Source organism: Streptomyces sp. 2-1 (assembly GCF_048564895.1).
GTDB lineage: Bacteria > Actinomycetota > Actinomycetes > Streptomycetales > Streptomycetaceae > Streptomyces > Streptomyces phaeochromogenes.
In genome coordinates, this window is the sequence record NZ_CP183383.1 from 11046698 (window position 1) to 11499191 (window position 452494).

General features: G+C 69.1%; 323 protein-coding genes and 36 pseudogenes (1 of these 359 only partly in view). 182 read left to right on the plus strand and 177 right to left on the minus strand.

Annotated features, from left to right (window positions below; translation table 11 throughout):
* From ACN20J_RS48305 to ACN20J_RS48335, 7 genes and pseudogenes are all read right to left on the minus strand, one after another.
* On the minus strand, nt 1–551 hold the 5' portion of the coding sequence (locus ACN20J_RS48305) for a hypothetical protein (RefSeq protein ID WP_419668619.1). The gene continues 319 nt to the left of window position 1, outside the view; 551 of the gene's 870 nt are visible here — the first part of the coding sequence; the start codon lies at nt 549–551; its stop codon lies off the left edge, out of view.
* Nucleotides 552–593: 42 nt separating this feature from the next.
* Entirely contained in the window at nt 594–1958 is a 1365-nt protein-coding gene (locus ACN20J_RS48310) for an MFS transporter (protein ID WP_419668620.1), read from the minus strand.
* 49 nt (nt 1959–2007) lie between these two features.
* Entirely contained in the window at nt 2008–3474 is a 1467-nt protein-coding gene (locus ACN20J_RS48315; protein WP_419668621.1) for an aldehyde dehydrogenase, read from the minus strand.
* Between the two features lie 15 nt (nt 3475–3489).
* On the minus strand, nt 3490–4083 hold the full coding sequence (locus ACN20J_RS48320) for a thiamine pyrophosphate-dependent enzyme (RefSeq protein ID WP_419668622.1): 594 nt from the start codon (nt 4081–4083) through the stop codon (nt 3490–3492).
* Entirely contained in the window at nt 4083–4619 is a 537-nt protein-coding gene (locus ACN20J_RS48325) for a phosphonopyruvate decarboxylase (RefSeq protein WP_364181230.1), read from the minus strand. The genes ACN20J_RS48320 and ACN20J_RS48325 overlap by 1 nt, the downstream gene beginning before the upstream one ends.
* A gap of 142 nt (nt 4620–4761) precedes the next feature.
* Nucleotides 4762–5568: pseudogene (locus ACN20J_RS48330) on the minus strand (alpha/beta fold hydrolase).
* Between the two features lie 36 nt (nt 5569–5604).
* Entirely contained in the window at nt 5605–6558 is a 954-nt protein-coding gene (locus ACN20J_RS48335; protein WP_190231549.1) for a LysR family transcriptional regulator, read from the minus strand.
* A 131-nt stretch (nt 6559–6689) separates the two neighbouring features.
* Between ACN20J_RS48335 and ACN20J_RS48340 the strand changes: the two genes are divergently transcribed.
* Both ACN20J_RS48340 and ACN20J_RS48345 read left to right on the plus strand, forming a co-directional pair.
* The gene (locus ACN20J_RS48340; protein ID WP_419668623.1) at nt 6690–7889 is read left to right on the plus strand and encodes a CaiB/BaiF CoA transferase family protein; all 1200 of its coding nucleotides are present in this window, start codon (nt 6690–6692) and stop codon (nt 7887–7889) included.
* Nucleotides 7890–7952: 63 nt separating this feature from the next.
* Nucleotides 7953–9122, plus strand: a complete 1170-nt coding sequence (locus ACN20J_RS48345; RefSeq protein ID WP_419668624.1) for an acyl-CoA dehydrogenase family protein — start codon at nt 7953–7955, stop codon at nt 9120–9122.
* A 391-nt stretch (nt 9123–9513) separates the two neighbouring features.
* Here the strand turns inward: ACN20J_RS48345 and ACN20J_RS48350 are convergent, their stop codons facing one another.
* Complete coding sequence (locus ACN20J_RS48350; protein ID WP_419668625.1) at nt 9514–10308, minus strand: inositol monophosphatase family protein; 795 nt, start codon at nt 10306–10308, stop codon at nt 9514–9516.
* Between the two features lie 194 nt (nt 10309–10502).
* Here ACN20J_RS48350 and ACN20J_RS48355 point away from each other — a divergent pair, with 194 nt between their 5' ends.
* Nucleotides 10503–11117 (plus strand): glyoxalase, encoded by a 615-nt coding sequence (locus ACN20J_RS48355; protein ID WP_419668626.1) that lies wholly within the window; start codon nt 10503–10505, stop codon nt 11115–11117.
* A 37-nt stretch (nt 11118–11154) separates the two neighbouring features.
* Here ACN20J_RS48355 and nhaA read toward each other — a convergent pair whose 3' ends face one another.
* Together nhaA and ACN20J_RS48365 are read right to left on the minus strand one after the other, a co-directional pair.
* The gene (gene nhaA / locus ACN20J_RS48360; protein ID WP_419669090.1) at nt 11155–13062 is read right to left on the minus strand and encodes a Na+/H+ antiporter NhaA; all 1908 of its coding nucleotides are present in this window, start codon (nt 13060–13062) and stop codon (nt 11155–11157) included.
* A gap of 178 nt (nt 13063–13240) precedes the next feature.
* Nucleotides 13241–14029 carry an SAM-dependent methyltransferase gene (locus ACN20J_RS48365; protein WP_190231554.1) on the minus strand — a complete coding sequence of 263 codons (789 nt, stop codon included), beginning with the start codon at nt 14027–14029 and terminating at the stop codon, nt 13241–13243.
* Nucleotides 14030–14382: 353 nt separating this feature from the next.
* Between ACN20J_RS48365 and ACN20J_RS48370 the strand changes: the two genes are divergently transcribed.
* The 11 genes from ACN20J_RS48370 to ACN20J_RS48420 all read left to right on the plus strand — a co-directional run bounded on the left by ACN20J_RS48370 (nt 14383) and on the right by ACN20J_RS48420 (nt 27299).
* Nucleotides 14383–15582, plus strand: a complete 1200-nt coding sequence (locus ACN20J_RS48370; protein WP_419669091.1) for an NAD(P)/FAD-dependent oxidoreductase — start codon at nt 14383–14385, stop codon at nt 15580–15582.
* A gap of 148 nt (nt 15583–15730) precedes the next feature.
* On the plus strand, nt 15731–16627 hold the full coding sequence (locus ACN20J_RS48375; protein WP_419668627.1) for an RNA polymerase sigma-70 factor: 897 nt from the start codon (nt 15731–15733) through the stop codon (nt 16625–16627).
* A 599-nt stretch (nt 16628–17226) separates the two neighbouring features.
* A complete protein-coding gene (locus tag ACN20J_RS48380) occupies nt 17227–18525 on the plus strand; it encodes an extracellular solute-binding protein (RefSeq protein WP_419668628.1) in 1299 nt (432 codons plus the stop codon).
* Nucleotides 18526–18532: 7 nt separating this feature from the next.
* A complete protein-coding gene (locus ACN20J_RS48385) occupies nt 18533–19453 on the plus strand; it encodes a carbohydrate ABC transporter permease (protein ID WP_055613288.1) in 921 nt (306 codons plus the stop codon).
* On the plus strand, nt 19450–20331 hold the full coding sequence (locus ACN20J_RS48390; RefSeq protein ID WP_190231557.1) for a carbohydrate ABC transporter permease: 882 nt from the start codon (nt 19450–19452) through the stop codon (nt 20329–20331). The genes ACN20J_RS48385 and ACN20J_RS48390 overlap by 4 nt, the downstream gene beginning before the upstream one ends.
* Nucleotides 20332–20336: 5 nt before the next feature.
* Nucleotides 20337–21755 (plus strand): carboxylesterase family protein, encoded by a 1419-nt coding sequence (locus tag ACN20J_RS48395; RefSeq protein ID WP_419668629.1) that lies wholly within the window; start codon nt 20337–20339, stop codon nt 21753–21755.
* Between the two features lie 8 nt (nt 21756–21763).
* Complete coding sequence (locus ACN20J_RS48400) at nt 21764–22894, plus strand: ROK family transcriptional regulator (protein ID WP_190231604.1); 1131 nt, start codon at nt 21764–21766, stop codon at nt 22892–22894.
* A gap of 76 nt (nt 22895–22970) precedes the next feature.
* On the plus strand, nt 22971–24515 hold the full coding sequence (locus ACN20J_RS48405; RefSeq protein WP_419668630.1) for a GMC oxidoreductase: 1545 nt from the start codon (nt 22971–22973) through the stop codon (nt 24513–24515).
* Nucleotides 24512–25120 (plus strand): nucleoside deaminase, encoded by a 609-nt coding sequence (locus ACN20J_RS48410; RefSeq protein ID WP_190231560.1) that lies wholly within the window; start codon nt 24512–24514, stop codon nt 25118–25120. The genes ACN20J_RS48405 and ACN20J_RS48410 overlap by 4 nt, the downstream gene beginning before the upstream one ends.
* A 28-nt stretch (nt 25121–25148) precedes the next feature.
* A complete protein-coding gene (locus tag ACN20J_RS48415; RefSeq protein WP_189842330.1) occupies nt 25149–26093 on the plus strand; it encodes a sugar phosphate isomerase/epimerase family protein in 945 nt (314 codons plus the stop codon).
* Nucleotides 26094–26234: 141 nt separating this feature from the next.
* Nucleotides 26235–27299, plus strand: a complete 1065-nt coding sequence (locus ACN20J_RS48420; RefSeq protein ID WP_419668631.1) for an isopenicillin N synthase family dioxygenase — start codon at nt 26235–26237, stop codon at nt 27297–27299.
* A 34-nt stretch (nt 27300–27333) separates the two neighbouring features.
* Here the strand turns inward: ACN20J_RS48420 and ACN20J_RS48425 are convergent, their stop codons facing one another.
* Nucleotides 27334–28674, minus strand: coding sequence for a mucin-1 (locus ACN20J_RS48425; RefSeq protein WP_190231561.1), 1341 nt, complete (start codon nt 28672–28674; stop codon nt 27334–27336).
* 181 nt (nt 28675–28855) lie between these two features.
* On the opposite strand from ACN20J_RS48425, the gene ACN20J_RS48430 reads away from it, so the two are divergent.
* From ACN20J_RS48430 to ACN20J_RS48445, 4 genes are all read left to right on the plus strand, one after another.
* The gene (locus tag ACN20J_RS48430; protein ID WP_190231562.1) at nt 28856–29875 is read left to right on the plus strand and encodes a LacI family DNA-binding transcriptional regulator; all 1020 of its coding nucleotides are present in this window, start codon (nt 28856–28858) and stop codon (nt 29873–29875) included.
* A gap of 91 nt (nt 29876–29966) precedes the next feature.
* A complete protein-coding gene (locus ACN20J_RS48435; RefSeq protein WP_419668632.1) occupies nt 29967–31307 on the plus strand; it encodes an ABC transporter substrate-binding protein in 1341 nt (446 codons plus the stop codon).
* A 64-nt stretch (nt 31308–31371) separates the two neighbouring features.
* Nucleotides 31372–32379, plus strand: coding sequence for a carbohydrate ABC transporter permease (locus ACN20J_RS48440; protein WP_189842326.1), 1008 nt, complete (start codon nt 31372–31374; stop codon nt 32377–32379).
* Between the two features lie 2 nt (nt 32380–32381).
* The gene (locus ACN20J_RS48445) at nt 32382–33236 is read left to right on the plus strand and encodes a carbohydrate ABC transporter permease (protein WP_189842325.1); all 855 of its coding nucleotides are present in this window, start codon (nt 32382–32384) and stop codon (nt 33234–33236) included.
* Between the two features lie 149 nt (nt 33237–33385).
* On the opposite strand, the gene ACN20J_RS48450 is transcribed toward ACN20J_RS48445, so the two are convergent.
* The 3 genes from ACN20J_RS48450 to ACN20J_RS48460 all read right to left on the minus strand — a co-directional run bounded on the left by ACN20J_RS48450 (nt 33386) and on the right by ACN20J_RS48460 (nt 35718).
* Complete coding sequence (locus tag ACN20J_RS48450) at nt 33386–33763, minus strand: hypothetical protein (protein ID WP_419668633.1); 378 nt, start codon at nt 33761–33763, stop codon at nt 33386–33388.
* A 44-nt stretch (nt 33764–33807) separates the two neighbouring features.
* Complete coding sequence (locus tag ACN20J_RS48455) at nt 33808–34530, minus strand: DUF4389 domain-containing protein (protein ID WP_189842323.1); 723 nt, start codon at nt 34528–34530, stop codon at nt 33808–33810.
* A 105-nt stretch (nt 34531–34635) separates the two neighbouring features.
* A complete protein-coding gene (locus ACN20J_RS48460; protein WP_189842568.1) occupies nt 34636–35718 on the minus strand; it encodes an AI-2E family transporter in 1083 nt (360 codons plus the stop codon).
* Nucleotides 35719–35905: 187 nt separating this feature from the next.
* Here ACN20J_RS48460 and ACN20J_RS48465 point away from each other — a divergent pair, with 187 nt between their 5' ends.
* From ACN20J_RS48465 to ACN20J_RS48490, 6 genes are all read left to right on the plus strand, one after another.
* On the plus strand, nt 35906–36736 hold the full coding sequence (locus ACN20J_RS48465) for a hypothetical protein (RefSeq protein ID WP_419669092.1): 831 nt from the start codon (nt 35906–35908) through the stop codon (nt 36734–36736).
* 126 nt (nt 36737–36862) lie between these two features.
* Nucleotides 36863–37270, plus strand: coding sequence for an NUDIX hydrolase (locus tag ACN20J_RS48470; RefSeq protein ID WP_419668634.1), 408 nt, complete (start codon nt 36863–36865; stop codon nt 37268–37270).
* Nucleotides 37271–37417: 147 nt separating this feature from the next.
* Nucleotides 37418–37552: a lasso RiPP family leader peptide-containing protein gene (locus ACN20J_RS48475; protein ID WP_361911567.1), complete on the plus strand. Its 135-nt coding sequence runs from the start codon at nt 37418–37420 to the stop codon at nt 37550–37552.
* Nucleotides 37553–37587: 35 nt separating this feature from the next.
* On the plus strand, nt 37588–39471 hold the full coding sequence (locus ACN20J_RS48480; RefSeq protein WP_419668635.1) for an asparagine synthase-related protein: 1884 nt from the start codon (nt 37588–37590) through the stop codon (nt 39469–39471).
* Nucleotides 39468–39731, plus strand: a complete 264-nt coding sequence (locus tag ACN20J_RS48485) for a lasso peptide biosynthesis PqqD family chaperone (protein ID WP_190231570.1) — start codon at nt 39468–39470, stop codon at nt 39729–39731. Before ACN20J_RS48480 ends, ACN20J_RS48485 begins: the two co-directional genes overlap by 4 nt.
* A complete protein-coding gene (locus tag ACN20J_RS48490) occupies nt 39728–40174 on the plus strand; it encodes a lasso peptide biosynthesis B2 protein (RefSeq protein WP_419668636.1) in 447 nt (148 codons plus the stop codon). Before ACN20J_RS48485 ends, ACN20J_RS48490 begins: the two co-directional genes overlap by 4 nt.
* A gap of 293 nt (nt 40175–40467) precedes the next feature.
* Here ACN20J_RS48490 and ACN20J_RS48495 read toward each other — a convergent pair whose 3' ends face one another.
* Genes ACN20J_RS48495 through ACN20J_RS48515 form a run of 5 tightly spaced genes read right to left on the minus strand, consistent with a single transcriptional unit; the run spans nt 40468 to nt 45317 of the window.
* Entirely contained in the window at nt 40468–41589 is a 1122-nt protein-coding gene (locus tag ACN20J_RS48495; protein WP_189842318.1) for a DegT/DnrJ/EryC1/StrS family aminotransferase, read from the minus strand.
* A gap of 7 nt (nt 41590–41596) precedes the next feature.
* Nucleotides 41597–42637, minus strand: a complete 1041-nt coding sequence (locus ACN20J_RS48500; RefSeq protein WP_419668637.1) for an NAD-dependent epimerase/dehydratase family protein — start codon at nt 42635–42637, stop codon at nt 41597–41599.
* A complete protein-coding gene (locus ACN20J_RS48505; protein WP_419668638.1) occupies nt 42631–43860 on the minus strand; it encodes a cytochrome P450 in 1230 nt (409 codons plus the stop codon). The genes ACN20J_RS48500 and ACN20J_RS48505 overlap by 7 nt, the downstream gene beginning before the upstream one ends.
* A gap of 55 nt (nt 43861–43915) precedes the next feature.
* On the minus strand, nt 43916–44533 hold the full coding sequence (locus ACN20J_RS48510) for a dTDP-4-dehydrorhamnose 3,5-epimerase family protein (RefSeq protein ID WP_189842315.1): 618 nt from the start codon (nt 44531–44533) through the stop codon (nt 43916–43918).
* Nucleotides 44534–44546: 13 nt separating this feature from the next.
* The gene (locus ACN20J_RS48515) at nt 44547–45317 is read right to left on the minus strand and encodes a TylF/MycF family methyltransferase (RefSeq protein WP_259333801.1); all 771 of its coding nucleotides are present in this window, start codon (nt 45315–45317) and stop codon (nt 44547–44549) included.
* 333 nt (nt 45318–45650) lie between these two features.
* On the opposite strand from ACN20J_RS48515, the gene ACN20J_RS48520 reads away from it, so the two are divergent.
* The 5 genes from ACN20J_RS48520 (at nt 45651) to ACN20J_RS48540 (ending at nt 50686) form a co-directional block, all read left to right on the plus strand.
* Complete coding sequence (locus ACN20J_RS48520; RefSeq protein WP_419668639.1) at nt 45651–46862, plus strand: cytochrome P450; 1212 nt, start codon at nt 45651–45653, stop codon at nt 46860–46862.
* A gap of 39 nt (nt 46863–46901) precedes the next feature.
* Entirely contained in the window at nt 46902–47129 is a 228-nt protein-coding gene (locus ACN20J_RS48525) for a ferredoxin (RefSeq protein ID WP_361911591.1), read from the plus strand.
* Nucleotides 47126–48121, plus strand: a complete 996-nt coding sequence (locus ACN20J_RS48530) for an NAD-dependent epimerase/dehydratase family protein (RefSeq protein WP_189842312.1) — start codon at nt 47126–47128, stop codon at nt 48119–48121. Before ACN20J_RS48525 ends, ACN20J_RS48530 begins: the two co-directional genes overlap by 4 nt.
* Nucleotides 48122–48150: 29 nt before the next feature.
* Nucleotides 48151–49338 (plus strand): class I SAM-dependent methyltransferase, encoded by a 1188-nt coding sequence (locus ACN20J_RS48535; RefSeq protein ID WP_189842311.1) that lies wholly within the window; start codon nt 48151–48153, stop codon nt 49336–49338.
* 79 nt (nt 49339–49417) lie between these two features.
* Nucleotides 49418–50686, plus strand: a complete 1269-nt coding sequence (locus ACN20J_RS48540; RefSeq protein ID WP_419668640.1) for a glycosyltransferase — start codon at nt 49418–49420, stop codon at nt 50684–50686.
* 57 nt (nt 50687–50743) lie between these two features.
* Here the strand turns inward: ACN20J_RS48540 and ACN20J_RS48545 are convergent, their stop codons facing one another.
* The 5 genes from ACN20J_RS48545 to ACN20J_RS48565 form a co-directional block, all read right to left on the minus strand.
* Entirely contained in the window at nt 50744–51595 is an 852-nt protein-coding gene (locus tag ACN20J_RS48545; protein WP_328688482.1) for a putative RNA methyltransferase, read from the minus strand.
* A 116-nt stretch (nt 51596–51711) separates the two neighbouring features.
* On the minus strand, nt 51712–53991 hold the full coding sequence (locus ACN20J_RS48550) for an alpha/beta fold hydrolase (RefSeq protein WP_419668641.1): 2280 nt from the start codon (nt 53989–53991) through the stop codon (nt 51712–51714).
* Between the two features lie 126 nt (nt 53992–54117).
* Nucleotides 54118–55116: a dTDP-glucose 4,6-dehydratase gene (rfbB, locus tag ACN20J_RS48555; RefSeq protein ID WP_189842308.1), complete on the minus strand. Its 999-nt coding sequence runs from the start codon at nt 55114–55116 to the stop codon at nt 54118–54120.
* 51 nt (nt 55117–55167) lie between these two features.
* A complete protein-coding gene (gene rfbA / locus ACN20J_RS48560) occupies nt 55168–56055 on the minus strand; it encodes a glucose-1-phosphate thymidylyltransferase RfbA (protein WP_189842307.1) in 888 nt (295 codons plus the stop codon).
* A gap of 46 nt (nt 56056–56101) precedes the next feature.
* Nucleotides 56102–57346 (minus strand): cytochrome P450, encoded by a 1245-nt coding sequence (locus ACN20J_RS48565; protein ID WP_419668642.1) that lies wholly within the window; start codon nt 57344–57346, stop codon nt 56102–56104.
* Between the two features lie 503 nt (nt 57347–57849).
* Here ACN20J_RS48565 and ACN20J_RS48570 point away from each other — a divergent pair.
* From ACN20J_RS48570 to ACN20J_RS48620, 11 genes and pseudogenes are all read left to right on the plus strand, one after another.
* The gene (locus tag ACN20J_RS48570) at nt 57850–71100 is read left to right on the plus strand and encodes an SDR family NAD(P)-dependent oxidoreductase (RefSeq protein ID WP_419668643.1); all 13251 of its coding nucleotides are present in this window, start codon (nt 57850–57852) and stop codon (nt 71098–71100) included.
* Nucleotides 71097–77033, plus strand: a complete 5937-nt coding sequence (locus ACN20J_RS48575; RefSeq protein ID WP_419668644.1) for an SDR family NAD(P)-dependent oxidoreductase — start codon at nt 71097–71099, stop codon at nt 77031–77033. The genes ACN20J_RS48570 and ACN20J_RS48575 overlap by 4 nt, the downstream gene beginning before the upstream one ends.
* A 65-nt stretch (nt 77034–77098) precedes the next feature.
* Nucleotides 77099–88438: an SDR family NAD(P)-dependent oxidoreductase gene (locus ACN20J_RS48580; RefSeq protein ID WP_419668645.1), complete on the plus strand. Its 11340-nt coding sequence runs from the start codon at nt 77099–77101 to the stop codon at nt 88436–88438.
* A gap of 49 nt (nt 88439–88487) precedes the next feature.
* Complete coding sequence (locus ACN20J_RS48585; protein WP_419668646.1) at nt 88488–93260, plus strand: type I polyketide synthase; 4773 nt, start codon at nt 88488–88490, stop codon at nt 93258–93260.
* A 126-nt stretch (nt 93261–93386) separates the two neighbouring features.
* Nucleotides 93387–99122, plus strand: a pseudogene (locus tag ACN20J_RS48590) (SDR family NAD(P)-dependent oxidoreductase); the annotation flags it as partial.
* Entirely contained in the window at nt 99119–100366 is a 1248-nt protein-coding gene (locus tag ACN20J_RS48595) for a P450-derived glycosyltransferase activator (protein WP_419668647.1), read from the plus strand. The pseudogene ACN20J_RS48590 and the gene ACN20J_RS48595, both read left to right, overlap by 4 nt.
* Nucleotides 100367–100389: 23 nt before the next feature.
* Nucleotides 100390–101664, plus strand: coding sequence for an activator-dependent family glycosyltransferase (locus ACN20J_RS48600; protein ID WP_419668648.1), 1275 nt, complete (start codon nt 100390–100392; stop codon nt 101662–101664).
* Between the two features lie 21 nt (nt 101665–101685).
* Nucleotides 101686–102408 carry a class I SAM-dependent methyltransferase gene (locus ACN20J_RS48605; protein ID WP_361923524.1) on the plus strand — a complete coding sequence of 241 codons (723 nt, stop codon included), beginning with the start codon at nt 101686–101688 and terminating at the stop codon, nt 102406–102408.
* A gap of 12 nt (nt 102409–102420) precedes the next feature.
* Nucleotides 102421–103794: a crotonyl-CoA carboxylase/reductase gene (gene ccrA / locus ACN20J_RS48610; protein WP_419668649.1), complete on the plus strand. Its 1374-nt coding sequence runs from the start codon at nt 102421–102423 to the stop codon at nt 103792–103794.
* Nucleotides 103791–104096 (plus strand): hypothetical protein, encoded by a 306-nt coding sequence (locus ACN20J_RS48615; RefSeq protein ID WP_419668650.1) that lies wholly within the window; start codon nt 103791–103793, stop codon nt 104094–104096. Before ccrA ends, ACN20J_RS48615 begins: the two co-directional genes overlap by 4 nt.
* Nucleotides 104097–104683: 587 nt before the next feature.
* Nucleotides 104684–106309: a helix-turn-helix domain-containing protein gene (locus tag ACN20J_RS48620; RefSeq protein ID WP_419669093.1), complete on the plus strand. Its 1626-nt coding sequence runs from the start codon at nt 104684–104686 to the stop codon at nt 106307–106309.
* 4 nt (nt 106310–106313) lie between these two features.
* Here the strand turns inward: ACN20J_RS48620 and ACN20J_RS48625 are convergent, their stop codons facing one another.
* Entirely contained in the window at nt 106314–107558 is a 1245-nt protein-coding gene (locus ACN20J_RS48625; protein ID WP_419668651.1) for an IS701 family transposase, read from the minus strand.
* Between the two features lie 423 nt (nt 107559–107981).
* Here ACN20J_RS48625 and ACN20J_RS48630 point away from each other — a divergent pair, with 423 nt between their 5' ends.
* Complete coding sequence (locus ACN20J_RS48630; protein ID WP_419668652.1) at nt 107982–108986, plus strand: NAD-dependent epimerase/dehydratase family protein; 1005 nt, start codon at nt 107982–107984, stop codon at nt 108984–108986.
* Nucleotides 108987–109040: 54 nt separating this feature from the next.
* The gene (locus tag ACN20J_RS48635; RefSeq protein WP_246575598.1) at nt 109041–110039 is read left to right on the plus strand and encodes an aldo/keto reductase; all 999 of its coding nucleotides are present in this window, start codon (nt 109041–109043) and stop codon (nt 110037–110039) included.
* Nucleotides 110040–110126: 87 nt separating this feature from the next.
* Here the strand turns inward: ACN20J_RS48635 and ACN20J_RS48640 are convergent, their stop codons facing one another.
* Nucleotides 110127–111359, minus strand: a complete 1233-nt coding sequence (locus tag ACN20J_RS48640; protein ID WP_419668653.1) for a class I SAM-dependent methyltransferase — start codon at nt 111357–111359, stop codon at nt 110127–110129.
* Nucleotides 111360–111651: 292 nt separating this feature from the next.
* On the opposite strand from ACN20J_RS48640, the gene ACN20J_RS48645 reads away from it, so the two are divergent.
* The 3 genes from ACN20J_RS48645 to ACN20J_RS48655 are packed head-to-tail and all read left to right on the plus strand — an operon-like array spanning nt 111652 to nt 114629.
* On the plus strand, nt 111652–112866 hold the full coding sequence (locus tag ACN20J_RS48645; RefSeq protein WP_189844954.1) for a macrolide family glycosyltransferase: 1215 nt from the start codon (nt 111652–111654) through the stop codon (nt 112864–112866).
* Nucleotides 112867–112905: 39 nt separating this feature from the next.
* Complete coding sequence (locus ACN20J_RS48650; protein WP_246575599.1) at nt 112906–113529, plus strand: dTDP-4-dehydrorhamnose 3,5-epimerase family protein; 624 nt, start codon at nt 112906–112908, stop codon at nt 113527–113529.
* 17 nt (nt 113530–113546) lie between these two features.
* Entirely contained in the window at nt 113547–114629 is a 1083-nt protein-coding gene (locus ACN20J_RS48655; protein WP_190231787.1) for a transaldolase family protein, read from the plus strand.
* 6 nt (nt 114630–114635) lie between these two features.
* Here ACN20J_RS48655 and ACN20J_RS48660 read toward each other — a convergent pair whose 3' ends face one another.
* From ACN20J_RS48660 to ACN20J_RS48670, 3 genes are all read right to left on the minus strand, one after another.
* Entirely contained in the window at nt 114636–116330 is a 1695-nt protein-coding gene (locus ACN20J_RS48660) for a TlrC/CarA/OleB/SrmB family ABC-F type ribosomal protection protein (RefSeq protein WP_419668654.1), read from the minus strand.
* 452 nt (nt 116331–116782) lie between these two features.
* Nucleotides 116783–117469 (minus strand): polysaccharide deacetylase family protein, encoded by a 687-nt coding sequence (locus ACN20J_RS48665; RefSeq protein WP_419668655.1) that lies wholly within the window; start codon nt 117467–117469, stop codon nt 116783–116785.
* On the minus strand, nt 117466–118137 hold the full coding sequence (locus tag ACN20J_RS48670) for a glycoside hydrolase family 11 protein (protein ID WP_359939639.1): 672 nt from the start codon (nt 118135–118137) through the stop codon (nt 117466–117468). The genes ACN20J_RS48665 and ACN20J_RS48670 overlap by 4 nt, the downstream gene beginning before the upstream one ends.
* 833 nt (nt 118138–118970) lie before the next feature.
* On the opposite strand from ACN20J_RS48670, the gene ACN20J_RS48675 reads away from it, so the two are divergent.
* The 14 genes and pseudogenes from ACN20J_RS48675 to ACN20J_RS48740 all read left to right on the plus strand — a co-directional run bounded on the left by ACN20J_RS48675 (nt 118971) and on the right by ACN20J_RS48740 (nt 135111).
* Nucleotides 118971–119813: a polyphosphate polymerase domain-containing protein gene (locus ACN20J_RS48675; protein ID WP_189845008.1), complete on the plus strand. Its 843-nt coding sequence runs from the start codon at nt 118971–118973 to the stop codon at nt 119811–119813.
* Nucleotides 119810–120487, plus strand: a complete 678-nt coding sequence (locus tag ACN20J_RS48680) for a DUF4956 domain-containing protein (protein WP_055611857.1) — start codon at nt 119810–119812, stop codon at nt 120485–120487. Before ACN20J_RS48675 ends, ACN20J_RS48680 begins: the two co-directional genes overlap by 4 nt.
* Nucleotides 120487–122214 (plus strand): CotH kinase family protein, encoded by a 1728-nt coding sequence (locus ACN20J_RS48685; RefSeq protein WP_419668656.1) that lies wholly within the window; start codon nt 120487–120489, stop codon nt 122212–122214. Before ACN20J_RS48680 ends, ACN20J_RS48685 begins: the two co-directional genes overlap by 1 nt.
* 88 nt (nt 122215–122302) lie before the next feature.
* A complete protein-coding gene (locus tag ACN20J_RS48690) occupies nt 122303–123049 on the plus strand; it encodes a response regulator transcription factor (RefSeq protein WP_189844960.1) in 747 nt (248 codons plus the stop codon).
* Nucleotides 123046–124647, plus strand: coding sequence for a sensor histidine kinase (locus ACN20J_RS48695; protein ID WP_419668657.1), 1602 nt, complete (start codon nt 123046–123048; stop codon nt 124645–124647). Before ACN20J_RS48690 ends, ACN20J_RS48695 begins: the two co-directional genes overlap by 4 nt.
* A 45-nt stretch (nt 124648–124692) precedes the next feature.
* Nucleotides 124693–125520, plus strand: coding sequence for a fumarylacetoacetate hydrolase family protein (locus ACN20J_RS48700; RefSeq protein ID WP_419668658.1), 828 nt, complete (start codon nt 124693–124695; stop codon nt 125518–125520).
* 153 nt (nt 125521–125673) lie between these two features.
* Nucleotides 125674–126963, plus strand: coding sequence for a glycosyltransferase (locus ACN20J_RS48705; RefSeq protein ID WP_419668659.1), 1290 nt, complete (start codon nt 125674–125676; stop codon nt 126961–126963).
* A 17-nt stretch (nt 126964–126980) separates the two neighbouring features.
* A complete protein-coding gene (locus ACN20J_RS48710; protein ID WP_419668660.1) occupies nt 126981–129200 on the plus strand; it encodes an ArnT family glycosyltransferase in 2220 nt (739 codons plus the stop codon).
* Nucleotides 129201–129250: 50 nt separating this feature from the next.
* Nucleotides 129251–129994, plus strand: coding sequence for a response regulator transcription factor (locus ACN20J_RS48715; protein ID WP_189844965.1), 744 nt, complete (start codon nt 129251–129253; stop codon nt 129992–129994).
* Entirely contained in the window at nt 129991–131529 is a 1539-nt protein-coding gene (locus tag ACN20J_RS48720; protein ID WP_419668662.1) for a sensor histidine kinase, read from the plus strand. The genes ACN20J_RS48715 and ACN20J_RS48720 overlap by 4 nt, the downstream gene beginning before the upstream one ends.
* A 173-nt stretch (nt 131530–131702) precedes the next feature.
* Nucleotides 131703–131865: pseudogene (locus tag ACN20J_RS48725) on the plus strand (site-specific integrase); the annotation flags it as partial.
* Between the two features lie 617 nt (nt 131866–132482).
* The gene (ltrA, locus tag ACN20J_RS48730) at nt 132483–134288 is read left to right on the plus strand and encodes a group II intron reverse transcriptase/maturase (protein WP_266761157.1); all 1806 of its coding nucleotides are present in this window, start codon (nt 132483–132485) and stop codon (nt 134286–134288) included.
* Nucleotides 134289–134389: 101 nt separating this feature from the next.
* Entirely contained in the window at nt 134390–134776 is a 387-nt protein-coding gene (locus ACN20J_RS48735; protein ID WP_419668663.1) for a tyrosine-type recombinase/integrase, read from the plus strand.
* Nucleotides 134773–135111, plus strand: coding sequence for a helix-turn-helix domain-containing protein (locus ACN20J_RS48740; RefSeq protein ID WP_419668664.1), 339 nt, complete (start codon nt 134773–134775; stop codon nt 135109–135111). Before ACN20J_RS48735 ends, ACN20J_RS48740 begins: the two co-directional genes overlap by 4 nt.
* A 115-nt stretch (nt 135112–135226) precedes the next feature.
* Here the strand turns inward: ACN20J_RS48740 and ACN20J_RS48745 are convergent, their stop codons facing one another.
* The 8 genes from ACN20J_RS48745 to ACN20J_RS48780 are packed head-to-tail and all read right to left on the minus strand — an operon-like array spanning nt 135227 to nt 145773.
* Nucleotides 135227–136969 carry an ABC transporter ATP-binding protein gene (locus tag ACN20J_RS48745; RefSeq protein ID WP_419668665.1) on the minus strand — a complete coding sequence of 581 codons (1743 nt, stop codon included), beginning with the start codon at nt 136967–136969 and terminating at the stop codon, nt 135227–135229.
* Nucleotides 136966–138726: an ABC transporter transmembrane domain-containing protein gene (locus ACN20J_RS48750; RefSeq protein WP_419668666.1), complete on the minus strand. Its 1761-nt coding sequence runs from the start codon at nt 138724–138726 to the stop codon at nt 136966–136968. Before ACN20J_RS48750 ends, ACN20J_RS48745 begins: the two co-directional genes overlap by 4 nt.
* Nucleotides 138723–139919 carry an alpha/beta hydrolase gene (locus tag ACN20J_RS48755; RefSeq protein ID WP_419668667.1) on the minus strand — a complete coding sequence of 399 codons (1197 nt, stop codon included), beginning with the start codon at nt 139917–139919 and terminating at the stop codon, nt 138723–138725. The genes ACN20J_RS48750 and ACN20J_RS48755 overlap by 4 nt, the downstream gene beginning before the upstream one ends.
* Nucleotides 139912–140766: an ABC transporter ATP-binding protein gene (locus ACN20J_RS48760; protein WP_419668668.1), complete on the minus strand. Its 855-nt coding sequence runs from the start codon at nt 140764–140766 to the stop codon at nt 139912–139914. The genes ACN20J_RS48755 and ACN20J_RS48760 overlap by 8 nt, the downstream gene beginning before the upstream one ends.
* Nucleotides 140763–141800: a FecCD family ABC transporter permease gene (locus tag ACN20J_RS48765; RefSeq protein WP_419669094.1), complete on the minus strand. Its 1038-nt coding sequence runs from the start codon at nt 141798–141800 to the stop codon at nt 140763–140765. Before ACN20J_RS48765 ends, ACN20J_RS48760 begins: the two co-directional genes overlap by 4 nt.
* A 17-nt stretch (nt 141801–141817) precedes the next feature.
* A complete protein-coding gene (locus ACN20J_RS48770; RefSeq protein WP_419668669.1) occupies nt 141818–142861 on the minus strand; it encodes a FecCD family ABC transporter permease in 1044 nt (347 codons plus the stop codon).
* Nucleotides 142858–143868 (minus strand): ABC transporter substrate-binding protein, encoded by a 1011-nt coding sequence (locus ACN20J_RS48775; RefSeq protein WP_419668670.1) that lies wholly within the window; start codon nt 143866–143868, stop codon nt 142858–142860. Before ACN20J_RS48775 ends, ACN20J_RS48770 begins: the two co-directional genes overlap by 4 nt.
* 39 nt (nt 143869–143907) lie before the next feature.
* A complete protein-coding gene (locus ACN20J_RS48780) occupies nt 143908–145773 on the minus strand; it encodes an SIP domain-containing protein (protein WP_419668671.1) in 1866 nt (621 codons plus the stop codon).
* A 128-nt stretch (nt 145774–145901) separates the two neighbouring features.
* Between ACN20J_RS48780 and ACN20J_RS48785 the strand changes: the two genes are divergently transcribed.
* Entirely contained in the window at nt 145902–147509 is a 1608-nt protein-coding gene (locus tag ACN20J_RS48785; protein ID WP_419668672.1) for a helix-turn-helix domain-containing protein, read from the plus strand.
* Nucleotides 147510–147721: 212 nt separating this feature from the next.
* Here the strand turns inward: ACN20J_RS48785 and ACN20J_RS48790 are convergent, their stop codons facing one another.
* The gene (locus tag ACN20J_RS48790) at nt 147722–148738 is read right to left on the minus strand and encodes a LacI family DNA-binding transcriptional regulator (RefSeq protein WP_189844967.1); all 1017 of its coding nucleotides are present in this window, start codon (nt 148736–148738) and stop codon (nt 147722–147724) included.
* Between the two features lie 285 nt (nt 148739–149023).
* Here ACN20J_RS48790 and ACN20J_RS48795 point away from each other — a divergent pair, with 285 nt between their 5' ends.
* The 4 genes from ACN20J_RS48795 to ACN20J_RS48810 all read left to right on the plus strand — a co-directional run bounded on the left by ACN20J_RS48795 (nt 149024) and on the right by ACN20J_RS48810 (nt 153950).
* Complete coding sequence (locus tag ACN20J_RS48795; protein ID WP_419668673.1) at nt 149024–150337, plus strand: extracellular solute-binding protein; 1314 nt, start codon at nt 149024–149026, stop codon at nt 150335–150337.
* A 110-nt stretch (nt 150338–150447) separates the two neighbouring features.
* Nucleotides 150448–151443: a carbohydrate ABC transporter permease gene (locus ACN20J_RS48800; RefSeq protein WP_189844969.1), complete on the plus strand. Its 996-nt coding sequence runs from the start codon at nt 150448–150450 to the stop codon at nt 151441–151443.
* 13 nt (nt 151444–151456) lie between these two features.
* A complete protein-coding gene (locus ACN20J_RS48805; RefSeq protein ID WP_190231796.1) occupies nt 151457–152398 on the plus strand; it encodes a carbohydrate ABC transporter permease in 942 nt (313 codons plus the stop codon).
* A 91-nt stretch (nt 152399–152489) separates the two neighbouring features.
* Nucleotides 152490–153950, plus strand: coding sequence for a GH1 family beta-glucosidase (locus ACN20J_RS48810; protein ID WP_190231797.1), 1461 nt, complete (start codon nt 152490–152492; stop codon nt 153948–153950).
* A 163-nt stretch (nt 153951–154113) separates the two neighbouring features.
* Here the strand turns inward: ACN20J_RS48810 and ACN20J_RS48815 are convergent, their stop codons facing one another.
* Nucleotides 154114–155391, minus strand: a complete 1278-nt coding sequence (locus ACN20J_RS48815) for a prolyl oligopeptidase family serine peptidase (protein WP_419668674.1) — start codon at nt 155389–155391, stop codon at nt 154114–154116.
* 372 nt (nt 155392–155763) lie between these two features.
* Nucleotides 155764–156609, minus strand: a complete 846-nt coding sequence (locus ACN20J_RS48820) for an oxidoreductase (protein ID WP_189844973.1) — start codon at nt 156607–156609, stop codon at nt 155764–155766.
* Nucleotides 156610–156715: 106 nt separating this feature from the next.
* On the opposite strand from ACN20J_RS48820, the gene ACN20J_RS48825 reads away from it, so the two are divergent.
* Nucleotides 156716–157630 (plus strand): LysR substrate-binding domain-containing protein, encoded by a 915-nt coding sequence (locus ACN20J_RS48825; protein ID WP_419668675.1) that lies wholly within the window; start codon nt 156716–156718, stop codon nt 157628–157630.
* A 106-nt stretch (nt 157631–157736) separates the two neighbouring features.
* Here ACN20J_RS48825 and ACN20J_RS48830 read toward each other — a convergent pair whose 3' ends face one another.
* From ACN20J_RS48830 to ACN20J_RS48860, 7 genes are all read right to left on the minus strand, one after another.
* Nucleotides 157737–158486: an SDR family oxidoreductase gene (locus tag ACN20J_RS48830; protein WP_190231801.1), complete on the minus strand. Its 750-nt coding sequence runs from the start codon at nt 158484–158486 to the stop codon at nt 157737–157739.
* Nucleotides 158483–159454, minus strand: coding sequence for a fumarylacetoacetate hydrolase family protein (locus tag ACN20J_RS48835; protein ID WP_189844976.1), 972 nt, complete (start codon nt 159452–159454; stop codon nt 158483–158485). The genes ACN20J_RS48830 and ACN20J_RS48835 overlap by 4 nt, the downstream gene beginning before the upstream one ends.
* Before the next feature lie 142 nt (nt 159455–159596).
* A complete protein-coding gene (locus tag ACN20J_RS48840; RefSeq protein ID WP_189844977.1) occupies nt 159597–160535 on the minus strand; it encodes a VOC family protein in 939 nt (312 codons plus the stop codon).
* A gap of 9 nt (nt 160536–160544) precedes the next feature.
* Nucleotides 160545–161570, minus strand: a complete 1026-nt coding sequence (locus tag ACN20J_RS48845; RefSeq protein ID WP_419668676.1) for an amidohydrolase family protein — start codon at nt 161568–161570, stop codon at nt 160545–160547.
* A complete protein-coding gene (locus tag ACN20J_RS48850; protein WP_190231803.1) occupies nt 161567–162730 on the minus strand; it encodes an FAD-dependent oxidoreductase in 1164 nt (387 codons plus the stop codon). The genes ACN20J_RS48845 and ACN20J_RS48850 overlap by 4 nt, the downstream gene beginning before the upstream one ends.
* 206 nt (nt 162731–162936) lie before the next feature.
* On the minus strand, nt 162937–163908 hold the full coding sequence (locus tag ACN20J_RS48855) for a cyclase family protein (protein WP_361901465.1): 972 nt from the start codon (nt 163906–163908) through the stop codon (nt 162937–162939).
* The gene (locus tag ACN20J_RS48860) at nt 163905–164882 is read right to left on the minus strand and encodes a fumarylacetoacetate hydrolase family protein (protein WP_419668677.1); all 978 of its coding nucleotides are present in this window, start codon (nt 164880–164882) and stop codon (nt 163905–163907) included. Before ACN20J_RS48860 ends, ACN20J_RS48855 begins: the two co-directional genes overlap by 4 nt.
* Nucleotides 164883–165003: 121 nt before the next feature.
* On the opposite strand from ACN20J_RS48860, the gene ACN20J_RS48865 reads away from it, so the two are divergent.
* Complete coding sequence (locus ACN20J_RS48865; protein WP_419668678.1) at nt 165004–165969, plus strand: LysR family transcriptional regulator; 966 nt, start codon at nt 165004–165006, stop codon at nt 165967–165969.
* A 190-nt stretch (nt 165970–166159) separates the two neighbouring features.
* Here the strand turns inward: ACN20J_RS48865 and ACN20J_RS48870 are convergent, their stop codons facing one another.
* Together ACN20J_RS48870 and ACN20J_RS48875 are read right to left on the minus strand one after the other, a co-directional pair.
* A complete protein-coding gene (locus tag ACN20J_RS48870; RefSeq protein WP_419668679.1) occupies nt 166160–167443 on the minus strand; it encodes an MFS transporter in 1284 nt (427 codons plus the stop codon).
* 315 nt (nt 167444–167758) lie between these two features.
* The gene (locus tag ACN20J_RS48875; RefSeq protein WP_259334148.1) at nt 167759–168898 is read right to left on the minus strand and encodes an ABC transporter substrate-binding protein; all 1140 of its coding nucleotides are present in this window, start codon (nt 168896–168898) and stop codon (nt 167759–167761) included.
* 102 nt (nt 168899–169000) lie between these two features.
* Between ACN20J_RS48875 and ACN20J_RS48880 the strand changes: the two genes are divergently transcribed.
* Nucleotides 169001–169507 (plus strand): MarR family winged helix-turn-helix transcriptional regulator, encoded by a 507-nt coding sequence (locus tag ACN20J_RS48880; RefSeq protein WP_189844983.1) that lies wholly within the window; start codon nt 169001–169003, stop codon nt 169505–169507.
* Between the two features lie 438 nt (nt 169508–169945).
* Here ACN20J_RS48880 and ACN20J_RS48885 read toward each other — a convergent pair whose 3' ends face one another.
* The gene (locus ACN20J_RS48885) at nt 169946–170455 is read right to left on the minus strand and encodes a MarR family winged helix-turn-helix transcriptional regulator (RefSeq protein WP_189845011.1); all 510 of its coding nucleotides are present in this window, start codon (nt 170453–170455) and stop codon (nt 169946–169948) included.
* A gap of 101 nt (nt 170456–170556) precedes the next feature.
* Here ACN20J_RS48885 and ACN20J_RS48890 point away from each other — a divergent pair, with 101 nt between their 5' ends.
* Genes ACN20J_RS48890 through ACN20J_RS48900 form a run of 3 tightly spaced genes read left to right on the plus strand, consistent with a single transcriptional unit; the run spans nt 170557 to nt 174263 of the window.
* A complete protein-coding gene (locus ACN20J_RS48890) occupies nt 170557–172035 on the plus strand; it encodes an MFS transporter (RefSeq protein WP_190231806.1) in 1479 nt (492 codons plus the stop codon).
* Between the two features lie 48 nt (nt 172036–172083).
* Nucleotides 172084–172668, plus strand: a complete 585-nt coding sequence (locus ACN20J_RS48895) for a cytochrome ubiquinol oxidase subunit I (protein ID WP_419668680.1) — start codon at nt 172084–172086, stop codon at nt 172666–172668.
* Nucleotides 172665–174263, plus strand: coding sequence for a hypothetical protein (locus ACN20J_RS48900; protein ID WP_419668681.1), 1599 nt, complete (start codon nt 172665–172667; stop codon nt 174261–174263). Before ACN20J_RS48895 ends, ACN20J_RS48900 begins: the two co-directional genes overlap by 4 nt.
* 413 nt (nt 174264–174676) lie before the next feature.
* Here the strand turns inward: ACN20J_RS48900 and ACN20J_RS48905 are convergent, their stop codons facing one another.
* The 3 genes from ACN20J_RS48905 to ACN20J_RS48915 form a co-directional block, all read right to left on the minus strand.
* Nucleotides 174677–175891 (minus strand): MFS transporter, encoded by a 1215-nt coding sequence (locus ACN20J_RS48905; protein WP_419668682.1) that lies wholly within the window; start codon nt 175889–175891, stop codon nt 174677–174679.
* Between the two features lie 37 nt (nt 175892–175928).
* Nucleotides 175929–176924, minus strand: a complete 996-nt coding sequence (locus ACN20J_RS48910; RefSeq protein WP_419668683.1) for an LLM class flavin-dependent oxidoreductase — start codon at nt 176922–176924, stop codon at nt 175929–175931.
* A gap of 99 nt (nt 176925–177023) precedes the next feature.
* Nucleotides 177024–177455, minus strand: coding sequence for an aldehyde dehydrogenase family protein (locus ACN20J_RS48915; protein ID WP_419668684.1), 432 nt, complete (start codon nt 177453–177455; stop codon nt 177024–177026).
* A gap of 115 nt (nt 177456–177570) precedes the next feature.
* On the opposite strand from ACN20J_RS48915, the gene ACN20J_RS48920 reads away from it, so the two are divergent.
* From ACN20J_RS48920 to ACN20J_RS48945, 6 genes are all read left to right on the plus strand, one after another.
* The gene (locus ACN20J_RS48920; protein ID WP_419668685.1) at nt 177571–178290 is read left to right on the plus strand and encodes a GntR family transcriptional regulator; all 720 of its coding nucleotides are present in this window, start codon (nt 177571–177573) and stop codon (nt 178288–178290) included.
* Nucleotides 178287–179300: an ADP-ribosylglycohydrolase family protein gene (locus ACN20J_RS48925; RefSeq protein WP_257678038.1), complete on the plus strand. Its 1014-nt coding sequence runs from the start codon at nt 178287–178289 to the stop codon at nt 179298–179300. The genes ACN20J_RS48920 and ACN20J_RS48925 overlap by 4 nt, the downstream gene beginning before the upstream one ends.
* A gap of 54 nt (nt 179301–179354) precedes the next feature.
* The gene (locus tag ACN20J_RS48930) at nt 179355–180827 is read left to right on the plus strand and encodes a purine-cytosine permease family protein (protein ID WP_419668686.1); all 1473 of its coding nucleotides are present in this window, start codon (nt 179355–179357) and stop codon (nt 180825–180827) included.
* Nucleotides 180824–181789 carry a PfkB family carbohydrate kinase gene (locus tag ACN20J_RS48935; protein WP_419668687.1) on the plus strand — a complete coding sequence of 322 codons (966 nt, stop codon included), beginning with the start codon at nt 180824–180826 and terminating at the stop codon, nt 181787–181789. The genes ACN20J_RS48930 and ACN20J_RS48935 overlap by 4 nt, the downstream gene beginning before the upstream one ends.
* Nucleotides 181790–182237: 448 nt before the next feature.
* A complete protein-coding gene (locus ACN20J_RS48940) occupies nt 182238–182594 on the plus strand; it encodes a hypothetical protein (RefSeq protein WP_419668688.1) in 357 nt (118 codons plus the stop codon).
* Nucleotides 182595–182813: 219 nt separating this feature from the next.
* Entirely contained in the window at nt 182814–183461 is a 648-nt protein-coding gene (locus ACN20J_RS48945; RefSeq protein ID WP_259334151.1) for a CHRD domain-containing protein, read from the plus strand.
* A gap of 155 nt (nt 183462–183616) precedes the next feature.
* Here ACN20J_RS48945 and ACN20J_RS48950 read toward each other — a convergent pair whose 3' ends face one another.
* On the minus strand, nt 183617–184708 hold the full coding sequence (locus ACN20J_RS48950; protein ID WP_419668689.1) for a glycoside hydrolase family 5 protein: 1092 nt from the start codon (nt 184706–184708) through the stop codon (nt 183617–183619).
* A gap of 528 nt (nt 184709–185236) precedes the next feature.
* Between ACN20J_RS48950 and ACN20J_RS48955 the strand changes: the two genes are divergently transcribed.
* Entirely contained in the window at nt 185237–186313 is a 1077-nt protein-coding gene (locus ACN20J_RS48955; RefSeq protein ID WP_419668690.1) for an LLM class flavin-dependent oxidoreductase, read from the plus strand.
* Between the two features lie 39 nt (nt 186314–186352).
* On the opposite strand, the gene ACN20J_RS48960 is transcribed toward ACN20J_RS48955, so the two are convergent.
* Entirely contained in the window at nt 186353–186928 is a 576-nt protein-coding gene (locus ACN20J_RS48960) for a CGNR zinc finger domain-containing protein (protein ID WP_419668691.1), read from the minus strand.
* A gap of 193 nt (nt 186929–187121) precedes the next feature.
* On the opposite strand from ACN20J_RS48960, the gene ACN20J_RS48965 reads away from it, so the two are divergent.
* The gene (locus ACN20J_RS48965) at nt 187122–188306 is read left to right on the plus strand and encodes an epoxide hydrolase family protein (protein WP_419668692.1); all 1185 of its coding nucleotides are present in this window, start codon (nt 187122–187124) and stop codon (nt 188304–188306) included.
* Nucleotides 188307–188391: 85 nt separating this feature from the next.
* On the opposite strand, the gene ACN20J_RS48970 is transcribed toward ACN20J_RS48965, so the two are convergent.
* Both ACN20J_RS48970 and ACN20J_RS48975 read right to left on the minus strand, forming a co-directional pair.
* Nucleotides 188392–189153, minus strand: a complete 762-nt coding sequence (locus ACN20J_RS48970) for a zf-HC2 domain-containing protein (RefSeq protein WP_419668693.1) — start codon at nt 189151–189153, stop codon at nt 188392–188394.
* Nucleotides 189150–189716, minus strand: coding sequence for a sigma-70 family RNA polymerase sigma factor (locus tag ACN20J_RS48975; RefSeq protein ID WP_419668694.1), 567 nt, complete (start codon nt 189714–189716; stop codon nt 189150–189152). Before ACN20J_RS48975 ends, ACN20J_RS48970 begins: the two co-directional genes overlap by 4 nt.
* A 481-nt stretch (nt 189717–190197) precedes the next feature.
* Here ACN20J_RS48975 and ACN20J_RS48980 point away from each other — a divergent pair.
* A pseudogene (locus ACN20J_RS48980) lies at nt 190198–190661 on the plus strand (SigE family RNA polymerase sigma factor).
* A gap of 778 nt (nt 190662–191439) precedes the next feature.
* Here the strand turns inward: ACN20J_RS48980 and ACN20J_RS48985 are convergent.
* Together ACN20J_RS48985 and ACN20J_RS48990 are read right to left on the minus strand one after the other, a co-directional pair.
* On the minus strand, nt 191440–193386 hold the full coding sequence (locus tag ACN20J_RS48985; protein WP_419668695.1) for an FHA domain-containing protein: 1947 nt from the start codon (nt 193384–193386) through the stop codon (nt 191440–191442).
* Nucleotides 193387–193591: 205 nt separating this feature from the next.
* Nucleotides 193592–195352, minus strand: a complete 1761-nt coding sequence (locus tag ACN20J_RS48990; RefSeq protein ID WP_419668696.1) for a protein kinase domain-containing protein — start codon at nt 195350–195352, stop codon at nt 193592–193594.
* Nucleotides 195353–196138: 786 nt separating this feature from the next.
* Here ACN20J_RS48990 and ACN20J_RS48995 point away from each other — a divergent pair.
* Both ACN20J_RS48995 and ACN20J_RS49000 read left to right on the plus strand, forming a co-directional pair.
* Nucleotides 196139–199138: an AfsR/SARP family transcriptional regulator gene (locus ACN20J_RS48995; RefSeq protein WP_419668697.1), complete on the plus strand. Its 3000-nt coding sequence runs from the start codon at nt 196139–196141 to the stop codon at nt 199136–199138.
* A 325-nt stretch (nt 199139–199463) separates the two neighbouring features.
* Nucleotides 199464–200006 carry a sigma-70 family RNA polymerase sigma factor gene (locus ACN20J_RS49000; RefSeq protein WP_419668698.1) on the plus strand — a complete coding sequence of 181 codons (543 nt, stop codon included), beginning with the start codon at nt 199464–199466 and terminating at the stop codon, nt 200004–200006.
* A gap of 834 nt (nt 200007–200840) precedes the next feature.
* On the opposite strand, the gene ACN20J_RS49005 is transcribed toward ACN20J_RS49000, so the two are convergent.
* The 4 genes and pseudogenes from ACN20J_RS49005 to ACN20J_RS49020 all read right to left on the minus strand — a co-directional run bounded on the left by ACN20J_RS49005 (nt 200841) and on the right by ACN20J_RS49020 (nt 203705).
* Nucleotides 200841–201338, minus strand: a complete 498-nt coding sequence (locus ACN20J_RS49005; RefSeq protein WP_190231823.1) for a peptidylprolyl isomerase — start codon at nt 201336–201338, stop codon at nt 200841–200843.
* A gap of 556 nt (nt 201339–201894) precedes the next feature.
* Entirely contained in the window at nt 201895–202341 is a 447-nt protein-coding gene (locus tag ACN20J_RS49010; protein ID WP_419668699.1) for a hypothetical protein, read from the minus strand.
* A 296-nt stretch (nt 202342–202637) separates the two neighbouring features.
* A pseudogene (locus ACN20J_RS49015) lies at nt 202638–202983 on the minus strand (hypothetical protein); the annotation flags it as partial.
* A 77-nt stretch (nt 202984–203060) separates the two neighbouring features.
* Nucleotides 203061–203705 carry a winged helix-turn-helix transcriptional regulator gene (locus tag ACN20J_RS49020; protein ID WP_419668700.1) on the minus strand — a complete coding sequence of 215 codons (645 nt, stop codon included), beginning with the start codon at nt 203703–203705 and terminating at the stop codon, nt 203061–203063.
* Between the two features lie 93 nt (nt 203706–203798).
* Between ACN20J_RS49020 and ACN20J_RS49025 the strand changes: the two genes are divergently transcribed.
* Together ACN20J_RS49025 and ACN20J_RS49030 are read left to right on the plus strand one after the other, a co-directional pair.
* Complete coding sequence (locus tag ACN20J_RS49025) at nt 203799–205229, plus strand: MFS transporter (RefSeq protein ID WP_419668701.1); 1431 nt, start codon at nt 203799–203801, stop codon at nt 205227–205229.
* Nucleotides 205230–205534: 305 nt separating this feature from the next.
* The gene (locus tag ACN20J_RS49030; RefSeq protein WP_419668702.1) at nt 205535–206236 is read left to right on the plus strand and encodes an SDR family oxidoreductase; all 702 of its coding nucleotides are present in this window, start codon (nt 205535–205537) and stop codon (nt 206234–206236) included.
* On the opposite strand, the pseudogene ACN20J_RS49035 reads toward ACN20J_RS49030, so the two are convergent.
* The 3 genes and pseudogenes from ACN20J_RS49035 to ACN20J_RS49045 form a co-directional block, all read right to left on the minus strand.
* Nucleotides 206205–207191: pseudogene (locus tag ACN20J_RS49035) on the minus strand (transposase). The gene ACN20J_RS49030 and the pseudogene ACN20J_RS49035 sit on opposite strands and share 32 nt — an antisense overlap.
* Nucleotides 207192–207269: 78 nt before the next feature.
* A complete protein-coding gene (locus ACN20J_RS49040) occupies nt 207270–207854 on the minus strand; it encodes a DinB family protein (RefSeq protein ID WP_419668703.1) in 585 nt (194 codons plus the stop codon).
* Nucleotides 207855–207913: 59 nt separating this feature from the next.
* On the minus strand, nt 207914–208903 hold the full coding sequence (locus tag ACN20J_RS49045; RefSeq protein ID WP_419668704.1) for a hypothetical protein: 990 nt from the start codon (nt 208901–208903) through the stop codon (nt 207914–207916).
* A gap of 695 nt (nt 208904–209598) precedes the next feature.
* Between ACN20J_RS49045 and ACN20J_RS49050 the strand changes: the two genes are divergently transcribed.
* Nucleotides 209599–210279: a response regulator transcription factor gene (locus tag ACN20J_RS49050; protein WP_189845692.1), complete on the plus strand. Its 681-nt coding sequence runs from the start codon at nt 209599–209601 to the stop codon at nt 210277–210279.
* Nucleotides 210272–211774 (plus strand): sensor histidine kinase, encoded by a 1503-nt coding sequence (locus tag ACN20J_RS49055; protein ID WP_419668705.1) that lies wholly within the window; start codon nt 210272–210274, stop codon nt 211772–211774. The genes ACN20J_RS49050 and ACN20J_RS49055 overlap by 8 nt, the downstream gene beginning before the upstream one ends.
* Nucleotides 211775–212147: 373 nt before the next feature.
* Here the strand turns inward: ACN20J_RS49055 and ACN20J_RS49060 are convergent, their stop codons facing one another.
* Together ACN20J_RS49060 and ACN20J_RS49065 are read right to left on the minus strand one after the other, a co-directional pair.
* Nucleotides 212148–213116 (minus strand): alpha/beta hydrolase, encoded by a 969-nt coding sequence (locus ACN20J_RS49060; protein ID WP_419668706.1) that lies wholly within the window; start codon nt 213114–213116, stop codon nt 212148–212150.
* Between the two features lie 99 nt (nt 213117–213215).
* Entirely contained in the window at nt 213216–213533 is a 318-nt protein-coding gene (locus ACN20J_RS49065; RefSeq protein ID WP_189845695.1) for a putative quinol monooxygenase, read from the minus strand.
* A gap of 143 nt (nt 213534–213676) precedes the next feature.
* Here ACN20J_RS49065 and ACN20J_RS49070 point away from each other — a divergent pair.
* Both ACN20J_RS49070 and ACN20J_RS49075 read left to right on the plus strand, forming a co-directional pair.
* Nucleotides 213677–214065 (plus strand): annotated as a pseudogene (locus ACN20J_RS49070) (hypothetical protein).
* Between the two features lie 156 nt (nt 214066–214221).
* Complete coding sequence (locus tag ACN20J_RS49075) at nt 214222–214971, plus strand: SDR family oxidoreductase (RefSeq protein ID WP_364195575.1); 750 nt, start codon at nt 214222–214224, stop codon at nt 214969–214971.
* A 303-nt stretch (nt 214972–215274) separates the two neighbouring features.
* Here ACN20J_RS49075 and ACN20J_RS49080 read toward each other — a convergent pair whose 3' ends face one another.
* The 3 genes and pseudogenes from ACN20J_RS49080 to ACN20J_RS49090 form a co-directional block, all read right to left on the minus strand.
* Nucleotides 215275–215622, minus strand: a complete 348-nt coding sequence (locus ACN20J_RS49080; protein WP_419668707.1) for a hypothetical protein — start codon at nt 215620–215622, stop codon at nt 215275–215277.
* 233 nt (nt 215623–215855) lie between these two features.
* A complete protein-coding gene (locus ACN20J_RS49085; RefSeq protein WP_419668708.1) occupies nt 215856–216389 on the minus strand; it encodes a YrhB domain-containing protein in 534 nt (177 codons plus the stop codon).
* 183 nt (nt 216390–216572) lie between these two features.
* Nucleotides 216573–216665: pseudogene (locus ACN20J_RS49090) on the minus strand (IS200/IS605 family transposase); the annotation flags it as partial.
* 572 nt (nt 216666–217237) lie between these two features.
* Between ACN20J_RS49090 and ACN20J_RS49095 the strand changes: the two are divergent.
* The 7 genes and pseudogenes from ACN20J_RS49095 to ACN20J_RS49125 form a co-directional block, all read left to right on the plus strand.
* A pseudogene (locus ACN20J_RS49095) lies at nt 217238–217675 on the plus strand (carbohydrate binding domain-containing protein); the annotation flags it as partial.
* A 24-nt stretch (nt 217676–217699) separates the two neighbouring features.
* Nucleotides 217700–218086: pseudogene (locus ACN20J_RS49100) on the plus strand (transposase family protein); the annotation flags it as partial.
* 313 nt (nt 218087–218399) lie between these two features.
* The gene (locus ACN20J_RS49105; RefSeq protein ID WP_419668709.1) at nt 218400–219089 is read left to right on the plus strand and encodes a TetR/AcrR family transcriptional regulator; all 690 of its coding nucleotides are present in this window, start codon (nt 218400–218402) and stop codon (nt 219087–219089) included.
* Between the two features lie 51 nt (nt 219090–219140).
* A complete protein-coding gene (locus tag ACN20J_RS49110) occupies nt 219141–219272 on the plus strand; it encodes a hypothetical protein (protein ID WP_419668710.1) in 132 nt (43 codons plus the stop codon).
* A 66-nt stretch (nt 219273–219338) separates the two neighbouring features.
* On the plus strand, nt 219339–219956 hold the full coding sequence (locus ACN20J_RS49115; RefSeq protein ID WP_419668711.1) for a hypothetical protein: 618 nt from the start codon (nt 219339–219341) through the stop codon (nt 219954–219956).
* Between the two features lie 259 nt (nt 219957–220215).
* A complete protein-coding gene (locus ACN20J_RS49120; RefSeq protein ID WP_419668712.1) occupies nt 220216–221760 on the plus strand; it encodes an MDR family MFS transporter in 1545 nt (514 codons plus the stop codon).
* Nucleotides 221761–221860: 100 nt separating this feature from the next.
* Complete coding sequence (locus ACN20J_RS49125; protein ID WP_419668713.1) at nt 221861–223096, plus strand: FAD-dependent oxidoreductase; 1236 nt, start codon at nt 221861–221863, stop codon at nt 223094–223096.
* Between the two features lie 361 nt (nt 223097–223457).
* Here the strand turns inward: ACN20J_RS49125 and ACN20J_RS49130 are convergent, their stop codons facing one another.
* Together ACN20J_RS49130 and ACN20J_RS49135 are read right to left on the minus strand one after the other, a co-directional pair.
* Nucleotides 223458–223838 (minus strand): transposase, encoded by a 381-nt coding sequence (locus tag ACN20J_RS49130; protein ID WP_189845706.1) that lies wholly within the window; start codon nt 223836–223838, stop codon nt 223458–223460.
* A gap of 62 nt (nt 223839–223900) precedes the next feature.
* A pseudogene (locus tag ACN20J_RS49135) lies at nt 223901–224143 on the minus strand (transposase); the annotation flags it as partial.
* A gap of 257 nt (nt 224144–224400) precedes the next feature.
* On the opposite strand from ACN20J_RS49135, the gene ACN20J_RS49140 reads away from it, so the two are divergent.
* Both ACN20J_RS49140 and ACN20J_RS49145 read left to right on the plus strand, forming a co-directional pair.
* A complete protein-coding gene (locus ACN20J_RS49140) occupies nt 224401–225093 on the plus strand; it encodes a response regulator transcription factor (RefSeq protein WP_281402273.1) in 693 nt (230 codons plus the stop codon).
* Nucleotides 225090–226541: an ATP-binding protein gene (locus tag ACN20J_RS49145; RefSeq protein WP_419668714.1), complete on the plus strand. Its 1452-nt coding sequence runs from the start codon at nt 225090–225092 to the stop codon at nt 226539–226541. The genes ACN20J_RS49140 and ACN20J_RS49145 overlap by 4 nt, the downstream gene beginning before the upstream one ends.
* A 74-nt stretch (nt 226542–226615) precedes the next feature.
* Here the strand turns inward: ACN20J_RS49145 and ACN20J_RS49150 are convergent.
* Nucleotides 226616–226810 (minus strand): annotated as a pseudogene (locus tag ACN20J_RS49150) (transposase); the annotation flags it as partial.
* Nucleotides 226811–226958: 148 nt separating this feature from the next.
* Here ACN20J_RS49150 and ACN20J_RS49155 point away from each other — a divergent pair.
* Nucleotides 226959–227408: a hypothetical protein gene (locus ACN20J_RS49155; protein ID WP_190231845.1), complete on the plus strand. Its 450-nt coding sequence runs from the start codon at nt 226959–226961 to the stop codon at nt 227406–227408.
* A gap of 180 nt (nt 227409–227588) precedes the next feature.
* On the opposite strand, the gene ACN20J_RS49160 is transcribed toward ACN20J_RS49155, so the two are convergent.
* Nucleotides 227589–229739, minus strand: a complete 2151-nt coding sequence (locus tag ACN20J_RS49160) for an MMPL family transporter (protein ID WP_419668715.1) — start codon at nt 229737–229739, stop codon at nt 227589–227591.
* A 291-nt stretch (nt 229740–230030) separates the two neighbouring features.
* Between ACN20J_RS49160 and ACN20J_RS49165 the strand changes: the two are divergent.
* Nucleotides 230031–230498 (plus strand): annotated as a pseudogene (locus ACN20J_RS49165) (transposase); the annotation flags it as partial.
* 257 nt (nt 230499–230755) lie between these two features.
* Complete coding sequence (locus ACN20J_RS49170; protein ID WP_419668716.1) at nt 230756–232675, plus strand: hypothetical protein; 1920 nt, start codon at nt 230756–230758, stop codon at nt 232673–232675.
* A gap of 122 nt (nt 232676–232797) precedes the next feature.
* Here ACN20J_RS49170 and ACN20J_RS49175 read toward each other — a convergent pair whose 3' ends face one another.
* The 6 genes from ACN20J_RS49175 to ACN20J_RS49200 form a co-directional block, all read right to left on the minus strand.
* Nucleotides 232798–233373, minus strand: coding sequence for a hypothetical protein (locus tag ACN20J_RS49175; RefSeq protein WP_189845476.1), 576 nt, complete (start codon nt 233371–233373; stop codon nt 232798–232800).
* On the minus strand, nt 233370–234764 hold the full coding sequence (locus ACN20J_RS49180; RefSeq protein ID WP_419668717.1) for a hypothetical protein: 1395 nt from the start codon (nt 234762–234764) through the stop codon (nt 233370–233372). Before ACN20J_RS49180 ends, ACN20J_RS49175 begins: the two co-directional genes overlap by 4 nt.
* Nucleotides 234761–235570: an ABC transporter ATP-binding protein gene (locus tag ACN20J_RS49185; RefSeq protein WP_189845478.1), complete on the minus strand. Its 810-nt coding sequence runs from the start codon at nt 235568–235570 to the stop codon at nt 234761–234763. Before ACN20J_RS49185 ends, ACN20J_RS49180 begins: the two co-directional genes overlap by 4 nt.
* 32 nt (nt 235571–235602) lie before the next feature.
* Nucleotides 235603–236421, minus strand: coding sequence for a zf-HC2 domain-containing protein (locus ACN20J_RS49190; RefSeq protein ID WP_361900963.1), 819 nt, complete (start codon nt 236419–236421; stop codon nt 235603–235605).
* On the minus strand, nt 236418–236921 hold the full coding sequence (locus ACN20J_RS49195; RefSeq protein WP_214666015.1) for an RNA polymerase sigma factor: 504 nt from the start codon (nt 236919–236921) through the stop codon (nt 236418–236420). Before ACN20J_RS49195 ends, ACN20J_RS49190 begins: the two co-directional genes overlap by 4 nt.
* A gap of 542 nt (nt 236922–237463) precedes the next feature.
* Entirely contained in the window at nt 237464–238444 is a 981-nt protein-coding gene (locus tag ACN20J_RS49200) for a GNAT family N-acetyltransferase (RefSeq protein ID WP_190231852.1), read from the minus strand.
* Nucleotides 238445–238831: 387 nt separating this feature from the next.
* Between ACN20J_RS49200 and ACN20J_RS49205 the strand changes: the two are divergent.
* Nucleotides 238832–238996: pseudogene (locus ACN20J_RS49205) on the plus strand (DUF6009 family protein); the annotation flags it as partial.
* Between the two features lie 165 nt (nt 238997–239161).
* Here the strand turns inward: ACN20J_RS49205 and ACN20J_RS49210 are convergent.
* Complete coding sequence (locus tag ACN20J_RS49210; protein ID WP_419668718.1) at nt 239162–241648, minus strand: Helicase associated domain protein; 2487 nt, start codon at nt 241646–241648, stop codon at nt 239162–239164.
* A gap of 214 nt (nt 241649–241862) precedes the next feature.
* Here ACN20J_RS49210 and ACN20J_RS49215 point away from each other — a divergent pair, with 214 nt between their 5' ends.
* The 4 genes from ACN20J_RS49215 to ACN20J_RS49230 all read left to right on the plus strand — a co-directional run bounded on the left by ACN20J_RS49215 (nt 241863) and on the right by ACN20J_RS49230 (nt 245326).
* Nucleotides 241863–242171, plus strand: a complete 309-nt coding sequence (locus ACN20J_RS49215; protein WP_190231950.1) for a helix-turn-helix domain-containing protein — start codon at nt 241863–241865, stop codon at nt 242169–242171.
* Nucleotides 242171–243745, plus strand: coding sequence for a helix-turn-helix domain-containing protein (locus tag ACN20J_RS49220; RefSeq protein ID WP_419668719.1), 1575 nt, complete (start codon nt 242171–242173; stop codon nt 243743–243745). Before ACN20J_RS49215 ends, ACN20J_RS49220 begins: the two co-directional genes overlap by 1 nt.
* A 102-nt stretch (nt 243746–243847) precedes the next feature.
* Nucleotides 243848–244420 (plus strand): transcriptional regulator, encoded by a 573-nt coding sequence (locus ACN20J_RS49225; RefSeq protein ID WP_190231855.1) that lies wholly within the window; start codon nt 243848–243850, stop codon nt 244418–244420.
* A gap of 249 nt (nt 244421–244669) precedes the next feature.
* Entirely contained in the window at nt 244670–245326 is a 657-nt protein-coding gene (locus tag ACN20J_RS49230; protein ID WP_361998720.1) for a M15 family metallopeptidase, read from the plus strand.
* A 432-nt stretch (nt 245327–245758) separates the two neighbouring features.
* On the opposite strand, the pseudogene ACN20J_RS49235 reads toward ACN20J_RS49230, so the two are convergent.
* Nucleotides 245759–246292: pseudogene (locus tag ACN20J_RS49235) on the minus strand (SDR family NAD(P)-dependent oxidoreductase); the annotation flags it as partial.
* Nucleotides 246293–246481: 189 nt separating this feature from the next.
* Nucleotides 246482–247639 (minus strand): annotated as a pseudogene (locus tag ACN20J_RS49240) (sterol carrier protein domain-containing protein); the annotation flags it as partial.
* 1 nt (nt 247640) lies between these two features.
* On the opposite strand from ACN20J_RS49240, the gene ACN20J_RS49245 reads away from it, so the two are divergent.
* Both ACN20J_RS49245 and ACN20J_RS49250 read left to right on the plus strand, forming a co-directional pair.
* Nucleotides 247641–248015, plus strand: a complete 375-nt coding sequence (locus ACN20J_RS49245) for a hypothetical protein (protein ID WP_190231856.1) — start codon at nt 247641–247643, stop codon at nt 248013–248015.
* Between the two features lie 198 nt (nt 248016–248213).
* Nucleotides 248214–248585, plus strand: coding sequence for an ArsR/SmtB family transcription factor (locus ACN20J_RS49250; RefSeq protein WP_190231857.1), 372 nt, complete (start codon nt 248214–248216; stop codon nt 248583–248585).
* Nucleotides 248586–249117: 532 nt separating this feature from the next.
* Here ACN20J_RS49250 and ACN20J_RS49255 read toward each other — a convergent pair.
* Nucleotides 249118–249951, minus strand: coding sequence for an alpha/beta hydrolase (locus tag ACN20J_RS49255; protein WP_246575627.1), 834 nt, complete (start codon nt 249949–249951; stop codon nt 249118–249120).
* Nucleotides 249952–250570: 619 nt separating this feature from the next.
* Here ACN20J_RS49255 and ACN20J_RS49260 point away from each other — a divergent pair.
* The 11 genes and pseudogenes from ACN20J_RS49260 to tnpB all read left to right on the plus strand — a co-directional run bounded on the left by ACN20J_RS49260 (nt 250571) and on the right by tnpB (nt 257340).
* Nucleotides 250571–251652, plus strand: a pseudogene (locus tag ACN20J_RS49260) (IS630 family transposase).
* A gap of 7 nt (nt 251653–251659) precedes the next feature.
* Nucleotides 251660–251968 (plus strand): annotated as a pseudogene (locus ACN20J_RS49265) (zinc ribbon domain-containing protein YjdM).
* Between the two features lie 238 nt (nt 251969–252206).
* Nucleotides 252207–252548, plus strand: a complete 342-nt coding sequence (locus ACN20J_RS49270; protein WP_189844471.1) for an ArsR/SmtB family transcription factor — start codon at nt 252207–252209, stop codon at nt 252546–252548.
* Nucleotides 252545–254278, plus strand: a complete 1734-nt coding sequence (locus tag ACN20J_RS49275; RefSeq protein WP_361998728.1) for a SulP family inorganic anion transporter — start codon at nt 252545–252547, stop codon at nt 254276–254278. The genes ACN20J_RS49270 and ACN20J_RS49275 overlap by 4 nt, the downstream gene beginning before the upstream one ends.
* Complete coding sequence (locus tag ACN20J_RS49280; RefSeq protein WP_361998730.1) at nt 254275–254682, plus strand: pyridoxamine 5'-phosphate oxidase family protein; 408 nt, start codon at nt 254275–254277, stop codon at nt 254680–254682. Before ACN20J_RS49275 ends, ACN20J_RS49280 begins: the two co-directional genes overlap by 4 nt.
* Complete coding sequence (locus ACN20J_RS49285; protein ID WP_189844474.1) at nt 254682–255107, plus strand: ATP-binding protein; 426 nt, start codon at nt 254682–254684, stop codon at nt 255105–255107. Before ACN20J_RS49280 ends, ACN20J_RS49285 begins: the two co-directional genes overlap by 1 nt.
* 35 nt (nt 255108–255142) lie before the next feature.
* Nucleotides 255143–255535, plus strand: coding sequence for an STAS domain-containing protein (locus tag ACN20J_RS49290; RefSeq protein ID WP_189844475.1), 393 nt, complete (start codon nt 255143–255145; stop codon nt 255533–255535).
* 95 nt (nt 255536–255630) lie between these two features.
* Nucleotides 255631–255894: pseudogene (locus tag ACN20J_RS49295) on the plus strand (IS607 family transposase); the annotation flags it as partial.
* A 29-nt stretch (nt 255895–255923) separates the two neighbouring features.
* Nucleotides 255924–255968 (plus strand): annotated as a pseudogene (locus ACN20J_RS49300) (hypothetical protein); the annotation flags it as partial.
* 1 nt (nt 255969) lies between these two features.
* Nucleotides 255970–256170, plus strand: coding sequence for a hypothetical protein (locus ACN20J_RS49305; protein ID WP_259334087.1), 201 nt, complete (start codon nt 255970–255972; stop codon nt 256168–256170).
* Between the two features lie 36 nt (nt 256171–256206).
* Nucleotides 256207–257340 carry an IS607 family element RNA-guided endonuclease TnpB gene (gene tnpB / locus ACN20J_RS49310; protein WP_419669095.1) on the plus strand — a complete coding sequence of 378 codons (1134 nt, stop codon included), beginning with the start codon at nt 256207–256209 and terminating at the stop codon, nt 257338–257340.
* A gap of 127 nt (nt 257341–257467) precedes the next feature.
* Here tnpB and ACN20J_RS49315 read toward each other — a convergent pair whose 3' ends face one another.
* Both ACN20J_RS49315 and ACN20J_RS49320 read right to left on the minus strand, forming a co-directional pair.
* Complete coding sequence (locus tag ACN20J_RS49315) at nt 257468–258262, minus strand: 2-phosphosulfolactate phosphatase (RefSeq protein ID WP_361915649.1); 795 nt, start codon at nt 258260–258262, stop codon at nt 257468–257470.
* A 39-nt stretch (nt 258263–258301) separates the two neighbouring features.
* Nucleotides 258302–258487 (minus strand): hypothetical protein, encoded by a 186-nt coding sequence (locus ACN20J_RS49320; protein WP_189844478.1) that lies wholly within the window; start codon nt 258485–258487, stop codon nt 258302–258304.
* A gap of 215 nt (nt 258488–258702) precedes the next feature.
* Between ACN20J_RS49320 and ACN20J_RS49325 the strand changes: the two genes are divergently transcribed.
* Entirely contained in the window at nt 258703–259053 is a 351-nt protein-coding gene (locus tag ACN20J_RS49325) for an ArsR/SmtB family transcription factor (protein WP_189844479.1), read from the plus strand.
* Nucleotides 259054–259133: 80 nt separating this feature from the next.
* On the opposite strand, the gene ACN20J_RS49330 is transcribed toward ACN20J_RS49325, so the two are convergent.
* A protein-coding gene (locus ACN20J_RS49330) for an IS5 family transposase (RefSeq protein ID WP_419668720.1) occupies nt 259134–260065 on the minus strand; the annotation gives its coding sequence in 2 pieces (ribosomal slippage) (nt 259134–259679 and nt 259682–260065; 930 coding nt in all).
* A gap of 392 nt (nt 260066–260457) precedes the next feature.
* Here ACN20J_RS49330 and ACN20J_RS49335 point away from each other — a divergent pair.
* Nucleotides 260458–260673 (plus strand): hypothetical protein, encoded by a 216-nt coding sequence (locus ACN20J_RS49335; RefSeq protein WP_259334088.1) that lies wholly within the window; start codon nt 260458–260460, stop codon nt 260671–260673.
* Between the two features lie 236 nt (nt 260674–260909).
* Here ACN20J_RS49335 and ACN20J_RS49340 read toward each other — a convergent pair whose 3' ends face one another.
* Entirely contained in the window at nt 260910–261341 is a 432-nt protein-coding gene (locus ACN20J_RS49340) for a DUF6207 family protein (RefSeq protein ID WP_361998740.1), read from the minus strand.
* An 11-nt stretch (nt 261342–261352) separates the two neighbouring features.
* On the opposite strand from ACN20J_RS49340, the pseudogene ACN20J_RS49345 reads away from it, so the two are divergent.
* Nucleotides 261353–261472, plus strand: a pseudogene (locus tag ACN20J_RS49345) (IS630 family transposase); the annotation flags it as partial.
* A 495-nt stretch (nt 261473–261967) separates the two neighbouring features.
* Here the strand turns inward: ACN20J_RS49345 and ACN20J_RS49350 are convergent.
* The gene (locus tag ACN20J_RS49350) at nt 261968–262651 is read right to left on the minus strand and encodes an MOSC domain-containing protein (protein ID WP_419668721.1); all 684 of its coding nucleotides are present in this window, start codon (nt 262649–262651) and stop codon (nt 261968–261970) included.
* 1339 nt (nt 262652–263990) lie between these two features.
* On the opposite strand from ACN20J_RS49350, the pseudogene ACN20J_RS49355 reads away from it, so the two are divergent.
* Nucleotides 263991–264239: pseudogene (locus ACN20J_RS49355) on the plus strand (cytoplasmic protein); the annotation flags it as partial.
* On the opposite strand, the gene ACN20J_RS49360 reads toward ACN20J_RS49355, so the two are convergent.
* The gene (locus ACN20J_RS49360) at nt 264223–265446 is read right to left on the minus strand and encodes a mannose-binding protein (protein WP_419668722.1); all 1224 of its coding nucleotides are present in this window, start codon (nt 265444–265446) and stop codon (nt 264223–264225) included. The pseudogene ACN20J_RS49355 and the gene ACN20J_RS49360 sit on opposite strands and share 17 nt — an antisense overlap.
* Before the next feature lie 544 nt (nt 265447–265990).
* Here ACN20J_RS49360 and ACN20J_RS49365 point away from each other — a divergent pair.
* From ACN20J_RS49365 to ACN20J_RS49380, 4 genes are all read left to right on the plus strand, one after another.
* Nucleotides 265991–266860 (plus strand): type VII secretion system-associated protein, encoded by an 870-nt coding sequence (locus tag ACN20J_RS49365; protein ID WP_419669096.1) that lies wholly within the window; start codon nt 265991–265993, stop codon nt 266858–266860.
* Nucleotides 266857–268143, plus strand: coding sequence for a ricin-type beta-trefoil lectin domain protein (locus tag ACN20J_RS49370; RefSeq protein ID WP_419668723.1), 1287 nt, complete (start codon nt 266857–266859; stop codon nt 268141–268143). The genes ACN20J_RS49365 and ACN20J_RS49370 overlap by 4 nt, the downstream gene beginning before the upstream one ends.
* A 145-nt stretch (nt 268144–268288) precedes the next feature.
* Nucleotides 268289–271606 carry a right-handed parallel beta-helix repeat-containing protein gene (locus ACN20J_RS49375; RefSeq protein ID WP_419668724.1) on the plus strand — a complete coding sequence of 1106 codons (3318 nt, stop codon included), beginning with the start codon at nt 268289–268291 and terminating at the stop codon, nt 271604–271606.
* Complete coding sequence (locus ACN20J_RS49380; protein ID WP_361998756.1) at nt 271603–272853, plus strand: S8 family serine peptidase; 1251 nt, start codon at nt 271603–271605, stop codon at nt 272851–272853. The genes ACN20J_RS49375 and ACN20J_RS49380 overlap by 4 nt, the downstream gene beginning before the upstream one ends.
* A 203-nt stretch (nt 272854–273056) precedes the next feature.
* Here ACN20J_RS49380 and eccCa read toward each other — a convergent pair whose 3' ends face one another.
* The gene (eccCa, locus tag ACN20J_RS49385) at nt 273057–277085 is read right to left on the minus strand and encodes a type VII secretion protein EccCa (RefSeq protein WP_419668725.1); all 4029 of its coding nucleotides are present in this window, start codon (nt 277083–277085) and stop codon (nt 273057–273059) included.
* Nucleotides 277086–277545: 460 nt separating this feature from the next.
* Here eccCa and eccD point away from each other — a divergent pair, with 460 nt between their 5' ends.
* From eccD to ACN20J_RS49430, 9 genes are all read left to right on the plus strand, one after another.
* The gene (eccD, locus tag ACN20J_RS49390; protein WP_189844485.1) at nt 277546–278952 is read left to right on the plus strand and encodes a type VII secretion integral membrane protein EccD; all 1407 of its coding nucleotides are present in this window, start codon (nt 277546–277548) and stop codon (nt 278950–278952) included.
* Between the two features lie 46 nt (nt 278953–278998).
* A complete protein-coding gene (eccB, locus tag ACN20J_RS49395; protein ID WP_419668726.1) occupies nt 278999–280642 on the plus strand; it encodes a type VII secretion protein EccB in 1644 nt (547 codons plus the stop codon).
* 556 nt (nt 280643–281198) lie between these two features.
* Entirely contained in the window at nt 281199–281534 is a 336-nt protein-coding gene (locus tag ACN20J_RS49400) for a hypothetical protein (protein WP_189844487.1), read from the plus strand.
* An 85-nt stretch (nt 281535–281619) separates the two neighbouring features.
* Nucleotides 281620–281928, plus strand: a complete 309-nt coding sequence (locus ACN20J_RS49405) for a WXG100 family type VII secretion target (RefSeq protein ID WP_189844488.1) — start codon at nt 281620–281622, stop codon at nt 281926–281928.
* Nucleotides 281929–282128: 200 nt separating this feature from the next.
* Nucleotides 282129–282590, plus strand: a complete 462-nt coding sequence (locus tag ACN20J_RS49410) for a type VII secretion system-associated protein (protein ID WP_189844489.1) — start codon at nt 282129–282131, stop codon at nt 282588–282590.
* Between the two features lie 121 nt (nt 282591–282711).
* Nucleotides 282712–286341: an AAWKG family protein gene (locus ACN20J_RS49415; protein ID WP_419668727.1), complete on the plus strand. Its 3630-nt coding sequence runs from the start codon at nt 282712–282714 to the stop codon at nt 286339–286341.
* 193 nt (nt 286342–286534) lie between these two features.
* On the plus strand, nt 286535–286990 hold the full coding sequence (locus ACN20J_RS49420; RefSeq protein ID WP_189844491.1) for a YbaB/EbfC family nucleoid-associated protein: 456 nt from the start codon (nt 286535–286537) through the stop codon (nt 286988–286990).
* A gap of 2 nt (nt 286991–286992) precedes the next feature.
* Nucleotides 286993–287370 (plus strand): hypothetical protein, encoded by a 378-nt coding sequence (locus ACN20J_RS49425; protein WP_189844492.1) that lies wholly within the window; start codon nt 286993–286995, stop codon nt 287368–287370.
* A 168-nt stretch (nt 287371–287538) separates the two neighbouring features.
* Nucleotides 287539–310494, plus strand: a complete 22956-nt coding sequence (locus ACN20J_RS49430; RefSeq protein WP_419668728.1) for a hypothetical protein — start codon at nt 287539–287541, stop codon at nt 310492–310494.
* A gap of 220 nt (nt 310495–310714) precedes the next feature.
* Here the strand turns inward: ACN20J_RS49430 and ACN20J_RS49435 are convergent, their stop codons facing one another.
* Nucleotides 310715–310957, minus strand: coding sequence for an alpha/beta fold hydrolase (locus ACN20J_RS49435; protein WP_419668729.1), 243 nt, complete (start codon nt 310955–310957; stop codon nt 310715–310717).
* 782 nt (nt 310958–311739) lie between these two features.
* On the opposite strand from ACN20J_RS49435, the gene ACN20J_RS49440 reads away from it, so the two are divergent.
* Nucleotides 311740–312345: a dihydrofolate reductase family protein gene (locus ACN20J_RS49440; protein ID WP_419664830.1), complete on the plus strand. Its 606-nt coding sequence runs from the start codon at nt 311740–311742 to the stop codon at nt 312343–312345.
* Between the two features lie 102 nt (nt 312346–312447).
* On the opposite strand, the gene ACN20J_RS49445 is transcribed toward ACN20J_RS49440, so the two are convergent.
* From ACN20J_RS49445 to ACN20J_RS49465, 5 genes are all read right to left on the minus strand, one after another.
* Nucleotides 312448–312858: a nuclear transport factor 2 family protein gene (locus tag ACN20J_RS49445; RefSeq protein WP_419668730.1), complete on the minus strand. Its 411-nt coding sequence runs from the start codon at nt 312856–312858 to the stop codon at nt 312448–312450.
* Between the two features lie 2 nt (nt 312859–312860).
* The gene (locus ACN20J_RS49450; protein WP_419668731.1) at nt 312861–313667 is read right to left on the minus strand and encodes an MBL fold metallo-hydrolase; all 807 of its coding nucleotides are present in this window, start codon (nt 313665–313667) and stop codon (nt 312861–312863) included.
* A gap of 35 nt (nt 313668–313702) precedes the next feature.
* A complete protein-coding gene (locus ACN20J_RS49455; RefSeq protein WP_419669097.1) occupies nt 313703–314314 on the minus strand; it encodes a DsbA family protein in 612 nt (203 codons plus the stop codon).
* Between the two features lie 364 nt (nt 314315–314678).
* Nucleotides 314679–315116 carry a MarR family winged helix-turn-helix transcriptional regulator gene (locus ACN20J_RS49460; RefSeq protein WP_362001396.1) on the minus strand — a complete coding sequence of 146 codons (438 nt, stop codon included), beginning with the start codon at nt 315114–315116 and terminating at the stop codon, nt 314679–314681.
* 138 nt (nt 315117–315254) lie between these two features.
* Nucleotides 315255–316187, minus strand: coding sequence for an AraC family transcriptional regulator (locus ACN20J_RS49465; protein WP_419668732.1), 933 nt, complete (start codon nt 316185–316187; stop codon nt 315255–315257).
* Between the two features lie 97 nt (nt 316188–316284).
* Between ACN20J_RS49465 and ACN20J_RS49470 the strand changes: the two genes are divergently transcribed.
* From ACN20J_RS49470 to ACN20J_RS49490, 5 genes are all read left to right on the plus strand, one after another.
* Complete coding sequence (locus ACN20J_RS49470) at nt 316285–317064, plus strand: MBL fold metallo-hydrolase (RefSeq protein ID WP_361920196.1); 780 nt, start codon at nt 316285–316287, stop codon at nt 317062–317064.
* 135 nt (nt 317065–317199) lie between these two features.
* Nucleotides 317200–318207, plus strand: coding sequence for an SMP-30/gluconolactonase/LRE family protein (locus tag ACN20J_RS49475; protein WP_419668733.1), 1008 nt, complete (start codon nt 317200–317202; stop codon nt 318205–318207).
* A 38-nt stretch (nt 318208–318245) separates the two neighbouring features.
* Nucleotides 318246–318896 (plus strand): NADPH-dependent F420 reductase, encoded by a 651-nt coding sequence (locus ACN20J_RS49480; RefSeq protein ID WP_189845672.1) that lies wholly within the window; start codon nt 318246–318248, stop codon nt 318894–318896.
* Between the two features lie 95 nt (nt 318897–318991).
* Nucleotides 318992–319933 carry an SMP-30/gluconolactonase/LRE family protein gene (locus ACN20J_RS49485; protein WP_419668734.1) on the plus strand — a complete coding sequence of 314 codons (942 nt, stop codon included), beginning with the start codon at nt 318992–318994 and terminating at the stop codon, nt 319931–319933.
* Nucleotides 319934–320056: 123 nt separating this feature from the next.
* The gene (locus tag ACN20J_RS49490; protein ID WP_419668735.1) at nt 320057–320635 is read left to right on the plus strand and encodes an MFS transporter; all 579 of its coding nucleotides are present in this window, start codon (nt 320057–320059) and stop codon (nt 320633–320635) included.
* Between the two features lie 414 nt (nt 320636–321049).
* On the opposite strand, the gene ACN20J_RS49495 is transcribed toward ACN20J_RS49490, so the two are convergent.
* Entirely contained in the window at nt 321050–321970 is a 921-nt protein-coding gene (locus ACN20J_RS49495) for a LysR family transcriptional regulator (RefSeq protein WP_419668736.1), read from the minus strand.
* Between the two features lie 102 nt (nt 321971–322072).
* On the opposite strand from ACN20J_RS49495, the gene ACN20J_RS49500 reads away from it, so the two are divergent.
* The 3 genes and pseudogenes from ACN20J_RS49500 (at nt 322073) to ACN20J_RS49510 (ending at nt 324512) form a co-directional block, all read left to right on the plus strand.
* Nucleotides 322073–322564 carry a GNAT family N-acetyltransferase gene (locus tag ACN20J_RS49500; protein ID WP_419668737.1) on the plus strand — a complete coding sequence of 164 codons (492 nt, stop codon included), beginning with the start codon at nt 322073–322075 and terminating at the stop codon, nt 322562–322564.
* 452 nt (nt 322565–323016) lie between these two features.
* Nucleotides 323017–323858: pseudogene (locus tag ACN20J_RS49505) on the plus strand (IS5 family transposase).
* Nucleotides 323859–324074: 216 nt separating this feature from the next.
* A complete protein-coding gene (locus ACN20J_RS49510; RefSeq protein WP_037744795.1) occupies nt 324075–324512 on the plus strand; it encodes a VOC family protein in 438 nt (145 codons plus the stop codon).
* A 9-nt stretch (nt 324513–324521) separates the two neighbouring features.
* Here ACN20J_RS49510 and ACN20J_RS49515 read toward each other — a convergent pair.
* Together ACN20J_RS49515 and ACN20J_RS49520 are read right to left on the minus strand one after the other, a co-directional pair.
* A pseudogene (locus tag ACN20J_RS49515) lies at nt 324522–325755 on the minus strand (IS110 family transposase).
* A 268-nt stretch (nt 325756–326023) separates the two neighbouring features.
* The gene (locus ACN20J_RS49520) at nt 326024–327727 is read right to left on the minus strand and encodes a SpoIIE family protein phosphatase (RefSeq protein ID WP_419668738.1); all 1704 of its coding nucleotides are present in this window, start codon (nt 327725–327727) and stop codon (nt 326024–326026) included.
* A 356-nt stretch (nt 327728–328083) separates the two neighbouring features.
* On the opposite strand from ACN20J_RS49520, the gene ACN20J_RS49525 reads away from it, so the two are divergent.
* Both ACN20J_RS49525 and ACN20J_RS49530 read left to right on the plus strand, forming a co-directional pair.
* Nucleotides 328084–328380, plus strand: coding sequence for a hypothetical protein (locus tag ACN20J_RS49525; protein WP_419668739.1), 297 nt, complete (start codon nt 328084–328086; stop codon nt 328378–328380).
* A 544-nt stretch (nt 328381–328924) separates the two neighbouring features.
* Entirely contained in the window at nt 328925–329209 is a 285-nt protein-coding gene (locus tag ACN20J_RS49530; protein WP_419669098.1) for a leucine-rich repeat domain-containing protein, read from the plus strand.
* A 107-nt stretch (nt 329210–329316) separates the two neighbouring features.
* Here the strand turns inward: ACN20J_RS49530 and ACN20J_RS49535 are convergent, their stop codons facing one another.
* The 12 genes and pseudogenes from ACN20J_RS49535 to ACN20J_RS49590 form a co-directional block, all read right to left on the minus strand.
* Nucleotides 329317–331563, minus strand: coding sequence for a bifunctional serine/threonine-protein kinase/ABC transporter substrate-binding protein (locus tag ACN20J_RS49535; RefSeq protein WP_419668740.1), 2247 nt, complete (start codon nt 331561–331563; stop codon nt 329317–329319).
* A 60-nt stretch (nt 331564–331623) separates the two neighbouring features.
* The gene (locus ACN20J_RS49540; RefSeq protein WP_419668741.1) at nt 331624–333771 is read right to left on the minus strand and encodes a bifunctional serine/threonine-protein kinase/ABC transporter substrate-binding protein; all 2148 of its coding nucleotides are present in this window, start codon (nt 333769–333771) and stop codon (nt 331624–331626) included.
* The gene (locus tag ACN20J_RS49545; protein ID WP_419668742.1) at nt 333771–334709 is read right to left on the minus strand and encodes a hypothetical protein; all 939 of its coding nucleotides are present in this window, start codon (nt 334707–334709) and stop codon (nt 333771–333773) included. The genes ACN20J_RS49540 and ACN20J_RS49545 overlap by 1 nt, the downstream gene beginning before the upstream one ends.
* Nucleotides 334710–335246: 537 nt before the next feature.
* Nucleotides 335247–335654, minus strand: a pseudogene (locus ACN20J_RS49550) (transposase family protein); the annotation flags it as partial.
* An 11-nt stretch (nt 335655–335665) separates the two neighbouring features.
* Nucleotides 335666–336514 (minus strand): transposase, encoded by an 849-nt coding sequence (locus ACN20J_RS49555; protein ID WP_419668743.1) that lies wholly within the window; start codon nt 336512–336514, stop codon nt 335666–335668.
* Nucleotides 336515–336933: 419 nt separating this feature from the next.
* Entirely contained in the window at nt 336934–337602 is a 669-nt protein-coding gene (locus ACN20J_RS49560; protein WP_419668744.1) for an N-acyl homoserine lactonase family protein, read from the minus strand.
* The gene (locus ACN20J_RS49565; RefSeq protein ID WP_419668745.1) at nt 337599–338042 is read right to left on the minus strand and encodes a DUF6069 family protein; all 444 of its coding nucleotides are present in this window, start codon (nt 338040–338042) and stop codon (nt 337599–337601) included. The genes ACN20J_RS49560 and ACN20J_RS49565 overlap by 4 nt, the downstream gene beginning before the upstream one ends.
* Nucleotides 338039–338593: an SRPBCC family protein gene (locus tag ACN20J_RS49570; protein WP_419668746.1), complete on the minus strand. Its 555-nt coding sequence runs from the start codon at nt 338591–338593 to the stop codon at nt 338039–338041. Before ACN20J_RS49570 ends, ACN20J_RS49565 begins: the two co-directional genes overlap by 4 nt.
* Nucleotides 338590–339165, minus strand: a complete 576-nt coding sequence (locus ACN20J_RS49575; RefSeq protein WP_419668747.1) for an ArsR/SmtB family transcription factor — start codon at nt 339163–339165, stop codon at nt 338590–338592. The genes ACN20J_RS49570 and ACN20J_RS49575 overlap by 4 nt, the downstream gene beginning before the upstream one ends.
* A 217-nt stretch (nt 339166–339382) precedes the next feature.
* Nucleotides 339383–339568 carry a hypothetical protein gene (locus tag ACN20J_RS49580; RefSeq protein ID WP_419668748.1) on the minus strand — a complete coding sequence of 62 codons (186 nt, stop codon included), beginning with the start codon at nt 339566–339568 and terminating at the stop codon, nt 339383–339385.
* 573 nt (nt 339569–340141) lie between these two features.
* Nucleotides 340142–340258, minus strand: a pseudogene (locus tag ACN20J_RS49585) (Ku protein); the annotation flags it as partial.
* 139 nt (nt 340259–340397) lie between these two features.
* Complete coding sequence (locus ACN20J_RS49590) at nt 340398–341111, minus strand: TetR/AcrR family transcriptional regulator (RefSeq protein ID WP_364196268.1); 714 nt, start codon at nt 341109–341111, stop codon at nt 340398–340400.
* Nucleotides 341112–341239: 128 nt separating this feature from the next.
* Here ACN20J_RS49590 and ACN20J_RS49595 point away from each other — a divergent pair, with 128 nt between their 5' ends.
* The 3 genes from ACN20J_RS49595 to ACN20J_RS49605 all read left to right on the plus strand — a co-directional run bounded on the left by ACN20J_RS49595 (nt 341240) and on the right by ACN20J_RS49605 (nt 342863).
* The gene (locus ACN20J_RS49595; RefSeq protein ID WP_419668750.1) at nt 341240–341914 is read left to right on the plus strand and encodes an SDR family NAD(P)-dependent oxidoreductase; all 675 of its coding nucleotides are present in this window, start codon (nt 341240–341242) and stop codon (nt 341912–341914) included.
* Nucleotides 341915–342072: 158 nt separating this feature from the next.
* On the plus strand, nt 342073–342351 hold the full coding sequence (locus ACN20J_RS49600; protein ID WP_419668751.1) for a hypothetical protein: 279 nt from the start codon (nt 342073–342075) through the stop codon (nt 342349–342351).
* Between the two features lie 5 nt (nt 342352–342356).
* Nucleotides 342357–342863: a DUF6262 family protein gene (locus ACN20J_RS49605; RefSeq protein ID WP_419668752.1), complete on the plus strand. Its 507-nt coding sequence runs from the start codon at nt 342357–342359 to the stop codon at nt 342861–342863.
* Nucleotides 342864–343182: 319 nt separating this feature from the next.
* On the opposite strand, the pseudogene ACN20J_RS49610 reads toward ACN20J_RS49605, so the two are convergent.
* Both ACN20J_RS49610 and ACN20J_RS49615 read right to left on the minus strand, forming a co-directional pair.
* A pseudogene (locus ACN20J_RS49610) lies at nt 343183–343644 on the minus strand (zinc ribbon domain-containing protein); the annotation flags it as partial.
* A gap of 49 nt (nt 343645–343693) precedes the next feature.
* Nucleotides 343694–344155: pseudogene (locus tag ACN20J_RS49615) on the minus strand (RNA-guided endonuclease InsQ/TnpB family protein); the annotation flags it as partial.
* A 3-nt stretch (nt 344156–344158) separates the two neighbouring features.
* Here ACN20J_RS49615 and ACN20J_RS49620 point away from each other — a divergent pair.
* Nucleotides 344159–345040 (plus strand): annotated as a pseudogene (locus tag ACN20J_RS49620) (RNA-guided endonuclease InsQ/TnpB family protein); the annotation flags it as partial.
* Nucleotides 345041–345563: 523 nt separating this feature from the next.
* Nucleotides 345564–346859 carry a lipase family protein gene (locus ACN20J_RS49625; RefSeq protein ID WP_419668753.1) on the plus strand — a complete coding sequence of 432 codons (1296 nt, stop codon included), beginning with the start codon at nt 345564–345566 and terminating at the stop codon, nt 346857–346859.
* Nucleotides 346860–347333: 474 nt separating this feature from the next.
* Here ACN20J_RS49625 and ACN20J_RS49630 read toward each other — a convergent pair.
* The 9 genes and pseudogenes from ACN20J_RS49630 to ACN20J_RS49670 all read right to left on the minus strand — a co-directional run.
* Nucleotides 347334–347712: pseudogene (locus tag ACN20J_RS49630) on the minus strand (transposase); the annotation flags it as partial.
* A 70-nt stretch (nt 347713–347782) separates the two neighbouring features.
* Complete coding sequence (locus tag ACN20J_RS49635) at nt 347783–348454, minus strand: DedA family protein (protein ID WP_362000708.1); 672 nt, start codon at nt 348452–348454, stop codon at nt 347783–347785.
* Nucleotides 348455–348513: 59 nt separating this feature from the next.
* On the minus strand, nt 348514–349422 hold the full coding sequence (locus ACN20J_RS49640; protein ID WP_419669099.1) for a PDR/VanB family oxidoreductase: 909 nt from the start codon (nt 349420–349422) through the stop codon (nt 348514–348516).
* A 13-nt stretch (nt 349423–349435) separates the two neighbouring features.
* Nucleotides 349436–350098: an MSMEG_1061 family FMN-dependent PPOX-type flavoprotein gene (locus ACN20J_RS49645; RefSeq protein WP_419668754.1), complete on the minus strand. Its 663-nt coding sequence runs from the start codon at nt 350096–350098 to the stop codon at nt 349436–349438.
* Between the two features lie 93 nt (nt 350099–350191).
* Nucleotides 350192–351109 carry an acetamidase/formamidase family protein gene (locus tag ACN20J_RS49650; RefSeq protein ID WP_055614497.1) on the minus strand — a complete coding sequence of 306 codons (918 nt, stop codon included), beginning with the start codon at nt 351107–351109 and terminating at the stop codon, nt 350192–350194.
* Nucleotides 351110–351226: 117 nt separating this feature from the next.
* Nucleotides 351227–351541 (minus strand): NIPSNAP family protein, encoded by a 315-nt coding sequence (locus ACN20J_RS49655; protein ID WP_055614498.1) that lies wholly within the window; start codon nt 351539–351541, stop codon nt 351227–351229.
* Between the two features lie 53 nt (nt 351542–351594).
* Nucleotides 351595–352080, minus strand: a complete 486-nt coding sequence (locus ACN20J_RS49660; RefSeq protein ID WP_055614499.1) for a nuclear transport factor 2 family protein — start codon at nt 352078–352080, stop codon at nt 351595–351597.
* Nucleotides 352077–353861 (minus strand): CocE/NonD family hydrolase, encoded by a 1785-nt coding sequence (locus tag ACN20J_RS49665; protein WP_419668755.1) that lies wholly within the window; start codon nt 353859–353861, stop codon nt 352077–352079. The genes ACN20J_RS49660 and ACN20J_RS49665 overlap by 4 nt, the downstream gene beginning before the upstream one ends.
* Nucleotides 353858–354982: an FAD-dependent oxidoreductase gene (locus ACN20J_RS49670; RefSeq protein WP_419668756.1), complete on the minus strand. Its 1125-nt coding sequence runs from the start codon at nt 354980–354982 to the stop codon at nt 353858–353860. Before ACN20J_RS49670 ends, ACN20J_RS49665 begins: the two co-directional genes overlap by 4 nt.
* Nucleotides 354983–355179: 197 nt before the next feature.
* Between ACN20J_RS49670 and ACN20J_RS49675 the strand changes: the two genes are divergently transcribed.
* Together ACN20J_RS49675 and ACN20J_RS49680 are read left to right on the plus strand one after the other, a co-directional pair.
* On the plus strand, nt 355180–356139 hold the full coding sequence (locus ACN20J_RS49675) for a LysR family transcriptional regulator (RefSeq protein WP_419668757.1): 960 nt from the start codon (nt 355180–355182) through the stop codon (nt 356137–356139).
* Nucleotides 356140–356167: 28 nt separating this feature from the next.
* A pseudogene (locus ACN20J_RS49680) lies at nt 356168–356633 on the plus strand (transcriptional regulator); the annotation flags it as partial.
* Here the strand turns inward: ACN20J_RS49680 and ACN20J_RS49685 are convergent.
* Nucleotides 356627–357259 carry a type III effector protein gene (locus ACN20J_RS49685; protein WP_189845661.1) on the minus strand — a complete coding sequence of 211 codons (633 nt, stop codon included), beginning with the start codon at nt 357257–357259 and terminating at the stop codon, nt 356627–356629. The pseudogene ACN20J_RS49680 and the gene ACN20J_RS49685 sit on opposite strands and share 7 nt — an antisense overlap.
* 128 nt (nt 357260–357387) lie before the next feature.
* Here ACN20J_RS49685 and ACN20J_RS49690 point away from each other — a divergent pair, with 128 nt between their 5' ends.
* The 5 genes from ACN20J_RS49690 to ACN20J_RS49710 all read left to right on the plus strand — a co-directional run bounded on the left by ACN20J_RS49690 (nt 357388) and on the right by ACN20J_RS49710 (nt 360878).
* Nucleotides 357388–357819, plus strand: coding sequence for an Hsp20/alpha crystallin family protein (locus tag ACN20J_RS49690; protein ID WP_055617435.1), 432 nt, complete (start codon nt 357388–357390; stop codon nt 357817–357819).
* Nucleotides 357820–357920: 101 nt separating this feature from the next.
* Nucleotides 357921–358316 carry a DUF2267 domain-containing protein gene (locus tag ACN20J_RS49695; RefSeq protein ID WP_055617438.1) on the plus strand — a complete coding sequence of 132 codons (396 nt, stop codon included), beginning with the start codon at nt 357921–357923 and terminating at the stop codon, nt 358314–358316.
* 58 nt (nt 358317–358374) lie between these two features.
* Nucleotides 358375–358818: a DUF2267 domain-containing protein gene (locus tag ACN20J_RS49700; RefSeq protein ID WP_189845659.1), complete on the plus strand. Its 444-nt coding sequence runs from the start codon at nt 358375–358377 to the stop codon at nt 358816–358818.
* Nucleotides 358819–359960: 1142 nt separating this feature from the next.
* The gene (locus ACN20J_RS49705; RefSeq protein ID WP_419668758.1) at nt 359961–360299 is read left to right on the plus strand and encodes a MerR family transcriptional regulator; all 339 of its coding nucleotides are present in this window, start codon (nt 359961–359963) and stop codon (nt 360297–360299) included.
* Between the two features lie 90 nt (nt 360300–360389).
* A complete protein-coding gene (locus tag ACN20J_RS49710) occupies nt 360390–360878 on the plus strand; it encodes a DUF6292 family protein (RefSeq protein ID WP_189845657.1) in 489 nt (162 codons plus the stop codon).
* A 42-nt stretch (nt 360879–360920) separates the two neighbouring features.
* On the opposite strand, the gene ACN20J_RS49715 is transcribed toward ACN20J_RS49710, so the two are convergent.
* Nucleotides 360921–361106: an ANTAR domain-containing protein gene (locus ACN20J_RS49715; protein WP_189845684.1), complete on the minus strand. Its 186-nt coding sequence runs from the start codon at nt 361104–361106 to the stop codon at nt 360921–360923.
* Here ACN20J_RS49715 and ACN20J_RS49720 point away from each other — a divergent pair.
* Nucleotides 361083–361490 carry a hypothetical protein gene (locus tag ACN20J_RS49720; protein WP_190232413.1) on the plus strand — a complete coding sequence of 136 codons (408 nt, stop codon included), beginning with the start codon at nt 361083–361085 and terminating at the stop codon, nt 361488–361490. The genes ACN20J_RS49715 and ACN20J_RS49720 overlap by 24 nt on opposite strands.
* Before the next feature lie 154 nt (nt 361491–361644).
* On the opposite strand, the gene ACN20J_RS49725 is transcribed toward ACN20J_RS49720, so the two are convergent.
* From ACN20J_RS49725 to ACN20J_RS49735, 3 genes are all read right to left on the minus strand, one after another.
* The gene (locus ACN20J_RS49725; protein ID WP_225890818.1) at nt 361645–362046 is read right to left on the minus strand and encodes a hypothetical protein; all 402 of its coding nucleotides are present in this window, start codon (nt 362044–362046) and stop codon (nt 361645–361647) included.
* 100 nt (nt 362047–362146) lie between these two features.
* The gene (locus tag ACN20J_RS49730; RefSeq protein WP_419668759.1) at nt 362147–363253 is read right to left on the minus strand and encodes a hypothetical protein; all 1107 of its coding nucleotides are present in this window, start codon (nt 363251–363253) and stop codon (nt 362147–362149) included.
* A 54-nt stretch (nt 363254–363307) separates the two neighbouring features.
* On the minus strand, nt 363308–363490 hold the full coding sequence (locus ACN20J_RS49735) for a hypothetical protein (RefSeq protein ID WP_419668760.1): 183 nt from the start codon (nt 363488–363490) through the stop codon (nt 363308–363310).
* Nucleotides 363491–364012: 522 nt separating this feature from the next.
* Here ACN20J_RS49735 and ACN20J_RS49740 point away from each other — a divergent pair.
* Nucleotides 364013–364393, plus strand: a complete 381-nt coding sequence (locus tag ACN20J_RS49740) for a helix-turn-helix domain-containing protein (RefSeq protein WP_190232349.1) — start codon at nt 364013–364015, stop codon at nt 364391–364393.
* A gap of 437 nt (nt 364394–364830) precedes the next feature.
* Nucleotides 364831–366483 carry an IS1182 family transposase gene (locus ACN20J_RS49745; protein WP_419665378.1) on the plus strand — a complete coding sequence of 551 codons (1653 nt, stop codon included), beginning with the start codon at nt 364831–364833 and terminating at the stop codon, nt 366481–366483.
* A 465-nt stretch (nt 366484–366948) separates the two neighbouring features.
* Here the strand turns inward: ACN20J_RS49745 and ACN20J_RS49750 are convergent, their stop codons facing one another.
* From ACN20J_RS49750 to ACN20J_RS49820, 15 genes are all read right to left on the minus strand, one after another.
* Nucleotides 366949–367506 (minus strand): hypothetical protein, encoded by a 558-nt coding sequence (locus ACN20J_RS49750; RefSeq protein ID WP_190232350.1) that lies wholly within the window; start codon nt 367504–367506, stop codon nt 366949–366951.
* 24 nt (nt 367507–367530) lie between these two features.
* Nucleotides 367531–369003 carry a Wadjet anti-phage system protein JetD domain-containing protein gene (locus ACN20J_RS49755; RefSeq protein ID WP_419668761.1) on the minus strand — a complete coding sequence of 491 codons (1473 nt, stop codon included), beginning with the start codon at nt 369001–369003 and terminating at the stop codon, nt 367531–367533.
* Nucleotides 368996–372094 (minus strand): hypothetical protein, encoded by a 3099-nt coding sequence (locus ACN20J_RS49760; protein WP_419668762.1) that lies wholly within the window; start codon nt 372092–372094, stop codon nt 368996–368998. Before ACN20J_RS49760 ends, ACN20J_RS49755 begins: the two co-directional genes overlap by 8 nt.
* Nucleotides 372088–372723, minus strand: coding sequence for a hypothetical protein (locus tag ACN20J_RS49765; protein WP_190232353.1), 636 nt, complete (start codon nt 372721–372723; stop codon nt 372088–372090). Before ACN20J_RS49765 ends, ACN20J_RS49760 begins: the two co-directional genes overlap by 7 nt.
* A gap of 3 nt (nt 372724–372726) precedes the next feature.
* A complete protein-coding gene (locus ACN20J_RS49770; protein WP_190232354.1) occupies nt 372727–373293 on the minus strand; it encodes a hypothetical protein in 567 nt (188 codons plus the stop codon).
* On the minus strand, nt 373290–374591 hold the full coding sequence (locus tag ACN20J_RS49775) for a hypothetical protein (RefSeq protein WP_419668764.1): 1302 nt from the start codon (nt 374589–374591) through the stop codon (nt 373290–373292). The genes ACN20J_RS49770 and ACN20J_RS49775 overlap by 4 nt, the downstream gene beginning before the upstream one ends.
* 207 nt (nt 374592–374798) lie before the next feature.
* Nucleotides 374799–377177, minus strand: a complete 2379-nt coding sequence (locus tag ACN20J_RS49780; protein ID WP_419668765.1) for a hypothetical protein — start codon at nt 377175–377177, stop codon at nt 374799–374801.
* Nucleotides 377178–377284: 107 nt separating this feature from the next.
* Nucleotides 377285–377701: a hypothetical protein gene (locus ACN20J_RS49785; RefSeq protein WP_419668766.1), complete on the minus strand. Its 417-nt coding sequence runs from the start codon at nt 377699–377701 to the stop codon at nt 377285–377287.
* A 73-nt stretch (nt 377702–377774) separates the two neighbouring features.
* Nucleotides 377775–378014 (minus strand): hypothetical protein, encoded by a 240-nt coding sequence (locus ACN20J_RS49790; protein WP_419668767.1) that lies wholly within the window; start codon nt 378012–378014, stop codon nt 377775–377777.
* Between the two features lie 148 nt (nt 378015–378162).
* The gene (locus ACN20J_RS49795; protein WP_419668768.1) at nt 378163–381045 is read right to left on the minus strand and encodes a D-alanyl-D-alanine carboxypeptidase family protein; all 2883 of its coding nucleotides are present in this window, start codon (nt 381043–381045) and stop codon (nt 378163–378165) included.
* A gap of 38 nt (nt 381046–381083) precedes the next feature.
* Nucleotides 381084–382190: a hypothetical protein gene (locus tag ACN20J_RS49800; protein WP_419668769.1), complete on the minus strand. Its 1107-nt coding sequence runs from the start codon at nt 382188–382190 to the stop codon at nt 381084–381086.
* Nucleotides 382191–382203: 13 nt separating this feature from the next.
* The gene (locus ACN20J_RS49805; RefSeq protein ID WP_419668770.1) at nt 382204–382548 is read right to left on the minus strand and encodes a hypothetical protein; all 345 of its coding nucleotides are present in this window, start codon (nt 382546–382548) and stop codon (nt 382204–382206) included.
* Nucleotides 382549–382586: 38 nt separating this feature from the next.
* Nucleotides 382587–383855, minus strand: a complete 1269-nt coding sequence (locus tag ACN20J_RS49810; protein WP_419668771.1) for a hypothetical protein — start codon at nt 383853–383855, stop codon at nt 382587–382589.
* Nucleotides 383842–386223, minus strand: a complete 2382-nt coding sequence (locus tag ACN20J_RS49815) for a hypothetical protein (protein WP_419668772.1) — start codon at nt 386221–386223, stop codon at nt 383842–383844. The genes ACN20J_RS49810 and ACN20J_RS49815 overlap by 14 nt, the downstream gene beginning before the upstream one ends.
* Before the next feature lie 731 nt (nt 386224–386954).
* Nucleotides 386955–390683, minus strand: a complete 3729-nt coding sequence (locus ACN20J_RS49820; RefSeq protein WP_419668773.1) for a hypothetical protein — start codon at nt 390681–390683, stop codon at nt 386955–386957.
* Between the two features lie 190 nt (nt 390684–390873).
* Here ACN20J_RS49820 and ACN20J_RS49825 point away from each other — a divergent pair, with 190 nt between their 5' ends.
* From ACN20J_RS49825 to ACN20J_RS49845, 5 genes are all read left to right on the plus strand, one after another.
* Complete coding sequence (locus ACN20J_RS49825; RefSeq protein ID WP_419668774.1) at nt 390874–391002, plus strand: hypothetical protein; 129 nt, start codon at nt 390874–390876, stop codon at nt 391000–391002.
* Nucleotides 391003–392154: 1152 nt separating this feature from the next.
* Nucleotides 392155–392748, plus strand: a complete 594-nt coding sequence (locus ACN20J_RS49830; RefSeq protein ID WP_419668775.1) for a hypothetical protein — start codon at nt 392155–392157, stop codon at nt 392746–392748.
* A gap of 837 nt (nt 392749–393585) precedes the next feature.
* A complete protein-coding gene (locus tag ACN20J_RS49835) occupies nt 393586–396309 on the plus strand; it encodes an ATP-binding protein (protein WP_419668776.1) in 2724 nt (907 codons plus the stop codon).
* A gap of 751 nt (nt 396310–397060) precedes the next feature.
* Nucleotides 397061–397582 (plus strand): RNA polymerase sigma factor, encoded by a 522-nt coding sequence (locus ACN20J_RS49840; RefSeq protein WP_419668777.1) that lies wholly within the window; start codon nt 397061–397063, stop codon nt 397580–397582.
* A complete protein-coding gene (locus ACN20J_RS49845) occupies nt 397579–398460 on the plus strand; it encodes an ECF subfamily RNA polymerase sigma factor, BldN family (RefSeq protein WP_419668778.1) in 882 nt (293 codons plus the stop codon). Before ACN20J_RS49840 ends, ACN20J_RS49845 begins: the two co-directional genes overlap by 4 nt.
* Nucleotides 398461–399017: 557 nt before the next feature.
* On the opposite strand, the gene ACN20J_RS49850 is transcribed toward ACN20J_RS49845, so the two are convergent.
* Together ACN20J_RS49850 and ACN20J_RS49855 are read right to left on the minus strand one after the other, a co-directional pair.
* Nucleotides 399018–399638 (minus strand): hypothetical protein, encoded by a 621-nt coding sequence (locus tag ACN20J_RS49850; protein WP_419668779.1) that lies wholly within the window; start codon nt 399636–399638, stop codon nt 399018–399020.
* Nucleotides 399639–399892: 254 nt separating this feature from the next.
* Nucleotides 399893–400921 (minus strand): hypothetical protein, encoded by a 1029-nt coding sequence (locus ACN20J_RS49855; protein WP_419668780.1) that lies wholly within the window; start codon nt 400919–400921, stop codon nt 399893–399895.
* Nucleotides 400922–401576: 655 nt separating this feature from the next.
* Here ACN20J_RS49855 and ACN20J_RS49860 point away from each other — a divergent pair.
* The 4 genes and pseudogenes from ACN20J_RS49860 to ACN20J_RS49875 all read left to right on the plus strand — a co-directional run bounded on the left by ACN20J_RS49860 (nt 401577) and on the right by ACN20J_RS49875 (nt 413284).
* Nucleotides 401577–404708, plus strand: coding sequence for an NACHT domain-containing protein (locus ACN20J_RS49860; RefSeq protein ID WP_372505632.1), 3132 nt, complete (start codon nt 401577–401579; stop codon nt 404706–404708).
* Nucleotides 404709–405188: 480 nt separating this feature from the next.
* A pseudogene (locus tag ACN20J_RS49865) lies at nt 405189–405530 on the plus strand (transposase); the annotation flags it as partial.
* Nucleotides 405531–405860: 330 nt separating this feature from the next.
* Nucleotides 405861–413009, plus strand: coding sequence for a polymorphic toxin-type HINT domain-containing protein (locus ACN20J_RS49870; protein WP_372505633.1), 7149 nt, complete (start codon nt 405861–405863; stop codon nt 413007–413009).
* Nucleotides 413009–413284, plus strand: a complete 276-nt coding sequence (locus ACN20J_RS49875) for a hypothetical protein (RefSeq protein WP_190232406.1) — start codon at nt 413009–413011, stop codon at nt 413282–413284. The genes ACN20J_RS49870 and ACN20J_RS49875 overlap by 1 nt, the downstream gene beginning before the upstream one ends.
* A 99-nt stretch (nt 413285–413383) precedes the next feature.
* On the opposite strand, the gene ACN20J_RS49880 is transcribed toward ACN20J_RS49875, so the two are convergent.
* Nucleotides 413384–414346 (minus strand): site-specific integrase, encoded by a 963-nt coding sequence (locus tag ACN20J_RS49880; RefSeq protein WP_190232407.1) that lies wholly within the window; start codon nt 414344–414346, stop codon nt 413384–413386.
* Nucleotides 414347–415219: 873 nt separating this feature from the next.
* Here ACN20J_RS49880 and ACN20J_RS49885 point away from each other — a divergent pair.
* From ACN20J_RS49885 to ACN20J_RS49900, 4 genes are all read left to right on the plus strand, one after another.
* On the plus strand, nt 415220–415876 hold the full coding sequence (locus ACN20J_RS49885; RefSeq protein ID WP_190232669.1) for an HNH endonuclease family protein: 657 nt from the start codon (nt 415220–415222) through the stop codon (nt 415874–415876).
* 333 nt (nt 415877–416209) lie between these two features.
* Nucleotides 416210–416875, plus strand: coding sequence for a DUF6207 family protein (locus ACN20J_RS49890; RefSeq protein ID WP_246575752.1), 666 nt, complete (start codon nt 416210–416212; stop codon nt 416873–416875).
* Nucleotides 416845–417129, plus strand: coding sequence for a hypothetical protein (locus ACN20J_RS49895; RefSeq protein WP_190232670.1), 285 nt, complete (start codon nt 416845–416847; stop codon nt 417127–417129). The genes ACN20J_RS49890 and ACN20J_RS49895 overlap by 31 nt, the downstream gene beginning before the upstream one ends.
* Before the next feature lie 213 nt (nt 417130–417342).
* Nucleotides 417343–418167, plus strand: coding sequence for a DUF899 family protein (locus tag ACN20J_RS49900; protein WP_190232671.1), 825 nt, complete (start codon nt 417343–417345; stop codon nt 418165–418167).
* Between the two features lie 107 nt (nt 418168–418274).
* Here the strand turns inward: ACN20J_RS49900 and ACN20J_RS49905 are convergent, their stop codons facing one another.
* From ACN20J_RS49905 to ACN20J_RS49915, 3 genes are all read right to left on the minus strand, one after another.
* On the minus strand, nt 418275–418493 hold the full coding sequence (locus ACN20J_RS49905; protein WP_373315006.1) for a DUF6207 family protein: 219 nt from the start codon (nt 418491–418493) through the stop codon (nt 418275–418277).
* A gap of 82 nt (nt 418494–418575) precedes the next feature.
* On the minus strand, nt 418576–418788 hold the full coding sequence (locus tag ACN20J_RS49910; RefSeq protein ID WP_190232673.1) for a hypothetical protein: 213 nt from the start codon (nt 418786–418788) through the stop codon (nt 418576–418578).
* A 63-nt stretch (nt 418789–418851) separates the two neighbouring features.
* Nucleotides 418852–419226 (minus strand): DUF6233 domain-containing protein, encoded by a 375-nt coding sequence (locus ACN20J_RS49915; protein WP_190232674.1) that lies wholly within the window; start codon nt 419224–419226, stop codon nt 418852–418854.
* Between the two features lie 92 nt (nt 419227–419318).
* On the opposite strand from ACN20J_RS49915, the gene ACN20J_RS49920 reads away from it, so the two are divergent.
* The 4 genes from ACN20J_RS49920 to ACN20J_RS49935 all read left to right on the plus strand — a co-directional run bounded on the left by ACN20J_RS49920 (nt 419319) and on the right by ACN20J_RS49935 (nt 422682).
* Nucleotides 419319–420332, plus strand: a complete 1014-nt coding sequence (locus ACN20J_RS49920) for a DNA polymerase Y family protein (RefSeq protein WP_419669100.1) — start codon at nt 419319–419321, stop codon at nt 420330–420332.
* A gap of 35 nt (nt 420333–420367) precedes the next feature.
* Nucleotides 420368–420814 carry a hypothetical protein gene (locus tag ACN20J_RS49925; protein ID WP_419668781.1) on the plus strand — a complete coding sequence of 149 codons (447 nt, stop codon included), beginning with the start codon at nt 420368–420370 and terminating at the stop codon, nt 420812–420814.
* Between the two features lie 680 nt (nt 420815–421494).
* Nucleotides 421495–421854 carry a hypothetical protein gene (locus ACN20J_RS49930; protein ID WP_362001080.1) on the plus strand — a complete coding sequence of 120 codons (360 nt, stop codon included), beginning with the start codon at nt 421495–421497 and terminating at the stop codon, nt 421852–421854.
* 144 nt (nt 421855–421998) lie between these two features.
* The gene (locus ACN20J_RS49935) at nt 421999–422682 is read left to right on the plus strand and encodes an HNH endonuclease family protein (protein ID WP_362309058.1); all 684 of its coding nucleotides are present in this window, start codon (nt 421999–422001) and stop codon (nt 422680–422682) included.
* A 405-nt stretch (nt 422683–423087) separates the two neighbouring features.
* Here the strand turns inward: ACN20J_RS49935 and ACN20J_RS49940 are convergent, their stop codons facing one another.
* A complete protein-coding gene (locus tag ACN20J_RS49940; protein ID WP_362001074.1) occupies nt 423088–423405 on the minus strand; it encodes a hypothetical protein in 318 nt (105 codons plus the stop codon).
* Between the two features lie 439 nt (nt 423406–423844).
* Here ACN20J_RS49940 and ACN20J_RS49945 point away from each other — a divergent pair, with 439 nt between their 5' ends.
* On the plus strand, nt 423845–424702 hold the full coding sequence (locus ACN20J_RS49945) for a hypothetical protein (RefSeq protein WP_419668782.1): 858 nt from the start codon (nt 423845–423847) through the stop codon (nt 424700–424702).
* Between the two features lie 181 nt (nt 424703–424883).
* Here ACN20J_RS49945 and ACN20J_RS49950 read toward each other — a convergent pair.
* Together ACN20J_RS49950 and ACN20J_RS49955 are read right to left on the minus strand one after the other, a co-directional pair.
* Nucleotides 424884–425522: pseudogene (locus tag ACN20J_RS49950) on the minus strand (transposase family protein); the annotation flags it as partial.
* Nucleotides 425523–425666 carry a hypothetical protein gene (locus tag ACN20J_RS49955; RefSeq protein ID WP_362001119.1) on the minus strand — a complete coding sequence of 48 codons (144 nt, stop codon included), beginning with the start codon at nt 425664–425666 and terminating at the stop codon, nt 425523–425525.
* A gap of 562 nt (nt 425667–426228) precedes the next feature.
* On the opposite strand from ACN20J_RS49955, the gene ACN20J_RS49960 reads away from it, so the two are divergent.
* Nucleotides 426229–426765, plus strand: a complete 537-nt coding sequence (locus ACN20J_RS49960; RefSeq protein ID WP_419668783.1) for a hypothetical protein — start codon at nt 426229–426231, stop codon at nt 426763–426765.
* Nucleotides 426766–426908: 143 nt separating this feature from the next.
* A pseudogene (locus ACN20J_RS49965) lies at nt 426909–427058 on the plus strand (IS5/IS1182 family transposase); the annotation flags it as partial.
* 31 nt (nt 427059–427089) lie between these two features.
* Here ACN20J_RS49965 and ACN20J_RS49970 read toward each other — a convergent pair.
* The 4 genes from ACN20J_RS49970 to ACN20J_RS49985 are packed head-to-tail and all read right to left on the minus strand — an operon-like array spanning nt 427090 to nt 429727.
* Nucleotides 427090–428373, minus strand: a complete 1284-nt coding sequence (locus ACN20J_RS49970; RefSeq protein WP_419668784.1) for a hypothetical protein — start codon at nt 428371–428373, stop codon at nt 427090–427092.
* On the minus strand, nt 428313–428879 hold the full coding sequence (locus ACN20J_RS49975; protein ID WP_419668785.1) for a hypothetical protein: 567 nt from the start codon (nt 428877–428879) through the stop codon (nt 428313–428315). The genes ACN20J_RS49970 and ACN20J_RS49975 overlap by 61 nt, the downstream gene beginning before the upstream one ends.
* Before the next feature lie 20 nt (nt 428880–428899).
* Nucleotides 428900–429532 carry a hypothetical protein gene (locus ACN20J_RS49980; RefSeq protein WP_419668786.1) on the minus strand — a complete coding sequence of 211 codons (633 nt, stop codon included), beginning with the start codon at nt 429530–429532 and terminating at the stop codon, nt 428900–428902.
* Nucleotides 429533–429559: 27 nt separating this feature from the next.
* The gene (locus tag ACN20J_RS49985) at nt 429560–429727 is read right to left on the minus strand and encodes a hypothetical protein (protein ID WP_419668787.1); all 168 of its coding nucleotides are present in this window, start codon (nt 429725–429727) and stop codon (nt 429560–429562) included.
* Between ACN20J_RS49985 and ACN20J_RS49990 the strand changes: the two genes are divergently transcribed.
* Nucleotides 429719–430471 (plus strand): hypothetical protein, encoded by a 753-nt coding sequence (locus ACN20J_RS49990; RefSeq protein ID WP_419668788.1) that lies wholly within the window; start codon nt 429719–429721, stop codon nt 430469–430471. The two genes, ACN20J_RS49985 and ACN20J_RS49990, sit on opposite strands and share 9 nt — an antisense overlap.
* A gap of 374 nt (nt 430472–430845) precedes the next feature.
* Here ACN20J_RS49990 and ACN20J_RS49995 read toward each other — a convergent pair whose 3' ends face one another.
* From ACN20J_RS49995 to istA, 4 genes and pseudogenes are all read right to left on the minus strand, one after another.
* The gene (locus tag ACN20J_RS49995; protein ID WP_362001054.1) at nt 430846–431196 is read right to left on the minus strand and encodes a hypothetical protein; all 351 of its coding nucleotides are present in this window, start codon (nt 431194–431196) and stop codon (nt 430846–430848) included.
* A 206-nt stretch (nt 431197–431402) separates the two neighbouring features.
* Nucleotides 431403–432563: pseudogene (locus ACN20J_RS50000) on the minus strand (IS256 family transposase); the annotation flags it as partial.
* A 122-nt stretch (nt 432564–432685) separates the two neighbouring features.
* On the minus strand, nt 432686–433477 hold the full coding sequence (gene istB / locus ACN20J_RS50005) for an IS21-like element helper ATPase IstB (RefSeq protein ID WP_419668789.1): 792 nt from the start codon (nt 433475–433477) through the stop codon (nt 432686–432688).
* Nucleotides 433477–435012 carry an IS21 family transposase gene (gene istA / locus ACN20J_RS50010; protein WP_419668790.1) on the minus strand — a complete coding sequence of 512 codons (1536 nt, stop codon included), beginning with the start codon at nt 435010–435012 and terminating at the stop codon, nt 433477–433479. Before istA ends, istB begins: the two co-directional genes overlap by 1 nt.
* Before the next feature lie 438 nt (nt 435013–435450).
* On the opposite strand from istA, the gene ACN20J_RS50015 reads away from it, so the two are divergent.
* Nucleotides 435451–436413, plus strand: a complete 963-nt coding sequence (locus tag ACN20J_RS50015) for a hypothetical protein (RefSeq protein WP_419668791.1) — start codon at nt 435451–435453, stop codon at nt 436411–436413.
* Nucleotides 436414–436455: 42 nt separating this feature from the next.
* On the opposite strand, the pseudogene ACN20J_RS50020 reads toward ACN20J_RS50015, so the two are convergent.
* The 16 genes and pseudogenes from ACN20J_RS50020 to ACN20J_RS50095 all read right to left on the minus strand — a co-directional run.
* Nucleotides 436456–436683, minus strand: a pseudogene (locus tag ACN20J_RS50020) (IS110 family transposase); the annotation flags it as partial.
* A gap of 159 nt (nt 436684–436842) precedes the next feature.
* Nucleotides 436843–437226: a hypothetical protein gene (locus tag ACN20J_RS50025; RefSeq protein ID WP_419668792.1), complete on the minus strand. Its 384-nt coding sequence runs from the start codon at nt 437224–437226 to the stop codon at nt 436843–436845.
* Nucleotides 437129–437458, minus strand: coding sequence for a hypothetical protein (locus tag ACN20J_RS50030; RefSeq protein WP_419668793.1), 330 nt, complete (start codon nt 437456–437458; stop codon nt 437129–437131). Before ACN20J_RS50030 ends, ACN20J_RS50025 begins: the two co-directional genes overlap by 98 nt.
* A gap of 250 nt (nt 437459–437708) precedes the next feature.
* Nucleotides 437709–437903 (minus strand): hypothetical protein, encoded by a 195-nt coding sequence (locus ACN20J_RS50035; protein ID WP_362001042.1) that lies wholly within the window; start codon nt 437901–437903, stop codon nt 437709–437711.
* A gap of 111 nt (nt 437904–438014) precedes the next feature.
* On the minus strand, nt 438015–438938 hold the full coding sequence (locus tag ACN20J_RS50040) for an aldo/keto reductase (protein ID WP_419668794.1): 924 nt from the start codon (nt 438936–438938) through the stop codon (nt 438015–438017).
* Nucleotides 438935–439537, minus strand: a complete 603-nt coding sequence (locus ACN20J_RS50045) for an exonuclease domain-containing protein (RefSeq protein ID WP_419668795.1) — start codon at nt 439535–439537, stop codon at nt 438935–438937. Before ACN20J_RS50045 ends, ACN20J_RS50040 begins: the two co-directional genes overlap by 4 nt.
* Before the next feature lie 166 nt (nt 439538–439703).
* A complete protein-coding gene (locus ACN20J_RS50050; protein WP_419668796.1) occupies nt 439704–440825 on the minus strand; it encodes a hypothetical protein in 1122 nt (373 codons plus the stop codon).
* A 90-nt stretch (nt 440826–440915) separates the two neighbouring features.
* Nucleotides 440916–442994 (minus strand): methyltransferase, FxLD system, encoded by a 2079-nt coding sequence (gene fxlM, locus ACN20J_RS50055; protein WP_419668797.1) that lies wholly within the window; start codon nt 442992–442994, stop codon nt 440916–440918.
* A gap of 24 nt (nt 442995–443018) precedes the next feature.
* On the minus strand, nt 443019–444287 hold the full coding sequence (locus ACN20J_RS50060; RefSeq protein WP_362001030.1) for a lanthionine synthetase C family protein: 1269 nt from the start codon (nt 444285–444287) through the stop codon (nt 443019–443021).
* Complete coding sequence (locus tag ACN20J_RS50065; RefSeq protein WP_419668798.1) at nt 444284–447247, minus strand: lantibiotic dehydratase; 2964 nt, start codon at nt 447245–447247, stop codon at nt 444284–444286. The genes ACN20J_RS50060 and ACN20J_RS50065 overlap by 4 nt, the downstream gene beginning before the upstream one ends.
* 220 nt (nt 447248–447467) lie before the next feature.
* Complete coding sequence (locus ACN20J_RS50070; protein ID WP_419668799.1) at nt 447468–447641, minus strand: FxLD family lanthipeptide; 174 nt, start codon at nt 447639–447641, stop codon at nt 447468–447470.
* Nucleotides 447642–447844: 203 nt separating this feature from the next.
* Nucleotides 447845–448768 (minus strand): endonuclease/exonuclease/phosphatase family protein, encoded by a 924-nt coding sequence (locus tag ACN20J_RS50075; RefSeq protein ID WP_419668800.1) that lies wholly within the window; start codon nt 448766–448768, stop codon nt 447845–447847.
* Nucleotides 448765–449706, minus strand: a complete 942-nt coding sequence (locus tag ACN20J_RS50080; protein WP_419668801.1) for an endonuclease/exonuclease/phosphatase family protein — start codon at nt 449704–449706, stop codon at nt 448765–448767. Before ACN20J_RS50080 ends, ACN20J_RS50075 begins: the two co-directional genes overlap by 4 nt.
* Nucleotides 449707–449830: 124 nt before the next feature.
* The gene (locus ACN20J_RS50085) at nt 449831–450520 is read right to left on the minus strand and encodes a GntR family transcriptional regulator (RefSeq protein WP_419668802.1); all 690 of its coding nucleotides are present in this window, start codon (nt 450518–450520) and stop codon (nt 449831–449833) included.
* Between the two features lie 22 nt (nt 450521–450542).
* The gene (locus ACN20J_RS50090) at nt 450543–451937 is read right to left on the minus strand and encodes a glutamine synthetase family protein (protein WP_419668803.1); all 1395 of its coding nucleotides are present in this window, start codon (nt 451935–451937) and stop codon (nt 450543–450545) included.
* On the minus strand, nt 451937–452494 hold a 558-nt coding region (locus ACN20J_RS50095), incomplete at its 5' end, for an amino acid permease (protein WP_419668804.1). The genes ACN20J_RS50095 and ACN20J_RS50090, both read right to left, overlap by 1 nt.

The window sequence follows — 452494 nt, forward strand, 5'->3', positions numbered from 1 at the left end:
TCGGGGCGCAGGGGAAGCTGCCACGGCTCGTCCTCGTGGGGGTGGGCCAACTCGTCGACGGTGGAAGGATGTTGTCCGACACCGCGTCCGGACCGGTAGACGATGTCCTGCTCCTCCACGAGGCACGTCCGGCCGTGCTGACGGAATTCGCGGCGTTCGGTGACGAACAGCATCTCCCCGGTGCGCCCCCGCTTGGCAGTCACGGAACCGAGGGAGCTGACGCGTTCGGCGGGTTCGCCGAGACGGAGTGGCTCGGTGGTCTCGCAGCGGCCGCCGGCCCACATGCGCTGCCGGTGGGGGAGCGGCGGCAGGAAACGGCCGTTCGACGGGTGGCCGTCGGCGCCGAGCTCCCGCCCGGCGGGCCACTTCAGGAAGTAGAGCCACTGCCACAGCGGGGGGAGCGGCTCGCCGGCCTTCGGGCTCGGGCCGGGTAGGTTCAGGACTGCCGACAGGGCCGCCGCCGGGCCGACGCCCAGCGGGTCCTCCTCCTCGAGCGGCCCAGGAGTCCACGACTCCACGTAGGTGCTGAGCGGGGGTGGGGTGGGCTGCATCGTCCTTCTGTCCTCGCGGTCTTGCGTGCGGCTGGGCTGTGGTCAGGCGAGCGGTGCTGTCTTTGGCAGTGGTCGGGAGGTGGGGGCCTCGGCGGCCTCCAGAAGCGACGTGCGGGACGGCTCGCGTACGAGAAGTGTGGCCACGAAGGTCAGCGCGATGCACCCGGTGACGTACCAGAAGAAGACCGTTTCGTGGCCGCTGTTCTTGAGGCCCAGCGCGATGGGTTCCGTCATCCCGCCGAAGGTGGCGGTGACCAGGGCGTGCGGGAGGCCGACGCCCAGGGCCCGGACCTTGGTGGGGAACACCTCGGCCTTGATGATGGCGGCCAGGGCCGAGTAGCAGCTCACGAAGGTGAGGGCGACCGTCATCAGCAGGAAGGCGATCCACGGATTACCGGTGTGGCCGAGGACGGTCATGATCGGGACGGTGAGCAGCATGCCGCCGACGGAGAAGACGAACATCACCGGGCGTCGTCCGACACGGTCGGACAGGTGGCCGGCCACCGGCTGGAGCACCATGTACAGGAACAGGGCGGCGAAGCCGATGACGGAGACCGTCGACTTGGGGATGCCCGCGGTGTTCACCAGGTACTTCTGCAGGTATGTGGTGTAGGTGTAGAAGGCGACGGTGCCGCCGATGGCCAGCCCGAAGACGGCGATCAGTTGGCGCGGGTACTCGGCGAACAGGGCCCGCAGCCCCTTGCGCTCCTTGACGGCCGGATCCTGTACGGCGGCTCTCGCCTGTTCCTGCTGGAAGTGCCGCGACTCCTCCATGGTGCGGCGCAGGTACATCACGACCAGACCGGCGAAAGCGCCGATCGCGAAGGGGATGCGCCAGCCCCAGCTCTGCAGCTGTTCCTCGGTCAGCAGGTTCTGCAGCACGATCATCACGAGCAGCGCGGCGAGCTGGCCGAGCACGATGGACACGTACTGGAAGCTGGAGTAGAAGCCCCGTCGGCCGGGCGGGGCGATCTCGGCGAGGTAGGAGGCGCTGGAGCCGAACTCGCCGCCGACGGAGAGCCCTTGGACGAGCCTCGCCAGCACCAGGAGGGCCGGGGCCCAGAGGCCGATGGCGTCGTGGGAGGGGGTGAACGCGATGGTCAGCGAGCCGATGCTCATGAGCGTGACCGACAGGGTCAGTGCTCGGCGGCGGCCGAAGCGGTCGGCGTACGCGCCGAGCAGCCAGCCGCCGAGCGGACGCATCAGAAACCCGACGGCGAAGACAACCGCTGTGGACAGGAGTTGGGCCGTCTGGTCGCCCCTGGGGAAGAAAACGGATGCGAAGTAGACGCTGAAGGTGGCGTAGACGAACCAGTCGTACCACTCGACGAGGTTGCCCAGACAGCCGCGTATGACGTTGGCGGTGACCCGGGTCGGTGCGGGGACGGGGGTGCTGGACTGCGACATGGGAAGCTCCGTTGCTCTTGTCGCCGGGGAGATGTCCTTGTGGGGTCTTTCAGCGCAGGACGAACGGATTGCCGGTGGCCGCGCCGGTGTTGATCCAGACGCTCTTGTCCTCCAGGTACGCCGTGACGGCGCCGATGCCGTTCTCGCGGCCGATGCCGGAGTCCTTGAAGCCGCCGAAGGGCGTCAAGTAGCTGACCGCGCGGTAGGTGTTGACCCAGACGGTGCCTGAGCGGATGCGGTCGGCCATACGGAAGGCGCGGCCGATGTCGCTGGTCCAGACGCCGGCGCCGAGGCCGTAGCGGCTGTCGTTGGCGAGGGTGACGGCCTCGTCCTCGTCCTGGAAGGGGATGACCACGAGCACGGGACCGAAGACCTCCTCCTGGGCGATGCGCATGCTGTTGCGTACGTCGGTGAAGACGGTCGGCTCGACGAACCGGCCTCCGACGCCCGAGGCCTTGCCGCCGAGGGCGAGCCGGGCGCCTTCGTGCTGCGCCATGTCGATGTATTCGAGGATCTTGGCGTACTGGGCCGGGGTGGTGATGGGGCCCACCTGGATGGTCTCGTCCATGGGGTCGCCCATCCGGGCAGTGCGCGCGAGGTCGACCAGGCGGCCCACGACCTCGTCGTGCACGCTCTGCTGCACGAGCAGCCGCGAGCCGGCGATGCAGGTCTGTCCGGTGGCGGCGAAGATGCCGGAGACGGCGCCGTTGACGGCGGCGCCAAGGTCGGCGTCGGCGAAGACGATGTTGGGCGACTTGCCGCCGAGTTCGAGGCTGACGTGCTTGAAGTCGCGTGCGGCGGCCTGGTTGATGAGGCGGCCGGTGGCGTCCGAGCCTGTGAAGCTGACCTTGCGGACCAGCGGGTGCTCGACGAGTGCGGCACCGACATCCTGGCCGAACCCGGTGACGACGTTGAACACACCGGGCGGCAGCCCCGCCTCGTGGAAGAGCCGGGCGAGCTCCAGGGCGGAGGCGGAGGTGAACTCCGACGGTTTCACCACTACCGTGCAGCCCGCGGCGAGGGCCGGAGCGACCTTCCAGGCCAACAGCAACAGAGGGGAGTTCCACGGTGTGATGACCGCGACGACCCCGACGGGCTCCTTCTTCGTGTATGCGAAGTAGCCCTTCTTGTCCAACGGGGGGACGGCGCCCTCGATCTTGTCGGCGAGCCCGCCGTAGTAATGGAACCACTGGGGTACGTAGTTCAGTTGGCCGTGCATTTCCGTGAACAGCTTGCCGTTGTCGCGGACTTCGGTCTCCGCGAGACGGCGTGCGTTGGCGGCGATGGTGTCGCCGAGTCGCCGGAGCAGCGAGCCGCGGGCGCTGGCGGTGAGCTCGGCCCATGATCCGGTGTGCAGGGCGCGGTGGGCGGCTCGGACGGCGTCGTCGACGTCTTCCGCGGTGCCCTTGGCGATCTCGGCCCATGGCGTGCCCAGGTAGGGGTTGTCGGTGGGGAACCATTCGCCCGCGCCGGGCTTCCGGCTCTCCCCGTCGATGAACATCTCGTAGCGCTGCATGGCGAGTCCCGTCGGCTAGAAGGTGCTCAGGCCGAGTACGGCGCGGAAGGAGTTCTTGTTGGCGACACCGTCGCGGGGCGGCAGAGCGCGCGGCGGCTCGTCGGTGGTGATCAGCACCTGTGCGTACGTCGTCGCCGCGCGCGCCTTGATGCGCAGGGCGAGGTCGTCCGTCCGGTCGACGTCGGTGATCCGCACGGCGTCGCGGATGCCGAAGCCCTGGGCGACGGCGACGAGGTCGGTGCCCAGCCCGGTGTGACTGGGCTGCATACCGGTCTCGCCGAAGTGGGCGTTGTCCAGCACCACAACCGTCAGATTGGGCGGGAGTTCGGCTCCGATGGTGGCCAGAGCACCGATGCCCATGAGGTGTTCGCCGTCGCCGGTGATGGCGACGACCGGGCGGTCCGGCTGCGCGAGGGCGAGGCCGAGGGCGAGCGGGGCGGCGGCGCCCATCGCACCCCAGAGGTAGAAGGTTCCGGGGCGGTCGCCGGCGGAGAACACGTCGTAGCTGGGCGAGCCGAGGCCGGTGACGATCAGGGTGTCCTCGGGGAGGCGGCCGATCAGGTCGGCGACGAAGCGGCGCCGGTCGAGGCGGGGGAGAGTGGCGGTCATCAGTTGCGCTCCCACTTCTTGCGGCCGATCAGCTTCTGTCCGAGGAGCACGGCGACGCGCTCACCGGCCTCGAACACCGAGTCGAGGGCGGCCTCGACGGTCTCCGCGACGTCCTCGGGGTCGTCGGCCCGCAGGACGGTGATGCCCATGAGTTCCAGGGCCTGCTGGGTGGTGCGGCCCATGGGGCCCTGCCACGGGTTGAACTCGGCGTACTCGCCGCGCATCGTCACCAGCGTGAGGAAGGGGAACCGGGCCATCTGCAGCAGGGAGAACATGTTGACGCAGTTGCCGACGCCACTGCTCTGCATCAGCAGCACCGCCCGCTGACCGCCCAGCCACGCCCCGCTGACCACGGCGACGCCCTCCTCCTCGGTGGTCAGCACCACGTCATGGATGGCGGGGTCGCGTCCGGCCTCACGGATGGTGTGGGAGTGACCGGAGTCGGGGACGTAGGCGATCTGCTGGACTCCGCGCTTCTTCAGCGCGGCGAACACATCCTCCTGCCAGGAGGGTGCCGGGGCATGTGTCTGACTCATCCGTAGCGACTCCGCTGATCGGTCGGCTCAAGGTGCCACACATCATGAGTGCTGATGGATGAGATTGGACAATAGAAAAGCGTGATACCCGCATGCCTTGCCTGCATAGGGGAGCCGCGGGCCTCCGTGACCTGCTGCTCCGCTACCACCGTCCGTTGATGAACGCCTCGACGAGCGGACCGGCTTCCGCACGGCACTCTTCGAAGTAGGCGTGCCGACCGCCGAGGAACAGATGCGTCCTGGCCTTGGGGATGCGGGCGGCGAGCACGGGGAGATTGGCCGGTGGAGTGAGGCGGTCCTGGCCGCCGTGCAGGATCAAGGTGGGAGCGGCGATGAGGGGGAGGGCGTCCCAGGCATCGTGCCCGTTGCTGGCGACCAGATGGCCGTGACGGGCGTGCGGGGGCATGCCGGGATCGCCGAGGGTCGTGTAGGGGCCGGGGTGAGTGGCGCGCCAGGCGGGGGAGTACATCAGGTCGATGAGCGCCTGTCGGGCGGCCTCCGGGTCCGGCTGGGCCAGGGCCCGTCGTACGGACCTGTCACGCTCGACGGCGTGTGGGCCACCGGGGGAGGTGCAACCCAGGACCAGCCGCCGAACGCGGTCCGGGTGGCGGGCGGCGATCCACTGGGTGACACGGCCGCCCATGGAAGTGCCGTATACGTCGGCCCGCTCGACACCCGCGTGATCGAGGACGCCGATGACGTCATCGGCGAACTACCGCGTGGAGTAGGGCCCTTGCGGCTTGTCGCTGTCGCCGGTGCCGCGCTGATCGAGGGTGATGGTGGAGTGCGTGGTGTGGAAGTCCTCGCGTACGCCGTCCCACCAGTTGTGGTTGTTCGCCTGCCCGGCCAGGAGGACGAGCGGATATCCGTCGCCCCGGCGCTGATACGCCAGCGCGATGCCGTCCTGGGCGCGGGCGATGGCGGTCAACTGGGGGCCGCTGTCGTTCATGGCGTTCCTTCGATGGTGATTTCGGGGTGCTGCGCGTCACTCGTCCTCGGCGGGAGCGTCGGTGCCTTGGATCTGGGCGGAGGGCCATCTGCCCTGAGCCACCGCCCAGTTGATCCTGCCGACCAGCTCACGCGCGACCACCTCCACGGCGGGCGGAGTGCGCCCGGACCGCGGAGTACCGAGGACGACCGATCGCCACACGTCGGGCTCGCTCAGCGGCGCGGCGCTCAGGACACCTTGTGCGACATCCTCGGCGATGCCCACGCCGGGCAGGACCGTCCAGCCGTGCCCGGCCCGGACGAGCTGCTTCTGCACCCGCATGGAGTTGGTCTGCACGACGACGTCCAGGGCGGAGCTGGCGCGCACCGCCGCCGCGTCGATCAGCCGTCGCAGCGCATGCCCTGAAGCGGGCATGATGAGCGGCTGCCCCGCCACCTCCGCGAACGGCACCGGATGGTCGGCATGCAGGCCGGCCGACGGCGGAGCGACCGCCCACAGACGCTCGCGCACCAGCGGGTGGGCATTGAGGGACGGCGTGCTGTTGAGGTTGTAGAGCAGCGTCAGGTCCAGGTCTCCGTCGTCGAGCCACTGCTGGAGGTGCCCCGAGTAGGCGGTCATCAGACGAAGTTCGACGCCGGGATGGCTGTGGGCGACGGCGGTCACCAGCGGCTCGGAAAGGAGGTCGCTGGTGCTCTCCAGCAGGCCGACGGTGACGATGCCGGACACCTCGCCCGGAGCAGGTTGCACCTCGGCGCGGGCCCGCTCCAGCTCGTTCAGGGCCCGCCGGGCACGGTCGACCATGATCGCACCCGCCTCGGTGGGCCGCATGCCCGTTCCGGTCCGCTCGAAGAGGTCCACGCCGAGTTCCTGTTCCAGGGTGCGGATCTGCCGGGTCACCGCGGGCTGCACCAGATGCAGCAGCTCCGCTGCGCGCGTGACGCTGCCCACCTCGGCGACCGTGACGATCGCCTTGAGCTGCTTGATGTCCAAGAGGGGCCTTCTTTCCGCAGCCATCCGGTGTGCGCATGGGGGTATCACGCAATGTTATTTCACTGGCATCACCATGAGGATCCATGATGGTAGCCCCTGGTTCGGGACCCGCATCCCCCTGGAGGTCACCCATGAACGAGCCCCCTGAAGCACTGCCACTGGCCGGCCTCACCGTCGTCAGCCTCGAACAGGCGGTGGCCGCCCCCTTCGCCACCCGCCAGCTGGCTGACCTCGGCGCCCGGGTCATCAAGGTGGAGCGGCCGGGCGGAGGTGACTTCGCCCGCCGCTACGACACCACGGTGCACGGCGAGTCCAGTTACTTCGTGTGGCTCAACCGGTCCAAGGAGTCAGTCACGCTCGACCTGAAGTCGGACGCGGGACGGGCCGTCCTGGAGCACCTGCTCGCAGACGCGGACGTGTTCGTGCAGAACCTCGCCCCCGGCGCAGCCGCACGCATGGGCCTTAGCGCCGATCCGCTCGCCGAACGCTTTCCCTCTCTCATCCCGTGTTCCATCTCGGGCTACGGCTCCAGCGGTCCGTGGGCCGACCGCAAGGCATACGACCTGCTGGTCCAGTGCCAGACCGGCCTCGTCTCGCTCACCGGCAACGAGCACGGCCCCGCCCGCGTCGGAGTATCTATCGCCGACATCGCCGCAGGCATGTACGCCTACTCCGGCATCCTCACCGCACTGCTGACCCGCGCCACCACCGGCATCTCCCGTGCCGTGGAGGTCTCGCTGTTCGAGGCACTGGCCGAGTGGATGAACCAGCCCGCCTACTACACGCGCTTCGGCGGCACCCAGCCCCCGCGCCTCGGCACCCAGCACGCCACCATCGCCCCCTACGGCGCCTACACCACTGCCGACGGCAAGGACGTGCTGTTCTCCATCCAGAACGAGCGCGAATGGGCTGCTCTGTGCGGCAGGTTCCTCGGTCTGCCGGGGCTCGTCGCGGATCCACGTTTCGCCAATGGCTCCGCCCGAGTTGCCCACCGTGAGGAGCTGAACGCCATCGTGGCCGAGCGGTTCGGTGAGCTGGACGGCGAGGAAGTGATGAACCTGCTGGACGAGGCGGGTATCGCCAACGCCGGGGTGAACGACGTGACGGAGTTCCTTGAACACCCGGTGCTCAGCGGCCGGGACCGCTGGCGGGACGTACGGATCCCCGGTGGAGCCACGGTGCGGGCGCTGCTGCCGCCGACGGACCTGGCGGGCCTCGCGCCGCGCATGGATCCCGTCCCAGCGGCCGGCGAACACACGGAGACGGTCCTGGCCGAGCTGGGGTACAGCACGGCCGACCTCGACAGCCTGAGGGCCAACCACGTCATCTGAAACGCCGGTCGTCGACATCGGCGGCATCAACACCGTCAACGCTTTCAACGAGGAGCGCCACGCATGAGCACTCTTGACACCCTGTCCGAGGACGAGCAGTTCATCGTCCGTACGGTGCGCGACTTCGTCGACAAGGACGTGAAACCGGTCGTCCGGGAACTGGAGCACGCGAACACCTACCCCGAGGCTCTGATCGAGCGGATGAAGCGGCTCGGCGTCTTCGGCCTCGCCGTCCCCGAGGAGTACGGCGGCACCCCCGTCTCCACCCCGTGCTATGTCCTGATCACCGAGGAACTGGCGCGCGGGTGGATGAGTCTGGCCGGCGCGATGGGCGGCCACACCGTGGTCGCCAAGCTGCTGCTGCACTTCGGCACGGGGGAGCAGAAGCGCCGGTACCTGCCGAAGCTGGCCACCGGCGAGATCCGCGCGACCATGGCCCTGACCGAACCGGGCGGCGGCTCCGACCTGCAGGCCATGTGCACGGTTGCCCGCAGGGACGGCGATCGCGGATACGTGGTGAACGGCGCGAAGACCTGGATCACCAACTCCCGCCGGTCCGGCCTGATCGCCCTGCTGTGCAAGACCGACCCGGACGCCACACCGGCTCACCACGGCATCTCGATCCTGCTCGTGGAGCACGGTCCGGGGCTGGCCGTCTCCCGTGACCTGCCCAAGCTCGGGTACAAGGGTGTGGAGAGCTGCGAGCTGTCCTTCGAGGACTACCGTGCCCCGGCCGACGCCGTCCTCGGCGGCGCGGAAGGCAAGGGTTTCGCGCAGATGATGAAGGGCCTGGAGACCGGCCGTCTCCAGGTCGCCGCGCGGGCACTCGGCGTGGGCCGCGCGGCCCTGGAGGACTCGCTGACCTACGCTCAGGAGCGCGAGTCGTTCGGCAAGCCGATCTGGAAGCACCAGTCGATCGGCAACTACCTGGCGGACATGGCGACTTCGCTCACGGCGGCCCGGCAGCTCACCCTGTACGCGGCCCGAGAGGCCGACGCCGGCCGCCGGGTGGACATGGAGGCCGGCATGGCGAAGCTGTTCGCCTCCGAGACCGCCATGCAGATTGCCCTCAACGCCGTGCGCATCCACGGCGGTTACGGCTACTCCACGGAGTTCGACGTCGAACGCTACTTCCGTGACGCCCCGCTGATGATCGTCGGCGAAGGCACCAACGAGATCCAGCGGAACGTCATCGCGAGCCAGCTCGTCAAGCGCGGTGGTCTGGACGCGTGATGATCATTGCCCTGTGAAGCACCTGCCCGACGCTGCGAGTGCCCGGTGTCTGTCCGGAACCTGATGACTTTCGACCGGGAGGACGTTCGATGTGTGAGAGTCGAGCAAGTCGGCCGCTTGACGGCCACTGCCGTCCGGTGGCGTCGGCGTTGCCTCGTGGACACGGCTGCCCCAGGGCAGCCGTGTGCATTGAGGCGTCGAGGCGGACCTGACTCGCGCCGCCCCCGGCAATGGCCCCGCGGTGGACGGGCTCTCCAACGCAGCTGCGACGCTGGGGGAGGGGCTGCACCACCTTGGCGTACGCACGGTCTCCGTGCTGTCCGCCTGCGTGCAATGCCGTCCCTGCCCGCCATCGCGGCCGCTCCACAACTGCTCTGTCCGTTGCGCGGCTTCAGCTGCGGATCATCGACATGAGCAGCTGGTGGGTTTCGCCGTCGGCGGCCACTACAAGTCCGCGGCCAGCCTGTCCGATCGGGGCGCCGTCGATCCCGGTGACTACGCAGCCGGCTGCCTGGCACAGAGCGATGCCGGCAGCGAAATGCACGCTCTCGGACAGGTTGCCGCCATCCGTGACGTATGCGGCGCGCTTGCCGGCGGCGACCCAGGCCAACGCCAGAGTCGTGGACACGACCCGGGGCCGGAACCGTTCCACGAAACGTTGCTGGGCCAGCAGGTTCACAGCCCGGAAGCCGGGTGCGCTGGGGAACGGCGGATCCAGATTGACATCCACGAGTCGAGTGGCAGATGTGGGCGCCAGCTGGGCATCGCCACCTTTGTGGCGCACCCAGGCGGCGGTCTCACCATCGGTGAAGAAGACCTCGCCGCTGAACGGGTCTGCCACTGCGGCCGCACCGCTGCGCAGCGCCACGTTGACGGCCACGAGCATGTTGCCGACGGCGTAGTTCAGCGTGCCGCAGAGGGGATCCACCAGCCACTGACGCGCGGCCCCCGCGGCGCCCCGCTGTCCGCCTTCTTCGCCAAGCACACCGTCATCGGGCCGAGCAGCGTGGATGACGCTGAGGATCATCGCCTCGGCATCGACATCGGCGGCGGTGGCGAAGTCCCCGGCGCCCTTGTCGGTGCGGGCGAGGCGCTGACCGTACAGGTTGCGTACGACGTCCGCACCGGCACAAGCCGCAGCTATCGCGACCTCAGCATCGTCAAGGCCCGCGTACGAGTCGATCATGTTACGCAGGATATCGGCGGCCGAGGCCCAGATCTTCGTCTGCCAGACCCATCCCGGTGGCTGCCGCACAGCTTCACGGCCAGCTGTACATCGCCTGCATCCCACCGAGCGTCCACCCGACGCCGCTGCCATCGTGCTGAACCGGTCAGGATTCAAGAAGCGCCGGTCAGGGATCCGCAGCTAGCGTGAGTGACATGACCTCAATCGATTTCCTCACCCTCGAGGTGGCCGACCCCACGGCCGCCGAGCGCTTCTACACGGATGCCTTCGGGCTGGGCAAGCAAGTACGTCTGCGGGCCTCGGAGGAGCCGACGTCCGGATTCCGTGGGTTCACGGTGTCGCTCGTGGTCTCCCAGCCGTCGATCGTCAACGGCTTCTTCGGCGCCGCCCTGGCCGCAGGTGCCACCGAGCTGAAGCCCGCCAAGAAGTCGTTGTGGGGCTACGGCGGCGTCGTACAGGCCCCGGACGGGACGGTCTGGCAGCTCGCAAGCTCGTCGAAGAAGGACACCGGCCCGGACAGCCGGAACATCGACGAGATCGTTGTCCTGCTGGGCGTCTCGGACATGGCCGCGACCAAGCAGTTCTACGTCGACCGCGGCCTCACGGTCGCGAAGAGCTTCGGCAGCAAGTACGTCGAGTTCGACGGTTCGGCGAGTGCCGTCAAGCTGTCGCTGTACGGACGTCGCGGCCTGGCCAAGGTCGCCGGAGTCACGCCGGAGGGCAGCGGGTCCCACCGGCTGACCATCGGCGGCGGCACCGAGACCTTCACCGACCCGGACGGGTTCGCTTGGGAGCCCGCGGCGGTATGAGGTTGCGCCGGCGGACGGCCGCCGCGGAAGCGGACGCTCAGCTCTCCTGGCCCGCTCCCGTGAGAGCCGCTCGGGCCCGTGCGGCGCGTACGGCCGCGGACAGGGTGGCGATGTCGTAGGCGCCGTGGTGCCGGCGGCCGTTGACGAAGAACGTGGGGGTGCCGGACACCCCGCTGAGGTCGGCGGACTCCACGTCCGCGGCAACACGGGCGGCGCCCGTACCGGCTCTCAGGTCAGCGCTGAAGCGGTCGATGTCGAGACCGATCTCCTCGGCGTAGCGGAGAAGATCCTCCGGCCGCAGCTCGCCCTGATGACGCATCATCCGCTCGTGCATCTCCCAGTAGCTGTTCTGGCGGGCGGCGGCTTCGGCGGCCTCCGCGGCGAGCTGGGCGCCCGGGTGCACGTCGGTGAGCGGCAGATGACGCCAGACGTAACGCACGTCCCCGAAGTCGGCGAGCAGCTCGCGCACGACGGGCTCGGCCAGCCCGCAGTAGGGGCACTCGAAGTCCCCGTACTCCAGCAGGGTGACGGGTGCGTCCAGGGGGCCGCGCACGTGGTCGCGGTCCATGTCGACGGGATCGCTGAGGTCGACGATCGTGCGGCCGGTGCCGAGGAGGGCGCGGGCACGGGAGGGGCGAGGCAGGGCGCCGATCACCGCGGTGACCAGCCAGGTGAGGAGGAAGGCGCAGAGGACGGCGGCCAGGATGCCGACCTTCGCCTGTTCCAGCTCGTCCCCGTCGAAGGCCAGGGTGGCGATCAGCAAGGACACGGTGAAGCCCACCCCGGCCAGGGTGCCGCCGGCCGTGATGGCGCCCCAGCCGACCGGTGGGCGCAGACGCCCTCCGCTGAGGCGTGTCGTGAGCCAGGTCGCGCCGATGATGCCGAGTGGCTTGCCGAGGACGTAGCCGAACAGAATGCCGAGGGTGACCGGCGAAGTGAAGGCATCGGCCAACTGGCCGGCGCTGAGAGTGATGCCCGCGTTGGCGAGGGCGAACAGCGGCACGATCACATAGCTCGTCCAGGGGTGCAGCATCCGCTGGAGGCGGTCGTTGGGGGAGAGCGTCGAGGCGATCTGACGTCGTACCGAGCGCCCGAGTTCGGGGGTCGGCTGTTCGCGGAAGCGTCTGAACAGCCTGCTGGCATGTTCCAGGTCCTGGCGCTCCGCCGGGCGGGCAAAGGTCAGCAGACCCATCACGAGGCCGGTCACCACCGGGTCCACCCCGGACTTCAGGAGGGCCACCCAGATCGCCACGCCCAGCAGCGCGTACAGGGCAGGGATTCGCATGCCGAGGGTGCGGCGCACCAGCAGGACGACGGCGAAGAGCGCGAGCGCGGTGAGCAGCGCCGGCAGGGAGACGGCTCCGCTGTAGGCGAAAGCGATGACGGCCAGGGCCAGGAAGTCGTCGACGACGGCGACCGTGAGGATGAAGACCCGAAGGCTGCCGGGCAGCCGGCTCCCGAAGACGGCGAGCATGCCCAGCGCGAAGGCCGTGTCCGTCGACATGGCGGCACCCCAGCCGTGCACGGTGTCCTCGCCCGCGTTGACGGACAGGTAGATGGCGACGGGTACGAGCATGCCGCTGAGCCCGGCGAGCAGCGGAAGGGTGATCCGTCGGCGTTCCCGCAGCTCGCCCATGTCGAACTCGCGGCGTGCCTCCAGGCCGACGACGAAGAAGAACAACGTCATCAGCCCGCTGTTCAGCCACTCGCGCAGGTCCAGCGACACAGAGCTCGATCCGATACGGACCGACAACTCGGTTCCCCACAGGGACTCGTACGAACCGGCGGCGATGTTGGCCCAGACGAGGGCGGCGAGGGCGCCGACGAGCAGCACCGAGGCACTGCCGGTCTCCGTCCGCAGGAAGGCACTCAGGGGGCCGCGTGTGTCCTGGCCGCAGAGGGTCTGTCCCGAGGGGCCCGACGGGGGTGAGGTCTCAGCTGGCACGGTCACCCCACAAGTCTGACCCCACTCAGGACCCGGCACCCGGCGAAGCACGGACGGCCGCCGGCGACTGCGCCGGCAGTGGTGTGCGGTCGACGAGAGGAGCCTCGGCGGGAGCTCGCCGTGCCCTTCCTGCGGTACCGCGGATCGCGGGGCCGGCCCACGACGGAGGCCTCGCCGTTCACGAAGTGCGGGCCACTCCCACGTAGATGCCGCTGCCTTCGGCTTCCTGCTCCTTGCCCGAGGGAGCCCACTCCGTCGCGGTGACCAGACCCGGCGGAACGAGGTCGAGGCCGTCGAAGAAGCGCTCGACCTCGGCACGGGTGCGGAAGCCGAGCCGGATGCCGCCCTTGGCGTACTCGGCGGTGACCTGTGCGGCAAGTTCGGGATAGAGGTCGGAGGCGGCGTGCGAGAGCACCAGATAGCTGCCCGGCGGCAGCGTGGCGACCAGATCGCGGACGATGGCGTGCGCGTCCTGCTCGTCGGGGACGAAGTGCATCAGCGCGATCAGCGACAGCGCGATCGGGCGGCTGAAGTCCAGAATGCGCTGGGCGTGCTCGACGATCCCCTGCGGCTGCCGGACATCGGCCTCGATGTAGTCGGTGACTCCTCCGGGCCGGCTGACCAGCAACGCCTCGGCATGACGCAGGACGATCGGGTCGTTGTCGGCATAGACGACCTTCGCCGTCGGCACGATGCCCTGAACGATCTGATGGAGGTTGGGCTCGGTGGGGATCCCCGTCCCGATGTCGAGGAACTGGTCGATGCCCTGCGCGGCGAGCCAGGCTGCCGCCCGGTGCATGAACTGGCGGTTCTGCCGCGCCGCGTCCCTGGCCTCGGGCGGCAGTTGTTCACCCACTGCCTCGTCGACCGGATAGTTGTCCTTGCCGCCCAGCAGCCAGTCGTAGACCCGCGCGGGATGCGCCCTGTCGGTGACGATCTTTGAGAACTGTTGTGGGCCGGTCGGCATGACAACTCCGTCGTGTCCGTCGCTCCATGTGGATGGGTCAGGTCGAGTACTCGAAGTGGCCCTGATGGAGTAGATCATGAGCTCCGCGCGAGAGGGAAGAGCGTCCCGGCGCCCACGTGACCCGTTTGTCGAGGACCTCCGCGGTTGGGACATGTCCGGGCGAAATCCGTTCCTTCCGAGGCGGCGGATCGGTTGCAGCGGCGACGAAGTCGCAGGTGAGGCGTCACGGAGTGGGGAGCCGCGAATGCGCCGCATCCGATGTGCGCTACGTCTCATCCGCCGGTTGTGACACGGGACGCGCCGCCGGTGTCTCCATGCCGAGTCATCACTCGAGGGAGACATAGGGAGACATGATGAACGGGAATGTTCAGGTGGTCGTCGTCGGCGGTGGGTACGGGGGCGTGACGGCGGCCAATCGCCTGGCTCGACGCGACGGCGTATCGGTGACCCTGGTCAACCCACGTCCGGAATTCGTCGAGCGGATCCGTCTGCATCAGCTCGTGACCGGCTCCGACGACGCGGTCGAGAGCTTCGGAGACGTTCTGGGCGGGAAGGTCCGGCTGGTGGTCGACACCGCGACCCGGATCGACGCCGCCGAGCGCTGGGTGTCCCTGGCGGGCGGCGGTGCGGTCTCGTACGACTACCTCGTCTACGCCGTGGGCAGCGGCGTCTCGGATCCCGGCGTGCCCGGAGCGGCCGAGTTCGCTCATTCGGTGTCGGACATCGAGGGGGCGGAACGGCTGCGGTCCGCGCTGGCCGCAGCGCCCGCGACGGCTCCGCTGACCGTGGTCGGGGCGGGCCCGACCGGTCTGGAGACCGCCGCCGAGCTGGCGGAACAGGGTCGCAGAGTCACCCTGATCTGCGGCGACGTGCTCGGACCCTCCCTGCACGCCCGGGGCCGCCGCCCGGTCGCCCGCCGGCTCGCCAGGCTGGGCGTGACCGTCCTCGAAGGCCCCCGTACGCGGGTTACGGAGGTGACGCAGGACGCCGTACGGCTCGACGACGGCCGTGAGCTGCCGAGCGCGGTGACGATCTGGACCGCGGGATTCCGTGTCCCGGACCTGGCGGCCCGCAGCGGGCTGCGTACGGACGCCGAGGGCCGCCTGCTCACCGACGCGACCCTGACCAGCGTGAACGACGTACGCATCGTCGCCGCCGGGGACGCGGCGGCGATGGCGGACCGGCCGTTCCGGATGAGCTGCCAGGCCGCCGTGCAGCTGGGCCCGGCAGCAGCGGCCACGATTCTGCGCCGGATCGCGGGGAAGACACCCGCTCCCGTCCGGATGTGGTTCGCCGGGCAGTGTCTCAGCCTCGGCCGGGACGAGGGCGTCACCCAGTTCTCCTACCCGAACGACACGGTGAACGGGCTCCACATCGGCGGGCGGCCGGGTGCCGGCGTCAAGGAGATCGCCTGCAGGTTCACCCTGAACAAGTTGGTGTCCGGGGCACGCAAGGCCGGTCCCCGTACAGCCCACGGCGACGACACCGACCGCCCGGAGACGCCTGGGCCGGAGCACCGCACGACACCGTCCGGCACCGGACGCGCCGCCTAGCCCCCAAGCTCCCCTCCTTCGGCCGGACCGACCGGTCCGGCCGGACCGGCGGGGGAGCTGACGGCGATAACCCGGCTTCGGACCGGGTACACATCCACGGCCTGCCTCCGGCAGGTGGGGCCGACCGCGAGAGAGCGAAGCGCACGACATGAACGACCACGTCACCGATCCCGCGACCGAGGCCTTCGTCGCCCACCGCAACCTGCTGTTCACCGTCGCCTACGAGATGCTCGGTTCCGCGGCGGACGCCGAGGACGTCCTCCAGGAGACCTGGCTGCGGTGGGTCAAGGCCGACCTGGCGCAGGTACGGGACCAGCGCGCGTACCTGGTGCGGATCACGACCCGGCAGGCACTCAACCGGTTGCGCACCCTCAAACGGCGCAAGGAGGCCTACGTGGGCCCCTGGCTGCCCGAGCCGCTGCTCACCACGCCGGACGTGGCCGAGGACGTCGAACTGTCGGAGAACCTGTCGTTGGCCCTCATGTACATCTTCGAGACCCTCTCACCGACCGAACGTGCCGTCTTCGTACTGCGCGAGGTCTTCGAGTTCGGCTACGACGACATCGCGGGCGCGATCGGCAAGAGCCCCGCCGCCGCCCGCCAGATCGCCTACCGCGCCCGCCAGCACGTCGATGCCCGCCGACCGGCCGCACCGGCTTCCTCGGAGGAAGCCCGGGCTGCGTCGAACTCGTTCCAGCTCGCGCTCGAAACGGGGGACCTGCAGGGGCTGCTCGACGTACTTGCCCCGGACGTCGTTTTCGTCAGCGACGGCGGCGGCCTCAGGCTGGCGGCCCTGCGGCCGGTCGTCGGCGCCGACAAGGTGCTCCGCTACATGGCCGGCAGCGTCGAGAAGGCAGGCGGCACCTTCAGCAGCGAGCCCACGACGGTCAACGGCAACCCCGGCCTCATCCTGCGCCTGGGTGACGTGATCGACGGCGTGCTTGCCTTCACGGTGGAGAACGCCCGTGTCACCGCCCTCTACTACGTCCGCAACCCCGAAAAGCTCACCCGCGTCGAGTCGGAGACCCCGCTCACTTCCCGCTGACGCCCCTCGGGGGCGGTACTTGGGACCCGCGCGCCCGACAGCGGCACGTCCTGCGTTGGACCGGCGGGCAAGCATGAAGCTGCTCATGCGCCGCAGTTGCCGCACACGCCTATTCCGGAGAACGCTTCTCAGTCTCTTCGGCGAGGCCAGCTCGGATGCTTCCGTGGTGGCTTGAACACCAAGCTTCCGTCAGCGAAGCATCCGTGCCGTCGTGCCGCGGCCTGCCGGCCGGGTAGGCGACAGCCTGCGGCGAGTTCGCTCCGGAGGCCATCCGCCCGGTTCCGGCGGCGGAGCAGCTATGCGGCGCAGCACCGTCGAGGGATGCGTCAACGCTGTTGCGCCGACCTCGTCGGCCTCGCCGAGGTCGGTCGAGCGAGTGGACGACGGTAGCGACAGAGCGTGACAAATCGATTTCGCTACAAGTTCCGAAATTATTCGGGGCGGCTTCCGGCATGCCGTCGAAACACACCATTCATACGGTCACTCACTATCGGCCGCATAGGACCCATCGGTCGCATTGGGTCCATCAGGCCGAAAAGGCTGCTTTCACCAGAAAGCACATCACTGTCCTCAGCGCCTTCATGTGACAGGAGCCCCGAGTGTCCAACCTCTCCAGACGCGATGCCCTACGGCTGACCGGCGGCATCGCTCTCCTCGGCAGCTTCGCCCTGGCGGGCTGTGGCCGCAGTGACGACACCACCGCGAAAGCCGGCGCCGAGCCCATCGCCAGCTCCCCGGCCACAGGCACCGTCACTGTCTGGGCCGCCCAGGGCGATGCGGACGTGCTCGACAAGGTCATCAAGCCCTTCAAGGCGGCGAACCCCGACCTCGACGTGAAGTTCACGCTGATCCCGAACGCCGACTACTACACCAAACTCCAGTCGGCGATCGCGGCGGGCAAGGGGCCCGATGTCGCCCAGTTCTTTCCCGAGTCGCAGGCGCAGTTCCTCGATCCGTCGATCCTCCGGCCAGTTCCGGACGGCCTCGTCGACCCGGACAGCTTCTTCACGAGCCTGTGGGACGCCGGTGTGGTCAAGGACGTCGCCTACACGGTGCCCTGGTACGCGTACACCTACGCGCTCGTCTACCGCTCCGACCTGGCCAAGAAGGCGGGCGTCGAGGCGCCGAAGACATGGGACGAGATGGTGCCGTTCTTCAAGGCGCTTCAGGGCGCCGGAGCCGCGCACGGCCTCGGAGCCGACATCGGCTGGGACATCTTCAACGGCCAGGACGCCGCGATGTACGCCTGGCAGGCGGGCGCTTCGCTGCTGTCCTCGGGCGGCGAGTGGACGCTCGACACTCCGGCGATGGTCGACGCGATCACGTACAACGCGTCGTTCTACACCTCGGGGACCGCCGACACCGCCGGGCCCGGCTTCCTCGACTCACAGCCGTACTTCGTGTCCGGCAGGACGGCCACGATGATCACCGGCCCATGGGTCATCGGCCAGCTCGACGCCGCCGCGAAGAAGGACGGCTGGACGGCGTCCCACGTAGCCACGGCGCCGCTGCCGGCGGGGGCGTCGGGCAGCGTCTCCTTCTCCGCGGGCGGCAGTTGGGGGGTGCTTGCCGACACCGACAACGCGGACGCGTCGTGGAAGCTCATCCGGTACATATCGAGCCCGAGCACGCAGGTGTCGCAGTACAAGGCGTACAGCTCGCTGCCTGCGGTCGTCTCCGCCTGGAAGGACTCCGCCATCGCGGGCCAGCCGCTGCTGGACGCCTTCTTGACGCAGCTGAAGAACACCCGGGCGTTCCCGCAGGTCAGTAACTGGCCGCAGGTCGCGACCCGGCTGGGCAAGGAGATGGAAGCGGTGGCCAAGGGCGAGGAGACCGCCGCGAAGGCCGCCGCGAACCTCCAGTCGTACGCCGACAGCCTCGGCACGGGCACGGAGTGATCCGCGGATGACCGTCACCGTCCTCCAGAAGGTGCCTCGCAGAACTCGTCGTCCTCGGGGCGCCCGTCGAACGGCTGTGGGCTGGCTGTTCCTGGCACCGTTCACCGTCGTGTTCCTGGTCTACACGGCGGTCCCCACCGTCGCCGCGCTCGGGTTCAGCCTCACCGACCTGCGGGGCGCGGATCTGCGTCATCCGTTCGCGGTGGACTTCACCGGACTGGACAACTATCTCCGCCTGTTCCAGGACCAGAGCTTCCTGCGGGACATCCTCAACACCGCCGTTTTCGTGGCCGTCGGCGTGCCACTGACCATGGGGATCGGACTCGCGCTGGCTCTCGCGCTGAACTCCGGCATCCGTCGGCTGCGCGGCGTGTTCCGCACGGTCTTCTTCGCGCCGGTTGTCACGAACGTCGTAGCGGTCGCCCTGATCTGGCAGTACGCCTTCAACGCGGGCGGCACCGTCAACAAAACGCTCGGTGCTGTCGGCTTCGCCGGGCCGAACTGGCTGGACGACCCGAACCTGACCATGCCCGTGGTCATCCTGCTCGGCGTCTGGCGGAACTTCGGCATCGCGATGGTGTTGTTCCTCGCCGGCCTGCAGGCGATTCCGCAGAACGTGTACGAGGCCGCCTCCCTCGACGGGGCCGACCGGTGGCGGCAGTTGAGGCACATCACCCTGCCGCTGCTGCGGCCCACCACTCTCATGGTGTCGGTGCTGCTGACGGTCTTCTATCTCCAGGTGTTCGACGAGCCGTACCTGCTCACCAACGGCGGCCCGCTGGGCTCCACCGAATCGGTGGCGCTGTACACCTACCACCAGTTCGGGGCCGGCGAGTTCGGGATGTCCTCGGCGGCGTCGTTCGTGACGCTCGTGCTCGTGATGCTGGTGAGCGCCGTCCAGTTCCGGCTGCTGAGGCCCCGCACATGACCGCCCTCGCCGCGTTGGAGAACGCCGACATGACCACCGACCGGATCGCGGTGCGCCGCCGGTCCGTCTCCCGGCCCCTGCTGTACGGCGCGCTTGTGCTGTGCGCGCTGCTCACGATGCTTCCGTTCGTCTGGGTGATCAGCGGCTCGTTGCGCAGTCTCGACGAGATCCGCTCCGACCCCGGTGCCTGGGTCCCTCAGCACCTCACCTTCGACAACTTCGAGCGGCTGTTCACCACAGAGGGCTTCGGCCGGTTCCTGGTCAACAGCGTCGTGGTCGCGGTCATGGTGGTGGCCGGCAACATCGTGGCGGCGTCGGCCGCCGGCTACGCACTCGCCAAGCTCGACTTCGCCGGCAGGCGGATCGCGTTCGCCGCAGTGATGGGCGCGATGATGATGCCGCTCACCTCGGTGTTCGTCACGCAGTTCGTGATCACGGTCGACCTGGGCCTGGCGGACACCCTCACCGGTGTCGCGCTGCCGAGCGTGGCGCTGCCGTTGTCGGTCTTCATCATGCGGCAGTACGCGATGTCGATCCCCGACGAACTGCTCGAAGCGGCCCGGATCGACGGCGCGGGGGAGTTCCGGATCTTCTTCGGGATCTTTCTCCCGCTGGCCGGACCCGCTGTCGCGACGATCACGATCATGTCGTTCCTCAGTTCGTGGAACAACTTCCTCTGGCCGCTCATCGTCGCCCAGAGCATGTCCAGTTACACACTGCCGGTGGGCCTGGCCGCCACCAGTCAGGCCGCGGCGCACGTCACCGACTACGGTCTGCTGCTCGCCGGGGCGATCGTCGTGATGCTGCCGGTGCTGGTGCTCTTCCTGTTCCTGCAGCGCTACTTCGTGCAGGGCGTCGCCGGAACGGGAATGCGGTGACCCCCATGGACTCGTTCGACACGCCCGGCGAGCGAAACGAGACGAGGGTCCGCCCGGCCGAAGTTTGGGAGACCGTCACCGTCCGCGCGCCGGCGGGCACGGTCATCGGCTGTCGCACCGGCTCGGTTCGGCGCTTCCTCGGTATTCCGTACGCCGCAGCTCCCACCGGCGCAAGGCGGTTCGCAGCGCCGGCCCGCCGCGGCCGGTTCACGGAGCCGTTCGACGCGTCCCGGCACGGTGCCACAGCGCAGCGCGTGCCGCTGTTCGCCACGACCACGGTGCCGGAGCCGTCGGTGCCGGGCGACGACGTGCTGAACCTGGGGATCGTCGCGCCCGACGCCGACGACGACCGCGAGCCCTTCCCGGTTCTGGTGTGGATCCACGGCGGCGGGTTCCTGGCGGGGAGCCCGGCCAGCCCGTGGTACGACGGCCGTGCCTTCGCCCGCGACGGCGTCGTCTGCGTCACCGTCGGCTACCGGCTGGGCGTCGACGGATTCGCCGTACTGGACGGCGTCCCGGCGAACCTCGGGTTGCGCGACCTGCTGCTCGCGCTCGACTGGGTGCAGGACAACATCGCCGCTTTCGGCGGCGATCCGGACCGGGTCACCGTCGCCGGTCAGTCGGCCGGGGGAGCGGCGGTCCTCGCGCTGCTCTCGTCGCCCGCGGGCAGCGGCCGTTTCCACCGTGCCGCCGGCCTGTCCGGTGGCACCTTCGCGGCAGACGGGGACGCGGCACGCGACTTCCTCGGACGGCTCGGGCACCGGCTCGGCGTGCCGCCGACGCGAGCCGGATTCGCCGACCGCGCCGTGGAGCACATCCAGCAGTGCGTCATCGACCTGCGGGACGAGCAGGGCGACGCCATGCCGGCGCTCGGCCTGTTCGTCGGCGACGACATTCTGCCCGCGCCCATCGCCGACGGACTCACCCGGCACGGACACGCCGTACCGCTGCTGCTCGGCGCTACGGGCGACGAATTCGACGGAGACACCACCACCCGCACAGCAGGCAGCCGCGAGGCAGGCACCCGGGTGACGGACACGCTCTTCCGCGCCGCCTGCCCGCGCGTCGCGGCCTCCCGCCGCGACGCCGCCGCCGGCACCTGGCTGTACTCCTTCGAATGGCCCTCCCCGGTGCTCGGTGGCGCCACGCACTGCGTCGACATCCCGTTCTTCTTCGACGTGCTCGACGCACCCGGAGTCGGTGAAGCGCTCGGGCCGAACCCGCCAGGGGAACTGGCCGCACTGACCCACGCTGATCTGGTCGGGTTCGTACGCGGCCAGGAGCCCGCCTGGGCCAGGGCGACCGGGACACTCGGCGACGCGGCTCGTGAATACGGCCGTCCCGGCGCTGCGCTCACCGCCGACACCACGGGCGTGTTCGATCCGGTGGTACCGGCGGTGTCCGGGGTGGCGGAGGCGTGCTGATGTCCGGAATGAACCAGAGCGCCGTCCGACGCATCAACACCTCGGTCATCCTGCGCGCACTGGCGGTGTCGGCCGGGCCCATCACGCTGACCGAGCTCGCCGAGCAGGTCGGCCTCTCCCGCCGCACCATCGAGGTCGTTCTGGACTCGCTCGTCGAGGCGGGCTGGGTGACCGAACTGGACCGCGTGCCGACCAGTGGCTGTGCAGGGCGCCCGGCCCGCCGGTACGAACTGCGGGCCGAACACGCGCTGCTGGCGGCCGTGCGCATCACCACCCTGGACGCGTCCGCGGTCATCGCCGACGTACGCGGCCGTGTCGTCGGCCGGGCGCACCGGCCGCTGCGCGCCTACCAGGATCCGCAGTCCACGCTCGACGACGCGGCGGCACTGGTGCTGGAGGCGCTCGACGACGCGGGCGGGTCGGCGAACCGTCTTCGGGCCGGTGCTGTCGCGAGCGGTGGCGCGATCGATGACGACGGGGTCGTACGACGCCTGGTGCACACGACGCGCTGGGAAGGCGTGAACCTCCCCGAGGAACTCGCGCAGCGGGTCCCGATGCCCTGGTTCGCCGACAACGACACCAATCTCGGTGCCCTCGCGGAGCGTTGGCGGGGCGTGGCCGGCGATCACGACAACGTCGTATGGGCGATGCTCGGGAACCGGACCGGCCTGGGCATCCTCATCCGAGGCGCCGTGCACAGGGGGCTCGACGGTGCCGCCGGCGAGATCGTCGAAGCGGTATCGATGCCGACCGGCTCGGTGGAGAACCGCCCGGTGGCAGGGCTCACCTCCCCGGAACCGGATCGACGCAGGGTCGCGCTCGACCGCTTCGACGCGGCTCGTGCCGGTGATGCGACAGCGCTCGCCGAGGTGGACGAATTCGTGGAGAACATCGCGTCGATCCTCACGACCCTGTCGTGGACGGTCGCGCCGTCGCTCATCGTGCTCGGCGGCGGTCTGGAGGACGCGGCCGATGTGCTGCTGCCCCGGGTGCGCAAGGCGATGCACGACGCCCGCACCCCCGCGGTCGAGCTGCGTGCCACGTGTCTGGGGCGCGATGCCGACCTCATCGGCGCCGTCAAGCTGGCACTCGATTCGATGGACACGCAGCTGTTCGGCCCGCTCGCCCCGAGCGCGTGAACGCTCACCACCAGCGGAAGCAGGACAGCGTGGCAGACGTCAGTACCAGGCAGCAGTACAGGACAGGAGTCTCCCTTTGACCGGCACCACTCGCACCAGCGTCCTCGTCGTGGGCAGCGGCATCATGGGATCAGTCGTGGCCAGACTGCTGCGCGACACCGATCCGGCGCTGGACATCACGATGGTCGAGGGTGGCAGTGCGATCGGCGAGGTCCCAGGCCTGCACCTGCACGACGTCGACGATCCGGTTCTCTGGTCGCGCTACAACGAACGGGTCGGCACCGGCATCCAAGGCATGTACACCGGCGCCGAGGTGGTGCGCGATGCCGCGGGCAGCCTCGACGATCTGACACCCGGCATGTTCCACGCGCTTGCCTTCGGAGAGGGCGCCGAGGCGATGCCCGCGACAGCGCTCGCGTGGAACGCCGGTGGCATGGGCGTGCACTGGACCGCCGCGACGCCCTGGCCCGCCGGGGACGAGGTGTTCGACTTCGGCGACCCGGCCCGCTGGGCGACGGACCTGGACACCGCGCGCCGGGTGCTCGCGGTCACCCCGTCCGCGATCGGTCCGACCGACGTCGGCCGGATCGTGCTCGACGTACTGCGTCGGCGCTTCGACGGCATCGGACCGGACGACCGGCGGCCACAGCCGATGCCCATGGCCGTCACCACGCCGGCATCGGGCCCCATGCCGCGCACGGCTCCGGGGACGATCTTCCCCGCGATGGCGACCGGCGAGGACCCGGCCTTCACACTGCTGACCGGTACCCTCGCGACCGCTCTCATCGTCTCGGACGGCCGGGTCGGCGGCGCCCGCCTGCGTCGCATCGCCGACGGCGCCGAGTCGCAACTCCTCGCGGACGCCGTGGTGGTGTGCGCCGACGCGCTGCGCACCCCGCAATTGCTCTTCGCCTCGGGCATCCGGCCCGAAGCACTGGGCCGCTACCTCAACGAGCACGCGTTCATCACCGCCCGGGTACTGCTCGACCCCGACCGGTTCGGCATCGGGCTCGAGGCCCTGCCCCTGCCGCGCGCGGGCGAGTTCAGCACCGATTCGCTCTGGCTGCCCCAGAACGGAGCGGCGCAGCCGTTCCACGGCCAGATCATGAACCGAACGTACGTGGACGAAGACGGCCGCCCCCTCGCCCACTCCGTGGGCCTCTCGCTGTACGTGCCTGTCGAGTCGCGCCCCGAGAACCGGCTGGTGTTCTCGCCGACCGAGACCGACCTGGCAGGCATGCCCCGAATCGGTGTCGAGTTCGGCTACTCCGAGGCGGACCGCACGTTGCTCGGCCGGGCACTCGACGACATCCAGTCGATTGCCGAGGAATTCGGCCCCTTCGATCCCGCGACGGAGCGTGCGCTGCTCCCGCCCGGCTCGTCGTTGCACCTGACCGGCACCGTCCGCTCCGGCCCGGTCGACGACGGCACCAGCGTGTGCGGCCCGGACGGCCGGGTGTGGGGCTACGACAACCTGTACCTCGCGGGCAACGGCGTGATCCCCACAGCGATGGCCGCCAACGTCACCCTGACCGGCGCGGTGACGGCCGTACGGGCCGCCCGGGCCGTCGCCGCCCGGACCGCCGCGCTCGCCGCGCATCGAGAGGAAGTCCGATCATGATCGACATCGCAAAGGAATACCGGGTGGTGCTCCCGACGTGGATCGACGACGAACTGGCCGCCGTCCCCGCTGTCATTCCCGACCGTGACGACCGGATGCGCCTCGTGCACCGGCTGGCCGACCGCAACTGGCGTGAGGGCAACGGCGGCCCGTTCGCGGCACTCGTCGCCGAGCGGGACACCGGTCGGATGGTCTCGGTCGGCGTGAACGTCGTACTCGCCTCCGGCGTCTCCAGCGCGCACGCCGAAGTCGTCGCCCTCGGACTGGCCCAGACGGCGACGGGCGGCTGGGACCTCGGTGGTGACGGAATGCCGGCGCACGAACTGGTGGTGAACTGGCGTCCGTGCATCCAGTGCTACGGCGCGGCGATGTGGTCCGGGGTGCGCGGCCTCGTGGTCGCCGGCGAGGGCCCGGAACTGGAGGAGATCACCACGTTCGACGAGGGCCCGCTCGGCGCGGACTGGGCCGAGCAGTTCCAGGCGCGCGGCATCGAGGTCGTGCGGGACGTGCTCCGGGACGAGGCGCTCGCGGTGTTCCGCGGCTACCGGGAGGCCGTCGACGCCGACGGCATCGTCGTCTACAACGCGCGCTCAGGCGCCGAATGATTCCGCCGATCCGAATGGAGAGACTCCCGTGGCACCACGCTTCGCCACCGACATCGTGACCTTCTACCATCCCGGATTCTGGGGCCTCGAATCCGCCGACGCCTTTCGTGACTGGGCCGTCAAGAACCCCGAGCGTTTCTGGGACCGGACGATGGACGCGTTGGCCGAGGCCGGTGTCACGGGCATCGAGCTGACCTTCGCGCCGGGCGACATCGACTCGGTCCTGCGCGCGTTCGGCGACGCGTCGTCGTTCCGGCATGAGTTGCAGGCCCGAGGCCTGTCCGTCGTGAGCGCCTTCATCGCCGAGAGCGAATGCCCCGACTGGCGGGACAGCGACAGCCTGCCCGCGATAGTCGCCGATGCCGAGCGACGTGCGTCCTTCCTCGCCGACGTGGGCGCCGGACTTCTCGTCGCCGGGCTGCCCATGCGTGCGACGTCGGGGACGCGCCCGCCCTTCTTCGTCGACGCCGCGTACATGACCCGGATGGCAGACATCGCCCACATCGTCGGTGAGGCCGTCGCACAGCACGGGGTGAAGCTCGCCTTCCACACCGAGTCGAACAGCACCCTCTGGTACGAGAGGGACATCGACCTGTTCATGGCGCTGACCGATCCGCGCTACGTGTGGCTGTGCCCCGACTCCTGCCACATCGCCCTCGGGGGAGGCGACCCCGTCGCCGTCGCGCGTCGCCACTCCCAACGCATCGCCCTGGCGCACTGGAAGGACGCGGTCAAGCCGATCGACGTCGAACTCACCATCGACGAAACGGTCTTCGCCCAACAGCAGCCCTACATGACCGAACTGGGTACGGGCATCGTGGACTGGAGAGGATGGGCCGCCGCGATGTCACTCACCCCCGGCGCCGACATCGTGCTCATCGAGCTGGACGAGGCGGCCGATCCCGTCGCCGCGCTCCGGACAGGGACGGCCGTGGCGAAGGGGATACGGGCAGACGCCGGGCTTCTCTCCTGAGCCGGTTGGCCGTCGCCCTCAGCGGTGGCTCCCGGAGGAAGCGGATGCCGCGTGACCTGCTCCGCCCCGAAACTGGGCAGGGAACACGGGCCGGCCGGCGGCCCTTCGCCAAATGATCACAGTCTGGAAGGACGCACGACAGTGAAGTCTCACATTGCCACCTCGACGCCCATGTTCACCGTGCCGGCCGTCGACATCTCCCCCTACGTCGGAGACGGTACGGACGAGGAGCGCGGGCATGTGGCACGGCTGATCGACGCCGCGTGTGCCGAGGTGGGGTTCATCCAGATCCTCGGGCACGGCATTCCGCAGCAGGCGCTCGACGGTCTGAAGGGGGCGATGGACGCCTTCTTCGCGCTGCCGCTGGAGGCGAAGAACGCGTACCGCGTCGGCGGCGCCAACCGCGGATACAGCCCCCCGAAGAGCGAGTCGCTGAGCCTGAGCCTGGGACTTGAGTCGGCCTCGCGGATGAACGACTTCTTCGAGGCCTTCAACGTCGGTGTCGAGGCGCGTTCCTTCCCGCCCGAACTCGGTCTGTCCGAGGACGACTTCGGGATCAACGTGTGGCCGGACATCGAGGGGTTCACACCGCGGGTGGAGGCATACTTCGGTCACGCCTCGCGGGTGGCACGCACGCTGACACGGATCTTCGCGGACGCCCTCGGCCTGACACCGGACTTCTTCGAGGCGCTCACCGGACACTCCATCGACGTGCTCCGTATGAACAACTACGCCCTGCCCGAAGGCACCGTGGACCTGGACGGCGAGCTGATGGGCATGGGCGAACACACCGACTACGGGATCGTCACCGTGCTGTGGGCCGACCGGATCCCCGGGCTCCAGGTGCTCGACCGGCACGGCACCTGGCACGACGTGACGCCCGCGGACGGCGCTCTGCTCGTCAACCTCGGCGATCTCACGGCCCGGCTGACCAACGACCGGTGGATGTCGACACTGCACCGCGTCAAGCCCCCCGTCGTCGACGGGACGATCCTGCGGCGCCGTTCGGCCGCCTTCTTCCACGACGGGAACCCGGACGCGGTCATCGAGACGATCCCCGCCCTGCTCGACGCGGACCACGGTCTCGCCTACGAACCGGTCACCGTCCGGGAGCACATCAGGGCCAAACTGAACGGCTCGCGGCAGGGCAAGAAGAACGTGGCCGCGGTCCGCGAGGCCGCACGCGCCCGGGCCGCCACCGACTGAGCGGCCCACGCCCAAGGCAGTCGACCCGGGTCACTCAAGGCCCGGGCCAGACGGCCGAGGCGTCGTCACGGTGGGGGTCGGGCAGCCGGATCGGGCGTATGGGGATCGTACGGCTGTGTTCCTCCGTCACGACTGCCCATGGGGCGGAGCGGCCGGAGTAGCACAGGGCCGTCAGGGCGAAGACGTTGTCGGCGTACACCTCGACGTATTCGCCGATGGTGAGGATGCGGAGGGTGGCGGCGGGTTCGGTCAGGACGGTCTCGCCGAGCCTGGTGCCGCCGGGGCCGGTGATCCAGAGGTTCTTGCCGTCGCAGCCGACGGAGAGGGCGGGCCGATCGTCGTCCGCGCTGTCGGTGCGGAGGGTGATTTCGACCGGCCCGGTGATGCCGATGTCGCCGACCGCGTGGAGCGCGGGACGGTCGGTCTCCTCGCCGAGCCAGGCGTTCAGGCCGGTCCACCATTCCAGGCGGGGCGCCGAATCCTCCCGTACGACAAGGGACTTGGGCTGGGCCAGCATGCCGCGGCAGCGCTCCCCGGTGTCGGTGAGGCCCACCTGACGGGGTGTGGTGTGCACGACGACGCGGGAGCCGTCGGGCGCGGCGACGACACGGGGGGCGTACGCGCCGGTCGGGCCGAGGGGGCCGCGGCGGGTCCAGGGGCCGCGCAGGCGGGGGGCGGTCCACGACTCGAAACCGCGGGTGGCGCCGATCGAGCCGAGCAGCAGCCAGCTGCCGTCGTCGAGGCGTTCCAGGACCGGACACTCCAACTCGTCGACGTCACCGGGTGAGACGAGCGGCGGGTGGACCGTCCAGTGCTCCAGGTCGGTCGACGTGGCCAGCGCCACGCAGCCGCTGACCTCCACCGGCAGCGAGGCGTCGCTCGCGCAGACGGCCATCACCCAGCCCTCGCCCTCGTCGTCGCGTACGACGAACGGGTCGCGCCAGCCCATGCGTTCACCGGTGCGGTACCAGCGCGGGTCCGCCTCGACGACCGGCCCGGTGCCGTGGCGCCGCCAGCCAGTGCCGTCGGTGCGGTCGGAGTACGCGAGGCCGACGGACTGCAGGGGCCAGCCGTCCGCCGTCAGCCCGCTCACTCCTGTGTAGAACATGGCCATCCCGTCGCCGTGCCGCAGGGGGTGCATGGTCCACACGGCCTGCTGGTCGAAGCGGCCGGGCAGCCCGTTGCCGAAGGCGGTGCCCTGGGGCTGCCAGCGGACCAGGTCGGCGGAGGTCGCCCGGCCGTAGGAGGTCTCCATCCGCAGGTGGTCGAACTCCGCCGTCCAGGGCCCCTGCAGGTGCAGCACCGTGTACGTGCCGTCCTCGTCGCGCAGCAGGGCGAAGTCGTTCACGCAGAGGCCGGGCGGGGCGTATCGCATGCACAGTTCCTGTCGGCTCACAGCGCCCAAACGCATGCGCTGACCATTGACCAAAGCGGCATCTCTTGAGAATCGGCCCAAGTAAATATGAACGCAAACGCTTGCGCAACAGCGAGGCCAGGTTTACGGTCACGTCACTCGCAGATCACACCGCCGTGAAATCAACGGGAGGAACTGAGCCGTGACGGCCAGCATCAACGACGTCGCCCGCGCCGCCGGCGTCTCCGCGTCCACCGTGTCCCGCGCCCTGCGCGGCCGCACGGGCGTCTCCGACGAGGTGCGGGACCGGATCGCGGCCGTCGCCGCAGAGCTCGGCTACACCGCGTCCCGCTCCGCCTCCAGCCTGGCCAGCGGCCGCACCTTCACCATCGGGGTCGTCGTCCCGTACGTGGGCCGCTGGTTCTTCGGCACCGTGCTCGACGCGGCGGAGCAGGTGTTCAGCGCCGCCGGATACGACGTCCTGCTGTACAACCTGGGCGCGCCCGAGTCGCGCAAGCGCTTCTTCACGAAGCTGCCGGTCCGCAAGCGGGTGGACGCGGTGCTGTCGCTGCTCATCCCCGACGAGGCGGAGTCCGCGGCGCTGCGTTCCCTGGGAGTGCCGCTGGCCAGCACGGTCGGTGTTGCCCGGCCCGGCTTCACGGTGGTCGGCATCGACGACCGGGTCGGCGCGGAGAGCGCCGTACGGCATCTGGTGAACCTCGGCCACCGCCGGATCGGCATGATCAGCGGATCCAGCGGGCCGCTGCACTGGACCACGCCCATCGAGCGCCGCCGGGCGTATCTCGACGTCCTGGCCGAGGCCGGGATAGAGCACGATCCGGCCCTGGAGGCGGACGGCGACTACACCGTCGAGGGCGGCGAGCGGGCGATGACCGAGTTGCTGGCCGCCTCCCGGCCGCCGACCGCCGTGTTCGCGCAGTCCGACGAGATGGCGATGGGCGCACTGCGCGCCCTGCGCCGCCACCGGCTGAGGGTCCCGGACGACGTGTCCGTCGTCGGCTTCGACGACCACGAACTCGCCGACGTGGTCGGTCTGACCACGGTCGCCCAGCCGGTCGCGGGCCAGGGCGCGGAGGCCGCCCGGCTGCTGCTGCGCCAGCTCGACGAACCCGATGCCGAACACCCCGGCCATGTCCAGATGCCCATCCGCATGGTCCTGCGCGAGACCACCGCTCCGCCCCGTCCGCGCGGACCTCAGTAGCGCCCCCAGCGCCCCCTCTGAGCCCCACATCCCCACGCCTCGACATCGCTCCCACACCTCGAACCCACGCCACAGCACGGAGGCACAGACCATGAGCTCGACCAACAGAAGGCACCGCCGCACGGCCTGTACGGGCCTGGCCCTGCTCCCTCTCGTGGCACTGGCCGCCTGTGGCGGGGGCAGCGGCACCGACGCCTCGGCGGACGCCGGCAGCGGCAAGGGCACCATCAGCGTCTGGGCCCACCAGGGCCAGAAGAGCGAGGACGCCGCAGTGCAGGCCGCGGTGAAGTCCTTCAACTCCTCGCAGAGCGACATCAAGGTCGAGCTGAAGCTGATACCCGGCAACGACTACACCAAGACCATCACCGCCACCAGCGCCTCCGAGCTGCCGGACGTGCTGGAGTTCGACGGCCCGACCATGGCGAACTTCGTCTACAACAAGAAGCTCGCCCCCGTCGACGACTACGTCTCCTCCAAGACGATGTCCAACGCCACCGACGCGAACAAGTCCCAGGGCGCGATCGGCGGCAAGCACTACGGCCTGGGCATGTACGACTCGGGCCTGGGGATCTACGGCAACAAGAAGCTGCTGGACGCGGCCGGCGTGAAGTACCCGACCAGCCTGGCCGACGACTGGACGGCCGAGGAGTTCACCGCCGCGCTCAAGGCGTTGAAGGCCAAGGACTCCGACGGCAAGACCCTCGACATCCAGGAGGGCAACGGCCTGGCCACCGAGTGGGGGACCTACGGCTTCGCCCCCGTCGTCTGGTCGGCCGGCGGCTCGCTCATCAAGGGCGACAAGGCGGAAGGCGCCCTCGACACACCGGCCGTGGTCTCGGCGCTGAAGACCGTCCAGTCCTGGAAGACCTACGTCGACCCCAACACCGACGGCAACGCCTTCGCCAAGGACCGCGTCGCCCTGAGCTGGGTCGGCCACTGGATGTACCCCACCTACAGCAAGGCGCTCGGCGACGACCTCGTCGTCCTGCCGCTGCCCGACTTCGGCAACGGTCCCAAGACCGGCCAGGGCTCCTGGGCGTGGGGCATCGGCGCCGACACCAAGAACGCCAAGGCCGCCGGTGCCTTCATGGACTACCTGCTCAACGACGCCAACGTCACCGCGATGACGACGGCCAACGGCGCCCCGCCCGCCACGAAGACCGCGCTCGCCGCGAGCGATCTGTACAAGGAGGGCGGCCCGCTCCAGCTCTTCGCCGACCAGCTCGCCAAGCCCTGCGGCGACAGCGACATCAGCAAGTCCTGCGTCGCCGTCACCCGCCCGGTGACCGCCGGATACCCCACCATCACCGCCAAGTTCAGCGAGGCCCTCAACTCGATCTACGGCGGAGCCGACCCGAAGAGCGCCCTGGAGAAGGCCGCCCGCGCCATCGACCAGGACTTCTCCGACAACGCCGGCTACAAGATCCCGTAGGACCATCGGCCAGGGGCGGGACGGTTCGGACCGCGCCCGCCCCCGCCGGGAACAGGACCCATCCGTGACATCCGTCGAACCGGCGCACGCCGCGCCCCACGATCGGGAGAAGGCCCCACCCGTGACCGCCGCCAAGCCCGCGCGTCCTGTGCGTCCGGCGCGTTCCGTGCGCAAGAACCGCGACTGGTTGCACGGGCTGCTCATGTCCACGCCCGCTGTCGCCGGACTCATCGCCTTCGTGGGCATCCCGTTCGGCTACGCCGTCGTCCTCTCCTTCTACAACGTCCGCCTCGGCTCCCCGCTCGCGCCCAGCTTCTTCGGCCTGGAGCAGTACCGGCGGCTGTTCACCGACCCGGACCTGTCCGGCCCCTTCCTGCGGGCCCTGCTGAACAACCTGACCTTCGCCGTGGTCGTCGTCCCCGTCCAAACGGCCCTGGCGCTCGGACTCGCCATCCTGCTGAACCGCAAACTCAAGGCGATCGGCCTGTTCCGGTCCCTCTTCTTCATGCCGGTCGTCTTCCCGATGGCACTGGTCGCCGTGATCTGGCGGCTCATCCTCGCCCGCAGCGACCAGGGCATGCTCAACTCCGCGCTGCACGCGGTCAGTTTCGGCAACTGGGGTGCCTTCGACTGGCTCGGCGACTCCGCCACCGCGATGGCCTCGATCATCGTGCTGTCCATCTGGCAGGGCGTCGGCTTCCAGATGGTCATCCTCCTCGCAGGCCTCCAGCAGATACCGGGTGAGCTCTACGAGGCCGCCGATCTCGACCGCGCCGGACGCTGGCAGCAGTTCCGGCACATCACACTGCCCGGGATCCGCGGCACCCTCGTCTTCGTCGCCATGCTCACCTCGGTGCTCTCCTTCCGGGTCTTCGACCAGGTCTACGTCCTCGTCAAGGGCGGCGGCCTCAACGAGGACGCCGGCCGCACCGTGATGTACCAGGCCGTCACCACCGCCTTCGACCAGAACAACGTCGGCCAGGCAGCCGCGATCACCGTCGTCTTCTTCCTGATCGTGGTCGCCCTGACCCTCATCCAGCGCCGCGTCGTCCGGCCCGACAACGAGGACTGACCATGAGCACCCACACGGGCCTCACCCGCACACCCCTGCGCCGCTTCCTCGACTACGCCGTCCTCAGTGTGCTGGCGTTCATCTTCGTGCTGCCCGTCCTCTACCTGCTGATAGGCAGCCTCAAGCCGTCCGACGAAGTGCTGAACGGCCTCTCCGGCTTCCTGCCCACCCACCTGTCCTTCGACAACTACTCCAACGTCCTGAGCAGCCTCAACTCCGACAGCACCGGCTACTTCTGGCGCTTCATGGGCATCTCGCTGCTGCTCGCGTTCGTGGTCGTGACCGGTGGCCTGTTCGTCAACTCGATGGCGGCGTACGGGCTGTCACGGCTGAAGTGGCGAGGCCGCAACGCCGTCTTCACCCTCATCCTGCTGCTGATGCTGGTCCCGTTCGAGTCGGTGGCCGTCCCGCTCTTCTACATGTTCAACGACCAGCGCAACACGCTCTTCATCCAGGCGATCCCGTTCATCGCCAACGCCTTCTCCGTCTACCAGTTCCACACCTTCTTCCGCTCGATCCCGCCGAGCATCGAGGAGGCTGCCCGCATCGACGGCGCGGGCCCCTGGCGCACCTTCTTCGCGATCATCGTGCCGATGTCGAAGCCGGCCTTCGCGTCCGTGGCCATCCTGACGTTCCTCACCCAGTGGGGATCCTTCCTCTGGCCCGTCCTGATGGTCTCCGACCCCTCGGTACGGCCGCTGCCCCTGGAGATGAGCGTCTTCCAGGCCCAACTGCCCCCGGACTGGGGCCAGATCCTCGCCTTCGGCGTCCTCCTGGTCCTGCCCGTACTGATCGTCTTCGCGTTCTTCCAGCGCTGGTTCGTGCAGGGAGTCGCCAGCTCGGCCGTCAAGGGCTGAGGGCTGTTGCGGACGGGAGGTACGAGCACGAGGAGAACTCCCTGGCCTCGTGGCTCGTGGCCTCGCGGAGGTCGATCACGTGTATGTGTGGGCCGACGGCATTCACCTCACGTCCGCCTGGAGCAGGCCAAAGTCTGCGTTTGCTGTCGTCACTCGATCCAACGGGCAGCAGCCTCGTAGGTAGTGGCTGGGGTGCTGTTGAACGCGATGGTCGCGTCGGGTGCGTGCCGCCGAATCAGGTTGACCACTTGCTCGAGGAGTTCAGTTTGATCGTCCGAGTGCCGCAGGCCACCGCCTACGGTGACGCATTCCCACGGATGGGCTCGTAGCGCATGCCCGACGACGGCTTCTACGTCGTCACTTCCGTCAAGACCGATGAGGCAGGTCTCGACGCCCACGTCATGTTCGGCGAACTTGGCCAGTCCCACCTCGATCGCCTTGGCTACCGGCTCGGGATCCCACGGCCCGGGCACTCGATACGGATCGAGCCCGATGACGAGGACGCGGGGTGAAGCAGTGGTGTCCATGTCCGGACGATACGTGCCGAACGGAATCGGTTCCCCCGGTGGCTTCAGCTCTTCGTCATCGGGGAGGCCGGGGGCGCGGTCGGCGGTGAGCCGGGCTGGGGGCCCGGCGTGGACTCCTGTCCGCCCATGTCGAGGCGGAACGGCGGGTACTGGTCGGTCATCAGCGCGGCATAGGCGGTCACCCGCGCGACCCATCGGGCGAGGCCCATCAGGAAGTCGAAGAGGTGCCGCGGGTACCGGGCGGTGAACAGCAGGATGACCACGGCGACGAAGGAGAGGAAGGGCATCAGCCCGCCGCCCCGCCAGCCGCCCCCGTCGTCCCAGCCCCCGCCCCATCCCCAGCCACCCGCGAACATCGCGACGACGATGTACTGCGGGATCGCCAGCAGCCACCACTTCACCAGGACCAGACCACGCGAGAGGCGATCGGGGTAGGCGACGTCGAAACGCGCCGGGTAGTCCGGCACATCCGCGAGGGTGAACGGCGGGTACCGGTCGGTGCCGAGCGCGGTGTGGGCGTAGTAGCTGACCCGCCAGTTCCATCGCAGTACGCCGACACTGAAGTCGAAGAGGGACCGGGGATACCGGGCGGTGAACAGGATGGCGAAGAACGCGATCACCGTGACGAGCACGAACCCGATCCACAGGAAGAACAGCACGATGTAGTGCGGGATGGCGAGGAGCCACTTCACCAGCCACAGCCATCTGGAGAGCCGGGCATCGACGGATGCCTCGATACGCACGGGCGACGCGGTGACAGGAACCATGGGAGGGAACTCCTTTCGCTTGCAGATTCGCAAGCGAGGTGGAGCACCGCGACCTGGGAGGGGCCGTTCGCGCGCCCGGCCACGACCGTCACCCCGACCGGCAGGTCACCCTTCGGGCACCGGCTCCGGCTCCGGCGACGACTCGCTCAGCTGCTCGCGCACGTAGTTCCACACCACCGCGATCAGCGCGGCGATCGGTACGGCGAGCAGGCTGCCCACGATGCCGGCCAGGCTGCCGCCCAGTGTGACCGCCAGCAGGATCACAGCCGCGTGGAGGCCTAGCCCACGACTCTGGATCATCGGCTGGAACACGTTCCCTTCGAGCTGCTGCACCACGATGATGATGGCCAGCACGATCAGCGCGTCCGTCAGACCGTTGAAGACCAACGCGATGAGGACCGCAACGAAACCGGCGAACAGCGCGCCGATGATCGGCACGAACGCGGAGACGAACGTCAGCACCGCCAACGGGAGCACCAACGGCACCCCCACGACCCACAGGCCCAGGCCGATCAGAACGGCGTCGAGCAGGCCGACGGCCGCCTGGGATCGCACGAAGGAGCCCAGGGTCGCCCAGCCGCGAGCGGCCACGGTGGGGATGTCGGTGGCGAGGCGGCCGGGCAGTTGACGGGAGAGCCACGGCAGGAAGCGCGGACCGTCCTTGAGGAAGAAGAACATCAGGAAGAGCGCCAGCACGGCGGTGACCAGACCGTTGACGATGGTGCTCACTCCCGTGATCACCGTGCTGACCATGCTGCCGAGGCCGTCCTGAGCACGGGCGACCGCGCTGTCCATGGCCTTGGTGATGTCGTCGTCGCCGATGTTCAACGGCGGCCCGGAGGCCCAGTCGCGCAGCTTCTGGATGCCTTCGACCACGCCGTCGGTCAGCTCACCGGACTGGGACGCCACCGGTATCGCGATCAGCGCCACGACGCCGCCTGCGACGAGGAGGGACAGTACGGTCACGGCCGACGCGGCGAGGGCGGGCTTCCACCCGTGCCGACGCAGAAATCGAGCCAGCGGCCAGGTCAGTGTGGTCAGCAGCAGGCCGACGACCAGCGGCCACACCACCGACCACATCCGTCCCAGAAGCCACAGAGTGACTGCGAGCATCGCGAATATCAGCAGCAACTCCGCGGAAAAACGCGCCGATGTACGGAGCGCGGCGCGGGCTTTCGTGGAACTCATGGTGGCAGTCACGCTGGAACCCTATTGGCACGGCTGCCGGCCGGAGGATCTGGGCTGTGGGTTGGACGGCGGGCGCCGACGAGTAGGTGTGGCTGAGCGCTCTACTCGGCCCGTCCGGCCTGATGCGCGCTCAGTAGTCTGTGGAGGCGGTCCACGGCTCCACGGCGTCCCGTACGGTCGGTCCGTGATGATCAGAGTGGGTGAACCGCGCAGCCTCGGCGTCCCCGCCCCCGAGGCGCGGTTGCACTTCGACACGGAATTGCAGGAGATCGGCGGCGGGCCGCGGCGTCGCTTGCTCATGGTCGACGACGAGCCTGCATTCGAGCTCAGCTTCTACTGCGGAACGTGCCCGTTGCTGTTCCGCCGGTTGGAGACCGCGACCCGGAAGTTGTCCCTGGAGAGCGTGCAGGACCGGCTCGCGGGTGCACTGGAGGATCCGGACGACGGCGGGGTGATCGAGGCGTTCGGTACGTTGCTGCCGGAGGGCGAGTACCTTCCGCTTCTCCTGGACGTGGAACCCAGGCTGGTCGTCCCGGGCCAGCAAGGCGACTACTTCAGCGGCGAGCAGGTCGCGACGTGGGGGATCGATCAGTTCTGGGGCCTGCCGGAGTACCCGCATACCCCGTACTACCGAACCTTCGAGACCGCCGTCGACGCGGACGCCCACCTTTACGAGTTCGTTGTGCCCATGGTTCCCCCGACGTGGAACGAGAGGGAACGTGTCGAGGAGTACGTCGCGCTCATGGGACGGGGAACGGTCCCCACCGCGGTGGCGATCTCCACGCTCGACGTGTGTCAGCCCTCCCTCGGCTTGGCAGATGACCCCTCCACGCACTGGGGCCTGACCCACTTCCTCCTCGACGGCCACCACAAACTGGAGGCCGCTGCCACGGCAGGCCGGCCGGTGCGGATCCTCTCACTCCTGGCCCTGGGCGAAGGCCTGGCCGGAGCGGAGGACAGCGCCCGGCTGCCTGCCGTCCGCACCCAACCCCGCTCGGCCCGAGCGACCAGTACCTGAAACAGCGCCGAAGACCACACCAGCGGGACGACAACAGCGCACACCCGGGCCAACTCCACCGCCAACAGGCCAACTGAAGTGCTCAGTTCACAGTAGGGCCGGTCGGGAGGGGGGAGGATCCCGCGCATGGAGACGACCGGCAGTGTTCCGGAGAAGGTGGCCTGGGTCCTGGTGCGGGACGGCCGAGTGCTGGTGACGCGTGACGAGGACAGGGACCTGTTCTATGTGCCCGGCGGTATGAGGGAGCCGGGAGAGAGCGACAGCGAGACCCTGGTGCGCGAGATCGAGGAGGAACTCCAGGCGGTCATCGTCGCAGGCACGCTGGTGCACTTCGGCACGTTCGAGACCCGTAGCGATCACGGCGGGCGGGTCGAGTTCCGGATGATCTGCTACGCCGCGGTCCACCGCGGCGCCTTGAACCCGGCCGGAGAAATCGCGGAGTTGGCTTGGTTCGGCTATGGCCAACGGGACCGGGTCTCGCCGGTCGACCGGATGGTCTTCGACGCGCTGCACATGGATGGGCAGCTGCCCTGACCTGATCCGGCGGGGAGGGCGCGGACGGGGAGGGATTCACTCCATCGTGTGGGAGATACCGCAGGTCGGCGTAGTGCCGATATGTCGTGGGCACTTTCCGCAGCGGTGTGGGTTGCACGCCGTCAGCGGAAGCAAGGGAGGACCTTCATGCAGGACGAAGTGTACGAACCGCCGGCCATGGTGGAAGTCGGTGACTTCGCCGAGCTGACCCGCGGCGAGGCCCTGGGTGCTTTCTACGAGGGCGGATTCCCGCCCTACGAGTGGTACCTCGGCCCCAACTGATCCCCAGATCGACAGCACATGATGGGTGACGTGCCATGAGCGGTGACGTGTGGTTCACGATCCTTCCGGACGGTGAATCCGGCGTGGCCGCGGCGCGGCTCCTGCGCCCCTGGGCCACCGAGACCATCGCCCACCATTCCGGTCGGCCGTGGCTGCTGGGCAGTTGGCCGGACGGACTGGTGACGGTGGGCGCGGCAGGGGCGCGGCGAGTCGCGGTGATCGGGCGCTGCCCGGTGACCGCCGAGGCGCTGTCCGCGCGGGCGAGACGGCTGCGGGACATCGGGGATGTGGAGGGGATCGCCCAAGGCCTGGCCGGGAGCTTTCATCTCCTCGCCTCCGTCGACGGTTCGGTCCGGGCCCGGGGGAGCGCGTCCGGGGTGCGGCGGCTCTTTCACGCACGGGTGGGCGGAGTGACCGTGGCCGCCGACCGGTCGGACCGGCTCGCCGCCGTGACCGGTGCGGCCCCTGACGAACGGCTCCTGGCCGCTCACCTGCTCGCCTCGCCGCTTCCCTATCCGCTGGACGACCGCTGTGTGTGGCAGGGCGTGGAAGCGGTGCCGTCCTTCGACTGTCTGCTGATCGACGCGGACGGGCGGGCCCGGACCCAGCGATGGTGGACTCCGCCGGAGCCGCAGCGCCCGTGGCTGGAGGGAGTGCCCGCGGTGCGCGCGGCGCTGACCGCCGCGGTCGGCGCCTGCACGGCCGACGGGGGCGTGGTGAGCGCGGATCTGTCGGGCGGACTGGACTCCACCAGCCTGTGTTTCCTGACCGCCCACGAGCAGGAGCGGACCCGGCCGGCCGGAGCCAGGCTGGTCACGCTGGGCTGGCGAAGCCTCGACCCGGAGAACGACGACGCGGTGTGGGCCGCCCGTGCCGCCGCCCGTCTTCCCGACAGCGAGCACGTCACCCCCGCCCGCGATCAATGGCCCCTCTGGTACAGCGACTTGACGGCCCTCACCGGCGACGCCGTCCCCACCGACGAACCAGGACCATGGGTGCGCGACAGCGCCAGGATGGCGGCGCTCTGCCGCTTGATGACCGACCGCGGGTCACGCCTGCACCTGATGGGCGGCGGCGGGGACGAGCTGTTCAGCACGTTTCCCCCACACCTGCACGACTACGTCCGACGGCACCCGCTGGCCGCGTATGCCCGTATCCGTACGCAACGCGCCTCCCAGCACTGGCCGTTCGGACAGCTGCTGCGGCAACTCGTGGACCGCCGGACGTTCGGCGAGTGGCTGGCCGCATGGGCACAGGGCCTCACCGCCACCGAGCCCTCCTCGGCGGCCCTGGTCCGTGGGGCCCCTTCGACAGCGTGGGGGGTGGAGCTGCGCATGCCTCCGTGGGCGACCCGCGACGCGGCCGCAGCCGTGCAGAGCCTGCTCCGGGAAGCCGCCGAGACCGCCGAGCCGCTCGCGCCCCAGCGCGGACAGCACACGGCCCTCATGTGCCTACGGACCGGTGGGCGTGGCCTGCGCCAACTGGATCAGGTGACCTCTCGCAGCGGCCTGGGGCAGGCCGCGCCCTACCTCGACGACCAGGTGATCGAGGCCGCCCTGGCCATCCGCGTGGCCGAGCGGAGCACGCCCGGTCGGTACAAGCCGGTGCTCAGCGAGGCGATGCGCGGCATCGTGCCCGACGACGTCCTGGGCCGGCACACCAAGGGCGAGTACAGCACGGACTTCCACGTCAGCCTGCGCCACAACCGCGCCGCCCTGGTCGAGTTCTTCGACAGCTCCCGGCTCGCCCGGGCCGGACTGATCGACGACGCCGCCCTCCGGGCGTCCCTGCTCGGGGTCCACCCCACCCCGGAGGGACTGCGCTCCCTCAGCTCCAGTCTGGGCAGCGAGATCTGGCTCCGCGCCCGCCCCGCCCACACCCGCCCGCCGAGTACCGCGATCACTGAAGGAGCGCCGTGAGCCTGACCCTGCGACCCGACGTCTGCGCGACGGACACGGCGGACGGCATGGTGCTGCTCGACGAGGTCACCGGCCGGTACTGGCAGCTCAACCACACCGCGGCGCTCGTCCTGCGCGGGCTCGTCGACGGCGCCGAACCCCCGGACGTGGCCCGCGCGTTGTGCGAGGCCTACCCCCGGATCACGGCCGAGCGCGCCGACGCCGACACGGCCTCGATCACACGCGAGCTGATCGAGGCCCGGCTGGTGGTGTCCGCATGAGCCAGCCGATGGTGCCCGCCACCCGCAGCCGCCTGCCCCTGCGCCGCCGGCCCGCTGCCCTCCTTGCCACGGCCACCGCCAGGCTGATCGTCACGCTCAGGCCGCACCGCATCCGCCGCATCCTGAGCGTGGTCCGGCGCGGGGCCGCCCCCGCCACCACCGAGCAGGCGCTCGCCTCCCGCGAGGCTGTCGTCGCGGTCAGCGCACGTTGCGCCGGGGAGGGCTGCCTCCAGCGTTCCGTGGCCACCGCGCTGCTGTGCCGGATGCGCGGGGTCTGGCCGGACTGGTGCACAGGCGTGCGCACGGCACCGTTCCGCGCGCATGCCTGGGTGGAGGTCGATGGCCTCCCGGTGGGCGAACCGCACCGGCCGGGGGAGTACCAGCGCATGATGGTGGTGCCGGCCGCTCGGCCGGAGGAGCGTCGGCCGGAAAGGCGGCCCTGAGGCCCGGCGTACCTCCCCGGTGGGAAAGGGATCTCGGGCGGCAAGGGGTGGGACGGTCACCGGTCCTGGGTGACGAAGACGGCGGTCCTGCCTGCGGCGAGCTCCTTGAAACGGCGGATCACCAGGTACTCGGCGCGGGGTCCATGGCGGACGTGGCGGAGACGGGACGGATCGTTCCCCGCGACGGCGGACCGCCGACCGCCGGGGCGACGTGGCCGACTGACCGGTGCGTCCCTGTCCCGCCGGGCGACGAGACGGCGTCCTTTCGTCCGTGACCACCCTTCCGAAACACCTCAGAGCGCGCGCAGCACCTCATGCAGGGCCGCGATCACCTTGTCCTGCACATCGACGGGAAGCGTCGGATACATCGGCAGTGAGAAGATCTCGTCCGCCAGCTGCTCCGTCACGGGCAGCGATCCCTTGGAGTAGCCCAGGTGGGCAAAGCCGGTCATGGTGTGCACCGGCCACGGGTAGCTGATGTTGAGTGAGATGCCGTACCCCTTCAGGGCCTCGATGATTTCATCGCGGCGGGGATGGCGGACGACATACACGTAGTACACATGGTCGTTGCCTTGCGTGGCGGACGGGAGCACGAGCCCGCTCGAAGCCGTCAGGTCGGCCAGCCCCTCGGCGTAGCGCCGGGCGACCGCGCGGCGACCCTCGATGTAGCGGTCGAGCCGGGTGAGTTTGCGGCGCAGGATCTCGGCCTGCACCTCGTCGAGCCGACTGTTGTGGCCGGGTGTCTGGACGACGTAGTAGACGTCCTCCATGCCGTAGTAGCGCAGCCTGCGCAGCTCACCGACGACACTCTCGTCGTCGGTGAGCACGGCTCCGCCGTCGCCGTACGCGCCCAGCACCTTCGTGGGATAGAAGGAGAAGGCGGCGGCGTCGCCGAGAGTGCCGGCCAACTCGCCGTGGTGGCGCGCGCCATGGGCCTGGGCACAGTCCTCCAGCACCACCAGGCCGTGTTCCTCGGCCACCTTCCGCAGCGGCGCCATGTCAACGCACTGCCCGTACAGATGCACGGGCAACAGCGCCTTGGTGCGGGGCGTGACGGCGTCCGCGACCTGGGTGGCGTCCATGAGGTAGTCGTCGGCGCGGACGTCCACGAAGACGGGGGTCGCACCGGTGCCGTCGATGGCCACCACTGTCGGCGCGGCCGTGTTGGAGACGGTGATGACCTCGTCACCGGGGCCGACGCCCAGCGCCTGCAGCCCCAGCTTGACGGCGTTGGTGCCGTTGTCGACACCGGCACAGTGGCGAACACCGTGGTAGTCCGCGAAGTCCTTCTCGAAGCCTTCCACGCTGGGGCCGAGCACCAACTGCCCGGAGCCGAAGACGGTCTCGACGGCGTCGAGGAGGTCCGCGCGTTCGTTCTGGTATTCCGCCAGGTAGTCCCAGACGTAGGTGGTCACGGAGAGCTCAACCTCCAGAGCGATTCGATGGGGTGGTACGGAACCGGTGCGCGCGGGCCATTTCCTGCCAGCAGTCAGAGACCGACTCCTTGAGTGAACGGCGCGGCTCCCAGCCCAGCAGGGTGCGCGCCGGGGCGATGTCGACCCGCAGCCAGTCCTCCCGGCCACCGAACTCCCGGCCTGGCGCCGGGCGTTCCACCACCCGCGCCGGAATTCCGCTCGCCTCGATGAACAGGTCGACCAACTCGCGGACGGGGACTGCCTCGCCCCGTCCGATGCCGACGGGTTCCGCGGAGGCCGGTGCGCAGGCGGCGGCGACGACGGCGGCGGCCACATCCCGCACGTCGACGTAGTCCCTGTGCGCCCGCAGCCGGGAGAGTTCCACGACCGCCTCCGTACCGGTTCCGGCCGTCATCAGCAGGCGCTCGGCCACCTGGCCCAGCAGGCTGATCCGGGGTGTTCCGGGCCCCGACACGTTCGAGACCCTGAGCACCACACCCTCCACCAGGCCGTCGCGGGTGCCCCGCAGCACCGCCTCGCTGGCGGCGAGCTTGCTCCTGCCGTAGGCCGTGTCCGGGCGCGGGGTCGCGCCGCCGCCGATCGATGTGCCAGGTGGCACCGGACCGTATTCGAGGACCGAGCCGAGGTGTACGAGCCTCGGTGTCGTGGACATCAGCGTCAGGGCGTCCAGCAGGCGCAGGGTGGGCACCGCGGTGGCGGACCACATCTGGGCGTCCGTCCGGCCCCAGATGCTGCCGATGGCGTTGACGACCGTGTCCGGTCGTTCGGAGTCCAGCAAGCCGGCCAGCGTTCTTGTGTCGGTACCGGCCACGTCGAGGGTGACGCAGCGGTACGGCATCGGTTCCTCGGGCGGACGGCGGCCCACCACCACCACTTCGTGGCCCCGTGCGGCGAAGGCGGCGCACACATGGCGCCCGACGTAACCGGCGCCGCCGAGCACGAGGACACGGCCGTGCGGGTCAGGACCGGCACCGGGCTTCGGCTCGCCGGGCCGTGGCCCATGAATGGGCTCCGGGCCGTTCACCATGTGACGGGCAGTCGTTCGGGTACCCGCAGCAACAGGCCCGGTTGCCAGCGGACGTCCGTCGCCGGGACGGCCAGGCGCAGTCCGGGCAGCCGCCGTGTGAGGACGTCCAGCACCACCTGGATCTCCAGCCGGGCAAGGGGGGCGCCCATGCAGTAGTGGATGCCGTGGCCGAAGCCGAGGTGCGGGTTGCGTTCCCTGGTGAAGTCGAGACGGTCGGGGCCGGGGAAGACCTCCGGATCCAGGTTGGCGGCGGCCACGGAGGTGAACACGGCGTCCCCGGCGCGGATGAGCGTGTCCCCGACCATGACGTCCTGGAGCGCGATCCGCGCGTAGCCGTCCACCGTCGTCAGCGGGGTGAAGCGGAGCAGTTCCTCCACGGCGTTGTGGATCAGACCCGGGTCGGCGACCAGCGACTCGTACAGCCGGCGGTCGCGCAGCAGCAGATACGTGAAGTTCCCGATCTGGGCCGCCGTCGTCTCGTACCCGCCGACCAGCAGCCCGGCCCCGAGCATGTACAGCTCGTTCTCGGACAGGCTGTCCTCGTCGTCGTCACGGGCGTGGACCATCGCCCCCAGCAGGTCGTCGGTCGGGGACTGGCGGCGTTCCTCGACCAACTGGGCCAGGTAGGCGACGAATTCCTCGCCCGACCGTCGGATCTCGTCGGGGGCCATCGAGGTGGAGAGCAGTGCGTCGGAGAACCGCTGGAAGATATGGCGGTCCTCGTAGTCCACCCCGAGCAGCTCACAGATGACGCCTATCGACACCGGCAGCGCGATCGCTTCGAGCAGGTCGGCGGACGGGGCCCGGGCGGTCATCTCGTCCACGAGCCGGTTCGAGAGCGCGGCGACCGAGGGGCGCATGCCCTCCACGCGGCGATGGGTGAACGCTCGGCCCGCCAGCCGGCGCAGCCGGCTGTGCTCGGGCGGGTCCATCGCGACCAGTCCGCCGGGCTCCAGCAGCTGCTCGGTGGGGCGGGGGACGTCCTTGCCCGCGCCCGCCGCCATGCTGAACCGCGGATCGCTGAGCACCAGCTTGGCGTCGGCGTGCCGGGTCACCATCCATGCCTCGCCGCCGTAGGGCATGCGGACCCGCGAGACCGGCTCGCGTTCGCGCAGGTACGCGTACAGCGGATCCATGCCCAGTCCGGTGGCGGTGCTGAACGGGTACGGCCGCGTCGCGCCGGCCTCAGGAGGTACCTCGGAGATGGAGCTGTTGGACGTCATGAGCCTTTCCTGCCATCGGCGGTACGGATCGTGCGCGAGTGCCCCGGACCGGTTCTCATCCCGGTCCAGGTGCGGCGCCCGCGCCGCACAGCCGCGCGTGGTGGTCCCGGTAGGCGCGGTAGGAGGGGAGCAGCCCGAGCCGCTCCGCCTCCGTGAGGGTGGGCGCGTCGGCGTCCTGCGCGGAGAGCACCGGTTCGATCCCCTCGGGCCAGTCGATCGCCAGGTCACGGTCCAGCGGACTGATCGCGTGGTCGAGCTGCGGGGCGTACCCCGACGAGCAGAAGTAGATGAGCGTGGTGCGGTCCGTCAACGCGAAGAACGCCCGTCCCAGGCCCGCCGACACGTAGACGGCGACGCGGTTGTGCTCGTCGACCGGCACCGCCTCCCACCGGCCGAACGTCGGTGAGCCGGTACGGATGTCCACGATCACCTCGATCCCCGTCCCCTGCACGCACGCGCTGTACTTCGCCTGGCCGGGCGGCAGTTGGGTGTAGTGGATACCGCGAAGCGCCCCGCGCCGGTTGACCGCGACGTTCGCCTGTACGAGGGGCAGCGTGTACCCGGTGGCACGCCGGAACCGTTCGCCCTGGTACCACTCGTGGAACTCGCCGCGGTGGTCGGGATGCACCTCGGGTTCCAGTACCCAGGCTCCTTCGATGCCGAGCGGGCGCATGACGCCCCTCTCCTCAGCCACCGTTGCGCCAGTAGGCACCCTGCCGGTCCACCTGATGGATCTCGTCCTGGATGCCCAGGCGGTCTCGGAAATCGTGCACGGCCTGTCGGCAGGCCGGGATGCAGTAGTCGTCGACGATGACGTAGCCACCGGGCGACAGCTTCCCGTACAGGTGCGTGAGCACGTCCATGGTGGCCCCGTACGAATCGCCGTCGAGCCGCATGACAGCGATGCGCTCGACCGGCGCGGTCGGCATGGTGTCCTCGAACCAGCCCGGCAGGAAGCGGACTTGGTCGTCCAGCAGCCCGTAGCGGGCGAAGTTCTCCCGCACCGTCTCCAGGCCGGTGGGCAGGCTCACCGCCTCGTTGTACTGATGGAGGTCCATCTCCACGTCCATCGGATGGTCATTGGCCCGCGTCTTGGGGAACCCCTCGAAGGAGTCGGCGACCCACACCGTACGGTCCGTCGCGCCATGGGCCTTGAGCAGGGCGCGCGCGAAGATGCACGCACCGCCGCGCCACACGCCGGTTTCGATGAAGTCGCCCGGCACGTCGTCCCGCAGTACGTTCTCGAGACACTCGTGGATGTTGTCCAGGCGCTTCATCCCGATCATCGTGTGGGCGACCACCGGGTAGTCCTCACCGCTCGCGCGAGCCTCCCGGTCGAAACGGGGGTCCGTGATGAGGCCCGCCGCATGCGTGGGGTCCTCGTAGATCATGTTGGTGACGACCTTCTTGAGAAGGTCGAGGTAGAGATCTCGTCCGGCGGCGGTGGCAACTGTCAAGGGGATCCTCCTCCAGCGAGGTCGGAGCACCGGTGCTCGACGGGTGCCCATGAGGGCTTCGACGCTAGGGACAGCGGCCGGGGGAACGCCACTCACCGGCCGATCCGTATGTCAGGTTGGCCATCACCCCTGACCAGGCGCTCCGGTGAACCGGCGGCCCAGGACGGGCTCCGCCGGGCCCGGCGGAGCGACGAGACCGCCTTCGGGTGACTCCGAGCCGACCTGACGAAGATCGCCGGGCGTTTCTTGCCGACCGTCTCGGCGCCGTGCTTCGTTGGGCGGGACGCGGCGGGTTGCGCGCCGTGCCGGTTCCGACGACGTAAGGGGAATCCGTTGCCCACAGCACGTGCCGCCGGCGCCGAGGCGCAGCAGGGGGTCTCTTGGCCGATGGCCCGCACCTGCCCCTTCCAGCCACCTGGCCGGTACGCAGAACTGCGCGCCACCACCCCCATCGCGCCGGCTCGCGTCTGGGACGGATCGCGGACCTGGCTCATCACCAAACGGGAACACATGCGTGCACTGCTCGCGGACAGCCGGGTCCGGATCGACCCCGCCAGGGTGCCGAGGCTGTCGCCGGCCGACGGCGAGGCCGAGGCGACCCGTTCGCTGCTGACCCTCGACGCCCCCGACCACGGGACGCTGCGCCGAGTCTTCATCCCCGAGTTCACCGTACGGAGCGTCCGCGCGATGCGGCCCGGCATCGAACGGATCGTGGACGGGCTGCTGGACCGGTTCGACGGCCTCGACCGCCCGGCGGACCTGGTGGCCGAACTCGCCCTGCCCATGTCCACCCTGGTCATCTGTGAACTGCTCGGGGTGCCCTACGAGGACCACGAGTTCTTCCAGAGCCGCAGTGAACGCGCGACCAGGCTCATGGGCGACGAGGATTCGGTGACCGCCCTGCTGGAACTGCGGGACTACCTCGACGGTCTGATCGCCACCAAGGCCCGGGCCACGACATCCGACGGCGGAGTGCTCGGCACCCTCGCCCAGGGGCTACGCGCTGGTGAACTGACCCACGCGGACGTCCTGGACAACGCCGTGCTGCTGCTGGCCGCCGGACACGAGACAAGCGCCGCCATGACCTCGCTCAGCGTGCTGACCCTTCTCCAGCACCCGCAGGCGTGGCAGGAACTGAGTGCGGATCCGGACCTGCTGCCCAACGCCGTCGAGGAACTGCTGCGGTACCTCACGGTCGCCGACGGGCTGCGCCGCTCGGCCGCCGCCGACATCGTGCTCGACGACCACACCATCCGGGCCGGCGACGGCCTGATCTTCCTGCTGGCCTCCGGAAACCGGGATGAGGACGTCTTCCCCTCCCCGGACGTCTTCGACATCCACCGCCCGGCCCGCCAGCACGTCGCCTTCGGCTACGGGCCCCACCAGTGCCTCGGTCAGAACCTGGCTCGGCTCGAACTTGAGGTCACCCTCGGCGCGGTGCTCCGTCGGCTGCCGGAACTGCGGCTCGCCACGGACGTCGAGGCGCTTCACGTGAAGGAGGACTCCGCCATCTTCGGGCTGCACGGGCTGCCCGTCACATGGTGACCGGGCCACTCGAGCGACAGCGAACGAAGGACGCGTGACATGCGTGTACGTATCGCCAGGGACCTGTGCGTCGGCGCGGGCCAGTGCGAACGGTCGGCCCCGGCCGTCTTCGCCCAGGACGACAGCGGGTTGAGTCTGGCCCTGACCGAGGAACCGGCGGCCGAGCAGTGGCCCTCGGTCCACGAGGCCGCCGACCTCTGCCCGGTCGGTGCGGTCCTGGTGGCCGTCGGCCGGGTCGCTCCGTACGACGGGCGGGAGACGGCATGACGGACGCCAACTGGGCGGGGCGGACGGTGATGGTCACCGGCGCGCTGGGCTTCATCGGCTCCCACTTCGTCGAGCGGCTCGCCGCCGAGGGCGCGACGGTGATCGGCCTCCACCGCACCGACCGGCCGCTGGTCCGGGCGGAGCTCACCGCGCTCGCCGGAGACCGGCTCCGGCTCGTGCGGGTCGACCTCGGTGACGGACACGAGACCCGGGCCGCCTTCCGCTACCTGGCCCCACACATCGACGCCGTCTTCCACTGCGCTGCCCTGGACGGCAACGCACAGTACAAGCGGCAGCACTCGGCCGAGATCCTGGACCTCAACGTGCGCACCACGGCTCATCTGCTCAACTGCGCCCATGAGTTCGACGTGGACAACGTCCTCCTGCTCAGCTCCTCCGAGGTGTACTGCGTACCCGGGTCCGCCCCGGCGTCCGAGGAGGAGGACGTCCGCCGGAGCCCGCAGCACACCGAGAACGGCTACGTGCTGTCCAAGATCTTCGGCGAGATCCTCGCCGACCACCACCAGCGGCAGTTCGCCACCCGCGTCTTCCGGGTACGGCCCGGCAATGTGTACGGCCCCCGGGACAGCGCCGTCGGCGCCCACACCCGGGTCATCCCGAGCATGATCGCCCGCGCCGCGGCCGGCGAGGAGATCGAGATCTGGGGCGACGGCAGCCAGACCCGGTCCTTCATCCACGCGGCCGACCTGGTGCGATGCGCGCTCAAGGTGGTCGAGACCGGCAAGTACGAGGTGGTGAACATCGGTTCCGCGGAGGAGGTGCCGATCCTGGAGCTGGCCCGTCTGGTGGCCACCGCCCTGGACGTGCCGTCCCGCGTCAGGACCGATCCCGGCCGCCCCGCCGGCGCCTCGGTGCGCCGGCTGGACCTGTCCCGGATGCGCGAGGTGATCGATTTCCGGCCCCGGTCGCTGCGCGCGGGTCTGGAGGACACCGTGCGCTGGTACCGCGACAACGAACACCCACAACCGTAGTCACCGACCCACGATCTGGAAGGCTCTCCGTGGCCGAGAACACCGACCTCTCCCTCGTGCAGGACATCATCCGGGCAGCGGGCGGACACGCCGCGTCCCTCCACGAACTGTCGGAACGCCATCAGGCCGCCGACGTCGCCAGGGTGCTCGTCGACGAGATCTGCTCGCGCTGCCCGCCCCCCGTCAACGAGGAGCCGGTGCTCATCGAGGTCGTCCTGCGCACGGCCGACGAGCGCCGGTCCCACTGGCTCAGCGCGGTCAAGGACGCCCCCGTCCGCGACGTCCCCCGCGGAGAAGGCTTCGTGGCCATGCGGATCGAGTACGAACTGGCCGACCTGGTAAGGGAGTTGTTCGGACCTTCCCGCGAGCACCACACCGGCGTCCGAGAGACGAAGCTGTTCCCCTACGCCGGCTCCGACGCCGCCGAGCAGATCGCCCCCTACTTCCTGGCCGCACAGCAGGCCACCGCGACCGTACTGGCCGGCTGCACCTCCGCCAAGCCCGACCTGAACGAGCTGACCTCCCGCTACCTGACCCCCAAGTGGGGCTCCCTGCACTGGTTCACCCCGCACTACGACCGCCACTTCCGCCCCTACCGCGACGAGGAGGTGCGAGTACTGGAGATCGGCATCGGCGGATACAAGCACCCCGAGTGGGGCGGCGGTTCCCTGAGGATGTGGAAGCACTTCTTCCACCGCGGTCTGATACACGGCCTCGACATCGTCGACAAGTCACACGCCGATGAGCAGCGCATCACCACACTGATCGGCGACCAGAACGACCCGGACTGTCTCGCGGAGATCGCCGAGAAGTACGGCCCCTTCGACATCGTCATCGACGACGGCAGCCACATCAACGAGCATGTGCGCACCTCGTTCCAGGCCCTGTTCCCGCACGTGCGCAACGGCGGCCTGTACGTCATCGAGGACCTGTGGACCGCCTACTGGCCCGGCTTCGGCGGGAGCGAGGACCCCGAGCGGAGCGGTGCCACCAGCGTCGGACTGGTCAAGTCCCTGATCGACAGCCTCCAGCACGAGGAACTGCCGCCCGACCAGGGCCGTACCCCCAGCTATGCGGACCGCCACGTGACGGGCCTGCACGTCTACCACAACCTTGCCTTCATCGAGAAGGGCGCCAACGCCGAGGGCGGTATCCCGCCGTGGATCCCCCGCGACTTCGACTCCCTCGTGGCCGCCTCCTCGGGAGGCGCCGCGTGACCCCGCCGCCCGGCCGGCACCCGGACCGCCGACACACCGGTGACCGTAACCGCGTCGGCGCCGAGCTCTGGAGGGCCGCATGCGCATAGCCCTGCTCACCATGGGCTCGCGAGGTGACGTGCAGCCCTTCGTCGCACTCGGCAGCGGGCTGCGCGCCCGAGGACACCAGGTCGTGCTCGGCGCACCCGAGGCCCTGCGCCCCCTGGTCGAGGGCGCGGGCCTGGAACACCGCACCACCCCGGGCGACCCGGACGGCTTCTTCACCATGACGGAAGTGGTGGAGGCCCTGCGCCAGGAACCCTCGATGCGGAACCTGATCAAGGCCCTCCCCAAGGCGCCCGAAGGCTACGACCAGCAGGTGCTCGACGAAATCGAGACGGCAGGCGAGGGCGTGGACCTCGTCCTGCACTCACCGTTGACGGTGGCCGCCGCGTACGGCACCTCCCGGACACCGTGGCTCTCCGCCTGCTGGTGGCCCAACACCGAGACCACCGCCTTCCCGGCGATCGAGTCGGGCCAGCGCCGGCTGGGACCGCTCACCGGTCTCTACAACCACTTCACCCACGTACGGGCGGCCACCGAGGACTGGGCGTGGCGCGGCCCCGAGATCGACGAGTACCGCGCACGGCGGGGCCTGCCGCCCTTCGGTTCCGACTCACCTCTTCGCCGCCTGGGCCACGACCAGCCCCACCTGTACCCCTTCAGCCCGAGCGTCCTTCCCAAACCCGCCGACTGGCCCGCGCGCTGCCATGTCACCGGGTACTGGTTCTGGGACGAGCCCGGGTGGGAGCCGCCCGCCGGGCTGGAGGACTTCCTCGCGGCCGGCGCGCCGCCGGTCGCGCTCACCCTCGGCAGCACCTGGCCGGTGCACCGCCAGGAGGAGACCTTGGAGTACGCCGTCGCCGCCGCGCGCGCCGCCCACCGACGGCTCGTGGTGGTCGGCGGTCCGGACGGAGTGCTGCCCGAGGACGTCTTCCGGCTCGCCGGTGCGGACTACTCCTGGCTGTTTCCCCGTACCGCCGCCGTGATCCACCACGGCGGATTCGGCACCACCGCCGAGGTCCTGCGGGCGGGCGTGCCCCATGTCATCGTGCCGGTGTTCGCGGACCACCCCTTCTGGGCGGCCCGGCTGCACCGGGCGGGGCTGGCCGGCCCGCCGGTGCCGATGCGCCGGATGAACCGGCAGGAGCTCGCAGCGAGCGTGCTGCGGGCGGCGACCGATCCGGCCCTGGCCGAGCGGGCCCGGCGGCTCGGACGTGCCGTGGCAGCCGAGGACGGAGTCGACGTGGCCTGCACCGTCATCGAGAAATGGGCCGCGGCCAAGGGAATCGCGGCCACCGCAGGCTGAGGAACGGAACCCGCGCCCGGGAAGCCCCGATCGGGGCTCCCCGGGCGCGAGCGCGGTTCACGCCAGCGGGCGGTACGCGGTCAGCGTGACGGAGAGCGTCACGTCGCAGGGCTCGGGCAGCAGCGAGATGCGCTCCTCCAGCCCACCGCCCTGCTGGTGCCAGGCGTTGGGACCCATCCCCACCAGCTGCGGCAGAGCCTTGTGGTCCAGACTCATGGTGCTCCGCGACCGCACCCGGGCGACCTCGGTGAAGTGCGTGGCGAACCGGCCGGCCAGGCGCTCGTCCTTCTGTTCGTCGACCCGGAGCAGCCCGAGGGCGTCCACCAGCTCACGCAGGTGGTCGGGCTGGGGCGTCACCACCAGGAGAACGCCCTCCGGACGGAGGATCCGTCGCAGCTCGGCCGGGTTGCGGGGGGCGAAGACGTTGAGGACCACGGACGCGGCCCCGTCCACGAACGGCAGCGTGTCCCAGGCGTCGGCCACGACCGCGCTGATACGGGGATGCGCCCGGGCGGCCCGACGCGCGGCGAACTTGGAGATGTCGAGCAGGATGCCCTCGGACAGCGGCAACTCCGACATCACACGCGCCTGGTAGTAGCCCGTACCGCCGCCGATGTCGACAACACAGCCGGGGTCCCCGGACGACGGCACCGGTGCCGTGTCGCGCACCAGAGCCGACAGCGCCTCGGCGACCGGCGCGTAGTGACCGGCGGCGAGGAAGTCCGCGCGGGCCGCGACCATGTCGGCGGTGTCCGCGCTGAACTTGGCGGCCCCCCGCAGCAGATTCACGTAACCCTGCTTCGCCATGTCGAAGGTGTGTCCCAGGTTGCACCGCAGCGCGCCGTCGGTCATCACCATCGTGTCCAGGCAGTGGGGACAGCGAAGGTACCGCACCGCGTCTTTCCGCATCGTGTTCCCCGGGCCTCGTTGTCGGCATGAACGAGAGCCCAGCTTAAGCAATGTTCACGAGCGATTCCGCAGGGAGGTCCGGCGGGCTGCGCCGGGGGAACGGGAGCTGCCGCGGATCACTGGAGCGTGAGCGCGCAGGCCACCAGTGTGCGCAGCTCTATGTTGAGGTAGTTGCCGTGTGCCAGCAGCGTGGTGAGTTGAGCGAGTGTCAGCCACGCGAAGTCGTCGGGCACATCCTCGGGGAAGCCGGGTGACACCTCCACGATCGCGTAGCGGTTCTGCGCGTGGTAGAAACGCCCGCCTTCCTCGGACTGGACGGCGTCGTAGCGGAAGCCGTCCGCGGGCGCGGACAGCACCTGGCCCAGATACGGCGGGTACGGCGCCCCGTCGGGACGGGTGTGTTCCGCCGGCCGGCACTGGACCGTTGGGGCCAACTCGGCGACGTTCAGGTGACCGACGTCGACCCGGGCCTGCACGAGGGCGTGCAGGACGCCGTCGATGGGTTTCACCAGCAGCGCCATCAGACCAGGCACCTGCGGCTCGATGAGCGGCTGCGTCCAGGAGGCAACCTCCCTGCTGCTCGCCATGACCTCCGCGGCGATGACCCGGAAGTGCCGACCGCTCTCGTGCGCGATCTCGTGGCGTGTGCGGTACCAGCCGTCCGCCGTCACCGAGTCGAGCGGCACCCGGTTCTGCACCAGTTCCCGCAGGGCGCGGACACCGGTGAACCAGGTGAGGACCTCCGCCATGGTGTGCCGTGCGCGGGCCGGCGAGCCGAAGAAGGACCGGTGCACGGGACTCGCGTCACCACTGTCGTCGGTGCTGTCGGCGTCCGCGGTGGGCAGGCAGGCCAGAATGGACCGGGCGTCCATGTTGACCACATTGTCCTGCAGCAGCAGTCGGTGTATCTGGCCCAGCGTCAGCCAGCGGAAGTCCTCACCGGTCGCGAGGTCGTCGTCCGGCGCCAGCTCGACGATCATGTTCCGGTTGCGCTTGGCCAGGAACCAGTCGGCCTGCTCCGACTGGATGGAATCCACCAGGACACGGACTCGCCCCGGTTCCAGGAACAGATCCAGGAAGCGGATGTCCCGCCCCTGGTGCACGCCGGTGAAATTGCTGCGCGTGGCCTGGACGGTGGGCGAGACCTGAAGGATGTTGACGTTGCCCGGCTCCATCTTGGCCTGCATCAGAAAGTGCAGTACGCCGTCGATCTCCCGGGCCACGATCCCGAGCAGCCCCACCTCCGGCTGCACGATGATCGGCTGCGTCCAGTCCTGTTCGGGCATCCGGTCCGTACGGACATGCAGCCCCTCGACCGAGAAGAAGCGGCCTGAGGCGTGGTGGAGATTGCCCGTACCGGGGTGGAAACTCCAGCCGCGCAGCTCCTCGAAGGGGATACGGGTCACCTCGAAGCGGCCCGCACGCAGGCGTTCGGCCAGCCAGTCGGCGATCCCCTCGAACGGCGTGACCCGAGTGTCGGGGCTCCGCGCCGAGACGAGGACCCGGCGCGCTGTGTCCACCGGGTCGACGGCGGCCACCACCGACGCACGGCGGGCCGGAATCCGTGCGGCCGGAGTCCACCCGGCCCCGGGCCGTCCGGACGCTCCGTCGGTGAGGGCCCGGGCGATCGTCCCGCACACCTCGTCGATCTGGTCGTTGAGATAGAAGTGGCCGCCCGGGAAGGTGTGCAGGGCGAAGGGGCCGACGGTCAGCTCCTGCCAGGCCCTGGCCTCCTCCAGTGGCACGTTCGGGTCCCGGTCGCCGGTGAGTACGGTCACCGGACAGTCCAGAGCGCGGCCGGAGACGTACTGGTAGGTGCCCGCTGCCCGGTAGTCGTTGCGGATGGCGGGCAGTGCCAGCCGCAGCAGCTCCTCGTCCTGGAGGACGGCGGCGTCGGTGCCCTCGAGGCCGGCGATCTCCGCGGTCAGCGCTTCGTCGTCGAGGAGATGGGCGACGTCCCGCCGGGGCACCGTCGGCGCACGGCGGCCGGACACCAACAGATGGACCGGGGCGCCGGGGCCGGTGGCGCGCAGCCGACGCGCGACCTCGTAGGCGACGGTGGCGCCCATGCTGTGCCCGAACAGCGCGAGCGGTCGGTCGTTCCAGCGCCGAAGCTCCGGCAGCACCTGCTCCACCAGACCGGAGACGGAGGGGATGAACGGCTCCTGCCTGCGGTCCTGACGGCCCGGGTACTGGACGGCCAGCACCTCGATCGTCTCCTTCAGGCCGCGGGCAAGAGACAGAAAGGAGGTGGCGGCACCACCGGCGTGCGGGAAGCACACCAGACGCAGCTCTGGGTCCCGCACCGGGCGGTATCGGCGGACCCACAGACCCTCGTCCGGGTGGCCGGCCGCGGACGGGGCTCCGGTGACGGGTGGTGCGGAACGGGTACTCACGGCTGATACAGCTCCTCGCGGTCGGTGAACCGCTGTCCGGGACTGGCACGACGGGTGGCAAGGCGTCGGACGGGTGCGGCGGGTGGCGTCGGCGCATCGGGCGGACGGGCGGCGGTGCGATGGGGGTCAGTCCGTGTCCGGGGCCTGCGGTGCGGCCTTCTTGAGCGGCTCCCACCACGAACGGTTCTCCGCGTACCAGCGCACCGTGTCGGCCAGGCCCTTCCTGAAGTCCGTGCGTGGGGCGTACCCCAGCTCGCCCGCGAGTTTGCCGACGTCCAGCGCGTAGCGCAGATCGTGCCCCGGCCGGTCGGTGACATGGCGTACGGACGAACCGTCCGCGCCGCACAGCTCCAGCAGCCGCTCCGTCAGCTCCCGGTTGGTCAGCTCCGTACCACCACCGATGTGGTAGACCTCGCCGGGGCGCCCCCCGGTCGCCGCGAGCCGGATTCCGTGGCAGTGGTCGTCCACGTGCAACCAGTCCCGGCTGTTGCCGCCGTCGTTGTACAGCGGCACCGTCAGGCCATCCATCAGATTGGTGGCGAAGAGCGGTACGACCTTCTCGGGGTGCTGGTACGGACCGTAGTTGTTCGAGCAGCGGGTGACGATCACCGGCAGCCCGAACGTCCGGTGGTAGGCCAACGCCAGGAGGTCCGACGCCGCCTTGGAGGCGGCGTAGGGGGAGTTCGGAGCCAGCGGCTGGCTCTCGTGCCATGCCCCCTCGGCGATGGATCCGTACACCTCGTCCGTGGAGACATGGACGAACCGGCCCACCTGCGCGTCCACGGCAGCCTGCAGAAGGGTCTGGGTGCCGTGCACATTGGTCTCGACGAACGCCGACGCGTCGGCGATGGAGCGGTCCACATGCGATTCCGCGGCGAAGTGGACGACGAGGTCCGTACCGCGCATCACCTGGCTCATCAGATCCTCGTCGCGGATGTCCGCGTGGAGGAACTCGAAGGACGGATGGTCCGCGACCGGGTCCAGGTTGGCCAGGTTCCCGGCATAGGTCAGTTTGTCCACCACCACCGTCCGCGCCCCGGCCAGGTCCGGATACGCCCCGGTCAGCAGTTGTCTGACGAAGTGCGAGCCGATGAAGCCCGCACCTCCGGTGACCAGCAGACGCATGGGAGGACGGCCTTTCTTCCATGAACGAGGAGGGGTGACAGGGGAGCGGGGCTACGCGGCCGGGCCGGCCACGTACCCTTCGGCGACGTCCATCAGGTACGTCCCGTAACTGGAGCTCTTCAGCTCGCGGCCGAGTTCATGGCACTGCTCGGGGCCGATGAACCCCATCCGCAGCGCGATCTCCTCGATACAGGAGATACGCACGCCCTGCCGCTGCTCCAGGAGCTGCACGTACTGCCCGGCCTGGAGGAGCGAGCTGTGCGTGCCCATGTCCAGCCACGCGAAGCCCCGTCCGAGTTCGGTCACCCGGGCCCTGCCCTGCTCCAGATACACCTTGTTGACGTCGGTGATCTCCAGCTCGCCCCGGGCGGACGGGGTCAGTCGCCGGGCGATGTCCACGACGCCGTTGTCGTAGAAGTACAGGCCCGTCACCGCGAGATGGGAGCGGGGCTTCTCCGGCTTCTCCTCCAGGGACACCAACAGGCCTTCGGCGTCGATCTCGGCCACGCCGTAGCGCCGGGGGTCCTTCACGGGGTAGCCGAACAGCTCGCAGCCGTCCAGCCGTGCCCCGCTGGTGGCCAGCACGGAGGAGAACCCCGGACCGTGGAAGACGTTGTCACCCAGGATGAGTGCCACCGGGCTGTCACCGATGTGCTCCTCACCGATGAGGAACGCCTCGGCGATGCCCCGGGGCTCCTCCTGCTCGGCGTAGTCGACGCTGATCCCGATACGGCTGCCGTCGCCCAGCAGCGAACGGAACATCTCCAGATGTGCCTTCGAGGTGATGATCTGAATGTCCCTGATCCCCGCCAGCATGAGCACGGAGAGCGGGTAGTAGATCATGGGCTTGTCATAGACGGGCAGCAGCTGTTTCGACAATGCCCCGGTCAGGGGGCGCAGCCGGGTTCCACTGCCGCCGGCCAGGATGATGCCTTTCATGGGCCGCCGGTTCGCAGGAAGCTTCATCATGGAATCGGTCGCCCGGTCAGGAACGCGTCACCTGAACGGGCAGATGACGGGCCGTGAGTTGATCCGCGTCGTAGAACTCCACCCGCTCGTGGTCGATGTGGCAGTCGGTGAACTCGTCCAGGGCGAGGTCCAGGAACACCCTGGCCTCCTGCCGGGCGAGAAACGCTCCGAGACAGTGGTGGATACCGTGTCCGAACGCCATGTGCTTATTGACCGTACGGCGGATGTCGAAGCGGTCCGGGTCGGGGAACTGCACGGAATCACGATTGGCCGAAGCACTCCAGGCGACCACCATCTGATTCGCCTTCATGGGCTGCCCGAGGATCTCCGTGTCCTCCTTCAGCAGCCGGAAGATATTGTTGAACGGGCTGCGGTAGCGCAGGGTCTCCTCGATCGCCCCCGGAATCAGGGAACGGTCGGCACGCAATTCGGCCAGCGCCTGCGGATTCTCGTCGAGGACCAGGAACAGGTTTCCGAGGAGCGTCGCACTCGAAATGTGGCCCGCGGTCAGCAGCAGCGCCACGATGTTCACGATCTGCTCGTCCGTCAGCCGCTGTCCCTCGGCCTCCGCTTCGATGAGCGCGCTCATCAAGTCGTCGGCCGGCGCCGCGCGTTTCTTCGCGATCTGCGCGTAGAGGTAGTCCGACCATTCGCTGATGGCCGGGCCCATCGTCTCCGCGAAGTCGTCCGGAAGATTGGGGTATTCCAGCCCCTCGTTGTTGAGGATGACGTCCACCCACTCCCGGAACAGGTCCCGGTCCTCGGCGGGAATGCCCAGCAGTTCGGCGATGACGATCACCGGCAGCGGATAGGCGAGGTCCGTCACCACGTCCAGCCGGTCCCTGTCCCGCAGATCCGCCAGCAACTGGCGGTTGATCTCCGTGACGCGGGACTCCAGCCGCGCGATACGGCGCGGTGTGAACGCCTGCGAGACCAGTTTGCGCAACGGCCCGTGCCGTGGCGGGTCGATGCCGCCGAAGGTACCCGGCCCCATGAGGAGAGCCAGCTCCGCAGGTACGGGGAAGACCGGCGAGAAGTCCGAGGAGAACAACTGCGGGTTGGTGGAGACGGTGAGGTAGTCCTCGTAGCGGAAGACCTGCCACGCCTGGCGGGACTCGTCCCAGAACACCGGCGCCTCCGCTCGGCACCGGGCGAACCATGCCAGCAGTTGGCGCGCGTCGGCGTCCGACGGCTGGGCGAGCGGATGGAGGGCCGGATCCGTACCCGAATCAGCTGCGGTGTCGCTGGTCTGCGTCGTCATCTCGACTCTCTCGTGGGGGCGGGATCTCTCGGCTGGGGCCGGAGGGCGACAACAATCCGGAAGGCGACGCCACGGAACGAAGCGTGGAGGGACCCAGCAGTCGACGTAGGGAATTCGTGAGAGCGGTCCGGCCATAGCCGTAGCCGGGGCCATGCCATTGTTGTGGCGAAGGCTCGTCGCACAATTTCGAGCCATGTCAATGGGGCCAATGCCGTACCGATGTCGTGCAACGCCAAGAAAGCTAGATGGCTGCCTTCTCCGTCCGCAAGACGGGACCTGACATAGTGCCCGAGGGCGCTCAACTCCCGTACTGATGACACGTTCGGGGTGGGTGAGCGACCTGACACAGTTCCCGGACAAATATCGAGTCGCCGTCCCAACCGGAGGTTGGCTGGCGGAGTTGACGATCAGCTCGGTGCCCCGGAACTCGGCCCCTCCCGCCCTGCTTCGTTCGGACACCGGCCCATCGCGCCACTCGCTATGGCCTTGGCTACGGAGACTTGATGAACGCGGAATTCGGTGTGAATGGCAACGGCGACATCGGTGGCAACGGCGGCATCGGTGGCAGCGGCGACACCGATGAAAACGGTGGCATCGGTGAAAGCGGTGGCATCGGTCAGCAGGGCGGCTCCGGACCAGGCCCCGGCACTGACGCCGCCATCGCGGTCATCGGCATGTCCTGCCGCCTCCCCGGTGCCGAGACCGTGGACGAGTTCTGGGAACTTCTGCGGGCCGGCCGCAACCAGGTCACGCGTCGGCCGGACGGCACATGGCGGGCCGCACTCGCGGAACACGGCCGTTTCGACGCCGAGTTCTTCGGCATGTCCCCGCGCGAGGCGGGCGAGACCGATCCTCAGCACCGCCTCATGCTCGAACTCGGATGGGAGGCTCTGGAGAACTCCGGCGTCGCCCCCGACCGGCTTGCCGGCACCGACACCGGTGTCTTCGTCGGCATCGCCTCCGACGACTACGCGACCCTCGTGCACCGCGCCGGCACGGAAGCGGGCGGCCACACGGCCACCGGCCTGCATCGCGCGCTCGCACCCAACCGCCTGTCCTACTTCATGGGCCTGCGAGGCCCGAGCATCGCGGTCGACTCGGCCCAGTCGTCGTCCCTCGTGGCCGTGCACCTCGCCTGCGAGAGCCTGCGACGCGGGGAGAGCACCCTCGCCGTCGCCGGCGGTGTGCACCTGGTCCTGGCCGATGACAGCACCACCGCCATGGAGATGATGGGCGCCCTCTCCCCGGACGGGCAGTGCCACACCTTCGACGCCCGAGCCAACGGATACGTGAGGGGCGAGGGTGGCGCCGCCCTCGTTCTGAAGCCCCTGCACAAGGCCATCGCGGACGGGGACCGTGTGCACTGCGTCATCAAGGGCGGCGCGGTCAACAACGACGGCGGCGGCGACGGCCTGACCACCCCGCACCGTGAGGCGCAGGAAGCGCTGCTCCGCGCGGCATACGTACAGGCCGGCATCCCCCCGGAGGCCGTCCGGTACGTCGAACTGCACGGTACGGGCACGAGGGTGGGCGACCCGGTCGAGGCCGCCGCCCTGGGCACGGTCCTGGGCACCGCCCGCGCCGGAGCAGGAGCCTCCCCCCTCTCGGTGGGCTCCGCCAAGACCAACGTGGGTCATCTGGAAGGCGCGGCCGGCATCGTCGGTCTGCTGAAGGCCGCGCTGTGCGTACGCGAGGGAGTGCTGCCGCCCAGCCTCAACTACCGGGTACCGAACCCGGACATCCCGATGGAGCAGCTGCACATGGGTGTGCAGACCGCCTTGGAGCCGTGGACCGAGGAAATGGGCATGCGGCGCGTCGCGGGGGTGTCGGCGTTCGGTATGGGCGGGACCAATGCGCATGTGGTGGTGGAGGAGGCTCCGGTCCCGGCTTCGGCTTCGGCTTCGGCTGTGGAGGTGGAGTGCGAGTCGCGGTTGGCTGGTGTGCCGGTGCCGGTGCCGGTGCCGGTGCCGGTGGTGGTGTCGGGTGTGTCGGCGGGTGCCTTGGACGCGGGGTTGGGGCGTCTGGCGTCACGTGTGCTCGGGGACGGCGGGCTGGGTGTTGGTGAGGTGGGGTGGTCGGCGGCGCAGCGTTCGGTGTTCGCTCACCGGGCTGTGGTGGTGGCATCCGAGCGTGAGGGCCTGCTGGAGGGTTTGAGGTCGCCGGTGGTCTCCGGTGTGGCTGGTCCGGTGGGCCGCACGGTGTTGGTGTTTCCGGGGCAGGGGACGCAGTGGGCGGGCATGGGCGCGGCGCTGTTGGAGTCGTCTCCGGTGTTCGCTGACCGCATGGCCGAGTGTGCTGCGGCTTTGGCGCCTTTTGTGGACTGGGATCTGCTGGAAGTAGTGCGCTCCGGGCGTGGTCTGGAGCGCGTGGACGTGGTGCAGCCGGTGACGTGGGCGGTGATGGTGTCGCTCGCGGAGCTGTGGGCCTCGGCGGGAGTAACACCGGATGCGGTCGTCGGCCATTCACAGGGTGAGATTGCCGCTGCGGTCGTCGCCGGCGCGCTGTCGTTGCAGGACGGTGCGCGGGTGGTGGCGTTGCGGTCGCAGGTGATCGGCCGGGTACTGGCCGGTGCAGGCGGTATGGCCTCGATCGCGCTCCCCGCGGAAACCGTGGAGGAGCGTCTCGTCGGCTGGGCAGGTCGTTTGGGTGTCGCGGCGGTCAACGGCCCAGCCATCACCGTGGTGTCGGGTGAGGCGGAGGCGGTCGGCGAGTTCGTCGCACAGTGCGAGAGGGAGGGGGTGCGGGCACGTCGTATCCCGGTTGACTACGCCTCCCACTCCGCCCAAGTAGAAGCCATCAAGGACGAGTTGGCGGACCTGCTGGCCCCGGTAGTCGCCCGCGAGCCGTCGGTTCCGTTCTATTCCACTGTCGATCCAGGCCGGCCGGTGGTCACGGACGGGTCTTACTGGTACCGCAATCTGCGTCAGCCCGTCCGGTTCGCAGACACCATCGAGGCGCTCTTGTCGGACGGGTTCGGTGCGTTCATCGAGTCCAGCGCCCACCCGGTCCTGACGATCGGTATCCAGGAACTGGCCGACCGGGCGGGCCGCGAGGAAACCGTCGTGGTCGGCAGCCTGCGCCGCGACGAAGGCGGCCTGCACCGCTGGTGGACCTCAGCGGCCGAAGCGTTCGTGCGTGGCGTGGCCGTCGACTGGAAGGCCGTCTACACCGCGCAAAACATCACCGCGGCCCGCGTCGACCTGCCCACTTACCCCTTCCAACGCCAGCACTACTGGTTCGATATCGCGGAGGACACAGCGAGCGCGGTGCCGGAGGGGCCTCGCGCGTCGGACACCTCTCTGCGCCGCGAGCTCGACGGGCTGAGCGAGGGAGAGCGGGAAAGGCTCCTGCTCGCTGCCATTCGGACCCACGCGGTTGCTGCTCTCGGCAGGGGGACGGCGGACGACATCGTCGCCGAACGCACCTTCAAGGAGCAGGGCTTCGAGTCGCTCACAAGTGTTGAACTGCGCAATCGGCTGAACGCGGCCACGGGCCTTCGGCTGCCCAGCTCCATGGCCTACGACCACCCGACCCCGCTGTCCCTGGCCCGCCATATCCAGGCCCAGCTCAACGGTGGGAGCGGAACGACCTTCACACAGCAACCCGTTCGTCCCGTCACGGCGGCCACCGACGCCGAGCCGATTGCGATTGTGGGTATGGGGTGCCGTTTCCCGGGTGGGGTGGCGTCGGCGGAGGACTTGTGGGACTTGGTGGTGGCGGGGACGGATGCGGTGTCGCCGTTCCCGGTGGATCGTGGGTGGGATGTTGCGGGACTGTACGACCCCGATCCGGGTGCGGTGGGCAAGACGTACGCGCGTGAGGGTGGGTTCTTGCATGGGGCGGGGGAGTTTGACGCGGGGTTTTTTGGTATTTCGCCGCGTGAGGCGGTGGCGATGGATCCGCAGCAGCGGTTGTTGTTGGAGACGTCGTGGGAGGCGTTGGAGGACGCGGGGATCGACCCCCACAGCCTGCGCGGATCACAGACCGGCGTCTACGTCGGAGCCATGTCGCAGGAATACGGGCCCCGTCTCTATGAGCAGGCCACTGGCCACGAGGGCTACCTGCTGACGGGTAATACGGCGAGTGTGGCGTCGGGTCGGATTTCGTATGTGTTGGGGCTTGAGGGTCCTGCGGTGTCGGTGGATACGGCGTGTTCGTCGTCGTTGGTGGCGTTGCATCTGGCGGTGCAGGCGTTGCGGCGGGGTGAGTGCGACCTCGCCCTGGCCGGTGGTGTGACGGTGATGGCGTCGCCGGGGATGTTTGTTGAGTTTTCGCGGCAGCGTGGGTTGTCGGTGGATGGGCGGTGCAAGGCGTTCTCGGATGCGGCTGACGGGACGGGCTGGGCCGAGGGTGTGGGGTTGTTGGTGGTGGAGCGGTTGTCCGATGCGCTCCGTGGTGGGCATCGGGTGTTGGGGGTGGTGCGGGGTTCGGCGGTGAATCAGGACGGTGCGTCGAATGGGTTGACGGCGCCGCATGGTCCGTCGCAGGAGCGGGTGATTCGTGGGGCGTTGGGGGATGCTCGGGTCTCTGCTGCCGAGGTGGATGTGGTGGAGGCGCACGGCACCGGCACGCGGTTGGGGGATCCGATCGAGGCGCAGGCATTGCTGGCGGTCTACGGGCAGGACCGGCCGGTGGAGCGGCCGTTGTGGTTGGGGTCGTTGAAGTCGAACATCGGTCATGCGCAGGCTGCGGCGGGTGTCGCGGGTGTGATCAAGATGGTGATGGCGATGCGGCACGGTGTGCTGCCCAAGTCCCTGCATGCGGAAGTGCCGTCGTCGCAGGTGGACTGGTCGTCCGGTGGGGTGGAAGTGCTGTCGGATGCGCGGGAGTGGCCGGCGGTGGAGCGTGCGCGTCGGGCAGGTGTGTCCGCGTTCGGTGTCAGTGGGACGAACGCGCATGTGGTGCTGGAGCAGGCTCCGGATCTGGCGGTTGAGTCTGAGCCGCAGTTGGCAGCAGGGCCCGTGCCGGTGGTGGTGTCGGGCGCGTCGGCAGGTGCGTTGGATGCAGGGCTGGAGCGCTTGGCGTCCCGTCTGGCCGGGGACGGCGGGCTGGATGTTCCTGAGGTGGGGTGGTCGGCGGCGCAGCGTTCGGTGTTCGCTCATCGGGCTGTGGTGGTGGCGTCTGACCGTGAGGGCCTGCTGGAGGGTTTGAGGTCGCCGGTCGTCTCCGGGGTGGCTGGGCCGGTCGGGCGCACGGTGCTGGTGTTCCCGGGGCAGGGGACGCAGTGGGCGGGCATGGGCGCTGCTTTGCTGGAGTCGTCGCCCGTGTTTGCTGCCCGGATGGCGGAGTGCGCGGAGGCGCTGGGCCCGTTTGTGGAGTGGGATCTGCTGGAAGTCGTGCGCTCCGGCGATGGTCTGGAGCGGGTGGATGTGGTGCAGCCGGTCACATGGGCGGTGATGGTGTCACTGGCTCAGGTGTGGGCCTCGGCGGGCGTGGTGCCTGATGCGGTGGTCGGCCATTCGCAGGGTGAGATTGCCGCTGCGGTCGTGGCAGGTGCGTTGTCGCTGGGTGATGGTGCGCGGGTGGTGGCGTTGCGGTCGCAGGTGATCGGCCGGGTGCTGGCTGGTGCCGGCGGCATGGCCTCGGTGGCACTCTCCGTGGAGGCGGTGGAGGAACGTCTGGCTGGCTGGGCGGGCCGTTTGGGTGTGGCGGCGGTCAACGGGCCTGCCATCACCGTGGTGTCGGGTGAGGCGGATGCGGTCGGTGAGTTCGTCGCGCAGTGCGAGAGGGAGGGGTTGCGGGCGCGTCGTATCCCGGTCGACTACGCCTCCCACTCCGCCCAAGTGGAGGCCATCGAGGACGAGTTGGCGGATCTGCTGGCCCCGGTGGTGGCCCGGGAGCCGCACACGCCGTTCTACTCCACTGTCGAGCCGGGCCGTGAGGCGCGCACAGACGGGGCCTACTGGTACCGGAATCTGCGTCAGCCGGTCCGGTTCGCCGACACCATCGAGGCGCTGTTGTCGGACGGGTTCGGTGCGTTCATCGAGTCCAGCGCCCACCCGGTCCTGACCATCGGTATCCAGGAACTGGCCGACCAGGCGGGCCGCGAGGACACCGTCGTGGTCGGCAGCCTGCGCCGCGACGAAGGCGGCCTGCACCGCTGGTGGACCTCAGCAGCGGAGGCATTCGTACGGGGCGTGGCCGTCGACTGGAAGGCCGCCTACACCACGCACAACCTCACCGCAGCCCGCATCGACCTGCCCACTTACCCCTTCCAACGCCAGCACTACTGGCTGGAGTCGAGCCCTCGGAGTCTGGACCACGGCCTGCGTGACGCCGAGTCTGCTGGCGGTGAGGCGTGGCGGTACCGGGTGGTCTGGAAGGGGCTCTCGGCAGACAGGAACCCCGAGCTGTCAGGGCGTTGGCTGCTGGTCGTTCCGGAGGGTGTCGACTCGGACTTGGCCGGCGACATCAGCGACGCAATCACCCACCAGGGCGCCACCGTCGAAGGCATATCCGTGCCGCTGAGTGCCGACCGCGCCCACTTCGCGGAGCTGCTCACGGGACGGCGTACGGACGGCGAGGCACCGCCTGTCGAGGGAGTGCTGTCACTACTCGGGCTATCGCACTCGCCTTCCTCCGTGGCGGCGTCCGTCTCCCTTGTCCAGGCAGTGAAGGACGTGGGTCTGGGCGGCCGGGTATGGGCCCTGACCCAGGGGGCTGTAGCTGCCTTGCCGGGTGAAGTTCCCGACGACGCGGGCGCCCGGCTCTGGGGGTTCGGCCGAGTTGCGGCCCTTGAACTCCCCGAGGTCTGGGGCGGCTTGATCGATCTGCCCTCGACTTCGACGGACCGGCGCCTCCTGGGCCGTATGGCCGCTGTTCTCGGAGGGGCCGCGAACGCCGACGGCACCGAGGACGAGATGGCGATCCGGAACGCAGGGGCGTACGGGCGTCGGGTCGTACGCGCTCAGGGCTCGACCCGCACGCGTTGGCGGCCGCGTGGGACGGTGTTGGTGACCGGTGGCACGGGTGCGCTCGGTGGTCATGTGGCGCGGTGGCTGGCCGTGAGCGGTGCGGAGCATGTGGTGCTCACCAGCCGGCGTGGGCAGGAAGCGCCGGGTGTGGCCGAGTTGGTGGCGGAGTTGGGCGGTCTCGGAGCCCGGGTCACTGTCGCGGCGTGCGATGTGGCCGACCGTGAGGCGCTGGCCGGGCTGCTGGAGGAGCACCCGCCCACCGCCGTCTTCCACACCGCGGGCGTACTCGACGATGGAGTGATCGACGGTCTGTCGGCCGAGAGCCTCGCTGTCGCCAGCCGTCCCAAGGCGGATGCCGCCGAGTTGCTGCACGAGCTGACCGCTGACCGGGACTTGGACGCCTTCGTGCTGTTCTCCTCGATCGCGGGCGTGTGGGGCAACGGAGGTCAGGCCGCCTACGCCGCCGCCAACGCCGCCCTTGACGCGCTGGCCGAGCGCCGCCGTGCCGACGGACGGCACGGTACGTCGATCGCCTGGGGCCTGTGGGCCGGCGGTGGAATGGCGGAGGGAACTGGCGAGGAGGGCCTCGTCCGGCGCGGTATCGACGCCATGGACCCCGTACACGCCATCGAAGCCCTGCAGCAGGCCCTGGACAGGGACGACACCTGTGTGACCGTCGCCGCCGTCGACTGGGAGCGGTTCGCGCCGAACACCGAAGCGGTACGGCCGACCCCTCTCTTCTCGACAGTGCGGGAGGCGCGCGAGGCGCTGGACGCGGCCCTCCGGAAACGCGCGACCCAACCCGGCGCAGCCGGACTGGCTGAGCTCCTGGACGGCCGCACCGAGGCAGAGCGCCTCCACCGGCTCGTCGAGTTGATCCGGAGCGAGGCCGCGGCGGTACTGCGGCACAGCACCACGGACGCCATCGGTGCGGGTCGGGCCTTCAAGGAGGTCGGCTTCGACTCGCTCACCGCGCTGGAGCTGCGAAACCGCGTCAACGCCACCACCGGGTTGTCCCTTCCCACAACCATCGCCTTCGACTACCCGAGCCCCTCGGCCCTCGCCGGGTTCATCCTCTCCAGGTTCGCGGGCGACGGGGAATCAAAGCCGGCCGGGCGCCTCCCCGAGGTGTTCGAGGCCGCCAAGGACGACGAACTGATCGCGATCGTCGGCATGGCCTGCCGGTTCCCGGGCGACGTCGACACGCCCGAAGCGCTGTGGGAACTGGTGCTGGGTGAGCGGGACGTCATCGGAGCACCCCCCACGGACCGTGGCTGGGACTTCGACGCGATCTACTCCCCGGAGCCCGGCACACCTGGCAAGACGTACGCCCGTGAGGGTGGGTTTTTGCATGGGGCGGGGGAGTTCGATGCGGGGTTTTTTGGGATTTCGCCGCGTGAGGCGGTGGCGATGGATCCGCAGCAGCGGTTGTTGTTGGAGACGTCGTGGGAGGCGTTGGAAGGCGCTGGGATCGATCCCCACAGCCTGCGCGGCAGCCGCACCGGCGTCTACGCGGGGCTCACACACCAGGAGTACGCAGCCCGACTGCACGAGGCTTCCGAGGAACACGAGGGCTACCTGCTGACCGGTAAGTCGGCGAGCGTGGCGTCGGGTCGAATCTCGTACGTGTTGGGGCTTGAGGGTCCTGCGGTGTCGGTGGATACGGCGTGTTCGTCGTCGTTGGTGGCGTTGCATCTGGCGGTGCAGGCGCTGCGGCGCGGCGAGTGCGACCTCGCCCTGGCCGGTGGCGCCACCGTGATGGCCGCTCCTGGTCTGTTTGTTGAGTTTTCGCGGCAGCGTGGGTTGTCGGTGGATGGGCGGTGCAAGGCGTTCTCGGATGCGGCTGATGGGACGGGCTGGGCCGAGGGTGTGGGGTTGTTGGTGGTGGAGCGGTTGTCCGATGCGCGGCGTCGCGGGCATCGGGTGTTGGGGGTGGTGCGGGGTTCGGCGGTGAATCAGGACGGTGCGAGCAACGGTTTGACGGCGCCGCATGGTCCGTCGCAGGAGCGGGTGATTCGTGGGGCGTTGGCGGACGCTCGGGTCTCTGCTGCCGAGGTGGATGTGGTAGAGGCGCACGGCACCGGGACGCGGTTGGGGGATCCGATCGAGGCGCACGCCTTGCTCGCCGTGTACGGGCAGGACCGGCCGGTGGAGCGGCCGTTGTGGCTGGGGTCGTTGAAGTCGAATATCGGTCATGCGCAGGCTGCGGCGGGTGTCGCGGGCGTGATCAAGATGGTGATGGCGATGCAGCACGGGGTGCTGCCGAAATCTCTGCACGCCGAGGTGCCGTCGTCGCGAGTGGACTGGTCGTCCGGTGGGGTGGAGGTGCTGTCGCAGGCTCGGGCGTGGCCGGCGGTGGACCGTGCGCGTCGGGCTGGGGTGTCCGCGTTCGGTGTCAGTGGGACGAACGCGCATGTGGTGCTGGAGCAGGCGCCGTTGGACGATCCGGAGGCGCTGACCGACTCCGCCGTGAATCCGGTTCCGGCACGCTCCGATGATCCGGTGCCGGTGGTGATGTCGGGCGCGTCGGCGAGCGCGTTGGATGCAGGGCTGGAGCGTCTGGCGTCACGTGTGCTCGGGGACGACGGGCTGGATGTTCCTGAGGTGGGGTGGTCGGCTGCGCAGCGGTCGGTGTTCGCTCACCGGGCTGTGGTGGTGGCGTCCGCCCGTGACGGGTTGTTGGAGGGTTTGAGGTCGCCGGTGGTCTCCGGTGTGGCTGGTCCGGTGGGTCGCACGGTGTTGGTGTTTCCGGGTCAGGGGACGCAGTGGGCGGGTATGGGCGCGGCGCTGTTGGAGTCGTCTCCGGTGTTCGCTGCCCGCATGGCTGAGTGTGCTGCGGCTTTGGGCCTGTTTGTGGACTGGGATCTGCTGGAGGTGGTGCGCTCCGGGGATGGTCTGGAACGGGTGGATGTGGTGCAGCCGGTGACGTGGGCGGTGATGGTGTCACTCGCGGAGCTGTGGGCTTCGGCGGGAGTCTCACCGGATGCGGTCGTCGGCCATTCGCAGGGCGAGATCGCGGCGGCGGTTGTCGCGGGTGCGCTGTCGCTGGGTGATGGTGCGCGGGTGGTGGCGTTGCGGTCGCAGGTGATCGGCCGGGTACTGGCCGGTGCAGGCGGTATGGCCTCGATCGCGCTCCCCGCGGAAACCGTGGAGGAGCGTCTCGTCGGCTGGGCAGGTCGTTTGGGTGTCGCGGCGGTCAACGGCCCTGCCATCACCGTGGTCTCCGGCGAGGCGGATGCAGTAGGCGAGTTCGTCGCGCAGTGCGAGAGGGAGGGGGTGCGGGCACGTCGTATCCCGGTCGACTACGCCTCCCACTCCGCCCAAGTGGAGGCCATCAAGGACGAGTTGGCGGATCTGCTGGCCCCGGTGGTGGCCCGGGAGCCGCACACGCCGTTCTATTCCACCGTGGAGCCGGGCCGTGAGGCGCGCACGGACGGTGGCTACTGGTACCGGAATCTGCGTCAGCCGGTCCGGTTCGCCGACACCATCGAGGCGCTCTTGTCGGACGGGTTCGGTGTGTTCATCGAGTCCAGCGCCCACCCGGTCCTGACCATCGGTATCCAGGAACTGGCCGATGCGGCGGGCCGTGAGGACACCGTCGTGGTCGGCAGCCTGCGCCGCGACGAAGGAGGCCTGCACCGCTGGTGGACCTCGGCCGCCGAAGCATTCGTACGGGGCGTGGCCGTCGACTGGAAGGCCGCCTACACCGCGCACAAGCTCACCGCGGCCCGCATCGACCTGCCCACCTACCCCTTCCAACGCCGGCACTACTGGGCCGAGACCTCTCCCGCCGGTGTCGGTGAAGTCGCGGCCGCACGGTTCGGCATGACTTGGCAGGAGCATCCTCTTGTCGGCGGTGCCCTTCGGCTGGCCGACTCCGGTGAGTTGCTGCTCGCGGGTCGGCTCTCGCTCGCAGCGCACGCGTGGATGACCGACCACGCGGTTCTGGGCACCGCACTGCTGCCGGGCACCGCCTTTGTCGAACTCGCCCTGCACGCCGCCTCGGTAGCCGGATGCGCTGCGGTCGAGGAGCTGGAGGTGCGGGCTCCGCTGGTCCTGCCGGAGCGCGGCGGGGTGCACATCCAGGTGCGCGTCGGGGATGCCGACGACTCGGGCCGGCGACACCTCTCCGTATACGCGCGGCCGGACGACCATCCGGCTGCCGCCGGTGTCGGTGGCCTCGGCGCGGACACGGACGACGTCCCCTGGACGCGGCACGCGGTCGGTGTGCTCAACCCGGTGGGCCCGCCGAAGCCGCAACCCGCTCACGTGGCATGGGGCAGCGCGGCATGGCCGCCCGCGGACGCCGTGGAGGTGGAGCCGGCGGTGCTGTACGACCGGTTCTCGGCACTCGGGTACGAGTACGGCGACGTGTTCGCCGGTATGGAGGCGGTGTGGCGCCGCGAGGGGGAGATCTTCGCGGAGGTGCGGCTCCCCGCTCGCGTGGCTGCCGACGCTTCCCACTACGCAGTGCATCCCGCGCTTCTGGACGCCGCGCTTCAGCCGTGGATCGCGGGCGGTCTGTTCGACGTACCTGCGGACAGCATGCTGTTGCCGTTCGCCTGGCGTGGTGTCGCCGTCCACTCGTCGGGTGCTGACACCGTGCGAGTCCGGTTGGCTCTGGACGACGACGGAGCGCTGTCGTGCCAGGCCGTGGATCTCACGGGCGATCCGGTCTTCTCCCTCGAAGCGCTGGCCATGCGTCCCATCGAACGTGCCCGGCTGGCCGCCCTCCTGGGGAGCTCCGCGGCTGCGGCTCCCCTCTACGAGGTCGTCTGGCGCGCCAGCGAGCCGTCCGGCGGCGCGCCGGGCCGCTGGGCGCTGATCGGGAGCGACGACCGTTTCGGTCCGGCTGGGGTCTCCGGGCAGGTGGCGGGCGCTGGTGGAGGTGCGGAGTTCACCGCGTATCCGGGCCTGGATGACCTCCGCCGGGCGCTCGACGCAGGCGGTCCCTCACCGGAGACGGTTGTGGTCTCCTTCGGGCAGGCAACCGGAGCGCGGGCGCGGCAGCCCCTCGCCGAAGGGCTTCGGGAGGCGCTGTACGAGGGGCTGGCGTTCGTCCAGGAGTGGCTCGCCGACGCGCGGTTCGCGGACGTACGACTCGTCGTACTGACCGAGCACGCGGTTGCGGTCGGTGCGGACGAGGACGTGACGGACCTGCCCGGCTCGGGCCTGTGGGGGCTGCTGCGTTCGGCACAGTCCGAGCATCCCGGGCGCTTCGGACTCGTCGACATGGACGCGGACGTGGCTTCGGTGGCGTCGGTCCCGACCGCCCTGAGCATGATCTCCGAGGGGCCGCCCCAGCTGGCGGTCCGTGGGGGCGCGATGTACGTGCCGTCACTCGCGCGTGTGCACACGCCGGACGGCCTGGCCGGCGAGCCCGGCGTGGCGGCCGACGGTCCTCGCCTCGGTGACGGCACCGTGCTGGTCACCGGGGCCACGGGCACGCTGGGCAGGCTGCTCGCACGGCATCTGGTGGAGCGTCACGGCGTACGTCATCTGCTCCTGCTGAGCCGCAGCGGTCCTGGCGCACCGGGCGCGCGCGAGTTGTTGGCGGAGTTGCGTGAGCGGGGCGCCGAGCCGGAACTCGTCGCCTGCGACGCGGCTGACCGCGGCGCGCTGCTCTCGGCGCTCTCGGGCATACCACCCACGCGTCCGCTCACCGGCGTGGTGCACGCGGCCGGCGTTCTCGACGACGGTGCGGTCACGGCGCTCGACCCGGGGCGAATCGATGCCGTACTGCGTTCCAAGGCCGACGCCGCGATCCACCTGCACGAACTCACAGCGGACCGGCAGTTGGCCGTGTTCGCGCTGTTCTCCGGGGCGGCGGGTCTCCTCGGCCGGCCGGGACAGGGAAACTACGCCGCTGCGAACACGTTCGTCGACGCGTTGGCGCACCATCGTCGCGCCTCCGGACTGCCCGCGTTGTCCCTCGCGTGGGGCCTGTGGGGTGAGGCCAGCGGGATGACGGAGCACCTCGCCGAGCGCGATCTGCGGCGCATGAGGCGCTCGGGCATCGCACCGATGACGAACGAGCAGGGGCTCGCGCTCTTCGACCGCGCCCTCGCGCTGGCGCCGGACCACGCCCTGCTCGTACCGATGAGGCTGGATTCGGCCGCGCTGGGCAGGGAGTGGGCCGCGAGCGGTCCTGACGCCGTTCCCATACTGCTGCGGGCACTGGTACCGGCGACCGTGGTGCGGCGAACGGACAGGCATGGGCCGACGGCGCGGAACGAGGTGTCGGCCACCGAAGTCGGCGGTGCCTCGTCGGCCCTCCCGCCTCGGGAACTGGCCGAGCGGCTGGCGGCCCTGGCCGAACCGGCTCGTGGTCGTGAACTGCTCACTCTGGTCAGAACCCAGGTGGCGAAGGTCCTCGGCTCCTCCGGTCCCGACGCGGTGGAACCCGCACGCCCCTTCCGGGAGAGCGGGTTCGACTCGCTCATGTCCGTGGAACTGCGGAACCGGCTGAACACCGTCACCGGACTGCGGTTCCCCGCGACCGTCGTGTTCGACCACCCGACGCCCCAGGCCGTCGCGGAGCACATCGGCGCGGAACTGGGCCTCGACGCGGGGCCCGAGGACGCGGGTGCCGCCGTTCTGACGAGCCTGGAGGCCCTGCTGACCGCCGTGGCCGGCATGGACGCGGACGACAGCAGGCGAGACGTGGTCCGTATGCATCTGCAGGAGGCGCTCACGGCGGTCGGTGCCACCGGCGCGGCTCCGGCGGGGTCGGCCGGTGGGTCTGCCGAAGACCCTGCCGGTTCCCGGGCCGCGGTCGAGGAACGGCTCAACTCCGTCAGCGATGACGACCTCTTCGCCTTCATCGAGGAGCAACTGTGAACAGCGACGGCCGACGCGAAGAGCCCCGGAAGACCGATGCCCGGAAGACCGATGCCCCGGACACCGACGCTCGGAAGACCGACGCCAGGAATCCCGGCAGCCGGAACGTCGGCTCTCGCGCCGCCGACGCCGCCGCCTCGACTCGGGACCCCGCAGCGCGGGAATCCAAGGCGCGGGAGTACCTCAAGCGGCTCACCACCGAGTTGCTGGCCACCCGCGAGCGGCTCCAGGCGCTGGAGGACGGCGCCCGTGAACCCATCGCCATCGTGTCGATGAGCTGTCGGCTCCCCGGCGGCGTGACGAGCCCCGAGGATCTGTGGCGCCTTCTTGAGACAGGCACGGATGCCGTGTCCGGCCTGCCCGAGGACCGCGGCTGGGACCTGGACGCGCTTTACGATCCCGACCCGGACTCCCGGGGTACGAGCTACGCCCGTGAAGGGGGATTCCTCGACAACCACGCCGATTTCGACCCCGAGTTCTTCGGCATCTCGCCGCGCGAGGCCCTCGCCATGGACCCGCAGCAACGCCTGCTGCTGGAGACGTCATGGGAGGCTCTCGAACGTGCCGGGATCGACCCGACGACCGTACGGGGCAGCCGCACCGGCGTGTACGCGGGCGTGATGTACGACGACTACGGCGCACGCCTGATCCATCAGCCACGGTCCGGTGCTCCTGCCGACCTTGAGGGCTATCTGGTCAACGGCAGTGCGGGAAGCGTCGCTTCGGGCCGCGTCTCTTACACCCTCGGACTGCGGGGACCGGCTGTAACGATCGACACGGCTTGCTCGTCGTCGCTGGTCGCCCTGCATCTTGCCGCGCAGGCGCTTCGGCTGGGGGAGTGCGACCTCGCGCTGGCGGGCGGGGCGACCGTGCTGTCGACACCGACGATGTTCATCGACTTCTCCCGGCAGCGCGGGCTGGCCGAGGACGGGCGCTGCAAGGCCTTCGCCGACGCCGCCGACGGTACGGGGTTCGGTGAGGGCGCAGGGATGGTGCTGTTGCAGCGACTCTCCGACGCCCGGCGCGAGGGCCGGCCGGTACTGGCCGTCATCCGGGGCTCGGCGGTCAACCAGGACGGTGCCGGCAACGGCCTGACCGCGCCGAACGGCCTGGCGCAACAGCGGGTCGTCCGTGACGCGCTCAGCAACGCCGGCTTGCGTCCAGACCAGGTCGACGTGGTCGAGGCGCACGGTACGGGGACCCGGCTGGGCGACCCGATCGAGGCACAGGCCCTGCTGTCCGCCTACGGCCGGGGGAGGCCTGCCGACCGGCCGCTGTGGCTCGGTTCGCTGAAGTCCAACATCGGACACACGCAGGCGGCGGCCGGTGTCGCGGGCATCATCAAAACGGTGCTCGCCATGGGGCAGGGTGTGCTGCCGAAGACACTGCATGTGGATGCGCCGTCGTCGCATGTGGACTGGTCGGCGGGTGCGGTTCGGCTGCTGACCGACCGCAGGCCCTGGCCCCGGCGGGCCGACGGCGAGCCGCTGCGGGCTGGTGTCTCGTCCTTCGGGGCGAGCGGTACCAACGCGCACGTGATCCTGGAGAGTGCTCCGGAGCAGGAGCAGGAGCAGGAACCGGTTCCGGATCCGGCGGCGGCTCCAGAACCGCAGACCGTCTCCTCCGGCACGACGCCCGTGCTCTGGACGCTCTCGGGCCGGGACAGCGATGCGCTGCGGGACCAGGCCGGCCGACTGCACACCCACCTCAGCGGTCTGTCGGCGGCTCCGGCCGCTCTGGCGAGTGTCCTTGCCCACCGCAGGACCGCCTTCCGTCACCGTGCCGTCGTCCTCGGCGACGATCGCGAGACCCTTCTGGACGGGCTGCGGAACCTCGCAGAGGGAGAGGAAGGGCCCGACGCGCGCCTCGTCACCGGCGTGGCGTCCGGGGACCGCCGGGTGGCGTTCCTCTTCTCCGGCCAGGGCAGTCAGCGTTCTGGCGCGGGGCGGGAGCTCTACGCCCGTTTCCCCGTCTTCGCCCGGGCGATGGACGAGATCTGGGCCGAGATGGACCGCCACCTCGAACGGCCGCTGAGAACCGTGATGTTCGGCGAAACGGAGTCGGAGGCGGAGTCGGGGCCGGCTCTCAACTCGGCCGGAGCCGGAGCCGGAGCCGGAGCCGTGATCGGGTCTGGGCCCGCGACTGGGACCGGGACTGGGCCCGCGATCGGGGAAGCCGGTTTGCTCGACCGCACGGACTACACCCAGCCCGCGCTCTTCGCCCTGGAGGTCGCCCTCTTCCGGCTGCTGACCGAGGAATGGGGCATACGGCCGGACGCCGTCATGGGGCACTCCGTCGGCGAGATCACCGCCGCCCATGTCGCCGGAGTGCTCGACCTCGCCGACGCGTGCGCCCTGGTCACCGCACGCGGCCGGCTGATGCAGGGGTTGCCCCAAGGGGGCGCGATGGCAGCAATCGCGGCGAGCGAGGCGGAGATGACACCCTGCCTGGTGGGCCGGGAGACGGAGGTCGCGCTCGCGGCCGTCAACGGCCCGGCTTCGGTCGTCGTCGCGGGCGACGAGCAGGCCGTACTGGAACTCGTGGAGCTGTGGCGATCACGGGGCCGGGACACCAAGCGGCTCACTGTCAGTCATGCGTTCCACTCGCCGCACATGGACGGCATGCTGACACAGTTCGAACGAGTTGCTCGCGCATTGCACTACCGGCGACCGACGCTTCCTTTCATGTCGAACCTGACCTTGGAGAACGGCACCGCCGCTGACCCGTGCACCCCGGACCACTGGGTCCGCCATGTGCGTCAGCCGGTACGGTTCCTCGACGGCGTGCGTGCTCTGCGCGCCGACGGTATCGACGCGTTCCTGGAGCTGGGTCCCGACGCGGTGCTCACGGCCATGGCGCGCTCATGCCTGGACGAGGACACACCACAGGCCGCCTCCCGCACTCCGCTCACGATTCCGGTGTTGCGGCGGGGCCACGGCGAGCGGGACACCGTGACCCGCGCGGTGGCCGAGGCGTATGTCCACGGGGTGCCCGTCACCCTCGCCGACCGCCCCGTCGGTGCCGTCGACCGGCTGGCGGCGGGCCTGCCCACCTATCCCTTTCAGCGGCGGCGTTACTGGCTGGACGCTCCGACAGCCTTCGACCCGAACGCCATGGGGCTCGACGAGAGTCCGCATCCGCTGCTGTCGGCCTGCCTGGTCCTGCCCGAGGAGCAGGGCATTGTCTGGACGGGGCAGCTGTCCACCTCCCGCCTCCCGTGGCTCGCCGAGCACACGGTGGGGGGTCAGGTGGTCGTACCCGGAACCGCTCTCCTGGAGCTGGCGCAGTACGCCGCCGACGCCGTTGCTCCTGCGGACAACACCGTCACGGAACTGACCTTCGAGACCCCGCTGGTGCTGCCGCCGGGCGCGGAAGTACGCCTGCGGGTCGTGCTCGGAGCCCCGGACGAGCACGGCAGCCGCACCCTTCGGATCCACTCGGACCAAGCCCGCTCGGACGCGCCGGGAGGAAGCCGGTGGATCCGCCATGCCTCCGGCACCCTGGGCCCGGGTGAACGGCATTCCGAGAACCCCGGACTCGACGGGGCCTGGCCACCGGAAGATGCCGCGCCGCTCGACATCACGACCGAGTACGAGCGCTTCGCCGAGGCCGGGATCGGTTACGGTCCTGCCTTCCGCGGTCTGTCCGCCGCCTGGCGGCGCGGCGCCGAGGTGTTCGCCGAAGTGCGGTTGCCCAGCGCGTACGCCGACGAAGCCGGTCGCTACGCCGTCCACCCCGCGCTCCTGGACGCCGCACTCCACGCCATCGCGTCCGGCCTCGGCCTGGAACACGGACTCCTGCCCTTCTCCTGGAACGGCGCCAGGTTGCACGGCCGGGGTGCCGACATCCTGCGCGTACGCATCGCACCCACCGCCGCAGGACCGGAGACCGTCACGATCACGGCCGTCGACCCCCAGGGACGCCTGGTCCTCACCGTGGACGCGCTCGCCCTGCGCCGTACCGACGCCGGCCGGCTCGCCGCGGCCGGAGCCGCACACCTGCCACTCCACCGGCTGCGGTGGACCACCTCGCTCGGCACGGTGCCGGCGGCCCAGGCTCGCCACGAGGACACCCGCGTCCGCTGGGCCGACACCACCGACGAGGACCTCTTCACCAAGGCGGCCGAGGAGAGCGGCCGGGACGGATTCCACCTCGTCGTCGACCTCGGTCCGGCGCCGGGCTCGCACCCCGGACCGGACGCGGCACGCGACATGGCCCTGCGGGCGCTCACCCTCGTCCAGCGATGGGTCACCGACGAGCGCCACGGCGATGCGCGGCTCACCTTCGTCACCCGCCGAGCCGTGGACACGGGGGACGGCCGCATCGATCCCGGCGCCGCGACCGCATGGGGGCTGCTGCGTTCCGCACAAGCCGAACACCCGGGCCGTATCGCCTTGGTGGACATCGACGAAGCACCCGCCTCGCGGCGGGCCTTGACCGGCGCCGCCGCGCTCGGCGGCCAACTGGCCGTCCGCGAAGGTGTCCTGCTCCACCCCGCCCTCGTGCGCGCCGACCCGGCTACGAGCGCGCCGGCCTGGCCCGAGGAAGGCACCGTCCTCATCACCGGCGGCACCGGCAGCCTGGGTGCCATGGCGGCGAAGCACCTTGCGGCCACCCACGGCGTACGGAACCTGCTCCTGCTCAGCAGGCGCGGAGCCGAGACACCAGGCGCCGGGCAACTCATGGCCGAGCTGGCCGAACTGGGAGCCCATGCCGATGTCGTGGCCTGCGACACAGCAGACCGCGATGCCCTGCTCGCCGTACTCGACAGCATCCCCGCCGACCGGCCGCTGACCGCCGTCGTCCACACCGCCGGAGTCCTGGACGACGGCATCGTCACCGCGCAGAACGCCGAGCGCCTGGACAGGGTGCTGCGCCCCAAGGCCGACGCGGCCTGGAACCTCCACGAACTGACCCTGGAGACGCCACTCTCCGCCTTCGTGCTCTACTCCTCCGCCGCCGCGACCCTCGGCAGCGCGGGCCAATCCGGGTACGCGGCGGCCAACGCGTACCTCGACGCGCTCGCCGTATGGCGCAGGGCCGAAGGGCTGGCGGCGGTGTCCCTGGCCTGGGGACCGTGGGACAGCGGCATGGCCGAGACACTCAACTCCGTGGACAGCGCCCGGCTACGGCGTATCGGGATCGCCCCGCTGCTCCCTGCCGAGGGCCTCGCCGCCCTCGACGCCGCGGTCGGCGGCGACACAGCGATGATCCTGCCCATGCGGGTCGACCCGACAGCTCTCGGCGACCGCAGCGCCCGAGACCGGATACCCGAAGTGCTGCGCTCCCTCGCCGCACCTGCGCGTGCCACGGCCCTGACGAGCGGGACGAACGCGGCGAACGGCGTGAACGAGCCCGACCCGCGCCTCCAGGACACCCCCACGCTCGCCGAACGCCTGGCCGGGACATCGCGCTCCGAACGGACGGCCGTACTGGCCGACGTCCTACGGACCGACATCGCCGCCGTACTGGGACACGGGGACACAGCTGCGATCGTCTTCGACCGCAGCTTCCGGGAACTCGGCTTCGACTCGCTGTCGGCTGTCGAACTGCGCAACCGGCTCACCGCCGCAACAGGGCTGCGCCTGCCGGCCACCGTGGTGTTCGACCATCCGACCCCACAGGCGCTCGCTGCCCACCTGGTCCGCGAGATGCCCGGTTCGGAGACCGCCGTACTCGACACCCTCGACCGGCTCCACGACCAACTCGACGACGCACTCGGGGCCGCCGCCGACGATGACCTGCGGACCCGAGTCACCCGGCGACTCGAATCGCTGCTCGCGACGCTCACGGAAAACGAGCAGCCGGGTCTCGCAGATTCCGGCCCTGCCGCTGCCGCTGAGGCCGTAGGCGATCGCCTACGGACGGCGTCCGACGACGAGTTGTTCGCCCTGCTCGACAACGGCTTTCGCCAGGATCGACCTCGGCAGTGACCACCCGGCCGATGTTCTCGGCCGGAGGCGACGACGACCGCACTCGACACCTTCTCAGGAGAGCTGTGTCCACGAACGACTCCGACTCCGCGAACGGTCCCACCGATCCCGAGGCGAAGCTGCGTGAATACCTGCGCCGCGCCATGGCGGAACTCCACGAAACCCAGGAGAGGCTGCGAGCAGCCGAGGAGCGGGACGCCGAGCCGATTGCGATCGTGGGTATTGGGTGCCGTTTCCCGGGTGGGGTGGCTTCTGCGGAGGACCTGTGGGACCTGGTGGTCGCGGGGACGGACGCGGTGTCGCCGTTCCCGGCGAACCGTGGGTGGGACGTCGCGGGACTGTACGACCCTGATCCGGGTGCGGCTGGGAAGTCGTATGTGCGTGAGGGTGGGTTCTTGCATGGGGCGGGGGAGTTCGACGCGGGGTTTTTCGGTATTTCGCCGCGTGAGGCGGTGGCGATGGATCCGCAGCAGCGGTTGTTGTTGGAGACGTCGTGGGAGGCGTTGGAGGGCGCCGGAATCGATCCCCACAGCCTGCGCGGCAGCCGCACCGGCGTCTACGCGGGAGTGATGTACCACGACTACGGCAACGGTCACGTCACTGCTTCCGACGACATGGGTGGGTACTTCGGCACCGGTACTTCGGGAAGTGTGGCGTCGGGTCGGATTTCGTATGTGTTGGGGCTTGAGGGTCCTGCGGTGTCGGTGGATACGGCGTGTTCGTCGTCGTTGGTGGCGTTGCATCTGGCGGTGCAGGCGTTGCGGCGGGGTGAGTGTGATCTTGCTCTGGCTGGTGGTGTGACGGTGATGGCGTCGCCGGGGATGTTTGTTGAGTTTTCGCGGCAGCGTGGGTTGTCGGTGGATGGGCGGTGCAAGGCGTTCTCGGATGCGGCTGATGGGACGGGCTGGGCCGAGGGTGTGGGGTTGTTGGTGGTGGAGCGGTTGTCCGATGCGCGGCGTCGTGGGCATCGGGTGTTGGGGGTGGTGCGGGGTTCGGCGGTGAATCAGGACGGTGCGAGCAACGGTTTGACGGCGCCGCATGGTCCGTCGCAGGAGCGGGTGATTCGTGGGGCGTTGGCGGACGCTCGGGTCTCTGCTGCCGAGGTGGATGTGGTAGAGGCGCACGGCACCGGGACGCGGTTGGGGGATCCGATCGAGGCCCAGGCCTTGCTGGCCGTGTACGGGCAGGGACGTTCGGTGGAGCGGCCTTTGTGGTTGGGGTCGTTGAAGTCGAATATCGGTCATGCGCAGGCTGCGGCGGGTGTCGCGGGCGTGATCAAGATGGTGATGGCGATGCAGCACGGGGTGCTGCCGAAATCTCTGCATGCCGAGGTGCCGTCGACGCAGGTGGACTGGTCATCGGGTGGGGTGGAGGTCCTGTCGGATGCGCGGGAGTGGCCGGCGGTGGAGCGTGCGCGTCGGGCAGGTGTGTCCGCCTTTGGTGTGAGCGGGACGAACGCGCATGTGGTGCTGGAGGAGGCTCCGGCTTTGGAAGCGGAGGCGGAGCTTGGGTCAGCTTCGGCGCTGTCTGGTGTTCCGGTGCCGGTGGTGGTGTCGGGTGTGTCGGCGGGTGCCTTGGATGCGGGGTTGGGGCGTCTGGCGTCGCGGGTGCTCGGGGACGACGGGCTGGATGTTCCTGAGGTGGGGTGGTCGGCTGCGCAGCGTTCGGTGTTCGCTCACCGGGCTGTGGTGGTGGCATCCGACCGCGACGGGCTGGTCTCTGGTTTGAGGTCGCCGGTCGTTTCTGGCGTGGTGGCTGGGCCGGTGGGCCGCACGGTGCTGGTGTTCCCGGGTCAAGGGACGCAGTGGGCGGGCATGGGCGCGGCCCTGCTCGAGGACTCGCCGGTGTTCGCCGCCCGCATGGCCGAGTGCGCGGAGGCGCTGGGCCCGTTCGTGGACTGGGATCTGCGGGAGGTGGTGCGCTCCGGGACTGGTCTGGAGCGGGTGGACGTGGTGCAGCCGGTGACGTGGGCGGTGATGGTGTCACTCGCCGCGGTGTGGGCCTCAGCAGGTGTCGCCCCTGATGCGGTGGTCGGCCATTCACAGGGTGAGATTGCCGCTGCGGTCGTGGCGGGTGCGCTGTCGTTGCAGGATGGTGCGCGGGTGGTGGCGCTGCGGTCCCAGGTGATCGGCCGGGAACTGGCCGGCGCCGGAGGTATGGCCTCGGTCGCACTCCCCGTGGAGGCGGTCGAGGAGCGTCTGTCCGGCTGGGCGGGCCGTTTGGGTGTGGCGGCGGTCAACGGGCCTGCCATCACCGTGGTGTCGGGTGAGGCGGAGGCGGTCGGCGAGTTCGTCGCACAGTGCGAGAGGGAGGGGGTGCGGGCACGTCGTATCCCGGTCGACTACGCCTCCCACTCCGCCCAAGTAGAAGCCATCAAGGACGAGTTGGCGGATCTGCTGGCCCCGGTCGTGGCCCGCGAGCCGCACACGCCGTTCTACTCCACTGTCGAGCCGGGCCGTGAGGCGCACACGGACGGGGCCTACTGGTACCGGAATCTGCGTCAGCCGGTCCGGTTCGCCGACACCATCGAGGCGCTCTTGTCGGACGGGTTCGGGGTGTTCGTCGAGTCCAGCGCCCACCCGGTCCTGACCATCGGTATCCAGGAGCTGGCCGACCGGTCGGGCCGTGAGGACACGGTCGTGGTCGGCAGCCTGCGCCGCGACGAGGGCGGTCTGCACCGCTGGTGGACCTCAGTAGCGGAGGCATTCGTACGGGGCGTGGGAGTCGACTGGAAGGCCGCCTACACCGCGCACAACATCACCGCGGCCCGCGTCGACCTGCCCACCTACCCCTTCCAACACCAGCACTACTGGCTGGAGTCCGCCGAACACGGCACTACCGACGATCTGGCCTATCGCGTGTCGTGGAAGGCACTCCGTGAGGACGAGAGTGGGGCACGGCTGTCGGGACGCTGGATGCTCGTGCTGCCGGAGACGCTCGAGGAGTCTGCGTTCGCGGCACAGATCGCGGAGGGTATGACCCGGGCCCTGGCCGACCGAGGCGCCAGTGTCGTGCGGCTCGCCGTGGATCCGGCCTGCGACCGTTCCAGCCTCGGTGCTCTGCTGGCGGGGGCAGCGGACGAGCAGGACGGCGCCCCGCTCCAGGGCATCGTCTCCCTCCTCTCCCTGGCGGAGGGGACGCATCCCGACCACCCGGCTCTGTCACTCGGTGTCGCCTCGTCGTTCACGCTGATCCAGGCGTTGGCCGACTCGGCCGTCGGCGCCCGGCTCTGGACGGTCACGCGAAACGCGGTGGGCGCGATGCCGGGGGAGGAGCCGTCAGTCGAGCAGGCGCAGGTCTGGGGGCTGGGCCGGGTGGCGGCTTTGGAGTCTCCCCATACCTGGGGCGGGCTGATCGACTTCGGCGCCGACCCCGGCCGTCCGGCTGCCGTTCCTGCTCCTCGGGCCTTCCAGCGGGCCGCCGCCGCGCTGGCCGCTCCCGGTGTCGAGGACCAACTGGCGATACGCGGCTCAGGGATGTACGGCCGCAGGCTCGTCCGTGCCACGACCGACCCGACAGGGCCCGGCTGGCGGCCCCGTAAAACGGTACTGGTGACCGGGGAGATCGCTGAGGCGACGGCCGAGCCGCTGGTCCGGCGCCTGCTCGCCGATGGCGCCGAGCACGTCGTTCTCGCCGGCCCTGCTGCCTCCCTCCCGGCCTTGACCGCCGAGGGAACCGGTCTGGGCGGGCGCGTCAGTGTGGTGTCCTGCGGCCTGGAGGACGACGCCGCCCTGCGCGCGGTGATCGCCGACCGGACGCCGACCGCGGTACTCGCCGTACCACCGGCGGTGCCGCTGGGCACCCTGCTGGAGACCACTCCGGCGGCCTTTGCCGATGCGGTGCGCGCCAAGACGGATCTTGTCACCCGTCTCGACGCCCTGCTGGACGGCGTCGAGCTCGATGCCTTCGTCATCTTCTCGTCCGTCGCCGGTGTGTGGGGCGGGGCAGGTCAGTGCGGCTACGCGGCGGGTACGGCCCACCTGGACGCGTTCGCCGAGCAGCGAAGTGCCCGTGGTCTGCCCTTCACCTCTCTGGCCTGGACGCCGTGGCAGGACGCGGCCGAGGAGGAGACCGGCGAGGCCACGGGCGTCCAGGCAACGGTCGTTGCCGAGATGCGCCGGGCGGGGCTCGCCCCGCTCGAACCGCAGCGTGCCGTCGAGGCCCTCTCCCGTGCCGTGGGCCGAGGCGTGAGCGGCGTGACCGTAGCAGCCGTGGACTGGGAGCGGTTCCTGTCCGCCCGCGAGGCCGTACGACCGACCGCGCTCTTCGGCGAGCTCTCCGAGACACGCCGTATCCGAGCCTCCGACAGTGAGGCCAGTGACACCGAGACGACGGCGGGTGGTTCCCCGACCGTCGGCCCCGAAATCGTCCGGTCCCTGGCGAACAGGTCCGAAGAGGAGCAACTGAGGTTCCTGCTGCGGCTGGTACGCACCCATGCCGCGACGGTACTGGGACAGTCCTCGCCCGACGCGATCGACGTCAGGCAGCCGTTCAAGGCCCTGGGCTTCAACTCCGTGACCGCCGTCGAACTGCGCAACCGCCTGAGGGATGTCACAGGCCTCAAGCTCTCCGCGTCCCTCGTCTTCGACCATCCCGACCCGACCGCCCTCGCGCGCCATCTGCGGGAGGAGGCACTGAGTCACACGGAGGTCGGCGACCACGACGGTGACGCCACCGCGAGCACGACTGGCTCCGCAGCGACCGCCGGGTCGTCCGCCGCCCGGTCCGGACGCGATTCCGAGCCCATCGCCGTCGTGTCGATGGCGTGCCGCTTCCCCGGTGGCGTGAACACCCCCGAGGAACTGTGGCGGATGCTGAGGGACGGTGGCGACGCGATCAGCGAGTTCCCGGACGACCGGGGCTGGCACCTGGAGGAGTTGTACGACGCCGACCCGGACGCGGGCGGCCGTACCTACGTCCGGGAAGGCGGATTCCTGCACCAGGCACCGGACTTCGAACCCGCCTTCTTCGGCATCTCGCCGCGTGAGGCGGTGGCGATGGACCCGCAACAGCGTCTGATGCTGGAGACCTCGTGGGAGGCGTTCGAGCGGGCCGGGATCGACCCGGCCGTGCTGCGCGGCAGCCGCACCGGCGTGTTCGTCGGCACCAACGGACAGCACTACCTGGGCCTTCTGCAGAACGGTGAGGAGACCTTCGACGGCTACCTCGGCACCGGCAACTCGGCCAGTGTGATGTCCGGCCGGCTCTCGTACGTCTTCGGTCTCGAAGGCCCGGCCATGACCGTCGACACGGCGTGCTCGGCCTCGCTGGTGGCACTGCACCTGGCCGTGCAGGCGCTGCGCCGCGGCGAGTGCTCGATGGCACTGGCCGGGGGTGCGACCGTCATGTCGACGCCCGAGATGCTGGTGGAGTTCTCGCGGCAGCGCGTGCTGTCGCCCGGCAGCCGGTCCAGGGCGTTCGCCGGGGCGGCCGACGGCGTCGTGCTCGGCGAGGGCGCGGGCGTGCTGCTCCTGGAGCGGCTGTCGGACGCCGAACGGCTCGGCCACCCCGTCCTGGCCGTCGTCCGGGGCTCGGCCGTCAACCAGGACGGCGCCAGCAACGGCCTCACGGCCCCCAACGGCCCTTCCCAGCAACGGGTCATCCGGCAGGCGCTCACCGACGCCGGTCTCCGCGCCGGGGACGTCGATGTCGTGGAGGCGCACGGCACCGGCACCCCGCTCGGCGACCCCATCGAGGCCCAGGCCCTGCAGGCCACGTACGGTGCGTCCCGGACTCCCGACAAGCCTCTGTGGCTGGGGTCGGTGAAGTCCAACATCGGGCACGCACAGGCCGCGGCCGGTGTCGCGGGGATGATCAAGACGATCCTCTCCCTGCGCCATGGTGTCCTGCCCCGGACCCTGCATGTAGACGAACCGACTCCCCGTGTCGACTGGTCGTCCGGCACGGTCGCCCTGCTCACCGAGGCCGTGGAATGGCGGGAGGGCGACAAACCCCGGCGCGCCGGGGTGTCCGCCTTCGGCATCAGCGGCACCAACGCGCATGTCCTCATCGAGGAGGCCCCGCGCCCGTCCGCCTCTGCCCAGGCCACGCCTTCTGCCCAGGTCCCGTCTCCTGTCGGAGCAACCACCTCCGAACCCCAACAACCTCAACAGGTCCAGGAGTTGCAGCAACAGGTCGAACCGGACGGCCTTGTTCCGCTGGTGCTCTCAGCCCGTACGGAAGCGGCGCTCCACGACCAGGCGGACCGACTGCGCGCCGCCCTCCTCGAAGACTCCGGCATACGCCCGGAGGACGCCGGACTCACCCTGCTCACCGCCCGCGCGCGTTTCGAGCACCGTGCCGTGGTCGGCGGGGAGAACCGTGAGGAGTTGCTCGACGCGCTTCACGCCCTCGCCCGCGGCCAGGAGCATTCGTCCGTGGCCCACTTCCACGCCCAACCCGGGGACGGCGGCACGGTATTCGTCTTCCCCGGCCAGGGTTCCCAGTGGCCGGCCATGGCCGAAGGGCTGCTCGAGCACTCCGCGGCCTTCCGCGAGTCCGCGGCAGCGTGCGATGCCGCACTGGGCGAGTTCCTCGACTGGTCGGTCCTGGACGTACTCAGGCAGGTGCCGGGGGCGCCGTCGCTGAGCAGGGTCGACGTCGTCCAGCCCGTGCTGTTCACGATGATGGTGTCGCTGGCCGCCTGCTGGCGGGCGGCCGGTGTCCGGCCGTCGGCCGTCATCGGTCATTCCCAGGGCGAGATCGCCGCAGCCTGCGTCGCGGGTGGGCTCTCCCTGGAGGACTCGGCGAGGATCGTGGCGCTGCGCAGCCAGGCGTGGCTGACTCTCGCGGGCAAGGGCGGCATGGCTGCCGTGTCGCTGCCGGCCGAGCAGGTACGCGCCCGCCTGGCCCGCTTCGGCGATCGCCTGTCGGTCGCGGCCGTCAACAGCCCGAGCACGGCGGCGGTGGCCGGCGACCCCGAGGCCCTGCGAGAGCTGCTGGCGGAACTGGACGCCGACGGTGTCCACGCCCGGGCGATCCCCGGTGTGGACACGGCCGGGCACTCCCCACAGGTCGACGCGCTGCGGGCGAGGCTGATGCGGGAACTGGCCCCGGTCACCCCCCGGTCCTGCGGCATCCCGTTCTACTCGACCGTCACCGGCGGACTGCTCGACACCGCTGAACTGGACGCCGCCTACTGGTATCGCAACATGCGCGAGCCGGTCGAGTTCGAACGGGCGACGCGTGCCCTGCTCGCCGACGGCCACCACGCGTTCCTGGAGTCCAGCCCGCACCCCATGCTCGCCGTGTCGCTGGAGGAAACCGTCGCCGACTCCGGTGCTCCGGCCGCCGTTCTGCACACCCTGCGCCGCGAGAAGGGCGGGACGAGGAACTTCGCCCTCGCGCTCGCCTCCGCATGCGGCCGGGGCGTCGACATCGACGCCGAGGCGCTGTACGGACCGTCGGCACGCCGTGTCGACCTGCCCACGTACCCCTTCCAACGGCAGCGCTACTGGTACCACGCGCCCACCCGGCGCGGCGACACCGCCTCGATCGGACTGGCGGACGCCGGCCACGCCCTGCTCGGCGCAGGTGTGGAACTCCCCGACTCGGCCGGCCATGTCTACACGGCCAGGCTGGGCACGGACACCCAGCCGTGGCTGGCCGAGCACGCCCTGCTGGGCACGGTGCTGCTGCCCGCCACCGCCTTCGTCGACCTCGTCCTGTGGGCGGGTGCCCGGTCCGGCTGCGGCCGGATCGACGAACTCGCCCTTCGAACTCCCCTTGTGCTCCCCACAGATGGCGACGGAGCTGGTGCCGGCACCGTGGAACTGCGCCTACAGGTCGGCGCGGCCGACGAGGAAGGCCGTCGCACGGTCACCGTGCACTCCCGGGAGGCGGGTGTCCCACCGCGGTCGTCCTGGATCCTGCACGCCCAGGCCACCGTCACCCCGGCCACCGACGAATCCCCGGCCACAGACGGACGGGACACCTCACCGGCGCCCGGAGGTGTCTGGCCACCGATCGGGGCACGGGCGGCAGGTCTCCCGGACCCCGCCGACTTCTACGACGCCTTCGCGGAACGCGGCTACCACTACGGGCCCGCGTTCCGCGGATTCCGCACCGGGTGGCGCGACGGCGACACCGTGTACGCGGAGGTCGCCCTGCCCGGACCGGATGCCGGCGAAGCCGGTGCCCACGACATCCACCCGGCCCTGCTGGACGCCGCCCTCCAGGCCATGAGCCTGGGCGAGTTCTTCCCCGCCGACGACCAGGCCCGCATGCCGTTCGCCCTGCGCGGAGTACGCCTCCACGCCACCGGCGCACACCAACTGCGCGTCACGGTCTCGAGCGTCGGCACGGAGGCGGTACGCCTCGTGTGTGCCGACGGCGAGGGCAGGCCCGTACTGGAAATCGACGAGCTCGTCGTACGCCCGGTCCCCGTCGAGCAACTCGCCGAGAGGACAAGGGCCATCGGTTCCGCAGAGGGCGGCGGCTCCCTCCACCGGGTCCACTGGGTGCAGCCGTCGGCTCCTGAATCCCTGCCCGCCCAGCGCTGGGCCGTCGTCGGTGACGACCACTGCGGGCTGACCGCCGCCCTCACCGGCGCGGACAGGGCCTGCGACACGTACCCGGACATCGAGTCACTGGTCGACGCCTGCTCCACGGACGGCGCCGCCCCGGACGCGGTCGCCGTCTCGCTCCCGCGACTTGCCGGAGCTCCGGACCCGCGAACCGTGCGCACCAGCCTGGACAACACCTTGGACATCATCCAGAGGTGGCTGAAGCACGCCGACCGGCTCCCGTCCAAGCTGGTCCTCGTCACCCGCGGCGCCGTCGCCGTCGACCCCGGTGAGACGGTGCGGGACACCGCGTCCGCCTCCGCATGGGGCCTGGTGCGTTCCGCCCAGTCCGAGGAACCCGACCGGATGGTGCTGCTCGACCTCGGCGCGGACGACGGCACCGTCAGCGGCAGCGCGCTGGCCGCCGCGCTGGCCTCCGGGGAACCGCAACTCGCCGTCCGCGGTGAGCACATCCACACACCCCGCCTGACCGCCATGGGGCCGGCCACCCTCGACACCCTGGAGCTGCCCGCCGATCCCGCTCACGCCGCCGCCTGGCGGCTCGGGGCCGGCGGCGACGGCACCCTGGAAGGGCTGCGCCTCGCACCGGCGCCCGACACCCTGGCGCATCTGCTGCCAGGCCAGATACGCGTCTCCGTACGTGCCGCCGGCCTCAACTTCCGAGACACGCTCATCGCGCTCGGCATGTACCCGGGCGACGGCGTCATGGGTGCCGAGGGCGCAGGCGTCGTGACCGAGACAGGCCCCGGAGTCACTGCCTTCGCCCCGGGAGACCGGGTTCTGGGCATGTGGACCGGCGGCCTCGGCCCGAACGCCGTCGCCGACCACCGCATGGTGGCCCGCATCCCGGACGGCTGGTCGTATGCCCAAGCCGCCTCCGTACCCGCCGTCTTCCTCACCGCCCACTACGCCCTCAACCGGCTCGCCCGGGCCGAGCGAGGCCAGTCCCTGCTGATCCACGCGGCGACCGGAGGCGTCGGCATGGCGGCACTCCAACTCGCCCGGCATCTCGGTCTGACCGTCTACACGACCGCGAGCAGCGCGAAGTGGGACACCCTGCGCCAACTCGGCGTGCCCGAGCGGCACATCGCGAACTCCCGCACCCTGGACTTCGCCGACCGGTTCCTGGAGGCGACCGACGGCCAAGGCGTCGACATCGTCCTCAACTCCCTTGCCGGGGACTTCGTCGACGCCTCACTGCGCCTGCTGCCCCGAGGCGGCCACTTCCTGGAACTGGGCAAGGCCGACGTCCGGGACCCCCGGCACATCGCCGAGGCCCACCCCGGCACCACCTACCAGCCGTTCGACCTCGTCCAGGCCGGACCCGAGGCCGTCGGCGAGATGCTGACCGAACTCCTGGAACTGTTCGAGGCCGGCATCCTGCGACCGCTGCCGCTCACCGTCCACGACGTACGACAGGCCCGGCGGGCCTTCCGCACCCTCAGCCAGGGCAAGCACACCGGCAAGCTCGTGCTCACGATGCCGCCCGCCTTCGACGCCCACGGCACCGTGCTCATCACCGGTGGAACGGGCACGCTCGGCAGCGCCGTCGCCCGTCACCTCGTCGGTGAGCACGGCGTACGCCACCTCGTCATCGCCGGCCGCAAGGGCCAGGAGGCCGACGGCGCGGCCGATCTCGTGAGCGAACTCACCGAGTTGGGCGCTCAGGTCACCATCCGGGCCTGCGACGCGGCCGACCGGGACCAGCTCGCCGCCCTGATCGACGCGATCCCGACCGCACAGCCGCTACGTGCCGTCGTGCACACGGCCGGAGTCCTGGACGACAGCACTCTGCCCTCGCTCACTCCCGAGCGGATGGACGCCGTGCTCCGGCCCAAGGTCGACGCCGTCCTCAACCTCCACGAGCTGACCAAGGCCCTGGACCTGTCCGCCTTCGTCCTCTACTCGTCCTCCTCCGCTCTCTTCGGCAGCCCCGGACAGGGCAGCTACGCCGCGGCCAACGCCTTCGTCGACGCCTTCGCCCAGTACCGGCGCGGCACGGGACTGCCGGCCGTCTCACTCGCCTGGGGACTGTGGGCCCGCAACAGCCGCATGGCGGAACACCTGGACCAGCGCGACATGCGCCGTCGCCTCGCCCGCGGCGGCATCCTGCCCCTGACCGACGCCGAGGGCGTGGCCCTCTTCGACGAGGCACAGCACTGGGACGAGGCGCTCCAGGTCCCGATCCGCATCAACCAGACCACGCTGCACGCCCAGGGCAAGGTGCCGCCCTTCCTGAGCGGTCTGGTCCGGGACCGGCGCGGCTCGCTCCCGGTCTCCGCGGCGGCGCAGCCGGACACGGCGACGGTCGACACGACCCTCGGCCACCGGATCGCCGAACTCCCCGCCGTCGAACAGCTGGAGACGGTACTGAAGGCCGTACGCACCCATGCGGCCGCAGTGCTCGGTTACAGGGAGAACAGCGAGATCCACGCCGAACACAGCTTCCGCGATTTGGGGTTCGACTCGCTGACGGCGGTGGAACTGCGCAACCGCCTCACCGCCGCCACCGGTCTCCGGCTCAACGCCACCCTGGTGTTCGACCACCCCACCCCTGAGGCACTCGCCGGACACCTGCACGCCCGGCTCGCCCCGGACACGCCGACGGAGGGCGGCGAGGTCTCTCTCACGAGCGAACTGGACCGCCTGGAAAAGCTGTTCGTCCACCTCGCCGATCAGGGAGCCCTGGAAACCGCCGTCCCCGACGGCACGGCACGCGACGAGATCACGAACCGGCTCGCCGTCCTGTCCGGGCTGTGGGACCAGCTCAACGCCGCGACGAGCGGCCTCACCGACCCGGACGGCGACGACGACGTGAGCGGAACGCTCGATGCCGCCGACGACGAAGAACTCTTCGCGTTCATCGACGACCGGTTCTGAACCGTCCCCACCCACACCGACCATCCGAAACACCACGGGGTGACGAAACATGGCTGACGAGCAGCAGCTGCGCGCCTATCTGAAGCGAGCCACTACCGAACTCCACCGTGCCACCACACGATTGAAGAAGACCGAGGACCGAGCCCACGAGCCGATCGCGATTGTGGGTATCGGATGCCGTTTCCCGGGTGGGGTGGCGTCGGCGGAGGACTTGTGGGACTTGGTGGTGGCGGGGACGGATGCGGTGTCGCCGTTCCCGGTGGACCGTGGGTGGGATGTTGCGGGACTGTACGACCCCGATCCGGGCGCGGTGGGCAAGACGTACGCCCGTGAGGGTGGGTTCTTGCATGGGGCGGGGGAGTTCGACGCGGGGTTTTTCGGTATTTCGCCGCGTGAGGCGGTGGCGATGGATCCGCAGCAGCGGTTGTTGTTGGAGACGTCGTGGGAGGCGTTGGAAGGCGCTGGGATCGATCCCCACAGCCTGCGCGGCAGCCGCACCGGCGTTTACGTCGGAGCGTGGGACGGCGGCTACACCAGGGACGTCGACGCCTCCTCGGCCGAACTGGAAGGCGACCTGCTCACCGGTGGAGTAGTGAGCTTCAGTTCGGGTCGGATCTCGTATGTGTTGGGACTTGAGGGTCCTGCGGTGTCGGTGGATACGGCGTGTTCGTCGTCGTTGGTGGCGTTGCATCTGGCGGTGCAGGCGCTGCGGCGCGGCGAGTGCGACCTCGCCCTGGCCGGCGGCGCCACCGTGATGGCGACCCCAACGGTCTTCGTGCAGTTCTCGCGCCAACGAGGTGTCGCCCCGGACGGCCGGTGCAAGGCGTTCTCGGACGCGGCGGACGGATTCGGCCCCGCTGAAGGTGTGGGGTTGTTGGTGGTGGAGCGGTTGTCGGATGCGCGGCGTCGTGGGCATCGGGTGTTGGGGGTGGTGCGGGGTTCGGCGGTGAATCAGGACGGTGCGTCGAATGGGTTGACGGCGCCGCATGGTCCGTCGCAGGAGCGGGTGATTCGTGGGGCGTTGGGGGATGCGCGTGTGTCTGCTGGTGATGTGGATGTGGTGGAGGCGCATGGCACCGGGACGCGGTTGGGGGATCCGATCGAGGCGCAGGCCTTGCTGGCCGTGTACGGGCAGGGACGTTCGGTGGAGCGGCCTTTGTGGTTGGGGTCGTTGAAGTCGAACATCGGTCATGCGCAGGCTGCGGCGGGTGTCGCGGGTGTGATCAAGATGGTGATGGCGATGCGGCACGGTGTGCTGCCGAAATCTCTGCATGCGGAGGTGCCGTCGTCGCAGGTGGACTGGTCATCGGGTGGGGTGGAGGTGCTGTCGGAGGCTCGGGAGTGGCCGGCGGTGGAGCGTGCGCGTCGGGCGGGTGTGTCCGCCTTTGGTGTGAGCGGGACGAACGCGCATGTGGTCCTGGAGGAAGCTCCAGCGGTGGAGGCGGACGTGCAGCCGCAGCTGACTGGTATTCCGGTGCCGGTGGTGGTGTCGGGTGTGTCGGCGGGTGCCTTGGACGCTGGACTGGGGCGTCTGGCGTCATGTGTGCTCGGGGACGATGGGCTGGATGTTCCTGGGGTGGGGTGGTCGGCGGCGCAGCGTTCGGTGTTCGCTCACCGTGCGGTGGTGGTGGCGTCCGACCGTGACGGGTTGTTGGAGGGGTTGAGGTCGCCGGTCGTCTCCGGGGTGGCTGGTCCGGTGGGTCGCGCTGTGTTGGTGTTTCCGGGTCAGGGGACGCAGTGGGCGGGTATGGGCGCGGCGCTGTTGGAGTCGTCTCCGGTGTTCGCTGACCGCATGGCCGAGTGTGCTGCGGCTTTGGCGCCTTTTGTGGACTGGGATCTGCTGGAAGTAGTGCGCTCCGGGGGTGGTCTGGAGCGGGTGGATGTGGTGCAGCCGGTGACGTGGGCGGTGATGGTGTCACTTGCTCAGGTGTGGGCCTCGGCGGGCGTGGTGCCTGATGCGGTGGTCGGTCATTCGCAGGGGGAGATCGCGGCTGCGGTCGTCGCGGGTGCGCTGTCGCTGGAGGATGGTGCGCGGGTCGTGGCGCTGCGGTCGCAGGTGATCGGCCGGGTACTGGCCGGCGCCGGCGGCATGGCGTCTGTTGCGCTTCCCGCGGAAGCCGTGGAGGAGCGGTTGTCCGGCTGGGTGGGCCGGTTGGGTGTCGCGGCGGTCAACGGCCCTGCCATCACCGTGGTCTCCGGCGAGGCGGAGGCGGTCGGTGAGTTCGTCGCGCAGTGCGAGAGGGAGGGGTTGCGGGCGCGTCGTATCCCGGTCGACTACGCCTCCCACTCCGCCCAAGTGGAGGCCATCGAGGACGAGTTGGCGGGTCTGCTGGCGCCGGTGGTGGCCCGGGAGCCGTCGGTTCCGTTCTATTCCACCGTCGAGCCGGGCCGGCCGGTGGTGACCGACGGGGCTTACTGGTATCGGAATCTGCGCCGGCCGGTCCGGTTCGCCGACACCATCGAGGCGCTCTTGTCGGACGGGTTCGGTGTGTTCATCGAGTCCAGCGCCCACCCGGTCCTGACCATCGGTATCCAGGAACTGGCCGACCGGCCGGGCCGCGAGGACACCGTCGTGGTCGGCAGCCTGCGCCGCGACGAGGGCGGTCTGCACCGCTGGTGGACCTCAGCAGCCGAAGCATTCGTACGAGGGGTGGCCGTCGACTGGAAGGCCGCCTACACCACGCACAACATCACCGCGGCCCGCATCGACCTGCCCACCTACCCCTTCCAACACCGGCACTACTGGCTGGAGTCGAGCCCTCGGAGTCTGGACCACGGCCTGCGTGACGCCGAGTCTGCCGGCGGTGAGGCGTGGCGCTACCGGGTGGTCTGGAAGGGGCTCTCGGCAGACAGGAACCCCCAGCTGTCAGGGCGTTGGCTGCTGGTCGTTCCGGAAGGTGCGGACCCGGGCCCGGCAGGCGACATCGCCGACGCGCTCACCCACCACGGCACCACCGTGGAGCGAATGGTGGCCGACCCTGTGGCCCTGGGACGTGAGGGTCTTGCCGCACGGCTCGACGGGCAGTGGGACGGCGTCCTCTCCCTCCTGGCTACGGACGAGCGACCCCACCCGGACCACCCGGATCTGGACCGTGCCACCGTCGGCACGATGCTGCTGGCACAGGCGATGTCCGACGCTGGTACGCGTGCCCGGCTGTGGGCCCTCACACATCGGGCTGTCGCCGTCTCGGCAGGAGAACGGCCGAGTATGGCCGGTGCGCAGGCGTGGGGCATCGGCCGAGGGATCGCGCTGGAACTGCCCTCCCTGTGGGGAGGCATGGTGGACCTTCCCGACGCGCCGGACGCCAGGTGCCTGCGACTGCTGGCCTGGGTGTTGTCCGAGGCGGGTGCCGAGGACCAGGTGGTCGTACGCGCTTCCGGTGTCTACGGGCGCAGGCTTGCGCCCGCCGGGGGAGCGGCCGGCGGCGGCTCGGCGTACACCCCGCGTGGGACGGTGTTGGTGACCGGTGGCACGGGTGCGCTCGGTGGTCATGTGGCGCGGTGGCTGGCCGCGAGTGGTGCGGAGCATGTGGTGCTCACCAGTCGTCGTGGGGAACAGGCGCCCGGGGCGGCCGAGTTGGTGGCGGAGTTGGGCGGACTCGGTGCCCGGGTCACTGTCGCGGCGTGCGATGTGGCCGACCGTGAGGCGCTGGCCGGGCTGCTGGAGGAGCACCCGCCCACCGCCGTCTTCCACACCGCGGGTGTTCCGCATTCGGGTGAGTTCCTGGCCCTGCGGGCCGAGGGTATGGCCGACGTGTACGGCGGCAAGGTCGCCGGGGCACACCACCTGGATCAGCTCACCCGTGACCGCGATCTGGACGCCTTCGTGCTGTTCACGTCCGGCGCCGGCGTCTGGGGCAGCGGCGGGCAGAGCGCGTACGGCGCGGCGAACGCGGCGCTCGACGCGCTGGCCGAGCGGCGGCGCGCCGACGGCCGGTCGGCCACCGCGATCGCCTGGGGCCTGTGGGCCGGAGGAGGCATGGGCGAGGGCGAGGGCGAGGAGTTCCTCCGGGAACGCGGCCTGCGGGTCATGTCCCCCGAACGCGCCGTGGAGGCTCTTGGTGTCGCCCTGGACCGTGGCGACACCTGTGTGGCCGTGGCGGACCTCGACCTGCCCCGGTTCGCCCGGTCCTTCACCGCGTTCCGGCCCAGCCCTCTGATCGGCGACCTGCGGGGCGTGGGCGCGGTGGGTGAGCGGCATGAGGACACGAGAGCCGGCGAACGTGAGCTCTTGGCACGGTTCACCGCCGCGGGCCCGGCCGAGCGTCAGGAACTGCTGCTGGACCTGGTCCGCCGTCAGGTGGCCATCGTGCTGGGGCACACGGGCCCCGAGTCCGTACCGGCCGATCAGGCGTTCAGAGACCTCGGCTTCAGCTCCCTCACAGCCGTCGAAGTGGCGACTCGGCTGAGCCGGGCGCTGGGAGCGAAGGTGCCGCCGACCCTGGTGTTCGATCATCCGACGCCGGAGGCGGTGGGTGTTCACCTGGCTCAGTTGCTGGAAGCCCGAGGCGACGCGGCACAGTCGTCGAGCGAGGAGCGGATCAGGGCGGCGCTCACATCGTTGCCCCTGGACACCCTGAGGGAAGCGGGCCTGCTCGACGAACTGCTCGCCCTCACCGAGGCCCACGAAGCGGCGGCCTCCCCGTCGGCACCCGTCCCGGCACTGTCCCCTGCGGCAGTACGGGAACCGGCGGCGGTACCGGGACTGGCGGCGGGCTCCGCGATGCGTCCCGGGGGAGGCGACGGCACCGACCTGGACGCCATCGACGAGTTGGACAGCGACGCGCTGATCGCGCTCGCGCTCGGTGAATCCGGTTCCTGACCGCGTCGTTCCCTGCCTTTCGCCCTCTCCCGCACCGGCTCCCCACGCCGTCCCCACCGCACCGCCGCTCCGAGAGGAGAACCGCTCATGCCCATGTCCCCCTCCCAGGCCGCCCCCGAGAAGTTGGTGGAGGCCCTGCGTGCCTCCGTCAAGGAGGCTGAGAAGCTCCGACGGCGCAACCGTGAACTCGAGGCGGCCCAGCACGAGCCGATCGCCATCGTCGGCATGGCCTGCCGTTACCCCGGAGGCGTCGACTCGCCCGAGGCGCTGTGGGAACTGGTCGCCACGGGTACGGACGCGGTCGGGCCGTTTCCCACCGACCGGGGCTGGGACACCGACGGTGTGTACGACCCCGATCCGGACGCCCAGGGGACCACGTACTGCCGCGAGGGCGGTTTCCTGACCGGTGCCGCGGAGTTCGACGCGCCCTTCTTCGGCATATCGCCGAGGGAGGCCGTGGTGATGGACCCGCAGCAGCGCCAGCTCCTCGAAGTGTGCTGGGAGGCCCTCGAACGGGCCGAACTGGACCCCCACACGCTGCGCGGCAGCCGAACCGGGGTGTACGTCGGCGCGGCGCACGCCGACTACGTCTCCGATCCCGGCCGGGTGCCGGAAGGCTCGGAGGGGCACCTGCTGGCCGGCAGTGCGGACGCGGTGCTGTCGGGACGGGTGTCGTACGCCCTTGGGCTGGAAGGCCCCTCGATGACCATCGAGACGGCCTGCTCGTCCTCGCTGGTCGCCGTGCATGTGGCGGTCACGGCACTGCGGCGCGGCGAGTGCGGGCTGGCATTGGGCGCAGGTGTGGCGGTCATGCCGGACCCGGCGGCGTTCGTCGAGTTCTCACGGCAGAAGGGATTGGCGGCCGACGGCCGGTGCAAGGCATTCTCGGCGGACGCGGACGGCACCGGGTGGGCGGAGGGCGTCGGTGTGCTGGTGCTCCAGCGGCTGAGCGACGCACAGCGCGAGGGCCGTCCGGTGCTCGGCCTCGTACGAGGGTCGGCTGTCAACCAGGACGGCGCCAGCAACGGCCTGACCGCGCCCAACGGCCCCTCCCAGCAACGGGTCGTCCGGCAGGCGCTCGCCGACGCCCGGCTGACACCGGACCAGGTCGACGCGGTGGAGGCGCACGGCACCGGCACGCGACTCGGTGACCCCATCGAGGCGAGTGCCCTCATCGGCACGTACGGCCAGGAACGGCCGCCCGGCCGACCGCTGTGGCTGGGGTCGCTGAAGTCCAACATCGGGCACGCCCAAGCCGCCGCAGGTGTCGGCGGTGTCATCAAAATGGTGCAGGCCATGCGCCACGGGCTGCTGCCGCGCACTCTGCACGCCGAGACACCCACCCCGCACGTGGACTGGTCGGCGGGTGCCGTACGGCTGCTGACGGACCCCGTCCCGTGGGAACGGACGAGCAGCCGCAGGCGGGCCGGCGTCTCGGCCTTCGGCGTCGGCGGGACCAACGCACACCTCATCCTGGAGGAGGCGCCGCCCGCCGAGCCGAAGCCGCAGACAGTCCCGCCGGACGGTGCGGAGCCCACGACAGTCCCGCGGGTCGGCGTGGAGCCCGCGACAGCCCCGGTCGGCGACGCGGCGGAGCGCGTGCAGGCCCCGGCCGCCGGTCTCCGTTCCGTCTCCGTGCCCCGGGACGGTTCCGTCCCCGTGCCGTGGGTCGTCTCGGGGCGCGGCGAGGCCGCTCTGCGCGATCAGGCCGACCGTCTGCACCGTCACCTGGTCGAGGCGCCGGACCTCGCTCCGCTCGACATCGGGCACTCGCTGGCGACGACCCGCAGTGCCTTCGAACACCGTGCCGTGTTCCTCGGTTCCTCCCGCACCGAACTGATGGACACCCTGCGCGGGTTCGCGGACGGCCGCCGCTCCCCGTCAGTGGTCAGCGGTGTACGCCAACGCGACCGCAAGCTCGCCTTCATGTTCGCCGGGCAGGGCAGCCAGCGCACCGGGATGTCCGGCGATCTGCGCGCCGCCTTCCCGGTGTTCGCCGACGCGCTGGACGCCGTCACTCAACGACTCGACCCCCGGCTGGACCGGCCGCTGTCGGCTGTGCTGGAGGCCGAGCCCGGTACCCCGGACGCGGAGCTGCTGCACCGTACGCGGTACACGCAGGCTGCGGTCTTCGCCGTCGAGGTGGCACTGTTCCGACTGCTGGAGAACTGGGGCATGCGTCCCGACCGGCTTCTCGGGCACTCCGTCGGCGAGATCGCCGCCGCCCACGCAGCCGGGATCCTCGACCTCGACGACGCCTGCACCCTGGTCGCCGCGCGCGGTCGACTCATGGACCAACTGCCGGACGGCGGAACCATGGTGTCCCTCCGTGCGTCGGAGGCGGAGGTCCTGGACCTGCTGGCCGACAGCACCGGCCCGGTGGGTGTCGCGGCCGTCAACGGACCGGAATCCGTGGTGATATCCGGCGCGCACGAGGCGGTGACGGAGCTTGCGGCACGGTTCGCCGCTCTGGGGCGTGCGACGAAACGGCTCCGGGTCAGCCACGCCTTCCACTCGCCCCTCATGGACGCGATGCTGGACGACTTCCGTCGGGTCGCACAAGGGCTGCGCTACCACGCACCGCGAATCCCGGTCATCTCCCACGCGACCGGCGGCACCGGCGCACGGGCCGCCACGGCCGACGAACTGCGCCGCCCCGACTACTGGGTGGCCCATGTCCGGCGGACCGTCCGCTTCTACGACGGCGTACATACGGCGCGCGCCCAGGGGGTCACCACGTTCGTGGAGATCGGCCCGGACGGAGCGCTGAGCGCGATGGCCGAGGAGTGCCTTGCGGGAGACCCTGACGTGACGCTGGTGCCCCTGCTGCGCAGGCCTCCGACCGGCGTCCGCGGCCCGGCAGCAGCGCCGCACTCCGGGGCCACGACCCTGCTCCGGGCGGTGGCCACGGCCCACACCAGGGGCGCCACCGTGGACTGGGCCTCGCTCTTCGCGGGTTCCGGCGCCCGGCGTGTCCCCTTGCCCGTGTACGCCTTCCAGCACCGCCGCTACTGGATCGAACCCGCCACCCCCGCCGGGCAGGCGCTCCCCGACTGGCGCTACCGCACCGCCTGGCAGCCGCTTCCCGCCTCCCGGGCGGGCCGGAACACGGCAGGCGCGGCGACGGCTCCGTCGGCCGCCCCTCGCCACTGGCTTCTCGTCCACCCCGACGAGGGCGGGGGCACCGCGCTCACCCAGGCTGCCGAGCGGGCCCTGAAGGGCACGGGCGCCGTCGTCACACGGCTGCCCGTCGACGTGGTGTCCGCCGACCGTTCCTCGCTCGCCGCCGCCCTCGCCGGGTCCCTGCACCCGGCCGGAGGTGACATGGAGAGTGACACAGACGCTCCCGTGTCGGGGGTGCTTTCGCTGCTCGGCGCCGATGATCGGGAGCATCCCCAGCACGGGCCGGTGGCCGCCGGAGTGCTGGCAACCGTGTTCCTGGCCCAGGCGATGGAGGATGAGGCGGTGCCCGCTCGCCTGTGGTGCGTGACTCAGGACGCGGTCGCCGTGGAGCGCGGGGAGCGGCCCACCCCGGCCGGCGCCCAGCTGTGGGGGCTCGGCCGCACGGCCGCACTGGAGATGCCCACGCGCTGGGGCGGGTTGATCGACCTGCCCGGTTCCGCACAGGACGTCCACTGGGCCTCGGCGGTACGGCGGCTCGACGGCCCCGAGGACCAGATCGCGGTACGGGACTCCGGCGCCCACGGACACCGACTGGTCCGTGCCGCGACAGCCACGGGCGCTCGCCGGTATCGGCCGCGCGGCACGGTCCTGGTCACCGGCGGTACCGGTGCCCTCGGCGCGCATCTCGCCCGCTGGCTGGCCCGTAACGGCGCGCAGCACCTGGTGCTCGTGGGCCGACGTGGCGGGCGTGGGCCGGCGGGCGCCGCGCTCGAAGCCGAACTCCTCGAACTGGGCGTCAAGGTCACCATGGTCGCGTGCGACGTCGCGGACCGGGACGGACTGGCCGGCGTGCTGGCCGCCGTACCGGCGGACACCCCGCTCACCGCGGTCTTCCACGCCGCGGGTGTCCCGCAGGTGAGCGCCCTAACCGACACCGGTGCCGGCCTCTTCGCCGAGGTGTACTCCGGCAAGGTCGCCGGAGCCAGGAACCTCGACGAGCTGACACGCTCCCACCACCTGGACGCGTTCGTGCTTTACGCGTCCGGCGCAGGAGTGTGGGGCAGCGCCGGACAGGGTGCGTACGCCGCGGCCAACGCCGAACTGGACGCCCTCGCCCGGCGCCGCCGCGCCGACGGCCTGCCCGCCACGTCCGTCGCCTGGGGAGTGTGGGAGGGCGAGGGCATGGGAGGCGGCGAGGGCGCCGAGTACCTGCGCCGCCGCGGAGTACGGCCCATGGCGCCCCGGACGGCGCTCGAACACCTCGTCCGCGCCATCGACGACGAAGAGCCCTGCCTGACCGTCACGGACATGGACTGGCCCCGCTTCGCCGACGGCTTCACCGCCTTCCGGCCCAGCCCGCTGATCTCCGGACTGCCGGAGGCGCACCCCGCCCCTCAACTCCCGGACGGGCCCCCGGAGTCGGCGGTGACCGCGGCCCCGGGCCACCATGCGACTGCGCCCGGCCGGAACGCGACCGCTGTCACCCGGGCGCGTATCGAAGGGCTGGGTCCCGACGACCGACCGGCTGCCCTGCTCGCGCTGATCCGGGACGAGGCGGCCGACCTCCTCGGGTTCTCCGGTCCCGAGGAGGTCGCGGCAGACGAGCGGTTCCTGCTGCTCGGGTTCGACTCCCTGTCCATGGTCCAGCTGCGTCGGCGTCTCGGCGCGGCGCTGGACGTCGAACTCCCCGCGACCGTGGTCCTCGACCACGGCACCTCCCGTGCGCTCGCCGACCACCTGGCCGGCCTGCTCGCCGGCGACCGGCCGGGTGACACTCCGGCCGGTGTCACGGACCGGGCACCGGCCGGAACCAGCACCGGCCCCGGCTCCCTGGTCGACGCCGCACGGCCGACGGCGCGGACGGGCTTCACCGGCCTGTACGAGGAAGCCGTCCGCACCCGCCGGGTCGGCGAGGCCGTCGACGTGCTCGCCGCGGCCGCGTCCTTTCGCCCCTCCTTCGGGACCGCCGACGAGCAGCCGCTGACTCCGGTCGTCATGAGTGGTGCCGAGGCCACGACCGGCCCGGGCCGCCCGCTGCTCGTCGGGTGCGCCGGCACGTCCGTCGCGTCGGGCCCGCACGAGTTCCTCGCCCTCGCCCGCGCGCTCGAGGGCCGGTGCGACTTCGCCGCACTGCCCCAACCCGGCTTCGAGCCGGGCGAGAAGCTGCCGGCGTCGCTGGACGTGCTCCTCGAAGCACAGGCCGCCGCGCTCGCGCGCCTCGCCGCCGGCCGGCCCTTCGTCCTGCTGGGGCACTCCGCGGGCGCCAACCTTGCCCACGCCCTTACCTGTCATCTCGAAGCCCGTGGCGACGGCCCGGCAGCCCTCGTCCTCCTGGATGTCTACACACCCCGGGACCCCGGCGCGATGGGCGTGTGGCGCCACGAAATGCTGGACTGGGTGGCGCGTCGCGCGGCCGTCCCGCCCGACGACACACGCCTGACCGCCATGGGCGCCTACCACCGCATGCTCCTGGACTGGTCGCCGCGAGCCACCTGCGCACCCGTACTGCACATCCGGGCCGCCGAGCCCCTGGGCGAGTGGACGGGGGAGCCGGGCGGCTGGCAGTCGCGCTGGGAGTACGCCCATACCGCCGCCGAACTGCCCGGCACCCACTTCACGTTGATGAGCGAGCACGCACCGCACACCGCACGAGCGGTGCTCGGCTGGCTCGACGGCCTGAGCCTCATGGGCGCGCACGGTCCTGCGACCGACACCACCGAGAACGAGGGGGACAAGTGAGCCTCGCACCGACCGTGACCGACCCGGCCGCCGCCGGCCGCCGACTGCAACTGACCCGCGCCGCCCAGTGGTTCGCGGGCGCCCAGGACGACCCCTACGCACTCGTCCTGCGGGACGAGACCGCCGATCCCGCCCCCTATGAGGAGCGTGTACGGGCCCGAGGACCGCTCTTCCACAGCGAGCTCCTGGACACCTGGGTGACCGCGAGCCGGACCGTCGCCGACGAGGTGATCGCCGCACCGGCGTTCGACGGGCTGACCACCGACGGCCGACGCCCGGGAGAGCGGCAACTGCCGCTCTCCGGTACCGCACTCGACGCGGACCGTGCGACATGGGAAAGGCTCGGCGCCCTCACCGTCCGGGGCGGACCGCTGCCGTCGGGGCAGCACCGGACGGCGCTGCGCGAATCGGCCGCCGCGCACGCCCGCACCCTCCTCGACGGTCTGGCGGACTCCCTTCACGCCGGCGGCGCGATCGACCTCGTCGACACGTACGCCCGCAGGCTGGTGGCGCGGGTGATCCGCGAACGGCTCGGTGTGCCGCAGTCGCTGGCGAACGCCTTCGACGACGCGCTGACCGGGTGCCGCGGCACCTTCGACAGCGCGCTGTGCCCACAACTCCTCCCCGACGCCGTCGCCGGGGCACAGGCGGAGGCCGAACTGACCGCTGTACTGAGGAAGTTGCCGACCGGGCGGGATCCCGAGGCGGTCGCTGCCGCGCGTGCCCTGGCCGTGGGCAGCGCCGAGCCCACCGCCACCCTCGTCGGCAACGCTGTACAGGCGCTCGTGGAACAGCCCGGGCAATGGGCCGCCCTCGCGCAGGATCCAGGTCTGGCGGCAGCCGCGGTGACGGAGACACTGCGTGCGGCCCCGCCCGTGCGCCTGGAGTGGCGGGTCGCCCGGCAGGACACCGAGGTCGCGGGCGAGCGCATCCCGGCAGGCAGCCGGCTCGTGATTCTCGTCGCCGCCGTCAACCGCGATGCCGCCGACGCCGCCCAGTTCGACCTTTCACGGCCCGCGTCCGGACCGTTCGGGCTTCCCGGCGATCTGTACTTCCGCTTCTGCGGTCCCCTCGTCACGGCGGTCGCCGAGGCCGCCCTCGGGGCGCTCGGCGAACGGTTCCCCGGCCTGCACACCGCTGGCCCGGCCGTCCGTCGCCGTCGCTCGCCGGTACTGCGCGGATACGCCCGTCTCCCCGTCGCCGCCGCCCGAGGGGCCCGTGCCCTGCCGACCGCTGCCGTATAGCACCCGAGGAGGGGAGTGCCCGCATGCGTATCCTGCTGACCTCATTCGCACACAACACGCACTACTACAACCTGGTCGCCCTCGGCTGGGCGCTGCGTTGCGCCGGGCACGACGTACGGGTCGCCAGCCAGCCGTCGCTGACCGACACCATCACCGCCTCCGGACTGACCGCCGTACCCGTGGGTGACGACGGGGCCATCATCGAGCTGATCACCGAGATAGGCGGGGACCTCGTCCTCTACCAGCAGGGCATGGACTTCGCCGACACCCGGGACGCGCCGCAGTCCTGGGAACATGCCCTGGGGCAGCAGACGATCATGTCCGCCATGTGCTTCGCGCCGCTCAACGGTGACAGCACCATCGACGACATGGTCGCCCTGGCACGCTCCTGGCGACCGGACCTCGTGCTGTGGGAGCCGTTCACCTATGCGGGCCCCATCGCCGCGCACGCCTGCGGCGCCGCCCATGCCAGGTTGCTGTGGGGGCCCGACGTCGTACTCAACGCGCGGCAGCAGTTCAAGCGGCTGCTCGACGAGCGCCCCACCGAGCAACGCGAGGACCCGGTCGGCGAATGGCTGACGTGGACGCTGGAGCGGCACGGCCTGGCGGCCGACGAGGACACCGTCGAGGAACTGTTCGCCGGCCAGTGGACGATCGACCCCAGCGCGCAGAGCCTTCGGCTGCCCGTTCGGGGCGAGGTCGTGCCGATGCGGTTCGTGCCGTACAACGGCGCGTCGGTCATTCCGGACTGGCTGTCCGAGCAGCCGGACCGGCCCAGGGTCTGCATCACGCTCGGGGTGTCCACGAGGGAGACGTACGGCGGAGACGACGTGCCCTTCCACGAACTGCTCGCGGGACTGGCGGACATGGACGCCGAAATCGTCGCCACCCTGGACGCCGAACAGCTCCCGGACTCCGGGGATCTCCCCGCCAACGTGCGGGTCGTCGACTTCGTCCCGCTGGACGCCCTGCTGCCCAGCTGTGCCGCGATCGTCCACCACGGAGGCGCGGGCACCTGCTTCACGGCCACCCTGCACGGCGTCCCGCAGATCGTGGTCGCCTCGCTGTGGGACGCGCCGCTGAAGGCACTGCAGCTCGCCGAGGCGGGCGCCGGCATCGCGCTGGCCCCCGACAAGCTCGACGTGCACACGCTGCGGGACGCCGTCGTGCACGCGCTGGAGAGCCCCGAGATGGCAGAGCGTGCGCGGCGCCTCAGCGAGGAGATGCTCGCCGCCCCCACCCCGGCCGCGCTCGTACCCCGACTCGAACGCCTCACCGCCGCGCACCGACGCGTTTGACCCCGTTCAAGGAGCCAACACATGAACCTCGAATACACCGGCGACATCGCCCGGCTGTACGACCTGGCACACCAGGGCAAGGGCAAGGACTACCAGGCGGAGGCCAAGGAGCTGGCCGCGCTCGTCAACTCCCGGCTGCCGGAGGCTCGTTCGCTCCTGGACGTGGCCTGCGGCACAGGGATGCACCTGCGGTACCTCGGCGAGATCTTCGACGAGGTCGAGGGTGTCGACATGTCACCCGACATGCTGGCCATCGCCGAGCAGCGCAACCCGGGCGTCCGTATCCACCGGGGAGACATGCGGGACTTCGCCCTCGGTCGCCGCTTCGACGCCGTGATCTGCATGTTCAGCTCCATCGGCCACATGCGGGACCAGGAGGAACTGGACGCGGCGATCGGCCGGTTCGCCGCGCACCTCCCACTCGGCGGGGTCGTGATCGTCGACCCCTGGTGGTTCCCGGAGAACTTCACGCCGGGGTACGTCGGCACGAGTCTCGTCGAGGCCGAGGGCCGCTCGATCGCCCGGTTCTCCCACTCCGTCATCGAGGACGGAGCGACCCGGATCGACGTGAACTACCTCGTGGGCGTGCCGGGAGAGGGGGTGGCGCATCTGCAGGAGAGCCACCGGATCACGCTCTTCGAACGGGCGCAGTACGAAGCGGCCTTCGCGCGAGCGGAACTGTCCGTCGAGTACCTCGCGCACGCCGCCACCGAGCGCGGGCTCTTCATCGGCGTCCGGGTCTGAGGAGGGAAACGTATGCGGCACATTCTTGAGGCGATCCAATCGCTCACCTCGTCGGGCGGCTCGGCGACAGCCGTCTCGGCCGACTTCGAGGCCCTGGCGCTGCCCGAGTCCTACCGGGCCGTGACCCTCCAGAAGGAGGAGACGGACATGTTCGCGGGGCTCGACTCCCGCGACAAGGACCCGCGCAAGTCGCTGCACGTCCAGGACGTGCCGGTGCCGGAACTGGGGCCCGGTGAGGCCCTGGTGGCCGTGATGGCCTCCTCGGTCAACTACAACACGGTGTGGTCCTCGATCTTCGAGCCGATCCCGACGTTCCATTTCCTGGAGCGGTACGGAAGGCTCTCGCCACTGGCCGAACGCCATGACCTGCCATATCACGTCATCGGTTCCGACCTGGCGGGCGTCGTCCTGCGCACCGGTCCGGGCGTGAACGCCTGGCGGCCCGGTGACGAGGTCGTCGCGCACTGCCTGTCCGTCGAGCTGGAGTCGTCCGACGGGCACAACGACACGATGCTCGACCCCGAGCAGCGCATCTGGGGCTTCGAGACGAACTTCGGCGGCCTCGCCGAGATCGCCCTGGTGAAGTCCAACCAGCTGATGCCCAAGCCCGACCACCTGAGCTGGGAGGAGGCCGCCGCCCCCGGCCTGGTGAACTCCACCGCCTACCGGCAGCTGGTCTCGCGCAACGGCGCGGGCATGAAGCAGGGCGACAACGTCCTGATCTGGGGCGCGAGCGGTGGACTCGGCTCGTACGCCACCCAGTTCGCGCTCGCCGGCGGCGCCAACCCCATCTGTGTCGTCTCCAGCCCGCAGAAGGCGGACATCTGCCGTGCGATGGGCGCCGAGGCGATCATCGACCGCAACGCCGAGGACTACAGGTTCTGGAAGGACGAGCACAACCAGGACCCGCGCGAGTGGAAGCGCTTCGGCAAGCGCATCCGTGAGCTCACCGGCGGCGAGGACGTCGATATCGTCTTCGAGCACCCGGGCCGCGAGACCTTCGGCGCGAGCGTGTACGTCACCCGCAAGGGCGGCACGATCGTCACCTGTGCCTCGACCTCGGGCTACAACCACGAGTACGACAACCGCTACCTGTGGATGTCCCTGAAGCGGATCATCGGCTCACACTTCGCGAACTACCGCGAGGCGTGGGAGGCCAACCGGCTCATCGCCAAGGGCAAGATCCACCCCACGCTCTCCCGCGTGTACTCGCTGGAGGAGACCGGGCAGGCCGCGTACGACGTGCACCGCAACCTCCATCAGGGCAAGGTCGGAGTCCTGGCGCTGGCGCCCACCGAGGGCCTCGGCGTCCGCGACGAGGAGAAGCGCGCCCAGCACGTCGACGCCATCAACCGCTTCCGCTTGCCTGGCAGGCCCACGGAGTGATCGTCGGTTCAGGTATGGATCCTTCCGGCCGGGGCGCGTTCGCAAGCGTAAACATCCTGGTCAAGTGGATCCGCGACTACATCGGCTCCTGGAACGGGTACGCGAAAACATTTACCTGGACCGGTATTGCCGAAGAGATCCTGGCCGAGGATCGAGCGGTCCAGACCAGTATGAAGAAAATCGTCAATAACAACTCGAAGCAATGCAATCCGGATCGCGGGACACCGGTGCGATTCCGTCCCGATCTGTACCGAGTGCTCCCGCTTCGGTTGGCCGTGACTGGCTGGAATGCGCTGGCGTGATCGTGACGTGTGCTGCCTCCAAGTCGGCCTGTCTTCGGTGAGGTGTCCCACGCCTCCTTGACGGGTGAAGCGTGGTGATCATCTAATCGTTCCTAGAGAAGGCCATGGGCATGTCTTTACCTACGGGGTTGTTCCGGTTGCTTTATTTGGGACAAACGGTGTGGCGCTTGACGCGGGGCATCCGTTAGTTCCTGCCATGGGCCATCCACTTTGACTTGTGGAGCGGCAATTCCGGGATTGCAGGTCCAGGGCATCGGTCATCTCACATAAGCGGGGGCTGGATGGGAGCGGAGAATTCACAAGGTACGGCGGTCGCGCTTCGCTTTCTGGAACTTCTCAGTGCGGGCGCTCCGGCCTGGCGGTTCGAGGAGTTCGTACTGGAAGCGCGTGCCAAGGGTGCCGACAGGGAGACCGTCGAATACCTCGGGCGCGCCAAACGCCTGGCGCTGGAGGTCGGAGACCGTGTCAGCCGTGGGCGGCAGAGAGAGGCGGAACTCACCGGACTTGTCGATGTAGTCCGGGAGCTCAGCCGCTCGCCCCATCCGGGTGCTTCGCTGGACCAGATCGTCCGGCGGGCCAGGCTGTTGATGAATACCGACGTGGTCTATGTCGCCCTGTTGGACGAGTCGGGTGAACAAGCCGTGATCAGTGCTGTCGACGGCGCCGTCACGCCAGAACTCATCGGTCTCAAAGTGCCGCTCGGGAAAGGGCCCGGAGGAAGCGTCGCCAGGCATCAGGGGCCTTTTTCGGCGGCCGATTACCTCACCGAGTACGACCTCGACCATGACCCGGTTGTCTATGCCGCGGCGCGGGCCGAGGGCGTGCACGCCATTCTGTCGGTGCCGGTGTGGGCCGAGAACGAGCAACTGGGCGTGCTCGGTGTGGGGAACCGCCGTGTGCACGAGTTCCTGCCGGACGAGATCACCCTGCTGCGGTCCCTCGCCGACATCGCCGCTGTCGCGGTCAAGTCGGGCAGGCTGCTCGCGAAGATGAGGGCGGACGAGCCCCGGGGCGAGCTGAGGCCGCCAGGGAGGTTCGTCGGGTCCGCCGAACCCCGTGCGGCCCGGATCCAGCGGGGCCTGCTGCAACTGGCACTGGACGGTGCGGAGATGAACGATCTGCTGGACCACTGCGCACGGGAGCTGGGAGGCTCCCTGGCGGTGTACGACCGGTCCGGAGAGGTCGTCGCCTCGTCCGGGCCCGGACAGCCACCACATCCAGGAGACCTGGAGCGGGCCCAGGCGAACGGCAACGCCGGCGGTCGGCCTGTCGCGTTGGCAGACGGCACCTGGCTCATGACACTGACGGCCCGCTCCGATCCCGGATGGCTGCTGCACCGCCCGGACGAGCCGATGAACCCCGGGCAGTTGGAACTGCTCCCGACGGTGGCCAACGTTGTCAGCATGCTCATGGCGCTCTGGCAGGACGATTCCGCCGGTCAGCCGTGGCGGGACGACCTGTTGGAGGATCTGATTGGCATCGATGACCCGGCGGAAGCGGCGGTGGCCCGCGCCCGCAGGCTCAGCGTGAGGCTGGACCGGACCCACGTCGTGGTCGTGGCCCGACCCGACGGCCCGGTCGACGAGAAGGCCAAGGCATGGGCCGCTTCCTGGGCGCAGCGTCACCAGGGACTGAAGATGGCACGTGACAACTGTCTGGTGCTGCTCCTGCCCGGAGACGATCCCGCGGCCATGGCGGACGAGGTGTCGGCCGGACTCAGTGCCGTGCTGGAGAAGACCGTGACGGTGGGAGCCGCGGGTCCCACGGAGGGGCCCGAGAGCGTACAGCGCTTCCACCAGGAGGCGATGCGATGCGTGGAGGCACTCATCGCCATGGGCGGTGTGGGCAGGACGGCGTGCGCGCGGGACCTCGGCTTCCTCGGCCTGCTGTTCGCCGAGGACTACGACGTCACCGAGTTCGTCAACAAAATCATCGGACCGGTGATCGAGTACGACACCCAGCGGTTCACCGTGCTCGTCGAGACGCTCGAGGCGTACTTCCAGGCGGCGTGCAGCCCGACCCGCGCGGCCGAGCTGCTGTACGTCCACCCGAACACCGTCTCGCGCCGCCTGGAACGCATCACCCAACTGCTGGGCCGCGACTGGCAGGAGCCCGACCACGCCCTGGAACTACAGCTTGCGCTGCGTCTGCACCGGACGCGATACGCCTCTCAGGCCCCGGACGTCGGCCATCTCCCGTCGCGGGGCCGGTGATCCGTCATCCGGACTGCTCGGCCTCACCATGTTCCTGGCTCTCGCGCTTCAGCACCCGCACGGCGTGCGCCAGGGAGACCATGGTCATGTGCCGCTGCCAGCCCTCGTAGGACCGGCCCTCGAAGTCCTGGGCTCCGACGTCGAGACAGATACGCGCGAAGTCGGTGTCGGCCCGGCGGGTCAGCTTGCTCAGGCGCAGAAGGGTGCCACGGCTCGCCCGCGTCATGTTGGTGATCCACAGCTCCGCCACCCGGCGCCTGTTCGGCTGCCACTCGCCCATCAGCAGCAGGTCCGCTCCGCCGGACCGCATCGACTCGACCGGGGACACCCTGTCCGGGCGAGGCCGCCGCGGAACGCTGATCCCGGGCCACAGCACGGGCAGCAGAGCGACCATACCGGTGCGCAGGACCCGGGGGACGGCCGGATCGACCCACTCGACGGGCCGCTGCTGGGACCTGGCGAGCATGGTGAGATGCTCCGCGGACGCTGACAGTACGCGGCGCTGTCCACCGGACAACTCCGGGGCCAGCAGGGGTGTGTGGCTGCCGACGCGCAGCAGGAAGGGCAGATCGGCGGCGGTGAACGCCTCGATGAGAGGCGCCGGCGGCAGGTCGCGCGCGTCGATCACCACCGGCCGCGGCGCGAGCCCCCAGGAGGCGGCCTGCAGGACCACGGAGATCGCCGTGTCGTCGTACGTCCGGCTGCCGCTCGACACCTCGGGTACCGCGCCGCGCCCGCCGGGCGCCATGCCTCTTTGCCGGTCCTCGTCCACGGAGAGCTGCCAGTTGACCGGAGCCGCGGCGTTCTGCCCCGCGAGCCACAGTCCGTGGCTGTGCTGACTGGTGACGGCCTGGCCCAGGTGGCGTATGAAACGCCGCTGGACCCCCACCGAATGGACACCCGTCTTCGGAGTCACCATGGGCTGCACCACCCAGGCGTGCGGTGTCATGACTCGCTCCATCTGACGGGCCAGCGAGGTGCGCACCTGGGACCAGTCCCAGGTGGAGACACTGATGAAGTGATGGAGACTCTGCGCGGCGGCGGGCTCCTGCGTGCTGGTGGCGAGGTTCCGCATGGTCTTGCGGCCCTGCGCGGTCAACAGCCCGTGCACATACAGTTGTCCCTTGTGCCGCTGGTCGCGGCGGCGCAGTGAAGCCAGTACCGAGGCGCACACCTCTTGGGCGATGTGCCATTCCGCGGAGTTGGCCGGTTTGTGGTGCGTCTTCGGGGCAGTGGTCAGCGTCCCCATGGAGCTCCTCAGAGTTGGGTTCCCGCAGCGCTCGACGGCCGGGCTCGTCGTGCTCACAGCCTCGTCGGCCGCGTCCCCGCTCCCCAGGTCCGCAGGGGACCCACTTCGCGGGGGACTGCGGTGACGGGTTCACAACGGTGGGGCGAGGCGCCCCCATACCGGCACCGAGGTGGTTGCCCGGTCACCATCTCCGCTCCCACTCGTGCCTTTTGACACCGTGCGAGTGGTGGTGCCGGCACCCCCGGGTCGTGGTACGCGATGCGTTCGGGCTCCTCCCGAGCGTTCGGCGACCGTGGGAGGGGCGACCTGACACACCTTCGTCAATTCGCCCTCGCAGAGCATGAATTGGCAGGTCAAACCTCGTCCGGGCGATCACCCCTCTGGTAGGTTCGGCGTACGAGGGATGGGCGAATGAGGAGGCATGTGAAGCTCGCTGCCGAGTTGCTCAACCAGTCGAAGGACACACGAAGGCCGCTGATCGTGGTGCTCGGTGCGTCCGGGTTCATGGGGTCCGCCGTCGTCGACCGACTCGCCGGTTTGCCGGTGCGGGTGCGCGCGGTGGCGCGGGGCCTCAGCCCGGTACCGGCGGCGGAGGCGGTGGCCGATGTCGAGGCGCGTCAGATGGACCTCGCCCGGCCCGGCGCGCTCGCCGATGCGGTCGAGGGAGCCGACGCCGTCGTGCACCTCGTCGCCCAGGTGGGTGGCGACCGGTCCTGGCGCGCGGCCGACGAACGGACCGAGCGGGTGAACGTCGGTGTGATGCGCGACCTGGTCACGGCGTTCGAGGGCCGAGACGCCCCCGCGCCGGCGGTCGTCTTCGCCAGCACCGCACAGGCCGGTACGTCCGGAGAGCACCCCCGGGCCGCGTACGCCCAGCAGAAGATCGCCGCAGAGGAGGTGCTGCACGAGGGCACCTCACGGGGAACGGTCCGAGGCGTCGTGCTGCGGCTGTCGACCGTGTACGGCTGCTCTCCGCTGTCCGGTTCGGCGGGACGCGGCGTGCTCGCGGCCATGACCCGCCGAGCCGTCGACGGTGACCCGCTCACCATGTGGCACGACGGGTCCGTCGAACGTGACTTCCTCCATGTGCGCGACGCGGCTCATGCCTTCGTCACGGCGCTGGACCACGTACCGCGACTGGAGGGTGGTGACTGGGCCGTGGGCAGCGGCAGTCGGGTCCGCCTGGGCGAGGTGTTCTCGTTCCTCGCGGACGCCGTCGCCGAGCAGACAGGTCGCCCACCCGTCCCGGTCCAGTCCGTGAAGCCGCCCGACTTCGCCGAGGCGGGCGATTTCCACACTCCGGAATCCGACCCCGCCGCCTTCAGCGCGGTGACGGGCTGGTCCCCCGCCCTGCCACTGCGCGAGGGACTGAAAGACCTGGTGGCGGCATTGACGGTCGCGGCAGCGAGCACGTCGCGCGAGCGGTGACCGGACACCGGCTCTGCGAGCCTTGATGGTCGAGTTGAAGGGATGAATCCGAGCGTGAGCGAGGATCGGAAGCGGACACCGTACACACGGCTCGGACGCAGCGCGACTCTGGTGAGCCGGCTCTGGCTGGGAACGGTGAACTTCAGCGGACGGGTCGAGGACGCCGACGCGTCGAGACTGATGAGCGAAGCGCTCGACCGCGGCATCAACTGCGTCGACATGGCGAACATCTATGGCTGGCGCGTCCACAGGGGACACACCGAGGAACTCGTCGGCCGCTGGCTGTCCAAGAGCGGTGTCCGCCGGGAGGATGTCGTCCTCGCCACCAAGGTCGGCGAGGGCATGAGCGACCGTGTCAACGACGGAGGCCTGTCCGCCCGGCACATCGTCGCGGCCTGCGAGCAGTCGCTGCGGCGCCTCGACGTGGACCACATCGACCTCTACCAGATGCACCGGCTGGACCGCGCCGCGCCCTGGGACGAGATCTGGCAGGCCATGGACCGCCTTGTCGCCAGCGGAAAGGTCTGTTACATCGGATCGTCCAACTTCGCGGGCTGGAACATCGCCGCCGCCCAGGAGACCGCCATGCGGCGCAACTCCATGGGGCTGGTGTCCGAGCAGAGCATCTACAACCTGGCTGTTCGCACGGCCGACGCGGAACTGATCCCCGCCGCCGAGGCCTACGGAGTCGGCGTGTTCGCGTGGTCTCCGCTGCACGGCGGTCTGCTGAGCGGAGCCCTGCGCAAGCTGGCGCAGGGCACGGCCGTCAAGTCGGCCCAGGGCAGGGCGCAGGAGCTGCTGCCCGAACTGCGCTCCAACATCGAGGCGTACGAGCGGTTCTGCGATCGGATCGGTGAGAACCCCGCGGAGGTCGGCCTGTCCTGGGTGCTGTCCCGGCCCGGGATCAGCGGCGCTGTGATCGGGCCGCGGACCACCGAGCAACTGGACTCCGCGCTACGCGCCCTCGATCTCGTCCTCGGGGAGGCCGAACTGGCCGAGCTGGACGCGCTCTTCCCCCTGCCCCGTCCCGGCCACGCCGCGCCGCCCCGGTGACCGGGGACGGGGGGCGAGGCCGGGGTTGCGGTCGAGTGACACGGCCGGGGTGGTGCATCGGCCGGCTCGCGCCGACCGATGCAGCCGTCATACGACGCTGAGTGCCGGCAGCGGGAAGACCAACTTGCCACCGTCGGCCAGGAAGCGCTGCTCCCGCTCGACGAAGCCGTCCCGGTAGATCCACGGCAGGACCAGCAACTGGTCCGGCTTCCACGCCTTGGCGTCCTCCTCGGACACGATCGGGATATTCGTCCCGGGCGTGAAACGACCGGCCTTCTCCGAGCTCACCTCGCCGATGCACGACAGGTCCGACTCGGTCAGTCCGCAGTACTGCAGGATCACGTTCCCCTTGGTGGAGGCGCCGTACCCGACGGTCACCCTCCCGGATTCGCGGGACTGGGTGAGGAATTCGAGCAGGATCTCCCGCTGCCTCTCGACCCGCCGCGCGAACGCCTCGAACGGAGCGGTCGTGTCGAGCCCCGCCTCCGCCTCCCGCGCCCGGATCCGCGCCAGACCGGCTTCGTCCCGGGGATACCTGTCGGGACTCCTGGCCAGGGTGACGCACAGGCTGCCGCCGTAGACATCGGTCAACTCGGCCTTGATCACGGTCAGTCCGACCCGCTCCGCCATCCACTCGATCTGCCGCAGGGCGTAGTACTCCAGATGCTCGTGGCACACGACGTCGTAGGCGTCGGCGTGCAGCATCGAGGGCATGTAGCTCTGTTCCATGACCCAGATGCCGTCGTCCGCGAGGATGTCGTGGACGTCCTGCATGAAGCGCATCGGATCCGGCAGGTCGTAGAACATGGCGATGGAGGTGACGACCTTCGCGCGCTCGGAGCCGAAGTGGCTCTCGTACGTCTTACGGGAGAAGTAGTCGACGACGAGTTCGGCGTTCGCCGGGTACTTGTCGCGGAACTTCCCACCGGTCGGGTCGATGCCGACCAGCCGGGGGCCGTCCTCGGGATAGGCGCTCAGCAGGGTGGCGTCGTTGCTGCCGATGTCCACGACCAAGTCCTTGGGGCCCAGTTCGACCAGATCCCGGATGGCCGCCACCTTGCCGTGGAGATGATTGACCATGAAGGGCCGGATGCCCGAGCGGTATCCGTAGTCGTCGCCGTACATGAGGTCGGCGTCCGGGGTGTGGCGCAACTGCACCAGCCCGCACCCCGCGGGGGAACAGACGAGCAGTTCCAGCGGGACCGAGGGGACGATCTGGTCACGGCTCGTCGGGAACACACCGGTCAGCGCCTGCTCCCCGAGGTCCAGCACCGGGAGCAGTTCGCGGTTTCCGCAAATGCGGCACGCAGTGATGATCATTACCGGATCTTCTCGTCGTCGCGGTCGAACGATCGACGAATCGGTCGGCACTTTGTCACCTGGCACGGGCTCAACGGGTACCTTCGAGCCCGGCATGGCCCAAATGATTCCTCGGCGGCCGCAGCCCAGTCCTCTTCCCCGCTGGAAACGCGAACACCACTATGTCAGCTCGGTGTTGCCTCGGCCGGCCTGCTCTCTTAACGTGTGGTGCCGTACTCCCGGAGATGCCTCTCTTTGCCGCTGATCCACGGTCAGGATTGCGTAACCAAAGACACCTAGTGAAGGGTTCCGCGTGGCTCACATCGCATTCTTCATCCTCCCTGTTCCCGGGCATGTGAATCCGACACTGGGAGTGGCCGAGGAACTTGTGGCCCGCGGTCACCGGGTGACCTATGCGCTTCCCGAGGACATCGCCGAACGCGCGGTCCGTGTCGGTGCCAAAGTGGTCGAGTACCCCATGGACAAAGAGCGGTTCCGCACCCATATGGTGCCGCAGCAGAATTCCGACGAGTACACCGACAAGGACGAAATACTCCGAGTTCTGGAATGGCTGCTGGACATGACCCGCCAGACCGTGGCGCCACTGGAGAGGCATTTCACCGGCGACCGTCCCGATGTGATCGTGCACGACCCGTCCTCGTTCTGGGTGGGGCGTATCCTCGCCGACCGGTGGGGGATTCCGGCCATCCGGAGCACACCCACCTACGCCGCCAACGAGCACTGGTCGATGCAGCCCGACGCGGAGGCGGCCGGCCCGCCCGACGAACCGGCCCTCCGGGACCTGGTCGCCGGGATCGACGGGCTGCTGCGCGAGCAGGGGGTCGAGGACGACGCGACCACCTTCACCGGGCGCGTCCACAGCGGTCCGGCGCTGCTCTACATGCCGCGGCACTTCCAGTACGCCGGGGACACCTTCGACGACCAGCACCACTTCGTCGGACCCTGCGCACCCCGGGCCTCCATCCACGGCACATGGGAGCCACCTCGCGACGGCAGGCCGCTCGTGATGGTGAGCATGGGGACCCTCTACAACAAGCGGCCGGAGTTCTTCCACGCGTGCGTCGAGGCGTTCCGCGACGAACCCTGGAACGTCCTCCTGGTCCTTGGTGGCGGGCTGGCTCCCGAGGACCTCGGCCCGCTGCCGGACAACGTCCGGGTGCGGGACTTCGTGCCGCTCGCGGACGTGTTCCCGCACACGGACCTGGTGGTGAACCACGGTGGGATGAGCACGGCCATGGAGGCCTTCTCCTACGGCGTTCCCGTGCTGGCCGTACCGGTCATGACGGAGCCGAGGGCCACCGCGCGGCGGATCGCCGAACTCGGCCTGGGCGCCCAGCTGACCGGCGCGCAGGTCACGGCGGCGAACCTGCGAGAGACCGCACTGCGGGTGCTCGCGGACGACGGGACACGGGAGCGGCTGCGGCAGATGCGCGCGCGGATCCAGAGGGCCGGCGGTGCCACCGCGGCGGCCACCGTCATCGAGGATCTGCTGCCGACGAACCGCTGAACGTATCCGTCCGCGCGAAGCGCGCCCATCCTCCGACCAGTGGGAAACGGCAGCATGCTCATCACCGAAACAGCCGTCCGCGACGCCTACCGCATCGAGCCGGAGCCCCACCGCGACCAACGGGGCCGGCTCTACGAGGCGCTGCGCCACGAGTCACTGCGAGCGGCCACCGGACACGCCTTCGAGGTCCGGCAGGTCAACTTCACGGTCTCCCACCGCAACGTCCTGCGCGGCATCCACGGCACCACGCTGCCGCCAGGGCAGGGGAAGATAGTGACCTGCGTGAGAGGCGCCGCACTCACCATGGTCGTCGACCTCAGGGTCGGCTCACCGACCTTCGGCCACCACGACGTCGTCCGACAGGACCCGGACAGGGCCACCGCCGTGTACCTGCCCGACGGGCTGGGCCTGGCCTATGTCGCACTCGCCGACGACACCTGCATGAACTACCTGTGCACCCGCGAGTACGTCCACGGCACCATCATCGACGTCGACGCCCTCGACCCCGCCCTGGGGCTTCCGTGGAATCTGGCCGAGCCCCCGATCAGGTCCGCCCGGGACGCGGCGGCCAGGTCCCTCGCCGAGGCCGCCGCAGGCGGATCGCTGCCGACGTACGAGGAATGCGTGCGTACGTATCAGGCCCTGCCCGTCCACAGCGAGTGAACGCGCGGTCAGGGGACATGACGGAGAGATCCCGGCCGGCGGTCGAGCTGGCGGCGGAAGGTGTCTGCCTGTGTGTGGAGGGCACGACCCGCGAACTCCAGCGAACCGGCCGTTTCGCGGAGTTGCTCCGTGAGCTGGGCGCGTGCGCCGTCGCCGCCCAACCCGCCGCGGTGGCCGAGGCGGTACGCAACGGCGACGCCTACCAGGCCCACTTGTCCGACCTCGCGTCACGGCGGGTGTCGACCGGCGAAGCGGTGCACAGCCTGCTGTACGAGGACGCACGTGCCGCCTGCGACAAGCTGCTGCCGCACTACCGCAAGAGTGCCGGACTGTGTGCCTGTGTCTTCGTACCGCTGGACCCGTACGCCGACGGCCGCAGGGCGGTCGCGGAAGCCTCGGCGTTGTGGTGGACGGTGGACCGGCCCAACGCGGTGGTGTCCGTGCATGTGGCGCACGGTGAGGGGCCGCTGGTCGGCGATCTGCTGGCGCGGGGCATCAGCGTCGACGTCCGGTCGCTGTTCACGCTCGAACAGTTCGACCGGCTCTTCGAGGAGTTCCTCAGCGGTCTGGAGCGGGCCCGCGACGCCGGGTGCGAGCTGTCGGGGATCCACTTCGCGGCCTCCGTCCCGCTACGGCTGCTGGACGAGTCGATCGCGGCCCGGCTCGGCCTCACGGCGCGGCGCGAGGACTGGGCGGTGGCGGTTGCCCGGCTGCTGCACCACCGCCGCGAGCAGCTGATGGACGGCGCTCGCTGGCGGTCGCTGGTCCGCGCGGGCGTCCGTCCCCCGCACTTCGTCTGGTCCTCGCACGCGGCGCCCGTGGGGGAGGCGGTGCACTACTTGGAGGAGCTGGTGGCCTGGAACAGCGTCTTCTCGGCGGGGCCGGGGACACTGCGCGCCGTGCGCAGCCGGGCCGAGCTGCGCGGCGACTCCGTCAGCGGTACGGAGACCTGTTCGCGGCAGGTGCTGTCCACCCTTCACCGCCACGGAGTCGACCTGTACGACCTCGGCCTTGAGCTGCAGCGAACTCAGCTCAAGGCCGCACGCGCCGAGTGGACCGAACTGTGCGAGGCCGTCGAGGCCCTGCTCAGGCGGGCCTGACCGACATCACCGGGCTCCCGAGGGGCGGCCGTCGGGAGTTCCCGGGCAGCGTGTCCCGAAGGCGGCGACCCGCCCCTCGCGCAACATCATCCGGGATCCGGCGAACCGGCGCTGCATCCGCCGGTCGTGCGTGACGACGACCACTGCACCCTGATAGTCCGTCAACGCCTGTTCCAGTTCCTCGACCAGGGCGGGCGAGAGGTGGTTGGTCGGCTCGTCCAGCAGCAGCAGGTCGATCGGATCGCTCACCAGCCGGGCGAGTTCGAGCCTGCGGCGTTGACCGTAGGACAGCTCTCCCATCCGTTGCCGCAGATCATCCGGGCCGAACAGGCCGAGGGAGAGCAGCGCCTCGACGTGATCGTCCGGGTGGCCGCTCCGCCCCTGTGCGAAGGCCTGAGGCACGGTCAGGCCGAGCGGCCAGGACATGGGTTCCTGCCGCAGGTGTCCGACCCGGCCGTTGACCACCACCGAACCGTCGTCGGGCGGCAGCTCCCCGGCCAGCAGACGAAGGAGGGTGGTCTTGCCCGCCCCGTTGGAACCGGTGACCAAGAGTCGCTCGCCGGGGCGAATGCGCAGCGACTTGACCCGCAGGCGATCTCCGACCCGCACCTCCTCGAGCTCGGCCACCGTGTCCTTGTCCTTCACCGTCTCCTGGTCCGCGGTGGCGATACGGGCGGTGAACGCGAGTGCGTCGGCAGGACGGGCGACGGGCGTCTCGGTCAGGCGGGCCACCCGCTCCTTGGCGTTGCGGATGCGGGACGTCGCGCCGTGCACGCGACCACGTGACCGGAACTGGCCCGCCCCGAATACGGCGAGGGGCAGCTTGCGCGGAATGCCGTCCATCCGCTGCACCTGCGTGGCCACCAACTGCCGGTTGCGGTCGAGTTCGCTGCGCCACTGTTCGTACTCGCGCAGCCGCCGGCGGCGTTCCGCCGCCTTGGCGGACAGGTAGCCGTCGTAGCCGTCGCCGAAGCGGGTGACCCGGCCCGAGTCGACCTCCAGGATGGTGGTGGTGAGGCGTTCCAGGAACACCCGATCGTGGGTGACCGCGACCACGGTGCCCTGATAGCGGCGCAGATAGTCCTCCAGCCAGGTCACCGCCCGTTCGTCCAGGTCGTTGGTCGGCTCGTCCAGGAGCAGCAGTTCGGGTGCCGATGCGAGTGTTCCGGCCAGTGCCAGGCGAGAGCGCTCACCTCCGGAGAGGGTCGCCAGCGTCCTGTCCCGCTCCAGGTCCGGCAGGCCGACGTGGTGCAGCATGATGTCCACCCGCGAGTCGGCCTCGTACCCGCCACGGCTCTGATAGCGCTCCATCAACTCGGCGTAGGCCTTGAGTTGCTTGGCGAGTTCTTCGTCCGACCGCGCCTGGTCGGCCAGTTCGGCCTCGGCCGCTCGCAACTGCCTCTCCAGCTCCCGCAGTTCGGCCAGGGCGAGATCGACGGCGTCCTGGACGACGGCGCTCTCCGGCAGATCCAGGGACTGCGGCAGATATCCCACACCACCGGGGGCGACCACGTTCACCGTTCCGTCGTCGGGGGTGTCCCGCCCAGCCATCAGCCTGAGCAGTGTGGACTTGCCGGATCCGTTGTCACCGACGATGCCGATCTTCTCGCCGGGCTTGACGGTGCAGTCCACGCGGTCGAGTACTACGCGGTCCTGGTACCGCTTGGTGATGTCGTGCAGGGCGAATTGAGCGGAACTCACGCAGGGGTCCTCCTGATCACAGCTGAGTGCGGGGTGTCGTGCCCGTGCCCGCGTACACCACAACTGCCGGAGAAGCCTTTGACTAAGAAGCCCAATCGGCCGAACGCCGGGGCGAGGCATTGTGGAGGTACGCGGAAATACGTGACAGCGGAGTCGCACTCGACGCCGTCACGTATTTACTCAACTCTCACAGAGAACCCATGGCAAAAAAACTATCACAGCAACGCAGGCGCTTCATGCTGCAGTGCGGAAGATGCGCCACGACTGAAGTCGCACGACGCCGCGCTCGACCGGCGCCCGGGCTGCCGACAACGTGCGCGCGCCGAACGCGAGTTGAAGCGGACACGAAGGCGACGGCCGGCGCGAGGCCGGCCGTCGCTGCGGGCAAGTCGCCGGGGCGACACCTCATGGGTGGTGCGTAGAGGTCGTGCAGAGGACGCCGGACCAACCTGTCAGGGGGCTACGGCGCGGCCGGTCTGCGGGGAGATCCTGCCGGCGCACAGGCTGCGGGCGGTCAACCCCTGCGCGATACGGGGGATCGCGGCCCGGGAGTTGGCGGACCAGTCGTGCATGAGGATGATCTGGCCGTTGCCGAGCCGTCCGGCGGCCTGGACGATGGCATCGGCACTGGCGCCGTTCCAGTCCTGTGAGTCCACGTCCCAGATGATCTCGGTCAGACCGTACTTGGCCTCGACCGCCTTCACCGTCGAGTTGGTCTCGCCGTACGGCGGCCGGAACAGGTTCGGCGTACCGCCGCCCGCGGCCGCGATCGCCTGCTGGGTCCGGGAGATCTCCGAGTCGATCTGTGCCTGGCCGAGCTGGGGCAGATGCGGGTGGGTGTAGCTGTGATTGCCGACCCACATACCGGCGTTGACCTGCGCCCGTACCTGGGACGGGTTGGCGGCGGCGTACTGGCCCTGGTTGAACATCGTGGCCCGCAGCCTGTTCTGCGTGAGCGCGTTGAGCAGGGCCGGTGTGCTGCCGGACGGGCCGTCGTCGAAGGTGAGTCCGACGTATCCGTTGCAGGCGGCGGCCTGCGCCGGGGCGGAGCTGACGGTGAGGCTGCCCGCGGCGACCAGCGCGACGGCGGCGAGCGTCGTCGGCAGGGGATGTAACGCGAGACGTGTTCGGGTGCTCATGCCGACACCGTGATGTTGGAGCTGCCGCTGCTCTGGTATCCCTCTGTCGCGAGGATCATGTAGTAGCTGAAGCTGCCGAGGCGCATTCCTGCTCGCGCCCAGGCGTCGAAGTGGTTGCCGGTGGTGATGGTGCCGCCGGTCCGCTTCGACTGGCGGACACTCCAGTACTGATTGAAGGTCTTCGTGCCTTCGACGGACGGGGCGTTGTACCGCGTCGTCTGGTAGATGTCGTAAGTGCCGCCGTCACTGGTGACGGCGCCCTTGTACGTTCCCGTCGGCCGGTAGGTGCCCCAGTTGTCGACGACGTAGTACTCCACGAGCGGGTTGGACGTCCACCCGTAGAGGCACAGGTAGGCGTTGCCGGATGGGCTGAAGGAGCCCGAGTAGGACACGTTCCTGCGGCTGCCGTTGCTCCAGCCCTTGCCGGCGACGAAGTTCCCGGTGTTCCTCCAGGTGGTGCTGTAACTGCCGCCGGAGCTGAGGTTCATGGAGACCGTGCCCTGTGCGTCGGTCCAGAACGAGTAGTAGTAGCCGTTGTTGGTGCCGGTCTGGTTCGTGGTGACGACCGTGTCGGCGCGGGCCGTGCCGGGCAGAGCCAGCGCGGTCGCGGCGCCCAGCATCATGGCGCAGGTCTGCCTGCGGCTGGGCTGTGCAGGTATGAGGTTCATGTGCGGGTTTCCTCCGTCTTCCACGGGCGGGGGTTTGGTCCGACAGTGTTGACCTGCACCCGTCAAGCGTCAATAGTTTCGCCCTTGATTGCGAAACATTCGTAGGGAATTCGATGTCCACGAAGGGAATAACACCTGGTCGTATGCCTTTTCTGGTTTGTCGATGTGGTCATGGAGGTGATGTCTGTTCACTGAAGATCAGATATATGGGTTGCGGCATCGAATGTTTCGAACGGTCTTGCCTCGACAGAATCACACCTCCGTGTGTGGCCAGACCGATGCCGGTGCGTTGGCAGAGACGATGCCCTTGACCCTCGGGGAGTTCCGCGGCCTGGACTCGGGGTCGTTGAAGCCACTCCCACAGGTCGAGGACCGTCGGACCTGCCATCCGTACGGCGAGTGCCGTTCCGCGTGCTGTGGGCTGAGGGGGACGGTGTCGGGGTGCTCCGGGGAACGGACGACCGGTTACGGGCTCTGCGGACGCCGACTCCGGCAGCGCCGCCGAGATCCCGCGCGGTCGCAAGGTTGTTCCGACCGTGCCCGCGTGGCGGGCCTTGTGTCATGTCGCGGCTCGGGTGATGCGCAGGCAGCGAAATGTTCGAACTGTGACCTCGGTGTCAACGCGCGCAGTTCATCTTGTGGACACCTCGAATACTCCTGGAATTACCCCGCAATTCTCAGTGGCTTCTCACGTACCACCTGTTTCGTGTCCTCTGTCGCCCGACCGGGCCGTACGACGAAGGAGGCGCATGGTGGCGCTACCGGTGACCACACGACGGAAGTCCCCTGGTCAGGAGGAGGATCAAGACCTGGCAGAGGAACAGCCGTTGCACGTGGCCAGCAGGCTGCACGCGTTCAACCGGTTCGAGCTGAAGTACCTCGTTCCGGTCGAGCAGGCGGCCGAGATCCGGGACGAGCTGGCTGAGCGGATGGATCGTGATCTGAACAGCCCGGCCGGCGGCTACGGCGTGTGGAGTCTGTACTACGACACCCCGCAGCTGCGGTTCTACTGGGAGAAGATCGAAGGCCTGAAGTTCCGGCGCAAGCTGCGCATCCGCCACTACGGGACCCCGGACGGCGTCACCGACGACTCCCCGGTGTGTGTGGAGATCAAGCAGCGTGTCAACCGGGTCACGCAGAAGCGCCGCATCACCCTTCCGTACGGCGTCGCACGCCAGTTGTGCGACGGCCGCGAGTTGATCGAGCACTCGGCGAGGGAGAGCGCCTTCATCCAAGAGGTCCTCGAACTCGTGGTTCGGCTGAATCTCCTGCCCACCGCGATCACCGGTTACCAGCGTGAGGCCCTGGTCGGCCGCGACGCGGACACCGGGCTGCGGGTGACCTTCGACCGGCGGATCCGCGGCCGGGACCGGGACTTCCACTTCGGCACGCCCAACCCGGAGAACCGGTTCACCATCCCGCCGCACCTGTCGGTGATGGAGATCAAGGTCAATGAGCGCACCCCGTACTGGATCACGGACCTGGCGGCGCGTCGGAACCTCAACCTGATCCGGGTCTCCAAGTACGTGCAGTCCATTGAGGCGTTCGGCCTGGCGCCCCGGTCCGTCTTCCACGTCCACGAGGCGGACCACTCACAGCCCACGACCCCCACCATCAACCCGCTGTCCGGACAGCGGCAGGCGCACGTCGCGCCCTTGAAAGCAGGAGCACAGTGAACTTCGATCTGCAGGAACTCAGCGGTACGTTCAGCGTCACCGACGTCGTCGTGGCCATGGCGCTGTCCTTCGTACTGAGCACGATCATCGGCCATGTGTACCGGTACACGCACCGCAACGTTTCCTACAGCCAGTCCTACGTCCAGACCCTGGTCATCGTCGGCATGGTCGTCGCGTTGATCATGCTGGTGGTCGGGTCCAACCTCGCCCGGGCGTTCTCCCTCGTGGGAGCCCTGTCGGTGATCCGATTCCGGAACGCCATCAAGGAGACCAGGGACGTCGGCTTCGTCTTCATGGCGATGGCGATCGGCATGGCCTGCGGTGCCCGCTTCTACACCCTCGCGGCTGTCGGTGCCGTCGTGATCTGCGTGGTCGTCGTCGTGATGTTCAAGTTCAACTGGTTCGCCCTGAGCGTCCAGCGTCAGGTCGTCAAGGTCCAGGTACCCGCGGGCGAGGACTACTCGTCGGCCATCCGAGACGTCCTCATCCGGTACACCACTGAGTTCGAGTTGGTGAGCACCGAGACAATCCGCGGCGGCGCGCTGACCGAGGTGTTCTACACAGTACGGATGAAGAAGGGCACCGAGCCCAGTGATCTGGTGAACGCGCTCCAGGAGCGGACCTCGGGCCAGCGGGTGACAGTCCTGACCGGTTACGACTCGACCGACCTGTGATGTCCGGCGGCAACGAGGCGGCCCCTCGGCGACAGCGACAGCGACAGCGACTTCGGGATCGGATCCCCGTACGTCTGCGGCACCACTGGAAGCCGGCCGGAGCCCTGTGTGCGGGACTGGCGGTGATGGTCTACTTCTTCGGCGACGCCCGCGTCTCGCCGTACGTCACTTCCACTTCCCGCGTGGAGGCCGACGCCATCACGGAGAACGTCCAGGGCACGGTCGACCTGTACGACACCTCTGTGTCCCACTCCATCCAACTGGAGTACGACCAGACCGACTTCACCAAGATGATGAAGGAGTTCCGCGAGGACGGAACCAAGGACTACATCGAAGCGGACCTCACCATCGACGGGGTCTACCTCGAAGACGTCGGGATCCGCCTCAAGGGCAACTCCACATTGATGTCCCTGCGTGGAAGCGGTCAGGGCGGGCCCGGTGGCGGCCGGACCATGCCCGAAGGAGCCGCGCAGGGCGCCCCGGACCTGCCACAGGATGGTGGGACCGGGAGCCGGGACCGCGGCCAGGGCAACGGCGGCGGTCCCGGCGGTGCCATGGGCGGAATCACGCAGTACAACCTCTCCGAGAAGAAGCCCGAGGAACTGCCGTGGCTCATCAAGGTGGACGAGTTCATCGAGGGCCGCGCCTACCAGAGTGAGCGCGAGATCTCACTGCGTCCTGGCAGCAAGGGCCAGGTACCGGTGAACGAGGCTCTCTCGCTGAGCCTGACGGACAGCACCGGCCAGAAGAACGAGCGGTACGCCTTCACGTCGATGCAGGTCAACAACCGTCCCGTCACTACCAGGTTGATGGTCGAGAGCCCGGACACGGAGTACGCCGAGTCCATCGGCGACGGTGACGGAGTCCTGTACAAGGCGCGGGCCGGCGGCAGTTTCGACTACCAGGGTGACGACCCGAGCGACTACGAGGACTCGTTCAAACAGCTCAACAAGGTCGGCAGCCAGGACCTGTCGCCGGTCATGAAGCTCATCAAGTGGGCGAACCAGGCATCGGACGAGGAGTTCGAGAAGGAGCTCGACCAGTACGTGGACGTCGAGTCGCTGGCCACGTACATCTCCGCGCAGAACCTGCTGATGAACTTCGACGACATGGCCGGACCGGGCAAGAACTACCTGCTGTGGTACGACCTGGACACCAGGAAGTTCTCGGTCCTCGGGTGGGACTACAACCTCACCTTCAGCGGCGACGCGACGTCGGGCCCGGACGACGACATGGGCATAGGCGGCGCACTCGGTGGTGGAGGAGGCGCTGCCAACGGGCAGAGCGGCCAAGGCGACCAGGGAACAGGTGGTCGGGGGGCGCAGAGCGCACCCTCCGGAGCGCCGTCCGGGATGCCCGAGGGAATGCCTTCGGGGATGCCCGAAGACCTGCCCGAAGACCTGCCGGAGGGAATGCCTTCAGGCATGCCGGGCGGTCAGGGCGGCCAAGGCGAAGGCGGCGGGCCCGGCGGCTCCATGGGCCACCCCTTGAAGGAACGTTTCCTGGACTCGGACACCTTGGATCCCGTTTACAAGACGGCGTACAAGGAGCTGTACGAGAAGTTCTACGGCTCCGGGAACGCCCTGACGGCGCTGAATGACATCGCCGAACAGGCGGGCAAGGCCGGTGCCGGCGGGAAAGAGCTGGACTCCGCCGTCGAGAAGCTGCGCAAGACGGTCACCGAGCGCGCTGAGGCGCTGAGCAGGAACAAGGAGGTGACCGGCTGATCTCCGGCGCCCCGGACGGCAGTTCCCCGTGGGACGCCGTCCGGGGCGTTCGGCGAAATCCGAACCCCGCACCAGCGAAGGAAGCTCCATGCCCGTCGCGCCGTCAGCGCCCGCGCCGCCCAGACACAACGTGCTCGTGGTCGAGGACGACCCGAGCATCCGCACCTTGCTCACGTCAGCTCTGCACGCCGCCGGATACGCGGTGAACACCGCCGACACCGGCAGGACGGCCATGTTCGAGGCGGGCCGCAGCCAGCCGGATCTGATCCTGCTGGATGTGGGCCTTCCGGATATCGACGGCTTCGCGGTGACGCGTCATCTGCGCGCGGAGGGTGTCTACACACCCGTGCTGTTCCTGACGGCCCGCACCGACGTCGAGGACCGCATCATCGGCCTCAGCTCCGGCGGGGACGACTACGTCACCAAGCCCTTCCATGTACAGGAGGTGCTGCTGCGCATCCGTGCGATCCTGCGGCGCAGTGACATGCCGCCGGGTGGCGGGGCCAGGCGGCCGGCCCTGCGGTACGCCGATCTGGTGCTGGACGAGCAGACGCACGAAGTGTGGCGGGCGGGCCTGCCGATCCAGCTGTCGCCCACCGAGTTCCGGCTCCTGGTCTGCCTGCTGGCGCAACCGGAACGTGTGGTGGGCAAGAAGGAGATTCTGTCCGAGGTCTGGCACTACGACTTTGCGGGAGACGCCCGCATCGTCGACACGTACGTACGCAATCTGCGGCGCAAGATAGACCGGTTCGAGCCCCAGCTCATCCAGACGATCCGCGGTGTCGGCTACTGTCTGCGGGCCGCCCGTCCCGGACCGGGAGCGGCGGCGTTGTGAGGCAGTGGCTGGGGCGGCTGAAACCGCGCTCTCTGCGCGCACGGCTGGTTCTTGGCGCCACTTTGCTGGCCACCTCGGCGGTTCTGCTCTGCCAGGCGGCGGGGCTCGCCCTGCTCCACACCTGGCTCACGGACCAGGTCGACGGTCGGCTCAGCCGCTTCCAACCGGTGGCCCAGCTGGAACGGGACGTCGTCGACGGACGGACGACTGCAGGGGAGAGCGGCAGGAGCAACGCCCTGCCCTCGGACTACCGGGTGTACTTCTACGACAGCGACGGACGCAGGCTGCCCAGGTCACTGAGTGGCGACGAGGGTGGTGCCGGGCCGCGGTTGCCCTGGTCGGAGTCGGCACTCGATCTGAGGAACGGCCGACCCGTCACGCTCGCCGCGACCGACGGGGAAAGCACCTGGCGGGTGATCGCCCGGCCCGGCGCCGACGGCACGAGGGTAGTGGTGGCGCTGCCTCTGAACGAGGTGGAGAACGCGACCGTCAGGATGCTGTGGTTCAGCCTCGCCGTGGGGGTGGCTGTCGCTGTCGGCATCATCCTCTTCGGCAGCCTCGTCGTGCGAGTGGGGCTACGTCCGCTGGCCGGGGTCGAGCGCACCGCACGGCGCATCGCCGACGGCGAGTTGGAGCTGTGCGTTCCGGACCAACACGTGGTCACCGAGGTCGGCCACCTCAGCCGCGCCTTGAACACCATGCTCGACCGGCTGCGCACCGCGTTGCACCGTGCAGAGGCGTCCGAGCAGCGATTGCGCCACTTTCTGGCAGACGCCGGTCACGAACTGCGCACGCCTCTCACCTCCTTGCAGGGCTTCGCCGAACTCCTCGTACAGGAGCCGGAGATGAGTCCTGAACGACGCCACGAGGCGCAGCAGCTGATCGTGCGGAACGCGGAACGGATGAGCCGCCTTGTCGAGAGCCTGTCCCAGCTGGCCAAGCTGGGGGACGTGCCCGCGACGCAGTGGCAGCCGGTCGACCTGCTCTCTCTGGCCGCGGACAGCATTGCTGCCGTCGCCGTGCAGTACCCCGACCGCAGTATCGGCTTGGGTGCCCTTGCTGACACCGAGGGCGATGCCCATGAAGCAGAGCTGGACGTCGTCGATGCTCTCGGTGATCCGCACCAGCTGACTCAGATCCTGTCCAATCTGCTCACCAACGCATGCGTCCACACCCCGACCGGGACCCACGTCCGGGTGCGTGTCGGCACCCTCCGTATCCGCCCGAACGGCCAGGGCACGGACGGAGGGGGCCGCACCAGTGTCAATCCTCCACTTGCCGCCGGGACTCTTGTCTGTGCCGTAGAGGTGGCCGACGACGGGACCGGCCTCGCCGGGTCGGACGCGCGGCGCGTGTTCGAACGCTTCTACCGCGCCGGCTCCGCCCAGCGGGCTGTGGCCGGCTCCGGTCTGGGACTGGCGATTGCTTCCAGTGCCGCGGAGGCCAATGGCGGGCGTCTGGAGCTCGACACCCGGCCGGGGGACGGCTGCACATTCCGCTTGCTTCTGCCGAACCGGCCCACTGCCGCATCCACGGCGCACCGCGAAGGACGGACCCTTCCGTTGCTGTCCGCCACGGCTGCCGGCGTCAGTGGATGACCTTCGCCTGACCAATTCCTCACCACTACCGAAGGAGTTTCAGCGGTGAAACTCAGCACCGTACGACTGGGGCGAAACCGTACGGCCGCCGCGCGTGTGCACAAAAGGCACTGCGTGCTGCTGCCGTACCCGGACGTCGGGGCGCTGATCGCGTCCGGCGACGGCTGGTGGGACCGGGCCGGTGCCGATATCGGTGAGCGTCACAGGCTGGACGACGTCTCCTATGCACCGCTGATGGTCCGACCGGGCAAGATGGTTGCCGTCGGCCTCAACTATGCCGTTCGGGCAAGGGAGTTGGGGTGTCCCGTCCCTGCCGCGCCGGAGTTCTCCGTGCGCAACGACAGCCATGTGGTCGTCGGTGCCGACGACGACATCCGCCTGCCGGCCGAGGGGCAGGACGTGCACTGCGGTGTGGAGCTCGGTGTGGTGATCGGGCGAAGGGCCCGGGATGTGACGGCCCGGTCGGCCCTGAGCCATGTCGCGGGTTACACCGTGGTCAACGTCGTCGCGGTGCGGAACGGCCCGGAGCGCATCCCGTCCGCTGTTGTCGCCACTGTGGTGGGGCCCGCCCTGATCACCACTGATGATGCGCCGATCGGCGCTCGCGGCTTGACGATCAACTGTCTCGTGGACGGGCGCGTCACGCAGAAGGCGAACACCTCGGAACTGATCTTCGACGTCGCCACCGTCATTGCGAACGTCAGCAGCTCCGTCACCCTGTTGCCCGGCGATCTGATCACGACCGGAACGCCGGCCGGAACCGGTACCAGTCGTAGATACGAGGTACCCCCTCGGCCGGGAACACAGGTGATCAGCGTGATCAAAGGCGTCGGTGAACACCGCAACATCGTGATGCGGCCGAGTTCACAGTGAATCGTGGGAGCGCTTTCGGCCATTGATCTGATTCCCCGTCAGTTCTCGGTATCCTCCCCCCGCCCCCACAGGCGGGGCGGCAACAGTGAGGCCGCGGCCCTGGACCAGGGCCCGTGAGCCGCAGTCTGCCGTCCCCTCATGCCTGAGGAATCCATGACTCCCACCCCCCACCTCACCGAAATCGCCGCCCGCGTGGAGCGGCCGGCCCCATTCCAGCCGGTCGACCGTTCGCTTCTCCCGGAAGCCGGTACCGCGACAGTGGACATCGTCGTGCCGGTCTACAACGAGGAGCGCGCCCTGCCCGGGTGCCTGCGCACCCTCCACGCCCGGCTGTCCGAGGGGTTCCCCTTCCCCTGGCGGATCACGGTCGCCGACAACGCCAGCACCGACGACACCCTCGCCACCGCCCGCCGCCTCGCCGACGAACTGCCCGGGGTAGGCGTCGTCCACCTGGACCGGAAGGGGCGCGGGCTGGCCCTGCGTACCGTCTGGGGCGCCAGTGACGCGGACATCGTGGCGTACATGGACGTGGACCTGTCCACCGGCCTCGACGGGCTGCTCCCGCTGGTCGCCCCGCTGGCCAGCGGGCACTCGGACCTCGCGATCGGCTCCCGGCTGGCACCCGGAGCGCGCACGGTGCGCGGGCCGCGCCGCGAGTTCGTCTCCCGCTGCTACAACGGCATCATCCGGCTCACCCACGGAGTCCGCTTCACCGACGCCCAGTGCGGGTTCAAGGCGGCCCGTATGGAGGTTCTCCGGCCCCTGCTGGAGGTGACTCGCGACGACGCGTGGTTCTTCGACACCGAGCTGCTCCTGCTCGCCGAGCACAACGGACTGCGCGTCCACGAGGTGCCGGTCGACTGGGTCGAGGACGTCGACACCCGGGTGGACGTGGTGAGCACCGCCACTGACGACCTGCGGGGCCTGTGGCGCATGGCGCGCCTGAAGGCCTCCGGCGGTGCCCGCGTCGGCATTCGACCGCGCCCCGCACCGTCCGCCGAGCACCCCGACGCCGTCCTCGCGCCCGCCACGGGACGTGGAGTGCTGTCGTGGGAGCTCGGCTGCTTCATCGCGATCGGCGTCGTCTCCACGGTCGGACAGGCCCTGCTGTACTGGCTGGCACGCGGCTGGTGGACTCCCGCCGTCGCCAACCTGGTCTCGCTGTTCGTCCTCACCGTCCTCAACACCGAGGCGAACCGGCGCCTCACCTTCCGGCACTCCTCCACCGCGCCCGCCCGCGCCCACCTCGGTGCCGGCGGCCTGTTCGTCCTCGGCTACCTGGTCACCTCCGGGGCGGTGCTGTGGTTCAAGTGGCTCGATCCCGGTGCCTCACCGGCCGCCGAGACCGCGGTCCTCGCCGCGGCGTCCGTCGCCGTCACCGGCGTGCGCTTCGCCACCCTGCGGCTGGCCGTCTTCGCCGGCCCCCGCAGCCGTACCAGTTGACGAGAGCGAAACGAGACATGAGCAACTACGCGCACATCACGTCCGTACCGGCGGCTTCGGAGCACGCCGGGACGCGTACGTCCGTCCGCTCACTGCCCACCTGGGCGGCACCCGCGGCACTCGGAGCCGTCATGGTGCTCGCGGCGATCCTGTACGGATGGGCACTGGGTTCCCTGGGCTGGGGCAACAGCTACTACTCGGCGGCCGTGAAGTCGATGGGAACGAGCTGGACGAACTTCCTTTTCGGCTCCTTCGACCCGATCGGCGTCGTCACGGTCGACAAGCCCCCGGCCGCGCTCTGGCCGCAGGTGATCAGCAGCAAGATCTTCGGGTTGCACGGGTGGGCCCTGATCCTGCCGCAGGTGCTCGAAGGAGTGGCCGCGGTGCTGGTGCTGCACCGCACCGTGCGCCGCTGGGCGGGTGAGGGCGCGGCGCTGGTCGCCGCCCTGGTGCTCACGCTCACGCCCATCACCGTGGCCATCAACCGGGACAACAACCCGGACACACTGCTGGTCCTGCTGCTGGTGTCGGCGGCGTACGCGCTCACCCGCGCGCTGCAGGCGGAGGGCAGGGCCGCGACCTGGTGGCTGTGCGCGAGCGGCTTCCTGATCGGGTGCGGATTCCTCACCAAAATGCTCGCCGCCTGGATGGTCATCCCCGCGTTCGCCGTCGCCTGGCTCGTGGGAGGAAGCGGCGCCTGGATACCGCGAGTGCGGCGTCTGCTGGGCGCGGGAGCCATCCTGGCGGCGTCCTCCCTGTGGTGGGTCGCCATGGTCGCCCTGTGGCCGGGCGACCGCCCGTACATCGGCGGCAGTGAGGACGGCTCGGCCTGGGACCTCGTGATCGGCTACAACGGACTCGGGCGGGTCTTCGGCTCCAGTGACGGAGCACCCCAGGGAATGGGTGGCGGCGGCGGCGGAGGCGGCGGCGGGTTCCCCGGCGGGTTCGGCGGTGATTCCGGCCTGACCCGGATGTTCGACTCGCAGGTGGGCGGGCAGATCAGCTGGCTGCTGCCCCTCTGTGGGCTGGCGCTGGCCGGCGCGGTCGTCGTGGCGGTGCTGCACCGACGCGGGAAGCTGCCCGCCTCCGCCCTGCTGCCGGCCTCGGGCTGGCTGCTGTGGGGAATCTGGTTGGTGGTCTGCGCCGCCGTGTTCTCGACCCAGAAGGGCATCTTCCACCCGTACTACACCACCCAACTCGCCCCGGCCATCGCCGCTCTGTGCGGTGGGCTGACGGCCGGCCTGGTCCGTGTGCACCGTGCGGGCTTCCGCTGGGCGCCCCTGGCCGGCGCGGCCGGGGTCGTGGTGAGTGTGGTCTGGGCGGTGGTGCTGGTCCGCCGTGCACCCGACTGGAACGGCTGGCTGGTGTGGCCGGTGCTGCTCGTGGGCTGCGCCGCCGTCGTCCTGCTGGTGCTGGCACGACGGAACGCCCGGTTGCTGACGGTTGCCGTGGGCGCGGCGGTGGCGTCGGTCCTCGTGGCCCCCGGGGCCTGGGCGGTGAGCGTGCCCGGCTCCACCAGCATGGGCGGGTCCAACCCGACGGCCGGGCCGACAACGATGGGCTTCGTCGGAGGCGGCGGCATGCCTCGGCAGGGTGGGAACGGCGGAGGCCTTCCGTCGGGCATGCCATCCGGGATGCCGTCGAACATGCCTGGCCTCCCCGGCGCCGACGGCTCCTCGAGCGGGTCCGGTGCACCCCCGTCCGGCGAGATGCCGTCCGGGATGCCTTCCAGCATGCCCACGGCGGGAGCGGGGGGCGGTATGCCAGGAGCCGGCTCGGGAGGTGCCCCGGGCGGGCGCGGCGGTCCCGGCGGCGGTGGGGAACTCACCGCTGACCAGCGCAAGATCCTCCAGTACGCCGTGAAGCAGGCGCCCGACGCACGTATCAAGCTCGCCGTCGAGGGCGGAGCCCTGTCCGCCAGTTCCTTCATCCTCGGCACCGACGAGACCGTCATTGGCATGGGCGGCTTCACGAACAGCGACAACGCGCCGTCGGTGGACCAGCTGAAGGAGTGGACCAAGAACGGCGAACTGCGCTACATCCTGGGTTCCGGCACCAACGGCGCTGGGCCGGGCGGCATGTCGGGCGGATACGCCAAGCAGCGTTCCGACTGGATCGCCGACAACTGCACGAAGGTGCCGGCGTCGTCCTATGGCGGCACGTCCTCCGAAGAGGACAGCGGGGGTGTGATGGGATTCGGGGGAGCCGGCGTGCTCTACGACTGCGCGGCCAAGTAACCCGGGCCGGAGCGGGCACCACCAGACGGCAGAACGGATCAGCAGACGTCATGACCGACAGGCCCCCAGCGGCGAGGCCGGGACATCGGCTCCTCGTCGTCGAGGACGAGCCCAGCATCCGTACGCTGCTGGAGGCGACGCTCCGTCTGACCGGATACGAGGTGAGCAGCACCGACACCGGACAGTCGGCCCTCCTGGAGGTCGAACGTCTCGAACCGCACCTGGTGCTGCTCGACGTGATGCTGCCCGACCTGGACGGCTTCGAGGTGACCCGCAGGCTGCGGGCGGCGGGGAACGACTGTCCGATCCTGTTCCTCACCGCCCGCACCGGCACCCACGACCGGGTCAGCGGTCTGCGCGCGGGTGGAGACGACTACGTCTCCAAACCGTTCAACATCGAGGAGGTCCTGCTGCGCATCGAGGCCATCCTGCGTCGAACGGCTCCGGCCACGACGGCACGGGTGATGCCGAGCGTCCTGAGCTACGCCGACCTGGAACTCGACGAGGGCGCCCACGAGGTGCACCGCGCGGGGGAGTACATCGCCCTGTCACCCACCGAGTTCAAGCTCCTGGCCTACCTCCTGGCGAACGCGGGCCAGGTGGTGACCAAGGTCCAGATCCTCGACCACGTCTGGAGCTACGACTTCGCCGGTGACGTACGGATCATCGAGACGTACGTCCGCTACCTCCGCAAGAAGATCGACTGCTTCGATCCACCCCTCATCCAGACCGTGCGCGGTGTCGGCTACAGCCTGCGTCTTCCCCGCGACCACGCAGGGACGTCGGAGCAGTGACCCACCTCCTGCCCCGGCCGCCCGGATCACTGAGACGACGCCTCGTCGTGGGTGTCACCGTGCTCGCCACCGCGGCGGTCCTGGCTTCCCAGGCCATCGGTTACGTAGTGCTTCGGTCCTGGCTGCTGGACCGCGTCGACGAGCAACTCGTCGAGTTCCACCCACCGGCACCGGCCTTCTACGACGCCCTGGACGGCACACTCCCGGCGCCGGGGAAACAACTGGACGTACTGCCCTCGGATTTTCACGTCTACTTCTACGACGCCTCAGGCCACCTTCTGAACGGCTCCCTCGGCTCCGAATCAAAGCCGGGACCTCAGCTGGCCGATGAGGCGCAGGACCTCGGTCTGCGGGACGGACATCCGGAAACCATGCCCGCCACGAGCGGTGACGGCCGCTGGCGAGTGATGCTCAACCCCGGCCCGGACGGAATGAGCGCGGTGGTCACCCTGCCGCTCGACACCGTCGACGGCGCCGCCTCGAAGGTCTTGTGGCTGAACGCAGTCCTGCTTGCCGTCACGATCGTTGCCCTGCTCGCCCTGGGCCGGTGGGTGGTCAGGCTGGGCCTGTTGCCCTTGACCAGAATGGAAAGTACCGCCCAGGACATCACCGCGGGTCGGCTCGGCCTGCGGTTGCCCGACACCGATCCGCGCACCGAGATCGGACGGCTGGGCCGGGTCCTGAACTCCATGCTCGACCGCCTCCAAAAGGCGCTGCTGGCCCGCGAGGCCTCCGAGGCGCGGCTGCGTCGGTTCGTCGCCGACGCAGGGCACGAACTGCGCACCCCGCTCACCGCCATCCAGGGCTACGCCCAACTCGCACTGCGCCCGGAGCGACGCTCGGCGAAGGAACTGCAGGAGGCCAACAAATTCATCGCGCAGAACGCGGAACGCATGAGTCTGCTCGTCGACGACCTCCAACTGCTTGCCACTCTGGACAAGGAACCCGCTTACCGGAGGGAACGGGTCGACCTGCTGTCCCTGGCGGCGGACGCCGTCAGTGCGACCGCCGTCCACCGTGCGTCCCATCCCGTCGACCTCGGCCCGCTGCACACTGCGGCCGATCCCACCGGAGCCGAGGAACTCGACGTTGCGGAGACCGTCGGCGACCGGCACCGGCTGCGGCAGATCCTCGAGAACCTGTTGTCCAACGCCCGCGTCCACACCCCGCCGGGCACATGCGTCCACGTCCGCGTCGGCACGACGGAGGCGGGTCCCGGAACGGGCGGCACGGACCGACCCGGACGTTTCACCGCTTCACCGCCCCTGCCGGAGCACCTGCCGATCAGCGTGATCGAGGTGGCGGACGAAGGGCCTGGCCTCGAACCCGTCGACGCCGAGCTCGTCTTCGAGCGCTTCTACCGCGCCGACCCCGCCCGTTCGCGCCTCCACGGTGGCAGCGGCCTCGGTCTCGCCATCGCCGCGGCCATCGCCGAGGGGCATGGCGGCCGCCTCGAACTCGACACGACTCCCGGCCATGGCTGCACCTTCCGCCTGGTTCTGCCCGCAGCCGACCCGGGCCGGGAACCTCGCTGATTGACGTGCAGGTTCTCCGAGGGCTTCTGAGCGCGGAGATGGTGCTCGTCAGCAGGTCAGTGGTGTGCACGATACCCGTGCTGCGATCTCCAGGAATCTGCGAGTAACTATGGGAAGTTCGCGGCAACTTCAGTGATCCATGTGCTTGTGTCGGATTCTGATTCTGAAGGTCGCGGGCTGCCGAGCTGTGCCCGGTGACGATCGGCGACATCCACCGGGAACACGGCCAGTGGGGCCGGTTCGTCGTCCAGGCAAGGGCGCTCGCGGCTCGGGACACGGCCCCGAGAGGCCTACATGTTCCGAGAGGGACGCGAGCTGCTCTGGTGGTACATCGAGGGTGCGACATGAAGTCGCTCAACATCAGTGGAGGAATCAAGAGGCAGATAACTCCCCGGCCAAGTAGTCACGCGGCCGGTTCCCTAAGTCGGGTGCGGTCCTGGTAACGGGGTCGTGCTAAGCCGACTGACACGAAGCCCAAGGGGCTGCGGGCCATTCGCAGCCAACAGGCACGGGAAAGCTCAAGTGGGTGAACGCAAGTGAACCTCCGATGAGGCTTCGTCATACCAAGGTCGCGCAATGGCATTTGTTCGGCGGCTGAAGGGCCTGGCGCTGGAAAGCGCAAGGTGGCCACCTGCCCCTTCTTGCAGGCGGCTTGACTACCACTGGCCCCGGAGTATAGGAGGCACCCTCCTTGAGCGCATCTGAGTGGAGCGGAACATGGAAATCCCGTACGGGTCCGGCCTTGCGGCCGGTAGACCAAAGGTAACGACGGTGAACTCCTGTGCGGGGAAGGATGACCCAAGAAGCGAATGCTGCCAGGGCGAAAGTCCACGGGAAAGCGCAGGCCGCGGAGCCTCATCCGCTGCGTATAACCGGGCAGATACCGATCTCGATGGCCGGTCCCGAAAGGGAGCCCACGTGGGTCAGGTGGATCTTTGAAGAGGCGAAGCGAAATGTCGGCACCGAAGTGCAAATTAGACGCGGCAACGGCGAGGGATGCGGCAATCGCGACCCTCGATCGTGAGCCAGCGAATGGAGCTTCGGACGTCTCCGATGCGCAGTACTGGCACAGCGTCAACTGGCCAGTAGCAGAGGGGCACGTACGGCGTCTTCGGCAGAGAATCTTCAAGGCTACGCAGGATGGCGACCTCAAGAGAGTTCGCAATCTTCAGCGACTGATGCTCAAGTCTCACTCGAACACGCTCGTCAGCGTAAAGAGGGTGACGATGCAGAGCGTCGGACGACGAACAGCTGGAATCGATGGCGAGAAAGCTCTCAATCCGTCCGCCCGAGGGCGCGTGGCAAGGGAGCTGGCCTCTGTCTCGGCCTCGAAATCCAAGCCTGTTCGCCGGGTGTATATCCCTAAAGCGAATGGAACGATGAGGCCGCTCGGTATCCCTGTCATCAGGGACCGAGCCCAGCAGGCGAGGGTGAAGAATGCTCTAGAGCCTGAATGGGAAGCGCGCTTCGAAGGGGCTAGCTACGGCTTTCGGCCTGGGCGTGGATGCCACGATGCGATCGAGAAGATCTTCCGGACCGTCTCGACCCGCAAGTCGCGGAAACCCTGGGTACTGGACGCTGACCTCGCGAGCGCGTTCGATCGAATCGACCATGAGCATCTATCAGGGACGGTGGGCTGCTTCCCCGCCAGGGACGCAATCCAGCGATGGCTGAAGGCGGGCGTAATGGACAGGGGACGATTCGCACCCACTGAGGAGGGAACTCCCCAGGGCGGTGTGATCAGTCCGTTGCTACTGAACGTCGCGCTGCACGGTATGGAGGAGGCTTTGGGGCGTCGGGCAGGAATGCACCGTATGACGCTCCAGAAGTTCCCTCGCCCGGTGCGGTACGCGGACGACTTCGTAGTGTTTTGCCACTCGGAGGAGGAAGCGGAGAATGTGAAGCTCGCGCTTTCAGAATGGCTGATGCCGAGAGGGCTTACCTTCAATGAGCAGAAGACCCGAGTGGTCAAGCTCGAAGACGGATTCGACTTCTTGGGGTTCAACGTTCGGAAGTACGACGGCAAGCTGATCATCAAACCGAGCCGGGACTCCATCCGTAGGATCAAGCGGGAGATGAACGCAAGGGTCAAGGCTCTTCGGGGAGCTCCTGTCGAACAGGTCGTCAGAAGCCTGAACCCCCTGATCAAGGGATGGGCCACTTACTACAGAGGAGTTGTCTCCACGGAGACCTTCGCCTCACTCGACCACCATGTATGGCGGTTGACATGGAAGTGGGCCCGATGGCGCCACCCCAAAAAGTCCAAGGCATGGATCGTGGACCGCTACTGGGGAAAGTTCCATCCTCAGCGGAACGACCGCTGGGTATTCGGCGACAAGGACACGAGCAGATACCTGTACAAGTTCGCTTGGACCAGGATCGTGAGGCACATCCCTGTGAAGGGGACCGCATCGAAGGATGATGCCAGCCTCTCGGAGTACTGGGCCAACCGCACGCGGAAGCGCAAGCACCCACAGGCAGACGGTCCCAATGTCTACCTGGCTGCGCGACAGAAAGGGCTATGCCCTCTGTGCGGGTTGGACTTGATCGCGGGAGCGGGTTACGAACCGGATGACGTGCGCGAATGGGCGCGCTGGTTCGACGCGAAAGCCCGAACCCTCAACAGGCATCACGTCGTGTACCGAAGCCGAGGTGGATCGGATGATCGCTCGAACTTGGTCCTCATCCACACGGAATGCCACCGCCAGCTCCATGCTCGCGATGGCGGACCGAACCCGGAGAGGAATACCTGTATATAGGCCCTGGGGATCTGCTTGAGCCGTGTGCGTCGACGAGGCGCACGCACGGTTCTGAGGGGGGCCTCGCCCTGAGAGGGGCGGGGCCTACCCGACAGGTCCGGGTGGAGTTCGGCGACGACGCCGATCAGCCGTCCGCGCCCCTGTGGCCGTCCGAGCGCAAGCCCAAGGCGATAGCGGCGCTGAACCTGCCGATCGCCCCGGCGACCACACGCTCGACATTCCGCCGCCAGCTCCACGCGGCGGCCGCGAGCTACCTGACCTGGCCGATCACCGACCTCTTCCCGTACCTCCTCCGGCACGCCTGTGCGACCCACAACTACGAGCGCGGCATGACGCTGTGGGAGGTTCAACGCGTCTTGGGTCACCACTGGGCCACCACAACTCTTCGGTACATGGCTACTGCACAGGCAGACCCCGAGCATGCCGAGGTGGCAGCGAGCTCGCGGGCGGCCCAGCGCCTGGTGATGAACAAGGGGCACCTTCGGTGAAGTGGAATCTGCGGATGGTGGCCGCTCAGCGGGACCTGTGGCGTCCCACCGAGTTGCTGGAGGCGTTCAAGACCGTCGGTTTCACGCCGTCGCTGAGCCAGGTCGCCGCGATGTGGAGCGGCACACCGGTCGCGGTGCGGCTCGACGGCCTCGACAAGATCTGTGCCGTGCTGAACTGCACGGTTGGAGACCTGCTCCCGGCCGAGCCCCTGGAGGCCGCTGCGGGAAAGACCGAAGCACTGCCGAAGGCTGTAGTCGCTGAAGGCTTCGACGGGGAGCCAGTACGGCCGACGCCCCGTCGGCAGGGCAGCCGTCGCTCGCTGCCACCGAACTGACGAATGGCGGCACGATCTCATCCCGCTCAGTGCCCGGACTGCCAGGGCTGGGGGGACTCACCCGGGACGACAAACTGCGCGGACTGCGGCGAGTCCTGGCCTGGTCATGCAGTTGTCACCGCGCGGTCTCCCAGGCCGTCCACAATCCGGCGTACACACCACCGGCATCAACCAGCTCTCCGTGGGTGCCGGTCTCGATGATCCGACCGTGCTCCATCACCATGATCCGGTCGCAGGTTGCTGCTTGGGAGAGACGGTGCGCGACCACGACTGCGGTGCGCCCGGCGAGGACAGCATCAGCGGCGCGGTCGAGCTGTCCGGCGTAGGCGGAGCCGGCCTCGGCGGTCGCTTCGTCGAGAATCACCAGATCGGCGTCGGCGAGCAGCAGGCGAGCGAGGGCGAGTTGCTGCGCCTGTGCGTCGGTGAGCGGGTGCCCGCCGACACCCACCAGGGTGTCCAACCGGTCGGGGAGAACATCGAGGACCGATGCCGCGCCGGTGGCTTCCAGCGCTGCATGGAGGTCGCGGTCGGTGGCCCCGGGCGCGGCGAGGGTGAGGTTGTCGCGCAGAGTGCCCGCGAAGACGTGGACCTCCTGGGTGATCATCGCGGTACGGCTGGGGCGAGTCACCCTCCCGGCCTCGGGCAGGTGGGTACCGGCGACCACGCCGGCGAGCGTGGTCTTGCCCGCCCCGGACACGCCGACGACGGCCACGCGCTGACCGGACGGGATGTCGAGGGTGATGTCGTCGAGCACCCTTGGCCCCTCGCCGTAACGGAACGAGACCTCGTCGAGCCGTACGGCGGTGCTCGCGGCCTGCGCTGGGACAACCGACGAGCCGAACGCAATCGTGACGACCCCGATCATGCGGCTCAGCGAGGCGAGGGCGGACTGGAGGGTGTCGATGACCAGCAGCAGCTGGTTGACCGGTCCGAGCAGGCGTAGTACGAGCAGCATGGCGGTGGTCGCGCCGCCGACGGTCGATGCGTTGTGGTCGATCAGGACGAAGCCGACGACGAGTACGGCGGCCAGGCTCAGGCACTCCGCGAGGTTGAGCCGGGCATTGAGCATGCTCAGCACGGTGCGTGCCCGGAGCGACTGCCCCGCGACGCGCCAGGAGTCCGTCATCACAGCCCGGTGTCGTTGCTCGGCGAGCCCGAAGCCGAGCACGGTGGCGTAGCCGCGCTGGGACTCGAGGATCTGCTGGGCACGCGCGCTCATCGCCGTGCGCTCGGCGCGATGGACCCCCAGTCCGATGCGCAGGTACCACCGCACGGCCAGCACGTAGACCGGCAGTACGACGGCGAAGGCGGCCGCGTAGGGCCATTCCAGCGCCGCGAGCCCGCCCAGCGACACGACGATGGTCAAGGCGGTGACGGTGAGCACCGGGATCACGGCGGGGGCGGCGTCGGCGACCGCGGTGACGTCGTCGCTGGACCGCGAGATCAGGTCCCCGGTACCGGCGCGCTCGACGAGGTGCTGCGGGAGCGTCATGGCGCGGCTCACGAGCTCCTCGCGCAGCGCGGCGAGGATGGAGTGGTAGACGCGGGTGGCGAGCACGATCGTCAGCGCGGTGCCCGCAGCGCCGAGCACTGCCGAGAGTGCCATGACGACCGTGACCGTCAGCACTGTGGCGAGGTCCGCGGTGCCGGCCTGCACGCGCTCGACGAGGAATCCGATCGCCACGGGAACGATCAGGTCGACGCCGGTGCTGACGATCCCCAGCACCCCGGTCGCGGCGAGCCGGAGCCGGTACCCGTGGCTGAGCCGCCACACCTCCCTGACCGTCTCGCGGCCGCTCGCGACCGGCAGTCCGGCATCGGAAGCCGCGGTCTCGGCCACGTCGGAGGTGCCGTTCACAGCGCCGTCCTTGAGAGTGCGGGGACGTCGTCGGGCAGCTCGACGACGCGGTCGCAGGCAGCGAGCAGTGCCGGGGCCGAGGCGATCAGCAGCGTCGAGCGGCCTGCCCGGACACCGCGCAGCCGGCCCGCGATCGTGTGCTCGGTGACCGAGTCGACCGCGGTGGTCGGGTCGTGCAGCACGAGCACCGGCGCGTCGCTCGCCAGTGCGCGCGCGAGCGCGACCCGCTGGCGCTGGCCGCCCGAGAGCCGGTTGCCGCCCTCGCCGACCGGGACGTCGAGGTCGGCGGCGAAGTCGTCGCAAGCGGCGGCCCGCACCGCGGCGTCCACCCGCTCGGGCGCGCCCGCGATCACGGCGACGTTGTCGCGCAGGGTGCCGCTGAACAGCGTGACGCGGTGGGGCGCGACGGTGACCCGGGCGCGGTACTCGACCGGGGACAGCTCCCGCGCCGCGATCCCGTCGAGCCGCGCCTCGACCCCTCCCGCGGGCCGCGGGTCCAGCAGCGCCTCGACGACACGGGCGGCGGTCCGGTCGTCGGCGCGCACGCCCACGAGCTCGCCGGGCTCGACCCGGATCGTCACGCCGGGCCCGGAGATGCTCGGCACGACCACGTCCAGCTCCGGCAGCGCGGCGACCTCCCGCCGGGTCGCGTCATCGGGCCCGGCCGTCGACGCGGCGTTGTCCCGCAGCACGTCGAGGACGCGCACGGACGAGGCGCGGGCGCCGGCGAGATTGGGGACGGACGTGCTCGCGATCGCCTGGATCTGCGGCAGCAGCGCCTGGGCGAGGCCGACGGCGGTGATCAGCCCGCCGATGCTGAGCTGTCCGTCCACGGCGAACCAGCCCGCCAGCCCCACCACCGCGGCGACGAACGTGCCGCTGACCACACCCGAGCCCACAAGGAACCTCCCCAGCAGGCCCGCGTTGCGCCTGGCGCCGACCAGGGTCTCCTGGCTTGCCTGCCGGTACCGGCTGGTCGCCTCGGCCTCGGCACGCATCCCCTTGATCACCCGGTAGCCGGCGACCAGGTCCGTGGCCTGTCCGACCGTGGAGGCCAGCAGCCCCTGGTACGCGCGGGTGTCCCGGGAGAGCCGCTCGCTGAGCACGCCCATCGACCAGACCGCGACCGGCGCCCCGAACAGCACCACGAGTCCGAGCAGCCAGTGCGTCGCCAGCAGCGATACCGCGATGAATCCGATGGCCGTGACCCTCGAGACCGGGATGATCGTCAGGATCACCGCGTTGGACAGGCGCGCGACGTCGCTCGTCATCACCGAGACCACGTTGCCGCCCGGCGCACGGGCGGTGCCGCCGACCGGGTGCAGCACGCCCGTGGAGAGGGTGCCGCGGAGCCGGTGCTGCAGTACCTGCACCGCGTGGGCGGTCAGCCGCAGCGAGAGCCTCGCCGCCGACGTCAGCGCGACGTAGAGGGCCACCAGCACGCCGAGCCACAGGACCAGCTGTCCCTCGTCCCCGGTCGCGACGGCCCGGTCGATCGCGAGTCCCATCACCAGCGGGACCGCGGACTCGCCCACCTGCCACACGATCGCCAGCAGCATCGCGGGAACGCTGATCCGCCGTACCGAGAAGATCACGCGCAGCAGGAACCGGCCCGGGGTGGTCCCCGGCCCGGACTCGAACGGCTGAGCGCCGAGCGGCTCGGCGGGAGCGAGCAGGAGCACTGGCAGCCGGCGGGTCAGCGGTCCTCGCCCCAGTCCTGCGGAGTCGGCGCCCGAGAAACGCAAGGAGTTCCTCATGCCTGGCTCCGATTCCTGTTCCGGAGCGGGAAGCACCAGAGCAGGGCATCGGCGAAGATTCCTCGCCACCATGCGTAGTCGTGTCCGCCGGCGAACTCTCTGTAGAGGGTGTCGTAGCCCTTCCCGGTGAGTACGTGGTCCAGCCAGCGGCTGTGGGTGTTCGAGCTCTCCAGCTCACCGACGTCGTGGAAGATGCGGATCGGTGCCGTTTCTGCTGCCAGGTAGTCGGCGATCAGTGTCGGTACGGGGGTGCGGCGCAGCAGCTCGCCCGATCCGGTGCCCCACCTGAGGTCAGGGTGGTACCCGCACGACGGGGACTGGAGGATGGCGTTGCCGAACGTCGTCGGGTGGTGGAGCGCTGTCCAGCCGGCGCACAGACCGCCGAAGCTCTCCCCGGCCAGGGCGACGTCATCGGGGTCCCGCGAGAGCGGATACCGGTGGTGCAGCCACGGCAGCAGTTCCTGCACCAGCATCCGGGAGAACGCCGGGTTGCAGAGCAGTTCTTTGTCGCGCTGCGGTGCGGGCTGATCGACGAGGACCACCGCGCAGGGTCGGACCAGTCCCGCCCGGACCAGGGCGTCACGAACACTCGGCGCGCTGTGGTCCGGCGTCCCGTCCAGGTGGATCACGAAGGGCAGTGGGCTCTCGTCCGAGAACTCTCCCGGGGGCATCGAGACCCAGATGCGGCGTTCGTCTCCCAGGAGCTCGCTCGCCAGCACGGCAGCTTCCACGGCCGGGGCCGGCCGTGCTTCGGCCTGATCGAGCCAGGGCAACGGCACCGCGTCGGGCAGCACTGCCACCGAGGCCCCGGAGAACCGCTCCACCGAGCACTCCGAGAACCTCGGTGGCGGGTTGAACGGGTCCGGGATCCGTTCGCCCCCACCCGTCGGCCCACGTCGTGCGAACACGTACGAGAAGCGCAGGTCGGAACGCATCCGCAGGGTGAGCACGCGGAACGGCGTCCCCGCCACCGGGGCGAACTCCGTGTCGATCGGGTTGAAGCCGATTCTGGGGCCGATCACCACCGAGAGGGTGACCGTCGTGTCGTCTCCGGGCTCGTCGACGAACGTCACCTCCACCTCGTCCGCGGAGACCCGCTCGACCAGCGGTGCACCCGTCTCCTCGAGGTGTCGTCTGAACCTTTCCGGGCTCCACTCACCGGTCGCCAGCTTCTCGACCAACGGATCAGTCATTTCTCGCACTCTCCACGTCGGTGTTGCCGGCGGACCACTGTCGGGTTCGTTCGCGGCCGAGCGGCACCACCTGGGGGCTGCCGGCCACCGGATCGGGCACCACCAGGCAGCGCAGTCCGAACACCTCCTCGACCAGCTCGGCCGTGACAACCTCGTCCGGAGTGCCCTCGGCGACCACGGCGCCGTCCTTCATGGCGATCAGGTGGGTGCCGTAGCGGGCGGCGTGGTTCAGGTCGTGCAGTACGGCGACCAGGGTGTGGCCGACGTGGTGCAGGTCGGTGAACAGCTCCATCAGCTCGATCTGGTGGGTGATGTCGAGGAAGGTGGTCGGTTCATCGAGCAGCATGATGTCGGTGTGCTGCGCGAGCGCCATCGCCACCCACACTCGCTGGCGCTGCCCGCCCGACAGCTCGTCCACCAGGCGCCCGGACAGGTCGGCGACCGAGGTCTGGTGCATCGCCCTGAGCACGGCCTGCTCGTCGTCCTCGGTCCACTGCCGGATGAACCCCTGGTGGGGGTACCGGCCCCGGGCCACGAGGTCGGCGACGGTGATCCCGTCCGGGGCGATCGAGGTCTGCGGCAGCAGTCCGACGCGCCGCGCCACCTCTTTGGCCCGGTAGGAGTTGATGTCGGCACCGTCGAGGACGACCTGTCCGGCCGACGGCCTCCGCAGTCGGGACAGGCTGCGCAGCAGGGTGGACTTGCCGCACGCGTTCGGGCCGACGATGACCGTGAACGACTCGTCGGGGATCGCCACCGAGAGGTGCTCGGAGATGATCCGCCTGTCGTAGCCGATCGTCGCCGACTCCACACGCAGGCGCGCGGTGTCGGGCGGGGTTGCGCTCACAGGCGTCTCCTGGCTTCGGTGAACAGCAGGTATCCGAGGTAGCCGCCGCCGAGCACGACGGTGATGATGCCGACCGGCAGCGGGGTGGGAGCGACGTGCTGGGCGAGGTAGTCCGACGCCAGACACATCAGCGCGCCGACGAAGGCGGCGGGGGCGAGGGTGATCCCGGCGGTGCGGGCGAGTCGGCGTCCGATCTGCGGCGCGACCAGCGAGATGAACGCGATCGGCCCCGACGCGGCCGTGACCGTCGCCGTCAGCGCCACTCCCACCAGGAGCAGGCCGAGGCGTGCGGGCGAGACCCGTACCCCTTGCGAGAGGGCCGCGTCGTCACCCAGCTCCATCTGCCGCATCGGCCGGCTCAACATCCCGGCCAGCAGCAGGAGTACGGCGATGCAGGCGCCGCCGATGACGACCTGGTCCCAGGACACGCCGTTGAGCGACCCGGCACCCCACGCGGCCGCGGACATCGCCTGGTCCAGGTCGGCCTTGAGGATCAGCCAGGTGTTGAGCGACTCGAGCATCGCCGCGACGCCGATGCCGACGATGATCAGCCGGAACCCCTGCACCCCTCGTCGGTAGGCGAGTACGTACACGGCCACGGCGGTGGCCATACCGCCCAGCAACGCCCCGCCGACCAACTGCACGTAGGTGCCGTTGACGACCAGGATCACGATCAGCGCGCCGGTGTAGGAGCCTTGGGTGAACCCGACGATGCCGGGGTCGGCGAGCGGGTTGCGCAACAGTGACTGGAAGACCGCCCCGCTCACACCCAGGGCTGCGCCGAACACCAGCGCCGCCGTCACCCGGGGCAGCCGCCACTCGACCACGATGTCGTGGACGATGTCGGTCTCCCGGCCGGTCAGTGCGGAGAGCACCTGCCCGGGGCTCAGCGAGTACGAGCCCGTCATCATCGCGAGGACCGCTGTACCGGCGATCGCGACCGCGAGCACCGTGCAGACGACGACCGAGCGCCACTGGAGCCGTACCGCGATCCGCCGGTGCCGCAGCACCAGCACCCGCCGCCCGAAGTCCACCCGCGGAATGTGCGTGTTCACAGTCCGCTCGATTTCTTCCGCCGCACCAGCGCGACGAGAACGGGGGCGCCGACGAAGGCGGTGACGATACCCACGGGGATCTCGCCGGGTCTCATCACGATGCGGCCGAGGATGTCGGAGACCAGGAGCAGGCTCGGGGCGAGGAGGATGCTGTAGACGAAGATCCAGCGTTGGTGCGGGCCGACGATCCAGCGGGCCACGTGCGGCACCATGAGTCCGACGAATCCGATGGGTCCGGCGATCGCGGTGGCGCCACCGGCAAGGAGGGCGAGTGCGGTCACCGCGAGCACACGGGTGCGTACCAACCGGACCCCTTGGGCGACCGCCAGCTCGTCACCCAGAGCCAGAGCGTTGAGCGGGCCCGACACCGCGAAGGCCAGGATGAGTGCCACCGCGAAGAACGGCAGGATCGGCCACACGACCTCGAGCGGGCGACCCGCGATCGACCCGGCGTTCCAGTTCCGCATCGCGTCGAAGGCGTCCGGGTCGGTCAACTGGAGCGCCTCCCTGGCGCCGCCGAGCACGGCACCGACGCAGACCCCGGCGAGCACCATGACCAACGGCGAGTGGCCCTGCCGTGTCGATCCGAGGGCGAGCACCAGGAGCGTGACGATCAGTGCCCCCGCGAACGCGAACCACATGTAGCCCTGGATGTCGCGGACGCCGAGCAGACCCACGGCGACGGTCACCGCGAAGGACGCACCGGCATGGACGCCGAGGAGACCCGGATCGGCCAAGGGATTGCGGGTGAGCGCCTGGATCAACGCGCCCGACAGACCGAGGGCGACGCCGACGACCAGACCCACGATCGTGCGCGGCAGCCGGAAGTCGCGGATCGCGAACTGGTCGACGTCGGCCGAGGAGTGGAACAGCGCGTCCCACACCACTGACGGCGCGATCGCCGTCGACCCGATCATGACGCTCAGCGCCAGCAGGACCACCAGTACCGCCAGTGCGACGACCAGGCCGAGCAGACGACGACGCGGTCCGGGCACCGTCTCGGTGCCCGGACCGTCCTGCCCCAGGGCGAGGGCTGTCACTGCTTGCCGGGGAGGGTCGCCAGTGCGCTGTCGAGCGAGTCCAGGAACCGGATGACGGGCCCGTAGGAGTTGTTGCCGGGGCAGAAGACTCCCAGCGCTCGATCGGAGTCCACGGCAGGCAGCGCCTTCCAGGTGTTGGTCGCGACCACCGACTTGAAGGGCTCTGTCGGCTTGCCGTCGGCGTCGACGGGGTAGGTGATCACGTCGTACTTGGACAGCTCACTGATCTGCTCGAACGGCAGGGACTCGTAGGCCAGGGGGTCCTTGCCCTCGGCTGCTTCGGGGAGGTCCAGGCCGATGTCGTCCCGGGCGATCTCGGAGCAGCCGATGTCCGCGATGTAGAACGTCCCGGGATCGCTCCAGTCTCCGCGGGAGACGTCGACGAACGAGGTGTCGTTGATGATCTTGCCGTAGGTCTTCTGGATCTTGGCGACCTTTTCCTTGAACTCCGCCTTCTGCCGGCTTAGCGCATCCGCGGTGTTGCCGGCCTCCGCGATCGCGTCGGCGAAGGCCTTCCACTCGGTGTCGAGCCCCCAGGACACGGTCGGGGCGATTGCCTCAAGCTGCTTGCCGACCTTGTCCCAGTCATCCGAGGAGAACTGGACCAGGATGAGGTCCGGCTTGAGGGCGGCGAGCTTCTCAAGGTCCACCTCACCACCGCTGTTGCCGATGATCTCGGCTGCCTCGTACGCGGTCCTCTGTTCCTCCGGCAGCACGTTGAGCTCGGACTCGGACGCCTCGGTGACGCCCACCGGCTTGCCGCCCAGATCGATGAAGGGGAGGTTCGTGTTGCCGATGGTGACGATTCGCTTGGGGTCGGCGGGAACCTCGATGGTGCCGTTCTCGGCCTTGACGCTGTGGGGCTCTGCGGCCTTGTCGCTGCGGGTCCCGGCGGCCTTGTCGCTGGTGTCGTCGCCGTCACCGCCGCAGGCGGTGAGGACGAGCGACGCGCTCATCAGCGCGGCAGCAAGGGCTGCGCCGCGTCTTATCAGGGGGGTGTTGCTCATGGGCGTTCTTCTTTTCTCTTGTTCTGGGTCTGGAGGGGTTCAGTCGGCGGTGGAGCGGAGGAGTTCATGGACGGTGGCGCCCAGGCCGACGGTGTGCGCCGACCTGCGCGTGAGGCCGGCCCGGGCGATGACGGCGTCCAGCTCCGCCGCAGTGCGAAGGCCGGAGCCGTGGCAGACCAGGCCGATCAGGTCTTCCTCGCCGTCGTGCTCGTCGAGGTCGTCGGTGTCGAAGACCTCCTCGATCAGCAGCACCCGTCCGCCGGGGACGAGGTTCTCGGCTGCCCGGCGTAGTGCGTGAGCAGCGTCGGCGTCGGGCAGGGTCTTGAAGGCGCGGCTGATGAGCACGGCGTCGGCTTTTGGGCTGGGCTCGAAGACGGACTGCTCCAGCACGCCGACCCGCGTGCGTTGCTGGTCCTCGGGAATCGTGGCGGGCAGGTCGCGGCGCAGCCAGTCGGCCTGGGCGGGCAGGGCGCAGATCGTCACGCGCAGGCTTTCGTGGGCTGCGACGTACTCACGGGCGTGGGCGCCGGCACCTCCGGAGTGGATCACCAGGTGCTGGACTCCGGCGAGCAGGTCGGACGTGGCGATCGGTTCGGCCAGTGCGGGCTGGAACTTCGCCAGGCGCTCCAGGTGACGGTCCTCGTAGTCCTGCTCGGCTCGTACGTCGTCAAAGGTCTGGCCGGTGACCGAGGCGTAGGCGGGCCGGCCGGTGCGGACCGACTCCGTGAGGCCGTGGATCCCGAGCATCTCGCGACCGACCACCCCAGCGGAGTGGAGCCGGTCGGCGATGAATTCGAGAGTGAGGACGTCGCCGACCGGCGTCAGGGCGTAGTGACACGGTTCTGTCTCGGTCACCACGTCCAGGGTGTGCAGGTAACGCAGCAGCTTGCCCAGAGCGCGCTCGTCGGCGCCGACCTTGGCGGCCAACTCGGTCACGCTGGTCACGCCGCGGGAGACCAGATCGGGAACGCCCAGCTCGACGGCGGTGCGGATCGCGATCGGCGCGACGAGCCCGGTCAGGTCGTGGAGCTTCTGGAACGGGGTGACCGTCCTCTCCGGGTCGGGTACAGCCCCGTCGGTCTCCAGTGCGACGACCTCGGAGCGACGCCAGTAGCCGGCGAAGTCGATGTCCTCCTTGGGCACGCCCCGGTCCTCGACCAGGTGCCGGCGGATGTCCCGGACGGCCGTGTGCTCGCCGGCCAGCCACGCGAACGCCTGGCCCGACCACCACTCCGCGCTGCGGACGGTCTCGGTGAGCAGTGACACGGTCCCGGCCGTTGCGCCGGGGCGGACCAGCCACGTCACGTCGACCCCGGGCAGCTCGCGCAGCTCCTGGCGGTGGGCGTCCTCGGCGATCTCGATGAACACCTGTGCCCGGGCGTCGGGCGGGAGCTCGTCGAGCAGGCGGCCGATGGCGGGGAGTGCGGTGTCGTCGCCTGCCACGAGGAACCAGTCGGCGCCGGTCGGGAACGCCTTGGACGTGCTCGGGCCGCTGAGGTGGATCCGGTCACCCGGCTGGGTGCGATAGGCCCACGTCGTTCCCGCGCCCACCCCGTGCTTGACGAAGTCCACGTCCAGCTCGCCGGCCTCGGGGTCCCAGCGGCGGACCGTGTAGGCCCTCGACAGCGGTCGGGGGTCCTTGGGCACGATCAACTTGGCCTCGCCCTGGACCGGGAGCACCGGATCGCGCTGACCTGGGTACGGGAAGTAGAACGCGAGGTCGTCGTCGAAGCCCGGGGACTCGAAGCCCGGCCGCGTGAAGCCGTCCGCGGTGGTGAACGCCCGCAACTGTTCGCCGCCCAGCGTGACCCGCCGCATCCCCGGGGTGATGTCGACCGTCCGGACCACGTCGACCTCACGCAGGGTCGGCGAGTGCACGGTGAGTCGGCGCGAGGTTTTGGGCATGCGGGGAACTGACCTTTCCGGTCGCTTCGAGGGCGGGAGTCGCGCACCGGCATCGGGAGGGCGCGCACTGCTAAAGTTAGGTGAACCTTACCTGGGATGGTGTGCGCAGACTGCCGTAGAGTTAGGAGATGGTGGTCCCCTCCTCGTTCGCCGCAATCGCCGGCGACCCGCCGCCGATTCCGACCGCGCGGTTGGGTTCGGCAGATGCGCCCGCTCGACCGCTGCTGCTCTGGGTTCGCACCGGCGTGGCGCAGGTGCGCCTCGACGGCGGGCCGATGCACCGCCTCAAAGCCGGCGAAGGCGCCTGGATTCCCGCAGATGGCTGGACAGAGCGGGCGATCATCACTGAGCCGGGCACTGTCGCCTTCCCGCTGTGGCCCCACGCCGGCGTCGGTGCTCGGGGGCTGTCGGAACTGACGCGGTTCGACGTTCCCAGTGGCTGGCAGGACTGGTTGATCCAGCTCTTCAACCTGCAGGTCACTCCTTTCAGCGGCCGCGGGTACGCCCCCGAGGCGATCGAGGAGCTCCTTCGGCGTCCTGGCTCGCGCTCGCCGACGCCCGTCGGGGTCGGGCGAAATCCGAGCTCAGAGGAGTTCGCCTCGCCGGCAATGCCGCGAGCCCTCGGCGCCAGGGCAGTCGCCGAGGAACTGATTCGCGACCCCGCGCTCGACCTCACGGTCGAGCAATGGGCTGCGCGGGTGCTCTCCAGCGCGCGCACCCTTCGCCGTGACTTCCTCGCCGACACCGGGCTCACGTTCGAGCAGTGGCGACTGCTCTGCCGACTTGGCGCTGCCGTGGAGTTCCTCGCTGCCGGTTACGACGTGGACCAGGTGGCCGCTCGAGTGGGCTTCGCCAGCCGCAACGGCCTCACACGAGCCTTCAAGGGACGGTTCGGACTGACCCCCCACGAGTTCGGACGGGGGCTCTCCGCCCGGCCCGGCGCCGGCGGACTGACACAACAGGCAGCGGCGGCACGGCAGACCGACGACCTGATCCGGATGATGCGCAAGACGGACACTCCTGCTGCGCCCGAGATGCTGCCCGCGGCCAGCACGCCGTCGCACACCAACGACATCCACGTCCTCAGCTGGATGTATCGAGGCAGCGGGTACCTGGACATCGGCGACCAACGCTACGAGCGGGAGCGAGGGGTAGCGACCTGGATCCCCGCAGAAGTGGAGCATGTCACCGGCCTCCGCGAGAACTCCGTCTCCCTGCCGCTGGGCAACGCGAGCACCGGCGACCTCCAACTGACAGTGCCACTGCATGTGCGGTTCTCGCCTGCGTGGGACGACTACTTGATGTTCTGCTCGGTCAGCGCCCGGTCCGGACTGCGTCCTGACGACCACAACCCCCGCCGCATCCTCGACCTGTTCGCGGAACAGGTTGCCGCGCAGCGAGCGCTGTCGGTGCCGATGCCCACGAATCCGCGCGCGCGTGCTGTCGCGATGGAGTGCTTGCGCCGTATCGGCGAGCCTGGCGGGACGCACAAGGTTGATGTCGGTGCTGAGATCCACCGCGCGTTCCGTGACGAGACAGGTATGACACTAGGGCGCTGGCGCTATGCCGCCCGCATGCGCATCGCTCGCGACCTGCTCGCCGGGGGCGCGCCGCCCAGCGCCGTCGCGCGCCGGATCGGGTACGCCCACCTACCCACGTTCAGCGCCGCCTTCTCCCGCTTCCACGGACTGTCTCCGCGCGATTACCAGCAGCGCGAGCCTGAGCGCAACCGGTAGCACCGTTGCTGTCCTGCAAAGCACCCCTGTCTGCTGCGATTGGAGGATGTCCTGCGCGAGGCCGACCATGCTCTCGGAGTGCGCAGGTCTGGTCGCGCCCGGCAGCTCGAATAGGCCTCGGGGAAACCGGCCGTGCTGCGTATAGAACTTCCGCAACACGGCGTAGCCGTCGGCGTTCTGTGGGGTCCCGATCCGGCCGGTGCGCGGCAGGTTCACGACGATTCGCGCACCACGAGTTCGGTGGGAAGAACGACGTGCTGACGCGGCTCTTCTGGATTGCTGATCTCTTCCAGGAGGATGCGGGCGATCGTGTTGCCGATCTCCTCGATGGGCTGACGCACGCTGGTGAGGGGCGGGTTGCTGTGCCGGGCGATGATGGAGTCGTCGAATCCGACCACCGACACATCGCCAGGGACACTGCGCCCCTGCCTGCGCAGCTCCGCCAGCGCACCTGCCGCCATGACGTCCGAGGCGACGAACACGGCGTCGAGCGTGGGGAGTTGTTCAAGGAGTGAACGCATCGCGGCCTCGCCGCCCTCCTCGGTGAAGTCGGCCGAGACCACGAGGTGCTCCGTGGCTTCGTGGCCCGCTTTCTCAAGGGCCTCGCGCCACCCCTGGAGCCGGCTGCGCGCCACGTCCATGTCGAGGGGGCCGCTGATCGTCGTGATGGTCCGCCGCCCGCGAGCGAGGAGGTGTCTGACGGCCGCAGCGGCTCCGCCCGCGTTGTCGGAGTGCACATGGCTGAGTGACTCGGCGGGGGAGCGGCGCCCGGCGAGCACCGTGGGCAGACCCATGTCTTCCAGCAGACCGGGCAGCGGGTCGTGCTCGTGCACCGAGACCAGGAGTACTCCGTCGACCCGCCGCTCCGCCACCGACTCGGTGAGCTGGTCCCGCTCGGCCTGGTCGCGTACGAGGACCAGTTGGAGCTGTGTCCGGGTCTTGGCGAGCGCGGTGCTGACCCCGCGGATGACCGCCGAGAAATAGGGCTCGGAGCCCAGTCTGCTCTCCGACTCGGGAATCACCAGGGCCACGGAGTTCGTCCGGCTCGTCACGAGTCCCCGGGCAACCGAGTTCGGAACGTAGTTGAGTTCGGCGATGGCGGCGAGCACGGCGGCCTTGGCCTTGTCGCTGACGAGTTCCGAGCCGTTGATGACTCGTGAAACCGTGGTACGTCCGACCCCGGCGCGCGCGGCCACGGTCTTGATGGTCGGGCGTTGGCTGCCCCCCATGTCGCCTCCTCGCTTGCGCGGCGCCCGAACGGCTTCCACCAGCGCATTGTGCCAGACCCGCCGCGATCGTCAGCAGGGTCCGGGCGCGAGGGTGCGACATCTTCCGGCAACGAAGTTGCTTCAACTTCTTGACAGGAGCCTTTTGCGGCGGCCACGCTTCGGGCCTCCGAGTGGGCACGTTCCCATCGACATTTGGGAACGTACCCACTGGGACAAATCGGGGTCTACGGAGCGGACCGTAGGGCTCGAACTCCGGTGCGTCAGCGCCGCCGCTAGGAGGACTGAATGGGCAAGGCCCGAAGGAAGTTGCGTACACGAGCCGTGGCCGCCATATCGGCTGTGTCGGCTCTCGGCCTGGTCGTGGGCTGCGGAAGCAGTGACAGCGGGGGGACCGGTGGGGGCAAGAAGGACGGCAAGGTCACCATCACCATGGGGCTGTTCGGCGTCATGGGCTTCAAGGAGACCGGCCTGCTCGACAAGTACATGAAGGAGCACCCGCACGTCGTCATCAAGGCGGACGTCGCGGGTGACGAGCAGACCTACTACACCGCCCTGCAGACCCACTTGGCCGCCGGCAGTGGGCTGAAGGACATCCAGGGCATAGAGATTGGTCGGGCCAAGGAACTGTCCGACACGCAGAAGGACAAGTTCGTCGATCTGGCCGGCGTGGCCGGGACGGATCACTTCCTGCCGTGGAAGCAGAGCCAGGTCACCACCGCGGACAAGAAGGTCATCGGCCTGGGGACCGACATCGGCCCGATGGCGGTCTGCTATCGCAAGGACCTTTTCGAGCAGGCGGGCCTGCCCACCGACCGCGACGAGGTCGCCAAGCTGTGGGAGGGCGACTGGTCGAAGTACGTCGACGCGGGCAAGGAGTTCAAGCAGAAGTCGAAGGACGACAAGGTCGCCTTCATGGACAGCTCCAGCGGGCTGTTCAACGCCATGATCTACGGCAACTCCCAGCAGTTCTACGACAAGGACGGCGAGCTCATCTACGCCACCAACCCTGTCGTGAAGGACGCGTGGAAGCTGGCCTCCGAGGCGGCCACGTCCGATCTGACCGCCAAGCTCCGCCAGTTCCAGCCCGGCTGGGACCCCGGCCTGGCCAACAGCACCTTCGCCAGCACCGTCTGCCCGGCGTGGATGCTCGCGCACATCAGCGAGAAGGCGGGCCCCGAGAACAAGGGCAAGTGGGACGTCGCCAAAGCGCCGAAGGGCGCCAACTGGGGTGGAGCGTTCCTCGGCGTGATGGAGAAGAGCCCTGTGAAGAAGGAGGCGCAGGAGCTCGTCGCCTGGCTCACCGCCCCTGAGCAGCAGGCCTACCTCTTCAAGGAGATCGGCAACTTCCCCTCGTCGCAGACCGCGCTGGGGATGCCCGAAGTGGTGGACGCCAAGTCCGACTACTTCAGTGGCGCGCCCATCGGGAAGATCTTCAGCGCCGCGGCCAAGGAGATCCCGGACGAGCAGGTGCTCGGCCGCAAGGACGGCACCATCAAGGACATCTTCTCGCAGGGCCTGACCTTGATCGAGGCGCAGAACAAGAGCCCGAACGAGGCATGGAAGACCACGGACAAGCGCATCGAGAAGGCCGCCGGCTGACCTCGGGCCCCCTCGCCCACCTCCGCAGCAGTCCGGCGTCCCACGCACGGCCCCAAGTGGGCCGCCGGGCCCCTGCCCTCCCCGTCACCCTCCAGGAAGGACGCCTTCCGGTGGCCATCTCCACCCCGACAACCCCAGACGGTACGCCCGGTGCCGCCCCGCCCGCCGGGTCCGGCACCGGCGCGGAGCACCAGCGGCGCAGCACGCTGCTGCACCGTCTCGACGTGCGCGGCGCGCCGTACGCCTTCATCGCCCCGTTCTTCGTCGTCTTCGCCGCCTTCAGCTTCTACCCGCTCGTCTACACCTCGTGGATCTCCCTGCACCGCGTCGAACTGTCCACCCTGAACCTCATGGAGTGGGTCGGTTTCGACAACTACACGGCCCTGTGGGACGACGACCGCTTCTGGAACGCACTGCTCAACACGTTCACCATCGGCGTCCTGTCGACCGTGCCACAGCTGTTGATGGCGCTCGGTCTCGCGCACCTGCTCAACTACCAACTGCGCGGCTCGACGTTCTTCCGGGTGGCCGCCCTGACGCCCTACGCCACGTCCGTGGGCGCCGCGGCCCTGGTCTTCACGATGCTCTTCGAACGCGACTTCGGCATGATCAACTGGATGCTGAGCCTGGTCGGCATCGACAACATCGACTTCGAGAACAACAAGTGGGCCGCGCAGACGGCCATTTCAACGATCGTCATCTGGCGCTGGACCGGCTACAACGCCCTGCTCTACCTCGCGGCGATGCAGGCGATCCCACGCGACCGCTACGAAGCCGCGGCCATCGACGGCGCCTCGCGGTGGCAGCAGTTCCTGACGGTCACCATCCCCGGCATCCGCTCCACCATCGTGTTCACCATCGTCCTGTCCACGATCGGTGCCACCCAGCTCTTCGGCGAGCCCCTGATCTTCGGCCAGGGCCCCAACGGCATCACCGGGGGAGCGGACAACCAGTACCAGACGCTGGGACTGCTGCTGTACGAGGAGGGCTGGAAGAACTATCAGATGGGCCGGGCCGCCACGGTCGCCTGGGCGATGTTCCTGCTGCTCATCGTGGTGTTCGTCGTCCAACGACTTGTCACGCGTGTCATCGCGCGCAAGGGCTGACCGGGAGATCTCCATGACCACTGACAGCATCCCGGTCCAGACGCCGGACGCACGCAACGGCACCGCGCAAGAGGCGCGGAAGGACACCCCGCCCGGCCGGCGGAGCCGACAACTGTTCCGGCACCCGGGTGCCGGACGTCAGCACCACGCGGGTCCCGTCGCCTACATCCTGCTGGGGATCGCGGCGCTGTTCTCGCTCTTCCCGCTCTACTGGACGATGGTGGCGGCGTCGACCGACAACACGCGCGTCACCCAGACGCCTCCGCCGTTCCTGCCGGGACCCCATCTCCTGGAGAACCTCGGCAAGGCCTGGCAGGACGCCGCGCTGGGCAAGGCCATGCTCAACAGCCTGATCGTGGCCGGCGTGATCGCCCTGTCCACGGTGCTGTTCGCCACCCTGGCCGGCTTCGCCTTCGCGAAACTCCGTTTCAAGGGCCGCAACATCCTGCTCATGCTCGTGATCGGCACGATGCTGGTGCCGCCTCAACTCGGTGTCGTACCGCTGTTCATGATGATGACGGAACTGGGCTGGGGCCAGCAGCTGCCCGCCGTCATCTTCCCCACGCTCGTCAGCGCCGTCGGGGTGTTCTTCATGAGGCAGTACCTCAGCGAGGCGCTGCCCGACGAACTCGTCGAGGCCGGCCGCGTGGACGGTGCGCACTCCCTGCGCATCTTCTGGAGCATCGTGCTGCCGATCGCCCGGCCGCCCATGGCCGTCCTGTTCATGATCACGTTCGTGCACGCCTGGAACGACTTCTTCTGGCCGTTCATCGTCCTCGACATGTCCAACCCGACGGTGCCCGTCGCACTCACCCAGCTGAGCGCGGGATACATACGCGACCAGTCACTGATCATGGCGGGGGCCCTGCTCGGCACGCTCCCCCTGCTCGCCATGTTCATCGTCTTCGGTCGCCAGATCGTCGGCGGAATCATGCAGGGAGCGGTCAAGGGATGAGCGCCCCGCCGACCCCCGGCTGCCGCGCCCCTCCGGTACCCGCCACCCCGCTCCGCCCCTCCCACCCCGAAGTACCTTTGGAAGGACTTACGTGACCACCGTTACCCGACGTGTCGCGCCCGCCCCGGCATCCATCAACGCCCTCCAATTCCCTCAGGGATTCACCTGGGGGACGGCGACCGCCGCGTACCAGATCGAAGGTGCCGTCTCCGTCGACGGACGCACCCCTTCCATCTGGGACACCTACTCGCACACGCCCGGCAGGGTGCGCAACGGCGACACCGGTGACGTGGCCACCGACCACTACCACCGCTGGCGCGAGGACGTCGCGATCATGGCCGACCTCGGCGTGAGCGCCTACCGGTTCTCCCTGTCATGGCCGCGGGTGCAGCCGACCGGCCGCGGCCCGGCCGTACAGAAGGGCCTCGACTTCTACCGAGCGCTGACCGATGCCCTGCTGGAGAAGGGCATCGAACCGGTCGTCACGCTCTACCACTGGGACCTGCCGCAGGAACTGGAGGACGCGGGCGGCTGGCCGGAGCGCGTCACGAGCGACCGGTTCGCCGACTACGCGACCCTGGCGGCCCGTGCACTGGGGGACCGGGTGAAGACCTGGACCACCCTCAACGAGCCCTGGTGCAGTGCCTTCCTCGGATACGGCTCCGGTGTCCACGCCCCCGGACGCACCGACCCGGTCGCGGCCCTGCGCGCGGCGCACCACCTCAACCTCGCCCACGGCAAGGCCGTTCAGGCACTGCGCGCCGAACTGCCCTCCCGCGCGCGGACATCCATCACGCTCAACATCCACCACGTCCGAGCGCTGACCGAGGCCGCCGAGGACCTGGACGCGGTCCGCCGGATCGACGCGCTGGCCAACCGCGTCTTCACCGGCCCTCTGCTGGAGGGCGCGTACCCGCAGGATCTCCTCCAGGACACGGCCGGTCTGACCGACTGGTCCTTCGTGCAGGACGGCGACCTCGCCACGATCCACCAGCCGCTCGACTTCCTGGGCGTCAACTACTACACGCCCACCCTCGTTTCGGCCGCCACCGGCGAGGCGAGCCATGGCTCCGACGGTCATGGGGCGAGCGAACACAGCCCCTGGCCGGGCGCAGACCGCGTCGCCTTCCACCGCCCTGAGGGCAGCACCACCGCGATGGGCTGGGCGGTCGACCCCAGCGGTCTGTACGACCTGCTGATGCGGCTCAAGGCGGAGTTCCCCGCGATGCCCTTGATGATCACCGAGAACGGGGCCGCGTTCGACGACTACGTCAACCCGGAGGGCGAGGTGAGCGACCCTGACCGCATCGCCTACCTGCACGGCCACCTGTCGGCCGTGCAGCGGGCGATCGTCGCCGGCGTCGACGTACGGGGCTACTTCCTGTGGTCCCTGCTGGACAACTTCGAATGGGGCTACGGCTACAGCAAGCGCTTCGGTGCCGTCTACGTCGACTACCCGACCGGAAAGCGCATCCCCAAGGCCAGCGCACGGTGGTACGCCGATGTGGCCCGCACCGGCACGTTGCCGGATCGGGAGGGTGGGAATCAGTGAGCCCGCGTGTGACGTCGAAGCACAGCCGCGGATCGGCCGATCACGGTCCAACGGTGTTGCCGGGCGGTTCCTCCTTCCCTTTCCTTCTGCGCTGTCGCGGGAGGCCGACACGGGACACCGGTTGCCGCTGAAGATCGCGTTGCATCCGAACGTGGGATTCCTGTCAGCGCCGATGCTGGGCGGCCATCCACTGCCAGATGTGCGTTCCGTTGATGCTGGGGTCGTTGCGGGCGACGTAGATCCATGACCAGTGGCCGGCGAACCGGTGGTCGTTCCAGATGACGTGGTCGTAGAGCGTCATCAGTGAGCCCGGGATGAGGTCGTGCGCGTGGGCGGTGTTGGCCTGCGGGTCCACGGTGGTGTCGTCTCGGGAGGTGACGAGCCAGCTGGGGGTGCTGATCCTTGTCAGCTCGCTGTCGGGGATCAGCGGTGCACCGCCCGGCGGGGAGGACGTGACAACGCCGCAGATCGGCACGGAAGCTGCGAACAGGTTGGGGTAGACAGTGGTCATCTTCATGCTCATGTAGCCGCCGTTGCTGCAGCCGACGACGTAGATCCGGTCGTGGTCGATGCGGTTTCTGCGCGTGACGTCGCCGATGATCTCGCGGATGAGGGGCGCGAAGCGGGGGCCGTCCTGCATCCAGGCGGAGGTGCTTTGCGGGGCGAGGACGTAGGCGCCGTCGAAGATGCGCTGTGCCTGGGGGGTGGCGAAGCCCAGTGCGCCGCGGTTGGCTCGTAGCGTGGTCTCGTTGTCGTAGTAGTTGTCGGGCAGTGAGGCGCCCTCACCTCCGCCGTGCAGCCAGACGATCAGCGGGTGCTTGCTCCGTCGGGAGGCGTGGGAGCCGGTGGGCGAGTACAGCCGGTACTTCATTCCCGAGCCGGAGACGTGGGAGCTGAACGCGTCGACCTCGGGGTCCGACAGCCGACGGTCCTGCACGAATTCTCTGATGGTGATCGGTCGGTGATCGCGTAAGACGATCGGGGCGCGCTGAGTGATGGTGTAGACGAGGTCGAGCATGACGTTGCGGCGCTTGCCCTCGATGTAACCGAGGGTGCCGCCGCCGGTCCGACCCTCGGCATGGCTCAGGTCGAGCACGATGTTGCCGTGGTGGTCGAGTCGGACGGCGGTCACCGTGCGGTCGAGGTCGTACTCGCCGAAGATGGCGTCGTCGTCGGCGATGGGGATCGGGCTGGTGGCTTTGGCGTGCACGGTGAAGGTTGCGGTGGTCAGGCCGGCCGGGTCGATCGGGCCGAGCCGGGCGGTGTCGAGGGTGATCGAGGTGACCTGTTCGCCGCCGTCGAGCACCTGGGCGTTGAGGGTGAATCTCACTGCGCTGGTCGCGCGGTCGTCGGCATACGCGGTGACGCCGGGCAGGGACAGGCCGGCGGCGGCGCCCGTGCCGACCGCCAGAATGGTGCGACGGCTGATCGGTGTTGCCATGCGGACTCCTTATGTCGTCGGCAGGCTTCATCACGGCCCATGTGCCGAACCCGGTGGTGCGGCCGCCGAGAGTTGACGGCCCACCACGTACAGGACCAGGGCGGGCCGTGTCGTGAGCAGGACAAAAGTGAGTACCGTCGGCACGTTACCGGCGTCGCCGCGTGGCGGACAGGCGCTGCTCGGGCTTTTCTCCAGGCCGTGGCGGCCGACGCTCAGGTGACGCGGCCCGACAGTCGTCGAATGCGTTCGACGACCGGTCTGTCGACCGCTCCGCCCGCGGCAGTGGCGGATTCACCTGGGTCGATGATCCCGAGGGCCCATCCCGACTTCTCATCGGTCCCGGCGAACCCATGGCGAACCACCGGGCTACTGTCACTCCGAGTCGAAGTCCGTCCTCCGGGAGACCTTCTCCCACTCGGTGAGTTCGGCCCGCACGGAGTCCAGGTGTGCGGTGAGGAAGTCGACCGCGTCCGCGCCGAGGGCAAGGCGGAGCGGGGTCTTCTCGGCGTCCAGAGCCAGCCGGATCGCCGCCGCGGCCTTCGCCGGGTCGCCGGGCTGGCTGCCTCCGCTGCCCTGCACCATCTGCCGGGTCGCGCCGACCTTCTCCCTGTACGCCGGCTTCTCCTCGGAGAAGTACGCCGCGCCCTTGCCGAACAGGTTGGTACGGAACGCGCCGGGCTCCACGATCAGCACCTTGATGCCGAACGGCGCCACCTCGTCGGCCAAGCCCTCCGACAGTTGCTCCAGCGCCGCCTTGGTCGCGCTGTACGCGGAGAACCCGGCGAAGGACAGTTGCCCGCCGAAGCTGCTGATGTTCACGACCGCTCCGCTGCCCCGCTCCCTCATCTGCGGCAGCAGCGCCCGGGTCAGCCGCGCAGGGCCGAACACGTGCAACTCGAACAGGTCACGCAGCTCCCGGTCGGTGGTCTCCTCGAACGCCCCTACCTGGGTGCGGCCGGCGCTGTTCACCAGCACGTCCACCCTGCCGTAGCGTGCCAGGACGTCGGCGGCCACCACATCGGTCCGCTCACCGTCCGTGACATCCAGGCTGATCGCCTCGACACGGTCCGGGTACGCGGCGACCAGGTCGTCCAGCGCCTCGGTCCGCCGGGCGGTGCCGATCACCGTGTCGCCGGCGGCGACCGCGGCTTCCGCGATGGCCCGCCCGAAACCGCTGCTCGCGCCGGTGACCAGCCAGACCTTGGCGTTCTCGCTCATCCTCGTCTCCCTCGTCAACTGCCGTTCGGGGTTCTTCTGTCGACGGACTCGATCCTTCGCCAGTCACCAGGGCGGCGTCCAAGACCCGTTGTGATAGCCATGAGTTATGGACGTCCATGGGCGTGATCTGCGCTATTTCACTTCGGTCGCCGAGGAGTTGAGCTTCACTCGCGCCGCCGAGCGGCTGTTCGTCTCCCAGCCCGCACTGAGCAAGCAGATACGGATGCTGGAGAAGCAACTCGGCGTGGTCCTGTTCGAACGGGACCGGCGGACAGTGCGGTTGACCGCGGTGGGGGAAGCCCTGTTGCCGCACGCCCGCGCGGTGCTGGCCGCCTGGCAGGCCGCCCAGGCGGCGGTGGAGGAGGCGAAGACCGTCGAGCGGCGCACTCTGGTGATCGGCATGTCCACCAGTCCGGGCCGCGGGCTGCTGCCCGCTCTGCGGACCCGCCTCATCTCCCGGCATCCGGACGCGCAGCCCGTCCTGCACCAGGTCAACTGGGCGGATCCCACGGCCGGGTTGGCGGATGGATCGAGCGACGTCGCCTTCGTCTGGCTGCCGCTGCCCGACGATGACCGTTACCAGTACGCGGTGGTGGCCCGCGAGCCTCGGCTTGTCGCCCTCCCGGACGGACACCCGTTGGCGGCGCGGGCCGCGTCCGACCCCGAGGGAAAGGTCGACTTCACCGACCTGCTGGAGGAGCCCTTTCTCGCCCTCCCCCCGGAGGCCGGCCCGCTGCGGGACTACTGGCTTGCCCTGGACGCCCGGAACGGTCGACAGCCACGGATCGGTGGAGTGGTGGCCAGCGCCGAGGAGACCCACGAGGCGGTTGCCGGCGGCCAGGGGGTGGCTCTGCTGGCCACCGGTAACGCCCCACTGGTCGTCCGGGACGAGGTGATCGCAGTGCCGGTCCGGGGCATTTCCCCCTCTCAACTGGCGGTGGCCGCCTGCAAGGACGACAAACGGACGCTGGTTCTCGCCTACCTTGCCGCTGCGCGGGAGGTTGGGGCCACAACCCGTTGAGCAGGTGCTCGGAGCGCGGTGGATCTTGCCGACTTTGCACTCATGGCAGCCACCCCGGGACCTGGACGGCCCCGTTCAGACGTGTCATTCGTGCGCTGTCGCTGGTTCAGGCGTCGATGCGCAGGGCGTCCGAGATCGGCTTGGCGCCGCCGTGCGTGGTGAGGCCGCCGTCTACGGGGATCTCGGCGCCGGTGATGAACGACGCGTCGTCGGAGAGGAGGAAGGTGACGAGCGGGGTGATCTCGTCGACGGTTCCGGTGCGGCCGAGCGGTGTTCCGCGAACGTTCGCCTCGCGGAACGCGGGTGCCGCGGAGGCGGTCATGTCCGTCTCGATGAAGCCGGGGTGGATGATGTTCACGCGGATGCCACGGGGCCCCAGTTCCATGGCGGCGGTCCTCGACAGTCCGCGCAGCGCCCACTTGCTGGCCGTGTACGCGACAGGGTAGTGGGCGGTCAGCGCTGCCGAGGAACCGACGTTCACGATCGACGCTCCCGCACGCATCAACGGCACCAGGTGCTGGATGCCCAGCAGCGGGCCGGTGACGTTGACGGCATGGACGCGGGCCATGTCCTCGGGGCGTACATCGTCGATTCTGGCGCGCCAGGTGACACCCGCGTTGTTGACCAGGCCGTGCACCTGTCCGTACGCCTCGCGCAGTTCGGCGGCGAGCTGAGCCCAGTCCTTCTCGCTGGTGACGTCGAGTCGACGGCAGCCTGGTGCCTCCGCCACGTCCGTGGCGATCACCCGGGCGCCCTCGCGGGTCAGTGCCTCGGCCTCTGCGGCGCCCTGGCCGCCGGCTGCGCCCGTGACCACGACGACCTTGTCGAGCAGCGGTTTGGAATGGAGGTCGGTCACGGCCGCTCCCTTGGGCGGCGCCGGGCGACGGGAACCGGCAGGGGGGCAGGGCCGGGGACCACGGTGTTGGAGACGGTGCCGATGCCCTCGACGGTGAGCGTGACCGTGTCGCCGGGCTTGAGAGGCACCGGGTCCTGCCTGCCTCGTACGCCCCACAGCTCGGCGAGGCAGCCGCCGTTGCCGCAGGTCCCGGAACCGAGGACGTCCCCGGGCCGGACGACGGTGCCCCGGGATGCGTAGGCGACCATCTCCTCGAAGGTCCAGCTCATGTTGGACAGCAGGTCCTCGCCGATCGCCTCGCCGTTGATCTCCGCTGTCAGCGCCAGACGCAGGAAACCGTCCGCGTCGCGGTACTTCTCCAACTCGTCGGCGGTGACCAGGTAAGGCCCCAGTGTGGTGGCGGTGTCCTTGCCCTTGCAGGGGCCGAGGCCGACCTTCATCTCGGCGGACTGCAGGTCGCGGGCCGACCAGTCGTTGAAGACCGTATAGCCGACGATGTGGTCGCGGGCCTGCTCGGGGGTGAGGTCGCGACCCTCCTTGCCGATCACGGCGGCGACCTCGAGCTCGAAGTCGAGCACGCTCGACCCCGGCGGCATGGGGATGTCGTCGTGCGGGCCGTACACGGCGTAGGGATTGCCGAAGTAGAACGTCGGGGCCGCGTACCACTGCTCCGGGACACCGGCGGTGCCGTCCACGGATCGCCGGACGCCCTCGACGTGCTCCTCGAAGGTGACGAAGTCGCGCACGGTGGGTGGCTGGAGCGGCGGCAGCAGACGCACCTCGGACACGTGGGGACCGGCCGGGACGGAGAGCAGCGCGGGGTCCGCGTCGAGCAACTCGGGCAGGCCGCCACCCTCGGCGAGGAGTCCCGTCAGGGAGTGCACACCGGGCAGTGGGCGGAGATTGCCGTCCTCGTGGACGACGGCCACCTGATGTTGGTTGTGGTGTTCGTACGTGGCGAGACGCATGGGAGGGCACCTGTCGGCGTGGAGGCGTGGAGGCGTGGCACGGAAGCCGGGGACGCGGCGGGCGGTCAGGGCATGACAGGGGAACGCCGCGCCCCCGGTGATCGGGGAAGCTTGCCGGTCGGATGGGCAGCCGTCCGGGCGCTCAGACCGGCGGGGCGACGAACACGCCGCGATCGACGTCGTTGAACGACTCCTTGGCGACCAGCTCGTTCATCGGGTTCGCTGTGCCCCACTGGTCGGTGACCTCGGGCTTGGAGAAGTCGTAGACGTGGGGGTGCCAGGTGTCCTCGTCCAGCTCCTCCAGCTCGGTGGTGTACTCGACCGTGTTGCCGTGCGGGTCCAGGAAGTACGTGAAGGTGTTGTCGCCCGCCATGTGCCGGCCCGGGCCCCAGACCTTCTGGAAACCGGCGCGCATCACCCGGCCGGAGCCGCGCATGTACTCGTCCAGACCGCGCATCTCGAACGAGACGTGGTGCAGGGCGGTGTGCGGGCCCTGGGCGATGGCCATCGAGTGGTGCCGGCTGCTGATCCGCATGAAGTGCATGACCTCGCCCATGTGCGGCGAACTCAGCGTGTCGGACAGGCGGAAGCCGAGGTGGCGCTCGTACCACTCACGCGTCTTGTTCAGGTCGGGGGAGTTGAGCACCACGTGCGACAGACGGACCGGGATCGACTCCTTCTCCTCGATCCGGCGGTGCTGTCGCGCCTCGACATCGGCGGAGACCTCGATGGTGCGTCCGTCGACGTCGAAGAAACGGAAGCCGTAACCGCCGCCGGGGGTGTCCACCTTGCCAGGCTGCGAGACCAACTGGACGCCCTGGGACAGAAGTTGATCGGCCAGGGTGTCGACATCTGCCGGGCTGTCCGCGCCGTAGGAGACCAGGTCGAGGCGCTTGGCGTCGGCCTTGCGCAGCCGGACGACGTACTGTTCGGGGCTGCCCTCGGCGGCGAGGAAGGAGATGCCGGAGTCCTCGGCGACCTTGGTCAGGCCCCAGACGCCGGCGTAGAAGTCGAGCTGCTTGTCGTAGTCGGGCACGGCGAGGTCGACGTGCCGCAGATGGGTGAGCAGTCGGTTGCTCATGGGGCCTCCTCAGTCGAGGTTGAGCAGGGCGGCGGCGTTTCCGCCGCGGACGGAACGGAAGTCGTGGTCGGGCAGGTCCGCGGCGCGCAGCGCGCCGAGCGGGTCGTCGGTGCCCATGTCGAAGGGGAAGTCGGAGCCGAGCAGGACCCGTCCCGGACCGGCGGCGCGGACCAACTCCCGCAGCACGTGGGGGTCGTGGACGAGGGAGTCGAAGTACAGCCGCTTCAGGTAGCTGCTCGGCTCACGGGCACAGCCCCGGGCGTCGGGGCGGGCTCGCCAGGCGTGGTCGGAGCGGCCGATGTGAGTGGGGAGGTAACCGCCGCCGTGCGCCGCGATCAGCTTCAGGCCCGGATGGCGGTCCAGGACGCCGGAGAAGATGAGATGGGAGAGGGCGACCGCGTTCTCGGTGGGCTGGCCGACCGTGTTGGACAGGTACCACTGGTCCAGGCGCTCGTCGAGTGTGCAGCCGAACGGGTGCAGGAAGACCAGGGCGCCGGTCTCCTCGGCGCGCGCCCAGAAGGGGGTGAGCCGCGGGTCGGAGAGTTCCACCTCCCGTGTCCCGCCCGGGCCCGGCGCGTGTGAGGAGATCTCCACGCCCCTCAGCCCCTGGTCCAGTGCGTGGTCGAGCAGCGCGACGGCGAGCTCGGGGTGCTGGAGGGGGATCAGGCCGAGGCCGTGCAGTCGGTCCGGGGCCTTGGCGCAGTGCGCGGCGGTCCCCTCGTTGGCCAACTGACAGACCTGCTCGGCCAGTCGGGACTCGGCCCAGTAGTGATAGTGGCTCGGTGAGGGGCTCACGAGCTGCAGGTCCACGCCGGCCTCGTCCATGGCCGCCAGACGCACGGAGACGTCCGTCAGCTTCGGCAACCGCGCGCCCACCATGGGACGGTTCACGGAGAGGGCAGCCGTCCCGTTGCGGCGGGCGTCCAGGCCCTGGGCTTCGAGGAGGCCGGGCTGACCGGCGACGGCCTCCTCGACCTCCGGGAGCAGCAGGTGGGCGTGGACGTCGATCGTCGGTATCGACAGGGGCTCGGTCACGGGAGTTCCTTGAGCGCGCTGAGGGTACGGGCCATCAGTCCGGGTACGTCCGCGTCGCGCACCCCGTCGAGGAGCCACTGGCCGAGCTGGACGGAGGCGTCTACGACCATGCGTACGCGGGGCAGTCGTCGGGCGTGGTAGTCGGTGAGGAGCTTCTCGTCCCAGGCGTCCCGGCCGGTCAGCAGTTCGGCGAGGACCAGGACGTCTTCCAGGGACATCGCGGCGCCCTGGGCGAAGGTGGGCGGGCAGGCGTGGGCGGCGTCGCCGACGAGCACGACCCGGCCGCGGTGCCACGGGCCCTCCACCAGGTGCCGGTCGAACCAGGTGTAGTTGACGGCCTTCGGGTCGGTGAACGCGGAGCGGAGCTCCTCCCAGGCGCCGCCGTAGCCCTCGCTGAGCGCCCGCATCTCGTCGGCGTACGCGTCCGGGTTCAGCGAGGCCCGGTCGCGGGCCGGTTCGACGAGGTAGGTGTAGACCGTGTCCTCGCTGGTCGGGCAGTACCCGGCGATGAAACAGCGGCCGCCGTAGATCATTTCGGTGCGGCGGACACCGGCCGGGCGGGGGGCGGGGGCGCGCCAGATGCCCATGCCGGTGGGTTCGGGTCTGTCGGTGATGCCGATCATGGAGCGGGTGGTGGAGTTGAGCCCGTCGGCGCCGACCACCAGGTCGTAGCGGCGGTTGGTGCCGTCCGAGAAGGTGACGTCCACGCCCTCGTGGTCCTGCTGGAAGGCGGTGGTCGTGGTGCCGAGGCGGACGTCGGCGCCCGAGGTGCGCACCTGGTCGATGAGGAGCTGTTGGAGCCTGGGCCGTTGCATACCGATGTGGGCGGGCAGGTCGTCGCCGCCGGTGCGGAGTTCCTCGTGGGCGTGCAGCACGGTGCCGTCGGGGGCGAGGATGGCGACGCCGTCGGCGGCGTATCCGTCGTTCTCGATGCCTTCGAGGACTCCGACCTCGCGCAGCACGCGCAGGGCGTTGCCCTGAAGGGTGATGCCGGAGCCGGCGGAGGCCTTCCAGTCGGGGCTCGCCTCGACGAGGTCGACGGTGATCCCGGCCCGGCGCAGCAGGATGGTCAGCGCGTTTCCGGAGGTGCCTCCGCCGATGACCAGGACGGTGGGGATCCCCCCAGCCGGAGGCTGGGGGAGGGGCAGGCTGTCAGCCATGTCGGGGATACCTCCAGGGAGTGGGCCGCGCGGCTTCGGGCGGCGGGGTGCGGCTCTCGCCCGCCGAGCGCTCCGCTGAGAGTGCGGCGCGAATGCTGCGGGCTGTCTGTGGCTGGTCGCGCGGTTCCCCGCGCCTCTTCGGGGCGCCGGCTACCGCGCCGGACTTCGGCGGGGCCGCTCGGAGCGGGACTCGGTGACTGTGCGGGCTACTTCACCGCGATGGGATTGACCGGGGAGCCGACGGCTCCGGTGATGAGCAGGGGCGCGGCGGTGAGCCAGAACTCGTACACGCCGTCGGCCGCGCAGTCCGCGGCGAGGGCGTCCAGGTCCCACATCTCGCCGATCAGCAGGCCCATGTTGGGGATGGCGATCTGGTGCAGCGGCTGGAAGGCGTGCTCGAACTCGTTCGGCCGGACCTCGAAGCCCCAGGTGTCGGTGGCGATCGCGGCGATCTCGCTGCCGTGCAGCCAGTCGGCTGTGGTGAACGACAGGCCGGGCGCTGGGCCGCCCGCGTAGTCGCCCCAGCCGTCGCGCCGTGCACGGGCGAGGTGTCCGGTGCGGACCAGGACGATGTCGCCGCGGCCGACGCTCACGCCGTGGGCCTCGGCCGTCGCGGTCAGGTGTCCCGCGGTGATCGCGAAACCGTCCGGCAGCTCCGGTTCACCGTCGTCGTCACCGATGACCCGGGCGACGTCCAGCAGCACTCCGCGACCGGCCACGTACGGGGCCATGTGCTCGATGCCGGTGACCAGGTCGCCGTCGGAGGTGACAACCTTCTCGGCGGCCCGTCCGTTCCACGCCTTGCCGTGGTCGAAGATGTGCCCGAGACCGTCCCACTGGGTGGAGCACTGCAACGGCATCGTGATCACGTCGTCGGCGCCGCCGATTCCGTGTGGGAAGCCCTGGTTGCCGAGGGCTGCGTCGGTACCTGTGTCGAGCATGGTGTGCACGGGATTGGTCCGCCGGCGCCAGCCCTTCTGTGGGCCGTTCATGTCGAAGGACTGCGAGAGCGAGAAGCTGACGCCCCGGCGCACGAGTGCCGCGCCTTCGCGCCGCTTGGCCTCGTCGAGGTAGTTCAGAGTGCCGAGCACGTCGTCCTCGCCCCAGCGTCCCCAGTTGGAGTACGCCTTGGCGGCCTCGGCGATGGCGCCTTCCGGGTCGTGGCGGTCCAGGCTCATGACTCCTCCACACAACGCGTGCGTTGCGTACCGAGACCGGTGATGGAACCCTCCATGACGTCGCCGTCGCGCAGCAGCCGCCCCCAGTGGATGCCGTTGCCGGCCGGGCTGCCGGTCAGCACCAGGTCGCCGGGCAGGAGCCGGCAGGTCTGGGAGATGTACGACACCAGCCGCGCGACGCCGAAGAGCATGTCCTTGGTGGACTCGTCCTGCATGGTGTCGCCGTTCAGCTTCAGAGTGACCCGCAGGTCACCGGGGTCGGCGATGGACTCGGTGGGGACGATCCAGGGCCCGAGCGGGGTGAAGCCGGGGGCGTTCTTGCTGCGCAGCCAGTCGGTGCCGATGGCGGGCATGTCGCGGCGGAAGACCGTGGCGCGGTCGGTGAGGTCGTTGGCGATGGTGTAGCCGGCGACGTACTCGAGCGCGTCCTCGACGGACACCCGGTGGGCGGGCTTGGCGATGACGGCCGCCAACTCCAGCTCCCAGTCCGGCTTCTGCGCCCAGGAGGGGAGTACGACATCGTCGTACGGGCCGGCGATGGTGCTGGGCAGACCGATGAACACGTACGGCAGGTCCTCGGCGGCCCGCCGGTCCATGACCGCCGCGATCTCCGCGCGTGCCTCCTCGACCGTGCGCGGGTCGTCGGGGGAGCGATGGGCGACCTCCAGGTCGATCACGTGCTGGCGGTAGTTGGCGCCGGACTGGAAGATCTGACGCGGCTCGACGGGGGCGTGCACACGCAGACCGTCCAGCGGGCGCCACTCCAGGGCGCCTTCGTTCGCGAGGGTGTGCAGGACGGGCAGGGTCTCCTCCCACCGCTCCAGCACGGCGCGCATGCCGGAAGGCGCCCAGGCCAGGGATGTGCCGAGGTCCAGCACCCGGTCCTCGACCAGTAGCCCGGGGAACGGCTCCCCGTCCGGAAGCGAGAACGTGCCGAGCGCGAACGGGCCTGTGGATTGCACGAGTGTTGCCATGAGATGTCCTCCTGTGGAGTTGCGGTCTACTCTGGCCCCGCTGGGCGAATCACGGAAATCAATCCTGTGGATGCGCCATATCCATGGTGTGGATGACTATTGCTTGCATGGGTGGTGCCTGGTGAACCTGTCCCGACTCGACCTCAATCTCGTGATCGCCCTGCGCGCGCTGCTGGAGGAGCGCAACGTCACCCGGGCCGGTGAGCGCATCGGACTGAGCCAGCCCGCGATGAGCGCTGCGCTGTCCCGGTTGCGTCGCCATTTCGACGACGAACTGCTCGCCCGGACGGGCAATTCCTACGAGCTGACCCCGCTCGGCACCGCGCTGCGGGACCGTAGCGCCACCGCGTGCGACCTGCTGGAGCGCGTCTTCTCCAGCCAGGCCGACTTCGACCCGGCTGCGGAGAGCCGTGAGTTCACTCTGCTGGCCTCCGACTACGGCGCGGCCGTGTTCGGTGCCGCGCTCGCTCGCGTCCTGCACCACGAGGCGCCGGGCATCCGGCTCACCTTCCAGCACCCGGCGCCCTCAGTTGTGGAGAACACCGCCACCGTGCTGAGCACCGTCGACGGACTGCTGATGCCGCACGGTGTCATCGACGGCTTCCCGTCCGTCGACCTCCACCAGGACCGCTGGCTGTGCCTGGTGGCCGACGACCACCCCGAGATCGGTGACGATCTCACCCTCGATCAGCTGGCCCGCCTCCCCTGGGCCGTCTACCAGCGCCCCTACGACGCCCCGGCGGCCCGCCAGCTCAGCATGCTCGGCATCAGTCCCCAGGTGGAGGTTTCCGTCCAGACCTTTCAACTGCTGCCGCACATGGTCGAGGGGACCCGCCGGGTCGCGATGATCCAGGAGCGCCTGGCGCGCAAGGCGGTCCGCTCCGCCGCGGTGCGGGTCCTGCCCTGCCCCTTCGAGGCCGTACCGGTGCAGGAGGCGATGTGGTGGCACCCGGTGCATGCCCAGGACGCGGCCCACATCTGGCTGCGGCGGAAGGCAGCGGAGGTGGGCGCGACGCTGACGGGCCACGGCACGGACGAGGCCGCACCGGCGGGACAGGGAGCCGGGCCGGCGCCGGGCGTGCTCTGAGCCCGGCCCGGTGGGAGCCGATGGCCGGCGGTCAGTGGTGCCGGTGCCGGAGCCGGAGCCGGAGCCGGAGGCAGGGTGTGGCCTGTACGTGTCGGCCTCATCCTCGTCCGGTACGACGGCAAATGCCGACACGCGTGACGGGGGCAGAGGCACTGCCTTCGGCACCCTGCCCCCCTCGGCTTCCGTGGCCTCAGGCCAACTGCTGGGGCAACGGCCGGGGATCATCCACGGCACCGGCGCGGTGCCGGGCAGTCAAGAGCCCCGCCGCGAGGACCGCGGCAGCCAGGCCCAGCACACCCACGGCCCTCGCCAGGCTGCCGACCGCCGACTCCAGGGCGAGCAACACCAGCGGGCACACGAACTCGCCGCCGAAGAAGGCCGCCATCCACAAACCCGTGCCACGGCCGCGATCCTCGAACGCCAGCCGGGACATGGCACTGGTGAGGAGGGCGGGCAGGAGCATGCCCGTACCCAGACAGTTGATCACGGCTCCCACGACCAGCAGCGGGGCGTTGCCCCCCAGGAACACCACTCCGAAACCGACCGCACAGAGCGCGAGAACGGCCGGCAGTATCGGGTCGGGGGAGCGTTTCATCCGGGCGAAGGTGACGGCACCGGCCACGGTGGCGGCACTCGCGGTCGCGGTGGCCATGCCGATCACCCCGGTGTTCTCCACGCCGAGGTCGTCGAGCAGGTAGGCCATCTCCACCGGGACCGTGTAGAAGACCATCGCCCCGAAGAAGGTGAGGGCACAGATACCCGCCATCTGCCGCCAGGGAAACGGACGTTGGGCCGCGGCCTCGGCCGTTTCGGTCTCGGCCCGGGCGTTGCCGACGGCCGCGCGGGCCGCAGGGGCGGGCAGAGCGGTGGCCATCAGGGGGGCGAGTACCAGGCTCACGGCGTAGGCCCAGAAGGGCAGGCGCCAGCCCGCCGCTCCGACAGCGCCGCCGACCACGAAGAACACGGTGGCCGATGCCGAGGCGCACATGGTCTGCAGGGCCAGGTACTTCACACGTTGGTGACCGGAGTAGTAGTCACCGATCAGCGTCGTACAGCACGTCATGATCGCGGCCTCGGTGACGCCGACCAGTGCCCGACTGGCGATGATGGCGCCCAACGAGTCCAGCCACAGCGGCGCCGTGCCGAACAGTGCGTACAGGACGGTCGCCACGATCAGCAGACGTTTGCGGCCGAGCCGGTCCACGATCACCCCGGCGAACGGGGCCAGCAGCGCCAACGACAGCGCGGGAACGGTCAGCGCGAGAGGAACCAGCGCCTTGGCCCCCGGGACCGACTCGAAGTAGTCCTGCATCTTCGGCAGCACGGGGGCGATCAGCACCGCGCCCAGGATCGGCAGACAGCTCCCCGCCATCAGCAGGGTCACGCGCAGCACATGGGCCGGGCCCGACACGGCGACAGGTGACGGAGCGGCGTCACCCACCGTTGCGGGGGACGGGGACACGGAACCAGGCATGGCGACTCCAGGGGACGGTGTACGGGAGCGGGCATGCGTTTCACGGGCGCCTGTGGCGCACGGCATGCTCGGGGCGGCCGCACGTCGACGGTTGGGCCGGACGGCGGCGTGCGGGTTGGCACGACTATGGGTCGTCGGGCGCCCGGCCGCCATCCTCCGCGCGATCCGAATCCCGTATCAGGTGCATCCACACCGTGGATGAGCTTCATCCGTGCCCTGGAATACTCCGCGCCCTGGGCCGCCACGTGGACGTGATGTGAGCGGGTCCGCCGCCGCTGTCATGGTGGACCCGCTCCCGGGTGCTGCGAGCAGCAGTCAGAAGGCTCCGGGGCTGCGTCCGAGGGTGTCCGTGGGGTCGCCGGGGTCGGCGCCCTTGACCTGGCCGAAGTACAACTCGACCTGGGAGCGGAAGCGTTCGACGGACGCGCGGTCAGACATGAATTTCGCGAACGCCGTCTGGTCGGTGTTCTTGTACGAGGCCAGCAGCCTGAGGCCGGCCGGCGGACTGACGTCCTTGCGGACGGACCAAGTCCAGGTGGCAATGGCATTCTTCTGCACGGCCTGGGAGTCGAGCCAGCTCATGAAGAGCTTGGCGCCGGCCTTGTGCGGGGCGTTCTTGAAGATGGCGCCGCGCTGGGCCCAGGAGTTGAAGCGCTCGGTGTCGGAGAAGACCTGGGTGCCGTTGGGGCGGGCGTCGCCGCCGACGGCGATCGAGGCGAGGTAGTCGCCGCTCGCCACTCCGGAGGCGGATCCGGGCACACCGCGGACCAGCTTGGGGTTCTGCTTGACCAGCTGGGCCAGGTAGTTCCACCCGTACTTGTCGACGAGCTGCTTGTAACCGAACAGCACGGCGTCGTCGTCATTGGGGTAGGTCAGGACCAGCTTGTTCTTGTACGCGGGCTTGAGCAGGTCGGTGCCCTTGAAGTCGCCCGGGTTCGCCGGGAGTTGCTTGCTGTTGACGACGTAGGAGAACGCGCCGTAGAAGACGCCGGTGTAGTAACCGTCCTTGTCCTTGGCATTGGCGAAGACCTTGTCCCAGCCCACCGGCTTGTACCGGAGCAGGTCGCCCTGCTTCTTCCAGCGGTCGAAGTCCTGGGCGGTCTGGAGGATGGCGGCGTCGGCGACGAGGCTGCCGGTGGCGAGCTGGTTGTCGATCCGGGCGTCGTGGTACTTGCTCAGGTCGGTGACCAGGTTGAGCTTCACGTCCGGGAACTGCTGCTGGAACGCGGTGGCCAGGTTGTCCCACTGGCCGGGAGCGTCGCCGCCCATGTAGACGGTGACCTTGCCGCCCTGGGCCTTGGCCTGCCGGTAGAGGGCATGAAGCTGGGCCTGCTCGCTCACGGGCGCGTGGTGGTGCGCGGGGGCATTGGCCATGGCGGTCGTGGAAACGGCCCCCAGGGTCAGGGCCACGACCACGGCAGCGGCGCCGAGCGACTGCTTCTTGCTGATCTTCACGAGGTCCTACCCTTCACTCCATACGTTTGAACTCTCAAACGTTTCGATGAGAGTCACGCTAATTCGTTTGAAACTTCAATCGCAAATGAATAGGGTGTGACCATGACCACTTCGCCACGCTGGCTCGACAGCGAGGAGCAGCGGGCCTGGCTGGCCTACATCGACTTCTCCACGCTCCTGGCCGACCATCTCAACCGACAGCTCCGCAGGGACGCGGGGATGACGCATGCGGACTACAGCCTGCTGGCCCACCTCTCCACGGCTCCGGGTCGCACGCTGACCATGTCCGAGCTGGCTGAGCGACTGAAGGTCACCCGCAGCCGGCTGACCCATGCCGTGACCCGCCTCCAGGAGGCCGGCTACGTCGTCCGTCAGGAGGACCCCGGCAACCGCCGCAACCAGCTCGCCGCCCTCACTCCGCAGGGGCTCGAGCTCCTGGAGCGTGCGGCCCCGGGCCACGTCGAGGCCGTACGCCGCGCGGTCTTTGATGCGCTCACCCGTGAGCAGGTGGGCCAGCTTGCCGAGATCGGCGAGGCGATCAACGTCGCACTGCAACGCATGGACGAAGGCGGCGACGACCAGGAGCCACTGCCTTGGCGTCGACGGTAGGGCGGCGTCAGTCGGGCGAGGGCCGTTGTTGCGGGCGCGGATGACGACACCAGGCGAGTAGTCACCTTCTCCTGGCGGTGGCGACTCCGCAGCGGGCCGCGGTGGAGGTGGCCGAGCGGACCGGTGTGAGTGCCATGCGGACCTGACAGCGGATCACGGGCACGTTGCCCTGCCGGTGTTGGGGGAAGGTCGCGATAGCGGCCTGCGAGAGCACCGGCGACTGGGCTGCCGGCGCGGCCGGTTCCCGGGCTGCGCAAACATATGGGTTTCGGCTTCGAACGGTTTCACCCCGACGGAATCGTCCTGAAGGAGATGCGCGCGCTCGTCCGACGAGTTGCGGCAACGACGGCGAGTGGCACGGACTCGGCGCCACGCCCGGAGCGGGTGGGTGTCGGTGCCTGCCGGCTGCGCCGGCCTCACTCGCATGCGCGCGGCCGGTCAGGTTCCTGTTGCCGGACGGGTGGCGCGGTTCCGTGGTCGAGTCCTGGTCAGTCCGGTCTCCACGGCGGTGAGCAGGGCGAGAGCGGCGTCGAGGTGTTCGGTGTCGTAGCCGGCGGCGTCGGAGACGGCCGTGGCCCATTCCCGGCGGACGAGGGCGTAGTTGGTGCGTCCGAGTTCGGTGGCGCGGACGGTGACTCCGCGGCCGTCGCCCGGGTCGGCACGTCGCTCGACAAGGCCCTTGCGTTCCAGCCCGCCCAGGACGGTGGAGAGGTTGGTTCGTTGCAGTCCGGTCGCGTCGGCGATGCGACTGGGCGGGGCGTCGGGCTCGCGCTGCAGGTAGCGCATCACCATGCCCTCGGACGGTGAGAGGGGGATGGCTCTCTCGTCGGCGTATCCGCGGAACTGGACCTCCCGGCTGATGATCAGCACGAGATCGGCCAGCTCGGCCCACCGCTGCTCGTGGTCCGGTCCGGCCGTCGAGTCCGTCGGGTGCGCTTGGTCCTCCATCACGGCTCCAGGGTACGGGGTTGCCCGGAAGTAGTTATGGGCACATACTCGTTATGAGTTCATAGTTATAGGTTCATAACTACAGTCTTTTGGGGGCTGTCATGACGACAAGTACTTCCTCCCGGCATACCGGGACTGCTGCACGCTCGCCCCATGCCACGGCCCGCGCGGGCGGCCTGCACCCGGCCGGGGTGTTCATCCTGCTGGCGGGCGCGTTCCTGCCGATCATGGACTTCTTCATCACCAACGTGGCCCTGCCCAGCATCAACGCCTCGCTGCACGCCTCGGCTTCGTCGCTGGAGCTGGTGATCGCCGGGTACGGCGTCGCGTACGCGACCCTGCTGGTTCTCGGCGGCCGGCTGGGTGACCGCTTCGGCCGTCGGCGTCTCTTCCTCGGGGCGCTCGTGGGCTTCGTGCTGGCCTCGCTGGCCTGCGGTGTCGCGCCGAGCGTGGGTGCGCTGATCGCGGCCCGCACAGTCCAGGGCGCCACGGCCGCCCTGCTCATCCCGCAGGTGCTGGCGACCTTCCACCACGTCCTCGAAGGAGAGCGCAAGGCCCGTGCCGTGGCCCTGTACGGGGCGACCTCCGGAATCGCCGCCGTGGTCGGACAGTTGGTGGGCGGCCTGCTGGTCAGTGCCGACATCGCCGGCACCTCCTGGCGGCCGATCTTCCTCGTCAACGTACCCATCGGCGTGATCGTGCTCCTGGTGGCGGCCCGGATCGTGCCCGACACCCGATCGCACCACCCGGTCGGCATCGACCTGCCCGGCACCGTGCTGTTCGCCGCCACCCTGACCGCCCTGCTGGTTCCGCTGACCGAGGGACACTCGTTGGGCTGGCCGTGGTGGACCTGGCTGATGCTCGCCGTCGCAGTCGTCCTCGGCGCCGCCACCTACCTCGTGGAAAAGCGCACCGAGCGGCGCGGCGAGGTCCCGCTGCTGCCGCCGTCCCTGCTGCGCCTGCCGTCGATGGCCCGCGGCCTGACCATGGTGTTCGCCTTCAGTATCGGCTTCGGTGCCTTCATGTTCGTCTTCGCCCTCACCGTCCAGAACGGCCTGCACGCCGACGCCCTGCACAGCGGGCTGGCGATCCTGCCGATGGCCCTGCTGTTCTTCGCCGGGTCACTGGTCGCGCCGCGCCTGATCACACGGTTCGGCCGGGCGGCGCTGTCCGCCGGTGCCGTCGTCCAACTCGCCGGACTGGCCTCGCTGGTGGCGGTCCTCCTCGGGAACTGGCCGCACGTCAGCCTGTGGGCGATGGCCGTGCCACTGGCCCTGGTCGGTGCCGGACAGTCGATGCTGTTCGCCGGCCTGTTCCGCAGCGTGCTCGCCGACGTGCCCACGCACATGGCCGGTATCGGCAGCGGCGTGCTGATCACCCTGCAGCAGAGCGGACTGGCGCTCGGCGTTGCCACCCTCGGCACCCTCTACCTGGCTCTGGCCCCGCACGACGTCGCCCACGCCTTCGCCGCAGTTGAGTACGTGCAGATGGGCATCGTCGCCCTCCTCGCGGCCGGCGCTGCTGCCCTGCCTCGCTTCAACAAGGCCACGTCGGCCGCCACTCCCGTCGTCGACGCCTGAACCGGCCCCATACGAACCTGAACCAGCCCCTTACGAAAGGGACCAGTGATGAGTCTGCTCGACTTGTCGCGATGGCAGTTCCTGTACTGGCGTACCGGTAGGGCGCTCTACCTGCAGATGTTCCGTTTCTGGCGGCGCATCTTCGCCGTCGGCTTCGCGATCGGCGTGACCGTCTTCTTCGTCGAGGCGGGCTTCATCGGTGTCCTGCTCTACGGGGACGGCCGCGTCCGCAAGGGCACGATGTCCTTGTCCAGCGTGATGGTGTCGGTGGGCACCGTCCTGTCGTCCGCGTGGATCATCGCGGCGAACTCGTGGATGCGGACCCCCGCCGGATTCAAGGTCGTCCACGGGCAGTTCGAGCCCACGGACTGGATGCGTGTCATCTTCAACCCGTCGTTCATCTGGCGCCGGCCGCACATGCTGGCCGCCGTGCTGATCTCGGCGAGCTTCTTCGGCGCGGGGATCTCGGCCTGGTACCTGGTCAAGGGGCGCGCGAAGGGCTTCGCCCGTCGCTCGATCCACCACACGCGCCCCACAGTCTCCGTGAGGAGTTTCCCCGCAGCACCCCTTCTGTTTGCCAGGTGTGGCTACCTTCGCCTCGCCCGGTCCGGCACAGGAGAGGCCCATCCATGAGCACCCCGATCCACCCCACCTCGACACGGCAGTCTGCAGCCGTCCTGACGTCGGCCCAGCAGCGTCGGGAAGGGAGCCGGACCGGGAGTACGTCCGCACGCTCGACGGAGCACGCCCTCCTCGCGATGCAGTCCCGCGCCGGCAACCGGGCCACGACCGCGGCGGTGCAGCGCGCCCGGGACACCGCCCGAGATCCCGCCCGGGACACCGAGAGAGACAGAGCGGCGGAGAACGGCGGCGCGTCCGCCGGAGCGAAGAAGAACTATCGCGACCGGATCGCCGCGCTCCTCGACAGGTTCAAGAAGAATCTCGAACCCATCGACACCTTCATCAAGGGCTTCCAGACCCCCACCAACGCGGCCTTCACCCAGCAGGCCGCCGTCTCGGCCAATGAGGGCCTCAAGCACTCCACGGCCGCCTCGGGGACCTCCGCGGCGTCGGGGAACCTCCTCACGGAGGCCGCCGGCACCGTGGTCAGTGGCATGGACGCGTACAAGAACATGCAGGACGCCAAGAAGCACGAGACCGGGGCCAACCACCACACGGCGAAGAAGAAGGCCAAGACCAAGGGGGCCGACGCGGTTGTCGGCGCCGCCAACTCGGGAAGCTACAGCGCCGCCATCGCCAAAGAGGTGACCAAGGTCCAGAAGGCGGCGGACGCCGCGGTGGCGTCCGAGGCGAGCGGTATCGCCAGCGCTTCCATCGGCGCGATCAAGGGCATGCGGTCCGCCTTCCGCGTCGGGGGAGCGGCCCGCAAGTACAAGGAGGTCAAGAACCTGGGAGATCCCCACCTCGTCCACGCGGGGTCACTGGCCCGGCTGAACGAGTCGCGGGAGCAGGCCGGCTGGGCCGCCGCGGAGGCCTACGTCGCACTGGACGCCTACTGGGCCCACGACGGCCAGGAACGGCTGGAGCTCGTTTCCGAGGCCATCGACGCCGCCTGGGAGGCGATGGGTGAAGCCCGTGACACCGCCGAGAGCCTCCAGCGCGCCGAAAAAGACGTGGAAAAGCTGAGCACGGTGCAGGCGTACGCGAAGAAGAAGCAGCTCACCAAGATGGGCAAGGAGACGGTCAGCGGCGGGGGCGAGTCCACCAAGGCCGCAGCCGGCATCGTGACGGCGGTCGCGGCGGGAACAGTCGGGCTGGCGAGCAACCCGGTCGGATGGGGCCTCGCCGGGGCCGGGGCCGGACTCGTCCTCGGCGTCACCATGTACAAGGCGCTCCGCGCCGCCACGAAGCGCTACGAAGAGGTCCACCACCCCGAGCGCTGGGCGCCGAAGGGCGAGACCCCCGAGGAGGCCGCGTCCCGCAAGGAATCACTGAAGCATGCCCTGAAGTTCTGGAAGAAGGTGTCGAAGGGCGAACGCCAGGCCATGGCTCGCGAGATCTACGCCCTGGCGGCGGGTCCCGACATCCCCGGGAGCGGCAGCACGACGGACGAGATGCGGGAGTCCGCCAGATCCCTGCTCATCGCTCTCAAATCCGGCCCCGCCAAGCACAAACTGGAGCCGGAAGCATGGGTTGAGACCCTCAACGACCCGGCGAAGACCGGCGATTGGATCCAGGAGATAGCGGAACAGCTGGCCTCGGGGTGACCAGCCTCGTTCCACTGAGCCGTCGACGGGGGTGCCACGAACGACGACCGGTTGCGCAACCGCCCCACCTCCAGCAAGTGGTGGAGCTGTCGGCGCAACACCCCCTTTCTCACCCAAAAGGGGGTTCCGGAGTCACCTGTTCCCAGTCGTGGCCGTCGCCGCCGACCATCTCTTCACCGGCACACTCGGATCCAACTGGCGTCTCGCCGACGCACCGCCCTGACCGACGACGAGACTGACGAACGCCTCGCCCAACTGCGGCTGAACGACAGCGGACTGACCGCCCGAACCCTGGTCGGCCCCGGCGGGAGGCAGTTCTCCAGCGGTGAACTCCGGCGGGTCTACCTGGGCCGGGCCCTGGCCGCCACCCGCAGGTCCTGATCGTCGACGAACCGAGGAGATGCAGCCACCTCTCACAGCTGGGCTGTCGGCTCGGTGGCGGGGGAGGCGGCGTCGGAGCGTGTGCCGACAGCAGGTGCCAGGATGATCGCCACGGCGGTGAAGGCGAGGACGACGATCATGGCGACGCGAAGGCCGTAGTGATCGCCGAGGAAACCGAGGCAGGGCGGCCCGACGAGGAACGCGACGTAGCCGATCATCGCCACGAGGCTGACTCGCGCGGCTGAGTTGGGCCCGGAATCACCGGCCGCCGAGAGAGTGACCGGGAAGCCGAGTGAGGCTCCGAGGCCCCAGAGGAGAACGGCGGCGCCCGCGAGGGCGGCCGAGTCGGCGAAGACGACAACGGCGATTCCGAAGGTCGCGCAGATGGCGCTGGCTCGGACGACGGGGGCGCGGCCGAGGCGGTCGATGAGGAATCCGCCGGCGAAACGGCCGATGGTCATGGCCGCGGCGAAGCCGGTGTAGACGGCTGACCCCAGGGCGGGGTCAACGCCGTGGCCGTCGACCATGAGCAGGGGCAGCCAGTCGTTGGCGGAACCCTCGGCCAGTGCCATGGCCAGGATGACCCCACCGATCAGCAACAGCCGTGGGTCCTTCCAGACCCGCGCCGGGGCCTGTGTGGTGCTTGCGTCGGACTGCGAGCTGTGGTCTCGGGTCTTGCCGACCTCATGGGGAATGGAGCGGAAGGCATAGGCAAACATGGCTGCCGTGACGGCGGCCATGGCGGTCAGGTGCCACTGCACCGGGAAGGAGACAGCGGTACACAGGATTCCCAGCGCGGCCCCGACGACGGTTCCCAGGCTGAAGAAGCCGTGGAGCGTGGGCAGTACCGTCCGTCCCGTGATCTGCTCGACGTCGGCGCCATCGATGTTGATCGCGACCTCTCCACCGCCCATTCCGGCTCCGAAGAGGAACAGTCCGGCGGTGGTTGCCGGGGCGGAGGAAAGCGCCGTCCCGAGGCCGATCACCGCCATGCTGAGGATGATCAGCATGGTTGCGGCGCCCATGACGGGCCGGGTGCCGAACCTGGCCACGAGCGTTCCGGAACTGAGAATGCCGATCATGGATCCGACTGACAGCCCGAACAGGACGATGCCCATTTGCGCGGTAGAGACGTCGAGTCGGTCCCGGATGTCGGGCGTCCGGGTCACCCATGACGAAATCGACAGGCCGGGTATGAGGAAGAAGAGGAACAGCGCCGCACGGCGGCGGCGCGTGGCCGGGTCCATCAAGATCTGTGCTCTTTCACGTGTGTCGGTCTACTGGTCACAAGACCGCCGCCAGCGACTCCAGCGACGCCAGGTAGTCGGGACCCACGGGGGCGAGGATCGCACTCGTGACACCCGCGGCGAACAAGTCCGCCAACCTGGACTGTGCCTGTTCCGGCGTGCCTGCGACGGCGAGTTGTCGTACCCATTCGTCCGGCAGGGCGCGGGCGAACTCCTCCGCGCTGTCACACCGTGAGCGCAGGGCGACCAGGTCGTCGTAGAAGGGAAGCGGGGCGATGTGGGGCTGCCAGTCCGGTTCTCCGACCACTGCGAGGGCGGGACGGGCGGCTGCCAGTGCGGCGGCGGGATCGTCGTCGATCGCCGCGATGTTGTACGCGACCAGACGGTGGGGGCGGGTGGGCGCGATGTGCTTGAGGGCTTCTGTCACGTAGGCCGGTGTCACCGGTTCAGCGAGGAGCGTGCCGTCGGCCACGTCACCCGACACGGCCAGGGACTTGGGACCGCGCACGCCCGCCAGGACGGCGGGGGCCACAGCCGGAGTGGAGCTCTCATGCAGTCGTACTCCGTCTATGTGCACGTACTTCCCGTGCTGATCCACGGGTTGGCCGCTCAGCAGCGACTTCAGGGCGGTGATGTACTCGGCAAGGAGGGTCAGGGGGCTCTTCGGCCATGCGCCGGCGCTGCGCATCCAGGACGGCATGCCGTGGCCGACGGCGATGTCGAGGCGATCGGGATGCAGTTGGGCGAGGCTCGCGATCTCCATCGCGGTGAAGGCCACATTGCGGGCGGCGGCAGGCAGGAGTCCGACGCCGACCCGGATCCGCGTGGTGGAGGCGAGGACGGTGGCCGCCTGCACGAGTCCTCCTCGGTAGCCGAGGTCCTCGACCACCCACAACTCGTCGAAGCCGTGTTCCTCCGTACGCCGGGCGAAGGGGATGATGTCCCGCGTCGGGGTGTCGCGGGGCAGGAGAACGCCGATGGTGCCGTCCCGTGTCGTCATGGTGATCTCGACCTCCGCAGGTTCACGCCGCATGGCGGCTGGGTGGTTCGTCGCGCGCCGGTCGGCCCTGGCTACGAGCCTTCGACGTCTGATTCCCGGTCTGGACACGGCAGTGAGGATGCGTGCTCGGCGTCAGGTCCATTGACCGCGACGGTACCGGCCCGGACACCGCGGGCCGGCGTGAGGGCCCGGTCGATGCCGTGGGACCAGACGGTGGCGGCCGGCCCGCAATCGGTGTCGTCGGCTACGGCGAGCGGCGAGTGCTTTCTCGTCGGCGTCGAACGCAGGCACCGTGACGACCGGGCCGAAGGCCTCGTCCCGTGCCACGGCCATGGCGGGGGAGACGTTGTCGATGACGGCGCGCGCGACGAACCAGCCGCCGGAGTCCTGGTGCAGTTCTGGCCGGCATCGCGGAACGCGGCCTCGGCGAGATCGGCCGCCACGATCTGAGGGCTCTTGCCCCGCGTCCGAGGACGATGTTCTTCGGGTTGCTGTCGGCCGCGTAGCGCAGGAACACCTTCCCGACCTCCGTCGAACCGGCGGAGGAGAGCACGTCGACGTCACGGTGCAGGAACCGCGCAATCGCCGATGAGCTGCCCCGGCCCCGACTGCGGGAGATCCGGTTCAACTTTTTGGACAGGTGTAGACAGGTCCGGAGCTCGGGGTCTAGTTTCTAGACATGCCTGGACAGGTCTACAAGCATCATCGTGTCGCTCATGTGCTGGCCGAGGAGATCCGTGCGGGCGTGCATGCCGACGGCAGCAAGCTGCCCGGCGAGCACGCACTGCGGGAGCGGTTCGGGGTGAGCCGGACGACGGTACGGCAGGCTCTCGGGGTCCTCGGCGAGCAGGGGCTCATCGAGACGCATGCCGGCATCGGGTCGATCGTCACCTTTGACGGCGCTCCTCTCGACCAACAGCTCGGCTGGACCCGTGCGCTCGCCGCACAGGGCACGGAACTGACGACCGAGACCCTACGTTTCGAGCGGACACGGGACGATGCCCTCGCCGACGAACTGGGCCTGGAATCAACGTGGTTCATCGCCCTCGACCGTGTCCGTCGGCTGGCCGACGGACACGGCGTCTCGCTGGAGTTCAGCCGCGTGCCCGCTGTCGGGAGCCTCGCCGACCTGCCCGAGCGCGGACTGGACGACGGCTCCCTGAGCCGCACCCTCGCGGCGGCGGGCCGCATCCCCGACTCCGGTGAGGCGCACATCGCCGTCGCCGGACTCGACACGGACGAGGCCGCGATCCTGCACCGCTCGCCCGGCGAGTCCTTCCTCCGCGTCTCCCAGGTGTTCCGGGGCGCGGACGGGGACGTCGTCGAAAAGGTCACCAGCCTGCTCGATCCGTCCCGGTTCCAACTGCACGTACGGACTGGCCGAGGAGCCCAGCTGTGACTTCCACACCCGATCCCGTCCTGCTCGACCGCGCCCTCGGCGCCTTTTACGGGCTTGCGCTGGGCGACGCCCTCGGGATGCCGACGCAGGTCATGTCCCGCGCCGACGTCGTGCGGGTCTATGGGACGCTGAGCGGCTTCGAGCCCGCGCGGTCCGACAACCCGGTGAGCGCCGGGATGCCGGCCGGATCCGTCACAGACGACACCGACCAGGCGGTGATCGTGGCTCGGCTCCTGGTCGAGGGCGACGGACATGTCGATCCCAGGCGGTTCGCCGAGGAACTCCTGTCCTGGGAGAAGGAGATGAAGGCCAAGGGGTCGTTCGACCTGCTCGGCCCGTCGACGAAAGCAGCCCTGGACGCGGTGACGCGCGGCGTCGACCTCAAGGAGGCAGGCAAGCACGGCACGACGAACGGCGCCGCGATGCGGGTGACGCCGGTCGGCATCGCGTTCGACACCGCCGACACGGAACGCTTCCTGGACCAGGTCGTCGAGTCCTGCCAGGTCACGCATGACACGAACCTCGGGATCGCCGGAGCGTCGGCCGTCGCCGCAGCCGTCTCCACAGGCATCGCCGGCGGTTCACTCGACGATGCCTTCCAGGCCGCGATCACGGTGTCGGCGGCCGGCGCCCGGCGCGGGCACTGGACCGCGGGCGCCAGCATCTCGGCGCGCATCGCCTGGGCACGCGAACTGGTGGCCGGCCTGGACACAGCAGTGGCGCTCGACCGGATCGACGCGCTTATCGGCACCAGCGTCGCCAGCCAGGAGTCGGTCCCGGCCGCGTTCGCGGTACTGGCCCTCACCGACGGCGACCCGTGGCGCTCCGCACTGCTGGCCGCGAATCTCGGCGGTGACAGCGACACCATCGCTGCCATCGCTGGTGGGATCGCGGGGGCCGTGGCGGGGTTCAGCGCCCTGCCCGGCGACGCCGTACGCACCCTGCAAGAGGTCAACGATCTCGAACTGGAATCCCTGACCCGGCAGTTGCTCACCTACCGCACCCGCTGAACCCTTCCCCCCTTCATTTCCCTCTGTACCGAGCACAGGCAAGGAGGTCCCGCGATGGCTGCTTCAACGAAGAACGACCGCGTCGGCACCGTGGAGACCCGTGGGATCGAGCCGGTCCCCGACAGCGAGCGGCACGGTCACGCGAGCCAGATGTTCTGGACGTGGTTCGCCGCCAACATCTCAATCCTGGGTCTGCCGCTCGGCGCGACCCTCGTCGCCTTCCGCGGCTTGAACATCTGGCAGGCCGTCCTCGTCGCGGTCGGCGGTTCGGTGGGCTCGTTCGCACTGGTGGGCGCGTTGAGCATCGCGGGCAAGAAGGGTGGGGCCCCAGCCCTGACGCTGTCACGTGCGGTGTTCGGGCCGCGCGGCAATCACGGGCCGACCCTGGTGACCTGGCTGAGCCGGGTCGGCTGGGAGACGATCACCACGACCACAGCTGCGTACGCGCTGCTCGCCCTGCTCAACACGGTCTTCGGAGCCGGCCGGGGCACCGTCCTTACACTGCTGTGTCTGCTGGTCTTCATCGCCTGCACGCTGATGATCAGCGGGCTCGGGCACGCCACCATCATGTGGATCAACAAGTGGGCGACCGTGGTCTTCGGAGTCCTGAACCTCGTCGTGATGGGCTTCCTTGTGGCGACCGTCGACTGGTCGAAGGTGCTCGACAACCCGGCCGGCCCGGCCAGCGGCGTCATCGCGGGCATCGGTTTCATAGCGGCCGGCACCGGCATCGGATGGGCCAACGCCGGTGCGGACTACGCCCGTTACCTGCCGAGGGCGGTCCCGGGCATGCGGCTCGTGCGCGCCTCGGCGTTCGGGGCCGGCATTCCACTCGTGCTGCTGATCTCCCTGGGCTCGCTCCTCACGGCCGGTGATCCGACGCTCGCCACCTCCGCCGATCCGGTCGCGGCGATCAACGCGATGCTGCCGTCCTGGATGGCGGTCCCGTACCTGATCGCGGCGTTCGGCGGACTGCTGATGTCCAATCACCTCTCCACCTACTCGGCCGGATTGACGATGATCACGCTCGGCATTCGTGTGCCGCGCGCCTGGGCGGTCGTTCTCGATGTCGTCCTGATGTTCCTCGGCGGCATCTACTTCATGCTCGTTGCGGACGACTTCTACGGCCCGTTCAGCACCTTCCTGACTCTGCTGGCCGTGCCGATCTCTGCCTGGATCGGTGTCATCGCCGTCGACATGCTCCGAGGCCGTCACTACGATCCCGCCGGCTTGATGGACACGGGACGCGGCGGCCGCTACTGGTACACCAGCGGGTTCCATCTGCCCGCCGTCGTCGCGTGGCTGGCCGCGATCGCAGCCGGGCTGCTCTTCACCAAGGCCGCGACCGGCGCGGACGATGTGTGGTTCGCCGGGCCGTTGGCCGACTCCTGGCTCGGTACGAACGGCCTCGGGTGGCTCATCGCGATCGTCACAGCCGGCGCGGCCTACGCGCTGCTCGGACGGCGTCAACCGGTGACCGCCGACTCCGCCGCCGGCTCCACCACGCTTGAGGAGGCCACCCGATGAGCAGCGACTACCGAGTCGTCCTTGCAGGGAACGTCATCGTCGACCTGGTCATCGATGTCCCCTCTCTGCCCGAGCGCGGTGGCGATGTCATCGGAACCCGCACCGAGCTGTACGCGGGTGGAGGCTTCAACACACTCACCGCGGCCCGTCGACTGGGTGCCGAAGCCGTGTACGCCGGGCTCCATGGCACTGGCCCCTACGGAGAGTTGGTGCGTGCCTCGCTCGCGGCGGAGGGTATCGGATTGGTACTTCCGGAGCGCTCCGACGGCGACACCGGGTTCTGTGTGGCTCTGGTCGACGGAGGAGGCGAGAGGACCTTTGTCACGAGCTTCGGAGTCGATGCACGCATGACCTCCGACGAGGCGGAGACGATCGCCGCGTCCGTGCGCGGCGGCGACCTGGTGCAGGTGTCCGGCTACAGCCTGGTGATGCAGGTGAACGGCCCTCTGCTGTCCTGCACGGTCGCAAGCCTCGCGGAGGACGTACGTGTCTGCCTCGACCCCGGTCCGCTTGTGGCGGACATCCCGGCCGAGGTCCTGGACCCGGTACTGGCCCGGACCGACTGGTTGAGCTGCAATGCGCGGGAAGCCCAGCTCATGACAGGGATGGCGGAGCCGCGGGAAGCCGCGCACGTGCTGCGCGGGCGCCTCCGGAGCGGGGCCGGGATCGTCGTACGGGCCGACAAGGACGGATGCTGGCTGGCGGCACCGGGCTCTCCTGACATCGTGCACGTCCCCGGGTTTCCCGTGAACGCGGTCGACAGCAACGGGGCCGGCGACGCACACGTTGGCGCGTTCCTGGCCCTGCTGGGGCGCGGAGCATCCGCCTACGACGCGGCGCGCGGGGCGAACGCGGCGGCGGCCTTGTCGGTGACACGGCGAGGTCCTGCGACCGGGCCCACCACGGCCGAACTGACTGCGCTGCTCGGCGAGGAGAAGTCGAGAACACTGGGACTGAGCTGACGGTCTCAGGCCTTGACCTGAGACGGGACAGGACACGCGCTGCGCATCGCAGGATGCTGCCGCTTCTGGCTTCGATCAGCCTGGGCAGGTGGCGCGGGCCATCTGGTCCGGCCGGTATATCGCGCGTTCCTGTGGGGTGAGGTTGCGGCCGTCCGCGCTGAACCCCATCGATAGGACAGGAGCGGCATCTTCAGCCAGGGTGCGGCGCAGGCGCCCGGTGCCGGTGTTCCGCAGCCGCACGATGCGCAGCGGTGCTCGCCCGGCTCGCGGACGGACACGGACCCCGACGTATGCACAACTCGCCGCGAGTTCCTTCATGTTGGAGGACTTCGGTACCCCGCAGACCCCGTCCGGCCCGTGCCCCCGGTGTGGGCAGCCGATGGAATTCACGGCGGTATGCCGACTGTTGCGCCTACTGGCCCGTGACCTTTCCCGCAGGAGCAGGCGGATGACCAACGGTCCCACCGGCCTGACGAGCGTCGGCGGTCTCACCGGCCAGGCCGCCAGCGATGTCGGGCAGGAGGGCCCGCAATGGGCAGTGACGGCCGGGCTGTTGCTGCTCGCAGCGCTCGTCGCCAGCGGACTCGGCGCACTGACCCTGTTGCGCGCCGCGCACGGCTGCCCGTACGCCAAACGCGTCGCCGACGTCGGTACGGGAGGTCGGTCCTTCGCGGTCGAGGTTGTCTCCGTGCGCCGCGGCATCGTCGTGCTGAAGGCTGACGGCGTCGAGACCACCGTGGACCTGGCCCGCGCCGAGTCCGTCACTCCGGTCCCCACCTGCGCAGGGACGGCCCCGACGCCTTGAAGGGGCGTCACACGACTTTTGGGCTTATGGGTTCGCTCGGTGCGGGTTCTCTGTCGAGATCGTGTTCCGAGTGATCGCGGGTCGTCTCAGAAGTGTCTCAGGAGTGTCATCGAGAGACCTGGGTCGTGAGGGCCGTCCGTGTTGTGGATGACGGACCGCGAAACAGCCGCGGCCACTACTTGAAAGGCCCCAACTGCCATGAAGAACAAGCGTTTTGCGATGATCGTCGTAGCCGCCGTTGCCGGTTCGTTCATGCTGACCGCCTGCAACGGTGAGGACGCTGCGACCGGCGCCGGGGCCAGCGCCGCGGCAGGTAGCCCGACCGCCGGCGGACACGCTTCGGCCGGTAGCGGGCACGCCGCCGGGGGCGAGACCGTGCGGGGTGTCGGCCAGTGGGACAAGAACAAGGAGGACGCGAGCTTCTTCGGGTCGGTCCTCAACGGTGCGAACGAGGTGCCGATCGAGGGCGGGCCGGCCGTGGGTGACAAGGACGGGCACGCGCTCGCCCTCATGCGGATCCAGGGCGACCAGGTCTCCTACGCGTTCACGTTCACCGGGACCGAGACGCCGACCCTTGGTCACCTTCACAAGGGTGTCAAGGGTGTCAACGGCGATGTGAAGATCCCGTTCTTCACGAAGAAGCTGGAGGACGGCAAGAAGTTCGTCTACGGCACGGTCACCGTGAAGGATCAGGACCTGCTGGAGGGCATCAAGGCCAATGCCGAGAACTGGTACTTCAACATCCACACCGCGGAGTTCCCGGGCGGTGCGGTGCGTGGTCAGGCCTACAAGCTCTCTTCCGGCGTCGACGTCCCCGACACCATGAGCCCGGAGATCCTCAACTCCCTCGTCAAGAACCCCGAGTAACCGTCACACCCACCAAGCCCGGCGGGACGGCCCCGCCCAGTGCGTGAGTGTCTGTCCGAGAACCCGGCACATCGTAGAGGGGCGGCGCCGCCCGAGGTCGGACTCGTTCGCACGAGGCCGGTTCCTCGAGGGCGCCGCCCCATACGGGCGTTCGGTCAGGCGGCCGGGAAGTTGTCGGGCGTCGCGATGCGGTCACGGATCCAGACGCCCGCGGGCTTCAGGGGCGAAGTGCCGGTCCAGGGCCCGTTGCTGTTGCAGGTTCCGGTCTTGAAGACGGCCCCGGAACGGTTGTCGTCGGAGAAGTTCCAGTTCGTCCAGCTGATCTTCTTGCTCGCCATGAGGTCGAGGTAGCGCTGGGACATGGCGAAGTCGTTGCTTCCCTCGCCGGCGTAGTTCTGGGTGCCGAACTCGGTGACGAAAACCGGGAGCCGGTCGGCGGCACGCGAGAGGGTCGCGAGGTACTCGTCGCGGTGCGAGTACGCGTAGAAGTGGAAGGTGTACATGATGTTGGTCGCGCGGACCGGGTTGTTCACCATTTCGGACTCGTCGGCGCCCTCTGAGACGCCGAACGAGGACCATGCGCGGGTTCCGACCAGGACGGGGGCGTCGGAGTCGATGGCGCGGATGGTCGGGATGATCTGCTCCGCGTAGCTCTTGATCCGCGACCAGCTCACGCCGCTGGGTTCGTTGGCGATCTCGTAGAGGATGTTGTTCTTGTCCTTGTTGCGGTTGGCGATGTCGGTGAAGAACTGCCGGGCCTTGCTCAGGTTGGTGTTCGGGTCGCCGGGGGTGAGCATGTGCCAGTCGACGATCACGTACATACCGCGGTCCGTCGCCTGCTGGATGAGCGAGTGGGCGAGGTTGGTGAAGTGCTGCGGGTTCGTCTCGTACCCACCCTCCTGCACGTAGGTCGAGACACGCAGGACGTCGGCCTTCCAGTCCTGCGCCAGGGCGTTGAGCGAACCGCTGGTCAGGCAGTGCGGGTACCACTGGGTGCCGTGTGTGCTCATGCCGCGCAACTGGATGGGGTTTCCGCGGCTGTTGCAGAGCTTGGTGCCACAGACCTTGAGCTGTCCGTTGAGGCCGACCGGTGTGGTCGCCGCGGGTGTCGCGGCCTTCCGGTCGGTGGTCGCGGAGGCGGAAGCGGAGGCCGAGGCGGTGGGGAGGACGCTCACGAGCAGGAGCAGAACGCTGCTGAGCAGGGCGGCGAGCGCAGCAGGGCGCAACGACCGTGGGGGTGCCGTCATGCGAACTCCGATCACATAGCTGTCTGATAGGAAACTTTCCTATCAGTAGAGAAGCAAGGGACCACGCCCGTATCAAGAGTCCTGACGGCATCCACGGTTCGAGGCGTTCACATCTGGAAGTGAACGTCTGGCGCTCGCGCTGACTTGCCGGTGATCCTCGCCGTCGGCGGACGCCGTCTGGCCAGGGTGCGAGCGGTCGGGCCAAGGCGGTCTACGAGGCCGCAGCGGCCCATTGCCCGATCGCCGTGTATGCGTGTGTGAGCGGGCGCCGACCACTACCGCGGATGCCGCGATCGGCACCAAACTCACCAACGGATGGCGTACTCCCCGCATGCAGCGAGGGTCCGGCAACCTGACCAGCCGCTCTGGCGACTTGGGAAGGTCATCTGAATCGGCGGGGGTTTCGTTGCGTCAGGTGCGGCCACCCCGCCCTGCGACGCTGCGAGTTCACGTGACTCCGCAACGGCCCTGCCCCGGGACCTGCCATGCTGAGCAGGTTCGATTCGATCCTCACACCTTGGAGGCTTGATGCGTGCAGGCGTCGTTGTCGCCGCGCAGCCCGGGGTGGAAGACCTCGCCGTGCGGGCCGAGGAGCTGGGCCTGCACAGTTTCTGGGTCAACGACACCCCGATGGTCCATGGCGATCCCTTCGTGGCCCTGAGCCTGTGTGCGAAGGCCACCAGCCGCATCAGGCTCGGCATCGGCGTGATCTCACCGGCGCTGCGCTCGGCCCCGGCCGCCGCGAGCGGGCTCGCCAGCCTCAACGCTCTGGCGCCGGGCCGGATCATCTGCGGAGTCGGCACCGGAAACACCGCCCGGCGCACCCTGGGCATGCGGCCGACCACGGCGGCCAGGCTGGAGAACTTCACCGTCGCCCTGCAGGACCTGTGCGCCGGACGGTTGACCGAGTACCGGGAAGGTGACCGGGTCCGCGACATCCGGTTCCTGCACGCCGGGGCGCACGTGAACACCGCCGACCCGATCGAGTTCGTCGTGGCCGCGCTCGGACCGAAGGCCGCCGCCGTCGCCGGCCGCCGCGGCACCGGCCTCATCTCCTTCGGCCTGCTGGACCCCACCGCCTGGCACGCGCTGCACGACACCCGGCGCCACGCCGCCCAGGGCACACCCCACGACCCCGATTTCCACACGGGCTCCCAGTCGGACTCCTACGTGGTCACCTCGCTCCACCTGCTCGACGAGGACGAGGATCCCCACGGCGACGCGGCCCGGGACGCGACGGGCCACCTCGTCCTGTCACTGCTGGCCTTCGCCGCCGATACAGCCGCCGACACGCCGGCCTTCGCCGAGCAACTGGGCCCCGAGGAACGCGAGGCGGTGCGGCGGCTCCTCGACCGGCGCGGCACTACTGCCACCGCGCCGGACCGGCACACCAAGCTCTACCCCAACTATCTCGGACGCATCGCACCGCAGGACCGTGACCTGGTTCTGCCCTCGCTGATGAACACCTTGGCCCTGGTCGGCACCCGCGACGACCTCTTCGCCCGCATCACCACCCTGGAACAGGCCGGCGTCGACGAACTCCTCATCCAGCCGGTGATCGACCCGCCCACCGAAATGGCTCTGCTCGCGAAACTGCTCACCTGAGCCGACACGCCTGCCACCTGGATTCGCCGAGAGCAACGATTACTTCGCTGCCCCTGGGTTTTCGTGCTTGTGGGCATTGAAGCGCGCCTTCTTCTGGCGATTCCCGCACGTGTTCATGTCGCACCATCTGCGGGTGCGGCTTTGGCTGGTGTCGAAGAAGGCTGCTTGGCAGGTTGGCGATGCGCACAAGGCCAGTTTTCCGTCCCGTTCGCCTGCGATGACGCTGATGGCGTCGGCGGCGATCACGCCCAGGGCGTCCTCCACGGAGGACGCCGAGCCAAGTCGCCATTGCCGAATGCCCTCGGGTGTCAGGGCAGCCGCGGCCCGACCCTGAGCGCTGTAGTCATTGATGATCTGGACAGCAGACGCAGGGAGAGGGTCTCGGCGCGCGGCCGCTGTCGCGGCGGCGTGAATTGCTTCCCTCAGCTCCTTGGCGCGTTCGAGCTGGACGGTGGTGCAGGACTCCACGGCGAGGCCGCTCACCGCCAGCCAGTCGACGAGTCGGTTCGGCGTGGGGATGCGCTCCACGGCGTCGCCACGGCGCTCCGACAGGGTCCCCGTGAAGCTGGTCGCCAGCACCTTACCGAGACGGAAGTCAGGAAACCGAGCGCTCATGGAACCACCTTAGCTGGTTGCGCGCCGACATCGAGGCCTGTTAGAACCGTCTTAGCCGGTTCCGGCAGGCTCGAAGCCGGTTCCATCGATGATCAGGAGGTCTCATGTCCACGCACCGGTGCGTCACCGACGCTGCGGCCACCATCGATCGTGGCGTCGTCACCACGTCAGCTCACCGCGGCGAGGGCATCTCATGAACCGTCCAACCAGCGACGTGCAAGCATTCGAAGCCCACGCAACCGACACCGACCTCGACGACCTGCGCGCGCGACTGGCCGCAGCACGGCTGCCGGAAGCCGAGACGGTCTACCGCGCCGCGCCCGACCCACGCCGATGGGATCAGGGCGTTCCTCTCGCCGACCTCGTCGATGTCGTGAACTACTGGCGCACCGGGTACAACTGGCGGTCGTTCGAAAAGCGCCTCAATGAGATCGGCCAGTTCCGCACGACCATCGACGATCTGGGAATCCACTTCCTGCACCGTCGATCCACCCGCGCAGACGCCACCCCTCTGATCCTGACGCACGGCTGGCCAGGCAGCGTTGCCGAGTTCACCCATGTCATGGACGAACTGGCAGATCCGAAAAACGCAGACGCGCCGGCGTTCCACGTCGTAGCCCCGTCGCTGCCAGGTTTCGGCTACAGCGACAAGCCGGCCACCACCGGGTGGGGAATCGAGAAGATCGCGGCCGCGTGGGTGGAACTGATGGCAAGGCTCGGCTACGGCAAGTTCGTGGCCCACGGCGGCGACTGGGGAGGTGTGATCACGACAATCCTCGGCGGCAGGTTCCCGGAGCACGTGATCGGCATCCACACCACGACCGCGCAGGCACCACCCGGGCTGTCAACGGACGGGCTGACGGTGGGCGAGCGTAAATGGGCCGAGGAAACCCGCGATTTCTGGGGCGGTCCCCGCGCGGCGTACGCGAAGCAGCAGTCGATCCGACCGCAGACCGTCGGCTACTCGCTCGTCGACTCACCGGTCGGGCTTCTCGCCTGGATCCTCGACAAGTTCGCTGAGTGGACGGATACCGCAGACAGCCCGTTCGAGACGATTTCCAGAGACAGGATCCTTGACGACGTCACCCTGTATTGGCTGACGCGGTCCGGCGCATCGTCGGCCCGCATCTACTACGAGAGCCACAACTCGCTCGACCCGGAACTTCGGGTCGATGTCCCGTCGGCAATCAGTGTGTATCCCCGCGACATCGAGAAGTGTCCGCGTGCCTGGGCACAGGAGCGGTACCGGCAGATCGTCCGATGGAGGTCGCCCGAAACCGGGGGACATTTCCCGTCGCTGGAGGTTCCCGAGTACTTCGTCAGGGATCTACAGGAAGGACTGGCGGCAGTGCTGGCTGCCGGCGGTAGTCGGTCATGACGTTGTCGACGCCGGCGTGAAGGCGGCTACAGCGAGATCCCCCGGGGCAGGGCCCGGGGGATCTCCTGCTTTCTCGGGCCGGATCTCACATGTCGACGCCGACGAACTGCTTGCCCTGGTCGTTCACCACGATCACCGAGTCGACCTCGTCGGGCGCCACGGCGGCGGAGCCGTTGAGGCCGCCCTCGCCGGGCTGAGGGCTGGCCGTCGGGGCGGGTCCGGAGGAGACGACCCAGCTCGCGGCCGTCTCCTGGTGCCCGTCCTTGGAGACCACCACCAGCCGGCACCGCTCACCGCTCGGGACACCGGCGACCGAGGCGTTCACACGGACCCAGTCGCTCGCCGGAGTGAGCTCCACCGTCATCGAGGCCTTCGTGTCGCTGTCGGTCGCCGCCGCGACCATGACCCCCTCCTGGGGCGGCGAGCTCGACGTGGACGGCGAGGCGGAGGGAGACGTGGACGGAGACGTGGAGGGAGGGGCCGCTGTGACGCTTCCAGAGTCGTTCCCTCCTATCGCGTAGCCCCCGAGAAACAGGATCGCCGCCGACGCGGCGGCACCCAGCCCCACCGCCAGGGACCGGCGCCGCCAGGCGCTCGCCTGCTCGGCGCGCACCTGACGCAGGGTGCGCTGGAGCAGCAGATCCCCGTCCTCGGGCGGGCCTTCGAGGAACGCCTCCGGCGGAACCTCGCCGAGCGCCGCCTCCATCTCCTGGAGCGCGGTCAGTTCCATTCGGCATTCCTCGCACTCGGCGGTGTGTTCCTCGAGTGTCGACCGCTCGTCGGCCGCCAGGATGCCCAGAACGTAGGCGCCGAGCAGGTCGCCGTTCGGATGCTGTCGTGTGCTCATGCCGCCCCCACCTTTCCAAGCTTCAGGGCACTCTCGGGGTTGCTGGGGGTGTACAACTTGCGCAACGCCTTCAGGGCGTGATGAGCGCGGGACTTGACCGTACCCTCAGGTATGCCCAGCCGTCCCGCGGCTTCCGAAGCCGTGCGACCGCGGTAGTAGATCTCCACCAGGACTTCCCGGTGTTCGGGCTTGAGCTGGTTGAGCGCGTCCATCATGACCACCGAGTCGACCACCTCCTGGGAGTGGTCACGGTGGACCGGCGTGACCGTCTCGGTCTCGGCCACCTCGTTGGGGCGGGCGGCCTTCGCCCGGTACCGGTCGGTGACGATGTTCCTGGCCACCGTGAGCAGCCAACCCCTCAGTGATCCTTGGGGGTTGGCGATGACCTCGGGGTGTCGCCAGGCCCGGATCAGTGTTTCCTGCACCACGTCCTCGGCGGCGGCCCGGTCGCCGGTCAGTCGCGTCGCGTAGGCGAGCAGGGCCTTGCCGTGCTCCGCGTAGAGCGTGCGGATCAGTGCTTCATGACTCGTGGCCTGTGGGCCACGAGTTCGTAGGATCGCCATGTGGTTACTCCATCCCCGTGGGTTCACCAGAGACACGAAGTGCCGCCAGGGCAGAGTTCGGAGTCGCACAGTGACCTGCGTCACTGGTATTCGGCGTTCAGACGCCGTGCGTCTTGTTACCGAATGACGATGCGCCAGGGCCATCTGTGACGCGTGGGTGACCGGCCCGGGACCCGTGGCGAGAGCGGTCGTGCGCATCGTGTTCCAACTTTCCCTAGACCGCCGCCACTTCGGCAGCGCTTCAACTTGTCCTACGCGGCGAAGGCAGGGATCGGGTCTCTGCGCGGCGAGATTCATGTGATTCCGCCGCGGTCACCGCGCCCTCGGGGCGGGCCCACTCCTGCTCCGCACGCGTCCGTTGGGCCTCCGTAACATCCCCTGTCTCCCACGCGTGTTCATCTCGAAGGCCCCAGAGCGAGCGGGAAGCTCGTTCGACGACTCCCACGGCTTCGACGCGTTCTACACGAGCACGGCCAAGCGGATGGTCGCCACGGTCTATGCGATGACTGGCGATCCGGCGGAGGCGGAGGACGCGGTGCAGGAGTCGTACGTACGTGCCTGGCAGCGCTGGCGCGGCTGGTCCGTGGCGGGGACCCGCTGCCGTGGGTGCGCACGGTGGCGATGCGCCTGGCGATCAGTACCTGGCGCCGTACACGAGGGCGGCTGCGCGCCCACTTCCGGCACGGCCCGCAGGCGGACGTGCCCGAACTCTCCGCGGACCGGGTGGCGTTGGTGGTGGCCCTGCGCGAGCTCAGCCCGGACCAGCGCCAGGCGGCGATCCTGCACCACTTGCTGGACCTCTCCGTGGAGCAGGTGGCCCGCGAGACCGGCGCGTCCAGCGGGGCTGTTCGCACCCGGCTCAGCCGGGCCCGCAGAATCCTCGGCGAGCGGCTCGCCGAGGCCGATTCCGCTTTCACCTCCAAGGGGGTTGCCTGCCATGGCTGACGTCGAGGAACTGCTGGATGAGACCGGACTGCGGCTATCGTCGGCGGCGGTACGCGCACGGGGGAACCGGCGCCGGACCCGTCGCCGGGCGACCGCGGCGGCCGCGGCCGTGGTGGCGGTCGCGCTGCGTGCGGCGCTGGCCGTGCTGCCGGGGACACGACGCGGGCGGCCCGCCCGCCGAGCCCGCCTACGGCGTCTCCGACGGCGGAGCGGGCGTACGACTTCCTGTACGACAACCCGTACAACAAGAACGGGAAGATCAGACTCTGGGGTCTCAATCGATTCGCCACACCGGTCAAGGCCGGGCGGCAGACAGACCGGAAGCCCTTGCACGTGCCGCTGCCTTCGCCGGCCTTCGACCTGCCCTGCACGTACGCCCGCGCGGACGGACGGTTCCAGAAACGCTGGACCGCCTCTTTCCATGCCGACAACGGGGCGGTGGTCCGCCATCGATACATGGAGTACGACACGAAGGCCCACGCGGGCCGTCAACTCGTGTCGTTCCGCACCCAACTCGCATTGTGCGACGTACGACCGGGATATCGGCTCCCCGGCAAGGTCGGATACCAGGGTGCCGACACAAAGGGGGCAGCACTTCGACATCACCATCGAATACGGCGAGCGCTGGATCTCGGTGATCGAAAAGTCGGACTGGCTGTCATGGGAACAGCGCAAGTCGTGACTGTCCCAGCTGGGTCGGGGACGGGCTGCCGTGTGTCCTTGCGGACGCCGGTTCTCCCGTCCCCGCCCGCCGAAACCGATGACGTCGGAATGCGGTTCAGGAGGAACCGACGATCTCCCCGGAGTTGTGCGGATTGAGGAACATGGCCTCCTGCGGCACATGCGCCGGCACACCGTCCCGCGGATCGGGGCGGGGAACGTAGACGGGGGCATCCGTCTGGTAGAAGAGGTCGATGTCGGCCTCCTCGCCGCCGACGATCAGGGTGTCCCACGCCCCGCTCTCCAGGAGGGTCCGCAGGGTGTCGGGCCCGATCCTCGAGAGGTGCTCGCGCAGTGCCTCGTCGGTGGGCAGTCCGGGCAGGCGGGTCGCCAGCCGCTCACGGATGGCGCCCATGCGCTCGACCAGCAGGTCGAGGTCGGACCGCTGCGGCTCCAGGCCCGGGTCCATGCTGCGCGCGACGATGTCCTTGATCGCACGGGTGACGCCCTGCTCGTCGGTGCTCACCATCGCGTTCCAGGCCCGGCTCTTGTGCCGGTACTGGAGCATCGACATCGCCGCCTCGTGCCGGATGAAGTCGGCGTCGCGCAGCGGACGCCCCTGCCAGGCCCGGCTCAGTGAGCGGGCGAGCGAGGTCGCGGACGCGAGGCCGCTGTTGAGGCCGCGACCGGGCCAGAAGTGGATGGCATTCGCCGCGTCGCCCAACAGGAAGCCGAAGGTCCCCGGTGACGTCCCAGTCGGACGGGTGAGCTGGGCCGTGAACCGCGGGCGCTGCACCATGTCCAGACGGAACGAGGTGATCGCGGTGAGATCGTCATCGGCCACCCCGAACAGCTTGAGCCCTTCCCGGATGCGCTTCCACAAGGGGGAGTTGCGCAGCAGGGCGGGAAGGAACAGCGTGCCGTGCGTGGGGCAGACGAACTCGTTGTCCTCGGCGCGACCCATGACGCAGGGCCGCGCGGCGATGCACTCCTCGAAGACCTTGCGGACGGGATCGATACCGATCACGTTCTCGGCCTCCTCGCGGGTGAGCCGCATGTTGAGAAAGCCCTCGCCGCGCAGCGAGTTGAGCAGGAACCGGTTCTGCGCCACGGTCAGCAGCACGCTCATCGGATCGGTCAGCCCCGACTTGACCCGCAGCCCGAGCACGACGTCCTGGAGGTGCTCGCCGTCGAGGGAGTAGACCGAGGCGTCGGCCGCGCCGAAGCGGTCGGCGTAGTACTCGCGGGTCCGGGAGCGTCCGCCCTCGGCGATGACGAGGACGTGCTGCTGCGCGATGCCTTCCTGCTCCTCCGAGGCATCGAAACGCTTGGGGACGAGCCTGATGGCCGGTCTCTGGTTCGCGAGCTCCAACAGCCGGTCCTCCACGTGGGCGATCCGGATGTTGCGCGGAGGCCGGCCGTCGACCGAGTCCGGTCCGACGGGCCACATCTCCGAGTAGCCGCCCGCGTCGAACAGCGCCTCCCGCACGTGGTCGGACAGTGCCATGTACTGCCGGCTCTGGACGGTCACCACCTGCTGGCGCCGGACGTTGCCGAGCTTCTCGTCCTTCCAGACGATGCTCGATCCCTCCCTGGTCCAGCGCCCGTCGTGGACGGTCACGGCCACCCGTCCCCGGAGCTGCTCCTCCAGCGCCAGGGCGAACGCGAGACCGACCGGCCCGCCCCCGCTGACGGTGACCTGGAGCGTGCCGGGGGCGACGGAGGTGACGCGCGGGGCGTCGAGCAGGGAGAGGTCCATGACCGTCTCCATCGCGTCCTGCGCCTCGTAGAGGAAGGTCTCGTCGCCGATCCGGATGCAGTCGTTGGGGCGCAGGACGTGCCGTGTGACGCGCTGCCCGTTGACGTGGGTCCCGTTGCGGCTGTCGCGGTCGTAGAGCACGTGACCGGCGTCCTCGGTCACGATCTCGGCGTGCAGACGTGAGGCGCTGGCGCTCACGATGACGATGCCGTTGTCGCTCTTGCGGCCGAACGACAGTGACGCACCGTCGAGAACCATGCTCTGACCAGTGAACGGACCTGTGCGTCCCACGATGACGGATGGCACTGCGTACTCCTCGTGATGGTGCTCGGCTGCGAAGACGCGTCCGCCCTGTGGCCGTTCCGGCGCGAGGGCGGACGCGTACGACACCAACACGTAGGTGATCCGGGACCGGGTTCAATGCTTCCGGTTCCTGTTCGAGTTCAGGTTCGGGCTCTGGAGTCGGAACCTGAACTCGAACAGGAACGGATTGTTCTCGGACCGGACTTGGCTACGCCCCCGCGTCCGTGCACGTGATGGAGAAGGGCACCGTGTTCGAACTCGTCAGTTCCGGACCTTTGACCTGCACCCCGATCTCGCTCTTGAAGGTTCCGGATTTGTGCCACGCCGTGAGCCGCACCGTGTCCTGCCCCGTACGGTCGCCGCCCTCCGGGAAGGTGACGGTCCGCCATTCCCGGTCGACGACCGAGCCGTCCTTGGACACCCAGCGGTAGGTGAGCTCGGCCGGTGCATGGTCCACGGCGAACGTGACCGTGAACGTGGGCGCTTGCTCCGCCGGCGGTGGACAGGCGCCCGAGTAGGTGGTGTTGGCCCCGGTCACCGTCACACGGATCATCTGGGCTGCGGCATTTTCCTGCCCCTGCTGGTCCGGGCTCGGCACGGCGGCGGGCTCCGCGTCGTCCTTCGATCCGCCGTCCGCGTTCGTGGAAGGGGAAGCGGACGGGGAACCGGTCGCGGTGGCCCGGTTCGGGTCCGCCGTGCCGTCGTCCCCCTGTCCGATCAGGGCGTAGCTCAGCCCGGCGACGGCCATGACACAGGCGACCGCTCCGGCGACGATAACGGCGGAGATGCGTCGGCTGTGCCGACGGGCCTCGGGGGCCGGCGGCGTATAGGGGGCGGAGTGCGAAGGGGATGAGTGCGTGGGAGATGAGTGCGAAGGGGCGGAGTGCGTCGGCTCCGGTTGCGCGGGTCCTCCCGTGACGGTCGGTGCCGACTCGGGCGTACTCGTCGCGACTGTGGGTGTCGGCGTCGGAGCCGGCGGGGCGGTGGCCGCCCCGCCGGACGATGACGCGACCGTCCCGGCCGCGGGCGGCTCTGTGGCGCTGGGCGGGTCCTGGGCCCGGGGGATGCGCGGGTCCTCGGCGAGGGGTGTATCCACCACGGTCGGTGTGGCGGGGATCTCGGGTGTGCCGCCCGCCGCGACGAGGCGCAGATTCTTCTCGGCCTGCTCGGCCGGCGTCCGGTCCGCCGGCTCCTTGCGCAGCAGCCCCTCGATGACGGAGCCCAGCGGCCCTGCCTTGCGCGCGGGCGGCAGTTCGTCGTCGACGATGGCGCGCAGGGTGCTGAGAGGGGTGTCCAGGCGGTAGGGGGAGATGCCCTCGACCGCCGCGTAGAGGAGGACACCGAGGGACCAAAGGTCGGACTCCGGGCCGGGGTTGCGGCCCAGGGCGCGCTCGGGTGGCAGGTACTCGGGTGAGCCGATGACCTCACCGGTCCTGGTGAGGGAGGAGTCGCCCTCGACCGTGGCGATGCCGAAGTCGGTCAGGACCACCCTGCCGTCGCCGGCGATCAGGACGTTGGCCGGCTTCACATCGCGGTGGAGGACCCCGGCGGCGTGCGCGGCGCGCAGGGCGGCCAGGATCTCGGCGCCGATCTCCGCGGCCCGCGCGGGGCTGAGGGAGCCCTGGTCGAGCAGGTCGGCCAGGGACTGTCCGCGGACGAGCTCCATGACGATCCACGGACGGCCGTCCTCGGTGGCGACATCGAAGACGGTGACCACGTTGGGGTGGGTCACCCGGGCCGCGGCCCAGGCCTCGCGTTCCAGCCGGGTGTACATGCGCTCGACGTCCGGAGCGGGAAGACCCGCGGGGGCACGCACCTCTTTGACGGCGACTTCGCGCTGCAGCACCTCGTCGTGGGCGCGCCACACCGTGCCCATGCCGCCCTCGCCGAGGGGGGCCAGCAGTCGGTAGCGACCCGCGATCACGCACTCACGGCCCGGCTCCGCCGGCACGGTCTCCTCGTTGTTCATCGGGGCGATTTTTCCTCTCTTCATGAAGCGGCCGGAGCGAGCACGGAGTCGGCCGCCCGGCGGGCCGCTTCCGCCGGACCGGACGAGTTCACGACACCGCGACACCGCGGCGGCGCTCACCTCCCGGGCCGGGCCAGTAGCTGCTACGTGCTACACGTGGGAGGAAGCCTCAAGAGTTCAACCTGGCGAAAGAAAACTGCCGCTGCGTCTTCGGGGCGACAGCCGCCGGGCATGAAGCGGTACGGAGCGGTCCGTTCGGAGGGGATGGCCGTGGCCCGCCACGGTGCCGGCGAAACCGCCGGCACGGCAGCGGCAGCCGGAACACGCCAGGGCCACCTCGGTGGATCCGCCGCCCTCCATGCGCAGGGCGACGACGTCCGGCCGCGTACAGAAACGGGCGGGCTGTGCACGGGGGAGTACACCCCCTGCCGCCCTGCAAAGCCGCCGTGTCCACGGTGACGTGGGCAGCAGCGGAACCCGTAGGCCGGTGACCGCACTTCGCCGCCGGGGAGCTTCACGCGGGCTGCGGCTGCTGGGACGGTGAGCTGCTCATGTCCGGCGGCCCGAGAACGGCCGGAACGGCTGTAGACGGCATCGGTTTCCCCGCCCAGGATGGCTTCCGGAATGGGCCGCCGGGGCGGCGGCCCGTCGAACCGATGAGGGGTAGGCTCCCTACGGCCTGGTCCCGTCGAGCGGAGCGGACCCGGCCCATCGGCTCACGCCCGTGACCGGGCGGCGTCGACCCTCATCGGCTTCGCTTGTCGGTACATCGGTACAAGGGACACTGTGCATACGCGTTTCACCGTGCTCGGCCCGCTGAGGGCCTGGCGTGGAGGGATCGAACTCGAGCTGGGACCGCCCAAGCAGCGTGCGCTGCTCGCGTTCCTCCTCGCGCAGCCCAACCACCCGGTCGGTACGCACGAGATCGTCGACGCCCTGTGGAGACAGAACCCGCCGGACAGCGCAGTGAACGTCGTACACCGTCACATCGGGGCACTGCGGCGCCTGTTCGAACCCGACATGCCGAGCAGGGGAACGTCACGGTGGCTGGTGCGGGCATCGGGCGGCTACCGCCTGGACGCCGACCTCGAATCCCTCGACCTGCTGCGCTTCCGCCACCTGCGGGAGCGCGCGTCCGGGACCGGGGAACCGGCCGAGGCCACCGAACTGCTGGTGGAGGCCCTGACCCTGTGGCGAGGCCCCACGGCCTCCGGGATAGCGCCGGACGTACGGGCTCATCCCGCCTTCGGCGCGGTGGACGGCGAACACCTGGCCGCGGTCAAGCACGCGGCCGAGCGGGCGCTGGAGACCGGGCGGGAACCACGCGCACGGGTGCTGGTGACCCTGCGTAAGGCTGCTGCCCTGTACATGCTCGACGAGGAGTTGCAGGCCCGGCTGATCCTCATGCTCGCCGCCACCGGCCACCAGGCCGAAGCCCTGGAGGTCTACCGGACCGTCCGCGCGCGGCTCGCCGACGATCTGGGCGTCCGGCCCGGCCCGGAACTCCAGGCCGCGCAACGGCGGGTGCTGGCGCAGACGTACGTCTGGGACGGCTCGGCCCCTACAGAGGTAACCCGGTCCGCCGACCACTCGAGCGCGGACGTGCGGACAGAGCCGGCCGGTACCGGCCGGGAGAGCGAGTCGGCCGGTAGTGGCAGGGAGGGCGAGTCTGCCGGTAGTAGCCGGGAGGTCGAAGGGGCCGAGGCGGCCGAGGCGTTCGGCCCGGACCACCGGATGTCACCCGTCGTCCCGCCCGCCCAACTCCCCGCGAAACTGCCTTCGTTCACCGGTCGGCTCGACGAGATCGCCCGGTTCCGCGGGCTGTTGCCGGGCAGTTCGGCCTCTGCGGTGGTCATCGGCGTGATCGGCGGTATGGCCGGTGTCGGCAAGACCGCCCTCGCCGTGCACTGGGCGCACCAGGTGGCCGACCGCTTCCCGGACGGCCAGTTGTACGTCGATCTGCGCGGCTTCCACCCCAGCGGGACGGTGATGAGTCCGGCCGAGGCGATCCGTTCCTTCCTCGGCGCTCTCGGGGTGCCCGCCCAGCGAGTCCCCGCCGGGCTGGACGCGCAGGCGGCCCTCTACCGCAGCCTGCTCGCCCGGCGCCGTGTGCTGATCGTGCTCGACAACGCCCGCGACACCGAGCACGTGCGTGCGCTGCTGCCCGGAGCGCCCGGATGCCTGGTCGTCGTCACGAGCCGGCATCAGCTGTACGGACTGGTGGCCGCCGAAGGCGCGTACTCCCTGACGCTGGACGTCCTCGGCGAGGACGACGCCCTGCGGTTCCTCTCCGACCGCCTCGGGCCCGACCGGATCGCGCGGGACGCGGTCGCTGCCCGAGCCATCGTGGCCGCGTGCGGGGGCCTGCCGCTCGCGCTGGCCGTCGTGAGCGCCCGTGCTGCGATCAACCCCGCATTCCCGCTGTCGGGTATCGCCGAGGAGCTGGCGGAGAGCGAGGGCAGCCTCCATGCCTTCTCCGGCGAGGCGCCCGCCGCTGATGCCCGCAGCGCGTTCTCGTGGTCGTACCGGCTCCTCACCCCGGAGGCGGCACGCGTGTTCCGGCTGCTCGCGCTCCATCCGGGCGCCGACTGCTCCGTTGCCGCCGCCGCGAGCCTGGCCGGACTGCGCCGCGCCGAGGTCCGGCCGCTGCTGGCCGAGCTGAGCCGGGCCCACCTGGTGTCGGAGACCGAGCCGGGACGCTTCACCTGCCACGAACTGCTGCGCGCCTACGGGAGCGAACTATGCAGGACGCTGGATGCCCGGCCGGAGCGCACGGCGGCCCGGCGACGCATGTTCGACCACTATCTGCACAGCGCGCACGCGGCGGACGGTGTCCTCGCGCCGAGCCGGGAACGCCTCACTCTGGACCCGCCGGTGGCCGGGACGGTCGTGTCGGAATTCGCCGACCAGGCCCGCGCGGCCGAGTGGCTGGAGACCAACCGGTCGGTGCTGCTCGCCGCGGTCGAGCAGAGTGCGCGCCGTGGTTGCGGCGAACAGAGCTGGCAGCTTGCGGCCAGCATCGAGCTGTATCTGGACCGCAGCGGCCGCCGTCAGGAACAGTTCGTCGCACAGACGACGGCGGCGAGGGCGGCGCAGGGGCTGGGCGACGTGCGCGGACAGGCCCACGCCCACCGGGCGCTGGGCTTCGCCAACGGCCGGCTGGAGCGTTGGGTGGATGCGGCCGGGCATCTGGCGCGCGCCCTGGACCTGTTCGCCCATATCGGGGACCGGGCGGGACAGGGGCGGGTGCACCGCTACTCGGCCTTTCTCGCGAACGCGCGCGGCCGTCACGAGGAGGCCCTGGAGCACTACGCCCAGGCGGGGCTCCTCTATCGGGAGGCCGGACGGCGCAGCGGGCAGGCCAGCGTGGCCAACGAGGTCGGCTGGACCCACATCCTGACGGGCCGCTACAGGAAGGCGCTGGAGGAGTGCGGCCGGGCCCTGGCGGTCCATCAGGAGATCGGCGACCGCAACGGTGCGGCCGCGGCGTGGGACAGCCTCGGCTACGCCCACCACCACCTGCACGAACACGACCGGGCACTGACGTGCTACGAGCACGCGCTGGAGCTCTACAGAGCGATCCGCGACCGGTCCCTGGAGGCGGACACGCTCGTGCACATCGGCGACACCCGCCACGCGGCGGGGGAGCACGAACGGGCCGCGGACGCCTGGCGTCAGGCGCTGGACATCCTCGACGACATCGGCCACCCGGACGCCGAGGCGGTACGCGGGAAGCTGAAGGACGCGGTCGCCGCCGGCGCCGGGGAGCAGCCCGCTAACCCCTGACAGGGCGAGAGGCCGCCCTGGACGGATGGGCCAACTCAACTCAACTCAACTCAACTCGACTCGACTCGACCCGGGAGGGATCGGATCGGGACGGATCGGCCGGCCCGGGGCATTGCGGTCCGGCGTCAGAGAACCGTCACTGTTCCGGAAGAGCGACCTGTCTACGCTCACCGCGCCGCTTCATCGGGGCCCCTACGCCCCTTCCCCGCGTAGGCCGTGCCGGTGCCCCCGCGACGGCCGCGTTCCCGTGGCTCGCCGCGCATCCGTGTGCGGGCACCGGCGTGGGGGAGAGGAGCGGACCGAACTCCCCTTCAGGAACTGGAAGATGAACACGATCACCGGCGCGGAGACCGCCTCGCCCGCGCATCACAGGCAGTTGCTCGACAACCTGGTCTCCGATCACGCGACGGCGCTGCTCGCCTACGCGGAGAAGCTGCTGAGCGACCGGCACACCGCGCAGGACATAGTTCAGGAGACCCTCATCCGTGCGTGGCCGCACACGGAGCGCCTCTACAGCACCGAGGGATCCGTGCGGGGCTGGCTGCTGACCGTGGCGCGCAACCTGATTGTCGACCGCATGCGCAGTGCCTGCGTCCGCCGGGAGAGCGTCGGCATCGACAACCGCGACGTCGTCCTGCCCGACCACTGCGAATCCGTGCTGCTCTCCGTCGAGACGACCTCCCTGCTGCGTCAGCTCTCCCACGACCACCGTGAGGTGCTGGTGCACACCTATCTGTGCGGCCGGACCATCAAGGAGACGGCCCGCATCCTCAGGATTCCCGCCGGAACGGTCAAGTCGCGCCAGCACTACGCCCTCAGCGCGCTGCGGGCCCGCGTGGCATCGGGGGATCCCGCCACGACGAACTGAGAGGCGTACGCCTCCGCGGTCGCCCATCGCACGCTCCTCTCGCCGCCCGTCGCCTGCCGTCGGACCGACTCCAAGAGGTACACGCAACCGCGGCCCCGAAAGGTTCGACGGCACGGCCGAGAGGGCCCGTACGCCTTCGGGGCCTGGTCACCGGACCGGGCCCCGAACTGTGTGAGGGAGAGTTAGCCGGGTCACTGTGCACGCCTGGGCGGACGCCCCGGAGTGCAACTCCTGGGACAGGCGTGCCCCGTCGGCGGCGAAGGATCGCGGTGTTGCGCCGTAGCAGTCGACCGGGGCCGCCGGGCTCGTCCAGCGGTGCTGCCCGAGCGTCTGGCAGGGCGGAGTGACTTGTTCGGGGGCGAGGCGGCCCGCCGTGAGGTCTCCTGCTTCCGCGGCAGCGGTCGCCAGTGGCTGCGCCATTTTGAAGTCACTGTCAGGAGAGACACTCGGGGGATGCCGCGGGGCAATCTGCCCGGGCCGACCAGCCAGGAGGCATGGGCGGACGTTTTGCGGTCGCGTCCGGCAGCTCTGGACCTCGTTGGTGACGTGTCGGGTCCCTTGGTCTCCGGGACGTTGCCGTCGGGTTCCAGGACGCTCACTTCGCCGCGGATGTTGCTGGCGATGGGGACGCTCACGTGATCGATACCCGAGTCCTCGAGCATCGACCGACGTTCTCGGCGTGCCACCGGCCGCTCGGCCGCGGCAGCGGGTGCCCGGCGTGAGCACAACGATGCCGCGTCCGACTCGGGATCTCCCGTGGGGCCCCGGGCGGAGCGGGCGGATGCGCGGCCGGACAGCCTGCGTCGAACCGGCCCCCTGCCCGGGGCGGAGGCGCTACTTCTCCAAAACGCCGGAGGAGGCGATCTCGATTTTGGCGCGGGTGGCGCCGGAGCGTGAGCCGAGGGATTCGATCTTCTTCACGAGGTCCTGGCCTTCGATGGCTTCGCCGAAGACTACGTGCTTGCCGTCGAGCCAGGGTGTGAGCACTGTGGTGATGAAGAACTGTGAGCCGTTGCTGTCGGGGCCGGAGTTGGCCATGGACAGGAGGAACGGCTTGTCGTGCTTGAGTTTGAAGTTCTCGTCGGGGAACTTCTGGCCGTAGATGCTTTTGCCGCCGGTGCCGTCGCCGCGGGTGAAGTCGCCGCCCTGGAGCATGAAGTCCGGGATGACGCGGTGGAAGCCGGAGCCCTCGTATCCGAAGCCGTGCTGGCCGGTGGCGAGCTCGCGGAAGTTCTGCGTCGTCTTGGGGACGACGTCGTCGTACAGCTTGAAGACGATCCGGCCCGCGGGGCTGCCGTCGATGTTGATGTCGAAGAAGACGTTGGTAGACATAGAGGGATCCTGTCACGGCGCTGCGTACTGGCCCGGACCCGCCCCGGTTCGCCCACCATGAAGACCTGATTACGAGTCTGCCCACAGCCATGGTTCTTGCCGTCGATGATCACCGTGGCGGCCCTCGGATGTGTCGTGTTCGGCGGATCGGACGTTCTGCCGCGTCTGCGGTCATGCGAATCGAGCGGGGCCGAATCAGGAGATCTGGATCAGTTCCTGACCGGCGCTGCCGACCGCGGTCCGTGCGGGCAGGCGTCCAACCCCCCTAACCGCTGTGGTCGACGGTCACTGTGTGGCGCAGGGTGTCGTTCTCGGAAGCTTCACGCGGCGGCTCGAGCGACTCACCGAGACCGGGTGTAAATGCCTCGAAGAGCTGTGCGCGGTGGAGGGCAGCGTCCCCAGGATCAGACTGCTGAAGAGACAGATGTGGGCCAGGCCAACTTCGGCCTCCTTAGGGCTGTCCCGCAAAGATCTCGGCTCCGAGCTGAGCTGAAGCGCGATAGGTGGTGTCACAAACGCGGGCTTGTTGTCACCGAGGTCGGCGGCCGCTCTCCCTCTACGGAGAGTCTTGACCGCTGAACCCGGAGTCGTTTCCCCCGGCGGGCCGATGTGGTCGGCGTTCCGGAAGCCGTGTGATCGCGGCGCTCACTGCCAGCCCGAGCGTGACACCGACAGCGGAGCCGACGCTTTGCGCCCAGGCATCGTCGAAGGAGCCGGGCAGGACGGCTCTTGTGAGCCGGCTGGCAGCCGACAGGACTGCTAGCGCGGCCAGTGCGGCCGCCCAGCGGTACCGCACCCCGTCGATGATGTCGCCATAAAAGAGGAGCAGCAGTGCCATGCCGAACTCTTCGTCCCAGCCGATCACGGTGAGCCCGGCCCCGAAGGCAAGCGCGAAGAGCCAGAGCCCCACCAGTTGCCGGGCGAACGTGGGCGGCTGCCGTCTTGCACCACGCGGGGGCCAGAAGAACCGTGTGATGTGCTGGACGATCGCGTACTTCTGCATGACTCGCGTCCCGATCCCCCGGCGGTAGCCGACTTCTGCCGGCGCTCAGTAGTAGGACACACAGGAGCAGGACGTGGTTGTGGTGAAGTGTCGTCTCGGGGAGCCAGAGGCTGTCGATCTTCGCTTCTGGTGACGGAAGGGCTGCCGAATGAGCATGTGTGACAAGCCGCGTGCCTTGCTTGTGACAACCAGGCCGCTTCAACCGGTCCTGTACACCGGATCTTCTGCCTCCCCTGGTGACAACTTCCGTCCTTCGGCTCACGAGTACGGAGCAACCTGAAGAGCCGGCGAGGTGTTCAGCCGGTGGTTCGTGAGGTGTCCAGGGAACTGGCGAAGTCGGCGAGCGTGTGGAAGTCGTTCTCTCGTAGGCCGATCCGCGGGTTGATGTGGTGCAGGAGCACGGGCCCTTGATGGTGGGCGGTCACGTACGTCTGATCCAGCTCACTCTGCTCGTCGTCCACCCAGGCGAAAGGACGTCCGCCTGCGTAGTCCACCAGCGGCTCGGTCTTCCAGTGGAGTCCATCGGGGCGTTCTTGGAGTAGGACGTCGCCGAAGTCGACGAAGGGAAGTTCCGGAAGGCCGAGGACCGGTGCGATGCCGGTTGGCGTCGTCCGTCCATGTGGTGGCCCAGCACAGCTCGAAGCGATGTGCTCGACGGCGCCTCACTGGTGCTGGGCTCTGCCGCACCTCTGCATGGCCACCTCGTGCCATCAAGATCACTAGATGGCGCGTGGGGTGAAGACGCGGGCGAATGTGTCCAGCAGTGACGGGGGTCCGGAGAGTTCGACCTCGCCGCTCTTGATGGCCCGCATGATTTCTCTGTACGGAGGCACCGTGTCCCCGGGGACAGTGACCACGAGGTCGGGTTCGGTCGGTGCCGGCCCGGTTCCGCTCGTGAGGTGTCCGTCGGTCACGACGGCGTGCAGGACAGCCCCGGCCGCCCGAATCTCCCAGGAGGCGGTCAGCCCGCGTGCCGCGTCGCGGTTGAAGGTGGCACGCAGGGCCATGGCCAGCGAGGACGGCGGCACTCGATCGCCGACCTCATACTCGGCGAGCTGTCCATTGCCCCACAGAGCGAGCGTGAGGACAGCGCCTTCGAGACCCTCCCCGGCCTTGGTCAGGACATAGACCACGCCGCGCTGGGGGGCTGGGGCGATGCGCCGCTCAACGATGCCGGCCTCCTCCAGCTCCTTGAGCCGGGTGGAGAGCACGTTGGTGGGAATGCCCGGCAGCTCGTCGAGCAAGTCCGTGTAACGGCCCGGGTGAGCCAGAAGCTCTCGAATGATCAACAGGGCCCATCGCTCGCCGATGAGCTCCAGGGCGCGAGCAAGCCCGCAGTACTGATCGAACCCTTTGCGCCTCATGCGTTCAGCATAGCAGGCTTCAAATATTGACGCGCGATTCATCTATTGCATCGTACTTGCAAAAATGAAGTGACGATGCCTACGCTCTGGTCCATGACCAATCGGAATCCCCTGGCGCCCGCTGCTGTGCGGGCCGCCGCCACGCCACCGGCCGGGCACAGCCCGCGCTCGATACTTGCGATCCTGTCGCTTGCCGGGTTCATGGCGAACTTGGACGTCTTCATCGTCAATGTCGCCTTCGACGACATCGCCGCCGACTTCCACGGTTCGTCGATCAGCGATGTGAGCTGGGTACTCAGCGCATACGCGATCATCTTTGCCGCGCTACTGGTGCCGTTCGGCCGCCTGGCCGACAAGGTCGGCCGCAAGAGGATGTTCCAGCTCGGGATGGGCCTGTTCACCTTTGCGAGCGTGGCGTGTGGCGTCGCCCCCGGCCTGTGGTGGCTGGTCGTGTTCCGAGTGCTCCAGGCCGCCGGTGCGGCCGCGCTGACGCCGACCTCGCTGGGCCTGCTGCTGGCCGCCGTACCGGCGCAGAAGCGGTTGCACTATGTGCGCATCTGGTCGGCAGTGGCAGCAGTGGCCGCAGCTGCCGGGCCCGTCCTCGGCGGCCTGCTCGTCACCGCGAGCTGGCGCTGGGTGTTCCTGGTCAACCTGCCCATCGGGGTCTTCGCGATCATTGCCGCCCGACGTAGGGTCCCCGACTCGCGTGACGCCAACGTCACCGACATGCCGGACATCATCGGCTCCGTCCTGCTCACAGTGGGCGTCGCCTCGCTCGCCCTGGCAATCGTCAAGGGCGGCGACTGGGGCTGGAGCGACGGCAAGACCATCGGCGGCTTCGTCGTCGCCGCTCTACTGCTCGCCGCCTTCGCCTGGCGTGCCGAACACCACCCCGTCCCGGTCATCGAGCCTGACCTCTACCGCGTGCGCAGCTTCGCCTCGGCGAACTTCGCCATGGTCACCTTCGGCCTCGGCATGTCCGCGTACCTGCTCATCACCGTGCTGTGGATGCAGAACGTCTGGCACTGGTCGGTCATCACGACCGGATTCGCGATCGCGCCGGCACCAGCGATGGTCCCCATCGTCACCGTGCTGGCCCAGCGACTCGTCCACAAGATCCCCGCGAGCGTCCTGTCGGCCATGGGATGTGTGCTGTTCGCGGCCGGAACAATCCTGACCCTGTCCCGCATCGGCGCGCACGGATCGCACTACGCCGGCGAACTGCTGCCCGGCCACCTGCTCGTCGGCATCGGCATCGGGTTCACGCTCCCCACCATCCTGGCGTCCGCGACCCACGACCTTCCCCCGGATCGCGCGTCGACCGGCAGCGCCGTCATCAACATGGCCCGCCAGATCGGATTCGTCCTCGGCGTCTCCGTGCTCGTCGCCATCCTCGGCACCCCCACGACCTACCACGCGGCCCACACCGCGTTCGTGCACGGCTGGTGGACCATCGCCGCCGTCGAACTGGCCGCCGCCGTGGCCTGCCTGGGCATCGTCAAGCGACGCAGCACCGCGCCGTGACGGACGAATCGCGCGACGCCATGGGTGAGAAAGCGCCTCGTCGGCTGCCTGGCAACTGTTTGCTCTTCTACCCGATCCCGGAAGATGACGAGCCGGCTGCCCCCGCATCGCACGACGCGACGCATGTGCCCGATGCCGACCGGCGTTCGCATCTCCCACCCTCCGCGACATCGGCAGCCGGACCCTCTCCGACCCCGAGGGAAACCAGCTCGACCTCGTCGCCGCACAGCTCCCCACAGCTCCCACGGCCGGCAGGCCGGCCGCGGGCCCGACACACACACCTCCCCCAGGAAAGGAACACCACGATGACCTCCCTCAACGGATCAACTGTCTTCATCACGGGCGCCAATGGCGGACTCGGCACCGAGTTGGTCAAAGCCGCCCTCGACCGCGGCGCGCGACGTGTGTACGCGACGGCGCGGAGCCCCAAGGAGTGGGGCGACAAGCGTGTCGTACCTCTGGTCCTCGACGTGGCCGACCCCGACGTCGTCGACCGCATCGCACGACAGACCGGCGACACGACCATCCTGATCAACAACGCGGCCATCTACCCCAAAGGCGACCTGCTGACGGCGCCGACCGAGGACATCACGGCGACCCTCGCCACCAACCTGCTCGGCCCGATCCATCTGACACGCGCGCTCGCACCCGCGCTCCGCTCCGCCAAGGGCGCGCTCGTCAACATCGGCTCCGTGCTCAGCTGGTTCGCCGTCGGCAAGGCTCACAGCGTCTCCAAGGCCGGTCTGTGGATGGCAACCAACGCCTTCCGACTCGAACTCGCACCCGCCGGCGTCCAGGTCCTCGGCGTCTACGCCGGCCCGACTGACACCCCGATGCAAGCAGGCAACGACCCGGCCGGCATGAACCTGCCGTCCGACGTCGCCGCCGCGATCCTCGACGCCGTCGAAGCCGGAGACCACGAACTCATCGTCGACGAACTGACCACAAAGGTGCACACCGCGCTCTCCGCACCGGTCACCTCTCTCTACCCGGCTCTCGCGCAGTAGCCGGAGCTTGAACCCGCATTGCCGTCGTGGTGAGGGAGAGTCCGGTTCCGGCGAGGCATCCGTCAATGAGGTGCGGGCGGTACTGGATCTTCCTCATCCCGTGGCGGATGTTCTGGATCAGGTGCTCCGGGGACGTGAACGCTGTGTTGGTGAGCCAGCCGCACCGCAGCAGGGACCAGACGCCCTCGACCGGATTGAGGTCCGGCGCGTAGGTCGGCAACTGGTAGACGGTCAGCCAGTCCTGTCGGGCGATGAACTGCCGCATCCCGTAGGCCAGGTGGACATTCAAGTTGTCCCAGATGAGCACGATAGGGCCGCCGAGCTGGGCGTGGGCGGTGATGAGCAGGTCACGGTAGTCCGTCCAGGATCATCGGCGTCTGCCCGCGCCTGGCCCACGTGGGGGCAACCGGCGGCGTCATCGAGAAACTGGACTCGTCCTCGAAGACGATCCGGGCGTCGAGCGCTGCCGCGGTCCTTCCACCTGTGGCAAGGTCTCCTTCACTCAGCCGGTGACCTCGGCTTCGTCACGTTCGACTGCCCGTCCGGCCGGGACCTGGCAGGAGAAGCCGTGCCGGATCAGCAGCATCCGCACCCCCTGCAGTGTGCAGCTCTTGTGGAAGCGGCGGCCGATCACGGTTTTGATGCGGAACAGGGTCCACCGCTGGTCCGGCCAGCCATGCGTGACCGGGCCCTTGGCCAACTTCGCTTCCAGCACGGCGAACTGGGCCTCACTCAACCGCGGCGGCGAGGCCGAACCCGCCGACCGAAGAGCCTGCGGACCGCCCTTGTCCCACAGGTGCCGCCACCGTTGGACGGACCGAATGCTGACCCGCAGCTCCCTCGCGATCCCCGAACTCTGCTCACGCCGGGCAAACCGCGCGGCGGCCATCATCCGGATGCCCTCGCGAAACTGCCGGCGCGCGTCCGACAGGCCACCGCCCTGCGCGTACCTCATGACAACGGCCTACCGCGAGGATCAAGCCCTGTCACCAGCTATGATCCAGCCACCTCGAAGATCACTTCGTTAGGAGTTCTAAGCCTTGACTGGAGCGGCCGACCTGGCGGCCTGCTCGATCTTCGCGCAGTAGGCTGCACGGGCTTCCTCGTCGATCTGCTTCTCGAGTTCGGCGCGCAACCCGGTCCGGCCGTCGAGGCCCTCACGCAAGATGTCGGCGTGCCCGGCATGCCGGATGGACTCGGCGAGGACATGGACCATGATGGCGAACAGGTTGGTGTTGGGGTAAGGCTCCGGCCACCAGGGCACGTGGCCGGGGGCGTCGAGGGGAAGCGCGTTGATCGTCGCGTCCGAGTGTTCCCACGTGCGCCGGCAGAACCCGATGATCTGATCACGGGTTTCGTCCTCGGTCGCCCACAGACCGCTGCCGTCGTAGTCCTGCCACCGGGACAGCGGTTCCGGGGAAGGGCGGTCGAAGACCTCGCCCAAGTACCTGGCCTCGACGGTGGCCACGTGTTTGACCAGGCCGAGGAGGTTGGTCCCGGTCGCCGTCAAAGGCCGGCGGGCGTCGTATTCGGACAAGCCGTCGAGTTTCCAGAGCAGAGCCTTGCGGTCCCGCCACAGTCTCCCGTGCAGGTGGTCTTTCGCGAATTCATCGATCATGCCGCATGACCTGCCATGGGCTGCTCGTGGTCTCAAGATCCCGTACGTGGTCCGCCCGTCTACTCCTGCGACACCGCAAGTTCAGCCGCGGTCGCCGTCGTTCGGGGCTCGTAAATCATGACTTGCGCCCCATCGACTTGTATGGTGAGGGCCCTGGTGAAATATTCGGCCAGAACTCTCTCCTTCATTCGCTCTGTTCCGCCACTTCCCACATGAATGCCTTTGGGTTCCGCTACTACGAGAATTCGTGCGCTGCTGCGCATGCGTGCGCGGATCTGAGGGGAAGGCAATTCGGTTCCGTAAAGGTCGTGCGAGGCTTCCGGAGTGAACTCCTGGGCGAGGTCGAACATCCCCCTATTTACCGAGGGGTAGGCCAGTGACCATGCGCGCCTCTTCACGGACAAGTAGAGAATTCCGTCGCCAGGAGTGTATTCCCTGGACAGGACTACTGCCAGATCGGTGACGTTATCCGACCTGCTTTCCGGAGCCCGAAGCTTGAGGGACTCCGGTATGAGCAGCGCGATTGCCAACGCGACAACAATCACTCCCGTTACTCGCAGATTGGGACTTAGTTCAGGCATGCGATCCAGTGCTGCCCCCAGAAGGAGCGCCAGGCCGACGAGACCGTAGAGCACGTACCTCTCCACATAGAAGGGCTTGTAAAGAGAAATTAGCATGAGAAGTGCAGTGGGCAATATGAACAGAGGCAGGGCGATCGCCCGTAGACTGAAAGGTGCTTCAGGGGAAACTTTGCCAGCGTTGCCTGACGAAGCGAAGTAGGACAGCACCATCGCGAAAGAAGCCAGTATCGCGAAGCGTTGGTATTCGCTACCGGTGACGCTCTCGATCCATGCGACTTGCCGAGATTGCGCCATACCCAGAGCCGCAAGGGGTGCGACTCCTGCCGCAACCAAAAGTGCGGTGTACGCCCAAGCGCGACGCGCATAATCCGGCACGACGAAGGCATGTACTACCAGAGCAAGGGCGGCGAACTGGTGCAGAATGCACGCTGCCAGCATGAGAGTGCCATATGCGATCCACGGCGCCATCGACCTTCTGCGCTTAATAATCACTGGGGCTCGGCAGCTAAGTGCCGCACTCACAAGAAAATATGTGGCCCAGACCACAAGTGCGCAGACCATTGAGTATGAGCGCCCTTCCTGTGAATATCTCTGGACATCAGGGAGTATGGCGAAGGAAAGGCCTGCCAGTATTCCAGCTCGCGTCCCTGCCAATCGGATCCCGAGCGCTGTGACCCCCGCCGCTGCCAGTGCAGAGGCGAGGACAGAGGGAAGCCGCAGTACGAGGAGATCGGTCCCGAACAGGTCAAACAGCACATGCATGAGAAAGTAATATGCTCCATGCACGGCGTCTATGTTGCCCAACGTCTGCCACAGGTCCGGCAGGCTACGGGAAGCCAATTCCAGAGTCACCGCCTCGTCATGCCACAGGGTTCCATCTCTGCGAATTCTCCATATACCGAGAAGGGCGGACAGTGAAACGGGCAGGAGTAAGGGAGTGAGGAATCTTCGGCGTGAAAGAGCGGAAACTTTCCGAGAGCGTCCCTGAGGAACCCTTTCCGTATCGTTGACAATGTCGAACTCAGCACAGGACATCGGCGACAAGGCCTTTCAGCAGTGGCGAAGACACTGCGCCAGCGTGCCCGGACCTCGTTGACCGGAGGCTGACCCAACCTGACCGGCCGATCAGGAAGGCGGGCCGACGCCGTGCGAAGCTGCACCGCATGCGCATCCTGGTGGTCGAAGACGAGGTGGACCTTGCCCACACCCTGCACACCGGTCTGACCGCCGAGGGCTACAGCGTCGACCTCGCCCATGACGGCCGGCAGGGACTGTGGATGGCCCGGACCGGCGAATACGCCCTTGTCGTACTGGACTTGATGCTGCCCGGACTCAACGGCTACAAGGTCTGCGCCCAGTTGCGCCGGGAGGGCAACGCGACCCCCATCCTGGTCCTCACCGCCAAGGACGGAGAGTGGGATCAGGCAGAGGCCCTGGACACGGGGGCCGACGACTACCTGGCCAAACCCTTCTCCTACGTGGTGCTCGTCGCGCGGCTGCGGGCGCTGGTCAGACGAGCGGCCACGGTCGCCCCGCCCGTCCTTGCCGTGGGCGACCTCTCCTTGGATGTCGCCGGCCGGGTCTGCCGCCGGGCCGGGGCGAGAGTGGACCTCACACCCCGGGAGTTCGCCGTACTGGAGCTGCTGGCCCGCCGGGCGGGCCAGGCGGTCTCCAAATCGGATCTCCTCTATCACGCGTGGCCCGACGAGGCCCTGGATCCCAACCTGGTGGAGGCACGGGTGAGCGCACTGCGCAAGAAAGTGGACTCCGCGTTCCAACGGCAGTCCCTGCAGACCGTACGGGGCACCGGCTACCGACTGGTGGACGACCGTGAACGTGACTGAGCGGAGACGGCGCTGGTGGACGGCCGTCAACGCGACTGAGCCGCGCCGCCGTTGGTGGCCGCGTTCGGTACGGGCCGTCGCGGCCCTGGCCGCCGCCTCGACCACCGCCGTCATCCTGGCCGGCATCGGCTGGTGGGTCCACCACGACGTCTACCACCAGAGCACGCAGATCGCCGAAGACCAAGCCAAGGAACAACTCTGGGCTCTCTGCGACAAGTTGGAACAGGGTGTCATCCCCGACTCCATAACCACCGTGCCGTACGAGGTCGTCGCGACCGGTCGGCGCACCGCTGTCGCCTACGGCGGAGGCATGGACGACTTCGCTCCCGGCGCCCACCACGTGATGCCCGCCCCGCCGAAGGCCTTGAGGGCCGAGCTCATTACGACCGTTCGCCTACCTGCGAATCCCGACTACGACCCCCATGACAAGTTCTCTGTAGCCGGGGGGACCAATCAGGTCGTCACGGCCGATATCCCGGCCGATTATCTGGGCAAGGACAAGGCCGCCGCTCTGGGTGTCGCCGCCGACGCCAACCTGCGGGTCTATGTGGTGGTGCTCCCGCACACAGCCGAGGCAATCACCGAGACCACCGACCTCCTGCTGCTGCGGGCCGGGCTCGTCGGCCTCGTACTGATCGCCGCCGCCGTCTACTTCGCCGTCCGTATCGCGCTGCGGCCGGTCGAAGCCATCCGTGTCCTCACCGCCTCGGTCACCGCGAGCGACCCTCGTGAACGTGTCACCGTCCCCGCCGCGGGACATGAGATCACCGCCCTGGCCACCACCATCAACACCACGCTCCAACGCCTCGACAACGCCGCCGCCCAGCAACGCCGCTTCGTCGCGGACGCCGCCCACGAACTGCGCAGCCCCCTCACCACACTGCTGGCCAGCCTGGAAATCGCGCTCGCCTACCCGGAACGCACCGACTGGCCCGCCGCGGCCACCACCGCCGCACGACAGACCCGCCGCCTCCAGTCCCTCGCCGAAGACCTGCTGCTCCTCGCCCGCCTCGACACCCGCACCCCCACAGCCGGCCCCGAAACCGTCGACCTGACAGCCCTCGCCTCCCGGCTGACCGAGCAATACCCCCTCACCGAACGCCCGTTGACCCTCACCTGCGACAGCACCGCTCCCGCACACGCCCAGGGAAACCCCGGCGATTACGAACGGCTGCTGCGCAACCTCATCGACAACGCCGCCCGCCACGCCGCACATCGCATCCAGATCACCGTCCGGAACCAGGACGCCTGGGTCGTCCTCACGGTGCACGACGACGGACCGGGCGTGCCCACCGAGGACGCCGAGCGCATCTTCGAACGCTTCGTCCGGCTCGACGACGCCCGCTCCCGCGACCACGGCGGCACCGGCCTGGGCCTCGCCATCGCCCGCGACCTGGCCCACCGCCACCGAGGCACTCTCACCCTCACCCCACGGACCCTCGGAGCATGCTTTCGGCTGCGCCTTCCCCGAGCCCTCGCTCCAGCCGAGAAATGACGCGCCTCACCGCGGCAGCCCTTCGGAACCGGAAGACCACCAGACGACCACGCCCACCGCCACTGCCGCAGAAGCGATCATCCACTTCACCCGACACCTGCCTGATCCCGGCTGCTGTGGACCTCCACCACCCGCCCTGCGCGCGGCCCGGAGATCACCGCCAGCTGCCACGCCGACCTGGTCGGCCGACTCCGAGCGACCGGTCTCGCCGTGATCGCCGACCTCGGCGTCGTAGGCCCAACCGTGGTGGTCAGGCCTCCGCACAACTGAAGAACGGCGCGTACTGACCCGGCTCCGCCTCGACATGAAGTGGTTCGAGCAGCCCGCGATGTTGAGCGCCAAGCTCATGCACACCATCAGGATTTCGGTGGCGTCATGCGGTGGGGTTCGTGTGCAGGACACGGGCGAGCCACTCGGTGCGGGTTCGGCGGGCCGTGGCCGAGATGTGCGCTTGCGGGTACAGGGCGTCGAAGCCGTGGAAGCCGCCTGCCCAGACGTGGAGTTCGGCCTGGCCGCCGGCCGCCCAGATGCGGGTGGCGTAGTCGGTGTCCTCGTCGCGGAACACCTCGGCGGAGCCGGTGTCGATATAGGTGGTCGGCAGGCCGGAGAGGTCATCGGCCAGCGCGGGGGAGACGTATACGGGTACCTCGTCGTCGGCGAGGTCGCCGAGGAGACAGCGCCATCCGAACTCGTTCATCTCGCGGGTCCACACGCCGGGCCCGCCGGAGAACTGGCGGCTGGAAGCGCTGGTGTTGCGGTGGTCGAGCATGGGGCCGATCAGGACTTGGGCGGCGATCGTCGGGGTGCCGAGGTCGCGGGCCAGCAGGGTGACGCCGGCGGCGAGACCGCCGCCCGCGCTGGCGCCCGCGACGATGATCCGGGCGGGGTCGATGCCCAGTTCGGCGGAGTGTTCGGCGAGCCAGAGCAGTCCCTGGTAGCAGTCGTCGACCAGGGCGGTGCCGGTGGCCTCGGGTGCGAGCCGGTAGTCGACGGAGACCACGACGGCGCCGAACTCGTCGAGCCACTCCAGGGGGATGTCGATCTGTGAGAAGCGGTCGCCCATGACCATGCCGCCGCCGTGCATCCAGTAGACGCAGGGTGCGGCGCTGGTGCGATCGGTTTTCGTGGGGCTGAAGACAGACAACGGGATCGGGGTGCCGTCCGGGGCCGAAACGGTGATCTCACGCCGGTCGATCGCGCGACCTTCGAGGAGGGGTTCGACGGGCATCGTGGAGAACGGGCGTACCTGAGCCAGCGCTTCCTGGCTGAGCTGGGACATCAGTGGCATGTCGGCCAAGAGTTCATGCAGTTCGGGGTCGAGGGCGGGACGTGCTGTGGTCATGGTCGTTGCCTTTCGTGGGTGGCGGCGGAACGGTCGGGCCAGGGGGGTGCCCCGGCGGGCACCGAGTCGGCTGGGGCTGGTGCGTGGAGTGTTCGGCGCTCAGAAGGCGGCCTTGCCGCGGACAGGGACGTAGTCGGTGTACTCGGACTCCTTGGCCAGCAGTCCGTCGATCTGCGCCACGATGGCCTGGGCGGCCTCGCCGGCGAAGATCCGGTGGTGGTCCGCCTCGCTGGTCCAGCCTTCGGTGACGTGGACGACGTCGGGATCGGACGCGGAGCGGGAGACGAGGTAGACGAGGCAGTGCTCGCTCGCGCCGGGGCTGCCTTCGTTCAGTCCGGTCAGCAGCAGGTCGACGAGCTGGCCACCCATTCCGGGCCTGGCGGTCAGAGTGGCGTTGAAGCCGTAGTTGGCGTTCATGGAGTGTCTCTCCTCATTGATGGAGTGCGGAGATTCCATTGAAACGTCCTGACCTGCCGGAATGTTAGATCGATGCTCGCTCCTACTTGCACGATCCTCGCGACTATGAGCGGCATGGCGGGGAATGGTGCTGCAACGAACGCATGTACCTCGAAGAATTCCGCACCCTGCTGGCCCGCCACGCCCGGCCCAACTGGACCACCGCCGTCGACCTGCCTGTGTCACAGGGCAGTTCACCCGGACCGACCCCGAGCGGCGGGCGCTGGGGCGGCGAGGGGTGCATCGTCGGGGGATCGCCGTCGGTGACGCTCCGGCCGCGCTACTGGACACGGTGGTACGCCTGTTGCGCCTGCTCGACGAACCCTGCGAGCGGGCCACCCGCCCCGGAGACGTCACCGGAGTCGGCCGCCGCGACGGCTACGACAACCCGTCGCATTGAGCCGGGAGTACCGCCGCCAGTTCGGAGCACCCCTGGCCAGGACGCCGCCTGCCTGTGTCGGCCGTGTGTGTGCCGACAGGTTTCATGCCCTGAGCGGGAGGGGGAACAGGAGGATCGTGCAAGGAGCGGCGAGGATAGTTCTACTATATGCGCAGGTCAGAGCGATTCAATGGGATCACGGGTTCTCCAGTAGAGCAGGAAAATGCCTGCCAGCCCGCACGGATCCCACCACATCGCAGGGGGCACAACATGAAGACAGTTCTGATCACTGGTACCTCATCCGGGTACGGGCGGGAGACCGCCCTCCACTTCCACTCGCAGGGATGGAACGTCATCGCCACAATGCGGACGCCGCGTCCAGGCCTCCTCCCTGAGTCGGACCGGCTCCGCGTCGTCGAACTCGACGTGACCAGGCCCGAGAGCATCACCGCCGTCTTCGAGGCCGAGGGCCCCATTGATGTCCTGGTCAACAACGCGGGGGTGCCTTCGATCAGCGTCTTCGAGGGCACCCCCATGGCCCGAGTGCGGGAGGTCTTCGAGACCAACACGTTCGGCGTGATGGCGATGACGCAGGCAGTACTGCCCCAGTTCCGCGAGCGTGGCTCCGGCGTGGTGGTCAACGTGACCTCCAGCGTGGTGCTGGGGCACATGCCGCTCTCGGCCGTCTACAAGGCGAGCAAGATGGCCATCGAGGGGTTCACCGCCTCCCTCGCGCTCGAACTCGCGCCGTTCGGTGTGCAGGCCAAGACGGTCGAGCCGGGTGCCTGCCTGACGACGAACTTCGCAGCCAGGGCAACGAACGGCGGGTCGCTGGACACGCTCGTCCCGGCACCCTACGCAGCGTTCGCGAAGAAGACCATGGATGACTTCACGGGCCAGGACGTGTTCACCAAGGAGAGCGACGTTGCCGAGACGGTGTGGCGGGCCGTGCACGACAGGACCGGCCAGCTGCGCTTCCCGGCCGGTCCCGACGCGGTCTTGCTCGCCCAGGCGAAGTGACCGACAGCAGGCATGAAGGCGCCGCACTGATGCCACGGACCGGCCACGCACACAGGCAAGTGGCCGGCTCGCGGTCCAGCGCTCAGTCCGACCCGGAGCCCCGTCTGTGATCAGTACTGGCCGCTCCGTGATCAGTTCGGTGACCTGGGAGTCGACCGTTCGGGCGCGACCGTCGAGGTACTCGACGCGTTGCGTACCGGCGGCTTCCGGAACGTTTGCCGTTCCCGTGTGGGCCCAGCGGATGCGGGCCGTGTAGAAGGTGCCGTCTCATCGGGGATGAGGAATTCGCACTGCCAGATGTTCTCAGGCAGTGCGATCTGTAGGCCGTGGCCACAGGCGCGCACTTTCGCGTGGGCCAGCCATTGCGAAGCTGACGTTGTCGGCCGCCTGGATCCCATCCAACGGGTCGTTCAGCGGCAGAGTCTGGGGGATGCCCGTACTCCACAACGGCAGGTGGTACCCCGCTTGCTGGAAGGTCCGGTCCCCCTTCCGCACCGCCTCCAGCATGATTTCCGGTGGGTCGGCTACCTGGTGTTGGTACGGCTTGATGCCTGCCGCGTCGCAATACTGGTAGCCGCCCAACTCGGCGAATTGGAGCAGGTACTTGTGTGCCTGTTCCTTCCACAATTCGGTGATGGACGGGCAGACCACGACTGCCTGTGGGTGGCCTGCCCGAATCGTGCGGCTCGCGCGGCGGTCTGGTATCCGCCGTCAGCGAGGACGGTGGCCCTGCCGCAGGCTCTGTTGATGCAGGACTCGGTGAAGGCGGTGCAGTTACCGGCAGCGGGCGGCCAACGGCCCGCACGGGGCGGGTGCCATGGCCCGTCGACTCACCTGCCGTGGACGCACAACACGGCCTGGACCTCGGCCTCTCGACCGGACTGCTACTGGAGCGGGCCAGCGAGCGTTCTGATAGACAGAGGCGGACAGTTCTCCTCTTCCCGGGTGAGGTTCGCCAGCCCTTCCGGCGGCTCGGCTCCGTCCCGGACGGCCATCACGTAGGTCCTTGCCTCCCATAGGCTCAAGCGCGGGGCTTGCTTTCGGAGGTGGCTCATCGCGGCCACAACTCCGGCGGAATTCACGAGCGCGCGGACAGACGCGGCCAGCGGGTCAGGCGCCTTGACGCCCTTGATCTGCCGGAGGTAGAGCTCCTGCCAGTCCTCGGCCACCCACGTGGTGGAGGGGATGTGGTGGATGCTCCCGTCGTACCGGTCCACCAGGTAAGGGCCATTGCCAACGAGGTTGTCGCGTAGATCACGGGTGCGGGCGTACTCCGCCGAGTTCCAGAAGACGAGCCAGCCGACCGCGTGCTCCTCCACGCTGTAGACGGCCAGCTCGCGGACTGGACCCGCCCATGTAAGCCGCTCTGCGGCCAACAGCGACTCGACGAGCTCGACGGCGCGTTCCTTGGAGATCACGCCCTCATCATTCACCACAGGTCAACCGGGCCTCCGATCACTTCGGCGCTGTGCGCTGAGATCTCAAACGCGGTCTGACCCGCAGGCGCGCAGCGCCGGAGTTCTTTGCGTTTCGTTCTGACATCAGAGAAACCGTTTCTGGTCGTCGATGTAGTTCTTGACGATGCTCAGCGGTGCGCCTCCTCAGGACCTTGCGAAATAGAACGGGGACCAGAACACGGACCCTGTGCCGATCTGGTTGATCCGGCAGGTGTACTCCGCGCGCAGGTATCGGGAGACTTCGGACCCGTCCGCGTCAACGCCCCGTCGACGTACGGCTGTCCCGTACCTCATGGGTGTCCGTGTGGCTTCCCCGGGGCGCGGCGTCGGCTGAACCTCCGGAGCGGGCGTTGCGTATCAGTCCCCGAGGGACAGCTCAGGTCTCTGCCACGGGACGGAAGGAGAGCGCCGTGCCCATACCGCCCGCGTCCGACTCACCGGACGACGGCCCCGCGCTGGAGCCCATTCGCGTGCTGCGACCGCGCCGCACCGACGCGCTGGCCCAACTGCTCGACGAAATACGCCAGGACAAGGACTACCGCAGCCACGAGACCGTGGCCGCACCCGTCCCACCCACCCGGACCGGCGGCGAGACAGAGGAACTCCCTCCTGTCCCCGGCGGCAGGACGAAGGAACTCCCCGCACCCGGCGGCGATGCCGGCCCGCCGCGTCCCGTAGACGGCCCTCGCCTCGGACCCGGACAGCGCCGGGCGGCCGTGGTGATCGCGATCGTCGCGGCGGCCGTCGTCGGCTTCGGCTGCTCCCTCCTGATTCCCAGCCGTACCGACGCGACTCCGGCCGCACCATCAGCGAGTGCGTCGGCTGCCCCGGGCGCGGTCGGGGCAGCCGACGTCCTGACCAACTCCGGCTTCGAGTCGGGCAACCTCACGCCGTGGACCTGCCCCGGCAACCCGGGCTCGATCGTCTCTTCCCCCGTCCACGCGGGCTCCAAGGCCCTCCAGGGGAGGGTGAGTTCGAGCGACACCGCACAGTGCAACCAGACCGTCGCGGTACGGCCGAACACCACCTACTCACTCAGCGGCTGGATCCGCGGCTCCCACGTCTACCTGGGCGTGAACGGCGGCGCCTCCACCTGGGCCACTTCCCCCTCCGCATACAGCCCGCTGACCGTCTCCTTCACTACAGGCGCCTCCCAGACCAGCGCGACAATCTACGTCCACGGCTGGTACGCACAGGGCAGGTACTACGCCGACGACATCACCCTGGACGGACCTGGCGGCGGTGGCGCCTGAAGCGTGCCGCACAAGGTCGTGGCCCGGCCATCTCCTTGGCATGGCTGGGGAGTTGAGGCTGACCGGGTGTGGGTGGAGACGTTCACCGGGCTGCAAGTGACGCATTTCGCAAGCCTGTTGAAGGCGGTGCGGGAGCGTGGTGGCAACGGCACCATGCGCAGGGTCGGCCGTGGCCTCTGCCGCTGGCCGAGCGGGTGCTGGTGGTCGCGGTGTACCACCGCACGAACCTGACGATGCGGCAGCTGGGCCCGCTGTTTCGCGTCTCCTCTTCCACGGTGTGACGGGTCGTCCAACGGCTGGGCCGCTGTTCACGCTGAGCCGGTCTCCGGCCCAGCCGATGCCTCAGACCAGACGCGGATCGTGGACGGCACGCTGATCCCGGTCCGCGACCGGAATGTGGCTGCGCTGCATGGAACTGGGATGACCCTCTTGTCCATCCGACGCGACCCGCACACTCCGCAAACCGGCGGGCCCGGCCGCAAACATGCGCGGTGCTCGTCGAGTGGTCAGGGCGGTGTTCGGCTGCCCCACTCTGGTCCTTGCGGTGGAACGGTGGAACGGTGGAGGGTCGTGGAGGACGACCGACTCCTCGCCGCTCGCTCGACGGGCGCGTTCAGCTCCCTCGCCCCGAACCAGGCCCAGACCGTGTTTGACGTCGGCCAAGAGCGTGAAGCTACGAGTTCCCGCTCGGTACGAACATGTTCGGTAGGCTCGTGGCATGACTGCAAGATCTCAGCCTCTCAGCCGCCGTGAGCGTCCTGCCAAGCCGGCCCTGACCCGTGCCGGAATCATCTCGAGTGCGGTGCGCATCATGCGTGCCGAGGGGCTGCAGCGAGTCACGATGCGCCGGCTGGCCAAGGAGCTCGATACGGGCCCGGCATCGCTGTACGTCTACGTGGCCAACACCGCCGAGCTGCACGCGGCGATCCTCGACGAACTGCTGGGCGAGGTCGACCTGGAGTCGGCCGCCGCGAGCGGAGACTGGCGCGAGCGTATCGAGGCCGTCCTCACGTCCTACAGCCGTCTCCTTCACCAGCACCCGAGCCTCGCCCAGGCGGCCCTGGTCGCCCGGCCTTCGGGCCCCAATTATCTGAAACTGCTGGAGGCACTGCTGGCGCTGCTCAGCGAGGGGGGAGTGCCGGACGGCCAGGCGGCCTGGGGTGTGGACGTACTGCTTCAGGTGGCCACCGCCAGCGCGGCCGAGCACGCCGGGCGGGACGATGCGCCGGGCTCCGGGGAGGAGTGGAGCGCGGTCGCCGCCGCCGTGGAGAACGCCTCCGCGGCCGAGGCGCCCCACATCGCCGCCCTCGGTTCCGACCTGCTGTCGGGGACTCCGCAGACGCGTCAGACGTGGGGTGTGCAGATGCTCCTCAACGGCATTCTGCACACACCACGCGCCACACCCTGACCTGCTAGGACCGCCCTTAGCCGTACGATCCTTACGGCCGGGGTCGGGCCGATGGGCGTGCTCCCGGTGCTCGGCGGACGGCTCGGCGACAAGTTCGGCCAGTGCCGCCTCTTCCTGATCGGCCTCGCGGGCTTCACCCTCGCCTCGGCGGCCTGCGGACTGTTTCCACCGACCCGGCAATGACCATCGCGGCCCGTGTGGTGCAGGGTTCCTTCGGCGCCCTCACAATTCCGCAGGGCCTCGCGCAGCATGAACCGCAACTTCGAGCGGGACGTGCTGCGCGAGGCGTTCAGCATCTTCGGCCCACTGCTCGGCATCGCCACCGTGGCCGGACCCATCCTGGGCGGCTTCCTGGTGGACGCGGCCGGCTGGCGGTTCATGTTCCTCATCGACATCGCGCTCAGCATCGCCGCGTTCGTCGCCGCCGTCCGCGTACTGCCCACCGGCCAGGGCGAGCGGTCCACCGTCATCGACGCACGCGGCTCCGGATTGCTCGCGCTGACCATGCTCGCCTGGATATTCGGCCTCATCGAGGGCTCGACCGACGGCCGGGGTGCCCTGGCCATTACGTCCTTGGCGGTCGGCACGCTCGCGTTCGCCCTGCTCTGCCGACGTCAGACCAGCGCCGCCGATCCACTGTTGAGGCCAGCCTGCTCAAGAACCGCGGCTTCACCTCCGGGCTTGCGATGGGGCTGGGCTACTTCGCCGTGGTCAGCGGACCGATGTACGTCATCTCGCTGTTCCTGCGGGAGGGCATGGGCCGTACGCCGTCGCAGGCCGCACTGTCGATCACCCCGATCGCCGTCGGCATCATCGTCGCGTCCTTCGTCGTCCGCCCCCTCATGTCCGAGCTCGGCCGCAACCTGATCCTCGCGGGTCTGCTCCTGGCCCTGATCGGTGGCGGCTGGACCCTCGCGCTCGTCCAGGCCGACGGCACCGACGTGAACATCTGGGCCCTCGTCCCGCCCGTCCCGGTCATCGGCCTCGGTATGAGCTTCCGCTTCGCACGCTCTTCGACATCGCCTGCGGCGATGCACCCTCTCCGGCACGAACTTGTTCGTGGCGAACATGTTCGTTACGATGAATGGAGTCGACTTCCCCGTGTCTCCGAAAGAGGTGACCAGCCATGTCCGCACCCACCGCACCCACGGCCGACGACCCACCCGCCGTGCCGAAGAACATCCGCTGGATCATGCTCGGCATCCTGTTGGCGATGCTGCTGTCGATGCTGGACGGCCTCATCGTCGGCACGGCCATGCCCACGGTCGTCGCGGATATCGGCGGCATCGACCACATCTCCTGGGTCGTCACCGCCTACACCCTGACCGCCGCCTGCTCCACCCCGGTGTGGGGCAAGATGGGCGACCTGTTCAATCGCAAGCACATGTTCCTGGGCTCGATCGTGGTGTTCATGATCGGCTCGGTGCTGTCCGGTCAGGCGTCCTCGATGGGCGAGCTGATCGGCTTCCGTGCCCTGCAGGGCATCGGGGCCGGCGGCCTGATGGCCGGGGCCTTCGCCCTGATCGGTGTCCTGCTGCCGCCCCGCGAGCGCGGCAAGTACCAGGGAATGGTGGCGATCACCCAGGCCGTCGGCGGTATCGGCGGCCCGCTGCTGGGCGGTGTCGTCACCGGTCACCTCGGCTGGCGCTGGGCCTTCTACATCAACATCCCCCTCGGCCTGATCTGCCTGGCGTGGTGCGGGATGCTCCTGCACCTGCCGGCCACCCGCCGTGGCAAGGTCGCGATCGACTGGCTCGGCATCACCCTGATGACCGCGATGATCAGTGCCGTGGTCATGGCCGCGACCTGGGCGGGCAGCACCTACGCCTGGGGCTCCTGGCAGATCATGTCGCTCGCAGCGGCGTCCGTGGTGCTGCTCATCGCCTTCATCGCTTCGCAGAAGCGGGCCGCCGAACCGCTGCTGCCGCCGCGGATCTTCACCGGGCACCGCAACTTCCCGATCTCCGCAGTGCTGCTCGTCGTCGCCGGTGTGGCCATGTTCGGCGCCACGCTCTACCTGCCCCTGTACCAGCAGAGTGTGCAGGGGGTATCCGCTTCCAACTCCGGACTGCTGCTGCTTCCGATGATGGTCGGCACCGTCGCCGCGTCCTTGGTCGCGGGCAAGGTGATGACGAAGACCGGCAAGTACAAGATCTTCCCCGTCGTGGGTGCCGCCTCACTCGCCATCGGCATGGGACTGTTGTCCACGATGGACACCGCCACGTCGCGCTTCACCACCAGTGCCTACATGGTCCTGGTCGGCATAGGCACCGGCTTCACCATCCAGATGGCCAACACCATCGCCCAGAACGCCGTCGAGCTGCGGGACATGGGCGCGGCCTCCGCGTCCACCAGCCTCTTCCGCACCCTGGGCGGCTCCCTCGGCGTCGCGGTCTTCGGATCTCTGTTCACCCGCGCCATCCAGGGCCGCGCAGGTGCTCCGGCCGAGGGCGGCGGGCACACGGACACCTCGGCTGCCGAGGGGATGACCCGGGCGGCCAAGGACGCCTACCTGCACGCGGTGGCCCACGGCACCCAGCAGATCTTTCTGATCGGCGCCCTCTGCGCCGGGGTCGCCTTCGTCGCCGCGCTGTTCATCAAGGAAGTCCCCTTGCGCGGCAGGCCCGACAGCGCGCCTCAGCCCAAGGCCCAACCGGCCAGGACCGCCTGACCCACCCGCCAGGCGACGCTTACACCTTCCTCCACGTCCATCCCGGGTACGAACACGCCGGGACCCACCGCCGGCTCATGCCGGTACGAAGGGAGTCACCATGAACACCCCCCACCACCCCATCGCCATCGTCGGCGCCGGACTCGGCGGACTGACCCTGGCCCGCGTCCTTCACGTCAACGGCATCGAAGCAGCCGTCTTCGACCTCGAAGCCGACCGGCACGCCCGCACCCAGGGCGGCATGCTCGACATCCACACCCACAACGGCCAGATCGCCCTGCGCGCCGCCGGCCTCTACGACGACTTCCGCTCACTGGTGCACTCCGGCGGCGAGGCCACCCGCGTACTCGACAAGCACGCCACCGTCCACTGGGAAGAGCCCGACGACGGCACCGGCGACCGCCCCGAAGTCGACCGCGGACAACTGCGCGACCTGCTGCTCGACTCGCTTCCCGAGACCACCGTCCACTGGGACCACAAGGTCACGGCCGCGCGCCCGCTTGCCGGCGGCCGGCATGAGATCACCTTCGCCGACGGCACCACCCACACCACCGACCTGCTCATCGGCGCCGACGGAGCCTGGTCCCGTATCCGCCCCCTGGTCTCGGACGCCTGGCCCGCCTACACCGGCATCTCTTTCATCGAAACCAATCTCCTCCATGCCGAAAAAAAAAAAAAAAAAAAAAAAAAAAAAAAAAAAAAAAAAAAAAAAAAAAAAAAAAAAAAAAAAAAAAAAAAAAAAAAAAAAAACACCACCGACCACCCCGACAGCCTCGCCGTCGTCGGCGACGGTGCGCTCTTCGCGCTCCAGGAGAACAAGGGCTTCTTCGCCCACCATCAGACCGACGGCAGCCTGCACATCTACACCGCGCTGCGGGCCGACGAGAGTTGGCTCGACACCATCGACTTCACCGACGCCGAAGCCGCCAAGGCGGCCGTACTCGCGCAGTTCGACGGCTGGGACGACAGCCTCACGGCGCTGCTCGCCACATCGGACACCGCTCTCGTCCCGCGCAAGATCAACGCCCTGCCGATCGGCCACCGTTGGGACCGCGTCCCCGGCGTCACCCTCCTCGGCGACGCCGCACACGTCATGTCACCGTTCGCCGGCGAGGGCGCCAACCTGGCCATGCTGGACGGTGCCGAACTCGGCGAGGCCCTCGCCGATCACGAAAGCGACACCGAGAAGGCTCTTGCCGTCTACGAGGAAGGGCTCTTCCGGCGCAGCCAGGAGACGGCCCAGGAATCCGCCGACGGGCTCGAACTCTGCTTCAGCCAGAACCCGATCGACCAGCTCATCAGCATCTTCTCGGCGGCTCCCGCGGACCCTGCCTGAACCGCACGCCAACTGCGTATGCGCCTGGCTCACATGCCGTTACTGCCCAAGGGCGTCGACGTCCATCAGACGGCGGCCTCGGACGCAGGCTCCTGCCGACGGGATCCGTCATCTGCCTCGTGTACGAGGGTGACGAGCCGCGCGCTGACCGGGGCGCTGCGGCCGTTCGGAGCCTCGGCGCGGTCCAGCCGAGGGGCTGTGCTCAAGGCTGAAGCGGCACAGGAACATCTGCCACAACCGGTCTACATACGAGGATGACGTGCCCACGCGTGAAGACCACAACCGCAACGGTCTCGGGTCACTATCGCTCGGCAGGTGGTCCACGACGAAGCGGATCAAAGTGCCTTCCAACGCCGGCAGATCACCGTCGTAGTCCAGCCACCGCGCGGCGCGTCAACCGGGGATGCAACCGATCCCACCCGGTCGCGGACGCCATGCCGTAACGGCTGGTGTCGGTGAGTGTGGCAACGTCCGCGTCCGGCCACATGTCGGTATCAGCGATGTGGAACTCGCCGCCGTGCTTGACGGGCCGACCGATCGTCCCTTCGGCCCGCGGTGGTGCGGGCAGCCGGAACACCCGGTCCGACCGCAGCCAACCCAGGACCTCCACGGGCATGTCTGCGAGCAGGAAGGCCAATCGGGCCAGGTCACAACCGGCGTCGAACACGACCAGCACATCCGGATCACCGTGACGCCACTGCCCGGCCGTGACCAGCCGTCGCGCCACCTGGCGGACCTGCACCGCCGTGACTGCGCAACGTCATCATTCGGCCCCAGCCGGACCGCGTCCAGGACCTGCGTCCACGAGATGCGGCCGGGCTCCAACGCGGCCACGAACGAGTACGGCCACCCCGGAATCAGCTGATCTTTGTTGCGGCCACGGCCGTACACGTGACAGAACCACCGGTCCGGGCTCGTCGCTGCGTCCGGGCGTAGCCACGCGCTGATGTCCACCGCCAGCATCAACCGGCCGTCAACAGCACGAGGAAGGGTGAGCCCGGCCAGCGCGGTCCGCAACAGCTGCACGTCGATCCGACTCTGATTCACCGTCGGCTACGCGGCCGCGTCCACCGGACACACGTCATGCGCACTGTTCAACGAGGCAGCCCTTGGTATTGATGCTCTTCCCTCGCCAAGAAGACCCTCGACCAAGAGCTGCTCCCATGGCCAACCAGGGGTCACCACCGACCACCATGGGTCAACATCAAGCTGAGAGCGCGGTCCCCAGCGACGTCCTAATCCTGGTCTCAGGTTGATCGGGGACAATGAGCGGAAAAGCATCGACTGGAAGGGGGCGGGCCGGCGTGCGGATCATGATCGCGGATGATGAAGTGGCCATCCGTGAGTCGCTGGAGCGGGTGCTCCAGGTCGAGGGTTACGACACCAGCACCGTCGCCAACGGTCTCGCCGTGCTCGACGGGTTCGGTGGGGCCGGCGGTGACACGCTGGATCTGCTGATCCTCGACGTGATGATGCCCCGCCTCGGCGGGTTGGAGACCTGCCGGCGGTTGCGGGCCGCGGGTCGGGATCTGCCGGTGCTGATGCTGACCGCCCGCGACCAGGTCTCCGACCGGGTCGCGGGGCTGGACGCGGGCGCCGACGACTACCTGCCCAAGCCGTTCGCCACCGAGGAGTTGCTGGCCCGGGTGCGGGCCCTGCTGCGCCGGCGCACGCCAACCGACGGGGAGTCGCAGATCCTGTCGTTCGCCGACGTCCGGCTCGATCCCGACAGGTTCGAGGCGTGGCGGGGCGGGCGGCCGCTGCGCCTGACCCGGACCGAGTTCTCCCTCCTGCAGGTCTTCGTGCGCAACGCGACCCGGGTCTTGACCCGCGACGCGCTGTTCGAGGCGATCTGGGGCTTCGACATGAGCGCCACCGCCAACAACCTCCAGGTGTACGTGAGCTACTTGCGCCGCAAGATGGAGGCCGAGGGTGAGCCGCGATTGATCTACACGCTGCGCGGCCTGGGATACACGTTGCGGGAGACTCCTCCGTGAGCAGGCCCGCCGGCCGGGAACCGGGCCGGCTGACCCGATGGTGGCGTCGGCGGTCCCTGCGGGGCAGGCTGACGGTGATCGCGGCGACGGCCATTGCGGTCAGCGTGTTCGTGGCCTTCCAGGTGGCCAGCGAGCTACTGGGCTGGGAGCTGCGGGACACCGCCGAGAATCAGCTACGCGCCGACTCCCGTGTCCTGGCGACGAACGCGGAGCGCGCCGGTCTGGCGCAGGTCCAGCTACCGCCGTATCCCGGATCCGGGCGGCTGGTGCGGGTCATCCTGCCCGACGGCTCGACCCGGACGCCGGCCGGCCAACCCGCGCTGCCCCCCGTCAGCGAGCACGCCGGGCGCGTGGCGCAGGGCGCGTCGGCTGACCTGATGGAGTCGAAGGACAGCGACGAGGACGGCTACCTCATCTACACGCTGCGGGCGGGCGACGGCGCGGTCCAGGTGGCCCACGTCGCCGACGACAGCCCGATCAACCAGTTCGGGTTTGGCATGCTGCTGATCGGGCTGCTCTGCGTGGCCGGCGGCGCCCTTGTCGGGCGGACCGTGGCGCGGACCGGGCTGGCACCGATCGACCGGCTGACCGCCGCCGCGGTACGTGTCGCGCACACCCGGGATCTCGACGCCGACATCCCGGATGAGGGCGGTGGGGAGGTCCGGCGGCTGATCCAGTCGATCAACGACATGCTCGCCGCGCTCCGGGACTCCCGGCGGGCCCAGCGGCTGCTCGCCGAGGACGCGGCCCACGAGCTCAAGACCCCGCTCACCAGTCTGCGCCTCAACGTCGAGCTGCTGATCCGGCTCGATCGGCGCGGCACCCTGAACAGCGCACTGCCGGCGGAGAGCCGGACCCGGCTGCTCAACGATCTCGGCGCCCAGGTGGCCGAGTTGAGCACCCTTGCCGCCGAGTTGACCGACCTGGCGCGCGGTGACGTCAGCGACGAGAACACCGAGCTGCTCGACCTCGCCGATGTGGTGGTGGCCGCCGCGGCCCGGGCGCGTTCCCGCGTGCCCGACATCGAGGTCGCGCTCGATGTGACCTCCGTGTGGGTGAGCGGGCGTCCCGCTGCGCTCCAGCGGGCGGTGCTCAACCTCATCGACAACGCCGGCAAGTGGTCCCCCGCGGACCAGCCGGTCCAGGTCCGGCTCCGTGCCGAGGGCGCGTCGGCGGTGCTCGAGGTCGACGACGCCGGGCCGGGCATCGACGCCGCCGACGTACCGCGGGTGTTCGACCGGTTCTACCGTGCCGACAGCGCCCGGGCGTTGCCGGGATCCGGTCTGGGGCTGTCGATCGTGCAGCGGGTCGTCGACGCCCACGGCGGCCGGGCCACCGTCGCCCGCTCCGCACGCGGTGGCGCGCTGCTTCGGGTCGACCTTCCGGCCGCGGCCCCGCCCGCCCCGATCGCGCGGCTCACCGCCGGGGAGGACACCGCGGCCCGCTGACCCGCCCCGGCGGCACGGCGCAGGACAAGAGACGGCGGCCCTCGGGCATGGCCCCGCGCGGCTCAGCTTGTCTTTTAACCTCTGAGGCTGTCGCGCTCGATGATGCTCTCGGGGCGTTTGGACGTTTTCCCGACGTCGTGGTGAGTCGCGAGGCGGCGGTTCTTCGAGCCAAGTGGCCTCCCCGGTCCGGGTGTTGAGGGTTTCGGTACGCTGGCCGGACAGTGCAGGTGCGGGCGGAGGTTCCGAAACCCCCGGCGGACCGGGCCGGGGTGAGACCACGTCCGGGCGCAGTATCGAATCGATTGGGCCTGCTGCACCTGGAGTGCGACGGAGGTCGGGAATGGCCGCGACATACAATCGTAGTGAAGGCGAAGCGCCGGGCCGAGGTTCCCGCGCCGGTGTGAGGGAGGGGGCGGGATGTTCGGTTCGAAGAAGAAGCGCAGGGCGTCTCCCAACGATTTGATGGCGCAGCTCAGGCCCGACCTGAGTCGGGAATCGCTCGGCGTCGGGCCCGACTTCCCTGGCGTCGCCCCGAACCCGTTCCTGAGCAGTGATGCAAGGAAGCGCAATGCGGAACTGCGAACGGGAGTGCTTGCGCTCGGCGTTCTCGTCGACTGGCGGGAGGTCAACAGCAATCCACGCGTGGTCCTGATGTTCGACGTGGAGACCGCCGGCGGCACCTCGTTCCGCGGTATCGCAGACGAAGCCCTCACGATCACCGAGCTCACGCGACTCGCCCCAGGACAGACGATGCCCGTGCGCTACCGGCCGACCGTCATGGACCACTACGTCACCCTTGCCCGGGACGCGGACCCCGCCCACGTGCAGCAGCTCTCTGACGAGATCGCGAGCCGCAAGCGGACTTGACCCGAAGCCATTGGCCGGACCCCGAGGTTAAGGAACAAGCTCACCGGGGCAGGACACCGCCACGCGCCGACCCCAGCTCCGACGCGTGGCGCAGGACCAAAGGGCAGCGGCCGTCGGGCCCATGAAAAGATCCGGGACGGGTCTGGGGCCCCGTCCCGGATCTCGTCCGTGCCGCCGCGCTCAGCGTTGCAGCGCGGGCTCCTCATCGTCGGCGAGCTGCTGTCGAACGTCCGGCAACTCCGTCGCTGGACGGGACAGCCGGCTCGGCCACCAGATCCGCCGGCCGATCAGCAGGGTGAGGGCGGGTACCAGGACCGACCGCACCAGCAGGGCGTCGAGCAGCACGCCGAAGGCGACCAGGAACCCGACCTCGATCAGCATTACCAGCGGAAGTGTGGCGAGGACCGCGAACGTGGCTGCCAGGACCAGGCCTGCCGAGGTGATGACGCCACCGGTGGCGGAGAGGGCTTTGAGCATGCCCTCTCTGGTGCCGAGGCGCACGGTCTCCTCGCGGGCCCGGCTGGCCAGGAAGATGTTGTAGTCGACGCCGAGTGCCACCAGGAACAGGAATGCCAGCAGCGGCACCGAATTGTCGATGCCCTTGAACCCGAGGATCGTGTCGAAGACGAACACGCTGCCGCCGAAGGCCGCGGCGAACGAGACGATCACGGTGGCCATCAGGACCAGCGGGGCCAGGATCGCGCGCAGCAGCAGCCCGAGGACGATCAGGACGACGACGAGCACCAGCGGGATCACCAGCTTCTCGTCGCGCTTGGTGGTCACCTCGGTGTCGAGGTTCTCCGCACTCGGCCCGCCGACGATCGCCTCCGCCCCGCTCACCGCGTGCACGGCGGTGCGCACCCGCTTGATCGTGTCGTACTCCGCGACGGTGTCCGGCGCATCCTTCGGGAACACGGAGATGTTGGCCCAGCCACCGCTGGTCTGCTCCGGGATCGCCTGGGCCACACCGCGAGTGTCCTTGACGATGTCGAGCACCCGCTCCTGGTGTGCCGGCCGCGTGAAGACCGTCATCGGCTGGCCGCCGAGCTCCGGGAAGTGCTGGCGGAGAACGGTGAATCCGGTGACCGACTCCGGCGCGGACATGAACTGGTCCTGCTCCCGCAGGTTGCCGGTGTTGCCTGCCAGCCCGAGGGCGAGCACGCCGAGGACTCCGAGCGAGCCGAGTGTCGCCACCCACCGGCGGCGGCTGATGGCGGTGCCGAGCCGTCCCCACAGCCCCGGCTTCTCCTCCATGGCCGTGCTGATCCGCGGGACGGCCGGCCAGAAGATCCGCCTGCCGAGCACCACGAGCACCGCCGGGAAAAGCGTCAGCATGGCCACCAGCGCGCACAGGATGCCGGCCGCACCGATCGGGCCCAACCCGCTGGTGCTGTTCAGGTCCGCGACGAGCAGGCAGAGCAGGCCGGCGACCACGGTGGCCGCGGACGCGACGATGGCCGGCGCCGCGCCGCGTAGCGCGTGGACCATCGCGACCCGGACGTTCTCATGGTGGTGCAGTGCCTCCCGATATCGAGCGATGAGCAACAGCGCGTAGTCCGTGCCGACGCCGAACACCAGGATTGTCAGCAGCGCCGAGTTCTGGTCGTTGACCACGATGCCGAAGCCCTTGACGAGCAGGTAGACGGTTCCCATCGAGGTCAGTGCGGCCGCGCCGACGGCCACCAGTGGGATGATCCACAACACCGGGCTGCGGTAGGTGAGGATGAGCAGGAGCGTGACGACGACGATGGTGGTGAGGAGGACCTGCACGTCGATGCCGTCGAAGACGGCATCCATGTCGCCGTCGATCGCGCCCGGGCCGGTCACGTCGAGTTCCAGGCCGGCGGGGCGGTCCTTCGCGGCGTCACGCAACGGGCCGACGATGTCCTCCGGTGCGCCGTAGGTCGTGCTCACCTCGAGGGTGAATGTCATCGCCTTGCCGTCGGCGGAGGGGCTCATCGGTGGGCCTTCGTCGTCCTCGTCGGCCGCCGCCGTCGCCTTCGGTGGGTACCGCTTGGCAAGGGTGTTGTAGTGGCGCGCGACCGTCGCGCGGTCGGCGTCGGTCATGTCGCCGTCGCGGTGGTACACGAAGACGAACTCGCTGGCGTCACCCTCGGGGAGACTGTCGTCCAGCACCGCCACCTTGGTGGACTCGGCACTGGCCGGCAGGGTGTCCACGGCGCTGTCGGTGGTGACCGAACTCAACTTTCCGCTCAGCGGCACCATGAACACCGCCAGCGCCAACCACAAGCCAATCACCAACCAGGGCACCCACCGGCCTGCCAACCGACCGGCCGGCGCTTCCCCGGACGGCGCTGAGTTGACTGCCATCACTAGCCTCCTACATACGGGTTGCATCGCTTGTCTGATGCGTACTTCCTAACGAGCGAACCTGAGACGACCGTTAGAGCCTGTGAGGCAACCAACGTCCGTTGTGGATGGTGATGTTGATCATCGATGTCTTGATGGGCGGGTGGATGGGTGGGTGCGTCGCGGTGAATCGTCCGCGCCGCTGTCCGTCGGACACCTCGGATACCGAGTGGGAGATCATCGCGCCGTACATCCCGGTCAGAGGCGCTCGGGCAGGTGGCGGCGGGCGCCCGGTCCTGTATCCACGGCGGGACATCGTGGCTGGACTACGACGGTGATCTGCCGGTGTTGGAAGGCACTTTGATCCGCCTCGTCGTGGACCACCTGCCGAGCGATAGTGACCCGAGACCGTTGTGGTTGTGGTCTTCACGCGTGGGCGCGTCATCCGCGTATGTAGACCGGTTGTGGCAGATGTTCTTGTGCCGCTTCGGCCTTGAGTACAAGTTCAGGTTTTTCAAGCAGACCCTCGGCTGGACCGTGCCGAGGCTCCGCACCTTCCCCCGCGGTATCGCGGGATCTGCGCCGGCCGTGGGAGCGCCCCGCTCCCGCAGGTCGGCTCACCCCGGCACGGGTCCGTCGAGGGTTTCGGAACCTCCGCGCGAAGACCACCCCCGACCGGCCGGTGCGCCGAAACCCACTACTGCCGGTCCCGGATGCCCATCCGGCTCGAAGAACCGTTGGCCCGCCAACCGCTACGACGTCGGCAGAACCACCAGACGGGGCACCACGCTTCAAGTGGTTCAGGCGCTCGCCGCGGTGACGGCGGGAGCCGCAGGTGTTCGGCGCGTGCTGGGTCTCGTGGTGTCCGACGCGCAGGCCCTGACTGCTGCGGTGTCCGCGCCGAGGAATGGCCGCCGAGCCTCGAAGCGGTGCGGGGCGGAACGGCATTGCGGTCGATGACGTGTCCGCGGGTGAGGGCCGGTTGGGCCTGGGCTGAGGGCCTTGTCCCACCGCGAGTCGGCAGGGATCATGATCGTGTGCGACGCCGAGAGGGACTCCATGAACTGCTCTCATGTGCTGGACTCGCGGTTGTCGAGGACGTGTTCCCGGGCAGCCTGTTCCCGCCGGAGGCCGGCTGGCGTATCGCGCGGGGGATCGCGGCGCCGGACGGCGCGGTCCGGGAGGCGCTGGACGCTGAGTGGTGGCGCCGCCTTTCGGGTGACGACGGCGAGTTCCTGGTGGCCGTCCTGGGGCATCGGATCGGCGGCAACGACTCCTGGTGGACCCGGGTCCGCTACGCCGGCGGCGGTGTGCCGGGGCTGACCGGCGCTCCCGGGTTCGTGGCGCTCTCCCTCGACGGGCAGGTGCTGTTGGCGGAGGTGCCCGGCGCGGACGGGCCTCGGGTGACGGCCCTCGACCGACTGCCGGAGCGGCTGGAGGAGGCCGCCGAGGTTGCCGGGCTCGAGACGGAGGTTGAGCGTGCCGAGCTGTGGGCGGCGGTGCCCGGCCGGCCGGCATGGCCTTTGCACTGGGCGGAGGGGATCGGGTCCAATCCGGCCGCGCCGGACGAGCTGCTGATCCGGCTGCTGGATGTGGAGGTGGGCTTCCTGCACGGCTGCGACCGGCCCGCCGTACTCGACGCCGTCCTGGCGCATCCCGATCCGCGGGTGCGCTCAAGTCCGGCGGACACCTTCCGGCCCAAGCTCACGTCCGGTCAGTGGGTACGCCTGGTCCGCGCCGAACCGTCGCCGAGCCGGCGCGTGCTCTGGGCCGAGCATGCCTGCGCTTGGGGCGTCGAACTCCCCGGGGACCTGTACGACGACCTCCTCGCCGGCTCGTCCCGCGCTCAGGCCGCCGAACTCCCGGGGCTCCCTGCGCGCCACCTCTCCAGCCTCGTGGCCGACGCCGATCCCCGGGTGCGGGCGACTGCCTGCGCACGGTGGGAAGACCTCGCCGCGCCGCTGCGGGAGCGGCTGCTGGCCGACACCGACGACGTGGTGCGTACGGCGGCGCTGCTGGCACACCACACCGGTGTCCCCATGCCCCGTGAGGTCTTTGCCGCGCTGGCGGCGCCCGGGCGCGCGCTCGAACAGTGCCGTCTTGCGCCTGAGTTGGAGGAGGAGCTGGTCCGGGACGGGGACGCGGAGGTACGCCGAGCGCTGGCCGCCAACCCGCGGCTCAGCGCCCACGGCGTCGCCGTCCTGGCGCAGGACCCGTACGACGACATCCGCTCGGCGGTGGCACTGCGGCCCGACCTCGACGAGGAGCAGCGTGCCGCGGTGCGCTACGACTTCGACGCGACGTCGATGTCGCGCACTCTGCCCTGGGTCGCGGCCCTGCATGGTGACGCCGACGCGATGCGCCGCCTCGCCGTATCGTCCCATCCGCTCATCCGCCGAAGCGTGGCCCGTGCCCGGCATCTTCCACCGGACGTCGTGGAGCGTCTGGCGCGGGACGAGGACCGGACGGTCCGCCTGTTCCTCGCCGAATCGTGCGATGACGCGCCGGCCGAGATGCTGCTGGAGGTCTGGCGCTGGTGGGACGGCAGCTTCAGCCACCCCGGCCGGCCCCGCAGCCACCCCAACTTTCCCCGTACGGGCCTGCTGCGCTACACCGCCGACCCCAGCGGGCGGATGCGCCGCCTGGTCCTGGACGATCCGGAGTCGACACCAGCCGACGTTGCACGTCTGGCCCGGGATCCCGAAGCCGAGGTGCGCCGCCGCGCGGCCGAGGACCCCCGCCTGTCACCGGCCGACGCGGTGCGGCTGCTGAACGACCCGGCGGCCCACGTCCGCGGGACCGTGATACGCAATCTGCGGCTGCCTGCCCGCGTGCTTGCCGGGCTGCTGCACGACCGCGACACGGCATGCGCGGCGGTCACCAATCCGGCGATCCCGGTCCCCGTCCTGTACCGGATCCTGGCCGAGGCGGCCGCGGCCGTGGCAGCCCGGCGGTGAACACCCCCACCTCGCGGGGCGGCCGTGGGGTCTGGCTCCGAAGTCCGGCAGACCGCCCCCAGGGCGGCTCGGGTTGGGCTCTGGCAGCGATCACGGGAAGCTGTCACGGTTGGTGAAGGGCGTTACCGTCTCGGTCCCGTGACGGCGTAGGCCGTGGTGCCGACGACCGTGAGGACCAGGGCCGTCCAGGTGCCCGCTGCTGTGCCGGGAGGCAGCAGCATCCATGTCGCCACTTCCATCGGCGCAGTCGTCGGGGGCGGGGCGAAGAACGAGAACAACAGCCAGGCGAACGGCAGCGTCCATGAGTACTGGCCGCTCGAGAGCGCCGCGCCCAGGGCGACCAGTCCCATCAGGCCCGCGCTGTCCCGGACGACGAACGCGGTGGTGGCCATGGGCGCGCCCATGGTCTGTACTGTCAGCAGCGCCGCGGCGACGACCGCGCCGGCGAGCAGCACGTGCGCCGCTCTGCGGGGCATCCAGCGGATCGCGGCCGTCCGGTCCAGCGCGAGGTCCTGCCCGCCGAGCCCGATCGAGAAGGCCATCGCCCCCGTGGCGAGGACGAGCACGGGCACCCGCGGATCACCGGGTCCCGCGCCCTCGTCCCGGGCGAGTGCGCACACGGCTGCCACGCCGATCACCAGCGCGGCGAGTGACGCGGGTATCTGACGCGAGCGGGCGTACAGCGTCAGCCATCTCACCGGGACGCACCGCCGGACAGCACCTCGAACGGGTCGCCCTCGCAGGAGAGCGCGGCGGAGCGCATTGCGTTGATCCGCGAGAGCTGCCCGGCCCGGGGAAGCGCCTTGAGTTTCTTCCACACCGGGCGGGTCTCGGATTCGACCTCGTGGCGCATATTTGCCGGCGTGCCGCGGAGCGGCTTGAGGTCCCCGAGGACCCAGCCGGCCGCGATGGCCTGCGCGTATTCATCTCCTCCGAAGCCGCTCCAGCCGACGGGGGTGCACCCTGGCACCATGCCTTTGGCGATCAGGGCCCGGGTGAGCTCCTCGCCCTTCGCGGCGGCGACGATGTCGTCGTCGAAGTCGAGGAGTACGGTCTTGCCGGACCACCGCGGCGTGGAGCCCTCGGGCAGTACGGCGGTGTTCTCCCGGATCGAGACCGGCGCCTGAGCGCCCAGGGAACCGTGCAGCAGGCGCAGCGCCTCCTTGCCGGGGCCCGCGAGGTCCGCGAGTCGTGCCTGCTGCGTCTTCGTCACGCACACCGGGCCGTCGCACACCGGCTCCGCGGCGTCCTTGTCGACGACGTACATCCGGCCCGGGTCGGCGGGGAGGACGAGCAGGGCGATCGCGGCGCCCGCCAGGACGGGCGTCAGGGCGGTGAGCCGGGCGCGCGGGGTGGCGGCGACCAGCAGTGCGAAGCCGGTCGCGGTCATGCCGAGCAGCCAGAGCGTCTGCCCGAGGTGCACGGAGGCGGAGAGCGTGACGAACGCCTCGCGCGCCTCTTCCACTGTCGGTGACAGCAGCGAGATCCGGTTGGGTTCCGTGCTCGTGAACCCGTCCGCGGTGTCCGTCTCCGTCCGGCCCAGCGACATGTGCATGAGGGCTGTGAACACGAAGGCGCCCATGGCCAGCGCGGGTGGGGTGAGCGGGGACGGCAGGGCGCGCCCGGCCCCCATGCCCAGCACGGCCCCCGCGACGAGGAAGAGCGCCCCCACCAGCGAGATCGGCAGCCATCCGAGGTGCGTGTACTCGGTGTGGGCGAGCACCTGGACCCCACCCACGAGGACGAGGAACGCGAAGGCCGAGGCCAGCGTGATCGCCGTCGCGCCCACCAGGGTGGCCGCGCGGTGCCGGGCGGGCCGCGGGGTGCTCGTCAGCAGCTCGGACATCTTCGAGCGGTGGTCGCGCAGTCCCTGCAGCGCCCCGAGCCCGACGGCGAGCGGCCACAGGTAGAACAGCAGGGAGCGGGTCCACAGGGCCAGTGGTGTCCACTGGGCCGTCCACGCCGTGGTGCCACTCCACCAGGCGCCGTTCAGCAGGTACAGGAACGCCAGCGCCGGTACCAGGACCACAAGGCCGGCCCATGGGGCGACCGAACGCCTCAACTCGATACGCAGGACGCGGCTGTTCACCAAGTGCCCCTTCCTTGCTCGGGGTTGAGCAGCAGGGCCGAGTAGCCGCGCTCCAGCGGGCTGTCACCCACGTGTTCGGGGCCGCCCGCCGAGGCCAGTTCGTCCGGAGGGCCCTGGAAGACCAGCCGGCCCTCGGCGAAGAGCACCACGTCGGTGCAGGCGGCGGCGACGTCCTCCACCAGATGGGTGGAGACGAGCACACAGGTGTCCGTACCCAACTCCTGCAGCAGCTCGCGGAAGCGCAGCCGCTGCGCCGGGTCCAGGCCGACCGTCGGCTCGTCCAGGAGCAGGATCGTCGGGTCGTTGACGATGGCCTGGGCGATGCCGACCCTGCGCACCATGCCGCCCGACAGGGCCTTCATCCTCTCGTCGGCGCGGTCCGCCAGACCCACCCGCTCCACGGCGCGCTGCACCGCGGCGGGGATGTCGGCTTTGGGTACCTCCTTCAGCCACGCCATGTACTCGACGAACTCGCGCACCGTGAAGCGTTTGTAGTAGCCGAACTCCTGCGGCAGGTAGCCGATCCGGCGGCGTACCGCACGGTGCTCGCCCATGCCGCCCACGGATGCGCCGAGCAGTTCCAAGCTGCCCTCGGTGGGGCGCAGCACGGTGGCCAGCGTCCGGATGAGGGTGGTCTTGCCCGCCCCGTTCGGGCCGAGGAGTCCGTGGACGCCGATGCCCAGCGACAGGTCGAGGCCGTCGACGGCCATCCGTTTCCTGCCGACCCTGACCTTCAGCCCGGTGGCCTGGATCTCCCAGGCGTAGGCCGTCGGTGCGATGTCGGCCGCGCTCACGGCGGACGTCATGTGGTGTTCCTTTCCCATGTTCTTTCCGATGGTCATCGATGAGCTCCCAGCACGGTGTACGCGCCTCTGCGGGCGATCACGACACCGATGCCGAGTGCGAGGATCAGCCCCCACGCGGGCAGACCGTCCGTCTGCAGGGCGAAGGTCGTACGGCTGGTGGCCAAGGTCGGTGCCACGACCACGGCGGCCCAGACAGTGGCCAGCACGACGGCGGCGCGGGTCACCCCGACGACACCGCCGAGCGCCAGCGTCGTGGCTGTGAAGGCCAGGCAGGGCAGCAGCCACTGAGCCACCATCACCCCTGTCGCCCATCCGCCCACCAGCAGCGCCGGGACGAGCACGGCAAGCACGGACGCGGTGCGCCGCAGCACCAGATAGAGCCCGGCTCTGGGCACGGAGGCCGTCAGTTCGTACGCCGGGTCCAGACCGCGCGACCACGACACCGCGACGCCGAGCACGGGCAGGATGGGCGCGAGCAGCAGCACCAGCGAGACCTCGCCGGGGCCGGTGTGGGACAGGTCGAGCAGCAGGGCCAGCAGCGTCACGCCCACGACCATGGCCAGCCACGGCACCATCGTGGGCGTCATCCACCTCGACAGCGGCGCCGACCAGCGCCGTCGGCGCGGCATCGTGGCAGTGACCGCGAGTTGGGGCTCGAGGCCGGACCACACGGTGTCGAGGAGCGACGCCACGGCGGGCACCCCGGCACCGACAGCGGCAGCCAACCGGTCACGGCACACCCGGCACATCTCCAGATGCGCCTCCACGGCCCACACCTCGTCGGCGGAGAGGTCCCCGCCGCCCCGCACGTACCCCTCAATGATCCGCTTCGACGCGTGTTCGATACTCATGCCAGAGCCCTCCGCATCTCGATACGGGCCCGGCGGGCACGGGTCTTGACCGTGCCCTCGGGCAGCCCGAGCAGGACCGCGGTCTCCCGGACGGACAGCCCGTCGAGCACCATCGCCTGCAATACCTGTCTCAGCTCCGGAGCGAGGCACCGCAGCGCGTCCCCGACCTCACCGCCGACGGTCCCCGCGAGCGCCAACTCCTCGGCGGCGGGAGCCACGTCGGGCGGAGCGGCGGCCGGTGGCAGCTGCGCGTGGTGCGCCCTGCGCCGGAACGCGTCGACGAGGCGGCGCGCCGCGATCGTCCACAGCCAACCGGTGGCCGTCCCCCCGACCGCGGCCCCGGCGAACGCACCCGCCGCGCGCCACACCGCCAGGTAGGTCTCCTGCATGACCTCCGCGACGATCTGCTCGTCCACACACCGGCGGCGCAGCCGCACCGCCATCCACGGCGACGTACGCCGGTACAGCTCTTCGAACGCGGCACGGTCGCCTTTTGCCACCAGCCGGACGAGACGCTCCTCGTCCACCTCGTGCAGCGCTGCTCTGACTGATCTCACACCTGCTAGACGCCCGGCCCGGGCGACAGGTTTTCCCATCACCGTGATCCACGTCACACAGGGAACTTTGCTGTCGTGGGCCCTCGGGCATCGTGGGTATCAGCGGTTCGGCAAGGGCCGAACTGCGGATCTGCTGGACGTGGCCGACCGGCCCGTTGATGTCGCGCCGGACGCTGCTGGTGAGGCCCTGGCCGGTGGGGCCGAAGGCGACAGTGGTGTCCAGGCCGGTCCAGCGGCCCTCCGGCTGCCCGTGGAGATGGACGGCCAGCCGAGGTTGGGGAACATCCAGGCGGTGGGGGCTGCCGTACGGCGATGCCGTTGGCGGTGTCGACGAGGGTGATGCAGGACGCGTGGTTCTGTCCATGAGCAGGGGCAGCACTCCGACAGCGGTCCGGGAGGTGTCCGGCCGTCGGCGCCGACGGCCGGATGTTCACGGGTGCGGGCAGCGCTGGGCGTTTCCCCGGTGGGCCGAGTGTGGCGGGGTCTCAGCGCCAGTCGTCGATCACGTAGGCGTCGGGATGGCTGTAGCCGGGTTCGTTGGGCCTGTGCATGGTCACGCCCTGCAACCAGGTGCGGAAACCGCGGTCGATCATGCGCCGGTACGCATCCGGGCGGCCCAGGTTCATCCCGGCGTCCAGTTGACCCAGTCCGCGCTCGACGGCCAGCTGCTCGCACGCGCCAAGCAGTCGTTCGAACCGGTCGGCGGCCTCCGGGCCAGGGCGTACGGCTCCGAACTTGACGAAGCACACGTCCTCTCCGGCCTCCGACCCGGCTCCGCAGTGGCACACGGCCAGGCCGTCGAGCTCGGAGCCGGCGCCCTGGAGCAGGATGGTGTCTCCGAGCCCCTGCGCGTGCGTGGCCACGATCTCGCGCTCCAGGCTCAGGCCCTCGTACACGGCCCCGGTCAGCGCGCGACACAGGCTCAGGGCGTCGGGCTGCTGGGCGGCGGGCAGCCGGCCGTACAGCACTCGGCCGGGGACCGCGGCACTGCCTGCTACCTGCTTCTTCATGATGGCTGTGAGGAATCGGGGCCAGAAACCGTACCGGCGGTAGAGCTCAAGGTGCTTTGGACTGTGCGAGAAGGTGAACAGGCCCAGGTGGCGGTTCTCCCAGGTGTCGAAGCAGTCCATGACCGGCTCCATGAGGCGCCTGCCGACGCCCTGGTCCCACAGGTCCGGACGCACGGTCAGCGGGCCGAAGTACCCGACGCTGCCCCAGTTGACGGCAAAGTTCGATCCGGCGACTTCGCCCTCGACCGTCGCTGCGAAGGCCGCCCGTGGATCGGCCGCCCAGCGGGTGCGGACGTAGTCGGCGGTCCCGAAGAACGTCTTCGGCTCGGGAGCCCCGAGGAACGTCCCGAAGGCGACCCTGAAGATCTCGTCGGCCCGATCCAGGTCCGCCTCACCCAGCGTGCGGACCGACACAGTGCCCGTGCCACTCTTGCGTTCCCCTGCCGGTGGGGTCATCGCTCTCTCCTTCCCGACCCCCTGTTTCATCGCACCACGGGCGTGCGCCACAGGCGAGGCGAAAGGTCCACCGATACTCAGGGACCGAGGACCCGGCCGGTCTGCCTTATCTGTCCGCCGGGAACTGCAGCAGTCACCAGGCCGACTACCGACCGGTCGAACAACGGCAACTACGGATACCGAGGCCCAGGAAGGCCACCCCCTGCCCGGGACGGAGAGTCAGCCGACGGGTGCTGTCCGTTCTCGTGAACATCGACCTCGGCCTCGGGCGGGCGCCTCTCAGGGTGCAGAACAATCCGCCGTCGTGAACCGTGAACAAGGTCCGTGAACAAGACCAGACGCGAGGGGCTGCTGGGTTCGCTGGCGACGGGGGAGAGGTGGGTGGAGATCCATGCCGTTGGCGTACGGCCCGGCGGTGGTGTTGCGAGTACCGAAGCCGAGATCGTGTGGCTGGAGGACATCGACCACCTCGACTACCTACGCCAGAGCCTGGACCGGCTGCCCACATGCAAAGGCCGGCCCGCCTACCACCGCGGCGGACGCACGGTGGGCTAGGTGCTGCTCGGATCCACCGTGAAACCGTCCCGTGCCTCGGGCACCTTCCGTACCGCCGCCTGCGGCTGACATTCGCGAACAGGGCTGCTTGGTGGACAACACGGACTGCCCTGCGCTCGCCGGTTCGTGCGTGCAGGGCAGTCGTGCAGTACGGGAGCGCGTCTACCAGCGCATGCCGAGTTCATCGAGTTCCGCGCGTCGCTCGGGCGTGAGTTTGGTGGCTCTGCGGCGGGTGTTGTCGAGCCATCCGCCCAGCTTCACTTCCGTGCCGTCCTCCATTTGTTCCACATGCTTGCGTCCCGCGTTCAAATGCCCTTCGCGGGTGTGGAATTGGCGGGCTGCGGTGAGGTGGGTGGCCCATCGGTCAGCTTGTGTGCGGCGGGCCGGAGGTTGTTCCGTCTCGTCTGCGGGGGCGATGCCGAGCGTGTTGGCCAGGAGCCATTGTTGTGCGGGGAGCAGCCGGTCCCAGCCCGTGCGCTGCGCGGCCGCCCAGGCTCGGAGGTCTTCGCCCTGCACGACCAGGTCGCCCGACACCGTAGGCAGTGTTCCGCCGGCCCGCAGGTGCGTGAGGGTGAGACGGAAGCTGCGCTGCCATCCGATCTCCCACGCAGGGCACCACCCTGGATCGATCGCGTCCAGCGCCTCCATGCGGCTCCCTGAGAGCTCGCCGACGCTGGAGATTGTTTCCCCGGCGGCGCGTCGTTCGGTGTTCTGGAGTGTCCTGCGGGCCGCTGCGCGCTGATTTTTGGTCCAGGTCCCGATGGGGAAGTCCTCCCAGACGGCCGTGGCAGGTGGGAGGAGGTGACCGTGTACATCAGCCCATTGGCGGGCGACGGTGAGGCCTTCGGCGAACGCGGTGTCCCACGCCGACCACACCATCCCGAGCGTCTCGAGTTCGGAGACGCGCTGGCCTTCGAGGGTGCCGGCGGTGTAGTAGCGGCGCAGGTCGGCGATCCACCGGCCCAGCGGATACCCGCCGACCGCTCCCCACTCGGCCGGGGCCGTGTAGGTGTAGGGCACCCGCAGCTCGCTGCTGCCGGTCTCGCGCAGCCATCGTGTGGCGGCTTCGATGCCGCGCCGCCAGTAGGCGCCTTCAGGGTCGATGACCCGCAGCCGGATGAACTGCGTCAGCGCGAACGGATCCCGCTCCTCGCTGAACCGCAGCACCCCGGCCGCCGGCCCGCTCACCCGCACGACGTCCTCGCCCTGCTGCTCCTGGCCGTCCGCGTCAGGGGCGAACGCACTCTCCGTGTCGTCGGGTTCGGCTGCGGGGCGGCTGTTGCGCAGGCGAGGATCGGCGAGGGCTTCGATCGTCTCTGTGTCGTGTGCCCGGAGAGCTTCCAGGACCTTCGTGAGGGTGCTGTAGGCATCCGAGGTCAGCATGTCGTCCGGATCCTCGTCCGGCCCGAGAAAGACAGGCACGATCAGCGTGGCCAGTTTCCCGGCACCGGGCTGCATCCGCAGCGCGCGCCCGACCATCTGCACGATGTCGACCATCGACCCGCGTGCATCCGCGAAAAGCACCGCATCACACTCGGCGGTGTCCACGCCTTCGCCGAGGACCCGGACGGAGCTCAACACCCGCAGCACGGCGGGAATGTCCTCACCGTGATGCGCTGCCTCTCCGAGGAGATCGGAGGCGAACTCCTCCAGCACCCGCCGCCGGTGAAGGGGCGCGTGCTCCCCGTACAGCCAGTCCGCCCAGACCCGCTCCGCAGCCGGGAACGTGTCGGGGTCGTCCTGTGCCAGGCGCGAGGCGACCGCCGGCACCCCGGCCGCCATCGCCTCCGCTTCCCCGATCCGGCTGTGGAACGAAAGGACCCGCCGGAACCGCTCCTCCACCGCCGCGCGCATCAACCCGGCCTGAACGGCAGCAAGCCGGGCCCCGCGGACCGCCGGGGAGCCGGTGTCCTCGCTCGTGAGGGCGGCGTACAGCTGTGGGTCGCGGATGTCGAGACAGAGCACCTGGTAGGGCGCCACGAGCCCGAGCCGGATCGCCTCCGACAACCGCAGCTTGTACGCGACCGGACCGAACACCGCACTGTCCTCGTCCATGCTTGCCACCAGGCGTGGCCGGTCTGTTTCGGCTTCCCAGATCCGGGCCGTGGCGGTCATGTAGAGCCTGCGCACTGCCGGGATCTGCTGCTGGTCATGCACCGCCGCCCACGGCTTCGCACCATCACCACTGGTCCGGTGCGCCTCGTCCACGACCATCAGGTCCCACACCGGCAAGCCGGCCGCATGAGCCCGCTGGAGGATCCCCAGACCGACCGACGCGTACGTCGCGAAGACCGTCACCGACTCCAGCCCCGACACCCACGCGGCCAGCTCGTCCGGATCGGTCGTACACGGCACCCCGTCGCTCTCCTGCGCCCGCAGCGAGCACACCCCCACCATCGCCCCCCGACGCCCACCACGGCGCCACGCGCGGGTCGTCTGGGTCAGCAGATCGAGGGTCGGTACCAGGACCAGCACACGCCGTGCGGCAAGTCGGCGTGATGCTTCCACGGCGATCAGTGTCTTGCCGGACCCGGTGGCGGCCACCACCTGCGTTCTCAACCCTTCGGAAGGGAGGCGGCCGCCGGCGGGGGACTGGAGGTACCTGGCCACGCTGTCCACGGCTTCGGCCTGATGGGGACGGAGCGTCATACGGGGCATGGGAGCCTTCCCGGGGCGAGCGGCGGTGTCCAGAGCGATTGTGCCCGCCCCCTCCTACGACACAGCCATCCGCACCCGCCGCCCGCGCCCATGACAGGTCCACCGGCGGGTGCACAGCGCCTGATGTCGTCTGTCCAGCCACCGCTTTCAACTCGCTATGCGTGCAGCGAATAGGTGATGAGCCGTGATCGGTATGGTGTGCGGTATGGGTTTGAGTCTGGATGAGCGGGTGCGGTCCGCTGTGGCAGCGCTGCTGCATGTGACCGGCGAGTCGCAGACCAGCCTGGCTGTTGCTTTGGGGGTGAGTCAGGCGCAGGTGAGTCGCCGTCAGTCCGGCACCGCCGCATGGAGTCTGGCGGACTGTGAGGCGGTCGCGGCGCATTACGGGATCACGGCGCATGATCTTCTGGCGGGTCCGACTCGGGCGGCCGAGGCGCTTCCCGCGGAACGTCGCCGTGTGCCCGGCCGCCACGTCCCCGGTGCCCGCTCTGCGGTTGTGGACGGGGGAGCGTGATGGCGGAGTTCGATGCGATCGACGCCCTCCTTGCTGCAGCCGGGCAGGAGGTTCCGTTGCCGCCCGCCGCCGAGCGGCGCTTCCTGCGCGAGGAACTGAACCTTTCTCGTGCCCAGCTTGCGCAGGCTCTGTGCGTGAGCCCGTCGACGGTCGGGGGCTGGGAGGCAGGCCGGGACCCGGGCGGTGAGGTGCGGGAGAAGTACGCGTACTTCCTTGAGGGTGCCCGCACCAAGCTGGATGCCGCCGCGGCTGCCGTCGCCCCCGCCGACGGCACCGTCCCCGCTGCTGGGGGCGCCCTCGTCTCCGGGGATGACGGCCTGGCGGAAGCGGAGGGGACTGTCGGCACGGACGACGCCAACTCCGGCGTCCTGTCCGCGCCTCAGCCGTGTGTGCTGTGCGGGCAGCCGGCCTGGCAGCAGGTCGAGGGGTTCCCGCAGCACCTGGACCCTGCCGAGTGCGGCACGGCCACGCCCGCACCCACCCCGCCGGAGGAGCCCGCGGCGCTCATGAAGGAGCCGCGGCAGCCGGCGCCCGCCCGGAAGCCGGTTCGGGCGGCGTCCGGCGTCAAGGTCGTGCCGGTCGGCCGACGGGTGCTGGCGGCATCCGACACCCCGGACCTGATCGGCTCCGCGGTCGCGGCCGCGCTCGCCGAATACTCCGGCGACGTCGACGCGGCGACCGCCGCGCTGATCAAGCGGGCGATCCCGGACGCGATGGCCTTGTTGGACCACACCCGTAAGGGCGGGCGTTACGACGTGGTCGCACACCCGTGGCTGCCGGACATCCTGCGCAAGCAGAGTGCCCGCGGCGCCGACCAGATCTGGGAGGCCCGCCCGAAGTGGAGCCGCCCGGAACTTCCCTCCGGCGAGCACGAGATCACCGCGCTTGATATCAACGGCGCCTACCTGTCTGCCCTCAAGACCCACCTGCCACTCGGCCAGCTGGAACACACCACAGGTGATCACCACGACCGGCGTCGCGCCGGCCTGCACCTGATCACCCCGCCGGTCTGGGACCACGTTGCTTACCTGCCGGACCCGATCGGCAACCGCGACGAACCCGGCCCTCTGTGGGTGACCGAGCCGACCCTGCGCCTGCTGCTGCGCGTGTCCGGCCCGAAGTACGGCTTGTGCGACCCGCCTCAGATTCACGAGTCGTGGACGTCGGGGGCCACCGAGGGGCTGCTGGAGAAGTTCCGCATCGCCCTGAAGGACGCCCGGGACCGCGCGATCGCCGAGGACGACACGGTCACCCTGGAGTATGTGAAGGCGATGTACTCGAAGTTCGTGTCCACGCTGGGGGAGTCGAACTACAACCGGGAGCTCTACCGCACCGACTGGATGCACCTCATCCGCTCCCAGGCGTTCGCGAACCTGTGGTGGAAAGCCCACCGCGCCTACGACGAAGGCCTGCTGGTCGTCCGGGCGATGGGCACCGACGAACTGCACGTGGCCGGCGACTGGCACGCGGTGTTCCCCGAAGGCCGGGGTGTCACCGAAGTCAAGGTCAAGGACGTCTACACCGTCGGCACCGACCCAGACCAGCCCCCGCAGCCCCCTGAGAACCCCACCTGAGTCCGATCCCCGTCCCGGCGTCAACGGGCGCCGCCGGGACAGGCGATCGCCCCTCCCAAGCCCGTAGAGTGATCCATCAACCCGAGGGATTCGGAAGAGACGATGCCTGAGCGGAACATCGAGTTCGGCAAGTATGGTGCCCGCGGCATCAAGGGCTTCGAAGCCGTCGCGCGTCAGCTGGACGCCCTCGCCGGCTACATCGCCACCCCCGTCACGGCCCGCCGTGGTCTACTCGCCCGGCTGCACTACCTCACCCGCAGCACCCACGCCCGCCAGGCTGCCCGCGCGGCCGGACTGACTGTCACCGACCGCACTCTGCGTGCCTGGCAGGCCGGCACCCGTACACCCTCCCGCCGCAACCTCGCTGCGATCGAGCAGGCGTACCGCACCGTGCGGCGGGAGAACGTCGCCCGCTACCTGACCGCCCGCCTCAACCGTGAAGGCCGCGGCACCCGGGTGGAAATCCACCCGATCAACCAGTCTGCCGTGGACCGGCCCCGCCAGCGGGCGGTGGAGTTCCGCTCGATGAACGTCCGCCGGTGGGACCGCATCGTCGCCGCATGGGCGGCCGGCGACGCCCAGGACCTGGACGACGCGTGGGTCGAACAGGTTGTCGATCTCGGTTCGCAGTGGGGCCAGTACGAGTACGTGACGAACGTCGGTTTCGCCGCCTGACTGGAGGGCCTCGTTATGCGTGTCGGAGTCTGACGACCAATGTCCGACTGATGTGGGATGCGACATCGCCGTGAGACTGGCTACGTTCTTGAGGCCGATTTCTCTTCACCCTGTGAGCGTTTCCAGCTTTCCTGGCGGACCTGCTGTTGCCCGGCCCAGGCTCTCACCGGCTGCTGGGTGGTGGATTCCCTGCTACAGCATGTGATCGAAGATGGTCAGGACGACACAGAGCCGCGAGATGATCGCGTCATGACTGAGATCGTTCTGATGTCTGATCCGAGGGTAGCGGCCGTGTCTGTTCAGGAGTGCGGTGAACGGCTTGTGGATGTGCGACGAGACAGCCTCCTGCTGGTCGATGAGCGGAAGTGGCATGATTCTGCTGGTGCCTTCGCTCGCCTGCGGGAAGGAGTGCTCGACCGGCTCCTCAAAGCACAGGCACAGCTGCCTCAGGGAATGCGGCTGCTGTTCGTCGAGGGGTACCGCCCGCCGACCCTTCAACGTCGCTACTTCGATGAATACGCAGCCCAACTGCGTGCCGAACATCCGGAATGGGCTGCTGAGCACGTCCGTTCGGCAGCCAGCCGTTACGTATCCCCGCCCGAGATCGCACCGCACAGCGCCGGGGCTGCTGTTGACGTGACGCTCGCTGATGCCGGCGGGCGTGAGATTGACATGGGCACTCGTATGAACGCGACTCCGGAGGAGAGTGCGGGCGCCTGTTACACGCAGGCCGACAACATCAGCGACAAGGCTCGCTCCCATCGGGGCATCCTGAGCACTGCGCTCACCACTGCCGGCCTGGTCAATTACCCCACTGAGTGGTGGCACTGGTCATACGGAGACCGCTACTGGGCCTTGCAGACAGGAGCGGCAGTCGCCCGCTACGGGCCCATGGAACTTGACTGACCTCAGACCTCGCAAGGGCCCCGAGCCATGAGTAGTTGCCCTGGGTGCGGACCGGAGAGCTCGGCCTGCACCTGAGGAAATGACACGTTTCCTGAGACGAACTCGCTATGGCATGACGTGAGACAGCTCTAGAAGCGCGGCGAAGCACGCGGCCGCAAGCTCGGTGACATCAGAAAGATCCGCGAGCAGCTGTGCCCCGGCAACCCCGACCACCCCCGAACCATCGGCACTGACCTGGGCCTTGAGACGCAACCCGATAACCTGGACGTAGAGAGCGCCGTCCGGCTGGACCGACAGAATCCCTCAGCAAGGTTCATCGCCCCAGGTCAGGAAGCCTCCTCTCGTGGTCCGCCTTAACAGCCGCCGTACTAGCTGGTAGTAGCGGCATTGAACCTGGAACGCTTCAGATGCCACCCATCGTGTGGTGCCTGTTCAGATCTGGTTCGTGCCACCGTCGACATAGATGTTCGCGCCGACGACGTAGCTGCTCTGTTCCGAGGCCAGGAAGGCCACGACTGCGGCGGCCTCCTCGGGCTGGCCCATGCGGCCCTTGGCCACGGTCGCGGCGACATTCTCCTTGACGGCCCGGGCGGTCTCCTCGTCGCCGAAAGCGGCGGTGCCCCCGGGAGTCTCGATCCATGCCGGCGAGACCGCGTTGACCCGGATGCCACGGCCCTTGAGCTCGTTGGACCACGTCCGCGCGAAGGACCGGACGGCCGCCTTCGACGCCGCGTACGCGCCGAACGCCTCCACTCCGCGGTCGCCGGCCGTCGAACCGACCAGGACGACCGAGGCTCCGTCGTTGAACAGCGGCAACGCCTTCTGCACGGTGAACAGCGTGCCTCGGACGTTGACCGCGAAGGTCTGGTCGAAGTGCTCCTCGGTGGTCTGTTCCAACGTCACGAACGCACCGACCGCAGCGTTCGCCACGAGCACGTCCAAACCCTTGCCCCGCGCCCGGACCGTAGGGGCATCTAACGGTTTGTCACTAGAGGCGAGGTTGTCCGGCCGTTCGTGGCGGTGTGCCTGCTCCAGCCCGGCCGTCCTCGCCCCTGCTCCTGGCTGGACCCACTTGCCACTTCGCCCGTCGGCAGCATTCGCTCCGACGGGTGGCTATGGGCCGTCGAGACTTGTGCAGGGTCGGCGGGCGCGCGGTCAGAACCAGTGCAGGCAGTGTGGGGGACGGTCGGTGCGGAAGAGGGAGTCGGCGAGGGTGGCTGCGTCTTGGTGGTGGGCTTGGATGTGTCCGGCACGTACGAGCGTGCTCGGGGCGGTGCCGCCGAGGTAGACGGAGCCCAGGTCGCGCACGTCCATGGACAGGTCGGGCTTCCGGTCCGTGGGGACGCAGTCGGCCTTGCCGTCCCGGACGGTCAGCAGGTAGCGGCCGTGTTCGCCGAAGAACGGGTCGTCGATGTCGAGGACGAGTTCGCCGTCCGTGAACCAGCCGCGCGCGGTCAGAGCACGCGGGACGTCCAGCAGTCGCACCCAGAGCCAGTCCATGTCGCTGCTCACCTCGCCGGCGCGGAAGTCCGCGAACTGCCAGCGCAGGGGGTGCCCGGGCGGGACGTGCTTGAACACGACCTGGGAGACCAGATCGTGTCCGAGTACGAACCGGGCCAGGGCCGTGAAGACGGCGTCGTCGGTGGCGATGGTCTCGTCGACCGTCAGGGTGCCGGACTCGGCCGAGTAGCTGGCGTACCCGTCCGGGACGCCGTCGGCGTCCCGGTGGACGGCGATGTAGCGCGGCGCCGGCGAGATCGGGGGCTGCCCCGCGCGCAAGGCCCACCAGCGGTGCGGACGGGACAGCGCGCCGGGCTGGGCGCGGCGGTACCGGTCGTAGACCTCTTCCAGAATCTCGCCGCACTCGGCCCGACGCAGCACCTCGACCGGGCCGTTGTCCGAGCGGGCCGCTGGTGCGTCGGCCACTGCGTGTGCCCGGGGAACGGCGAGGGCGGCCTTGTGGCGCGGCACTGTCAGCTGCGCGGTGTAGGTCGCCGGTCCGTAGCCGAACCTGCCGTAGATCGGGGCCTCAGAGGCCAGCAGCACGGAAAGGAACTCCCCGCCGGCCGTCGAGCCGGCCGCTGGTGGCGGCGCAGCAGCGATCGCGGCTTTCTCCGTCTGTCTCAGCCGTTGTGGTTCCGGTGGTCGCCCGCCGAGCATGAGCGGTCGCAGATGCCCCATTATCCGACTTTCTGGGGCTCCCTCGGCCAGTACCGGAACAACAGGGTTGCTGGCCGCAGGCGCTACGTAGGGTCCGGGGCATCGGCGAGGAGGGCGACGCCTGAGCCTCGCGGTGACAAGGAGGAGACAACGAATGAGCAATGTGGAGATTTGCCTCAAGGAGATCATAGCTTCGATCGAGGGCGCTTTAGGAACGGCTCTGGTCGACTACACCAGCGGTATGGCACTGGGCACTCTGGGGGGTAGCAAGGATCTCGACCTGACTGTTGCGGCGGCGGGCAACACGGACGTGATCCGGGCCAAGACCCGCACCATGGAACATCTCGGAATCAAGGCTGAGATCGAGGACATCCTGATCACGCTCAGCAGCCAATATCACATCCTCCGGCCGCTCAAGGGCCGTGGTGGCAACGGCTTGTTCCTCTACCTCGTACTCGACAAGAAGAAATCGAACCTCGCAATGGCCCGCCACCAGCTCAAGAGTGTCGAGACCCAACTGGACGTGTAGAAGGCTGGGTGCTCCAAGGTCCTGCACGCCCACGACTTGAAGATTTCTTCAACTGGGCACATTGAGATCAGATCAATCCCATGGGCGTGCGGGGCCGGATGCGCGAGGATCGGTCAGCAAGACCGCCTGCGGTGGCACGTACAGGGCCGCCGCGCCCGGATGCAGCCCGTCGAATGCGGCAGCAGGGAGCGATTGATCATGCAGGTCCCCCTCTATCAGGCCAAGGCCGAGTTCTTCCGGATGCTCGGACACCCGGTACGCATCCGGGTCCTGGAACTGCTGCAAAATGGCCCTGTCTCTGTCCGCGACCTGCTCAGCGAGATTGAGATCGAACCGTCCAGTCTCTCCCAGCAATTGGCCGTACTGCGACGCTCTGGGATCGTGGTGTCCATTCGGGAGGGCTCTACTGTCAGTTACGCCCTTGCAGGCGGTGATGTGGCCGAGCTCTTGCGTGCGGCTCGCCGGATCCTGACCGAATTGATCACTGGCCAGAGCGAGTTGCTCGCCGAACTCCAGCAGGCAGACCCCCGACCGGCCCTCACCCCCGGCGGAGCCGAACGGGTCTCCTGACGCTCAAGCCCTGTGGCCCAGCCTCGAACGCCAGGGCAGTCTTGTCCCCGCCTCAGCGGTTGCGACGTGGACGGGCAGCCGCCAATCGGATTTGGCGGCGATGATGAAATCGTCGTCGTGCATCACCGAGCCAAAGCAGTGCCGGTTTGTATTTGCTCATGTGGAGAGCGCATCGCTGCGTGAGCGCCTGTCAGGGCACGAACGGGTCGATTCGACCGTTGAATTACCGGCGGCGGTTCCTAGAGATTTTGTCATCGGCCAACTGGGCCCTGGTGTCGTAACCGAGAAAATGCGCAACCTGGTTGGGATGAGCGTCTTGTGCTCCGAGACTTCCAACTTCAGTTTGTTGCGCAGGAATACTTGGACCTTCGACTTGATCTCTTCGATCTCGAGCTTCGGCCCGTCTCCGTCTCCGAAGGGTGTCACTGATTCCTACTCAGGTTGAACTCGTGGAGTCCGGTGGTGGGCCGAAGCACGATAGGTGTCACCAAGGCAGCGTGTCGACACAAGGGCTGTCGGCCCCTGTCGGCGGTCAGGCGGTGAGTACCGTGCGCAGGGTGGTGGCCATCAGGTCGATGGCTTCCTTCCCGGCCGGTACCGGGCCGGTGTGGGTGAAGTAGTGGTCGACACCCTCGAAGCAACGGTGGGTGACTGGAACGCCGGCAGCTTCCAGGGCCTTGGCGTACGCATCGCCCTCGTTGCGCAGGCGATCGTTCTCCGCGGTGATGACCAGGGCGGGCGGCAGCCCGGCGAGGTCGTCGGCCAGTCCGGGCGACACCAGCGGATGGGCCAGGTCGGCGGGGTCAGAGACGTAGGCGGCGGTGAAGACCCGCATGAGCTGAGGGGTAAGCAGGGGCTTGACGATGGGTGACTGCTTGGTGGCCGGGTCGGCGAGCTGGTCGAGGGGTGCCGAGTCGATGATCTGGAGGCGGGGCGCGAAGGTGCCGCGGTCCCGAGCGGTGCGGCAGACCGCGGCGGTCAGGTTGGCCCCGGCGCTGTGTCCGCCCACGGCGAGTCGCGAACCGTCCCAGTTGTTGGCGCTGCCGTTCTCGGCCACCCAGGCGGTGACGTCGTACGCCTGGGTGACGGCTGCGGGGTACGGCCGCTGCGGGGCGACGGCGTAGTCCACGTTGATCACCACGCAGTCGGCCGTGGCGGCTATGTAGCGGCAGATGTGGTCGTCCTGCTCGGGGCGGGTGATCACGAACCCGCCGCCGTGGAAGTTGACGTACACGGGGGCAGGGGCTGCGGCGGCCGACGGGCGGTAGACGGTGCACGTCACCAGTCCGGCGCCGGTCTCCACCCGGATGGATTCCGTGCGCTTCGGGATGTCGGTGAAGCGCAGATCCTTGTGCACGCGGCTCATCATGCGGCCGAGCAACAGCTGAACCCCTCTGGCCTGGATTCTGGGCCTGAATGACATGACTGGGACCCCATCGCTACAAACTTCAAATATCAGGATTCCTGATAATGGAGGGTCGTCGCTGATCACGCAAGGGGTAAGCGCGAGCCGACTGCCGAAGGGGGATGGACGCTCCAGTCGTAGCGCCCCGCCTGTTCGTCCAGGCCGCGTGTGGCTCCAAGCCCACCTGGCTGCATCCGTCGGAGGCAGCCAAGGCGGCAGCAGCGGCCTGAGCCCCGGTCGAGTCCGCTCTCCTGGTGCGCAGCAGAACGGTGCCGACCATGGCGGCCACCGCGCCAGCGCGCAGCACGGCCGTCACGTCGGCGGCGTGGCGATTCCGCCCGCGGCGATGACGGGCAAGGCGACGGCGTGGCGGACGGCGGCGACCAGGTCGGGAAGCCGGACAAACTCTCGATCTTCGGTAGTGGTGACAGAAAGGCTGCTGAATGAGCATCTGTGAGAAGTTGAATGCCTCGTTGGTGCCAACAAGGCTGCCTCGCCTCGTCCTGTCGGCCAGCTCATCCGGCTTCACCGGTGACCAGTACTGGGCTTCGGCTCAGGTGGCGGTGACGGTTCTTGATCGTTGCGGTACGCGCATGGTGACGGGCTGACGCCCAAGGAGCAGGAAAGGCGGGAGCGGGTGCGCCTTGAGGCGGCCGAACGGTTCGCCCGCGGTGAGAGGACCGAGGCCGTCGCGAGAGGGCTTCGGGTGACGTCGCGGTCGGTGCGACGTTGGCGGCGGGAGTGGGAGGAGGGCGGTGCGGAAGCTCTGCGCTCGAAGGGGCTCCCGGCAGTGGGAGCGGCTGGAGCGGGAGTTGCAGCGAGGCCCGCTCGTGCACGGCTGGGACGACGGGTTCCAAGGGTGGACACTGAAGCGGGTCAAGCTCCTGATCGGGCGGATGTTCCGCATCGGGTACACGATCCAGGAGGTGTGGAAGCTGTTGCGGCGGCAGCGCTGGTCCGCGCAGCTGCCCCTGCGGCGGGCGATCGAACGCGACGACGAGGCGATCGAGGTGTGGAAGGCGAAGGTGTGGCCGCAGGTAAAAGGATCGCGGCGGACCTGGGCGCCCACATCTGCTTCGAGGACGAGGCAGGCCAGGGGCTGAGGCCGCCGAAGGGACACACCTGGGCACCGCGCGGAGCACGGCCGGTGGTGCGGGCGCGCGGACGCAACCGAGGACGGGTCACATCGCCGGCGTGGTCTTCTACCGCGTCGGACACCGCTCCAGGTTCTTCTACAAGCGGCACATCTGGCACGGGCGCCGGGGAGAGCCGAAGGCGTTCTCCTGGCGCCAGTACCGCGACCTGATCGTCATGACCCACATCCAGCTCGACACCCCGGTGGTGTGGTGCTGGGACAACCTGAACGTGCACCTGGTGAAGGAGCTGGCGGACTTCGCCGAGGAGCAACAGGACTGGTTGCAGATCTTCCAGATGCCCTCTTACGCACCGTAGCTGAACCCGGCCGAGGGGATCTGGTCGCTCCTCAAGCGGCACCTGGCCGACTTCGCCGCCGCCGACCTCACGCACCTCACCCGCGTGATCCAGCGGAAACTGAAGAAGATCCAGCGCTGGCCTCATCTGGTCGACGACTGTCTGCCACCCACCGGTCTGACCATGGACGAGGACGCGATCAGACCGCCGGACTCCACGAGTTCAACCTGAGTACGAGATGAACGCCCTTGCGGTGTGCCCGGAGTGCGGCCACGAATGGATTCCCGCGGAGGGTGGTGCGGAGGCCGTGGGCGCCGCGGGGGAGCGGGGTTGTCAAGGACTCCGTCGGCAATGTGCTGCAGGACGGCGGCAGTGTCGTGATCGTCAAGGCGCTCAAGGTCTAGGGGGAGCACTTCGGGGATCAAGGTGGGCACGAAGGTGCGCAGCATCCTGCTGGTCGACGGTGTCGACGGGCACGACATCGACTGCAAGATCGGATGGTTTAGGGGCAATACAACTTAAATCGAGCGTCGTCAGGAGGGCCTGATCCGCGACCGGTGGTGGACGATCGGTCACCTGTCACCTGTCACCTGTCACCTGACGGCAGCGCTGCTTCCGGTTGACCCGCCGCCCCACGCGTGGAGGATTCAGCACGGTGATAATCAGATGCTGAATTGCAAAATTTCGCAATTGATTAGATGCTGTGTTGGCTGTGCCCGCAGGTAGCCGCGGGCACAGCCGTCGCTTGCCCCGGGGTGGGGCGCTGTTGGGGAAGCCGAGGGGTTGTGTCCGTTCCGCTATACCAGGCCAAGGCCGAGTTCTTCCGGATGCTGGGGCATCCCGTACGGATACGAGTGCTGGAGCTGCTGCAGGACGGGCCGCTGCCGGTACGGGATCTGCTGGCCGCGATCGAGGTGGAGCCGTCCAGCCTGTCGCAGCAGCTGGCGGTGTTGCGCCGCTCCGGGATCGTTGCCTCCACGCGGGAGGGCTCGACGGTTGTGTACGAGCTGGCCGGTGGGGACGTCGCCGACCTGTTGGGGGCCGCTCGCCGGATCCTGACGGAGATGCTGGCCGGGCGCAACGTACTGCTGGCCGAGCTGCGGGAAGCCGGGGTCGCCGCGCGATGACGTCTGCCCTCACGAAGATCGGGAGCCGGTTCGCCGCGCTCATGCCCGGTCGTTCCGATCTGGCGGAGATGCGCCGCGACCCGCGCCGGGACCTGCTGGCCGGCCTCACAGTGGCGATCGTCGCGCTGCCGCTCGCACTCGGCTTCGGCGTCTCCTCCGGGCTCGGTGCCGAGGCGGGGCTGGCGACCGCGGTCGTCGCCGGTGCGCTCGCCGCGGTGTTCGGCGGATCGAACCTGCAGGTGTCCGGGCCGACGGGCGCGATGACGGTGGTGCTGGTGCCGATCGTCGCGCAGCACGGGCCGTCTGGTGTTTTGTCCGTGGGGCTGATGGCGGGTGGGATGCTCGTGGCGCTCGCCCTGCTCCGGGCTGGGAAGTATATGCAGTACGTGCCCGCGCCGGTCGTGGAGGGCTTCACTCTCGGCATCGCCTGCGTGATCGGCCTGCAGCAGATCCCCAACGCTCTGGGGGTGCCCAAGCCGGAGGGCGACCGCGTCCTCGTGGTGACCTGGCGGGCCCTGGAGGAGTTCGCGAAGAACCCGAACTGGACCGCCGCCGCCTTTGCTCTGGCGGTCGCCGCCGTGATGCTGATGGGCGCTCGTTGGCGGCCCACGATCCCCTTCTCCATCCTGGCGGTGATTGCGGCGACCCTCGTGGCGCAGACGGCGGGCCTGGACGCGGCGAAGCCGATCGGGGACCTGCCCTCCGGACTGCCCGCGCCTTCGCTTTCCTTCGTGGACCTGGGCGCCCTCGGCTCTCTGCTTGCTCCGGCGGTGGCGGTGGCGTCGCTGGCAGCTCTGGAGTCCCTGCTGTCGGCCTCGGTCGCCGACGGCATGACGGTCGGTCAGAAGCATGATCCGGACCGCGAGTTGTTCGGGCAGGGCCTGGCCAACATCGCCGCCCCGCTGTTCGGTGGCGTTCCGGCGACCGGCGCGATCGCACGGACCGCGGTCAATGTCCGTACCGGCGCCGGGTCCAGGCTGGCGGCCCTTGTCCACGCTGCGGTCCTCGCGGTGATTGTTTTTGCGGCCGCGCCCCTGGTGTCCAGGATTCCGCTGGCCGCGCTCGCGGGCGTGCTGCTGGCCACTGCGATCCGCATGGTGGAGGTCGGCTCGCTGCGCGCGATGGCGAAGGCCACCCGCTCCGATGCCCTGATCCTCGTGCTGACCGCCGTCGCGACGCTCGCGCTCGACCTCGTCTACGCCGTGATCATCGGCCTGGTCGTCGCGGGCGCACTCGCCCTGCGCGCGGTGGCCAAGCAGGCCCGCCTGGACCAAGTGCCGCTCGACCGCGGCGACCACGGCGTCGAAGAGCACGCGCTGCTCGCCGAGCACATCGTCGCCTATCGCATCGACGGTCCGCTGTTCTTCGCCGCCGCCCACCGCTTCCTCCTTGAGCTGGCCGAGGTCGCCGACGTCCGCGTCGTCATCCTGCGGATGTCCCGGGTGACGACCATCGACGCCACCGGCGCCCTTGTCCTCAAGGACGCGGTCACCAAGCTCAACCGGCGAGGCATCGTCGTCATGGCTTCCGGGATCCGCTCAGATCAGCGTCAGGTTCTGCACTCGGTCGGCGCGCTGGAACTGCTGCGTTTCAAGGGAGGCGAGTACGCCACCACGCCCGAAGCGATCCAGGGCGCCCGCATCTACCTGGAGGGCGTCGGCCTGCTGCCGCCGCTGCCCGTCCGGAAGCCGCGATCGGTGAGCGAGAAGGCAGAGGAAACAGTCGGATGAGCACTCCACCCGCGCTCTTGCGCGTGGTCGAGGTTTCCGGGGCCGAGGCCATGTGGCTCATCGAGGGCAGTTCACTGGGACGGCTGGTATACACACAGCGGGAGACGACCGTCATCCGGCCGGGTCGGCACACGTGGGAGTTCGGGCGGCTGGTGGTGCGCACGCCCACGCCAGCGGCCGCAGTCCCGGCGACAGCGACGTATCACGTGGACGAGATCCGTGCGGTCGGTGGTACCGGCTGGACGGCCACCGTCGCCGGACGCCTCGATGTGATCACCGATCCCGACGAGGCCGCCCACTACCAGCGCACTCTCACCGGCTGGACGCACGGCCCGCACGACACACTGCTGCGCCTGCACCCCAAGACCGTGACCGGATTCCGCCTTGCCCGCGCGGAGGCGTGATGAGTGCCCGGCTCGACGCCCTGCCCTACCGGCATGTGCTGACCCTGCCGACGATGCCGTCCGCGGTCCGCACGGCACGGGAGACCGCCGAGCAGGCCCTGGCCGAGTGGGGCATAAACCCGCGCCATCCCACCGTCGGCCCGGCCCTGCTGATCCTCAGCGAGCTGGTCACCAACAGCGTCCGGCACGCCGCGGCGCTCTCCCCTCAGGTGACCGTCATCTACGCAGCCAGCGAGGACTGCCTGGCCTTCGCCGTCCACGACCGCCACCCCTACCAGCCCGCGCTGTACGGCGCGATCACCGACACCGGGGCGGGCGGCCTGGCCACCGTCATGGAGCTCACCCTCGGTCTGGGCGGCACCGCGGTCGTCCGTAGCGACGCCGACGGCAAGGGCAAGAGCATCTGGATCACCCTCCCCCTCTGAACCAACAGGCTGACCGTGCAGGGAAGTTGACGACCATGACCATCGAGTGGCGCTACACCGTCGAACAGGACCTCAGCATCCTGTCCGTCTCCGGATACCTGGGCCCGGACGCCGTCCACCGCTTTGCGGGTGCCGTCGGCTGGGTGGTGGGACGAGGAAGTGGTCCGGTCATCGTCGACCTGACCGCACTGCGCAGCTGGTCGGCCGAGGGGCAGCTGGCCATCATCGAAGCGGCCCGTCGCCTCGCCGAAGCGGGCCGCAACCTGGAACTGGCCGCGATCCCTGCTGACGGATACCTCGTTCCCGGCACGGACTGCCCGTCCATCCCCGTGCACCCTGACCGGGCCGGCGCGCTCGCTGCCCACAGCCCGCGGCACGGCGAGCCGCCACAGGGCGAAAGCTGCTACAGATTTTCTAGTCATTCATAGTCATCCCTAGTCGTGCGTCTCGCGTACTTGGTTTCGTGAAGCTTTCGGAGTGGGCCCGTCAGCAGGGCGTGAGCTACCAGACCGCCTTGCACCGGGTGCTGTCCGACCCGCAGGCGGCGGTGATCGTGGTCGAGCACCGTGACCGGCTGGCCCGGTTCGGCGTCGAGCACCTGGAGGCCGCGCTGTCGGCGTCCGGGCGGCGCCTGGTCGTCCTCGACCCCACCGAGACCGCCGATGACCTGGTACGCGACATCACCGAGGTGCTCACCTCCATGTGCGCGCGCCGGTACGGGCGGCGGGCCGCGAAGAACCGGGCTGCCCGCGCGGTGGCCGTAGCGACCGGCGAGGCCGCCGAGTGAAGAAGTTCCAGCCTCAGCCCGGGTTCGTGGTGCAGGCGTTCCGCTTCGCACTGGACCCGAACGCCGCCCAGGAGCATGCCCTGCGCTCGCACTGCGGCGCGTGCCGTCTACAACTGGGCCGTCGGCTGGGTGACCGCCATCTGGTGGCAGCGCCGCGCAGAGGAGTCCTACGGCATCGGCGAGGCCGGGCTGACCAAGTGGCGGCCGTGGTCGCTGCCCGCGCTGCGGAAGGCGTTCAACAAGGCCAAGCACACCGATCCGAGGTTCGCCGCCTGATGGGAGGAGAACTCCAAGGAGGCGTACTCCACCGGCCTGGCGAACGCGTCGGCCGCGTTCGACAACTACGCGAAGTCCAAGAACGGCAAGCGGCGCGGCAAGCGGATGGGTGCGCCGCGGTTCAAGTCGAAGCGCAAGGCGCGCCTTGCCTGCCGGTTCACCACCGGCGTGATCCGCGTGGACGCTGACGGCCGTCACGTCACCCTGCCCCGGCTGGACACGATCCGCACCCACGAGCCCACGGTGAAGCTCCTTGCCCGCGTCCAGGCCGGGACGGCCCGGATCCTGTCCGCGACCGTGCGGCACGAGCGCGGACGCTGGTTCGTCTCGTTCCAGGCCGAGGTCAAGCGGGACCTCGAACGCGTGGCGCGGCCGGACGTGGCGGTCGGTATCGACCTGGGGGTGAAGACCCTCGCGGTCATGGCCGACAGCACGGGCGAGATCCGAACCGTCGCGAATCCCGGGCACTACGACCGAGCACGCAGGCAGCTGCGCCGCGCCTCCCGGACCGTGTCCCGCCGTCAGGGCCCCGACCGGCGGACCGGGCAGAAGCCGTCGAAGCGGCGGGAGAAGGCCAACGCCGCCCGCAACAAGGTGCATCACCGGGTGGCCAACCTCCGCGCGGACGCCCTGCACAAGCTCACCACCGCCGTGGCGGCCGAGTACGGCACGGTCGTGGTCGAAGACCTCAACGTCGCCGGGATGCTCCGCAACCGGCGTCTCGCGCGAAGGATCGCCGACGCCGGGTTCGGGGAGATCCGCCGCCAGCTCACCTACAAGACCCGCCAGCGCCACGCCACCCGCACTATCGCGGCGGACCGCTGGTACCCCTCCTCGAAGACCTGTTCCGGGTGCGGCGCGGTGAAAGCCACACTGTCGCTGCACGTGAGGACCTACCAGTGCGACGCCTGCGGTCTGGTCATCGACCGGGACGACAACGCCGCACTCAACCTCGCCGCGCTCGCGGTAGCCGCAACAACGGGTACCGGAGTGGCCGGAGACCAGGACGCCCAAGCGGTGTCGAAGCCTCGTGGAGCCGACCAGAAGACCCGCACCACCCGCCCCCGCCGCAAGGCGGAGGCGTCGCGGACAGGTGGCGCAACCCTGCCGCACCAGCGGCAGACGGAAGCGAGAGACCGTACTCAAGCCGAAGCCCTCACGCTCTGGTGACGAGATGGACCTTCCGGGCGGAAACATCCGGAATGCTGAGACCTGACTACGGTCCCGGCAACGGCGCAACGAGTGGCAGACGACAGGGTGGCCGAGCGGAGCTTATGCGGGAGAGTGATCGCCGGGTTCAGCCGGGGGCGAAGGCGCCATCGCCGTCCCGGACGGGCACGAGGGCGCAGGTGTCCTCCTCGGTGGCGATGGCTACGTCCTCGGTGAAGCCCGCAGCGGTCAGCTGACGGCCGGACACGCTGGCGGCGACCGCGTGGGTGAGGTCGGCGGTCCCCTCGTAGGCCGCTTTCGCGGCGGCCGCCTCGGCGGACAGCGGTCCCGCGCCCTGGGCGTGCAGGTCGCAGATGAGGGCGCCGGCGCCGAACAGGTCTTCCAGCGCGGGGCGCAGGGTACCGTCCGGCCATTGCTCGCCTGCGGCGATCACGGCTACCGGTTGTTCGGGCGTGCCGTAGCCGCGGGCGGTGAGCCAGCTGCCGACCGCGGTTATGTTGCGCAGACAGGCGGCGACCACCAGCGCACGCGGTGACAGGGCCGCGGTGATCGCCGCGCCGTTCGGGCACGGCAGCACTAGGCGGGCGACGTACGGGGCGCGGCGCAGGTGTGTTGGGGAGAGGGACCAAGGATTGTCGGGTGTGACGGCAGTGCGGGCAACGGCCAGCCGCGCATCGCACAGCTGCGCGTAACTGGCCGCGGCCTTCTGCGATGCGGTCCGCTCGGCCGTGGTGGCAGGGTCGGCGGGCATCCAGAACGGGAGGACCCGGATGCCCTGCCCGACGGCGACACTCACCGTCGTGGTGAAGGACAGCACATCGACAATGACCAAACAGGCGGCCTCGGTGACGAGGCGACCCGCTCCGGCTGGACCCCACTCGAAGCGGATCCCGCTGCCGCACTGGACGGCCCAGTCACCCATGCCCCACCTTCCTGTGCGGATCCGTATGCGGTGCGTGGGTCAGCTCCGCTTGCCGTCCGACGCAGGTATGGCACTGCGGCTGCCGAAGGACAGCTTCGGCATGCGTGCCTTGTCGCACCGCGGGCACTGCCCGTCCGGGCCGACAGCGCTGGGCCGGCACTTGAGACGGCAGGCGGGGCGCTTGAACCAGGCGACGTCGGTACCGCGCAGCGCAATGATTCTCACGCATGCCTCTCTCACACCACGTATGGAGTTGCTAATCTTAGCAATTAGTGATGTCGTCGCCGCTTGTTTCGGGCGGCCCGGTTCTCGTGCTCGGATTCGGCGGGGCCGGGGCCACGGGCGAGGATGGTCCGCATGTGTGTGACGAATGGGTGGACGCGATACGCCGAGGACTGGCCGATACGGCCCTACTGCTCCGCCGGACAGGAGACGGCACGATGAGCACGCCGCTGTACCAACTCAAGGCCGAGTTCTTCAAAACCCTCGGCCACCCGGCGCGCATCCGGGTCCTGGAGCTGCTGAGTGAGCGTGAGCATGCGGTCGCGGAGATGCTGCCCGAGGTGGGAATCGAGCCGGCCCATCTCTCGCAGCAGCTCGCGGTACTGCGCCGGGCGAATCTCGTGGTGACCCGCAAGGAAGGTTCGACCGTCTACTACTCGCTGACCAGCCCGCACGTGGCAGAACTGCTGCGGGTGGCGCGCACCATCCTGTCTGGCGTGCTCGCCGGACAGGCCGAGCTGCTCGCCGATCTGCAGACCGCCCAGTCGGAGGCGAAACCGCCGTCCTAGCGACGGCCCTCAATAGGCGGCCGCTTCCCGTCTGTGGTGCGGGAAGTGGCCGCTTCACCCCCTGGGCACTGTTTCTCGGGTCATGTGCGGAGCCAGATGAGGAGGGTTGCGAGGGTGACGGTGTCGAGGTAGATGTAGGCGCGTTTCTCGTAGCGGGTGGCGAGCGAGCGGAAGTTCTTCAGTCGGTTGATGGCGCGTTCGACGGTGTTGCGTTTCTTGTAGCGTTCGCTGTCGAAGCCGGTGGGCCGGCCGCCTCGGGAGCCTCGATTGTGCCGGTGTCTTTGCTGGTCGAGTCGTTCCGGCATGGTGTGCTGGATTCCGCGTCGTCGCAGGTAACGGCGGTTTCGCCGGGACGTGTAGGCCTTGTCCGCCAGGACGTGGTCAGGGCGGGTGCGGGGCCGTCCGACTCCGGTGCGGGGCACGGTGATCTGTTCCAGCACGCGTTCGAACTGGGGGCCGTCACCGTAGTGCCCGGGAGTCAGGATGAAGGCGATGGGCCGGCCTCGTCCGTCGGCGTCGAGATGGACCTTGGTGGTGAACCCTCCGCGGGAACGTCCCAGGCATTCGCCGATCTGACCACCTCCTCCAGCCGGACGAGCAACTTCCCCAAGACTGGATCGACCTGGTTCGTCCCTGGGGCGGCCCCCTTTTGAGCAATCGCGGCCGGGAGCGTCTTCCTTGCGCCGGCGGCGTGTTGGTGGGCCCTGACCGCTGTTGAGTCGACCGACACGTCCCAGTCGATTCCGCCCACGGCGTCCTCGGCGGCCTGGACCTTCGACAGGAGCATCTTCCACGTTCCGTCAGCCGACCAGCGGCGATGCCGTTCGTAGACGGTCTCCCACGGTCCGAACCGCTCGGGAAGGTCCCGCCACTGCACATCCGTCCGCACCCGGTACAGCACCCCGTTGATGACCCGGCGGTGATCACTCCACCGACCCCCACGCGCACCACCACGAGGTAAGAACGACTCCAGCCGATCCCACTCCGCATTCGTTAAATCCCCACGGCCCATACAGCCAGCCTGACCCCAACACCCCACTCACATCAGGAGATCCGAGAAACAGCGCCTAAGTGCCGTAACGCCGGTGGCCTGTTGGACACCGGCGGACAAGACCTCACCGTGTCAGGGAGGGTTCATGGGCCTGCTGCGCAAGATCCGCGACACCGGGCGGGCGGCCGAGCCCGCCCTGCCCCGGCCGGAGGGGCGAACAGTCGCCCGCGGCACGCGAACTGGGCGGATCGGTGCAGGCGCGCCGCGTGGCCGCGGTCTCCTGCAACGACTGCGAAATCGAGATCGCGGGAGCCTTCAATCCCGTCTATGACGCCGAGCGGTACGGGGCGCGGCTGGTGGCCTCGCCCGGCACGCGGACGTGGCACTGGTGACCGGGCCCGTCACCGGGGAACATGGCCGAGCCGCTGCGCCGTACGGTCGCCGCGATGGGTGAGCCGCGGCTGGTGATCGCGGTCGGCGACTGCGCGATCAACTGCGGGCAGTTCGCGGGCGGCCATGGCGTGCAGGTCGCCGCGGCCGACGTTGTACCGGTGGATCTGGCAGTGCCTGGGTGCCTGCCTCGGCCGGAGGAGATCACTGCGGCGTTGAGGAGAGTGACTGGGCGGTGAGCCTGATTCCGGTCGCCCTCGCGACAGCCACCGGGCCGGGCGTGGCGGGTGCGTCGGCCGGACTGGTGCTGCCGCAGCGGGTGTGCAGCGCGGTGGTGGGTGTGTTGATGTCGGGTGTGGGGGTGGCTGGTGGTGCGTCGGGTGTGGCTGCAATGGGAAGAGGCCGCTGGTCGGCCGATATCTCCGGGCTGCTCCCGCTGGCCGGGGCGCATGTGGCGGCGGACGCGCTGTCGGGCTTATTCATGGCGGTGGCCGGGGCCGTGGTGGCGGTCTACGGCATCGGCTACGTGGCCGGAGACGGCGCGCACGGCCTCGGCTCGCGGGGCGCGCAGGCAGTGCTGCCGCTGTTCGCCTTGAGTCTGCTGCTGGCACTTGCAGCCTCCTCGGTCTCCATCCTCTTGATGCTGTGGGAGCTGATGGCCCTCACTTCGCTGTTGGCGATGCTCGCGGAGCACCGGGCCCGGCCGTCGGTGCGCGAGGCGAGCGTCTGGTATGCGGTGATGACCCACCTGGAGGCGGGCTGGTGCGGGTCGGGTTCGATCTGTTGGGCGGGGGACCAGCCTGATGGTGAGGGGCATCGGGGGGCCTGTCGCGTTCGCCCACCGCGTGGCGAGCAGCTTCTGGACGGCGAGTGCGGCGTCGTCATCGGCGGCTGCGACCTCGACCACGGCCAGTCGCGGCTCTGCACGCCCACCTGCGTCGGCGCAGCGCCAACGTCCGCCACCACGACGTCCTGGCAGCCGAACGCGAGGAACGCGCCCGCATCCGCAGCGAGAAGGGCATCCGCTGGGGTGGACGCTCTATCAAGACCACGGCTTGGCCCGGCCCGGCGAACCTATCCGATCACAGCGCCAGCATCAGGCGGGCGAGCCGAGCTCGAGGGTCACGATGTCCGAGAGGCGTTGTGCGGTGGCGAAGCCGAGGGTGAGACGGTTCTTGGTGACCGCGAACGAGGTCCCTGTGGCGGGGTTGGCGTAGGCGTAGCTGCCCCCTGCGCCGGGCCAGCGGAATGTGGTCTGGCCCTGGTGTTGTTCAGCGGCCCCACCATGTCGGCTTCAGTCGGCCCCGAGTCGTGAAGATCGGCCCCGCCGCGGACGGCTTGACCTGGCCCCCCATCCGCGACGCGTTGCTCGGCGGCGGGGTCAACTGGAACCGGTCCGTACCGCTGCCTTTACAGGTGGTACCGCCGTAAGACCACGATGGGACCGCTGGTAGACGTCACAGCCAACCATCTGCCTACTGAGCACTCCAGTTGCCAGACGGCACTGGAGTGGTCAGTCACAGTTGATGGCATTCAGTCGAGCCAGCGGGCCTTGTCCCCGATATGGACATGGCCGGGTTTCTCGACCGCCGCGTACACGCCGAGGGCGTTGCCGAGCTCGCGGGCGACCCAGCGCAGCACGGCGCGGTCATGCGGGACAGTAGGAGTCTCCTTGGTGATCATCGGGCAGCGGTCGCACGCCTCGGTGAAGCGCAACCGCAGCGTGCCGATGGCCATCCGGCGGCCGATCCAATCGTGCTCGGGGTACCCGGTCGCGTGGTCGCCGGGCACGTCGTCGAGCACCAGGTTGGGCCGGAACCGGCTGGCGTCTATCGCACTGTCCGGCAGCGTCGAGCCGAGGCTGCGCAGCGCCGTCGTCGTCAGCACATGGAGCGCGGCGTCAGGCCGGTCCGGCTGGTGCGCGACCAGCGTGACCTTGGCCTGTACAGCCGCACTGAGCCGACTGGCGGCGTCAGGTGCGTCGGAGCGGAACCGCCGGCCGTCCGGCAGGACCAGCTCGGCCACGCCCGGCCCGAGGGCGACCGCCCGCAATCGCATGAGCGCCGGAACAGCACCGGCCCAGGTGACCTCTTCCCGCTCGTCGTGGATGGCGATGCCCCGGTCACCCTCGATTCCGAGCACACCGACCGTGGCCGCGGTCAGTCGCTCACCACCCACCGACTTCACCGGATACCGCCACAGTTGGTCGACCCGCATCCATGGCCCCCTTCACCCCAGCGGTCCGCGACCGCAGTCGACGGCTGCCCAGACAAGCACAGCGACGATCACCGTACTGAAGGTCATGCCGTCGTTCCACCGCCACCTGGCTGTGACGTCTGCCAGCGGCCCCGTCGTGGCCTCTCTTGCGGCGGCAGCACCTGTGAAGGCAGCGGTACGGACCGGTTCCAGTTGACCCCGCCGCCGAGCAACGCGTCGCGGATGGGGGGCCAGGTCAAGCCGTCCGCGGCGGGGCCGATCTTCACGACTCGGGGCCGACTGAAGCCGACATGGTGGGGCCGCTGAACAACATCAGGGCCAAATGCGGTCGGTGCCTCGTCTGCTGGGGCGCCGACGCGACCGAACGGGTAGCCCAGGGCCAGCCGCGCGGGGTTGCCGAAGACCTGGTCGGTTCCCACGAAAGCGGTCGCCGAGAGCTCCGCCAGCTGGTCCGCGGTGATCAGTCGGCCGTCCACCGGCGTCCGCCTCGGCTTGGCGGATCCAGCCGCGCAGGGCCTCCGGACGCACGCCGAGATCGAACAGCGAGCTTCTTGATCTGCGGCTTCGGGCCGGAGCTGCGGTGCATCCGCACCGCACGCTCGCGCAACTCCAATGAGTACTTCCTGGGGGCAGCACATGGTCGATGTTCCTCGCATGGGTCTCACCTGACACCCTGTCAACACACTACGCATCTCGGGGAACGTCAGTCCGGTGGCAGTGATGCTGGACCGTTTGCCATCGATGTTGGACCGGCCTAGAGCTCGGCGGCCCGTGGAAGATCAAGAAGGCTCGCCAATGCCGAGGAGGCGGGATCATGGCACTGGGTAATGGGTGATCCCGCAAGGTCAGCGCAATGCTGGGCAGGGTAGGGCGCCCCCTCGCGGTGTCGGACCGTAACGGGCCGGGCATGCCATAAGCGAAAGAGCGGTGACCAATGGGGGGATGGCCGATGATGAGGCTCGGCGCAGGGGCACTGTTCCTGCTCTGCTACATCGACGTTGTCTCGGTTCTCGCCCTCGTGTCATGCCCAGAGGACTGCCTCCACGGGCCCTGACCTACCCGAACACGGCCTTGTGCAACACCCTTTACGAGCTCGCGCATGGTTGGCGGTGAGATGTCGAGCTCTTGATCGTTGATCATGGTTGTGTGGTGGGGAACGCAACTCGTGCAGTGATCATCAGCAATCGTCGGATCACGGGCCTGACGGCCGATGTGATCGCTGAACTCGTCGCTGAGATCGGCCCGTTGTGGCATGAGCGCCATCAGGCCAGGCTCGCCTCCCGGCAACGGAAGCGGGCCGTAGGCGCCGGCGCAAAGCACCAACTGGTGTTCGTCGGTGGCGGAGGGGCGCGCCAACACCTGCGCCGCCACGCTCGTCACCGACTTCGGCGCGCACCGGCCGGGCGCGGCCGTACGTGTCCAGGAGGAGCTCGCCGGTGAGGGCGAGCTCCCGCCCTGGCTGGGGGAGGCCGCCTTCCACCGCAGTCACCGGTCGGCGCCGGAGGTCTACACGCCGTTCTTTCTGGACGTCACGGATGACCTGCCGCACGTCTGGGCGGCCTCCGACCGGGTCAGGTGGACCAGATGACTCCGCCGTTGTGCAGGATGACCACCTTGGCGTCGGCCCGCAGGACCAGCTGCGCGTTCGCGTGGCCGTGGCTCCGGGAGGCCCAGATCGGGCGGTCGTCGCCGTTGTGGACGACGAGGTTGCCGTCGTCCTGGAAGATCGCCCGGTGGTTCGGGCCGAAGGTCATCGACGCCCAGATCGGCTTGTTCTTCTCGTTGTAGACGACGAGGTTGCCGTCGGACTGCATGACCAGGCGGATGCGGTTGGTGCTCCAGGACTGGCCGGCTTGCAGGACGCTGGTCGCGTAGACGGTCTTGGTGTCCCAGTTCGGCTTCGGGTCCGCCTTGGGCTTCGGGGTGGTCTTCGGCTTCTTGGCTGCCGGGCTGCTCGTCTTTGCCGATGGCACGGGTGCGACGGCCTTGGGGGTGACAGCCGGGGCCTGGGCCTTCGGCTTTTCCTTGCGCGCAGGTGAACTGGGCTTTTCGGCCACGTAGTCGTCGAGGATGGCGGGGGCCGAGCTGGCGTTGAGGACCGTGTCCGAGTCCTCTGCCGCCAGCCCCTTGTTGTCGGGGGGCCCGTCGTCCTGGGCGCTGCCGGCCAGCAGTAGCGGTATCGCGATCAGGAGGGCGCCGGCGATCGCGGCGCCCGCCAGGACCGGCTTGCGGGGGCGTCCCGTGTCGACGCTGGTGTTGGCCTTGACGTCCGGCGGTGCCGCTCCGAAGGCCGCCGCGACGGCGACACCCTCCTCGGGCGCCTCGTCGGCGCCCGCAGCGGCCGCCGGGGGCGGGCTGGCGGGGGCCTCACCGGGCGGGGTACCGCCGGAGGCCGCTTCCGGAGCCGCGGTGGGCGTGGCGCTGCCGGCGGCCCGAGTCTGCGCATCGGGGGCCGTGGCGGACGCGGGGCCCTCGGCCCGGGCCCCGGCCTCGGGAGCCGCGGCCGGCGTGCCGTTCCCGCTCTTCGCCTCGGCGGTCGCGGCCGGAGCGGCGGACTTGGTCTCGGAGGCCGCGGCTAAGGCAGCGGTGTTCGCCTCAGAGGCCGAGGGCGACGCGGCGGACTTCGTCCCGGAGGCCGCCGTCGGGCTCGGCGCCTGCTCGTCCGGTGTGGGGGACGTGGGTTCGTCCGGCGCCGAGGAGGCGGCGGGGGACTCGGACTTCGCCTCGCCGCCGGCCGCCTCCGCTTCTTCGTTCGCGTTCAAGTTCGCGCCGGAGGTGGGGTGTTGGGGGGACATGCGGTACTCCTCCTCAGTGCCGGAGCTGACGGTGGTGGGCGCGGGGCCCGCACGGTGGTGGCCCGGTCCAACGTCGAGCGGCTCGGCGGGCGTTGGGTCAAGTGCCGCATCGAGGCGGGCCGGTTCGGCCGGTCCTGGTCGCCGGGTACCGCGTAACCCGCCGCGCGGTGGCGACCGCAGACCGATCCGATGCCCTCCGGACCGCGAAGTCATCCCGTACGGCGCTGGCTTGGACGTTCGGGCGGAAGGCGCTTGCACGTCGATGGGTCCGATGGCATGCCCAACTTAGCCCGTCACAACGGCTACAGCAGCACCCGTAGTCCCAACCACCCCACCACTTTGTCCGGCCACGCCTCACTGGTCCCGGAAAGTTCTTCATTCGGGCAGCAAACGGGCACGCTGGAGGCCGATACGGATCCGCCCCGAGCCCCCACGCGTGGGGCGCGTGTGGCATTCTGTTGCCTTCCCGATCTGATCAACGTCGGCGTGTGCCCCTGGTGCGCGGCACGGAAGAATTCGTACGGACCGAAGAGTTCAGGTGAAGATGCGGCCCGGAGAACGGCAAGAGGGCAGGCATGGCGCCTTGTCCGCGGTGCCCGACGGCTCCGACCCGATCACCGCCCCCGAGTCACCTGCCACGGACGCCCGCGACACCACCGACGCGACGGACGGCACCGAGGCCGTCGGCACCTCCGGGACGACCGACACACCTGAGATACCCGAGGCCGTACGGGCCGCCGCCCGCCGCGCCCCGGGGCACTGGATCGGCGTCGTCGACCCGGAGTGGACCGACGAGCGGACCCCGCCGGAGTGGGCGGTGCTCGGCGAATGGCAGTCGGACGAGATCGGGGGCGTGGGGGACTACCGCGCCAACCCGGCCTACCGGCCCTCGGCCCAGGTCCTCGGCTGGCCGGAGCCCACCGACCCGGTGGACGCGGCCGCCCAGCGGGCTGCCACCGGCTACGGATCGGTGGATGAGGCAATCGAGGCGCTCGCCGAGGCCGAGGTCACTGTGGTGCGCGCGCCGAACGGCGGGCCGCTCACGGCGACCGGGCAGGACGGGGCGCCCGTGGTGCTGTTGTTCACCTCCGCCGCACACGAGTTCATGTCCCCGGTACTTCGCCATGGCACGCTTCCGGCGCGGGCGCTGGCCCGATCGCTGAGCGGTTCGGGCACGCTGCTGATGGTCAACGCCGGAGCCGCGGCACCCTTGCTCGTACCGGCGGACAGTCTTCTCGGTCCCGAACGGGAACTTGACGATGACAAGGCGCCTTCGGCGGACACCCCGACCGCCACGACGGCGGAGGGCACCAGCGCTCCTTCCGATGCGGCGGACCCCACCGGCCCCGAGGCCGCGCCCCGCACGGACAACTCCCCTGAATCCCGCCCCCACATCGCAGGGAGAACCCAGTGACACGCTCGGCCCAGCAGGACCCCGCCTCCCCGGGTGCCGAGTCCGAGCCGGGTTCTGGTTCCGGCTCCGGTTCGGGCAGCGAGGAGACGGCAGCCGCCGCCACCGTCGCCGAGCCCACCTCAACACCCACTCCCGCGCCCGAGTCGGCGACGGCCGAGGCCGGAGCCGTAACCGAGTCCGGAGCGAAGACCGGCAGCCCCGAGCCCGAGTCCGCACCCGCGGCGGCGAAGACAGCAACCGCGGCGCGTACGCGAGCCGCCGAAGCCGAGAACGAGGCCGCGGCTGAGTCCGAGGGCGAGGGCGAGAAGGCTGCCGTACGGGGCGGGGGCGGAGCCGGAACCCAAGGTGGGGAAGCCCTCGCAGGCCGGTCCGAGGCCGAGGGTGACCCCGGCGCCGCCGCGGTGGCGCAGAGTCGGCTGCCCGCGCTCGTACGGACCATGACCGCGACCGCGATCGACCGGCCGCAGCAGCGGACCGGGCCGGTGGGACGGCCGGGCAAGGCGGTGCTCGCCGGAGCCGCCGTCGCGGGAGCGCTGCTCGTGTCGGTGCCGCTGCTGATGCTCGGCGGGAACGACGACAAGGACCCCAAGGGGCCGGCGTCGGGGGACACCGTGCTGGGCGGCAGCGCGCAGGACGTGCCCGGCGACTTCGCGGTGACCTCGCCCGACACCGGTTCCTCGGACGACGGCGGGAAGAAGCCCGTCGAGAAGGGCAAGTCCGCCCAGGACGCCGCCACTTCCGCTCCCGCGAAGAGCGGCGAGGACAAGGGCGGGAAGAAGGGCGAGGACGAGCCGAAGAAGAGCGCTGGGCAGAAGGACGAGCCGAAGAAGCAGGACGGCGGGAAGACCTCGGGCGGCGACAAGGGCGAGCCCGCGCAGGCCGGTTCGGGAGTGACCCTCAGCGCACCGGTCTCCCTGCGCAGCCACCTCTCGGGCCGGTGCATCGACGTACCGGGCGGTGATTTCGGCGACGGCAAGAAGCTGTTCGTGTGGGACTGCAACAACGGAGCCGCGCAGAAATGGCAGTTCGCCTCCGACGGCACCATGCGTATCAAAGGCCTCTGCCTGGACGTGGCGAACGCGAACTACAACAATGGCGCCCCGATCCAGATCGCCAGGTGCAGTGGCAACGATGCCCAGAAGTTCGTCCTGAACTCCAGCCACGACCTGGTGAACACCGTCGTCGGCAAGTGCGTCGACATCAAGGACAACAACCGGGACAGCGGTGCCTGGCTGCAGCTGTGGAGCTGCGCGGGCACCGACAACCAGAAGTGGAGCGTCTGACAGGACGCCCCGCAGGCCGGGAGCATCCCTCCCGGGCACCCGCCCGCCCGCCGGGCGAGGCATGATGCAACCGTCGGCTCGCCGGCACGCGCCCCCGGTGAGGGGGCGCCCGTTGATGAAGCCCCCGTGGCAAGGAGGTTGGTGCGTGTCGCGCCAGGTACTGACGGTCGGTCCGGGGGACCGGGACCGCTACCGGACGATCGGTGAGGCACTCGCGGCTGCCCGCACCGGCGCCCTCATCAGCGTCCGGCCCGGGACGTACGCGGAGAACCTGGTGGTCAACACCAGGGTCACCCTCACCGCCGCCGAAGGGCGGGGCACGGTCGAGATCCGGCCGCGCACGGGCAGCGTGCTCGCGCTGCGCGCCGACGCCGTGATGATCTCCGAACTGACCCTGCGCGGCGGTGACGCCGAGCAGCCGGCGGTGGACGTACGGCGCGGCCAGGCCGCGCTCGACGGCTGCGAGATCGTCGGCTCCGCCTGGACCGCGCTGCTGGCCGGCGGCACCGGCTCACTCGCGCTGCGCGACTGCCGAGTGAGCAACTCCCAGGGCGCCGGCATCGTGGTCACCTCGACCACGCCCACCACCGTGGAGACCTGCACCTTCGAGCACCTGGGCACCAGCGGCCTGGTCCTCGCAGAACAGGGCGAGGCACGGATGCGCGGCTGCACGGTGCGCGACGCCCGCGGCAACGGCCTGCTCGCCAACGGCGAGTCCCGCGGCACCGTCGAGGACTGCGACATCTCCTCCACCGACAAGCCCTCCATCGCCCTGGAGGAGAACAGCAGCATCTCGGTGATCCGCACCGTTGTGCACGACACGAGCACCGGTGTGCACCTCAGCAGCGGGGGCCGTACGACGCTGGAGGACGTCCGCGTCACCGGCTCGTCGGGCAACGGGATCGTCCTGGCCAAGGGCACCGACCCGGTACTGCGCCGCTGCCGCGTCTCGCGCACCCGCGGGCACGGCGTGCTGGTCACCGACCGGGCGCGCGGCACCTTCGAGGACTGCTGGATCGACGGCGCGCAGGGCGCCGCGCTGCGCGTCGCCGGGGCGGCCTCCCCGGCCCTGACCGGTCTGACCGTGCGCGACTGCGACCAGACCGGGCTGCTCCTCGAGGAGGATTCGGCGCCGGAGCTCGACCGCATCGAGGTGATCGGCGGCGCGCCCGCGATCGCGGTGCGCGGCGGCGCCAACCCGCTGCTGCGCCGGGCCCGGCTGGTGGAGCCCGGCGGCGACGGCATCGTGGCGAGCAAGGACGCCCGTGGCCGCGCCGAGGACTGCGAGATCGTCCGGCCCAAGGGCTCGGGCGTGCGGGTGTCCTCCGGCAGCACCCTCTACCTGGCAGGCGGCGGGGCCTCCGACGCGGCCACCCACGGCCTGGTCGTGGAGGACGGCGGCAACGTCACCGTCCGCGACTTCCGTGTCGAGATATCCGGCGAGGAGGGCGTGGTCGTCGCCGCGGGCGGCGAACTGACCGCCAACCGCACCTCGGTGCACGCCGCCAAGGGCCACGGTTTCCTGCTCCGCGAGGGCGCGATCGCCTCCCTCAGCGGCTGTGAGGTCTCCGGCGGTGCCCAGGACGGCTTCCGGGTGGAGTCCACCGCGCCGGTCTCAGTGGTGAACTGCCTCGCCCGGGAGAACGAGGGCGGCGGCCTGGTGCAGACCGCGCCCGGCGAGCGGCTGGCCGTGGAAGGCCTCAACAGCACTGGCAACGGCAAGCGGGACGCCTGGGGCTCCGGCAGCGCCGAGAACACCGACCCGGCCGGCTCAGGCGCCGCGGACGCGCCCCCGGCGGACCGTCCGGAGGGCCCGCTCGGCGCCCTGAACGCGCTGATCGGCCTGGAGAACGTCAAGCAGCAGGTGCGTACGCTGGTCAACCTGACCCAACTCGCCCAGCGCCGCGAACAACTCGGCATGTCGGCCCCGCCGATGAGCCGGCACCTGATCTTCGCCGGCCCGCCCGGTACCGGTAAGACCACCGTCGCCCGCCTGTACGGGTCGATCCTGGCCGAGCTGGGTTCGCTGCGCAGCGGACACCTGGTGGAGGTCTCCCGTGCGGACCTGGTCGCCCAGGTCGTCGGCGGTACCGCCATCAAGACCACCGAGACCTTCCAACGGGCACTCGGCGGCGTGCTGTTCATCGACGAGGCGTACACCCTGACCTCGGACAGCAACAACGGCGGCGCGGACTTCGGCCGCGAGGCGGTGGACACCCTGCTGAAGCTGATGGAGGACCACCGCGACGACGTGGTGGTGGTCGCGGCCGGCTACTCCCGCGAGATGGACTCCTTCCTCAGCTCCAACCCGGGTCTGGCCTCCCGCTTCTCGCGGACCGTCGAGTTCGAGAACTACTCGGTGCCCGAGCTGGTCGCGATCATGGAGAACATGTGCGCCCAGCACCAGTACGAGCTGGGTGAGGGCACCGAGGCGGCGCTGGGCGCGCACTTCGAGGCGATGCCGAGGGACGCCGGATTCGGCAACGGCCGTGCCGCGCGCGGGGTTTTCGAGGAGATGGTGGACAGACAGGCGGTCCGGCTCGCCTCCCAGCAGCAGGTCAGCGAGCACGACCTGCGGTTGCTGCTGCCGGAGGACGTCTCGGCCACGGCCGCCGCGAAGGCCGGCGACGCCGTCGCACCGGCCGACGACCCGCTGACCCGCCTCGGTGACATGATCGGCCTGGCCGAGGTGAAGCGCCAGGTCGGCGACCTGGTCAACCTCATCACCACGGCCCGCCACCGGGCTGCCGCCGGACTGCCGGTGCCCTCACTCAGCAACCACCTGGTCTTCACCGGCCCACCCGGTACCGGCAAGACCACCGTCGCGCGCCTGTACGGGGAGATCCTGACGCAGCTCGGAGTCCTCGACCGGGGGCAGCTCATCGAGGCCGCTCGCGCCGATCTGGTGGGCCGCTACATCGGCCACACCGCCCAGCTGACCCGCGAGGTCTTCGAGAAGGCCCGCGGCGGTGTGCTGTTCATCGACGAGGCCTACACCCTCACCCCGAAGGGCGGCGGCGCCGACTTCGGCCAGGAGGCCGTGGACACCCTGCTGAAGCTGATGGAGGACCACCGCGACGAGGTCGTCGTCATCGTCGCCGGCTACACCGACGAGATGGAGCGCTTCCTCGCCTCCAACCCCGGTCTGTCCTCGCGCTTCCCGCGCCGGATCGGCTTCGCCGACTACTCCTCCGAGGAACTGGTCACCATCGTGCGCGCACAGGCCGCGAACATGGGGTACGAATGCGGCGCCGGCACCGGCCCGCTGCTCAGGGAGTACTTCGACTCGCTGCCCCGGGACCGCTCGTTCGGCAACGCCCGCCTGGCCCGCCAGGTGGTCGAGTCGATGGTCACCCGCCAGGCGGGACGGCTCAGTTCGCTGGCCGCTCCCACCCTGGACGACCTGCGCATCCTCCTCCCCGCGGACGTGGCCGCGGCGACGCCGAAGGCGGCTCCCCGATGAAGGCGTCCGCCCGCGGGACGGCCCGCCTGCTGTCCGGTGTCGGCTGCGTCGCCGCCCTGCTGCTGCCCGCCGCCGTCCCGGCCCAGGCCGTACCGCTGTCCCAGGTGCCGACGGCCGACGGCAAGAAGGGCCAGGAACTGCCCGGCATGCCCTCCGCGCTCGACGCGGACGCCGCCTGCACCCCGGCCTCCCGTGAGAAGGCCAAGAAGCAGGACTGGTCGCGACAGCGCCTCGACCTGGACCGGCTGCACGGGTACAGCGTCGGTGCGGGGGTGACCGTCGCCCTGATCGACACCGGAGTGGAGACCGGTGCCGCCGGACTCGACGGCCGGGTCACCGCCCAGGGCGCGGCCGGTGACGACTGCGTCGGGCACGGCACCTTCCTCGCCGGGCTCATCGCAGGGAGCGACGGAAGCGGCGCACGCCTGACCGGCGCCGCCCCCGGTGCGAAGATCCTGGCCCTGCGCGGCACCGACCAGCGGGGACAGGCGAACGCCGACCTGGTCGTCGCGGCACTGCGCGAGGCGACCGAGGCCGGGGCCGAGGTGATTGCGGTTGCGGTCGCCCTGCCGCGCCGCGACGCGCAGCTGACCCGTGCGGTCGCCGAAGCCCGCCGGAAGGGGGCCGTGGTGGTCGCCGCGGCCACCCCTGACCCGCCCCGGAGCGGCACCGACGAGATTCCGGCGCGGCTCTACTGGCCGGCCGGTGAACCCGGCGTGCTGTCGGTCGCCGACATGCTTCCCGGCGGTGTCCGCCCGGACGACGCGCTGCGAACCGCCGGCGTCGACCTGGTGGCACCCGGCGCCGGCGTGGTCTCCGGCGGGCCGCGCGGCGACGGCCACTACCTCGGGGCCGGCGCCTCGGTGGCCACCGCCTACGCCGCCGGGGCGGCCGCCGCGGTGCGTGCCGCCCGGCCCGACGACTCGGGCGACGAGATCGCCCGTCGGCTGACCGCCACGGCCTATCCCGCCGACATTCCTCAACTCGATCCCTATGCCGCCGTCACCACGGTTCTCGGTGGCTCGGGGGGATCGGCGGGCGCCGAGCGTGCCGCCGATCCCGTGGCCGTCCGGGACACGGCCGCGGCGGATCGGGCGACCGATCGGGCCACCCTGGTCGTGCTTCTCGGCACGGGGGGTGTGCTTGCCGTGCTGTGGGGGGCCTTCGCTCTTCCGAAGGCGCGGGCGCGGGGGTGGAAGCCGGCGGGGGCGGGTGCCTCGGCCACGCCTGTGGCGGAAGAGGACTGAACTGAGCGGCGGCGTGGGCTACGGCGCGGTCGCGCAGTTGCCTGCGCCCCGTCAAGGCGAAAGATGTGCCGTTCCTCGCGGCTCCAAGAACAGACAGAGCGTGCGACTGTGGTGTTCGGCGCGTTTCTGAGGGTGTGCGTGTGCACGTGAGAAGCGGGGCCACCTGAACAGATGGCCCCGCTTCACTTGTGTGGCGTTCGGTCTCAGTCCGGCTGGGGCGGGAGCTCGTCCACCAGCGCCGTCTGCATCAGCCGCTCGCGGCGGCGGGCGATGTGCAGGGCCCGGCCGGGCGGCAGGTTGCGCGGCTTCGCGTTGCCGAAGAGGCGGCCTTCCGTGGGCGGGCAGGACAGCAGGACCGCCGGGTTGTTGGCCTCGTCGAGACGCCGGATGAGGGCGTCGCTGAGGCCGCGGCCGGCGCCCATCGCGCTGCGGGCGACGACCAGGTGCAGACCCATCTCGAAGCCGAGGGTCAGGTACTCGAAGAGCGGCTCCATCGGGCTCTGGAAGGAGTTGCCGGAGACCATGTCGTAGTCGTCGATCAGGATGAACAGGCGCGGGCCGGTCCACCAGTCGCACTTGCGCATCCGGCCGGGGGCGATGTCGGCACCCGGGACCCGGGTCTTCATCGCCCGGGCCGCGCCCTCGATGGTCTCCTTGAGGTTGTCCAGCGAGATCACATGCCCGATGCGGTACTCGTCCGGGATGGTGTCCACCAGGGTGCGCCGGTAGTCCACGACGATGATCTTCGCCTCGGTGGGGGAGTACCGGGTGGTGATGCCCTCCGTGATGCGGCGCAGCAGGTTGGTCTTGCCGCTCTCGGTGTCGCCGACCACGACCAGGTGCGGGGTGCGGCTGAAGTCGTGCCAGACCGGCTCCAAGGCGTCCTGGTCGATACCGAGCGGCAGGCGCATACCGTCGCCCTCGGTGGACTCGGGCGCCGGGAGTTCGGACAGCGGGAGCCGGTGCGGCAGCATCCGGACCTGCGGGGCGGGCGCGCCTGGCCAGTGCCGGGCGATCTCCGTGACCAGGTGGCCGACGCCGTCGCCGAGGTCTTCCAGGGAGCCGCTGCCGTCGAGGCGGGGCAGCCCGGCCAGGAAGTGCATCTTGCTGTCGGAGGTGATGCCCCGGCCACCGCTGCGCGGCACCGAGCGGGCCTTGCGGGTGTCGATCTCGGAGTCCATCGGGTCACCCATGCGCAGTTCGAGGCGGGTGGCCGCCTGGTCGCGGACCTGCGCGGACAGCTCCACCCAGCGGGTAGTGGTGATGAGCAGGTGGATGCCGTAGTTGAGGCCGCGGGCGGCCAGTTCGTTGAACTTCGCGATCAGGTCGTCGTAGTCCTGGCGGACCGTCGACCAGCCGTCGACCACCATGAACACGTCGCCGAACAGCTCGTCGGGGAACTCCCCGGCGGCCCGGCGGCGGCGGTAGGACTGCATCGAGTCGATGATGTGGTCCACGAAGAACTGCTCGCGCCGGGCGAGCAGCGTCATCACCTCGGCGACGGCCCGGTACACCCGTTCCGGGTTCAACCGCGCCGCGACACCGCCCACATGGGGCAGGCCGGCGAGCTGCGAGAGACCACCGCCACCGAAGTCGAGGCAGTAGAACTGGATCTCGGCGGGCGTGTGGGTGAGGGCGAGGGCACCGATCAGGGTGCGCATCAGGGTGGACTTGCCGCTCTGTGAACCACCCGCGATGGCGACATGTCCGCCGGCGCCGGAGAGGTCCACGATCAGCGGGTCGCGCCGCTGCTCGAAGGGCTTGTCGACCAGGCCTACCGGCACCCGGAGCTTGCCGGTGCCCAGCCAGGCCTTGGCGGTGAGTCCGCGCTCGGGGTCGGGCGCGATACCGGGCAGCAGGGCGTCCAGCGGGGAGGGCTCGTCCAGCGGCGGCAGCCACACCTGGTGGGCGGCGGGGCCCGAGTCGCGCAGCCGGTCGAGGGCCACGGCGAGCAGGGTCTCCTCGTCCTCCTCGCTCTCCTCCTTCTCCGGTTCCGGTTCGGGCGCGGCCTCCAGGGTGCGGGGCACCACCCAGCCGCTGGTCCATGGCACCACCTGACTGGCCACCCGGGCCTGGACCACCGCGCCAGTGCGCCGCCGGTAGGTGCCGGACGAGTAGGCGGCACGGAACCGGGTCAGGGCCTCCACACCGGACTTCAGGTAGCCGTTGCCGGGCTGTGCCGGAAGCTGGTAGGCGTCCGGCACACCGAGCACACCGCGGCTCTCCATGGCGGAGAAGGTGCGCAGACCGATGCGGTACGAGAGATGGCTCTCCAGCTGGTGCATACGGCCCTCGTCCAACCGCTGCGAGGCGAGCAGCAGATGAACTCCGAGTGAACGTCCGAGGCGGCCGATCATCACGAACAGGTCCATGAACTCCCGGTGCGTGGACAGGAGTTCACTGAACTCGTCGACCACCACGAACAGGCTGGGCAGCGGCGCGAGGTCCGTCCCGGCGGCGCGGGCCCGTTCGTACTCCAGGGCGGAGGTGTAGTTGCCCGCGGAGCGCAGCAGTTCCTGGCGGCGCATCAGTTCGCCGTGCAGGGCGTCCTGCATGCGCTCCACCAGGGCGACCTCGTCGGCGAGGTTGGTGATGACCGCGGAGGTGTGCGGGAGTTCCTCGAGACCGAGGAAGGTGGCGCCGCCCTTGAAGTCGACGAGGACGAAGTTCAGGGTCTCGGAGGAGTTGGTCAGGGCGAGGCCGAGGACCAGGGTGCGCAGCAGCTCGCTCTTGCCGGAGCCGGTGGCGCCGATGAGCATGCCGTGCGGGCCCATTCCGCCTTGCGCGGACTCCTTGATGTCGAGTTCCACCGGGCGCCCGTCCACGCCGACCGCGACCGGCACCCGCAGGCGGGCGGCGCCGGTGTGCTTGTCGAACAGGGCCTGCGGGTCGTGCCGGTGCAGGTCGGGGATGCCGAGCAGCGTGGTCAGCTCGACGTCGGTCTCCAGTGGCTGCGAGATGTCGGTGCCGAGGCTGATCCGGCGGGCGGTCAGCAGCCGGGCCAGCGATTCCGCGCCGAGCGGGCCCAGCCTGTCCGGGCGGCCGAGCGCGACGGAGCGCTCCTTGCGGCTGCGGTCGGTACGCACCAGGCTCACCCGGTCGGGGCCGACGGTCAGCCGCAGGGTGTTGCGGCCGGGGCGCCAGCGCAGCGCCCCGGAGACGTCGAGGACCACGGCGTTGCGGTAGCCGTGTCCCTCCCAGCGGTGCCCCTCGGGGACGTTGACGCCGTCCAGTACGACGACGGTGTAAGGCTCGTCACGGCCGGGGCGGGCGTCGGGGTCGAAGCCGGGCCGTTCGGCGAACTCGGCGCCGAGCAGGTCGTCCAGCTCGGTGAGTTCCGCGGTGATCCGGCGGACCTGGCCGGCGCCGTCCTCCTCGTGCGGGTGCAGGGCGTGCGGCAGCCACTTGACCCACTCCCAGTCGGACCGCCGGTCGTCGCTGACACACACCGCGAGCCACAGCTCCTCGGGCGCGTGGAACACCGCGAGCTGGGCGAGCGCGGCACGCACGAGGGCGCGTACGGCTTCGGGGCCGGGGCCCTCGGCCGCGACGCCGCCCTCGCCCGGCTCGCCGTTCGGCGGGACGCCCGGCTCGGCGGACGCCTGGCCGGCGCTCTCCTCCGGGCGCAGCAGCACCCGGGCCGACGAGCGCAGGTAAAGGCCGAGCGGCTGCTCCGGAACGGTGGAGTAGGCGCGGATGAAACGGCGCAGGGCGTGCGCGCAGAGCGGTTCGAGGTCCTCCACCGGCCGGGTGGAGACCGGCTCCAGGGTGAGCGCGAGCTGCTGCTCACCGACCGCGAGCCGGGCCTCGCCGAAGTCCTCGTCGGTCGGGCGCCGTTCCCACAACCGCGAGGTACGGGCCAGCGAGCGCAGGGAGGCAGGATCGGGGTGACGCCAGGCGAGCGCCCGCTGCTGCTCCGTGATGGTGGACCGGACCCGCTTGCGGATCTGGGCCAGGTAGCGGAGGTAGTCGCGGCGTTCGCCCTTCAGGCGCTGCTTCCGCTCGCTGGAGCGGCGCATCAGCTGGCCCAGCAGCATGGCACCGGCGGAGAGCGCCATGACGCCCATCGCCAGATACATGAAGATGCCGTTCCCGCCGCCGGGGCGCAGGAACATCAGCATCATCGACACCGACATCAGGGCCATCGGCAAATAAGTCCATATCGCCGATGTGTCGGGCACGGTCTCGGCGAGGACCGGCGGCTCCTGAAGGGTCAATTGGCCCTCGGGCATCTCCGGTCCGCGTCTGCGGGCCGGCCGGCGAAACAGCACCACACTCAAGGAACAGAACCTCCGGTTTTACTGGCTTTCCGGCCCACGCCGAATACGGGCGCACCCGGCAGCGGGGAAAGACCGCACCGAGCCGATTCTCCGGGCCCGTACGAGGCGGCGAACGCCGGGTGCATGTTTCGAGCGGATATCGGGTGACGGTCAACTCCCGTGATGGACAACTCCATTCCGGACAATGAGCCCGGTCCGCAGCACGATCCGGCGGGCGTAGGCAGTAGTCTGCATTCACGGAACGCGACCTGTCCACGCGGGAGGGGCGGTTGCCGGTCGCACGGACACAATTCCCCTGTCGGGCAACCCCCGTTCCCGACCACGCGCGAGCCTTCCGTACTCTTCGCACATCCCCGCTCCCGGGGAAGAAGTACTCCTGTCAAAGCCCCCACGGAAGACGAGAGTTCAGCTGATGACCGACAGTGCGGTGGCCCAACTGTGCCGCCTGACCGTACGTGCGCCAAGCGTCTCCGTCGATCTGGCCGTGCCGGCCGATGTGCCGGTCGCCGATCTCCTGCCCACGCTGCTGCGTTATGTCGGCGAGGAGGCCGAGGAGACCGGGCTCGACCACGCGGGCTGGGTGCTCCAGCGGCTGGGCGACGCACCCCTCGACGAGGAGACCACCCTCGCCCGCGCCGGGCTCGTCGACGGCGCCGTGCTCTATCTGCGTCCGCACACCGAGGCACTGCCCGAGGCCCGGCTCGACGACCTGGTGGACGGCATAGCCGACACCGCGGGCCGGCGGCTGAACACCTGGCGCCCGGAGGCGGCCCGCGGACTCCTGGTGGGCACCGCGGTGGCGACCGTGATGGCCGCCCTCGCCCTGGTGCTCTGGCCCGGGGCCGACGGCACCGGCTTCTCTCCGGTCGCCTTCGCGGCCGTGACCGGGCTGCTGCTGCTCGCGGGCGCGGGCTCGGCCAGCCGCGCGGTCGGCGACCGCGTCTCCGCGACCGCGCTCGGCCTGCTGGTCGCACCCTGCCTGGCCCTGGCCGGCTGGCTGCTGCCCGGCGGTGACCTGACCGGCCCGGACGCGGCCCAGGTCGTCGGCGCGCGGCTGCTCGCCGCGGGCGCGGCGGGCGCCGGCGGCGCGGTCCTCGCGCTCGCCGCCACCGCGGTCGGCGCCCCGGCCCTGTTCGCCACCGCGCTGGTCTCGATGGCGACCGCGGTGGCCGGAGGCCTCATGGGGTACTCCGGCCTGTCCGTGCCCGCCTCCGTGGCGCTGGTGGCGACCGTGGTTTCGCTCGCCGCCGGAGCGGTTGCGCCGTTCGCCTTCAAACTGGCCGGAATGCGACTGCCCGCGCTGCCGTCCTCCGCCGCCCAGCTGCAGGAGGGTATCGAGCCCTACGCGGGCGACGAGGTCGCCGAGCGCACCCTGCTGGCCGGACGCTGGGTCACCGCGCTCTTCGCCGCCACCGGCATCATCGCCACGGCAGCCCTGGTCGTCCTCACCGAGGGCCCCAACCTGCCCGAGGTGTTGACCTCCGTCGCCCTGACCCTGCTGCTGCTCCTGCACTGCCGGGGGCTGGTGCACATCTCGCAGCGGCTGACCCTGGCCGTGCCCGGCGTCCTGGGACTGCTGCTGCTCGCCCGCGCCTGGGCGGTGGCCGACGACAGCGACGCGCGCGTCATCGTCTTCGCGGCGCTGCTGGCCGCCGCGGCCGCACTCGTGATCGCCGCCTGGACGGTCCCCGGCCGCCGGGTGCTGCCGTACTGGGGCCGCGCGGCGGAACTGGCACACACCGGCTTCGCGGTGGCACTGCTGCCGCTCGCCCTCTGGGCGGCGGGGCTCTTCGGCTGGCTGCGCGGCCTGTTCGGCTGAGCACACCCCGTACACCCGGGCATGGAGAAGGAGTTGAGGAGAGGCCGTGCAGTCCAAACGAGACCAGGTTCACGCCCACAGTTTCATGATGGGCAGGCTCAGTTCGGGCCTGCTGTTGGCCGACCCGGACGCCCCGGAGAGCCCGCTGGGGCGCACCACCCGTGGTGTGGTCTTCGGTGTCCTGGTGACCGTCCTGATCGGCGCGGGCGCCACCGTGTACGGTCTGCTGCGCCCCGGCGGGAACGACGGCTGGCGCGACGGTGAGCACCTGGTGGTCAACCGGGACACCGGCGCCCGCTATCTGTGGACCGGCACCGACGGCGTACTGCATCCGGTGCTCAACTACGCCTCGGCGCGGCTGGTCGGCGGCTCCGACCTGGCGACCGCGGACGTCCGCACGCCCTCCCTGCAGGGCGTCCCGGTGGGCGCCCCGGTGGGCATACCCGGCGCGCCGGACGTCGTACCGGCGTCCGGCCGGCTCGACGACGGCGCCTGGCACATGTGCGTCACCGGACCGGACGGGGCACTGGCCAACACCTCCGGCGTCGTGGCCACCACCGGGGTCGACAAGCCCGGCGCCACCACCGTCGTGGCCGGGATGCCCGTGGACACTCGCGGCATCGGCCGCGACCGGGGCGTGCTGGTACGCGGCCCGGACCGCACCGAGTACCTGGTGTGGCGGGGCAGCAGGCTGCCGCTGGACCGCGAGTCCGATGCCCGCAACGCCCTTGGCTACGGCTCCCAGAGGGCCATGTCGGTCTCGGCGGCCTTCCTCGATGCGCTGGCTCCCGCCCCGACCCTCAAGCCGCCCGCGGTGCCGGGCCGGGGCGAGGAGGGCCCCGTGCTCGGCGGTGAGGCGAGCCGTGTCGGCCAGCTGTTCAAGGTCAGCGTCCCCGGCGGCGGCAGCACCTACCACCTGCTACGCAAGGACGGCCTGGTGCCGCTGACCCGGCTCGGCGCCGCCCTGGTGCTGGGTGACCCGGCCACCCAGAAGGACGCCTACAAGGGGCAGTCGCCCCAGGTGCGCACGGTCGGGGCGGACGCGCTGCGCGAGCACCGGGCGAAGGACTTGGGCGCCGCGGAATCCGCGGAATTGCCCGACGCCCCGCCGCTCCCGCAGTCCGCGTCACGCGGCACCGCGCTCTGCGCGCAGGTGGACGGCGACGACGGCGGCGTACGGATCAGGTCCGTGCTGGTCCCGCTGACCCAGCTCACCCCGGTCGCGGTGTCCGCGGGCACCGCCGAGCCGCTGGAGCCGGCCTGTGTCCCGACCGAGGCCACGGTGGTGCGGCCGGGGCACGGCGCCCTGGTCCGGGCCCTGCACGCCAGCGGCGCCGCGCACGCCGGAACCACCTATCTGGTGGCGGAGAACGGCGTGAAGTACCGCGTCTCCGCCAAGGACTCGCTGTCGGCGCTCGGTTACCAGGCCTCGGACATCGACTCGGTCCCGGCCCCGATGCTGGCGGCCTTCCCGACCGGCGCCGACCTCGACCCGGCCGCCGCGGCGGGAGTCACGGAGCCCAAGGCCACCGCTCCCGAGTGCGGCGACGCCGGCCGGGCGGAGAAGCCCGGGGAGAGCGAAGAGGCGGGCAGGACGGACCAGGCCGACGCGGCGGACAAGACGGAGAAGGCGGACAAGGTGGGGGAGGCGGGCAAGCCGGTCTCGGCGGGCACCGTGTCGCAGAGCTGACACCACCATCCGATCCCGGCAAGCGGCCCATACCATGCCGGGGGAAAAGGAAAAGGAAATGAGCGGCCACGGGAACGCACTAAGCCGAACTCGGCGCCTATGACGTCAAGTCGACAATGTGAAGTCGACCGATGACCTGGCATCGGATGCGCGGATCGGATACGAAGACACGACACGAAGGCTTCTCGTGAGGTCGACAAGAAGGCGAAACCTCAGAAGAAGCTCAAATATCGCGGCCGTTCGCACCGGTGCAATCCCGTGGGCGCAGGCGCATTGGCGGGACGGGTTTTCCGGTGACCGTTCGGCCTGTGTGCGTGCCCGTTTTCCGCCCGCTTTGCCTGTGACCGGGTGGGGGGTTCCTTTCCTGCTTCCCGGCGCCGGGGTGCGAGCGTTCATCCAGCTGCAACGTTCGCACAACTCCGGTGCCATACAGGCGAATTCTACCGAACCGGCTGTTGCTCCCTTGATGCCTGCACGCATTGCGCGGAACCCTATTTTCTCTTTAGCCTCAGCAGGCAACGGTGCGTGAGACGCGCCTGAACGAAGGGAGCGTGACATGGCGGACAGCGCCGCAAGGAAAGCGGACTATGCCAAGGGCTTGGGGGGCGTCTCCTCTCTGGAGTCGGCCCGGGACCAGGTCGAGAAAACCCAGAACAACGTCGCCGAGATCGCAGCGCGTTCGGGTGTCGGCGGTGACGAGGGCCAGGCCCTCCTGAAGCTCTTCCGCAGTTGGAACGCCGAGGCCCAGAAGGTCGTCATCCAGATCAGCACGATGATCGACGCGCTCCAGGAGAACGTGACCTCCGCCAACCGCCTGGCGAAGGAGAACCAGGACCTGACCGAGGTTCTCAACAGCAAGACCAGCCAGGGCGTCTTCGAAGCACTGAGCTGAACCACCCGCGGTACCGGCCCCCTTGTGTGGAGCCGGACTTCGTGCGCTTCCCGGGCCCGGCGCCCGGCCTTCGAGAGGAGACGTCATGGCTGACGGCATCATTGACGTGCAATACCCCAAGGTCCAGCAGGCCATCGAGGAATTGATGGAGCAGACCCAGGTGATCATCACGACCCTCAACAACCTGGAGGACGAGCTCAAGCCGCTCGTCAGCACCTGGGAAGGTGCGGACCAGGAGCAGTACCGGGTGGTCCAGGCGGAGTGGGACAACGCCACCAAGAACATGGCCAAGCTCCTCGGTGACAACGGTGAGCTGATCCGCACCATCCACGACAATCACTCCCGTGACGAGCGCAAGAGCGCCGACAACTGGGGCAACGTGCGGGCCCGTTAGGGTCTGACCGGAGTTTCTCCGTCCGTCCCGAGGACGGGAGCCCGGCATCGTGCACGTGCGATCGAAGTCGCCCGGCCGCCCGCATGGCGGTGTCATGCGGGCGGCCGGGCGACGGGGCCGGGCCCCGTCGCCCGCAGGCGGAACCCCCCACCGGGTCACCCCGCATCCCCGTCCGGCACCAAGCAGCAGGAGAACGTCTCATGGCCGGTGAGAAGGCAGACGTCAAGCACTTCGACCTCAAGCAGATGGAGAACTTCCGGGACAACGAGGTACAACCGGTCTACACCGCTGCGAAGAAGCACCGTGAAGAGGGCGACGGAAGCACGATCCGCCCGCTGGGCCATCTCGTCGACGGGCACACCACCCCGGACAACCTCGACCAGGACAAGCAGCTTCTGCGCATCGGCAAGATGGTCACCGAACCCCTGGTCTCGGGACCGAAGCTGATCGCAGGCGTCCGCACCGCGGCCGAGGCCATCGACAAGCTGCTGGGCGACCAGATGGACCTCTTCAAGGAACTCAAGGAGGCCCTCTCGGACACCATCGAGGAGGCCAACAAGACGAAGAACAAGAACCTCGACGCGATCGACGCGCAGACGTTGCTGCAGACCTTCGAAGAGGTCGACACGCTCACCGCCGGCAGTACGGAAGAAGAGGACTGACCCTCCTCGCGCCGGCGGTGGCCACGGCCGACCGGCGCCCCCGTAAGAGACACACGCCTGCGCATCCGTACGAAGACACGGTGGGCCGGCGCGGACCGCAACCGACCAGAAAGGGCGCCTGGTGGCCGATCGCTACGACCCCAACTCCGGCACCAACCTCGACAAGTTCGACAACGCCGGCGACCCGTCGAGTGACACCTGGGCCACCCTGGTCACCCACATCACCGGCTATCCCGTGCCGGACCGCAACACCATCTTCGACACGCTCCGCTCCGACCACGGCGGCAAGCTCTTCCGGATGGACATCAAGGAGCGCAGCCTCAGCCTGATGGTCAAGGACTCCGGGTTCCTGACCAACACCGGCGAGGACTACGACATCTTCTTCTTCGACGGCGGCAAGAAGACGAAGATCATGCAGGCCCGCATCGTGTTCGAGGGCCGCGTGAAGGCCGGCGAGGAGATCATCTTCGCCGGCCCGGGCTCCGACAACGTCAACGACGCCCAGGTCCGTGAAGGCAACGAGTTCACGGACTACAACAAGGACAAGATGTCCACCATCCCGCTCGCCCGGTACATGAACGGGCCGCGGACGGCGCTCCTCGAACTGCTGAAGGGCGGCACCCAGAACGCCCGGTTCAGCAACCTGGGCGTGGGCGGCAGCGACGCGGTCGACCTGAACTCATTCAACACGACGGGCGACTCCTTCGACTACGCCGCCAAGTTCTTCCGGGACCACGCGGTCGTCCTGAAGGACTGGGAGGACCGTTTCGGAAGGGACGACGCGAGCTGGAAGGGTGAGGCGGCGGAGGTCTTCCGCAGCCTGCTGACGAAGATCCGCGAGAACTACGACAACTACATCGAGACCTTCGACTCCTCGGCCGGCACCGGCGACGAGACCGGCACCGGCAACACGGTGTACTCGCGCGCCCTGTCGCTGGGCCGCAAGTACCTGGAGGACGCCGCCAGCAAGCTGCTGGACGCCTGGCTGGCATGGGCCAAGTCCCCGTACTACGACCCGCACCAGGTGCTGCGCTACGTCCTGGACGAACTGGCCCAGTGGGTGGACAGCAACAACGTCGCCAAGACGGACATCACGTCGACCAGCACCCGCTACACCACGACCGTCCGGCACAGCCCGCAGGGAGGCTTCTCCCAGGTGCACCCCGAGTACGGCGACCTGACCGACATCGCCAACTGGGCCAAGGTCGGCGACAAGGCGGTCAAGGTCTGGAGCCAGGGCGTCGCCGAGTACCTGGGCAAGCCCGCCGCCACGGTGCAGTCCAACCTGAACAACCACTTCCTCGACCTCGGCGAGGACTTCGCGGACAACGTGCCCAAGCCCAAGTCGACCAGCACGGCCTCGGAGGAGTACGAGGAGAAGAAGGCCAAGGAGGCCGAGGAGGAGCTCAAGAAGCAGAACGAGGAGAACAAGAAGTACCAGGACGAGCTGCGGGAGGAGCAGAACCGGCAACGCGAGGAGGACAAGAAGTACCAGGACGAGCTGCGGGAGGAGCAGAACCGGCAACGCGAGGAAGACAAGAAGTACCAGGACGAGTTGCGCGAGGAGCAGAACCGGCAACGCGAGGAAGACAAGAAATACCAGGACGAACTCCGCAACGAGCAGAAGGCGGAGCAGGACGAGGCCAAGCGAGAAGCCGAAGAGCTCCGCAACGAGCAGAACCAGCAGCGCGACGAGGACAAGAAATACGCCGACGAACTGCGCGAGGAGCAGCGGCGCGAGCAGGAAGAGGCCAAGCGCGAGGCCGAGGAACAGGCCAAGGCCGTGCAGGAGAGCCTCGGCGGGCTCAACGACCCCAACGCGGTCAACGAGCAGAACCTCGACATCCCCGACGACCTGCTGAACCAGAACAACCCGGTCACCACCGAGAGCCTCGGCGACATGGGAGACCTCAACGGTGACGGCACCGGCCCGGGCCAGACCGACCTCGGCCCGGTCACCCAGAACCTCGGCAACCTCGGCGGACTGAACGCTGGGGGCGGCGCACTCAACACCCCGACCGGCGGGAAGACCCAGGCCGACGGAGGCAAGCTCACCACCGACTTCCCGGACGGCAGCAGTACGTCCTTCGATCCGGACAGCGGGTTGCTCACCACCACGTCGCCGGACGGTGCGGTCACCACGCAGGATCTGGGCGACGGTCTGAAGGTGACGAACCCCGACGGTTCGGTGACGTCGCTCGGCGACGACGGGAAGCTGACGACGACGTTCCCGGACGGCACCACGCAGACCGTGGACCCGTCGACCGGCCAGGCGATCACGACCAACCCGGACGGCAGCACCACCACGACCGATCTGGGCAGCCTCACCGACCTCAACGGCAACCTCAACGGCGACGGCGTGCTCGACGGCCCGACGGGCACCAACACCCAGCTGAACAACGCCGGTGAGCTGACCACCGACTTCCCGGACGGCAGCAGTACGTCCTTCGATCCGGACAGCGGGTTGCTCACCAGCACCTCGCCGGACGGTGCGGTCACCACGCAGGATCTGGGCGACGGTCTGAAGGTGACGAACCCCGACGGTTCGGTGACGTCGCTCGGCGACGACGGGAAGCTGACGACGACGTTCCCCGACGGCACCACGCAGACCGTCGACCCGTCGACCGGCCAGGCGATCACCACCGACCCGGACGGCAAGACGATCACCGAGAACCTGGGCGACCTGGGTAACCTCAACGGTCAGAACAACATCAACGACCTCGGCGACCTGGGCGACATCGACAACGACGTGACCACCGAGTCGCTCGGCAACCTCGGGGACCTCAACAGCGACGGATCCGCCCTGGAGACCCCCACCGGCGGCGAACTCACGCTCGACGACGCCGGCGACTTCACCACCACCTTCGCGGACGGCAGCAGCACCTCTTTCGACCCGGACAACGGGCTGCTCACCTCCACCGACGCGAACGGCGACACCACCACCACGGATCTCACCCACGGGGCCACGGTGACCAACCCGGACGGCTCCGTCACCACCCTCGACAACGGCCAGCTGACCACCACCTTCCCCGACGGCAGCACCCAGGTCATCGACCCGGACACCGGCATCGCCACCCTCACCGACCCGCAGGGCAACACCGAGAGGGTGGACCTTCACGACCTCAACTCCGGTGCAGGCAACGACCGTTCGGACATCCTCGACGGTCTCGGCGACCTCAACGGGGTCGGTGGCGGCGACGGCACCGTCTCCCGGGACGTGCCGCTCTCCGAACTGGGTCTCGGCGGAGGTGCGGGCGGCGGCGGCCTGGGCGGTGGCCTCTCCGGGTCGGACTCCCTGTCCTCGAACGAGTTCAGCGGGGCAGGCGTCGCCCCCCTGTCGGACAGCACGGCCTCCGCGCTCAGCCCCGCCGCCGCGACGGCTGGTACCCCCGGCGCGCCTGGCACACCCGGCACCCCCGGCATGCCGATGGGCGGCGGCATGGGCGGCATGGGTGCGGGCGGCGAGAAGGGCAACGGCGAGCGGGTACGCGCCGTCCTGGTCGATGCGGCCGAGGAGAGCGAGCGCCGCAACCGCCGGCGCCGCAGCCCCTGGAACCGCCAGGAGGACAACGACACCTTCCTGGCCCCGGCCTCCAGGGTGTCGACCACCGGCGGCGGCGCGGGCGCCGACTCCACCGAGGAGGAGGCCGAACCGGGCCGCGGGGTCACCAGCTCCAACGACTACCTGGAGGAGGACGCCGACGTGTGGGGCACCGAGGAGGGCGGCACCCCGGCCGTCATCGGACGGTAGCGCCGGGCACCGGCGAGGGAGCGGAACCGAGCGGAAGCCGGAACGGAGAGATGAATACCACCCCGTTCCGGATTCCGCAGCAGAGACCTCACCAGGCAAGATCAGCAGGGTAGTTGCCGGTTTTCGGGCCGGGGCCGTGCACACGGCTCGACGACCGGGCGTACGGAGATCGACGGAGAAGGGCGGAGCGGACGTGACGGAACCGCTGGAGAAGCGGCTGGAGAAGGCGATGGCCGAACTCCAGGCTGCGCAGGAGGCGGTCGCGCGCACCGAGCGCGAGCTGCGCCAGGCGTCGTTCTCGGTGCTCTCATCCGACCGCGCGGTCCGTGCCGTGGTGGGCCCGCAGGGCGAACTGACCGGGATCGAGTTCCTGGAGAACAAGTACCGCGACATGTCGCCCTCGGAGCTGGCGGCCAGCGTCCTGGAGGCGGCGAGCGCGGCACGTACGAAGATGAACCGGCATGTGATGAAGGCGATGGCGCCCTTCACGGAGCCCAGCAGCAACGTGCCGGAGCTGAAGGGCTTCGAGCTGGACTGGGAGCAGATCTTCGGCCCAGAGGTGCTGCGCGAGGACGACGAGGACACGGAACGCGACGGCCAGGCCACCCCGGCCTGGCGGGACGCGCTGGGCGAGGACGGAGAGGACTGACCATGGGAGAGCGGTACTACGTCGATCCGCAGCGCATCGAGGCACTGGCGGGGCAGCTGGAGGAGATCGGCACCCTCACCAGGAGCATGACGGAGGAGTTCTTCGACGAACTGGCCCCGACGGTCCGGTGGCCCGGCACGGAGGGCGAGTTCGCCGAGAAGGCCAAGCCGCAGGAGCAGAAGGAGCGGCAGACCACCAAAGAGACCATGATGTCGATCCGCGACGCTCTGGTGGGCATCACCGACGCCACTGTCAGCCAGGTCCGGCTGATGAAGAGCACCCGTGACGCCAACATCGAGGACATCGAGCAGAACAACAGGGAAATCGACACCCATGGACTGGACGGCAACGGCGGCCCGGGCGGGCATGGCCGTCGCTGACCTCCGCACCGCAGGCCGTTCCCGCATGCCGGGAGCGGCCGCTCCGTGCTGCCCGGACCGGTACGGCGCGTTCGTGTGCCGCCCGCCCCGGTACTGCCCGGTTCCATGCCGCTCCGTCCTGTTCCGCTCGGGTCAGTTCTGCTCCAACGGCCCCTCGGGCGGCCCCCGATGAGCATGATGGCGTCGCCCGAGGTCAACGCGATGATCTTCATCCTCACCGGTGAGAAGCTCATCGACGCCGACGAGGACCTGGCCTACGAGAGCAGGCGGCCCTACTCCGGCCTCGGCCGCAAGCTCGACCGGGTGTCGTCGCTGATCGAGAAGTCGATCCACGACATCGCCGAGGTCATGCCCGACGACCTCTCCAAGTCGTATGCCAAGGCGATGGGCATGCTCATCGACGACGGCGGCAAGAACTATCTGCGCGAGTTCTCCGAGCAGCTCGACAAGATCGCCGAGGGCCGGCGCAAGACCTCCATGGACATCATGGAGTCCAAGTGGCAGGTCATCGCCGAGGTCATCCGGCTGCTCATCGAGATCGCCATCTACCTCGCCATGTCCTTCTTCACCGGTGGTGCCTCGGCCAGCCAGATCATGATGGCCAAGCTCCGCAGCCGGTTCATGATCCTCACCACGCTCACCCACCTGCTCCAGCGGCTGCACCTGGCGCCCTCGCTGACCGAGGCGTTCGCCGAGGCGTTCACCACCTTCGCGGTGCGGCTCGCGATGATGAACTTTGCCCCCAACGGCCGCCGCCCCGACGGCTTCGACTGGAACGACATCCTCAAGTCGGCCGCGTTCGGTGCCGCTGCGGGCTTCCTGACCAGCGTCTTCGACGACTTCGCGAAGAACATCGTCAAGAGCTACGACAACAACTTCCTGAAGAACGGGCCCGACCTCGACTTCAAGAACAACCCCAACCTCAAGAACCCCCCGAACATCAACCTCAAGAACAACGGCCCGAACCCGAAGCCGAACCCCAAGCCGGATCCCGGTCCGGGGCCGGGCCCCGGTTCCAACCGGGACAACACCCCGGGCAACAGTCCGGGCCCCAACCCGAACCTGAACGGCCCCAACCTCAAGAACAACAACCCGTTCACGTTCCGGTTCAACCCCACCTCTTTCAAGAACAACACCAATCTGTGGCGGAACAACCAGATCCTGCGCAACAACGCCGACCGGCCGGGTGCGCTGGCCGGGCACTACGGTCTCAAGGGGACCGCAGACTTCCTCGCTGCCGGCGCGGGTGAGGCGCTCGCCGAGATCCTGATCAAGGGCGCCTTCGACGGCGACTGGTCCACCAGCTGGTCGACCTTCGTCGGTGCGGGCCTCAGCAGCCAGGTCGAGGCCACCCTCTCGGACACCGCGATCAACAGCGGCGCCGAACTGCGCAACGCCATCGAGAAGTTGCGCAACCAGCCGCCCACCGTCTCCGCCGGCAACACTGACACCGACACACGGGACACCGACAACTCCACGCGCTCCGGAAACGGCCCCGACCACGCCGAAGGCTCCGGCGGCACGGACACTTCGGGGTCTTCCGGCTCGACGGGCGGCAGCGGTTCCACGCGTACGCAGCCCCCGCCCGTGTCCCGGGACACCACCGGTACGGGCGACTTCGCCGGCGTCGACCTGCCGCCGCCCTACTCCGGCATGGACCCGCCGCCGTACAGCACCGTGGACCCGCCGGCGTACTCGGCGGGCCCGCTGCCCGTGACCGCAGCGGAGGACGAGCTGTGGCAGCAGGTCCACAACGGCACACCCGAGATCCGCGAGCAGGCACTGCAGGACCTCGCTGCCCTGCGCGGCTCCCAGCCGCCCGGCAGCACCGAGGTCGGTGTCCGTGACAGCCTGCACGGCAACCTGTCGCAGCTGCCCGAGGTCCGGGTGGTTCCCACAGGGAACAGCCCCGCCGCCCAGATCGACACGGACGAGATCCGCCGCGTCCTCGACAGCTTCGGCACGCCGGTCACCGTGGACGCCCCGATCTCCTCGAACGGGTTCGGGGGCGGCTCCACGGGCAACTCCGTGCCCGGTCCCACCGGAAACGCCAACGACAACATCAACGTCGATGGCGACGGCAACTCGACGGTGGACCTCGACACGGACCGCCGGCTCGAAAACCCCGCCGACCTGAACGGCGCCGCGCCCGAGGTGTCACCGGAGAACTCACCCGAGGTGTCTTCGGAGAACTCGACCGAGGTCTCCCCGGACAACTCCGCCCAGAATTCGCCGGACAGCGAGGTCGCAGGTCCAGCCCCCGCCCCCGGCAACTCCGCCACGCAGGGGACGGGGACGGGCACGGGAACAGGTTCGAACGCCGGGACCGGCCGACCGAGCGGCGTACCCACCGGTGGAAGCAGCCAGACCCCCTCGGCCCCGCAGCCGCAGGGCTCCCGCAACCCGGACGCCACAGGCCAGCCGGACGGCTCGCAGACCACGACCACCGACGACACCGCGTCGAACACGACCGACGGCGACCGGCAGTTCACGACAGACAACGATCCGCAGATCACGACAGACTCCGACTCGCAGGTCGCCTCCGACAACGACCCGCAGGTCACCGCCGACGAGGGACCGCGGGTCCCGCAGTCGCCGGAGACCGTCAACTCGCCCGACAGCGACGGAACTTCGGACGTCACCGAACGTGGCCCCGCCCCGGTCTCCGACATCACCGCCGCTCCGCCGAAGGTCAATACCACCGGTTCGTACGCCGACACGAGCGATGGGACCGAAATCGGCGGCCAGACCGACGTGAAGGCCGGTCCGTCCCCGACGGTCACGGACAACTCGTCCACGCAGGCACAGCCGTTGACGATCGTGGTCTCGGATGCGCCGTCGCCGGTGGCGGGATCGCCGGAGGCGGCCGCACTGCTGGACGGCGCCGGAGTCGACCGGGCCGTGGTGCTCGGTCCGGCGGTCGCGCCGGACGGGACGGGGCGTCCGGTACGCGCCGCCGTGGAGCTGACCCGCGAGGGGCCCGGCGCTCCGGTCCAGGTCCGCCGGCTCGCCGGTCCGCCGTCCGCCGCGACGCCGGACGGCGACGCCGACACCGCCTTCCCCGGTGCGAACGTGCTGCTGCCGCTCGCCGACGCCCTTGGCCCTGCTCCCGTCGTGGACTCCGGGTCCGACACGCAGACCACCCCGAAGGCCACCGTCAAGACCGACAGCGGCCCGGTCGACACCCCGGCCGCGCGCCCGAAGCTGGTCTCGGACGGGACGTCCCTCCTGGACGCCAAAAGCGTCAGTAACGGCGTGGGCCCGGACTCCACGCTCACCACCGCGCCCGCCGCGGCCAAGCTCGCCACCCTGTCACGCCCCTGGACCGACACGGCCACCGATCTGTACCTGGAGTCGGGCAACGACGAAGGCACGGGCACCGGCGACCGGGCCCCCGACCTCGGCGGCGGACACGGGCCGGGGAACGGCGGCACCCCGCCTCCGCCACCCACCACGACGGACGACACCACGTCTGTCGACCCCGCACCGGACGACCTCACGCAGGACGACTCCGCGTCGGACAACCCCACGGCGGCGCCCCCCGTGGTGTTCCCGCCCGCCGGGCGGATCATCGTGCGACCCGCGGACAGCGGCGGCACCACCGACGATGTGAACGGTCCCGCGCGCCCCGCGGGCGACCCGGTCGTCACCACCCTGGACGGCCACAAGGTGCCCATCGCGCAGCTGCGGCGCATGGTGCCGAGCGCGACCGTCAAGCCCCGGCCCGGGCGTGCCGTGCAGACGCTGACCATCTCGCAGAGCCCGGCCGACGACGGTACTGCGCACAGTGCGGGGCGTCGCGCCCTGCTCGACCAGGACACCTTCCGCGGCGTACGCACCATGTCGGTCTCCCCGGCCCTGGCGGCAGAGACCACCTCGACCGCCTCGACGACGCCGGCCAACTCGAACCCGCAGACCGTGGCGGACCCGCCCGTCCGCCGTACCGTGTTCACAGGCCCGCCGACCGCGCTGCCCGGCTCGGACACCGAGAGTGGCGCCGACTACTTCACGAGCCACGGCACCTCACGGACCGTCACCCTCGGTACCGAGGACGTGGCGCGCCCCACCGTGAAGATCAGCGGTGTGCAGCTCGGCGAGGTACTCAAGTCCTGGGCGCAGGACCGCGACCGGGAGCGGCCACTGGTGCTGTTCTCCTGCGAGACCGGACAGCAGCCGAAGGTGGCGGGCCTGCCGGTGGCCCAGCACGTGGCGAACCGGACCGGCCGCCCGGTGTACGCGCCGACGACCGAGGTGGGCACGGCCAGGGACCGGGACGGCAACGTCCGCGCGGTCCTCGCCGAGGGCCCGGACGGGCCGGGATCATGGCGCCTCTTCACCCCGGAGCCCAGCGGCACCGACCTGGACGCGCTGGCGCGCGACGCCGGTCTGCACGCGGGTCCGGAACCGGCCGACGCCTTCGCCCAGGCCCGTACCCTCCAGCAGGTCCGCACGCTGCGCGACACCCTCGGCACGGACGCCGAACAGCAGCAGGGGAACCGGGAGCTGCTCGCCGGACTCGCCTACGTGGACGGCCTGCGCTGGCTCAGCCCGGACACCGCCGCCCGCTACGGCGACGGCCGGATGACCCAGGACCTGCTGCGCCGGATGGTCGTCGACCGGGCCGGTGCGACGGGCACCGGCATCGATCCGTCCGCCGAGCCGACGGTCGAGCAGTACACCGAATTCCTGCGTGCCGCGGCCGAGTTGCGGAACACCGCCGGGCCCGACACCACACTCGACGCCCTGTTGCCTCCGCCGCCGCCCGCGCTCCCGCCGACCACCATGGTCTCGCCGCAGGACGTACGCGGTCTGTCCTACGCACCCTCCGCGCAGGTCACCTGGTCGCTGTCCGACACCCCGCTGCCGCTGTCCGAGCTGGGCCTCAGTTCCGAGGACACCGCCGAACTGGCCCGCCGCAGGCCCGATCTGGCGCCCACGCCGAGCCGCCCGGAGAGCATCGCCGAGGACCTGACCCTCCTCAGCAAGACCACGCCGGCCGGCCCGGACACCGTGCTGCACGCGGACGGCCTGGCCTTCCGGCGCCTGGAGACCCCGGGCGGCGGGAACTGCCTCTTCCGCGGCGCCCTGGACAGCGCGCGCAGCCACGACATACCCCCCGCCTGGGCCGCGCTGAACGTCGCCGGCCTGCGCCGCCTGCTCAGCGACCGGATCAGGGGGTCCGAGCTTGCCGCCGCCGCGGCCGAGGCGACCCCGGACCCGGTCCTCGCCGTCGTCGACGATCTGCGGATGACCGCCATCGCCGGGGTGGAGGACGCGGACGAGCAGAACCAGATCAATCAGGACTGGGACCGGATCGCGCAGGCGGTCGTCAACGACGGCGACGCGGTCCGGTGGCAGCAGATCCTCCGGGACGGCGGCTACCCGAACCTCGCCGACGTCGCTCCCACGCCGGCCGACGCACGAGAGTTCGGCACCGAGGAACTGATCGCCGTGGCGGCGGAGCTCCCCGGACTGTGGGCGTCCCCCTTCGCCGACCTGCTCCCGCAGGCCCTGGCCCACACCCTCGACCTCGACCTGCGGCTCGTCCAGCCCGACCGGCAGTCGCCGGGGACCACCTTTGTCACCAACCTCCACCCGGGCGGCCAGGGCGGCACCCTGCACCTGGCCTACAACGGCACCGACCACTACGACGCGCTGGTGCCGGCGTCGGCCCCGCTCACCCCCGTACCGGACCCGTCCCTCACACCGCCTCCGGTCACCCAGGACCCGGCGCTCCAGGATCCGGCCACCCAGGACCTGGACGACTCCGGGCCGTTCGGGGAGTGGCTGCGCAGCATGGGCGGGGTCACCGACCTGGACAGCTCCGACACCGAGACCCCCGACCGGGGCGATCCGGTGCCGCTGGAGACACAGCTCGACCGGCACCGTCCGGCCCGGCTGCTCACCGGGCCGGACGCCCGGACGCCCGGCCCGCCGCCGCGTACCGTCACCTTCGAGGACGGCACCCGGCTGCCCACCGTCCTGATCAGCCCGGACGCCGACCCCGGTGACGGCACCACGCCTCCGGCCGGCCGGCCGGCCGGGACCGCGCGAAGCCATCCCACCGGGCTCTTCACCGGCCTCGGCAAGACGACCCTGCGCTCGCCCGAGCAGGTCGCCGAGGAGATCCTCGGTAAGCTCCCGAAGAAGCTGCGTGATCAGTTCGACGAGGCGGAGTTGCTGGGCCTGCTGATCCAGCAGCCGGACGCCTTCACCGCGCCGCGCGGCGCGCGCTTCGTGGGCCGCGAGAAGTCCGGGGTCGGCCATGAGATGACCGTCGAGGCCATCCCGTACCACCGCTGGGAACGCTTCTCCAACGTGGGGGACGCCACCGTCCGGGTGGACACCATGCGGCGCGGCCAGGCCGGCACGGGCGGCGGGCGCAGTGTCGGTTTCGGGCGCCGGATCGCCGGCGGCCTGAGCATGGGCCCGCCCCTCAACTGGCTGCTGAAGATCGGCTTTTCGCTGGGCTGGACGCGGAAGACCGACTACGCCCAGGGCACCCAGGCCTACAACCAGTCGGAGTGGCGCAACTGGGAGGGCTCGCACCTGCATCTGGACGACGTCCACTACCGGGTGCGGGTGGACCGCGTCACCGAGGCACCGAAGACCACCGGTCCGGACAACTCCCCGAGCGGCAGCACCACCACGAGCACTCCCGCCACCACAAGTACGCCCGCCACCACTGGCACGGCCACCAGCACGACCCCGGCCACGCCCACGACCCCGGTCATTCCGGCTCTGCCGAAGCCCGACTGGCAGCGCACCCAGGTGCACACCGCGGAGTTCGCGATGCGCGACGGGCTGAGCTGGCGGCTGCCGGACGATCTCACCGTGCCCTTCAAGGGACCCGAGCGGGCGCCGAAGACGCTCACCTTCCCGGACGGCGTCGAGCCGCGCATGACCGACACCACCGGACTGCACCTGGTGGACCCGCCGGAGGACATGGCACTCGCCATCTCCGGTGCGCGGCCCGGGAGTTCGGCGCACCGCACGCTGGTCTCGTACGTCCGGCCGGGCCGGCTGCTCGGGCTGTTCGGGCGGTTCTCCGGGCCGGTCACCGGGCCCGAGCTGACCAAGGGCAGCGGACAGCACCCGCTGGGGCACCTCATCGTGGAGCGGTCGGTGCCGCACCGGGCCACCCTCGTCACCGAGTCGGTCAAGGCGGAGCTGCGCGATCTCACGCAGACCACGTACCAGAACGAGCGCGGTCACGTACGTGACACCCGGCTGGGCTTCCAGGTGACCGCCGGGCCCAACTACACCATCGCGGGCCCGGAGACCGACGTACGCCTTCAGGGCGGGCCCCTGGTCCGCGCGGACATCTCCACCGGGCGCGGGCACTACCTCGGTGTCGACGCGGCTCGCAAGACCACCGGGCGCGTCCGCAACCACCCGGTCGCGCTCTACCGGGTGGAGCGCACCCTGATGGTGCGCAAGCCCGGCGAACCGTCCTCCGCGGCCCGGCAGGTCCGGGTGGTCAGCCTGGACTGGATCTCCACGCAGGACGCACGCCGTCTCGCGGGCTGGGACAGCCGTACGCCGGGCCAGGCCGGCCCCAACCCGGACGCCGAGCCGCCGGTGCCGTGGTACCTGACCCGGGAGGACCCGGTCCACCTGAGCGGCCAGGTCCGCGCCGAGGGCTTCCGCCCCAGCCGCCCGCAGGGGCAGCTGCAGCCGCAGCCCCTCACCCAGCCGCAGCCCCTGGGACAGCCGCAGACACAGAGCCAGACGCAGCCGCAGACCCAGCCGCAGACCCAGCCCACGACCCAAGGGCAGCCGCAGATCCAGCAGGGGCAGACCCAGGCTCCGCCGCCTCCGCCCCAGGACCCCATGAAGGCCTTCGCGGACACCGTCCTGGACACGCTGCACCGCTCGTACCCGTCGCTGTTCGTCCCGCCGTTCATGCTGAGGCATCCGCGCCTCGCCAAGTTCTGGTACGGCGACGGGCGCATGCGTACCGCGTTCCACAACGACCGGCAGGTGCGCGAGGCGCTCAACCGGCCCAGCCTCGCGCAGAGCCTGGACGACCTCACCACCACCGGGGTGCCAGTCACCCTCACCGAGGACGGCAAGGTGCGCCGCGGCCACCACACCCTCATCCTCAAGGCGCGCCTCACCGACCGGCGCTTCGAGACAACCATGAGCGAGCGCTCGCTGCGCAACGCCGTGATCGGCACCGAGGTCTCCGGCCAGGGGCAGCAGTCGGCCGTCACCCTCTCCGGCGGTGTCGAGATGGGTGTCGGGCCGCGCGATCACGACAAGGTGGACGGGGTCGGGCTGCCGCGTCAGGCCGGCAGCGTGGCCGTCGGGCTCCGGCACGCCAGGACCGACCAGAAGGCCACCAGGAACACCGTCGCGGTCGCCCACGACCACCTGATGTTCCAGACCGGCGCCGATCTCTACAGCTACCAGGTGGAACTGGGCGCGACCTTCGAGGGCCACCGCCGCCCGCGCGGCTGGGCCAGGCTCGCCTCGATCGGCCTGCTCGGCGCGGGCGTCTTCGTCAGCAAGGTCGAGGAACGCCCGCTGTTCAGCCGCGGCAGCGAGACCGTGGGCCGGGTGGAACTGGCCGTCCCGTCCGCACACGGCTCCGACCGTTACGCGCCCGCCGACCCGCCGCCCACCGGGCCGGCCCCGGCCACGACGACCACCCCCGCGCCGCAGCAGCTCTCCTCCGCCGAGGCGGACCAGCTCCTCGACGGCACCCGCCCCACGCCGACGACGGAATCCCCCGACCACCAGCTCACCAAGAAGCTGCTGAGCGCACCGCACGTGGTGCTCAGCGCCGAGGGCGGCCCGCAGCGCCAGCAGCTCATGCAGGACACCGCCGACCGTGCCTCGGGCACCTCCTGGCACGTCAGCGCGCCCGGCGCCCCGGCACGCACCGCGCTGCGCCGCGCGATGGCGAATCTCAGCGTGGCCGGCCAACTCGGCCAGTACCTGGGCCCGTTCGGCTCCCGCATCCCCGGACTCAACGGCGCCGGCCCGTTCCGGACCCACTACCTCAAGGGAGCGATCCGTGGCGAACTGAGCAACTTCCGGGTCAAGAGCGACCCGAAGCCGGCCAGTTCCGAGACCACCGTGGGCAACGAACACCGCATCAACGGCACCGCGAGCACCGTCACCCGCACCACCCTCGGCCTTCAGGGCGCCGACACACCCCTGCAGCAGGCACCCGGCCAGCCCGCGGTGGTCGGCTCCTATTCGGCGGCCCTGCAGTACGCCTGGGGCAAGGGCCGCAGCGTCTCGCAGACCGTCACCCGGGGCCGTAACACCACCCTCTCCTACGCCGGGCGGATGTACCTGGTGGTCGCCGACGCCGCCGAGACCGTCGCCGTACGGGACCGGTGGACGGCCGCGATGGGCGCGATCGGCACCCGTGCCGGGGCCGGGATCAGCTCCGCGGCCGGGCGTATCTCCCAGCGGCTCGGCAACAGTCTCTCCCCGCGCCGGGCCGCCGCCGCGCTGCAGCACATCCGCGACGCGGTGATGTTCCACCTGCCGATGCAGGACGTCATCGAGGCCGGGCTCGCCCCGGACGGCCTGGGCACCGACACCCCGCACAACCTCGGCGGCGGCTACCGGCTGCCCCCCTACCTGAGGTTCCGCCGTTTCCTCACCCACCCCAGCGGTCAGCTCGACGCGAGCGCCGCGGCGCAGCTACTGCTGACGCAGCTGGAGCGGATCGGGGTGCCCGGGCACGACCGGGAACAGGTCATCCAGCGGCTCTCCCCGGACTTCCTCGCCGCGCACCTGCACGAGCTGACGACGGACGGGATGACCCTCCCGGTCCGCTACCGCACCTGGTCCGACCCCTTCCACCTGCCCGTCGGTGGCAGCCCGGCACAGCTCAAGTTCACCCTGACCCCGGTCACCACCACCGTGGACAAGCTGCGCACCGGCTATGAGCTGGAGGACTACCGCACCACCGCTCGCGACGACGCCGCCGGCGCCTCCCAGGACCGCGGCGCCGACGCGACGCTCAGCGGCGGCCAGCGTGCGGCGGAGGACGGCATCCTCATCGCCAACCCCTCGCTCCAGGGCACCGCGGCCAAGGCGCGGTCGAGCGTACGGACCCAGACGGCCGGCACCACCTCGATGCCGAACATCGCCACCACCCAGGCCCACGCCGAGGTCGTCACCGGCTACACCCTCACCGTCGTCATGACGGACTCGACCGGCGACGCGCTCGCTCCCGGCGTCTCCTCCGTCTCCGTCGGCAGTCTCAACGAGGTCCTCCCGGCCAGCCTGCTCACCCCGGTCGGCGAAGGCGACGACGGAGCACTCACCGAGCAGGACATACCGGAACCCGAGCGCTCAGTACGGGTACTGACGGCCGCCCAGGCCCGCCCGGAGGGCATCGCCACCTGGCGCACCTCCGCCGCCGGGGACCCCGGCGGCAGCGCCGACCCGGACGTCCTGCCCTTCGACGACACGATCGGTTCCGGCATCCTCGCCGTGGACATCCGCGGCGCGGGCAACGTACACGACGCCCTCACGGTCGCGACCGCACGAGCCGACGGCCTCGGCGACACCGACCTCGGCAAGCGGCACACCGGCAAGGAAATCGCCCGCCGGGTGCGCACGGCACGGCTCACGACGCTCACCGGCCTCGGCACCGCACCCGCCCAGGCCCAGCAGGAGGCCACCTCGCAGGTCGGTCTCACCTCCGGCTTCCGTGAGGCCCTCGGAGCGAACGGCACCGTGCTGCCCAGCCAGGCGTCCGCCCACCTCTTCGGCCAGTCCCACACCGCCGACTCCCGCCTCTACGCGAAGATGCACCGCCGCGGCGCCCGGCTGCTCGCGGTCGAGAACAAGCCGCGCATGGAGGCCATGCAGCGGGCGAAGGCCTCCGACGCGCTCGGAGCCGACGTCACCGACAACGTCGAGGGCGCGGTGGGCACCGCGCCGCTGGCAGGAAACAGCAACGCCGGTGTCACCAACCCCGGCGCCACGGTCCCGATCGCCGGGACGAACGACGGCACGACACTCAAGGGCGCCACGGACACGACCCTCGGCACCCACATCAAGGTCGTCACCGACCGGAGCATGCTCTTCGCCGTGCCGGTGACCTGGCTTTCGGTGGCCGAGGTGGACCACCGGTACACCGACAGTCGCGCGCTGCACGCGCTCGGCAAGGCCAAGCGCGGGCCGCGCGCCGCCGAGAGCGAGACCACCGCCCTGGTCTGGCTGCGCGAGGACATCGCCCGCGACTACGGGCTCCTGGACGACTCCACGTTCCCCGACGAGGTCGTCGCGGCCTGGGACGGCCAGGCCAAGGCGGCCGCAGACCTCGCCACCGCCGAGAAGAACTACTACGACGCCCGGGCACGGGCCCGGGAGACGTGGCTCGACCTGAGCGCGGAGGAACAGACCGCGCTCGGCGACGACAACTCCGGCCCACTGACCGACCTGCCGCCGGACGTGCTCTGGTCGCCCGCCGTCGTCGCCTGGCAGGCCGCCCGCGAGGAGGTCCACCGCTGGCAGCAGCGCACCGACGCGGCCGCCGCCGACCACCACCGGCTGCAGCTCGCCGCGTCCCGGCTCACCGCCCACCACCAGGGTTCGGCCTCGGTCACGGTGCCGGACCGGCCGCAGGAGTACACCGCCCCTGACTGGCGCTCCGAGGCCCCCGAGCCCTACACGATCACCGACGCCACCGACACGGCCCCGCGCACCATCACCTCGCCGGACGGCACCACCGTGCGCGAGGTGCACGACATGCCGCACGACGGCGCCTCGTTCTTCCACGCGCTGCTCGCCGCCGCCGACACCCGCGGTCGTCTGCCGTACCTCCTCGGCGACGACCTCGCTGACCGGTTCAGCCGCGACCCCGGCGATCCGGTGGTCACCGCGGAGGCCATCGGCGTCGCCCGCGACCGCCTCGCCTGGGAACTGGGCGCCGACGGCAACGAGGACCTGCTCGACGCCCTCGCCCTGGACGCCGCGGACACCTTCACCCAGGCCGAACTCGACGCGGCGGGCGTGGTGTTCACCCCCGCGCAGCAGGTCGAGTTCGACGCGTTCGGGCGCCTCCCGCAGACCTACTGGCCGGCCCCCGCGCAGCGGGTGGCGCTGGCCACCGCGGCCCTGTCCCGCCCGTTCGCGAGCGAGCCGCGACAGGACGACGCCGCGTCGACGGCCGACCGGCCGGCCTCGCCCGAGCGCCGGGCGGGCGACCACGGCGGCGCCGACCTGCTGCCCGCCCTCGCGGCCAGGGTCCTGGGCACGCCGATCACCGTGGTGACGGGGGAGGGCCGCGACCAGGTCCACCTCCCGCACGGCGTCGACCTGGTCGCCGTCGACCCGGCCGCCGACCCGGTCCTCTTCGCCACCGACGGGTTCTTCCACGCGGCGCTTCCGACCGGCACCCCGGCACCGGTCGCGACGGCGTTGCCGGCGCCGGCGACTGCGGTCGATTCGGGTACGACGACCGAGACGTCCACGGGGGAGACCACGCGTCCGGCGTCGGAGCACCCGCCCGCCCACCGCAGCCACACCATCGCGCCCTGGCTGCCGCCGGCCGACAGCAGCGATCCGCGCTACCGCATCGACCGCGACGGCGTCCTCACAGCACCCGACGGCGCCACCTACACCCAGGGCACGCCCGCCGGCCGCGGCAACGGCTTCTTCGACGCGCTCTCCACGACGCTGCTGCAGGCCGCGGCACAGCCGGGCCTCGACCGCCGGGAGGCGGCTCGCCTGCGCTCGCGTGCCGGCGCGACGCCCGCCCAGCTGATGCGCCTGAACGGCCTGCCCGGCAACCGGGCGGAGCGCGACACGCTCTTCACGCCCCCGCCGTTCCGGGCCCGCCCCGGCGCGCCCGCGCCGAGCCAGGACGCCCTCGACGGCCACCTGCGCCGGCACCTCGCCGAGGCCCCGTGGGATCGCGGGGCGGACCGCGCGGTGGCCGAGTGGGCAGCCGCCGCGACCGGCGCGACGGTCACGCTGATCGAGGAGAACGGGACTTTCCACACGTACGCCGGGCCGGGCGGCGACAGCGGCCCACACATCCGGCTCCGGCGCCGCGGTGGCGACTTCGTGCCGGTGAGCCTCCACACCCCGGCCCCTGCGCCGAAGGCTCCCGATCCCAAGGACACGAAGGCCCCCGAGCCGAAGGACTCGAAGGCGCCGAAACCGAAGGACATCGGGAAGAAGGGTCCCGAGCAGAAGGACGCTCCGGAACCGAAGGGTCCCGGGACGGATACCGATGGGCAGGTCACGACGCCCGTCGACACCATCTTGTCGGTCCCGCCACTACACGACCCCGCCTTGCCGCCTCCGCTGCCGACGGGCAGCAACCTCCCGGGAGTCCAGGAGGAGGCGTACGAGCTGAGCACGCTGTCCGGCAGGGACACGGACACGAATGTGCCGACGGACTCGCACGTGCCGACCACGGACACGAACGTGCCGATGAGTTCGGAGACGGCACTCGCTCCTGCCCCCGCCGCGCCGGAGCCGGTGCTGCGTCCCTTCAAGCTGGGGAACTTCGAGTTCACGAACCTGAACCAGACGGACCGGTACGTCGACAAGGCGGTCCGGGTCATCGAGCTGCTCGACGAGCACAGCACGATCAAGAGCTACGTCGACGGCCGCCCCGTACGGATCACTCTGCACCTGCGGACGACGGAAACCCCGGCCGACGTACGCGACCTGGGCGACGAGGGCGTTCAGATCAACCTGGCGAGTTACTACTTCGAGAAGTACGACACGGGTTATGTCATGGGGATGCTGGCCCATGAGATCGGGTTGCACCCCCTCGCGTCCCGCAACACGGACATACCCGAGCAGGAGGAGGCGTACCGCGGTATGCCACTGCCGGTGCCGGGGCTGACCGACCTGAAGACGCCGCGGACCATGAACACCGACAACGCGGGCCAGGCCGACCACATCATGGCGGCCTACCCCAAGACCATCCGGTACGGCATCTACCGCGACATCGTCATCGAGATGGCCAAGGTGCTCGCGCGGCGCGCGCGTGTCGGGGTGGCGGGAGCGAAGACGCAGGACGTCACCGACCTCTTCGACACCTATCTGATGGACCTGGCCTCCATCGCGGTCACCAGCGACTACCGGTTGAACGCGGTCAAGGAGCCCAACTACACCGCGAGGGTCTTCAACGCCTACAAGGAGATGCTGCGGGCCGAGTTGGCGGACACGCCCGCCCTCCAAGCGCTGCTGCCGTCGAACAAGAGCCTTTTCGGTGTCGCACGGTCCTTCACCCAGCTCGCCAGCAGCATCGCGACCAACAACCGCGGCGACAGCATCCAGCAGCCGGTCGCCCCGGAGCAGACCGGCGGCACCAACGCCGAGGCCCGCCCCAGACTCCCCGGGGCCGCCACGGACACCGCCGCACCTGTCGACCCGGGCACCGACGCCGACACCTCGTCCGACACCTTGCCGACGCGCGACTCGCACGGCCCGCGTGGCCCCCGCGACAGCCGTACCCGGTTCGTGGTGCGGTCCGGCTTCGACGCCCGGCGGTTCTCGTACCAGGGCCGGCCGGTCACCGACCTCACGGTCCGGATCGCGCTGCGTGGTACGGACGACCAGGCCACCCATGTCTTCGACCAGCTCAAGGCGGGTGTGGAGGAGTTCCTCAACGCGCCCGAGTACCGCCTGCCCAACGGCGACCGGCTGCACGTGACGGTCGAGCAGGCCGACTTCACCGCGGCGCCGCACCTCACCGTGGACCTGGCGGGCCGGGACCGGGCGATGGATCAGGTCACCTGGTGGGCGGACGCGGCCCCGGTGCAGATGGTGCACGAGCTCACCCACCAGCTCGGCCTGCGCGACGAGTACCGTGACGCCGACTCCCCGCACCGCCCCCACATCCTGGGCAGCCTCCTCGGCGACCTCAACGAGGCGCCCGAGGACCCCTCCCTCGCGCCCGCCGGCCTGCGCGACCGGCATCTGGCCCTGCTCGGAGCGCTCATCGGCGACGTCACCCCGGCGCCGCAACCGAGCGCCGACCAGAGCTGGTCGGAGGCCCGCGAGAACGCCGTCGAGGAACCCCGCGAGTCCCTGTGGGTCGACCCGGTCTCCCTGCCCCGATCCGCCGACGGCACGCCGGTCACCGAGGTCCCGGTGCGTATGCAGCGCGAGGACCAGGAGGGCTCGGAGACGGCACCCGCCACCGCGCTCGCCGCGCCGGAGCCGGTGCTGCGTCCCTTCAAGCTGGGGAACTTCGAGTTCACGAACCTGAACCAGACGGACCGGTACGTCGACAAGGCGGTCCGGGTCATCGAGCTGCTCGACGAGCACAGCACGATCAAGAGCTACGTCGACGGCCGCCCCGTACGGATCACTCTGCACCTGCGGACGACGGAAACCCCGGCCGATGTGATCGACCTGGGTGATGAGGGCGTTGAGATCAACCTGGCGAGCTACTACTTCGAGAAGTACGACATCGGTTACGTCATGGGGATGCTGGCCCATGAGATCGGATTGCACCCCCTCGCGTCCCGCAACACGAGGATCCCGGAGGAGGAGGACCTGTACCGGGAGATGCCCCTCTTGGTGCCGGGGCTGGAGAACCTGAACCCGCCGCGCTTCATGAACACCCTCGGCGCCGGCCAGGAAGACCACATCATGGCGGCCTTCCCCCACAGCATCCGGCACGGCATCTACCGGGACATCGTCCTGGAGATGGCAGGGGTGCTCGCGCAGCACGCGCGGGTCGGGGTGGCGGGCGCCAAGCCCAAGGACGTCACCGACCTTATCGACACCTATCTGATGGACCTGGCCTCCATCGCGATCACCAACGACCACCGGGCGCGTGCGATCAGGGACCCCAACTACACGGCGAGGGTCTACAACGCCTACAAGGCCCAACTTGCCGCACACCTGGCCCAGGACAGCCTGGTCCGTGCCCTGCTGCCCGCGGACAAGGGCAGGTTCGGCGTCCTGGGAGACTTCGCGACGCTGGCCGCCAACGTCGCGACCAACAACCGGGGCGACAGCATCCAGCGGCCCGCTCCGGCGCAACCCGCCGCCGACACCGCTGGTCGGCCCGGCGAGGCGCGCCCCAGGCTGCCCCAGAGCAACACCGACGGGACGACGACCACCGGCGTCCCGGCCCGCATGCCGCAGAACCCGGACACCGCACCCGCGCCCACGGCGGTGGGGCCTGCGCTCGTCCCCTTCAAGTCGGGGAACTACGAGTTCACCAACCTGAAGCACACGGACGAGAAGTACCGCGACAAGGCGGTCCGGATCATCGAGCTGCTGCGCAAGCACGACACGATCCGCGACTACGTCAACGGCCGTCCGGTCCGTATCACGCTGCACGTGCGGACGACCGAGACGCCGGCGGACGTGATCGACCTCGGTGACGAGGGTGTCCAGATCAACCTGGCGAGTTACTACTTCGAGAAGTACGACATCGGTTACGTCATGGGGATGCTGGCCCACGAGATCGGTCTGCACCCGTTGGCCTCCCAGGACACGGGTATCCGTGACGAGGAGGGGATGTTCGCCGGAGTCGACCTGCCCGTTCCGGGCCTGACACACCTGACTCCGCTGCGCACGATGAACACCGAGGGTGCCGGTCAGGCGGACCACATCATGGCGGCCTTCCCGAGCAGTACGCGGCATCGGACCTACCGGGACATCGTGCTCACTATGGCCGAGGTGCTGGCGGAAGACGCACGCGTAGGTGAGGAAGGTGCGAGGTCCAAGGACGTCACGGATCTGATCGACACCTACCTGATGGACCTGGCGACGATCGCGCTGACCAACGACAAGCGCAGGGACGCCGCTTGGGAGCCGCGGTACACAGCGAAGGTCTACAACGCCTACAAGGAGCAGTTCGCGGCGCGGTTGGCGGACGACAGTCCCGTCCGGAGCCTGCTGCCGGCCGACAAGAGCTGGTACAACGTCACGGGCAACTTCCTGGGGCTGGGCAGCAGCGTCGCGTTCAACAACCAGGGCGACAGCATCCAGACCGCCGCGCCGGTGCGGAGCAGCACCGAGACCGGGGAAGCACGTCCGCACCTGCCCGGGAGCAGCACCGGCACACCCCCGCGGACGGCACCGGTCGGCTCGCGACGACCCGGGGGATCGCGGGACAGCCGGCCTCGTTTCGTGGTGCGGTCGGGCTTCGACGCGCGGCGGTTCACGTACGACGGCGACCCGGTCACCGACCTCACCGTCCGCGTCGCGATGCGCGGCACGGACGGCCTGCCCGCGCACGCCTTCGCCCAACTCGACGCGGGTGTAGCGGAGTTCCTGAACAGTCCCGGTCACCGCCTGCCCAACGGCGACCTGCTGCACGTAACCGTCGAGTACGTCGATCTGGACCAGCTCGGTCCGGACCCGGCTCCGGACAAGGCCCCCCACCTGACCGTGAACCTGACCGGCCGGGATCAGGCCATGGACCAGGTCACCTGGTGGGCGGACGCGGCCCCGGTCCAGATGGTGCACGAGCTCACCCACCAGCTCGGCCTCCGGGACGAGTACCGCGACGCCGACTCCCCGCACCGCCCGCACATCCCGGGCAGTCTGCTCGGTGACCTGAAGGCGGAGCCCGAGGACCTTTCCCTGACAGCTGCGGGCCTGCGTGGCCGGCATCTGGCCCTGCTGGGCGCGCTGATCGGGGACGTGACCCCGCGTCCCGAGGCCAACGCGCAGGCGGACAGCGAGCAGACCTGGAACGCGGTGCGTACCGGTACCGACCCGGTCCTGCGGAAGTCGGTGTGGGTCGATCCGGTCTCCCTGCCGCGACCGGCCGACGACGCCACGGCCACCGACGGCGTCCCGGCGCACATGCCGCAGGGCCCGAACACGGCACCTGCCGCCGCGGCCGCGACCGACTCCGGTCCGTTCGTGATCGAGAACTTCGAGTTCACCAACCTGAAGCGGTCGAACGAGCGGTATCGCGCGAAGGCGGTCCGGATCGTCGACGTGCTCAGGGACCATCCGACGATCAAGGCGTACGTCGACGGCCGCCCCGTACGGATCACCCTGCACGTGCGGACGACCGAGACCCCGGCGGACGTACGCGACCTGGGTGACCAGGGTGTGCAGATCAACCTGGCGAGCTACTACTTCGAGAAGTACGACATCGGCTACATCATGGGCATGCTCGCCCACGAGATCGGCCTGCACCCGCTGGCTTCCCGGAACGGCGACATCCCCGACGAAGAGGAGATGTTCAAGGGGATTCCGCTGCCGGTGCCGGGACTGGGCGATCTCAGGACACCGCGGACGATGAACACCGAGGGCGCGGGTCAGGTGGACCACATCATGGCCGCCTTCCCCAGCAGTACGCGGCACAAGATCTACCGCGACATCGTGCTGAAGATGGCGGAGATGCTGGCGGAGTTCGCACAGGCGAAGGTGCCGGGTGCCAAGAACCAGGACGTCACGGACCTGATCGACACCTACCTGATGGACCTGGCCTCCATCGCGATCACCAGCGACTACCGGGTGAACGCGGCCAAGGAGCCCGGGAACACGGCGAAGGTCTACAACGCCTACAAGACACAGTTCGCGGCGCGGATGGCCGAGGACAGTCCCGCCCGTGGTCTGCTGCCTCCCGACAAGGGCATGTTCGGCGTCGTACGGGACTTCGCCACGCTGGCCGCAAGCCTCGCCACGAACAACCGCGGCGACAGCATCCAGCCGCCTGCGCCTGCGCCTGCGTCCACGTCCATGGCGACGTCCGCGCCTACTGGTGAGGCCAACCCCCGGCTCCCGCAAGGCGCCGACGGCACCTCGCCGACCGAGGGCGGCATCGAGCAAGCTCCGGTCGTCACAAGGTCGTTGCGGGGTTCTCGGGACAGCCGGCCGCGGTACGTGGTGCGGTCGGGCTTCGACGCGCGGCGGTTCACTCACGAGGGTGAGTCGTTCACCGACCTGACGGTCCGGGTCGCGATGCGCGGCGATGCGGAGCGGGTCCCGGACGTGTTCGGTCAACTCAGTGCGGGTGTTGCCGAGTTCCTGAACGCCCCGGGTTACCGGCTGCCCAACGGTGACCTGCTGAACGTGACGGTCGAGTATGTCGGTCTGGACCAGCTGGGCCCGGACCCGGCTCCGGACAAGGCCCCCCACCTGACCGTCGATCTGGCGGGTCGGGACCGGGCCATGAATCAGGCCACCTGGTGGGCGGACGCCGACCCGGTGCAGATGGTGCATGAGCTGACGCATCAGCTCGGTCTCCGGGACGAATACAGGGATGTCGATTCGCCGCACCGCCCGCACATTCCGGGGAGCCTGCTCGGCGACCTCAACGCCGGCCCCGAGGATCTTTCATTGGCGGGCGCGGGCCTACGTGGCCGGCACCTGGCCCTGCTGGGTGCGCTGATCGGGGACGTGACTCTGCGATCCCAGGTCCAGGAGGGCGGGCAGGACGGCGCGCAGAGTTGGGACGAGACTCGCCAGGCGACCGACCCCGTTCTGCGGAAGTCGGTGTGGGTGGACCCGGTCTCCCTGCCACGATCGGCCGACGACACCACGGCCACGGACGGCGTTCCGGCGCACATGCAGCAGGAGTCGGGTGACTCGGCGCCTGCCGCGCCGGTGCCGACTCTGCGCGTGTTCAAGGTCGGGAACTATGAGTTCACGAACCTGAACCAGACGGACCGGTACGTCGACAAGGCGGTCCGGATCATCGAGTTGCTCGATGAGCATCAGACGATCAAGGACTATGTCGGCGGGCGCCCGGTGCGGATCACCCTGCACGTGCGCACGACGCAAGCTCCGGCCGATGTGATCGACCTCGGTGACGAGGGTGTGCAGATCAACCTGGCGAGCTACTACTTCGAGAAGTACGACATCGGATACGTCATGGGGATGCTGGCTCATGAGATCGGGCTGCACCCGCTTGCCACTCGCAACACCAGGATTCGGGAAGAGGAAGACCTGTATCAGGGCATGCCGTTGATGGTGCCGGGTCTGGAATCCCTGTCGACGCCGCGCTTCATGAACACCGTGGGTGCCGGTCAGGCGGACCATGTGATGGCGGCGTTCCCGCACACGATCCGGCATGGCATCTATCGGGACATCGTGGTGGAGATGGCCGAGGTGCTGGCCCACCACGCGCAGGTCGGGGTGGCGGGAGCGAAGGCCAAGGACGTCACGGACCTGATCGACACGTATCTGATGGACCTGGCTTCCATCGCGGTCACCAATGACCACCGGGGGAGGGCGGTCACCGACCCGGCGTACACGGCAAGGGCTTACAACGCCTACAAGGCCCAGCTGGCGGCACACCTTGCCCAGAACAGCCCCGTCCGGCCGTTGCTCCCCTCCGACAAGGGCAGGTTCGGTGTCCTTGGTGACTTCGCGGCGCTCGCCACGAGTGTCGGTACCAACAACCGTGGTGACAGCATCCAGCGGCCCGTCGCTCCGGACCCGACCAGCAGCACTACGGACAGCAACACCGGTAGCAACACCGCTGGCAACACCGGCGAAGCGCGACCCAGGCTGCCCCAGAGTGACACCGAGTCGACGCCGGCGCCGACGTCGAACCCCGCACCGGCACCGGCACCCCAGCCGGTTCTCACCCCCTTCAGATCGGGGCGTTTCGAGTTCACGAACCTGAAGCACACAGATGAGAAGTACCGCGACAAGGCCGTCCGCGTCATCGAGCTGTTGCGGGACCACCCGACGATCAAGGCGTACGTCGGAGACCGTCCCGTACGGATCACTCTGCACGTGCGGACGACGGAGACTCCGGCGGACGTACGCGACCTGGGTGATGAGGGCGTGCAGATCAACCTCGCCAGTTACTACTTCGAGAAGTACGGCATCGGTTACATCATGGGCATGCTGGCCCATGAGATCGGCCTGCACCCGCTGGCCACTCGGAACCCGGACATCCCCGACGAGGAGGCGATGTTCCGAGGCATCCCCCTGCCGGTGCCGGGGCTGGGCGATTTGAAGACGCCGCGGACGATGAACACCGACAGTGCGGGGCAGGCCGACCACATCATGGCCGCGTTCCCGAGCAGCACGAGACACGGGATCTACCGCGACATCGTGCTGAAGATGGCCGACATGTTGGCCGAGGCCGCGCAGGCCGGTGTGGAAGGTGCCAAGGCCAAGGACGCCACCGATCTGATCGACACCTACCTGATGGACCTGGCGTCCATCGCGATCACCAGTGACTACCGGATGAACGCGGCCAAGGAACCGGGCAACACCGCCAAGGTCTACAACGCCTATAAGGCACAGTTCGCCGCCCGTATGGCCGAGGACAGTCCCGCCCGTGGTCTGCTGCCCGCCGACAAGGGCATGTTCGGTGTCGTACGGGACTTCGCGACACTGGCCGCGAGTCTCGCCACCAACAACCGCGGCGACAGCATCCAGCAGCCCATCCCCGCGGACGACGCCCACCCCAGGCTTCCGCGGGCCAGCGAAGGCGACGCGCGGGCGGAGGGGGGCATCGAGCAAACCCCGGCCGTCACACCGCAGTTGGTGGGGCCGCGCGACAGTCGGCCTCGCTTCGTGGTGCGGTCCGGCTTCGACGCCCGGCGGCTCTCATACCAGGGGGAGCAGATCACGGACCTCACCGTCCGCATCACGATGCGCGGCACGGACGTGCAGGCAGCGCACGCCTTCGAGCAACTCTCCGCAGGTGTGCACGAGTTCCTCAACGCCCCCGGTCACCGGCTGCCGAACGGCGACCTGCTGCACGTGACCGTCGAACTGGTTGACCCCTCGGAGTCCCCGCACCTGACGGTGGACCTGGTGGGCCGCGACCGCGTGATGGACCAGATCACGTGGTGGGCGGACGCCGACCCGGTCCACTTCGTGCACGAACTGACCCATCAGCTCGGCCTCCGGGACGAGTACCGGGACGCCGACTCCCCGCACCGCCCCCACATCGCCGGCAGCCTGCTCGGCGACCTGAACGCAAACCCGGAGGACTCCTCATTGGCCGCCGCCGGGCTTCGCGGCCGGCACCTGGCGCTGCTGGGTGCGCTGATCGGTGACGTGCCCCTTCGTCCTCAGCAGCCTGAGCCGAGCGAACAAGGCACTGGGCAGAACATCGCGCAGCTCATCGAGCAGAGCCTCACACCGGCCAGTGAGCCGGACCGAGCACAGGAGCCTGCACAGGACGCGGCACAGCACATCGGACAGACCTGGGAAGAGGCACGCAAGGGGACCGACGCAGTCCTCCGTCAGGCGGTATGGGTGGATCCGGTCTCCTTGCCCCGACCGGCCGAGGGCGCCGACGACACGGCGTCCAAAGGGGTCCCGGCGCACATGCCGCACAACCCGAGCGCCGCGACCGACCAGTCATCAGATCAGCCGACAGGTCAGCCGGCAGACCAAGTAGCAGCCGCCTACGCGCCGTTCTCCTCGGGGAACTTCGAGTTCACCAACCTGAAGCACACGAACGAGGCGTACCGCGACAAGGCGGTCCGCATCATCGATCTGCTCCGGAAGCACGACACCATCAAGGAGTACGTCGGTGACCGTCGCGTTCGGATCACCCTGCACGTGCGGACGACGCAGACGCCGGCCGACGTGTCGGACCGCGGTGACGCCGGAGTCGACATCAACCTGGCCAGCTACTACTTCGAGAAGTACGACATCGGCCACATCATGGGCATGCTCGCCCACGAGATCGGCCTGCATCCGCTCGCCTCGCGGAACGGGGACATCCCCGACGAGGAGGCGATGTTCCGGGGCATCCCGCTGGCGGTACCGGGGCTGGGCGATCTGAACACACCGCGGATGATGAACACCGACGGCGCGGGCCAGGCGGACCACATCATGGCGGCCTACCCGAGCAGCACAAGGCACAAGATCTACCGCGACATCGTGCTGAAGATGGCCGGTGTCCTGGCAGAGGATGCACGCGTGGGGGAGGACGGCGCCAGGGCCCAGGACGTCACGGACCTGATCGACTGCTATCTGATGGACCTGGCTTCCATCGCACTCACCAACGACTACCGGATGAACGCGGCGAAGGAGCCCAACTACACGGCGAGGGTGTTCAACGCATACAAGGAGATGCTGGCGGCCCAGTTGGCCGAACAGCCCTCCATCCGGGCCCTCCTGCCGTCGAACAAGACGATGTTCGGTGTGATGAACGACTTCCGTCGCATCGGCACCTACATCACGATCGGCAACAGCGGCGACAGCATCCAGCAGGCCGACACGACCTGACCGCACCCGGACCCGTCTGCCACCCGGCGAGCCGAGTCCGCGCCTTGGCCGGTCAGTTGAGCCCGGCCCCCGGCCCGATCATCCCCATCCGGGCAACCCCCGCCCGGACCTCCGCTCCGGTTGAATCCCCGTCCGGTCAGCCCCTGCCCCGCCAGCGCCCAACCCCATCAGCGGCCGACAGGGTCACCAGCGTGAGACCCGGCGAAGTCCCGGACCAGCATCAGGAGTTGCTCGGGCGTCTCGAGGACTGCGGCAGATGCCCCGTGCCCTGCAGCGGGAGAAACTCCGTGCCGGGGATGGCCCGTGCGTACGCGCGGCCGTAGTCGATGTTCACCACCTCGTCGCTCGCACGCCAGGCGACAAGTGTCGGATGGGCGATCCCGGCCAGGCGGTCGGTCAGGGTGGGATCGGCCATCGCGTGCGGGCCCGGGTAGACCTGTAACGCGACACGGTTGGCCGCCATGACAGCCCTGCGCTGGTCAGAGACGTGAGTTCCAGAGAGGCCCAACTGACACTCCCCTGCAGACTGGCACCCACCGGGTCATCCGATGGCCGACACCTGCTAGATGTGTCACGTTCCCGGTGCGCAACAGGTAAGACCAGCCGGCCCGGGCGAGCTCGGCGTACGCGTCGCGCTGGTGCCGACGGCGTACGGCCTCGACCGGCCCGCGGTAGGCGCTTCGCGCTTGGGCACGTCCAGCCGCGTATGCGGCTGCGGCGGCGAGGACAGCGGTGGAGGCGGTGAGGAACGGGGATCATGCCGCGTTCGTCTGTGCCCGAGTACGCTCTGGCCGCCCCGCCCGCCTGGCCGTTCACAGAGGTTCGTCGTGGCCCGAACTGAATGGTCAGGCGCTCGTTTGGTCTGGCGACTTCTCTGAACTGGCAGCTGAGCCGTACATCTGACGGTGCGCAATACCCTGTCTGGGACAGCTGGCCGGGCGTCACCGCTCGCCACCGCCTGATCACGGTGGAAGACGTCGATGTTGTCGGTGCGCTCTGCCACAGTTCTCGGGTACCGGTGTGCCAGGCGGCGTGAAGGCGGCGAGCACCGTGCCCGTGATGTGGTCGGCTGCGCGGTCGGAGGTGAGGCGGCCGGCGCGGATCTCTTCTGCCGCGCTGTGCATGACCGTGTGCAGGACGTTGACCAGCAGCGTCGTGGGTTTTCTCGTTGCTCCGCAGCGTGGCCGATGAGTTTGTGGCTCTGGGCCGGTCCAAGCTCGTAACACCCTAGGAAAGGACACCGTCATGTCGGAGCTTCTCGTCGACTTCATCACTTCCCTCGACGGCTACGCATCGGGAGAGGGATGGCCCGGGTTCTGGGGCCTCGAGGGCCCGGAGTACCTCGCATGGCTCGGTGAGCAGCCCGAGGTCACCTACCTGATGGGAGCGAACACCTACCGCCTGATGTCGGGCTTCGCCGCAGGCGAGGTCCCAAGTGGCCAGGACGAGTTCAGGCCCGAGGAAGAGGCGTCCGTCGACGAGCTGACGCAGGCGTCCAAGGTGGTGTTCTCCTCCTCACTCGAGGAGCCACTGACGTGGGCCAACTCCACACTTGTCCGCGACGACGCCGTCGAGGCTGTCCGCGTCATGAAGTCGAGTGGCTCGGGGCTTCTGAGCACGATCGGCAGCCTCAGCCTGTGCCGGTCCCTGCTGCGAGCCGGACTCGTCGACCGCTTCCGGGTCGTGATGTTCCCGGTGATCACCGGGGCCACGGGCGCAGAACGCATCTACGACGGCTATCCGGACGTTGCCCTCGAGATGATCGAGCACCGCACCTTCGACGGCCGCATCCAGCTGGTCGAGTACAAGCCCCGCGTGCTCGAGCACCCGCCACTCGGCGTCCCTGCGTGACGTCGCACCGTCGTCAGCCGGCCTGGACGGCCGCCAGGCCGGCGCCGGCGGCTTCGGTCGCTGGGCCCTCACACGCGCAAGCTGTCCTCAAGTAGCGGAGGGTCAGTCGGTCATGGCGTCGCGGACCAGCGCGGTGTCCACGAACTGTTCGAAACGGACGATCAGGGCGCCGCGCACGACGAAATGGTGGGCGACCCGGACGTCGATGTTCTTGCCAGTGGCCTTGTTGGCCGCCGTGTAGCGGGCGAGGACGACGACGTTCTCGCCGTCGACGACGTAGGTGTCGTCGTGGGCGGTCCAGCCGTCCCACTCCTTGCCCAGCTGCTCCATCACGTTGGTGGTGACCCCGTCGGGGGTGCGGTAGGTGCCGGCCAGGGGGAAGCCGGCCATCTCGGTCCACTCCACGTCGGGGGCGAGGGTGGCGCGCAGGGCCTCCAGGTCACCGGCCGCGGAGGCCAGGTACTGGCGGCGTACGACGTCGGCGGGGGCTGTGGACGTTGCGAAGTCGGTCATGGTCAGCCCCACTTCATTTCGCCCTTGGCGACCTTGGCGCCGATCTGGGCGGCGATGAGCATGCCGTTGTCCGGGTAGCGGGCGATGAGAGCCTCGGTCAGCGCGGCGCCGTCGGCGGCCTTGCTGAGCTCCTCCTCGAAGGCGAGCAGATAGTCGCGGGTGGCGGAGATCCCGGAGGCGTTGGCCGGGGCGTTGGGCAGGCGGTGGCCGGGGACGACCAGTTCCGGCTTGAGGGCGGCCATTTCGTCCAGCAGGGTGACCCAGGCGGCGCGGTCGTCGCGGGTGGGGGTGTCGGCGACCCAGACGTGCTCCTGCTGGAAGAGCAGGACACCGCCGAGGAGGGCGCGGTGCTCGGCCTGCCACAGGTAATGGCGGTCGGGCAGTCCCGCAGGGCCGCCCTTGAGCTCGAAGCGGTGTCCTTCAAGGGTGAGGTCGCCGGTCAGGGGCTCGAGGTCGACCAGGCGCGTGGGCAGGTTCGGGCCGAGGGCCTCCCAAGCCTTGAGCTTGCCCTGGTAGGAGTGCTGGATGTGCTCGATGACGATCGGGGTCGCGACGAACTTCGCGTCGGGGAAGGCGTCGGCGATCACCTCGGCGCCGAAGTAGAAGTCAGGGTCGGCGTGGGAGACGAAGACGGTGGTCAGAGTCCTGCCCGAGTCGAGGATCTCCGCGGCCAGGCGGTGGCCGTCGGCGCGGGTGAAGGCGGCGTCGACCAGCAGCGCCTCACTCTCTCCGGTGACGAGGGTGGCCGTCTTGTTCTTGCTGCCGGCCGGGAAGTCCACATCGAAGATTTTGAAGTCGAGGGTGCTCATGCTTGGTGCTCCTTGCGGGGATGGGGATGGCGCAGTCAGGAGAGAGGGGCGAGTCGCCTGTCGACCTCGTCGACGGTGGCGCGGCCGTGAGCCAGGACGGCGACGCGGTCGCCGTCGAGGCCGAGCAGGGTGGGAAAGCCGGTGACGCCCAGCTCGGCACAGCGCCGGAAGTCGTCCGCCGCCGTGTCGTACGCCTCGGGGGAGTCGAAGGCGGAAACCACAGCGTCGGCGTCAAGGCCGGCCTCTTCGGCGACCTTCCGGTACGTGGCGGGCTCGGACAGGCTGAGGCCGTCGACGTAGAAGGTCCGCTGCAGGGCACCGGCCAGCTCGGCCGCCCGGTCGGGGGCCATCCGGCGCAGGGCGGCGACGCCGCGCGCCGCGTCTTCGGAATCCATCACGAACGAGCCGTCGGCGATCAGCCGGTTGTACCCCTCACCGAACTCGGCGCCGGTGAGCTCGGCGATCTGGGCGTTGGCGCCCTGGACGTAGCCGAACTCGCGGATCGGGACCCGGCGCGAGCCGGTGAACAGGCCACCGGAGATCACCTGCACGGGAAGGTCCGGGTGGCGGGAGACGACTTCGCGCAGAGTGGGGGAGAACCCGTGCGACCAGCCGCAGTAGGCGTCGAAGGCGTAGACGAGCTGCATCGAGAACCTCGGCATCGGGGTGGGGGTGCTCGCCGGGTGCGAGCGGTTCACCGAGGACAACAGTATCTGACTAGTCAGATATTCCTGAGTCCGACTGTCAGGCGATTCACCCTGCTCCATGTGTCGGCGCAGCTCATGAATCCAGCACGAACCCGAAGTCCAGGAATGACATGGCCTGCGATCATTCGGACGCATCTCGCCTTGGGGCCGCGCTGCCCGCGCAGGGAAGATCGCCGGGAGCAGGCCCACAGCCAGGATGACGTGCGCCATGACGCGGGGGCGCAGGTCATCCTGGCTGTGGGCCTTGGAGGCCGTCGCCGGTGCAGCAACGCATGCGGGGAGAAGCCGGGACAGCCCACAACTCTCAGGGAAGCCGGGGCAGTGCGTCCCGTGCCGTGTGGCTCAGGATGCGAAGGTCTTCGGCGAACCGGTCCCGGTCCTCCACCGGGAGGGGCGCCAGGAAGTAGCGCCTGATGTTCTCGACATGTACCCGGGACGCGGAGACCACCGTCTCCTCGCCAAGCGGCGTCAGGCGCACCAGCCTCCCGCGCCGGTCACCGGGATCCTCGACGCGTTCGACCAGGCCGGCCGCCTCCATACGGTCCACCAGACGCGTGGCGCCGCCTGTCGTGAGGACCTGCTCCTGGGCGACGGCCCGCATCGACAGCCCCGGCTCCCCCGCCCTGCCCAGGATGAGCAGCACCTCGAACATCAGATGGCTGATACCGCAGTCCACCTCCAGAGCCCTCCCCAGGATGTACTCCAGCCGGTTCGCGGCCCCCTGCAAGCGCCCGAAGGCCATGATCAGCGCGTTGTTTGCGGCGTCGCTCGACGTCGAGATCTCCGTATGCTCGTCCACGCTCCTGACGCCCTTTCCCATTCCTGCTTCCATCCGCCCACCGATCATGCCGCACGCTGAGCGGCGGGTCTGCCGACTTGGCTACCGGCCCTGGGTAAGCCGGAACGCTCCGGGGGGCACACCGGTGTGGCGGGTGAAGAACTTGCCGAAGTTGGTGGGTTCGGGGAAACCGAGGCGGCGCGCGATGGTCGCCACCGGCTCGTCGGTGTGCGCGAGCAGCCGCCTGGCCTCCAGGGCGACGCGGCCGTCGATGACGTGTTTGACGGGTTGTCCGGTGGCGGCCATGCAGGCACGGGTGAGGGTCTTGACGGCGTAGCCGAGGCGGTGGGCGTAATCGGCGGCGCGGCGGGTGATGGCGTAGGAGCGTTCCAGCTCGGCGCGGAAGCGGGCGTACACCTCGCCGCCGGCGCGCGGGTCGTCGCCGCCGCCGGGGTGGGGCAGTCGGTCGATCTGCAACAGCACGGTGGCCAGCAGAAGTTGGAGGATCTCCGCCGAGACAGTGGATTCCGGGCGGTCGTACTCGGCCCGCAGCTGACCCAGCAGGGTCGATAGGCCCGCGTACGCAGGGCTCGCGCCGAGCTGCCAGCATGCTGACCCGTACCACTCGTTCACCAGCCGGTCGGCGCTGCTGGAGTGCGGGGGAAAGGCCGGCGTGAACAGCAGATGCGTGCCGTTCGCGGTGCCGGGCCGGATGAAGCGCTGGACCTGGCCCGGCCGGACCCACAACAGGGTGCCTGGGCGTACGGGGTAGGTCACGAAGTCGATCGCATGCTCCCCGCTGCCCTCCGTGATCAGGGTGAGGGTGTGGAAGTCCACCCGGTGCACCAGGTCGGGCCGCCTCCCCCGCCGCCGCCGTCGCTCGTGCAGGGTGGCCAGATCGATGATCTCGAAACCCGGGACCCGTTCCTCGGGCGGGTTGAAGTCGAGCCGCAGGATGGCGCCGCCCCGGGAGGGGTCGCCGTCACCGAGGTCCACGGGAATCACCACGATCTCCAGATGTCCTCGTTTTACCATACCGCGTCTTCAGCGTATCTCGCCTGCCTGCGCTTTCGCGACGAAAGTAGAGGTCGTCAAGGCGGCGCAGGGTCGCCTCCACCTCCAGGAGTTCCTCATGAACGGCACGGTCACGGTCCTCGACAAGGGCGCGGTGCGCATCCACAGCTACATGTCCCCGGCAGACACCTTCCACACCACCACCCAGCTGGTCGAGACCCCGGCCCGCGTCATCGCGATCGACGCCCAACTGCTGCCCGCCTACGCCGACGAGGCCATCGCCTACGCCAAGGGGCTCGGCAAGCCGATCGACCGGCTCATCATCACCCACGCCCATCCGGACCACTACAACGGTGCCGCCCGCTTTGGTGTCCCTGTCCACGCGCTGGCCCAGGTGCGCGAGCAGATCATCGCCCGCGGTGACAGCCATCTGCCCACCGGACAGGTCATCCCCCTCAGCGAGTTCACCCCGTCCGTGGCCATCATCCCGGGCACCGAGGTCATCGACGGCGTCACCTTCGTCCTCGAGGCCGTCTCCGGTGGCGAGGCCGCCGACGAACTGCTCATCAAGCTCCCTGACCAGGGCGTCCTGATCGCCCAGGACCTCGTCTACAACAACGTCCACCTCTACCTGGGCAACAACGACATCACCGGCTGGCACCAGGCCGTCGACGCCCTGGACGCCGAGTCCGGCTACGACACGATCCTCGCCGGCCACGGCACCCCCACCGGCCCGGAGGTCTACCAGGACATCCGCCACTACCTCGACGACGCGCGCCAGTTGCTCGGTGACGACGGCGAGGCGTACAAGAAGGCGATCGTCGACAAGTACCCGGCCCACGTCGGCCCGTTCATCATTGACATCGCCAACCGCTCACTCTTCCCGGCCGGCAACTGAGCACTGCCGGCGCTTACCGCCCGCTGCCGCGCGAATCCGGGGCAGTTCGCGCGGCCCGCTTCCCCTCTGCTCATCGCCCCGGGTTGTTGGACTACTTCTCTTTTTCAACTCACGCATCACGTACGGAGACCCGTCATGTCTCACACCCGCTTCCCCCGTTCCCGTGCCGCCGCTATAGCAGTCGCGTCCCTCCTCGTGCTGGGTGGCGCCGCCCCGGCCCTGGCCGCTCCCGGCGCCGACCACCACCACGTCACCGGGACGCACCACCGAGAACCACTACCGACCAGTTACACACTGCCCGGCGACACGACCTACCCCGAGGGCATCGCCCGCCAGCAGGGCACGCCCTTCTTCTACGTCGGCAGCACCAGCGACGGCACCGTCTACCGCGGTGACATCCATCAGGGCGCGACCAAGGTCTTCCTGCCCGGCGGCAAGGACGGACGGACCTCTGTCGCGGGCATGAAGACCGACCGGGCCGGACGGCTCATCGTCGCCGGCGGCGCCACCGGCAAGGTCTTCGTCTACGACACCCGCACCCGCGCCCTGCTGCACGTGTTCGACACCGGCCGCACCGACACCTTCCTCAACGACGTGGCCCTCGCCCCCAACGGCGACGCCTACATCTCCGACTCGATCCACCCGACGCTGTGGCACATCACCGCCGCCGAGCTGAATGGCAAGCAGGTCCAGCAACCGCTGCACGTGGGCGTGGACCTCACCAACTCCCCGATGGTCTACGACGACGGCTTCAACGGCAACGGCCTGGTGGCCACCGGCGACGGCCGCTACGTTCTGCTCGCCGACTACAACGACTACGCCTTCTACCGCGTCGACCTGCGCACCCACCAGGTCGTCCCGATCGACCTCGGCGGCGCCAAGGGCATCTCCGGCGACGGCCTCCTGCTGAGGGGCAACACCCTCACCGCCGTCACCGAACTCGACCACCCCGACGGCCAGATCGGCGTCCTCAAGCTGAGCCACGACTACGCCAAGGCCGAACTCGTGCGTACGGTCCACGGCCACGGCATGCACAGCCCCTCCACGGCCGCCGTCGACGGCCACGATCTGCTGATCGTCAACTTCCAGTTCCAGATCACCAATCCGGTGCTCCCGTTCAACGTGGTGCGGGTCCACGTCTGACAGCCACCAGGCACAGCGCCAGAAACGACACCATCCTCATGAAGATCACCATCATCGGCGCCGGCAACATGGCCCGAGGCATCGCCACCCGCGCCCTGGCGGGCGGACACACGATCACCGTCACCACCAAGGACCCCGGCAAGGCCGTACGACTTGTCGACGAACTGCGCGGACGGGCAACCGGCGAAGGCCGGATGGCCGCTGCCGACGCATCGGCTGTAGACACCGCGGACATCGTGGTCCTCGCCGTCCCGTTCGACGCCGCCAAGCAGCTCGCCAGCGCCTACGGAGACCGGCTCAGCGACAAAGTAGTGATCGACATCAGCAACCCCGTCGACGCCTCCCTCGACGCGCTCGTCGTCACCCCGGGCACCTCCGCCGCCGAAGAGATCGCCGAGGCCGCCGGACCGGACGTACGTGTCGTGAAGGCGTTCAACACCACGTTCGCCACGACCCTGATCGCCGGAGAGGTGAACGGCACTCCGCTCGACGTGTTCATCGCTGGCGACGACGAGGCCGCCCGTAAGCAGGTCGCCGACCTGGTCACCTCCGGCGGGCTGAACCCGGTCGATGTCGGCGCGCTCAGGCACGCCCGCCAGCTGGAGGGCTTCCAGCTGCTGCACATGGCCCTGCAGATCCGCGAGGCGGGCCACGGCTGGGCCAGCTCGATCAAGATCGTCGCTCCCTGAGCCGTAGCAATACCACCCCATCGAGCCCTACGGCCGGCCTGCGCCCCTCGTTCGGCAGTGGACCGTCAGCAGAACCCCACCAGGAGAACCACCTCATGCACGTCCGTACCTCCCTGACCACGCTCGCCGTCGCCGCGGCCCTGCTGGCCTCCGTGGCCACCGCCACCGCTGCGACCCAGCCCCTCTCGGCGCCGCGCATCACCAACCACTTTCAGCTGGCGGCCTCGCAGCAACCCGAGAACATCACCGTCGACCGCACCGGGGCGGCGTACCTGACCTTCTCCTTCGCCCGGCAGATCGTCCGCGTCACTCCGGGCGGCCGGCCGCACGTCCTGGCCACACTGCCCGCCCCCGCCAAGGAGAACACCCCCAACCTGGGCAAGGCGTTCGTCGGGGATATCGCCCGCGCCGACGACGGCACCCTGTACGTCACCTACGCCAACGGCACCGCCGACCTCACCGGCGTCTGGGCTGTCAGCCCCGGTGGCCGCCCGCGCCGTATCGCTGCCCTGCCCGCCGACGGACTCCCCAACGGCCTCGCCCTCGACCAGCACACCGGCAAGCTCTACGTCACGGACTCCGTGCACGGCGTCATCTACCGCCTCCCCGCGCGCGGCGGAAAGGCCACCGTCTGGGCCAAGGGCAGGCAGTTGGAGCCCACCACGTTCGCCGGCGCCAACGGCCTGAAGCTGCACAACGGGGCCGTCTGGGCCACCAACCTCGACCGCGGCACCGTCCTGCGCATCCCGGTCACCGCCAAGGGAACCGCCGGAAAGATCCAGGTCCGGGCCACAGGCATGCCGTCCATCGACGACTTCGCGTTCACCGGCCACGGCGACACCCTCGTCGCCGCCCGCGACGACAACCAGGTCGACCTCGTCCGCCCCGATGACACCCACACCACCGTCCTCACCCCGGCCGACGGTCTTCAGACCCCCACGTCCATCGCAGTCCACGGCAGCAAGGTGTACGTCCCCAGCGCCGCCTACATGACCGGCAAGGACCCCAACCTGCTCATCGCCCGCCTCGGCCGCTGACGCGGCCGGCAGGACGCATCCCACCGGCGCCGGTGCCGTGCCGACCGCACGGCACCGGCCCGTGCACGACCGGCAGCACAGTGATCCGCACGACCCGCTCTCCCCGACAGCCCTGGAACCGACATGTCCGAACCCTCGCCGACCGGCAGCGCCGGGACAGCACACGCCCTCCACGCGCCGTCCCCGGACCGTCATCCGCGCCGTCCGCCCCTCGTCCTGGTCCTGGGCTCCCTGGCCGCGCTCGGCCCGCTCACCATCGACCTCTATCTCCCGGCCCTCCCTCAGGTCAGCGGAGATCTCCACGGCTCACAGGCCGTCACCCAGCTCACCCTGACCGCCTTCATGACCGGGATCGCCCTGGGCCAGCTGGTCATCGGGCCCCTCAGCGACACCCTCGGCAGACGCCGCCCCCTCCTGACCGGACTGACCGTGTACGTCGCGGCGAGCCTCCTGTGCACCGTCGCCCCCAATCCCACGGTCCTCATCGGCATGCGCCTGGTCCAGGGCCTGGCGGGCGCCGCCGGGATCGTCATCGCCCGGGCCATCGTCCGTGACCTGTACGACGGACTCGGCGCCGCCCGCCTGCTGTCCTCGCTGATGCTCGTCTCCGGCACGGCACCAGCGAATGCCTTCCCCGACACTGCGGGCAATTCCGCAGCTCGTATAGCACGCGGCGCTGCAGTTTCCCAAAAGATTCGCTGACCGGTGCTCCCCCTGCTCCCGTCGAGCCATCGGCCACTTCGCGGATTCCCCGGCCGCCGCTGCGGCATGCAGAGAAAGATGGTCCGTTCTGACCCGGCGGTCGCGCGCTGTGCGCCCCACGCCCCCCGGCGACCCGGCTGGCTTCGACAGGTCTGGGGTCAGCCCCTAGTCGCCCGCACTCGGTCGGGTGAAGGCACCGCAGCAGCGGACCGCACCCGGCAGCCTGGGCGGACGCCGCACGACTCATCGCGACTCGCGGAAATACCCTGGGCTTATAGAAGTTGCGCGGATAGGGGCGGTTCACGGTGGTCGGCTTGGGCTGTTATCCGAGCATGGGTGCTCCAGGTGCGGCGGATAAGGCTACGCACGGTTCGCCTTCAAGTGGCCCTGCACTTGGATGTGCTCGCTCAGCAGTCAACGTGTTCTCGTGGTCCGGTCGTGGCCACGACCTGTCACGGACTCAGATGCTGCGATGAAGGCTTGCACGAGGGGACGGTTGTCTCCTCGGCGGGTGGCCATGAAGATCCGGCTCGCGGTGGGAGGCCCTTCGAGTTCGAGACGTTGGGCGCCTGCGGGGAGCAGCGTCGTGACGCTGTAGGGGGCGATGGTGACGCCAATGCCGGCGGCGACGAACATGATGATGGTGTGCCAGTTCGAGCACTCTTGCGCGACCTGGACGTCGATGCCGGCGTCCCGCAAAGGCTGTGTGTTCACGTCGAACGCTTGAGCTCCTGCTGTACGTGGGAACAGGATCAGCGGGTCAGTGGCCAGCGCCATTGCTTCCGCATGGTCGCTGCTTGCGGCGGGGTGTTCTGTGGGGATGACGGCGACAAACCGTTCCGTCGTCAGCAGGGAAAGGGCGATGTCGTCTCGCTCCTCAGCATCCCGCACGATCCCGACGTCGGCTGTGCCCCGCTCCAGGGCCGCCAGGACGTCGACGGTGAAGCCGTCGTGCAGCTTGATCTGGACGTCTGGGCGGCGGCGGGAGAATTCACGGAGCTGTTCGCTGACGATCGCGGTGGCGGAGGTGATGAAGGCGACATCCAGGCGGCCGGCCTCGCCGCGCCCGACACGGCCGGCCTCGTCGAGGTCGGCCGCCAGACGGCCCAGAAGGTCCCTCGCCCGTGGCTGGAACGTCGCTCCTGCCTCTGTGAGGCGGACGCTTCGGGAGGTCCGCCGGAACAGCTCAACACCGACAATCTTCTCGAGCTGCTTGATCTGCTGGGACAGGGCTGGCTGAGCAATGTTCAGCCGCTGGGCGGCACGGCCGAAGTGGAGTTCCTCAGCCACAGCCAGAAAGTACCGCAGATGGCGGAGCTCGATTCGCTGATCCATAGTTCAAACTTATCGATAGAGGCTACCGCTTGTATTGGACATATGAGTGAGTGGGGCCGGAGGCTGCTAACGAGAAGCTGCACCGGAAAGGAAACTCGCCTCATGCCGTACACCTCTGCCCCGACCGTGGTCTCCTCGATTGCCTCACAGAGTGATGCCGACGCGTTCCGCGCGTTGAACGAGGAGTGGATCTCGCGCCTGTTCACGCTGCAGGAAGAGGACCGGGCGGTTCTCGGAGATCCGTTCGGCCGCATCGTGGGCCCGGGCGGCGACGTGCTCCTGGCGCGCGAGCCGGGCAGCGGCACCGTCGTCGGGTGCGTCGCACTTCTTGCCTACCCGGACGCCGTGTTCGAACTGGCGAAGATGACCGTGGCCCCCGCCGCGCAGGGACGCGGCATCGGCCGCCAACTCGTAGCCGAAGCGATCGACCGCGCCCAGGCACTCGGTGGGGCTCGGCTGTTCCTCGGCACGAACAGCAAGCTGGCTCCCGCCATCCACCTCTACGAGGAAGCCGGGTTTGTGCGGATCACCCGCAACTGTCTCCCGGTGGCCGACTATTACGCCCGCGCCGACACCCTCATGGAACTGAAGTGACGCCCCGGCCCGGAGCCCGGGATCTGCCTCGCCACGGCTGTCTTCGCCAGCACGTTGGTTCCCCCGCCGCCCGCAGCACGCGATACCTGTGCCAAGTCGTGGCCGGACCATCTGGGCGGCTACCTCGACGACACCCCGCACGGGCCGACTGCACTGGACGCGAGCCCGCTGAAGGGCCCTGAGTGGCCGCGGTAGAGGATGAACTCTCCCGTCACGTGCGCGGCCCGGCCCATGGCCTCCCGCCGCGTGGTGGCCGTGCGCCCTAGTCTGGGGAACTCCTCTTCCGTAAGCCATGCCCGTTCTGATCGAGTGGGACGGCCTCAGCCGACACTGCCCCGATGGCCCGGCGCCACCGGCCCACCTCTCCAGCCGACCACTGATTCACCCACAAGTCGCGACTTAAAGATCTGGTGATCATGGAGTGGCGGCGCTCTGTGATCACTGGGAGACCCGTGCCCACGCTGCCCTCATGGCTGACCGAACACTCTGGTACCAATTCCAGGCGCTGCTGCCCGAGCGGCCCGAGTTCCACCCGCACCATCCGCTCGGCTGCCACCGCCGGCGCATTGGCGACCGGATCATCTTCGACAAGATGCTGCAGTTACTACGCTTCGGCTGTTCTTATGAGGCGATCGCCGACACGACCTGCTCGGCCACCACGATCCGCGACCGTCGCGACGAGTGGATACGACTCGGCGTCTTCGCCAAGCTCAAGCAGATTGCGCTGGAGTCCTACGACCGGATCGTCGGCCTCGTCCTCGACCAGATCGCCGTGGACGGCTCCATCACCAAGGCACCCGGAGGCGGCGAGGCCGCCGGACGTTCACCAGTCGACCTCGGCAAGCAGGGGCTGAAGCGCTCGGGCATGACGGACGGATACGGCATTCCCCTCGGCCGTGTCCTGGCCGGAGCCAACCGACATGACTCTCCGCTGCTCGCCCCAACCCTGGATCGCCTCAACGACCTTGGCCCGCTGCCCGACGACGTCACCGTGCACCTGGACGCCGGCTACGACTCGGATAGGACCCGCACGCTGCTCGACGAACGCGGCCTGCGTGGACGCATCAAACATAAGGGGGAGAAAGCGCCCATCCAGGCCAGTCGGCGTTGGCACGTGGAGCGTACTCACGCCTGGCAAAACGCCTTTCACCGCCTCGCCCGCTGCTACAAGCGGCGCGTCACCGTCATTGACGCGTTCTTCGACCTCGCCGACACGATCATCACCGTACGTAGCCTGAACCGACAGGCGTGGACGACTCACCGCTGGGACGAACGCCCGAACCGCCGACCATGACCACACGCCTATCCGTGCGGCCTCTAAGACAGACCTAACGGAGTCCTATTGGAGTCGCTGTCAAAGGACAGGATGCCGATGCATGGCGTATGCGGAGTCTGCTGATCTGTCGCAGCGATTCCTAATTCCGTTCGTCAAGCCGCGGGGTATGCACGAGGCGGGGGCAAGGAGGTGTCGGAGCGCGGTAGTGTCCGTTTCTCCGACTGGGGAGGGCTCATGGCGACCAAGTGGAGCTTGACGATCGACTGCGCGTACCCGGGGAAGCTGGCCGCGTTCTGGGCGCTGGCGCTGGGCTATGCGGAGAAGCCCGCGCCCGCAGGGTTCGGGAGCTGGGAGGAGTGGTTCTCACATCATGAGGTTCCGGAGGACGAGTGGGATGACGGGGCGTACCTCTCGGATCCGGACGGCGCAGGCCCCACCTTGTCCTTCTTGAAGGTGCCGGAGCCGAAGGTGGTAAAGAACCGGCTGCACATTGACGTGCAAGTCGGTGGCGGCCGCGAAACACCGTGGGAGGTGCGCTGGCCGCGCGTGGTCGAAGCGGTGGAGCGGTTGACTGCTGCGGGCGCGACCGTGGTCCGCGAGGACGAGTTGCAGGGCAGGCCGGATCACGTGGTGATGGCAGACCCGGAAGGTAACGAGTTTTGCCTGGTCTGACGGGGGCCGTCAGACTGGCTGGCCCGCGTGCAGCGGGTCGCGTTCTTTCCTGCACGCGGCAGCCCTTGCCAGTGGAGCTGGCTCGTAGCACCGGCCGTCGCGCAGGAGGGCCCACAGGACATTGACGCGCCGACGAGCGAGGGCCAGAACGGCCTGGGTATGGCGCTTGCCTTCGGCGCGTTTGCGATCGTAGAAACGACGGGATTCCTCGCAGTGGCGGATGCTGAACATTACCGAGGTGTAGAAGACCCGTTGGAGTCGGCGGTTGTATCGCTGCGGGCGCCGCAGGTTCCCGCTGATCTTCCCGGAGTCCCGTGGTGCTGGGGCGACACCGCCGAAGCCAGCGAGCCGGTCGGGAGTGCCGAAGGCGCTCATGTCGCCGCCGGTGGCGGCCAGGAACTCGGCGCCGAGGATGATGCCCAGACCCGGCATGCTGGTGATCACGTCGAAGTGGTGGTGCTCGCGAAAACGGGCCTCGATGAGCTTGTCGATCTCGGCAACCTGCTGGTTGAGGTCCATCACCTCCTTCGCCAGGGTGTGCACCATCCGGGCGGTCAGCTTCTCGCCCGGCAGGCTGGTGTGCTGGCGCTCGGCGGCCTCGAAGGCAGTCTCGGCCAGCTGGTCGGCGCGGTGGACCTTTCGGTTGCGGAGCCACGTCTCCAGCCTCTTGCGGCCGATCCGGCGGAAGGCAGCCGGCGTTTGATAGCCGGTCAGCAAGACGAGCGGGCCGGTGTTGGTGACGTCGAGCGCACGCTCCAGACCGGGAAAGATGCCGGTGAGGTGGGCACGGAGCCGGTTGACGGTGCGGGTGCGGTCGGCGACCAGGTCCATGCGCCGACCGGTGAGGATCTTCAGATCGATGACAGTCTCGTCGCCAGCCCGTACAAGGATGCAGATCACTGCGGATACGAGCCTGATCGGCAATAACAGCGGCGTCCTTGGCGTCGGTCTTGCCTTCGCCGCGGTAGCCCTCGGATGCACGGTGAATGGCCCGGCCGGAGAGATTGAGGGCCGACTGATCGTGGTTGAGGAGGATCGCGATTGCGAGGGCGGCTCCGCCGTCGGCCAGGTCGATGCCCCAGGTCACGTTGTCGCCCAGGGCCAGGACGTCGGTGAGGAGTTGGAGGAGTTCGGGTTCGTCGTTGGCGACGCGTCGCGACAGCAGCCGGCGGCCTCTCTCGTCGATGGCCACACAGTGGTGATGGGTCCTACCTGCGTCGATGCCGGCCCAGATCGCGGCCATGTGGTGCCTCCGTGCGGTGGGGTGCTGGTGCCTCCCGACGGACGACCTCGCTGTCGATTCCCTACGGAGCGATCATTCGCAATTCCTAATTGGCAGCCGAGTCGTCGTGGGACGTCGGGCGGTCAATCAATGCCAGCCACAAGCGGCAGAAGGTTGAAAGCCACACCCGACGTCCCTGGGTGGATGAACCATACGAAGGGCTCGCCCGGTCCCGCAGAACAACGTAGGGAAGGTTGAGTGCTTCTCATCGAAGCGTGAGTGGTGAGGGTTACTCAGTTTCGTCTCGTGGGCGGGCGGCGAGGATCGCGACGTCGTCTTCGTACGCACCGTTCGCGAGGCCTGCCAGGAATGTGTCGAGCATTGCGTCGAGTGGGCCGTCCGCTGGCACGCTCAGGGCCTCGAGCGCCTGTACCGAGGCGTCGATGTCTGTGCCGCGTCGTTCCACCAGTCCGTCGGTGTAGAGCAGCAGCGTGGTGGCGCGGTCCATTCGTACGGTGAGTGGTTCGTAGCCACCGAGTCCGGTGCCGATGGGCGGGCCGGCCGGGAGCCACAAGACCTCGATGCTGCCGTCCGGCCGCACGGCAGCGGGCGGCAGATGCCCGGCACTGGCCATTGTGCAGGTGCCCGCATCGGGATCCATGACCGCGAGGAGACAGGTGGCGAGGCGGTCAAGCCCGAGATGCGCGACCTGGCGGTCGAACTCGCCGAGAATCTTGTCGACGCCGGCGACGGAAGCGGCAATGGTGCGCAGTAGGGAGCGGTACTGGCTCATGGCGACAGCGGCCTGGAAGCCGTGGCCCATGACATCGCCCATGACCAGCAAGGTGCGGGATTCCGGCAGGGGAATCGAGTCGTACCAGTCGCCGCCGACCAGGACGCTGTGGCCGGAGGGGAGGTAGCGGGCGGCCACTTCCACAGCAGGGTGGGGGGTGCGCGGTTCGGACAACAGGGCCCGCTGGAGTTCCAACGCCATGGCGTGCTCGTAGCTGTAGCGGCGCGCGCTGTCGATGGAGACGGCGGCCCGGCCGGCCAGAGCCTGGAACGTCACAAGATCGTCGTCGGCAAAGGGCTGCGATGCGCCGGCCCGGCCCAGAAGGACGACGCCGACTGGGCGGCCCGTGCTGATCAGAGGGACGATGAGAAGAGAGTGGATGCCGGCCGCACGGAAGAGCTTGGCTCGTTCGGGTGCTACGGTCACTCTCTGGAACAGTTCGTCCGAGGCCAGATTGCCCAGCCATGGCTGCCCGCTGTCCATGCAATGCCGTGTGGCGACGCCACGGGGAACGTCGACGTACGGTCCTGGTCCGCCCATCTGGCGCAGTAGCCATTCCATCCCAGGGGGCGCTGAACCCGCCATCTTGCGCAGCCGCAGGAAGCCAGGAGGAGGCGGGGGAGCCCCGGTGAACTCCTCCTCGACGATTCCCACCGCGGCCATGTCGGCCAGCGAGGGGGACAGGAAGTCCACCAGCTCCTGGCACGTGGGTTCGATGCCGAGCGTGGTGCCGACTCGCGTGGCCGCGGCATCCAGCAGGGCAAGTCGTTGATGCGCGGTCTCCAGGTCGTCCAGATAGCGGCGCAGACTGCTGATCTCCACGCCGATCCCGTACAGGCACGCGCCCTGTCCCGGCAGATCCACCCGGTGATAGACCACCCGCCAGAGCCTTTGGCCCACCGGCGAGGAGACCCCGGTCGTGCCTGAGATGGTTGCCTCCCGCGGTTGCCCGTCCGCGAGGACCTCGATCAGGACGTCATCCGGGCTCTGGAGGTCCGGCAGCACTTCCCCGAGTGTCCGTCCCAGGAATGAAGAGGCGGGGATGCCACTGACCCGAACCCATGCCGGATTAACGTATAGATGGCGCAGCTGCGCGTCGAGAACAACGATAGGGGCCAAGGTGCCCTCTACAAGCTGACGCGCCGGAAGACCATCGCCCTCCGGGAAGTTCCACTGCGGCATGGGGTTCTTACCGTTCACAGGTTCCCTCTCGCTGTCTTCCCTGGAGCCCATGCATACCCCGTCGATGGAGTGACCTCTCCCGGTGAGATGAGCCTCCTCCGCGAACGTTGAATCCGGGTCATGCAGCACCGAGAGGCTTGCGGGACCCCCTTGAGCAAGGGCCGCACAGCCACACGCCGCTGGAGTCGCAGGGACCGCCTCTGTCCAGCGTTCGACGTACTGCCCTGACCTGCGCGCCCGACCATCGTTGAGAAGAACCATCAGCCCTCAGTCTTCGCAGAGAACCACTCAACCTTCGCTGCGAGTCCGAGCGCCACGATCCGCAGATCCCCGTTTGGGTGCGAAGCGAGGGGGCCAGCTGCAGGGAACTGTCAATGACCGACCTGGAGCTATTGCTTCTGGCCAGTCCAGCTTCATTACTCGCCGGTGGAGCGATCCCCCTCCGCCGTCCTGGAGCCGGTTGCCTCTGCGGCTCCACGCGGGGCTTGAAGGGTGCCGCGGACTCCCGCGTCTGGAACGCGCAGCCAGTGGTTCCACAATTCAATTGTTTGGATTACCAGAAGACTGCAAACAGCGTGATCATGCTGTCGGCGGCGGCTGCCGTCACCGAGGGGTGCAGCGCCTTCAAGCCTCCGCTGGCGCCGCACGAGCACTCCGTGCTGGTGCGGTGATTCGACGCGGCATCCAAGGCGCTGAACAGGCGCTGGGCATCTCGCAGGTTCGATGCTGAACTGGCGGGCGAGGGCGTGGCCGAGGTCTTCGAGACGATGGCGCCCCGGCACGTGGAGCGCGGGCGGGCGCAGCTGCCGCGGTACGCTCTGCAGCTCACGGCGACCGACACCGGCGCCGCGTGGATCTACGGCCCGGGAACGCCCGTGGTCGCTCACCGCCTCCGTGGAAATCCTTCGGCTTCTGTTGTGGGGTTGGCTGCCGGCCGAGGACGGGGCCTTCGCCTGGGAGGGTGACCGGCAGGCCTGGCGACGGATCCTGGAGGGGCCCCTTGACCGCTTGATTCGTGTGAACGGCCTTGCGCGGGGCCTTGTTGGCCGATGGCCATGCCGGGGACGTAAGTTGAGCGGATGTCAGGGGTGGTGTTGATCCTGTTGCGGTCGGGGAGTCCGCGAACCGCCTCCACCGATGAGGCCGTAGGGCGCCTGCTGCGGTCCTTCGCCTGATCCGTTGACATACCGAGGAAGGGAACGCGCCGTGCCGCACATGCTGAACCTCTGGCGTCAGCAGCTGGGAAAGGTACCAGAGTCCGTCTGGCAGGACACCGAACTCCAGGTGCTGATCCTCGCGGACAACGGGCTCATCGACCTCCCGCCCGAGATCGGACATCTGCACCGGCTTGCCACCCTGGACCTCGGCCACAACCACCTGTGGACAACGTCGAGGTGCTGGGGCTCAGTTCCCAGGAAAAGGCGTGGTGTACTGAGACGTTCGGGGTCCCGGAGCACGACAACGACTTGTCCGAACTTTCGGATGCGCTGGGAGCGTTGACCCGGCTGCGGGTCGGGCGGATCTCTCCGCGCCGGCCCTCACGTGGGATGTGGTGACCGTGTCCGGCGGAGGCGAGGGTGTGCGGTTCGACTGCGGAACGGCGTCGGTCAGCTGACCTGGTCGTACCGGCCGAGGAAGCGGAACTTCCCGTCCTTGACCTGGTACAGGAAACTCGTGTTCTCGGGTCTGAGTCCGTGGGTGATGTCCTGGGTGAAGCGGATCGGCTTGGCCACACCGTCGTAGCTGAGTTTGAAGAGCCGTTCGGCGACCTGCCCGGGGGTGATACCGGCGCCGCCGCCCTGGGCGTCCAGGGAAGCGGCGATCAGACCCACCGCGTCGTATGCCTCGGCGGCCCAGCGGGCGGGAGGCGCGCCGTAGCGGTCGCGGTACGCGGCGGTGAAGGCCTTGGCGGCCTTGCTGTCCGACGACTGCGGTTCGCTGTAGGGCGCTCCGAAAACCCAGCCCTCGGCAGCCTCGCCCGCGGCCTCCGGAAAAGCCGGGCGCATGACGGATTCGAAGGTCACCCGGGGACCGGTGAACCCCGCGGTGGCCAGGGCGCGGGCACAGGCCGCGGCCCGGGTCGGCGAGGTGCCCGCGTAGACGACGGCCTCGGGGTGCCCTGCCAGCGCGGCGGCGACGGCGGGGCCGAAGTCGTCCGTGCCGGACGCCACCGGGTGGATCGTGGCGGTGCCCTCGCTGGGCGGTGTCTCGCGCAGGGCGCGGGCGGTCTCGGCCATCCCGGGCGCGGCCTGGTCCTGGACGACGGCGGTGCGCTCGACCTTGCGGACCCAGGTCAGGTAGGCGAGCACCGGCATGGTCCGGTACCTGCTCGGGGCCGTGGTCACGCAGAGGGTGCGTTCTGTGGCCGAGGACAGCCCCAGGATGTCGTAGTCGGCTGAGACGAGCAGGACCGGCACCAACGCCTCCCCGTACAGAGGGACCGCTGCGCGGGCGGCGGCGACGGTGGTGGGGCCGATCACCGCACACAGGGACCGCTCACCGAGCAGCTTGCGGGCCCCTTCCTTCGCCCGCCCGGCCTCGCCCCTGTCGTCGTACGAGGTGAGAGCGAGCCGGAAGCGGGTGTCCTTGCGGGCGTTGTGGGCGGCCACGGCGAGCCTGGCTCCGCGCCCCTGGGCCAGTCCGGCCTCTTTCTGATCACCCGTCAGGGCGGCCTGGAAGCCGATGACATGGGCGGGCAGATTCTGCGCCGCGCCGCTCTGCGCGGTGTCCTGACGGTTCGCCAGCAAGATAGCGGCGCCGGTGCCGGACGCGGCGAGGACCGCGGCGGCCGAGCCGCCGATGGCGAGGATCCGACGCCGGGAGGGCGCGCGTCCCTCGTCGACGACGGTGGGCTCCAGTGGGGCCGTGGGTCCGCTCTGCCGGGGCGGCGGGTCCAGGGCACGGGCTGAGCGGTCGGCTACCAGGCGTAGTACGGCGGAGGGGAGCCAGTCGGCCGGGAGGGCGGGGGTGGGGGTGAACTCCTGCGCAGGGGTGGTCTGTTGATGGGGAGCGGCCTGTTGACCGGGCCCGGTCGTCGTCTGATCGACATCCCGTAGGGAGCGGGCGAGTTCGGCCGCCGTGGGTCGCCCGGCGGGGTCCTTGGCCAGGCAGCCGGTGATCGCCGTACGCAGCTGGAGCGGCAGCCGGCCGAGGCCGGGCACGTCGGGTTCCTCGTGCACGGTGCGGTACAGGACGGCGGCAGGGTCGCCGAGGCCGAAGGGCCGCTGCCCGGTGAGGGCGTACGCCAGCACACAGCCCAGGGCGAAGAGGTCGCTCGCCGGGACCGTCTCGCCGCCGGTCCGGGCCTGCTCGGGGGCGAGGTAGCCGGGGGTGCCGACGAGTGCGCCGGGCTCGGTCAGCGCCGTGACGCCCGGCGACTGGGCGATGCCGAAGTCGATCAGCCGGGGGCCGTCGAAGGCGAGCAGGACGTTGCCCGGCTTGACATCCCGGTGCACCAGGCCGGCACCATGCACCTCGGTCAGTGCCTCCGCCAGCCGGGCGCCGAGCGCGGTGGCGGTATACGGCGTCAGCGGGCCGTGGCCGTCCACCGCTTCGGCCAGGGAGGGCCCCGGCACGAACGCGGTGGCCAGCCACGGCTCGCGGGCCTCGGCGTCTGCGTCGGTGACCGGCACCAGCCAGCGGCAGGTGAACCCCCTGGCCAGCCGCGCCTCGCGCCGGAACCGTTCCCGGAAGGCACGGTCGGCTGCGTACTCGGCGCGGATGACCTTCAGGGCGACCAGGGACCCGTCGGCGCTGCGGGCCAGGTAGACCACGCCCATGCCGCCCGCGCCGAGCCGGGCGAGCAGCCGGTGCCCGCCCAGCTCACCGGGGTCCCGCGCATACAGCGCCCGCATCAGTCCAGATCCTCCGGTTCCACGGCCCCGTCCAGCCTCTCCGGTTCCCGCCGCGTCAGGTCAGGTTCCGCTGACGTCCAGGACGCCCGTGTAGGCGAACCGGCCGTTCTGGACGCGGTACTGGTGGAGCAGTTGCTGCTTCATCCGCTTCTGGTCGTCGAAGGCGTAGGTCGCGGCCACCCCGGTGAACCGGGCCGCGGCGAGGGCCCGGGTGAGCCGGTCGTGGGTGGGACGCTTCCCGCCCTTCGGGGCGAGGGCGGTGAGCCGGTCGGCGAGCAGGCGCGTCACGTCGTACGCCTCGGCCGCCCACGGGCCCGGCGCGTTGCCGTAGCGCTTGCGGTAGGCGGTGGCGAAGGCGCTCACGGGTGCGGCTTCGGGTCCGATGTACGACGTCAGCACCTGCCAGCCCTCGGCCGCCTGGCCGGCCCCGGAGATGAAGGCCTCGGTTGCGGAGGCGGCCTCGAGGTAGCGGGGCCCGGTGAAGTTCCGCTTCGCGAGGGTGCGGGCGACCGCGGCGGCACGTTCGGGTGTGCCGATGTAGTAGAAGCCGTCGACACCGCGGCCGAGCATGTCGTCGGTGACGGGTGCCAGGGCGCTCGTGCTCGCGAGAGCGGGCACCACGCGTAGGTACAGCTCCATCCGGCCGCGTGCCTGCAGGCCGGTCACGATCACGGACTCCATGCCGGCCAGCCTGCCCGCCCGGTCGCCCAGCAGGCCCAGCTTGCCGACACCCCCCGCGCCGAGTGCCTTCACGGTGGCGAGGGCGCCGTACGCGGACAGCGACGCTGCCCGGAAGTACGAGCGCGGGGCGGTGCCGGCGATGGCCGACTGCGCGGCACTGGTCGACAGCTCCGACACCGTCAGGAGTGGCATCCCGGCGCCGTCGTAGACCTCCAGCGCGGCCAGCGTCGAGGAGTAGCCGGTGGGGCCGAGCACGGCCAGGACATCGGCGGCGCCGGTCAGCCGCCGCGCCGCCTGGACCGCGCGGGCCGGCTCACCCCGGTCGTCCTCGGTCCGCAGGGCGAGGGTGAACGGCCTGCCCTTGCGTGCGTTGAACCGCTCCACCGCCAGCCGCGCGCCCCGCTCCTGCGCCCGCCCGGCCTCCCGCAGTGGGCCGGTCAGATCCGCGTGGAGGCCGATGAGCCAGGGGCTGCTCGCGGTCGGTGTCCCCGGGGCGTCGTCGCGCAGCGCCGCCCACAGCGCGGCCCCGCCACCCGCCAGGAGCAGCGCCGCGCCGCCGCCCAGGGCGAGGACCCTGCGGCGGCTGTGCCCCGAGGACTCCAGGGACTCCTGCGACACCTCAGTGGGCTCGATGCCCGGCAGAGCGAGCATCTCCGCCGACCGTTCGGCGATCATCCGTACGACCGGGTCGGGCAGCCAGTCCACGGTGCCGGCCGGGGCGTCCTCCACAAGTGTCGCGTCCACCTCGGCGGCAGTGGGCCGCTGCTCCGGCTCCTTCGCCAGACAGCGGCCGAGCAGCGTCCGCAGCTCGGTGTCCGCTACACCGTCCAGCTCGGGCTCGTCGTGCACGGTGCGGTACAGGAGTGCGTCCACCGCGCCGGTGCCGAAGGGCGGGCGGCCGGTGGCCGCGTACGCCAGCACGCACCCCAGCGAGAAGACATCGCTCGCCGCGCCCACCTGCTGCGCCCGCGCCTGCTCAGGAGAGAGGAAGCCGGGGGTGCCGACCACCATGTTGTCCGAGGTCAGCTCAGTCTCGCCGGCCGCCGTCGGGCGCGCGATGCCGAAGTCGATCAGACGAGGGCCGTCGAGGGCGAGCAGGACGTTGCCCGGCTTGACGTCCCGGTGCACCAGATTCGCCTCGTGCACTGCGGTCAGTGCGCGCGCCAGCACCTTGCCCAGCACCCGTACCGCACGCTCCGGCAGCGGTCCGCAGGCCGCGACCGCTTCCTCCAGGGAGGGGCCGGGCACGAACGCGGTGGCCAGCCAGGGCGCCGCCGCCTCCGTGTCCGCGCCGAGCATCCTTACCACCCACGGGCTGTCGACCTGCCCGGCGGAGGACGCCTCGCGGCGGAAACGGGCCCGGAACTCGGCCTGGTCGGCGTACTCGGGCTGGATCACCTTCACGGCGGTCAGGTCGCCGGTCCCGGTGCGGGCCAGGTAGACCACGCCCATGCCGCCGGCTCCCAGGCGCCCCAGCAGGCGGTTGCCGCCGAGACGGGAGGGGTCGGTGGGAAGCAGTCGCTCCATCACTCGCCGCCCTTCTTGTCCTGGACGCCGGCACTCGTGGGACTGCCTGAGCTTCCGGGCGAGGGAGTCGGGTCAGGTTCGGGTGAGGCGGAGCCGGCATCGGTGGGGCTTCCGATCGCGTCCTGCACCCGCAGCAACATCTTGACGGCCACATCCACCTCGCTCGTCGAGTCTTCCTGACCTCCGCACGAGGACGCGGAGATCACGACCGAGCCGAACACGGACTGCGTCCACGAGTAGGGGTACGGCCCGCCCCGGGTGTCGCTGACGCACGCGCCCGACTCCGACAGCGAGTCGTCGCTGGACGTGTTGGCGCTCTCGCCCCACGCGACGGCCACGGAGGAGAGATCGGTCAGCCGCTCGCCCGCCCGCAGGGTCTGCTCCGGACAGCCGATGCCCTCCTCCAGCATCCCCGCCTGCTCCCAGGCGGCGTCCAGCGCCGTCCGGTGCACCGTGACCGTGACCGACAGCCGAACCGGCCCCCCGGCACCGCTCGCGGGCACCTCGAAATGCCGGGTGAGCGTGGCCAGTACGTCCTCCGGCAGCCCCTCCCGCTGCCATGCGCAGTCCTCGCCCAGCACGGCCCAGGTGTTCGGGTCGCTCTCGTACGGCGTCCCCGGCGCAGCCCCCGACCCGGCCAGTTCCGGATCGGCGATCACCTTCCGGACGAACGCCCGTGCCTCGGCCGCGGTGCGCGGCTGCTTCGCCGGGTCCGCCTGTTCGGTCGGCGAAGCCGCGGGCAAGGCACCGGCACCGGTGACCGCATCCGTGTCGGTGGACGACCCGGTCTCCGCGTCACCATCACTCCGGGCGACATCCGGACTCGACCCCCGCGTCGTCTCCCCGCCCGGACCGCTGCCGCCATCCGTACAGCCGGCCAGCAGCGTCGCGCACGTCAACACGACCCCGCAGACCAACCGGGCCTTCGCATACGTCACGATCTCTCCCCTCGTCGCATGCTCACCCTCCGGTTCCAACGCTCCACGTGACGGCCGCCGCGCACGCCCGTGTCATGTACCGATGCCGCGCCGGTACCGCACGGTTCCCTCAACACCCTGTTTCCTCACGGTAGTTCAGAGTGCTCATGATGTACGGGACATGCCTCGTGAACTGTCGGCAACCGGTGACGCCGGTGCTTCGCCGATGGCCTGCAGAAGCTCGGCCGACAGCAAGTCGGGCGCAGCATGCGCTTCCCTGCCACGTTCTTCTGTTCAGCCCGGCGGGTCGTACTGGCAGCTTGAGAATGAAGCGGAGCCGCCCCGGAGCGAGCGCCACCAGGACGGCCCCGAGGACGGGAACCTTCAGGTGTTGGGTGGTCAGAGAGGGGCGACGTTGTCGTGAACTGATTCGGGGACCGGCGAGGGGGGCTCACCTTTTTGCGTGAGAACGGCGCTGGCGAGGGTGAGGTTCGTGACCAGCTGCCTGAACTGCTCAATTTCGGCGGTCTTGCACTTGACCGTGAGCCTTTCTCATCCTCATTCCGAGCTGGCCAGATGGAGGGTGAGGACGCCTTGGACGAGGCTCGTGATCCGGGTCGTCGAGCAGCGGAGTTTGCGGGGGATTCGCCATGACTTGAGGGTGGCAATGGCTTGTTCGACGAGTGCCCGGACCCTCGCATGCGACCGGTTGACGGCCTGCTGACCGGCGGAAAGGGTGTCCCACCGGCTGCGGTAAGGGAGGCGGACCGTGCCGCCTGCACCCTGGTAGCCCTTGTCCGCCCAGCAGTTGATGCCCGCCTCGGCGAGAGCGTCGATGATGCCGTGTTCGCGTGCGGCCCGGACGTCATGAACGGCACCCGCCAGGGCCGGTGAAGCCCAGAGGAGACGACCCTTCGGGTCGGCTATGACCTGCACGTTCATGCCGTGCTTCTTGTGTTTGCCCCAACGCCGGTAAGTTACGGGCCCGTCGGCTGCGGCGACTGAATGGTGATCTTGTATTCCGCCCTGCTCAACGGCGTTCTGCTTACGGCCCGGGCGTACGCGAGAGTGCCTTTGCGTTCGCGGGTCTTGGTACGTCCCCGGCGGTCCAGGCGGGGACTGGACCAGATCTCGTGGAAAACGTCGAGGAGTGCTGGCGGGGTGGCGCGGCCGACGCTGCGCACGAGCGCGCGGAGCGTGACGGTGAAGGAGATGCGGTCCGGGTCCACAGGGGCGTCATCGGGGTTCTCGCGCGCTGCGCGGGCCCGGATGATCTGCACGATCTGGTAGACGATGAACAGCGCGTACAGTTCCTGGGCGATGCCGTTGGGTTCAGTCGAGCGCAGCACGTTCCGTATCCCGCTCAGGTGGATCTTCAGGTCGGCATAGCCGGTCTCGGCTTCCCAGCGCTCCGCGTACAGCTTCACGATCTGTAGCGCCGGGGCCGTGACGTGGTCGAAGAGGGTAGTGATCAGCAGGTAGGACTCACTGCGGGACTCGCCGTGCTCGGGGACGGCGGTGATATCGGCCTGGATGACGCGGATGGGTATGCCCGCGTCCTGCCGGACGCGCACTCCGCGCCGCTGGGGGCACACGCCCTTGGCCCGGGCCCTGGCGATCAGGTTGGGAGTGATCTGGTTGGCGGCCGGCAGATGCGAGAGGTACGAGCCGTCGGGAAAGCGGCGCAGGACCGGAAGCCGACGGTTGGCGATGGCCCGGATGATCAGATCGGCACCGGTGGCGCGGACGGTCGCGACGTGTGCGGACCTGGAGAAGTAGCGGTCCGCCAGGACCAGCATGCCCGCGCGCAGGCTCCCGCCGTGCACCAGACCCCCAAGATGCCTGCCAGGCTTTACGTCTGGGTCGGGGCAGCTGAAGCTTCGTGACACACGGGGATGGCTGTTCGCGTGTGCCGGTGGGGAGGTGGCGGTTATCCGGGGTTGTTGAAGAGTGTGATGCCGTGGGGGAGAGGTCGGGTCTGGCGCGGTGCCAGCGGGCGGGGTGGCGCCATCGGCCGGAGCCATCACGGGCGACGTCGACGCCGACTTCCACGACCAGTTCGAGCTGGACCAGGGCGACATCCAGGGTCTCCTGGCTGCCCTACCCGGCAGAGGACCAGCCCGTCCACGGGTGACCGGCCCTTGCGGACCCGGCTCCCTGCCATCAGGCGCGTCCGATCCCCGGGACGATGTGCCATTCACGTCGCGGCGGCCAGGACACGGGTCGAATCCCCTCATGTGGTCGATCACCCTTGGCCATCTTGCGGTTCGGCCGGGCCCTGTTCGGTGTGGTCAACGCCGGGTCGCCACGGCTCGTGCTCGTGCGCGAGCCAGACCTTCTCGGGATCAAGCGCGCGGATTCGCTGTTGTCCCTCGGTGCGTGGTTCGTCCAGCTCACCGAACCACACCGCTGCATCGCCACAGATGACGACTGGACGTCCGCCGGTCTCGACCACCACGACCTGTGTCCCCGGTGTGTGACCGGGCGCTGGGACGAGCCGGACGCCGGGAAGCAGGTCGAGTTCTCCGTCGACCGGCACGTACCGCAGTCCGGGAGCATTGACCCACTCGCGAATGGTGTAATCGTCCTCGCCGCGGGCGTCGTCGAGTTCCCGGCGCTGGACGTAGATCGGCCTGTTGGCAAAGAGGTGGTTGCCGCCGCAATGGTCGGCGTGCAGGTGCGTGTTGACGACGATGTCGATGCCGGCGACGTCGAAGTCCTGCCTGCTGAGTGGATAGAGAAGTGGATCGAAGGCGGCCACCACCGCCGGGTGTAGTTCCGTCATGCCGGTGTCGACCAGAACCCGAGCATCGGGATGGTCGATGACGTGCACGTATACAGGCATCACCTCGCCCTCGACGAGCAGGTCGGCAACGAGGATCGGTGTGACGGTGATGGCGGCGGAGACGTTCATCGGTCTCGGGCTCCTCCGTTGGCAGCGACCGTGGTGAGCCCCCGGCTGAGAATCGGGATGATGATGGTCGCCGCCAAGAGGTGGGCCGCGTCGAGAACCGATTTGGTGGCAGAGTCGTCCGGTAGTGCAATTGGCGGGATGAGCGACAACCCGGTAGCGACAACGGTCACTACGAGAAACCGTCGGCGTGCGCGAAGGAGTCGGGCCATCAGGACTCCCAGGGCGGCCCCGACGAGGGTCCACAACGCGAACGCGGCGATCGGGATGGCAGCGGTCTCGACCTCGAGACTGACGTCAGCGGCGCGGGCGATGGCAGCCATCGCCGTGGTGCAGACGGCCGCGAAGGCGCCCGCGAGCCCACCACGTCGGACAAGACGAAGCGTGCTCGGTTGAGCAGCCTGCACGCTCGGTTCGTGGCCGGTCGTGTGCGAGCTGGTCATCGGGGTGCTCCTTGCTCGGAGTGTGCCGCATCGAGATACCTGGCGAGGACGCCGAGGAACGGCTCCTTGTCCTCGGGGCCGAACGGGACTGTGCCCCATCCGGCCACCATTTCGGCGAAGAACTCGTTCTCCCAGTCCGCTCCGCTTCCGTATGCACTCGAAACGACGCGGAGCACGCAACTGCCGCCGGACGCTGCTTCGATCAGGAACTCAGTAGCGATCGGGGTCACCGCCGACAGGTCATCGTCGGTGATCTCGTGGTCAGCGGCGTCGGCCACCCACTCACGCATCTCCTCGGTCATCGGCCACGGTTCTTCGTACGCGAACTGACGATTCGGCGTGCAGTCGGTGACGACACCTGTCGACCGGAACCCACCGTGATCGAACGACACCGCACCACCGATCCGCGGGTCCAGTCGGGTCGGCACCATCCAGGCCGAGATTCCATCGGCAGTCGCGATCGCCTCCCACACCTGCTCCGGGGTAGCGGACACCTCAAGGGTGAACTCCGCTCGGTGCTCGACGCGGTCAGGTCGGTCGGAATCGGTCACGAGGGCTCCGCAGGCCGGGGATAGGACGAAACGGTCAGACGATGGGGGCGCCCGTCGTCGTGGTGGTATCCGGCGACCAGCGCCGCGATCGCCGACTGAAGCTCGGAAGCGAAGGCGGCACGATCTTCAGGCGAGCGGAACCCGATCACCGTGTCGACAGTCAGGGTCGGCATTCGCGTTCCCGCCGCGACACCGCTCGCGATCGCCCCGACCTCGGACACGGTCCGAGCGTTGACCGCTACCAGATAGGCAGCCGAGAGACGATCGGCGACCTCATTCGGATCGGGGACTCTGCCCTCAAGTACGTCGGGGGCGACGACGAAGTGTCGTGCCGAGCGCCGCACGTAACGCTCCGTAATACCGCCCCAAGCGCGTTCGCCAGCTGGCTCGACCAGTCCATGCGCCTCCAGCGCCTTCAGGTGATAGTTCACCTTCTGACGAGTCAGGCCGACTGTCGCCGCGACCGATGTGGCTGATCCCGGTTCAGTCAGAGCATCGAGGATCGAGGCCCGGATCGGATCGAGCGCTACTTCGACGACGACGGCGTCACTGAGTACTCGAATGTCGTCCACGGGCTCGAAGGTAGCCCTTGACAGAAAATATTGTCAAGGGCCCTTGTGTGGTCGATGGCCGCCCTGTTGAGGACTGCCGGGACCAGCCGTGGTGACGGATCTCGGCGACATCCATCCCGACGGCAGCCTGGATGGCGGTGCCTCAGGGGAACTGGCGTCGCTCGCATCAGGTCGGTCCTTGCCAGGGGGCTTGGCGCGAGGACAAGAGGGAAGGGGCTCAGGCCGGGGCGGTCTCCTTCGCCTTCACCGGGGCGGCGAGCGGGGGCCGCCGGCCTTTGCCGATGCTGCGCAGCTGCTTCCAGTCGACCTCGGGGTGCGTGCCGGGCAGCGCGTCGACCGACGCAAAATCACTCTGCTCCGGCAGGGCTGACCACCCGACGCAGGACAGGCTCCGCGTCGGCAACGAGATGGCGTTCCCGCCCTCCGCTGCACGTAGTCGGCGGCTGTCCCGCTCTTCCCAGACCATCCCGCAGCGGCACCGGATCCATTGCTACGGCCCAGCAGACGCTGGTTCCGGGTCCGGTGCCGTGGGGATCTGTCCGTACGGCCTGTTCCTGACCCCATCACGCGCTGCGTTTCGGCTTCGCCGCCGTCTTCTTCGCCGTGCTCTTCTTCGTGGCGGCCGTCTTTTTCGCTGTCTTCTTGGCCGTGGTCTTCTTCTTCGCGGGCAGCTCGTGCACGTCGGCGTCGCCGTCCTCGTCGCGGGAGTCCCGCGCCTCTTCACGGAGGCTTCCAGGGCGGACATCAGGTCGACGACCTGCCCGGCCGGCGCTGCCGCTTCCGGAGCCGCGGGAAGTGCGTGTCCTTCCCGTTTGGCCTTGATGACTTCCGAGAGGGCGTCCATGTAGTGGTCTACGAACTCGCTGCCTTCCAGGCTGTCGCGGATCATGTGGTCGATGAGGGTCTGCGCGCCCTCGATCTCGTCCTCCGACACCTCCACCACACCCGGGGCGAGTTCCTGGGGGATTTCGTCGGGCCAGCGCATCGCGTGCAGGACGATCGCGTCGTCGCGGACGCGGAGCAGTCCCAGGCGCTCGCGGCCGCTCCACGCGTACTTGGCGATGGCGACCTTGGTGCTGCGTGCCAGGGCCATCCGCAGTACTGGTGAACCCGGTTATGCGAACGTGCGGAATGGTTGATGTTCTGTGAGGTTGCCAAGCGGATCCGACCACCGCCAAGACCACTCCGATGTACGGCCTCATCGCCGTCGCACTGTCTCACCGGTCGCTGGTTCAGCGTCGCTTTCCAGTCTCGGGGGCGGTGGCGCTCTGGCTGGCGCGGCGCATGGCCTCGTACAGCGCAGCGTCTTCCGGCGGATCCGGCAGCGGACCGCGGGCCGGGGCCTGGAAGGACTGGATCATCCAGGCGACCAGCCGGCGCCAGGCGTCCGGGGCGGCATCGGCAGTGGCGCTGAGGACTCCGGCGTTGGCCATCAGTAGCAGCACGAGATCGCGGCTGGTGAAGTCCTCGCGCAGCTGCCCGTTGTTCTTGGCGCGGCCGATGAGTTCGAGGAAGCCCTCGTATGCCTGAGCGTGGTATGTCTCCAGCTCCGGAACGCCCGGGAAGTTCATGGTCAGGATGTCTGCGAAGCCGCGGTCGGCGGCCTGCATCGCGCAGACGTCCTGGATGTAGCCTGTGAAGCCGTGCCACGGGTCCGGATCGGCCAGGGCTGCGTCGGTGGCCTGCGCGTACGCCTTCATGCGGTCGGCGAAGACCGCGGCGAGCAGGTCCTCCTTGCGGGGGAAGTGGCGGAAGAGGGTGGCGATCCCGACGCCGGTCTCCCGCGCGACCGAGGCCATCGACGCGTTCAGCCCGTCGCGCCCGAAGACCGTGCGCGCGGCGGCGATGATCCGCCCCCGGTTGCGCTCTGCGTCGATGCGCTTGGACTGACCTGCGGAAACAGTCGCGCTGGCGCTGGCTTCGGTGTGCGGGTCTCGGGGGCTCATGACGCCAGACTAGCAAACCGGAATGCCCTATCCGATTCTCGTGTTACGGTGAGCAGTGAACCGGATAGGGCTTTCCGGAAATGAAACGGATAGCCCTATCCACCACCCCTCCAGGGAAAGGCTCTCTCATGCCCACGATCGCCATCGTCGGTGCCGGCCCTCAGCTCGGTCTCGCCGTTGCCCGCACCTACGGCACTCACGGCTACGACGTCGCACTGATCGCCCGCAACCGGGCCAAGCTCGAAGTCCTTGCCGGCGAGCTGGCCGCCGAGGGCATCACCGCCGCCGCCTTCCCCGCCGACGTCCTCGACCGCCCCGCCCTCACCCAGGCACTCAAGAACGCAGCTACGCACTTCGGCGGCATCGACGTCCTGGAGTACTCCCCGGTGGGCGGCCTCCAGACCGTCATGACCACCCCGGGCGCCACCGAGCCGGCTGACGTGCAGCACGAGATGGAGTTCCAACTCTACGGAGCGATCGATGCCACCCGTGCGGTGCTGCCCGCCATGCGGGAGGCCGGTGCGGGCACCCTGCTGTTCACCACCGGCGCCGGCTCCGTCGACCCCGTGCCGCAGATCGCCAACGTCAACGCCGCCGCCGCGGCGCTGCGCAACTGGGTGATCAACTTGCACAAGGAGCTGGACGGCACCGGTGTCCAGGCGGCGCACGTCGCCATCAACGTGTCGATCGGCACGCCGGCGATCCCCGGATTCCCGACCGCCCAGCCCGAGGAGATCTCCCCGGTCTACTGGGACCTGCACACCACCAAGCGCGACCAGGCCGAACTCGTCTTCAGTCTCTGAAGCCCATCAGCCACCCGTCCTCCTGGCCTCCCGGTATCCACGCCGCGCACTTCGTCATCAACACCTGGCCCGGGGGGCGGCCCCGAGAGCATTCCCTCGGGGCCGCCCCCGAACAGGTCGCGCACCTTTCCCCGGACCCGCCCGAGGTGCGCGAGCCGATGTCGCAGCTGTCGGCATTCAAGCGCCTGGGCGAGGCGGAGGAGGTCGCCGACGACTGGGCAAAAGCCGAGGTCGCACCCTCCGATGAGGAGATCACCCGGGCCCGTCGTCTGGTCCGGCGTGTCCGAGAGGACCGCGACGCCCTCACCGACGAGGACCGCGCCCAGATCAGGGAAGTTACCAGCGTCCTGCACCGCAGCCGGCGGCACATCGTCGGCCTCGGGATGCCTCGCGTCGGACCACCCATGCCCGACTTCCATCCCGGCAGAACAGCATGACCAACATGAGCGACGGGCGCCGGGCCGACTCGGCCCGGCGCCGGGAGCGCGTTCTCAAGGCCCTCGACGCAATGCTGCGAAGCGACACCGACATCACCGTTTCGGCTCTCGCCCGCACGGCGCGGGTGGACCGCACCTTCCTCTACCGACACCGCGACCTGCTCCAACGGATCCACGCGGCCGCGGCCGCCCCTCCCCAGGAGGGGAGGATCGCAGCCGTCAGCCGGGCCTCCCTGCAGGCAGACCTGGCCAACGCGCTGGAGCGGAACAAACGCCTTGCCACGCGGGTCCGGCAGTTGGGGAAGCGCCTCTCCCAGGCTCTCGGCGAGGCTTGCTGGGCCGAGTCGGGCTTGGGGGCGCCAGCCGACACCGACCAACTTCAGCAACGCATCACCATGCTGGAACAGAACCTCACCGACATCCAGGGTCAGCTCGATGAACGCGACGACGAACTGGAGGCTGCCCGAGCGGCCAACCGCGAACTGACCCGCGCCTTAAACCAGCGCGAGTGACCTCCAAGTGGGTTTCCGGGAGGGTTCTGCGGCGGAGCCCTCTGGTCAGCCCGCTGGTGTGCGGGTGCTGGTGAAGCGGACGCCAGTGCCCCAGTTCTCGCGGGCTGTGGTCATGCACCAGTGGCACAGGGGCAGGCCTCCGCTGCCGTATCTGTGAGTGTTGCGCTGGCAGCCGGAGCAGGGGCCGAAGCGCGAGGGTCGAGGAGATCAAGCCGAAGGTCGGAATGTTCCTGCATGATGAAGTCAACTACCCGGTCGAACGACCGGGCTTGCTGCTCGAGTCATCACTGGCTGTGATGGGTACGGCTGCGTCCAGAACTCACGCGATGAGGGTGAGTTCAGGGGCCGTTGACTGGGCCCCGCAGACCCACGCCATCGACCCTCTACGGGCGATGTTGCGGGACGCGTCTTGGTCCGCGTGCTCAGCGAAGCCGCAGGACCTGCACGCGAAGCTGGCCTGGTCGCGCCGGTTTCCGCGTTCGATGTGGTGGCACTGGGAGCATTCCTGGCTGGTGTAGGCCGGGTCGATGTAGATGACCGGCACTCCGGCCAGGCGGGCCTTGTAGGCGATGAAGCCGCCGAGCTGAGCGAAGGGCCAGGAATGGAGCGTGGTGCGTTGGGGCTTTCTCTGGATGGACTCGGTCGGGCAGGCTTTGGCGCAGGCGGGCTCCTGGCCGGCGCCGAGGCGGTCGTAGCACATCGTGCACTTGAACGCCCGGCCGTCGGAGGGGCGTTGCTCGATGACGCCGTACGCGCAGGCGGGCACGCATTGACATGCTCCTCGCCCTGAAGGGCGAGGATTCTGGTCTTCTCTACCGGTTGCGGTGCCGCTACGCGGCACGGTTTCCGGTGGAGAATCCGTGGCTTCCTGTTTCTTCGCGCTGTGCCAGAACGGGTTCTGGTCTTACCGGCGCTCCGCAGGCTGATACCGCCAGTCCGGCGGCCTGTTGGACGTTGAGTGCGGCGTTGTGGTCCCGGTTGTGGACTGTGTGGCAAGCGGTACAGGTCCACTCCCGGACGCTGAGAGGTTTGGGCCCGTCCTTGACGCCGCAGGTCGAGCAGACCTGACTCGTCGGTGTGAACCGGCCGACCTTGACCAGGGTCCGGCCGTACCGGACCGCCTTGTACTCCAGCATGTTCACGAACGAGGACCAGCCGGCGTCGTGCACGGACTTGGCCAGCCTGGTGCGCGCCAGTCCCGCCACCGACAGGTCCTCCACGGCAATCCCTTGGTTCTCGGAGATCAGCTCGGTGGAGAGCTGGTGGTGGAACTCGCGGCGGGCATCGGTCACCGGTTCGACACGGTGGACTTCCCCAAGGACGGGGACGGCTGCCGCTGGGACAGCACGCCGCATGACCCCGTGAACCGCGTCCGCTTTCAGGGTGTGGGGCACGTAAAGATGAACCAGTACCGTGCGGTGGCTGGCAAGGTCAAGACGGTCTCGGTCAAGCGTGAGGGCCGTAAGTGGTTCGTCGTGCTCACCGCCGAACAGCACCAGCCCGAGCCGCTTCCGGCGACCGGCAGCGTGGCCGGTATCGATCTGGGCATAGCCAGCTTCCTCGCCGATTCCAACGGTGGCTTCGTGGAGAGTCCGCGTCACGGCCGTCGCGCCGCCAAGAGGCTCGAAGCCGCGCAGCAGGAGCTGTCCCGGTTCCCGCGCCGCAAGGCCAAGGACCGCACCAGGAACCATCAGCGTGCCGTGGCGAAGGTCGCCGGGCTGCACGGCAAGGTGCGCCGCCAACGCCTCGACCACGCGCACAAGACGGCGCTCGATCTTGTGCGGGAACACGATTTCATCGCGCACCAAGACCTCAAGATCCGCAACATGACCAAGGCCCCCTCCCCGAAGCCCGACCCCGACCAGCCGGGAACCTTCCTGCCCAACGGGGCCGCGAGCAAGACCGGGCTGAACCGCTCAATCGCTGATGCCGGATGGGGGGTGTTCCTCGCGATCCTGAACGCCAAGGCTGAAAGCGCCGGACGGGAAGTGATGGCCGTGGACCCCCGCAACACCTCCCGGCGGTGCCCCGAATGCGGGCACACCGCCAAGGAGAACCGGCCCACACAGGAGAAGTTCCACTGTCAGCAGTGCGGCCACCAGGCGCACGTCGACACAGTGGGCGCTCTCAACGTCCTACGGGCCGGGCTGGTCCGTCGCGAAGCCCAACAAGCGTAGCGAGAAGCCACCCCGTTTACGGGGTGGAGGAGTCACGCGCGTGTATGTCTCGGCCAGAGCTGGAACGGCCACGTTGGTGTGGCGGCTGGCGAGTTTCACGACCGTGCGGAACCGCGTTTTCCGGTCGACCAGTGTGGCGACCTGGCTGTTGTTCGAGCCGATCACCAGATCGCCTTCCAGGTGCCCGGGCTCGCTGCGGTCCTCCGCGGCCTGGGGGCGCTCCTCGATCGGCCGGGCATCTCCCCTCGCTGGCTGCGGGAGCAGTTCGATCAACTTCCACTGCGCGTCTGTGAGTTGCCCGCGTACCGAGCGTCCTACCGGATCCAGCTCCCGTACCTGAGCAGAACTCGAAGAGTGATCACAACATCACGCAGGTCCCAGCGCGGCGCGGCGGAGATCTCTTGTGCCATTGCACACAGTCTCACCGAAGTAGTTGTGAGGTCACTGGCTATGAGCCCACCTCATCCAGACGTAACTTACCCGACCGTAACTTCGCACCCAACCGATTCCGAAGGGGCTAGCCTTGCGAAAGGCAACAGCGAAACGGAAGAAGAAGCCGCTGGTGACGCTCGCGGTGGGATCCCTCGTGGCGGCGGGGCTCACGGTTCAGGCCTACACGGCAGGAGCATCCGAGCCGGTCGCCGGTTGCAACGCCGCGGACGACGCGATCTACACGCCCCCGGCCGTCGCCCCCGGCACGCCCGGGCAGGTCGTCTCCTGCCGCCCGACCAAGCTGCCGCACGTGCCGGGCAACATCCCTATGAACGCCTGGAAGGTGCAGTACAGCTCGACGAACAATGCCGGCGGGCCGGTGGCGGTCTCCGGTACGGTCGCGGTGCCGAAGGCCGAGTGGCGGGGGCCGGGGCCGCGTCCGATCGTGGCGTTCAACCCCGGCACGCTGGGCCTCGGCCCCCAGTGCGCCTTCTCCAAGCAACTGGCCGGCGAGTACCAGGACGCCTATGAGGGCGACAACATCTCCGCCGCCCTGAAGGCCGGTTACGCCGTCGCGGCCACAGATGGGGCCGGCTATCTGATCGGGCAGACCCATCCGTACGTCTCAGGCCGGGACGCCGGGCACGCACTCCTGGACATCGCCAGGGCCGCGCCCGCCGTACCCGGCAGCGGCCTGGACGGCAAGGCGCCGGTCGGCCTCTGGGGCTACTCGGAAGGAGGCGCGGCCAGTCTCTGGGCGGCGCAGCTGGCGACCTCGTACGCACCTGATGTCAACGTCGTGGCCGACGCCTCCGGAGGTGTCCCCGGTGATCTGAAGGTCGTCGCGGAGGCCCTGAACGGCGGTCCCTTCGCGGGCTTCCTCACGGACTCCCTTGTCGGGCTGGCGGCCGCGCACCCGCAGATGCCGTTCGACGAAATCATGAACGACACCGGCAAGGAGGCAATCAAGAAGGCCAAGTCCCTGTGCGTGGTGGGAACCATCGCGAACTTCGCGGGACACAAGGTCGAGAACTACAGCACGGACCAGCTTTCCCTCGACCAGATGTACGCCTTGAAGGGCAGTGACGGCACCACGTGGGGCGAGGTCGTGGACCGGCAGAAGCTGGGCACAGGCATCGGGCCACGGGGCTCAGGCGCCAAGTACGCAATTGGCTTCCCCGTTATGCAGTACCGCGGGCTGTTCGACGAGGTGATCCCGACCGAGACCGAGGACGGGACCCGGCAGGCGTACTGTTCCGCCCGGGTGCCCACGCGCTGGAAGACCTATCCGGGCGAGCACCTGACCACCGACAACCAGGCAGTCAATGACGTCGTCGCCTGGCTGGGCGACCGGTTCAGGGGGAAGGCGGAATACGGCAACTGCTGATCTCTCGGGCACCGTCCCCGGGCGCTGTCACCTGTCACTCAGGTGACAGGTGACAGATCGCAGCGCCTAGATGTCTGTCCGCGCAGACCGTGCCCGTGCCCCGATCGCGCAGGATGTTCACGGCACGCTCGCTCCCGGGAATCCCTGGGGAGCACAGCACGGATTGACGGTCAGTGGTTCCATGCTGCCGACGTGCGACGCAGGAGGGCGCCGCAGGCACGCACTTCAGACGCGTCCAGAGGTCGCGGTTGTTCCGGTGTTCCCCACCACCGGGCAAGGTGCCTACCGCCTCATCGCGACGCCAGGTCGGGGATCCGCTACAAACCGTCGCCGCCGCTACCCATGGTGTACGGGGCCCTCGACGCCGCCAGTCAGAAGCTGAGGGTGTTGATCCTGACGATGCCAGCCGTACGACGAGCAGGCCGCATTGGCACCGAGCACTCGCCGCCGCTGCTTGACCCGTTCGTATCGTCCGGCGACCGGCTCCCCGCTGCCGCCTCGGCCGTGGTCGACGAAGGACGTCAGCGGGTGGTGTCCGAACGTCTTCTTCCAGGTCGGGTGGCATCCTGCCTATAGGAGTGGGCTGGCACGAGGACCCCGTCGATGTCGACGACCGTCTGTCCGCCGGCCTCCGGTCCCGCTTGTCCGGCCAGGTTCCAGACCTGCTCGCGGACATGGGCCTGTGTGGTGCCAATCGCCGCCAGGGCCTTCGACCCGGTTGAGGGGAGGACATCAATGAGGCGGGAGACGTGGGATCCGAGGCCACGGGACCGAACACGGCCGACTCGGCCCGCAACACGCCCACATTGGCCAAGCCGAGATCCGCGCGACTCTGGATGAGCTGCTTCCCCGGCCCTGAACCACTCGATCGACGGGGGTGATGCCCGGTCGACACCCAGACCTGACGTTCGGTCATGACCGGGTCAGTCGACGACTGTGTCCGCTGCTGCGGCGGTCCTGCGCCGGCGGAGGTGACGTACGCCTTCGATGGCTCCGGTCACCACGACCGCCAGCCCCATACCAACGGCGATGGCCAGCAGCGTGTTCTCCTGGAACACGACGCCGCCGAAGTAGCCGGTGAGCGCGGTGTAGGCGCTCCAGGTGGCGGTGGCGAACGCGACGAACAGCAGGTACTTGCCCACCGGGTAGGCGACGAGCCCGGTGGACAAGGTGGCCAGGTAGCGCCCCACCGGGATGAACCGTGTGGTCACCAGGATGAAGCCGCCGCGAGTGTCGAGCTCGCGGGCGAACCAGTCGTGGGCCGTCCGGCGTTTGGTGCCGGGTGGCAGACGCTTGAGTATGCGTACGGCCAAGAGGCGTCCGACCACGTAGGGAACGAGATCGCCGAGAAGGGCCCCGAGCGTCGTGGCGGCGATGACGAGCACGATGTCGGTCTCACCGGTCGCGGCGTAGACCCCCGCGATGATCACGACGGGTTCGCTCGGGATCAGCGGGAGGAAGGAGTCGAGGAAGGACACGGCGATGAGCACCGCGTACAACCACGGTGAGGTGATGACCGATTCGGCCAGTTCGATCCAGTCGATCACGAGGAACCGGCCCTGGGCGTCAGGTGCGGATGGGTTGTCATGGGGCATCCCTCCCGGGATGGTCGGCGCTCACGGCGTTCGGCGCACGAGGGGTGGTACGGATCGGGTCAGAGGTCGACGGTGAGGCCGGACGAGAGCGCCCGTGAGACGCAGCAGTACATACGACCGGGTGGGGCGCCGATGTCGTCGCGGTGCTCCGGCTCTCCGTCGACGAGGGTGATCTCGCAACTGCCGCAGACCCCTTCGCGGCATCCGGACGGTATGTGGAATCCCGCGTGGTTCAACGCGTCCAGCATGGAGTCCTCCGCACCGACCCGGACGGTCCGTTGTGACCGGGCGCAGTGCACGTCGAAGGGCTCGTTGGGCGCGAACTTCTTGGCCGTCGGCCGGAAGTGCTCGATGTGCAGTTGCTGCGTGGGGAACGCCGCCTCGGCCGCTTCGAGCATCGGCGTGGGGCCGCAGCAGTACACCAGCGTCCGAGCGCCCAGCGCCGCCGCCTCGGCGGCGAAGTCGGGCCTGCCGTGCCGCTCGGTGGCGTGGATGCGCACCCTGCTGCCGTACGCGGCCCGCAGTTCGTCGGCGAACGGCATGGTGGCGAGGGACCTGCCGGTGTACACCAGCGTCGCCGAGGAGCCCGCTTCGACCGCTGCCGTGAGCATCGGCAGGATGGGGGTGATGCCGATCCCGCCGGCGAGGAACAGGTACTCGGGTGCGGGCAGCAGGGGAAAGTTGTTGCGTGGCACCGAGACGTCGAGGGTGTGGCCCTCGTCGAGGAACAGGTGGATGTACTCCGAGCCGCCCCGGCTGAGCCGGTCATGACGGACGGCGACACGGTAGGTGTCGAGGTCGGCCGGGTCCCCGCACAGCGAGTACTGCCGGGTCAGCCAGTTGGGCAGTGCCAGATCGATGTGGGCGCCCGGTTCCCAGGGGGCCAGCGGGCCGTCGGTGCCGCGCAGGAGGAGCGAGACGGCTCCTTCGGCGACCAGTTCGGCCTTCTCAAGAATGGTTCGTTGCATGGCCATGGCCGCCTCAGTACAGGTGTCGGTAGTCGTCTTCGAGCATGTCCGTCAGCGCCCTCGGGTCGGCGTCGAGCCCGAACTGGTCGGCGGCGATCTCGCCTATCGACGGCAGTTCCCCGGCCAGGGCCTGACTTGCCGGATCCCACAGCCGGGAGCGGATCAGCGCGCGGCCGCAGTGGAAGAAGATCTCCGTCAGTTCCACGACGATCGCCAGCTCGGCCTCCTTTCCCTCGGTGCGCATCCGGGCGAGCACGTCCGGCTCGTCGGTGGGATAGGCACGACCGTTGACACGCAGCACTTCTCGCATTCCGGGGACGACGAACATCAGCCCGATCCCGTCGTTCTCGGCGAGATTGCGAAAGGAGTCGGCCAGTTGGTTGCCCGGCCTGTCGGGAATGGCGAGCGTGCGCTCGTCGAGCACCTTCACGAACCCCGGATAGTCACCACGTGGTGAACTGTCGGGGAGTCCCGTGGCGTCCGAGGTGGCCATCGCCAGGAAAGGAGAATGGGCGATGAAGCGACGCGCATGCCGGTCGAGACGGTTGCGCACCTTGCGTTTGATCATGTCCTCGGGCTCGCCGATCCGGGCGCGCAACTCCGCGTAGGAAATCCGGCGCGGACGGGCCTGAGGGCTGGCATGGGTGATGGTCGTCAGTTGGTCATCAGATGTCATTCGGTTTGCTCGCTACTCGCTCTCACACGGTTTACAAGGAAGGTCATGACGTCGGATCAAGGTCGAGTTCAGTGGCTGATCCCGTCGTGGGGGTCACCGGACGGCGTCGTACGGCAGCACGGCGTGCACGCCCCATGTGTCGTTGGCCACTTGGGTGATTCGCAGGTCTACGGCCACGCCGGCCAAGGCCAGCGCGGCCGTCCTGTCCAGATCGAAAAGTGGGCGCAGCCAGGCCAGCATGGCGTCCAACGCGTCCCCCGTCGCTACGTTCAGGTCCGCGTCGAAACCGAAGGTGACGCGTCCTTCGGGCGTCTCGGCGTGGATACCCGAAACCGGGGTCCGCTCCCGGAGGTTGAGTGTCACCTCCGTCGTCATGGGGCATTCGATCGCCGTTCCGGCCACCTCACCGTTCCCCTGGGCCGCGTGGCCGTCTCCCAGGTGGAGCATCGCCCCGGGCACGGTCACCGGCAGGTACAGCGTGGAACCCGCCACCAGTTCGCGGCAGTCGATGTTCCCTCCGCTTTCCGCTCTCGGCGGGATGGTTGAATGCGGGCCCGGCTCCACCGGAGGGACACCGACCACACCCAGGAAGGGCGCGATGTCCACGGTCTGGCCGCGGTTGTTGGTGGCCGTCCCGTCGCCGATGTCCCACAACAGCCATGACGCGGGTCCGTCGGCGACGCCGAGGCGGCGAGTCAGGGGGGTGTCCTTCACCCCGGCGAGCGTCCAGCCCCAGGTGCCGGCCACGACGGACTCGAAGTGCACCTCAAGAACCAGGCCCGGCTCCGCGCCCCGCACCGCGATCGGACCGGTGAGACAATGGCCGATCCGGTCCTCGAACATCTGCGGCCTCGGGTCACCGGGTGTTCGCATCGGCTCCAGGTGTCCCGCGGCGTCCAGCGAGTCGACCACCACCGAGTCGCCGGCGTCCACGGTGAGAATCGGTGGGGTGTCCCGGTCCAAGACGTTCACCACGGTGTCCCGGGTCGCCGGCAGTTCGTGCCGAGCCATTCGTCAACTCCCTTCGCGTGGTCGATCGATCCAGGTCGTGTACTGCGGCCCCGGCCCGCGGAGTTGGGAGGGGCGTCGTTGCCCGGCGCCGCGGGCCGGGCAGGTGCGAGGGCTGGGTCAGCGGAGCGCGGACCGCGGGGCGGGTTCCAGCCGGACCATGGACGCAGGCCCGCCCGACAGCGCGGAAAGGGTGTCGACGACCGTCGTGCACCGCGGATCCCCATGGACGGCGGCCAGGACGCGTTCCTGGTCGGCGGCGTCCTCGAAGCGCCGGATCCAGACGAAGGCGTCCTCGTCGTCGGCCACCGTGAAGACTCCCACCACGTGCATCCCCATTTCCTGGTGCAGCGGGACGACGGTCTCGTCCATGTAGCGCGCCAGTTCCGCGCCGTGACCGGCACGGGCACGTTCCGTCCGTATCTCGTAGAACACGGGTTCCTCTCCTGTGGGTCCTGCTCGTGATTGCGTGTCCTGCGCGGCTGCCGTCAGGACGGGCGTCCGGTACGTGCGGCGGCGAGCTCGTAGACGGCGGGGGACCCCTCCCACGGGGCGGTGCGGACCACGGCCCAGTGGCCTATCAGCCAGCGTCCGTCGGATCTGCGGAGTCCGAGCCGCCAGAGGCCGCGCATCGTGCAGTGGTCGGTGACACCGGGGTCCGCGGGGACGTGGTGGTAGGCGACCATGTGCGCGCTGCACTCGGCCTCGTCGCCCGACAGCCGTACGACCAGGTCGGTTGCCGCGTGGTGGGTGCAGTCGAAGCCCTCCAGGGTCGTGCGGGCGAGCTCGACCAGCTCGTCGGCCGGCACCGTCGTCGGAGGCCTGCCGTAGTAGTGGGTGGAGAGGTCCAGCCGCACCTCGTCGGCGAACAGCCGCCGCAGAGCGGTCCAGTCCCGGTCGTCCTGGGCGTGGGCGAGACTGGCGACGGCATCGGCCACCGCGGTCCGGTTCACCAGGTTCTGAAGCGCGCTCATGCGTCTGTCTCCGTTGTGGGTTGTCCATGCTCCGGCCGTTCGACCAGCGGCAGAATCAGACGGCTCGGGTGGGCCGGTCCGTGGTGGATTCGGTTGACCGCGACGGTCAGGTCGTCCTCGCTGTCGGCCGCGATCGTCCCGCCCGTGTTGGTGTTGCGGTCGTAGCGGGGGAAGTTGCTGCTGGAGACTTCGAGCCGGATGCGGTGCCCGGGCAGGAACACGTTCGCGGTGACTCTCAGGTCGACGGTCAACTCGTAGACCGTTCCCGGTTCCATGGGCTCCGGATTGGTGAGTGAGGTGCGGTAGCGAGCGCGCTGGATGCCCTCGCACAGCAGGATCGCCCTGCCGTCGGGGTGCAGGTCGACGAGCTTGCCGGTGAAGTCGGTGTCCGGTGCCGAGGAGGAGACGTGTAGGACCAGCGTGACGTGGCCGGTGACCTCGACGCTGTGTTTGAGGACGGGAGTGGTGAAGCACAGGACGTCCTCGCGCGTTTCGACGGCCGCCTGGTCGGCCGGTCCGGGGAAGGCACCGGAGGCGGCGGCGAGCACGGTGCCACCCAGGCTCGGGACCGGGCGACGCGGGTCGTAGAGGAACGTATCCGCCGCCTCCATCGACACGGCGTCGCGCGTCAGGACGCCGTCGCCACCAGCGGTGTTGGCGCGGCCGCCCCCGGCCAGGAAGAAGTCGGTGTGACGGGTGTCGGGCAGTGGCCAGTCCACCTCGTCACGCCACCGGTCGACGCCCATGACGAAGATCCGGACCCGGTGGATGTCGTCGGGGTTGTCCGTGAGGCCGCGGACCCAGCGGTCGAAGAACCGCAGGTGCGCGCCGGTGACGTCGGCGGCCTTGATGCTGCTGTGAAGTCCGAACGACCGGTCGGGGAAGGTGCCGAGGTCTGCGCCGTCGGAGTGGCACCAGGGGCCGATGACCAGCCGTTGACCGTCGCGGGCCGCGGCGCTGCCACCGTGGCGGCGCATCGTCGTGTAGGACCGGACGGTTTCGCCTATGAAAACGTCGTACCAGCCCCCTACATGGAGCGCGGGGACGGTGATGTCGCCGCAGTCGTCGATCGAGGCGACCTCCTGCCAGAACGTATCCCGCTCCGGGTGGTCCAGCACCTGGCCGGCCCAGGGCAGGTGGCGGGTGACCACGCCGCGGTCGGCGACCGGCAGTGGGTCGTGCAGCAATCGCGGGTCGGACAGGCCGGACAGAAGTGCGTGGGCGTCGCCCGGGTCGCCGTGTCCGTCGGCGAGGCCGCGGCGGAGGTTACGCAGGGCCGAGAGCGTGCCCCAGGTCAGGACGGCGTCCTGTGACACCGCTCCGCCCGGCGAGTACCACGGTGCCGCGTACGGGTCGGCGGAGGTCATCACGGGCGCGATCGCGCGCAGTGCCGGTGTCTCGTGCACGGCCGCCTGCCACTGCGCGAATCCCATGTAGGACCCGCCCCACATGCCGACCGCGCCGTCGCACCACGGCTGTCCGGCCAGCCACGTGAGGGTGTCGGCACCGTCACGGCCCTCGTTGGCGTGGGGCACGAACGCTCCGGGGGAACGGGAGGTCCCGCGGACGTCCTGGGCCACCACCGCGTAACCGGCGTCCACGAAGGCGAACACGTCCGGAAGCTTCGGATTGCCGTACGTTCCGGCGTCGTCCTTGCCATAGGGGGTGCGGACCAGGAGCACGGGGAACGGTCCCGGCCCTTCGGGCCGCCACACGTTGGTGGCGAGTGCGATGCCGTCGCGCATCGGCACCAACACGTCCACGTCGACGACGAACGTCATGCGTTCACCCGGTTCCTGCCGGGAAGGTGCGGCCGCTGGGTGATCATCCAGTGCGTGAACGCGACGTAGTTCTGCGCGAACTCCTGCGGCGTGGGCGCGTGTTCCACCGCCGCGGACAGTCGCGCGACGTGGGCGTACCGCGGGATCTGGCCGGCCTGGTAGGCGGCCAGCGCGGCGGGTATGTCGCCGGTGGGAGTGAGCAGGCGGCCGAGCAGGGCGGCGTCCTCGATGCCCAGCGTCGCGCCGGCGGTGATGTGCGGAGACATCGCGTGGGCCGCGTCCCCGGCCAGGGCGACCCGCCCGGAGACCCAGTGGGGGAGGGGTGGCACGAGCATGACCTGGTTGCGCAGGATGAGTTCGTCGGGCGTCGCGGCGATCAGCCGGGCCAGGATCCCGTCCCGCCCTTCGTTCTCCAGATGGACGGCCCGTTCCATGACCTGCTGCTTCCGGGTCCCCGTCAGCGGGGGCGAGTCGAATTGGTTCAGCAGCCAGTAGACGCCCCCGTCGTAGGTACGTACGTAGCCGCCGCGGCAGCCGTGGGTGCCCAGGATCAGCCGGTCCTCGGGCACCGTGATGCCGGTGGCCGGGATGACAGCGCGCCAGGCGTGGTGGCCGGGGTGTTCGCGCGCCGGAGTGCCGGGGACCAACTGCGCGCGCACCGCCGAGTACGCCCCGTCCGCCCCGACGAGCACGTCGGCGTCCTCGCTGCTGCCGTCGGACAGGTGGACCGTGACATGGTCCGTGTGCTCCTCGTACGCAGTGAATCCGGTGGCCAGGCGGATGTTGTCCCGCTCCACGGCGTCGGCGAGCAGGTCGTTCAGCTTGGCCCGGTGCACCAGCAGGTACTGATGGTCCTCGGGACCGAACCCCGGGGTGTCGAGCAGTCTTCCGGCTGGATCGTGGAAGTACATCTCAGTGGGTGCGCCGATGCAGCGCACCTCCTCGCCGACGGCGAGATCGTCGAAGGCCGCAAGTGCGTTCGCCCAGAGCCCCAGCGAGGCCCCTTCGGTGCGGATCTCCGGCGCGCGCTCACAGATCACCACCTCGAACCCGGCATGGCGTAACGCGAGCCCGGTTGTCAGGCCCACGATTCCGGCACCGATCACGACGGCGCGCGTCACAGTCCGTCTCCGGTCGCGTCAGCACCACGGTCACCGCGGGCGCCCAGGTCACGGGTCCCGCTGTCGCGTGGCGGGCGGATGCGGATGTCCACTGCGGCCTCCTTCATGTCGTCGAGTGGGTTCGACGTTAGAAAATGCCGCCGATTCACACCAGTGCAATCTTGGTAGACAGTCATTTCGCAAGTGATAATCCGGGGATGGACTACGTCGATCTGAACCTCATCGAGGCGTTGGACGCGCTGCTCGCCGAGAACAGCGTGACGAAGGCGGCGGCACGCCTGCACACCTCAGCACCTGCGATGAGCCGCGCCCTGGCCCGATTGCGCCGCGCCTTCGACGACCCGCTCCTCGTGCGGGCCGGACGCGACCTCGTGCCCACACCCCGGGCCCTGGAACTGCGCGGAGAGGTGCACGCGGTCGCCACCCGGGCGCGAGCGTTGTTCGCACCGTCGAGCACCGCCGATCCCCGAACCGCTGTGCGCACGTTCGACCTGCAGGTCGACGACATGCTGTCCACGACCTTCATCCCGTCCCTCATCGACGATCTGCGGGTCCAGGCGCCTGGCATCTCCCTGCGGTTGCGGCCGGAGAACCTTGAGGACGCCCCGGCCCTGCGTGAAGGACTGGTGGATCTGGAGATCGGGATCGTGCGTCCCGGCGACCCGGAGATCCGCTCGGAGACACTTCTCATGGAGACGCTGATCGGCGTTGTGCGGCCGGATCACCCACTGGCGAGGATGAAAACCGTTACCCCGCGGCGGTTCGCCGCCACCGACCACATTGTCGTGTCGCGACGGGGCCGGGCCCACGGCCCAATCGACGAGCGGCTCGCCGAACTGGGCCTGAGCCGACGCGTGGTGGCCGTGGTCCCCGGCGTCGCGACCGCGCTGTTCCTGGCCCGCGAAACCGACGTCGTCAGCGTCGCCCCGGCGGGGCTCGGACGACCGATGCTGAACACACTTGGGCTGCGTGCGTTCCCGATTCCCCTGGTGCTGCCGCCCCTGACCGTCGGCATGGCGTGGCACCCACGCAACCATCACGACCGCACGCATCAACTGCTGCGCGAACGGATCCGCCACATCATGACCACCGCCGTCGACACAGCCGCGCAGGCCTCAACGGAGCGGGAGAGCGGTGCCCACAGACCCGTACAGTGATCCACCACCCATGGATTCGGAAGAGATGATGCCTGGGCGGAACATCGAGTTCGGCAAGTACGGCGCCCGCGTGCTCAAGCGCCGCGAAGCCGTCGCCCGGCAGCTGGACGCCCTCGCGGCGGCCACATCGCCACCCCCGTCACCGCCCGTCGAGGCCTGCAAGCGCGCCTGCGCTACTTCACCCGCACCGACCACGCCTGCAACGCGGCCTGCCAGGCCGGACTGACCGTCACCGACCGCACTCTGCGCTCTTGGTAGGTCGGCACCCGCACACCCTCCAAGAAGAACCTTGACCGCATCGAGCAGGCCTACCGCACCGTGCGGCGGGAGACCATCGCCCGCTACCTCGCCGCCCGCCTCAACAGGGAGGGCCGTGGCACCACGGGGCAATCCGCCCGATCGACCAGTCCTAGGTCGACCGGCCCCGCCAGCGCGCCGTGGAGTTCTGCTTGATGAACGTGCGCCGCTGGGACCGCATCGGGTGGGTTCAGGGGGGTGTGAGGGTGTCGAGCCGGGCGGCGAGGTCGGGGTGAGCGGCGGTCAGGTGGGGGCGGGTGGCGGTCAGGGGGGCGATGAGGTCGGCGGGGTCGTCGTGGGCGAGGGCCGCGTGGAGCTTGTTGAGCGGGCGGCGCGCGGCGGCGGGGAGGTCGGTGAGGGCGGTGATCTGTCCGGCGAGGCGACGTAGGTCGGCGGCGTTGGTACGGGCCCAGGTGGTTGTGGTGCGGTCGGCGGCCCGGGCCTGGCGGGTGGCTGTCACGCGTTGCTCGCCGGTGGTCCCGGCGGGGCCGGGGCGGCCGCGCAGATAGCGGCGTTCGGCGGCCTGGCGGCTGGCGACGCCGAGGGGATGGGCGAGGTCGGCCCAGCTGGCGCCCGCGTCGCGTGCGGTTTCGATCAGGCCGGTCTCCCATCCGGCGAGCTGCTCGCGTACCTGGCGCAGCAGCATCAGGGAGGCCAGTGCCTGCTCCGGCCGGGGACCGGAAGCGTCAGGGGTGTCCGGAGAGTCTTGCTGGGCGTTGTGCAGGGCGTCGTCTATGGCGTGGAGGGCCGCTGCGGCGGCGAGGAACGACGCCGGGTTGTGGGCGTTCGTGCTGGTCGTGGCCGGTTGGTTGGATGTGGTCACGGGCACCTCCCTCGACTTGTCATCACATGGACGACACCGTGTTTGTCATCCATTGGATGACATGTTACAACGGAGTCAGCGAGGCGCATTGGCAGCAACTGCCTGAACCTGCTGGAGGTGTTTTCACGATGTTGATGCGCACTGATCCCTTCCGTGAGCTGGACCGGCTGGCACAGCAGCTGATGGGCCCGGGCACCTGGTCCCGCCCGTCGGCGATGCCGATGGACGCCTACCGCGAGGGCGACGAGTACGTGGTGGCCTTCGACCTTCCCGGCGTCAGCGCCGACGCGCTCGACATCGACGTCGAGCGGAACATGCTCACCGTCAAGGCCGAGCGCCGGCCGGCGGCGAAGGCCGATGACGTGCAGATGGAGCTGTCGGAGCGACCGCTGGGCGTCTTCTCCCGCCAGATCGTGCTCGCCGACACTCTCGACACCGAGAACATCAAGGCCGACTACGACGCGGGCGTGCTCACCCTGCGCATCCCGATCGCCGAGCGCGCCAAGCCCCGCAAGATCTCCATCGGCGTCGGCTCCGGCCGCAACGAGATCTCCGGCTGACACCGGCCGGACGGGTGCGGAGGACGGGCACCTGATCTCCCCCTCCACTCCGCCCTCCGCACTCCGTGGGCCTTCCGAAGAGTAAGAGGTTGGCGGCCGAGATGACTCTGCGGCGCGAAGTGTTCCTCGATCACGTGAAGGAACGCGGCGAGTACGGAACTGCGGAGGAAGCCGAGCGCGCGGCCCGCGTGGTGCTCGCGCTCCTCGGCGCGCATCTGGTCGGCGACGTCCGCGCCCATCTCGCGGCGCGCCTGCCAGAGGGCTACGCCCTGATCCTCCTCAACCCGCTGCAGAGCGCGGAACCGCTTCTCCCGGAGCAGTTCGTCCGGGCGGCTGCCGCCTGGATCGAGGGCGCCACCGAGCAGACCGCGGCCTGGGACGTCAGCGCTGTGCTGTCCACCGTCGCCGACGCAGCCGACGTGGACCTGCTGGAGCAGATCCTGCTCCAGCTTCCCGCCGGCTACGACCTCCTCTTCGGCCGCCCCCAGCCCACCTGACCATGACGGGTGATGCCCACCCCGGCACCATCCCACTCCACGAAAGGCATGCACCGCAGTGATCTCCGACGCGCGCGTACCGCTTGAGCACCAGCAGCCGTACGGAACGGCGTATGAGCAGATGTTGGAGAAGGTCCGCTACGAAGGCGCCTACCCCACCCGCGAGCGGGCCGACGAAGCCGTCCGCCTGGTCCTCGCGGGGCTGGGACGCCAGCTGACCGGCGACGAACGCGTCGATCTCGCCGCCCGTCTGCCCTTGGAGGCCGCCCGCGTTCTCACCGCGCAGATCCCTGACACCCAGCCCCTCACCGGCTGGGCCTTCGTCAAGGACCTCGCCGCCCGGACCGGCGCCTCCCTGGCTACCACTCGCTGGGACACCGGATCCGTCTTCTCCGCCCTCGCTACCTACGCAGGCCCCGACCTCGTCACCCGCATCCTGCGCCAGCTCCCCACTGGCTACGCCCTGCTGTTCGGCCGCGCCGAACTCACCCCCGCCGCGTAGACGGCGAGGCGCGTGCCCGGGGCAGGTGCAACGACCGCCGCGTCGCTGTCCACCCGCCGCCCCGGGCCCGCGAGATGACCGCAGCCGCCTCTCGGCCGCCCATACCGATGTGCTGGCGTGTGCGGTCGAGTGAATCGGGTGCCACGGGTATGCGTACGCCCACCGGTGAGCGCGGCGCGGAGTGGGACCAGGCCCGCGAGGTGCGCACCGCGATCGAGGTGTTCCGGCAGTCGGTCCGTTTAGCCGGAGCCGACGGCAGCCTTCTGCTCGCGGTGGTACTCGAAGGTGTTGCGGGCGACAACCCTGTGGTCGGCCCGGCCATGCCTGGCTGCCTACGAAGGCCCCGTGGCTGTTCGAGGTCGATTATCTCTCTGTCGAGCGCACGGAAATCTGTGTTGGCCGGAGTAGACATTGGGTGGTGGTGTCGTTATGGTTTCTCTCGTAGCCGAGATCGAGGAGGGCCTGGCAGACATGAACTGCCAGGCAGCAGTACGTAGTTGCAGTACCGCAGGACGGTGCGGTGGTGGAGTGCTGAAGCCAGGGTTGTTGCAGGATGGCGACGGGACTGACGACCGGACCGGGTGGCCCGCAGTGATCAGGGGCCGCCGTGAGCAAGACCGCGGTTAACGCAGGTGCAGTACCCGCAAGTGCAGTTCGCAGTACCCAGCAGCGAAGTAGGAGAGCAGCACCTCGGTGAAGGCGTCGGCTGCGGGCGCGCGTGCCGGGAGGTTCGGCAGTGGGGTTCTAAGCCAGAGCAGACGCAGGACGGGCGACGGGGCTGGCTGCCGAAGAGTGGCGCTGTCACAGGCCGCTGAGTAGTTCGTATCACCAGTAGTACGCAATACAGGAGTATGCAGTCCCCCGTTTGGCAAGTAGTTGATCAAGAGGGAAGAACGGAGGAGCCGAGCGCCATCAGGATCGCCCGGGCGGAATGACTGGGCCCGGGTACCGCAGGACATCGATAGTGAGGTGGTCTCCGGTCAGGCAACCGCGATCCCCGCATTGCCCCTCCTCTCCCGGGTGGGCGTGCGGAAACAGAAGGTCGGCGCAGTACCAGGGCCGGCAGATGGTGTAGCAGTTCCTTCGGGGCCTTGGTGCCGTACGGCACCAAGGCCCCTCCACGCGTTCCACAGAGAGGTGAAATGACGGCAGACGACTCGTACGGCCGGCTCGATGACGACGACTACCCCGGCTACACGATGGGCCGGGCCACCGAAATGCTCGGCACCACCCAGGGTTTCCTGCGCGCCGTCGGCGAAGCCCGCCTGATCACCCCGCTGCGCTCGGAGGGCGGACACCGCCGCTACTCCCGCTACCAGCTGCGCATCGCTGCCCGCGCCCGGGAACTCGTGGACCAGGGCACCCCGATCGAGGCCGCCTGCCGCATCGTCATCCTCGAAGACCAGCTCGAAGAAGCCCAGCGCATCAACGCCGAACACCGCCGCGCCGCCGAATCGGCCAAACCAACGACCGCGGCCTGAGCCGGCTCCCCGCCCCAAGAATGTCGCGGCTACCGGCATCATGTTCGAGGCCGGTGCGATCGGCCCGGCCGCCACGTTCCTGCGCGCCTCATGACGCAGATTCCCGGCCCGCAGGCGGAGGTGAGAGGGGTGCTGCTCGATCCGCCCGGCTGGCCGGGCTGCGCTCGAGGGCTGCCGCACTGGCCCTACCTCCAGGCCGTCGACCAGGCGCTCACCGGCCGTGGGATCCCGCCGGGCGCGGTCTGTATCGATCGGGCCGACCGCGCGCACGGCGACACCATGTCCATGGACCTGAGCTGGGACGTCAGCCGCACCAACGGGCCGGGAGGCGTCCAGTTCCACTGGGATGAGGACACCGGCTGGTCATACGCCACGGTCCGCCTCATCCGCGACGGCACGCTCCCACGCCGCCCCCTCACCCCGCTTCACCGGGTGTTCGCGGCACCGGAGGCGGTGGCGGAGATGGCGGAGAGCCTGGTGCGGTCCTGGCGTACGCCGACCGGCGAGTACGGCGTGGAGTGGGACCAGGCCCGCGAGGTGCGCACCGCGATCGAGGTGTTCCGGCAGTCGGTCCGTTAGCCGGAAGTGCTGGTCACAAACTGTGGAACAGGCGCCGTGCATTCATTCCCGCCGCCCGGCGGCCAGCTGCTCCTGGAACTTTCGGGGAAGCGGTTCCTGCCGGGTTGTTGTGGCAACCACCGCTTCGGCCACCTCGCGCAGTTTGGTGTTGCTGTTCTGCGAGACCGCCACCAAGATCTCCCACGGATCGGGCGGCCGCCGGCCATGAACGCGGAACAGGTGCGGCACGCGCGGGCCCTGTTCACCGATGCGGAGAACACGATCACGTCGATTGCGAAGCTGCTCGGCGTCTCCCGTACGAACCTCTACAAGTACGTCCCTGAACTGGCGGCGGGTCGGGACTCTTTGATCGCGCCCGGTGCTGGCCCGGCTCTGCCCGCTCCTCGATGCCCGGCTCTTCGTCCCCGGAGTTCGTCATGCTCCGGGGAGTACGAGCAGTCCCGCTGCACGTATGGCGTTTCTCGGCCGGATGACGAGTCCGGTCGGGCGGGGACCGCGGAGCTCCGGCGCCGCCTGCTCATGCTGTCGGCCCGCTTGTGGTGGCATCCGTTCTGGTCGGGCCCGGGCAGTGCGCCGGCTGCGCGTACGCAGGGACAGATCATCCCCGAGTGACCCGGAACTGATCCGTCAGGCACCGTTAACGGGAGGGAATGGGTCGCCGACATGGGACGCCACGACGACGATGCCGCCGGTCTCGTGGACGAGACCGACGACATCAAGGAGTGGTCCGGCGAGCTCGGCAGTGCCGCTCTCGGCAGTGCTGCTCTCAGCAGTGCCGCAGACCGCGCGCGCTCGGATCGGCGTCGAACGAGGACGGTGTGTTGACCCAGTCCGCCGGGACGTAGCCCCACCCGTCGTAGCCAGGAGCGGTCCAGTCACCCTTGGTGTGGTACCAGGTGGTGTTGCCGCCGCCGTGCAGTCCACCATAGGTCCAGCAGTCGAACCAGCTGAAGGTGGAATAGAGCTGCCCCGTTATGTTCGCTTCGTGGTAGGCGCCCGAGCGCAGAATGGCGGGGGCTCCGTTCCCGCACCACAGCCGGCCGTCGCTCGCCCGAACTCCGCACTCGGCGCTGGCAGCTGCACTGGCCGAAGGGGCGGCGATCACACCGCCCGCCGTCAGGGCGAGGGCTGCCATCCAGAGGGAGAGATACTTCCTGGTCCTGGTCATCCACCTGTCCTTTTCTCACTGGTTTTCGAGTTCGACCGAAAGGTGCCGGGTGCCTGCCCGGCTCTTCCCGCAGGCCCTTCGCAGCACCGTGATGCACTGCTCAGCACTGCGCGACGCCGGGCAGTTGGTTGTCCGGACTGCTCATGTAGATGTTGCTGACATAGCCCCCGTACTGAGGCAGGTAGGCCCACCACTCGTTGGTGTAGGGCGGGACCGAGACGGTCTGCCCTCGCGTCTGGCAGCCGACCAGCACCTCGACCCCGGCGGGGAGCTGGAGGAGCGGGTCGCGGGTGGTGTTGGGCTCGGGGCGGACGTTGACACCGGAGCTCCAGGTGCCGAACCACGTGCCCGCCGGTCGTACGCCACCGGGAACGTTCAGCGAACGGGTCAGCCTGCCCAGGTCGGTGTACGCCTTGCCGTACGAGGTGCCGACGTCGTGCAGGGTGTACACGGCCACGATGGAGCGGTCACCGGAACCCACCGTCCCGGTCGTGTGCAGCGCCGGTTTCGTCAGGTCGACGGACGCTGCCTTGCCGTTGAGGGCCGACGTGGCGGGGCGGCACGTACCTTGCTCGATGCCGCCGAAACCCGACCAGCCCTGTTTCACGGCCCACGGCTTGTTGAAGGCGCCCGCGATACCGAAGTGCTGGTCGAAGTGATCGGTGGCGGAGCAGCGTGTGGACTGCTTCAGATTGCCCATGATCAGTTCGCGGACGCGGGCGGGCGCCGTGTCCAGCAGGTAACGGTAGATCTTCACCGTGTCCGCGGCCGTCAAGGCTGTGTAGCCCCACATGCCGTCCTGGTTGGCCGGCGGCGGGGTCGTGTTGCTGGAGAGGGACAGCTCACGGGCCATCCGGGTGACGATCGAGCCCCCGCCGTTGCGCACCCAGAATTCGCTGGCCGCGTCGTCGTCGCTGCTGCGCAGCATGGAGTTCCACTTGGCCTGGTCACCGGACGGGATCTGGTAGTCCGGGCCGCGGTTCCAGAGGTAGTCCAGCGCGATCAGCAGTTTGACCACGGAGGCCGACCGGAACTGCATGTTCGGGTTCAGCTGCTCGGTGAAGGTGCCGGTCTGCCGGTCGAAGACGGCGACTCCCGCCGTCACACCGGCCGGCACGGTGACACCGGCCGCGTCACGTGGCGCGGACGACGCCGCGTTCGTTGCCGCGGTGGCCGAAGGGCTGAGCAGGGCGGTCATCACGGCCATGACCACGACACACAACACTGCTACGGAACGCCATCTGCTCCATCGGAACATGGCTCAGTACCGCTTCGTACGGTCGAGGACGTTGCCGCCGCACACCGGCGCAGCGCGGGCCATCCGCCCGTCGGGATTGTCGCCGGCGCCGTGGCCTACGGCGGCCGGGTGGGCCGCGTCCGGTGCGATGGGCGACAGGCCGCCAGCCGCCGCGCCGAGCAACCGCAGTGAACGCGAGGTGCGCATGGTGAGTTCCCCGCCTCTGTCGGTGGTGGTCCGGCCGGGTGGGCCGGGCCTGCCGAGAAGACTCACCTGGGCCGCGTTCCGGCGACAATCGGTTTCGGCGTACGCCGAAAGTCCTCGGCGGGAGATTCGATCCGCCACCGGGTGGGTAGGGGGTCCGGCCGTTCCAGCCCTGGCTCTGTTTGACATGTTGCATGCCTACCAGGGGGCGTTGCCGGGCGGGTACCTGACAGATGTCAGGGTGGAAATGCCCGCCCCGGACTGCGATCTCTCGGGTTGGTGTCGGTGGTGGTGAGAGTCGGCGGTGACGTTCTGGGGTGGGGTGTTGCGGGGCTGGTCAGTGGGTGTTTGTGGGTGGGTGGGTCGCTGTCATGGGGTGAGAGATTGATGGGTGGGATCGCTGTCGTGGGGCTTTATCGCATGTCAGTTGATGCTGTCTCAGGTTCGAGAGTTCTTACGCGGTGAGGTGGGCTCGGTCGGTGTGATCGTGGGGTGGATCGAGCGGTAGGGGCCGGCCGTGGGGCTGTGCTGTCCAGAGGGCTGGTGGTGCGTCGTCTGCTGGAGCGGCAGCAGGCGGGGGAGTTGGCCACACGGCATGTGCGTGCGGTCGCTGAGACGGTGGGTGTTTCGGAGCGCACGGTGTGGCGCTGGCTGGAGCAGGCGAAGACGACCGGGCGTGTGGAGGCGCCGGTCCGGCAGGGGTATGCGGTGTCGGACGAGGTGTGGGAGCTGCTGGGCGAGGCGGGGGGCAATGTCTCGGAGCTGAGGCGTCGGCTGGTGGCTGCCGGCGGTGAGGTGCCCATTCCGTCGATGGCGACGTTGAGCCGGGTGATCCGCAGGGACCGTCGGGCGGGCCGGGCTTTGCTGACCGGGCGGGAGTGTGAGGTCTCATCGATGTTGCGGTAGCCGGACGGCTGTGACCTGCGGTCCCGCAGATGTACTGAGACAGCCTTGAGGGGCGGTTCGGGGGAGGGGAGCACGCCTGAACTGCGATCCTGCAAGTCGATTGAGACTGCCGCAGATGTTGTGAGAATGCCTATGAGCCCGGATGGCCGTCGAGATGGGAACCAGGTGGCACTGAAGCAGGTGGTCTTGCCGTCGTTGGGATCGAATGCGGTCCGGCCGGTGCTGTTCGGCGCGGGGTGCAGGGTCTCAAGGGTCTGGGATCGGGGAAAACGGGCCAGGGCGCCCCAGCAGTCCAGCACCTGCAGTGTGGTTCTCCCTGATGTGGGGCTGTCCCAGTCTAGACGCCGTTGGCGAATTGGGGCCCTGTGCGTGACGTCGGCCTACACGACCTGGTTGTGGTCGTGTAGGCCGACGTTGTGTCTGGGGAGGGCGCGTCCGTGTCGTTGCATGTTCAGGAGCCGGGTGAGGTGCCGGCCGAGACGGTCCGGGTGGCGCGGAAGGCGTTCCCGAAGGGCAGTCTGGCGATCCGGGTCCGTGATGAGTTGGGCGTGTTGTTCCGGGACGAGGCGTTCTCCGGGTTGTTCCCGGCCCGGGGCAAGCCTGCATGGTCGCCGGGCCGGCTGGCGCTGGTGCTTGTGCTGCAGTTCGTCGAGGGCCTGTCGGACCGGCAGGCCGCGGAGGCCGTGCGGGCTCGCATTGATTGGAAATATGCCCTCGGGCTGGAGCTCGGCGATGCGGGATTCGACTACTCGGTCCTCTCGGAGTTCCGGGACCGCCTGGTCGCTGCCGAGGCAGGACGGGAGTTGCTCAACGCGGTGCTCAAGGCAGCCGGTGTGCGGGGGCTGCTGAAGACCGGCGGGAAGGCTCGCACCGACTCCACGCACGTGCTTTCCTCGGCACGGGAGTTGTGCTGGCTGGAGCAGATCGGGGAGACCCTGCGTGCCGCCTTGAACGCGGTGGCCCACGCGGCGCCGGACTGGATGGAGGTGATCGCCTTGCCCGACTGGTTCAAGCACTACGCCACCAGGCTGGAGGACAGCCGGTTTCCCAAGAGCCGCAGCGGCCGGGACGCAATCGGACTGCGGATCGGGGGTGACGGTATGCACCTGCTTCAGGCCGTGCACGGGGCGGGGGCGCCACCTCATCTGCGGGAACTTCCTGCGGTGGGAATCTTGCGGCAGGTCTGGGTTCAGCACTTCCAGCTTGTCGACGGGGAGGTGCAAAGGCGTGGCCCAAAAGACCGTCCACCAGGCGCGAAGCGGCTGGTCACACCGTATGACCCGGACGCGCGCTGCGGCGTCAAGCGCGACACCATGTGGGACGGCTACAAGGTCCATCTGACCGAGACGTGCGAGACGGGGGCGCCGAACCTGCTCACCCACGTCGCCACCACCGTCGCCACCGTCCCGGACATCGCGATGACCACCGTCATCCATGCCCAGCTCGCCGAACGGGAGCGGCTGCCGACCGAGCATTTCCTTGACGCCGGTTATGTCGACGGACCCACGCTGGTGGCTACCCGCCGTGATCTGGGCGTCGAGGTGGTTGGACCGATGCCCTCCAACACCAGCAGCCAGGCCGACTCGCACAGCGGCTCCTACTCCCTGGACGCGTTCTCCATCGACTGGGACAACAAGACCGTGACCTGCCCGGGCGGCAGCACCACGAGCGGGTGGAAGAACCGAATCCACAAGGGCAACCCGAGCATCCGCATCTGGTTCTCCAGGAACGACTGCCAGCCGTGTCCAGTCCGCAGTGCCTGCATCAGCTCTCCCACAGCCAAACGCCGCGAGCTTGAATTCCGTCACCAGGACGAGCACGACGCGATCAGAGCAGCCCGAGCCACCCAGCAGACTCCCGAATGGAAGCAGCGATACAAGACCCGCGCCGGCGTCGAGGGCACCATCTCCCAAGGCGTCCTTGCCTTCGGCCTGCGCAGATCCCGCTACCGCGGGCTGGGCAAGACAAGCCTCCAGCACCAACTCACCGGAGCAGCGATCAACCTCGCCCGCATCGATGCCTGGCTCACGCACAGACCCCGAGCCCGAACCCGGACCTCCCACCTGACGGCACTTCGACCCGCCGGATAGACCGGCGGGCCGAATTAGCCAACGGCGTCCCAGTCTACGGTGTCCCACGGGTCTGGCCATGGCGTAGCGTGGCCAGACCACACGACATCTTCCGGGCGACCGTGGACCTACGGGTGTCCGGTGCGAGACAGGTGCAGCAAACCGGCGCTCGCTGTACCGCCACGAAGTACTCCACCTTGCCGCCTCGACAGACGAGCTGCCGCCGGTGCCAACGGCCCATCCGGCAGCGTCTTCAGGAGAGGCTGTTCGACCAATGCCCCATCGCAGAACGGAACATGTCCACGCCCTCCCGCAAGCCCGGTGGTGCTGCGTTGCCGAACGCACCGACACCCGTATGCCTCAACGTTCCGCTCTCTGCAACTTCACGTTCGAATCGGCTGTGGCCTGACGCCATGGGGGGCGAACACACCACACACGTCGAGCTAGAGCGACAAACCATGCCGTGCTGATGCGGCGGGTTGGCAGTCAAATTTCCGACAGGAAGTTGTCGTCGGTCAGCCGCCAAGTCACGCCGGACGCGTCGGTGAAGACGGTGGTGACGGCGATCTCCTCGACGCGGTCCATCGAGGAGTCCTTGGAGGCGAACTGGTAGGCCTGCCGCGGGCCGATGCCACACGGTGCATCGACGATTCGGTGATCCGGTACACGGGTCGCCTGAACCTGATCCGCAGTGAGATCACCGAACTCGACGTCGACATCGGTGATGGGGCGGTCGCTGCCGTTGCTCACGACGGCCTGGAGATAGCAGCCGTCGGCTGCGTCCGGCCCGTCGGGGCCGATCACCAGCCGGGTGCGCAGCGTGACCTGGCGGGCCTGAGCGGAGCGCCGGTCTTGTGCCGCAACTACGAGCGCATCACGCTCCGCCTGCAGATTCACCAGCTGCTCGCCGATGAAAACGCGCTGCTCGTCCAGCTGTTGGCGCTGGCTGCGCAGTGTGATGAAGGTGAAGGCCGCCGCGGCTGCAGCGAATATGGCGCCGGCCCAGGTGGGCGCGTCACCCCAGTTGATCGATTCCAAGCTCATGGCAGGGGACTGTAGAGGCGGCGATCACGCGGTGTCTGCGCGTCCGGGTGCTTCCTCAGCCAGCCTGGTCGCGGTGGAGCCGTCGGTGAGGTGGTGGTTCAGTATGTCGGCCAGGGTCGGCAGGACTTCGTCGTAGAGGGTTTCATGCTCGCAGCCGTCGCCGCCGTTGCGGGCGATCTCGGCGGCCAGGTCGCGCAAGGAGGGCGGACCGCTGACGGCGAGCCGGTGGGCGAGCTTGAGGTTCTCCTCCTGCTTTCCAGGTTTCTGGCGGTACTTCGTACCGTCCTTGTACAGGCTGACGTCCATACCGACAGGGGTGATGGTGCGGCCGATGCGTTCGGTGAGGTTGGCGATGATCTGGATGCCGTGGGCGTCCAAGTCCTGCCAGGCGGCCACCGGCAGCGGTGCCATGGCCTTGAGGAACGCGGCCAGCCCGTGCGTGGCGTAGCCGGCACCCCACATGCACAGCCACCGGTCGGCGATCTTCGGATGCTTGCACACCTCAGTGAAGGTGTCCTCGTTCTCGATGAGGAGCACACCCACAGCTGAGCAGTCGATCAGGCCGAGACTGAGCAAGCCGCGGGCGGGCAGGCCCAGCCAGGGGTGGCATGCTGCGGCGTCGGCGATGACGGTGTCGACCCGCCAGCGCAGTGGGCCGCGCATCCGCAGCTCGGTCTCGCTCTCTTCCACGGCTTGGTCGAAGGGCATACCGACGAGGTTGGCGAACGCCTGTCGACGTGGCGGGGTCCAGGGGACCTTGGTGTCACGCATGCTCTTGCCGACCAGGGATTTGGCAGTCAGTTGCCGAGTTCTGGGCTGGGCGGACCACCACACCGCGGCGGATCTGACTGCCACCTCGTACACCCGCCAGTCCTCGGTGCCGGTGGCGCTGCCTGCCGGGACTTTGACGGTACGGCCCGGGGGAGTGGCGGCCAACAGGGCGTTTTCATTGGTGAGTTGGGGGACTCCTGTCATGGCGTGCAGCAGCTCGGCATGCAACTGCAGCGGGTCCGGGTGCCCCCGTAATTGCGTGAGCTTGTCCTCACGCAGGTGGGCCCAGGACTGTGTCAGTCGCCAGGAGTCGGGGACGAATCCGGTGGTCTGCACGACCTTGCAGCGCAGGACGACAGCCCCGCTCCGGATCAGGGACACTGCGGTGCGCCATGCCTCCTGCGGACCGAACTCGGCCTCGATGGTCGCCCACCGCTTGTAGGTCCGGGTCGACAGGACCTTGATCAATTCGCCGCTCGACATGCCGGGCGGTGGGTCGTAGGCCTGGACAGGGTCGGAGGCGATGAGGTCAACGATGGTGGGTTTGACACGTCGTTTGCGGTCGAGGGGCACGCGCAGGAGTACCTCGTCGCCGTCCTTGCTGGTGCGGGGCACGGTGACCGCGACAACCCCGGCCGGAAGGCCGGTGAGCGGCACCTCTCGTCGGCCGTAGGCTTCGCCGATCAGCAACGGAGGACGGGGGAGGGCCGCGGGGGTGTCAGGCATGGGAGCGTCCTGCGGTGATCCAGTCGGCGGTCAGTTCCACGCGCTGGGCGTTCGGGTCGTATCCCCAGGCGCGGGTGGGCTGGTTGTAGGCGTCGGAGGATGCGGCGTGGGTGAACCACAGCAGCTCGTCGCAGACGTCCGCGGCATCCACCAGAACGCTGTCCTGGCAGGTGCCCAGAATGGTCAGTTGCTGTCGGCGGGCCACGTCGCGCAGGGCGGCGAGCATGTCCTTGCGGTTGACCTCGCCCAGGCTGTTGCCGAGCTCGTCCAGGATCAGGACGCGGCCGCGGGTCTCGGCGTCGGCGAGGAGGGCAGCCAGGACCAGCTGGATGGCATACACCTTCACCTGGGCGCCGTTTGCGTTCTCCCGGTAATGCACGTAGCCGCCGCGAGCTGAGCGTTTCCAGTGGGGGGTGACCTCCCAGCGCCAGGGCATGGCGCCCTCGGGCCGCACGCTCGCCTTCTCCAAGCGGGCCCCATCGCCGCCGCGCTGGCGGTCCAGGGCGCCGAAGGCGTTGTTGATCTGGGTGAGCAGCCCGTCGATATGCTGCTCGATCATGTCCTGCAGCGTCTCAAGGGTGCGGGCACTGTTCTCCGCCCCCTCGGTGAGCTCGGCCAGGGCCTGCTCGCCCAGGGCACGGTCGGCGGCGATCTGGGCGGCCACGACGGTATCCCGTTCGGCGTATCCGTCCAGCCGGATCTGCAAAGGCAAGGCCATGTTGTCAAAGCTGGTTCCTGGCAGCGCCGACGGGTCCTCTTCGGCGAAACGGGCCCGCGCCTGCCCTGCGAGACGCAAGTCGCCCTCCGCGGCAGCCAGCGCACCGTCCGGCAGACCGTAGTGTCCGTAGGCGATGCGCAGTTGGTCCTCGACCTCGCGCCGCAGCCGGCCGGGCCGGGGTACCGGCGTGCCGATGTCACCCATCCCCAGCAGCTCAGCAGCCTCCTCGACTGAGGCCCCCCACAACTGCAGCCACGCCGGACAGGCGATCTCGGCCCGGGTCTTCTCCAGCGCGCCGTTCTCCCTGAGCCGCTCCTTGTGAGCCTTGACGGCCGTATCCAGAGTCAGCTGCGCGGCCAATACTCTCTCCTGGTGGGCTGACAGGGCGGCCTGGGCCCGTTCCCACGCCTCTTGCAGTTTCTCCTCAGTGCCACGGACGGCGGTGACATCCACGTCCGCAGCCGCCACCGCGGCGGTCAGTTCAGCGTCCTGCACCTGCAGGGCGGCCAACCGCTCTGCTGCCACAGCAGCGTCGTACTCGATCTGAGCGATCTCCAGCTGCGCCTCGGCGGTCTCCACGCCCGCGTCCGCCGTACCCGCCTTGCTCCTGCACTGCTCCAGGTGCGCCCTGACCTGGACGAGCCGGGCAGCCCGACCTGCGACCGGGGCGTCGAATCCTCCCAGGACGGTCAGGGACAGGCTGGGATCGCACACGGCCAGCGGCTCGTCGACCGTGCTCATGCGCTCCTGGAGCGTATTCAGGAACCCGGTGAGCGGCATCCGGCTGCGCACTCCCTGGGGCCACACCCCCACCGCGTCGTCAGCATCCGCGGCGATGACCTGTGCACCGGGCAGGCTGCGCAGCGTCTCCCGCGCGCGTTCGGCCCGCTCGTGCGGCACCACCACGGCATCGCGCCAGGCCCACAGACGCGGCTCCCACGCCGCACGGGCCGACTCTTCCAGCTGCAGCTGGTCCATCAACCCGAGAGCGGTGATGCGTTCTGCGGCGAGAATCTCAAGCGCCTGGCCAGCTGCCCCGCTGCGCCCTTGCTCCACCGCCGTCATCAGCTCACGGGCCTCTCCGACGGCGCGGTGTGCATCCTCCGCCTGCCGCTGTGCGCCGTACAGCCCGCCACGGGCCTCCTCCAGGCCGGCACGCGCGTCGGCGGCGCTCGCCCCCCGCCACACGGAGGCCTGCGGCCTCAGACCGGCCATCTCGTGGCGCACCACGCCTTGCCTGGTAGCCGCCGAGGTCCGTACCGCACTGGCCTCCTCGGTGATCTGTTTGGCGTCCGACCACGCCTGGCGGGCTGTGCCGGCGAGGCCGGCCAGATCGGCGGCCGCCCGCAGCTCGTCGAAGCGGCTGCGGGCCCGCTCGACCAGATCCTGCGCCTGGCGCACCTGTTCGTTCTTGTCGTCCAGCTCCGCCCCCAGCTTCTGGTCAGCCCGGACGGACTGGAGACAGGAGGATGCCACGAAGCGCTGCCATGCGCGGCGCCCCTCTTCGAGAGCGGCACGTGCCAGGGCCCGGGCCCGCACACCCTCCAGCACGGCCTCGCCTTCCGCCATGGTCTGTGCGTGATCGGCCTGAACCTTCTCCAGCTCCCGGGCATGTTCCAGAGCCTTGCCGCGGCGGGCCGCCTCCTGCTCCAGCAGATGGGTCATGCCGGACAGGGCGATCAGGGCCTCCCCGATCTCGTGCGGTTCCATCGCGGTCAGCTGCTGGCTCAGCAGCGAGGGCACTGCTGGCCGCAACGGAGTGTCGAGGTAGGTCAGGCATCGCGGCGCGTTGCCGTAGAGCTCTTCGGCCATCCGGCGCACCGACAGGATGCGGGCGGTGCCCAGCTCCTGCCACCGGTCGTCCGCCTGCACCGCACGCTCGGCATCGGTTGAGGCGTCGGCCACATGGATGCCCTCAGTCCAGTTGGCCTGGACGTAGGGGGCGGACGCGGCGAGGCGCACCCACACCGTCAGCGCATCCGCGGCAGGATCGCTTCCAGCGCCGGTGAAAACACCTACCACGTAGCCGTGGGTGGCCGCCGGCATCTGCTGGGCCCGGTCCACCCCTGCCGCATCCGGCTTGAACAGGATGCCGCTGGCGTACAACCCGTGGTTGGACTCGAACCGCCACTGCGGATCGGCCAGCAGCAGGGAGACCGCGATGAGGAACGAGGTCTTGCCGGAACCGTTGGAGTCTTCCTTGGGACCCATCCCGGATACGGCGACGAACGTCTCGGGGACCACAGGGACCGCGTGGGTGGTCAGCCGGGCGATGTCGAAGGTCTGGACCGCCACGAGGTGCCGGTCGCCGACGATGCCGCGATGTTCGGCGAGCTGGGGCAGCTCTTCCTCAAGCAGATACTCGTTCACCATGCCTCTTCGCTCCCGTCGGCCTGGGATGTGTTGCGTGCTCTCAGCCGCAAGATCGACCCGGCGAGCGCCCCTGCCGGCTCAGCCAGCAGCACCAACTGCTCGAACAGGGCTGTCTGGGCCGCCGGGGTCAGCCGCAGCAGCTGGCTGCCCAGCACGATCCCCGCCGCCGTGAGGCGCACCAAGTCGGCCGCGGCCAGGCGGCGCAGCGCGGCGTCCACCACACCGTCGGACACCGCAGACTCCTTCAGCCGCTCCCGGCTCACCGGTACGCCCTGGGTCCACAAGGTTTGCGGCAGAACGCTGCCGCGAGCCCGGGGGACGGCGACACTGAACAGCATCACCAGCGCCAGCACGGCGCGGTCCTCACGCGGCAGGATTCCGATCCCTTCGGCGGCCAGCCGCTCTCGGACCGCGTCGTCGTAGCCGGACAAGAACCCCTCGCCCACAGCGAGCAGCTCCCGCCCCGAGGCTGCCAGTACTTCCTCCACCACCCGGCGCAGCGGCACCTCCGCCAGCGCTCGGAAGTGGGCCGCAGGCACAGGAAGACGTGCGGTCTCCACCGCGCATACCGCGGCCCGCACCTCTGCACGGCGCTGTTCCGGCAGTGCCTGAAGTAACGTCAGCTCCATGCCCTACTCCATTTCCGCACAAGGCAGACAGTTGTAGCCGCGCCGCAGCTCGTCGATGTCCCGCTCACTCCATGCGGCCACCATCGGTCCCAGGCGCACTAGACCGTCCCCCACATCGGCAGCCAGGTAGCCGCAGGCACGCAGGGTCCGCAGCGCACGGCGATAAGGAGAGGTCTGCCCGATCGATGCGATGCCCTCGAGCAGGGGGCCGTCGCCCGGCGGGGCGCAGGCCGCGAGCACGTCCTCCTCGGCCACCGCGCGCCCCGGGTAGGGGCCAGCGCGGTCGGGATCAGGCCAGCACAGGCGCAGCGCAGCCCCCAGTGTCAGCAACTGCGACGGCGTAGCCTCCCGGTGGGTCTTTGGATCCGCCACCACACCGCTGACCGGCTCCACATCAGGCAACCAGCGCACCATGACGCCCCGGCCACCGCCCGGCATCGCCACCTCCACCAGACGCCGCTCCACATCAGCCGCCGCCTGCTGCAACTCCCGCAGTTCACCGGCCGCCGCGGCAAGCGACACGGCCCGCACAGCGCGCGCCCGGGCCAGCCGATAGGCGTCATCGTTCACGCCCGCTCCTCCTGCTCCGCGGACGCATCCGGATCCGGATCTGCAGCACCCGAGACGTCCTCAGGCAGGCGGTACAGCGACAGCGGGGAGGCGTACGTGACCGTGCCAGCCGGCTCCACCAGGATGCCGTCGCTGACCTGAACGAAATACGGAGTGGTGGGATCTGCGGACGCCTGCAGCAGGTCCACCACCGCGGCGATCGCCGCAGGCCACGGCAGCGCCCGCAACGGCGCAGTCAAGTCCGCCTCCTGACCGCCGCTCAACCACAACTGCATGGACGCCGCCCGCCGTTGGCGCAGCTGCCGTGCCTTCTGACGGGCCACCTCCAGCGGATCAGGGCCCGGCGGCAGCGCCGCGGGCCGTGCCGGACGCCGACGAGGCACCGGAGGCCGCCGCTCCTCAGCCGCCACTAGCACCTGCGCCGCGGTAATCTCCACACTGGCCGGGTCGAAGACAGCGCCGGCGAACACCTCCGCAAGCGCATCTACCGGTGCGCTCAGCGCGGCGGACACATACTGCTCGGGTTGCAGCATGGTGAAGTCTCGCCGGGCCCTGGCCTGCTCCAGCAACCGGTCAGAGAACTCATCCACCGCAGCCGAATACCGCAGCGCCTCATCGATCAGACGCGTTCCCGATGCCCTCAGCCGCGGAAAATGGCTGCTGACCGCCTCGACCAGCCGATGCGCGTGGGTCAGCAAGACTGCCTTCGAGCGATGGTGATGACGCTCGCCCACCAACTCTTCGATGGGCTTGGACCGCACCAACCGCAGCAGATGCCCGGTGTTGATGGACAGATCACGCCGCGCCCGCAACAGCTTGGCCGCCAACTGGCCCTCATCCAGCAGCCCCTGTTGCAGGCTGTCATGCGTGCGGTCCAGCAGCGTCGTGATCTCCTCGACGCCGCCGGCCTGCGCCAGCCGCTCGAAGACCAGCAGGGCCGCTCCGCTGGTCGGATTGAAGACGTAGCGCCCTTCATAGGCCTTTCCGCGGGGCCGCTCCAGCAGCCGCAGCCCCACGAAGACCTTGAACCGGGCATCGAACGCTTCTCCCGACGCCACCGAAGCGCACGCCGTCGCAAGCTCCGAGCGGGTCAGTCCCAGTTCGGGGGCAAGGTCACCGAACACGTCATGGATGGCCTCGGCGAGCCGCAGCGACAGCGGATCCTCCGTCACCGCGTTGGCGGACGCTGCTACCGGAGCCATAAACGGCAGCACGTAGTCCAGGGGCCCAGGGCGCGTCTCATCGGCTAAGTCAGCGAACAGATCACCCTGCTCGACGCTGCTCTCCTCTAAAGGCAAGGTCCCCCCTGGCCAGAACGGACGCCCCCGCACCCTCCTTCAAGGGGCCGAACCTATCCGCCACGGGCGCCGCGCGCTGGCACATCGTCAACATCCCTCGCTTTAGTGACGGATAGCACAAACAGGCCGTCTGGATACCGGAGGGCACACACCCGCAGACAGTCCGTTCCTCGGCCCGGACCCGGGGTACAAGCCCGCGGGCAGGCGCTACGGGAGACCCGTGCGCAGAATTCGCGGCCCACTATCGGTGAGGTGGAGGCGATGGAGGTCTTCGTGGAGCCAGGTGTAGGCGTAGTTGATGGCGGGCGCGTCGCCGAAGACTTCCGGTTCGCTGAGCACCGGCGTACTCGGGCGCGCCCACGGAGACCTCGCTGGCTCGTTCCCGGGTGGAACAGGAGGCACCGGAGCGTAGAGGTCGTCTTCTGACGGGACGAGACGGACGGTGACCGAACATCTCGGCGAGGGGCGGAGAGAGAGCCGCATAAGGGGCGGTTCATACGAGTCGTTGCCGCCGGGCGGGCAGTACAGGTCGGCGCCGAGTGCGAAGAGGGCGGCGCTGGCCAGGCCGAGGACCTGCTTGAGGTGGGGGAACCAGGTGTCGACGAGTGCGGTGTAGATCTCTACTGCGGCGGTCAGGACTTGCTCGGTGCGTAGCCTGAGCTGTTGTGTGCTGTAGGTGTCCCAGGCCCAGTGCACGTGAGGGCCGTGCGTCTGGTCGGGGACGGCGTAGGGGTGGTGAAGCATGCCGTTGGCGTCGGCCCATCGACCGCTGGCGAGTTCCTCGTCGATCCGGAGCAACTCCGCCTGCCAGGCGGTGAACTGCCGGCCGTAGCTGGACCGGACCGGCAGGCTTCCCTTGGAGTAGAGGTGTTGGCGCAGGGTCTGGTGCACTTCGTCCGCCCGGATTGGGGCGAAGCGACGAGAGGTACGTCCCCGCAGGCTCTCTCCCGCCAACCACAGGCGCTCCTTGGTGTAGGAGTCGCAGTCGGCCAGGTCGAAGTCCTTGCGCTCGCACAGCGTGTGCAGGCCTGAGGCGAGTACGCCCAGTGTCTGCTGCCAGGGCCAGGCGGCATAGTCCGCCGCGATCGGCCCGAACGATGCCGTCATGGGGCGTATCCCACGTGGTTCCGCCCAGCGATGGGCGAGCGGGATCGCGAGTCCCGGAGTGTGGTCGCCGTCGCGGCGCAGGATGTGCAGCCCCAGCCTGTTGCCTTCCAGACGGGCATCGACCGTCACCGGACCGGTCCACCCCGTGTAGAGGGAGATACGGTCGCCTGCCGCGCCGAGCGTGCGTTGCCAGGCCTCCAGTGTCGTCTGCAGACGCCGGCTGACCACGCTGGCAGGAAGATCCGGCCACGGGCCTTCCCCCTCCGACACGTTACGCGGGATGGCCTCGTGGACAGCCCAGGCCGCGACGCCCGGCTGGGCATGCAGCAAAGGATCCAGCACCGTGCCGACCGACTCCCAGCCGCCCGAGGCGATCGCCATGGCTAGCCCGTAGCGCCACCGGTCCAGCAGCTCCACGCTCGGCACCACCTCGGCCAGCACCCCGCCGGCCAGCAGGGCCTGGCCGGCGAAGTACTGCTCGAGCACGGGCAGAGCGAAGGCCAGATGCCGGTCGCCGAGACGCACCACCAGCCGGGTGCCCAGCAGCGCCCGCACCTCGCCGGGGCTGCCCACGTCAGCGGCCGCCGCCAGGCCTCCGGTGCTGACGCAAGCCGCGGCCAGCCGCTGCAACAGCCGCTCGGCGCGTTCTTCCTGGACGCTTTCGACATCGCGCAACGCCCGGGTGACCAGAGCGTCCAGGAAGGCCACCGGACTGTTCGGCAGACGCTCGTGATCGCGCTGGAGCTGCGCCCCGATGATGGCGAACAGAGGTCGGCGCAGCACGCTGCGCACCATGCTCGATTGGCTGCGCACCGCGAGACCGCTTCCGCCGAGCCGGTCCATCAACGCCGCCGCTTCCTCTTCGGCCAGCTCTGGCATGACCCTGCGCAACTTGGCGTCCACCTCCAGGCCGGGACGGGCAGTGACCAGGATGCGCCAGCGCCCACCGGTCGCAGACGCGGCCCAGCTGAGGGCTTGGTCCAGCAGCTCTTTGCCGCGGATCGGACCGGGCTCATCCAGCCCGTCCACCACCAGCGCAACACCGCGTACGGCAGGATCTCCGAGCGCGCGTGCCGCGCGGGTGGCCGCGTCGATCACGTTGCCCGGAATGTGCTGAGCGACGAGGTGAACTGGAATGGGGGCCTGCGCGTCGGTGCGGACGGCGGCGATGTCCTGCTGGTGCAGCCGCTCGGCGGCCAGCGACTTACCCGCTCCGAAGCCGCCCTCCAGAACGACAACACCGGTCTCCGGCAAGGAGGCTACTACCGCTGCGGGCAGGGCTCCCAGCTGAGAGCTGTCAGCGAACTCGTCTGCCACCGCGAGGGGAACACCGGCCGCGTGCCAGCGCTGCACCATGCGCACCCGGCCTGCGGCGGCCAGGTCATCCAGCGTTACCCGCTCATCAGGCCACAACTGCCCCACGAACACAGTGTTGCCGTGTCCGGACACGGCAACACCGGCAGACCCGCCGATTGCCATGGCTCCTTCACCCGATGCCGACACTGTGCCCGGCACGGCCGAAGTCTGGTGCGGGCCGAGAGATGCATCGTTGCGCGGCCGGAAACCGAAGCGGCTCCACCAGGCTTTCACGTGCTGTTGCCGTCTCCGGTGACTGCCTCACCGATGGAACCGCCTGCCGACACCGACTTCGGGCCGGACGCCTCCACCGGCCCGGTCGGGGCTGTCGGCCCTGGGAGAGGAGAGGGTGCCGGGCCCGACAGCTGGCTGCGGTTGCCCGTGACGGCTCTGCCAATGCTGCCGCCGGCGGCAACGGAACCTGCGCCGGACGCAGTGACCGTCTGGGCGGTCTGTTGCGCGGACTGCAGCAGCAAGCCACGGACGGCAAAGATGGTCATGACGAGCGTGGCGGTATCGGCAGCAAGGCCCGCCACGGTGCCCGCCGTGCCGAGATCCTTCAGCCACAACAGCAAGGCCAGCCCCACGCAGGTCAGGCCGGCTACTCCCGTCACCACCCACAACACGCCCCGATGCCAGCCCGCCATCACAACACCCCGCCAGTCCCTGATCTGTTGCGGCACCCTAACCGAAGGACGGCAGACGCGCGTCCACACCTTCTCAGCCCTGCGTGGCCGCTCCGATGCCAGCTTCAGGGCCGGCGATGAAGGTACGCATCCGCCACGCCTTGGTGGCCGCCTCCGCGACGGTAACGGCCAGGGCGTCGAGCAGAAAACGGCCCAACTCCGTGCGGTATCCGACCGGCAGACCGTCGAGGGAGGCCAGGACACGCTGCCAGGTTTCCCGCTCGTCGGGCCCGATCGGGCTGGTGGCCATGTCCTCGAGCACGATGCGGACCATGGTGTGGGCTTCGTCGGGCAGCAGCCTCGATCACCGCCCCAACTCGTCACTGACCGCGCACGGCTTCGGCCGCCCGATCCTCACTCCTGCGCACCGAGCCCGTCTTCCCCTCCACCGTGCCACACGAAGATCATTCTGCGGGGACTCCTCAGCGACGGCGGACGATCTTGCCGGTCCATGCGGCCTTGCGGGCGTCCTTGTCCGGCGGTCTGGTCCTGTAGGCCTCGGTGATCTCCTCGATCAGGACGGCGAGAACCGCGTCCTCGTCGATCCCGGGGGCGCCGCGCACGCGCTCGACGGTCCGCTTGAGCACCGGGGCGAGGTAGGCGGGGCGGTTGTTGTGGAGTTCGGCCAGCAGGGCGCGGCCCCGCGGCGAGTCGAGGTGCGGTGTCTGGCCGGCCTGCTGACGGACTCGTTCCTCTACGCCGGCTATGTCGTGCAGGGCCTTGCGGATGGCCGCGGCGACCGCCTCCGGTTCCAGCGACGCTAGGAGGAACCTTCGCGACCAGTCCTCATTGCGCAGCATGGCGGGATTGGGTACCCCGTCGATGGCTGCGACACCCTTGCGGTCCGCCGGGTCGAAGCGGTACGTGCGGCCTTGCGGGCCCAGCCGGATGCCGTGGCGCTCAAATGCCGCAGGAGCCTTCTTGATGAGGTCTTGCAACGATCCGTGCCGCAGTGTCCACTGCTTGAAGCCAGCGCTCACCACGGCGTTGTCCCAGGTGTTGACCGCACTGGTGAGCCCGCGCGACTCGACGTCCGCGATCGCCTGCAGCGTGTCGAGATCCGGGGCCGAGACGGTCACCAGTCCGTCGGCGGCCAGGCGGCGCGCCGTGGCATCGAGGCGTCCACCGCCGTAGCCCGAGTACCCACCTCGCTTCCTGCCAGACGGCCGCAGGCTGTATCCGTCCACAGTGGGCGCCGCCCCGGTGGCGGGGCCGCGCAGTGCCGGGGTCACGTGTCGGTCGCGGATCTGGATCCACTCGCGGGCCAGTTCGGGCTGGTCGGTCCCGATCTTGCGGCCGCGCAGTTCCGGGTGGCGCAGGTAGAACAGCATGTTGGTCAGTTGATCGGCATCGGTGATCCCGCTGCCGACGGCCAACTGGACGGCCGTGGACCACAGTCCTCGACCCAGGGCCTCCAGCATCCGGGCCGCAAGGCCGCCGGGGGCGGCCGTCGAGGACGGCCCTGTACCCAGTGCCGGTGCGGAGGCGGATGACGGTGAGTTTCGCAGCCGCTGTCGGCCATGGGCGTCGATCTCGTCCCGGGCGCGGCGGTCGGCGTCCTTGTCGGTGAAGTACGTCCAGCGGGCCCATGTCCCTCGTACATCCAGGTGGGCGTAGTCCGCTCCGATGCCGACACCGATGGCCGCACCGCAGACGTCCAGGGCCGCCTGCGCGATCTGCATCCCGGTCATGCCCGCGATGCGGACGTCGGCTGCCTGGCCGCTGGAGTGACGGCTCTTCGTCGGCTGTTCGTCGCGCTTCCGGTAGACCTCGACGTTGTGCAGGTAGGGCCGGTAGCCCGAGGTCACCCGCACCGGCCTCCCGACGCTGTCCCGGAGCCGCTGCAGACAGTGCACGAGTTTGGGGTCGATGCGTGCCACGGGGAACCGCTTGCCTCCGCTGCCGGCCAGTTCGTCGACGGTGAAGTCGGCCGACAGCCGCACCGACCGGGTGTCCGGGCCGGTGTCGAGCAGCGGATTCCCCGTCGCGTTCGGGTCGTGGTGCTCCTGCTCGGGGCCGGTCGGGCCGCTGACGGTGCGCAGGGTCACTCCGCTGGGGAAAGCCACCGTGGCGGGTGCCTCCTGCGCGAACTCCGTCTGCCGGCCGTAGAAGGAGCCAAGGAACTCGCGGGCCTCCCCCCGTTCGACCGCGGCGGACTCGGCCCCGTCGCCAGGGTCGCCGTGAGCGAGGTCCACCGCCTCGAAGGCCGCGGAGAGGACTTCGTACACTCCGTCGTCCTCCCTCTCGTCGACGGACTGCGCGTAGGCCTCTTCGGCGGGCCGGGCGGCGAATTCTTCTTCGAACTCCTCGTCGCCCTCTGACTCCTCGTGCTCCGCCTCTGCTTCCGGCTCCTCACTTTCCGGTTGCTCCTCGTTCTCTCCCTCCACGGCGTTGCCCCAGGTCTCCTCGCCGTCCACCGCGGCGCTGGGTTCCTCGGGCGTCTGTTCGGCCTCTCTGTCCACCGGGCGGTACTCCCAGTGCCACGGTTCCTTCTCGTAGGGCCGAAAGCCGAATTCGGCGGCGTGCCGGGTGAGCCAGTCGTGGAACCAGGTGCGCCGCCACGCCTTCAGAGCTGCGGAGGTGCTGGAGTTGTGGATCGGGGCACCTTTGCGGTCCTGTGCGAAATCGATGGCGATCCCGGCCTGGTGTTTGCTGTAGCCGGGGGCGGCGACCCAGTTGGGCAGGCGGAACTCGTGGATCATGTAGGCGACGGCTTGGTCACTGTGCGGACCGGCCGCGAGGGCTTCCCGTTGCCGGGTGGTGCGTGCGTAGTAGCCCGGGAAGACACGGCGCCAGACCCTCGCCTGGTGCCTGCTTCCCCGGTAGCCGCTGTTCGCGTTGATGAGGCGGGTTTTCAGGGCATCGGGATTCCCCTCGCTCGCCGCCTGGGCCAACGCTTCGTTGGCAGCCGCGATCAGCCGGCTAGCCTGCTCCGCGGCATCCTTGCGCATCCGGATCCCGGTGCCGGCGACCGGGGCGAGCTCCGCGTCGGTGAGGTCGCGGCCGGGGGCGCCCTTGCGGCGGCGGGAGCGCGCCAGATGCGCATCGAGCACCTTCTCGCGGAAGGCGGTCTGTGCCGCGCTGTCGGTCCACGGAATCTCTTCTTCTGTCCCCTCCTCACCCTCGGTCGCAACGAGGGGATCGAGGGATCCCTGTTCCTCGAACGCTCCCCACGGTTCCTCAAAGGCATGGCGACGATGGCCGTTTGACGGGTGGCCGGATCCGCTGATCCCGGCACGAGGCAGGTCGAGCGCGGCCTCGTCGGCGAACGGAGTGTCCGCCGGACGGTCCGGGGGGCCGGACATCTCATCCTCCTCGCCGGGCGGGTTCGGGAGGCGCAGCTTCACTTCGAGGTGACCTTGCCGGCCTTGAGGTCGCGGCCTGTGGTGATCGACCAATGCGTGATGACGGTCTTGATGTCGTTGGAGATGCGCTTGCCGTCCTCGGAGGTGTCCTTGAACAGGGACTCCACCGAATTGATGAAGACGCCGGCCTCGATGGCGATGAGCAGGCGCGAGATCGCCTCGGAGATCTTGAAGAAGCTCCTGGACATCGCGTGCGCGGGGATCCTGACCCGCTCCGCGATCTTGAACAGGCGTTGCTCGGCGCTGGACGCCTCAGCGCGCAGGGAGTTCACGATCGGCGAGTTGTACTCCAGCGTCAGGTGGAACCAGGCCATCGTGGAAATGGCCGAGTACTCCTCGGCCGAGAGGTTGGAGCCGAGCCGTCGTGTGGTGAGCATGTCCGACAGCCGTTCGACGAGATCCGTGATCTTCATGGTGTCGGTGGGGTCGGAGCCACTGGTGTTGTTGACGTTGGTGATGGCGATCCACACCTCGCGCAGGAACTCCTCGAACATGCCGACGAACTGTGTATTGGCGGCGGCCGCCTTACTGTAGGGGACCGGAGCGCCGTCCTCGGTGCCGTGGACGAGGTCCATGCCGAACATGCGGTAGTAGGCCTTGCGGCGGATGATGTCGGGGAGAGTGCGGGCCTGGCTGGTGCGCGCGGTGATGAAGAAGGGCGCGGGGTCACGGAAGAAGAGCTCTTCGGTGTTGCGGAGCCAATGCTCGGCGCCGCTGCCGGGTGCTCCCAGCTCCTCGCCCTCTCTGTGGAGTTGGACCACGCGGCGGAGGATGTCAGCGGCCCTGGTGTTCTCGATCATGTAGGCGTAGATCAGGTGCTCCCAGCGGACGGTCCCGTCGGGACAGCCGTCCCTCGCCGGCGTGGTGAAGGTCGTCTGGTTGTGAGAAAAGCCGGGAAACGCCTTGAGCAGGTGATCGGGGAGGCCAGGGAGGTCGCTGCGCCGGTCTGGGTGTCCGACGGTTTTGTCGGTGTCGTGGATGCGGAAGTTCCAGGCTTCCTCCAAGAGCGCGGAGAGTTCCGCCGGGTGCAGGCGGAAGAGGTAGTCCGCGCCACCTGGGAGGTGCCTGGCCAGCTGTCGAAACACGGCGTTCTCCGGATTATTCGATGCCGCCGGGGTTGCATATTTGACCGTTGCGAGATCGTGCGTCGCTCACTGAATCCCGTGGTTGCGTGGACCGGGCGGCGCAGCTGATGTCCGGCAGGCACCACAGCTTGCGGTCTGGAGGGGGCTCACCCTCCACCGCGACACCCAGTTCGTTCAGCAGTCGGCGATAGAAATCCAGCGCGTCTTCGGGGGAGGAAGCGGAGGGCTTGGCTTCCTCTGTGGTCATCGAGCCGCTGCTGGCCGCCTCGGGGGACGGCGTGCGCACGCGGCGCATCATGTCCCGGCCAGCTGTCGCGATTCGGTCGCGGATGCCCTGTTGCGTGTCCTGCTCGGCCATACTGTCTCCTCCTCGCGGTCAGGCCTGGGTCTGGCGTGTCAGGCCGCCTGTTCCGCGCCTCCCAGGCGGCTCATCCACGCATACTGTTCGGCGCCGAGTTCCCCGGCCCGCTCCGGCTGGGTGGCGGCTTTCCACCCGCTGAGTGCCAGCAGACGCAGAGATTCGGTCCACAACCAGTGTGTGGAGGTGTACAGGGCCGGGCCGAGCTGGGCCTCCAGTGCCACGAGAGCCGGTGGTGCCACTCGTTCCGGTGGCACGAGGGCGATCAGCGGGCGGTTGCCGAACGCGGTGAGCGGCGCGGTCAGGATGGCTTCGGCGAGGGCGGGCAGCAGGGGTAGCGAGGCCTCGATGAGTGTGCGGGACTCGGCGTCCCGGCAGGCGTCCAGGGGGTGGTCGTGCCGCCAAGTGCGCTCCAGGGCGTCCCAGGGGCCGTCGCCGTAGACGTGGCGGCACATCGCGGTGTTGAGGAGCACCCGCAGGTAGCCGACCGGGTGCGGGTCGCCGGGCAGCAGCCGGAAGACGAGTTGTTCCCCGCCGGACAGCACGTCGTGCAGGTTGGCCACGGCCGCGTATCCGGTGTGTACGAAGGCGAAGGCGTCCGCGGTGATCTCCGATGCCCAGCCCGCCCAGACATCGCCGACCTCGGGCGGCGCTGCCCGGGTCGACCGCGCCAGCGCGGCCGCCAGTTCAGCGTTCCACCCCGTCAGGTGCGCGACCTGGTGGCCGGCTTCATGGATGAGAGAGGTGGGGCAGAGCAGCGCATGCCGCACGATCTTGATCGTGGCGGCCGGGCTCTCGGTGTCTGGATCCCACAGCCGTAGCCGTGCTTTGAGGACGGCGGCACCGATACCGTCGTCGACGTAGGTCAGCACGACCGGGGTGGATTTGCGGAGCGGATCGAGGACCAGGGCCATGCTGCGGTACGCCAGACTGTCGCACGCCCGCAACAATGCTGCCAAGCGGGGATTAGTACGGGAATTTACTGCGTCCGCGTAGAAAGCCACTGTCGTCTCGGTGCGCAGGTACCGGCCTCGGTAGGCCAGCACCTGCCGGCGTAGCGCCGCGAACTCGTCGTGGGTGCGGGCCGTGTGCAGGGCTGTGTGCAGGGCCGTGCCGTGGGCCACGAGCCTGCCCACCGAGGACGTGAGCGTGGCGCGGAGGGTCGTCCCCAGATAGCGCTCGAGACCGGCCCACGCGGCGGGGGCCGCCAGGTCGTCCAGCGCGCGCAGCCGTTCGGCTGCCGCTGTCCAGTGGGAGAGCTGGCGGGCGATCTGGGCTCGCCGGCCGTCAGGGTCACTCGGGTCCATGGCCGGCTACCACCGTGACGTTCGGAGACGGTCCCTGCAGGACGGCACCGCGCACGGTGCCCGGGCTGTGTGTCAGCGCGGCACGCAGTTCGGACATTACCGGTGGGGAGCCGAGGGACACCCGGACGGTCACACCGTCGACGGGTGCTTCGGTCGCGGTGAGGAGGGCGTCGCGGTGGTCCTTCAGCACCGTGCCCAGGCCGTCGACGAGACCGTTTTCGACCGTCCGGGACAGTCGCGCGACGGTGGCCGCGGGCACGCGGCGCAGCGCGGCGGGTACCTGGCGGGGGAGCACGGAGCCGTGGACGAGCCGGAGCCGGTGGCCGTCCAGTGCCGCTCCGACCCGCTGGCGCACGAGCGGGACCAGCGGAGCCAGCACCCGGCCGACGGGCTCGGCCCGGCGCAGTCTGGCGGCCATGCCCTGGGCGTCGGCCTCGCTCAAGTACAGCTCGGCGACGACCGCGTCGTCGGGGAACCGCAGCGTCACCGTGGCCTGGCTGGGGCGGGCCGGGCTCCTGCCGCCCGCCATCGGGTTCATGCGCGGCCCGGGGACGTTGGCGACCTCCAAGTGGTACAGGCGCTGTCCCACCCCGAGGAGCCGAGGACTGGCCAGGTGACGAGGATCGGTCGCCACGCCCAGCGCCGGCTCGCCGAGCAGGAGCCCTGCCGCCTCAGGGGTGAGGGGATGCAACTGCGTGCGACCGGAGCCGTCCAGGCCAGCGAGGCCCGGAACGCCGTGATCGCCCTGTGCGATAGCGGCCACCGAGGTGCCGGGCAGGACCTCGTACAGGTGCACGCGGGCGCGCAGTTCACTCCCCGGGGGGAGGCCCAGACGCTGGTGCAGCACAGAATCCAGCGGCAGCCCGCGGAAGGTGCGGATGTGCGCGACCTGATAGGGCGAGAGGTTGATCCACGGCATGCGGGTGTACTTGCGGTAGCGCTTCACCCCGCGCAGGGGCAGAGCCACCCAGGCCCCACGCAGCGTCAGGTCCTGACGCAGTTCGGGGCGGCCAAGGTAGGTCTCTTCCGTCAGGATCTGCGGCAGGCTTCCTGCTGCGGCCTGTTCGAAGGCCTCCAGGACGAACCCTTCCAGCAGCGCCTCCTGGGCCAGGATCCGCTCCGGCAGAGCCCCGACTTTGCGGACCGTGTCCTCCACGACGGCGGCCACCGCCGTCGCGGTCGCCCGCTGCTCGTCCTGCGGAGTGACCTCCAACTGCACCAGACGCAGACCGGCCTCCACCAACGCCCTGGAGAGCGGCTGAGCCGCGGTCTTGCCGACGAAGCGGCCGATCAGCGGAGTGACGAACCTCGCCAGGGTCGCAGCAAGCGCGGCACGGCCGCCGGTCACCTTCAGTCCGAGCCTCAGCAGCGGCAGGACCGCCGGGAGGAACGCCTCCACCTCCGGCGTGACGTCCTCGCCGTCCTCGGCCTCGGCGAGCCGGGAGACGAGCCGCTCGCGCGCGCGGCCCAGTTCCTCCACCGGGTCCGGCCAGAGCGCAGGAGACTCGGCCTGCCGCGTGTATGCCGATGCCTCGAACTCCATGGCCGCTTCGCTGTCGGCGAAGACCGCTTCTGCCACCCGCAGGTCGAACTCCTCCTGAAGGCGGCAGACATCGCCCGTGGCGTCATCCGTTGCCGAGGATTCCTCGGTCTCCGCCAGCAGGGGAAGCCGCCGTGCCAATTGCTCGGCATACGGCCGCATCTCCGGAGGCACCCATTTCAGCCCCGCCGTGAGCGCCTGCTTCAGCAGCGCCGTCGCCACCGGCTTCAGTCTCCGCAGCAGCGCCCCCAGCGTGTACCGCGCGACGGCCTTCACCCCGCGCTTGGCCAGGCCGACCGCCTTGTGGGCCGCCTTCTTCAGGGCTTTGCCGATCCCGCCGAAGAGGTGTTCCAGGGCGGGAGACACCGAAACGGCCCGCTGGTACGTCTCAAGGGCCTCCTCGACCTCCGCCTCGCTGAGCGACTGCAGCGGGCGATCCCCGGCCGCGTCCGCGAGGGCGTCGATCGCCTCCTCCAACTCACGCAGCAGAGGAGCATAGCGGGCTTCGAGCCGGTGGCGGGCTTCGTCGCGATCCGTCACCACGGTCCCGTGCTCGCCAGAGGCAGTGCCGTCGAACTCCCTGGCCGCCTCGCCAGCGAGCTCGAACAGCGCTTCGTTCAACTCCTCGTCGTACAGCTCCCCCAGGAAGGCGGTGTACTCCTCTGCCTCAGGGTCGACCACCCGGCTCTCGTTCTCCACGCGGTAGCTGCGTACGAAGGGGCTGGCAAATGCTGGCGCCAGCGGATCCGTGCGGGCCGTCGGCGGCTCTTCGCCGATCTCGAAGCTGGTCGCGGCGATGAACGGACTGCGTGAATTAGGGTCCGACACGGCTGAATCCCCCCGTCGCACTGCTGTGCTCGCAGCCGACTGGCTCTGCGCGCCTGCTCAGGCGACGATGCGTCAGGCCATGGTTATGCTGCCTGCAGAACTGGTCAATAGCCCTGCCGACACAGGAGAGGCGACGCGGCGGATGTCGGACCTGAGTGGTGGTCGAGCGTAGACACCGAGCCCAGGGGTTCTATGTCCCTCCCGTCAAGTGGGCCTGGTTGCGGCGTAGTTCCGGTGCGCCGGGGTGCCCGTCGATCCGTCCTCTGGTATGGCACGGATGGGCCCAGGTCGGCATCGGGACCGGCGCGCATCGCCGCGCTTTCGTACGGCACCAGTCGGCCCGTGGCCGACCACCACCAGCCGGGAGCCAGCCGCTTGCCCGCTGTACGGGAAACGGCCGCACAGGAACAGACCCGGTGCGCGTCTCCCCCCGGCCACGGTCATCCAGACAACCGGCTGCACCGCGCCCGTGGGGCTGACGAAGCGCACATCGACGTCCCTGGGATCCACCACGCACAGTCAAGAACCACCTGCGATATCTACACAATGCGCAGACATGAGCAACCCGGCTGTACTTCTGGATCCGGCCGTACGGCTGCGTTGTAGTGATCGGGAGGGTGCATCCGAGGAACCACCACCCGCGACGAATTGAGCACCAACGTCCATGCGCGTTCCCGCCGCTGGCTGGCCCCGAAGTATCGGCGGTGGACGTGGCGACGCCCCCATCCGGTTCAACCGCTCGTCTGTACAAGGTGACGGTGGGTGAAGACGATGTTCCTCACTCGCTCCACGGCACCTGGGGCGATGCGGGCCAGCGCCGGCAGGGCGTGCTGCCATCCGTCGCTGGCGAGCGCGCCTGCAGTGAACCGGAGGGCCGCCTGATTGGCTTTCTCGCTGGCTGGTGGAAAGTGCGCGAGGGCAAGGGTGCGAAACGTCTCTGTGAAAGCTGTGCTGGCGGATGCGGAGACAAGGCGGATACCCGACGGTGTCTGCGTGAGATACGCGGCCACCGCCGCGAATGCCGCTGCACGGTCAGAGGGGACATTGTTGCGGCTTGCCCAACGACGCGCAGCGTCAAGGCGACCGAGCATTGCGTGGGCAACGGCTATAGCCCCGGTTGGCAACCCCCACGGTGCGCTGCCGGTCGACCTCTCCTCCCACCGCACGAGAGTGTCGCGGGCCTCGTCAGGTTCTTCCCGCGAATGCAGGAGGAGCACCGTGAGGAGATCCTCCGTATCCAGCCAGGTATCTGTTTCCTTGAGCTTTTGCGCCACGTGTTCTGAGGCCTGGTGGAGACGGCCAGCACACTCAGCGTCGGCCCCGGAGAGGGCGGCGAACAGCTCGCCGAGTTCAGCCATGCGCCCATTCCAACCTCTGTGTGCATCCGGGGCCAGAAGGCGTTCTCGCTGGCAATCGATGAGAGCCGCTGCGGTGCCCGGGTCGTAGGAGCGCACTCCGGCTGCGACGGCCACGAGGGCCCGTTGCCTTCTGTTGCTTTCCGCAGGCCCGGTTTCCTCGGCGAGGGACAAGGCACGGTCGCGTTCGCCGGCATGGGCCAGCGCCTGCGCGGCGGCGCCTTTCGCGTCCGCCGCTTCCCGGCCCGGAGCGCCGTCGAGGAAGGAGAAGTTGTCGGCGCCTTCCAGCCTTCGGGCCTGGTCGGCGGCCTCGTACGCCAGGTGCCGAGCATCCTCGAGCTGCCCGGCCTGCGAGGCCGAGACGGCTGCTGCTGCGAGCGCCTGCACCTGCTCGACCGGGTTCCGCAGACTCCGAGCCAGCTGCGCGCCGTCATCCTGCAGATCGATGGTTGACAGCGCCGCGCACAACGAGATGAGCCAGGCTTCCCGTGGCAGGGAGTGCCGGGTGCCTTGCCCTTGAGGAGAACCGAGTACTTCCAGCGCCTGACACAGCCGCCGGTTCGCCGCATCATGCTCGCCGCGGTCCGCGAGGCGGTAGGCCTGCCGAGCCAGTGTCTGTGCTGTTGGCTCCTGTTCTGGCTCGTCGAAGCCATCGATGAGGACGGCTCGGGCCCCGGCCAGCGTGTCGATACCCATCGGCCCGGTGTGCCTCTCTACGGGCACGCGCGCGGCTAGGCCGCGCGCACGGTCTACCGAGCCGGTGTCCACCAGGGCTCGTACGACGGCGGTCAGCATGGGACTGAGGAGTAAATTCAGGTCGCCTCTGTCCTCGGCCGACAGACCTTCGGGGTCGCCCAGCGCGACCTCCAGACGTTCTGCCGCCCAGCCGGCCAGCGTGTTCGCCTGTTCCGGACGGACGGTCGTCAGGACCGAAGCTGCGGAGGCGTTGACGGTGCAGGTTGTCAGGCGCGGCGGGCACGCTTGGGCGTACTGGCTGATCCGCTCGTACATCCGGTCGGCTCGTGGCCCCTCGGCGGCCACGGCGATGGCCCCCCAGGCCGCAACTGGCGCGCTCGGATCGGCCGGAGAGGCTGCCGCCATCTCCTCGGCATACCGCTCGGCCTGGTCGAGCAGTTCCTCGGTCAGAGCAGCGTCGTGGGAACGGGCGGCGCAGGCGGCCCGCGCCACCACGGTCGCCCCGGCCTCGTCGCCTGCACCTGCCGACGCCCCGAGCCAGCCGAGCAGTTCGTGGCCCCGGCGCAGTTCGCCCATGGCCATCAGCGCTACCGCCGCCTCCCCGATGGCCTCTTCCGCCTCCTGCTCATCCCCGCTCGGCGGAGCGTTCTCCTGATGTGCCCGCTCAGCCCATCGTGCGGCCTCGGACGCCGCCGCGGTGGCGAGTTGGTGGCCGACTTCGCCCAGCACTCGGGCCACCCGCGCCAGACGGACAGCCTTCTCCGCGGGAAAGGGGGCGACGAGGGCAAGGTCCATGGCACGCCGCGCCTGTCCCAGCCGGGCAAACGTCACTGGCACGTCGGCTGGCAGGGCCCTGGCCCGCTCGGCGAGGACGGTCGAGGATGCCGCGAGCGCCGTCAATTCCACCACGTTATCGGGGCATTGGCGTCGGACCATCTGAGCGGTCAGCTCGATGTGGGTGAATGCGGTGTCCAGTGAGGCGCGCTCCATCAGAGCCCGTTGACGATGCGGGTCGAGGGCGATAGCGGACAGTCGCTGGAGATCGCCGGCACTGTGCAGCATGCGCGGGTAGTCGTAGAGCAGGTAATCGGGGGTGTCCTCCGGCCAGCCCTGAGCGCGGTAGCCGTCCGCCCATGTGTGGAGCCGCTGTTCGAATTCGGTCACGTCACCGAGCGCGGCCAGCGCTTCCCGGCGTAGTTCCTCGTGGCCCAGCGCATGGGAGACCGGCCCGGTCGGGATGTCCGGCAGACGGATCCGGCCGTGGGAGGCGGGCAGGAAGCTGCGGCCGGTGATCCCGCGCAGCATCGTGTCGACCTCGTACGGCCGCACGCCGACGAATTCGGCCAGATCGGCAGCGGTCAGGCCGCCCCGTGCCGCCACCAGCAGACCCAGCAGCGGAACTCCGGCCTTGTCGTCCTTCAGGAGCCGGTGCAGCTCGCGGCGGGCCAGGGTGCTGATGCCCTGGGCATCGGGGTACGGGGTAAGCGGGCGGATGATCTCCGGGGTGCGTAAGGGGTGGTCGGGGGGAACGTCGTCCGCGATGGGCGGGCGGGGCCGGCCGGTGACCACGATGCGCATGCCCGCCGGAGGGTGGCGCGGCAGCAGCGCGGCGATGCTGCGCTCACCGGCCGCCGCTCCCTGGTCCTCGTCCAGACCGTCCACCATCAGCACCAGGCGCTTGTCCCGGCTGCGGCACGCTTCGGCGGCCGCCCGGCACAGTTCGGGGAAGTCCTCCGCGCGGACGCTCACCGCACCGTCCCCGCGCCCGGCGAGGACGGCCAGTTGCCGCATCACCGCATCGAGGAATCCCTCCCGGTCGTTGCGGCCGAGGCGGTCGGTGATGAAGTAGCTGACGATGTCCACCGCGGTCGGCTGGTGACGCAGTACGAACTCCGAGACCAAGGCCGACTTCCCCGCCCAGGCGGCCGCCTGCCACCACACATAGGCGGGCGCGCCGGAGCCTGTGCAGAACGCGGTCAGCTCCTGCAACTCCTCCTGCCTGCCAACCAGCTGAGCGGGCAGGATGTTCTGCTCGATCCACGTGCTGTAGCCGGTGAACGCCAACGCCCGCTCCGGCACAGGCAGCGGGGCCGAACGGGAAGCCTGAGCCTCTTCCAGCAGAGTGGCCCATCGGCGCTCGTCGAAGCGATCGTCGGCCCACTTGCTCCACACCCGGACGACGGCCATCAGCTGGAACTCACTGCCGGGATCGGGTGTCTTCGCCCCACCCCAGTCCTCTGCGAGCCACTCTCCCAGCCGGTTGCCCAACGACTTGGGATCGCCCCCGGCCCGGTGGGCCACGTCGCGGCGTGAATACCGCTCCCCGCTCCTGATACGCGCGGTCTTGGCTTTTTCCTCCAACGCGCGCAGCGTGTCGTACAGGGCACGGGCCCCCGCCGACTTCTCCATCTGCGTTCCTTGTTTCCCCGTGCCCGCTGTACCCGGCTGCCCGCCCCGGGCATGGCGGGCACCTCTGATGACCAGGAGCGTAGAGGGAGTTTGCCCGCAGTGCCCGCCCTTTCGGACAACCCCTTCTCCTACCCGGCACGGTCGTCCTGCTCGGCTGCTGGGGCCGGGCGAACACTCAGGAGAGGGACACATGGACAAGCCCATGCCCATCACGCGCAGGCTCGCCCGCGCCGCGCTCTTCAGTCTCGTCAACGGAGCCGCCTGGGCGGCGCGTTCGGAATGCGTGGCAGGCCTTGTGTGGCTGGTGCAGCACCGGTAGCCGCTCGGGACGGGCGGGCCCGGATTCGCTCCGGGCTCGCCCCCTGACGACCCCGCTACGTTCTTCTCATGGGTCTTGCCGCGCAGTACTTTCATGAACGCGATTCCAACCGTCGCTTGGAGATCACCTCCGCCGGGACGCTGTAGGAGTGAGTGAAAGCCGGTGGCGCCGACTGGCTGGTCTCGCACGAGTGGCGAGGACGTCTTCTTCCGCGGGCAGCCCAGTACCGAGTACGGCCTGTCCTCCAGCCTCTACCGTGTCTGCCGCGCACGCCCCGCTGCACCGGAAGCCGGTATCCCCAACCAGGTGGACGAGCACGTGATGGCGGGAACGGAACGCGCGGTCATCGATGCCATGCGGCGTGAAGGCATCGGGCGGGGATGGCGGACGGCCAGCTCCTTGCCGTCCTGCAGTACCACGGCATTCCCACCCGGCTCATCAACGTCTCCGAGTCCCTGCGCGGTCTCACCATTGTTGCGGTGACTGCATTCCGTTGACCCGTGGTGCTGCAAGTCGGTTGCGACGGGTTCCGGACCCTGAGCAGCTTGACCTGCGGTCCTGCGGGTTGCGTGTGACGCAGATGCAATGAGAACGCCTATTGTGGCGGCGCTGGGGAGTGCCCGGGGTGGTGATCATGGTCGTGGCGTGGGGAACGCTTCCTCCCGGAGGTCTTTGATGGGGGTGCTGATGAGCTTGCCGAGTGGTGGCCAAAGCTCAAGCAGGATGCCTCTGTTGGGGAAGCGGTATTGGTCGTCACTGATGCCTTCGGGGTGACTGGCCGTCGCGATGGAAGGTAGCCCGGATCCCCGGCGCCGAGACGACCGCGATGGCATACTGGGGCCTGCGTTTGTGGGCGCACACCACCCTTAGGGCCACCGCCTTGGGTGAACCCGGCCGCCGCCAGGACCGCGACGATGTACCCCGGCTCGGATCTGACCCTTCACGTCCAAGGCCTGCCGGATACATGGTGCGGTGGGATGTATCTGCAGTGAGAGCAGGCCTGATGGGATCGTGATGTCCGGTCGTACTCACCGTACTCGTCTGGCACGGGCTTTCGCCGTCGCTCAGTCCATGGCCTACCAGAAGGCTCTGGCTCATGTGATCACCTGTAGCGAAGCTGGACTCCTCCCGGCCCGGCTCGATCATGGGGGCATGGAGCAGGCTCTTGTCGTTCTGCAGCAGAACCTTGGTGCACCCGGCCTGACGAGGCGGGCCCGTTCCGGTACAGAGCCGAAAACCGCTGCAGCGACGAAGACGGGTTCGGCGAAGGCAGCGACGGTCAAGCGGCCGGCACTGTCCAAGGACCCGCGCTGTGTCGCCCTGGCCGAGGCGTTGAAGCCGGTGCTTGAGGCCACCTGCCCTCCAGGTGGCAGCGGGTACGGAGGGGCGTTGCAGGCCAGCCTCCACCCGGCTGACGCAGAGATGCTGGGAGGTATGGCGCTCATCCGGGCCGCGATGCGTCGTGCGGCGCGGCAGTTGGGGTGGCGGGTGCGGACCGTGGGCTACGCGCGAGAACGCCTCGTCGTGGTGCTTGTTCAGGACGTCCGCGAGGAGCCCGCCGAGGTCTCAGATGTCCTGGAGAAGGATTTCATTCGCAGAGGCCACGAGATGATCGAGCGTATGTCGGCAGACGGAGACGAGGAGGCGTTGAGCAGGCTGGGACCCGCCCCTGTCGAGCGGCAGACTCAAGCGTTCCTGCAAGCCGCCCGGTTGGCGGTCGCGGCGCATCCCGGTGCGTGGCGCTAGGGGCCGACCGGCGATGCTCGCCTCGGACGACCTTGCGTGCCACCGCCGGTGCCGCGGGGCCTGGCTTGCCCGTTCAGTGCCTGTACGCGACAGGGCGGGCAGCGAGGCAGGTGCGGTTGTAGGGCAGGAGTCGTTCGTCGGAGGTCGGTCGGCGGCGCCAGCGCGTGCAGTCACGGGCTCGGTGCGGATCTGCGGGGGTGGTGATGCGCACCGCCGGGATCGTGTTCTTGCGTCTGCCGCCCGTGCCGGCGGGCCCGTCGATTGAAAGGGTGAACAAGCTGCCGATAACCCCCTCCTGTGCGGACCATGGGGTTCCCGGCACGCGGTCACAAGAGGGGCGGGCTGCGTAGCACTGGCACCGCGAAGGCGTCCAGGGCCCTACCTCACGATCCGCCACGAGAATGCGGACAAGGGTGCTACTCGGGCGGCGTCCTACGCGCCGGCTCGGCTGTTGAACTCATCCACTGAGTCCTTTCAGCGGGGCTGCTCCAGGGTGAGGACGTCTGCGGCAGTTGACGACACTCGATTCGTCTGCTCACGCTCTTCGGACGATGCGCCAGGACCTCGGACGGGCCACGCCTGCCCCGCTCCACCGGAGCTCGCGTTGCGGAGAGTGCCCGGTTGACCATGCGCCCGGCCGGTGATCTTGAGGGTGTCTCAGTTAACGACCGCTGTGCCGCGAACTTCCGGCAGAGAGCCGCGAGGAGCGTCATTGATGGCCATTGGAAGAGCGGCCAGGTGCCCTTGGGCGGTGTTCTGGGTATGACTGACGTCGGAGCGGCGGTAGCGCGTTTGGGGACGGCGCGGCTGCTACGGCGGAGGACCGGGGGGCGGTCGATGACGGTCGAGGAGCTCGTGGCAGCAGTGGTCGCCTTGGCGATCGTGTCTGCGAAGAGGCTGGGTGCCGGTCTGGCGGATCGCGCGATGGAGGGTGTGGAGCAGTCGGTGGCCGACCGGCTGGGGCGGCTGTACCGGTGGGTCGCCGGACGGCTGCCCGGTGAGGAGGGCGCGGCTCTGGTCGATGAAGCGGGCCGTTCTCCGGCTGCACAGGCTCTGCTGCGACGGCGGCTGGTACTGGCTCTGGGCGAGGATCCCGCAGGCGTTGAGGAGCTGCGGGTGCTGCTGTCGCCGCACGCGCCGGTCCTCGCCCATGGCGATTTCCTTCTCCCGGAATCGTCCGGAACCCCGCGTCAGCTGCCGCTGGCGGTGGCGGATTTCACCGGTCGCGGCCAGGAGTTGGCGCGGCTGGTGGAGGCTGCTGAGCGCCCGGGCGGGGGCAGGGTGTGCCTGGTGCACGGTCCGGGCGGGGTCGGCAAGACGGCTGTCGTGGTGCAGGCTGCTCATCGGCTGATGCCGTCTTTCCCCGACGGCCAGCTTTTCGTCGACCTGAACGGGGTGGAGGAACGTCCTGCTGCCGTGGGCGAGGTTCTGGGCGACTTCCTGGTGGCTCTGGGAGTAGCGCGCGGCAGAATCCCTGACGATGAGGCTGGACGGACACGGCAGTTCCGGACGGAGTTGGCCGACCGGCGTGTCCTGATCATTCTGGACAACGCGGCCAGTGAACAGCAGATAGGTGCGCTGATACCGGGTGGGTCTTCGTGCGCTGTACTGATCACCAGTCGCCAGGGCCTTGCCACGTTGGCCGTGGATGAGCGCGTCGCACTATCGGGGCTGGACGAGGACACCGCCTGGGATCTGTTGAGACGGATCAGCGGCGGGGACCGGGTGGACGAGGACCCCGAAGCAGGTCGCGACGTGGTCCGTCTGTGCGGCGGGCTCCCGCTGGCCCTGCGCATCGCGGGAGCACGGCTGGCCACGTTTCCCGCCCGTACGGTGGGCTCCTTCGCCCGCGATCTCGCCGACGACCACCGGCGGCTGGATGTGCTGAGCCTGGGCGAGCGCAGCGTGCGCGCGGTCTTCCGCGCTGGTTATCAGGCGCTCCCGTCGTTGCAGCAGCGTGCGTTCAGGCTGGTGTCCGCCCTGGACACTCCCGACCTGCCGGCCTGGGCGCTGTCGCCTTTGCTGGACATGAACGCCGATACGGCCGACGCGTGCCTGGAGGGACTGCTGCTGGCGCATCTCGTGCAGGCTCGCCGCGGCGAGGCGGGCGGCCAGCGCATCGTGCTGCACGATCTCGCGCGCGGGTTCTCCAAGGAGCAAGCGGCCGAGCAGCCGGCCGACGAGTCCGACAGCGCCGTGCGGCGTCTGCTGGGCGCCCTCCTCAGCGCGGCCGACGCAGCCGACACGCAGCTACGACCGGCCGGTGCCCGGCACAGCGGCCGTGACGGGGCGGTCCGCCGTCCGCCGCCGGACGACGCTGTGGCGGGTGATGTGGGGGAGGCCGTCGGGTGGTTCGAAGCCGAGCGTGTGGTGCTGGTGGCAGCTGTCGCCCATGCTCACGCTCGCGGGTGGTGGGAGCTGTGCTGGGAGATCACCGACGCGATGAGTATCGCTCTTGAGCATCAGTGGCGCTGGGACATCAGCAGCCAGGTCCATGAGCTTGCTCTGGACGCGGCCGACCGTCTGGGGGACAGCGGGGCCCGTGCCGCGCTGCTGCGCAACCTCGGCGAAGCCTTGCGTGACGGCGGCAGTGACGTGGGCAGGGCCGCAGAGTGCTTCAGCGAAGCGATCGCTCTCTTCCACAGCTCGGGCGACGCACACGGCGAAAGCGATGCCCTGGGCAACCTGGGAATCCTGCAACGCCAGCAGGGCGAGCTGCGGGAAGCGGCGCGAACGCTCACCGCGGCCGAGAGGCTCTTCAGGGCCCTGCCGCTTGAACGCGGACTGGCCTGGACCCTGCGGGAAAAAGCGGTGATCAGCCGACACCACGCTCACTACAACCAAGCCCTCGCTCAACTCGACCAAGCGCAGGCCCTGTTCGCCGCCAACGAGGAACCCCGCGGTATCGGGTGGATTCTGCGCACCCGCGCCGACACCGAGAAGGAGAGCACGGTGGGCGGCTGCCCGCTCCCTCGTCGCTGGTACGCAGGCCCCTGGCCCGGGTGCCACATCACAAGCCGCCCCGCACAGGATCCGCAGTGGGCCGCGGCCCGCACCCACTACGAGCACGCTGCCCAGACCCTGCACGCTGTTCAGGACCACCGCGGGCACACCTGGGCCACCCTGGGGCTGGCCGACATGGCGCTCTACGAGGGCGACCACACCGCCGCCGAACTGATCAGCCGTGCGCTTCAGGAGACCGACGCCTGCGGCGACCATCGAGGCCGCAGCAGGGCACTGACCGTGCAAGCCCTGCTGCACGCCGAGGCAAACCGCCTCGGCGACGCCATCATGCTGGCAGAACAAGCCCTCGCCGGCCCCCGCGACCACGTCGGCGCCGCTCAGGCCAGCTTCCGCCTTGCCCGTCTCTACGGCGCCGCCGGCCGGCATCACGACGTCCTCCACACCCTCCAGCAGTCCCGAACCCATTACCACGCTGCCGGGATGCCCTTCCCCGACCTTGCCGACACCGAACTCTGCAGGACACTCAACCGCCCCGTGCCCCGCGCCCATCGCTTCCGCCGCCATCAGCGATTCCTGCGGCTTGATAGACCGCATTAGGAATCCACTGCGTAGCCGAATTCGGCCGCTGAACGTCTTGTGTATCGATCAGTCCGCTGTGATCGTCTGATCCAGACGCTGCTTCAGTTCGGTGTGGGGGAGGGGCGGTTGGTGCCGGCCGGCTCAGGGTCGGTGAAGCAGCCGGTCACGGTAAGGGCCAGGGCGGCTGTGGCAATGAGGATGTGCATCTTCTGCCCGCGGCACCATCCGCGGGACCTGTTCTGAGTTGGCGGCACGGGCGTGCACAGTGACCGCTCGTTTCTCGCTTGGGTCTGGGATACGTCGCCAAAGGGCGGCCGGAGATCAGGTATTGAGCTCAACAGGTCAGGTGAGTGACGTGAAATGGTCAGAACGGACCGCCTACGTCAACTTGCCGCCTGGTGCAGCGTTTTGGTCCGCAGCCGCCTTTCCTGTTGTGAGGGCCGCTTCCGAGGGGCGCCCGGTATTCAGCGGATGGAGACGGCGTGGGAATACTGAACGATGTGGCACCGGCCCTTGCGGCCGCAGTCGCCGCTGCCAGTCTGGCGGCCGGGCGAGGCCGCGGGGCAGGAGTGTGGCGATTCCTCAATGAAGCAGTCCGCCATCGCGAACACGCACGTGCCGAGCAGGAACGGCACGCAGGGCTGGCCGCTCTGCTGGAGCGTCTCCCACCAGGAAGCCGCCTAGTCGTGCGTCAGGAACCGGGCGGCCGTCACAGCATGGAGGTCCGAACCGAGCGCCGCCTATCTGCACCTGACCAGCGCAACGCGCCATGAGCGGCAGCGAGTTCCGCCCAGCAGCTCCTGGGTTCGAGGCGTTCTTCATGAGTTACGACCCGCGGGTGCGCCGCTACCTTCTCGCCCGCGGGGCCCGCAACGAGGTACTGAAAGAAGCGGCCGACGCGACGATGGAGGAAGCCCTGCGGTACTGGGACCGCCTCAGGCATCATCCGAATCCGCAGGCATGGCTGTTCAAGGTGGCTGCACAGCGGCACGCCAAGAGCTACAAGGAGCACCTGCGGCAGGAGAAGCTGACCGATCCCGGCGATTTCGACCGGCTCGTCGACCATGACACCGGTATCTACTGTGAGGACCGACTGGATCTGCTCCGCAGGCTGCGCGAGTTACCAGAGCAGCAGCGCGAGGCCTTGGTGATGTTCTGGCTGCTCGACATGCCATACGAGCAGATCGCTGAAGTCATGGGAGTACAGGCCAGTACGGCGCGGGCTCACGCGGCCCGCGCACGGGCCCGCCTCGCCCAGATGTATGCCGATGAGGAAGGGGGATGCACATGAACACCCAGGAGCGTCTGGAGCAGACGCGCCGAGCCCTGGCGGAGATGTGGTGCGACGAGGAAGCAACCGCGGAACGCTACAAGCGACTTATGGCCCGCACCCACAGCGCCGCATTTGCTCCGGGCGTGCACCCCGCCACCGCGGCAGCGGTGAACGAGCACGAGATCACTGAAACCAAAACCTGCAACGATCAGGAGGCGTTCGCGCTCTGCTCGCCTGGGGCGAGGCGAGCGTCTGCCAGCACAGCTCTGGACATTGCCACGGGTCCCGCCGGGCGGCCGCGTGGGACAGCAGCGGCCGCCGCGGCCAGCCACCCGGCAGCCGACAGCGAGAGCGCCCGGACGATGGACCTCGTCGAGCGCGCCCAGTCCGGTGAGGCCGACGCTTTCGGACGCCTCTACGACCAGTACAGCGACACTGTGTACCGCTACATCTACTACCGCGTCGGCGGGAAGGCGACCGCGGAAGACCTCACCAGCGAGACCTTTCTCCGCGCCCTGCGGCGCATCGGCACGTTCACCTGGCAGGGGCGTGACTTCGGCGCCTGGCTGGTCACCATCGCCCGCAATCTGGTGGCCGACCACTTCAAGTCGAGCCGCTTCCGCCTTGAGGTCACCACCGGCGAGATGCTAGACGCCAACGAGCCCGAGCGCTCGCCCGAGGACCGCGTCGTGGAACGCTTGATGGACGCGGCGCTGCTGGACGCCGTCCGCCGCCTCAGCCCGCGGCAGCAGGAGTGCGTGACCCTGCGCTTCCTGCAGGGCCTCTCGGTCGCCGAGACCGCCCGCGTGATGGGCAAGAACCAGGGCGCCATCAAGACCCTCCAGCACCGGGCCGTGCGCGCCCTCGCCCATCTCCTGCCGGATGACGGGCACTGATGATGCTGGCCAGGGGTGATGGGCGCAATGATGTCGAAGCCACAGCGCCAGGCCGGCGTGCGGCTGCCGTGGGAGCGCGGCTGTGCGTTTCTGGTGACTGCGGGCGCCGATTTGGTGCCCGACAATGCGGCCAGCACATGGATTGATACCGCGCTGTGCGAGCTTGAGGCGGGGGCGCCGGTCGGCACCGCCAGGCTGGCAGCGGATGCCCTGGCCTGCCTCGCGAAGCTGGCCTCGGCTGCTCACGGCCGCAGGCCGAACGGTTGGTTCAGACGGTTGGCCCGCCCGCGACCGCAACCGCGGTCCGGGCCCGCGACCACGCCCGGATCTTCCTGAGCATCGCCCGGGAGCACCCCGCGCTCGGCCCCGCGCTGGTACGGGACCTGTGCCGGGCCCTTCCGACTCAGGACGAAATCGTCGCCGTGGTGCCCTCTGAGGGCGAATCTGTGCTGACCCAACATCCAGAGGCGGTGCGCGATGAATGCCAAGCTGACGTTCCGGCCGAGGGACACCGGAGCCGGGCCCGGTGGTCGTGTGGTGGGTGCTCCGGCGGCTGCTCAGCCGGCTGTTGCCTTCGGCTGCGGCTCGGCCTCGGTGGACTGCGGGGCGGTGGCGGCGGTGTAGAAGACGGATGAGCCCTGCTTGGTGCGGTGGGCGTGGCTCTTGGCGACCAGCCCTTCGACCGTGGTGCGCACCACGGTGGTTTTGATGGTGCGGTCGGGGTGGGCCTGGGTGAGTGCGGAGGAGATCTCGGCCGCCGACCGCGGCTCGTTCTGCTGCTTGAGGTGGTTGCGGATCAGATCGACCAGGGACGGCTTGCCAGCTGCCTTTGATGCCTTTGCGGACGAGGCCTCGGCGGGCTTCTTGGGTGCCGCCTTGCCCGCGCCCGCGGCGGCCGTCTTCTTCGGCCTGCTGCGCTTGGACTTGGCGGGAGCTTGGCTGGGCACGGACACAGCGGCCTTGGTGGCTGCCTCGCTGGCGGGGGTCGCGCCGCCGAGGGCCTGCTGCATGTTCACCAGCACGGTGTGGTCATGCTGCAGAGTGCGCAGCTGCTCCTGCAGGGCTTCGACTTCCGCGCCGATGCGTTCCTGCTCCTTGGTGTTGCGCTCCAGGTCACCTGTGATCTGGGCGGTGTACTGCGAGGTCAATTCTGTACTGCTGGCCTGGCTTTCGGACATGACATTGGCCCTTCAGTAGTGCGCGGGCACGGTGGTGAGGAGCAGGGACCGTATCCGCTCATGGATGGTGGGGAGGTATCCCGTCTGCGATGACCGGACAGTCAACAGGACACCACTGCGGCAGCCTGCAGGAATTTAGAGATAGTACGCACGAGTGGAACCAGATGTTCGTGCTGAGTGATGTGTCACTCTCCCATCAAGGCAGGACAGCCGGCAGATATGGGTGCCTCAACCAGTAACTGGCAGCCGTGCTGTCACCGTTGAACCGTTGCTCGGCCCACCCCGATCTGGGGAGGCAAGCGCCAGGAGATCTCCTCGTCGCCGATGTGCCGCCAGCTGGCCAGGAGGCGGGAGCGGACGAGTTGGTCGAGGATGTCCTCCAGCTGTTGCGGGGACTGGCCGCACAGGCGGGTGAGGAGGTCGAGTTCCGCGCTCCCTGTGCTGTCGCAGGTGTGGGCGGCGAGTGTCAGCGCGGTGAGCTGCACCGAGGGAGCCATCTCGCGCGGCGTGGCCAGGGGAGTGGGGCGCAGCGCCCAGCGGGCCGCGCGAACACGCGCGCCGCGGCCCGATGCCTGTCTCTGCATGGCCGCATCGAACAGACGGGTTTCCATGGGGGAGTGTGGCCGAGCGGGGCAGATCAGCCATCTGGCGTGTTCGAGTTCACTCCACAGTTCGGTGCGGCCCCGCAGCCGCATGCCACGCAGGAAGCCGTTGGGGAGCCGGACATGCCCCTGATGGTCGGCGCGCAGCGCGCACTGCAGGGCCAGCAGGCGGGCGGCGGGGGAGGAGTATCGGGGCAGGGCCACCGCAAGGTAGGTGAGTATTTCCCTCACGCACAGCCGCTCGCCCGGCCCGTGAAGGGGATTGCTGTGCCGGGCTGTCCGACTTGTCGCCTTCGTGGGCGCCGGACCGGGCAGTGTGTCGGGTACGACGGCGGTGTAACTGGTGGCGGCCGCGCAGGCGGCACAGGCATCCGCAAGGCGCCACATACGGCCGCTGCGGTCACAGGTCAGCTCCAGCAGCACCGGGCCGGCGCAGCCGCGGCGGCGCAGGTGCCATGAGTAACCCCGCGCCCGGCACTGGCAGGTCCGCAAATGCCCCGGCAGCGCGTCGTGTTGGGCATGGCGGGCCAGATGGGTCAGCGCGGCCGACCGTGCGGAGGAGGCCGGCGGCCGGTAGCCGTGAAGTGCGCAGTGAGGGCAGCTCAACAGCAGTCCTCGCGGCCGCGAGTGCAGCTGTATGGTCCAGATGCGCTGCACCGTGTCATGCGTGGAGAGCCTCATCTGGCTCGTCGTCCTCCGATCTGTTCAGTGCCGCTGAACTTCCGTGTCCCAGACGTCTGGAAACGGGAGCCAGGCACGCTGCGTCGCTGATCCTGCACCGTTGTGGAGCGCGGAATTACTCAACGTCAACCTGCGGGGCGCGAACTTGGAGGACGCGAACACCCTGGAGAACCTCAACTCGGCCGCCGACACCCTGGTCCAGGCGGTGAGCCGGCCCGGCCTGCGGATGGACCTGGACCACTACCACGCCCAGATCGGCGAGGGAAACCTCATCGAACTGGTTCGCAACGCCTACGCCCTGGGCCTGATCGGTGAGATTCAGGTTGCCGACGTCCCCCGGCCGCCGCGAACCCGGCACCGGCGAGATCGACTACCTCGTCGTAGCCCGCACCCTGAAGGAACTCGGCTACGAGAGCACGGTCGCATGAAACTCTTTGCAGCACAGCCGGATTTGCCATCACCTGACCGCCCAAGATCACCAACGGAGTCACGGCATTGCTTTAGGTCGGCTCCGCCTGGTGAGACGTCAGGCTGGTGACGCTGTAGACGCGTTCGAGGGTGACCTCGCTAGTAGTGCTCCCTCGCGTCTGTCTACGTGCTGTACTGGCTGGCACTGCCGACCTGTAAGCCCACAATCACGATGCGGGGACCCGTGATGCCCATCCTCACAACCGCCGCGACGAAGGCGGCGTCCTCCGTCGCTGTTACCGTCGCCCGTAGGTTACTTGTCGCCGAGGGCCCGGGGGCGGGGCTGGTGGACCGGCCCGTACGAATATCGGCCCGAGTTTCGTTGCAGGGCGAACAGCGGAGGCTGGCGGAGAAGGATGTGCGGAAGCTGCTGGCGAACCTGGTACAGCGTGCCTGCACGGTAGAGCCGGGGGAGGCCCCGATACTGGAAGGCGAACACGGGGCGGTGGTGGATGCGCTGGCGCGGACGTTGTTGGCGCTGGGCGAGCTTGAGATGGACGATGCGGATGCCGTTGCGATGGAGCCAGCCGCTTTCGCCAGTGAGTTGCGGAGGGCTTCGCCGGAAGCAACTCAATACCTGTCAGGTGACGGCACCGCCCTGTACGGGAGTCTGCTGGAATTGAGCTGTCTGCATATCCTGAACTTCTTCACCCAGCGGTCGACCTTCATCCCGCACACCTTGGTGAAGCAGACCCGGCGGCTCCATCAGATCAACGCTCGGCTAGATCGGGTAGTCGATCTAATACCTGACCGCAGCGCCGAGGAAGCAGAGTTCCGGGACCGGTACGGTCACTACGTAGTCAATACATACAGCAGGCTGCGGTTGTTCGGAGTCGACGACTTCGGTGAGCGTGAGCGCAACGAGTGGCCGCTGGATATGACGTACCTGAGTTTGGAGGTCGTCGATGTAGCCGAGGAACGCGTATCTGTAACGCGTGACCCGATGGGCGGATTTTCTTGGGCTCGGGAGTGCGGGCAAACGGACGGGGTGCGACGCGTTGAGCAGGCGTTCGCTGGACGGAATCGAATCTTCGTGCGTGGGCCTGCGGGATGTGGGAAGACGACGCTGATTCAGTGGTTGGCGGTCACCGCCGCGCGAAACGAGTTCCCGCAGGAACTCAGCCACTTCAACGGCCGCGTACCGTTCGTCCTGATGCTCCGACATCTGATTCGGGACGCGTATGCCCTCCCTCAGCCTGGGGAGTTTCTTGCCCGGATGGGCATGCCGCGCGCCGCACCGCCGGGGTGGGCCGAGCACTTGCTCGATACCCGGCGGGCAATCCTGCTCATCGATGGCGTCGACGAAGTGCCGATCGCCCGGCGCGATGAGGTACTGACCTGGCTGCGCCAGCTCATGATGACCTGGGATGACATTCCGTACGTCATTACGGCCCGCCCCGACTCAGTTCCGGAGGGCTGGCTCCGGCCGCACGGTTTCGACGAGTTCGCGCTGCGGCAGATGGGCCGCGAGGACGTACGGACGTTCATCGGTAAGTGGCACGATGCTATGTGCTCGACCTATGAGAACGATGAGCAGCGCGGGGAGGTCGACGAGCACCGGCAGCTACTCCTGGACACTGTCTTCTCGAACCCGGATTTGGCCAGGCTTGCGATGAACCCCTTGATGTGTGCACTGGTGTGTGCGCTCAATCATGCTCGGCGAGGGTATGTGCCCGGCGGCCGTAAGGAGTTGTACTCCGCTGCGTTGTCGATGCTGCTGGGGCGGCGTGATCGGGAACGTGGGATGGGATCGCCTGAGTCCCTGTCGATTGGCGAAGGACAGCAGATCGCGCTGCTGCAGAAGATCGCGTACTACCTTGTGGTCAACGGTGAGACGGAGACCGAGCAGGACACTGCGATCAGGCTTATCCGCGATGTGCTCCCGGACATGCCCAGCGTTGCTGGGCCAGAGCGGGCCATAGGAGTGTTGCGCTACCTGCTGCGGCGCAGCGGGGTACTACGGGAGCCAGGAGCGGGGCTGCTCGACTTCATCCACCGCACCTTCCAAGACTATCTGGCCGCAAAGGAGGCGGTAGAACGACGCGATTTCGGCTTGCTGGCCCGCAACGCGGAGGACGATCAGTGGCACGACGTCATCCGCATGGCTTTTGGCCACGCCAGCCCGATCGAGTGCGCCCTACTGCTTGAGAAGCTGCTGCAACGGGCAGACGCCCGCCGGCCAGGGCGGCGCAGCCGCCAGCAGCGGCTGACCCTGCTCGCAGCCTCCTGTCTGGAGCACACCGTCGAGCTGGATGGCTCACTACGGCGGGAAGTGAAGCGGCGTACGGAGGAGCTGATACCGCCCGGGACTATGGAGGACGCGGAGCAGTTGGCCAAGAGCGGCTCGGTATTACTCGGGCTGCTCCCACAGAATCTCGCGTCGCTCAATGCAGAGACCGTTCCCTGCGTGGTGCGTGCGGCCAGTCTCGTCGGCGGTGATTTGGCCCTCCACTACCTGGGGAAATTCAGTGGTCACCGCCTGCTCTCTGTCCGGGCCGAGCTTGCGGCGGCGTGGGACCGGTTCGATTCCGAGGAGTACGCGCGAACGGTACTCTGCGACGGATTCTTCATTGTGGACGTCAAATCAGTCGAGCAAGCGATGGCGGCGCAATACGTTTCGAAGGACGCGACGTTCCGGCTTTACGGCCCCGCCGGTGAAACCGCGCTCGGCTATCTTCCGGTCGACCACGTACGGAAACTCCACCTCACCCACACAGAAGAGCTCGACGAGCTTCACCACAAGGTGGCCGATGGCCAATTAGGTCGGTTTAGAGCTCTTCAAGAGCTCCATCTGATCGGCTTCGACCCTTCCGACTGTGCTGAGTTGCGTGGCCTTGGAACGCTGAGACGTCTCTCGCTCGCGCCAAGAGAGGCTACGGGGAATATTTTCAAAAGCTCCTTCCTTCCTCAGCAACTTTTCTACCTGGACGTGGGCGGATCCATGGTGCCAACTGGCCTGGAAATGCTCACTTCTCTCCGGGAGGTTTCCCTGAACGGAAGCTGTCTGACGCCTGACGGCTGGGCCGCACTCGCTGCGGCAGCACCCCTAGATCGGTTGAACCTGCGTTTGAACTCAGTCTCGGAGTTCATGTCGCACAGTCGGCCGGTGAAGGCACTCGCAGTAACTATGAATGTTACCGGGGGGCCGATTGAGCTGGATGTCTTCCGGGAATGGGAAGTGACCCGGCAGTTGATCGTCCATTGTTCTGACGATGTGCGGCCAGATATTTTCGACAACCTCAATGACAGGAATGATCTATACGTCGAAATCACCGGAAAGAACGGCACATTCGTTTGGGGAGAGCCGCCATTGCGCTAAATGCATCGTTTTCATTGAATGTATTCGTCGTTGGCCAGGTCATGACGAGTCTTGTTGAGCGTCTCGTGCTGGATGAGTTGTAGCAGCTGTTCCGGGAGACCGTTCCGTCAACGGCGACGCGACGGCTGCGCGGCAGGGCAGCCTCGCTCAAAGGTCTATCCGGCTTGATGCTGGTCCAGGTAGCCGATGAGGCTATGGGGTTCGCGAACTGAACGGAACTGAGGCAGGATCGGCCTCCGAGTGATCATGACGTGTCGAAGCCCTGATCGCCGCAACTGAAGACCGTGCCTGCCTGCTCATCATCGCCCAACTGGTCGGCGGCTGTGAAGTCCGCCAGGTCGAGCGGTACTACCTCGCCCGGGTCGACGCCGATGCCATCGCCCCGGCGAGCGCGCCCAGATAGACAACATCCGCGAACAGCGTTGATAGCACCTCGCCCAACTGCGCGCCACAGCCGAGACGGTGTACCCGCTCGGCGCCACCCAGCTCATCTCGCTCCTGGACGCGATTCCGCACATCCGGGGCCAGCGCGGCCGTCCCCGCCACAAGCCCAACCGCCTGTACGCCGACCGAGGCTACGACTTCCGCAAGTATCGCCGATTCCTGTGGGTCCGTGGCATCGTCCCGAAGATCGTCCGACGCGGCGCCTCGCACGGCTCAGGCCTGGGCAAGACCCGTCGGGTGGTAGAGAGAGCCTTGGGGTGGCTGCACCAGTTCAAGCGCCTGCGCGTCCGCTACGAGATACGCGCCGACCTCCACCAGGGACTCCTCCAACTCGCCTGCGCCATAATCTACTTGGGGCGACTCCGCACCGCATTCTGAAACGATCAGCATAAGCCAGCGCCGACGTCGACCGTGAAGTCCAGGGCTTCTATCTGGCTGCTGTGTGGCGGGTAGCGGGCGTGGAGCAATGCTCCGTCCACTGCGGCCGTGAGTGTGGCGTAGGTCACTACGGGGGAGGGGAACCGTTTCTCATGCCCCCTGTTCACGTGGCCTTCACAGCGGTTACTGTCCCGGTTCATTGATCAAATTCTTTGGCGGGTCACGTGTCACCGTGCTGGGGAGCACGGCTGTGGCCTGCCTGGATGCTGATGTCTGGTCTGTTGGACTGCGGCTCGCGCGTGTTGCGGGTGGCATGGGGTGGGAGTTCGAGTGGCTGCTCGGCGTGTGCGTTTTGGCTCGGTCGGTCTTGCCGGTGTGTTGCTGGCGGGCTTGCTGTCGACGGTTGCGGCGGTGACGCCGCAGCAGGCCGCTGCGGCCGCTGGTGATCCGACACCGGTCGTGCCCTCGCAGCCACTGGGGTCCGTTCCAACTCAGCAGGCCGAGGAGGTCGGCAAGGCGCTGCCCGCTCCGCAGTGGCCGCGCGCGGCCGAGGCGACGGTCGATCTGTCGGAGACGGCGCCTGGAGATCCGGGCACGGTGATACCCGAGCCGTCGGTATCGGTCACGCCCGGCGATAACGTTGACACGCAAATCGGCGAGGTCGTGGAAGTCGCTCCCGTAGCGGCGGAAGCAGGCGCCGAGGCCCAACTGCGTGCGTCCCGGCCCGTGGACGAGGAATCCACTTCACCGAACCCCAGCCCCTCTGACGCAGTAGCAGTCCCGAGTCCCGATCCTGCCGTCACGTCCTCGGCCTCCTCAGATCCCACGGCCCCTGCTTCGCCGTCGCCTTTGGACGAGCCTGCCGCGGACGCCGACCCCGTCTCTCCTGAACAGGTCACTGTGCGGGTGCTGGACCGGGAGGCTGTGGCACCAGTCGGCGGTATCGGTTTGGGTCTGGAGGTCACGCGTACCGATGGCGTCGACGCGCCGGGCCAGGTGCAGGTCGACATCGACTACTCGGGTTTCAAGTACGCCTACGGCGGTGACTTCGCCGACCGGCTGCGCCTGGTGAAGCTGCCCGCGTGCGCGCTTGAGTCGCCGGCGGCTGAGGGCTGCACGGACCGTGAGTTCGTGCCGGTGGAGAACAACACCGACACAGGCACTCTGACCGCGACGGTGACGGCGGCCGCTGACACCACACCGGAAGGAGCCTCGCCGCAGCTGATGCGCGAGGCGGGTACGAGTGGCGCGAGTGTGTACGCGGTCACCTCCGGTTCGTCCTCGGACGCAGGCGACTACCGGGCCTCGACGCTGTCGCCGACCGGTTCGTGGGAGGTGTCCACCGGGTCCGGCGCGTTCAGCTACAGCCTGCCGGTTCAGCTACCGAAGCCGCCGATGGGCGAGGCACCGCCGCTGGCGATGTCGTACAACTCGCAGTCGGTGGACGGCCGTACCTCAGCCAGCAACAACCAGGCCTCCTGGGCGGGCATGGGCTGGGACCTGAATGTCGGCTTCATCGAGCGGCGGTATCGCAACTGCACCGAGGATGGTCTGCCCACGATCGGTGACATGTGCTGGGACTCGCCGAACTCGGCCGCCGAGCCGTCCGGCGCGGTGTACGTCATCAGCCTCAACGGTGTCACCTCGGAACTGATCCAGGACAACACCGGCAGCGGCGCCTACCACCTGAAGGACGACCCGGGCTGGCGCGTGCAGCGGCTGTTCAACGGCCACGGAGCTGGCCGTGACGGCGAGTACTGGGTGATCTCCACGCAGGACGGCCAGCGCTACTACTTCGGCTGGGGCCGCTCCGAGCGCACCAGCACCGCCACCGCGTCCGTCTTCACCGTCCCGGTGGTCGGCAACGATGCAGGGGAGCCGTGTCACGACCAGTTCCCCGAGCCGTGCACCCAGGCCTGGCGCTGGAATCTCGACCGGGCGGTGACCGCCAATGAGGTCGAGACCATGTACTTCTATGACAAGGAGTACAACCACTACCGGTCGGTCGCGAACACCGACAAGGCCCGCGAGTACGTGTCCTCCGGGTATGTGAAGGAGATCCAGTACGGCTGGTCCTCGCAGATCGCCGACGGCAAGGTCCCCGCGAAGGTTGAGCTCAGCCACGTCAACCGGTGCATCGAGCGGGTCCAGGAGAACGACCCGCTGCGCGACGCACCAGCCACTTGCCCCACCTTCGACGACAAACCGACCTCGTATCCGGACGTGCCCATCGACCTGATGTGTGACGGCACATCGGCGGACTACAACTGCGCAGGCAAGACGTACTACCCCACGTTCTTCTCCACGGACATGTTGTGGGACATCAAGACCTACGTCAGCGACCAGGACGGCTCGGGCTGGGACCTGGTGCAGCAGTACCAGAACAAGTACGGCATGCCCAACCCGGACGGCACCGTCGGCAAGACCTTGTGGCTGGACTACGTGCAGCGCAAGACGTACGGCAGCGCCGGTGACGGCGACGACCTCGTCCTCCCAGTGATCAACTTCAATCGGACCGACCTCGACAACAAGGTGGGCTCCACCGAGCTCAACTTTCCCCGCATCCAGGAGATTCACGGCGACCTCGGCGCGACGACCACCGTCTCCTACGGCTTCGCCAACGCCTGCGACATCAACAGCCTGCCGTCGCAGGCATCGAACACACAGGATTGCTACTGGCAGAAGTGGGCCCCTGAGGGCGACACCGAGTCCAAGACTGGCTGGTTCAAGAAGTTCCTGGTCACTAGGGTCGTGGTCGACCCGACCGTCACCACCAACCAGGACGGCGCCCCGGCAATGACCACCTCGTACACCTACGAGGACGGGGCCGGCTGGCGGTTCACCAACGACCCGTTGACCAAGGACGAGGACGAGTCGTGGTCCGACTGGCGCGGCTATCAGGAAGTCCAGGTCACCACCGGCGCGGGCACGGGCCAGAAGACGAACAAGTACTGGCTGTACCGGGGCTTGGACGGCGACCGCACGTCGAAGACGGACACGTCGGCCACGAAAACGGTCACCGTCAACGACGGCGACGGCAACAACTACACCGACCACGCCTGGCTCGCCGGCCGCACCCTGTCGACGTCCCTGCGGGACGATACCGACACCTCGCACGAACGCACTTACCACGAGTACTGGGACCACAACACCGCCCAGTACGACGGGCTGCCCGACGCCCGCTTCGTCCGCGAGAAGAAGACCACCACCAACACCAAGATCACCGGTGGCTGGCGGACCCATGTCGTCGAGAGCGAATACGACGATACCGAAGGCGCCTCCACGACCTTCGGCCTGCCCATGCGCACCGACGACCAGGGCGAGAGCGGCGTCTCCGACAACCGCTGCACCACCTACGGGCGCGCCTACAACACCGACAACTACGACTCCACCGGCGCCCAGCGCTGGACCGTCCTCCAAGACCAGATCAAGCACTACTCCGTGGGCTGCTCCAGCATCGCCGACAGCAACCAGGACGGCTACGCCACCACGCTGTACGACGACGCCACGAGCGTGGCTGCCAACAAACCGGTCGATGGCAACCCCACCGAGGGGCGCACCTACACCAAGGCGGGCAGCTACCGGTCGACGTGGTCCGGCTACGACGACGCCGGCCGTGTGGTGTGGAACGAGGACGGCAAGCACCAGCGCACCACCACGCAGTACAGCCCGGCCAACACCTGGCCGCTGGACGGCACCACGACCACAACCCCGGATCCGGACGGCACCGCCTCCGCGCGCAGCGCGCACGTTTCCACGGTGTGGTCGTCGCGCTTCTGGGGCGCGCCGACCACCGTGAGGGACGCCAACAACAACTCCACCCGGGTCACCCTGGACTCGGCGGGCCGCGTCGTGGAGGTGTGGAAGCCCACCGAGACCGGCAGTTCGCCGTCGATGAAGTTCAGCTACAGCGTTCCCAAGTCGACCAACGGCTCCGGGGTCCCGGACGCGGTCGACGGTTACCCGCACGTGACCACTCAGGTCCTCCAGTCCGGCACGGCGTACCTGACCTCGCACGCCTACATGGACGGCCTCGGCCGCGACCGGGAGACGCAGACCCCGCTGCCCAGCGACCTCGACCCGGCGACCAAGCAGACCGTTCCCTACCGGCAGGTGGCCGTCACCCGCTACGACTCCGCAGGCCAGGCCACCGGCAGTTCAGCGGTCTTCCGCAACCAGGGCACCGCCGGCTCGGGCGGCCCCTCCAGCCCCCAGGCCGCCGAACTCCCCTCGTACAGCGACCTGGTTCTGGACTGGGCAGGACGCACGGTGACCTCCAGGATCCAGGCGTACGGGGTGACTCAGGACGAGGGCCTCGTCACGACCACGTACAACGGTGACCACACGGTCGTGCAGCCGGCCGAGGGCGCACCGACCGACTCCTACGCCGACGTCTACGGCCAGGTGTCCAAGGTTGTCGAGCACAGCGGCACCTCCACCTACACCACCTCCTACGGCTACAGCGACAAGGGTGAGCTGAAGCAGATCACCGACACCCGCGGCAACAACACCTACTACACCTACGACTGGGCCGGACAGCGCCTCACCACCGATGACCCGGACGCCGGCACTTCGACGACCGAGTACGACGTGAACGGCCGGATCAGCAAGACGACCAGCAACGGCGCCAAGACCGTCCTGACCTACGGATATGACAACCTCGGCCGCAAGACAGCCATCTCCAGCGGTTCGGACGAACTCGCCGCCTGGACCTGGGACGGCCTGAACATCCCCAACGGCAAGGGCCAGGTCACCTCGACCACCAGCCGTGACACGGCAGGCAACACGTACACCACCAAGGCCGGATCCTTCGATACACGGGGCCGCGCCCTGAGCAGCACCGTCACCCTCCCCACCGGTGTCAGCGGCCTGGCCGGCGACTACACCACCTCCCTCACCTACGACGCCGCCGACCACATCACCAAGGTGGCCTACCCCACCGCAGGCGGCCTCGCCGCGGAGACGGTGACCACGACGTACGACGAATACGGTCACCCGAACCGCCTGACCAGCACCCTTGGCACCTCCGTCTACATCGACGGCACGGCCTACGACGCATACGGCCGCCTCGTGGAGCGCAACTACGGCGCCGAGTTCGGCGGCAACGGCATCCAGGCCCAACGCCGCTACGCCTACGACGACAGCAACGGCACCCGCTGGCTGAAGACCATCGCAACCACCACCTCGGTGAACGAGCTGGTCACCGAGACCCAGAAAGACACCTACGACTACGACCTGGCAGGCCGCCTCACAGAGCTGCGCGAGCAGGCCACCGGCCAGAGCGCCCAGTCACAGTGCTTCCGCTACGACGACCAGAGCCGTCTGACCCGGGCGTTCACCCACGCCACGGCAGGCATCTGCGCGAACACCGCACAGACCACATCCGACTACACCGGCACGAGCCCCTACCAGACCGCCTACACCTACGACCGCATGGGCAACCTGCAGTCGACCACGGACACCAACTCGGCCGGCACCGCCACCCTGCGCGACTACCTCTACCCCGGCTACGACGATGCCGGTACCTGGACGACGCCCAACGCGGACTGGCCACACGGCGTCCGCAAGATCCTCAACAAGACCGGTACCACCACCAACCGCACGGACACCTTCACCTACGACACCGACGGCACGATGCTCCAGCGCATCGAGCAGGGCACAACCGCCGCAGCCAAGACCACCGTCGACTACACCTGGGCCAAGCTGGCCCAACTCTCGACCGTCAAAACCACCAGGACCAGCGGCAGCGAACTGACCCGCTACGCCTACGACGCCGACGGCAACCTCCTGGTCCGCACGACCCCGGCAGAGACCGTTGCCTCTCTCGGCGGCACGGAACTGCGCACGGACAGCTCCACGGTCACCGCGACCCGCCACTACACCGTCGGCGGCGCGACCGTGGCGATGCGCACGAGTGAGGGCACCACCGCCACCAACGGCAAGCTCACCTACCTGACCGCCGACACCCAGGCCTCCACACAGATCGCCGTCGACGCTTCCACAGGGACGTCCACCCGACGCCGCTACACCCCCTTCGGCGACGAACGCAGCGGCACCCTGCCCACCGGCACCGACAACGGCTTCCTGGGCAAGACCGAGGACACCAGCACCGGCCTGTCCCTGCTCGGCGCACGCGCCTACGACCCCGGCCTCGGACGCTTCCTCAGCCCCGACCCGCTCAGCGCGCCGTACAAGCCGCAGAACCTCTCCGCCTACAGCTACAGCGTCAACGACCCCGTCAACCGCTCCGACCCCAGCGGCCTCATGGACGCCGATGTGGGCAGCTCCTGCACCAACGACTGCGAAGATCACAAGAAGTGGGTCACCGAGACCATTATCGGCGGGTCGTGGCAGCAGGAGGGCGATTCCGGCGTCGACCTCAACAACGACGGCTATGTCGCCATCTACCCGACCGTCTATGTTCCCGTCGGCTGGGACCAGGCACAGGTCTACATCCAGGCCTTCTACGACAAGATCGACGAACTGTGCCACTACGGCCGTGAATCCTGCGCCGACAGCTCAGGCCCTCTGAATGCATCGGCAGTCAACGGCGCGAAAGGCAACGCCTGCGTGGCGGCAGGCCGGGACTGCGCCGAAGGACTGAACTGGGGGCAGAGTGCTGCCATGATCGGTGGCTTTGCGGCCGCTGCGGAGGGCGGGGAAGGCCCGGCAGGTGGCGTCGGATTCGGCGGCATACGTTCCAAAAACAAAAAGAGTGGCTGCAGTAAGTGCTTCCTGGCCGGCACCGACGTCCTCATGGCCGACGGCACCACAAAGGACATCGAGGACATCGAACCCGGCGACAAGGTCCGGGCCACCGACCCCGAAACCGGCGAAGCAGGTGCCCGCGAGGTCACCCGCCTCATCGTCACCCAGGACGACAAGCACTTCAACGAACTGTCCATCGCCACCGACGACGGCATCGACCAACTCACCGCGACGCACGAGCATCCCTTCTGGTCCCCGTCCAAGAACGCCTGGACCGAAGCAGGCGACCTCACCCCCGGCATGACCCTGCTCACCGACGACGGCGACACGGTCATCGTCACCGGGAACCGGGCGTACACCCAGCACGCGACGACCTACAACCTCACCGTCGATGACCTGCACACGTACTATGTACTCGCTGGGGACACCCCAGTTCTCGTGCATAACAGTGGTCCCGGCTGTGGATCTGCGTGGATTGATTCGAACAGCATTCCCCACCACTTCAAGCACGCTGAAGACTTCGGAATCATGGGGAAAGAAAGCAAGGCGACCAAGCAAGCGTTCGTAGGCGCGATAGGGGACTTCGTGAAGAACCCTGGGAATGTTCAGATCGCGGGAACCTATCGGGGAACGCCGGCTCGGCATTATGTGGATCTGAATTCAGGACGCCACGTCTCTGTTGACCTCGATAGTGGAAAGATGCTAGGCGCCTGGAAGTCAGATCCAGGATCAGACCAGTTCTGGTACCTGACGATGCATGGGAAGCTGTAATGGCCAAGCTAGAGCCGTTCCTGGTGCTTGCCGCTGCCGTCGCAGAGGGGAGGCTGTCGGCAGTTGATTTTTCGACGGTGTGCCTTCCTCTGTACAAGCACTATTCGGGATCGTATCCGTCGCCCGACCATTATCAGTTGGCCACTGACCTGTTTTATCTGGCGCATGATCACTATGCGGGTGAGGGCGATCCAATCCCGGGTACGCTTAGTGATGCTCAGGTGCAAGCGGGGGCGGCAGAAATTGCGCAGCGCATGCGTTCACTTCTGCGCTGACGCGTGTTCGAAGCGAGGGCCTTCGGTGCTCGAAAAGGCGGGCTTGCGCGAGACTCGAAATGAGTCTCTTCGAGGCGCAGGCCCGCCTTGACGGCAACGTCAGCGCACGGCGGCTCCGGCGAGGGGTGGTTCGTCGCTGTCTTCGGGGTTTCCGGTGGTCTCGGTGGGGTTGCGGAGGGCGTGGCCGAGGAGGTCGATGGCGTCGCGTTGGAGGCAGAGGCAGAGGCGGAGTCGGACGTGGGCGTAGACGGTGGCGGTGACGCCGATGTGGGCGTGCCCGAGGAGTTCCTTGATCACGACGAGTTCCACTCCCTGCTCCAGGAGGAGGGTCGCCGCCGAGTGACGGAGGTCGTGGAACCGGATGCGGTGGAGTCTGGCCCGGTGAAGCAGAGCGGTGAGGTGCCGGGTGAGGGTGGCCCCTTCGATCGGGGGCACCGTTGGGACGAGTGAAGACGTAGCCGCTGTCCTGCCAACTTCGCCCGCCGCTTTTCGCTCTAGGCGCTGCTGGGCGCGGTGCTGTTCGAGGGAACGCCGGCACGGCGTGGGCAGGGCGATGCGCCGTTCGGAGCTCTGGGTTTTGGTGGGGAGGGCGGTCAGGCCGCCGGAGTTGGTGCGCTGGAGGGTGCGTCGGATGCTGGCGGTTCCGCCGGCCAGGTCGAGGTCTTCCCGGCGTAGGCCGAGAAGTTCGCCCTTGCGGAGCCCTGTGTGCAGAGCAAGTTCGAACAGCGGCTGCAACCGGTGACCGCTGGCGGCGGCCAGAAACTTGCGTGCTTCCTCCGCGGTGAGGGGTTCGAAGCGGCGGGGGCGGGGCGTGCCGTTGCGGGCGACGTTGCGCGGGATCTCCTCCTCGCGGACGGCGTGCTCCAGGGCGGACTTGAGTACGGAGTGGACGTAGGTCAGGGTCAGCGGTGAGAGCCGCTTGGAGCAGCATTTTCCGGCGGCGCAGCAGCGGGACTCATCGCGCGCCGTGTCGAGGCCGTGGGTGCAGCACTGGCAGGTGGTGCGGAGCCAGCTTCCGCACCCCGACTGATGTGGCCGTCCACCTCGACCGGTACGGAACACACCGCCCGAAGAAGATCAAACCCGCATGTTGATTCTCTGCGAGCCCTTACGACCTGCTGCACGGAACTTGAGCCGCACGTGTCCTCTACTTTCACCCGCACCGCGTGCGTGATTTCAGCCGGGTGACGCGTGCACCTGTACTGCTGAGGGGGCGATCTCCTGGTGCGGTCGTAAATGTCACGAGAATCCACTCAAGCGTCTCAACTACACGAGAGCGTCCGCCGGGTGCGGGTGGGGTTCCATGACATTCCGCCTCCGTGACCGGGTGGAGGCCCGAACTGCTGCTCTACGTGGCCGGGTCAGCCGTCGTGCAGCAGCTGACGTGCCATTCCGCCGTGTTCACCAGCCGCCGTACAGTGCCCCGGGCATGGAACCGACGACGGCGTATGACCTGGCCGAGCGGCTTATCAAGTCCCGCAGCTGGTCCTGCACTCCGCAGTCCTTCGACGGGTAGGCCCTACTGGTCGTCCGCGAGGAGCGGCGCTGGCAGATCACCTGTACGGAGGCGACAGCACCAGCCGTTACGGTAGCGACCGCCTGCTGGCACGGGGCACCGCCGTGCTCGCCGGTGAGCGTTTGCCTGCCTGCGGGCACGTTCCGGGTGAAGGAGCCATTCAGCGCCTCCGCCTCGGCCACGAGGACCGTACCCCTGTGGTTGGACACCAGTCTGTCCGCGGGGCTCTCGGACTGTTGCGGCAAGTGCGCGACGTTTCAACCTACCAGAGCAGGGGCCTTGTCGGCGTTTTGTCTTGCCGGGCGCTCTACGGCACGCAGAACTGCTGTGGCCGCATGCGGTATGACCATTCCCCTCTCCCGGGTGACAGCCGACGGGAGTTCGGGCGGGTTGAGGTCTGACACAGCTAGCAATGAATTATGTTCTCGAAGATTGCGGTCGCTGCTGCCGCTCTGCTGGCTCTCCCGCTCACCGCTGCACCCACCTCCGCCCACGCGGTGCGGGCAGAGCCGCTACGGTTGGCCGCGGCCGTCCAGCTGCTGCCGTCCGGAGCCGAGTCCCGTGACGGTTACCAGCGCACCAGCTTCAAGCACTGGACGGACGCCGACAAGGACTCTTGTAACACCCGTGCTGAGGTGCTGATCGCCGAGTCGCGCATTGAGCCCACGGTTGAATCGGGCTGCAAGGTGACGACGGGTGAGTGGTACTCGTACTACGACGGCGTCACCCTCACCACGCCGGGCGGCCTGGACATCGACCACATGGTGCCGCTTGCTGAAGCCTGGGACTCCGGTGCCTCCACCTGGACACCGGAGCGCCGCGAAGCGTACGCCAACGACCTCGGCGCCGATCGCAGTCTGGTCGCCGTCACTGCCCGCAGCAACCGGTCCAAGGCTGACCAGGACCCGGCCGACTGGATGCCCCCACTGCTGGACGCCCGCTGCACGTATACCGCGGAGTGGGTGGCGACGAAGCTGCGCTGGCAGCTGGCCGTCGATGACCGCGAACGGTCGGCCCTCTCGGAGATCGCTGAGGGCTGCGGGCAAGAAACGGTGGACTACGAGCAGGCGCCATAGCAGAATCATCGGCTGGCTCGTGCGCGCCTCGGCAGAGGCGGGTATCTGCGGGCTGCGAACCGCTTTCGAGACCTGGTGGCGCGTCGCGAACAGGGACGCATTTGCTGATCATCAGATACAGATCCGCGCTTTGGCTACCCGTTGCCGTTCAGCAAAGACTGATTGTTGACGAGTTGTCATTACCGCTTTGGGCTTGGAGCGGTATGGGTAGTGGCCGCGTCGCGGCCGGCGGCAGGACGGTGACGATGATCAAGAGGGGCAGCGCGCCACTGCCGACGAATACAGTGCCATCGGATGGGCAGAGGCGACTGGGCGTTGAGGGATCCGAGACCGATGGTGCTGGTCGACGCACTCGGTCGGGTGAATCTGACGCCTGGAAAGAACCCTGCCCTGCGCGAACACGTACTGACAGACGTGGATCCCATTCAAGAAACGCATCTGTCCGAACCCGGCCTGCTCGTCCTCGACGCGGCAGGCCTGGACGACAACACCGTGTACGCCTTCCAGAACGCGATCGCCCAAACATGGGCCGCGACCGTCGACCGCACCACTCGCGATGCAGGCCAGCCCGGCGCGCGGTTGCGCATGTACGTCGACCTGCGGCAGGTCCTGACGCAGAGATTTTCGGAGGGGGCATTGACTGGCGGCTTACATGAGGCCTGGTCCGCCACCACGGGGGAGTGGCGGACCAGGTTTGAGGTCCACGGTGCCACACCCGCCGCCGAGGTGTGCGGTCTGCGGGTGAAGTCAGGGCAGGATTCTGTGGCTTCGTTCGGGCAGTGCGCTACGGAGCGGCGGCAGGGCGCGAACGAAGGCTGCTTGGGCGCGGGACTGGTCCCAGACTGCGAAGTGGTCGCACTGCAGCTGGCGGGGCAGGGAAGGGCTACCGGAGCCCGGATCGGCCTCCTCGATGTTGTGCGCTGGCCTGCTATGACGCGGTCATGCATGTATGCAACGTCGGAAAGAGCATGGCGGTCTGGGATGCCGACAACACCGTGAGCCTGAACGTGGGGGACGTCCGGTACACGCAATCGCAGAAGGACGCCGGCTACTCCTCGGACTATGCGCAGTACTGGAACGACAGAGGCGAGGTGGCGCCCACGTTCGGCCTCAACCCGGGCAGCCAGGGACCGGTCCACGGCGTGTTCCAGATCCCGGCCGGTGAAAGACCGACCAGCGCCTGGGTCACCTCGGGAACGGCCATTGAGACGATCGATGGAGTGGAGCCCGGACACCTCGTACTGCTCAGGTAAGGAAGCCGGCTCTCCTCGCGGATATGGTGCGCAGCCGTGCGATTGGGGCAACGACCCCGTCGGGTTGCCGGGTACTGGATACGCGGACCGGGGTTTCTCATCCTGCGGCGCGAGGATGATGAGGGCCCATCGGGGACTGACGGGGAGCCGCAACGACCCGCGTGCCCTCGGGGAGGCGCCACGCACGGTCACGACTGAATCCAGGAGGCGATCATGAACGATGATTCGAAGGACAACGACACTTCTGTGCTGCCGCAGGTCGTCGACCGGGACACCTGGCAGGCCGACATGGATGCGCTGCGGGTTCGGGAGAAGGCCCATTCCCGCGAAGGTGACGCGATCGCGGCGGCCCGCCGGCGCCTGCCCATGGTGGAGGTGGATGCCAGTCTTGAGCTGATCGGACCGAACGGGCCGGTGACTCTGCTGGACGCGTTCGAAGGACGTCGACAGCTCATCGCCTACTACTTCATGTGGTGGCCCGGCCGGCCCGCGCCCGAGCAGTGCGAGGGCTGCACGTTGTTCCTCAGCCAGGCTGGCGAGCTGTCCTACCTGCACTCCCGTGACATCACCTACGCAGTCTTCAGCCAGGGCCGCAACACAGCGTTCGGCCCGGCCGATGCCCAGGTGTCCTACGACGAAAGCGTCCGCTATCGCGACTTCATGGGCTGGGACATGCCGTGGTACTCGGCACAGCCCTCCCTTGACGCGCTCCTCGTCGGTCGCGAGCTCGGCCTGATGCACCTCGTGTGCTACGTGCGGGAGGGCGACCGCGTCTTCGAGACCTACTGGACGTCGCGCCGCGGCGTGGAGGCACTGGACTACAGCTACGCGCTCATGGACCTCACCGTGTACGGGCGCCAGGAGCCGTGGGAGGACTCGCCCTCCGGCTGGCCGCAACCGCAGGTTGACAGGGAGTCGGCGCACATGCGGACCAACGGACGCCCCACCGCTCAGTGGCCGCGAATCCACGCCGGACACTCCGACGACCTCGGAACCGCGGAGACAGGAACAGCGCCCATGCCTCACAACTGTCACTGATGTCGTAGTGCTGCCACCCCGACCATGGGCTCGCACACCGGACCATGACTCCGACCATGGCAGGTCAGCGCGTTGCAGACGCTCGCTGGCCCCGAGTGTGACCGGTGCTATGGGGTGAGTTCCTGGCGTACGTCCAGGTAGCAGCGCAGCCGTACGCCCGGCTCGCCGGGCTCGCGGGTCGTACGGTCCGCCGTCGCGGTCGCCCACCGTGTGGCGAGCAGCTGCTGGACGGCGAGCGCGGTGTCGTCGTCCGCGGCGACGACGTCGACTACGGCGAGTCCCGGTTCTGCCACGTGTGTTTCGTTGATCGGCCCCATGCACGGCATGACGCGCGGGCGCTCGCAGGAGTTCTCCGGTCCGGGCCGTTTCACCCGGCCGTGTGGAGGCTGGTCACGCAAGCCCTGCCGGTCAGCCTGTCTGTGTGCGGGTGTTGTTGAAGCGGACGCCGGTGCCCCAGTTCTCGCGGGCGGTGGTCATGCACCAGTGGCACAGGGGCAGGCCTCCGCTGCCGTATCTGTGGGTGTTGCGCTGGCAGCCGGAGCAGGGGCCGGCCTGGCTGCCGGAGCAGGTGAAGGTGGACGGGTCCGGCTCACTGATCGGTGGCGGGAAAGTACTGGTCATCAGGGACGGCCTGTTCTGGGGGAGGGGCGGGTGCAGTGAACGTGACCGGAGGGGCGGGGCCGGTCAGCGCGCCGTAGCGGCGAGGGCCGGGCGGGTGGGTAAGTCGAGGATGTCCAGGGCGGTGCCGGGCTGGCAATGACTGCAGGCCCGTACTCCTGAGGCGAGGAGCCGGCGGGCTTCGTCCCGGCCCACCGGACGCCGTCGTTTGCCCGCGGCGTAGCAGCCGCCCACGTGGACCTCGGCGGGCGGCCGTCCGTCACCGATGCCGAGCTCGACGACCCACTCCGGCTCCTCGGGCCGGACCTGCCGCCCGCGTTCCTGCTCCGCTTCCCGCTTCTGAAGGGCGGCGATCTTGTCGTCGATGCGCTGCAGCCACATGGCATGCCAGACCCTCAGTGCGTGCAGTCGGCCCAGGTCAGGGGGCAGGTCGTCCAGCATGGTCCGTCCCGGGGATCTTCGACTGTGGGGGCTGCATCTCTCGCGTGTTCGAATACTAGTTCTATATGGTGAGTGTAGTGGAGGTGGGTGCCATGGCGGCGGAAGCGGTGTCGGGAGATCAGCGGGTGTCGAGTGTGCTGCATGTGCGCTGCCCCGACCGGTTGCCGGAAGAGACGTACCGGCAGGTCCTGGAACTGCTCGCGGAGTTTTCCCCGGTCGTCCAGGCGCTGCCCCCCTCCGCAGCCCTGGTGGAGCTGAAGGGCGCGCTGCGCTACCACGGCACCAGTCCCCGGCGACTGGGAGAGGTGCTGCGAGTACGGACGCTCTCGCGTCTGGGTGTCGACGTGCGCGTGGGCGTCGGGCCGACGATCGCGGTCGCGGCCACCGCCTCCGGCCAGGTCGACGCCCCCGGCGGCGTCCTCGCCATCGACCCCGACCAGGTCGCCGACTGGCTCGGTCCGCTGCCCGTTGAAGCCCTGCACGGCATCGGCCCGAAACAGGCGGCGGCGCTGCGCGAGTACGGCGTGCACTGCGTCGGGCTGCTGGCCGCGGTTCCGCCGGCCACGGTGCAGCGCCTGCTCGGCGGCCGCGCCGGACGGGTGGCCGCGGACCGGGCCCGCGGCGTCGACCCCCGCCCCGTCGCCCCGCGCGCCTTGCCAGCCACCCTGACCGTGCGGCACACCTTCGCCCAACACACCCTGGACGGCGCCGCCGTGCGCGCGGCCCTGCTCGACCTGGTCGTGCAGCTCGCCCACCAGCTGCGCCACCGCGGCCAGGTGGCCCGCGGCCTCACCCTGACGTTGCGGTTCGCCGGCGGGACCTCGTGGGAGAAGACGCGCCGCCTGCCGGAAGCCTCCGCGCACGACGACGACCTGCGCACGATGGTGTACCAGCTCGTCGATGCTGCGGGCCTGCAGCGCGGCCGCCTGACCGGGCTGGTCCTCAGGGGCGAGGACCTGGTCGACGCAGACCAGGTCGCGCAGCAGATCAGCCTCGACCAGGCGCGCGAGGACCGGCTGGTCGCCGAAGCGGTCAGCGATCGCATCCGCGCGAAGTTCGGGCCCGGTGCGATCGGCCCGGCCGCCTCGTTCCTGCGTGTCTCCTGACCGCTTCAACCCGCTCCGATGTGGAGGCGGGACTGGTGCTGCTCAACCCGCCCGGGCTGCTCCCGGCCGACTTGCTGCCGCACTGGCCGTACGCTCAGGCCATCGACCAGGCACTCACCGACCAGGGCATCCCACCCGGCACCGTTCGCGTGGAGCGCACCTACCGCAGGCACGACGTGACCATGTACCTGATGTTCATCTGGGACGTGAGTCGCTGCGCCGGCCTGGGCGGCATCCAGCTCACGTGGCAGGAAGACTCTGGTTGGTGGCACGCCCTGCTCCGCGGCAGTCCCGGGTCTGCGATCCCCAGAGGGCCACTCGCCGCGCTGCACCGGGTGTTCGCGCCACCAGAGGCCGTCGCAGACGTGGCCGATTCACTGGTGTCCCGACACTTCAGCAACTACGAGGCGCAATGGCACGGAGAATGGGACCGAGCTCAAGAGGTGCGCCCCGCGATCGACGCATTCCGGTGCAGACTCTGAGGGATGCCGCCGCGCCTGCCGACCGAGGGCGCGGCATCATGACCATCCCCTCACGAGGTGGGCCAGTTGCACGACAGCAGCCAAAAAAGGAACCCTGACGGTGATACCGATGCCTGAGTCGTCGCCAGAGGGGGATGAGGAATTGAACGCCGACAAGCAAGACGCGCGCATCGGTTGGTCCGGCACGCTCTGGCGCGTGTGGGAGTCGTTGCGCGGCAGGGGCTGCTGGTATGCAGTCTTCTGGCCGGGCGGCGAACCGTACAGCGATGAGCGGGCCGTTGTCCTGCGCCGCACGCGGTACCGTTGGCAGGCTTCCCGATGGGTCTGGGGCTTCGGAAGGGGTCTCCGCCCGCCGATCCTGGTCACGCCGCACGATCTGACCCCGCAGTACGGGTCCGGGGAACCTCTCTATCCGTACCCTGACCGGCCTCTTGGAATGGACGAGCAGGTCCTGGGCCGCGTGCCCGGGAAGCCCGGCGCTTGAGGAAGGTGGTTGTGACCCGGCTGCGCGGTTCGTGAACCGCCCACGCCCACGGGCATCGATCATTTCCGTGTGCCAGAGCCGCCCCCCGGGGTGAAGCCGTCTTCACCCGGATGAGGCGCAAGGGCCCAGTGGCGTACGGGCGAGGGCGGTCCGGAACTGCGAGTGGTTGTCAGTGCCCGGCGGTACGGTCCGCAGCATGACGTCGACCCCTGACCCGAACACCGCACGGTGGCTGCTGGAGGTCACCGCCGCCGCAGCCCCTGTCGACCCGGCCGCCTTCGAGGAGCAGCGTCAACTGCTGCGTTCCGTCGCGGCGTTCCACCCCGCCTCACGGACGTGGGGCACGTACATCGGCGCGCTCGATGTCCGGGCACTCACCGTCCTGCAGCGCCTCTACGGGGCAGCACAGCGGTTCGGGACCGAGGTACGCATGCAGGTGATCGCCGCCCCGGCCACCTGGAACGGGCCGTGCTTTACCGAGGCCGGCGAACTGGCGGCGCTCGCGGCGGCAGAAGCCGACCGCGGACGGCAGCTCGGACAGCTTCCAGCTTCCTGACACGGGCGCGCTGCCAGAGCCGACCTGCCCAAGTGGTGTGACTTACCGTCTTGGCGGGTGAATCGGGGCCGTCTGCCGGGCGGGTCGTGAGCGGAGCCCGATACGAAGATCACCAACAGTTGGTGATCTTCGAAGGGATCCGTCGTGCGTCTCACCCGTCCCGCCCGTACTGCTGTCGCCTCGCTCTGCGTGGTGGCCGCGCTGTTCGCCTCCACGGCGACGGCCCACGCCGCTCCGTCCGCGCCCGGCGACACCGTGACCCTGCCGGTCCGCGACGCCCTTCAGGCGCTGCCCGTCCAGGAGGAGAGCCGGGCCGGCTACACCCGCGACAAGTTCAGGCACTGGAATGCCGGCCTGCTCGCCGACGGCTGCAATACGAGGGCGGAGGTCCTCAAGTCCGAGGCGGTCACCGCTCCGGAACAGGAGGCGAACTGTGTGCTCACCGGCGGCCTCTGGTACAGCGCCTACGACGACCTGTACCTCGACAGCGCCCGCAAGCTCGACGTCGACCACCTCGTACCGCTCGCCGAAGCGTGGGACAGCGGAGCCTCCGGTTGGAGCGCGAAGGAGCGCGAGGCATACGCCAACGATCAGGACGACCCGCGGGCCTTGATCGCGGTGTCCGCGTCCAGCAACCGGTCCAAGTCGGACCAAGACCCGGGCACCTGGTTGCCGACGTTCGAGGGCTATCGGTGTCAGTACGTCACCGACTGGGTCGCGGACAAAACCCGCTATGGACTGTCCGTCGACGTGAGCGAGGAAGCCGCGCTCTCCGAGATGCTGAGCCGCTGCCCCAACGAGCCGATCACCGTCACCCTGGCCCGGTAACGACAACCCTGCGGACTGTGCCGCATGTGAAAGCCCCGGCTGGACGGGGGAGACCAGCCGGGGCGGTGCGTGGTGATCTACGGAGGGCGGTCGCCTCTCGGCGGGACGCTCCATGGGGCTTCAGCCGGACGATCGTCCCCATGGGCTATAGGTGAGGCCCGGGGACCTCGTCCCCTCCGCAGCCACATCTAGACGAACGGTCAACTGTCCCTGGATGTTCCGACCTTGATGCTGCGCGGCGTGTGAACTGGGCACGCCGTCGGGCATCACGGTGCCAGCTACCGTGCGCTGGCCAGGGCGGCGGTTCACAGCAGGGAGGGTGAGGTGGCGCAGGACGTACCAGCGCGTCCTGATGCGGAGCTGTGCATGAGAGCGTCGGCTGTCGCGTGGAGGCTGCTCCTGCGGTCAAACGGCGTGGTGCAGCCAGCGCTGGAGGACGATATTGACGTCTGCCGACAGAGCGCTGAGCTGGTCGATGACGGCACGGTCTTCGGGCATCGGGGGGATACCGGCGGCGGTCAGTGCCGCATGCAGGGCAAGGCGCCGCTGATCGCGTGGGGCGAGGGTGTAGCTGAGGCGGTGGGCGGGGTTGGGCGGCGGCAGGAAGTAGTCGATGTCATCACAGGGCTGGGCGGGAGTCGGCCATGCGCCGTCACCAGGATGCACGGCGTACGGGTCGACGAAGGCGCAGGAACGGAGGTTCTCGTTGCTCCAGGGGGTCATCTCTGTCTCCTCACCGGCGAATTGCGGATCAAAGGTCCAGAGCCCCGCAAGGGCCGCTTCGGTTGCGGCCGCGGCTGTACGTCACGCTGATGGCGCCATCAGCTGCTGATCACCTGGTGTGACCAGCAGCTGGCAGACGCCGCACCGCGGCGGTGTCTGGAGTGGACCCGGTGACGGAGTGTCCCGAGTATCGGGGCAGTCCTGTCGTTCTGCAGTCCACTCTCGATCCCAGAGATGCCCGCACGCGGCGCGCCTGGTGGTCGTGCGTTCAGTCGTCCGCCGGCGGGTGAGGCTTCTCCGCGCAGGTTTGGCGGATGCCGGAGCCAGGAATCCCTATGCCACCGGCAGGCGGGCCCGTACCAAAACCCCCTGATCAGCCGTGAGCCTCTGCCGGGTGTCCCACCCTCGCGGCCTCGGGCCAACCATCGGGAGAGCAGCTGTGGTTGATCTCGGATTTGTGGGCCCCAGCCGGCCCGCGAACGACTACCGGTTCTTGAAGGTCACCGACGGTGACACCCCCACCATCGAAATGGCGATTCGCATGGTGTCTATCGACACCCCGGAAAGCCAATTCGGTGGTGCTCCGGCCACCGCCCAGGCCGCTTTGGAGCGCGCCAAGACGCGGCTGCTGGACGGCACCTACGATGCGCTGCCGCAGGACCTGCGCGACTACCTCGTCTCCCGGATCACTCCCGACGCCGCGCAGCGCCATCAGTCCGCGGGCAAGGCGGCGGCCGAGGCGCATACGGCCATGGTGGCCACCCGCCTGGCCCGCCCCGACGGCTCCCAGCGCAAGATGGCCGTAATCGCCACCGGCGAGCTCGTCGAGGGCAACGGACGCCTGCTGGCCTACACCGCTCCCTGGTTCACCGGCAGCGCCTCCGATCCGCTGCCGCCACGCGACGACCCCCGCCGGCGCACGTTCAACCTGGACATGGTGGCGCTCGGCTGGGCGGCCACCTTCCTCATCTACCCCTCCATCCCGCCCACCAAGGACCTGAACCTGCTGCTGGACGAGGCGGAGGCAGCCTGGACACAGCAACTCGGCGCCTGGGCCCAGTTCGGGCAGGACCTCCTGCTGGGATACGAGTACCGGGCCTGCATCAAACTCGGCGCCCGGGAACTGCCCGATCCGGCCGAGGCGATCGCCCAGGCCTACCAACGGGTGTGCGTCGATCTGCGGACGCTGACCGAGGTGGGCCTCTACGGCTACCACCAGGTACCGCCCCAGCACCGGCTGTGGATCTGGGCGACCGACCTCGAGCAGGCACGCGAAGACCTACCGATCAGCTCCTGAACCCCGTGGTGATGAGCCGGTGCCTGCTCCCAGCCGCCTGTCGGCGCTGAGCCGCGCCAACGCCGCCCGGACCAGCCTTCACCCACAGGCGGGACGTCTGGCAATCAAGTGGCAAGACCTCCACCAACCAGATGGTGATCGTGAGCACGACGGTGTTGCGCTTGAAGATCACTGAACCTCTTCAGCGTTGCCGCTCCAGGGTGAGAATGGCTTTGGCGATTGACGTCATGCGGTTGGGGCTGCAGCGGGACCTGCGGAAGATCCGCCAGGACTTCAGGCAGGCCACGCCGCGCTCAACCGGTGCCCGTGCCGCGGCCAGAGCCCGGTTGACGGTCTTCTCGGTAGGGGTGAGTTTCCGCAGGGGCCTGCGTTTGATGCCCGTGGTCAGCCAGGGGCCACCGCCCTGGTAGGCGAGATCGGCCAGGATGGGGACGCCCTGGCGCTCGCAGATGCGGATGATCCGGTGAGTGCGGGCGGCGGTCAGGTCGTGGGAGCGGCCCGGCAGCGCGGGAGAGAGCCACAGCAGCCGGCCGTCCGGATCGGTGACTATCTGCACGTTTACCCCGTGCCGGCGGTGCTTGTGGGAGTAGTCGGCCCGTCCGTCGCCAACCCGGTCGCACTCGGCGAGCGTGCCGTCCAGGAGGACGAAGTCCGGATCCTGCTCGCGTAGGACCTTCAGCAGGCCCGGAGCACAGTCGGCGAGGAGGTCGATGACCGCGCTGGTGTAGGCGTGGGCGGTGGATTCGCTGATCCCGAACCCGGCAGCGATCTTCGCCAGGGTGGTGTGTTCGCGCAGGTACACCAGTGCCACTATCGCGCGCTAGGACGGGCGGCCGACCGCAAGACCGGCAAGGCCACCGCCAAGACCGTCTACACCGTCACCAGCCTCATCGCCGAGCAGGCCATCTCGGCCCAGCTCGCCCGACTCGTCCTCGACCACTGGCAGATCGAGTTCCTGCACCACGTCCGCGACACCACTTTCGCCGAGGACGCCTCAGGGAAGGAGCCGGCAACGTGCCCCGCGCGGTGGCCGTCTGGCGCAAACCTCGCCATCGGAGCCCAACGGACAGCCGGAAGGCCAGCCTGCGCTGTAACGCACGCGACCCCCGACGCCCGCTCGCACTCCTCAGCCTCGCATGATCACAAATCGGGCGTCACGCAATTACGCCGAAGCCCTGCTCTTCTACCCACTTGCTCGTTTCGCCTCGCAGATATTCGAGGGAAGCGAGGTACGCCCGCCCTACGGCGCATCGCTTGATGGCGTAGAACCACAAAACGAAGCGCAATTGCTCAGGAGCGAAATGCCAGGATTCCCCGGCTCGGTCTCCATCCGGCTGGACGATGTACCTCTGACACCACCGAATGGTCTGGTAGCCCAGAGTTTCAGTCGGCTTCGGGACTCCTGAGGGGAGGTTTCCTGTCTGAGACATGATCTTCCGATCCCCCTCTCGCGTAGCCAAGTCGGCTTCGACGAGCCGCAGTTGAGGGGGTGACGTTCGTGCGGCCGTGCGGCAGAATCGTCAGCTATGGATCAGGCCACGTCGGTAGTGTTGGCTTCGGCCGTAGCGGGGTTCTCCAGCGCTGCGGGGGCTGCGCTCGGGTCAGTCATCGCTGGGCGCACGGCTCGTGATCAGATCCACCACACCGCGCAGCACGAGAAGGTGACGCGGCATGAGGTAGCCCTTGCGGAGCGCTTCAGCTGCTTCAAGGACAAGGTGAACGACGCGATAGGGGCCTTGCGCGACATTGAGCACGCACTTATCGATGACGAGCCGGTGAGTGGGAGACCGGCAAAGAAAGCATGCGCTGCTGTCTGGACAAGTTACCACGATGACGTTTGGTCGACCGGTCGCCGTGAAGTGATACTGGCGGCAAACGAAGTGCGCAGGCACCTGGAGGACGGTCTTGCTGCGATAGAGGTTTTGATCAATAACCCAAACGAAGCGAAGGCTCCAGACTCGGAGAGCATGAGGGCGTGGAGTAGTTGCCTCGGACGTATAGGTAACGCCTACCAGACCACTTCTCGTCTGATGGGCGAGGTAATTCGTGGGGCCGACCTCTAGGAGTTGCTGAGCAGCTTGTAATGCTTCTCGTCCATGTCGACGTCCGGAGGGGCCTCAGAGGGCGCTGTGGATTCGTTCTCATCCGCCTTGTCGAAAGTCATTCGGAGCCTGGCTCGGTCTTCCAGGTCCTCCAGCTCGAAGACGTCAACCGCGCGCTGTCGGCGGCACGCGCACCGGTCGAGCGCGGCGTCGCACGGCTGAAGTCCTGGCGGATCTTCCGCAGAGCCCGGTGCAGCCCGAACCGAATGTCGTCAATCGCAGCCGCCATCCTCACTCTGGAGCGGCACTGCTGAAAGAGCTCACTGTTTAGGCGGTTTCTTAGCCTCAGACCTCCACGGCGCCCTCGAGGAAGTCGTAATGGTAGGCGAGGGCTTGGCCAAGATCCGTGCGGCCCGGTGTGCCGGGTTGGGACGTCTGCCATAGCGCGATGCCCGCGTTCTTGATCTCCGCGGTGCGGAACGCCGCCATGGGAGAGTTCTCGGGGTTTTCGGCGGCAACGAGGACCGCGAGGATGTGGTGGGCGGCTTCGAGGCCCGGATGCCGCGCCGCGCGCCGCGCCACGGCCGTGATGTTGGTGATGTCCGTAGTGCTCTTGAGGGTCTGGGCGGTCAGCTCCAGCCATAGCGCGTCGTCCAGCGCGGCGGTGTAGGCGAAGTTCCCGGCCCCCTGCAGGTGGCCGGCCGATCCGGGAAGGTCGAGCGCGAGAACGTTGCGCCACAACGCGATGGCAGTCTCGACGTCCGCTGTGTTCTCCGGAGTGGCGGTGCGGGGTAGGAGGCGCTCGGCGTTGGCCAGCAGCCGAGAGATCGCCGCCGGGCCGCCCTCGTGGGTGCTCAGGAGGGCGAGGAACTCTGGTCGTCCTCCGAGGTCGGCCGGCTTGGCCAGGAGCAGGGTCGCGCAGTACCGCCAGAGCGACGCGTGAGTCGTGTCGCCGCCATTGGTGCGGCTCAGGTAGGCGGCGAGCTTGACCGGGTCGAGGCGTCGCAGGATCCGCATCCCGTGCGCGTCGATGCTCCGCCGGGCGTTGATCCCGAGGACGGCGGGCACGAACGTTTTGTCGAGGTCGAAGAGATCTTTTTGGTGCCGGTCTGTCCAGCAAGGCGCATGCTGAATTAGAGCGGGGAGGTGATGGCCGATGACGGCCAGGGCGCGGCCGTCGGTTCCTCTGTCGAGGATGCCGTCGAGAAGGGCTTCTACGGCCACGGTGAGTTCGGCGGGGGCGGTGACGAACGTCAGGCCGTATCGGATGAGGGCGTCGAGTGCGAGGCCGCCGACTTCTTGGTGCGCGGCCGACAGAGGGTCGGTCACCTCGGTGACCGGTTCGGTCCAGGCAGTGACGCCCGTTTCCAGCCAGACGGTGAGCGCTCCTGAGATGGTTCCGATGTCGGTGCCGCGCGTCCACGCCTCGCTCAACGCCAGACACAGGGTCACCTGTGCCTGCGACTGGACCGGGGCCGCGACGCTGGGGGCGCTGAGTAGGTCCCACAGTGCCGTGATGACAGCCTTCGTGGTGGCTTCGTGATCCGGGAGCGGGCACGGGGCGGCGGTCAGGGGGGCGTGCAGCGCGGCCAGGTAGGACTGTTGCAGAGTGTGATCCTCGAGCGCCACTGAGACCGCGGGACATCGGCGGCCCATCGGGCCGGGTCGGTGGCAATGAGCTGGCCCAGGACGATCTGGGTAAATTCCGGGGACAGGGAACCGGCCTGCTGCCGCTGCCGCAGAAGCGCGGCGGCCGCCGGCGCGCCCTGGCTGGTGGCCGCAGCCGCGAGGTCCTGCCCGGACTCGGTGAGCGTGCCGAGGTAGGGGACGATCCGAAAGCGCGGCAGAGGTTTGGCTGGAGCGGGCCCGAGCTGGGAGGCCACCGCGTCGACGACGGGCTGCCACGGGGCAAGCACGGACGTGGGCAGCACCGGGGACAGCGACCACACCACGGACCACCCGGCCGGAGCCGGGACCGTCCAGTTGGCCAGAGCGCTGCGGCCCGCGTCGAGGGCGGCCCCGGTCGGGGCTGGGCCGAGCGCGTCCGTGAGGTCGTTCTCCAGCTCCGGCAGGGCATCGGGCGGGCAGTAGTCGAGGGCGGTGGAAACCAGGTCGACGGTATCGGCACCGACCATCTCTAGGTTGCCCAGGCGAGTCAGAGGGCCGCGGGCAGTCGCGAGCGGACGCCGTGCTGGAACTCGGTCCGGGCGAAGTCCAGGCGGGCGCGGACCGCGATCCGAGTGGCGGAGGGGCCAAAGTCATCAGCGGACACGACCTGGCGCAGGTCGTCCGCCCGGTCGAGCGGAGCATGCTCCCCCTCGGACGCAACGGCAGCCTCGACGACTGCCTCCAGCGCGCCGCGTACGGCCCGCACCACGGCCGCCTCCCCGGCGCCGTCCGGGCCGTACGCGGCGCGCTGGAGTTCTCCCAGCTGCGACTGAAGCTCCCAGTGCTGCCCGGCGGGGTGCTCCACAACGTGCACCAGCACCCGCTTGGCCACCTCCACCCAGTCGACGTCCCGCTCGCTGCCCGGGATGTCGATCAGCCACACCACCAGCTCGTGCCACAGCGCCTCGACCGTGCCTTCCTGGTCCAGGACGGCACGCACAACGCAAGCGGAAGTCCCGCCGATGGCGCGGGCCACCTGAAGAAGACCGCCGAGCACGCCCGGATCAACGTCTGTGAACGTGCCCTGCTGCCGCAGCAACCAGTCCAGGGCACGTTGGGGATCCGCCTGCGCGATGCGTTCCAGGTACGGCTGGGCCGACCAGTGCTCCGACTGTGGCAACAGCCGAGCCGTATTGACCAGATCGAGCTAGTCGGCGCTGACGGCGTTGGCGAAGAACCACCTGATCGCGCAGGGCTGGTGGACGGCGGCTACGGCCGCAGCGTCCTCGGCGCTTGGCGCCTCGGCTCGGGCGAGCTGGACCAGCAACGGGGCCAAGGCGGGCAGGTCGAGCAGGAGTTGCTCGACGTGGGCCATGAGGTCGACGAAAAGGCTGCGGGTGCTCGCCTCGTCCTCGGCCCCGCCGCCGTGAAGACTTCCGGAGGTTCGCTGGTAGAACTTCGCCCAAGCCCGGAACGCCTCCTCCTCACCGCCCCCGGGGACGGTTCCGGTGCGCTGGGTGACGAGGTGAGCCAGCTGGTGCCGCCGGAAACCGCCGCCGATCTGCTTCTTGCGTTCCTGGTAGGCCCACGCGCTCCGCAAGCCGTCGAGGTCGTCCGGCCCGGCCGCTTCTTCGGTCGCTCCGGACGCCTGTCGGGCCTGCCGGATGCGGCGCAGGATTTCAACGAGCGCCCGCTGGCTATCTCTGTCAGCGGGCAGCGCATCCAGATCCTGGGCCAGGTCAAGGAGTTCGCGGAGCGCCTCGTACTCCGGTTGAGGGTCGGCTGGAACCGGCAAGTGGTCCTTGGGGATGCGGATCAGCCGCTCGACTTTCGCTCCGAGGCCGGCTTTCGGCTCCAAAGCATCTGGCACGTCGGCTGCGTCGAGAGCCGTGAGCAACTTGCCCAGTGGGGTTTGTCGCTGCCGTCCAGCCTGCCTGATGAGGCCCGCGACCTCGTTGTTGACCTGCTGCTGGGCGTCGCGGGGACCCGCGAAGTCTTCCCCGGCTTCCTTGAGGAGCGCATCCAGAGCGGACCGGCAGGACGCCTGAACGGTCTCGAACGGCCTGGGCCAGCGCTCGTGCTCCTGAAGCATCTGCGCGGCGGTGCGAAGGTGGGCTAGCGCCCGCTCCCCGTTGGCTCCCAGCGCCATGAGGGCCTTTGCAGTGTGCGAGACGTCCGCCAGCCGGGACGGGTCAACTTCCGCGTGAGGAGCGCCATTCGGTGTCACCGGGCCACGCTAGCAGCGCTTGGCCGCGCCCCGGGCGCGGTGCCGGGCCGCCCACCCGGCGAGGGATGTGCCGGCGCGCGGCCTATAAACGCAGGGCCAGGCGGCGCGTTCACGGGGCGTGGAGCTCGCGAACGTGGAACGGCTCGACATCAAGCTGAGCTCCGCTAAAAGGTCTCGTCTCCGGCACTACAGCTGCCGGGGACGAGACGTCTTGACGTCCTGCGAGGGCCAGTCAGAGGTGACAGGTTTTGCCGCCTTGGGGAGGGTCAGCTGTTCTTCTCTACTTCCACCATCACCTTGCTGATGACCTCTTCCGGGCTCTCTTCCAGATGGTTCACCGCCGTGGCCAGCAGCACGGTGCCCACCCGGGCGTTGGCGTGGGCGATATGCGCAACCACGTCAACGAGCTCGTTCCAGCCGGCCTTGACTCCCTCCAAGTCGCCTGCCTCGACACCCGCTCGGAACGTTGACTCAGCCGCATTCAGCAGGTCGCGGTATACAGGCTCAACTGCTTCCCCGCTGTGCCCGCCACCAGCCTTGGCCAGGTTGTAGAAGGCGACCAGCGCTTGGCCGGCGCGTCGGTCATAGTCGCGCGACTTGTCATCGTAGGTTCCCATGGGGCAGAGGTTATCGAGCCCCACTGACACTCAGCGGTAAAGCGCTTGCTCGCCCGCTCCCGACAAACACGCGGGGTTGGTTGCGCGCGTTGCACGACGGTGTGCCCACTAGGCCGTGGGCTCTCTCGATCGAGATGTCGCGTGCATCAGACGGATCTGAGCGTGCTGCACCGCACCCGGGGGTCATGTCCCGCTGGGTGGTGTAGTCAGGGCAGCAGTTTCGGTTCCGGTTGTGCGGTGATCTGCGGTTCGCGTTCGGTTGGCTTGGTGGTGCAGAGGTCGGCCATGGAGGCTTCGGAGAGGTAGCGGCGGTCGAAGACCTGCCATTCGTCGTGGAGTTCGCAGAGGACCGCCGCAGCGAGTCGGTCCAGGGCGGCGGGGTTGGGGAAGACCTGGACGACGTCGGCCCGCCGTTTGATCTCCCGGTTCAGCCGTTCCAGCGGGTTTGTCGACCAGATCTTCTTCCAGTGCGCCGACGGGAAGTCCGCGAACGCGGTGATGTCGACTGCGGCGTCCAGCAGCATCTTCTTGACATTCGGAAACTGCCGTCCGAGCATGTCGGCGACCACGTTCAGCTGGGTGCGGACCGCCTCGCCGGTGGTCTGCGCGAAGATCGTGCGAATGGTGGCGGCGACCATCTCCCCAGAACCCCTCTCGATCACCGAGAAAACGTCCCGGACGAAGTGAACCCGGCACCTTTGCCAGGCCGCGCCCAGGAAGACGGTGCGGATCGCGGCCACCAGTCCGCTGTGGCTGTCGGAAATGACCAGCTGGACGTTCTCCAGGCCGCGGGCCCGCAGGCTGCGCAGGAACGTGGTCCAGAACGGCTTCGATTCGCTGTCACCGACCATCACACCGAGGATCTCGCGGTGCCCGGCGGCGGAGATCCCGGTGGCGATGACCACGGCCTGCGAGGTGATCCGGTGGTTCACGCGGGCCTTGCAGTAGGTGGCGTCCAGGAAGACGTAGGGAAAGACGGTGTGATCCAGCGGCCGTTCCTTGAACGCCGCGAGTTCTGCGTCGAGTTCGCCGCAGATCCTGGAGACCTCGGACTTGGAGATCCCGCTGTCCGCACCGAGGGCTTTGACCAGGTCATCGACGTTGCGGGTGGAGACGCCGTGCACGTATGCCTCCATCATCACGGCGAACAGCGCCCGGTCGATCCGCCGTCGGCGTTCCAGCAGGGAGGGGAAGAACGATCCGGTCCGCACCTTCGGGATCTTCAGGTCCAGGTCGCCGGCCTGCGTGGTCAGCAGGCGTTCGCGGTGTCCGTTGCGCCAGGTCGTGCGCGTCTCGGAGCGTTCACCCGGGGCGGCACCGATCGTCTCGGTGGCTTCGGCTTCGATGAGCTCCTGCAGGATGCGCTCGCACACCACTGTCAACGGCCTCTTGATCGTCCCCGCTGGCGGCCTTGAGACATCCCCGCTGGTGGCAGGCATGATCGCCCCACTCGCGGCCAGATAATCTCCCCGCCTTCGGTTGGCGTGGATCAGCTGAAGGGCTTCACTCCCTGTCCGGACGTGGCCTCGGTGAGCCGGTAGCTGTCACCCTGGGTGACGACGATGTGAGCGTGGTGCATGAGCCTGTCGACCGTCGCGGTGGCGAGGGTCTTGGGCATGATCTCGTCGAATCCAGAAGGGTGGAGGTTGCTCGAAACCGCGATCGAGCGCCGTTCATATGCGGCATCGACCAGGCGGTAGAAGCCCTCAGCGGCGTCCGGTGAGACGGGCAGGAGCCCGATGTCGTCGATGATGATCAGGTCCGAGCGGATGATCCTCGCGAGGGCCCGGGCGATGGAGTCGTCCGCGCGGTGTCGGCGGACGAGGGCGCCGAGGTCCTCGATGGTGAACCAGGCGACGGTCAGGCCAGCTTCGACCGCGGTCTGCCCGAGGGCCTCGGTGAAGTGGCTCTTGCCCGTGCCGGAGGGTCCACAGATGCAGAAATTCTCCCGCCGCCCGATCCATTCGAGGGTCTTGAGCGCGTCCTGAGTGGCCCTGGGGATCGAGGACTTGGTCTCCAGCCAGTCGCCGAAGGTCTTGCCGGTGGGGAACCCTGCCCGCTTGCGGCGGGTGTTCAGGTTGGCGCGGTCGCGGCCAGCGGCTTCCTCGGCCAGCAGGACACGGACGACCTCGGCGGGGTCCCAGCGTTGGGCCTTCGCGGTGGGGACCAGATCGGCCAGCACTCGTCGCAGGTGCGGGAGTTTGAGTCGCTTGGTCAGCTCGATGGCCTCGGCGAGCGGGTCGCCGTTGGTGCCGTGAACGGTGCGCAGAGGGGTGGCCATCAGGCGAGATCGCTTTCGTCGTACTCGGAGACGTCGGGAGTCGTCGGGGTGGTGCCGAAGGTGGACCAGGCGGAGGTGCCGGGCTGCAGGGAGTGCTCCTCGCTGCGGCGGACTGGCTCGGCCTGGTCGTGGACGGCCTGGTAGTCGAGGATCGAGAGCAGATCCTTGTCCGCGAAGCGGGCGGTGACCGCGGCGGTGCCCAGAGCGCGGTCAACTTCCGCTATGGAGTAGAGCTTTGACAGGGCGACGGCCTCGGCCATCTTCGCCTTGATCCTTCTGACTCCGCCGGCAGCGGCCTCCACCAGCCAGGACGCGGCGCCAGGGCCGAGCGCGAGAAACGCGGCCTCGTCCGCGGACCTTGCCTTCGGCCGGCGGTCGGCCTCCTTGTCCTCGCGCGGCGGATAGTGGGCGTCCTCCAGGACCGGGGTGCCGGGCTGGCCGCGGCGGTGGCGGGAGACCTCGTGCGCCGAGCCGTGTTCGTCGACGGCGGTGACGATCAGCTCGTCGCCGTGGAAACGGGCCCAGACCCGGGCATCGATCAGTTCGTGCGGGACCGAGTAGCGCACTCCTTCGACCGAGATCGTGGACTCCCAGTTGACCCTGCGGGTGGTGCCGAACGCGGCGGTGAACGGACGCCGCGGCAGCGGGTGCAATCGCTGGGCTTCCTCCGCGAGCCGCTCGACAGGCTTGCGCCGAGTCGCTTTGTGGGTGCGGGAGTTGACCTCGTCGCAGAAGGTGCGGCAGGCCGCTTCCAGCTCTGCGAACGTCTTGTAGTGCTCGCGCAGGTTCACCGCCTTCGGCACGAGATCGGCCTTGGCGATCCGCACCGTCGCCTCCGAGCCGCCCTTCGTCTCCGGGTCCGCCGGCAGACACGTCCGTATGGTCGTGCCGTAGTGCCTCGCGACCTCGACGATCTCCGGGTTGCGGACCGCGATTCCGGCGATGTGGTCCGTGGTGACCGTTTTCTCGTTGTCCGTGAGGACGTAGGCCGGGATCCCGCCGATCCTGCGGAACGTCGCGTCCAGGCACGAGGTGACCGTCGGCAGCGTCTTGTCCCAGATCGGGATGACGATCCGGAACCGGGACCAGGCCAGCCAGGCGCAGAACAGCGCCGTCTTGCGCCCGCCGATGACCGGCCCGTCGCCGAAGTCGTATTGCAACCACAGCCCCGGCTCGGTCACCCACGGCCGGTAAACTCGCCGACGACCGGCCCTGAACTGGGCCTTTGCCTCGGCGACCGTGCGGCGGGTGGTGCGTTCCCCGCCGGTGAAGCCCATCGCGACGATCCTCTTGTGGACCACGTCCGCGCGGATCCGGCCCTGCGAGCGGACCACCAGCTCCTCGATCTTCGGCAGATAGTCGTCGATCGCGCGGGACCGGTGACGGCGCTGTTCCGGATTCTGGCCCGCGGCCCGCATCTTCACGTACCGGGCCACCGTGTGGTGGTCGCACCCGGCCAGCTCGGCCGCGGCACGATAACTCCCCGTGAGGTCGTACGCCTCCAGGATCTCCATGATCTCCCTGCTGTTCTTCACCCGCCCGACCCTCGCCGAACGAGATCTGGATCTTGGGAGCGGGGCAGTATCTGGCCGTACTCGGGGAAGCCCGTGGCCATAGATTTCGCTGTAAGTGGCCGCCAGCGGGGAGCTTACGAAGGCCGCCGTCACACCACCCTGATTGCTTCAACTCCATCGGCCCGACGTAGTGACTCCAGCAGCCGCATCAGCTCAGACTGGGACAAGGCCATCGCGTGCTCCTCCGGTTGAACTGCCCGTTCACCAGGGAGACTTGCGCGATGGCCTGCCCTTGTTCAGGGAGCGTGCACCGTTAGCGGATGCACGCCCCGGGCAGACACCCGCGCGTTCCGGGCCGCGGCCCGGCTACACCACTTCACGGGACACGATCCCCCGGGGCGCGATTCCGCGACGAAAAATGCGATTCCTACGTCGGTGCCTTCTGGCAGGCTGTGTCGGGTGACAGGGGAGAGCGATGTAGGCCAGAACGACGAGGTCTGGGCGATGGAAATGCTCGGCCGGATCAAGCGAGGCGCGCAGGAGGCGCGTGAGCGTCGTGACGCGCTCGCGGCGGCGGTCGATGAAATGGCAGATGGGTTCACGCAGTTGGGCCTCAAGCCCTGGAAGATGGAACACGCGAGCTCAGCGCGCGAGGACATGACGGCCCCAGACGTCCTGCTCGGCGGCCGCGCCGAACCGGCTGGGAAGATCCTCAGGTACGAAGCGGCGGTTAACATCCTGAGCGCTGCCGATCAGCTTCGGGGTTTCGCCGTCTTGCTTCGTGCGGAAGCTTCGTTGATGGGCGCGGTCTCGGTCGCGCGGGGCGTCTTTGAGGCGTGTCTGTGGGCCACAGCGGTGATCGACCCGACCATCACCACTGACGAGCGTCTGCAACGTGCCCTGACGCGTCGCCTCGCACGACTCTCGGCAGGTATCCGTCTCAGTGAAATGCTCGGCGGTGGTCTCACTGACGCCGACCAGGTCATCGACAACGAGGGCCAAATCGACGACGAGCATGGGACCTACCGGCATCCTGCGAAGGACATCGCCGACATCGAGAGTTATGCAAAGGGCCGGGGCTGGCCTTTGAAGAAGCGCCCTCGTGCCACTGAGATCACGCCGCTGTCGATTGACTGGCTCAGCGAGAACCTTGAGCGCCGAATCGGCATCGAGGGGTATGCCTGGACGAGCGGGTCGTCGATGGCGCATGGTGAGCATGCCGCCGACACGGCGTCGTGGATTGAACTGTCCCAAGATATTGGTACGGCTCCGGCGTGGTTGATCCGATTGTGGTCGCCTGGTGCCTGGGCGGGGCCTCGTCTCTTCCTCGCAACCCTGGCCAGCTACACAGGGATCTTTAACCTGCGGGGAGAGTATCAGCGATTTGAGAAACTGTTTTTGAGCGAGCAAGGCAAGAGTTAATTGAGCTTCTTCGAGCGGGCCACCGATTCCTAATGCTGTCTGTCAAGCCACAAGCGGCAGTGGAGGTGTCAGTTCGTAGCGCCGTCCGTTACGCAGGAGAGCCCACAGGACGTTGACGCGTCGGCGAGCGAGAGCGAGGACAGCCTGGATGTGGCGCTTGCCCTCGGCGCGTTTGCGGTCGTAGAACCGGCGAGAGTCCTCGCAGTACCGGATGCTGAACAGTGCCGAGATGTAGAAGACACGCTGGAGTCTGCGGTTGTAGCGGCGGGGTCATGGGACAGGACCCGAGCAAAATCCGCTACCTGGTGTGCTCGGCACCCGTACAGTCACGGACCGCCGCCCGCCGCCTGGCCCCTGTGCACTGACGTTCCAGCCTGGCGACACCGGAGACGGGCCCGCTGGTTGTGCCGTGGGTACTCCCGCGACTGCTCAGCCGGCTACTGCCTCCGGCTGCGGTTCGACCTCAGCGGACTGCGGGGCGGTGGCGGCGGTGTAGAAGACGGATGAACCCTGCTTGGTGCGGTGGGCGTGGCTCTTGGCGACCAGCCCTTCGACCGTGGTGCGCACCACGGTGGTTTTGATGGTGCGGTCGGGGTGGGCCTGGGTGAGTGCGGAGGAGATCTCGGCCGCCGACCGCGGCTCGTTCTGCTGCTTGAGGTGGTTGCGGATCAGATCGACCAGGGACGGCTTGCCGGCTGCCTTGGCGGACGAGGCCTCAGCGGCGGGCTTCTTGGACGCCGCCTTGCCCACACCCGCGGCGGCGGTCTTCTTCGACCTGCTCCGCTTGGGCTCGGCAGCAGCTTGGCGGGGCACGGACACAACTGCCTTGGTGGGCCGCCTCGGCGGCGGGGCTCGCGCCGCCGAGCGCCTGCTGCATGTTCACCAACACGGTGTGGTCATGCTGCAAGGTGCGCAGCTGCTCCTGCAGGGCCTCCACTTCCACCCCGATACGTTCCTGCTCCTTGGTGTTGCGCTCCAGGTCACCTGTGATCTGTGCGATGTACTGCGACGTCAATTCTGTACTGCTGGCCTGGATTTCAGACATGACATGAGCCCTTCTGCAGTGCGCGAGCACGGTGGTGAAAGCAGGAACCGTATGCGCCAGTGGATGGAGATAATCCGTCTGCGGTGACCGGATGGCCCGCAGGACATCACTGCGGCAGCCTGCCGGAATAGAGAGATAGTACGCATGAGCGAAAACTGGTTGTTCCTGCTGAGTGATGTGTCACTCTCCCGTGAAGGCAGGACAGTCAGCAGATGCGGGGTGCACCCACCAATAGCTGGCAGCTGTCCCGTCACCGTTGAACTGCTGCTTGGCCCACTCTGATCTGCGGTGACAAGTGCCAGGAGATCTCCTTGTCGCCGATGTGCCGCCAGCCGGCCAGCAGGCGGGAGCGGACCAGTTGGTCGAGGAGGTTCTGCAACTGCTGCGGGGACTGGCCGCAGAGCCGGGCAAGGAGGTCGAGTTCTGCGCTCCCGGTGCTGGTCACGGGGCGTCGGCGGCATAGGGGTGCCCAAGCGCAGGTGGGGGCCTGGTTCCAGTGGCGGCGGTCTCACGTGATCCGAGCCCTCCGGCTCGCTTCCACACAGGCCCGCAGGTACTAGGGATTGCCCAGTGGCATCCACTGGCCCGGTCCGGGGCGGACCATGCCGATCTTCGTGGCGATCAGCACGTGGTCCGGATACGGGAAGAGCGGGTCATGGATGAGTTGCTCGGCGGTGTGGGGGCCGTAGGCGTCGGCGGTGTCGATGTGGCTGATGCCGTAGGTGTCCACGGCCTGGTGGAGAATGCTGAGCGCGGTGTCGCGGTCGGCGGGGTCTCCCCAGATGCCGGGGCCGGTGAGGCGCATGGCGCCCAACCCGAGCCGGGACACGGTCTTCCCGGCGATGGCAATCGTGCCCCCGGCGGTGTGGGTGTGGGTGTCATACGAGGGGCACCTGCAGACAGATCTTCGAGGCGACGTCGACGGTGTGGGCCTGACTGTCAGGGTCGCTGTGTACGCGCAGGTGAGGGATGTCGTCGCTGTCCAGGAGGCGGTGCACGTGCTGGTCGACGAGCCGTCGGTAGCGGGGGTCGTAGTCGTGGCTGGTGTCGACGGGCACGCTCTCATCGAGGACCGTCGCGAACAGCAGGTCGTACTTGGGCAGTTGGGTAGAGGCGAGTAGGAGGAGACGTTCGCGTTCCCCCCCCGGGGAGGAGGAGCTTCGCCGCGGTACTCCAGCGCGGCGTGAAAATAGGCGAGGGCGTCGTGGGCGGCCCGGTCGACGAGGACGACTCCGGCGCCCTGGGCTCTCGCGGCGATCTCGTCGGCGATGCCCTGCGCGATGATCCATTCGGTGGACTGCGCGGTGTGGTGCTGCATCTTCGGCAGGCCGGCCGCGGCGGCACGCTTGCCGAGCCGGCCGGTGCGCGCCACGGTGATCCCTTCTGCACGCAGTTCCATCTCTATGCGCTTGAGGAGCGTGGTCTTGCCGGTGGAATGGGTACCGAGCACGCCGATACGGATCGGCTGGGTGGAGGTCACCACAGGGTGGGGTCCTTGTCTGGTTCGGGGGCGCCGGGCAGGCCGGGCGGCACGGCCGCGGCCACCAACTGGTCCCACGTCTCGTAGTGGGCGGTCATGGCGATGAGGAGCTGCGCCGTGGCGAAGGCGTCGAACGTGGCCCGGTGCCGCTGCGCCGGGGCCTCGCTCAGGTCCGGCTGGAGGTGCTTGATCAGGGCATCCAGGCTGTATCCGTCCAGGTCCGGGAACGTGGCCCTGGCGAGCCGGAGCGTGTCCAGCACGCCGGCCGGTTCCCAGCCCGGAAGATGAGCGCGCAGCACGCGGTAGTCGGTGTGGGCGCTGTGCACGCACACCCACACGGTGCCCAGGAAGGCGTGCACCTGGCCCGCGATCTCTGCCCATGCCGGCTTGTCGGCCAAGTCGTTGTTGGACAGGCCGTGTACCCGGGTTGCGAAGGCGGTGACGGGACGGTTCGGGCGGGTCAGCCACGCCTTCGCGGTGTTCTTGTCGGGAGCGCCGTCCCGAACAGGCAGCGCGGCGACCTCGACGAGATCGGGCGGGTTGGTCCCGTTGCCTTCGACGTCGACGACGAGCAGTGCGGGCCAGGAGGCGAAGTTCATGGAGTGTTGGGTCCGTCCTCCGCCTCCCAGCCGATGGGGCCCGGCCGTGTTGGCGGTAGTGGTGAGGCTTGTCGCGGTCGTCACCGTCCCTGCGGACCACTGCGGGGTTGACGTACTGCGCAACCCCCTTCCTTGCCGGAACGTCAGCGGCCGTGTTCTGTTGCAGCTACGGCACTGCCGACCGCCTCGTGAGGGCTGCGACGCTGCTCCGGATGACGCGGTCGCTGACGTGTATCGCGGTCTTCACCTCGTCGTGCAGTTCGGCGGGGAAGGCGCCCGCGCCGAGCGCGCAGGTACCGAGGAGGGCACGGCAGTCCTGCGCCTCGTGATCGGTCGCGAGGGCTGTGAACGATGGGTGCGCAAGGATCTCCCGGGCGGCGTACCCGTCGGTCATCTCTGTCGCCCGGCGGTGCAGTTCCGCGACTACCAGGCGTGCGGCCGGGTGATCGTGGGAGGTGACCGCGTCCAGCACGGTGAGGCCGAGCCGGGTGTTGAAGACGGTTATGCCTTGTTCGTCCGAGTGGACGAGGTAGGTGGCCACCAAATCCTGCAGCTGGCGGTGGAATGGTTGGCCGGCTGCCTGTCGGCACAGGACGGTCAGGCAGCTTGTGACGGCGTTCTCCCACGGCTCCCCGGGCTCCGTGTGCGCCAGGAGTTCCTCGGCGGCGAGAGTGTCACCTGTGGTGAGAGCGGTGAGGACGGCTACCTGGCGGCCGTCTAACATCCTCTGCCCGACGCCGTGGTGTTCCTCAATGTGGGCGAGTGCTTCGGCCCAGCGGCCGGCAGTTGTCAGGGTTCGTGTTCCGTCGGCGAGGAGCACTCGCCACAGCCAGGCGCGGACTTCTTGGCGGTCCTCGGGGCTGGTGGTGAGGTCGGCTGGTACGGCGATGCCGTCGAACTGGGCAGGGGCGCCGGTGCTGACGGCGTTGTACAGGGTGAGGAGGTGCTGGCGGCCGTCGTCGGCGTGCCCGGCGCGGATCTGGAGGCGTGCGAGGTTGACGACGGGTTCGAGGGCCCGGATCGCGGTCATACCCGGCAGGGGGCAGGCGTGGAGGTAGGCGGCGGCGTGCTGGTGGCACATCGTGCGGGCCGACTCGGGCAGGTCGAGGTCGGAGGTGAGGAGGGCGGCCTGGTTGTAGACCGCGGAGGCCAGGCCCTGGTCCGCCTTGTCGGCGGCGTTGTCAGCCAGTTCGGTGAGCGCGCGGACGCGTTTGGGCAGGGGCAGGCAGGCGGGCCGGAAGCGGGCGACGAGCGGGAAGCGCTGGGCTATGGGTCCGTGCGGGTCCATGAGTGTCCCCGGGGGTGAGATCGGAGAGGTGCGGAAACGACGGTGCCCGCCGGCGTGTGGCCGTCGGGCACCGACCACTGGGGCGGGGTGTCACTGCCAGTCGACGATGACCCGGTTCAGGGGGTTGTCGATGACGAACCGGCCGGGACGCTCCTCGACGGCGGGGGCGTCGAGGGCCTGCAGCTCGAAGGTGGCTTCCCGTCCGCGGTACTCGCGGTCCCAGGTACGGATAGTGTCGGCGACCCTCGCGGCCAGCTCGTCACTGCCAGGCCCGTGGCCGATGACGCCGAACTCCCACAACTTGCCGCCCTCGGGCGTCTTCTGGTCGGACAGACGGCGGGCGAGGTAGGTCACCGCGCCCTTGTCGACGGCCGCGGTCGACGAGGGGTAGGGGTCCTCAGTCAGCACAGTGCCCTTGGCGGCCTGCGGGAAGTGCATACGGACCAGGCCCGACGGCATGGTGCAGGAGACGAACAGCTCCATCCACTCCGGCGACTCCATGGCGCGGACCATCATGCCGGTCCACTCCTCGGCGCGCGGCTGCTCCAGCACTCCGGCCATGGCGTCGGCATCGATGTTCTGGGCCGCCGGCGCGTGGAGTCGTACGGTGCCGTCCGTGCTGAGCGGGATGTCGCGGCGGTCGTCGTCGGCGATGCCTCGGCGCAGCGGCATGAAGGTGTTCATCTCGCTGCCGCGCGACACCCACCGGCCATCGTGGCGCTCGTAGACGATGGATCGGGAGACGCTGCCCTTGAGCCGCTGCGGGGTCACGAGCCGGCCGCCGGGGGCGAGTTGCTCAAGCCAGGCGTGCGGGATGCCGTGCGCGCCGACGGTGGCGATGATCCGGTCGTACGGAGCCCCCTCGGCGTGTCCGAGGGCGCCATCGCGGGTGATTGCCTCCACGTTGGTGAAGCCGGCCGCGGCGAGGTGTGCGCGGGCTCCCGCGACCAGGTCGTCGTCGACGTCGATGGTGGTGACGTGGCCGCTGTCACCGACGAGGTGGGCGATCAGAGCAGCGTTGTAGCCGGTGCCGGCGCCGAGTTCGAGAATCCGTTCGCCCGGCTGGGCTTGGAGCTGGTCGAGCATGAGGGCGACGACGACCGGCTGGGAGGCGCAGGAGATCGACGATCCGTCGGCGTCGTGCTTGACGTCCACCACGTTGTTGGCATACGCGGCCTCGAGGGTCGCCTCGGGCACGAAGAGATGCCGGGGCACGGTGCGCAGGGCAGTCTCGACCTCGGGGGTGCGGGCCTGCCCGTTGGCTTTGACCTGGTCGACCAGGGCATTGCGGAGTCGGGCCGCATCGGCTTCAGAGGTGGTGATGGTGTGGGTGTTCACTGCGCTGACGCTATCGGCTGTGGGCGGCAATCCTGCTGATGAAGGGGTGTTTTCACTCGATCCCATGACTACCTCTTTTGCGATGTGAGACAGGGCGTGCTGTTCCTCTGGAGAGAGGCCGGCACGGTTGGCGTGGAAGAGAACGTGGTGTGTGAGAACGGCGCGAAGTCCGCGGGTAAGTCCTCCACCCGCGGCGAGTTCGGCGAGGGCCGCGCCGGTCCGCTCGAAGGCGGCCACCCACGGGGTATGTCCGTCGAGCGGGCCGCCTGGGCGGCACAGAGCCGGGGTGCTGGCAGTCATCAGCGTGCGCATCGCCGGGGCCAGGGCGGCAGTCCTCTCCGGGGGGATCGGTCCGGCGGCCGGGCGCAGGGCGGCGTACTTCACCCAGACGTGGCCCTGCTCGAACCAGTCCAGACCGGCAGCCCGCATCATCGCGCTCGCCAGGAGAGCAAGGGTCTCCCGGCGGCCGAGGTGTCCGGGGCCGGGCGAGTAGGCGAGCAGGTGACGGCAGTCGGCGTGAAACAGCTCGTGCGCCGCATCCATGGCGTACCGGCCGCCGAACGCGACCGTCTCGGGCTCGTAGATGCCGCGCACCCAGGAGCGGATGGTCCCGTCGTCGGCCAGGTCGTTCAGGAGACGTTCCACGAGCAGGGACGGCTCGGGCGCCTGGTAACGCAGTGGCCAGGGCTGCTTGTTCATGAACCACCAGCCGGTGACCTGCCCAGCTTCCTCCGCTGCGAACAGTGCGGGGCCGAGGCGTTCGGTGATGGCGCGCTGTGCGCTCTCGAGGTCGGCGAAGGCGACGTTGTGCTGGTGCCAGTCCGAGGGCATGACGGGTCCTTCGATCGGCGGTGGTCAGGCGATGAGCAGGCAGGCGTCCCATGCGGTGCGGGGCGGCGTGGTGGTGGCGGGAGCCAAGAGGGCCAGGGCGATGCCCGCGGCGCCGTCGAGGAACCCGGGTCCGGCTTCGTTCGCCACGGTGGCCGCGGCGGCCACCGGGTCGGTGCCGGGCGGGCAGATCGTGGCCAGGAGCGGCGGGATGACGGCCTGGAGCTGTCCGGCGGTCGAGGGGTGGGCGTCGTCGGCGGTCCGGGCGGCTATGTGGGCGAGGCCGGCGAACCCGTGGCACAGGCCGTTGTCCGTGGTGGCCTTGATCTGTGCGACGTCAGTGAGCGCGGCTACGAGCGCGTTCTCCGTAGCGATACGACGGGGGCTGTCGCCCAAGGCGAGGGCGGCGAGCTGTTGGGCGCGGGCTAGACCGGCGGTGCCGTAGCACCACGATGGCCGCCGCGGCGTGGACGAGGCGAGCCGGTCGTCGCGAAGTTCAGCCCGGGTGACCCAGTACGGCCAGGCCGGGCCGTGGCCGGTCTCCTCCTGCCAGCGGTCGAGCCACGCGAGGATGGTGCGCATCGCGTCGTGGTGCCCGTCGACGAGGGTGTCGTGTCGGGCGGCAAGGGCCAGCAGGGCGAGGACGCCGCCGATGCCGTGAGACATGCCTGAGTTGGCATGCCCCTCGCGGAACCGGACGGGGTCCGGCCGGCCCGTGGGGGCGGTTGGGGTCCACCAGCCCGGCAGGGTCTCGCCGTCGTGTGTGATCGGCTCCGTGAGGCGTACGCAGTAGTCGAGGACCGTACGTACCGCGGCGCTGCCCGGGTCACGGCGCAGGAGGTAGGCGCCATAGCCCGACAGACCCCGGATTGTGTCGAACTCCGTGATCTTGGGGAGCTGTCCGGCGTCAAGGCGACGGTGCGCGGCCGTGAGGCGCCGCAGGACGTCCCGGGCGATCTGCTCGTCCAGGGTGTTGAGGCCGCGCTCGTAGGAGCCGGGCATGTGGTCGGTGGCGCAGGCGAGGGCCTGGGCGAGGGCGGGAGCTCCGTAGAAGGGGTGGCTGTCGGCCCCGCTGGTGAACGGTTGCTGGGCAGCGGCGGCGAGCCAGGCGTGGGCGCGGTGCCACGGCGCCAGTCCGGCCGCGGCGCGCTCGATGTGGAGCAGCGCGATCCCAGGGAGTCCGTAGGCGATGTGCTGTCGGTCCTCGGACGCAGTGCGGGGGCCGATCGGGGCGCTCTCGGGGGTGGCCAGGAGGTCGGCCAAGGCGCTGGACAGCTCGGCAGCGGGAGCGATCACGGGCGTGTCTCCTTTCTCTTCTCGGCGCGGCCGGTCCAGGCCAGGGCGGCGGCGCGCGCGAGGTAGAGGCAGACCTCTTCCTCGGGGAAGTTCACGGCAATGTGCCGTACGAAATGCGTGTGCAGCAGCGAGGTGAGGACGTCGTCGATCGCAATGCCGTCGGTGTCCGGGCCGGGTAGGTGCGTCCGGTACGCGGCGAGCGCGACATCGCGGTCGGCCCAGCCGGTGATGATGGCCGCACCGCCCGGCTCGGCGCGCAGCGCCGCCCAGCCGTGGGTGGGGTCGGCGAGTCGTACGGCTTCCGTGAACTGCCCGCGGTGGACGCGCGTCGGAGCTGTGGCCGGGACGTGGTTGATCAGCCATTGGGTGCCGGCCTTGACGCTGCTGAGGAAGGCGCTGGTGATCGCGACGGTGTGCGCGACCACCAGCGCGCGCTGTTGCGGGCGCTGCGGCTCGCGAAGCTGGGTGAGTATGGCCCGCGAGTCCGCCCGAAAGACACCTTCGGCTGCCTCCCATGCGGCGTCGGAGCCCCAACGGCCCATCTCGCGGTAGGAGGTGGGGAACCGCAGGTCTGACACCAGCCCGGCCGCGCGCAGTTCTTCGGCCCAGGCGGCGACCTTTCCGGCGGTCTCGGCGAACGCGTCCGGGTCGGGCAGGGCGATGCGCAACCGAAGGTGCTGATCGGGATCGCGGAAGCGGATGAACCACCATGGCGGTGCGCCGAGGCGTTCGAGGAGGCCCGGTAGGTGGTGCGCCAGGAGGGTGTCCTGTCGACGCAGGTCGCCGTACACTGCGGCGAGCAATACTGACGAGGCGGCGGGCGTCTGTATCTGCGCCGAGCAGAGCGTGCGGGCCACGGTGGGGGTCGGCAGCGGAGGCCACCCGGGGGCCCGAGTCGCCTTGAGCGGCAGAACGACCTCGTGGGCGCGGCCCTCGCACCAGCCGTACGCCTCGGGGGCCGGAGCTTCGTGAAGGACGGCCGTACCCACGCGGTCGAGGTGCTGACGCAGCAGCGTCCGGTGGCCTGCCTGGTCAAGATCAAGGAAGAGTCGGCGGTCGTCCTCAACGAGGAACACACGCGGCGGCGCGCACCGTCGTGTCCGCCAATCCTCCAGGGCGGCGTCCCAGTTCGCCGAGGGGCGATCAAATCGGGAGAGGTCTGCCGCGGCCAGGCGCCATTGTGCGGGAGCGAGCACCGTGCGCCCGTAGCGCAGCCGGGGCAGGTAGGGCATCGTCGCGGCGGCGCCCCAGTCGAAGACGGTGACCTGGGCGCACTGGGCGCGGGACAGTTCGGTAAGGAACCGCGCCAGGGGCGGGGTGTGGTTCAGGAGGTTCAGGGCGTGCATCCCGACCGGTTCGACGCGGTGGCCGCGCGCGGGGGCGGCCAGGTACATGCGGCGGCCGTCGCAGGCCACCGCCAAGTCCTGGGGCGTGAGCACATGGTCGGCCGGGGCGCGGTGTTCCTGAACGCTCAGGAGGATGGGCAGCACCTGCAGGGTGCGGGTCACGTGGGCGCTCTCGGGCAGCAGAGGTGAGAAAGAGAGCTGCACGGGGACGGTGTCAGCGTCGGCGGCCGGCAGGTCGGACAGCTCCGCCGCCAGGGCCGCGCGGTCGTCGGGGGCCAGCACGCTCAGGAAGCGGCCGCAGGAAACGCCCGCACCGCGCGAGACGCTGACGACCTCCAGCCGGAACCTGCCGCGCTCCAAGTCCCCGAGTGTCGCTGCGTGCACGCGGACGCCGATCTCAAGATGCGGCGGAACGCGGGGGCTTGCGGGGCCGACGTCCAGGTCCGCGAGCAGCTCATCGGTGAGAACGACCTCGTCGCGGCCGTCGAGCACAGCGGTCTGCGCGATGCGCACCAGCGCGTCGTCCCGGGTGGAGAGCTGAGGGCGGCGCGGGCTAGCCGGGGCGCCTGGATATCCCTCGGGGAAACCGGTGCCGCTGTCCGCAACGACCTCGCCCAGCGGCACCATCGTGCCGATGCCGTACCGCTCGTAGAACTGCTGGTGATAGGCACCCCATGCGGCAGTGCCGTACGGGCGGGCGCACACCCGGGTGAGGGCCCATGCGGCGCGCTCGGCCTCGCGGGCGACCGCCTCTGGCAGGGCGAGGCGGGCATTCAGGCGCAGGTCCAGCGCGAGAGGGTGACGGCGCAGGCCCGGCTCTAGGGTCCGCATCCGCTGGGCCACTTGCTTGCGTGCGGCAGAGGTCTGGCACGTAGTCAGGCCGACGTGAATCGCATGCAGTTCGCGCACAGTGTCCGCGACCGGGCCGACAGCTCCGGCATCAGCTGCGTCGAGCTGCTCAAGGAGATACGCGAGGGGATCGGTCTCGGTACTGGGCGCCTGCAGCGCGGTGAGGAGTACGCGGCGTTGGACCAGCCCCTCGACGAGCTGCTGCACCCGCTCCGGCGCCGTCCCAGGGAACTCTGCGGTCAGTTTGCCGACGAGTGCGTCGACCTGAATCGGGGTCCGGCTTGCCGCGAGGACTGTCCGTACGGGATCGGTGAGAGCCAGGGACGCCTCGACGGCGCGCGGCCCGTCCTCGCGGCCGTCTGCCTCGAACGGCACGATGAGCCGGTCTCCGCGGATGCTGATCGTGTTGTTGACGAGCACGGTCAACCGGTCGAGCAGAGCGGGGCAGGTCTCCAGCCGCTGGACGACGGTGGCCAGCCACTCCGCTCCGGCGCGGGCGGTAACGGTATGCCGGGTGCCCCACTCCGCCCGTGCACGTGGGCCGACCGCCGCCGTGGTGATGCCGGCGAACAAGCCGAAAGGAGTCGGCCGGTGCTGGGCCCGCAGGAGATAGCGGGCAACGGACAGGACGGTGCGCCGCACGTCGCGCGCGGATGGCTCCTGGGCGACGAACAAGGCCTCGACTTGCGCGGCCAGCGCTGGCGCGGCGTGTTCGAGCACTTCGGCGTCTTCGCCGGCAGCCCAGACCTCACGTAGCCACCTCATGCGGTCTGCAGTGGATGCGGGTGAGTGGCCAGTGAGATCCGGCGTCGTGGGGCCGGTTAAGGCAGGCCGGGCGGCGGCACGCACGAGAGCGGTTGTGTTGGTTCGGAACGCTGGAGTCGAAACAGCCACCACTACCTCCGAGTGGGATAAGGGGGGCGGGCGGCCGGTGCCGCTGCGCCAGTGGCACACCGGCACCGGCCTGGAGGCACGTCGTCGTCGGTCAGGCGACGTTGGTGGTGCAGGCGCCACAGGTGCTGCCGCAGTTGTCGTTTGTGAGGTTGGTCAGGCTGGCGCTGTCGGCCACCTCCACGAGAGAGACGTCGAGGTCGAACCCGTCCGACGAGGCGGTGGCGGGAGACTGCCCAGTGGTGATCGAGGTGTTGTTGGGGGTCATGAGTCTCAACTCCAGTTCAGTCGTGCCGGATTGGTCTGGAACGCGCACGTCAGGGCGTCATCGGCGGAGCGTTAGCCACGGGGCTACTCCGGCAGGTGATTTCCTGGCCATCCCGGTTCACCAGGCTGTGGGCCGTGGCGAGCTGGGAAGTCATACGCCACTCGGTGGGGCGGGCTCGTGGTGCGTCCCACCGAGTGGCAGTCTCAGGGGGTGACCAGCGATTCGAGCGCGCTGGGCTGCTGGTTGAGGGCGTCGGAAAGGAGGTCGCCGTCGAGCGTGACCCGGACGATGTGGTGGTCCGATACTTCCTGGGGGACCTCGATCACATCCACGCCGGCCACCGCGTCCAGCAGGTCGGTGGTGGCGTAGAGGCGGTCGATGCGGGAGTCCGGTCCGTGCGTCTCGCAGGCGTTGACCGTGCGGGAGACAGCCGTCTTGTCTCCGGTTCTGGCAGACCAGTGGCGGGCCACGTCCTCCAGGCCGGCGGTGCGCAGCGCCTCATCGGGGCGGGTGTCCATCATGCGGGTGCCGTCCGGGCCTATGAACGAGCGGTGGAGGCGGTGGGGTCGGTCTCGGATCTCGTCCAGTACCGGCAGTGCGGGGTCGCCCTCGATGCCGGGGAGTGGATAGCTGTTGTTGTCCCCGGCGACCAGGCACGGCATCCGTACGGTCTCGCCCTGTGGGGTGGTCCACTTCTTGTCGGCCCACGTGGACAGCCACTCCGCCTCGGCAACACGGTTGGTGCTGGATGCGTAGTTGAGGTGGTAGGAGGCCAGGGCAAGCGGTGTGGCCTCGCGGCCTGCGGGCAGATAGCGGATGCTCAGCGCCGTGGGCGGCAGCACCCACATGGGACCCGGCTTCGGCCACTCACGCACCGGGTGGAAGAAACGCGGATCGGCGAAGATCGCGGTGCACGATTCCGGGCCGAGCCAGCCGCGCATCCCGAGAACGCCCTCCAGCTCGTACAGGATCGCGTTGCCGTCGGCGTCCGCGCGCCACATCTCCTGACGGAACACCAGGTGCGGGCTCAGGGACACCAGCCTCTCGTGCGCCTGAAGGCGCTTGGCGCAGTCACCACCACCGTTGTTCTCGAAGTTCCAGGACAGCAGAGTGATGTGTGTGCTCATGCGGCGACCGCCGTCTCATGTGTGGCCGGAGACAGGGCGCGGCGCAGGCCGTCGAGGCTGAACGTCGCCATCACCAGCGCGTGATCGGACACTTCGACCACCTCGTCGGTCGCGATGACCTCCACCCGGGTCAGGGCTTGGGCGGTCCGCGGCGTCGCGAGCAAGCGGTCAATGCGCTGCCTCGGTCCCTGGTCCTCGCGCCACAACGACGCCGTCGGGGCCAGGGCCTCCGGCTGCCCGAGTACGGTTGCCGCGTGGTGGGCCAGATCCACAAGGACGGGTGCCCATCCGTCGTGCTCACCGGCGAGGATCTCGTCCGGGACGGTGTCGGAGAGCCGGGTGCCGTTCCGCTCGATCGTGCGGTGCAGGAAGTGGCTCCGGTCCTTGATCCGGTTCCAGTCCGGCAGCGGCGCCATCTCGTCCGCCGTGCGGTGCGGGTAGGAGTTGCAGTCACCCCCGATGATCGTTTCCAAGCCCGGTTTGCCCAGCGAGACCAGCCGGTGGGCCTCCACCGCCCGATTGGCCGGGGAGAAAGCACACAGGTGGAACGAGGCCAGGCTCAGCCTCCTCACGGCACCGGTGAGCTGAACCACCGGGTTGCAGATCGGATGCCACATCGACGTGCGGTGCTCGAAGAACTCGACGGGCCGCAGCAGGTTCCTGTCGACGTAGACACCGGTCGGGTTGGCGGACTCCCGGGTGGCACTGGCGAGGAACGGAATCATGCGGCTGCCGACGCGATATGCCTCCGCCCACACCGCGCGCCCGCCGAACATGTCGGCACGGGTCAGCTCCTGGCGCAGGAGCACATGCGGCCGAAGTTCGGCGAGGACGTCCATGGCCAGGTGCCATTTCGCATCATCACCGCTGTTGCTGATGCCGTTGTGCGCGACGTTCCACGAGACCACACGGAAAGCGTCGTCATCGAGCCCGGTCAAGAGATTCTCCCTGGGAGTAGGCGAATTGGGGTGTCTCGGATGTGCTGGCACCTGGAGATGCCTGCCGGACCCCTTCTCTTCACGAGCCACCGTCTGGTCCCGCGAAGAGAAGGGAGCCTTCTGCTCAGCCGTCGGGATCAGAAGCCGACACGGTTGCGTAGATCCTTTTGTTCCGCTGCCGCCTGCTGACGAGCCCTTCTTCCCTCAGCAGTTGGAGGGCACTTGAGATCGTGGAGTGGCCCGCGCCGAACTCGGATTCCAGTTCGGCATAGGTGGGCAGGGGGCTGTCTGGCGGGTAGACGCCGCTGCGTAATCGCTCCCGGATGACCTTTCCGATGGCTGCATGGTGTGACGGCGCGCCTGGCGGGGGTGCGCAACGATGGTGCGGGTCGATGACGTACGTTCCCTGCGCGTCGAGGGCGGCGAGGAGTTTCTCCTGCTTCAGTGGTTTCAGGGCCGCCTGAACCGTGGCTTGGCTCACATCGAACTCGGCAGCAAGGACCCTCGTCCCTGGCAGCCAGGTTCCAACGGCGTACGTGTCATCGGCCAACCGTTCCCGAATAATCTTTGTGATCTCCCTGGCCTCACGGGCGGCGGAGTACGTGGCCGACGGGTCGAGGACGAGGTTTCCCATGCCACAGATGGCGTGCAGGATCCCCGTGTCCTTGAGAGGTTGGAGCGCCTGCCGGAGGCCCCAGTGGGATACGCCGAATTCGGCAGCCAGACGCTTCTCCGCGGGCAACACCGTCCCGCGGCCGTACGTGCCATCGGCAACTCGTCCCCTGATGACCTTTCTGATCTGTTCGGGGGTCATGCGGCGGCGATGCGCTGGGGGTTCAGGCACGGTCGAACCCCCGTTTCAGTTCGGCATCCGTGACGCGATCGCGGTGCCATCCGATCTCGTGCTGGGCCGCGTAGGAGTAGTGGTTCCTTGCGGCCGGCCCGAACGCGTCGAGCGCGATCGTGCTGTTGTCGAAGTAGGCCAGGGATTCGATGAGATCGGCCGGTACCCGCAGGGCATCGGCGGTGTAGGCGTCGCCTGTGATGGCGGGTGGCAGCGCCGGTTTGTCGGTGAGCCCGTGGTGGATGGAGGCGAGGGCTGCGGCGAGCGCGAGGTAGGGGTTGGCGTCGGCGCCGGCGAGCCGGACCTCCAGGTGCGCGCCGTCACCGTGGCCGGTGACTCGGATTGCGCAACCACGGTGGTCGAAGCCCCAGGTGAAACGGGTCGGGGCGAACGAGTGCGCCACGAACCGCTTGTAGGAGTTGACGCCGGGTGCCCAGAGCGGGCCCAGGTACGGCATGGCGGAGATCAGCCCGGCAATGGCCCACTGCATCGTTTCGGGCAGCAGGCCCTCGCCCGGGACACCAGGGACGGCGAAGGCGTTGTGCCCGTTGTCCCACAGGGACAGGTGCAGGTGCAGGCCGCTGCCCACGCGGGCCTGGGGGCTGGCCATGAACGTGGGCGTCATGCCGCGCCACCCGCCCAGGTGCTTCACCGCGTGCTTGTAGACGGTGTACGCGTCACAGGCCGCCAGCGGCTCCCCGTAGGGGAACGTGACTTCGACTTGACCAGCGGAACCCTCGGGTTTGACCGCCTCGACCGGCATCCCGGCATCACGCAGCGTCTCCTCCAGCACGATGAGGAAATCGGTCAGGTGCGGAGGAAGGTCGAGGGCGTAGTCGAGGTTGTGGGGTGCCACCGGCTCCAGACCCTGGTACCCGGTCGCGTGCGCGTCTTGCGCGGTGCCCTGGTAGAGCACGAACTCGCTTTCCAGACCCACCGCCACGTCCAGGCCGAGATCCTTGATGCGGGCGAGTTGGGTGCGCAGCATGGTGCGGGGCGCGACGTCGACGGGCAGGCCGCTGCGGTGGAGGGCGTCGGCGTGGACGAGGACCGTGCCCGGCAGATGGGGCAGGCGGCGGATGGTGTTCAGGTCGGGGACGATGTGGACGTCCCCGAACCCCTGCTCCCAGCCGGTCAGTTCGAAGCCGTCCAGGTCCTGCATGTCGACGTCGGTGGCCAGGATGTAGGCGCACATTTCCGCCCCACCCTCTGCGGCGCCCTTGATTGTCTTCAGGAAGCCGGAGGCATCGAGGCGCTTGCCCTTCAGCTGGCCCAGCATGTTGGGGACGGCGAGCAGCACCGTGGTGATGGCACCGCTGTTCACCGCAGTCTTGAGGTCGTCCACGGTCAGGTGTCCGGCGCGCGGCGTTGGGTCGACGGCGTTCATCAGACCATGCCTCCAGCGATCGCGGCGTCTTCAGCGGTGCGGGTCGGCGTGGGCATGTCGTAGTTCTTCCTGCCTGTGGTGATCCACGAGATCCACGCGAAGAGGAGCACCACGCCGAGGGTGATGGGCGCGTAGTTGAAGTTGTCGGCCTGCATCGGGTAGGCCTGGGGCAGGCAGAAGAAGACGGTGAGCACGGCCACGTAGGTGACGGCGATCCAGCCCAGGGGCTTGCTGAACCGGCCCAGGTTCCAGGGGCCTTGCTGGAACCTGGCGCCGGCGCGCAGACGCAGGAAGACCGGGATCGCGTAGGCGGGTGTGATGCCCAGGACGTTGACCGCGGTGACCGCGGCGTACGCGGCGGGCGAGTACAGGCTCGGCAGTGCCAGGACCAGGGCGATCCCCACGGACAGCCACACTGCGGGCGTGGGGTTCTCGGTGCGGGCGTTGACCCGGCTCCACGTCCTCCAGCCCGGCAGCGCCCTGTTGCGGGAGAAGGCATAGATCATGCGACTCGCGGCCGCAGTCTCGGCATTGCCGCACAGGAACTGAGCCACGAT

What these genes read in the sequence shown, in the direction of transcription:
- ACN20J_RS48310 (WP_419668620.1), bottom strand. Translation starts at nt 1,958, where the DNA reads ATGTCGCAGTCCAGCACCCCCGTCCCCGCACCGACCCGGGTCACCGCC.
- ACN20J_RS48315 (WP_419668621.1), bottom strand. Translation starts at nt 3,474, where the DNA reads ATGCAGCGCTACGAGATGTTCATCGACGGGGAGAGCCGGAAGCCCGGC.
- ACN20J_RS48320 (WP_419668622.1), bottom strand. Translation starts at nt 4,083, where the DNA reads ATGACCGCCACTCTCCCCCGCCTCGACCGGCGCCGCTTCGTCGCCGAC.
- ACN20J_RS48325 (WP_364181230.1), bottom strand. Translation starts at nt 4,619, where the DNA reads ATGAGTCAGACACATGCCCCGGCACCCTCCTGGCAGGAGGATGTGTTC.
- ACN20J_RS48340 (WP_419668623.1), top strand. Translation starts at nt 6,690, where the DNA reads ATGAACGAGCCCCCTGAAGCACTGCCACTGGCCGGCCTCACCGTCGTC.
- ACN20J_RS48345 (WP_419668624.1), top strand. Translation starts at nt 7,953, where the DNA reads ATGAGCACTCTTGACACCCTGTCCGAGGACGAGCAGTTCATCGTCCGT.
- ACN20J_RS48350 (WP_419668625.1), bottom strand. Translation starts at nt 10,308, where the DNA reads ATGATCGACTCGTACGCGGGCCTTGACGATGCTGAGGTCGCGATAGCT.
- ACN20J_RS48355 (WP_419668626.1), top strand. Translation starts at nt 10,503, where the DNA reads ATGACCTCAATCGATTTCCTCACCCTCGAGGTGGCCGACCCCACGGCC.
- ACN20J_RS48365 (WP_190231554.1), bottom strand. Translation starts at nt 14,029, where the DNA reads ATGCCGACCGGCCCACAACAGTTCTCAAAGATCGTCACCGACAGGGCG.
- ACN20J_RS48370 (WP_419669091.1), top strand. Translation starts at nt 14,383, where the DNA reads ATGAACGGGAATGTTCAGGTGGTCGTCGTCGGCGGTGGGTACGGGGGC.
- ACN20J_RS48375 (WP_419668627.1), top strand. Translation starts at nt 15,731, where the DNA reads ATGAACGACCACGTCACCGATCCCGCGACCGAGGCCTTCGTCGCCCAC.
- ACN20J_RS48385 (WP_055613288.1), top strand. Translation starts at nt 18,533, where the DNA reads ATGACCGTCACCGTCCTCCAGAAGGTGCCTCGCAGAACTCGTCGTCCT.
- ACN20J_RS48390 (WP_190231557.1), top strand. Translation starts at nt 19,450, where the DNA reads ATGACCGCCCTCGCCGCGTTGGAGAACGCCGACATGACCACCGACCGG.
- ACN20J_RS48395 (WP_419668629.1), top strand. Translation starts at nt 20,337, where the DNA reads ATGGACTCGTTCGACACGCCCGGCGAGCGAAACGAGACGAGGGTCCGC.
- ACN20J_RS48400 (WP_190231604.1), top strand. Translation starts at nt 21,764, where the DNA reads ATGAACCAGAGCGCCGTCCGACGCATCAACACCTCGGTCATCCTGCGC.
- ACN20J_RS48410 (WP_190231560.1), top strand. Translation starts at nt 24,512, where the DNA reads ATGATCGACATCGCAAAGGAATACCGGGTGGTGCTCCCGACGTGGATC.
- ACN20J_RS48425 (WP_190231561.1), bottom strand. Translation starts at nt 28,674, where the DNA reads ATGCGATACGCCCCGCCCGGCCTCTGCGTGAACGACTTCGCCCTGCTG.
- ACN20J_RS48435 (WP_419668632.1), top strand. Translation starts at nt 29,967, where the DNA reads ATGAGCTCGACCAACAGAAGGCACCGCCGCACGGCCTGTACGGGCCTG.
- ACN20J_RS48445 (WP_189842325.1), top strand. Translation starts at nt 32,382, where the DNA reads ATGAGCACCCACACGGGCCTCACCCGCACACCCCTGCGCCGCTTCCTC.
- ACN20J_RS48450 (WP_419668633.1), bottom strand. Translation starts at nt 33,763, where the DNA reads ATGGACACCACTGCTTCACCCCGCGTCCTCGTCATCGGGCTCGATCCG.
- ACN20J_RS48455 (WP_189842323.1), bottom strand. Translation starts at nt 34,530, where the DNA reads ATGGTTCCTGTCACCGCGTCGCCCGTGCGTATCGAGGCATCCGTCGAT.
- ACN20J_RS48460 (WP_189842568.1), bottom strand. Translation starts at nt 35,718, where the DNA reads ATGAGTTCCACGAAAGCCCGCGCCGCGCTCCGTACATCGGCGCGTTTT.
- ACN20J_RS48465 (WP_419669092.1), top strand. Translation starts at nt 35,906, where the DNA reads ATGATCAGAGTGGGTGAACCGCGCAGCCTCGGCGTCCCCGCCCCCGAG.
- ACN20J_RS48470 (WP_419668634.1), top strand. Translation starts at nt 36,863, where the DNA reads ATGGAGACGACCGGCAGTGTTCCGGAGAAGGTGGCCTGGGTCCTGGTG.
- ACN20J_RS48475 (WP_361911567.1), top strand. Translation starts at nt 37,418, where the DNA reads ATGCAGGACGAAGTGTACGAACCGCCGGCCATGGTGGAAGTCGGTGAC.
- ACN20J_RS48480 (WP_419668635.1), top strand. Translation starts at nt 37,588, where the DNA reads ATGAGCGGTGACGTGTGGTTCACGATCCTTCCGGACGGTGAATCCGGC.
- ACN20J_RS48490 (WP_419668636.1), top strand. Translation starts at nt 39,728, where the DNA reads ATGAGCCAGCCGATGGTGCCCGCCACCCGCAGCCGCCTGCCCCTGCGC.
- ACN20J_RS48500 (WP_419668637.1), bottom strand. Translation starts at nt 42,637, where the DNA reads ATGGTGAACGGCCCGGAGCCCATTCATGGGCCACGGCCCGGCGAGCCG.
- ACN20J_RS48505 (WP_419668638.1), bottom strand. Translation starts at nt 43,860, where the DNA reads ATGACGTCCAACAGCTCCATCTCCGAGGTACCTCCTGAGGCCGGCGCG.
- ACN20J_RS48510 (WP_189842315.1), bottom strand. Translation starts at nt 44,533, where the DNA reads ATGCGCCCGCTCGGCATCGAAGGAGCCTGGGTACTGGAACCCGAGGTG.
- ACN20J_RS48525 (WP_361911591.1), top strand. Translation starts at nt 46,902, where the DNA reads ATGCGTGTACGTATCGCCAGGGACCTGTGCGTCGGCGCGGGCCAGTGC.
- ACN20J_RS48530 (WP_189842312.1), top strand. Translation starts at nt 47,126, where the DNA reads ATGACGGACGCCAACTGGGCGGGGCGGACGGTGATGGTCACCGGCGCG.
- ACN20J_RS48540 (WP_419668640.1), top strand. Translation starts at nt 49,418, where the DNA reads ATGCGCATAGCCCTGCTCACCATGGGCTCGCGAGGTGACGTGCAGCCC.
- ACN20J_RS48545 (WP_328688482.1), bottom strand. Translation starts at nt 51,595, where the DNA reads ATGCGGAAAGACGCGGTGCGGTACCTTCGCTGTCCCCACTGCCTGGAC.
- rfbB (WP_189842308.1), bottom strand. Translation starts at nt 55,116, where the DNA reads ATGCGTCTGCTGGTCACCGGAGGTGCGGGCTTCATCGGCTCGCACTTC.
- rfbA (WP_189842307.1), bottom strand. Translation starts at nt 56,055, where the DNA reads ATGAAAGGCATCATCCTGGCCGGCGGCAGTGGAACCCGGCTGCGCCCC.
- ACN20J_RS48565 (WP_419668642.1), bottom strand. Translation starts at nt 57,346, where the DNA reads ATGACGACGCAGACCAGCGACACCGCAGCTGATTCGGGTACGGATCCG.
- ACN20J_RS48570 (WP_419668643.1), top strand. Translation starts at nt 57,850, where the DNA reads ATGAACGCGGAATTCGGTGTGAATGGCAACGGCGACATCGGTGGCAAC.
- ACN20J_RS48585 (WP_419668646.1), top strand. Translation starts at nt 88,488, where the DNA reads ATGGCTGACGAGCAGCAGCTGCGCGCCTATCTGAAGCGAGCCACTACC.
- ACN20J_RS48600 (WP_419668648.1), top strand. Translation starts at nt 100,390, where the DNA reads ATGCGTATCCTGCTGACCTCATTCGCACACAACACGCACTACTACAAC.
- ACN20J_RS48605 (WP_361923524.1), top strand. Translation starts at nt 101,686, where the DNA reads ATGAACCTCGAATACACCGGCGACATCGCCCGGCTGTACGACCTGGCA.
- ccrA (WP_419668649.1), top strand. Translation starts at nt 102,421, where the DNA reads ATGCGGCACATTCTTGAGGCGATCCAATCGCTCACCTCGTCGGGCGGC.
- ACN20J_RS48620 (WP_419669093.1), top strand. Translation starts at nt 104,684, where the DNA reads ATGAATACCGACGTGGTCTATGTCGCCCTGTTGGACGAGTCGGGTGAA.
- ACN20J_RS48625 (WP_419668651.1), bottom strand. Translation starts at nt 107,558, where the DNA reads ATGGGGACGCTGACCACTGCCCCGAAGACGCACCACAAACCGGCCAAC.
- ACN20J_RS48640 (WP_419668653.1), bottom strand. Translation starts at nt 111,359, where the DNA reads ATGATCATCACTGCGTGCCGCATTTGCGGAAACCGCGAACTGCTCCCG.
- ACN20J_RS48655 (WP_190231787.1), top strand. Translation starts at nt 113,547, where the DNA reads ATGACGGAGAGATCCCGGCCGGCGGTCGAGCTGGCGGCGGAAGGTGTC.
- ACN20J_RS48665 (WP_419668655.1), bottom strand. Translation starts at nt 117,469, where the DNA reads ATGAGCACCCGAACACGTCTCGCGTTACATCCCCTGCCGACGACGCTC.
- ACN20J_RS48670 (WP_359939639.1), bottom strand. Translation starts at nt 118,137, where the DNA reads ATGAACCTCATACCTGCACAGCCCAGCCGCAGGCAGACCTGCGCCATG.
- ACN20J_RS48685 (WP_419668656.1), top strand. Translation starts at nt 120,487, where the DNA reads ATGTCCGGCGGCAACGAGGCGGCCCCTCGGCGACAGCGACAGCGACAG.
- ACN20J_RS48690 (WP_189844960.1), top strand. Translation starts at nt 122,303, where the DNA reads ATGCCCGTCGCGCCGTCAGCGCCCGCGCCGCCCAGACACAACGTGCTC.
- ACN20J_RS48705 (WP_419668659.1), top strand. Translation starts at nt 125,674, where the DNA reads ATGACTCCCACCCCCCACCTCACCGAAATCGCCGCCCGCGTGGAGCGG.
- ACN20J_RS48710 (WP_419668660.1), top strand. Translation starts at nt 126,981, where the DNA reads ATGAGCAACTACGCGCACATCACGTCCGTACCGGCGGCTTCGGAGCAC.
- ACN20J_RS48715 (WP_189844965.1), top strand. Translation starts at nt 129,251, where the DNA reads ATGACCGACAGGCCCCCAGCGGCGAGGCCGGGACATCGGCTCCTCGTC.
- ltrA (WP_266761157.1), top strand. Translation starts at nt 132,483, where the DNA reads ATGTCGGCACCGAAGTGCAAATTAGACGCGGCAACGGCGAGGGATGCG.
- ACN20J_RS48750 (WP_419668666.1), bottom strand. Translation starts at nt 138,726, where the DNA reads ATGAGGAACTCCTTGCGTTTCTCGGGCGCCGACTCCGCAGGACTGGGG.
- ACN20J_RS48755 (WP_419668667.1), bottom strand. Translation starts at nt 139,919, where the DNA reads ATGACTGATCCGTTGGTCGAGAAGCTGGCGACCGGTGAGTGGAGCCCG.
- ACN20J_RS48775 (WP_419668670.1), bottom strand. Translation starts at nt 143,868, where the DNA reads ATGAGCAACACCCCCCTGATAAGACGCGGCGCAGCCCTTGCTGCCGCG.
- ACN20J_RS48780 (WP_419668671.1), bottom strand. Translation starts at nt 145,773, where the DNA reads ATGCCCAAAACCTCGCGCCGACTCACCGTGCACTCGCCGACCCTGCGT.
- ACN20J_RS48785 (WP_419668672.1), top strand. Translation starts at nt 145,902, where the DNA reads ATGGTGGTCCCCTCCTCGTTCGCCGCAATCGCCGGCGACCCGCCGCCG.
- ACN20J_RS48790 (WP_189844967.1), bottom strand. Translation starts at nt 148,738, where the DNA reads ATGGGGGGCAGCCAACGCCCGACCATCAAGACCGTGGCCGCGCGCGCC.
- ACN20J_RS48795 (WP_419668673.1), top strand. Translation starts at nt 149,024, where the DNA reads ATGGGCAAGGCCCGAAGGAAGTTGCGTACACGAGCCGTGGCCGCCATA.
- ACN20J_RS48805 (WP_190231796.1), top strand. Translation starts at nt 151,457, where the DNA reads ATGACCACTGACAGCATCCCGGTCCAGACGCCGGACGCACGCAACGGC.
- ACN20J_RS48815 (WP_419668674.1), bottom strand. Translation starts at nt 155,391, where the DNA reads ATGGCAACACCGATCAGCCGTCGCACCATTCTGGCGGTCGGCACGGGC.
- ACN20J_RS48820 (WP_189844973.1), bottom strand. Translation starts at nt 156,609, where the DNA reads ATGAGCGAGAACGCCAAGGTCTGGCTGGTCACCGGCGCGAGCAGCGGT.
- ACN20J_RS48825 (WP_419668675.1), top strand. Translation starts at nt 156,716, where the DNA reads ATGGACGTCCATGGGCGTGATCTGCGCTATTTCACTTCGGTCGCCGAG.
- ACN20J_RS48835 (WP_189844976.1), bottom strand. Translation starts at nt 159,454, where the DNA reads ATGCGTCTCGCCACGTACGAACACCACAACCAACATCAGGTGGCCGTC.
- ACN20J_RS48840 (WP_189844977.1), bottom strand. Translation starts at nt 160,535, where the DNA reads ATGAGCAACCGACTGCTCACCCATCTGCGGCACGTCGACCTCGCCGTG.
- ACN20J_RS48850 (WP_190231803.1), bottom strand. Translation starts at nt 162,730, where the DNA reads ATGGCTGACAGCCTGCCCCTCCCCCAGCCTCCGGCTGGGGGGATCCCC.
- ACN20J_RS48855 (WP_361901465.1), bottom strand. Translation starts at nt 163,908, where the DNA reads ATGAGCCTGGACCGCCACGACCCGGAAGGCGCCATCGCCGAGGCCGCC.
- ACN20J_RS48860 (WP_419668677.1), bottom strand. Translation starts at nt 164,882, where the DNA reads ATGGCAACACTCGTGCAATCCACAGGCCCGTTCGCGCTCGGCACGTTC.
- ACN20J_RS48870 (WP_419668679.1), bottom strand. Translation starts at nt 167,443, where the DNA reads ATGCCTGGTTCCGTGTCCCCGTCCCCCGCAACGGTGGGTGACGCCGCT.
- ACN20J_RS48880 (WP_189844983.1), top strand. Translation starts at nt 169,001, where the DNA reads ATGACCACTTCGCCACGCTGGCTCGACAGCGAGGAGCAGCGGGCCTGG.
- ACN20J_RS48885 (WP_189845011.1), bottom strand. Translation starts at nt 170,455, where the DNA reads ATGGAGGACCAAGCGCACCCGACGGACTCGACGGCCGGACCGGACCAC.
- ACN20J_RS48890 (WP_190231806.1), top strand. Translation starts at nt 170,557, where the DNA reads ATGACGACAAGTACTTCCTCCCGGCATACCGGGACTGCTGCACGCTCG.
- ACN20J_RS48895 (WP_419668680.1), top strand. Translation starts at nt 172,084, where the DNA reads ATGAGTCTGCTCGACTTGTCGCGATGGCAGTTCCTGTACTGGCGTACC.
- ACN20J_RS48900 (WP_419668681.1), top strand. Translation starts at nt 172,665, where the DNA reads ATGAGCACCCCGATCCACCCCACCTCGACACGGCAGTCTGCAGCCGTC.
- ACN20J_RS48905 (WP_419668682.1), bottom strand. Translation starts at nt 175,891, where the DNA reads ATGGACCCGGCCACGCGCCGCCGCCGTGCGGCGCTGTTCCTCTTCTTC.
- ACN20J_RS48910 (WP_419668683.1), bottom strand. Translation starts at nt 176,924, where the DNA reads ATGCGGCGTGAACCTGCGGAGGTCGAGATCACCATGACGACACGGGAC.
- ACN20J_RS48920 (WP_419668685.1), top strand. Translation starts at nt 177,571, where the DNA reads ATGCCTGGACAGGTCTACAAGCATCATCGTGTCGCTCATGTGCTGGCC.
- ACN20J_RS48930 (WP_419668686.1), top strand. Translation starts at nt 179,355, where the DNA reads ATGGCTGCTTCAACGAAGAACGACCGCGTCGGCACCGTGGAGACCCGT.
- ACN20J_RS48935 (WP_419668687.1), top strand. Translation starts at nt 180,824, where the DNA reads ATGAGCAGCGACTACCGAGTCGTCCTTGCAGGGAACGTCATCGTCGAC.
- ACN20J_RS48940 (WP_419668688.1), top strand. Translation starts at nt 182,238, where the DNA reads ATGACCAACGGTCCCACCGGCCTGACGAGCGTCGGCGGTCTCACCGGC.
- ACN20J_RS48945 (WP_259334151.1), top strand. Translation starts at nt 182,814, where the DNA reads ATGATCGTCGTAGCCGCCGTTGCCGGTTCGTTCATGCTGACCGCCTGC.
- ACN20J_RS48950 (WP_419668689.1), bottom strand. Translation starts at nt 184,708, where the DNA reads ATGACGGCACCCCCACGGTCGTTGCGCCCTGCTGCGCTCGCCGCCCTG.
- ACN20J_RS48955 (WP_419668690.1), top strand. Translation starts at nt 185,237, where the DNA reads ATGCGTGCAGGCGTCGTTGTCGCCGCGCAGCCCGGGGTGGAAGACCTC.
- ACN20J_RS48960 (WP_419668691.1), bottom strand. Translation starts at nt 186,928, where the DNA reads ATGAGCGCTCGGTTTCCTGACTTCCGTCTCGGTAAGGTGCTGGCGACC.
- ACN20J_RS48965 (WP_419668692.1), top strand. Translation starts at nt 187,122, where the DNA reads ATGAACCGTCCAACCAGCGACGTGCAAGCATTCGAAGCCCACGCAACC.
- ACN20J_RS48970 (WP_419668693.1), bottom strand. Translation starts at nt 189,153, where the DNA reads ATGAGCACACGACAGCATCCGAACGGCGACCTGCTCGGCGCCTACGTT.
- ACN20J_RS48975 (WP_419668694.1), bottom strand. Translation starts at nt 189,716, where the DNA reads ATGGCGATCCTACGAACTCGTGGCCCACAGGCCACGAGTCATGAAGCA.
- ACN20J_RS48990 (WP_419668696.1), bottom strand. Translation starts at nt 195,352, where the DNA reads ATGAACAACGAGGAGACCGTGCCGGCGGAGCCGGGCCGTGAGTGCGTG.
- ACN20J_RS49000 (WP_419668698.1), top strand. Translation starts at nt 199,464, where the DNA reads ATGAACACGATCACCGGCGCGGAGACCGCCTCGCCCGCGCATCACAGG.
- ACN20J_RS49005 (WP_190231823.1), bottom strand. Translation starts at nt 201,338, where the DNA reads ATGTCTACCAACGTCTTCTTCGACATCAACATCGACGGCAGCCCCGCG.
- ACN20J_RS49010 (WP_419668699.1), bottom strand. Translation starts at nt 202,341, where the DNA reads ATGCAGAAGTACGCGATCGTCCAGCACATCACACGGTTCTTCTGGCCC.
- ACN20J_RS49020 (WP_419668700.1), bottom strand. Translation starts at nt 203,705, where the DNA reads ATGAGGCGCAAAGGGTTCGATCAGTACTGCGGGCTTGCTCGCGCCCTG.
- ACN20J_RS49025 (WP_419668701.1), top strand. Translation starts at nt 203,799, where the DNA reads ATGACCAATCGGAATCCCCTGGCGCCCGCTGCTGTGCGGGCCGCCGCC.
- ACN20J_RS49030 (WP_419668702.1), top strand. Translation starts at nt 205,535, where the DNA reads ATGACCTCCCTCAACGGATCAACTGTCTTCATCACGGGCGCCAATGGC.
- ACN20J_RS49040 (WP_419668703.1), bottom strand. Translation starts at nt 207,854, where the DNA reads ATGATCGATGAATTCGCGAAAGACCACCTGCACGGGAGACTGTGGCGG.
- ACN20J_RS49045 (WP_419668704.1), bottom strand. Translation starts at nt 208,903, where the DNA reads ATGGCGCCGTGGATCGCATATGGCACTCTCATGCTGGCAGCGTGCATT.
- ACN20J_RS49050 (WP_189845692.1), top strand. Translation starts at nt 209,599, where the DNA reads ATGCGCATCCTGGTGGTCGAAGACGAGGTGGACCTTGCCCACACCCTG.
- ACN20J_RS49060 (WP_419668706.1), bottom strand. Translation starts at nt 213,116, where the DNA reads ATGACCACAGCACGTCCCGCCCTCGACCCCGAACTGCATGAACTCTTG.
- ACN20J_RS49065 (WP_189845695.1), bottom strand. Translation starts at nt 213,533, where the DNA reads ATGAACGCCAACTACGGCTTCAACGCCACTCTGACCGCCAGGCCCGGA.
- ACN20J_RS49075 (WP_364195575.1), top strand. Translation starts at nt 214,222, where the DNA reads ATGAAGACAGTTCTGATCACTGGTACCTCATCCGGGTACGGGCGGGAG.
- ACN20J_RS49105 (WP_419668709.1), top strand. Translation starts at nt 218,400, where the DNA reads ATGACTGCAAGATCTCAGCCTCTCAGCCGCCGTGAGCGTCCTGCCAAG.
- ACN20J_RS49110 (WP_419668710.1), top strand. Translation starts at nt 219,141, where the DNA reads ATGGGCGTGCTCCCGGTGCTCGGCGGACGGCTCGGCGACAAGTTCGGC.
- ACN20J_RS49115 (WP_419668711.1), top strand. Translation starts at nt 219,339, where the DNA reads ATGAACCGCAACTTCGAGCGGGACGTGCTGCGCGAGGCGTTCAGCATC.
- ACN20J_RS49120 (WP_419668712.1), top strand. Translation starts at nt 220,216, where the DNA reads ATGTCCGCACCCACCGCACCCACGGCCGACGACCCACCCGCCGTGCCG.
- ACN20J_RS49125 (WP_419668713.1), top strand. Translation starts at nt 221,861, where the DNA reads ATGAACACCCCCCACCACCCCATCGCCATCGTCGGCGCCGGACTCGGC.
- ACN20J_RS49155 (WP_190231845.1), top strand. Translation starts at nt 226,959, where the DNA reads ATGTTCGGTTCGAAGAAGAAGCGCAGGGCGTCTCCCAACGATTTGATG.
- ACN20J_RS49160 (WP_419668715.1), bottom strand. Translation starts at nt 229,739, where the DNA reads ATGGCAGTCAACTCAGCGCCGTCCGGGGAAGCGCCGGCCGGTCGGTTG.
- ACN20J_RS49185 (WP_189845478.1), bottom strand. Translation starts at nt 235,570, where the DNA reads ATGACGTCCGCCGTGAGCGCGGCCGACATCGCACCGACGGCCTACGCC.
- ACN20J_RS49190 (WP_361900963.1), bottom strand. Translation starts at nt 236,421, where the DNA reads ATGAGTATCGAACACGCGTCGAAGCGGATCATTGAGGGGTACGTGCGG.
- ACN20J_RS49200 (WP_190231852.1), bottom strand. Translation starts at nt 238,444, where the DNA reads ATGACCCCACCGGCAGGGGAACGCAAGAGTGGCACGGGCACTGTGTCG.
- ACN20J_RS49210 (WP_419668718.1), bottom strand. Translation starts at nt 241,648, where the DNA reads ATGACGCTCCGTCCCCATCAGGCCGAAGCCGTGGACAGCGTGGCCAGG.
- ACN20J_RS49215 (WP_190231950.1), top strand. Translation starts at nt 241,863, where the DNA reads ATGGGTTTGAGTCTGGATGAGCGGGTGCGGTCCGCTGTGGCAGCGCTG.
- ACN20J_RS49220 (WP_419668719.1), top strand. Translation starts at nt 242,171, where the DNA reads ATGGCGGAGTTCGATGCGATCGACGCCCTCCTTGCTGCAGCCGGGCAG.
- ACN20J_RS49225 (WP_190231855.1), top strand. Translation starts at nt 243,848, where the DNA reads ATGCCTGAGCGGAACATCGAGTTCGGCAAGTATGGTGCCCGCGGCATC.
- ACN20J_RS49230 (WP_361998720.1), top strand. Translation starts at nt 244,670, where the DNA reads ATGACTGAGATCGTTCTGATGTCTGATCCGAGGGTAGCGGCCGTGTCT.
- ACN20J_RS49245 (WP_190231856.1), top strand. Translation starts at nt 247,641, where the DNA reads ATGAGCAATGTGGAGATTTGCCTCAAGGAGATCATAGCTTCGATCGAG.
- ACN20J_RS49250 (WP_190231857.1), top strand. Translation starts at nt 248,214, where the DNA reads ATGCAGGTCCCCCTCTATCAGGCCAAGGCCGAGTTCTTCCGGATGCTC.
- ACN20J_RS49255 (WP_246575627.1), bottom strand. Translation starts at nt 249,951, where the DNA reads ATGAGCCGCGTGCACAAGGATCTGCGCTTCACCGACATCCCGAAGCGC.
- ACN20J_RS49275 (WP_361998728.1), top strand. Translation starts at nt 252,545, where the DNA reads ATGACGTCTGCCCTCACGAAGATCGGGAGCCGGTTCGCCGCGCTCATG.
- ACN20J_RS49280 (WP_361998730.1), top strand. Translation starts at nt 254,275, where the DNA reads ATGAGCACTCCACCCGCGCTCTTGCGCGTGGTCGAGGTTTCCGGGGCC.
- ACN20J_RS49285 (WP_189844474.1), top strand. Translation starts at nt 254,682, where the DNA reads ATGAGTGCCCGGCTCGACGCCCTGCCCTACCGGCATGTGCTGACCCTG.
- ACN20J_RS49290 (WP_189844475.1), top strand. Translation starts at nt 255,143, where the DNA reads ATGACCATCGAGTGGCGCTACACCGTCGAACAGGACCTCAGCATCCTG.
- ACN20J_RS49305 (WP_259334087.1), top strand. Translation starts at nt 255,970, where the DNA reads ATGCCCTGCGCTCGCACTGCGGCGCGTGCCGTCTACAACTGGGCCGTC.
- ACN20J_RS49315 (WP_361915649.1), bottom strand. Translation starts at nt 258,262, where the DNA reads ATGGGTGACTGGGCCGTCCAGTGCGGCAGCGGGATCCGCTTCGAGTGG.
- ACN20J_RS49325 (WP_189844479.1), top strand. Translation starts at nt 258,703, where the DNA reads ATGAGCACGCCGCTGTACCAACTCAAGGCCGAGTTCTTCAAAACCCTC.
- ACN20J_RS49335 (WP_259334088.1), top strand. Translation starts at nt 260,458, where the DNA reads ATGGCCGAGCCGCTGCGCCGTACGGTCGCCGCGATGGGTGAGCCGCGG.
- ACN20J_RS49350 (WP_419668721.1), bottom strand. Translation starts at nt 262,651, where the DNA reads ATGCGGGTCGACCAACTGTGGCGGTATCCGGTGAAGTCGGTGGGTGGT.
- ACN20J_RS49360 (WP_419668722.1), bottom strand. Translation starts at nt 265,446, where the DNA reads ATGTCCCCCCAACACCCCACCTCCGGCGCGAACTTGAACGCGAACGAA.
- ACN20J_RS49365 (WP_419669096.1), top strand. Translation starts at nt 265,991, where the DNA reads ATGCGGCCCGGAGAACGGCAAGAGGGCAGGCATGGCGCCTTGTCCGCG.
- ACN20J_RS49380 (WP_361998756.1), top strand. Translation starts at nt 271,603, where the DNA reads ATGAAGGCGTCCGCCCGCGGGACGGCCCGCCTGCTGTCCGGTGTCGGC.
- eccCa (WP_419668725.1), bottom strand. Translation starts at nt 277,085, where the DNA reads ATGCCCGAGGGCCAATTGACCCTTCAGGAGCCGCCGGTCCTCGCCGAG.
- eccD (WP_189844485.1), top strand. Translation starts at nt 277,546, where the DNA reads ATGACCGACAGTGCGGTGGCCCAACTGTGCCGCCTGACCGTACGTGCG.
- ACN20J_RS49400 (WP_189844487.1), top strand. Translation starts at nt 281,199, where the DNA reads ATGGCGGACAGCGCCGCAAGGAAAGCGGACTATGCCAAGGGCTTGGGG.
- ACN20J_RS49405 (WP_189844488.1), top strand. Translation starts at nt 281,620, where the DNA reads ATGGCTGACGGCATCATTGACGTGCAATACCCCAAGGTCCAGCAGGCC.
- ACN20J_RS49410 (WP_189844489.1), top strand. Translation starts at nt 282,129, where the DNA reads ATGGCCGGTGAGAAGGCAGACGTCAAGCACTTCGACCTCAAGCAGATG.
- ACN20J_RS49425 (WP_189844492.1), top strand. Translation starts at nt 286,993, where the DNA reads ATGGGAGAGCGGTACTACGTCGATCCGCAGCGCATCGAGGCACTGGCG.
- ACN20J_RS49430 (WP_419668728.1), top strand. Translation starts at nt 287,539, where the DNA reads ATGAGCATGATGGCGTCGCCCGAGGTCAACGCGATGATCTTCATCCTC.
- ACN20J_RS49435 (WP_419668729.1), bottom strand. Translation starts at nt 310,957, where the DNA reads ATGGCGGCCAACCGTGTCGCGTTACAGGTCTACCCGGGCCCGCACGCG.
- ACN20J_RS49440 (WP_419664830.1), top strand. Translation starts at nt 311,740, where the DNA reads ATGTCGGAGCTTCTCGTCGACTTCATCACTTCCCTCGACGGCTACGCA.
- ACN20J_RS49445 (WP_419668730.1), bottom strand. Translation starts at nt 312,858, where the DNA reads ATGACCGACTTCGCAACGTCCACAGCCCCCGCCGACGTCGTACGCCGC.
- ACN20J_RS49450 (WP_419668731.1), bottom strand. Translation starts at nt 313,667, where the DNA reads ATGAGCACCCTCGACTTCAAAATCTTCGATGTGGACTTCCCGGCCGGC.
- ACN20J_RS49455 (WP_419669097.1), bottom strand. Translation starts at nt 314,314, where the DNA reads ATGCAGCTCGTCTACGCCTTCGACGCCTACTGCGGCTGGTCGCACGGG.
- ACN20J_RS49460 (WP_362001396.1), bottom strand. Translation starts at nt 315,116, where the DNA reads ATGGCCTTCGGGCGCTTGCAGGGGGCCGCGAACCGGCTGGAGTACATC.
- ACN20J_RS49465 (WP_419668732.1), bottom strand. Translation starts at nt 316,187, where the DNA reads ATGGTAAAACGAGGACATCTGGAGATCGTGGTGATTCCCGTGGACCTC.
- ACN20J_RS49470 (WP_361920196.1), top strand. Translation starts at nt 316,285, where the DNA reads ATGAACGGCACGGTCACGGTCCTCGACAAGGGCGCGGTGCGCATCCAC.
- ACN20J_RS49475 (WP_419668733.1), top strand. Translation starts at nt 317,200, where the DNA reads ATGTCTCACACCCGCTTCCCCCGTTCCCGTGCCGCCGCTATAGCAGTC.
- ACN20J_RS49480 (WP_189845672.1), top strand. Translation starts at nt 318,246, where the DNA reads ATGAAGATCACCATCATCGGCGCCGGCAACATGGCCCGAGGCATCGCC.
- ACN20J_RS49485 (WP_419668734.1), top strand. Translation starts at nt 318,992, where the DNA reads ATGCACGTCCGTACCTCCCTGACCACGCTCGCCGTCGCCGCGGCCCTG.
- ACN20J_RS49490 (WP_419668735.1), top strand. Translation starts at nt 320,057, where the DNA reads ATGTCCGAACCCTCGCCGACCGGCAGCGCCGGGACAGCACACGCCCTC.
- ACN20J_RS49495 (WP_419668736.1), bottom strand. Translation starts at nt 321,970, where the DNA reads ATGGATCAGCGAATCGAGCTCCGCCATCTGCGGTACTTTCTGGCTGTG.
- ACN20J_RS49500 (WP_419668737.1), top strand. Translation starts at nt 322,073, where the DNA reads ATGCCGTACACCTCTGCCCCGACCGTGGTCTCCTCGATTGCCTCACAG.
- ACN20J_RS49510 (WP_037744795.1), top strand. Translation starts at nt 324,075, where the DNA reads ATGGCGACCAAGTGGAGCTTGACGATCGACTGCGCGTACCCGGGGAAG.
- ACN20J_RS49525 (WP_419668739.1), top strand. Translation starts at nt 328,084, where the DNA reads ATGACCGACCTGGAGCTATTGCTTCTGGCCAGTCCAGCTTCATTACTC.
- ACN20J_RS49530 (WP_419669098.1), top strand. Translation starts at nt 328,925, where the DNA reads ATGCTGAACCTCTGGCGTCAGCAGCTGGGAAAGGTACCAGAGTCCGTC.
- ACN20J_RS49535 (WP_419668740.1), bottom strand. Translation starts at nt 331,563, where the DNA reads ATGCGGGCGCTGTATGCGCGGGACCCCGGTGAGCTGGGCGGGCACCGG.
- ACN20J_RS49540 (WP_419668741.1), bottom strand. Translation starts at nt 333,771, where the DNA reads ATGGAGCGACTGCTTCCCACCGACCCCTCCCGTCTCGGCGGCAACCGC.
- ACN20J_RS49560 (WP_419668744.1), bottom strand. Translation starts at nt 337,602, where the DNA reads ATGAACGTCTCCGCCGCCATCACCGTCACACCGATCCTCGTTGCCGAC.
- ACN20J_RS49565 (WP_419668745.1), bottom strand. Translation starts at nt 338,042, where the DNA reads ATGACCAGCTCGCACACGACCGGCCACGAACCGAGCGTGCAGGCTGCT.
- ACN20J_RS49590 (WP_364196268.1), bottom strand. Translation starts at nt 341,111, where the DNA reads ATGAGCCCCCGAGACCCGCACACCGAAGCCAGCGCCAGCGCGACTGTT.
- ACN20J_RS49595 (WP_419668750.1), top strand. Translation starts at nt 341,240, where the DNA reads ATGCCCACGATCGCCATCGTCGGTGCCGGCCCTCAGCTCGGTCTCGCC.
- ACN20J_RS49600 (WP_419668751.1), top strand. Translation starts at nt 342,073, where the DNA reads ATGTCGCAGCTGTCGGCATTCAAGCGCCTGGGCGAGGCGGAGGAGGTC.
- ACN20J_RS49605 (WP_419668752.1), top strand. Translation starts at nt 342,357, where the DNA reads ATGAGCGACGGGCGCCGGGCCGACTCGGCCCGGCGCCGGGAGCGCGTT.
- ACN20J_RS49635 (WP_362000708.1), bottom strand. Translation starts at nt 348,454, where the DNA reads ATGCCCCATGACAACCCATCCGCACCTGACGCCCAGGGCCGGTTCCTC.
- ACN20J_RS49640 (WP_419669099.1), bottom strand. Translation starts at nt 349,422, where the DNA reads ATGCAACGAACCATTCTTGAGAAGGCCGAACTGGTCGCCGAAGGAGCC.
- ACN20J_RS49645 (WP_419668754.1), bottom strand. Translation starts at nt 350,098, where the DNA reads ATGACATCTGATGACCAACTGACGACCATCACCCATGCCAGCCCTCAG.
- ACN20J_RS49650 (WP_055614497.1), bottom strand. Translation starts at nt 351,109, where the DNA reads ATGGCTCGGCACGAACTGCCGGCGACCCGGGACACCGTGGTGAACGTC.
- ACN20J_RS49660 (WP_055614499.1), bottom strand. Translation starts at nt 352,080, where the DNA reads ATGAGCGCGCTTCAGAACCTGGTGAACCGGACCGCGGTGGCCGATGCC.
- ACN20J_RS49665 (WP_419668755.1), bottom strand. Translation starts at nt 353,861, where the DNA reads ATGACGTTCGTCGTCGACGTGGACGTGTTGGTGCCGATGCGCGACGGC.
- ACN20J_RS49675 (WP_419668757.1), top strand. Translation starts at nt 355,180, where the DNA reads ATGGACTACGTCGATCTGAACCTCATCGAGGCGTTGGACGCGCTGCTC.
- ACN20J_RS49690 (WP_055617435.1), top strand. Translation starts at nt 357,388, where the DNA reads ATGTTGATGCGCACTGATCCCTTCCGTGAGCTGGACCGGCTGGCACAG.
- ACN20J_RS49695 (WP_055617438.1), top strand. Translation starts at nt 357,921, where the DNA reads ATGACTCTGCGGCGCGAAGTGTTCCTCGATCACGTGAAGGAACGCGGC.
- ACN20J_RS49705 (WP_419668758.1), top strand. Translation starts at nt 359,961, where the DNA reads ATGACGGCAGACGACTCGTACGGCCGGCTCGATGACGACGACTACCCC.
- ACN20J_RS49710 (WP_189845657.1), top strand. Translation starts at nt 360,390, where the DNA reads ATGACGCAGATTCCCGGCCCGCAGGCGGAGGTGAGAGGGGTGCTGCTC.
- ACN20J_RS49720 (WP_190232413.1), top strand. Translation starts at nt 361,083, where the DNA reads ATGAACGCGGAACAGGTGCGGCACGCGCGGGCCCTGTTCACCGATGCG.
- ACN20J_RS49725 (WP_225890818.1), bottom strand. Translation starts at nt 362,046, where the DNA reads ATGACCAGGACCAGGAAGTATCTCTCCCTCTGGATGGCAGCCCTCGCC.
- ACN20J_RS49730 (WP_419668759.1), bottom strand. Translation starts at nt 363,253, where the DNA reads ATGGCCGTGATGACCGCCCTGCTCAGCCCTTCGGCCACCGCGGCAACG.
- ACN20J_RS49735 (WP_419668760.1), bottom strand. Translation starts at nt 363,490, where the DNA reads ATGCGCACCTCGCGTTCACTGCGGTTGCTCGGCGCGGCGGCTGGCGGC.
- ACN20J_RS49750 (WP_190232350.1), bottom strand. Translation starts at nt 367,506, where the DNA reads ATGAGCTTGGAATCGATCAACTGGGGTGACGCGCCCACCTGGGCCGGC.
- ACN20J_RS49755 (WP_419668761.1), bottom strand. Translation starts at nt 369,003, where the DNA reads ATGCCTGACACCCCCGCGGCCCTCCCCCGTCCTCCGTTGCTGATCGGC.
- ACN20J_RS49760 (WP_419668762.1), bottom strand. Translation starts at nt 372,094, where the DNA reads ATGGTGAACGAGTATCTGCTTGAGGAAGAGCTGCCCCAGCTCGCCGAA.
- ACN20J_RS49765 (WP_190232353.1), bottom strand. Translation starts at nt 372,723, where the DNA reads ATGGAGCTGACGTTACTTCAGGCACTGCCGGAACAGCGCCGTGCAGAG.
- ACN20J_RS49780 (WP_419668765.1), bottom strand. Translation starts at nt 377,177, where the DNA reads ATGGCAATCGGCGGGTCTGCCGGTGTTGCCGTGTCCGGACACGGCAAC.
- ACN20J_RS49785 (WP_419668766.1), bottom strand. Translation starts at nt 377,701, where the DNA reads ATGGCGGGCTGGCATCGGGGCGTGTTGTGGGTGGTGACGGGAGTAGCC.
- ACN20J_RS49790 (WP_419668767.1), bottom strand. Translation starts at nt 378,014, where the DNA reads ATGGTCCGCATCGTGCTCGAGGACATGGCCACCAGCCCGATCGGGCCC.
- ACN20J_RS49795 (WP_419668768.1), bottom strand. Translation starts at nt 381,045, where the DNA reads ATGTCCGGCCCCCCGGACCGTCCGGCGGACACTCCGTTCGCCGACGAG.
- ACN20J_RS49805 (WP_419668770.1), bottom strand. Translation starts at nt 382,548, where the DNA reads ATGGCCGAGCAGGACACGCAACAGGGCATCCGCGACCGAATCGCGACA.
- ACN20J_RS49810 (WP_419668771.1), bottom strand. Translation starts at nt 383,855, where the DNA reads ATGGACCCGAGTGACCCTGACGGCCGGCGAGCCCAGATCGCCCGCCAG.
- ACN20J_RS49820 (WP_419668773.1), bottom strand. Translation starts at nt 390,683, where the DNA reads ATGGAGAAGTCGGCGGGGGCCCGTGCCCTGTACGACACGCTGCGCGCG.
- ACN20J_RS49825 (WP_419668774.1), top strand. Translation starts at nt 390,874, where the DNA reads ATGGACAAGCCCATGCCCATCACGCGCAGGCTCGCCCGCGCCGCGCTC.
- ACN20J_RS49830 (WP_419668775.1), top strand. Translation starts at nt 392,155, where the DNA reads ATGGAGCAGGCTCTTGTCGTTCTGCAGCAGAACCTTGGTGCACCCGGC.
- ACN20J_RS49835 (WP_419668776.1), top strand. Translation starts at nt 393,586, where the DNA reads ATGACGGTCGAGGAGCTCGTGGCAGCAGTGGTCGCCTTGGCGATCGTG.
- ACN20J_RS49840 (WP_419668777.1), top strand. Translation starts at nt 397,061, where the DNA reads ATGAGCGGCAGCGAGTTCCGCCCAGCAGCTCCTGGGTTCGAGGCGTTC.
- ACN20J_RS49845 (WP_419668778.1), top strand. Translation starts at nt 397,579, where the DNA reads ATGAACACCCAGGAGCGTCTGGAGCAGACGCGCCGAGCCCTGGCGGAG.
- ACN20J_RS49850 (WP_419668779.1), bottom strand. Translation starts at nt 399,638, where the DNA reads ATGTCCGAAAGCCAGGCCAGCAGTACAGAATTGACCTCGCAGTACACC.
- ACN20J_RS49855 (WP_419668780.1), bottom strand. Translation starts at nt 400,921, where the DNA reads ATGAGGCTCTCCACGCATGACACGGTGCAGCGCATCTGGACCATACAG.
- ACN20J_RS49860 (WP_372505632.1), top strand. Translation starts at nt 401,577, where the DNA reads ATGCCCATCCTCACAACCGCCGCGACGAAGGCGGCGTCCTCCGTCGCT.
- ACN20J_RS49875 (WP_190232406.1), top strand. Translation starts at nt 413,009, where the DNA reads ATGGCCAAGCTAGAGCCGTTCCTGGTGCTTGCCGCTGCCGTCGCAGAG.
- ACN20J_RS49885 (WP_190232669.1), top strand. Translation starts at nt 415,220, where the DNA reads ATGTTCTCGAAGATTGCGGTCGCTGCTGCCGCTCTGCTGGCTCTCCCG.
- ACN20J_RS49890 (WP_246575752.1), top strand. Translation starts at nt 416,210, where the DNA reads ATGGTGCTGGTCGACGCACTCGGTCGGGTGAATCTGACGCCTGGAAAG.
- ACN20J_RS49895 (WP_190232670.1), top strand. Translation starts at nt 416,845, where the DNA reads ATGGCGGTCTGGGATGCCGACAACACCGTGAGCCTGAACGTGGGGGAC.
- ACN20J_RS49900 (WP_190232671.1), top strand. Translation starts at nt 417,343, where the DNA reads ATGAACGATGATTCGAAGGACAACGACACTTCTGTGCTGCCGCAGGTC.
- ACN20J_RS49905 (WP_373315006.1), bottom strand. Translation starts at nt 418,493, where the DNA reads ATGCCGTGCATGGGGCCGATCAACGAAACACACGTGGCAGAACCGGGA.
- ACN20J_RS49910 (WP_190232673.1), bottom strand. Translation starts at nt 418,788, where the DNA reads ATGACCAGTACTTTCCCGCCACCGATCAGTGAGCCGGACCCGTCCACC.
- ACN20J_RS49915 (WP_190232674.1), bottom strand. Translation starts at nt 419,226, where the DNA reads ATGCTGGACGACCTGCCCCCTGACCTGGGCCGACTGCACGCACTGAGG.
- ACN20J_RS49920 (WP_419669100.1), top strand. Translation starts at nt 419,319, where the DNA reads ATGGCGGCGGAAGCGGTGTCGGGAGATCAGCGGGTGTCGAGTGTGCTG.
- ACN20J_RS49930 (WP_362001080.1), top strand. Translation starts at nt 421,495, where the DNA reads ATGACGTCGACCCCTGACCCGAACACCGCACGGTGGCTGCTGGAGGTC.
- ACN20J_RS49940 (WP_362001074.1), bottom strand. Translation starts at nt 423,405, where the DNA reads ATGACCCCCTGGAGCAACGAGAACCTCCGTTCCTGCGCCTTCGTCGAC.
- ACN20J_RS49960 (WP_419668783.1), top strand. Translation starts at nt 426,229, where the DNA reads ATGGATCAGGCCACGTCGGTAGTGTTGGCTTCGGCCGTAGCGGGGTTC.
- ACN20J_RS49975 (WP_419668785.1), bottom strand. Translation starts at nt 428,879, where the DNA reads ATGGTCGGTGCCGATACCGTCGACCTGGTTTCCACCGCCCTCGACTAC.
- ACN20J_RS49985 (WP_419668787.1), bottom strand. Translation starts at nt 429,727, where the DNA reads ATGGCCCACGTCGAGCAACTCCTGCTCGACCTGCCCGCCTTGGCCCCG.
- ACN20J_RS49995 (WP_362001054.1), bottom strand. Translation starts at nt 431,196, where the DNA reads ATGGGAACCTACGATGACAAGTCGCGCGACTATGACCGACGCGCCGGC.
- istB (WP_419668789.1), bottom strand. Translation starts at nt 433,477, where the DNA reads ATGGCCACCCCTCTGCGCACCGTTCACGGCACCAACGGCGACCCGCTC.
- ACN20J_RS50030 (WP_419668793.1), bottom strand. Translation starts at nt 437,458, where the DNA reads ATGTCTGAAATCCAGGCCAGCAGTACAGAATTGACGTCGCAGTACATC.
- ACN20J_RS50045 (WP_419668795.1), bottom strand. Translation starts at nt 439,537, where the DNA reads ATGAACTTCGCCTCCTGGCCCGCACTGCTCGTCGTCGACGTCGAAGGC.
- ACN20J_RS50050 (WP_419668796.1), bottom strand. Translation starts at nt 440,825, where the DNA reads ATGGACCCGCACGGACCCATAGCCCAGCGCTTCCCGCTCGTCGCCCGC.
- fxlM (WP_419668797.1), bottom strand. Translation starts at nt 442,994, where the DNA reads ATGCCCTCGGACTGGCACCAGCACAACGTCGCCTTCGCCGACCTCGAG.
- ACN20J_RS50065 (WP_419668798.1), bottom strand. Translation starts at nt 447,247, where the DNA reads ATGAGGTGGCTACGTGAGGTCTGGGCTGCCGGCGAAGACGCCGAAGTG.
- ACN20J_RS50070 (WP_419668799.1), bottom strand. Translation starts at nt 447,641, where the DNA reads ATGACCCCCAACAACACCTCGATCACCACTGGGCAGTCTCCCGCCACC.
- ACN20J_RS50075 (WP_419668800.1), bottom strand. Translation starts at nt 448,768, where the DNA reads ATGAGCACACACATCACTCTGCTGTCCTGGAACTTCGAGAACAACGGT.
- ACN20J_RS50085 (WP_419668802.1), bottom strand. Translation starts at nt 450,520, where the DNA reads ATGACCCCCGAACAGATCAGAAAGGTCATCAGGGGACGAGTTGCCGAT.
- ACN20J_RS50090 (WP_419668803.1), bottom strand. Translation starts at nt 451,937, where the DNA reads ATGAACGCCGTCGACCCAACGCCGCGCGCCGGACACCTGACCGTGGAC.